This window comes from Paenibacillus durus ATCC 35681, from assembly GCF_000993825.1.
GTDB classification, from domain to species: Bacteria; Bacillota; Bacilli; order Paenibacillales; family Paenibacillaceae; genus Paenibacillus_AQ; species Paenibacillus_AQ durus_B.
Map to the genome: position 1 here is coordinate 1,901,942 of NZ_CP011114.1, position 461,373 is coordinate 2,363,314.

Annotated in this window: 447 protein-coding genes, 19 pseudogenes and 4 riboswitches (2 of these 470 only partly in view); of the genes and pseudogenes, 205 read left to right on the plus strand and 261 right to left on the minus strand. The window is 48.8% G+C overall.

The window, feature by feature from the left end; all coding sequences use genetic code 11:
- Both VK70_RS08590 and VK70_RS08595 read right to left on the minus strand, forming a co-directional pair.
- A protein-coding gene (locus VK70_RS08590) for a hypothetical protein (protein WP_025697959.1) crosses the window boundary here: on the minus strand, window positions 1-314 show its beginning. It extends 1,348 nt beyond the left edge of the window; only the first 314 of its 1,662 coding nucleotides appear in the window; the start codon lies at window positions 312-314; its stop codon lies off the left edge, out of view.
- Window positions 283-864, minus strand: coding sequence for an RNA polymerase sigma factor (locus VK70_RS08595; RefSeq protein WP_025697958.1), 582 nt, complete (start codon window positions 862-864; stop codon window positions 283-285). The genes VK70_RS08590 and VK70_RS08595 overlap by 32 nt, the downstream gene beginning before the upstream one ends.
- A 403-nt stretch (window positions 865-1,267) precedes the next feature.
- On the opposite strand from VK70_RS08595, the gene VK70_RS08600 reads away from it, so the two are divergent.
- The 4 genes from VK70_RS08600 to VK70_RS08615 all read left to right on the plus strand — a co-directional run bounded on the left by VK70_RS08600 (window position 1,268) and on the right by VK70_RS08615 (window position 6,150).
- Window positions 1,268-2,482, plus strand: a complete 1,215-nt coding sequence (locus tag VK70_RS08600) for an MFS transporter (RefSeq protein ID WP_025697956.1) — start codon at window positions 1,268-1,270, stop codon at window positions 2,480-2,482.
- Window positions 2,483-2,952: 470 nt separating this feature from the next.
- On the plus strand, window positions 2,953-4,257 hold the full coding sequence (locus tag VK70_RS08605) for a DUF5050 domain-containing protein (protein ID WP_025697955.1): 1,305 nt from the start codon (window positions 2,953-2,955) through the stop codon (window positions 4,255-4,257).
- A gap of 134 nt (window positions 4,258-4,391) precedes the next feature.
- Window positions 4,392-5,489 (plus strand): YiiG family protein, encoded by a 1,098-nt coding sequence (locus tag VK70_RS08610; RefSeq protein ID WP_025697954.1) that lies wholly within the window; start codon window positions 4,392-4,394, stop codon window positions 5,487-5,489.
- Window positions 5,490-5,514: 25 nt separating this feature from the next.
- Window positions 5,515-6,150 (plus strand): hypothetical protein, encoded by a 636-nt coding sequence (locus VK70_RS08615; RefSeq protein ID WP_025697952.1) that lies wholly within the window; start codon window positions 5,515-5,517, stop codon window positions 6,148-6,150.
- 187 nt (window positions 6,151-6,337) lie between these two features.
- On the opposite strand, the pseudogene VK70_RS28900 reads toward VK70_RS08615, so the two are convergent.
- A pseudogene (locus VK70_RS28900) lies at window positions 6,338-6,523 on the minus strand (sulfurtransferase); the annotation flags it as partial.
- A gap of 216 nt (window positions 6,524-6,739) precedes the next feature.
- Between VK70_RS28900 and VK70_RS08620 the strand changes: the two are divergent.
- The 4 genes from VK70_RS08620 (at window position 6,740) to VK70_RS08635 (ending at window position 10,633) form a co-directional block, all read left to right on the plus strand.
- Entirely contained in the window at window positions 6,740-7,534 is a 795-nt protein-coding gene (locus VK70_RS08620) for an SDR family NAD(P)-dependent oxidoreductase (protein ID WP_025697950.1), read from the plus strand.
- 38 nt (window positions 7,535-7,572) lie between these two features.
- A complete protein-coding gene (locus VK70_RS08625; protein ID WP_025697948.1) occupies window positions 7,573-8,739 on the plus strand; it encodes an iron-containing alcohol dehydrogenase in 1,167 nt (388 codons plus the stop codon).
- A gap of 51 nt (window positions 8,740-8,790) precedes the next feature.
- Entirely contained in the window at window positions 8,791-9,081 is a 291-nt protein-coding gene (locus tag VK70_RS08630; protein WP_025697946.1) for a putative quinol monooxygenase, read from the plus strand.
- A 340-nt stretch (window positions 9,082-9,421) separates the two neighbouring features.
- Complete coding sequence (locus tag VK70_RS08635; protein WP_046723143.1) at window positions 9,422-10,633, plus strand: multidrug effflux MFS transporter; 1,212 nt, start codon at window positions 9,422-9,424, stop codon at window positions 10,631-10,633.
- Window positions 10,634-10,736: 103 nt separating this feature from the next.
- Here VK70_RS08635 and VK70_RS08640 read toward each other — a convergent pair whose 3' ends face one another.
- Both VK70_RS08640 and VK70_RS08645 read right to left on the minus strand, forming a co-directional pair.
- Window positions 10,737-11,582, minus strand: coding sequence for a sulfurtransferase (locus VK70_RS08640; protein ID WP_046723148.1), 846 nt, complete (start codon window positions 11,580-11,582; stop codon window positions 10,737-10,739).
- A gap of 172 nt (window positions 11,583-11,754) precedes the next feature.
- Window positions 11,755-12,135, minus strand: coding sequence for a PilZ domain-containing protein (locus tag VK70_RS08645; protein ID WP_025695120.1), 381 nt, complete (start codon window positions 12,133-12,135; stop codon window positions 11,755-11,757).
- A 300-nt stretch (window positions 12,136-12,435) separates the two neighbouring features.
- Between VK70_RS08645 and VK70_RS08650 the strand changes: the two genes are divergently transcribed.
- The gene (locus tag VK70_RS08650) at window positions 12,436-14,061 is read left to right on the plus strand and encodes a sensor domain-containing diguanylate cyclase (RefSeq protein ID WP_025695119.1); all 1,626 of its coding nucleotides are present in this window, start codon (window positions 12,436-12,438) and stop codon (window positions 14,059-14,061) included.
- Between the two features lie 129 nt (window positions 14,062-14,190).
- Here the strand turns inward: VK70_RS08650 and VK70_RS08655 are convergent, their stop codons facing one another.
- Both VK70_RS08655 and VK70_RS08660 read right to left on the minus strand, forming a co-directional pair.
- A complete protein-coding gene (locus VK70_RS08655; protein WP_025695118.1) occupies window positions 14,191-15,234 on the minus strand; it encodes an anthranilate phosphoribosyltransferase in 1,044 nt (347 codons plus the stop codon).
- 13 nt (window positions 15,235-15,247) lie between these two features.
- Window positions 15,248-15,847 (minus strand): ANTAR domain-containing response regulator, encoded by a 600-nt coding sequence (locus tag VK70_RS08660; RefSeq protein WP_025695117.1) that lies wholly within the window; start codon window positions 15,845-15,847, stop codon window positions 15,248-15,250.
- Between the two features lie 337 nt (window positions 15,848-16,184).
- Between VK70_RS08660 and nirB the strand changes: the two genes are divergently transcribed.
- From nirB to cobA, 3 genes are read left to right on the plus strand one after another with little or no spacing between them, the layout of a single operon-like run.
- Complete coding sequence (gene nirB, locus VK70_RS08665; RefSeq protein WP_267885652.1) at window positions 16,185-18,614, plus strand: nitrite reductase large subunit NirB; 2,430 nt, start codon at window positions 16,185-16,187, stop codon at window positions 18,612-18,614.
- 23 nt (window positions 18,615-18,637) lie between these two features.
- Window positions 18,638-18,949 (plus strand): nitrite reductase small subunit NirD, encoded by a 312-nt coding sequence (gene nirD / locus VK70_RS08670; protein WP_025698977.1) that lies wholly within the window; start codon window positions 18,638-18,640, stop codon window positions 18,947-18,949.
- A 43-nt stretch (window positions 18,950-18,992) separates the two neighbouring features.
- On the plus strand, window positions 18,993-19,760 hold the full coding sequence (gene cobA, locus VK70_RS08675; protein WP_046723150.1) for a uroporphyrinogen-III C-methyltransferase: 768 nt from the start codon (window positions 18,993-18,995) through the stop codon (window positions 19,758-19,760).
- A 111-nt stretch (window positions 19,761-19,871) separates the two neighbouring features.
- On the opposite strand, the gene VK70_RS08680 is transcribed toward cobA, so the two are convergent.
- Window positions 19,872-20,639, minus strand: coding sequence for a hypothetical protein (locus VK70_RS08680; protein WP_025694370.1), 768 nt, complete (start codon window positions 20,637-20,639; stop codon window positions 19,872-19,874).
- 298 nt (window positions 20,640-20,937) lie between these two features.
- Here VK70_RS08680 and VK70_RS08685 point away from each other — a divergent pair, with 298 nt between their 5' ends.
- Complete coding sequence (locus tag VK70_RS08685) at window positions 20,938-21,186, plus strand: hypothetical protein (protein ID WP_046723152.1); 249 nt, start codon at window positions 20,938-20,940, stop codon at window positions 21,184-21,186.
- Here the strand turns inward: VK70_RS08685 and VK70_RS08690 are convergent.
- Window positions 21,183-21,851 (minus strand): SOS response-associated peptidase, encoded by a 669-nt coding sequence (locus VK70_RS08690; protein ID WP_046723153.1) that lies wholly within the window; start codon window positions 21,849-21,851, stop codon window positions 21,183-21,185. The two genes, VK70_RS08685 and VK70_RS08690, sit on opposite strands and share 4 nt — an antisense overlap.
- A 531-nt stretch (window positions 21,852-22,382) precedes the next feature.
- On the opposite strand from VK70_RS08690, the gene VK70_RS08695 reads away from it, so the two are divergent.
- The 3 genes and pseudogenes from VK70_RS08695 to VK70_RS27095 all read left to right on the plus strand — a co-directional run bounded on the left by VK70_RS08695 (window position 22,383) and on the right by VK70_RS27095 (window position 24,368).
- Window positions 22,383-22,589 carry a CCE_0567 family metalloprotein gene (locus tag VK70_RS08695; protein WP_025693920.1) on the plus strand — a complete coding sequence of 69 codons (207 nt, stop codon included), beginning with the start codon at window positions 22,383-22,385 and terminating at the stop codon, window positions 22,587-22,589.
- Window positions 22,590-22,743: 154 nt separating this feature from the next.
- Window positions 22,744-22,980 carry a hypothetical protein gene (locus tag VK70_RS28260; RefSeq protein ID WP_158454057.1) on the plus strand — a complete coding sequence of 79 codons (237 nt, stop codon included), beginning with the start codon at window positions 22,744-22,746 and terminating at the stop codon, window positions 22,978-22,980.
- A 624-nt stretch (window positions 22,981-23,604) separates the two neighbouring features.
- Window positions 23,605-24,368: pseudogene (locus VK70_RS27095) on the plus strand (IS5 family transposase).
- On the opposite strand, the gene VK70_RS08710 reads toward VK70_RS27095, so the two are convergent.
- The 4 genes from VK70_RS08710 to VK70_RS28265 all read right to left on the minus strand — a co-directional run bounded on the left by VK70_RS08710 (window position 24,299) and on the right by VK70_RS28265 (window position 27,460).
- Window positions 24,299-25,489 (minus strand): site-specific integrase, encoded by a 1,191-nt coding sequence (locus VK70_RS08710; protein WP_025693917.1) that lies wholly within the window; start codon window positions 25,487-25,489, stop codon window positions 24,299-24,301. The pseudogene VK70_RS27095 and the gene VK70_RS08710 overlap by 70 nt on opposite strands.
- On the minus strand, window positions 25,490-25,720 hold the full coding sequence (locus tag VK70_RS08715; protein WP_025693916.1) for a hypothetical protein: 231 nt from the start codon (window positions 25,718-25,720) through the stop codon (window positions 25,490-25,492). It abuts the gene before it with no gap.
- A gap of 164 nt (window positions 25,721-25,884) precedes the next feature.
- Window positions 25,885-26,721, minus strand: a complete 837-nt coding sequence (gene dinD / locus VK70_RS08720) for a DNA damage-inducible protein D (RefSeq protein WP_025693915.1) — start codon at window positions 26,719-26,721, stop codon at window positions 25,885-25,887.
- A 601-nt stretch (window positions 26,722-27,322) separates the two neighbouring features.
- Window positions 27,323-27,460: a hypothetical protein gene (locus VK70_RS28265; RefSeq protein WP_155986855.1), complete on the minus strand. Its 138-nt coding sequence runs from the start codon at window positions 27,458-27,460 to the stop codon at window positions 27,323-27,325.
- A gap of 72 nt (window positions 27,461-27,532) precedes the next feature.
- Here VK70_RS28265 and VK70_RS08725 point away from each other — a divergent pair, with 72 nt between their 5' ends.
- A complete protein-coding gene (locus tag VK70_RS08725) occupies window positions 27,533-27,859 on the plus strand; it encodes a hypothetical protein (protein WP_025693914.1) in 327 nt (108 codons plus the stop codon).
- A 137-nt stretch (window positions 27,860-27,996) separates the two neighbouring features.
- On the opposite strand, the gene VK70_RS08730 is transcribed toward VK70_RS08725, so the two are convergent.
- The 3 genes from VK70_RS08730 to VK70_RS08735 all read right to left on the minus strand — a co-directional run bounded on the left by VK70_RS08730 (window position 27,997) and on the right by VK70_RS08735 (window position 29,192).
- A complete protein-coding gene (locus VK70_RS08730) occupies window positions 27,997-28,218 on the minus strand; it encodes a helix-turn-helix domain-containing protein (RefSeq protein ID WP_025693913.1) in 222 nt (73 codons plus the stop codon).
- Window positions 28,219-28,369: 151 nt separating this feature from the next.
- Window positions 28,370-28,546, minus strand: a complete 177-nt coding sequence (locus VK70_RS28270) for a hypothetical protein (RefSeq protein ID WP_155986854.1) — start codon at window positions 28,544-28,546, stop codon at window positions 28,370-28,372.
- Window positions 28,547-28,709: 163 nt separating this feature from the next.
- Window positions 28,710-29,192, minus strand: a complete 483-nt coding sequence (locus VK70_RS08735; RefSeq protein ID WP_025693912.1) for a helix-turn-helix domain-containing protein — start codon at window positions 29,190-29,192, stop codon at window positions 28,710-28,712.
- A gap of 130 nt (window positions 29,193-29,322) precedes the next feature.
- Here VK70_RS08735 and VK70_RS08740 point away from each other — a divergent pair, with 130 nt between their 5' ends.
- The 13 genes from VK70_RS08740 (at window position 29,323) to VK70_RS08800 (ending at window position 39,295) form a co-directional block, all read left to right on the plus strand.
- Window positions 29,323-29,556 carry a helix-turn-helix transcriptional regulator gene (locus VK70_RS08740; protein WP_025693911.1) on the plus strand — a complete coding sequence of 78 codons (234 nt, stop codon included), beginning with the start codon at window positions 29,323-29,325 and terminating at the stop codon, window positions 29,554-29,556.
- A 127-nt stretch (window positions 29,557-29,683) separates the two neighbouring features.
- Window positions 29,684-30,016: a hypothetical protein gene (locus VK70_RS08745; protein ID WP_025693910.1), complete on the plus strand. Its 333-nt coding sequence runs from the start codon at window positions 29,684-29,686 to the stop codon at window positions 30,014-30,016.
- A gap of 125 nt (window positions 30,017-30,141) precedes the next feature.
- A complete protein-coding gene (locus tag VK70_RS08750; RefSeq protein WP_025693909.1) occupies window positions 30,142-30,438 on the plus strand; it encodes a hypothetical protein in 297 nt (98 codons plus the stop codon).
- A gap of 144 nt (window positions 30,439-30,582) precedes the next feature.
- Entirely contained in the window at window positions 30,583-30,933 is a 351-nt protein-coding gene (locus VK70_RS26395) for a helix-turn-helix domain-containing protein (RefSeq protein WP_025693908.1), read from the plus strand.
- Between the two features lie 9 nt (window positions 30,934-30,942).
- Entirely contained in the window at window positions 30,943-31,239 is a 297-nt protein-coding gene (locus tag VK70_RS08760; protein WP_025693907.1) for a hypothetical protein, read from the plus strand.
- Window positions 31,217-31,885, plus strand: a complete 669-nt coding sequence (locus VK70_RS26400) for a hypothetical protein (protein WP_025693906.1) — start codon at window positions 31,217-31,219, stop codon at window positions 31,883-31,885. Before VK70_RS08760 ends, VK70_RS26400 begins: the two co-directional genes overlap by 23 nt.
- A gap of 57 nt (window positions 31,886-31,942) precedes the next feature.
- Window positions 31,943-32,287, plus strand: coding sequence for a hypothetical protein (locus VK70_RS08770; protein WP_025693905.1), 345 nt, complete (start codon window positions 31,943-31,945; stop codon window positions 32,285-32,287).
- A gap of 126 nt (window positions 32,288-32,413) precedes the next feature.
- On the plus strand, window positions 32,414-33,538 hold the full coding sequence (locus VK70_RS08775) for a hypothetical protein (protein ID WP_025693904.1): 1,125 nt from the start codon (window positions 32,414-32,416) through the stop codon (window positions 33,536-33,538).
- 38 nt (window positions 33,539-33,576) lie between these two features.
- Window positions 33,577-33,867 (plus strand): hypothetical protein, encoded by a 291-nt coding sequence (locus tag VK70_RS08780; RefSeq protein WP_144415209.1) that lies wholly within the window; start codon window positions 33,577-33,579, stop codon window positions 33,865-33,867.
- Between the two features lie 262 nt (window positions 33,868-34,129).
- A complete protein-coding gene (locus tag VK70_RS08785) occupies window positions 34,130-34,327 on the plus strand; it encodes a hypothetical protein (RefSeq protein ID WP_025693902.1) in 198 nt (65 codons plus the stop codon).
- A gap of 42 nt (window positions 34,328-34,369) precedes the next feature.
- The gene (locus VK70_RS08790) at window positions 34,370-35,293 is read left to right on the plus strand and encodes a hypothetical protein (RefSeq protein WP_025693901.1); all 924 of its coding nucleotides are present in this window, start codon (window positions 34,370-34,372) and stop codon (window positions 35,291-35,293) included.
- Between the two features lie 526 nt (window positions 35,294-35,819).
- Complete coding sequence (locus tag VK70_RS08795) at window positions 35,820-36,320, plus strand: hypothetical protein (RefSeq protein WP_025693900.1); 501 nt, start codon at window positions 35,820-35,822, stop codon at window positions 36,318-36,320.
- Window positions 36,321-36,322: 2 nt separating this feature from the next.
- On the plus strand, window positions 36,323-39,295 hold the full coding sequence (locus VK70_RS08800) for a phage tail tape measure protein (RefSeq protein WP_025693899.1): 2,973 nt from the start codon (window positions 36,323-36,325) through the stop codon (window positions 39,293-39,295).
- 149 nt (window positions 39,296-39,444) lie between these two features.
- On the opposite strand, the gene VK70_RS08805 is transcribed toward VK70_RS08800, so the two are convergent.
- The 3 genes from VK70_RS08805 to VK70_RS27100 form a co-directional block, all read right to left on the minus strand.
- On the minus strand, window positions 39,445-39,648 hold the full coding sequence (locus VK70_RS08805; RefSeq protein WP_025693898.1) for a hypothetical protein: 204 nt from the start codon (window positions 39,646-39,648) through the stop codon (window positions 39,445-39,447).
- A gap of 117 nt (window positions 39,649-39,765) precedes the next feature.
- Window positions 39,766-40,074 carry a hypothetical protein gene (locus VK70_RS08810; RefSeq protein ID WP_155986853.1) on the minus strand — a complete coding sequence of 103 codons (309 nt, stop codon included), beginning with the start codon at window positions 40,072-40,074 and terminating at the stop codon, window positions 39,766-39,768.
- A 184-nt stretch (window positions 40,075-40,258) separates the two neighbouring features.
- The gene (locus VK70_RS27100) at window positions 40,259-40,534 is read right to left on the minus strand and encodes a DUF3102 domain-containing protein (RefSeq protein WP_233277792.1); all 276 of its coding nucleotides are present in this window, start codon (window positions 40,532-40,534) and stop codon (window positions 40,259-40,261) included.
- 196 nt (window positions 40,535-40,730) lie between these two features.
- On the opposite strand from VK70_RS27100, the gene VK70_RS08820 reads away from it, so the two are divergent.
- The 8 genes from VK70_RS08820 (at window position 40,731) to coaD (ending at window position 45,722) form a co-directional block, all read left to right on the plus strand.
- Complete coding sequence (locus VK70_RS08820) at window positions 40,731-41,066, plus strand: hypothetical protein (protein ID WP_025693896.1); 336 nt, start codon at window positions 40,731-40,733, stop codon at window positions 41,064-41,066.
- A gap of 98 nt (window positions 41,067-41,164) precedes the next feature.
- The gene (locus VK70_RS08825) at window positions 41,165-41,674 is read left to right on the plus strand and encodes a hypothetical protein (protein WP_025693895.1); all 510 of its coding nucleotides are present in this window, start codon (window positions 41,165-41,167) and stop codon (window positions 41,672-41,674) included.
- Between the two features lie 78 nt (window positions 41,675-41,752).
- Window positions 41,753-41,929 carry a hypothetical protein gene (locus VK70_RS28275; RefSeq protein WP_155986852.1) on the plus strand — a complete coding sequence of 59 codons (177 nt, stop codon included), beginning with the start codon at window positions 41,753-41,755 and terminating at the stop codon, window positions 41,927-41,929.
- 45 nt (window positions 41,930-41,974) lie between these two features.
- Window positions 41,975-42,361, plus strand: a complete 387-nt coding sequence (locus tag VK70_RS08830) for a hypothetical protein (RefSeq protein WP_025693894.1) — start codon at window positions 41,975-41,977, stop codon at window positions 42,359-42,361.
- A gap of 612 nt (window positions 42,362-42,973) precedes the next feature.
- Window positions 42,974-43,174 (plus strand): hypothetical protein, encoded by a 201-nt coding sequence (locus tag VK70_RS08835; protein ID WP_025693893.1) that lies wholly within the window; start codon window positions 42,974-42,976, stop codon window positions 43,172-43,174.
- A gap of 5 nt (window positions 43,175-43,179) precedes the next feature.
- Window positions 43,180-43,398 carry a hypothetical protein gene (locus tag VK70_RS08840; RefSeq protein ID WP_025693892.1) on the plus strand — a complete coding sequence of 73 codons (219 nt, stop codon included), beginning with the start codon at window positions 43,180-43,182 and terminating at the stop codon, window positions 43,396-43,398.
- Window positions 43,399-44,622: 1,224 nt separating this feature from the next.
- Window positions 44,623-45,213, plus strand: a complete 591-nt coding sequence (gene rsmD / locus VK70_RS08850; RefSeq protein WP_025693889.1) for a 16S rRNA (guanine(966)-N(2))-methyltransferase RsmD — start codon at window positions 44,623-44,625, stop codon at window positions 45,211-45,213.
- Complete coding sequence (gene coaD / locus VK70_RS08855) at window positions 45,210-45,722, plus strand: pantetheine-phosphate adenylyltransferase (RefSeq protein WP_025693888.1); 513 nt, start codon at window positions 45,210-45,212, stop codon at window positions 45,720-45,722. Before rsmD ends, coaD begins: the two co-directional genes overlap by 4 nt.
- Here the strand turns inward: coaD and VK70_RS08860 are convergent.
- A complete protein-coding gene (locus tag VK70_RS08860; RefSeq protein ID WP_052755989.1) occupies window positions 45,700-46,923 on the minus strand; it encodes a nucleoside recognition domain-containing protein in 1,224 nt (407 codons plus the stop codon). The two genes, coaD and VK70_RS08860, sit on opposite strands and share 23 nt — an antisense overlap.
- A gap of 163 nt (window positions 46,924-47,086) precedes the next feature.
- Between VK70_RS08860 and VK70_RS08865 the strand changes: the two genes are divergently transcribed.
- Window positions 47,087-48,124, plus strand: coding sequence for a SepM family pheromone-processing serine protease (locus VK70_RS08865; RefSeq protein ID WP_025698018.1), 1,038 nt, complete (start codon window positions 47,087-47,089; stop codon window positions 48,122-48,124).
- Here the strand turns inward: VK70_RS08865 and VK70_RS08870 are convergent.
- Window positions 48,114-49,445 carry a tRNA(Met) cytidine acetate ligase gene (locus tag VK70_RS08870; RefSeq protein WP_046723162.1) on the minus strand — a complete coding sequence of 444 codons (1,332 nt, stop codon included), beginning with the start codon at window positions 49,443-49,445 and terminating at the stop codon, window positions 48,114-48,116. The two genes, VK70_RS08865 and VK70_RS08870, sit on opposite strands and share 11 nt — an antisense overlap.
- Window positions 49,446-49,642: 197 nt before the next feature.
- Between VK70_RS08870 and VK70_RS08875 the strand changes: the two genes are divergently transcribed.
- The 18 genes from VK70_RS08875 (at window position 49,643) to hydF (ending at window position 66,893) form a co-directional block, all read left to right on the plus strand.
- A complete protein-coding gene (locus VK70_RS08875; RefSeq protein WP_025694248.1) occupies window positions 49,643-50,155 on the plus strand; it encodes a YceD family protein in 513 nt (170 codons plus the stop codon).
- A 59-nt stretch (window positions 50,156-50,214) separates the two neighbouring features.
- Window positions 50,215-50,388: a 50S ribosomal protein L32 gene (gene rpmF / locus VK70_RS08880; RefSeq protein ID WP_019911234.1), complete on the plus strand. Its 174-nt coding sequence runs from the start codon at window positions 50,215-50,217 to the stop codon at window positions 50,386-50,388.
- Window positions 50,389-50,661: 273 nt separating this feature from the next.
- The gene (gene fapR, locus VK70_RS08885) at window positions 50,662-51,258 is read left to right on the plus strand and encodes a transcription factor FapR (RefSeq protein ID WP_025694247.1); all 597 of its coding nucleotides are present in this window, start codon (window positions 50,662-50,664) and stop codon (window positions 51,256-51,258) included.
- The gene (plsX, locus tag VK70_RS08890) at window positions 51,242-52,231 is read left to right on the plus strand and encodes a phosphate acyltransferase PlsX (RefSeq protein ID WP_025694246.1); all 990 of its coding nucleotides are present in this window, start codon (window positions 51,242-51,244) and stop codon (window positions 52,229-52,231) included. Before fapR ends, plsX begins: the two co-directional genes overlap by 17 nt.
- A gap of 8 nt (window positions 52,232-52,239) precedes the next feature.
- Window positions 52,240-53,229, plus strand: a complete 990-nt coding sequence (locus VK70_RS08895; RefSeq protein ID WP_025694245.1) for a beta-ketoacyl-ACP synthase III — start codon at window positions 52,240-52,242, stop codon at window positions 53,227-53,229.
- Between the two features lie 22 nt (window positions 53,230-53,251).
- The gene (fabD, locus tag VK70_RS08900; RefSeq protein WP_046723165.1) at window positions 53,252-54,175 is read left to right on the plus strand and encodes an ACP S-malonyltransferase; all 924 of its coding nucleotides are present in this window, start codon (window positions 53,252-53,254) and stop codon (window positions 54,173-54,175) included.
- 58 nt (window positions 54,176-54,233) lie between these two features.
- Window positions 54,234-54,983 (plus strand): 3-oxoacyl-ACP reductase FabG, encoded by a 750-nt coding sequence (fabG, locus tag VK70_RS08905; RefSeq protein WP_025694920.1) that lies wholly within the window; start codon window positions 54,234-54,236, stop codon window positions 54,981-54,983.
- 131 nt (window positions 54,984-55,114) lie between these two features.
- On the plus strand, window positions 55,115-55,348 hold the full coding sequence (gene acpP / locus VK70_RS08910; protein ID WP_025334828.1) for an acyl carrier protein: 234 nt from the start codon (window positions 55,115-55,117) through the stop codon (window positions 55,346-55,348).
- A gap of 211 nt (window positions 55,349-55,559) precedes the next feature.
- Entirely contained in the window at window positions 55,560-56,798 is a 1,239-nt protein-coding gene (fabF, locus tag VK70_RS08915; RefSeq protein ID WP_025694919.1) for a beta-ketoacyl-ACP synthase II, read from the plus strand.
- A 12-nt stretch (window positions 56,799-56,810) separates the two neighbouring features.
- Entirely contained in the window at window positions 56,811-57,515 is a 705-nt protein-coding gene (gene rnc, locus VK70_RS08920) for a ribonuclease III (protein ID WP_046723168.1), read from the plus strand.
- A gap of 260 nt (window positions 57,516-57,775) precedes the next feature.
- On the plus strand, window positions 57,776-58,126 hold the full coding sequence (locus tag VK70_RS08925; protein ID WP_025694176.1) for a Na-translocating system protein MpsC family protein: 351 nt from the start codon (window positions 57,776-57,778) through the stop codon (window positions 58,124-58,126).
- Between the two features lie 136 nt (window positions 58,127-58,262).
- Window positions 58,263-60,407, plus strand: a complete 2,145-nt coding sequence (gene fdhF / locus VK70_RS08930; protein ID WP_025694175.1) for a formate dehydrogenase subunit alpha — start codon at window positions 58,263-58,265, stop codon at window positions 60,405-60,407.
- Window positions 60,404-61,057, plus strand: a complete 654-nt coding sequence (locus VK70_RS08935) for a 4Fe-4S dicluster domain-containing protein (RefSeq protein WP_046723171.1) — start codon at window positions 60,404-60,406, stop codon at window positions 61,055-61,057. Before fdhF ends, VK70_RS08935 begins: the two co-directional genes overlap by 4 nt.
- A gap of 32 nt (window positions 61,058-61,089) precedes the next feature.
- Complete coding sequence (locus VK70_RS08940) at window positions 61,090-62,490, plus strand: [FeFe] hydrogenase, group A (protein WP_233277793.1); 1,401 nt, start codon at window positions 61,090-61,092, stop codon at window positions 62,488-62,490.
- Window positions 62,487-63,071, plus strand: coding sequence for a 4Fe-4S dicluster domain-containing protein (locus VK70_RS08945; protein ID WP_025695460.1), 585 nt, complete (start codon window positions 62,487-62,489; stop codon window positions 63,069-63,071). The genes VK70_RS08940 and VK70_RS08945 overlap by 4 nt, the downstream gene beginning before the upstream one ends.
- A 59-nt stretch (window positions 63,072-63,130) precedes the next feature.
- Window positions 63,131-64,168 (plus strand): GTP 3',8-cyclase MoaA, encoded by a 1,038-nt coding sequence (gene moaA / locus VK70_RS08950; RefSeq protein WP_025695459.1) that lies wholly within the window; start codon window positions 63,131-63,133, stop codon window positions 64,166-64,168.
- A 9-nt stretch (window positions 64,169-64,177) separates the two neighbouring features.
- Window positions 64,178-65,599, plus strand: a complete 1,422-nt coding sequence (locus tag VK70_RS08955; RefSeq protein WP_082210216.1) for an aspartate ammonia-lyase — start codon at window positions 64,178-64,180, stop codon at window positions 65,597-65,599.
- A 31-nt stretch (window positions 65,600-65,630) separates the two neighbouring features.
- Window positions 65,631-66,893, plus strand: coding sequence for a [FeFe] hydrogenase H-cluster maturation GTPase HydF (gene hydF, locus VK70_RS08960; RefSeq protein WP_046723174.1), 1,263 nt, complete (start codon window positions 65,631-65,633; stop codon window positions 66,891-66,893).
- A gap of 171 nt (window positions 66,894-67,064) precedes the next feature.
- On the opposite strand, the gene hydG is transcribed toward hydF, so the two are convergent.
- The 3 genes from hydG to fdhD all read right to left on the minus strand — a co-directional run bounded on the left by hydG (window position 67,065) and on the right by fdhD (window position 70,526).
- Window positions 67,065-68,486, minus strand: coding sequence for a [FeFe] hydrogenase H-cluster radical SAM maturase HydG (hydG, locus tag VK70_RS08965; protein WP_036640810.1), 1,422 nt, complete (start codon window positions 68,484-68,486; stop codon window positions 67,065-67,067).
- A gap of 33 nt (window positions 68,487-68,519) precedes the next feature.
- Window positions 68,520-69,641: a [FeFe] hydrogenase H-cluster radical SAM maturase HydE gene (gene hydE, locus VK70_RS08970; protein ID WP_081754868.1), complete on the minus strand. Its 1,122-nt coding sequence runs from the start codon at window positions 69,639-69,641 to the stop codon at window positions 68,520-68,522.
- Window positions 69,642-69,710: 69 nt separating this feature from the next.
- Complete coding sequence (gene fdhD / locus VK70_RS08975) at window positions 69,711-70,526, minus strand: formate dehydrogenase accessory sulfurtransferase FdhD (protein ID WP_025695880.1); 816 nt, start codon at window positions 70,524-70,526, stop codon at window positions 69,711-69,713.
- 187 nt (window positions 70,527-70,713) lie between these two features.
- Here fdhD and smc point away from each other — a divergent pair, with 187 nt between their 5' ends.
- The 7 genes from smc to VK70_RS09010 all read left to right on the plus strand — a co-directional run bounded on the left by smc (window position 70,714) and on the right by VK70_RS09010 (window position 80,731).
- Window positions 70,714-74,283: a chromosome segregation protein SMC gene (gene smc / locus VK70_RS08980; protein ID WP_025695879.1), complete on the plus strand. Its 3,570-nt coding sequence runs from the start codon at window positions 70,714-70,716 to the stop codon at window positions 74,281-74,283.
- A 40-nt stretch (window positions 74,284-74,323) separates the two neighbouring features.
- Window positions 74,324-75,325 carry a signal recognition particle-docking protein FtsY gene (ftsY, locus tag VK70_RS08985; RefSeq protein WP_025695878.1) on the plus strand — a complete coding sequence of 334 codons (1,002 nt, stop codon included), beginning with the start codon at window positions 74,324-74,326 and terminating at the stop codon, window positions 75,323-75,325.
- 488 nt (window positions 75,326-75,813) lie between these two features.
- On the plus strand, window positions 75,814-77,277 hold the full coding sequence (locus VK70_RS08990) for a circularly permuted type 2 ATP-grasp protein (RefSeq protein WP_025695877.1): 1,464 nt from the start codon (window positions 75,814-75,816) through the stop codon (window positions 77,275-77,277).
- Window positions 77,278-77,332: 55 nt separating this feature from the next.
- On the plus strand, window positions 77,333-78,286 hold the full coding sequence (locus VK70_RS08995; RefSeq protein ID WP_025695876.1) for an alpha-E domain-containing protein: 954 nt from the start codon (window positions 77,333-77,335) through the stop codon (window positions 78,284-78,286).
- Window positions 78,283-79,149: a transglutaminase family protein gene (locus VK70_RS09000; RefSeq protein ID WP_025695875.1), complete on the plus strand. Its 867-nt coding sequence runs from the start codon at window positions 78,283-78,285 to the stop codon at window positions 79,147-79,149. The genes VK70_RS08995 and VK70_RS09000 overlap by 4 nt, the downstream gene beginning before the upstream one ends.
- A gap of 295 nt (window positions 79,150-79,444) precedes the next feature.
- On the plus strand, window positions 79,445-80,254 hold the full coding sequence (locus VK70_RS09005) for an SDR family oxidoreductase (RefSeq protein WP_025695874.1): 810 nt from the start codon (window positions 79,445-79,447) through the stop codon (window positions 80,252-80,254).
- Window positions 80,255-80,350: 96 nt separating this feature from the next.
- Window positions 80,351-80,731, plus strand: coding sequence for a DnaJ family domain-containing protein (locus VK70_RS09010; RefSeq protein ID WP_025695873.1), 381 nt, complete (start codon window positions 80,351-80,353; stop codon window positions 80,729-80,731).
- A gap of 144 nt (window positions 80,732-80,875) precedes the next feature.
- Here the strand turns inward: VK70_RS09010 and gluQRS are convergent, their stop codons facing one another.
- Together gluQRS and tnpB are read right to left on the minus strand one after the other, a co-directional pair.
- Entirely contained in the window at window positions 80,876-81,880 is a 1,005-nt protein-coding gene (gluQRS, locus tag VK70_RS09015; RefSeq protein WP_233277795.1) for a tRNA glutamyl-Q(34) synthetase GluQRS, read from the minus strand.
- Between the two features lie 630 nt (window positions 81,881-82,510).
- Window positions 82,511-83,599, minus strand: a complete 1,089-nt coding sequence (gene tnpB / locus VK70_RS09020; protein ID WP_046723176.1) for an IS200/IS605 family element RNA-guided endonuclease TnpB — start codon at window positions 83,597-83,599, stop codon at window positions 82,511-82,513.
- Window positions 83,600-83,818: 219 nt separating this feature from the next.
- Here tnpB and sigJ point away from each other — a divergent pair, with 219 nt between their 5' ends.
- Entirely contained in the window at window positions 83,819-84,679 is an 861-nt protein-coding gene (sigJ, locus tag VK70_RS09025; RefSeq protein WP_025696411.1) for an RNA polymerase sigma factor SigJ, read from the plus strand.
- A gap of 222 nt (window positions 84,680-84,901) precedes the next feature.
- Here the strand turns inward: sigJ and VK70_RS09030 are convergent, their stop codons facing one another.
- The 3 genes from VK70_RS09030 to VK70_RS09040 all read right to left on the minus strand — a co-directional run bounded on the left by VK70_RS09030 (window position 84,902) and on the right by VK70_RS09040 (window position 86,908).
- Entirely contained in the window at window positions 84,902-85,273 is a 372-nt protein-coding gene (locus VK70_RS09030; protein WP_025696409.1) for a pyridoxamine 5'-phosphate oxidase family protein, read from the minus strand.
- Between the two features lie 95 nt (window positions 85,274-85,368).
- Entirely contained in the window at window positions 85,369-85,848 is a 480-nt protein-coding gene (locus tag VK70_RS09035) for a carboxymuconolactone decarboxylase family protein (protein ID WP_025696407.1), read from the minus strand.
- Between the two features lie 322 nt (window positions 85,849-86,170).
- Window positions 86,171-86,908, minus strand: a complete 738-nt coding sequence (locus VK70_RS09040; protein WP_025696405.1) for an SDR family oxidoreductase — start codon at window positions 86,906-86,908, stop codon at window positions 86,171-86,173.
- 215 nt (window positions 86,909-87,123) lie between these two features.
- Here VK70_RS09040 and VK70_RS09045 point away from each other — a divergent pair, with 215 nt between their 5' ends.
- The 6 genes from VK70_RS09045 (at window position 87,124) to VK70_RS09070 (ending at window position 95,169) form a co-directional block, all read left to right on the plus strand.
- Complete coding sequence (locus VK70_RS09045) at window positions 87,124-87,714, plus strand: TetR/AcrR family transcriptional regulator (protein ID WP_051505131.1); 591 nt, start codon at window positions 87,124-87,126, stop codon at window positions 87,712-87,714.
- Window positions 87,715-88,045: 331 nt separating this feature from the next.
- A complete protein-coding gene (gene hrpB, locus VK70_RS09050) occupies window positions 88,046-90,559 on the plus strand; it encodes an ATP-dependent helicase HrpB (protein ID WP_046723178.1) in 2,514 nt (837 codons plus the stop codon).
- A gap of 135 nt (window positions 90,560-90,694) precedes the next feature.
- Window positions 90,695-91,195 (plus strand): general stress protein, encoded by a 501-nt coding sequence (locus VK70_RS09055; RefSeq protein ID WP_025694861.1) that lies wholly within the window; start codon window positions 90,695-90,697, stop codon window positions 91,193-91,195.
- 395 nt (window positions 91,196-91,590) lie between these two features.
- Entirely contained in the window at window positions 91,591-91,950 is a 360-nt protein-coding gene (locus tag VK70_RS09060; RefSeq protein ID WP_025694860.1) for a replication termination protein, read from the plus strand.
- 96 nt (window positions 91,951-92,046) lie between these two features.
- The gene (locus tag VK70_RS09065; RefSeq protein ID WP_025694859.1) at window positions 92,047-92,421 is read left to right on the plus strand and encodes a DivIVA domain-containing protein; all 375 of its coding nucleotides are present in this window, start codon (window positions 92,047-92,049) and stop codon (window positions 92,419-92,421) included.
- Between the two features lie 63 nt (window positions 92,422-92,484).
- Complete coding sequence (locus VK70_RS09070; RefSeq protein ID WP_025694858.1) at window positions 92,485-95,169, plus strand: ATP-binding protein; 2,685 nt, start codon at window positions 92,485-92,487, stop codon at window positions 95,167-95,169.
- A gap of 50 nt (window positions 95,170-95,219) precedes the next feature.
- Here the strand turns inward: VK70_RS09070 and VK70_RS27105 are convergent, their stop codons facing one another.
- Entirely contained in the window at window positions 95,220-95,372 is a 153-nt protein-coding gene (locus VK70_RS27105) for a hypothetical protein (protein WP_233277796.1), read from the minus strand.
- Between the two features lie 150 nt (window positions 95,373-95,522).
- Between VK70_RS27105 and VK70_RS09075 the strand changes: the two genes are divergently transcribed.
- From VK70_RS09075 to VK70_RS09090, 4 genes are all read left to right on the plus strand, one after another.
- Window positions 95,523-96,050, plus strand: a complete 528-nt coding sequence (locus tag VK70_RS09075; protein WP_025694857.1) for a cysteine hydrolase family protein — start codon at window positions 95,523-95,525, stop codon at window positions 96,048-96,050.
- Window position 96,051: 1 nt separating this feature from the next.
- Window positions 96,052-96,282: a hypothetical protein gene (locus tag VK70_RS09080; protein ID WP_025694856.1), complete on the plus strand. Its 231-nt coding sequence runs from the start codon at window positions 96,052-96,054 to the stop codon at window positions 96,280-96,282.
- Between the two features lie 124 nt (window positions 96,283-96,406).
- Entirely contained in the window at window positions 96,407-97,354 is a 948-nt protein-coding gene (locus VK70_RS09085; RefSeq protein ID WP_046723185.1) for a DMT family transporter, read from the plus strand.
- Between the two features lie 61 nt (window positions 97,355-97,415).
- Entirely contained in the window at window positions 97,416-98,252 is an 837-nt protein-coding gene (locus VK70_RS09090) for a class I SAM-dependent methyltransferase (protein WP_046723187.1), read from the plus strand.
- Window positions 98,253-98,341: 89 nt separating this feature from the next.
- Here the strand turns inward: VK70_RS09090 and VK70_RS09095 are convergent, their stop codons facing one another.
- Window positions 98,342-99,268 (minus strand): LysR family transcriptional regulator, encoded by a 927-nt coding sequence (locus tag VK70_RS09095; RefSeq protein WP_025694045.1) that lies wholly within the window; start codon window positions 99,266-99,268, stop codon window positions 98,342-98,344.
- A gap of 206 nt (window positions 99,269-99,474) precedes the next feature.
- Here VK70_RS09095 and VK70_RS09100 point away from each other — a divergent pair, with 206 nt between their 5' ends.
- The 7 genes from VK70_RS09100 (at window position 99,475) to VK70_RS09130 (ending at window position 105,369) form a co-directional block, all read left to right on the plus strand.
- Window positions 99,475-100,425 (plus strand): phosphate ABC transporter substrate-binding protein, encoded by a 951-nt coding sequence (locus tag VK70_RS09100; RefSeq protein ID WP_025694044.1) that lies wholly within the window; start codon window positions 99,475-99,477, stop codon window positions 100,423-100,425.
- Window positions 100,426-100,509: 84 nt separating this feature from the next.
- Complete coding sequence (gene pstC / locus VK70_RS09105; protein ID WP_036638387.1) at window positions 100,510-101,436, plus strand: phosphate ABC transporter permease subunit PstC; 927 nt, start codon at window positions 100,510-100,512, stop codon at window positions 101,434-101,436.
- Window positions 101,436-102,332, plus strand: coding sequence for a phosphate ABC transporter permease PstA (pstA, locus tag VK70_RS09110; protein ID WP_025694042.1), 897 nt, complete (start codon window positions 101,436-101,438; stop codon window positions 102,330-102,332). Before pstC ends, pstA begins: the two co-directional genes overlap by 1 nt.
- Window positions 102,333-102,349: 17 nt before the next feature.
- Window positions 102,350-103,150: a phosphate ABC transporter ATP-binding protein PstB gene (gene pstB / locus VK70_RS09115; RefSeq protein ID WP_036638384.1), complete on the plus strand. Its 801-nt coding sequence runs from the start codon at window positions 102,350-102,352 to the stop codon at window positions 103,148-103,150.
- Between the two features lie 198 nt (window positions 103,151-103,348).
- On the plus strand, window positions 103,349-104,107 hold the full coding sequence (locus VK70_RS09120; protein WP_025694040.1) for an MBL fold metallo-hydrolase: 759 nt from the start codon (window positions 103,349-103,351) through the stop codon (window positions 104,105-104,107).
- Complete coding sequence (locus tag VK70_RS09125) at window positions 104,076-104,645, plus strand: TetR/AcrR family transcriptional regulator (RefSeq protein WP_025694039.1); 570 nt, start codon at window positions 104,076-104,078, stop codon at window positions 104,643-104,645. Before VK70_RS09120 ends, VK70_RS09125 begins: the two co-directional genes overlap by 32 nt.
- 28 nt (window positions 104,646-104,673) lie before the next feature.
- The gene (locus tag VK70_RS09130; protein ID WP_025694038.1) at window positions 104,674-105,369 is read left to right on the plus strand and encodes an AlkZ-related protein; all 696 of its coding nucleotides are present in this window, start codon (window positions 104,674-104,676) and stop codon (window positions 105,367-105,369) included.
- Window positions 105,370-105,450: 81 nt separating this feature from the next.
- On the opposite strand, the gene VK70_RS09135 is transcribed toward VK70_RS09130, so the two are convergent.
- On the minus strand, window positions 105,451-105,630 hold the full coding sequence (locus VK70_RS09135; RefSeq protein ID WP_025694037.1) for a hypothetical protein: 180 nt from the start codon (window positions 105,628-105,630) through the stop codon (window positions 105,451-105,453).
- 142 nt (window positions 105,631-105,772) lie between these two features.
- On the opposite strand from VK70_RS09135, the gene VK70_RS09140 reads away from it, so the two are divergent.
- Window positions 105,773-105,958 carry a hypothetical protein gene (locus VK70_RS09140; protein WP_025694036.1) on the plus strand — a complete coding sequence of 62 codons (186 nt, stop codon included), beginning with the start codon at window positions 105,773-105,775 and terminating at the stop codon, window positions 105,956-105,958.
- Window positions 105,959-106,338: 380 nt separating this feature from the next.
- Here VK70_RS09140 and VK70_RS26405 read toward each other — a convergent pair whose 3' ends face one another.
- From VK70_RS26405 to VK70_RS26410, 3 genes are all read right to left on the minus strand, one after another.
- The gene (locus VK70_RS26405; RefSeq protein WP_052755990.1) at window positions 106,339-109,071 is read right to left on the minus strand and encodes a discoidin domain-containing protein; all 2,733 of its coding nucleotides are present in this window, start codon (window positions 109,069-109,071) and stop codon (window positions 106,339-106,341) included.
- Between the two features lie 52 nt (window positions 109,072-109,123).
- Window positions 109,124-109,333: a hypothetical protein gene (locus VK70_RS09150; RefSeq protein WP_025700340.1), complete on the minus strand. Its 210-nt coding sequence runs from the start codon at window positions 109,331-109,333 to the stop codon at window positions 109,124-109,126.
- Between the two features lie 1,070 nt (window positions 109,334-110,403).
- Window positions 110,404-110,751, minus strand: coding sequence for a cupin domain-containing protein (locus tag VK70_RS26410; RefSeq protein ID WP_051505222.1), 348 nt, complete (start codon window positions 110,749-110,751; stop codon window positions 110,404-110,406).
- Between the two features lie 130 nt (window positions 110,752-110,881).
- Here VK70_RS26410 and VK70_RS09160 point away from each other — a divergent pair, with 130 nt between their 5' ends.
- On the plus strand, window positions 110,882-111,793 hold the full coding sequence (locus VK70_RS09160; RefSeq protein ID WP_025700338.1) for a DMT family transporter: 912 nt from the start codon (window positions 110,882-110,884) through the stop codon (window positions 111,791-111,793).
- 182 nt (window positions 111,794-111,975) lie between these two features.
- Here the strand turns inward: VK70_RS09160 and VK70_RS09165 are convergent, their stop codons facing one another.
- Both VK70_RS09165 and VK70_RS09170 read right to left on the minus strand, forming a co-directional pair.
- The gene (locus VK70_RS09165; protein WP_025694388.1) at window positions 111,976-113,202 is read right to left on the minus strand and encodes an aminopeptidase; all 1,227 of its coding nucleotides are present in this window, start codon (window positions 113,200-113,202) and stop codon (window positions 111,976-111,978) included.
- 17 nt (window positions 113,203-113,219) lie between these two features.
- Window positions 113,220-114,452 (minus strand): aminopeptidase, encoded by a 1,233-nt coding sequence (locus VK70_RS09170; protein ID WP_025694387.1) that lies wholly within the window; start codon window positions 114,450-114,452, stop codon window positions 113,220-113,222.
- A gap of 194 nt (window positions 114,453-114,646) precedes the next feature.
- On the opposite strand from VK70_RS09170, the gene VK70_RS09175 reads away from it, so the two are divergent.
- Window positions 114,647-114,910 (plus strand): hypothetical protein, encoded by a 264-nt coding sequence (locus VK70_RS09175; RefSeq protein WP_036638826.1) that lies wholly within the window; start codon window positions 114,647-114,649, stop codon window positions 114,908-114,910.
- A gap of 88 nt (window positions 114,911-114,998) precedes the next feature.
- Here the strand turns inward: VK70_RS09175 and VK70_RS09180 are convergent, their stop codons facing one another.
- Complete coding sequence (locus tag VK70_RS09180; protein ID WP_025694386.1) at window positions 114,999-116,345, minus strand: TrkH family potassium uptake protein; 1,347 nt, start codon at window positions 116,343-116,345, stop codon at window positions 114,999-115,001.
- A gap of 159 nt (window positions 116,346-116,504) precedes the next feature.
- Between VK70_RS09180 and VK70_RS09185 the strand changes: the two genes are divergently transcribed.
- The 3 genes from VK70_RS09185 to VK70_RS09195 are packed head-to-tail and all read left to right on the plus strand — an operon-like array spanning window position 116,505 to window position 117,879.
- Window positions 116,505-116,858, plus strand: coding sequence for a VOC family protein (locus VK70_RS09185; protein WP_025694385.1), 354 nt, complete (start codon window positions 116,505-116,507; stop codon window positions 116,856-116,858).
- A 15-nt stretch (window positions 116,859-116,873) separates the two neighbouring features.
- Window positions 116,874-117,317 (plus strand): GNAT family N-acetyltransferase, encoded by a 444-nt coding sequence (locus VK70_RS09190; RefSeq protein WP_051504983.1) that lies wholly within the window; start codon window positions 116,874-116,876, stop codon window positions 117,315-117,317.
- A 34-nt stretch (window positions 117,318-117,351) separates the two neighbouring features.
- Window positions 117,352-117,879 carry a GNAT family N-acetyltransferase gene (locus VK70_RS09195; protein ID WP_036638824.1) on the plus strand — a complete coding sequence of 176 codons (528 nt, stop codon included), beginning with the start codon at window positions 117,352-117,354 and terminating at the stop codon, window positions 117,877-117,879.
- A gap of 159 nt (window positions 117,880-118,038) precedes the next feature.
- On the opposite strand, the gene VK70_RS09200 is transcribed toward VK70_RS09195, so the two are convergent.
- Window positions 118,039-119,361: a hemolysin family protein gene (locus VK70_RS09200; protein WP_036638821.1), complete on the minus strand. Its 1,323-nt coding sequence runs from the start codon at window positions 119,359-119,361 to the stop codon at window positions 118,039-118,041.
- Between the two features lie 144 nt (window positions 119,362-119,505).
- Between VK70_RS09200 and VK70_RS09205 the strand changes: the two genes are divergently transcribed.
- Window positions 119,506-120,240 (plus strand): DUF1836 domain-containing protein, encoded by a 735-nt coding sequence (locus VK70_RS09205; RefSeq protein ID WP_025694382.1) that lies wholly within the window; start codon window positions 119,506-119,508, stop codon window positions 120,238-120,240.
- A gap of 150 nt (window positions 120,241-120,390) precedes the next feature.
- Entirely contained in the window at window positions 120,391-121,533 is a 1,143-nt protein-coding gene (locus VK70_RS09210; protein ID WP_179945335.1) for an MFS transporter, read from the plus strand.
- 21 nt (window positions 121,534-121,554) lie between these two features.
- Here VK70_RS09210 and VK70_RS28520 read toward each other — a convergent pair whose 3' ends face one another.
- The 3 genes and pseudogenes from VK70_RS28520 to VK70_RS27115 all read right to left on the minus strand — a co-directional run.
- A complete protein-coding gene (locus VK70_RS28520) occupies window positions 121,555-121,881 on the minus strand; it encodes an alpha/beta fold hydrolase (protein ID WP_025694380.1) in 327 nt (108 codons plus the stop codon).
- Window positions 121,882-121,943: 62 nt separating this feature from the next.
- Window positions 121,944-122,165, minus strand: a complete 222-nt coding sequence (locus VK70_RS29485; protein WP_201778750.1) for an alpha/beta fold hydrolase — start codon at window positions 122,163-122,165, stop codon at window positions 121,944-121,946.
- Window positions 122,144-122,278: pseudogene (locus tag VK70_RS27115) on the minus strand (helix-turn-helix domain-containing protein); the annotation flags it as partial. The gene VK70_RS29485 and the pseudogene VK70_RS27115, both read right to left, overlap by 22 nt.
- A 337-nt stretch (window positions 122,279-122,615) precedes the next feature.
- On the opposite strand from VK70_RS27115, the gene VK70_RS26425 reads away from it, so the two are divergent.
- The 8 genes from VK70_RS26425 to VK70_RS09260 all read left to right on the plus strand — a co-directional run bounded on the left by VK70_RS26425 (window position 122,616) and on the right by VK70_RS09260 (window position 133,465).
- Window positions 122,616-124,544, plus strand: a complete 1,929-nt coding sequence (locus VK70_RS26425; protein ID WP_158454058.1) for a TerB N-terminal domain-containing protein — start codon at window positions 122,616-122,618, stop codon at window positions 124,542-124,544.
- A gap of 8 nt (window positions 124,545-124,552) precedes the next feature.
- Window positions 124,553-125,872, plus strand: a complete 1,320-nt coding sequence (locus tag VK70_RS09230; RefSeq protein WP_046723190.1) for an ATP-binding protein — start codon at window positions 124,553-124,555, stop codon at window positions 125,870-125,872.
- Window positions 125,869-128,064, plus strand: a complete 2,196-nt coding sequence (locus tag VK70_RS09235) for a DEAD/DEAH box helicase (RefSeq protein ID WP_046723192.1) — start codon at window positions 125,869-125,871, stop codon at window positions 128,062-128,064. The genes VK70_RS09230 and VK70_RS09235 overlap by 4 nt, the downstream gene beginning before the upstream one ends.
- A 522-nt stretch (window positions 128,065-128,586) precedes the next feature.
- A complete protein-coding gene (locus tag VK70_RS09240) occupies window positions 128,587-129,267 on the plus strand; it encodes a Crp/Fnr family transcriptional regulator (RefSeq protein WP_025694618.1) in 681 nt (226 codons plus the stop codon).
- A gap of 34 nt (window positions 129,268-129,301) precedes the next feature.
- Window positions 129,302-130,207, plus strand: coding sequence for a nucleoside hydrolase (locus tag VK70_RS09245; protein WP_233277797.1), 906 nt, complete (start codon window positions 129,302-129,304; stop codon window positions 130,205-130,207).
- A gap of 72 nt (window positions 130,208-130,279) precedes the next feature.
- Window positions 130,280-131,617 (plus strand): sugar ABC transporter substrate-binding protein, encoded by a 1,338-nt coding sequence (locus tag VK70_RS09250; protein WP_233277798.1) that lies wholly within the window; start codon window positions 130,280-130,282, stop codon window positions 131,615-131,617.
- Between the two features lie 128 nt (window positions 131,618-131,745).
- A complete protein-coding gene (locus VK70_RS09255) occupies window positions 131,746-132,612 on the plus strand; it encodes a carbohydrate ABC transporter permease (RefSeq protein ID WP_025694615.1) in 867 nt (288 codons plus the stop codon).
- 7 nt (window positions 132,613-132,619) lie between these two features.
- Window positions 132,620-133,465 (plus strand): carbohydrate ABC transporter permease, encoded by an 846-nt coding sequence (locus VK70_RS09260; protein ID WP_025694614.1) that lies wholly within the window; start codon window positions 132,620-132,622, stop codon window positions 133,463-133,465.
- A gap of 320 nt (window positions 133,466-133,785) precedes the next feature.
- On the opposite strand, the gene VK70_RS09265 is transcribed toward VK70_RS09260, so the two are convergent.
- The 4 genes from VK70_RS09265 to VK70_RS09285 form a co-directional block, all read right to left on the minus strand.
- Window positions 133,786-134,688 (minus strand): IS3 family transposase, encoded by a 903-nt coding sequence (locus VK70_RS09265; RefSeq protein WP_233277799.1) that lies wholly within the window; start codon window positions 134,686-134,688, stop codon window positions 133,786-133,788.
- 29 nt (window positions 134,689-134,717) lie between these two features.
- Window positions 134,718-135,038 (minus strand): helix-turn-helix domain-containing protein, encoded by a 321-nt coding sequence (locus VK70_RS09270; protein WP_046723196.1) that lies wholly within the window; start codon window positions 135,036-135,038, stop codon window positions 134,718-134,720.
- Window positions 135,039-135,417: 379 nt separating this feature from the next.
- Window positions 135,418-136,596 carry an IS110 family RNA-guided transposase gene (locus VK70_RS09280; RefSeq protein WP_025694011.1) on the minus strand — a complete coding sequence of 393 codons (1,179 nt, stop codon included), beginning with the start codon at window positions 136,594-136,596 and terminating at the stop codon, window positions 135,418-135,420.
- Between the two features lie 407 nt (window positions 136,597-137,003).
- Window positions 137,004-138,080 (minus strand): permease, encoded by a 1,077-nt coding sequence (locus VK70_RS09285; protein WP_025693862.1) that lies wholly within the window; start codon window positions 138,078-138,080, stop codon window positions 137,004-137,006.
- 164 nt (window positions 138,081-138,244) lie between these two features.
- On the opposite strand from VK70_RS09285, the gene selD reads away from it, so the two are divergent.
- Both selD and mnmH read left to right on the plus strand, forming a co-directional pair.
- Window positions 138,245-139,294, plus strand: a complete 1,050-nt coding sequence (gene selD, locus VK70_RS09290; RefSeq protein WP_025693861.1) for a selenide, water dikinase SelD — start codon at window positions 138,245-138,247, stop codon at window positions 139,292-139,294.
- Window positions 139,295-139,401: 107 nt separating this feature from the next.
- Window positions 139,402-140,475, plus strand: coding sequence for a tRNA 2-selenouridine(34) synthase MnmH (mnmH, locus tag VK70_RS09295; protein WP_025693860.1), 1,074 nt, complete (start codon window positions 139,402-139,404; stop codon window positions 140,473-140,475).
- A 64-nt stretch (window positions 140,476-140,539) separates the two neighbouring features.
- Here the strand turns inward: mnmH and VK70_RS09300 are convergent, their stop codons facing one another.
- Window positions 140,540-141,397, minus strand: a complete 858-nt coding sequence (locus VK70_RS09300) for an AraC family transcriptional regulator (protein WP_025693859.1) — start codon at window positions 141,395-141,397, stop codon at window positions 140,540-140,542.
- A 193-nt stretch (window positions 141,398-141,590) separates the two neighbouring features.
- Between VK70_RS09300 and melA the strand changes: the two genes are divergently transcribed.
- From melA to VK70_RS09415, 23 genes and pseudogenes are all read left to right on the plus strand, one after another.
- Window positions 141,591-142,889: an alpha-glucosidase/alpha-galactosidase gene (gene melA / locus VK70_RS09305; protein WP_025693858.1), complete on the plus strand. Its 1,299-nt coding sequence runs from the start codon at window positions 141,591-141,593 to the stop codon at window positions 142,887-142,889.
- Window positions 142,890-142,971: 82 nt separating this feature from the next.
- The gene (locus VK70_RS09310) at window positions 142,972-143,787 is read left to right on the plus strand and encodes a DUF2935 domain-containing protein (RefSeq protein WP_025693857.1); all 816 of its coding nucleotides are present in this window, start codon (window positions 142,972-142,974) and stop codon (window positions 143,785-143,787) included.
- A gap of 230 nt (window positions 143,788-144,017) precedes the next feature.
- Window positions 144,018-144,905 carry a cation diffusion facilitator family transporter gene (locus tag VK70_RS09315; protein WP_025693856.1) on the plus strand — a complete coding sequence of 296 codons (888 nt, stop codon included), beginning with the start codon at window positions 144,018-144,020 and terminating at the stop codon, window positions 144,903-144,905.
- Window positions 144,906-144,941: 36 nt separating this feature from the next.
- Window positions 144,942-145,760, plus strand: coding sequence for an endonuclease/exonuclease/phosphatase family protein (locus VK70_RS09320; protein ID WP_025693855.1), 819 nt, complete (start codon window positions 144,942-144,944; stop codon window positions 145,758-145,760).
- 594 nt (window positions 145,761-146,354) lie between these two features.
- Window positions 146,355-147,647, plus strand: coding sequence for a group II intron reverse transcriptase/maturase (gene ltrA, locus VK70_RS09325; protein WP_046723202.1), 1,293 nt, complete (start codon window positions 146,355-146,357; stop codon window positions 147,645-147,647).
- 225 nt (window positions 147,648-147,872) lie between these two features.
- The gene (locus tag VK70_RS09330; RefSeq protein WP_082210221.1) at window positions 147,873-149,783 is read left to right on the plus strand and encodes a heavy metal translocating P-type ATPase; all 1,911 of its coding nucleotides are present in this window, start codon (window positions 147,873-147,875) and stop codon (window positions 149,781-149,783) included.
- 192 nt (window positions 149,784-149,975) lie between these two features.
- Entirely contained in the window at window positions 149,976-150,275 is a 300-nt protein-coding gene (locus VK70_RS09335; RefSeq protein WP_025699284.1) for a metal-sensing transcriptional repressor, read from the plus strand.
- A 179-nt stretch (window positions 150,276-150,454) separates the two neighbouring features.
- Window positions 150,455-151,642, plus strand: coding sequence for an MGDG synthase family glycosyltransferase (locus VK70_RS09340; RefSeq protein ID WP_025699286.1), 1,188 nt, complete (start codon window positions 150,455-150,457; stop codon window positions 151,640-151,642).
- Entirely contained in the window at window positions 151,629-152,843 is a 1,215-nt protein-coding gene (locus VK70_RS09345) for an MFS transporter (RefSeq protein ID WP_046723204.1), read from the plus strand. Before VK70_RS09340 ends, VK70_RS09345 begins: the two co-directional genes overlap by 14 nt.
- Before the next feature lie 147 nt (window positions 152,844-152,990).
- On the plus strand, window positions 152,991-153,788 hold the full coding sequence (locus tag VK70_RS09350; protein WP_025697736.1) for a GNAT family N-acetyltransferase: 798 nt from the start codon (window positions 152,991-152,993) through the stop codon (window positions 153,786-153,788).
- A gap of 114 nt (window positions 153,789-153,902) precedes the next feature.
- Window positions 153,903-154,556 (plus strand): TrkA C-terminal domain-containing protein, encoded by a 654-nt coding sequence (locus VK70_RS09355; protein WP_025697738.1) that lies wholly within the window; start codon window positions 153,903-153,905, stop codon window positions 154,554-154,556.
- A gap of 137 nt (window positions 154,557-154,693) precedes the next feature.
- Complete coding sequence (locus VK70_RS09360; RefSeq protein WP_025697739.1) at window positions 154,694-155,212, plus strand: sigma-70 family RNA polymerase sigma factor; 519 nt, start codon at window positions 154,694-154,696, stop codon at window positions 155,210-155,212.
- A 29-nt stretch (window positions 155,213-155,241) separates the two neighbouring features.
- A complete protein-coding gene (locus VK70_RS09365; RefSeq protein WP_025697741.1) occupies window positions 155,242-156,369 on the plus strand; it encodes a hypothetical protein in 1,128 nt (375 codons plus the stop codon).
- Window positions 156,366-157,379: an ABC transporter ATP-binding protein gene (locus tag VK70_RS09370; protein ID WP_025697743.1), complete on the plus strand. Its 1,014-nt coding sequence runs from the start codon at window positions 156,366-156,368 to the stop codon at window positions 157,377-157,379. Before VK70_RS09365 ends, VK70_RS09370 begins: the two co-directional genes overlap by 4 nt.
- Complete coding sequence (locus VK70_RS09375) at window positions 157,376-158,257, plus strand: ABC transporter permease (RefSeq protein ID WP_025697744.1); 882 nt, start codon at window positions 157,376-157,378, stop codon at window positions 158,255-158,257. The genes VK70_RS09370 and VK70_RS09375 overlap by 4 nt, the downstream gene beginning before the upstream one ends.
- A gap of 64 nt (window positions 158,258-158,321) precedes the next feature.
- On the plus strand, window positions 158,322-158,819 hold the full coding sequence (locus VK70_RS09380) for an LURP-one-related family protein (RefSeq protein ID WP_025697745.1): 498 nt from the start codon (window positions 158,322-158,324) through the stop codon (window positions 158,817-158,819).
- A 363-nt stretch (window positions 158,820-159,182) separates the two neighbouring features.
- Window positions 159,183-160,442 (plus strand): RNA-guided endonuclease TnpB family protein, encoded by a 1,260-nt coding sequence (locus VK70_RS09385; protein ID WP_233277800.1) that lies wholly within the window; start codon window positions 159,183-159,185, stop codon window positions 160,440-160,442.
- An 81-nt stretch (window positions 160,443-160,523) separates the two neighbouring features.
- A pseudogene (locus tag VK70_RS09390) lies at window positions 160,524-161,225 on the plus strand (MFS transporter); the annotation flags it as partial.
- 151 nt (window positions 161,226-161,376) lie between these two features.
- Window positions 161,377-162,636: an anaerobic sulfatase maturase gene (locus VK70_RS09395; RefSeq protein ID WP_025696018.1), complete on the plus strand. Its 1,260-nt coding sequence runs from the start codon at window positions 161,377-161,379 to the stop codon at window positions 162,634-162,636.
- A gap of 13 nt (window positions 162,637-162,649) precedes the next feature.
- Window positions 162,650-162,840: riboswitch (cobalamin riboswitch) on the plus strand.
- 267 nt (window positions 162,841-163,107) lie between these two features.
- Entirely contained in the window at window positions 163,108-163,752 is a 645-nt protein-coding gene (locus tag VK70_RS09400; RefSeq protein WP_025696019.1) for an ABC transporter ATP-binding protein, read from the plus strand.
- Entirely contained in the window at window positions 163,749-164,528 is a 780-nt protein-coding gene (locus tag VK70_RS09405; RefSeq protein WP_025696020.1) for an ABC transporter permease, read from the plus strand. The genes VK70_RS09400 and VK70_RS09405 overlap by 4 nt, the downstream gene beginning before the upstream one ends.
- Before the next feature lie 276 nt (window positions 164,529-164,804).
- Window positions 164,805-165,818 (plus strand): hypothetical protein, encoded by a 1,014-nt coding sequence (locus VK70_RS09410; RefSeq protein WP_025696021.1) that lies wholly within the window; start codon window positions 164,805-164,807, stop codon window positions 165,816-165,818.
- A 31-nt stretch (window positions 165,819-165,849) separates the two neighbouring features.
- Window positions 165,850-166,125 carry an acyl carrier protein gene (locus tag VK70_RS09415; protein ID WP_025696022.1) on the plus strand — a complete coding sequence of 92 codons (276 nt, stop codon included), beginning with the start codon at window positions 165,850-165,852 and terminating at the stop codon, window positions 166,123-166,125.
- Between the two features lie 4 nt (window positions 166,126-166,129).
- Here VK70_RS09415 and VK70_RS09420 read toward each other — a convergent pair whose 3' ends face one another.
- Window positions 166,130-166,975: a PIG-L deacetylase family protein gene (locus VK70_RS09420; protein WP_025696023.1), complete on the minus strand. Its 846-nt coding sequence runs from the start codon at window positions 166,973-166,975 to the stop codon at window positions 166,130-166,132.
- 92 nt (window positions 166,976-167,067) lie between these two features.
- Between VK70_RS09420 and VK70_RS09425 the strand changes: the two genes are divergently transcribed.
- From VK70_RS09425 to VK70_RS09475, 11 genes are read left to right on the plus strand one after another with little or no spacing between them, the layout of a single operon-like run.
- Window positions 167,068-167,316 carry an acyl carrier protein gene (locus VK70_RS09425; protein ID WP_025696024.1) on the plus strand — a complete coding sequence of 83 codons (249 nt, stop codon included), beginning with the start codon at window positions 167,068-167,070 and terminating at the stop codon, window positions 167,314-167,316.
- Window positions 167,309-168,634 carry an ATP-grasp domain-containing protein gene (locus VK70_RS09430; RefSeq protein WP_025696025.1) on the plus strand — a complete coding sequence of 442 codons (1,326 nt, stop codon included), beginning with the start codon at window positions 167,309-167,311 and terminating at the stop codon, window positions 168,632-168,634. Before VK70_RS09425 ends, VK70_RS09430 begins: the two co-directional genes overlap by 8 nt.
- Window positions 168,635-168,674: 40 nt before the next feature.
- Window positions 168,675-169,739: a glycosyltransferase family protein gene (locus tag VK70_RS09435; RefSeq protein WP_052755993.1), complete on the plus strand. Its 1,065-nt coding sequence runs from the start codon at window positions 168,675-168,677 to the stop codon at window positions 169,737-169,739.
- Window positions 169,708-170,877 (plus strand): radical SAM protein, encoded by a 1,170-nt coding sequence (locus tag VK70_RS09440; RefSeq protein ID WP_025694137.1) that lies wholly within the window; start codon window positions 169,708-169,710, stop codon window positions 170,875-170,877. Before VK70_RS09435 ends, VK70_RS09440 begins: the two co-directional genes overlap by 32 nt.
- A 33-nt stretch (window positions 170,878-170,910) precedes the next feature.
- Window positions 170,911-171,897, plus strand: a complete 987-nt coding sequence (locus tag VK70_RS09445; protein ID WP_025694138.1) for an ABC transporter ATP-binding protein — start codon at window positions 170,911-170,913, stop codon at window positions 171,895-171,897.
- Window positions 171,894-172,703 carry an ABC transporter permease gene (locus VK70_RS09450; protein WP_025694139.1) on the plus strand — a complete coding sequence of 270 codons (810 nt, stop codon included), beginning with the start codon at window positions 171,894-171,896 and terminating at the stop codon, window positions 172,701-172,703. The genes VK70_RS09445 and VK70_RS09450 overlap by 4 nt, the downstream gene beginning before the upstream one ends.
- Window positions 172,704-172,706: 3 nt before the next feature.
- Window positions 172,707-173,519, plus strand: a complete 813-nt coding sequence (locus tag VK70_RS09455) for an ABC transporter permease (RefSeq protein ID WP_025694140.1) — start codon at window positions 172,707-172,709, stop codon at window positions 173,517-173,519.
- Window positions 173,520-173,539: 20 nt separating this feature from the next.
- Window positions 173,540-174,514 (plus strand): methyltransferase domain-containing protein, encoded by a 975-nt coding sequence (locus tag VK70_RS09460; RefSeq protein WP_052755994.1) that lies wholly within the window; start codon window positions 173,540-173,542, stop codon window positions 174,512-174,514.
- Window positions 174,515-174,527: 13 nt separating this feature from the next.
- Window positions 174,528-175,478, plus strand: coding sequence for a methyltransferase domain-containing protein (locus tag VK70_RS09465; RefSeq protein WP_158454059.1), 951 nt, complete (start codon window positions 174,528-174,530; stop codon window positions 175,476-175,478).
- Between the two features lie 4 nt (window positions 175,479-175,482).
- A complete protein-coding gene (locus VK70_RS09470) occupies window positions 175,483-176,430 on the plus strand; it encodes a 3-oxoacyl-[acyl-carrier-protein] synthase III C-terminal domain-containing protein (RefSeq protein ID WP_025695386.1) in 948 nt (315 codons plus the stop codon).
- Between the two features lie 25 nt (window positions 176,431-176,455).
- Window positions 176,456-176,860 (plus strand): hypothetical protein, encoded by a 405-nt coding sequence (locus VK70_RS09475; RefSeq protein WP_155986901.1) that lies wholly within the window; start codon window positions 176,456-176,458, stop codon window positions 176,858-176,860.
- 49 nt (window positions 176,861-176,909) lie between these two features.
- Here VK70_RS09475 and VK70_RS09480 read toward each other — a convergent pair whose 3' ends face one another.
- Both VK70_RS09480 and VK70_RS09485 read right to left on the minus strand, forming a co-directional pair.
- Entirely contained in the window at window positions 176,910-177,503 is a 594-nt protein-coding gene (locus VK70_RS09480; RefSeq protein WP_025695388.1) for a YdeI/OmpD-associated family protein, read from the minus strand.
- 16 nt (window positions 177,504-177,519) lie between these two features.
- Window positions 177,520-178,689 carry a macrolide family glycosyltransferase gene (locus VK70_RS09485; RefSeq protein WP_025695389.1) on the minus strand — a complete coding sequence of 390 codons (1,170 nt, stop codon included), beginning with the start codon at window positions 178,687-178,689 and terminating at the stop codon, window positions 177,520-177,522.
- Window positions 178,690-178,885: 196 nt separating this feature from the next.
- Between VK70_RS09485 and VK70_RS09490 the strand changes: the two genes are divergently transcribed.
- From VK70_RS09490 to VK70_RS09520, 7 genes are all read left to right on the plus strand, one after another.
- Window positions 178,886-179,176 (plus strand): hypothetical protein, encoded by a 291-nt coding sequence (locus VK70_RS09490; RefSeq protein ID WP_025695390.1) that lies wholly within the window; start codon window positions 178,886-178,888, stop codon window positions 179,174-179,176.
- Window positions 179,177-179,242: 66 nt separating this feature from the next.
- Window positions 179,243-179,851 (plus strand): class F sortase, encoded by a 609-nt coding sequence (locus VK70_RS09495; RefSeq protein WP_025695391.1) that lies wholly within the window; start codon window positions 179,243-179,245, stop codon window positions 179,849-179,851.
- Window positions 179,852-179,873: 22 nt separating this feature from the next.
- Entirely contained in the window at window positions 179,874-180,980 is a 1,107-nt protein-coding gene (locus VK70_RS09500) for an amidase domain-containing protein (protein ID WP_025695392.1), read from the plus strand.
- 92 nt (window positions 180,981-181,072) lie between these two features.
- Window positions 181,073-182,575 (plus strand): oligosaccharide flippase family protein, encoded by a 1,503-nt coding sequence (locus VK70_RS09505; protein ID WP_025695393.1) that lies wholly within the window; start codon window positions 181,073-181,075, stop codon window positions 182,573-182,575.
- Between the two features lie 119 nt (window positions 182,576-182,694).
- Window positions 182,695-184,623, plus strand: coding sequence for an anaerobic carbon-monoxide dehydrogenase catalytic subunit (gene cooS, locus VK70_RS09510; RefSeq protein WP_201778751.1), 1,929 nt, complete (start codon window positions 182,695-182,697; stop codon window positions 184,621-184,623).
- A 22-nt stretch (window positions 184,624-184,645) separates the two neighbouring features.
- Window positions 184,646-185,467, plus strand: coding sequence for an ATP-binding protein (locus tag VK70_RS09515; RefSeq protein ID WP_025695551.1), 822 nt, complete (start codon window positions 184,646-184,648; stop codon window positions 185,465-185,467).
- An 89-nt stretch (window positions 185,468-185,556) separates the two neighbouring features.
- Complete coding sequence (locus VK70_RS09520) at window positions 185,557-187,050, plus strand: serine hydrolase domain-containing protein (RefSeq protein WP_025695552.1); 1,494 nt, start codon at window positions 185,557-185,559, stop codon at window positions 187,048-187,050.
- 73 nt (window positions 187,051-187,123) lie between these two features.
- Here the strand turns inward: VK70_RS09520 and VK70_RS09525 are convergent, their stop codons facing one another.
- Complete coding sequence (locus VK70_RS09525) at window positions 187,124-187,699, minus strand: CGNR zinc finger domain-containing protein (RefSeq protein ID WP_036640441.1); 576 nt, start codon at window positions 187,697-187,699, stop codon at window positions 187,124-187,126.
- 207 nt (window positions 187,700-187,906) lie between these two features.
- Here VK70_RS09525 and VK70_RS09530 point away from each other — a divergent pair, with 207 nt between their 5' ends.
- Together VK70_RS09530 and VK70_RS09535 are read left to right on the plus strand one after the other, a co-directional pair.
- Window positions 187,907-188,881: a 1-aminocyclopropane-1-carboxylate deaminase/D-cysteine desulfhydrase gene (locus VK70_RS09530; protein WP_233277838.1), complete on the plus strand. Its 975-nt coding sequence runs from the start codon at window positions 187,907-187,909 to the stop codon at window positions 188,879-188,881.
- Window positions 188,882-188,914: 33 nt separating this feature from the next.
- Window positions 188,915-189,430 (plus strand): DinB family protein, encoded by a 516-nt coding sequence (locus VK70_RS09535; protein WP_036640447.1) that lies wholly within the window; start codon window positions 188,915-188,917, stop codon window positions 189,428-189,430.
- A gap of 235 nt (window positions 189,431-189,665) precedes the next feature.
- Here the strand turns inward: VK70_RS09535 and VK70_RS09540 are convergent, their stop codons facing one another.
- The 18 genes and pseudogenes from VK70_RS09540 to VK70_RS27125 all read right to left on the minus strand — a co-directional run.
- Window positions 189,666-190,235, minus strand: coding sequence for a dihydrofolate reductase family protein (locus VK70_RS09540; protein WP_025695553.1), 570 nt, complete (start codon window positions 190,233-190,235; stop codon window positions 189,666-189,668).
- Window positions 190,236-190,327: 92 nt separating this feature from the next.
- Window positions 190,328-191,335 (minus strand): hypothetical protein, encoded by a 1,008-nt coding sequence (locus tag VK70_RS09545; RefSeq protein WP_025695554.1) that lies wholly within the window; start codon window positions 191,333-191,335, stop codon window positions 190,328-190,330.
- Between the two features lie 147 nt (window positions 191,336-191,482).
- On the minus strand, window positions 191,483-192,076 hold the full coding sequence (locus VK70_RS09550) for a TetR/AcrR family transcriptional regulator (protein ID WP_025695555.1): 594 nt from the start codon (window positions 192,074-192,076) through the stop codon (window positions 191,483-191,485).
- A gap of 299 nt (window positions 192,077-192,375) precedes the next feature.
- A complete protein-coding gene (locus tag VK70_RS09555) occupies window positions 192,376-193,359 on the minus strand; it encodes an alpha/beta fold hydrolase (RefSeq protein WP_025695556.1) in 984 nt (327 codons plus the stop codon).
- Window positions 193,360-193,964: 605 nt separating this feature from the next.
- Window positions 193,965-194,947, minus strand: a pseudogene (locus VK70_RS09560) (alpha/beta hydrolase).
- 54 nt (window positions 194,948-195,001) lie between these two features.
- On the minus strand, window positions 195,002-195,766 hold the full coding sequence (locus VK70_RS09565; RefSeq protein ID WP_233277801.1) for an RHS repeat domain-containing protein: 765 nt from the start codon (window positions 195,764-195,766) through the stop codon (window positions 195,002-195,004).
- A gap of 202 nt (window positions 195,767-195,968) precedes the next feature.
- A complete protein-coding gene (locus VK70_RS09570; RefSeq protein WP_025696740.1) occupies window positions 195,969-196,553 on the minus strand; it encodes a hypothetical protein in 585 nt (194 codons plus the stop codon).
- The gene (locus tag VK70_RS09575) at window positions 196,543-202,200 is read right to left on the minus strand and encodes a DUF6531 domain-containing protein (RefSeq protein WP_025696742.1); all 5,658 of its coding nucleotides are present in this window, start codon (window positions 202,198-202,200) and stop codon (window positions 196,543-196,545) included. Before VK70_RS09575 ends, VK70_RS09570 begins: the two co-directional genes overlap by 11 nt.
- Window positions 202,201-202,229: 29 nt before the next feature.
- Entirely contained in the window at window positions 202,230-202,631 is a 402-nt protein-coding gene (locus VK70_RS09580) for a DUF4280 domain-containing protein (protein WP_025696744.1), read from the minus strand.
- Between the two features lie 69 nt (window positions 202,632-202,700).
- The gene (locus tag VK70_RS09585) at window positions 202,701-203,192 is read right to left on the minus strand and encodes an imm11 family protein (RefSeq protein WP_025696746.1); all 492 of its coding nucleotides are present in this window, start codon (window positions 203,190-203,192) and stop codon (window positions 202,701-202,703) included.
- A gap of 28 nt (window positions 203,193-203,220) precedes the next feature.
- On the minus strand, window positions 203,221-204,351 hold the full coding sequence (locus VK70_RS09590) for a pentapeptide repeat-containing protein (RefSeq protein WP_025696747.1): 1,131 nt from the start codon (window positions 204,349-204,351) through the stop codon (window positions 203,221-203,223).
- Window positions 204,352-204,364: 13 nt separating this feature from the next.
- Window positions 204,365-205,855 (minus strand): contractile injection system protein, VgrG/Pvc8 family, encoded by a 1,491-nt coding sequence (locus VK70_RS09595; protein ID WP_025696748.1) that lies wholly within the window; start codon window positions 205,853-205,855, stop codon window positions 204,365-204,367.
- Window positions 205,855-206,493 carry a hypothetical protein gene (locus tag VK70_RS09600; protein ID WP_025696750.1) on the minus strand — a complete coding sequence of 213 codons (639 nt, stop codon included), beginning with the start codon at window positions 206,491-206,493 and terminating at the stop codon, window positions 205,855-205,857. The genes VK70_RS09595 and VK70_RS09600 overlap by 1 nt, the downstream gene beginning before the upstream one ends.
- Before the next feature lie 376 nt (window positions 206,494-206,869).
- Window positions 206,870-207,238 (minus strand): DUF2255 family protein, encoded by a 369-nt coding sequence (locus VK70_RS09605; RefSeq protein WP_025696752.1) that lies wholly within the window; start codon window positions 207,236-207,238, stop codon window positions 206,870-206,872.
- A 12-nt stretch (window positions 207,239-207,250) separates the two neighbouring features.
- On the minus strand, window positions 207,251-207,691 hold the full coding sequence (locus tag VK70_RS27120) for an aldo/keto reductase (RefSeq protein ID WP_081754913.1): 441 nt from the start codon (window positions 207,689-207,691) through the stop codon (window positions 207,251-207,253).
- A gap of 7 nt (window positions 207,692-207,698) precedes the next feature.
- A complete protein-coding gene (locus VK70_RS09610) occupies window positions 207,699-208,247 on the minus strand; it encodes an NAD(P)H-dependent oxidoreductase (protein WP_025696754.1) in 549 nt (182 codons plus the stop codon).
- A gap of 89 nt (window positions 208,248-208,336) precedes the next feature.
- Window positions 208,337-208,534, minus strand: a complete 198-nt coding sequence (dmpI, locus tag VK70_RS09615) for a 4-oxalocrotonate tautomerase DmpI (protein WP_025696756.1) — start codon at window positions 208,532-208,534, stop codon at window positions 208,337-208,339.
- 70 nt (window positions 208,535-208,604) lie between these two features.
- Window positions 208,605-208,867: pseudogene (locus tag VK70_RS27125) on the minus strand (aldo/keto reductase); the annotation flags it as partial.
- Window positions 208,868-209,026: 159 nt separating this feature from the next.
- Here VK70_RS27125 and VK70_RS09620 point away from each other — a divergent pair.
- Window positions 209,027-209,572, plus strand: coding sequence for a TetR/AcrR family transcriptional regulator (locus VK70_RS09620; RefSeq protein WP_025696757.1), 546 nt, complete (start codon window positions 209,027-209,029; stop codon window positions 209,570-209,572).
- Window positions 209,573-209,697: 125 nt separating this feature from the next.
- Here the strand turns inward: VK70_RS09620 and VK70_RS09625 are convergent, their stop codons facing one another.
- The 9 genes from VK70_RS09625 to VK70_RS09665 form a co-directional block, all read right to left on the minus strand.
- Entirely contained in the window at window positions 209,698-210,465 is a 768-nt protein-coding gene (locus VK70_RS09625; RefSeq protein ID WP_025696758.1) for an ABC transporter permease, read from the minus strand.
- A gap of 3 nt (window positions 210,466-210,468) precedes the next feature.
- Window positions 210,469-211,236 carry an ABC transporter ATP-binding protein gene (locus tag VK70_RS09630; protein ID WP_036641262.1) on the minus strand — a complete coding sequence of 256 codons (768 nt, stop codon included), beginning with the start codon at window positions 211,234-211,236 and terminating at the stop codon, window positions 210,469-210,471.
- 13 nt (window positions 211,237-211,249) lie between these two features.
- Complete coding sequence (locus VK70_RS09635) at window positions 211,250-212,116, minus strand: pentapeptide repeat-containing protein (RefSeq protein WP_025696761.1); 867 nt, start codon at window positions 212,114-212,116, stop codon at window positions 211,250-211,252.
- 14 nt (window positions 212,117-212,130) lie between these two features.
- A complete protein-coding gene (locus VK70_RS09640; protein ID WP_025696762.1) occupies window positions 212,131-212,460 on the minus strand; it encodes a PadR family transcriptional regulator in 330 nt (109 codons plus the stop codon).
- Between the two features lie 147 nt (window positions 212,461-212,607).
- The gene (locus tag VK70_RS09645; RefSeq protein WP_025696764.1) at window positions 212,608-213,567 is read right to left on the minus strand and encodes an NAD-dependent epimerase/dehydratase family protein; all 960 of its coding nucleotides are present in this window, start codon (window positions 213,565-213,567) and stop codon (window positions 212,608-212,610) included.
- The gene (locus VK70_RS09650; protein WP_025696766.1) at window positions 213,564-214,019 is read right to left on the minus strand and encodes a MerR family transcriptional regulator; all 456 of its coding nucleotides are present in this window, start codon (window positions 214,017-214,019) and stop codon (window positions 213,564-213,566) included. Before VK70_RS09650 ends, VK70_RS09645 begins: the two co-directional genes overlap by 4 nt.
- Before the next feature lie 156 nt (window positions 214,020-214,175).
- Window positions 214,176-214,955: an IclR family transcriptional regulator gene (locus VK70_RS09655; protein WP_025696767.1), complete on the minus strand. Its 780-nt coding sequence runs from the start codon at window positions 214,953-214,955 to the stop codon at window positions 214,176-214,178.
- A gap of 188 nt (window positions 214,956-215,143) precedes the next feature.
- Window positions 215,144-215,506 (minus strand): hypothetical protein, encoded by a 363-nt coding sequence (locus tag VK70_RS09660; protein ID WP_144415213.1) that lies wholly within the window; start codon window positions 215,504-215,506, stop codon window positions 215,144-215,146.
- Between the two features lie 11 nt (window positions 215,507-215,517).
- On the minus strand, window positions 215,518-217,461 hold the full coding sequence (locus tag VK70_RS09665) for a primary-amine oxidase (protein ID WP_046723212.1): 1,944 nt from the start codon (window positions 217,459-217,461) through the stop codon (window positions 215,518-215,520).
- Window positions 217,462-217,780: 319 nt separating this feature from the next.
- Between VK70_RS09665 and VK70_RS09670 the strand changes: the two genes are divergently transcribed.
- A complete protein-coding gene (locus tag VK70_RS09670) occupies window positions 217,781-219,160 on the plus strand; it encodes an ammonium transporter (protein ID WP_025695614.1) in 1,380 nt (459 codons plus the stop codon).
- A gap of 261 nt (window positions 219,161-219,421) precedes the next feature.
- On the opposite strand, the gene VK70_RS09675 is transcribed toward VK70_RS09670, so the two are convergent.
- Window positions 219,422-220,606, minus strand: a complete 1,185-nt coding sequence (locus tag VK70_RS09675) for an MFS transporter (protein WP_046723214.1) — start codon at window positions 220,604-220,606, stop codon at window positions 219,422-219,424.
- Between the two features lie 196 nt (window positions 220,607-220,802).
- Between VK70_RS09675 and VK70_RS09680 the strand changes: the two genes are divergently transcribed.
- Window positions 220,803-221,345: a TetR/AcrR family transcriptional regulator gene (locus VK70_RS09680; RefSeq protein ID WP_025695616.1), complete on the plus strand. Its 543-nt coding sequence runs from the start codon at window positions 220,803-220,805 to the stop codon at window positions 221,343-221,345.
- Here VK70_RS09680 and VK70_RS29490 read toward each other — a convergent pair.
- The 4 genes and pseudogenes from VK70_RS29490 to VK70_RS29215 all read right to left on the minus strand — a co-directional run bounded on the left by VK70_RS29490 (window position 221,269) and on the right by VK70_RS29215 (window position 223,095).
- Window positions 221,269-221,628 carry an MFS transporter gene (locus VK70_RS29490; RefSeq protein ID WP_411431702.1) on the minus strand — a complete coding sequence of 120 codons (360 nt, stop codon included), beginning with the start codon at window positions 221,626-221,628 and terminating at the stop codon, window positions 221,269-221,271. The genes VK70_RS09680 and VK70_RS29490 overlap by 77 nt on opposite strands.
- 177 nt (window positions 221,629-221,805) lie before the next feature.
- Entirely contained in the window at window positions 221,806-222,573 is a 768-nt protein-coding gene (locus VK70_RS09685) for an SDR family oxidoreductase (RefSeq protein WP_025695617.1), read from the minus strand.
- 88 nt (window positions 222,574-222,661) lie between these two features.
- Window positions 222,662-222,887 (minus strand): annotated as a pseudogene (locus VK70_RS27135) (aldehyde dehydrogenase family protein); the annotation flags it as partial.
- An 85-nt stretch (window positions 222,888-222,972) separates the two neighbouring features.
- Window positions 222,973-223,095: a hypothetical protein gene (locus VK70_RS29215; RefSeq protein ID WP_267885653.1), complete on the minus strand. Its 123-nt coding sequence runs from the start codon at window positions 223,093-223,095 to the stop codon at window positions 222,973-222,975.
- A 211-nt stretch (window positions 223,096-223,306) separates the two neighbouring features.
- Here VK70_RS29215 and VK70_RS09690 point away from each other — a divergent pair, with 211 nt between their 5' ends.
- Complete coding sequence (locus tag VK70_RS09690) at window positions 223,307-223,699, plus strand: MerR family transcriptional regulator (protein WP_025695618.1); 393 nt, start codon at window positions 223,307-223,309, stop codon at window positions 223,697-223,699.
- A 155-nt stretch (window positions 223,700-223,854) separates the two neighbouring features.
- Here the strand turns inward: VK70_RS09690 and VK70_RS09695 are convergent, their stop codons facing one another.
- A complete protein-coding gene (locus VK70_RS09695) occupies window positions 223,855-224,322 on the minus strand; it encodes a nucleoside deaminase (RefSeq protein ID WP_025695619.1) in 468 nt (155 codons plus the stop codon).
- A gap of 245 nt (window positions 224,323-224,567) precedes the next feature.
- On the opposite strand from VK70_RS09695, the gene VK70_RS09700 reads away from it, so the two are divergent.
- The gene (locus VK70_RS09700) at window positions 224,568-225,110 is read left to right on the plus strand and encodes a TetR/AcrR family transcriptional regulator (protein ID WP_025695620.1); all 543 of its coding nucleotides are present in this window, start codon (window positions 224,568-224,570) and stop codon (window positions 225,108-225,110) included.
- On the opposite strand, the pseudogene VK70_RS27140 reads toward VK70_RS09700, so the two are convergent.
- The 9 genes and pseudogenes from VK70_RS27140 to VK70_RS09735 form a co-directional block, all read right to left on the minus strand.
- Window positions 225,106-225,255, minus strand: a pseudogene (locus VK70_RS27140) (SDR family NAD(P)-dependent oxidoreductase); the annotation flags it as partial. The gene VK70_RS09700 and the pseudogene VK70_RS27140 sit on opposite strands and share 5 nt — an antisense overlap.
- 197 nt (window positions 225,256-225,452) lie before the next feature.
- Entirely contained in the window at window positions 225,453-226,160 is a 708-nt protein-coding gene (locus VK70_RS09705) for a DUF4405 domain-containing protein (RefSeq protein WP_025695621.1), read from the minus strand.
- A gap of 1 nt (window position 226,161) precedes the next feature.
- Complete coding sequence (locus tag VK70_RS09710; RefSeq protein WP_025695622.1) at window positions 226,162-226,725, minus strand: cyclophilin-like fold protein; 564 nt, start codon at window positions 226,723-226,725, stop codon at window positions 226,162-226,164.
- A 70-nt stretch (window positions 226,726-226,795) separates the two neighbouring features.
- A complete protein-coding gene (locus VK70_RS09715) occupies window positions 226,796-227,542 on the minus strand; it encodes a flavodoxin (RefSeq protein WP_025695623.1) in 747 nt (248 codons plus the stop codon).
- Between the two features lie 149 nt (window positions 227,543-227,691).
- A complete protein-coding gene (locus VK70_RS09720) occupies window positions 227,692-228,771 on the minus strand; it encodes an alpha/beta hydrolase (RefSeq protein ID WP_025695624.1) in 1,080 nt (359 codons plus the stop codon).
- Window positions 228,772-228,949: 178 nt separating this feature from the next.
- A pseudogene (locus VK70_RS29495) lies at window positions 228,950-229,198 on the minus strand (MFS transporter); the annotation flags it as partial.
- A 131-nt stretch (window positions 229,199-229,329) separates the two neighbouring features.
- Window positions 229,330-230,496, minus strand: a complete 1,167-nt coding sequence (locus tag VK70_RS09725; protein ID WP_025695625.1) for an iron-containing alcohol dehydrogenase — start codon at window positions 230,494-230,496, stop codon at window positions 229,330-229,332.
- A 319-nt stretch (window positions 230,497-230,815) separates the two neighbouring features.
- On the minus strand, window positions 230,816-233,071 hold the full coding sequence (locus VK70_RS09730) for an ATP-binding cassette domain-containing protein (protein ID WP_046723216.1): 2,256 nt from the start codon (window positions 233,069-233,071) through the stop codon (window positions 230,816-230,818).
- A 129-nt stretch (window positions 233,072-233,200) separates the two neighbouring features.
- Entirely contained in the window at window positions 233,201-234,067 is an 867-nt protein-coding gene (locus VK70_RS09735) for an alpha/beta hydrolase (protein WP_201778752.1), read from the minus strand.
- A 447-nt stretch (window positions 234,068-234,514) separates the two neighbouring features.
- Here VK70_RS09735 and VK70_RS29500 point away from each other — a divergent pair.
- Window positions 234,515-234,658: pseudogene (locus tag VK70_RS29500) on the plus strand (GNAT family N-acetyltransferase); the annotation flags it as partial.
- 271 nt (window positions 234,659-234,929) lie between these two features.
- Here VK70_RS29500 and VK70_RS09740 read toward each other — a convergent pair.
- From VK70_RS09740 to VK70_RS09825, 18 genes and pseudogenes are all read right to left on the minus strand, one after another.
- The gene (locus VK70_RS09740) at window positions 234,930-235,364 is read right to left on the minus strand and encodes a protein-tyrosine phosphatase family protein (protein ID WP_025694005.1); all 435 of its coding nucleotides are present in this window, start codon (window positions 235,362-235,364) and stop codon (window positions 234,930-234,932) included.
- Between the two features lie 138 nt (window positions 235,365-235,502).
- Window positions 235,503-236,072 carry a maltose acetyltransferase domain-containing protein gene (locus VK70_RS09745; protein WP_025694006.1) on the minus strand — a complete coding sequence of 190 codons (570 nt, stop codon included), beginning with the start codon at window positions 236,070-236,072 and terminating at the stop codon, window positions 235,503-235,505.
- Window positions 236,073-236,111: 39 nt separating this feature from the next.
- Window positions 236,112-237,140 (minus strand): ROK family protein, encoded by a 1,029-nt coding sequence (locus VK70_RS09750; RefSeq protein WP_025694007.1) that lies wholly within the window; start codon window positions 237,138-237,140, stop codon window positions 236,112-236,114.
- A gap of 135 nt (window positions 237,141-237,275) precedes the next feature.
- Entirely contained in the window at window positions 237,276-238,046 is a 771-nt protein-coding gene (gene murI, locus VK70_RS09755; protein WP_025694008.1) for a glutamate racemase, read from the minus strand.
- A gap of 168 nt (window positions 238,047-238,214) precedes the next feature.
- Window positions 238,215-238,790 carry an NAD(P)H-dependent oxidoreductase gene (locus tag VK70_RS09760; protein WP_025694781.1) on the minus strand — a complete coding sequence of 192 codons (576 nt, stop codon included), beginning with the start codon at window positions 238,788-238,790 and terminating at the stop codon, window positions 238,215-238,217.
- Between the two features lie 177 nt (window positions 238,791-238,967).
- Window positions 238,968-239,270: an ArsR/SmtB family transcription factor gene (locus VK70_RS09770; RefSeq protein ID WP_036639383.1), complete on the minus strand. Its 303-nt coding sequence runs from the start codon at window positions 239,268-239,270 to the stop codon at window positions 238,968-238,970.
- A 17-nt stretch (window positions 239,271-239,287) separates the two neighbouring features.
- Window positions 239,288-240,259 carry a bile acid:sodium symporter family protein gene (locus tag VK70_RS09775; protein WP_025694783.1) on the minus strand — a complete coding sequence of 324 codons (972 nt, stop codon included), beginning with the start codon at window positions 240,257-240,259 and terminating at the stop codon, window positions 239,288-239,290.
- 430 nt (window positions 240,260-240,689) lie between these two features.
- Window positions 240,690-241,346, minus strand: coding sequence for a nitroreductase family protein (locus VK70_RS09780; RefSeq protein WP_025694784.1), 657 nt, complete (start codon window positions 241,344-241,346; stop codon window positions 240,690-240,692).
- Window positions 241,347-241,578: 232 nt separating this feature from the next.
- A complete protein-coding gene (locus VK70_RS09785) occupies window positions 241,579-242,295 on the minus strand; it encodes a hypothetical protein (RefSeq protein ID WP_025694785.1) in 717 nt (238 codons plus the stop codon).
- 553 nt (window positions 242,296-242,848) lie between these two features.
- On the minus strand, window positions 242,849-243,580 hold the full coding sequence (locus tag VK70_RS09790; RefSeq protein WP_025694786.1) for a Stf0 family sulfotransferase: 732 nt from the start codon (window positions 243,578-243,580) through the stop codon (window positions 242,849-242,851).
- Window positions 243,580-244,197 (minus strand): adenylyl-sulfate kinase, encoded by a 618-nt coding sequence (gene cysC, locus VK70_RS09795; RefSeq protein ID WP_036639386.1) that lies wholly within the window; start codon window positions 244,195-244,197, stop codon window positions 243,580-243,582. The genes VK70_RS09790 and cysC overlap by 1 nt, the downstream gene beginning before the upstream one ends.
- A 111-nt stretch (window positions 244,198-244,308) precedes the next feature.
- Entirely contained in the window at window positions 244,309-244,575 is a 267-nt protein-coding gene (locus VK70_RS09800; protein WP_025694788.1) for a CD3324 family protein, read from the minus strand.
- Window positions 244,576-244,776: 201 nt separating this feature from the next.
- Window positions 244,777-245,118 carry a hypothetical protein gene (locus VK70_RS09805; RefSeq protein WP_025694789.1) on the minus strand — a complete coding sequence of 114 codons (342 nt, stop codon included), beginning with the start codon at window positions 245,116-245,118 and terminating at the stop codon, window positions 244,777-244,779.
- Between the two features lie 84 nt (window positions 245,119-245,202).
- Window positions 245,203-245,367, minus strand: a pseudogene (locus VK70_RS27825) (P-loop NTPase family protein); the annotation flags it as partial.
- Between the two features lie 102 nt (window positions 245,368-245,469).
- On the minus strand, window positions 245,470-246,189 hold the full coding sequence (locus VK70_RS09810) for a hypothetical protein (protein WP_025694790.1): 720 nt from the start codon (window positions 246,187-246,189) through the stop codon (window positions 245,470-245,472).
- 22 nt (window positions 246,190-246,211) lie between these two features.
- Window positions 246,212-247,669, minus strand: coding sequence for an FTR1 family iron permease (locus tag VK70_RS09815; protein WP_025694791.1), 1,458 nt, complete (start codon window positions 247,667-247,669; stop codon window positions 246,212-246,214).
- A 216-nt stretch (window positions 247,670-247,885) separates the two neighbouring features.
- On the minus strand, window positions 247,886-250,279 hold the full coding sequence (locus VK70_RS09820; protein ID WP_025694792.1) for a polyprenyl synthetase family protein: 2,394 nt from the start codon (window positions 250,277-250,279) through the stop codon (window positions 247,886-247,888).
- 131 nt (window positions 250,280-250,410) lie between these two features.
- Window positions 250,411-252,480 carry a serine hydrolase domain-containing protein gene (locus VK70_RS09825; protein ID WP_025694793.1) on the minus strand — a complete coding sequence of 690 codons (2,070 nt, stop codon included), beginning with the start codon at window positions 252,478-252,480 and terminating at the stop codon, window positions 250,411-250,413.
- A gap of 179 nt (window positions 252,481-252,659) precedes the next feature.
- Between VK70_RS09825 and VK70_RS09830 the strand changes: the two genes are divergently transcribed.
- A complete protein-coding gene (locus VK70_RS09830; protein ID WP_036639373.1) occupies window positions 252,660-253,622 on the plus strand; it encodes a cation diffusion facilitator family transporter in 963 nt (320 codons plus the stop codon).
- Here VK70_RS09830 and VK70_RS09835 read toward each other — a convergent pair.
- Together VK70_RS09835 and VK70_RS09840 are read right to left on the minus strand one after the other, a co-directional pair.
- A complete protein-coding gene (locus VK70_RS09835; protein WP_025694794.1) occupies window positions 253,608-254,618 on the minus strand; it encodes an aromatic acid exporter family protein in 1,011 nt (336 codons plus the stop codon). The two genes, VK70_RS09830 and VK70_RS09835, sit on opposite strands and share 15 nt — an antisense overlap.
- A 25-nt stretch (window positions 254,619-254,643) precedes the next feature.
- On the minus strand, window positions 254,644-255,918 hold the full coding sequence (locus VK70_RS09840) for a cation:dicarboxylate symporter family transporter (protein WP_025694795.1): 1,275 nt from the start codon (window positions 255,916-255,918) through the stop codon (window positions 254,644-254,646).
- Window positions 255,919-256,134: 216 nt separating this feature from the next.
- Here VK70_RS09840 and VK70_RS09845 point away from each other — a divergent pair, with 216 nt between their 5' ends.
- Both VK70_RS09845 and VK70_RS09850 read left to right on the plus strand, forming a co-directional pair.
- Window positions 256,135-257,418 (plus strand): sensor histidine kinase, encoded by a 1,284-nt coding sequence (locus tag VK70_RS09845; RefSeq protein WP_324607991.1) that lies wholly within the window; start codon window positions 256,135-256,137, stop codon window positions 257,416-257,418.
- 4 nt (window positions 257,419-257,422) lie between these two features.
- Window positions 257,423-258,349, plus strand: coding sequence for a response regulator (locus tag VK70_RS09850; RefSeq protein WP_025694797.1), 927 nt, complete (start codon window positions 257,423-257,425; stop codon window positions 258,347-258,349).
- Between the two features lie 137 nt (window positions 258,350-258,486).
- Here the strand turns inward: VK70_RS09850 and VK70_RS27150 are convergent.
- Window positions 258,487-261,371, minus strand: a pseudogene (locus tag VK70_RS27150) (Tn3 family transposase); the annotation flags it as partial.
- A 32-nt stretch (window positions 261,372-261,403) separates the two neighbouring features.
- Window positions 261,404-262,585 carry an NO-inducible flavohemoprotein gene (gene hmpA, locus VK70_RS09870; RefSeq protein ID WP_025694800.1) on the minus strand — a complete coding sequence of 394 codons (1,182 nt, stop codon included), beginning with the start codon at window positions 262,583-262,585 and terminating at the stop codon, window positions 261,404-261,406.
- A 156-nt stretch (window positions 262,586-262,741) separates the two neighbouring features.
- Between hmpA and VK70_RS09875 the strand changes: the two genes are divergently transcribed.
- Window positions 262,742-263,185 carry an RrF2 family transcriptional regulator gene (locus tag VK70_RS09875; RefSeq protein WP_025694801.1) on the plus strand — a complete coding sequence of 148 codons (444 nt, stop codon included), beginning with the start codon at window positions 262,742-262,744 and terminating at the stop codon, window positions 263,183-263,185.
- Window positions 263,186-263,277: 92 nt separating this feature from the next.
- Here the strand turns inward: VK70_RS09875 and VK70_RS26430 are convergent, their stop codons facing one another.
- From VK70_RS26430 to VK70_RS09885, 3 genes are read right to left on the minus strand one after another with little or no spacing between them, the layout of a single operon-like run.
- Window positions 263,278-263,742 (minus strand): DUF5643 domain-containing protein, encoded by a 465-nt coding sequence (locus tag VK70_RS26430; protein WP_051505017.1) that lies wholly within the window; start codon window positions 263,740-263,742, stop codon window positions 263,278-263,280.
- On the minus strand, window positions 263,739-264,410 hold the full coding sequence (locus tag VK70_RS26435) for a DUF4179 domain-containing protein (protein ID WP_051505020.1): 672 nt from the start codon (window positions 264,408-264,410) through the stop codon (window positions 263,739-263,741). Before VK70_RS26435 ends, VK70_RS26430 begins: the two co-directional genes overlap by 4 nt.
- Before the next feature lie 3 nt (window positions 264,411-264,413).
- On the minus strand, window positions 264,414-264,779 hold the full coding sequence (locus VK70_RS09885) for a sigma factor (RefSeq protein ID WP_025694802.1): 366 nt from the start codon (window positions 264,777-264,779) through the stop codon (window positions 264,414-264,416).
- A gap of 416 nt (window positions 264,780-265,195) precedes the next feature.
- Between VK70_RS09885 and VK70_RS09890 the strand changes: the two genes are divergently transcribed.
- Complete coding sequence (locus tag VK70_RS09890; RefSeq protein ID WP_046724186.1) at window positions 265,196-266,008, plus strand: alkaline phosphatase family protein; 813 nt, start codon at window positions 265,196-265,198, stop codon at window positions 266,006-266,008.
- A 99-nt stretch (window positions 266,009-266,107) separates the two neighbouring features.
- On the opposite strand, the gene VK70_RS09895 is transcribed toward VK70_RS09890, so the two are convergent.
- The gene (locus VK70_RS09895) at window positions 266,108-266,926 is read right to left on the minus strand and encodes an undecaprenyl-diphosphate phosphatase (RefSeq protein WP_025694804.1); all 819 of its coding nucleotides are present in this window, start codon (window positions 266,924-266,926) and stop codon (window positions 266,108-266,110) included.
- A 588-nt stretch (window positions 266,927-267,514) separates the two neighbouring features.
- Between VK70_RS09895 and VK70_RS09900 the strand changes: the two are divergent.
- Window positions 267,515-268,009 (plus strand): annotated as a pseudogene (locus VK70_RS09900) (C40 family peptidase); the annotation flags it as partial.
- A gap of 186 nt (window positions 268,010-268,195) precedes the next feature.
- Here VK70_RS09900 and VK70_RS09905 read toward each other — a convergent pair.
- The 3 genes from VK70_RS09905 to VK70_RS09920 all read right to left on the minus strand — a co-directional run bounded on the left by VK70_RS09905 (window position 268,196) and on the right by VK70_RS09920 (window position 271,574).
- A complete protein-coding gene (locus VK70_RS09905; RefSeq protein ID WP_025694806.1) occupies window positions 268,196-269,563 on the minus strand; it encodes a sensor histidine kinase in 1,368 nt (455 codons plus the stop codon).
- The gene (locus tag VK70_RS09910) at window positions 269,560-270,258 is read right to left on the minus strand and encodes a response regulator transcription factor (protein ID WP_025694807.1); all 699 of its coding nucleotides are present in this window, start codon (window positions 270,256-270,258) and stop codon (window positions 269,560-269,562) included. Before VK70_RS09910 ends, VK70_RS09905 begins: the two co-directional genes overlap by 4 nt.
- A gap of 422 nt (window positions 270,259-270,680) precedes the next feature.
- Window positions 270,681-271,574, minus strand: coding sequence for a cation diffusion facilitator family transporter (locus VK70_RS09920; protein ID WP_025694809.1), 894 nt, complete (start codon window positions 271,572-271,574; stop codon window positions 270,681-270,683).
- 230 nt (window positions 271,575-271,804) lie between these two features.
- Between VK70_RS09920 and VK70_RS27155 the strand changes: the two genes are divergently transcribed.
- Window positions 271,805-272,191, plus strand: a complete 387-nt coding sequence (locus VK70_RS27155) for a YmaF family protein (RefSeq protein WP_081754773.1) — start codon at window positions 271,805-271,807, stop codon at window positions 272,189-272,191.
- Window positions 272,192-272,311: 120 nt separating this feature from the next.
- Window positions 272,312-273,070 carry a polysaccharide deacetylase family protein gene (locus VK70_RS09925; protein ID WP_025694810.1) on the plus strand — a complete coding sequence of 253 codons (759 nt, stop codon included), beginning with the start codon at window positions 272,312-272,314 and terminating at the stop codon, window positions 273,068-273,070.
- Between the two features lie 79 nt (window positions 273,071-273,149).
- Here VK70_RS09925 and VK70_RS27160 read toward each other — a convergent pair whose 3' ends face one another.
- Both VK70_RS27160 and VK70_RS09930 read right to left on the minus strand, forming a co-directional pair.
- A complete protein-coding gene (locus VK70_RS27160; RefSeq protein ID WP_081754774.1) occupies window positions 273,150-273,248 on the minus strand; it encodes a sporulation protein YjcZ in 99 nt (32 codons plus the stop codon).
- Window positions 273,249-273,315: 67 nt separating this feature from the next.
- Entirely contained in the window at window positions 273,316-274,482 is a 1,167-nt protein-coding gene (locus VK70_RS09930) for a DUF116 domain-containing protein (protein WP_025694811.1), read from the minus strand.
- 535 nt (window positions 274,483-275,017) lie between these two features.
- Here VK70_RS09930 and VK70_RS09935 point away from each other — a divergent pair.
- Window positions 275,018-276,250, plus strand: a complete 1,233-nt coding sequence (locus VK70_RS09935) for a nitrate/nitrite transporter (protein ID WP_025694812.1) — start codon at window positions 275,018-275,020, stop codon at window positions 276,248-276,250.
- 34 nt (window positions 276,251-276,284) lie between these two features.
- Window positions 276,285-280,490, plus strand: a complete 4,206-nt coding sequence (locus VK70_RS09940) for a sulfite reductase subunit alpha (RefSeq protein WP_046723229.1) — start codon at window positions 276,285-276,287, stop codon at window positions 280,488-280,490.
- A gap of 292 nt (window positions 280,491-280,782) precedes the next feature.
- Here VK70_RS09940 and VK70_RS09945 read toward each other — a convergent pair whose 3' ends face one another.
- The 5 genes and pseudogenes from VK70_RS09945 to VK70_RS09965 all read right to left on the minus strand — a co-directional run bounded on the left by VK70_RS09945 (window position 280,783) and on the right by VK70_RS09965 (window position 284,786).
- A complete protein-coding gene (locus VK70_RS09945; RefSeq protein ID WP_046723231.1) occupies window positions 280,783-281,685 on the minus strand; it encodes an IS3 family transposase in 903 nt (300 codons plus the stop codon).
- 29 nt (window positions 281,686-281,714) lie between these two features.
- A complete protein-coding gene (locus VK70_RS09950) occupies window positions 281,715-282,035 on the minus strand; it encodes a helix-turn-helix domain-containing protein (RefSeq protein ID WP_025700192.1) in 321 nt (106 codons plus the stop codon).
- Window positions 282,036-282,384: 349 nt separating this feature from the next.
- Window positions 282,385-282,932, minus strand: a pseudogene (locus VK70_RS09955) (ester cyclase).
- A 362-nt stretch (window positions 282,933-283,294) separates the two neighbouring features.
- Window positions 283,295-284,203, minus strand: coding sequence for a prolyl oligopeptidase family serine peptidase (locus VK70_RS09960; RefSeq protein WP_025697526.1), 909 nt, complete (start codon window positions 284,201-284,203; stop codon window positions 283,295-283,297).
- Window positions 284,204-284,357: 154 nt separating this feature from the next.
- Window positions 284,358-284,786 (minus strand): Rrf2 family transcriptional regulator, encoded by a 429-nt coding sequence (locus VK70_RS09965; protein WP_025697524.1) that lies wholly within the window; start codon window positions 284,784-284,786, stop codon window positions 284,358-284,360.
- A 160-nt stretch (window positions 284,787-284,946) separates the two neighbouring features.
- On the opposite strand from VK70_RS09965, the gene VK70_RS09970 reads away from it, so the two are divergent.
- From VK70_RS09970 to VK70_RS09980, 3 genes are all read left to right on the plus strand, one after another.
- Entirely contained in the window at window positions 284,947-285,534 is a 588-nt protein-coding gene (locus VK70_RS09970; protein WP_025697523.1) for a TetR/AcrR family transcriptional regulator, read from the plus strand.
- Window positions 285,535-285,727: 193 nt separating this feature from the next.
- Entirely contained in the window at window positions 285,728-286,954 is a 1,227-nt protein-coding gene (locus tag VK70_RS09975) for a hypothetical protein (protein ID WP_046723233.1), read from the plus strand.
- 15 nt (window positions 286,955-286,969) lie between these two features.
- Window positions 286,970-287,305, plus strand: coding sequence for a hypothetical protein (locus VK70_RS09980; protein WP_025697520.1), 336 nt, complete (start codon window positions 286,970-286,972; stop codon window positions 287,303-287,305).
- Window positions 287,306-287,382: 77 nt separating this feature from the next.
- Here the strand turns inward: VK70_RS09980 and VK70_RS09985 are convergent, their stop codons facing one another.
- The 8 genes from VK70_RS09985 to VK70_RS10030 all read right to left on the minus strand — a co-directional run bounded on the left by VK70_RS09985 (window position 287,383) and on the right by VK70_RS10030 (window position 294,708).
- Entirely contained in the window at window positions 287,383-287,727 is a 345-nt protein-coding gene (locus VK70_RS09985; protein WP_025697518.1) for a hypothetical protein, read from the minus strand.
- A 47-nt stretch (window positions 287,728-287,774) separates the two neighbouring features.
- Window positions 287,775-288,140 carry a hypothetical protein gene (locus VK70_RS09990; RefSeq protein WP_025697516.1) on the minus strand — a complete coding sequence of 122 codons (366 nt, stop codon included), beginning with the start codon at window positions 288,138-288,140 and terminating at the stop codon, window positions 287,775-287,777.
- Window positions 288,141-288,846: 706 nt separating this feature from the next.
- On the minus strand, window positions 288,847-289,626 hold the full coding sequence (locus VK70_RS10000) for a transposase (protein ID WP_025698584.1): 780 nt from the start codon (window positions 289,624-289,626) through the stop codon (window positions 288,847-288,849).
- Window positions 289,627-290,003: 377 nt separating this feature from the next.
- Window positions 290,004-291,002: a ketoacyl-ACP synthase III gene (locus VK70_RS10005; protein ID WP_179945327.1), complete on the minus strand. Its 999-nt coding sequence runs from the start codon at window positions 291,000-291,002 to the stop codon at window positions 290,004-290,006.
- 82 nt (window positions 291,003-291,084) lie between these two features.
- Window positions 291,085-291,462 (minus strand): hypothetical protein, encoded by a 378-nt coding sequence (locus VK70_RS10010; RefSeq protein WP_025697700.1) that lies wholly within the window; start codon window positions 291,460-291,462, stop codon window positions 291,085-291,087.
- 745 nt (window positions 291,463-292,207) lie between these two features.
- Window positions 292,208-293,113, minus strand: coding sequence for a nucleoside hydrolase (locus VK70_RS10020; protein ID WP_036641696.1), 906 nt, complete (start codon window positions 293,111-293,113; stop codon window positions 292,208-292,210).
- 187 nt (window positions 293,114-293,300) lie between these two features.
- The gene (locus VK70_RS10025) at window positions 293,301-293,537 is read right to left on the minus strand and encodes an OsmC family protein (RefSeq protein ID WP_081754953.1); all 237 of its coding nucleotides are present in this window, start codon (window positions 293,535-293,537) and stop codon (window positions 293,301-293,303) included.
- A gap of 157 nt (window positions 293,538-293,694) precedes the next feature.
- Window positions 293,695-294,708, minus strand: a complete 1,014-nt coding sequence (locus tag VK70_RS10030; protein WP_025697690.1) for a zinc-dependent alcohol dehydrogenase family protein — start codon at window positions 294,706-294,708, stop codon at window positions 293,695-293,697.
- A gap of 115 nt (window positions 294,709-294,823) precedes the next feature.
- On the opposite strand from VK70_RS10030, the gene VK70_RS10035 reads away from it, so the two are divergent.
- Window positions 294,824-295,216, plus strand: a complete 393-nt coding sequence (locus VK70_RS10035; protein WP_025697688.1) for a winged helix-turn-helix transcriptional regulator — start codon at window positions 294,824-294,826, stop codon at window positions 295,214-295,216.
- 126 nt (window positions 295,217-295,342) lie between these two features.
- Here VK70_RS10035 and VK70_RS10040 read toward each other — a convergent pair whose 3' ends face one another.
- The 9 genes from VK70_RS10040 to VK70_RS29505 all read right to left on the minus strand — a co-directional run bounded on the left by VK70_RS10040 (window position 295,343) and on the right by VK70_RS29505 (window position 304,524).
- Window positions 295,343-296,917: a multicopper oxidase family protein gene (locus tag VK70_RS10040; RefSeq protein ID WP_025697686.1), complete on the minus strand. Its 1,575-nt coding sequence runs from the start codon at window positions 296,915-296,917 to the stop codon at window positions 295,343-295,345.
- A gap of 123 nt (window positions 296,918-297,040) precedes the next feature.
- Complete coding sequence (locus VK70_RS10045) at window positions 297,041-297,685, minus strand: flavodoxin family protein (RefSeq protein WP_025697684.1); 645 nt, start codon at window positions 297,683-297,685, stop codon at window positions 297,041-297,043.
- 121 nt (window positions 297,686-297,806) lie between these two features.
- Window positions 297,807-299,135, minus strand: a complete 1,329-nt coding sequence (locus VK70_RS10050; protein ID WP_201778753.1) for a nitrogenase component 1 — start codon at window positions 299,133-299,135, stop codon at window positions 297,807-297,809.
- Entirely contained in the window at window positions 299,104-300,612 is a 1,509-nt protein-coding gene (locus VK70_RS10055) for a nitrogenase component 1 (protein WP_025697680.1), read from the minus strand. The genes VK70_RS10050 and VK70_RS10055 overlap by 32 nt, the downstream gene beginning before the upstream one ends.
- Window positions 300,613-301,008: 396 nt before the next feature.
- A complete protein-coding gene (locus VK70_RS10060) occupies window positions 301,009-301,560 on the minus strand; it encodes a polymer-forming cytoskeletal protein (protein ID WP_036641694.1) in 552 nt (183 codons plus the stop codon).
- 152 nt (window positions 301,561-301,712) lie between these two features.
- A complete protein-coding gene (locus VK70_RS10065) occupies window positions 301,713-302,702 on the minus strand; it encodes an amidohydrolase family protein (RefSeq protein ID WP_025697678.1) in 990 nt (329 codons plus the stop codon).
- 30 nt (window positions 302,703-302,732) lie between these two features.
- Complete coding sequence (locus VK70_RS10070) at window positions 302,733-303,659, minus strand: alpha/beta hydrolase (RefSeq protein WP_025697677.1); 927 nt, start codon at window positions 303,657-303,659, stop codon at window positions 302,733-302,735.
- Window positions 303,634-304,122, minus strand: a complete 489-nt coding sequence (locus tag VK70_RS10075; RefSeq protein WP_025697675.1) for a MarR family winged helix-turn-helix transcriptional regulator — start codon at window positions 304,120-304,122, stop codon at window positions 303,634-303,636. The genes VK70_RS10070 and VK70_RS10075 overlap by 26 nt, the downstream gene beginning before the upstream one ends.
- A gap of 105 nt (window positions 304,123-304,227) precedes the next feature.
- On the minus strand, window positions 304,228-304,524 hold the full coding sequence (locus VK70_RS29505; protein WP_081754952.1) for a zinc-binding dehydrogenase: 297 nt from the start codon (window positions 304,522-304,524) through the stop codon (window positions 304,228-304,230).
- Between the two features lie 96 nt (window positions 304,525-304,620).
- Here VK70_RS29505 and VK70_RS28280 point away from each other — a divergent pair, with 96 nt between their 5' ends.
- Window positions 304,621-304,767 carry a hypothetical protein gene (locus VK70_RS28280; RefSeq protein WP_155986948.1) on the plus strand — a complete coding sequence of 49 codons (147 nt, stop codon included), beginning with the start codon at window positions 304,621-304,623 and terminating at the stop codon, window positions 304,765-304,767.
- Between the two features lie 168 nt (window positions 304,768-304,935).
- On the opposite strand, the gene VK70_RS10080 is transcribed toward VK70_RS28280, so the two are convergent.
- The 5 genes from VK70_RS10080 to VK70_RS10100 form a co-directional block, all read right to left on the minus strand.
- Window positions 304,936-305,229 (minus strand): DUF6809 family protein, encoded by a 294-nt coding sequence (locus VK70_RS10080; protein WP_025697673.1) that lies wholly within the window; start codon window positions 305,227-305,229, stop codon window positions 304,936-304,938.
- A gap of 350 nt (window positions 305,230-305,579) precedes the next feature.
- Window positions 305,580-306,455, minus strand: a complete 876-nt coding sequence (locus VK70_RS10085) for a (Fe-S)-binding protein (RefSeq protein WP_036641701.1) — start codon at window positions 306,453-306,455, stop codon at window positions 305,580-305,582.
- Window positions 306,456-306,601: 146 nt separating this feature from the next.
- Window positions 306,602-307,042 carry a MarR family winged helix-turn-helix transcriptional regulator gene (locus VK70_RS10090; RefSeq protein ID WP_025697668.1) on the minus strand — a complete coding sequence of 147 codons (441 nt, stop codon included), beginning with the start codon at window positions 307,040-307,042 and terminating at the stop codon, window positions 306,602-306,604.
- Between the two features lie 165 nt (window positions 307,043-307,207).
- Window positions 307,208-307,633, minus strand: a complete 426-nt coding sequence (locus tag VK70_RS10095) for a MarR family winged helix-turn-helix transcriptional regulator (RefSeq protein ID WP_025697667.1) — start codon at window positions 307,631-307,633, stop codon at window positions 307,208-307,210.
- A gap of 3 nt (window positions 307,634-307,636) precedes the next feature.
- Window positions 307,637-308,818 carry an alpha/beta hydrolase family protein gene (locus tag VK70_RS10100; protein ID WP_025697665.1) on the minus strand — a complete coding sequence of 394 codons (1,182 nt, stop codon included), beginning with the start codon at window positions 308,816-308,818 and terminating at the stop codon, window positions 307,637-307,639.
- Between the two features lie 219 nt (window positions 308,819-309,037).
- On the opposite strand from VK70_RS10100, the gene VK70_RS10105 reads away from it, so the two are divergent.
- Both VK70_RS10105 and VK70_RS10110 read left to right on the plus strand, forming a co-directional pair.
- Window positions 309,038-310,216: a YhgE/Pip domain-containing protein gene (locus VK70_RS10105; protein ID WP_046723234.1), complete on the plus strand. Its 1,179-nt coding sequence runs from the start codon at window positions 309,038-309,040 to the stop codon at window positions 310,214-310,216.
- 138 nt (window positions 310,217-310,354) lie between these two features.
- On the plus strand, window positions 310,355-310,945 hold the full coding sequence (locus tag VK70_RS10110; RefSeq protein ID WP_046723235.1) for a TetR/AcrR family transcriptional regulator: 591 nt from the start codon (window positions 310,355-310,357) through the stop codon (window positions 310,943-310,945).
- Window positions 310,946-311,076: 131 nt separating this feature from the next.
- On the opposite strand, the gene VK70_RS10115 is transcribed toward VK70_RS10110, so the two are convergent.
- On the minus strand, window positions 311,077-312,933 hold the full coding sequence (locus VK70_RS10115; RefSeq protein ID WP_158454061.1) for a serine hydrolase domain-containing protein: 1,857 nt from the start codon (window positions 312,931-312,933) through the stop codon (window positions 311,077-311,079).
- A gap of 241 nt (window positions 312,934-313,174) precedes the next feature.
- Between VK70_RS10115 and VK70_RS10120 the strand changes: the two genes are divergently transcribed.
- The 4 genes from VK70_RS10120 (at window position 313,175) to VK70_RS10135 (ending at window position 316,788) form a co-directional block, all read left to right on the plus strand.
- The gene (locus VK70_RS10120; RefSeq protein WP_025698890.1) at window positions 313,175-313,891 is read left to right on the plus strand and encodes a response regulator transcription factor; all 717 of its coding nucleotides are present in this window, start codon (window positions 313,175-313,177) and stop codon (window positions 313,889-313,891) included.
- Complete coding sequence (locus VK70_RS10125) at window positions 313,888-314,934, plus strand: sensor histidine kinase (protein ID WP_025698888.1); 1,047 nt, start codon at window positions 313,888-313,890, stop codon at window positions 314,932-314,934. The genes VK70_RS10120 and VK70_RS10125 overlap by 4 nt, the downstream gene beginning before the upstream one ends.
- 82 nt (window positions 314,935-315,016) lie before the next feature.
- Complete coding sequence (locus VK70_RS10130) at window positions 315,017-315,868, plus strand: AraC family transcriptional regulator (RefSeq protein ID WP_025698887.1); 852 nt, start codon at window positions 315,017-315,019, stop codon at window positions 315,866-315,868.
- Window positions 315,868-316,788 carry a DMT family transporter gene (locus tag VK70_RS10135; RefSeq protein ID WP_025698885.1) on the plus strand — a complete coding sequence of 307 codons (921 nt, stop codon included), beginning with the start codon at window positions 315,868-315,870 and terminating at the stop codon, window positions 316,786-316,788. Before VK70_RS10130 ends, VK70_RS10135 begins: the two co-directional genes overlap by 1 nt.
- A gap of 42 nt (window positions 316,789-316,830) precedes the next feature.
- On the opposite strand, the pseudogene VK70_RS29510 reads toward VK70_RS10135, so the two are convergent.
- From VK70_RS29510 to VK70_RS10165, 7 genes and pseudogenes are all read right to left on the minus strand, one after another.
- Window positions 316,831-316,936: pseudogene (locus tag VK70_RS29510) on the minus strand (DUF255 domain-containing protein); the annotation flags it as partial.
- A gap of 176 nt (window positions 316,937-317,112) precedes the next feature.
- The gene (locus VK70_RS10140) at window positions 317,113-317,832 is read right to left on the minus strand and encodes a DarT1-associated NADAR antitoxin family protein (protein WP_025698883.1); all 720 of its coding nucleotides are present in this window, start codon (window positions 317,830-317,832) and stop codon (window positions 317,113-317,115) included.
- 11 nt (window positions 317,833-317,843) lie between these two features.
- Window positions 317,844-318,458 (minus strand): DarT ssDNA thymidine ADP-ribosyltransferase family protein, encoded by a 615-nt coding sequence (locus VK70_RS10145; RefSeq protein WP_025698881.1) that lies wholly within the window; start codon window positions 318,456-318,458, stop codon window positions 317,844-317,846.
- A gap of 18 nt (window positions 318,459-318,476) precedes the next feature.
- Window positions 318,477-321,044 carry a DEAD/DEAH box helicase gene (locus VK70_RS10150; protein ID WP_025698879.1) on the minus strand — a complete coding sequence of 856 codons (2,568 nt, stop codon included), beginning with the start codon at window positions 321,042-321,044 and terminating at the stop codon, window positions 318,477-318,479.
- Window positions 321,034-321,948: a HamA C-terminal domain-containing protein gene (locus VK70_RS10155; RefSeq protein WP_025698877.1), complete on the minus strand. Its 915-nt coding sequence runs from the start codon at window positions 321,946-321,948 to the stop codon at window positions 321,034-321,036. The genes VK70_RS10150 and VK70_RS10155 overlap by 11 nt, the downstream gene beginning before the upstream one ends.
- A gap of 237 nt (window positions 321,949-322,185) precedes the next feature.
- Complete coding sequence (locus VK70_RS10160; RefSeq protein ID WP_155986968.1) at window positions 322,186-322,572, minus strand: hypothetical protein; 387 nt, start codon at window positions 322,570-322,572, stop codon at window positions 322,186-322,188.
- A gap of 198 nt (window positions 322,573-322,770) precedes the next feature.
- Window positions 322,771-323,553 (minus strand): recombinase family protein, encoded by a 783-nt coding sequence (locus VK70_RS10165; RefSeq protein WP_025698874.1) that lies wholly within the window; start codon window positions 323,551-323,553, stop codon window positions 322,771-322,773.
- 252 nt (window positions 323,554-323,805) lie between these two features.
- Here VK70_RS10165 and VK70_RS28285 point away from each other — a divergent pair, with 252 nt between their 5' ends.
- Complete coding sequence (locus VK70_RS28285) at window positions 323,806-323,979, plus strand: hypothetical protein (protein WP_155986967.1); 174 nt, start codon at window positions 323,806-323,808, stop codon at window positions 323,977-323,979.
- 633 nt (window positions 323,980-324,612) lie between these two features.
- Here the strand turns inward: VK70_RS28285 and VK70_RS10170 are convergent.
- Window positions 324,613-326,178 carry a DNA-binding protein gene (locus VK70_RS10170; protein WP_025698872.1) on the minus strand — a complete coding sequence of 522 codons (1,566 nt, stop codon included), beginning with the start codon at window positions 326,176-326,178 and terminating at the stop codon, window positions 324,613-324,615.
- Between the two features lie 238 nt (window positions 326,179-326,416).
- Between VK70_RS10170 and VK70_RS10175 the strand changes: the two genes are divergently transcribed.
- A complete protein-coding gene (locus tag VK70_RS10175; protein ID WP_233277806.1) occupies window positions 326,417-327,031 on the plus strand; it encodes an HD domain-containing protein in 615 nt (204 codons plus the stop codon).
- Here VK70_RS10175 and VK70_RS10180 read toward each other — a convergent pair.
- The 6 genes from VK70_RS10180 to VK70_RS10205 form a co-directional block, all read right to left on the minus strand.
- On the minus strand, window positions 327,004-328,089 hold the full coding sequence (locus VK70_RS10180; protein ID WP_025698868.1) for a sensor histidine kinase: 1,086 nt from the start codon (window positions 328,087-328,089) through the stop codon (window positions 327,004-327,006). The genes VK70_RS10175 and VK70_RS10180 overlap by 28 nt on opposite strands.
- Window positions 328,086-328,760, minus strand: a complete 675-nt coding sequence (locus tag VK70_RS10185; RefSeq protein ID WP_025698866.1) for a response regulator transcription factor — start codon at window positions 328,758-328,760, stop codon at window positions 328,086-328,088. Before VK70_RS10185 ends, VK70_RS10180 begins: the two co-directional genes overlap by 4 nt.
- 36 nt (window positions 328,761-328,796) lie before the next feature.
- Window positions 328,797-329,969, minus strand: a complete 1,173-nt coding sequence (locus VK70_RS10190) for an ABC transporter permease (protein ID WP_025698865.1) — start codon at window positions 329,967-329,969, stop codon at window positions 328,797-328,799.
- Window positions 329,970-330,653, minus strand: coding sequence for an ABC transporter ATP-binding protein (locus VK70_RS10195; RefSeq protein ID WP_179945339.1), 684 nt, complete (start codon window positions 330,651-330,653; stop codon window positions 329,970-329,972).
- A gap of 5 nt (window positions 330,654-330,658) precedes the next feature.
- Window positions 330,659-331,558: an efflux RND transporter periplasmic adaptor subunit gene (locus VK70_RS10200; protein ID WP_025698862.1), complete on the minus strand. Its 900-nt coding sequence runs from the start codon at window positions 331,556-331,558 to the stop codon at window positions 330,659-330,661.
- Window positions 331,559-331,693: 135 nt separating this feature from the next.
- Window positions 331,694-332,068, minus strand: coding sequence for a hypothetical protein (locus tag VK70_RS10205; RefSeq protein ID WP_025698861.1), 375 nt, complete (start codon window positions 332,066-332,068; stop codon window positions 331,694-331,696).
- A 191-nt stretch (window positions 332,069-332,259) separates the two neighbouring features.
- Here VK70_RS10205 and VK70_RS28290 point away from each other — a divergent pair, with 191 nt between their 5' ends.
- Window positions 332,260-332,433: a hypothetical protein gene (locus tag VK70_RS28290; protein ID WP_155986966.1), complete on the plus strand. Its 174-nt coding sequence runs from the start codon at window positions 332,260-332,262 to the stop codon at window positions 332,431-332,433.
- A gap of 87 nt (window positions 332,434-332,520) precedes the next feature.
- Here VK70_RS28290 and VK70_RS10210 read toward each other — a convergent pair whose 3' ends face one another.
- The 7 genes from VK70_RS10210 to VK70_RS10240 all read right to left on the minus strand — a co-directional run bounded on the left by VK70_RS10210 (window position 332,521) and on the right by VK70_RS10240 (window position 343,082).
- Entirely contained in the window at window positions 332,521-334,092 is a 1,572-nt protein-coding gene (locus tag VK70_RS10210; protein WP_036642318.1) for a glycoside hydrolase family 32 protein, read from the minus strand.
- 130 nt (window positions 334,093-334,222) lie between these two features.
- Window positions 334,223-335,680, minus strand: coding sequence for a glycoside hydrolase family 68 protein (locus tag VK70_RS10215; protein WP_025698858.1), 1,458 nt, complete (start codon window positions 335,678-335,680; stop codon window positions 334,223-334,225).
- Between the two features lie 450 nt (window positions 335,681-336,130).
- A complete protein-coding gene (locus VK70_RS10220; RefSeq protein ID WP_025698856.1) occupies window positions 336,131-337,597 on the minus strand; it encodes a glycoside hydrolase family 68 protein in 1,467 nt (488 codons plus the stop codon).
- A gap of 403 nt (window positions 337,598-338,000) precedes the next feature.
- Window positions 338,001-338,849 (minus strand): PRD domain-containing protein, encoded by an 849-nt coding sequence (locus VK70_RS10225; RefSeq protein WP_025698854.1) that lies wholly within the window; start codon window positions 338,847-338,849, stop codon window positions 338,001-338,003.
- Window positions 338,827-340,482, minus strand: a complete 1,656-nt coding sequence (locus VK70_RS10230) for a PTS transporter subunit EIIC (protein WP_025698852.1) — start codon at window positions 340,480-340,482, stop codon at window positions 338,827-338,829. Before VK70_RS10230 ends, VK70_RS10225 begins: the two co-directional genes overlap by 23 nt.
- Before the next feature lie 327 nt (window positions 340,483-340,809).
- Window positions 340,810-341,013, minus strand: coding sequence for an HAD family hydrolase (locus tag VK70_RS29515; RefSeq protein WP_081754985.1), 204 nt, complete (start codon window positions 341,011-341,013; stop codon window positions 340,810-340,812).
- A gap of 482 nt (window positions 341,014-341,495) precedes the next feature.
- Window positions 341,496-343,082: an alkaline phosphatase family protein gene (locus tag VK70_RS10240; RefSeq protein WP_025698850.1), complete on the minus strand. Its 1,587-nt coding sequence runs from the start codon at window positions 343,080-343,082 to the stop codon at window positions 341,496-341,498.
- A 151-nt stretch (window positions 343,083-343,233) separates the two neighbouring features.
- Here VK70_RS10240 and VK70_RS10245 point away from each other — a divergent pair, with 151 nt between their 5' ends.
- The 3 genes from VK70_RS10245 (at window position 343,234) to VK70_RS10255 (ending at window position 345,910) form a co-directional block, all read left to right on the plus strand.
- A complete protein-coding gene (locus VK70_RS10245; protein ID WP_233277807.1) occupies window positions 343,234-343,821 on the plus strand; it encodes a class I SAM-dependent methyltransferase in 588 nt (195 codons plus the stop codon).
- A gap of 102 nt (window positions 343,822-343,923) precedes the next feature.
- On the plus strand, window positions 343,924-345,339 hold the full coding sequence (gene cls, locus VK70_RS10250; protein WP_025698846.1) for a cardiolipin synthase: 1,416 nt from the start codon (window positions 343,924-343,926) through the stop codon (window positions 345,337-345,339).
- 85 nt (window positions 345,340-345,424) lie between these two features.
- Window positions 345,425-345,910 carry a DUF6803 family protein gene (locus VK70_RS10255; RefSeq protein WP_025698844.1) on the plus strand — a complete coding sequence of 162 codons (486 nt, stop codon included), beginning with the start codon at window positions 345,425-345,427 and terminating at the stop codon, window positions 345,908-345,910.
- A 71-nt stretch (window positions 345,911-345,981) separates the two neighbouring features.
- On the opposite strand, the gene VK70_RS10260 is transcribed toward VK70_RS10255, so the two are convergent.
- The 13 genes from VK70_RS10260 to VK70_RS10320 all read right to left on the minus strand — a co-directional run bounded on the left by VK70_RS10260 (window position 345,982) and on the right by VK70_RS10320 (window position 360,367).
- The gene (locus tag VK70_RS10260) at window positions 345,982-346,383 is read right to left on the minus strand and encodes an NUDIX hydrolase (RefSeq protein ID WP_025698842.1); all 402 of its coding nucleotides are present in this window, start codon (window positions 346,381-346,383) and stop codon (window positions 345,982-345,984) included.
- 1 nt (window position 346,384) lies between these two features.
- Window positions 346,385-346,897 (minus strand): DMT family transporter, encoded by a 513-nt coding sequence (locus VK70_RS10265; protein ID WP_025698841.1) that lies wholly within the window; start codon window positions 346,895-346,897, stop codon window positions 346,385-346,387.
- A gap of 14 nt (window positions 346,898-346,911) precedes the next feature.
- A complete protein-coding gene (locus tag VK70_RS10270; RefSeq protein WP_025698840.1) occupies window positions 346,912-347,610 on the minus strand; it encodes a Crp/Fnr family transcriptional regulator in 699 nt (232 codons plus the stop codon).
- A gap of 47 nt (window positions 347,611-347,657) precedes the next feature.
- Window positions 347,658-348,083 (minus strand): DMT family transporter, encoded by a 426-nt coding sequence (locus tag VK70_RS10275; protein WP_025698839.1) that lies wholly within the window; start codon window positions 348,081-348,083, stop codon window positions 347,658-347,660.
- Between the two features lie 197 nt (window positions 348,084-348,280).
- Window positions 348,281-349,270 (minus strand): siroheme decarboxylase subunit beta, encoded by a 990-nt coding sequence (ahbB, locus tag VK70_RS10280; protein ID WP_051505181.1) that lies wholly within the window; start codon window positions 349,268-349,270, stop codon window positions 348,281-348,283.
- Window positions 349,271-349,288: 18 nt separating this feature from the next.
- Window positions 349,289-350,290: a radical SAM/SPASM domain-containing protein gene (locus VK70_RS10285; RefSeq protein WP_025698837.1), complete on the minus strand. Its 1,002-nt coding sequence runs from the start codon at window positions 350,288-350,290 to the stop codon at window positions 349,289-349,291.
- Between the two features lie 25 nt (window positions 350,291-350,315).
- Window positions 350,316-351,488, minus strand: a complete 1,173-nt coding sequence (locus tag VK70_RS10290; protein WP_025698836.1) for a radical SAM/SPASM domain-containing protein — start codon at window positions 351,486-351,488, stop codon at window positions 350,316-350,318.
- Window positions 351,489-351,775: 287 nt separating this feature from the next.
- On the minus strand, window positions 351,776-353,584 hold the full coding sequence (locus VK70_RS10295; RefSeq protein ID WP_025698833.1) for an LTA synthase family protein: 1,809 nt from the start codon (window positions 353,582-353,584) through the stop codon (window positions 351,776-351,778).
- A 207-nt stretch (window positions 353,585-353,791) separates the two neighbouring features.
- Window positions 353,792-355,096: an imidazolonepropionase gene (hutI, locus tag VK70_RS10300; RefSeq protein ID WP_025698832.1), complete on the minus strand. Its 1,305-nt coding sequence runs from the start codon at window positions 355,094-355,096 to the stop codon at window positions 353,792-353,794.
- A gap of 14 nt (window positions 355,097-355,110) precedes the next feature.
- Window positions 355,111-356,763 carry a urocanate hydratase gene (gene hutU, locus VK70_RS10305; RefSeq protein WP_046723239.1) on the minus strand — a complete coding sequence of 551 codons (1,653 nt, stop codon included), beginning with the start codon at window positions 356,761-356,763 and terminating at the stop codon, window positions 355,111-355,113.
- Window positions 356,760-358,286, minus strand: a complete 1,527-nt coding sequence (gene hutH / locus VK70_RS10310) for a histidine ammonia-lyase (RefSeq protein ID WP_025694021.1) — start codon at window positions 358,284-358,286, stop codon at window positions 356,760-356,762. Before hutH ends, hutU begins: the two co-directional genes overlap by 4 nt.
- Window positions 358,287-358,635: 349 nt before the next feature.
- Window positions 358,636-359,706, minus strand: a complete 1,071-nt coding sequence (gene hisC, locus VK70_RS10315) for a histidinol-phosphate transaminase (RefSeq protein WP_025694020.1) — start codon at window positions 359,704-359,706, stop codon at window positions 358,636-358,638.
- A gap of 31 nt (window positions 359,707-359,737) precedes the next feature.
- Window positions 359,738-360,367: an HAD family hydrolase gene (locus tag VK70_RS10320; protein ID WP_025694019.1), complete on the minus strand. Its 630-nt coding sequence runs from the start codon at window positions 360,365-360,367 to the stop codon at window positions 359,738-359,740.
- 116 nt (window positions 360,368-360,483) lie between these two features.
- Between VK70_RS10320 and VK70_RS10325 the strand changes: the two genes are divergently transcribed.
- Window positions 360,484-361,044, plus strand: a complete 561-nt coding sequence (locus VK70_RS10325) for a GNAT family N-acetyltransferase (RefSeq protein WP_025694018.1) — start codon at window positions 360,484-360,486, stop codon at window positions 361,042-361,044.
- A 359-nt stretch (window positions 361,045-361,403) separates the two neighbouring features.
- Here VK70_RS10325 and cysI read toward each other — a convergent pair whose 3' ends face one another.
- Together cysI and VK70_RS10335 are read right to left on the minus strand one after the other, a co-directional pair.
- Window positions 361,404-363,128: an assimilatory sulfite reductase (NADPH) hemoprotein subunit gene (gene cysI / locus VK70_RS10330; protein WP_025694017.1), complete on the minus strand. Its 1,725-nt coding sequence runs from the start codon at window positions 363,126-363,128 to the stop codon at window positions 361,404-361,406.
- 39 nt (window positions 363,129-363,167) lie between these two features.
- The gene (locus VK70_RS10335) at window positions 363,168-365,003 is read right to left on the minus strand and encodes an assimilatory sulfite reductase (NADPH) flavoprotein subunit (RefSeq protein ID WP_046724194.1); all 1,836 of its coding nucleotides are present in this window, start codon (window positions 365,001-365,003) and stop codon (window positions 363,168-363,170) included.
- A 184-nt stretch (window positions 365,004-365,187) separates the two neighbouring features.
- Between VK70_RS10335 and VK70_RS10340 the strand changes: the two genes are divergently transcribed.
- Entirely contained in the window at window positions 365,188-366,645 is a 1,458-nt protein-coding gene (locus VK70_RS10340; RefSeq protein ID WP_025698761.1) for a hypothetical protein, read from the plus strand.
- Window positions 366,646-366,783: 138 nt separating this feature from the next.
- Here VK70_RS10340 and VK70_RS10345 read toward each other — a convergent pair whose 3' ends face one another.
- Window positions 366,784-367,026 (minus strand): LSM domain-containing protein, encoded by a 243-nt coding sequence (locus VK70_RS10345; RefSeq protein WP_025698759.1) that lies wholly within the window; start codon window positions 367,024-367,026, stop codon window positions 366,784-366,786.
- Between the two features lie 177 nt (window positions 367,027-367,203).
- Between VK70_RS10345 and VK70_RS29335 the strand changes: the two are divergent.
- Both VK70_RS29335 and VK70_RS10350 read left to right on the plus strand, forming a co-directional pair.
- A pseudogene (locus VK70_RS29335) lies at window positions 367,204-367,404 on the plus strand (MerR family transcriptional regulator); the annotation flags it as partial.
- A 114-nt stretch (window positions 367,405-367,518) separates the two neighbouring features.
- On the plus strand, window positions 367,519-367,986 hold the full coding sequence (locus tag VK70_RS10350) for a GyrI-like domain-containing protein (protein ID WP_324607998.1): 468 nt from the start codon (window positions 367,519-367,521) through the stop codon (window positions 367,984-367,986).
- A gap of 157 nt (window positions 367,987-368,143) precedes the next feature.
- Here VK70_RS10350 and VK70_RS27830 read toward each other — a convergent pair whose 3' ends face one another.
- From VK70_RS27830 to VK70_RS10375, 6 genes and pseudogenes are all read right to left on the minus strand, one after another.
- The gene (locus VK70_RS27830; protein ID WP_025698757.1) at window positions 368,144-368,398 is read right to left on the minus strand and encodes a hypothetical protein; all 255 of its coding nucleotides are present in this window, start codon (window positions 368,396-368,398) and stop codon (window positions 368,144-368,146) included.
- Window positions 368,399-368,583: 185 nt separating this feature from the next.
- Window positions 368,584-368,760, minus strand: a pseudogene (locus VK70_RS27180) (transposase); the annotation flags it as partial.
- Between the two features lie 116 nt (window positions 368,761-368,876).
- The gene (locus VK70_RS27185; RefSeq protein WP_081754983.1) at window positions 368,877-369,209 is read right to left on the minus strand and encodes a hypothetical protein; all 333 of its coding nucleotides are present in this window, start codon (window positions 369,207-369,209) and stop codon (window positions 368,877-368,879) included.
- A 440-nt stretch (window positions 369,210-369,649) separates the two neighbouring features.
- The gene (locus VK70_RS10365; RefSeq protein WP_025698753.1) at window positions 369,650-370,945 is read right to left on the minus strand and encodes an Nramp family divalent metal transporter; all 1,296 of its coding nucleotides are present in this window, start codon (window positions 370,943-370,945) and stop codon (window positions 369,650-369,652) included.
- A gap of 217 nt (window positions 370,946-371,162) precedes the next feature.
- Window positions 371,163-372,362, minus strand: coding sequence for an MFS transporter (locus VK70_RS10370; protein WP_046723243.1), 1,200 nt, complete (start codon window positions 372,360-372,362; stop codon window positions 371,163-371,165).
- 5 nt (window positions 372,363-372,367) lie between these two features.
- The gene (locus VK70_RS10375) at window positions 372,368-373,171 is read right to left on the minus strand and encodes an ABC transporter ATP-binding protein (protein WP_025694922.1); all 804 of its coding nucleotides are present in this window, start codon (window positions 373,169-373,171) and stop codon (window positions 372,368-372,370) included.
- Between the two features lie 148 nt (window positions 373,172-373,319).
- Here VK70_RS10375 and VK70_RS26445 point away from each other — a divergent pair, with 148 nt between their 5' ends.
- Complete coding sequence (locus VK70_RS26445; RefSeq protein WP_025694921.1) at window positions 373,320-374,126, plus strand: helix-turn-helix domain-containing protein; 807 nt, start codon at window positions 373,320-373,322, stop codon at window positions 374,124-374,126.
- 155 nt (window positions 374,127-374,281) lie between these two features.
- Here VK70_RS26445 and thiD read toward each other — a convergent pair whose 3' ends face one another.
- From thiD to VK70_RS10450, 15 genes are all read right to left on the minus strand, one after another.
- A complete protein-coding gene (gene thiD / locus VK70_RS10385; RefSeq protein WP_046723245.1) occupies window positions 374,282-375,094 on the minus strand; it encodes a bifunctional hydroxymethylpyrimidine kinase/phosphomethylpyrimidine kinase in 813 nt (270 codons plus the stop codon).
- 36 nt (window positions 375,095-375,130) lie between these two features.
- Entirely contained in the window at window positions 375,131-376,630 is a 1,500-nt protein-coding gene (locus VK70_RS10390; RefSeq protein WP_025696991.1) for an IMP dehydrogenase, read from the minus strand.
- A 198-nt stretch (window positions 376,631-376,828) separates the two neighbouring features.
- Window positions 376,829-377,584 carry a nickel pincer cofactor biosynthesis protein LarB gene (gene larB, locus VK70_RS10395; protein ID WP_046723247.1) on the minus strand — a complete coding sequence of 252 codons (756 nt, stop codon included), beginning with the start codon at window positions 377,582-377,584 and terminating at the stop codon, window positions 376,829-376,831.
- A gap of 6 nt (window positions 377,585-377,590) precedes the next feature.
- Window positions 377,591-378,400, minus strand: a complete 810-nt coding sequence (gene larE, locus VK70_RS10400; protein ID WP_025698360.1) for an ATP-dependent sacrificial sulfur transferase LarE — start codon at window positions 378,398-378,400, stop codon at window positions 377,591-377,593.
- Window positions 378,378-379,817, minus strand: a complete 1,440-nt coding sequence (larC, locus tag VK70_RS10405) for a nickel pincer cofactor biosynthesis protein LarC (RefSeq protein ID WP_025698358.1) — start codon at window positions 379,815-379,817, stop codon at window positions 378,378-378,380. The genes larE and larC overlap by 23 nt, the downstream gene beginning before the upstream one ends.
- Window positions 379,818-379,898: 81 nt before the next feature.
- Window positions 379,899-381,056, minus strand: a complete 1,158-nt coding sequence (locus VK70_RS10410) for an aldo/keto reductase (protein ID WP_025698357.1) — start codon at window positions 381,054-381,056, stop codon at window positions 379,899-379,901.
- 56 nt (window positions 381,057-381,112) lie between these two features.
- A complete protein-coding gene (locus VK70_RS10415; RefSeq protein WP_025698355.1) occupies window positions 381,113-381,499 on the minus strand; it encodes a MerR family transcriptional regulator in 387 nt (128 codons plus the stop codon).
- Window positions 381,500-381,674: 175 nt separating this feature from the next.
- Window positions 381,675-382,718 carry a tagatose 1,6-diphosphate aldolase gene (locus VK70_RS10420; protein ID WP_025698353.1) on the minus strand — a complete coding sequence of 348 codons (1,044 nt, stop codon included), beginning with the start codon at window positions 382,716-382,718 and terminating at the stop codon, window positions 381,675-381,677.
- An 88-nt stretch (window positions 382,719-382,806) separates the two neighbouring features.
- Window positions 382,807-383,457, minus strand: coding sequence for an ABC-2 transporter permease (locus tag VK70_RS10425; protein ID WP_025698351.1), 651 nt, complete (start codon window positions 383,455-383,457; stop codon window positions 382,807-382,809).
- The gene (locus VK70_RS10430; protein ID WP_025698349.1) at window positions 383,450-384,316 is read right to left on the minus strand and encodes an ABC transporter ATP-binding protein; all 867 of its coding nucleotides are present in this window, start codon (window positions 384,314-384,316) and stop codon (window positions 383,450-383,452) included. The genes VK70_RS10425 and VK70_RS10430 overlap by 8 nt, the downstream gene beginning before the upstream one ends.
- Entirely contained in the window at window positions 384,313-384,693 is a 381-nt protein-coding gene (locus VK70_RS10435; RefSeq protein WP_025698347.1) for a GntR family transcriptional regulator, read from the minus strand. The genes VK70_RS10430 and VK70_RS10435 overlap by 4 nt, the downstream gene beginning before the upstream one ends.
- A 238-nt stretch (window positions 384,694-384,931) precedes the next feature.
- Window positions 384,932-385,096: a hypothetical protein gene (locus VK70_RS28530; RefSeq protein ID WP_169733343.1), complete on the minus strand. Its 165-nt coding sequence runs from the start codon at window positions 385,094-385,096 to the stop codon at window positions 384,932-384,934.
- A gap of 89 nt (window positions 385,097-385,185) precedes the next feature.
- Window positions 385,186-386,322 carry a metallophosphoesterase gene (locus VK70_RS10440; protein WP_046723249.1) on the minus strand — a complete coding sequence of 379 codons (1,137 nt, stop codon included), beginning with the start codon at window positions 386,320-386,322 and terminating at the stop codon, window positions 385,186-385,188.
- Between the two features lie 188 nt (window positions 386,323-386,510).
- Complete coding sequence (locus VK70_RS10445; RefSeq protein ID WP_324607999.1) at window positions 386,511-387,230, minus strand: SDR family oxidoreductase; 720 nt, start codon at window positions 387,228-387,230, stop codon at window positions 386,511-386,513.
- 22 nt (window positions 387,231-387,252) lie between these two features.
- Window positions 387,253-387,804 (minus strand): NAD(P)H-dependent oxidoreductase, encoded by a 552-nt coding sequence (locus tag VK70_RS10450; RefSeq protein ID WP_025695848.1) that lies wholly within the window; start codon window positions 387,802-387,804, stop codon window positions 387,253-387,255.
- A 162-nt stretch (window positions 387,805-387,966) separates the two neighbouring features.
- Here VK70_RS10450 and VK70_RS10455 point away from each other — a divergent pair, with 162 nt between their 5' ends.
- Window positions 387,967-388,305, plus strand: a complete 339-nt coding sequence (locus VK70_RS10455) for a winged helix-turn-helix transcriptional regulator (RefSeq protein WP_025695847.1) — start codon at window positions 387,967-387,969, stop codon at window positions 388,303-388,305.
- A gap of 126 nt (window positions 388,306-388,431) precedes the next feature.
- Here the strand turns inward: VK70_RS10455 and VK70_RS10460 are convergent, their stop codons facing one another.
- Together VK70_RS10460 and VK70_RS10465 are read right to left on the minus strand one after the other, a co-directional pair.
- Window positions 388,432-388,866: a bacteriohemerythrin gene (locus VK70_RS10460; protein WP_233277842.1), complete on the minus strand. Its 435-nt coding sequence runs from the start codon at window positions 388,864-388,866 to the stop codon at window positions 388,432-388,434.
- 87 nt (window positions 388,867-388,953) lie between these two features.
- Window positions 388,954-390,225, minus strand: a complete 1,272-nt coding sequence (locus VK70_RS10465; RefSeq protein WP_046723251.1) for an MFS transporter — start codon at window positions 390,223-390,225, stop codon at window positions 388,954-388,956.
- A gap of 132 nt (window positions 390,226-390,357) precedes the next feature.
- Here VK70_RS10465 and VK70_RS28295 point away from each other — a divergent pair, with 132 nt between their 5' ends.
- Window positions 390,358-390,504: a hypothetical protein gene (locus VK70_RS28295; RefSeq protein WP_155986934.1), complete on the plus strand. Its 147-nt coding sequence runs from the start codon at window positions 390,358-390,360 to the stop codon at window positions 390,502-390,504.
- 214 nt (window positions 390,505-390,718) lie between these two features.
- Here VK70_RS28295 and VK70_RS10475 read toward each other — a convergent pair whose 3' ends face one another.
- Window positions 390,719-391,579, minus strand: a complete 861-nt coding sequence (locus tag VK70_RS10475) for a DUF421 domain-containing protein (RefSeq protein ID WP_025696510.1) — start codon at window positions 391,577-391,579, stop codon at window positions 390,719-390,721.
- Between the two features lie 204 nt (window positions 391,580-391,783).
- Here VK70_RS10475 and VK70_RS10480 point away from each other — a divergent pair, with 204 nt between their 5' ends.
- A complete protein-coding gene (locus tag VK70_RS10480) occupies window positions 391,784-391,990 on the plus strand; it encodes a DUF1657 domain-containing protein (RefSeq protein ID WP_025690544.1) in 207 nt (68 codons plus the stop codon).
- Between the two features lie 101 nt (window positions 391,991-392,091).
- Here the strand turns inward: VK70_RS10480 and VK70_RS26450 are convergent, their stop codons facing one another.
- Together VK70_RS26450 and VK70_RS10490 are read right to left on the minus strand one after the other, a co-directional pair.
- The gene (locus VK70_RS26450; protein WP_052755996.1) at window positions 392,092-393,063 is read right to left on the minus strand and encodes a hypothetical protein; all 972 of its coding nucleotides are present in this window, start codon (window positions 393,061-393,063) and stop codon (window positions 392,092-392,094) included.
- A 176-nt stretch (window positions 393,064-393,239) separates the two neighbouring features.
- Window positions 393,240-394,691 (minus strand): DHA2 family efflux MFS transporter permease subunit, encoded by a 1,452-nt coding sequence (locus VK70_RS10490; RefSeq protein WP_025698056.1) that lies wholly within the window; start codon window positions 394,689-394,691, stop codon window positions 393,240-393,242.
- Window positions 394,692-394,949: 258 nt separating this feature from the next.
- Here VK70_RS10490 and VK70_RS10495 point away from each other — a divergent pair, with 258 nt between their 5' ends.
- Window positions 394,950-395,384 (plus strand): DUF4395 domain-containing protein, encoded by a 435-nt coding sequence (locus VK70_RS10495; protein ID WP_025698054.1) that lies wholly within the window; start codon window positions 394,950-394,952, stop codon window positions 395,382-395,384.
- 76 nt (window positions 395,385-395,460) lie between these two features.
- Here VK70_RS10495 and VK70_RS10500 read toward each other — a convergent pair whose 3' ends face one another.
- The 3 genes from VK70_RS10500 to VK70_RS10510 form a co-directional block, all read right to left on the minus strand.
- Window positions 395,461-396,000: a hypothetical protein gene (locus tag VK70_RS10500; RefSeq protein ID WP_025698052.1), complete on the minus strand. Its 540-nt coding sequence runs from the start codon at window positions 395,998-396,000 to the stop codon at window positions 395,461-395,463.
- Window positions 396,001-396,061: 61 nt separating this feature from the next.
- Window positions 396,062-397,408, minus strand: a complete 1,347-nt coding sequence (locus VK70_RS10505) for an FtsW/RodA/SpoVE family cell cycle protein (RefSeq protein ID WP_025698050.1) — start codon at window positions 397,406-397,408, stop codon at window positions 396,062-396,064.
- Window positions 397,409-397,720, minus strand: a complete 312-nt coding sequence (locus tag VK70_RS10510; protein WP_411431695.1) for a PadR family transcriptional regulator — start codon at window positions 397,718-397,720, stop codon at window positions 397,409-397,411.
- Window positions 397,721-398,284: 564 nt separating this feature from the next.
- On the opposite strand from VK70_RS10510, the gene VK70_RS10515 reads away from it, so the two are divergent.
- From VK70_RS10515 to VK70_RS10535, 5 genes are read left to right on the plus strand one after another with little or no spacing between them, the layout of a single operon-like run.
- Window positions 398,285-398,863, plus strand: coding sequence for a CD3073 family putative ECF transporter S component (locus VK70_RS10515; RefSeq protein WP_025698046.1), 579 nt, complete (start codon window positions 398,285-398,287; stop codon window positions 398,861-398,863).
- Complete coding sequence (locus VK70_RS10520) at window positions 398,853-399,401, plus strand: CD3072 family TudS-related putative desulfidase (protein WP_046723253.1); 549 nt, start codon at window positions 398,853-398,855, stop codon at window positions 399,399-399,401. The genes VK70_RS10515 and VK70_RS10520 overlap by 11 nt, the downstream gene beginning before the upstream one ends.
- Window positions 399,398-400,240: an ATP-binding cassette domain-containing protein gene (locus tag VK70_RS10525; protein ID WP_025698675.1), complete on the plus strand. Its 843-nt coding sequence runs from the start codon at window positions 399,398-399,400 to the stop codon at window positions 400,238-400,240. The genes VK70_RS10520 and VK70_RS10525 overlap by 4 nt, the downstream gene beginning before the upstream one ends.
- Window positions 400,225-401,106, plus strand: coding sequence for an ATP-binding cassette domain-containing protein (locus tag VK70_RS10530; protein ID WP_025698673.1), 882 nt, complete (start codon window positions 400,225-400,227; stop codon window positions 401,104-401,106). Before VK70_RS10525 ends, VK70_RS10530 begins: the two co-directional genes overlap by 16 nt.
- 11 nt (window positions 401,107-401,117) lie before the next feature.
- A complete protein-coding gene (locus tag VK70_RS10535) occupies window positions 401,118-401,909 on the plus strand; it encodes an energy-coupling factor transporter transmembrane component T family protein (protein WP_025698671.1) in 792 nt (263 codons plus the stop codon).
- Between the two features lie 56 nt (window positions 401,910-401,965).
- Here VK70_RS10535 and VK70_RS10540 read toward each other — a convergent pair whose 3' ends face one another.
- The 4 genes from VK70_RS10540 to VK70_RS10555 all read right to left on the minus strand — a co-directional run bounded on the left by VK70_RS10540 (window position 401,966) and on the right by VK70_RS10555 (window position 405,552).
- The gene (locus VK70_RS10540; protein WP_046723256.1) at window positions 401,966-402,751 is read right to left on the minus strand and encodes an ABC transporter permease; all 786 of its coding nucleotides are present in this window, start codon (window positions 402,749-402,751) and stop codon (window positions 401,966-401,968) included.
- A gap of 7 nt (window positions 402,752-402,758) precedes the next feature.
- Window positions 402,759-403,553, minus strand: coding sequence for an ABC transporter permease (locus VK70_RS10545; RefSeq protein ID WP_025698669.1), 795 nt, complete (start codon window positions 403,551-403,553; stop codon window positions 402,759-402,761).
- 79 nt (window positions 403,554-403,632) lie between these two features.
- Window positions 403,633-404,685, minus strand: a complete 1,053-nt coding sequence (locus tag VK70_RS10550) for an ABC transporter ATP-binding protein (protein WP_025698668.1) — start codon at window positions 404,683-404,685, stop codon at window positions 403,633-403,635.
- Between the two features lie 87 nt (window positions 404,686-404,772).
- Window positions 404,773-405,552: a GTP cyclohydrolase II gene (locus VK70_RS10555; RefSeq protein WP_025698667.1), complete on the minus strand. Its 780-nt coding sequence runs from the start codon at window positions 405,550-405,552 to the stop codon at window positions 404,773-404,775.
- A gap of 188 nt (window positions 405,553-405,740) precedes the next feature.
- On the opposite strand from VK70_RS10555, the gene VK70_RS10560 reads away from it, so the two are divergent.
- The gene (locus tag VK70_RS10560; RefSeq protein WP_036642202.1) at window positions 405,741-406,073 is read left to right on the plus strand and encodes a winged helix-turn-helix transcriptional regulator; all 333 of its coding nucleotides are present in this window, start codon (window positions 405,741-405,743) and stop codon (window positions 406,071-406,073) included.
- A 286-nt stretch (window positions 406,074-406,359) separates the two neighbouring features.
- Window positions 406,360-406,572, plus strand: a complete 213-nt coding sequence (locus VK70_RS10565) for a hypothetical protein (RefSeq protein WP_025698664.1) — start codon at window positions 406,360-406,362, stop codon at window positions 406,570-406,572.
- An 81-nt stretch (window positions 406,573-406,653) separates the two neighbouring features.
- Here the strand turns inward: VK70_RS10565 and VK70_RS10570 are convergent, their stop codons facing one another.
- The 16 genes from VK70_RS10570 to queF all read right to left on the minus strand — a co-directional run bounded on the left by VK70_RS10570 (window position 406,654) and on the right by queF (window position 421,805).
- The gene (locus tag VK70_RS10570; RefSeq protein ID WP_025698662.1) at window positions 406,654-406,971 is read right to left on the minus strand and encodes a hypothetical protein; all 318 of its coding nucleotides are present in this window, start codon (window positions 406,969-406,971) and stop codon (window positions 406,654-406,656) included.
- A 143-nt stretch (window positions 406,972-407,114) separates the two neighbouring features.
- Window positions 407,115-409,559, minus strand: coding sequence for an FtsX-like permease family protein (locus tag VK70_RS10575; RefSeq protein ID WP_025698660.1), 2,445 nt, complete (start codon window positions 409,557-409,559; stop codon window positions 407,115-407,117).
- Window positions 409,556-410,233 carry an ABC transporter ATP-binding protein gene (locus VK70_RS10580; RefSeq protein ID WP_025698658.1) on the minus strand — a complete coding sequence of 226 codons (678 nt, stop codon included), beginning with the start codon at window positions 410,231-410,233 and terminating at the stop codon, window positions 409,556-409,558. The genes VK70_RS10575 and VK70_RS10580 overlap by 4 nt, the downstream gene beginning before the upstream one ends.
- A 59-nt stretch (window positions 410,234-410,292) precedes the next feature.
- Complete coding sequence (locus VK70_RS10585) at window positions 410,293-412,065, minus strand: ABC transporter ATP-binding protein (protein ID WP_051505179.1); 1,773 nt, start codon at window positions 412,063-412,065, stop codon at window positions 410,293-410,295.
- Window positions 412,066-412,071: 6 nt separating this feature from the next.
- Window positions 412,072-413,094, minus strand: coding sequence for a S8 family serine peptidase (locus VK70_RS10590; protein ID WP_025698654.1), 1,023 nt, complete (start codon window positions 413,092-413,094; stop codon window positions 412,072-412,074).
- 118 nt (window positions 413,095-413,212) lie between these two features.
- Window positions 413,213-413,365: a hypothetical protein gene (locus VK70_RS28300; protein WP_155986964.1), complete on the minus strand. Its 153-nt coding sequence runs from the start codon at window positions 413,363-413,365 to the stop codon at window positions 413,213-413,215.
- Window positions 413,366-413,419: 54 nt separating this feature from the next.
- On the minus strand, window positions 413,420-413,572 hold the full coding sequence (locus VK70_RS28305) for a hypothetical protein (RefSeq protein WP_155986963.1): 153 nt from the start codon (window positions 413,570-413,572) through the stop codon (window positions 413,420-413,422).
- A gap of 63 nt (window positions 413,573-413,635) precedes the next feature.
- Window positions 413,636-414,682 carry a radical SAM/SPASM domain-containing protein gene (locus VK70_RS10595; protein ID WP_025698652.1) on the minus strand — a complete coding sequence of 349 codons (1,047 nt, stop codon included), beginning with the start codon at window positions 414,680-414,682 and terminating at the stop codon, window positions 413,636-413,638.
- On the minus strand, window positions 414,683-415,969 hold the full coding sequence (locus VK70_RS10600; RefSeq protein ID WP_025698650.1) for a radical SAM/SPASM domain-containing protein: 1,287 nt from the start codon (window positions 415,967-415,969) through the stop codon (window positions 414,683-414,685). It lies immediately after the preceding gene.
- A 335-nt stretch (window positions 415,970-416,304) separates the two neighbouring features.
- Window positions 416,305-417,378 carry an ABC transporter substrate-binding protein gene (locus VK70_RS10605; protein ID WP_025698648.1) on the minus strand — a complete coding sequence of 358 codons (1,074 nt, stop codon included), beginning with the start codon at window positions 417,376-417,378 and terminating at the stop codon, window positions 416,305-416,307.
- A gap of 39 nt (window positions 417,379-417,417) precedes the next feature.
- The gene (locus tag VK70_RS10610; protein ID WP_025698646.1) at window positions 417,418-418,194 is read right to left on the minus strand and encodes an ABC transporter permease; all 777 of its coding nucleotides are present in this window, start codon (window positions 418,192-418,194) and stop codon (window positions 417,418-417,420) included.
- A 37-nt stretch (window positions 418,195-418,231) separates the two neighbouring features.
- Window positions 418,232-419,017, minus strand: a complete 786-nt coding sequence (locus VK70_RS10615; protein WP_025698643.1) for an ABC transporter permease — start codon at window positions 419,015-419,017, stop codon at window positions 418,232-418,234.
- Between the two features lie 409 nt (window positions 419,018-419,426).
- Window positions 419,427-420,152: a 7-carboxy-7-deazaguanine synthase QueE gene (queE, locus tag VK70_RS10620; protein ID WP_025698641.1), complete on the minus strand. Its 726-nt coding sequence runs from the start codon at window positions 420,150-420,152 to the stop codon at window positions 419,427-419,429.
- Window positions 420,149-420,628, minus strand: a complete 480-nt coding sequence (gene queD / locus VK70_RS10625) for a 6-carboxytetrahydropterin synthase QueD (RefSeq protein ID WP_025698639.1) — start codon at window positions 420,626-420,628, stop codon at window positions 420,149-420,151. The genes queE and queD overlap by 4 nt, the downstream gene beginning before the upstream one ends.
- Window positions 420,628-421,290: a 7-cyano-7-deazaguanine synthase QueC gene (gene queC, locus VK70_RS10630; protein WP_025698637.1), complete on the minus strand. Its 663-nt coding sequence runs from the start codon at window positions 421,288-421,290 to the stop codon at window positions 420,628-420,630. The genes queD and queC overlap by 1 nt, the downstream gene beginning before the upstream one ends.
- A gap of 14 nt (window positions 421,291-421,304) precedes the next feature.
- Window positions 421,305-421,805, minus strand: coding sequence for a preQ(1) synthase (gene queF, locus VK70_RS10635; protein ID WP_025335111.1), 501 nt, complete (start codon window positions 421,803-421,805; stop codon window positions 421,305-421,307).
- Between the two features lie 132 nt (window positions 421,806-421,937).
- A riboswitch (PreQ1 riboswitch) is annotated at window positions 421,938-421,976 on the minus strand.
- Between the two features lie 229 nt (window positions 421,977-422,205).
- On the opposite strand from queF, the gene VK70_RS10640 reads away from it, so the two are divergent.
- Together VK70_RS10640 and VK70_RS10645 are read left to right on the plus strand one after the other, a co-directional pair.
- Window positions 422,206-422,499: an ArsR/SmtB family transcription factor gene (locus tag VK70_RS10640; protein WP_025698635.1), complete on the plus strand. Its 294-nt coding sequence runs from the start codon at window positions 422,206-422,208 to the stop codon at window positions 422,497-422,499.
- 61 nt (window positions 422,500-422,560) lie between these two features.
- Complete coding sequence (locus VK70_RS10645; protein ID WP_046723258.1) at window positions 422,561-423,760, plus strand: MFS transporter; 1,200 nt, start codon at window positions 422,561-422,563, stop codon at window positions 423,758-423,760.
- A gap of 107 nt (window positions 423,761-423,867) precedes the next feature.
- On the opposite strand, the gene murB is transcribed toward VK70_RS10645, so the two are convergent.
- The 11 genes and pseudogenes from murB to VK70_RS10695 form a co-directional block, all read right to left on the minus strand.
- Entirely contained in the window at window positions 423,868-424,800 is a 933-nt protein-coding gene (gene murB / locus VK70_RS10650) for a UDP-N-acetylmuramate dehydrogenase (RefSeq protein WP_025698631.1), read from the minus strand.
- Window positions 424,801-424,980: 180 nt separating this feature from the next.
- Window positions 424,981-426,798 carry an APC family permease gene (locus tag VK70_RS10655; protein ID WP_046723259.1) on the minus strand — a complete coding sequence of 606 codons (1,818 nt, stop codon included), beginning with the start codon at window positions 426,796-426,798 and terminating at the stop codon, window positions 424,981-424,983.
- Between the two features lie 125 nt (window positions 426,799-426,923).
- Window positions 426,924-427,083: riboswitch (cyclic di-AMP (ydaO/yuaA leader) on the minus strand.
- Between the two features lie 182 nt (window positions 427,084-427,265).
- Complete coding sequence (locus VK70_RS10660) at window positions 427,266-427,730, minus strand: disulfide oxidoreductase (protein WP_025699936.1); 465 nt, start codon at window positions 427,728-427,730, stop codon at window positions 427,266-427,268.
- The gene (locus VK70_RS10665) at window positions 427,727-428,491 is read right to left on the minus strand and encodes a DsbA family protein (RefSeq protein WP_025699934.1); all 765 of its coding nucleotides are present in this window, start codon (window positions 428,489-428,491) and stop codon (window positions 427,727-427,729) included. Before VK70_RS10665 ends, VK70_RS10660 begins: the two co-directional genes overlap by 4 nt.
- Before the next feature lie 130 nt (window positions 428,492-428,621).
- Window positions 428,622-429,938: a hemolysin family protein gene (locus VK70_RS10670; RefSeq protein WP_025699932.1), complete on the minus strand. Its 1,317-nt coding sequence runs from the start codon at window positions 429,936-429,938 to the stop codon at window positions 428,622-428,624.
- A 301-nt stretch (window positions 429,939-430,239) separates the two neighbouring features.
- Window positions 430,240-430,614 carry a spore coat protein GerQ gene (gerQ, locus tag VK70_RS10675; protein WP_233277843.1) on the minus strand — a complete coding sequence of 125 codons (375 nt, stop codon included), beginning with the start codon at window positions 430,612-430,614 and terminating at the stop codon, window positions 430,240-430,242.
- Between the two features lie 77 nt (window positions 430,615-430,691).
- On the minus strand, window positions 430,692-431,114 hold the full coding sequence (locus VK70_RS10680) for a cell wall hydrolase (RefSeq protein ID WP_025699928.1): 423 nt from the start codon (window positions 431,112-431,114) through the stop codon (window positions 430,692-430,694).
- 129 nt (window positions 431,115-431,243) lie between these two features.
- A pseudogene (locus VK70_RS10685) lies at window positions 431,244-432,000 on the minus strand (SDR family NAD(P)-dependent oxidoreductase).
- Window positions 432,001-432,114: 114 nt separating this feature from the next.
- Window positions 432,115-432,516, minus strand: a complete 402-nt coding sequence (locus tag VK70_RS10690) for a DUF2500 domain-containing protein (RefSeq protein WP_081755019.1) — start codon at window positions 432,514-432,516, stop codon at window positions 432,115-432,117.
- 209 nt (window positions 432,517-432,725) lie between these two features.
- Window positions 432,726-432,902 (minus strand): hypothetical protein, encoded by a 177-nt coding sequence (locus VK70_RS28535; protein ID WP_169733350.1) that lies wholly within the window; start codon window positions 432,900-432,902, stop codon window positions 432,726-432,728.
- Between the two features lie 202 nt (window positions 432,903-433,104).
- On the minus strand, window positions 433,105-434,400 hold the full coding sequence (locus tag VK70_RS10695; protein WP_025699924.1) for a WD40/YVTN/BNR-like repeat-containing protein: 1,296 nt from the start codon (window positions 434,398-434,400) through the stop codon (window positions 433,105-433,107).
- Window positions 434,401-434,729: 329 nt separating this feature from the next.
- On the opposite strand from VK70_RS10695, the gene VK70_RS10700 reads away from it, so the two are divergent.
- A complete protein-coding gene (locus tag VK70_RS10700; protein WP_025699922.1) occupies window positions 434,730-435,659 on the plus strand; it encodes an L-lactate dehydrogenase in 930 nt (309 codons plus the stop codon).
- Between the two features lie 99 nt (window positions 435,660-435,758).
- On the opposite strand, the gene VK70_RS10705 is transcribed toward VK70_RS10700, so the two are convergent.
- From VK70_RS10705 to VK70_RS10715, 3 genes are read right to left on the minus strand one after another with little or no spacing between them, the layout of a single operon-like run.
- Complete coding sequence (locus tag VK70_RS10705) at window positions 435,759-436,856, minus strand: DUF3900 domain-containing protein (protein WP_025699921.1); 1,098 nt, start codon at window positions 436,854-436,856, stop codon at window positions 435,759-435,761.
- Window positions 436,857-436,910: 54 nt separating this feature from the next.
- Window positions 436,911-437,819, minus strand: coding sequence for a tyrosine-type recombinase/integrase (locus VK70_RS10710; RefSeq protein ID WP_036642928.1), 909 nt, complete (start codon window positions 437,817-437,819; stop codon window positions 436,911-436,913).
- Between the two features lie 50 nt (window positions 437,820-437,869).
- Window positions 437,870-438,781, minus strand: a complete 912-nt coding sequence (locus VK70_RS10715) for a LysR family transcriptional regulator (RefSeq protein ID WP_025699919.1) — start codon at window positions 438,779-438,781, stop codon at window positions 437,870-437,872.
- A 117-nt stretch (window positions 438,782-438,898) separates the two neighbouring features.
- Between VK70_RS10715 and VK70_RS10720 the strand changes: the two genes are divergently transcribed.
- From VK70_RS10720 to VK70_RS10730, 3 genes are all read left to right on the plus strand, one after another.
- A complete protein-coding gene (locus tag VK70_RS10720; protein WP_046723261.1) occupies window positions 438,899-440,212 on the plus strand; it encodes an APC family permease in 1,314 nt (437 codons plus the stop codon).
- Window positions 440,213-440,504: 292 nt separating this feature from the next.
- A complete protein-coding gene (locus VK70_RS10725) occupies window positions 440,505-441,821 on the plus strand; it encodes an outer membrane protein assembly factor BamB family protein (RefSeq protein ID WP_025694326.1) in 1,317 nt (438 codons plus the stop codon).
- A gap of 308 nt (window positions 441,822-442,129) precedes the next feature.
- Entirely contained in the window at window positions 442,130-442,837 is a 708-nt protein-coding gene (locus VK70_RS10730) for a gamma-glutamyl-gamma-aminobutyrate hydrolase family protein (RefSeq protein ID WP_025694325.1), read from the plus strand.
- 94 nt (window positions 442,838-442,931) lie between these two features.
- On the opposite strand, the gene VK70_RS10735 is transcribed toward VK70_RS10730, so the two are convergent.
- The gene (locus VK70_RS10735) at window positions 442,932-443,948 is read right to left on the minus strand and encodes a ketoacyl-ACP synthase III (protein ID WP_025694324.1); all 1,017 of its coding nucleotides are present in this window, start codon (window positions 443,946-443,948) and stop codon (window positions 442,932-442,934) included.
- Window positions 443,949-444,169: 221 nt separating this feature from the next.
- Between VK70_RS10735 and VK70_RS10740 the strand changes: the two genes are divergently transcribed.
- Window positions 444,170-445,594 (plus strand): S8 family serine peptidase, encoded by a 1,425-nt coding sequence (locus VK70_RS10740; RefSeq protein WP_025694323.1) that lies wholly within the window; start codon window positions 444,170-444,172, stop codon window positions 445,592-445,594.
- Between the two features lie 164 nt (window positions 445,595-445,758).
- Window positions 445,759-445,926 carry a hypothetical protein gene (locus VK70_RS28540; RefSeq protein WP_169733329.1) on the plus strand — a complete coding sequence of 56 codons (168 nt, stop codon included), beginning with the start codon at window positions 445,759-445,761 and terminating at the stop codon, window positions 445,924-445,926.
- 206 nt (window positions 445,927-446,132) lie between these two features.
- On the opposite strand, the gene VK70_RS10750 is transcribed toward VK70_RS28540, so the two are convergent.
- Window positions 446,133-446,798: a tyrosine-type recombinase/integrase gene (locus tag VK70_RS10750; RefSeq protein WP_233277809.1), complete on the minus strand. Its 666-nt coding sequence runs from the start codon at window positions 446,796-446,798 to the stop codon at window positions 446,133-446,135.
- A gap of 38 nt (window positions 446,799-446,836) precedes the next feature.
- Window positions 446,837-449,511 (minus strand): annotated as a pseudogene (locus tag VK70_RS28915) (Tn3 family transposase); the annotation flags it as partial.
- Window positions 449,512-449,954: 443 nt separating this feature from the next.
- Here VK70_RS28915 and VK70_RS10765 point away from each other — a divergent pair.
- Together VK70_RS10765 and VK70_RS10770 are read left to right on the plus strand one after the other, a co-directional pair.
- Window positions 449,955-450,695 carry an RlpA-like double-psi beta-barrel domain-containing protein gene (locus tag VK70_RS10765; RefSeq protein WP_025694681.1) on the plus strand — a complete coding sequence of 247 codons (741 nt, stop codon included), beginning with the start codon at window positions 449,955-449,957 and terminating at the stop codon, window positions 450,693-450,695.
- A gap of 29 nt (window positions 450,696-450,724) precedes the next feature.
- Window positions 450,725-451,504 (plus strand): hypothetical protein, encoded by a 780-nt coding sequence (locus VK70_RS10770; RefSeq protein ID WP_025694680.1) that lies wholly within the window; start codon window positions 450,725-450,727, stop codon window positions 451,502-451,504.
- A 182-nt stretch (window positions 451,505-451,686) separates the two neighbouring features.
- Here VK70_RS10770 and VK70_RS10775 read toward each other — a convergent pair whose 3' ends face one another.
- Window positions 451,687-452,643, minus strand: coding sequence for a helix-turn-helix transcriptional regulator (locus VK70_RS10775; protein WP_025694679.1), 957 nt, complete (start codon window positions 452,641-452,643; stop codon window positions 451,687-451,689).
- 118 nt (window positions 452,644-452,761) lie between these two features.
- Here VK70_RS10775 and VK70_RS10780 point away from each other — a divergent pair, with 118 nt between their 5' ends.
- The 3 genes from VK70_RS10780 (at window position 452,762) to VK70_RS10790 (ending at window position 456,157) form a co-directional block, all read left to right on the plus strand.
- The gene (locus tag VK70_RS10780; protein ID WP_025694678.1) at window positions 452,762-453,700 is read left to right on the plus strand and encodes a Gfo/Idh/MocA family protein; all 939 of its coding nucleotides are present in this window, start codon (window positions 452,762-452,764) and stop codon (window positions 453,698-453,700) included.
- A 41-nt stretch (window positions 453,701-453,741) separates the two neighbouring features.
- A riboswitch (TPP riboswitch) is annotated at window positions 453,742-453,855 on the plus strand.
- An 85-nt stretch (window positions 453,856-453,940) separates the two neighbouring features.
- The gene (gene thiC, locus VK70_RS10785; RefSeq protein WP_025694677.1) at window positions 453,941-455,677 is read left to right on the plus strand and encodes a phosphomethylpyrimidine synthase ThiC; all 1,737 of its coding nucleotides are present in this window, start codon (window positions 453,941-453,943) and stop codon (window positions 455,675-455,677) included.
- A gap of 186 nt (window positions 455,678-455,863) precedes the next feature.
- Window positions 455,864-456,157: a hypothetical protein gene (locus VK70_RS10790; RefSeq protein ID WP_025694676.1), complete on the plus strand. Its 294-nt coding sequence runs from the start codon at window positions 455,864-455,866 to the stop codon at window positions 456,155-456,157.
- Between the two features lie 414 nt (window positions 456,158-456,571).
- Here VK70_RS10790 and VK70_RS10800 read toward each other — a convergent pair whose 3' ends face one another.
- From VK70_RS10800 to VK70_RS10820, 5 genes are all read right to left on the minus strand, one after another.
- Window positions 456,572-457,327, minus strand: a complete 756-nt coding sequence (locus VK70_RS10800) for a hypothetical protein (RefSeq protein WP_025694674.1) — start codon at window positions 457,325-457,327, stop codon at window positions 456,572-456,574.
- A gap of 13 nt (window positions 457,328-457,340) precedes the next feature.
- On the minus strand, window positions 457,341-457,901 hold the full coding sequence (locus VK70_RS10805; protein ID WP_025694673.1) for a papain-like cysteine protease family protein: 561 nt from the start codon (window positions 457,899-457,901) through the stop codon (window positions 457,341-457,343).
- A 213-nt stretch (window positions 457,902-458,114) separates the two neighbouring features.
- Window positions 458,115-458,441, minus strand: coding sequence for a winged helix-turn-helix domain-containing protein (locus tag VK70_RS29520; RefSeq protein WP_025694672.1), 327 nt, complete (start codon window positions 458,439-458,441; stop codon window positions 458,115-458,117).
- A 482-nt stretch (window positions 458,442-458,923) separates the two neighbouring features.
- Window positions 458,924-459,346: a hypothetical protein gene (locus tag VK70_RS28615; RefSeq protein WP_025694671.1), complete on the minus strand. Its 423-nt coding sequence runs from the start codon at window positions 459,344-459,346 to the stop codon at window positions 458,924-458,926.
- 604 nt (window positions 459,347-459,950) lie between these two features.
- On the minus strand, window positions 459,951-461,373 hold the 3' portion of the coding sequence (locus VK70_RS10820; protein WP_025694670.1) for an ABC transporter substrate-binding protein. Its footprint extends 368 nt past the window's final position; only the last 1,423 of its 1,791 coding nucleotides appear in the window; the start codon falls outside the window, past its right edge; its stop codon occupies window positions 459,951-459,953.

A 461,373-nucleotide genomic window follows, 5' to 3' on the forward strand; every position in this document is an offset into this window, starting at 1 on the left:
ACGAACAGCTTCTTGATTGGCGAATGGGTCAGAGACGGCTCCGAGACTGCGGAGGTAATCAGAAGAACCAAAGCTACAGCTCCGGCCGCAGCGCCTCCCCATTGCAGACCAAGTCTCACCCTTCTGGCACGGCGCATTCCAGAAAGCACGCTCACTCTTGTTCCGGAAGCGGGCAGTATCTCGGTCCGGTACAAGCGATCCATTACCTGTTCCGTAAAATGATCGGGAAGCTGCCGGGTTGGCTCTGAACTTAGGCAGAGGAACAGTTCGTCTTCAGCAATATCATCTGGTTTGCTGTATTCCCATTTTTTCATTGGAGTCCTCCTTTGCTTGCGGCCATTGTTTCTTCAGCTTTTGACGGGCACGGAAGAGGCGGTTCTTGACTTGATGCATCGTCATTCCCGTAATGTCGGAGATTTCCTCATAGGTTAATTCATTGGTATAGCGCAGCAAAAGTACAATCCGGTACCGTTCCGGCAGCTTGGCCAGCTTCTTATGTATTTCAAGTTTCTCCTCCTTACGCATATACTGTTCTTCCGGGGTGGGGGATTGATCTTTCTCCAACAACAGGGAGTTGACCCCAAAGCTGAACCTTTTGCGCCTCTTCAGGTCTCTGAACCGATTGATGGCAATGGCATATAGCCATGCGACAAAGCTGCAATTGCTGCTGAGATTGTGAAGCTTCTGGTACGCCATAATAAAAGTATCCTGCGCCAAATCCTGCGCATCCTGATCGCTCGCGCCCATTCGGAGCAGGAAAGCGTATAATCCGGACTTGTATTTGTCCACCAGTACCGCAAACACTTCACGTTTTCCCTTCAGCACCTCGCCGATGATGTATTCATCGCTTACTTGTTCGTTCATTGGGTGCCTCCAAACAGAATTGATTTATATATTAAGACGTAACTGGACAGGCAAATTTCTCACTTTTTTTTGTAAAAAGAATAATTTTACCCTTGATAATGCCATATATTTACTTGATCAGCCTGGTTCGAGGAATGGAAAATGATTCTCCGGTGAAGCAACTCTCGCTTTCCTCGTTCGTTTCGTATTTCAGGTTGGGACTGGCAGCTTCATTCCTATTGAAAAGTTGTTTCGTCATTGTTAAACTGACTGTAGCTTGTATGGAGGTGTTTTTTTGGGTACCCATTCCATGCGTTTAAGGTAATAAGTGAGTGGATCACGAGGCTCGGCCTTTTTTTGAAAAATGGCATGGGTTTTATTTGTGTTTCATTTATACATTATCTAAAACAAAGGATGGTATTTTATGCTAGCTCACTGGAAAAAAGCGTTCGCGATCCTGTTTACCGGACAGATCTTCTCCATTTTAACTAGCTCTATGGTTCAATTCTCAATCATCTGGCATTTGACGGAAACGACGCAGTCGGCAATGGTATTAACTACAGCCGGACTTGCCGGTTTTATGCCGCAAGCGATTTTAGGTCCTTTTATCGGCGTATGGCTTGACCGGTGGAACCGCAAGAAAACGATGATCGCAGCAGACAGCACAATTGCGTTTTTCAGCCTGATTTTAGGTTTGTATTTCTATCTGGGCGATCCCGGCTTGGGACTTGTCTACCTAATATTAATGGTGCGCTCTGTCGCGACCGCTTTCCATGCCCCCTCATTCCAGGCGGTAATTCCGCTCCTCGCTCCCGAAGAGCAGTTGACGCGAGTAGCGGGCTGGCATCAAATGGTCTTTTCGTTCTCTAACGTGATCGGTCCGGCTCTCGGCATTGCTGTCTATTCGGCTGCTTCCCTTGGCATCGTGCTGTTCTTGGACGTGGCAGGCGCATTAATTGCCAACCTCATGCTGTTGTTCGTCCGCATCAATCAACCGAAGCCGGAAGCGCAGCAATCGCCTAATTTTATGAGCGAATTTAAGCTGGGCTGGCAAGCGTTCATTAAGGTTAGAGCAATTGTCGTCATTACGATGGCTACGGCGGTTTTCAGCGTGGTGTTCATGCCGCTTGCGACACTCTTTCCCTTTATGACGCTGTCACATTTTGGACGCGGAGGATACAGCGCGAGCTTTATTGAAGCGGTATTCAGCATCGGTATGATCCTTGGCGGATTATTGCTGGCTGTCGCGGCTTCGAAGTGGAACGATATTGTGTATATTTGCGGGAGCTTGATTATCATGGGCTTAACCTGCTTGGTTAGCGGAATAATCAGCAATGAGGCTTTTTTCGTCTTTGTCATATTGTCGTTTCTGATAGGAGCGGCTGCCCCTTTCTTTAACGGGCCGTATATGGCCATGATTCAGAGGGCGTATGAGCCTGCGATGCTGGGCCGCGTTATTTCGCTTGTTACCAGCGTGATGCTGCTCGCCTCACCGATCGGATTGCTGCTGGCTGGACCAATCGTAGACAAGTATGGCGTTCAAGCGTGGTTTTTCTGGTCAGGGGTCGTTGTTGTGTTGACCGGGATTTTTCTGCTGACCCAATTCAAGCGATTGCAGATAAACGAAGCCTCTGCTTAATGTTGTTTGCATTGTGAATAAATAACTCCCAAAGGCTGCCGGCATCTTGCCGGCAGCCTTTGTTGCAACTAATCGTTTCAAAATTGTAGAAGGCATAGACTTCCATTGTGATAACTCCGGACTCTCAATTTCAAGGAGCATTATCATTCATCAGCCAGGCGTGTATTTCAACCGAACGTTCGCATAAATGCATATCCCTGTTAAAGAAAAAAAGTAAACGCTCCCGTGGCGTGACTTTTGACTCAATCCTCCTAACTGGATGAATGATCGTCTGGCATATAACGACGCTTAAAATGAACTGATTAGGCTTGTAGTATCGCGGTTGTAAGTCAGCGGCAGGATTGCATAAAGTCCATTCTAGTTCATTAAGTAAAACTTGGGACTAATGAATTATGGGAAAATTGTAATATAAAGCCGATAAAAGAGAAAGTATTGCTTTTATATATTTTATTAGGACAAGGAGTTTTGAAATGAACAGCTGCTATGGATTTGCCAGAAAGACCCTCTTTACCCTGCTTGTCTTCGTTTTGGCACTTACCGAAGTCACAGTGGGACGTGCAAAAGCTGAAGGAGTAGTAGCAGCTCCGTCTGATGATGCTTATGTGTATTATGTATCTAACGGGGATCTGTACCGGGTGCGAACCGATGGAAGCCCCGCGCAGAAAATTCGCGAAAATTTCGACGGAGTGAAGCTGAAGCCTGCGGGCAATTATTTGTACTATTTGTATGATGCCACATCCACGACATTGCTTCGCTTGTCACTAACAGATGACAAAGCCAAAATTTCTAATTTTGGCGGAGACAAAAGGATACTTCATTACATAACAGAGGGCGACCTTATTTATTACATGGATGACAAGGGTGGAATTTACCGCGCATCGGCCAACGCCGAGAGATCTACAGACGGTACCTTGATTGCCGATATGGCGGATACGAACTTCCCTCGATTTACGGTAGTGAGCGGCAGAGTTTATTATAATGCGCTGAAGAATGGGCGCACCTGGGTGGCTTCCAAAGCGGCAGACGGCAGCGGAACTGTTCAATGGATTGCCAGCGGAGCCTTTCCGGGTGATTATTTTGCGCATACATACAATAACACGCTTTACCTGATGGTGGATACTAAGCCTGCTGAAACCACGTATTCTTTGAACAGTATGGTGCTATACACGCTGCCAGCAGGCGGCGGTAATGCCAGAGCTGTTAATGCAAAAGCTCCTCTGGACGCGAATTCGGTATTGTCCGGCTCATGGGCAGGAGATTATTATTTGTTCAATAAAGGGATTCGTCTTGACTCTAACGATGATTATGACTATTCCAAAGGCAAAGGCATTCTCATGGATAGAACCGGCAAATTCATAACCTTGAATCAAACCGGCGTGTATGAAATAGTCAATCTGGGATCGAACAAATTCGCTTATGTGGATGGTAAAGATAAGGCTTATGTCAGCACGATTGCCAATGGGAAAGTAACGAGCACCAAGAAGCTTCCTTTAGCGAATGTCGGATATGTCCGTAATTTAATGAATGGTGGAAAAGTAAGATCGACCGTGCTGTTTGCCGAAAGCGGAGCGTATGTGCTCAATTCAAACTTAACGCTGACCAAGATGGTTGGCGTGGAATGGGATTTGTGCGTATATGAAGACGATATCGCTGGGATTTTCTATATAAATGCGAGTGATAACGGCCGTTTGTACCGGATGAGCGAGGACGGTAAGACGACTGTGAAGTTGTCCGATGATAAGGTATCCCGTATTGTGTTGATCTCCAAGAACTAAAATTAAGCAAGGATGCGCATCTAGGGGTTGTCTTCTAGGTCATCAATAATGACGAAAGGATGGCCCCTTTTTATGTACGCAAGGCATTTTAGCCAATTTGCGGCAACGATTAATACTAGCGGAGGATAATTATTGTGCAAATTTTGAAAAAATCTGGTTTGCTGGCTGGGATTTTGGGTTTTCTTCTAATGTTATCGGCATGTTCTTCTCTCCAAACGCAGAGAGCGGCCGAGACGAAATCAGAAGCGGCGGATACGGGAACGAAGACGGATGGGGCAACGGCTTCAGCGGCAGCTAAAGAAGCGGGATCTGATGAATCCGAGAATCTTACTGACACCGACAAGCTCAATCTGGAAATGGCAAAGTACAACGCTTATGTCGATCTTAATAATTTTATGACCAGCCGTATGCAAGATGTGCTTAATGATTACTTTGAAGAGTTCGGAGACGGGAATCAGCCTAAGATCGAAAAGCATTTTAGCGGCTCCCTGCTCTCTATTTCGGATAACGATAAGGATACAATGAACCGGGCTTTTGATTATGCGGATAAGGAACCTGCATTTGATGCGGTTGATACGGCCATAGTTCAACTGGAGCCTGCGATTAAGAAATTGACGGCTGTTCTGGGCGAAGCTTATGATTATTACGATGTAAAAGGGTATGTGGATGATAAATTTGCCAAAGGCAAGCAGCTGCATACACAAATCGTAACTGCTTATAAGGCTTATGAAAAAGCGGGGAATGTGTTTTTTGACGCTATGAATGATTTAGGGCAGAAACGTACGCAAGCCGAGTTGAAGGAATTGCTTAAGAACGATGAACAAATCAGGTATTCGATCTTGACTTTTATGCTTGATGCGGAAGCTCTGTCTGATGTAATGGAGCAGCAGGAGATATATGCCGACAATATCTTGAAACTTGATCTGAAACCCTTTAAAGAAAAATACAAGGTGCTGATCGCCGATCTTCAAAATATCGATAAATATGCGACAGACAAAGCGCGAATAAAGACAGAAGGTTTCAGAGAGTACGCGCTAGAGAGTTATGTTGATGCGGCCAAAGAAGTAAAGGTAGCGGCAACTAACATTATAGAACGTGTAAATAATAAAGAACCAGTGGATGAGTTTGATTTGAACAGCAGCTTTTTCCGGAAAAATGAGGATGGAACCCCCGAGAATTACAATGATAAACTCAGCATATTGATCGACAAATACAATCAGCTGAATCAATAGTTTTTATTTTAGGAGGAAAAAGATCATGACTACTCATTCTTTGAGCGAATCGGATATATTCATTACATCCGGAGACGAAGCGGTGGTACTGACACCCGATACCATTTATGCGAAAGTGAAATTGGAGAAGGCGAAGCAAATCATCAATGGCGTCACAGGAGATGCTGGGGTTAAAGAGCTGTTGCATTCCGATGAGACGATTGCGATTTCTACCATTACCCGAATTGCGGCCAATAAGAAGACAAGATGGATTCGTTTATACACTAAAATTAATGGAAAAAAAGACAGTGAATTTATCGTAATTGAAGATGCCCAAGTTAAACAGCAATTCATTGATAAATTATACACGTACATGCAGGGGAGTCATACTTACCGGATAGAGGAATACAACGTCCTCAAGGCTGGAATCAGACCTTTACTAACGCTGCTGATTACTATTCTAGCCGGAATTATACTGACCTGGTTAGCTAATGAAGCCAAAGTCGGACCCCAGCGCACGATGTATGTAAAGGCTTCTGTTAAGTTGGTTTATGAAATACTGTTAATCATAGGGCCTCTAGGCGTTATAATCATTGCTGGAATTGTGGCGCTAATTACCCTTTACGTCTTAGTTCGCAGGATTAGTAATCCGCCGGTCATGGTGGTGATAGATAAAAAATAATAGGGAAGAGCATCGATAGTGCTGTAATCCTCGCCGTTCTTCGTTAAACCTGAGCGACGCTCCTTGAATCTTGGTATTGCTCATCCGATTCTGTATATCTTTAAGCTCTTGTTCCGAGCAAACAGCCCAAAAAAGAGCCGCGTCAGCCTGCCTTAGCCCTTAAGCCCGCTTCAAACGCGGGCTTTTCTCATTTACTCCTCCCGGTCGTAACCGGGTTTTCCTCATAGCTAATCCCGTCACTCCAACTTCCCGCGTACAGCGTAACATTCCTGTACTCGACCTTGTTTAGCGCCAACACATTCGGGCAGGTTGTGACACCTGATCCACATTAGACGATGACTTCGCGGCCGGGATCGATGCCGGCAAACTTCTCTTTCAGCGCAGCAGCGTTTTTATGCTCAAAAAATAGGTACTTATCAGTACCTATATTACTTTTAAGTACCTATATTACAAAAAAGTACCTAATTTTCATTCGTGTCTGACAGAACTATAATAGCAAATGCACATCAAAAGCAAGGTGTACTTCAGTTTCGGTTCGTGAATGGTTATGGACTTGACGAGTACATAATGACACGAAAGGAGAATGTTTATGGAATTAAACTTGAAAGATAAATTAGTCCTTATTACAGGATCCACGGCCGGAATTGGTAAAGGAGCAGCTGTCAGTTTTTTGAAAGAAGGAGCCAAAGTTATTATTAACGGCCGCTCTGAAGAAAATGTTAAAGCAACGGTTAAAGAACTGTCCGCACTCGGAACGGTTTATGGAATTGCCGCAGACGTTTCCGGTAAAGCGGAATGCGATAATTTGATCAATAAAGTGAACGAAATTGGAGATTTGGATGTCTTAATCAATAATACGGGTGTTTTTACCGTAAAGCCTTTTGTTGATGTGACGGATGAGGAATGGCTGGAGTACTATCAAATTAATGTGATGAGCGCAGTTCGTTTATCCAGAGCATTCCTGCCCAAGATGATTGAACGCAATGCGGGACGAATCATTAACGTTGCGAGTGAAGCCGGAATCAAGCCCTATCCTGAACTTATTCCTTATGGTATATCTAAAACTTCACTCATTACGCTTTCAAGAGGTTTGGCGGAAGTAGCCAAAGGAACAAAAGTAACGGTCAACTCGGTTCTTCCAGGACCGACGTGGACGGAAGGATTCGGCACTTTCATTACAGACCTGGCTAAAGAGAACGGAAAAGACCTGGATACCTTTATCAAAGAATACTTTAAGAATGACCAGCCTACTTCTCTGATTCAGCGTTATGCCACAGTCGAGGAAGTAGCGGATACCATTGTATTTCTTGCATCCGATAAAGCATCAGCCATCAATGGTGCGGCTCAAAGAGTTGAGGGCGGAATTATCCACAGCATTTTGTAATAACACGGCCGAAGCAGTATAAAAAGGAGGAGTACCATATGAATCCCTTTAAATTTAATAATCCTACTAAAATCCTTTTTGGACGCGGGCAAGTCGAAGAAATTAAAAATGAAATTCCATCCTTTGGACGGCGTGTTTTGCTTCTATATGGGGGCGGAAGTATTAAAAAGAATGGGCTGTACGATCAAGTGATTAAAGCCTTGTCTGAAATTACAGATGTCTATATTACGGAACTGAGCGGAGTGGAACCCAATCCCCGACTAACAACAGTGAAAAAGGGAATTGACCTTATCAAAGCAAATAATTTGGATTTTATCCTTGCTATTGGCGGCGGAAGCGTAATTGATTGTGCAAAAGCTATCTCTGTAGGCGTATACTACGAAGGCGACGTATGGGATATTGTAACGAATAAGGCAACAGCGACAAAAGCCGTTCCTTTCGGCACGGTGCTGACCATCTCCGCGACAGGATCAGAAGTGAACAGCGGTGCGGTCATTACGAATTGGGAGGAAAAGGATAAACGTTTTTTTGTTTCCGATCTTACTTTCCCTAAATTCAGTGTTCTGGACCCGGAAAACACTTTTTCCGTACCCAAAAACCAAACGGTCTACGGTATGGTAGATATTATGTCCCATGTCTTCGAACAATACTTTCATTCTTCATCCAATGCCCCGCTGCAAGAACGGTTCGGTGAATCCATCCTGCAGACAACAATGGAAGTTGCGCCTAAGTTAATTAATGATCTGGGTAATTACGATTACCGCGAAGTCATCATGCTCAATGCGTCTCTTGCTTTAAATGGCATTTTAGCCATGGGTGTTGAAACCGATTGGGCAACCCATGCGATCGAGCATGCGGTCTCAGCGGTTCATGACATTCCTCATGGCGGCGGATTAGCAATCTTGTTCCCGAATTGGATGGAATTTGTCGCTGCCAAGAGACCGGAAAAAGTGGCTCAACTAGGGATTCGCGTGTTTGGAATTGATGCTGCAGGCAAAAATGACTCTGACGTGGCGGCTGAGACGATTCAAAAATTACGTGAATTCTGGACCTTGCTAGGGGCGCCTGAGAAACTTTCTGATTATGGAATCGATGATAAGGAAATCGGCATAATGCTTGAGAGAGCAATGGTGGCCGAAACCCTTGGAAGTTATGTTCCTTTAAATAAAAATGATGTGGAGACAATTTTAAGAAAATCATTGTAATTTTTTAACGAAGTTTCTCGGATAAGCTGTTAAAAAGGGAGATGAAAGAAAATGAGCGCTATTTCTATTACAGCCATCCTTCAAGCAAAACCGGGGAAAGAGCAGCTTCTGCATCAAGAGTTAGTGAAATTAGTAACACCTTCCAGATCGGAAGAGGGATGCATAAAGTATGTCCTTCATCAATCTATAGAAAATAATGCAGTTTTTGTGTTTTATGAAATCTGGAAAGATGAAGAGTCTATCAACTTCCATATTGAGACTGATCACTATAAGCAATTCCGGCGTAATATAGAGGATCTTATCGAGTCAAGGCAAGTACATCGATTGCGCGAAGTTAATTAATAATTGACTTGATATAAAAAACACAGAATTGGCCCTAAGCAAAAACTTTGCTCAGGGCCAATTTCAATAACTATATACGATGAACTTTAAAAAATGGCATCAGGGTAAGGAGTAACGAAGGGGAAGTTTGGAATTGTAGGAACGATAGTGATCGCCTTTGTCTTCGGATTTCATCCGCGAAGAGCGGTTTATATCGAGAAATCTGAAGACAACAGCGGCCGGAAGTCCAAACGTTCCTCGTAGTTACGACTGATATCTGATGTGAAAATCTTAAGTTCAGCTTATATAGACTCCAAATACCTGGAAAATATTTTTGCATAAGTCAGGAGAAAATCAAACGATGTCTTTAACAAAAAATGATAACCGTCTTAGACTTGTTTTGCTGTTAGGCGCTTTTTCGGCACTGGGTCCTCTTACAATCGATATGTATTTGCCGTCATTTCCTGAAATCGCTGCTGATTTTGGCGCCCGTGCTTCTCTGGTGCAGCTTAGTCTAACTGCTTGCCTAATAGGATTAGGTCTGGGTCAAATGATTATGGGCCCTTTGAGTGACGTTCATGGAAGACGCAAGCCCATAATTATCTCACTTATTCTCTACTTAATCGCTTCATTTGTCTGCGCGGTCTCACCTAATATCATCTATTTCATAGCAGCACGCTTTGTTCAAGGCTTTGCCGCCTCAGCAGGAATTGTTATTTCTCGGGCGATCATCCGCGATGTTTATAGCGGACCGGAACTCACGAAGTTTTTTTCACTGCTTATGTTAGTGAATAATTTATTTCCCTTAATTGCACCAATTGCAGGAAGCGGCGTTATATCCTTTACTACATGGGTGGGAGTTTTTGTGGTTTTGGGTACTGTTGGATTGGTGTTAGTTATTCTTGCAACCGTGAATCTTAAAGAGACCTTGCCCGCTCAGAATCGAATTTCAGGCAACTTTGGTGAGCTGATTATAGGTATGCGGACCTTGCTAAAAGATCGTGAGTTCGCCGGGTACGCGCTGGCACAAGGTATCATGATCGGAGGGGTTTTCGCTTATGTGTCAGGAACTCCTTTTATCTACCAGAATATTTATGGCGCCTCTCCCCAACTGTTTGCCATTTTATTCGGATCGAATGGGATAAGTTTAATTCTCGGTTCTCAAGTCGTTGGACGCTTTAACCATGTGATTTCGGAGCGGCGATTCCTGCGTTTTGGATTGCTGTTATCCGGCGCATCCAGTCTTGCGGCCTTACTTGTGATTCTCCTGAACGGCCCATTACTGGCATTAGTTATTCCGCTGTTCTTTTTTGTCGCATCTATCGGAACAACTTCAACAGCCTCCTTCTCTTTAGCCATGGAGTCACAAAGTCAGAGGGCAGGGAGCGCATCCGCGCTTCTCGGATTGCTGCCGTTTCTGCTGGGGGCATTTACCTCTCCGTTAGTTGGTATTGCCGGTGAATATACAGCAGTCCCAATGGGAGTCATTATCTTGTCGACCAGCTTACTGGCTCTCCTGGCTTACTTTGGACTTGCACATAAATCCCAAACCAGCTATTCTCCGTGCTCTTAATTACCGACTATCCGTAAAAGTATGTCAAAAAAGGCCGCGACAGCCTGCCTCTCGACAGCCTGCCACGGCCCTCAAGCCCGCGTCTAACGCGGGCTCTTCACATTTACTCCTCTCCCGTCGCAATCGGATTCCCCTCGTAGCTAATCCAGTCGCTCCAGCTCCCCGCATACAGCCGCACCTTGTCATACCCGGCTCGATGAAGCGCGAGCACGTTCGGGCAGGCAGTGACGCCGGAGCCGCAGTAGACGATTGTCTCGCGGCTTGGATCGATGCCGGCAAACTGCTCCTTCAGCGCGGCGGCGTCTTTCCATCGGCCCTGGTCGTCAAGGACATCTTTCCAGAACCGGTTGACCGCACCTGGGATATGCCCAGCCTTAGCGTCGATCGGTTCTTCAAGGCCGACATAGCGGCGCGGCTCACGCGAGTCGATCAGCAGCGCAGCGGCGGAGCCGCCAGCCTGCGAATACTGCGCGACTTCCTGGGCGCTTGCCAGCATTTCCGGGTGGACCTCCGGTTCGTACGCGGTTGGGATTCGGACAGGCTTACTATCGCTTACCGGAAAATCCGCCGCCTTCCACGCCGAATAACCTTCATCCATAACAAAAACTTTATCGTGACCTAAATAGCGCAGCATCCACCACAGTCTGGAAGCGAATGCGCCTCCTTGGTCATCGTAAGCGACGACGATGCTGTCACGGCTAATACCCGCTTGGCCCAGTACAGCTGCAATTAGAGCGGGTTCCGGCAGGGGGTGACGGCCGCCATGCGGGCCGACAGGGGCGGATAACTGCTCCTCCAAATGCAAATAAACGGCCCCTGGTATATGATCTTTCAGGTAGGCGCTGCGTCCCGCTTCGGGATCGGACAGCAGAAAGCGGCAATCCGCAATGACCAGCTCGGGTTCATACAGCCGGGCCAGCAGCCAGCGGGTGGAAACGACGGAATCCATAATTTCAACCTTCCTCCCAATTTTTCAAGTATATTAAAGCTATTATAACGGAAAAAGAAGAGGGGACAAAGAGAGCGGGAATTGGCTGACGGCTGGAGTAGAGCGACAATTCTGCGGGAGATACCGCGCCGTCCGTATAGAAGCAAAAAAAGACGGGTTGTCCCGTCTTCTCCTAGCTGTCTTCTTGGCTCGATGTCATTGTCCAGAGATCAAGCTCGCTCGTCAGAATTTCTTCCTCTTCCGGGGTCAAGTCGAGTCTGACTCCGTACTGGTATTCGCCAAGGCCATACATCCAGCCCCATCGGACGCTTCCCGTAAACCGAAGCATGTTCTCGTTCAACTTAAAATGAATGATGATTTTGGTGTCCTTGGAAGTGAACCGGACGTTTAATGAACTGCGAACCTTGCAGCCCGAACGGCTGAGATCGAGCAGCACACCCTCGGTCTGCTTTCCGGCACCCAGACCCGTGCTGCCTGCCGGCAGTTCCAGCCAGCAATCAATCGGTTGATTCATAACATAACGGAATGGTTCTTTTCTACTGGCAGCGCCCATAATTTCCCTCCGCCCGTTTATTTGCTATTATAACGAAATGCTGCGTCTAGGACAATCTTCCTTAAACATTATTTTGCAAAAATATTGGAGAGAGCAACAAAAAAAGGCGAATACTGCTTCGTAAAAGTAAGCGTTGCAGAAAACGCGTTTCGATTGCCGATTTTATATGTACCGCAGCTTCAGAAAACCCCTCTGTTTTCCGATATAAGAATTAAAACGAAAAATATGCCAAAATGCTGTTGTCATATTACAACAAAGTCTTCTGGAACGTTACATAGGGAAAAGGGAGGGGAGAACGGGGTGTCTATAAATTTGCGGACCCTATTCGCGGGCGCGTTTGCAGCCGTTATTATTTTATTGACCGTACTGCTCAGTTATTTGATTGGCAACGAAACCTCCAAGACCGCAGAAGTTACCACTGGAAAATCACTGGCAGAAGCGGCATATCAGATGTCGTATAATCTGGATCACTTCATGTGGGCGCGGGCCGGGGAAATAGAGATGCTTGGCACGCTTGGCGCTTTTCAGGAGCCAGTGAATAAGGAGGAGATTGCGGGGCTTCTGAATCAGCTGAAAGAAAGTCTGCCTGTATTTACCTGGATCGGTTATGCGGATATAAAAGGCAGCGTTCTTGCGGCAACCGGCAATATTATGGAAGGCAGAAGCATGAAGGAGCAACCCGTTTTTCAAAATGGGCTCCAGGCTCCCTATATCGGCGATGTGCATGATGACTCGCTATTGACCGAAATTCTGCCCAATCCAAGCGGAGAGCGGCTTCAATTTGTGGATATCGGCGTCCCTGTAAAGGACAAAAGCGGACGGACCTTAGGCGTATTGGCAGCTTATCTGAGCTGGGAATGGGCCCGTCAGGCTGAATCCTCTATTTTGGCGCCTCTAAAAGAACGGGTGGAGGGTGCCGAGGTCTATGTCGTCAGCAATCATAACCATAAAATTCTGCTTGGACCAAGCAACCAGGTTGGCAAGCAGATGACGGACTCAGCGCTGGCGCGTCAGGGCAGAAGCTCCTGGCTCATTGAAAAGTACAAGGGAAGCCAATCGTTTTTAACCGGTTACGCTTATGGAGACGGCGAAATGGACTATCCCGGTCTCGGTTGGTCCGTGATTATTCGTCAGCCGGCGGATATCGCTTTAGCCCCCGTGCGCAAGCTGCAAAATAATTTCGTTCTGTCGGGGATGGCTATTGCCGTGCTGTTCGGTATTGCAGGATGGTTATGCGCCGGATGGATGATCCGTCCGCTTCAGCGGATCAGTGAGAGCGCCGATCTGCTCAGTTCGGGCGGCAAGGCGGAGATTCCCGAGTTTAAGCGGATTAAAGATCTGTCCATGCTCTCTAGATCGCTGCGCAATCTTGTGAATAAACTCACCCGGCCGGAACCGGAGCCGTTCTATATGTCTGATATGACGAGGCATGATCCGCTCACGGGACTGCCTAATCGAACAGCTCTTGACGATTATTTGGCTCATGCCGTAAACAAAGCCAAGCGGAATCGCTCGACATTAAGCTTCTTGTATCTCGGTTTGGACGGATTCAAGAAGGTGAACGAGACGCTGGGACATAAAACAGGCGACAAGCTGCTGCAAGAGGTATCCTTCCGTCTGCTGGAATCGACCAGGGAAAATGAGATGATCACGCGCATAGGAGGGGATGAGTTCGTGGTTATCCTGCATACGTCGGCCGCAAAGCCGATGCAGGAAGCCGAGATCGTAGCCAAACGGATCATTGACAAGATCAACCAGCCCTTCCTGATCGACGGGGAATTCGTGCATGTCGGCTGCAGCATTGGCGCCGCCGTCTGGAGTCCTGAGAACCAGGATACAAGCGAAATATTGCGTTTGGCGGACGACGCGTACTATATATCCAAGCGAAGCGGCAAGAACCGGATTACTTTTGAAACGGCGGTATAAGCTCGGGGATAAACAAAGCGCCTCTTACCGTTCGGTAGAAGGCGCTTTGACGCTGCTTGATGGCATTAATCAATCGCTGACTTCGGAAACACAAGCTCTGCAAAAAGACAGCGCAGCCGGTTCTTCTTGTTATACCGGATGTGTCACAGGAGGTTCACTGAGCAGCGCGTTCTTCCAGACGCTGTATGCCTCCCAAGCCTTGCCGCTGTCCAGAAGCTCCTTGCAGGTATAGACTCCTTCCTCAATGGAACCGACGCGGCCAGCCAAATGCAATCGAACGGCGCCGTTTAACATAACTTGATTGTAGAAAGCGAGATGACCGCCCCCCCGGAGTACAGCTTCCGCCGTCTCTAACTGAAGACGGGCATCCCAGTCGAGTTCCGGAACGGGAGTGTCCAGCCCCAGTGCCTCGGGGTCTATAATATCGAGACCCGAATCGCCGTTCTCTACCGTGTATACCCGGGTAGGACGGTCGATATACAGATCTTCCGACCCTTCGGGCCCTTGAACGATCAGGGCTTTGCGGTAGCCAAGCTTGATCAGAAGTCTCGAGAGACGGTCAAAGACCGTGTTATGATAAATTCCGAACACGATGAAGGGGGAACAGGAGTAGTCAACCAGCTTCTCCACCGTATTCAAAATGGTCCGCATGCCGATTTCCTCGCGGATCCCCCGGATACGCCCGAGCGGCGGGCACCATTCCTCTGAGCTTACATACAAGACACCGCTGCGGCTGGCGGCATGAATAGAGCTTGTACGGGAAAGTGAGGGAGCGGGAATATCCGCTTCCATAATAATATCCTGCAGCGTAATTCCCCATTTCGGAGGAAGCGAAGCAGAGCTGTGCAGTGTTACCGGCAGTCCTGCGGCGGCAAGCAAAAAGGCTGTAGGAAAGGTCGCGGCAAAAGAGCGAAGACGGCCGTCATAAGGACCGGCGCAGTCTATACCTTCGTGCAGGGGTTCACGCAGGGCGTAACTGCGGCAGACGGATACAAATGCCTCCAGCTCCTCTAGACTTTCAAGCTTGATCCGCTCGGCGATCAGGAATGCGCCAATTTGGGCCGGTGTGGCGGTCTGGCTAAGAATCGCTTCTGCGGAAGCGGCAGCTTCTTCATAATTTAGATCGCGGGCGCCCCTTTTGCCTCTGGCGACTTCTTTAAGTATGTTAATCATGAGCGGTACCCCCTTAGATTTGATCCTGAAGCATTCGGTATACCTTAACGATCGATGTCGCGACATCGACCATCCGTTTACGTTCGTTCATCGCTTGTTTGCGCAGAAGATCGTATGCTTCGGATTCGGAAATATTTTTGGCTTTGGAGAGGATGCCCTTGGCCATCTCTATCCATTTTCTTTCTTCAAGACGGGAGAGTAGCTGCTCCTTTTCTTTCATCCACTGCTTCCGTTCAAAGCATTGTTTGGCTCCGAAATGAAGGCCCCAGTGTATCTCGTGAGGCTGCATGGACGGAGACAAGACGCCATCCGCAATAAAGTTGTCCTCGCACGCGGCTACGGAGAGGGTGGCGGTCTCTTCTGTACACCACCATATAATAGGAGCGGTCTTGCACGACATCAGCAGATCCGCCCAGTTTTTGAACTCCGTAATCGGCAGACACAGTATGGAGGCGTCAACATCGGCAATCAGCGAGACGGCTTCTTCCCGGGAAGCGGCGACTTCAACGATATAGCCGCAGGATCTGAGAAGGAGTTCCGGCCTGGACCCGGCAGCGGTCTTGTCCGGAGAGTTTCCGTTCAGCCTGCTATATACAACCAACAGGGAATGCATAGTCGGACGCTCCTTTTTTTGCAATAAGATGTACTAACTGCGCACTTCTAATCATGAGTTTCAAACTGTCTCATGTTATTTTATATAACACAAAATGAGGGTTGATGTCGATATTTTAAATAATTAAAATTTTATATGTCAAATTTATTGACGTTTACTATATCGTGTTGTATAGTCAGTTTAACAAAATCAATCTTTCAGGATACAAAGACGTATCTAAGAAAAAGCGGCAATGGCGCCTGCTTGCATGTTTGGTTTGAGGGATGCTTTCTCTTGTGCCGGCGTGAAGCGGGCTTTTTGTGTTTCCTGTGTTTTCCATCGAGAGGAGAGAGATAAATTGACATTATCCCGTAAAAAACTGGTGCTCGTAGGCAATGGCATGGCAGGTGTACGCGCAATTGAACATCTGCTGAAACTGGCTCCCGATGCGTATGAAATTACGATTTTCGGCGCCGAGCCGCATCCGAACTACAACCGGATTATGCTTTCCTCCGTTCTTGCTGGGGGAACTGATCTGTCCGAAATCGTAATTAACGATTATGAGTGGTACCGCAGCCATAATATTACCTTATATACAGGCCACAAGATCGAGAGTATCGATACCGTGAATAATAAGGTGCGTTCCGACCTCGGGGTTGAGACTGTGTATGATGAACTGATCCTGGCCACCGGCTCCGATCCGTTCATGCTTCCTCTTCCGGGCGCGGATAAAGAAGGCGTTATCGCTTTCCGCGATATCAAGGACTGCCAGATCATGATGGAAACCTCCAAAACGTATAAAAAAGCTCTTGTCATCGGCGGGGGACTGCTTGGACTGGAAGCGGCACGCGGATTGCTGCATCTGGGGATGGAAGTATCCGTCGTGCACATCCATCACTATATCATGGAAAGACAGCTTGACCAGGAAGCGGCGGTTATGCTGCAAAGAGAGCTGGAAGCTCAAGGCATGAAATTTCTGCTAAGTAAGCAGTCGGAGGCCATTCTTGGCAAAAAGCGGGTCAAAAGCCTGCTCTTCGCCGACGGCAGTTCAGCAGAAGCCGATTTGATCGTGATGGCGGTCGGAATCCGGCCAAATACCGCGCTTGCGCAAAAAAGCGGCATTGCCGTAGGTCGCGGCATCGTCGTTAATGATTATATGGAAACTAATATTCCGGGTGTCTACGCCATCGGGGAATGCGCGGAGCATCGGGGGATCGCTTACGGTCTTGTCGCCCCGCTGTATGAGCAGGGGGCTGTTCTCGCCAAACGGCTGGCGGACGTCCAGGGGCAGGGCTACGAAGGCTCTGTAACCTCCACGAAGCTGAAAGTGTCAGGCGTGGATGTCTTCTCCGCAGGACAGTATGATGAACCTGCCGGGTCGCGTGCGCTTCGCTACCAGGATGAGATCGGCGGAGTCTATAAGAAACTAGTTATCAGCGAGGACAAGCTGATCGGCGCGGTGCTGTTCGGCGACACGGCCGACGGCGCGCAGCTCTTTTCCCTGATCAAGAGCGGCGAATCGATCCAGGGCAAAGAAAGATCTCTGCTGCTCGGGCTCCCGGACGACGCACTGAAAGCTTCTCCGTCCGCCCGGCTGGAGGCGATGGCGGATGATGAAATCATCTGCGGCTGCAACGGCGTGTCCAAGGGGGCGATTGCGGAAGCCATTACTGTCGGCGGCTGCACAAGCGTAGGGCAAATTAAGGCATGCACCAAAGCGTCGGCATCGTGCGGAGGCTGCAAGCCGCTGGTGGAAGGACTGCTGGAGCTGTATGCGGGCGATGCGGCGGTCAAGGTCAAGGAAGGCATCTGCGGCTGTACGACGCTTGGGCGCGACGAAATCGTAGCCGAGATCAAACGAATGGAGCTCAAGACGGTCAAGGAAGTTATGAATGTGCTGGAATGGAGCACTGAGGAAGGCTGTTCGAAATGCCGCCCTTCCCTGAACTATTATCTCGGTATGCTGTGGCCGGAAGAATATGTGGACGAGAAAGAATCACGGATTACGAACGAACGCTATCACGCCAATATTCAGAAGGACGGCACCTTTTCCGTCGTTCCCCGGATATACGGCGGCGTAACTTCCCCGGGCGAGCTGAAAAAGATTGCCGAGGTCGCCGAGAAGTTCGACGTTCCGATGGTGAAGTTTACTGGGGGACAAAGGCTGGATCTTCTAGGCGTCAAGAAAGAAGATCTTCCAAAAATTTGGGAAGAGCTCGACATGCCTTCAGGCCATGCCTACGGCAAAACGCTGCGCACGGTCAAGACCTGCGTCGGATCAACGTTCTGCCGGTTCGGCACCCAGGATTCTATCGCCATGGGCATCCGGCTGGAGAAAGAGTTCGAGCGGCTGAATACACCGGCCAAGGTTAAGCTTGCCGTGTCCGGTTGTCCCCGCAACTGTGCGGAAGCAACGATCAAGGATTTCGGCGTTGTCGCAATTGATGGCGGCTGGGAGCTTCATGTCGGCGGCAACGGCGGCGTGCATGTTCGGGCAACGGATCTGCTGTGCGTCGTGAAGACGGAGGACGAGGTTGTCGAATGGGCGAGCGCGTTCCTTCAATACTATCGCGAAAATGCCAGCTGGAACGAGCGAACCTCCAATTGGGTGGAGCGGGTTGGACTTGACAGTATCAAGGCGGCGCTTGATAACCGAGAAGACAGGTTGGCGCTGGGGCAAAGAATCCAGACGGCGCTCAGCGTGACCACTGACCCGTGGAAGCAAATCGTGGCGGAAAGGGAGCTCCGCAAAAATTTCGAGCCGATCTCTCCAATTGAGACGGCATAACAGGAGGGCTAACGGATATGACGATGACCAAAATGCATATCGGCAACGTAGCGGATATTGACCACAAGGGTTCGCGGACACTAAAAGTAAATGGCCTGGAAATCGCCTTGTTCCGCCTGTCGGATGGAGAGGTGCTGGCAGTAGAGAATAAATGCCCGCATAAAGGCGGCACGCTGTCGGAAGGGATGGTCTGCGGCAGCAAGGTTCACTGTCCGCTGCATGACTGGCGCATCGATCTTCATACCGGCAAGGTTGAGGAGCCGGACACGGGATGCGTCCCCACCTTTGAGGTTGAGGTAGACCCGGCCACAGGAGCCGTTTATCTGACGGTCTAAGCTGGAGGATTATTCCAACTCGGTTAGGGAGGGAGAAAAGCGTATGAAGACCGGAAGCATCTCCATTGTCGGAGCGGGGCCGGGAGACCCGGAATTGATCACAGTAAAGGCGGTGCGCCGCATCCGGGAAGCTGATGTCGTGCTGTATGACAGACTTGTGTCGGAGGAACTGCTGGACTATGCGAGGCAGGGTGCGCGTCTCATTTACTGCGGCAAAGCGCCGGGGCAGCACTCCATGTCCCAGGAGCAAATTGAGCATGTGATGATTCACCATGCCCGTCAAGGCCACAAGGTCGTCAGGTTGAAGGGAGGCGATCCGTTCGTCTTCGGCAGGGGCGGGGAAGAGGCGTTGGCCGCTGCCGAAGCCGGAATCGCCTGGGAAGTGGTGCCGGGCGTTACTTCCGCAGTCGGCGCTGCGGCTGCCGCAGGCATTCCGCTTACGCACCGCGGCGTCGCCGCTTCCTTTGCCGTTGTGACCGGCAGCCGCTGCGGGGATCATAAGGCGCCTGTGGACTGGAAGCATCTTGCCCGCAGCGTGGATACGATAGCCGTTTATATGGGTGTCGGCCGGCTTGGACAAATCCGGGAGGAGCTTCTGCGCCATGGCAAGGAAAGCTCGACGCCGGTGGCGCTGATCGAGAACGGAACGACAAGCCGGCAGCGGACGATCACAGGAACGCTGGACAATATCGAACAGCTGGCATCCGCGTTCCGGATCGGCAATCCGGCGATGATTATCATTGGGGAAGTCGTGAAGGTGAAAGAGCAGCTGATGAAATGGGCATCGGCTGCTAGTGAACAAATCGGATAACGTCCAGTCTCTGAATAAGTTGTTTCAGTTTGGCCGCAGGGGTTAATGTATACACAAGAACCCCCTTTTTATAGATCTTTGGCTCCGCCTACTGGCGGAGTTTTTTTCATTTTAAGTCACCTTCACGAACCGTTTCGCGAATTGATCGCGGTAGTCTTTCGTGAAAAAGGGACCGCTGATCTGGTCTCTCCACTGCTGCTCGCTCTTGATACTATCCAGATCGGCATTATAAAATTTCTCAATCGAACCTTTGGTCAGCGAGACCGAATAGGTCTTCCCTTGATACGGCAGAGTGATGTCGATAGAAGCCATGCCCGGATATTGATGGAACAGCCGCGTCGATTCTTCCATTAAAATAGCATTAACAGCGTCAACAGAGCTGAACACGTTCGTGTAGTCGGATGAGGTAAGCTTTTCGCTTGGATTGGCCTTTTTGTATTCCGCGAAGCTGTTAAAGAAGTGAATCTCAATATTATCCGTTCCGATGCCAACGTCCCTTATAAATGGAAAGCCCTTCAACTGCCGCGTATACGCCAGCACTTCCTGTTTCGGCAGAGGTACTTGGTCCGCAGAAATCGGTTGACTTGGCGCAGCAGATGGCTGAGCGGTCGCTGCCGGAGTATTCATAGCAGGCGATGCTGACGCTGGCGATTCGCTCGGCGTTGCGGAATTTTCGGCCGAAACGCTGGGTTCCGGAGCCGTAGAAGGAGTGACCGCAGCTTCCGGTGAAGGTTCCTGCGAACCGGCTGACATGGGCGACGCCGAGTGCAAGGCCGTCTGAGTTGTCTGCTTCCCGTTGTCAACCACTTTGATGATCCCCAAGGCAATGATGACGATAAGTACCCAGAACCACCATCTGGTGTAGATGGGTTTTTTCATATTCATAACCTCCTTGGCGCTAATGTTGGTGCTACTTTCAGTTTAGCAGAATTGACGCGCAAGGTTAAATTGGGGTAGCTTGAAAAAGACATATTATACCAGGGGGAGATCGTTATTTTGGATCAGACGATTTACTGGATCGGCGGATCGACCTGTGCCGGAAAAAGTACAATAGCCAAAAGGTATGCGGAGAAGCATGGGCTGGATCTATATGCTTGTGATGAGCATCTGGAAAATCACTTGAAGAACATAACCGCCCGGAACCAGCCTGCTATGCATAAAATTTCGAGGATGAGTTATGATCCCTACCGAACCGTTCCAGCGTCATCATTACAGCCAGCGAATCTGGATACAGGATATACTTAACTCCACGGATGACCCGGCGGCGGCTTTTGATAATTGGATGCACAGGGATGCAAGATTTGCTGATTTTGTAAAAAAAGAGGCCCAAGATTTAAATCTTCATATATTTAAAGTGGACGGAAGCAAAGACCTGCAAGCAACCTTTAACCGGATCGAGGAATACTTCGGCTCTGCTGAAGCTTAAGCTTCATCTATCAAATCCTTTGAATCATTACGCACGTTGCCGACCTTCGTTGAGACGGGATAAGCTTTCATTTTCTCGGCACCGAACGGCTTCAGTAATTTGGCAAGGATGTCTATATCATGAATGCTCCGCTCCAGCCACAGACCGACGTCTTCCGGACGGAGAATTACCGGCATCCGGTTATGGATCTCCGCTGTCAGATCATTCGGTTCCGTGGTGATGATGGCGCAGGTGGCGAGCTTTTTTCCATCCGTATCTACCCAAATATCATAAATTCCAGCCAGCGAAAAAATACCGCCGTCACGCATCAGAATCCGCATCGGCTGCTTGCTCCCCCCGCGATTGCGCCATTCATAGAATCCGTCTGCCGGAATTACACAGCGCCGCGAGGACAGAAGCCGTCTGAACGAAGGTTTGTCCGTCAGCGTCTCGGCCCGGATATTGATCATTTTGCCACCGGACTTGTCGTCCTTCGCCCAGGAAGGAACAAGGCCCCAGCGCAGCTGTCCGATGCGGTTACCGGCGCCGCTGCCGATTACGGCAGGGATATACTGCATAGGCGCGGCATTATATTTTGGAGCGTAATTCACGATCGTCACGTCCTGGGTGTAATATTGCAGCATAAGCTCATCCATTGTTACCGTTATCGTATAGCGTCCGCACATCTTCAGCACCCCTGAGCAAGGTTTGTCATAATAATAAGACAAGTCTCTCCTATGTTCAACGGCGATACTTTCGTTTCCTCTTGCTTGGCCCGATCTGTCTTTTCACTTTGCCGGATTCATCTGTTTCGATGATATACAGCTCTCTTACGCTAGCCGAGAGAATAAACCACTCTTTATGGGCTTCAGCTTCATTCAAGGGCCCGATTATTCTTTTTCCTCTATAACAAATAAAAAACACTCCGGCACCTGGAAATTGATCTGGTTACTTCATATGTATATTCTAGTATTCCGCAAGGAATTTATATGTAAAAATCCACATAGTTTCGACTAAAAATATCCATATTCTTTTTTTTGATTCAGATGAGATAAGTTTAGGGGAAAAGTATTATGTGATGGTAAAAGAAAATAGTTAGTTTAGAAGAGTGTTGTAACATTTATTACATTAAAATTATTATTAAAATGATATAAGTATCATATATAACAAAAATGGGCTGAGCAAGCTAAGACGGCTCAAATTAGGAGGAGAAACGTATGGAGCCAATCGTTAAGCTGAAAGAAGAAATTAAAGAATTGAACAGTGCGGCCATCAGCTTGCAGAACCAGCTTCACGATCTGGCGGAAGGCTTGCCGCTGCATCTGGAAGAACTCCCCGAATTGGCGCATCGAACCTTTGAGACTTTTTCTGAACTGGCAGCCAAGAGACAGGAATTGAAGAGTCTGAAATCGCAGCAAGTTTGAGATTGCATGACATAGAAATCTAATAGGATGTTAGTTGATGCAGGAGCTTATCCAACTGCCGTGAACGGGTGATGGATAGGTTCTTTTTTTATGCGCAAAAGCCGGGTCACAGGGAACTTTGTCTACATACACTATCAAAAAAAGGGTGAAAGAGTTGGATAATAGGAAGCTTCGAAAGCTGGTGTACTCTGCTTCAAGATTCGTCACCGATAAGGCGTGGCAGCACGAGAACCGGAATCTAATCAAGGAACCGGCCAATCCGGATATATCCAGTCAGGCCAGGTCGCTGCTGGATCATCTGTACGCTATGCGGGGGAAAGGGATTTTTACCGGACAGCATGCCAATGGAAGCCGGGAAATACCATTATGTCAAATTGGAATACTTCAATAATGGTGATCCCGAGGCTGTAGTGCAGTTGTTATGGTCAAGCTACGGCCAGACAAAGGAAGTGATTCCGCAGTCCCGGTTATATTCCAAGTAAGCGAAGAGCATTGCTGTTGGAAGCGGTGCTTTTTTTGTTGCAGGGCTTGCTGCCGGAGAGGTTTGTCGCATACATATTATTCCAATTGTTGTGCAGTCAACAAAATGTCAACAAGTCCGAGAACTCAGTGAGGATAGCTTGGGTGAAATAAGTGGAAAACCTTGCTGGACAAAGGCTTTAACCAAAAAAATTCGGGGCCCTCTTTCGAGAGCCCCTTTCATGGGAGAGGAGTAGAATGAGAAAAATTGAACTTCTTTTGAATATTGAAACCCTTGGTACATTGGGCTTTTATTGATTAAGGGAGAGGGGAGGTAGTGCTGTTTTTTGGTCGTTTTTGCGAATTTGGCACCCAGTTAGCACCCAATATAGCACCCAGTTATGCTTTGCGTTTTGTGGGCCTAACCATGTCGTCAAATACATCGGCAGCAGCCTTGTCCACTGATTCAAAAATATGGCCGTAAATCTCAAGCATTTTTGTATTAGAGCGTGTACGCAAACTATACAAACGGTAGAAATCTAGTAAAATAAGGAACATGAGAAGAAGATACGAGTTAACAGATGAAGAATGGAATATCCTTGAACCCCTCTTGCCCCCGGCTAGAAAAAAGCAAGGAGGCCGTCCCCCTAAAGATCGGCGTCAGATGCTCAATGCAGTCCTTTGGGTAGCCCGAACGGGAGCGCCGTGGCGAGATTTACCGAGTTACTATGGTCCATGGTCTTCTGCCTACAGCTTTTTCTGGCGGCTTCAAAAAGCAAACATTTGGGAAGAAATCCTGAAGCATGTCTCCATCGAACCGGATTGGGATCAGGTCATGATCGATGCCACTATCGTCCGCGTCCATCAACATGGAGCGGGCGCAAAAGGGGGCAGGACCGACAAGCCATCGGTCGTTCGCGCGGAGGATTAACCACCAAAATTCATGCGATGGTGGATGCGCTGGGCTATCCCTTGCGCTTCGAGCTGACACCGGGGCAAGACCACGATTCCGTCACTGGCTATCGTCTGCTTCATGAACTGGATTTCTGCCCGGGCGAAGTGTTAGCTGATCGCGCCTACGACACCAATGCCATTCTGGAACTTTTGCAAAGCCGGGCGATCGCTGCGGTTATTCCAAGTAAGCGCAATCGTCGGGTAAAACGCCCGTTAGATTCTGAAACGTATAAAGAACGACACTTAATCGAATGCTTTTTCAATAAAGTCAAAAACTATCGACGCCTGGCTACTCGCTATGAAAAAACTGCGAATATGTTTAAGGCTTTTTTGACCCTGCTTTCGATTCGTTTATGGCTCAAATAGGTTTGCGTACAGGCCCTAGTATGTCCTGCGCGTTTAGCAATTGCGCTGGAATGTATTTTTTTATAAATCATCCAAGAGATTGAGGTATGCCGAAGATCGTGAAGGCGAATGGCCTTAAGGTTATGCTTTCGGTGAAACATTATCCAGCGTTTAGTGAGGCGCTCTGGATCCGAAGGAAAACCAGTAGTCCTGCAGAACAAGAACTCCCAATCCTTCGCAATCCATTTATCACCTAACTGCAGCTTCATTTTAGCCCACTCTAATCTGTATGCCTTTAATTCATCAATAACAGAAGCGGGAATAGCGATTACTCGTCTCGAGTTTTTATTCTTCGGTCCCTTAATAACTGGCGCTCCATCTTTGTACATAGTTACGGTTTGTTTTATATTAATCGTTCCGTTTACAAGATCAATATTCCTCCAATCGAGGCCAGCTATTTCAGAACGCCTCATTCCAGTAGTCACGGCTAAAATTATTTGAATTCTAATATGGATAGGTTCATCTTCTAAAGCATCGAATAGGTACTGTATTTCCTTTTCGTCATATACCTCCATTTCTTTAACATCATCCTCAGGAGGTTTCTTAACTCCGATCATGGGGTTGTCCTTCAATACGCCCCACTCAACAGCTTTAGAGAATATGCTGCGAAGTACTCTGTAGTTGTATACGATTGTTGCAGAACCAGGTATTTCTCCATCCTTAATGATTGCTTCTGGTGTCTTGAGATAATCAAGATAATCAAGTATGTGAAGTGTCTTAATCTTATCCATATGCTTCCCTTTGAAGTAAGGAAGAATCCTAGCTTCACAATGGAATCTATAACTGATTTTTGTTTTTTCTGCGAGCTTAGGTTCTACAAATTTATTATTCCAAATCTCATAAAACTGATCTAAGGTAAGTTTCTCCGGACGTATATAGCTACCAGACTCAACCTCCATTTTGAACTTTACTAATTCCTCATCCAGATGGTTCTGCAGCCGGCGGGGAGCGCGCAGCAGCTCAGGATCTTCCACACGAATTGTTTTGCGGTCAAAATCTCGTTCGCCTTGAGCATCGTACCCTAATTCAACGGTTAGGCGCCAAGAGTTTCTTCCACGCTTTTCTATGCTGCCTTTTGCCATCTATGACCGACCTCCATCTAAATCATTATTATAATGACGTGGTTGGGGATTGAATTTATAAAATAATTCATTATAAACTCGGTTAGCTGCTTTGATTGCTTCTTCTGAAGGCTGGTTTAGAGCTGTAGCTGTCACTTTATATTCACCGTAGTTATATCTGCTGACCTTTTGCCCCAATTCGTTATAGCTGATTTGAAAATTGGTGATTTTTTCATCAGGCCCTTTACACATAATTTGCACCGTCCTTCATATTAGGTTCTTCTTAGCTTGTTGTAGCGTTTTTTCTGCAGAGGGGTCTATTTATACCTCCCAGCAGAGTTAGGGTGAATTTCCTCAGTAGAACGTCACGCGGGATGGCTTAGAATTGATGTCAGGGGCAGACTCCATCAGTTTGTTCAATCTCCTTCTGGTAGGAGGCCATTGTCCTTTTGCAATCGCCGTTCCACCTTCTTGACATCTTCATGTACAGGCAGATCCTCTGGCATCGTGCCACCAAGCTCTTTGATCGTTTGCCGTACCTTGGCGCCTACATCATAATGCGCTCGGTTGGCGTTGTCTCTGCCTTGGATCTCCTCTCGGCGTATTTTCTCTTCGGCCTGTGTTGCCCGGAAGAGGTTGGCGGCCAATTCGGTGCTGCCCATGTGGTCGAGGATCTTCTGAGATTTCTTCAACCCTTTACGGCTATGAATACCCTTAGCGTCCAGTCCACCGTACAGTCCTTTGTATCCGTGATTTTGGAACACTGCGAAATCCAGTGTAGTGAGCACACCAGCCTGGTAGGCTGCATCTGCAAGCTGTGTGTTATGCTTCCTCAGCTCGTCCCGCAGCATGACGCGACGCTCGTCTTCGGTGGCTTGCTCGAATACTTCCTGCTTGCGGGTCTGGACGGCAAAGTATGTCTGGCCGAGGGCGACGATCTCTTTAGATGGATCGGCGTTTTGAATGATGAGGTAGCAGGCATAGCGTGAAAGGCGATAATCACGAATGGAACGACGGGCGTTGGAGCCGATCTCGACCATTTCGTTGGACTCAACAAAATGGTCCTCCGCTTCTTGTCCGCTATTGTTACAGGCAATTATCGCCTTCTTCACGGCTTTCTCAAAATTGCGGAAATCTGAGTAATCTAAGATTCGAGCGAGAATACGGCCAGTCCAGTATTGATTGCCATTCTCATCTTCTTGGCGTGCTTCTTCAAACGGGGTTTCGTGTTCGTTGGTTGGCTTATTCGTCATTATAATTCAGCTCCTTGATGGGATAATAGATGATGATTAGGTCAAACTCTTTAATATGACTCCTGAGATTCAGGGCAACTTGTAGCTGACCTCAGAATTGAAGCAAGTGGATGGCACATGGCTTCTGACTTATTGGTGCCCTGCGGTGAAAGGTCTTACTTGAGTTTCGTGTGCAGGGGTACGCAAAACTATGTTAGGAGTTTCATCCGCCCGGAGGACAAAACCATTTTCACCAACCGTTGGTAAAAACTTTATTCTCAGTAGAGCAACCTTAGCTTTCCTTCACCGAGTGACGGAAACCCTTCTCTCGGCTGATTGAGGATTTTTGTACGGGCTCTATACGAAACTCCTGTTTTGATCACCGCGTGAACGTAACTATTTGGGAGGCCTTACTAAGCGGCGTATAGTTTTCATATAATTTTGCCGAAGCTCGGCAATAATTTCTGTTAAAGCACTTATGACCTTTGCCAGAGTTTTTGCCACTCGGCAGCAAAAACTCTATTCATTCACTTTTCAGCGCCGGGCGCTGAAAATCATTCCTTAGTTTAGCCGGCTGTTGTCTTACATGCTTCAGCATAATGTCACGAGACGGTGTTGTAAGTTATGCGCCGTGCTTTTTCAAGACGGTGTTGACGTTCGGTTCGATTGCATTGATTATGAGTTCTATATGATCACCGGGTATGGGAACAAATACAATGTCGAATTTAGGGCGTTCTTTGGCCTTTCTTGCTTTTTTCATGAGTTTGCTGCTCCTTTGATTGCAGGATTTATCTTTCAAGTATCGAATTAATGGTGCTGGGAGGTGAACAGGGTGGATGAAGTGGAAAAGGGTTTGTACGACTGGATTGACTCTCTGAAGACTGAGCACGACAAAATAATGGAGCTCGCTAATGAAAAGTGCATCGAAATCGCAGTTTTAGAAGGACGTAGGAAAGTTGCAAGTGCAGCCGTTGATGAAATTAAAGATGATGTTTTACGTGAAAAATTTTATAACAAGTTCATCAGAGATGTGAGTGAAGCGATTGATAAAGCTTCAGATGAACTAATTGATTTGCGCGCGGCAAGAAAAGAATTAAAGACCCATTTAAGTGCTATTGAGTCCGCAATGAAAAGTAGTTCCTACAGCAAAGCACCTTAACCGGTGCTTTTTCTATACTCGGCAAAGCGATTAATAATCAATAACTCTTACTTGAACGGGGTTTCTGTCAACATGATGCATACAGCTGAATGCTGCACTAACCTCGGCCATGACAAAACCTTAGTTGCGTTCTGACCTTATCGTTCTCGCTTTACCTCTGATTCCTCAGTTTTTCCTTCCAGCCACTCAATGAACACGGCTCGTGATACAAACAGCCGCCGGCCTACCCGGGCAGCATGGAGATCCTCAGAATTCAGCAGCTCATACACCTGCCTCTGTCCGATTCCCAAGAACTTCTGAATATCTGTAGCGGAGAGTACGGGCGGCAGCAGTTCCTCTGCCTCGTAATGTCTAGCCACGGCGGAGCCACTAGAGCTGTACCGGTAGAAATGGAAGAAGGATCCTCTGCAGTCCGGATGTTCACCGTCACCTCAATTTTCATCTCCTTCAGCTCCTGCAGAGCAGTGAGCAGCAGATCGGCAGCCGGCGACTTGCTTGCGGGTTCATTACTCATCGGCCGTCCACATTAATGTACTTGTCCAGAACCTCATCCAGATTGGTACTGATTACCCCATGCTGGTCCAGGACCTTATGTATTGCTCCCCGTGCCAGCTGTTTAACAATGGCGTTCGATTGCTCCGGCGTACCGACCTGGAAAAAGTGAAGGCTATAACGTTTCTTCTTCATGGCATGAGCTCCTCTCGGATTTTCTATTGTTTTGACTGTGAAATCTAGTGGGGTGGATGGGATATGTACTTGCCCGAAATGAGGGTGAAAGGCAGCTGTATGGGGCTTATAATGCGTCCAGTGAGATATTGTAAATTAAGGCGTGATGGTTAGTCACCGAAGCTTACTCCATTTCCTTCTTCGCGGGCTCCGAGAGTAAAAGTTCAAGCATTCCTAAAATTCGAGCTTTGTCCAATTTGTTTAGAACTTTTCCCTGCCATGTCACCCCCGGCATTTCAACAAATAATGAGAGTTCTTTAACCGGTAGTTCTGGCATGGATATGGTCTTGTTTCCCTTTCGCTCTTCTCGTTCGATTTTTACATATGCATCATCCAAAGCTTTATTGTAATCTGGGCTATCTTCCGTGTTGATTAACCAATCAATAAAAGTAAGGTGACCAGCCCTAAGCATTAATTCCTCATAACTGACATCAAAGTGTTGAGAGAACAGTTTGAGCAAGTCAGGTGATGGAATTCCCTTCTGTCCATTTTCAATTTGACTGATATACGGATTAGAATATCCAATTTCCCCGGCTATTTGCGAAAGAGTCATTCCTTTGTCCATTCTTAATTTTTTAAGATATAAACCAAATTCTTTAGCGTCCAATTCAACCGCTCCTTTTTCTTATTATTATAACATTATTAACTAAAAGGCAAATATTATTAAGATAAAACTTGCTATTTAGCTAATAAGTATGATATTGTTTGCTTATTAGCAAGAGAGGAGGTGCATTTCGATGAAAATTAAGGTCAAGGATACTGACCGTCTTAATTCTTTGATCATTATGAAGGGCCTTAATAAAACTGATTTTGGTAAAGCAATCCAACGTTCTCAACCAATAACAATTCAAATCACTAACGGTGATCGTAACCCGTCACCAAGAACTGCGAAGCGCATCTGCGAAGTACTGGAATGCGAATGGTCCGAACTGTTTGAAATCGTAAAGACAACGCAGCAAGTAGCCAAATAATCCGCAACAATGCCATGTTCCAGTATTCCACGGACAATGATGATATAAGCACACCTCCGAAGGCTCCCAGCCGCTAAACGTTGCTTAGATCGTCAGCAGTACAGCTTTAAGAAGGAGATGAAACATTATGCAAACACCAGCCAAGCCCGCTACCGTCCAAGTCCCAGCGCATCTGTACAAGGATCGCTATTGGCGCGGAACGCTGCACTTGTTTACGAAGCACAGTCTGCTGCACCGGTACTTCACCTCGAAATACTTCGACCTTGAGGAGGGAACTATTGAATCGGCAGCACTGAAACGGCTGTCCCGACCTTGGAGCCAATCAGAGAAGTTCATGCTGAACTTGGCGTTGCATCTGTTCAATGAGAATCTGGCAAAGGTGAACCTGTCGGATATGGATCACCTTAACGGCTTTAATAAGCAGCTTGTCATGGAGGCGCTCCGGTTGCGGTTTGGATAATGGCCTTCCAGCTTGTATTTTAGCGTCATTCATATTCAGACAAAGCAAATACACCTGTAAAACCGTACAGGTATTCCCAACCTAATTTTTTATTAAGATTGTCAGCAAGAGAGGGGATGTGAGGCATGTATCCAATCGAAGAACAGGAGGTAACAGCGGTATATGATCCGATTGATGATGAATGGACCGTATACTCCAGTTGCCGGAAGTATATCACCAAGCTGCTGAAGGTAGCGGGGGAACCGTACTGGAAGGAAGAAGAGATTGGTCGGACCGGGACGGTGCGGATCGTGGCTGGCAAGTGGAAGCTTGCCGGAAAGCAGATCCGGTTCGGTGTTGTCCCTGCATCACGGCCCATTTCAGAAGAAGAACGGCAGGCCCGGCGTGATCGCTTAGCAAATGCGCGTAACCTTAGCCCCTAATGCGTTCTCCTTCGCTTCCCATGCTGCAACTATATTAGCTTGGGAGAAGGTGACAGAGCAAAGAGGTAGATTTATCTGTAAATGTAATGAAATGCTTCAAATCGTGGCTTAAGATAGGCAAAACCTATTAAGGAGGACTCATACATGCGAAATCAAAGAGCAAGACGCAATACACCGACAGTAATCATCCAGCAGGCCCCACCAGCCCACCCAATGCCGGAGCTCGTGGAACGGAAACCGGAGATTGATCCGCAGCAGTTCCTTCAGCAGCTCGGCCAGATGGTCATGCAGCAGCAGACAGCCCAGTTGCAATCGGAGACGATGGACGTCAAAGAGGCGGCAGCTTATCTGAGAATATCCGCCTGGAGCGTGTACGATATGTGCCGGACAAAGGATCTACCGTTCTTCCGAATCCGGAGCCGTATCTTCTTCCGCCGGCATGAACTGGAGCGCTGGATAAGCGAGAACACCAATGTATGCGGCGGCGAGAGGTAGGGGGAGAGAATGACAACAGCACAAAGATTCGTTTCCCTCCGGCTGCTGGAGCTGCTCGGCAGCCTGACTGCTAAACGCCATGAGATTGAGCGCGTCGGTATTCGGCTTGAGGTGTTAGCTGATCTTCATGAGCAGGTCGTTAATGCTCTATTCCAGGTGAATGGCATAGATCCTGCTCAGGCGAACACGCTCTGGCTCACGCTGGAGGATTACGTATCTGGACGTATTAAGGACTTCGAACTGTTGAGCTTGCTGGCCGGGGCCGGGGCGGTGGTGACGCTATGTGACGACTCGGCGAGTAAATAAGAAGGGCGCCAAAGCCCCGCCATTCACCCGGATTGTAAATGAATCTCTGCAGGACAATCTCCTTAGCTTCAAGGCTCGGGGTTTGCTCGCTTATATGCTCTCGAAACCGGACTCGTTCAGATTTCATATTGATGAGCTGGTGAAACATGGTACTGACGGTAAGGACAGTGTACGGGCTGGATTAAAGGAACTGGAACAATGTGGGTACATCAAACGATATTCCGTTAAGGAGAAGGGGAAAATCCAGTCCTGGGAGATGGATATTTACGAGAAACCAGAATCGGGTTTTCCAGTTGTGGAAAATCCAACGCTATTAACTAATGATAAAGAACTAACGAATGAAAAAGAAAAAGATATTAAAAGATACATCAGTCTTCCGACTGACGATCCCTTCCTCAAAATATATGAGATTCACTTCAGAAAAACTCTGAAAAAGAACCACCCGAAGATCACTGAGCTGCAGCTTCAGCACATCATGAGAAATATCGAATTATTGGCAGATTACGAGGTCACGGAAGAGGAGTTTGATGAGGCCGTTAAGGAGCACTTGGAGCAACTTCCTGTAAAGAACAACGGTAGCATCCTGGCGTTTATCAAAACGTTCATGCGCCGTTTTGAGATTCCTTATTCTGAGTGGATGGAATAAAAAATTATTGGTTTTATAACAGGAAAGATCACTTTTTAAATTCGGGAGGTGCAGCAGGTGACGAAAGAGACCTTTCTCACTAAACAAAATGAAGAGCTAACAGAGAGATTTCTTTACGAAGCCGGGATTTATAAAACGATAGGCAAAGAGCACGAATTTCTTTTCAAGATTGATCAGGCGTTGAAGAAGCTGGAGCCAATGGGAGCGGACATCATTTATCGTAAATACTTGTCTCCCGAAGCAGATTACATTCGGCATCAAACAATCTATAAAGAGGTTGGCTTGAGCTCGGCCATGTATAGAAAACACCGACTGCAGGCACTTACCATGCTGGCTGTGGAACTGGAGATTATCCAGTTCAACGATGATACCGGGCCTGTATTGAAAATGGGAGATCATTAGATATACCAATGAACTTGAAAGGAGGTGGTCTTCATGTCCATGGAAGAACTAGCCCGCAGGTGGCGGCATAACCAGACCCAGTACTTGATCATCCTACGTAATCTTAAACGAAAGGAGAAATAGAACATGAAAATTTCGGAGTCATTCTTCCGCTTTAACGCCCTGAAAAACGAGCTTGTGAATCAGATTTCTGCTTTAAAGCTGGCCTTGGAGCAAGCAGACAGCGACATTTATTACTGCCAGCGTCGTATACTCGGCAGCTTCGCCGCAGTGTCCATTCACCGGGATAAGCAGAAGGGAAAGCATGATTGGCCTCTGCTGAGACAGCAGTATGATGTTGAAGCCACACTTCGGAAGCCAGCCTATTCCCCAGTTAATGCGCTGGCGACACTTCGGATATATAGCCGGAAGATCAGAGGAATCCAGAACGAGCTTTTTGGACTTCGGAGCAAGGTAAGGAAAACTCTGCTCGAGCTGGATTCGCTGGCCGAGCAGCTCCGTGAAAAAAAGTGCAGTAACAAGGTACAGGATAGGCTGCTCCAGATTAGCAATTTAACTGAAGTTGCTAAGAAAGTTCTGAATAAGCGGTGCGGAGAACCATTGGGGGCAGCGCACCTCATCCATTCCTTGTTTACAGATGGCTGGACCATGAATAAACAGACTTTCCTGCAGCTGATAACGCTGCCGAACGGCAAGGATTTGAAAGAGGAGCGGAGTCGAGAGGAGCTTCTGTCACTTATTCCGGAACAGATCGGATTTGAGGAATTAAACAGATTGGTATTTATGGATCTGATCGAGGATAGCAAGGACCGGTATCTGTTTGAAGCTTTTCGCTTTGAATTTGGTGAAGCGCTTATGCGTAATGAGGCGCTTGGTCTTGAGTTGTTTGATGAGGTGATGTTTGCAAATCTTGGATTCGCCGAATCATTGAGTACTGACTCAGGTCAGAGTTTTGCGCCCGTGCCGATTAAAAAGTACCAAAGCTTTATCGGATCTGCAGAATTTAAACATTTGATCCGTGACCCGTACGTGATGGATTTAGCAGAATCTATGACGGGATATAATGGTTTGACATTGATGGATGTTCTTGCTGGTTTTGAAAATTCAGTATCTGTGAACGAAAATGGTAGACGCTCAATTCGATTAGAGTCTGTGGAAGCAAACCTGCTTCCAGAAGGATTCTTCAAAAAAGCTATTGAGTTAATAGATTTGGCTGGCCAACCCCAAGGCCGGTGGCAGAAAGGAGAATAGGTATTAGTATGGTTCAACAACCGGGAGGAGAATACGAAATGGATATTTCAATCTGGGCACAGCTGAATCAAGTCAAGATGCGGGTGCTTGAACTGACCAGCGCGCTGATGGAAGAAGATGAAGAGGTATTTACCAGAGAACAAGCTATTCTGGATCTGATGGATATCTCCAAGGAGCTCTTTTATCTGGAAGAGAAGGCCATGAATCAGATGGATCGAACCGATAGGAGGCAGGTTTCCGAACTGGCCGCGTACAAGGACAGCCTTCGTCAAACGAAAAACGCCTCCGGTGCGCCAACACCAGAGACGTTCGATAAATCAGTTATGTAATTCCTACTGAAATGAATTATACCGCATCCTGCTTATAGGAATCAACTATTAAAATTTAATCTTTTATTGTCAGGGGGAATAAAGTTGTGTGCAAAATCAGTGTGGAGGAACGGGCACGGCCGCCCACATCAATTTTAAGCTGACTTTCGTGTTATCTGCATAGCGTTTTTCAACCTTTGTAGATGAACGAAGGTAAACATATCCACTAATCCGCAAGGCCTGTCAAAACATGAGATTTAACAGGGAAGGAGGTGTATCTTGAATGAACCGATCCGAACAGAAGCGAATCGCAGACCTGGAGTCGATCCGGACTGAAGAGAATACTCATATTGTGGATTCGGCAATCTCCAGCGGGGCGACCGCTGAAGCGACTGCGCTCCATATTATGCAGCAACGGGCAGAAGCAAATAAAATGGTTGATCATATTGCAGCTTATGCAAATCTAAATCGCATGAAGTAGGGTTTATCACAGTTTCATATCAACTACAAGGAGAGATAACAGATGATTAAAGAAATTGAAATTTTTGAGCAAACACGCGCTAATATCGATTCTCGTATTAAGCAACTGACTACAGAAGTAGGGCAGAGGAAAGATCAGCATGAAAAAGCTGTTTCCAAGTACAAGGATATGATGCTGGAGGATAGTGCCGGCATTAAATCATACACTACTGCTGAGCTGAACAAAGCCAAAATGCGCGCTGATGAATTGGCCAGTGAGATCGGAGTTGCTGAAGAACGCCTGCAGATGGTTGAGGCTGGAAAGAATGAAAAGCTCAAGACTCTAATAGTAGATGTTCAGAAAGGCTGGGAGCGCGAAATCGCGAAACTGAATGATAAGGTTACAGCAGTATTTGAAGCTGCTCGCGAACATCGGGCTAAACTGACACTTGAAATTCAGAAGGGGCATGAGTTGTACCTTCAAGCTAAGGAATTATTACGAGAGCTAAATCAGGCAGAACACATTGTGGGGATGAATTATGACAAGCGAACAAATAGATTGGGCGTACCAGAGAAGCCGCTGGTCAAGGAGCTCCGTGACATTAGCTATTATTCAATTACAGACAAGTGTGTCATTCCTCATGAGGATGAGCTTATCAAAGCTTATCAAAAGGGAGAAGTAGCAGCGTGGATCGATCATTATGCCAAAACTGGTGAAGTGGTCACGAATGAAGCATTGAGAAAACATGATGAAAAGCCTATAGCTAAAGCAATCGGAGGTGTTAAGGGAGTCCTTGAACAGGTGAAGAGGGTTATCCCTAAATTCGGGCAAGAAGATATTAAGAGTATCACAATTCAATCACCCGATAACCGCAAAGCGTTCGAGAGATGGAAGAGCGAAAATCCAGATGCTCATGTGGTTGAGGTTGATGGGGAGACATCAACTCAAGATGCATTAAAAATTCGTTATGTTCCGGTTAAGAGGTAACGAAATATACCAAAAAATCTAATGGAATATGCAGGTGTAGTCCATGAAATTTTAGGCATTTGGACCATGAGCGAAAGCAGTTCCAGAAGTAGAAGACAAAGAACCATGTAAATCAAGGCAAGAAATACTATTTCCGTGGTGCCTCTGTTTTGAACAAAGAAAAGAAGAACAGCAAGGGGTAAGCGCTGGAATCATTTTAATGTAGAGCCGGGAGGATCGCGGGTCCTCCCGGCTCTTAAAAATAGGTGTGGGTGCGCTGACGCCCGACTCTCGTTCAGATTTTATTTCAAAAAATTACTTTCGCTTTCCCTTTGGCTGGACAAAATGGAGGACGTTTTAATTTTTCACTTCGAATTAAGAGATAGAAATTACTAATAGAACTGCTCCAGTTCAAAGCGAAAGTGACACGATTTTATCTTTGAAAGTGTTACAGAAACTATATGTAGGAGGAATTGATCATTCCCCAAATTGGGGTTTTGAATTACCGCATGCGGAGGTGAGATAGATATTTAGTATCGAAAAAACTATGGAAATGGCGGCCTTTGCCGAATCGAAAAGTGAGTTTGTCCATGGAAAGCTCAGCTCTTTATGCGACAAAGGCAAGCGTATATTGATCGAGTATGAAATGCCCGCAGTTATCGCTGTGAATTATCTGACCATATGGCAGTTGACGGTCCTACTCAAAAGATTCAAATGGGGCGCCGAATCAGATCAGGCAAGCGATTCTATGAAGGATGATCTCAAGTCAATACTTCCTAGGATCGAGGGGATGCTGCAGCTGCGGGTCGCAACAGCGTTGAACTGGGAGTTCCTTTGCCACCAGTGCGAAATGAACTTAACGCCTGTTCAGTTAATTAGGAGTTTGCTCGAACCATATATGTCAGGACTCGTGAACAAAGAGGATCTGTTTATTATCGGTCTGCTTTCTTCTGATAAACCGGTCACAGTCGAGTCATATATCGAAACGATTGACAAAATACCTTGGATGGAATCATCCAATACAGAAGAAGAGCGAGGTGAACAATAATTATGGCCGGAAAAAGTAAAGAGTACGATATAGCGTTTAAACTCAGCGGGCTTGTGGACCCCTCCTTAAAGCGGTCTGTCGGCAGCGCTGAAGAGCATATACAGGAGTTGGAGTGGGCTATAAAGGAATTGTCACAAAATGGCGGATTCGATCGCTTGCGGAAGGATGCAGAAAAGGCCGAGGGTGTCTTTGACGATCTGAAAGATCGTGCGGAAAGCTTTGGCGAAACTCTTAACCGAGTCGCCGAGTTTACCGGGGCAAAAGCCTTGATCGATATGGCAACCGGGTCCCTGCAGGATATTGTAGGAGTAATCGGCGACCAGGATAATGCCATGGCGCAGCTCCAGGCGTCCACGGGCATGACGGCGCAGCAAATGGAAGAAATGAATGCCATCGCCAAGGATATGTACAAGCAGAATTACGGCGAAGGTTTTGACGATTTGGGTGCGGCAATGGCCGCTGTTAAGCAGACCACGCAGCAAACTGGCGACGAGCTAGAGCAGACCACTAAGACGGCTATCGCCTTTCGGGATGTTTTTGAGGAGGATATCCCTGAATCGGTTAAAGCTGCCGACACCCTAATGAAGCAGTTTGGAATCACCTCGGGGCAATCGTACAATTTGATGGCTCAAGGTGCCCAAAAAGGGCTTAATAAGGCCGGGGATTTGCTGGATACGACCAATGAGTACGCCGTTTACTTCAAGACGATGGGCTATAATGCAAACGAAATGTTCGACATGTTTTCTGCAGGTATGGAAAATGGCGCGTTCAATTTGGACAAGGTTGCGGATTCCGTCAAAGAATTCGGCATCCGAATTAAAGACGGGTCTGATAGCACAGGCGATGCGATTTTCACCTTGTTCCAGGCGCCCGATGTGACTAAGTTTTCCAAGGCCCTAACTTCTGGAGGCGAAAAGACCAAAGAATATGCACAACTGGTCAAACTTGCCGGGAAGGATACTGCGTCTGTCATGACGAGCCAGCTCAAAAAGGGTGGCGCGGTTGCAAATGCTGCCACAAAGCGGCTCAGACAGATACTCGGCAGTGGTCAGCAACTACTTGATGGAATTTCCAAGGGATCTATATCCGGTCGGCAGGCGATGGAGCAGGTTATCAATAAGCTGAAGGATATCAAGGACCCGGTGGAGCAGAGCACCTTGGCTGTCGCCCTTTTTGGCACCCAATGGGAGGACATGGAAAGCAGCGTTGTGCTCGCGCTTGGCAACGCACGAAGTCAGTTTGATATGACCAAGCAGACCATGGAAGAAGTCGCCAAAGTCAAGTACGACACGTTAACCCGGCAATTTCAGACTGTTGGGCGCGAATTGATGACGGAGCTTGTTATCCCGATAGGCGAAGACCTTATGCCCGCCTTGCAAGACGTTGCTCACTGGGCGTCTGACAATAAAGACCTGTTGGAAATGCTCGCACTCGGCGCGCCGGCGGCGATGGTTGGGAAAAATGCATTTAAGCTGATCAGCAAGATAACCAAGGTTGGCGCTGCGGCGGAAGGAGCAGCGGGGGCGGCAGGCGGGTTCGGGGAGGCGATTGGTCTGCTTACAAATCCGGTCGGTTTAGCGGTAACGGGTGTAGGGATTTTAACAGCTGGAATTATTGCATATAAAAAACACCAATCGGAAGCTCGGAAAGATTTGTTGAATATGGGCGATGCTATCGAGGCTGCATTCTCAACGTACGAGGAACTCGATCATACCAATAAGCGGACTCAGAATCTCGTTGCGGAGTACGACCGACTGACAAAAAAAATTAAAGACTCCAAGACTCCGGCTGCCGAACTGACCGAAGCACGTCGAAAACTGAAGGGAATTGAACAGGAACTTATCGACATGAATCCTAAGATTCTTGATGCAGAGGGTTCCAAGAGCGAGAAATTTCGCGATCAACTCGGGCTTGTCCAAGATATTAACGCAGCGCAGGCGGAAATGGGTCGCCGAGAGTTAGAGCATGCAGCTCTTGAAGCTGAAGGAAAGATGCCGGAATTGGAGAGAACATATTCTGGACTAGCTGACGATTTGGAAAAGCAGAATGCGGCGTATGAAAAAGCGAAAAAGACTTATGCGGAATATGTGGCTTATATGAGCCAGCTCCAAAAAATAGAAATGAGCAACGTAAACGAAGATGAGAAATCCAAGCAGCGAAATGCCCTTGCTTCACAAATCAAAGAAACCACAGGAAAAGACTACAGCAATGCATGGGTAACATTCAAGTCGGATTTCAAAGATATCGAAGCTTCTTTCGATGTCTTTGACAAAAGGATTCAGGATACTGAGAAAGAAATGGGAGAGGCTCAGGATAGTTTTTTGAACTATTACGAATTAAAGTCAAAGATGATCGAAGAAAAGCTGGGTGGATCACTAGAGGAAATGGCCGCCAAATACAAAAACATGTCTGATGCCGAGAAAAAACGATTCGACCAGGCGATGAAAGATATGGCTGAGCTTAACCAAGAAGTGGACTTGATGCCGGATGAGAAGAAAATAAACCTGCAGCTGATATGGGAGCAAACCGGACAAATTCCTAATTTCGATCTAACGGACAGCGATTGGAAGGCTCTGAGCAAGACGATAAAAACAGGCGGAACTCCGAATTTGAGAACACCTTCCGGAGTGAAGATTAATCGCTTGGCTCAACACGATCCCGGGTTTGAGGGATTTGCCGATGGCGGCATTGCCACCAAACCGTCCATTTTTGGCGAGGCAGGACCCGAAATCGCTATCCCGCTGAACAATAAGCCGCGGTCACACGCGCTGCTGGACGCAGCAAATGACATGATGGGTCACAGCAATGGTGGCGGGGGTATTTCTGCAAGCTTCAGCTTTAGCATCACAGTAAACGGCGGCGGGCTGGATGTCGCAAGTCAGGTGAAAAAGGCGATTCAAGACCTGCAGCCGACACTGGAACGCCAGCTGGTCGCGCTGGCCGAGCGCCGGGAAAGGGTGTCGATGCGCAGATGAGCAAATCTAAAGTAAGCAGGATGAACACGGAAGAACAGGGGGAGTGGAGCAGAGCAAGTGCAAATACACGTGAATAGGAAGTAACCACAATCAATGTCTGACAAAGAACGCATTGATGCAGCAATCAAAGCGATTGACTGGGATAATCTTTAGAACGACAAGGGAAATACCAGAGGGACCTTCTGACGGAGGTTCCTTTTTTGCTTATAGTCAGCCCGGTCGCATTTCACTACGTTGCCGACGATCAGCAACTTCAGATTGTTGCCGCTGTCCGTATTCCGGCGCCGCAGCCGGTTGCGGACGATGACATTGAGGGTCCCGGCATTCTCCTCCCGAAGCCGCTTGGCCTGCATTATGGAGGGCAGCGTCTCCTCCTCGTCGCAGGCCGTAATAATGACGGACAGCCACTCTTGCAGCGGGCTCCAAGCTCACCGTGTTCTTTAAGCGGTGGTATGAGCGTTTGCGGGCGGTTAAACAACCATGGGGCTTGTGGTCTGACGTTGCGGCGTAACCACTTCCGTATTCATTAGATAGTCCCGAACGAACCGGGCGACCAGACTGTCATGAAGCAGCATGCCGATTCGTAGGATGGAACGGCGAGGAATGATAGTAAAGGCGGCTGCATTTTTCCTAATTACACCCAAGTCCTTAAAGGAATTCAGTTCATCACCAATCAAAACCCTCAAACCATCAGATTCCAGTTCTTCGCGATTATCGAAAATTAAACTGCTGACGTTAGTTTCGGCACCTCTCTTCATATTAAAAATAGAGCGCAGCAATTTTCCTGCAGCTCGGCATGCTGTTTGATTGCCAGTTGTCGTTATGCTTCACCTTGTTTGGCGCGGAGTTCGGCTACGTCCTTCTTACTGCGCCTCCCTAAGAGCCTTCTTTACTTCGCGAAGCTCCCGAACATGAATGTCATCGACTTTTTTTGGATTCACAAGTTGATGGGATGATGTGCTCCTAATCGACGAATTTGAGCATTTCGAATATTTGCCAGGGAGCCAAAACCGCAGACGTCTGCGTATTTCCGAATTGCTCATATGCTTGCATAAAGGCGTGAGCTGTTCTTTGTGAAAAGTCAACGGATTTGGGCCATTCTGTAAAGCGCCCGTGAACCGGATCATTCTCTTTCACATGCTTCAGTCTCTTACCAATCTCAAAGAGCGACTGCCCGGCAACTTGCTTGTAACTGTTGATCTCAGCTGTGATTACCTGTAGATCATTAGATAATGTCAATTGGTTTAGCTTGAGATCAGTTATTTTTGGAATGTCAATATCATTTCAAAGGCTATGAATTTTTCTTCCCTCCATATATTGACTCGTGATAAGCTATTGACAAGGTTGAATATTGAAGTATGTGCTTTAAGGCAAGGTTCGTTCGCGACTGCCTTATCGTGCATACTTTTTTTCATAAGAAAGGATCGTGGAGAGAATGGCATCAAGTAATTATCACACACTGGTAAAGAGAATGGATGAGTTTGAGCGTAGATTGAATGAGATTCAGAGGCCTGAATGTCCACCAGTATTCAAAGAGGATGGAGGACCTTGGAGATTGTTGAGAGCTCAATTGCAAGAGCAGCTCAGCCACGTACAGGATCAGAAGAGGCAGCCGATTATTAATGCGGTGGCTTCACTCATAAGATGCGCTACCGGCGTACCTCGTGTGCAGCAACTTGCCTGGGAGCAGATAGAACATGCAAAAACAATAATCCATGCTGTACTTACTACTGTAGTCACTGATAATGGTAAGGACGTGTTTAAGTCATAAAACACATGAATAGGGAAGTTTTCCTTTCGAATCCGGCTCTCCGCTGTTGGAGGATTTTACCTCAACATGCCGAATTGTGGTGTGAGGGGGTGTGTTTTATGAAATTCCAGACTATAATCACCAAATCACTCAGTGCTATTAGCAGGAGAGTTTCTACAGCAGCCATTAACAAAACTGTGGAAATAAAAAATCAAGGTAATGATAAATCTTCCTATCAAGTCACAACTTCTTTCCATGTTATAACTGTTGAGATTAAGAAAGAATTAAGTGATCTGACAGACAAAATTTCTTCTGTTGGTATTAGTTATATGGAATTGCAGAAAATCGAAGGAAGAGTCATCAGTTTTATTATTGATGAATTTGAAAAACACAAGTCTTATTTAGGTAACACAAATAGGTTTTGGCAGAACAACAAAAGTAAATTCAACAGCTTTTTAGATGATGAAATTGATGATGTTACTTCTGCTTTTAACATACGAATGTTAGTATTGAAACAAAATGCTAAAAGTAGAAGACGTAAGGCGCTCTGGGAAATTGGCAAGATGGTTCTCTCTGGTATAATCGGAGGCTTAATTACACTCTATTTAAGAATCAAGTTCTCGCCCTGACCGATAGTATTACGGATTAGTTACAAATAAAGGAATTGGTCGACTGGTGTCGAAGTGTGATGCTGGGAGGTGGAAATTTTGGCAGCAGAGAGTACATATCGCGGGTGGAGTATTCATTATAAGCGCGTTCGAGGAACGTGGGAAGCAACTGCAATTAAAGGTGCATATCGCGAAAATGCACTAGGAGATGACGAGAAAGACGCATTCATTAAGGTTACATCAAAAATTGATGTACAAGAAGATTTTTCGAAATAAGTGAGAGCCCAAGCATTATAATAAAAATGACAAGGGGATGGAAGTATGACAGAAAAGTTGATTTTTGCGAAGTTGTTAGGGGAGATGTACAGGATACAAAAATCACAAGGCATTTATAACGGAACGGATGGAAGAATATTCGGATTGCTAAACGGGGTTGAAGAGGATGTTGAAAGCGAGATTAGTAATTTGGGATTTATTAGTCGGGAGGATATAGCTAAATTTTGTGATGTATTTGATCCATACTATAAAGGAGAAAAAAGCTTGGATGAAATACCGTCCTCCAAAGAAATTCAGTTAAGCTTGGAGAATGAAGGAATCAGCGAAAGTAAATTCATTACTATCTTGGAGTATCTTTATTTAAACGGTAGTTACACTCTTGAAATTGAGAAAATAAAGAGCGGAATCAAAAGATCCGGGAGCAACATTTAAGCAGAAAAAGCACCCTAACCGGTGCTTTTTCTTTTAGCCGATCAACCAGCACAACGACCATAGAATCTTGGAATTTGCGAGATTGTGAACAAAAGTACCAAATGAGAGAGAATTCTTCGGCATATCGTGCGACAAATGGCGAAAAGTGGACGAATTTTCAGTCAAATCACCTTTGACGACCAATTCCAAGTGCCAGTATAATGGTCTTGTTCTTTCTCTCTAGTTACTAAGTACAATGATCTTAATACGGAGCGTAGCGAACGTATGCCCTTGAACTAAAATCTTGAGGAAAGAGATCATTAAAAAAACGGGGTCGCGAAACATCTTTTCAGTTTCGTGACAAAGCGAGGGTGAATGGCGAAGCCAGAGGGGCGCGCTTAATGAGCCCCTTTTTTCTTTCTTGGGTCATGTTTCTCAATGACCCGGGTTTGAACTTAAAACACGTCGATGTAACTTTAGTGCTATAAAGAGATGTGAGGGGAACAATCCTTCACACCCAACCACCAAATAGAATGCCGAGGTCACTGCTATTAAAGAGTGGCCTTTTTATATTCCGCATAAAGCCATTCATTCGTGAGTGGCTTTTTCTATTTCAGAGAAAGGGTGAAGAGAATGGAGTTTGAAAAGATTGGAGCGCTCATGTTCTATGACAAGGACAATGAGCTGGTTGGATCGGTGGGAATGGAGATTGGAGCAAATCCCGAGCAAGTAGCAGAGGGTGCAATGATGGATGTGTTCTCCACGGAAGAGGTAGAGCGCATTGCTTACTTCAAGGTGGAGGAGCATTATCTCGTTCTTCAAAAGAAAGGGTGAAGTCGATGAGCGATCTAAGACAACGATTCATGAGCGAAACCGAGGACACCAACAATCTGGCCGTACTGGTCACAGCTGTCATGCTTCCTACAGGAGCCATTGAGATCATTACCAACAGCTTCAGACTGGATGAGAAGATCAAGTATATCAGGGAAGCTTATGACGATGAGTTTAAGCTCAAGGCGAACCCGGCGGTCAAGATCGTCGGATACATGCTGGTGTAGTGATTGAAAAAGAGTGAAAATCAGTCCGGCGCGACCGCTTTACGGGTCCTTCTGGGGTCCGAAATGACTGCGGGTGCGCGTGAGCCCGAGATCGAGCTAGATTTTAATTTTAAAAATCACTTCCGTTTCCGTTTCTGTGAGCGGATTTTAATGAAATTGAAATTTTTCTTCGAATTTAAGTAGTTTTTGCAAAAGCACGTTTTATTTCGAAAAAGCGGAAGTGGACAATCCGATAAATGAGGAAGTGATTCGTTTTGTAAATCGCATACTGATAAACGTTTAGAGGAGCTGGCGACCTGTTTGAACCTTATGACTATTACATAACACCTGAAGAGTATATGGAGGCGGCGAAGCATGGAATAAGAGCTGAACTCGTCGAGAGGAGGATTCGTGAAAAAGGGTGGGCAAAGAAAATTGCGATTTCTAAAGCACCACGAATGAAGCAAGATCGTACTCGGATAACCGAAATAGCAAAGAATAACGGAATAACGTACAGTCAGCTCAAGGCACGACTATATAATGGATGGGATGAGGAGCGTGCATCTACAACTCTAATAAGAAATCAGATGCAGCTAAAAGAGCACGCAAAGAAAATGGCAGAGATGAGGAGAAAATATCCTAAAGATCTGGTTGATCGGGCAAAAGCGAACGGTGTTTCATACGTTCTATTTCGATATAGAATCACACACGGATGGGCTATGGATGATGCAGTTCAACTTCCTCCGTCTAGGAATAACAGCCCCATTCGCCTTAAGCAAAAGCATGGAGAGGAATACTTCCGTAAGCAATACGAGTTGATAAGAGGAAGACGATGGCCCCATACGCTTTCTCAAAATCACACCCAATCGGCACCCAATTCATGATTCTTACTCAGTATAAATGAGTAGATATATCATAAAAACCTTGATACATAAGGGTTTATTCAAAAAAATCGGGGCCCTCTTTCGAGAGCCCCTTTCATGGGAGAGGAGAAACCGGACGAAGAGCTTATGGGGAAGCGTAAGCTTGCTCCGCGGTTGTCTACGACATTTTGTAATGTCGATAGTTAAAGGATAGCCCGCAAGTGCCGGATTTATACCTAAGCGTCAAAATAATTTTGTCCACTTGCTGCGTGCGGCGGGTTGCGACAAAGTTTTTATTTAACGGCGGGAATGTGGTACGATAATCGTGAAATTATGTCGTTTTGGCGTAATAAATAGAGAAACAGAGCAGGTGAAGCAAGCATTGAGAGTGGTGTCGGGCACAGCCAAGGGAAGATCCTTAAAAAGCGTTCCGGGAACCGGAACACGTCCTACGACCGACAAGGTCAAGGAAGCGATTTTCAGCATGATCGGTCCTTATTTCGATGGAGGGGCGGCCCTGGATTTGTTCGCCGGTAGCGGCGGACTCGGGATCGAAGCCCTGAGCAGAGGCATGGACAGCGCCGTATTTATTGATATGGAGCCGAAAGCAATCGACACGGTACGTGACAACCTGAAGGCGGCAAGGCTGGAAGATAAGGCTGAGGTTTACCGTAACGATGCGAATAAGGCGCTGGCAGCGCTGGAGAAGCGGGGGCGGTCGTTCGACCTTGTCTTTTTGGACCCTCCATACCGGCATAAATTCGGAGATGAGCTAATGTCCATAATGGCGGGCAAAGGCCTGCTGAGACAAGACGCGGTCATTGTACTGGAGCACGAATCGGACTATGAATATCCCGAGCATATTCCCGGCTTCAGCCAGCTGCGTTATGCATTGTACGGCGAGACGGCGGTATCCATTTACTGTTATGGGGCCGGCTCAGAAACCGACATGGGTGAGGGGGCGCAAGAGTGAGTCTGCAAATAAGAGAGGAAAGAGTCGCAATTTACCCAGGCAGCTTCGATCCGGTGACGCTTGGCCATATCGATATTATTGAACGGGCCGCGAAGCAGTTTGACCGTCTGATTGTGGCCGTACTAAATAATTTAAGCAAGAATCCGCTGTTTACGGTGGAGGAGCGAGCAGACCTGCTTCGTCAGGTGACCGCGCATCTTCCCAATGTGGAAGTTGACATCTTCCGGGACTTGCTTGCCAACTATATCAGGCAAAAAGAGGCTCAAGTCATCGTACGCGGCATCCGCACCGTATCCGATTTCGAATACGAGCTGCAAATCGCCACGATTAACAGCAAGCTGAATTCGGACGCAGAAACGATATTTATGATGACGAATCCTAAATATTCGTATCTCAGCTCTAGCGTAGTCAAGGAAATCGGCCATTTCGGCGGAGACTTGACCGAATTTGTGACCCCGGAAGTCGAGCGGGCAATGCGGCTCAAGTTCAGCGTGAACGGCCGCGAATAGCCAAGGCAAGCCGGACGGCGGCGGACAGCAGCAGCAGGATGAGCAGCATAAGCAAATGCATGGCAACCAGTTTTGGAAAATAGTGCCAGATCGCTGCAATACCGGATGTTACGGTTAAATTCATCTCTCTGCCGGCCAGAACGGGTAATGCCGATTCCTGAAACGCGGTAAGCGGCTTGTAGAACAGTAGTGTGAGAATGAAGGCATAGCCGCCATGCAGCAACCTTCCTGCGGCAAAGGGAAGATAGCGTACTCCGGCGGGCTTGAGTACCGCCAAGGCCTGAAGCTGTGCGCAGATGCCGCTCCATCCTATAGCTCCAGACAGCAGCGCAAGCTCCAGCGGGCCCGAGGATAAGCCCGAACCGGACGGCATTGTTCCGGACGTCAGAGATTGTGCTCCGAGATGAAGCTCCAGCAGAGCAGAGGTAAGAGCTGCTGGCAGCTGCGGCCACAGCCCTGATATGATGCTGATAACGACGGCGAATATGATAATGTAGCCTCCTGCCAGCATCAGGCACTGTACAGTGGCGCTTACCGACTCGCCCAGCAGTCTGCCGAAGCTGCGGCCATCCCTTGCGCGAGCGTCCGCAGCGGCGGATATCGCCCGGCGGATGAGGGAAGTCCGGCGTCCGGCGGAAGCTTTTGCCGGAGAAGCGGCTTCTGCAGGGCGTGAAGCCCTAGCGGATACTGTCATGCCGGAGGCCAGCCCCGCAAGCCAGTGTACGGCCAGCAAGCCGTAACCGGCTGCGGGGCTGTGAAGCATGGAGGCTCCGACCACAATCAGGAGCGTGACCGGACTGGCGAAATGGGTAAGCGACGCGAGACGTCCGGCTTCCCTATCGGAGATTTCGCCCTGCCGGTACAGCTGGGCCGCTCCCTGAGCACCGCCGGGAAATCCGGACGTCATCCCCAGTGCCAGCGTCCACCCCGCACTGCCAGGGAGCCGGAAGACAAGCCTCGTAAGAGGTTCCAGAAGAACACCGATGGCATGAACGAAACCGGAGGCGCTCAGCATTTCCGACAGCATCAGGAAAGGCATCAGAGCCGGAAAGACCAGCGTCCACCACAGCTTCAACCCTTGAAGCGAGGCATTAAAAGAGCTTTCAGGCGAAGAAATGATGGCCGCTGCGAGAAGCATAGCCAGGCCTCCGGATAGAAATGGAGCCGATTTTTTGGCCATTCGGGCGATGTTTAGGTTCATTTTTTATTTCACCTCTTCATAGCTTGGGAGCAGACGAGTTTCTAACAATTTATGCGGACCAGTCCACCGCCATGCTTAACCAGGGAACGGAACCGCAAGATTGCTCTACACAAATACATAACCAAGAGAAACGCCGGAGTTTATTGGAAAGAGGGGAATCCCAGTGAGACAGTATAGACACAGAACGGGAATTCGCGCCGCGGCTTATCTGTTTACGCTCATCGTGTTGGTTTACGTAGTTGTGTTCATGGGAACTCCTTATGTAGTGTACCAGCCGGGAGACGCCTCCGAGGTGGCGCCCATGATTAAGGTGGAGAACGAGGATAAGGCTGAAAAGGGAACTTTCATGATGACGACCGTATCCGCGAGCTACGCCAATGTGGCGCTGCTGCTCTATTCGGCGCTGAATCCCAATGCGGAAATAGCTCGTAAAGCGGATAGGCTTAGGGATCAGACGGAGGAGGAATACGCGGCTACGCAGGTTTATTATATGAGCAGTTCGCAGTCGAACGCCGTGGAGGCCGCTTACAAAGCAGCAAAGATTCCTTTCCGCAACACGACTGAATATTTGTTCGTTTTCTCGGTTCCCGGAGAAGCTGGGCATAAGCAGTTTAAGCCCGGAGACAAGATTCTCACCGTTGCAGGGCAGCAGGTCACCGATCCGGAAACGCTGAGCAATTTGCTGTCTTCCAGAAAAGTAGGGGATCAGGTAGCCGTATCGCTGGAGCGAGACGGAAAGAAGTTTACTGAGGACGTTACCCTCGTTGAGATTAAAGACGATGGCAAGGCGGCGGTAAAGCCGGGTCTTGGCGTTGTCATCGGCGCCGTTCAGAAGGTGGAAGCGTCGGAGGCTGGAAGGGAAGTCAGCTTTACCGATACGGATGTCGGCGGGCCCTCGGCGGGCTTGATGTTCACTATGGAAATATATAACCGCCTGACGAAGGGCGATTTGACCAAAGGGTACAGAGTCGCCGGAACCGGCACGATTGATCCAAGTGGAGAAGTAGGTCCCATCGGGGGCGTTCAGTTCAAAATCGTTGCCGCCGACCGAAAGGGCGCGGAAATCTTTTTCGTTCCGGTTCAGAATTATGCAGTCGCCAAGGCAAAAGCGGATAAAATCGGCGCCAAGATGAAGCTGGTGCCGGTAACGACATTAGGCGAAGCCATTCGGTATATGGAGAAGCTGCCGGTCAAATCATGACCGGCGGCTGCAAATAGTCGCTGTACAGCTCGCTGCGGAGCGGAGAGGCGAATGCCGCAGCATAGGCGGCGGACGCCTGAAGATCCCGTTCCAAATGCGGATGGGAGCAAAGCGCCGGCCGTGTGATAACGGGCAGGGTGGCGCTTTGCTTCATTTTTTTGAGCAGGGAGCGGCCGCTTTCCCGAAATCCGAGCACCCGGATATATCCCGGCCCCTGCGATAGCGCGCCGGAAGAGAATTCTTCCTTGCCGTGATTCAGCAGAATGTGCAGCAGCATCCGCTGAAGCCGTGTGCGGGTGTAGCGTTTGCTCTTCAAGGCTGACAGCAGGCCGCTAACGGAGAACTGCTCAAGCTCCGGCAGAACCCGCAGCAGACGGTGCTCCAGCCCCTCGCTCACATCCAGCAGACCGCCAAGCTCGGCGGCTGAGCGGGTGGAGAGGAGATGCAGCAGCGGAGAGCGGAAGCTCTCCCAGTCCAGCGGCCCGCGGCCTTCCTGCTGCTCGCACCGAAGTATGTCAAGGCTGTACTCCGGTATATAGTCTGCAGGGGAACCGCCCATACGCAGCAGTCCGCGCAGCGCTGTCGCACTGGCAATGGCAGTACCGGTGCGAAGCGGCTCATGAAAGCCCGCCCCCAGCCGGGGAACGGTCAGCGGAGCGATACGGCTGCCGAGCCGCCTCAGAGCGATAAGGTAATGGAGGCCAAGGCTGTTATTCGGTCCGTGCAGCAGCTCTGCAAGGCTGTCTTCGTTCAATTTCGGTACGGAGCCGGTTCCCGAATGGTCATCCGGAAGGGCTTTGCGTTCGGCAGGAACATTGGGGCGGGAAGCAGCGGGCAGCGGTCCGCTGCCCGCCTCCCCGCTGTCCTGCCATACCTGCGCCGCCGCAGCGCTGTAAGCGGCGGGAAAGCTCTCGCCGAGCGCAAGGCGGCTGCGGAGCTCGCTTTGAAGCGGGCCGCTTTCCTCGGAGAGAAAGCGTGCCAGCGGCAATAGCTGCGCCAGGCTCCCGGACTCGGAGCCGAAGCACAGGCTGCTGACGACGCCAGTTGCTTCCAGCAGCGCCACCGCGCCGAAGGCGAACCACTCGGCAGGCTGAACGGCATAAGCGACCGGGAGCTCAATTACCAGATCAGCGCCCATGCGCAGAGCCATTTCGGTCCGTGCCCGCTTACTTAACATGGCAGGCTCCCCGCGCTGGGTGAAAGGACCGCTCATCACGACGATGGAGTGGCTAGCGCCGGACAATCTTTTGGCTTCGTTATAATGGTGGACATGCCCGTTATGTAAAGGGTTGTATTCGGCAATAATCCCTACTGTCGGCACGCAGGGTTCACTCCTGTTCTGTTTATAGTAATGGTGCTGGCTTAAGCGTAAGCAAGGTCCGTCAAAACGCCAAGAATGGGTTACTAATAGTTATAACATAATTCAGAGTCCTGTTACCTAACAATATAAAGGGGAAATAGTTGACAAAGGTCATATGCGGTAGGTATAATAAATTTTGTTTGTTTGGAGTGATATTTATGAAGGTTCACTTTCGCAAAATTGCAAATGCCGACGGACCTATGCACTTCCATGAGAATGTGGATGTAAGCGAAGCCGTCAAAGGCCGCAAGGATATTTTGACTGTATCACCGTTATTGGCCGATCTCGATGCGCTGCCCGCGGCTGCGGATCTCGTAACCGTGGAGGGTAAGCTGAGCGGAGATGCGGACATGCTATGTGCACGTTGCTTGACTCCTGTCAAGACGCATATGGATATTCCTTTTGCCGAAAAGTTCAAGTGGGGCAAGGAACCGGCTGAGCCGGAAGAAGATGGGGACGACGATCTTATCTACGTGACCGATGAAGCCGTGGATCTGGCGCCTTATGTCCAGGAAAGTTATCTTCTTCATTTGCCGCTTTCCGTGCTTTGCACTCCGGGCTGCAAGGGACTCTGTCCCACGTGCGGTCATAATCTGAACGAAGGCGCCTGCAGTTGCGACAACACCGTAATCGACCCGCGTCTTGCCGGGTTGAAAGATTTTTTCAAATGAGAAGATGAGACTGAAACGGCCCGATTAATCGGGTTGACTTGAATAAGGAGGTGGAACACATGGCAGTACCTCAACGTAGAACGTCCAAAACACGCCGTGACAAGCGCCGCACGCACTTTAAGCTGGTTGTCCCGGGCATGGTGAAATGTGAACAATGCGGAGAATTGAAGCTTGCTCACCACGTATGCAAAGTATGCGGAACGTACAAAGCAAGAGAGATCATCAAGCAATAGTAGCCTTACAAACAAAGTAGTACTTCATCTATCGGTGAGGTGCTATTTTTTTTGCGGAAAGGTAAAAGAGGTTTGGTGCAGGGAATCCGCTATTTTGGAGGCGTTCGGAGCAGGTTCTGAAGTCAATGCTTTATTTTTGCGGCCTCATGCTTTATACTACATATTAGTACCAGGTTCTAAGTTTAGAATGAATATAACTTCCGACATAACTTGCGGCCGATAGAAGGGCATGCTTTCATAAACAAGGACGGGAGGTGAACCGCCATCGAGCGCGTGCCGAAGAAAGAACGCCAGCAGCAGCTGTTGCAGATTATTGAGGAAAATCCTTTTGTCACGGACCGTGAGCTTACCCGGCAGCTGAAGGTCAGCATACAGACGATCCGGCTGGACCGAATGGAGCTTGGTATTCCGGAGCTGCGGGAGCGCATGAAGCAGATGGCGGAGCATTCCTACGATCAGGTTCGCTCTCTTCCTGTGGACGAAGTGATTGGAGATATCGTTGATTTGCAGCTGGACAAGAGCGGCATTTCGATCTTTGAAATCCGTGGGGAGCATGTCTTCTCCAGGAACGGGATTGCCCGCGGCCATTATGTATTCGCTCAGGCCAATTCGCTGGCGGTTGCCGTAATCAATGCCGAAATCGCGCTTACCGCTTCCGCTGATATCCGCTTTGTACGCATGGTCCGTCTGGGTGAGAAATGCATATCCAAGGCTTATGTCCGCTCGCTGGCGGGCCGCAAGGGCAAGGCCGAGGTCGACGTATTTACATATGTTGGCGAAGAGATGGTCTTTCAGGGCCATTTCGTCGTGTACCGGTCCATAACCGAAGAATACAGCGAAGGAGTGAGCCGTAGTGCAGATCGCCATTGACGCCATGGGCGGGGACCACGCGCCCGAGAGCAACGTGGAAGGCGCCTTGTCCGCGGCGGCGGAATGGAAAGATACGCAGATTATTCTAGTCGGTGACGAAGCAAGACTGGCACCGCTGCTTAAAGATAAGCCGGCCAATGTAACGGTCCGCCATGCAAGCGAAGTAATCGAACCCGATGAGGAACCCGTCAAAGCCGTAAGGCGAAAAAAGGATTCATCCATGGTTGTTGCGGGAAAGATGGTTAAAGAAGGCGAAGCCGAGGCGATGATATCCGCCGGTAATACGGGGGCCCTTATGACGACAGGGCTGCTTATTGTCGGAAGAATGCCGGGCATCGAGCGCCCGGCGCTCGCTCCGATGATCCCGACCCTTGACGATGTCGGTGTGCTGGCTCTGGATCTAGGCGCGAATATGGATGCCGAGCCGCAGCATTTGGCGCAGTACGCGCTGATGGGAAGCATTTACCGCAGCAAGGTGCACGGCATTTCGCAGCCGCGCGTTGGTCTCCTGAACGTCGGCGCGGAGCCCGGCAAGGGCAACAAGCTGACAAAGGAAGCGTATCCGCTGCTGGAGCAGCTTCCCGGCATCCACTTTGTCGGAAACGTGGAAGCGCGTGACGTCCTGACGGGAAGCTGCGATGTGCTCGTCTGCGACGGATTCGCCGGGAATATTTTGCTGAAGTCGCTGGAAGGGACGGCGGGCGCGATATTCGCCCTGCTCAAAGAGCAGTTCACCCGTTCCCTCAAGACGAAGCTTGGGGCGGCGATGCTTATGCCTGAGCTGAGAGGTCTCAGAGGCAAGATGGATTACAAGGAGCACGGCGGCGCACCGCTGCTGGGCTTAAGCGGTCTCGTAGTGAAGGGGCACGGTTCTTCTGACGGAAACGCCATCAAAAATGCGGTCCGGCAGGCGCGGCAGGCGCTATCGTCCGGTCTTGTCCCAAGTATATCCAAGGAAATCAGCGGGAAGTGAGTGACATTATGAATAACTTACGGCCGGTCGGTATTATCGGCACGGGAAAATATGTACCCGAAAAAATATTAACCAACAGCGATCTGGAAAAAATGGTGGAAACAAATGATGAATGGATTGTCAGCCGGACGGGGATCCGCGAGCGGCATATCGCGGCTCCGGACGAGGCAACTTCCGATCTTGCCTATGAAGCGTCGCTTCGGGCGCTGGCTTCTGCAGGCATGAAGGCTGAAGATCTTGATCTGATCATTGTGGCTACGATAACGCCGGACACGACCTTTCCTTCCACAGCCTGCATTTTGCAGGATAAGCTCGGAGCAAAGGGTGCGGCGGCTTTCGACCTGTCTGCGGCTTGCTCCGGCTTTGTATACAGTCTGGCGACAGCAGTCGGGTTCATTCAGAACGGCATGTACCACAATGCCCTGATTATTGGAGCCGACACGCTATCACGGATAACGGATTATACGGACCGAAATACCTGCGTGCTATTTGGCGACGGTGCCGGAGCGGTCGTAATCGGCGAAGTGCCGGAGGGCCGGGGATTCCAGTCCTTTGATCTTGGCGCAGAGGGCGCCGGCGGACCGCTGCTCAAGCTGGAAGGCGGAGGCTCGCGGCTGCCCGCTACGGCGGAGACGGTGGAAGGCAAGAAGCATTTCATCTATATGAACGGCCGGGAAGTGTTCAAGTTTGCGGTCCGGGTTATGGGTGCGGCGACGGAGAAGGTGCTTGGCAAGGCGGGTCTTGCAAAAGAAGACATTGACTTATTCATACCGCATCAGGCGAATATTCGCATCATTCAGTCGGCTATGCAGCGTCTTGAACTTCCGCCGGAGAAGTGCGTAATCAATGTAGACAAATACGCGAACACCTCGGCGGCATCTATACCGCTCGCCCTAGTGGAAGCGGCGGAAGAGGGACGGATGAAGGAAGGCGACACCGTTCTGATGGTCGGCTTCGGCGGAGGTCTGACTTGGGGCGCTTCCATATTGATTTGGTAAGCGGAAGGGAGCAAATAGCATAATGAGTAAAATCGCATTCGTATTTCCCGGCCAGGGCGCGCAGGCGGTTGGTATGGCGAAGGATGCATATGAAGCTGTGCCCGAGGCCCGTGCGATATTTGAAAAAGGCGATGAAGTTCTCGGCTTTCCGCTCAGCACGCTTGTCTTTGAAGGGCCTGACAGCGAGCTTAAGCAGACAGCCAATACGCAGCCCGCGCTGCTGACAGCGAGCGTAGCCTATCTGGAGGCGCTGAAGGGCAAAGGCCTTACGCCGGATTATGTGGCCGGCCACAGCCTGGGAGAATACAGCGCGCTGGTGGCGGCCGGCGTACTGGCCTACGAGGACGCCGTCAAGCTGGTGCGTCTGCGCGGCCAGTTTATGGAAGAGGCCGTGCCAGGCGGACAAGGTGCGATGGCGGCCGTGCTGGGCGCCGGACGCGAGGCGCTGGCGGACCTGTGCCGCAGCGTATCGGAGCAGGATGGCCCGGTTGAGCTGGCGAATATCAACTGCCCGGGACAGATTGTCGTATCCGGCTCGCATACGGGCGTGAACGCGGTCGTTCAGCGGGTGAAGGAAGCAGGCGGCAAGCGGGCAATTCCGCTGGAAGTGAGCGGTCCTTTCCACTCCTCCATGATGAAGGCAGCGGCTGAAAGACTGTCGGACGAGCTGGCGAAGACTGAGTTCAAGGTGCCGTCCGTTCCCGTCGTCGTCAACGTTACCGCGCTTCCCGTCACGAATCCGGAGGAAATCCGCGAGCTGCTGGTCCGGCAGGTGTACTCGCCGGTACTGTGGCAGGATACCGTGGAACGGCTGATTGAAGAAGGCGTGGACACGTTTGTGGAGATCGGCTCCGGCAGCGTGCTCGCCGGACTCATCCGCAAGATCGACAAGAACGTCAAGGTGATCAACATTAACAGCCTGGAAAGCATTGAAGCTCTTGGTTGAACTGCTTCCGATTGAACAGTAGGACGAGCTTTACGGAATATGAAAGGGGGATACAAGGATGTTCTCAGCATTGCGGGGCCAGACGGCCCTCGTTACGGGCGCGTCTCGCGGCATCGGCCGCAGCATCGCGCTGGCGCTGGCGGAGCATGGCGTCAAGGTCGCCGTGAACTATTCAGGCAGCGAAGATGCGGCCCGGGAGACCGTAGAACGCATCGCGGAGCTCGGCTCTGAAGGAATCGCGCTGCGGGGCAATGTCGGCAGCGCCGAACAGGCGGAAGCCCTGGTTAAAGAAACCCTCGGCGCCTGGGGCCGGATCGATATTCTAGTGAATAACGCGGGCATTACAAGGGATAATCTGATTATGCGGATGAAAGAGGAAGAATTCGATCAGGTCATCGAGACGAATCTCAAAGGCGTGTTCAACTGCCTAAAGGCGGTCACCCGTCCGATGATGAAACAGCGCTATGGCCGGATCATCAATATTTCCTCCGTCGTCGGCGTGACAGGCAATCCGGGCCAGGCTAACTATTCGGCGGCGAAAGCCGGCATTATCGGTCTGACCAAGTCGGCTGCGCGCGAGCTTGCTTCCCGCGGCATTACGGTTAACTGTATTGCTCCCGGCTTTATCGACACCGATATGACCCGGCAGCTGTCTGATGAAGTCCGCGCCGATCTGGCGAAGGGCATTCCGCTCGCACGGCTCGGTCTGCCGGAGGAGATTGCTTCGGCGGCGCTATTCCTTGCATCCGAGGGTGCAGCGTACATGACGGGCCAGACGCTTCATGTTGACGGCGGCATGTATATGTAATATTTTAGGGGCTCCGGGTTAATCCCGTTGAGTGAGATTGAGCGTCAAAATTAGCGGGTTAAAGCGTTTTTTTAGCTCTATGGCATTTTGAACTCATATCTCGTATAATACCAAAAGAGGAGGTGAACCGGATGTCCGATGTATTGGAGCGTGTAAAGCGCATTGTCGTCGACCGCTTAGGAGCCGACGAAGCCGAAGTCACACTGGAAGCGTCTTTCAAAGATGATTTGGGAGCTGATTCTCTCGACGTTGTAGAATTGGTGATGGAATTGGAAGATGAATTCGATATGGAAATCTCTGATGAAGATGCAGAGAAGATTACGACTGTGGGTGAAGTTGTAAACTACATACAATCTCATACCTAGAGTCATTGGCTTACAAAGTCCCGTACCTGCTTAAGGCGGGACTTCTCCTCATTTTAGAGTGGTTGCACTTTGCGAAAGCTGCGCTTTTTATAAGCGTATTTCCAAGGAAAATAACAAACCGCCGCTTTTTTACGCGGCGTTTGCAGTTTATATAGTGTTAAGAGAGAGAAATTACAACTGTAGATATAGTAATCAGATGGGGTGAATGCTTTTGAGTCATAGAGTGGTTGTTACCGGTATGGGCGTGATGACATCGCTTGGCAAAGATCTGGAAACGTTCTGGAACAGCTTGATGAGCGGTAAGTCCGGGGTTTCTACGATCGAATCCTTCGATGTGAGCGAATATCCGACACGGATCGCGGCTTCGATTAAAGATTTTGATCCGGAAGAGTTGTTCGGCCGCAAGGAGGCCCGCAAGATGGACCGTTTCGTACAGTTTGCGCTCGCGGCAGGACAGCTGGCGCTGAATGACAGCGGCCTCGTCATTGGCGAAAATATCGAAGCTGAGAGAGTCGGCGTATCTGTCGGTTCGGGTATTGGCGGACTTGGCACCTGGGAAGATCAGCATAACCTGCTGCTTGAAAAAGGTCCTAAGCGCGTCAGCCCGTTCTTTATTCCGATGATGATCGCCAATATGGGTTCGGGGCAGCTGTCCATCAGCCTCGGAGCAAAGGGCCCAAATACAACGCAGGTTACCGCCTGCGCGACGGGGAGCCACGCCATCGGCGATTCGCTGCGTATTATCCAGCGCGGTGATGCGGACGCCATGATCTGCGGCGGTGCGGAAGCGACGATCCGTCCGACGGGCATGGCAGGCTTCTGTGCGATGAAAGCGATGTCTACGCGCAATGACGAGCCTGAAAAGGCAAGCCGTCCGTTCGATTCGGACAGAGACGGCTTCGTTATGGGTGAAGGCGCCGGCATCCTGGTACTGGAATCTCTGGAGCATGCGCTTCAGCGGGGCGCCTGGATTTATGCCGAGGTTATCGGCTACGGCTTGAGCGGCGATGCCCATCATATGACCGAACCCGATCCGGACGGCGCGGCGCGCTGCATGAAGATGGCGATTCGCGATGCAGGCATCAAGCCCGAGGAAATTGACTATATTAACGCGCATGGCACCTCGACTCCTGTAGGGGACAAGTCGGAGACGGCGGCTATCAAGATGGCGCTGGGAGACCATGCGTACAAGGTGCCGGTCAGCTCCACGAAATCCATGACAGGGCACCTGCTTGGTGCAGCTGGCGGGGTGGAAGCGATTATTTGCGGACTTTCCCTTCAGAATAACATGATTGCTCCAACAATCAATTTGGACAACCCGGATCCCGAATGCGATCTCGACTATGTTCCGAATAAGCCTCGTGAAGCCGAGCTGAACATCGCCATGTCGAATTCATTCGGATTCGGAGGACATAACGCGACTGTTATTTTGAAAAAATACAATCAGTAAGGAGACCGTGCGATGAATGGGGACCTGAAGCAATTACAAAGTCAACTTCATATTCAATTCCACGATTCTTTGCTGCTGAAGCAGGCTTTTACCCATGCGTCCTATGTCAATGAACACCGTTTCAATCAGCACCAGGACAATGAACGTCTTGAATTCTTGGGCGATGCCGTCCTGGAGCTGACGGTTTCCGAATATTTATATAATCTGCTTCCGGACCGGCCGGAAGGCGAGCTGACCAAGCTGCGGGCTGCTATCGTCTGCGAGCCCTCGCTGGTCAAGTTCGCTGAGAACCTTGGCTTTGGCCGTTACGTGCTGCTTGGCAAAGGCGAAGAGCTGACGGGAGGACGAACCCGGCCGGCGCTGCTGGCCGATGTGTTCGAATCCTTCGTGGGAGCGCTTTATCTAGATCAAGGACTTGAGACAGTGAGGAAGTTTTTGGATAACCATGTATTCCCGCTGGTAGAGAGGGATGGGAAGCTGCAAATGCAGATGACCGACTTCAAGACCGAGCTTCAGGAATTGATTCAGCATCACGGCATGGGCACCCTGGAGTATCGGATTATCGAGGAACGGGGACCGGCTCACGAACGTGAATTCGTCTCCGAAGTAAGTATGGCCAGCCGTACGCTGGGCCAGGGAAGCGGTCGCTCGAAGAAGGAAGCGGAGCAGCATGCTGCGGCAGCCGCTCTGCTGCGCCTGAAAGAGGACGGCGCCTGACAGAACGGAGCTCCCGAAGCATTACAGGTAAAAGCAGAAGAGCAGCAAAGGTTTGATTCCGACGGACAACCGGGCATCAGACCTTTGCTGCTCTTTTTTTTAAATTTTACGATAATGTCCATGAACTCAAGAATAACAGGTGGAAACGAATCAGCAAGTGTTAATTTGTTTATTGACAAGAATTTTAGAAGAGTCTAACATGAACATGTAATAAATGAGATTAACTTCCATTACAAGATTGTTAGTATTGAGGTGTTTGGATGCCTGAGACTGAATTCGAATACCAGGAGAAGATTAGAAGACTTGTAGTTAAGATTGTTAAGCACTACCGGGGCAGAGGTCCGGAGAATGTGAAGGTTAAGCTGGAGAACGACCAATTAATCATTATTGAGATTAGGGGAATTCTCTCGAATCTATCCGAGATTTTAGTAAAAGAAGGTGCTGTCGATCTCGTCGCGGAATATTGGAAAGTCTTAAAGCCTTATTTGGAAAAAGAATTTATGGATGAAGTGATAGAAACGCTTGGTAGTCCTTTTACATATACTTGGAAGATTTACGAGCTTTGTCCAAGTGGCCAGGCAATTAGGATTCAGTTGAATAAATCGGTTTGATTAAAGAGAAAGGGCGTCAGCCTCTTCGCTTTTTAATAAGCCAGTACACGGTGTATTTTTCTATTTATACTTTGTATTGGCTTTTTTTTTGTTGTGCTCTTTGTGCAAAAAATTACATAAAAAGGTGGTTATCCAATTGACGAACAAAGTACTGACAATATGTCCGTATTGCGGTAGCGGTTGTCACATGAATTTGCTGGTTGAAGACGGGAAGGTCGTAGGGGCCGAGCCTGCGGATGGAAGAACAAATGAAGGGAACTTGTGCCTGAAGGGCCATTATGGCTGGGATTTTCTGAATGATCCGCAGATTCTGACCGCTCGTCTCCGCAAGCCCATGATTCGCAAAGAAGGGGTTCTGCGTGAGGTCTCTTGGGAGGAGGCTATCCAATTTACAGCAGAGAAGCTAACGGCGATTAAAGAAAAATATGGTCCGGATGCCATCATGGGCACAGGATCGGCCAGAGGACCGGGCAATGAGGCTAACTATGTGATGCAAAAATTCATGCGGGCGGTAATCGGCACCAATAATATTGACCACTGTGCCAGAGTGTGCCATGGTCCGTCCGTAGCAGGGCTGACCTATTCGCTGGGCGATGGGGCCATGTCGAATTCTATTCCGGAAATAGAGGATACGGATCTGCTCTTTATTTTTGGCTATAATGCCGCAGTCACGCATCCGATCGTAGCCAGAAGAATCGTCAAAGCGAAGCAGAAAGGCGCAACCATTATCGTATCCGATCCGCGAAAGACAGAATTGGCTAGAATTGCGGATACCTGGCTCCCACTTAAAGGCGGGACGAACATGGCGCTTGTCAATGCATTTGGCAATGTGCTCATAGAGGAAGAGTTATATGATAAGGATTATGCAGCCAACTATGTGGAAGGATTTGCTGAATACAAGGAAAGTGTGAGAAAGTATACGCCTGAATATGCCGAGAGCATCACCGGTGTAAAAGCAGATGACATTCGCAAGGTCATGCGGCAGTATGCCAAAGCAAACAAAGCGATGATTCTCTACGGCATGGGAGTGTGCCAATTCGCTCAGGCGGTTGACGTAGTCAGAGGGCTTGCCTCGCTGGCACTGCTGACCGGCAATTTCGGCAGACCCGGTGTCGGCATTGGACCGGTTCGCGGCCAGAACAACGTACAGGGCTCGTGCGACATGGGGGCATTGCCTAATGTATATCCGGGCTATCAATCGGTTACCGATCCCAAAATACGCAAAAAGTTCGAGAAGGCCTGGGGCGTCATGCTGCCGGATAAAATCGGTTACCACTTAACGGAAATTCCCCATCTAGTATTGAAGGAAGATAAGGTGAAGGCCTATTACATTTTTGGCGAAGATCCGGTACAGAGCGATCCGAATGCGGCCGAAGTAAGGGAAACGCTGGAGAAGATGGAGTTTGTCATTGTGCAGGATATCTTCATGAACAAGACGGCGCTGCATGCGGATGTCATCCTGCCCGCTACCTCCTGGGGCGAACATGATGGTGTGTATTCGTCGGCCGACCGCGGATTTCAGCGGATTAGAAAAGCCGTAGATCCACCAGGGGATGTAAAACCGGATTGGCAGATTATCAGTGAACTAGCCACGGCTATGGGCTACCCGATGTCCTACCGGAATACGGAAGAGATCTGGGACGAGATGAGAGCCCTTAGTCCGAAATTTGCGGGAGCAAGCTATAAGAAGATGGAGGAGCAGGGCGGCGTTCAGTGGCCTTGCCCTACCGAAGATCATCCGGGTACACCGTATTTATATGAGGGTAACCGCTTTTCGACGGCTAACGGAAAAGGGCGGCTGTTCGCCTGTGAATGGAGAGCTCCGCTCGAGCAGCCGGATCAGGAATATCCGTTAACGCTGTCGACTGTCCGTGAGGTCGGACATTATTCCGTCCGCACGATGACCGGGAACTGCCGCGCCCTTAGCCAGTTGTCCGACGAGCCCGGTAATATCCAGATTAGTCCCGGGGATGCTTCGAGCCTCGGCATTGAAGACGGTCAGCTTGTTAGAATTATCTCCCGGCGGGGAAGGATTGTCGCCAGAGCGCAAATCAGCGACCGGGTCAAAACAGGCGCCACCTATATGACCTATCATTTCTGGATTGGCGCTTGCAACGAACTGACCGGCGATGCCTTGGACCCTATCTCCAAGACGCCGGAATATAAATATTGCGCGATTCGCCTGGAGCGGATTCCGGATCAGCTTCGGGCCGAACAGAAGGTGCGGCAGCAATATGAGTCGCTTAGAAAGCAGATGCATGTGGGGGCGGGTCAGGCATGAAGAAGGAACAGCCCAATTCGTTCGTCATTGCCGAAGCCGGCAAATGCATAGGCTGTAAAGCGTGCGAACTGGCTTGCTTCGCCGTGCATAACCGTGATAATGGGGTGGCTGCTGCGGTAGGTACGGTCACCACGCCGGTTATTCCAAGGCTGTATGTTATCCGCACGGACAGCTTCACAATGCCTGTTCAGTGCCGGCATTGCGAGAACGCGCCTTGCGCCGGCGTCTGTCCGGTACAAGCGATCGTCCAAGAGGAAGGCGCTATTACCATCGATGAGGATCGCTGTATAGGCTGCAAAGCTTGCGCCATAGCTTGCCCTTTTGGAGCGATCAGCCTGTATAAGGCGTACAGCAACGGCCAGGAGCATAAGCAGCCGTACTTAAGGGAACGACTGGACGGCCGGTTGGAACGGAAAACGAGAGTCATCGCTTATAAATGTGATTTATGCCATGATATCACCAATTCCGGGAATATCGCTTCTGGAGAGATTGCGGCAGCAGCCGCAGTGAATAATAGCGGGACCCCGTCTGAAGGCGGAGGCGAACCGATGCCCGCTTGCGTCTCGGTCTGTCCGGAACAGGCGCTGAAGCTGGTCAGTCAGAGCCTCGGGGCATCCAGATCGCGGAAAGCGGCAGGGCTGAGATTATGACAAACCTAATCATAGAAAAGAAGGGTTCATCTGTGACGCCAAACATCGATCCGATTATTCATATTGACGAAGAACTATGCACCGGGTGCAGGCGGTGCGCGGCGGTATGCCCTGTGGATGCCATTATCGGGGAAGCGGGCACACCCCAAAAAATTGATGCGCACCGCTGCGTCGTTTGCGGGCAATGTGTACAGACATGCGCCGCTTACGCGGCGGAAAGCGAACCTGCCCTCACTTCCCGCGCAGAGAAGCTGCGGCAAAGAGGTCAGCTTTCCAGTGTCCGTGAACCGCTATTCGCCGCCTATTCGACCGGACATGCATTAGAGCTAAAGGAAGCGCTGGCTGACCCGAAGCGGTATAAGGTCGTGCAATGCGCTCCGGTTATCCGCGTGTCGCTGGCTGAGGAATTCGGCTTGCCCTTTGGCACATTAACGCCGGGCAAGATGGCGGCGGCATTAAGACTGCTGAATTTCGACAGGGTATATGATACAAATTTCGGCGCCGACGTCACGATTATGGAAGAAGGCAGTGAATTAATAGGCAGAGTCATGTCCGGCGAGCGGCTGCCCATGTTCACCTCCTGCTGCCCGGCTTGGGTCAAGCATGCGGAGACGGCCGCGCCGCATGTGCTGGATCATCTGTCGAGCTGCAAGTCGCCGATGCAAATGGTAGGGGCATTGGTCAAGACGTACAGCGCCGAATTGGACGGAGTTGCCCCGGCCGATATTCTCAGTGTGGCGGTCATGCCCTGTACTTGCAAGAAATTTGAAGCCGGCAGGGATGAGATGAATGTCGACGGGCTTCGCGAAGTAGATATGGTTATTACAACGAGGGAACTTGCCCAGTTAATCAAGGATAAGGGCATTGATTTCATGAATCTGCCCGACGAACCGTTTGACTCGCCGCTCGGCAAATATTCCGGAGCAGGGACGATCTTTGGCGCCACCGGAGGGGTCATGGAAGCGGCGATCCGAACGGGGTATGAGCTGGTAACGCACGAATCCATCCCGAACCTCCAGCTCGATTTTATCAGAGGGGATGAAGGAATTCGTACGGCTACGGTTCAGATTGGGGATTTGGAACTGAAGGTGGCCATAGTCGCGGGACTTAAATATGTTTCATCCATTTTGGAACAAGTATCCGATGGCACCTGCCCCTATCATTTTATCGAAGTGATGGCTTGCCCCGAAGGTTGCGTTAGCGGCGGTGGCCAGCCGAAGCTTCTGCTGGAGACGCAGCGAAAGGCCGCTTATCAGGCCCGAAAGAGCTCGATTTACCGTCATGATTCCAACCAGAAGGTCCGCAAGTCGCATGAGAATCCGGCAATTATTAAATTATACAAAGACTTTTTAGGTGAGCCTTTAGGCCATACTTCACACCATTTGCTGCATACCAAGTTCTTTTCCAGAAGTGTTAAGGGGGAATTGAAATGAACAGTTTCGTAGTTGCTGATCCTGATAAATGTATTGGATGTCATACTTGTGAAGCAGCCTGTGTCGTTGCGCATTCGGGAAACCGTCTGTTTGAGCAGGAAGAAAGCGAGATTGCCTTTTACCCGCGTCTGAGCGTAATCGAAACGAACGAAGTTACTGCCCCTGTGCAGTGCAGACATTGTGAGGATGCGCCTTGCGCGAATGTGTGCCCGAACGGTTCGATTACGAACAAGGAGCATAGCATTTTTATTAACCAGGATACATGTATTGGCTGTAAGACCTGCATGCTGGTCTGCCCTTTTGGGGCCATTCAGATGGTTACTGCGTATCGGGATGGTCAGAAGCAGTTGCAATCCGGCCTGCGGTCAAATACTGCGGGCGTGCCAAGCCGGAAGGAAAGAATCGTTGCGCAAAAATGCGATCTCTGTGAAGAAAGCGGCAATGGACCGGAATGTGTACGGGTATGCCCGACGAGTGCGCTCCGGTTCATTGACCAAAGTCAAATCGAAGAGTCGGCTGCCCGGAAAAGAATGGCCAGTGCACAGCTGCTGCAGCCATTTGGCGATTTATCCGGCTTCTAAGCATGTTAAATTTCCATCCAAGTGTTCAGTCACAAAATGCAGAAAGCAAGGTGAATCCTTTGTCCGAACCTTTGGTTGACTCCTTTGGCCGTGTACATAATTATGTGCGGCTCTCCATTACCGACCGCTGCAACCTTGGCTGTCAGTATTGCAGACCGGGGAACAGAGCGGATTATACTTCGCAGACGGACCTGCTTACTTTTGACGCGATGGTTGACATCGTAAATGTACTCGCCGAGATGGGTGTCACTAAGGTTAGGATTACCGGCGGAGAGCCGCTGCTGCGGCCCCGTCTGGAAGAGCTTGTGGCCAAGCTTGGCGCCATATCAGGTATCAGACGCATTGGGCTGACCACCAACGGCCTGCTGCTGGCGTCCAAGGCTCGGGCGCTTCGCCGGGCGGGGCTGACCGATGTGAACATCAGTCTGGATTCCCTCCTGCCGGAGCGGTACGCCCAGATCACTCGCGGCGGTAATCTTAGCCGGGTATTAGACGCCATTGAAGCCTGCTTTGAAGCCGGATTCGAAACGCTGAAGCTCAATGTAGTGCTCATGCAAGGCGTGAACGATGACGAAATCGAGTCTTTTTTGCAGATGACGCTGAATTATCCGCTGCAAATCCGCTTTATCGAATATATGCCTGTCGGTATGCAGGCAGAGGGCTGGAAAGCGAAATATATGCCGCTGGAAGGAATACTGGCGCAGTGTGCCAAGAGGGAATGGAACGCGCGCCTTGTTGAGCCTGCTGACAGTCTGGCGAATCTATCCTTTTGCGGAGCGGCTGACGATGCAGGGCCGGCCAAGTATTACCGGATTTCCGGAGCTGCCGGAGAATTCGGCCTGATTAATCCGGTGAGCGATCATTTCTGCATGGCCTGCAACCGGCTGCGTATTACGGCCAACGGATATGTTAAGCCCTGCCTCTATTGGAATGACGAGTGGGATCTCAAGCCGTTTATCGGAAATAACGAGATGCTTGGACAAGTATTCCGGCAATCGCTCGAAGCTAAACCGCAGCGGCATGAAATGATCGTTCAGCCGAGCCACAAGCCTTCCCAGCACGTAATGCGGCGTCAGATGTCCCAGATTGGCGGGTGAAAGCTTAAAATGAGTCATGAATCAAGCTTTCGCATGGAACAGGATTCGCTTGGCTGTGCTTCAGTACCGGAGGATGCCTACTATGGCATTCATACCTTGCGGGCGCGGGATAATTTTGCCGTCAGCGGCCGTCCGGCTCATCAGCAGCTCATGCGGGCAATGGTGCTGGTTAAGAAAGCCGCCGCCAAAGTAAACGGCCGGAATGGGGACATTCCGGAGTCTGCCGCTGAGGCGATTCAGTTGTCCTGCGATGATATTTTGGCAGGTCTGCTGGATGATCATTTTATCGTCGATGCCTATCAGGGCGGAGCGGGAACCAGCACCAACATGAATGTAAACGAGATGATAGCTAACCGGGCCATCGAGCGGCTTGGCGGAACCAAAGGGGACTATCGGCTGATCCATCCGATTGACCACGTAAATCTTTATCAGTCCACGAACGACGTCTACCCGACGGCTCTGCGCATCGCTGTCATCCCGCTGCTGCGTCTGCTGAGTGAAGAGCTGTCCTCGCTTCAAGAAGCGCTGCAGGAGAAGGAACGGCAGTATGCGGATGTGTTAAGGCTGGGCCGGACGCAGCTTATGGACGCGCTGCCGATCATGGCCGGGCAGAGCTTCGGCGCATATGCCAAAGCGGTGGCCCGTGACCGGTGGCGGCTGTATAAAGCGGAGGAGCGGCTGCGGGAGATCAATATCGGCGGCACGGCTGTTGGCACCGGGATGAACGCGCCGCTTACGTATGCTTATGCCATTACGGAGGAGCTGCGGGAAATGACCGGGCTCGGGTTAAGCCGCAGTGATTTTCCGATGGATGCCACGCAGAATATGGATGTGTTCGTAGAGACTTCGGGCCTGCTCAAAGCGGCGGCAGTGAATCTCCTAAAAATATCGGGCGATTTCCGGCTGCTGAATTCCGGCCCATCCGGCGGTATCGGCGAATATAAGCTGCCGGCTGTGCAAGTCGGCTCTTCCATCATGCCCGGGAAGGTCAATCCGGTCATTGCCGAAATGGCCGGGTCCGTCGCGATGCGGGTGATCGCCAACGATACGGCGGTAACGCTGGCGGCGGCAAGCGGACAGCTGGAGCTTAATGCGTTTACCCCTTTGATTGCCGAATCGCTGCTGGAATCGTTGGAACTGCTAAGCCGTGCAGTGCCGTTATTTAAGGAGCGGTGCGTTCAAGGGGTGACGCTGGATACCGACCAATGCCAGAAGAATCTTGACCGCTCGGGAGTGATGGCTGCGGCGGTAGTGTCTTATCTTGGATATGACACCGCCGCTGAGCTGGCTAAGGCCGTCATGGCTACGGGACAGCCGCTTGAACAACTGCTGCAGGAGCGCGGTCTGATGGCAGCAGAGCAAATTGAGGCGAGTCTTCATCCGCTGGAAGTGACCAAGCCGGGTATTCCCGGAAGCGGCAGAAGGGTCTAAAGAGGTATAGGAAAGTGAAGGAGAACACCTTATGAGCTTGAACGATACACCACGCGGAGAACGATTGCACATTGCCGTCTTCGGGCGGCGCAATGCCGGTAAATCGAGTGTAATTAACGCGCTTGGCGGGCAGGAGACCTCGATAGTTTCCCCGGTGAGCGGTACGACGACCGACCCGGTCTATCAGCCGATGGAGCTGCTTCCGGCCGGCCCGTTGGTGCTTATTGATACGGCCGGACTGGATGACGTTGGCGATTTGGGACAGCTCCGTATCCACAAAACGATGCGCATCCTTAACAAAACCGATGTGGCGCTGCTTGTGGTTGATGCCGCCCATGGCGCTGACGAATTTGAGCAGGAGCTGCTGCGGACGATTGCCGCCAAAGAGATTCCGGTTATTGTGATTTTAAACAAAATCGATCTGCTTGCCGTTGAAGGAAATGAAGGAGAGGCCGGCTTAGGCTTAGCGGCGGCGCGTGCGGAAGCCAAGCTTGGCCGGAGGCCCCTTCCATTAAGTGCCGCCACCGGACGTGGAATCGGCGAATTGAAGACGGCAATTACAGCGGCCTTGCCCAGAGGAGAAGACAAGTTCCGGATCGTCGGCGACCTGTTAAGTCCCGGTGACCTGGCCGTTCTTGTCGTCCCGATCGACAAGGCTGCGCCCAAAGGCCGCCTGATTCTGCCCCAGCAGCAGACTATTCGCGACATCATGGAATGTGATGCGGTAGCTGTGGTGACCAAGGAGCAGGAACTAAGGCATACGCTGTCATCACTGGGGCGCAAGCCGAAAATCGTGATTACCGATTCGCAGGCGTTTCTGAAAGCCCAGGCCGACACGCCGAAGGATGTGCCGTTAACCTCTTTCTCCATCCTGTTCGCCCGCTATAAAGGCGATCTTCCCCAGCTTGTGCGCGGGGTACGGGCGATCAGCCGCCTGCGTGACGGCGACCGGGTGCTAATTGCGGAAGCCTGTACACATCATCGGCAGTCCGATGATATCGCCACTGTCAAGATTCCCCGCTGGCTGCGGGAAAAGACGGGCAGGCAGCTTCAAATCGAGCATGCCGCCGGCAGTGAATTCCCGGAGGGATTGGAACAGTATTCCCTTATTATTCATTGCGGAGCGTGCATTCTGAATCGCAAAGCGATGCTGCATCGATTGGAGGAGGCCGGGGCTACGGGAGTGCCGATTGTCAATTATGGCGTATTTATTGCCTATGTCCATGGCGTATTCCCAAGGGCGATTGAAATGTTTCCGTCCGCGATGCTGGCTTGGGCGGAGGAAGGGAGTTAAAGTTGTGTGTTACAGAAAAGCACCCGGTTCCTTTTTACAAGGTTCCGGGTGCTTTTTTTTGAAATATCAGACTTAATTAGCTGCGCGCCTATCGTTTGGTCTTATATTTTTACGAGAAACGGACCTACCTCTTGTAAAGAGGCCGTCAGGCCGGTTCTTCTTACGATGCTGTTAGAACCGCAGATCTCTTTCGCCCGCATGAATGCGCTTGAGCTGGTCCATCGTTGTTTTCTTGACCGATTCCTTGGGAATGCGCTCCAGATTTTCGCGAATGGTCTGCTCGCCGATAGCACGCATTTCCTCGTCGGCGTAATCCAGCAGGTATTCCTGAAAGGTCATCAAGGAATTCGGCTGGCATACATTATGAATTTGCCCCGACTTGGCCAGCTGCATGAAGCGGTCCCCCGTCCGCCCTTCGCGGTAACAAGCGGTGCAGTAACTGGGAACATAGCCGTCTTGACACAGGTTCTTGATAATTTCCATAGGAGAACGGTGGTCGCCGACCGTGAACTGCGGTTTGTCGTCTTTGCCTTTATTGACGCTGTACGCGCCGACGCCGGTGGCAGAGCCTGCGCTGATCTGCGATATTCCAAGCCGTATGATCTGGTCGCGGAATTCCGGGTCTTCGCGTGTAGACAGAATCATGCCCGTATAAGGGACGGCCATTCTCAGCACGGCAACAATCTTCGCGAAATCGCGGTCGCCTACAAGGTAGGGATAACTGTCCAGATTCACGTTCTCCGCTTCGCGCAGACGAGGGACGGAGATGGTGTGCGGTCCGCAGCCGAATGTCTGCTCCAGATGCTCGGCGTGTTTCAGCATGGCGATAGTCTCGTATTTATAATCATAGAGTCCGTACAGGACGCCGATGCCAACATCGTCTATACCGGCGCGCATCGCCCGGTCCATGGCGGTCGTGTGCCAGTCATAATGCCCTTTGGGCCCTTGCGGATGGTAATTGTGATAGCTGGGTCTGTGGTAAGTCTCCTGGAACAAAATATACGTTCCGATCCCGGCATCGGCCAGTTTGCGGTAATCCTCCTCAGTCGTAGCAGCAATATTGATGTTAATCCGCCGGATACTGCCATTATCGAGCTTGGTCTCGTATATCGTCCGGATACAGTCCAGGATGTAGTCGATGGAACAATGGCGCGGGTCTTCGCCCGCTTCAAGCACAAGCCGTTTATGGCCAAGCGACTGAAGAACCTTGACTTCCTGGGCGATTTCACTTTGTGTGAGACGGCTGCGCGCAAACTCGGAATTGGAGTGCTTGTATCCGCAGTAGACACAGTTATTGACGCAGTAGTTGCTGACATAGAGCGGCGCGAACAGCACGATCCGGTTGCCGTAGATCCGTTCCTTGATTTCCCTGGATACCTGGTACAGCCGTTCCAGCGTATCTTCATCTTCCACATGCAGCAGCACCGCGGCTTCGCGTGAGGTTAATCCTTTGCACTTTCTTGCTTTTTCCAGGATTTCGGTTATGAGCTTGTTGTCGTTAACCGCCGTCTCCCCGTATTGCAGCGCTCCCTTGATTTCCTCGTCTTGAATAAAATCCGCCTGATGGCGCTCATTCACTCGGTTCACGAACATCCACTTCTTTCTGAGTTCATTAATGACCATTGTTTACCGAACAGCCTGCTTCGTCTGAGGGCGCGACAGCCAGTCCAAACTATCTCCGCGGCCCATATCGATATGGAAGCCTGCACCTTCAATCCGCTGCTCCAGACAGAACCGGCACTGCCCCGATTCATCACCCGTACAAATTTTATTGTCATATAATGTATATTTTGGACGTACGGATAGCGGAGACAGATTAGGCATTACTACATTTGCACCCGCTTTTAGCGCGAGCTCCCGCCCGTACGGATGAGCGGTTCCCATGGCTGTGGTAGCCGGAATCAAAGCGCCCGGGACAAACAGCCGCGCGAGTGCAATCATATCTAGTGTGTCCTCCAGAGTTCCGGCTGGCTCGTCCTTTAAAGGGGTGGCTTGATGGGGCAAAAAAGGGCCGATGCCAATCATATCCGGATTCAGCTCCTTCAGGTACAGCAAATCTTTGGCCAAATCTTCATGCGTCTGTCCGGGCAATCCAACCATAAACCCGGCTCCGACCTGATAGCCGATAGCCTTCAAGGAACGCAGGCGGTCCCGCCGGTTCTCAAAAGTCATGGTCGGGTGCAGCGCCTCATACAGGCTGCTGGAAGCCGTCTCATGACGCAGCAAATAACGGTCCGCGCCCGCTTCAAATAACCGGGCATACGTCTCGTCGTCACGCTCGCCGATCGACAGCGTCACCGCAGTATCCGGATAGCGCCGCTTAATATCAGCAATCAGGCCCGCCAGCTTATCCGTTGTATACCAGTCGTCCTCTCCGCTCTGCAGAACGAAGGTGCGATAGCCCAGCTCATATCCTTCCCGGCAGCAGTCCATGATTTCTTCGAGGCTCAGCCGATAGCGGCTGACTGCCTTATTGGCAGAGCGTATTCCGCAGTACATACAGTTTTGTTTGCATATATTGGAGAATTCAATCAGCCCGCGAAGATACACTCCTGTGCCGTAACGGGCCACCCGCTTCTGATGCGCAAAAGCATGCAGCCGCCTCCTTGAAGCCGGGTCCAGATTTTCTAGCAGATTGACAATTTCTTCAGAACTGAGCGATTCCTGAGCATATAAACGTTCCAGTAAATGATCCGTTGAACATCCCTCCCTAAGTTGATCGGATGCATCTTTTTTTGTAATAGACATACATGAAAATAATGTAACAAAAGTAAGAGTTCAGAACTATGAGCTTTCTGCTTGAAATCCCAGGATTGTTCAATTGTTGTTTAAGATCGCACAGTCGCTGATACGCTCCGGGCGTGTATAAACATTGCATGAATCCTGACGGATAAAACCGACTGTCGTGATGCCGAGTTGTTCAGCCAGCTCAAGAGCCAGGGCTGTGGGCGCGGATTTGGATAGAATGATCTCACAGCCGATTTTGGCAACTTTTAATAAGATTTCCGATGAAATCCGGCCGCTGAATGCGATGATTTTGTCATTCAGGTTCATATCGTGCCTTAGACAGTGGCCGTAAATCTTGTCGAGCGCATTATGCCGGCCGATATCGCTGCGGGCGAGCAGCACCCCGCCGGTATCGCAAATCGCAGCGGAGTGGACGCCGCCTGTCCGGTGAAACAGCTCCGCCCCGGCCTGTACGCCCGCCATAAGGCGAAAACAATCGTCAAAGGATAGCGAGACATGAACGCCGTCCATGACCTTGGCCGTTCTTGCATCGTTAACATAAACGAAGCCGTGACGGCCTCCGCCGCAGCAAGAATTGACATAACGTTTGGCGTACAGCTGGCGGTTAAGATCATTCCAGCGATCCGTGGAGATGTGTACATAACCCTTATCTTCCTGAATCCACAGATCCTTGATATCTTGAATTCCCCGGATAATGCCTTCCGAGGCCAGATAGCCGATAGCCATATCCTCAATGTACTCAGGGGTGCATACGAGGGTCACGAATTCCTCACCGTTAATCTTAAGTGTGACCGGATGCTCCGTCACGATGAGATCTTGATCTCTGCTGATTTGTCCTTGCCGGTAACGAATAATGCTTTCTTGCCGTTCAAGTCCCCGCTCCATTTCTATCACCCTTATTATAGTAAATAATAGAAGCCACAAAACAACTTTACTACATCACTTTTTGCCATCACTGTCAATTTTATATTTCACAGCCAGGCATATTTTCTGCATACCGCTCTTCGCTGGAGCGTGCTATGTTAGGTTATGGAACGCTATGGTATAATGGGTCGGAGGTGACTGGCGAGGTATGTTTTTGAAACGGATTGAATTAGCGGGCTTTAAATCATTTGCCGACAAAACAGAGATGGAGTTTGTGCGCGGCATTACGGCTGTCGTGGGTCCCAACGGAAGCGGCAAGAGCAACATTTCCGACGGCATCCGCTGGGTGCTCGGTGAACAAAGCGCCAAATCGCTGCGCGGCGGCAAGATGGAAGATATCATTTTTGCCGGAAGCGATGCCCGCAAGGCGGTCAATTATGGCGAAGTGTCGCTGACGCTGGACAACGAGGATCACGCTCTGCCTCTGGACTTCAGCGAAGTGACGGTAACGCGGCGGGTTCACCGCAGCGGAGACAGCGAATATATGATCAATAAGCAGTCATGCAGACTAAAAGATATTACAGAACTGTTCATGGATACCGGCATCGGCCGCGAGGCTTATTCCATTATCGGACAAGGCCGGATTGAGGAAATTCTCAGCACCCGTTCCGAGGATCGGCGCGGCATATTTGAAGAGGCGTCGGGCATCGTCAAATATAAATCGCGCAAAAAAGATGCGGGACGCAAGCTGGATGAGACGGAGCAGAATCTGCTGCGCATCCACGATCTGATCAGCGAGCTGGAGGACCAGATCGGTCCGCTGAAGGAGCAATCCGAGAAGGCCATCCGCTACAAGGAACTGAAAGAACAGCTGAAAAATCTGGAAATCTCCGTCTATGTACACCAGATTGAGGGTATTCATGAGGCATGGAAGGACGGCAATGCCAAGCTTGAAGTTTTGCGGGACGAGCAGCTTCAATTATCGACGGTCGTCACCGCCCATGACGCCAAGCTGGAGAGCGGAAGAGCCGCGCTTCGCCAATTGGAGGAGCGGATCGAACAGCTGCAGGAGCAGCTGCTGCGGTACAGCGAAGCATTCGAGAAGAGCGAAGGATTCGGCGAACTGCTGAAGGAACGCCGGCGTCATCTGGAGAACAACCGGGAGCAGCTCGTGCAGACCATCGGCTCCGTCGGAGAGCGTTCGGAAGATCGCCAGCGGGAGCTAATGGCGCTGGAAAGCGGCTTGGTGCAGACCCGGACTCGCCTTGCGGAGCTGCGGCAGCAAATCGCAGACGAGGAAGCGAGGCTGACAGGCGTTACGGACGGGCTCAGCCAGAGTAAAGAGGAGAGCTTAAAGAGCGCGCTGCTGGAGCTGATGAATAAAATGGCGCAGGCGCGCAACGAGATACGCTATGCCGACCAGCAGAAAGAAAACCTGGAGCGGCGGATGAACCGCAGCGCGGAAGAGAGCGGGAAGTGGATCTCGCGGCATAAGGAGCTTCAGCAGGAGCAGGCGAAGCTGAAGGGCCAAATCGAGACGCTTGGCAAGGAGCTCGCGAAGCTGCGCAAGGACTACATCTCCGAAAGCGAGCAATCGGTGTCCCGGCAGAAGCTGCTCGATGAAGCCCATTCGGGGCTTCGCAAATGGGAGCAGAAGAGAGAAGCCCAGGTATCCCGGCATGAGACGATGAAGGAAATGCAGGACGACTTCGACGGCTTCATGCTTGGCGTCAAAGAAGTGCTCAAAGGCGCGCGCAAAGGGCAGCTTAGCGGCGTTCACGGCGCTGTGGCCGAGCTGATCTCCGTGCCTGAGAAGCTGGAGATGGCTGTTGAAACGGCGCTGGGCGCGTCTTTGCAGCATATCGTCATGGACAATGAAGCCGTGTCGCGCCAAGCGATTTCGTTTCTGAAGCAGCGACAGCTTGGCCGCGCAACCTTCCTGCCGCTTGATGTTATCCGGCCGCGGCAGATTACCGGCAGCGACCGGGGGATGATCGAGGGAGCGGAGGGATTCGTCGGAATCGGCTCCGAACTGGTCGGCTTTGAAGGCAAATATGCCAGCATTTTCGGCAGTCTTCTGGGAAATGTCGTCATTGCGGAAAGCCTGGAGCAGGCGAACAAGATTGCAGCCAGATGCCAGTACCGCTACCGCGTCGTCACTCTGGAAGGCGATGTCGTCAATGCCGGGGGATCGATGACCGGCGGCAGCCAGCACCGGAAGAATACCAGTCTGCTGGGACGCAAACGCCAACTGGAACAGCTCCAAAGCGAAATCGGCGAAACCGAGCGCCAAATCGACAAGCTAAAGGACAGTATCTCCCGGCTGCGCAAGGAGCAGGAAGATTCGAACGACAAGCTGGAGAAGCTTCGTCACGGCGGCGACGAGAAGCGGCTGGAGGAGCAGCGTCTCGCCAGCGATTTGAGGCAGCTGGAGCAGGAGCTTCGGCATGTGCAGGAGCAGGTGGAAAGCGCTGGCGCGGAGCGCAGCGGGTTCGAAGGCGAAGCGAAGCAGCTGGAACAGGCGAGGGCGCAGGCGGCAGCCGATCTCGCTCGTCTGGAAGAGGAGGAGCAAGCCGCCCATGAAGCGATCCGTCATGCGGAATCGCAGCGCAAGGCGAGCGAGTCCGAGCGGGAAGAGCTTCAGGGCAAGCTGACCGGCATGAAGGTTGCGGAAGGCAAGCTGGATCAGGAGATATTTTCCCAGGAGGAGCAGCTCCGAAGACTGAAGGCCGACGCCGGCTCGCAGGACAAGGAAATGCGTCAGAACCGCAATCTGCTCGATACGATTGAACAGGATTTGAAGACCAATGCCGTGGAAGCCGTCAAGCAGCAGGAAGATCTGAATACCTACCGCCTGAAAAAAGAAGAAGCGGCGGAGAAGCTGGATTACGCCCGCGCGGAACGAACGTCCTTAACCCGAAAGCTGGAGCTGGAGGAAGGCGAGACAAAGGAGCAGCGGCAGGCGCTGAAAGCGGTGGACGACCAGCTGCGTGCGACGGAGGTTTCCGTCGGCAGGCTCGACGTCGAGCTCGATAACATTCTGCGGAAGCTGAGCGACGATTATGAGCTGAGCTACGAGCTGGCGAAGCAGCGTTATCCTGTTCCGGAGGACGTCCCGGCGGCGCAGGCTGAAGTACAGAAGCTCAGACGGAATATTTCCGCGCTCGGCGAGGTGAATCTGGGAGCCGTTGAGGAATACCAGCGGGTGAATGAACGCTATACATTCCTCAGCGAGCAAAAGGATGATCTCGTTGAAGCGAAGACTACGCTGTATCAAGTCATCCGTGAAATGGAGGAGGAGATGTCCAAGCGGTTCAAGCAGACATTCGATGCCATTCGGAGAGAATTCGGCACGGTCTTTACCAAGCTGTTCGGCGGAGGCCGGGCCGATCTGCTGCTGCTGGAGCCGGACAACCTGCTGAATACCGGCATTGATATCGTCGCCCAGCCGCCGGGCAAGAAGCTGCAAAATCTGCAGCTGCTGTCCGGGGGAGAGCGCGCGCTGACCGCGATGGCGCTGCTGTTCGCCATCCTGCAGGTGAAGCCGGTTCCGTTCTGCGTGCTGGATGAAGTGGAGGCGGCGCTCGACGAGGCGAATGTCGTAAGGTTTGCCCAATACCTCCGCGAATTCTCGGAGCAGACCCAGTTCATCGTGGTGACCCACCGCAAAGGGACGATGGAAGAGGCGGATGTGCTCTACGGAGTAACGATGGAAGAAGGCGGGGTCTCCAAGCTGGTGTCCGTGCGTCTGGAAGATGAAGAAGCGGAGATTGCTTAAGTTGGCGGCTTGCCATTAATAACTGAACGGAGGAACAAGAGTGAGCTTTTTCAAGAAATTAAGAGAAAGTATTGCGGGCAAAACGGAGAGCGTAACGAAGCAGTTCCGGGAAGGTCTGGAGAAGACCCGCAAAGGCTTCGCCCAGAAAGTATCCGACCTGATTATCCGCCGCAAAAAAATCGACGAGGAGTTCTACGAGGAGCTGGAGGAAATTCTGATCGGCGCCGACGTTGGCGTGAACACGGTCATGACGCTGGTTGACGAACTCCGCGCCGAGGTGAAGAAGGAGCGCATCGAGGATGCCGCCGAGCTGCAGCCGATTCTCTCCCGCAAGCTGATGGAGCTGCTGCGCAGTGACGATGACAACCGTCTTAATCAGAATCCGGACGGCATTACGGTCATTCTGTTCGTCGGCGTCAACGGCGTTGGCAAGACGACAACGATCGGCAAACTGGCGCACCGTTACAAGCAGGAGGGCAAAAAAGTTCTGCTTGCCGCCGGAGATACGTTCCGAGCGGGCGCCATTGAGCAGCTTGAGGTATGGGGACAGCGGGCCGGTGTGGATGTGATCAAGCAGAGCGCGGGCTCCGATCCCGCTGCGGTGATGTATGATGCGGTTCAGGCCGCCAAGCAGCGCGGCGCCGATGTGCTGATCTGCGACACGGCGGGGCGGCTGCAGAACAAGAGCAATCTAATGGAAGAGCTGAACAAAATATTCCGCGTAATCCAGCGCGAGATTCCGGGCGCGCCGCATGAAGTGCTGATGGTGCTCGATGCGACGACCGGTCAGAACGCGCTTGCGCAGGCCAAGCTGTTCGGCGAGAAGAGTGGCGTGACGGGCCTTGTCCTCACCAAGCTGGACGGAACGGCTAAAGGGGGGATCGTCGTGGCGATCCGCCAGGAGCTGAATATTCCAGTGAAGCTGGTCGGACTTGGCGAGAAAATGGAGGACCTGCAGCCGTTCGATTCCGAACAATTCGTTCATGCGCTGTTCGCCGGAATCATTATCGACGAGAAGGAAGAAGAGACTTCGGGAGATTGAGATAACGTTCTAATAAGAGACACATAGAAGCGCCGGCATCTGCCGGCGCTCTTTTGCTTTTGTCAGAAAGGGAAACACGATAAAGACTAAATGTACGGAAACCTGACATGGTACAGCCGAATAATACCTGCATACGACCTCACGCGACATCCTTTTAACTTAAATGCCGCATAAATTGTCAAAGCACTGTAAGTTCGCCGGAAACTATAATATTTCATCATATGAAAAATTCATAACAGTTATTATTTCAGCCTTTCCTACATCACATTTATCTATGATCCATCCATGTGGATCTCCAGCCCGGAAAAAGAGTGCGGTTTCATCAGACCGGCGAAATAATCGGCTATCAAAAGTCTTGTTATATATATTGACATGAGGATTCGAGTTTACGTATTATGAAATTGTGATTGAATATTTTTATGAATACTGTCTTAATAAAAAGTATGATTTATTGCTAAAAATTACATCTACTGAAAGGAGTCGGGCTCATGTCCAAACTTGATCCACTGCCCGGTTTGTCTCCGTATCCGCTGCACCATTTTTATGATGAAATGTTCGCTAGCGAAGGCAGCGTCCGCCCTCATTACAAGCATGTCAACCACATGTTTGTCAGAATGAGTCCCGAAGAGCTGCAGGCCAAACAACATTTAATGCAGCGGCGCATGATGGAGGAGGGCATTACTTTTACTCTGTACAACCCGGCTCAAGACCAACCTATGGAACGTACGATCCCCTTCGATATGATTCCGCGGATTATCCCCAAGGATGAGTGGGAGAAGCTTGAGGCAGGAATTATTCAGCGCGTGACGGCGCTTAATCTGTTCGTTCATGATATTTACCACGAACAATATATTATTAAGGATGGCATCGTGCCTCGCAAAATGGTTATCTCCAATTGTTATTTCCGTCCGGAAATGGCAGGACTTCGCGTTCCCGGCGGAGCCTACATCACGACTTCGGGAATCGATCTGATCCGGCACCTCGACGGGAATTATTATATTCTGGAGGACAACCTGCGCACACCTTCCGGTTTTTCCTACCTGTTTAAGGGAAGATCGCTGATGAACCAGCTGTTCCCTGAACTCTCTTTTTCCAGCTCCATCCGGGATGTGGAACGCAGCATCAACCGCTTTTTATCTGTCCTTCGCAGCCTTTCACCTTCACGCACGCCAGATCCGGTTATTGCGCTTCTGACCCCGGGCCAGTACAACTCTGCATACTATGAGCACGCCTTCCTAGCCCAGCAAATGGGCGTTCACCTCGTAGAAGGACGGGATTTGGTCATTCAGGATCACAAATTATTTTTACGGGATATGAATGGATTTAAACGGGTGGACGTGCTGTACCGCCGGCTTGATGACGATTTTATCGATCCGCTCGCCTTTGATCCCAATTCACTGCTTGGCGTGCCGGGACTTATGAATGCTTATAGAGCCGGGAATGTGGCCATCGCCAATGCGCCGGGAACCGGAGTCGCCGACGATAAAGCCATGTACGTATATGTGCCTGACATGATCCGCTATTATCTGAATGAAGAACCGATTTTAAATAATGTTCCTACTTATCTGCTTTCGAGACCGGATGACCGGAAGTATGTGCTTGATAACTTGGGTGAAATGGTTGTCAAGGAAACCTCGTTGTCCGGAGGATACGGTATGCTGATCGGAAGCGAGGCAAGTAAGGAAGAGCAGGAGAATTTCCGGCACAAAATTCTTGCCGAACCGGATCGCTACATAGCTCAGCCGATCATGTCTCTGTCAAGAGCACCGATACTGTCAGAAGGTATAATGAGTCCCCGGCATATTGATTTGAGAGCTTTTGTGCTAATGGGTGCAGACCGCAAGCCGCAAGTCATTCCTGGAGGATTGACGCGCGTGGCGATGAGGGAAGGCTCACTGGTAGTAAACTCCTCTCAAGGCGGCGGTGTTAAGGATACCTGGGTAATGTCCTAAAAAATACGTTTTAATAACAAAAGAGAGCAAAAATAGGACGGGGGAGTGACGGTAGATGCTGAATCGAAATGCGGAAGCTTTGTTTTGGATTGGACGTTATATGGAAAGAGCGGAGAATCATGCAAGACTGATCGACGTTCATTATCATATTCAGCAGGAGGAAGACTTTCGGGAAGAAGGGCATAAATGGTCGAGGCTGATTGACGGGATTGGCGTCAGAAATGAATATATGCAGCAATTTGAAAGCTTTTCGGAGCAGGATGTGCTATCCTTTATCACACTGGACCTCGGGAATGCAAATTCCCTGTTCTCATGCGTGCATCAAGCGCGCAATAATTTGCGCACCCTGCGCCAGCAGCTGCCGAGCGAGCTGTGGGATATCGCCAACAGCTTCAACCTGTGGCTCGGCGAACGGTCCGTTGCGGACATTATGAAGAGCCCTCATCAGTTCTACCAGCAGATCAAGGAGCGGACGGCCACGTTCCTGGGCGCCGAACAGTCCGTCATGCTGCGGGGCAACGAGTGGCGGTTTATTGAAAGCGGACGATTCCTGGAAAGAGCGGAGAACACCGTCCGTATTCTGCAGTCGGTAACCTTGTCCTGCCGGGATAAGGATGACACTTCCATTTATACCCAGATGCAGGCTGTATTGAAATCGGTCAGCGGATATCAAGCGTTCCGCAGATATTTTGCGGATGCGGTATCCCCGGAATGCATTCTCGAGTTTTTAATTACGAATATTGCATTTCCGCGTTCTATCCGTTTTGCTTCCCATGAACTCGAATACCATCTGTCGAATATCGAAATTGATTTCGCGGATGGAGGCGAAGGCTACGAACGGGTCATCCGCCAAGCAGGAAAGATTAGAGCCGAGCTTGATTACATGGAGAAGGAAGACATGGCCGGGGATCTGGTGGATCAGGTGCTGGAGTCGCTGAAGTCTTCCTGCCTGAAGCTGGGTAGAACGATGGAAACGGCCTTTTTTCGCCAAGAAGGGATTAGGATATGAAAATTCAAATCAATCATACGACCCGGTATACTTATTCGGAGCCCGTGACGGACAGTGTCAATGAGATCCGGCTGACTCCACGGACCAATTACAGGCAATCCTGCTTCCATCACGAGGTGGAAATCTTCCCGCCGGCCAACCTGCTTACTTACGAGGATTTCTTCGGAAACCGGGTTCATGCGTACTCTGTTAACAAACCGCATACGGAGATGGTCATTCATACCCGTGCAACAGTCGTAACGGTGGACAAGGCTCAAGGGGCAGATCTGCCGAGGCTGCCACTTGCGGAGCAGATCAAACGGATGAAGGACGAGGAATTTCAGAACCGGTATACCGAGTTTATTTTGCCCACACGTTATACGGAGGTTACGCCGGAGCTGATGGAATTTGCCTCCCAGCATCCTTTCGACGAAGCGGAAGATTTATATGAATGGACGCGGAAGCTCTCTTCTACCATATATGAGCAGTTCACTTATGATCCCGGGGCGACCAGCGTCAACACGACGGTCAAAAAAGCGCTGAAACTCAAACGCGGCGTCTGCCAGGACTATGCCCATCTGATGATCGCGGTCTGCCGCAGCGTCGGGCTTCCATCAAGATATGTGAGCGGCTATCATTATGTGAGCGATCTTCAGGGCGGCAACGCCGATTTCGAGCAGGCCTCCCATGCATGGGTGGAGACGCATATTCCGGGTACCGGCTGGCTGGGCTTTGATCCGACCAACAATGTGGAAGTAAATTGGCGTTACGTAAAGCTGGGACATGGACGCGACTATAAAGATATTGTGCCGGTTAAAGGCGTATACCGCGGGGTTGCAGGCGAGTTGGAAGTAACGGTGGATGTGCAATTATTAGATAAATAATAAAGCTGGAGCCGCATGGATTGCGGTGCTTGGCGCCATAATTAAGGCCGCTTTCGGTACATAACCGGGGGCGGTTTTTTTGTAAAGGCATGTGTTCAAGCAGCAAGCTGCGTTAAATGTTCTAGCGGGTAAAGGATTGCAGACCTCATTTTTTGGGGAAAATATAGGGGTACATTTGCTGAATTTGGGTTCGAGAAAGAATCTTTTTTTGCTGAATATAGTTAAAAAGGGAGACCCTTTGGGTAATCTTGAGACAAAGTCACTTATTACGTGAAAACGGAAGGAGAGACTGATTATGGGCCCTAATACTGGAACAAAACAGCGTTTTGCCGGAAGAACAGCGATTATTACCGGAGCGGGCTCGGGAATCGGCAGGGCGACAGCCATTCAGATGGCTAGTGAGGGCGCCAATGTTGCCCTATTCGATCTGGTGAATGACCGCACCTCTGTAGTGGAGAATAAGCTGAACCGTATGCGCGAAGGCTGTGCGCTTGCTGTGGATGTGGATACCTCCGATCCCGTTCGGATGGAAGATGCAGTTCGGAGAACGGTCGAGCATTTCGGCGGGCTGGATATCGTATTCGCCAATGCCGGCATTAACGGGTCCATCGGCCCCATTGAAGAATTGAGCATTGAGGACTGGCAGCGCACGCTGTCGGTGAACCTTACCGGGACGTTCCTTTCCTTGAAATACACCATTCCTCATATGAAGAAAAAAGGAAAAGGGAGCATTATTATCACCAGCTCGATCAATGGCAATAGGCGGTTCGCAAGCTTCGGCTTTTCGCCTTACAGCACGACGAAGGCCGGGCAGGTGGCCTTTGCCAAAATGGCCGCTCTGGAGCTGGCAAAGTTCAAAGTCCGGGTAAACGTTATTTCTCCGGGAGCCATTGCCACCAATATTGATGAAAGCACCGAGCCGAATGAGGAACTGGAATCGATCATTATCCCGATGGAGTTCCCGGAAGGACAGCAGCCCCTGGCCGATGGCCCTGGCAAACCGGAAGATGTGGCAAAGCTGGTCTGCTTTCTGGCGTCGGATGAATCGTCTCATATCACCGGAGCGCAGATTGTCATAGATGGCGCCGAGTCGCTGCTGACTTAGGAAGGCTTATTAAGAGGAAGCGGGACAACTTATATCTATGGTAAAATAAAGCGTGGCGCGTAGAGCGCCAAACCATGATAAAGGAGGCGGCGGAAAATGGCCGTAATGTCTTGGTTGGCTGAGCAGCGGATTGAGGAGGCGATGCGAAAAGGTGAATTCCGGAATTTGCCGGGCCATGGAAAGCCGCTGGAACTGGAAGACTTATCGGGGGTGCCCGAAGAGCTGCGAATGTCGTTCAAAATTATGAAGAATGCCGGACTTCTTCCCGAGGAGCTGCAGCTGCGGGCGGAATGTGCGACCCTTGAAAATCTGCTTGCCGCTTGTCATGATAGCGGAGCAGAGAAGCGCACCCTTAGCCGCAGATTGACGGAAAAGAAACTGCGTCTGGAGGAGCTTCTCCGGCAGCGCGGGCTGGACGGAAGCGCCGCATTCGCGCAGTACGGGGAACAAATCCGGATGAGGCTGGATAAAGAATAAATCCGTATGAACCCGGATGCCTTGCCGAATGCTTTAGCAGCGGCAGGGTATCTTTTTTATGAAAAATTCTTTAATCGCAAGAAAAGCAACCGCAAAAGAAGGATACGGGCAACCGCTTCAAAAAGACTCCGATCGGAGTTTTTCTTATTTCTGCCGCCCCAGTGAGGGATGCAGCCTGCCCAGCATGTCTGGAGTGACGACAATGTCATCCCGGGAGATCCGTTCCAATTGGAAGGAATGGATCAGGTCATATGGCGAGACCTTAAGCGGTTCGGGCAGCAGCCCGGCTGCCCAGGCAAGCCAGCCGGTTACGGACTGAGGCGTCACACCAGCTTCGCGCAGCTCCGCAAGCGTAATTCCCCCATGACGCTTGGCCAGCCTGCGGCCGTCCTGGTCCATGAGGAGCGGGACATGGGCAAACCGCGGCGGCTTCCAGCCCAGCGCTTCGTAGAGCATCAGCTGGCGGGGCGTAGTATCAAGCAGATCGGCCCCCCGAAGTACATCCGTAATCCCCATTAGGGCATCATCTACGACGACAGCAAGCTGATACGAGAAGATGCCGTCGGCTCGCCGCACGATGAAGTCCCCTCCGGCAGCGGCATTGGCCCGGCGGTTTCCGGCCACACCATCGGTAAAAGCAATCTCCCCGGTCGGCACGGCGAAGCGAAGAGATGGCGTCTTGCTTAAGGAGCGCCGTCCGGCTTCATCGGGAGACAGGTGGCGGCAAGTTCCGGGGTACACCGGGCCTTCCGAAGCAAGGCCGTGAGGAGCGGCGGCTGCGGCCAGAATATCATGGCGGCTGCAGTAGCAGGGATACAGTCTTCCATCTGTTCTTAACCGGTTCAGCGCAGCCTCGTACAGCTTCAGCCGTTCGCTTTGGACATAGGGTCCATAAGGACCGCCCGCGTCAGGCCCTTCGTCCCAGTCGAGACCGAGCCAGCGTAGATCTTCAATAATATGCCTGGCGTATTCCGGGCGGCAGCGATCCGTGTCAATATCCTCCATACGGAGCACTAGCTGTCCGTTCCGGCTGCGGATTTGCAGCCAAGCCATCAGAGCGGCCAGGGCGTTGCCGATATGAATGTCGCCGGATGGCGAGGGAGCGAAGCGGCCGCGAACGCTGGCGGTCGGATCAATATCAGTGAACAAGGGAGAACCCTCCTTGTAAAGCGTAAAAATATGACTTGCGAAAGCGGGCGGTTTGTCAGAAGCCGGAGCAGAGGTAAGCGTTATGCACCGCTCTTGAATTTTCCCGGCATTTCGCCCATGATTACAAATAAATGAACATGACTTTCATACTAATATTTCATTGTAATTCACCGGTTGAGCAATTGCCAGCTTAGTGTTGTTAAATAATAACTTAAGTCTTGGCCGCTCAACGGATTGATCGGGGATATTGTTATGCAGAGTGGGGTTATTGTTGGAATTGTTGCCGACCGTCTTTATGGGAGATAGAGGAATCCATTCCCTTCTTAACATCTCTGCTAAAGTTTGTATAACGTCAATCCCTTTGGGCAAATTTAAATATCCTCTACACTGTCTATTCGAATCATTCCGTCTATTTGAACACTCCCCCACTTAGCTAACACTTGAAGTGGGGGATTCTTGGGTAATCCCTTCTACTGAGGGGAATTCATTTCGATATTTTCTCACGAAAAATCGTATACCAAGCGATCCCTGCGGTTCCCGCAGTTTTCCAAGGGAAAATCTGTACCGATCTTCCCGAGTTTTAAGTTATTTGTCTTAACAACATATCTAAAGGAAAGGTGGGGTTGACGTTTAAACAGCAAGGCTTTTGATGTTATGTGCTGCATTTTCATCTCGATCATGATGGGTATGGCACGATGGACATGTCCATTGCCGCACAGACAATTTCTTTACTTCAGGATGGATAGTGCCGCATACATGACACCTTTGGCTCGTTGGAGCGAATGTGTCGGCAAACTTCACCGAGCGTCCATACCATTCCGCTTTATACGAAAGCTGACGGGCAAATTCACCCCAGGACGCATCGGCGATGGATTTGGCCAGCCGGTGATTTTTGAGCATGTTCGCCACGCTCAGATTTTCGATACTGATCGTTTGGTTTTCACGAATCAGCTTCGTGGTGAGTTGATGCAAAACATCATGGCGGCTGCCCACGATCTTCTCATGGATTTGGGCAACCTTCTGTTTGGCTTTTTGCCAATTGGAGCCCCCTTTGTTACGACGGGCCATGCGGCGTTGCCAAAATGCAAGTTTTTGTTCATATTTGCGAAACACTTTGGGATTGGCAACCCGCAACCCATCAGAGCAGACCGCTAATTCCTTGAGTCCAAGGTCAATGCCGATCTCCTTATCGGTCTGCGGCAGAGGATTCATTTCCACTTCGCAGAGGATGGATACAAAATATTTGCCTGCCGCATTTCGCCGCAGGGTAGCCGAAAGAATGCGACCTTCACACGCTCTGGAGTTGGCAAAGCGAAGCCAGCCAAGCTTCGGAAGTTTAAGTCGGTTTCCGTTGATAGCAATGTTATCATTAGTGTATTTGGTGGTGTAGCTTTGCACAGGATGCTTGCGGCTTTTGAAACGTGGAGCCTGATTTTGTTTCTTGAAGAAACGTTCAAAGCTGTCTGCCACGTATCGCACCGCCGATTGCAAAGCAATGCTATCTACCGATTTCAACCATTCAAATTGCTGTTTGAGTGCAGGAAGCTGTGTGGCACAGGTGTTATAGGACAACCCTTTGCCGGTTGCCGCATAGGTTTCGTTCCATTTGATTAAGAAATGATTGAAGACAAAGCGGCAACAGCCAAACATTTGATGGATGAGTTGCCGTTGTTCCGGATTGGGATAGATGCGATATTTATAAGCTTTATGCACCAACATGCCACGGTGCCTCCTTTCGTGTAAGACATTTCTATTACAGCACATATGTTCGCTTTAGGGCGAAAAAACCGCCGATTCATCTCCTCCCTATAGAGGAAGGAGTCTTCTCGGCTTTTAAGATAAATGGGGATGTCACAAAATCACCCCGTAACTCGTTTTATTTTTAAGGCCTATTTTGCAATAGGTTTAATATATGGGGAACCGATCGGAAGTGAAGACATGGAGGAACTGTATCAGAAGTATAAAGGGCTGCTCTTTAAGCTCGCTTACCAACTAACAGGATCTGTTACGGACGCCGAAGATGTTGTACACGATGTTTTTCTGAAAATAGTCGATGTACCGCCGGAGAAGCTAGCAGAACCTAAAGCCTATCTTTGTAAGATGGTAACGAATCGCTGTCGGGATTTGCAAAAATCGGCACGCAGGAAACGGGAGCAATATTATGGGGAATGGCTCCCAGAGCCCCTACATCGCATGAATGATGAAGCGATAGATGCGGTCGTCCGCGACGATCTGCTATCATATGCGTTGCTTGTTCTGCTTGAAAGGCTATCACCAACGGAACGTGTCGTATTTGTGCTTCGAGAGGCGCTTGGCTTTGACTATCATGAAATTGCCGAACTGGTGGAGAAGAGTGAAGTGAACTGTCGTAAACTGTTCAGTCGGGCCAACGCGAAAATGGGGATTACATCTGAACAACTTGTTCATTCTGAGGGAGCTACCCCCGAGCTCGTCCATGGCTTCCTGAGCGCTCTGAAACAGGGCAACCTCAATCAAATCTTATCCATCCTGGATCAAGAAGTTGTCCTTGTCTCCGATGGGGGAGGCAAAGTCTCGGCCGTTGTCGAACCCATCTATACAAGAGAACTTGTTGCGGAGTTCCTGCTTGGTCCATTACGTCGAGCATCAACGATCGATGGAGTTCATATCGAGGTTATTCAGATGAATAGACAGCCTGCATTTATTCTTCGATCTAGCGAAGGGATTCATACCGTCGGGATTGTTCATGTGGAGAACAATCAAATTCGCAACATTTATATTGTCAGAAACCCGGACAAGCTGATGCACGTTGGAAAATGAAACGAAGCACAAAGAACCTTCGCAGGGTTCTTTGTGCTTCTGTTTTTAACAACGATGCTGGTAGAAATCAACCTTGCAACTGGATGAGCCAATCATTGAACCGACGAATTTCATTGAGTCCCAACCGGTCCGATCATGCCACATCAACAATACCGTTTACCGGTGTCCCAACCGTCCGTTTGGCACTTAAATCCGCAATTCGCTTCTTTCATCGGGTTTATCTTATAAAGTCTGCTGCACGGAAGTCGGTGAGATCTCCAATACGCGGGTTAGAAACGGGAATTTTTCTTTCATCATAGCGTATTCCTCGCCCGTTTCAATAAACTTGGCTGTACCCTCAATTAGAAAACCGATACCCATCGCCCAGCGGCCCATAATTTCTTTGGAAGCGACGGTCAATTTGACATGGGGATTTCGCTCGATGTTGGCTTGGGTTCTCCTCATTCCGGCAGCCGGAATAAGCCAACGGCCATCCTCCATAACCTGCACATAAGAATTCCATGTGTTGCTGATATGGCCTTCTCCCTCAGACCATGTCACGATGGACACGGGACCTTCGTTGGTAAGGGTTTCAAGCAGTTTTTCATTCTCCACGATTTGTTAACCTCCTGATTTTGGTAACTTAGACGGTTGCCAGAGTTACAATATTCTTAATAAGAAACGCACTGTTAATCTGCTCTTACAGTCGCTTAGCTCAGGCCAGCTTTAGTCAATCCAAATGCTGCGTCAGCAGAACCCGGTACGGTCTTGAAGGCGACGTTAATACGGTTCCAGGCATTAATCGCCATGATCGAGAAGGTGAGATCTGAAATTTCTTTTTCGGATAATTGCCCGCGAACGCGGTCATAGATGTCATCAGGTACGCCTTGCTCCGGCAGCTTGGTCAGAATCTCGGTCCATGCCAGCGAAGCCCGCTCGCGTGGACTAAATAGCGTTGATTCGCGCCAAGTCGAGATGTGGTAAAGGCGCAGCTCGCTCTCGCCATGGATCTTGGCCTGCTTGACATGCATATCCAGGCAAAATCCACAACCATTCATTTGCGAAGCTCTGATGTGAACGAGATGGAGGATTTTCTCTTCAATCGAACTCTCCTTCTCGGCATTGCTAAGTTCCATCATTTTTTTGAAAAATTCCGGTGATTGTTGCATGTAGTTTATACGTTGTGCCATAACTACTCTACCTCTCTTTTCTACTTTAATGATTATTATTTCATAAACAATGAGGGTGGTACCAAACCGTACGTTATCGTACAATCGTCATACTGCCGAAGTTTAACTAGCCGTGCCTTTTCTTCTGGCTTTAAGCTTCACCCCCCATGTTAATCGCGATCGAAAATATAACGATGATGCGACTCTTTTTGTGACACTCTCGACTTTGAGGCAGCGTAGCGTGATGCCTGTTCTATCAGTTTTGCATTTCATGCATATAACGATGCTGCTTATCAATCCGTGACATAAACGCAATCACAAGCGTACCGGTTTCGGATTTCTTTTATAGCACGGTTGGTCTGACCATAATTTCACTAACCAGGGTGTCATCAGGTTCATTTATGGCAAAAGCAATGGCTTTGGCAATACTGTGAGGAGAAATGCCCATGTCTTTAATTTGACTGGCTATCGCCTGTACTTCTGGGCTCGTTATGTGATCGAGCAATTCGGTTTTTGTCAGCCCTGGAGCAATCAAGGTAGACCGTATGTGCGAAGTCAAGGACTCTTCCAGGCGCAGCCCTTCTGAAATGGCCCTCACAGCGAACTTAGTGGCCGAGTAGACGGCCGATCTCGGGTCCACATGATAACCGGCTGTAGAAGACAGGTTGATGATATGACCAGATTGCTGTTCCCGCATGGCGGGCAATACTGCTGCGATGCCATACAGAACACCTTTGATATTCACATCGATCATTTGATCCCATTCTTCAACTCTTAGTTCATACAGCATAGAATTGGGCATAATGCCTGCATTGTTGATCAATACATCGATTCGGCCGTACGTATTCAAGGTAAACTTGGCTAAATTCTGCATTTCTTCGGCGGAAACGACATCTGCTTTTACAGAAAAGGCGTCACCACCACCCTGTCTTATTTCATCAACTATTGCATGCAGGCGTTCTTCTCTTCTGGCAGCCAATACTACCTTCGCGCCGTTTTGGGCCAGCAACTTCGCAGTTGCTTCTCCTATGCCGCTGGAGGCTCCTGTTATAATGACCACTTTGTTCCGAACATTTTCCATGAGTTACTGCTCCTTTGCTTATAAATTGAGATACTTATATGGGAATGATGAAATTAAACGAACATCCGATATAAAATATATGTTGATTATATGACGTTCGTTGAATAATATTATAGATAGTAGCCCAGAATACTCAATGGTTAATTGATGCGTATTTGTTTGATATACAACAGTACGTTCGGAATTGTTGATAATCTTAAGGAGGTACGAATGCAATGGAACATGCCGTAAAAATCGACCGCCGCATTCTCCGAACAAAACAATCCATTACGAAGTCCTTTTTGGAGCTGTTCTCGGAAAAAAATATTGAAGAAATTACGATTAACGATATCGCGGAGCGCGCCAATGTTAACCGTGGAACCATTTATCTGCATTACATTGACAAATACGATCTCTTGGACAAATGCATTGAAGAGCGCATCAACGAATTAATTTCGCTGTGCAAGAGACGGGAAGTTGATGAAGTTAATCAAGAGCTACTACATGAGCCAAAACCGTTTTTTGATTATTTACAGGACCACTTCCCGTTCTTTTCTTCTATGTTCTCCAATCAAAGGGTCTTTGTATTTCGGGACCGGCTACAGCATTTTATCTCCGTCAGTCTTATGGATAAAATGAATAAGCTGGGTAATAAGTCCGATGTTGAGAGTGAGCTAAACGCTCAATTCATGGCTTCTGCTTTTATCGGGATTGTGGAGTGGTGGATTCGTCATCAAATGCCGCATTCCACGGATTTTATGGCCGATCAGGTCAGGAAATTATTTGAAAAAAATCAGATATATCCAAATATCATGAAGCGTTCATGAACTTAGATAAAAACAGACCTTCAGAAGCCAGCGATAAGGAAATCGCCATTCCGAAGGTCTGCTGTTGTATTCGTAAACTTATCCCTGACAAAATCGGCAATAACAAAAGAGGAACCTTAGCAATCAAGATATTCATAACGAAATGACTTTCTAGAATTCGGTTTAGTTCTTGCAGCAGACATGTTATTGGCGGGTGATAACTTTATTTCTACCCCCGCCCATCACACAGGCTGGGTTTACTGCATTTTACGTGATTATTTTAAACAACTTTATTATCAGGTGACACTTAGGTGAACATTATCCATTCTTATCTTGATATCGGAGCGATCAAATGAGCACACTTCCAATTATGCAGATCATGCCTGAACTTAAAAATAGACTTGCGGGCTCCTCATCCGCCGTCCTTATCGCGGAACCGGGAGCGGGTAAGACAACGATGACGCCGCTCGCGCTGCTGGACGAGCCGTGGATGAAGGGCAAAACCATGCTTATGCTGGAACCCAGGCGGCTTGCCGCCCGAGCGGCGGCCGCCTATATGGCGTCCTGTCTCGGCGAGCAGGCAGGCCAAACCGTGGGCTACCGGATGCGTATGGACAGCAGGACGGGGCCGAACACACGCATAATCGTCGTAACCGAAGGCGTGCTGACCAGGGTGCTTCAGGACGACCCTTCGCTGGGCGATACCGGCCTTATCATCTTCGACGAATTCCACGAGCGCAGCCTGAATGCCGATCTGGGGCTTGCGCTCTCGCTGGAGACGCAGGCTGTACTCCGCGAGGACTTGAAGATCCTCGTGATGTCGGCAACGCTTGACGGAGTGAAGGTCTCCGGGCTGCTTGGCGGTGCTCCGGTTGTCCGGTGTCCCGGCAGAGTATTTCCGGTAGAAACCGTATACGCGCCTCCGGCGGCAGCAACCCCTCTTGAAAAGGCTGTGGCGAATGCGGCCCGGCGCGCGCTGGCCGAGCAGCCCGGCGATATCCTGCTGTTTCTCCCGGGCGCGAGAGAAATTCGACGGACGGAGTCGGAGCTAAGGTCCGGTGCGCTGCCCGGGAACGTGACGCTTCGTCCGCTCTACGGCCAGCTGCCGCAGGCCGAGCAGGACAGCGCCGTTGCGCCGGCTACGGAGGGCCAGCGGAAGGTCGTGCTGGCGACCTCCATCGCCGAGACAAGTCTGACGATCGAGGGAGTGCGGACCGTGATCGATTCCGGGCTGCGGCGGACGCAGCGGTTCTCGCCGAGAACGGGCATGCCGCGCCTGGAGACGCTGCCGATTTCCAAGGCATCGGCGGAGCAACGGCGCGGCCGGGCGGGACGGACGGCCCCCGGCGTCTGCTACCGGCTCTGGAGCCGGGAGGAGCATGACCGCCTGCCGGAATCGGACGCGCCGGAGATTCTGGAGGCCGATCTGGCCGGCCTCGCGCTGGAGCTGGCGCTGTGGGGCGTGCGCGATCCCGCCCAGCTGGCCTGGCTTGACGCGCCGCCCCCCGCGCCGTATACGCAGGCGACCGCGCTGCTGCGCCAGCTCGGCGCCCTGGACGCCGCCGGCGCCATTACCCCGCACGGCCGGCGGCTGGCCGCGCTGGGCGCGCACCCCCGCGCCGCGCATATGCTGCTGCGCGCGGCCGGGCTTGGCGCGGCGCCGCTCGCCTGCCGACTGGCGGCGCTGCTGCAGGAGCGGGACCCGCTGCGCGGTCCCGCCTCGGGCAGCTGCGACCTCACGCTGCGCGTGGAGGTGCTGCTGCGGTACGAAGCCTCCGCCGGGCGCGATGCGGGCGGAGGCGATCCTGCGGCTCTGCGCGCTGCTGCGCGCGCGAGCCGGGGGCTGGAGGCGCAGCTGCGGACGGCGGCGCCAGACCTTTCCGTCGCCGCAGATCCGGCGGATGCTTCCCTCTGCGGCCTGCTGCTGTCGTTCGCCTATCCCGACCGAATCGGGCAGCGCAGAGGCGAGGGAGCTTTTCTGCTCTCCGGCGGACGCGGCGCGGCAATGGGGGAGAGCCAGCACCTTGCCCGCGAGCCTTATATCGTAGCCGTCTCCGTTGATGACAAGGGAACGCAGAGCCGTATTATGCTTGCGGCTGCAGTGGAAGAGAAGGATCTGCTGGAGCATCACGCGGATATCGTGACAGAGCGTTCCGAAGTATACTGGGATGACGAGAGCAAGAGCGTCAAATCCCGCCGCCGCACGATGCTCGGCGAACTCACGCTCAAGGAGTCCGGTCATGAGCGTCCTTCTCCGGAAGAAGCGGCGAGGGTTCTAATGCAGGTGATTTCCGGGGAGGGTCTAAGACTGCTTCCTTGGGACAAGGGAACTCTGCAGCTTAGGGAACGCTTGGCGTTTATGCACTGGCTCGACCCTTCCTGGCCGGATGTGTCCGATGAGGGTCTCTCGGGGAGCATGGAAGAGTGGCTGCTTCCCTTTCTAGATGGCTGCCGCAGTCTGCGTGAGGTCCAGCGTCTGCCACTGCGCGAGGCGCTTGAGAGCATGCTGGACTGGGAACGGAAACGGCGGCTGGATCAGGAGGCTCCAACGCATATCGCGGTTCCCAGTGGATCACGAATTGCCGTTGATTATAGTGATCCGGCCGCGCCGGTGCTGGCGGTGAAGCTGCAAGAGATGTTCGGGCAGCGGGAGACCCCGCGAATTGGAGCGGGAAGAGTACCCGTACTGCTTCATCTGCTGTCTCCCGCGCGGCGGCCGGTTCAGGTGACTGCCGATCTTGCGAGCTTTTGGGCCAGCACATATTTTGATGTCAAGAAAGATTTGAAGGGACGATATCCCAAACATTATTGGCCGGATGATCCGCTTCAAGCCGTACCGACCCATCGGACGCGGCCGATCCAATAAATTGTAGGAAAGCAACTGTTCTCCTGCCTTCATTTACGTCACCTTGAAGCTTTCCTCCCCCTCTTTTTCCATGTTTGGAAAAGTGGAGGAAGGGCAAGATAACTAACGTGCACCTAAGAATAAGGAGGGCTTCAAGTGACAAAGAGAATTGTTGGCACTTTCGATACGGGACCCGAGGCAACCAAGGCGATAAAAGAATTACAAGCCAAAGGTATCCGTAATGATGATATTTCAGTGATTACACGGGATCGCGAAGATCTGCGGATGATTACGGAGGAGACGGATACAATGGCTCCGGAAGGAGTCGCTACAGGAGCGGCAACTGGCGGCGTAGCTGGAGGGATTGCCGGGCTGCTGGCTGGGATCGGCGCGCTGGCTATTCCTGGCATCGGCCCGATTATCGCAGCAGGCCCGATTGCGGGGGCATTGACCGGCGCGGCAATAGGAGCGGGTGCAGGCGGCCTGGTCGGGGGACTTGTCGGCTTGGGCATACCCGAAGAGGAAGCGCGAGAATATGTGGGCTATGTTGAACAAGGCAAGATTCTGGTTCTTGTAGACGACGACGGACTCGATGCCCAAATAGCCAATATATTCCGAAATAAGCCCTCGCTGAAGGCTACTCGGATTGATCGATGAATTCGGATACCGATCCGAAACTCTATAAATAGAACAAGCTATAAGGTTAGCGAATTTCCCAATCGTTTTGAATAAAAAAAGAGGCCGTAATTCCCAAAAAATGCAATCTGGGGAATGCGGCTTTTTTTGTGCGTGAAAAAAACAACTCATCCAAAAGTTAAGGCTCGATCAACTCGATCATACCGATTACCGACAACATTTCACCATATGAAAAATTCATAATAGATAAACACAACAACACTCCCCAGCTCATACCAGCTTAATCATCAACATTACTCGTCCAGCAACAACCCCAATCTGAAAAAGTCCGGGGCAGTTCATCCAAAAGTCGTATTGTGAAATTTGATAAACAGTGATTATATAGAGATATCCAGAATGATCGGAGGAGGTCTTTCATGGCTTTTATGATTGCCCAAAGGGCGTTTATCAAGCTGTATCTCATTACCATGGTCGAACAGCATCACGGCTACGGCTATCAAATGCTCGAGGATTTGCGGAGAGATTTCAAAAGTCATGGCTATAATCCTCCGCAGAGCGAGATCTACCGCGCCCTCCACGAATTGGTACAGCAGGGCATTCTATACCGTACCAAACAGCTCAAGGGAAATGATCCCAAAGTTGATTTTCAGGAAATCGTTCTTTATCATTTCACGACGGACGGGGCCGAGAAAGCGAAGCTGTACAAGAAGCAGGTAAAGACCGATCTTGACCGGTGTCTGGGCATACTAAACAAAGCGGTAGCCGATAATTATTGAAGCCCGGCACGGGACGGTGATATTTCCAGCCAGTTCCCGCCCTGATATAATAAGTAAAGCTAAAAGAGAACCCGTCAATGATGGAGGTAGTTTAAGATGGATGAGCATATGAAGCGAAGACTGGACAAACAGAGAAAGCTGTTCAGCCAGCTTGGGATTGCGCTTGATGCGTTAACCATTCATGAGAAAGAGTTCAGTATGAAATTACGCGGATACGATCCGGAGGAAGTAGATACTTTTTTGGACAGTGTCATTAAGGACTATGAACGGTTCTATGCAACCATCGCTGACTTAATGGACAAATGGCAGGAGCAGCAGATTACCCTGCGCGAAATGAAAGCGGAGAGTAAGCCGGCGCCGCCGCCCGTTATCCGGGGAATCGATCCGAAAGAGATCGAAGAGACGATTCTGAGGCTTGAAGCCGGTGTACGCCAGCTTAAGGAACGCGTTCAGCGCAGTGAGATCATATAGCCTCCGGACTTGAACAAAAATACGGCTCACACTGGTCATCAGGACGGAGGGTATACTTTTTCAATGAATAAAAATGTATTGAATTTCAAAATCCGTGGAAAAATCGCTCTTGGGTACATAATGATTTTACTGCTGCTCGGGCTTTTTCTGCTCATTGTGCAGGGACGGATTTCTGAGCTTGAGAAGGAAACCGTCATGCTGAGCGGTCATGATATGCAGGTGCATGAGCTTACTTTTCAAATTGAAAAAAATATTCTGGACATGGAGACCGGCCAGCGGGGCTATGCGCTTACAGGCAACGACTCTTATCTTGCCCCCTACTACGACGGTCTGGAGAAATGGCAGGTTAATTACTCCGCTTTGAAGGGGCTCATTAAGGGCAGTACCTCTCAGGTTGAAAATCTGGAAAGTATCGGGAAGAATCTTGAAGCCTGGATCGTCAATGCGGGCCAATATGTGGTTGAACTCAAACAAGCGGGACGTGATGATGAGGTGACCGCATTTTTTCATGCCGATCCCGGCAAAGCGATTGCCGGACAAATCCGCAGCGAGTTGCAGCATTTCCGTGAGTTTGAACAAGCCGGCACGGCGAAGCGGATCAGCGATCTCAAGTCACGCAACCACCAGCTGCTTATTACCATGTATATTCTGTGGAGCCTGGTGGCGCTGGTTGCCATTGCCGCTTCCATCCTCATCACGGACAGTATCGTTAAGACACTGAAGAACGTAATTGACGCCATCAACCATATAGCAGACGGAAACAGCAGGGCCAAGCGAATTGAGGTGAAGACGCAGGACGAGATTTCCGATCTTGCTGCAGCGACAAACCGTCTATTGGAGAACACAGAAAGAGAGCAGCGGTTCAGCGACCATCTAACCCAAATGTCGGTAAGGCTCCAGGAAAAAACGGACCCCGCCGCTTTATGCGACACCTTCCTGAGCAAGCTGGCGACAATCCTTGAGATCCAGTACGGCGCGGTGTACATTGCTCAAGACCACTATGGCGATTCTCTGCTGAGAATTAGTTCCTATGCGGGCGGGAACGAAGGTTTGAGCCCAGGCAAAGAAAAAATAAGGCTGGGTGAGGGCCTCGTTGGCCAATGCGCGCTTGATCAGAAAATTCTGAAGCTTGAAGAGCTGCCGGATGGTTATATTCATATCAGTTCCGGGCTCGGAAGAACCCCGCCCCGGCAGGCGGTGATTGCCCCTGTTGTGTTTGAGAACAGGACCGTCGCGGTGGTTGAGATCGCTTCACTCATGAGATGGGTGCCTGATCATTTCAAGCTGCTGGAACAGCTGCTCGACTCGTTCGCCGTATCGGTGAATTCGGTTATGACCCGGATGCATATTCAAAATCTCTATGCCGAAGCCCAGACAATGAATGAGGAGCTGCAGAACCAGTCTGAAGAGCTGCAATCCCAGACTCACGAACTGATCAACGTGAACAGTAAGCTGGAATTCCAAAAGCTGGTTGCGGAGAATTCAGCTGAAGAACTGGAGAAAATGAACGAGGAGCTAGAGAGAAGCTCCCGCTACAAATCCGAATTTTTGGCTAATATGTCGCATGAGCTGCGGACCCCGCTTAACAGCATGCTGCTGCTGTCGCAGATTCTGTCTGAGAACCACAGCAGCAACTTGACAGAGGAACAGGTAGGCTATGCATCGGTCATTCATTCCTCCGGCAGTGATCTGCTGGCGATCATTAACGATATTTTGGATTTATCCAAGGTTGAGGCTGGAAAGATGCTTATTGAAACGAGCGCCGTCAATCTTACCGAGTTCCCGTCCTTGTTCGAAGGGTATTTCGGCAAGACGGCTGAGTCCAAAAATCTCGAGTTCAGCGTCGTTTTGCAAGCTGGAGCACCCGATATCTTCTATACAGATGAATTGCGTCTGCATCAAATCCTCCGCAATCTGCTGTCCAACGCCTTTAAATTTACGGAAGAGGGCGGAGTAAAGCTCGAAATCTCCAAGCTCGACACCTTTGCTTCCAAAGGGTATGCTCCAGCGGGGCCGGTGCTGGCTTTTGCCGTCATCGACAGCGGCATAGGAATATCTCCGGATAAACGTGATCTGATATTTGAAGCGTTCCAGCAGGCGGACGGCTCAACCGCGCGAAAATTCGGCGGAACGGGACTCGGACTGTCCATTTCCCAGCAGCTTTCGAAGCTCCTTGGCGGGCATCTTACACTCGAGAGCAAACCGCAAGAAGGCAGCATCTTCACACTGTATCTTCCTTATCTGGAAGAGGAAAGAGATCCGAAGGATTATATGCTCGATTCCGAGGCGGCGGCAGCGCTTGAACGCGAACCTGATGGCAGCGGCGGTGCTGAGGAGGCGCAGGTGGACGGGAAATACGGCCTGCTGGCGGGTAAAACAGTCCTTCTAGTCGATGATGACCCGCGAAATATCTATGCGCTGACACAGACGCTTGAGAAGTACAGCATGCATGTGGTGACGGCCCAGAACGGATTCGAATGCCTTCAGCGGGTCAGAGAGAATCCCGGGATCGACATCCTGCTTCTGGACATCATGATGCCGGTGTTGGATGGGTATGACACGTTATCCATTTTGCGTGAAGAACTGTTGAAGCACGACCTTCCGATTATTGCGGTATCGGCCAAGACGATGAAGGAAGACCGGGAGAAATGCCTGGCTGCGGGGGCGACCGATTTTATCAAGAAACCCGTTCGTACCAAGGACCTTCTTAGGATTTTGTCCTATCATTTGAGCAGCAAAGCGGCTTAATTGCCTAGATACGGGCGATCCGAAACCTAATGGTGGCGGACGCCTTTTTTCTATATTTTCAGGTCGTTTACTAATTCCGGGAACCAATCGGCGAGAGTTAAAAAAGAGAAGCCAGCCGCCTGCGCTTTCGTTGTGTCCATATACCATGACTGCGGGATGCCAAATGGTGACATATGCTCATCGGCCGTCTTTTCACGGGTCACAGCCTGCTTCCCCCAGCACTAAGATTTTCTTCAATATCTCAACTCCTCGCCAAAACATAATTTCAGTGTACCATAAGGTGACCTGGAAAGACTTCCCTCCGTTTTTTCTGCTATAATTTAGGTTATGACAATACTGGGGAGGAAATTAAGATGGCTGATCCGCATACTGCGCTGATTCTGATTGATGTACAGGAAGCGATGTTTTCATATCCGGGAATGAAGCTGTATGACGAAGAAGGTGTAATGGAACGGATCGTATCGCTGCTGGATCGGGCGCGCCGGAGCGGTACGACGGTGATTTATATTCAACATACCGAAGATGAAGAATACACCAAGGGAACGCCTACATGGCAGATCAGCTCCAAAGTGACTCCGCTGCCTGGGGAAAAGATCATCGAGAAGCCAACCTGGGATGCCTTTCACCTAACCTCACTTCAGGAAGAATTGCAGCAGCAGGGAATTACCCATCTGATTATCGCGGGCATGCAAAGCGAATTTTGTCTCGATTCGACATGCCGCCGGGCATTCAGCCTTGGATATTCCACTATTCTGGTGGAAGACGCCCATAGTACGTTTGATAATGGACGACTCACTGGCGAAGAAATCGTACGTCATCATAACGGGATTCTCGGGGGACGGTTTGTAACCTTGAAACCTGCAAGCGAGGTCATCTTCTAAAATGAGGAAGACCTATTCAGCTGTACGGCCCAAGCAGCGCTCCCGTTTGCGTCTTTTTGCGGGTAAACACTATTTTATCTGGAAAAGATATGTCAAATGGCTTACGGTGAAGGAAAAAGCGGCGAATACTTTCAAGCGGGATGCTCTGCCCTGCAAAGTGTTCGAGCACGCGACCCCGCTGCTGCGCAAGCTTCGGCAAGTGGATATGCGGCTCCGTATGCCCCTTTGTTGAAGGGTGATCCACAGGCTTAAACCGGAATCATTTTTTTAATAAAAAGCTGATTTTTTCCGCTGCATGCGTTAAATTAACAGAAGTGCTCTACATCAATTTGACGCGTCGGAAAGGAAAACTCAACATGAATACCAAAAAACCGCCAATCCCCGTCTCGCTGCTCATGCTGATCGGGATTGTAGCCATCTCATTTTCCGCCATTTTTATCAAATGGTCCCAAGCTCCGGCTTCCATTCAGGGAATGTACCGCTTGCTGTTCACTTCGCTCTTAATGTTCCCCTTTGTCCGTCCGTACAGTGGAACGATATCGGCCCTGCGCCTAAAGGACTGGCTGCTGCTGATAGCTTCCGGCTTCATGCTGGCTCTGCATTTTCTGCTATGGATGGGCTCGCTGGAGTATACCTCTGTCGCCAGTTCCACAATGATTATGGCGCTTGAGCCCGTATTCATTATGATTGGGTCCTATATTCTGTACAAGGAGCGCAGCGCGGTTTCCGCAATAGCCGGTCTTGGTGTAGCGATTATAGGCGTCGTCTTTATTGGCTGGGGCGACATTGGCTTGTCCTCGGACAGCCTAAAAGGCGACCTGCTCTCTATATTCGGAACGGTGGCGGTAGCCGCCCATCTGCTCATTGGCAAAAAGCTGGTAGCCCGGATGCCGTCTTACCTTTACAGCCTAATTGTGTTCATCAGCGCCGGAGCTGTGTTCGCTCTGTACAATTGGACTGCGGGCATCGCTTTTTTTGACTATCCGCCAAGAGAATGGGGCATTTTCGTACTGCTCGCGATCGTACCGACTGTATTCGGCCATATCCTGTTCAACTGGCTGCTGCAGTATACATCCGCCACTACGGTGTCCATGAATATTCTTGGAGAACCGGTAGGAGCCTGTATTCTGGCCTATTTGCTGCTCAGAGAGCGATTGTCCGGCCTTCAGTGGTCCGGCGGCCTGCTTGTGCTCGGCGGTCTCGCATGTTATTTGTATATGGGCAGCCGGAAAGAGGCCCGGGAAGCAGAGCGGGGGAATAGACCTTCGCATGAGCTTGAGACATTGCCGGAAAGCGCTTCTTGAACCGGCGGGAGTTCACCGGAACCCAACATAATGAGATTCGAAGCAAAGGAGCTTTTACTTGATGTACGACAGTTACAAGGATGACAATAAATCTGAATCGGCGGTAACCTCCTCCGCCAGCGAAGAGCTGTGGAACGAGGATACATACAGCGCTTGGATAAGCCGGTTTGGAACGCCGGAGGAAGCCGCTACCAAGCTGCGGAATAATCCTTCCGCCAAGCTTCAGCCGCTTCTTGCCTATTTCGGGGATGTAGGCGGCAAGAAAATGATGAACCTGATGGGCTCGAACGGAGTTAAGGCGGTGGCGCTCGGTCTGCTTGGTGCCGAGGTGTCGGTCGCCGACTTCTCGGAAGGCAATGGGCGTTATGCTTCCGAGCTGGCGGAAGCTGCGGGAGTTCGGCTGGACTATATCGTCTCCGACGTGTTAAACCTGCCGGGAACTGTTCCGCGAGGAGCGTTTGATATTGTCTTTGCGGAGCTGGGAATCGTGCACTACTTTACCGATCTCAAGCCATTTATGGACACGGCGTATTCACTGCTTGCTCCGGGAGGGCGGTTCATATTGCGGGATTTTCATCCCGTATCGACCAAGCTGATCTCTTCAAAGGGTTCCACGGCCAAAATCCGCAAGCATAAAGTAACGGGGGATTACTTCGATACGTCGCTTGAAGAGAAACAGGTATCCTATGCCAAATATTCGCCGGAAGGCGAAGAGAGCAGGGACGGTTCGGGTATCGTATTTTGGCGCAAATGGACGCTCGGCGAGATTGTGACTGCGGCCGCGGAAAGCGGCCTCTACATCCGCAAGCTGGTCGAAGAACCGAATCTATCCTCGGACGTATTCGATAAGGGCATTCCGAAGACATTTGTGCTGACGGCGGAGAAGCCGGAATTTTAAGCCGAATAATCAAGCAGTTGCTCAAGGCAGAGGGCCGGGCTGTCATCAGCCTGGCGTTTTTTTGTTAAGGGGCATAAATAATGACGGGTTTAATGCTTTACTTTCGATGACGAAAAAGCTCCATGCTGTACCCCCTTATGGGCCAAGCTGTCCGCAAAGGCCTGCTGAATCTCGGTTAGCGCATAATCCTTACGCCACGCCAGATAAAAGCCGCCTCGCTCCGGCAAGATTCCTGAGAGTGGACGATATCGCAAGCTCCCCGACTCGATCTCCGCCCCAATGCCGATTTTGGAAAAAACGGCGACCGCATTTCCTTGCAAAACCAATTGCTTAACGGCCTCTGGGCTATCTATTTCCATCCTATTCCACAAACGCACACCGTTCAACCCGGCCCAGCGGTCGGCGAATTCGCGCATGCCGCTTCCCAGCGCATGCTGAATCCACGGCTGCCGGGAGATTTCATCCGGGTCGGGGGAATCCTTGCCATCTAATGGGTGTCCTGGAGCAAAGATTAGCACCGTCTCATCATCGGTAATCTTACTCATATATAATGATTCGTCCGCCTGCTCATAGCCATGCAGAACAGCAAGCTGGAGCTTGCGGCTCCTGAGCTGCTCGCGTAAGACGTCAGTTTGCGCCTCGGCGACCGTAATTTCGGTCTCAGGATGCTCTGCCGCTAAGCCGGACAAAGCTGCCGGGAGCAGATACGCCGCCGAAATCGCCGATGCTCCGATAGCCAGCTTTAGCCTGGAGCGGGAGTCGGCCTGCTTTACCGTTCTTTCGGCTTCGGACGCCAGCGCAACAATTCGAACCGCATACTGGTGAAGGGCATGACCGGCTTCGGTCAGCAGCACCCGCCCGCTTCGGCTCTGGAACAGCGGGGTGCCGAGTTCATTCTCCAGCGATTTCATATGAAAAGAAATGGTGGGCTGCTTCAGGCCAAGCTCTGCGGCAACATCCGTCACTTTTTTATATTTTTCAATGAGAACTACAATCTGCAATTTTATTATGTTCATGGGAGTTCCCTCCGATATAACAATTGTATCATCTGCTTTCTCAATAATTATAGATGATTTCTATAGAGTTATACAAATTCTATTGTCTTTTTTATCGTTCATTTTACATAAGTAGGCGGTTTAACTAACGAAGGGATTTTACAATTAACATGTCAGGGCGAACGAGCCTAATTATTAACACAAACTGTAGGAGGAGACAAACAATAATGCGCTCTAAAAAATCCTGGATCATGGCACTTGCTTTAACGAGTGTCCTTGCACTTTCGGCTTGCGGAAATAACGGGGGAAATAACACAGCGGCTAACGAAGGAAATACGGGAGCCAGCAGCGCGCCTACAGAGACAAGCGGCGCAGAAGTCAGCGGTTCGATTCTTGCTTCCGGCTCCACGGCTCTTCAGCCTTTGGTGGAACAGGTAGCTGAGAAATTCATGGAAAAGAATGCCGGCGTAGATATTCAAGTACAAGGCGGCGGCAGCGGTACAGGTCTTACACAGGTAGCTGAGAAACAAGTGGATATCGGCAACTCCGACGTATTCGCGGAAGAGAAGCTGAAAGACGCAGACGCAGAAAAGGCAAAAGCGCTCGTCGACCATCAGGTGGCAGTTGTCGCGATTGCGGCCGTAAGCCATCCGGCTGCCGGAGTTGATACTCTGACTAAGCAGCAGCTGGTTGATATTTTTACCGGCAAAATCACGAACTGGAAAGAAGTAGGCGGCGCGGATCAGAAGATCCAAATCATTAACCGTCCGGCAAGCTCCGGAACACGCGCTACATTTGAGAAATTTGCACTCGGCACGAAGACGGAAGATCTTCCGGGTTCCATCCAAGAGGATTCCTCGGGCACCGTTAAGAAAATAATCGGCGAAACGCCGGGAGCGATCGGGTACCTGGCCCTGTCCTACCTTGACGATTCGGTTAAAACCTTGAACTACGACGGCGTTGAACCTTCCGTGGACAACGTAGTTAGCGGAAAATATCCGGTCTGGGCTTATGAGCATATGTACACGAACGGCGAACCGAATGCGACGGTCAAAGCTTTCCTGGACTACTTCCAGACTGATGAAGTTCAGAACGGCGATGTAACTGAGCTTGGCTACATCCCAGCCTCGAAGATGCAGGTTTCCCGCGATGTCGCCGGCAACGTAACGAACAAGTAATTAGATAATTAAAGCAACAATTTTCATAGAATCGGAGGCGGAATTCTTCTGCCTCTCTTTTCACTTTAATGAGAAGGGACATAAATGCGAGTGCAGAACAACGAAACTATACGAGTGCAGAGCAGCAAATCGCGTGTTGAAAAACATCATATTGAGGACCTTATCGGACGTTCCTACATGTCCCTTTGTGTGCTTCTGTTAATTGTCTCTATAGTATCCATGGTGTATTTTGTGACGTCTAGAGGGGTTTCAACATTTACAATCGATAAGGTAGGCTTTTCAGATTTCTTTTTCGGCACTACTTGGTCTCCTGAAGGGGATCACCCGTCTTTTGGAGCGCTGCCGTTTATCGCGGGGTCTTTTATTACTACTCTCTTGGCCGCCCTAATCGCTAGTCCATTAAGTATTTGCGCCGCGCTGTTCATGACTGAAATTGTACCGGGATGGGGCAAAAAGCTGCTGCAGCCGGTGATTGAACTTCTCTCAGGTATTCCTTCCGTCGTATACGGCTTTGTGGGGCTCAGCGTTATCGTGCCGTTCCTGCGGAATGTCTTTCCTGGACAAGGCATCGGCGTTGCCGCCGGCGCGCTCGTACTGTCGGTCATGATCTTGCCAACGATTACCAGTGTGGCGGTGGATGCGCTGTCTGCGCTTCCGCGGAATCTGAAGGAATCCTCGTTTGCGCTTGGCGCAACCCGCTGGCAGACCATCGCCCGCGTTATAATTCCGACGACGCTTCCCGCCATTATGACCGGCGTAGTGCTGGGCATGGCCCGCGCCTTCGGCGAAGCGCTTGCGGTCCAGATGGTTATCGGGAATGCTCCGTTCATTCCCACATCATTATTTGAATCAGCGTCTACGCTGACCAGCGTCATAACGCTGGGAATGGGTAATACTACAATGGGTTCGCCGCACAATAATGCGCTGTGGAGTATGGCGCTTGTTCTCATGCTGATGACGTTCCTATTCGTGTTCATTGTCCGCATGCTGGAAAAAAGGAGGTCGATCTGATGAAAGCGAAAACAGCCGACAAGATCGCCACCTATGTAATTGTAACTTTGGCTCTGTTGATCGTCGCCGTTTTGGCCGGTCTGCTAGGATATATTTTATTTCGGGGAGTAAGCCACATTAGCTGGGATTTCCTCACATCGGCTCCGCGCAAAATACGCGTGGGCGGCGGTATAGGCCCGCAGCTCTTTAACTCGTTGTTCCTCCTGGTCCTCACGCTGCTGATCACCGTGCCTTTGGGCATTGGAGCAGGTATTTATATGGCGGAGTATGCTCGTCCGGGCAGAATCACCGGCTTTATCCGCCTCGTTGTTGAGGTTCTGTCTTCCTTCCCGTCGATCGTTGTCGGTTTGTTTGGTCTGCTGCTGATCGTTAATATTTTTGGTCTCGGCTTCTCACTGGTTTCGGGGGCGCTAGCCCTTACCGTATTCAACCTCCCGCTGATGGTGCGGATTACCGAGCAGGCGTTCCGCAGTGTACCCTCTCAGCAGAAGGAAGCCGGGTTCGCGCTCGGGCTGTCTAAATGGAAAATCGTCACAACCGTACTGTTCCCTGTGGCTCTGCCCGCAATAATTACGGGAACGATCCTGTCCGCCGGCCGGGTATTCGGTGAAGCCGCTGCCCTGATGTTCACGGCAGGGATGAGCAGCCCTCGTCTGGACTTCGGCAACTGGAATCCGCTAAGTCCGTCCTCGCCGCTGAATCCGTTCCGCCCGGCCGAGACGTTGGCTGTGCATATCTGGAAGATTAACAGCGAAGGGCTCGCACCCGATGCAGTGGAGATTGCCGCCGGAGCGTCGGCCGTTTTGGTTATCACGGTTCTGATCTTTAATCTGGTCGCCCGCTATTTTGGCCGATTGATCTACCGGAAATTGACAGCATCGCGAAGAATGAATTAGTCAGGAGGAGAAAAAATATGGAAGCGACACTTACAGCACCACATATTTTGCAGACAGCGAAGACAGAAAGGGATTTCCGGACTGAAAATTTAAGTATATTTTACGGCACGTATGAAGCGGTAAAAGGCATCAGCCTGCCGTTTCCCGAGAAAACGGTAACGGCATTGATCGGTCCTTCCGGTTGCGGCAAATCGACCTTTTTGCGGTCGCTGAACCGGATGAATGATGAGATTTCCGGATCGACCAGCAAAGGAAGCATCTGGATCGACGGAGTGGATATCAACGCTCCGGGCACGGATGTAATTAAGCTTAGACAAAAAATCGGCATGGTTTGGCAGAAGCCGAATCCTTTCTATAAATCGATCTACGAAAATATTGCTTTTGGTCCGAAGTACCATGGCGTCAAGGGAAAGCGGGCGCTTGATGAAATCGTCGAAAGCAGTCTGCGCCGCGCCGCATTATGGGACGAAGTTAAGGACCGTCTGAAGGATTCCGCCTTGGCGCTCTCCGGCGGCCAGCAGCAGCGGCTCTGCATCGCGCGGGCGCTGTCGGTTAATCCGCAAATTTTGCTGCTTGACGAGCCTGCATCGGCGCTTGACCCGGTTTCTACCGGAAAGGTTGAAGAGCTCATTAAAGAATTGAAAGAGCAGCTGCGCATTGTTATTGTTACCCATAATATGCAGCAGGCGGCGCGGATTTCCGATTTTACGGCTTATTTTTATCTCGGCCAGGTGATTGAATACGGAATGACGGAAAAAGTATTTACAAATCCGGAAAATACGATGACTCAGGAATATATTATGGGCCGTTTCGGCTGATGCGACGAAGAACACTGTCCGGGAGGGCGGTGTTTTTTTCTTTTACGTAGCGAGCCCCACCGGAATTAACCCTTCCTAGAGGCGGTTGATTCCGGTTTTTTATGGAGAAAATTACGGAGCAGGGGGAAATAACAGTTGCTTAACTAATGGTATTAGTTTAAACTATGACTAATGACATTAGTTTTTGGAGGGGATCAAATGAGAGTTACGCGTAACGGCCAATTGCTTCAACTGACTTGGATGCCGCGTCTGTTCCCGGTAAACTGCTATATTGTAGAGGAAGAAAACGACCTGACCCTGATTGATGCAGGTATGCCCTTTAGTCTGGAAGGCATTCTCCGCACCGCCGAATCGCTTCGCAAGCCCCTCGCCCGGATCGTGCTTACCCATGCGCATGACGATCACGTCGGAGCTGTGGATGCTCTGAAGAAGCGGCTCCCGCAGGTGAGCCTGTATATATCAGAGAGGGATGCGGCGCTCTTGCGCGGCGACCGTTCGCTGCGGCCAGGCGAACCGGAAACGCCGATCCGCGGAGGGGTTCCCAAGAACGTAACCAGCATTCCCGATCATTTGATTAGCGATGGCGATGAGATCGGTTCGTTAACGGCGATTTCCACACCCGGTCATACTCCGGGTTCTATGTCCTTCTTCGACCACAGGAATGGGGCCGTTATTGCGGGTGACGCACTGCAGACTTTCCGCAGCGTTGCTGTAGCCGGAGTGGTAGTACCGCTATTCCCTTTTCCGGCAATGGCAACGTGGAATAAAGAAGCCGCACTGGAGAGCGCTGTAAAAATTGAAAAGCTGAACCCCTCGCTTCTGGCGGTGGGGCATGGTAATTTGCTTAAACACCCCGGTGAACGGCTGCGCTCCGCTATTGCCAAAGCTGAACAACAGATTTTATCAGAGAAACGGGGGCTGAATTATGTCGCCAAGAGTGGGCCTGGACCGCGATAAAATTGTAATAGAGGCTGCGCAAATTGCCGACGAGCATGGAATGGAGGGGGTAACACTTGCCGCACTTGCCGCCAAGCTGGGCGTTCGTCCCCCTTCACTGTATAATCATATTAACGGACAAGCGGAACTGCGTTCGCTGCTCGCGGGATACGGCTTGAAGCAGCTCTATGAGGTGATGTCATCAGCATCGCAGGGGTTAAGCGGCAGCGAAGCGGTGCTCGCGATGGGGAAGGGCTACGCCGAATTCGCCAAGCGGCATCCTGGATTATATGAAATGACTCTTGAAGCTCCGGATGCGGATAACGCCGAGCTTAACGAAGAAGGGGGACGCGCGCTGAAGCTGATTACAGGCGTACTTGCACCTTACAAGCTGAGTGAAGAAGGGGAACTGCATGCCGTAAGAGGACTTCGCAGTATTTTGCATGGCTTCGCATCACTGGAGCAAAAGGGAGGCTTCGGCATTCCGCTTGACGTAAGCGTCAGCCTGTCTGCCACCATTCATGCTTTTCTGGCGGGCATTGACCGCTTCAGAGAGTAAACGAAGATAGCATAAGGAGATGGAAATCATGATCCATGAAGCAAAAGCGGCAGTACCTTTTACATTTGACGAAGCCGCTGAACTTATTGCAAACATCGGAATACTGCCGCTTGCGCCGCTTATTCCGGGGCATCCTTCGCTTAAGGAACTGACGAGAGAAGAAGATTGGCATACGGACACAGAGCTTGATCCATGGCAGTGGCGGGTTCGGTTTCCGGGAGAGGGCAAAGCAGCTTACGGCAAGTTCATGAAGAAAAAAGCGGTGCTTGTCGCCAGGGAATGGTTTCCCTATTTTGCCGTCTCCTTGGGAAGTTCCCTTTCGCTGAAAGAACGGTATGACCGCGGCTTGTCAGGCAGAGAAGCGCTAACGGTTCTGGAAATCATTAAGGCAAAAGAGGGCATTGAGACGCGTCAGCTTCGCTCCGAAGCGGACATGAAAGCCAAAGAGAAGAAGACCGCCTTTGACAATGCCTTAAACGAGCTGCAAGGCTCCGTGGATATCGTCATTTCCGTCGTTCGTCCGCGGCTTAATGCCGCTGGGGACCAAAACGGCTGGAACAGCACATCGTTTGAGACGGCCTTGCATTGGATGCGGGAGAGCGGAATGGAACCGTTCGCCGGGGACAAGGAAGAAGCCATGGCTTGGCTGAATGCCCGGATTGAATCGGTCTGGTCGCCGGAAGCGGCAGCATGGATTCAAAAATTATGGGCTAAAACAAAATAAAACGGCTGATTCTCCGCTCCGCAAAGGAGGTCCGGGATTAGCCGTAAGCGGTTTCGAATTGTTTGGTGGAGAGAAGGACAGTCATTCGAACATCGGGAGAATAAAAGCAACCAAAAAGTACAGGAAACCCAGGAACAGCATGACATAAGCGGTGTATTTGACCGCATTGGCGGCTTTAACGCGATTCTCGTAAATGGGCTTAGTATCCTGTTCATCGACGTCAACGTGTTCGACCTCACTTGAATGCGGATCTTTCATCATTGTAACCGCCTCCTTCGGATTATTATTTCCACAGCTCTATTGTGACATCTTTGTGAACTAAAATCAACAATTTTGTGTCTATATGTTGAACAAATTTTGAAATTTAGTTTCTGATTAGGTATGAAATAGGAGAGGGGGAGAGATGAAGGATAAAATTCTTAACGCTTATGCAAGACTGGCCAAAGATTATGAGCGGCATGTAGATGCGTCGAGCGGACATAATGCTTGCTATGAGCGTCCGGCGATGATGAAACTGCTGCCCGGCGAAATGAACGGATGGACTATCCTAGATGCTGGCAGCCCGCTGGCTGGTACACAGCACAAATGATCAGAAGAGGATCCCGGGTTACCTCACTTTTTGATCCTGCAGGCGCGCAAATAGCCCGGTTCCTGCCCTCTTTGGAGGAGGAATCGGGCTATGCCCATTTATGAAGGCATCTAATCCTCGAGGCTGAGATCACAACACATAGTTCTACATTATTTCGGCCAAAATCCGGTTTGCTTCACCCGGATCTTCCGGAAGAGTAATTGTTTCAGCTTTTTCAAAAAGCATACCAAAATCATCGTTTCGCACATAAATCCTCCTAAAGATACTTAATATTAACTTTGTTACTTACCAGGCTTAAAGCATTTCCTGTTTGGAGATACCTTCTTCATATTCTTTAACACGTCGATATCTTCAAGCAATTTTCCCAGGTCGCCCATTTCTTAGCGTATGTTTTCCGCGTTTTGTTGGCGGTACCCCAAATCCGGTTCGGACGATGGGGCCTGAATCGTCCAGGCGTCAAAATCGTATTCGACGCTCTTTCCACCATGCCCAAGCGTCAAGATCGGGCTCCCCACCTCCTGATGCATATACGGATTGTCGATCAGCGGCCAGGAGGTATAATCGACGGGTTCCCCGTTAACGCTCCGTTTGCCGTTAAAGGTTAAGCTTAACGTATCTCCGCCAAGCGACGTATAGACGACGGTAGGATTCGCGTCCTCCAACCCGGTAGCGTCAACCGAAGTGCCGGATTTGATTGCCTCCATGAAGCGGGCCAGCTCGCCTGCCCGGCGCTCATCCGCCGTCTTGCCGACATCCTCCGCTTGCGCGTAGTCCTTCGGATCGGCCGTCTCCACAATCACCGCATGTTTGAGACCATCGCTGCGAATGACGGGAACCACAAGCGGGCCGACGGTCTCTTCAAACCAGCTGTAAGGCTTGATGATTTTGACCCCCAGCAGCACATTTCCTTCATGGGCAAAGATCCAGCCGCTCGAATCCTCCACGGTGTCAATAACGCCGGTCGGTAGCGGGCCCGTGATATAGGGCTTCAGATCGTTCGCCGGAATATTGGTGACGGCCAGTAGCGTCCCCTCATGCTGCAGCACCTGCTCGTAAGGTGTGGCCCCCGACTTCAGGGCGCCGTTCTTCGGATGCGAAACATAGAACGTGCTAAAGGCGTTCTCCGATTGCCATCGGACGAACCAGCGGCGCATCTGATCCGACCAGCCCAGGCTGCCGTAGCCGTCGAACTGGCTCGCCACGCCGTAACGTTCCGCGATATAGCTGGTTTTCCGGTAACCGTACGGCCAGTTCAGCTTGCTCGTAGGATACTGATCATGACTTTCAAGATTCGTGTAAGGGCCGTCACGGTCGGCCACCGCCGATTGAATGGGGTCCGGGATGCGGTAAGATGAAACCGCCGGAACTATGGAGTACATCCCTTCCGGATAATTTAATTCATTTACCAAAAGACGGGGCTGCTCTTCTCCCCCAAAATACAGCCATCCCATGATCGTCCCGGCTGCTCCGAGTTTGGGACTCATCCCCATATAATCGCGATTCGTGGAAGACACCCAGTACCCGTCTACCCACTCGGCAGCCGTATTGGCCAGCAGCCAGTCGAGCGCCATTTTGGCTTTTTGCTTCATTTGCGGATCGTCGGCCAAATCATGCAGCATCAGCAGGCATTCGACATAGAGCGCCCAATACGTGGTAGAGTCATATTCCTTCATGCCATACTTCACGAACCGCTCCAGCATCTCGCTGATGTCCCGTTCGGCGAACGCTTTCGTCGCCTGCGCCTTGCTCCATTCCGGCCACGTCTGCGCAACCAGGTAGCCGGCCGTTCGGAATTTGAGGAAGTGGTTCTCCGTGCTTCCATTATTGGAATAGTCGGCAGCCAGCATATTCGTCTTAACTTTTTCTCTAAGAGATTCGGGGTATAGGTGGCCGTATTTCAAATAGGTGTCGATATTGGCCGTGTAGTAAAACATGGACGCGCCTGCGGGATTATTGTTAATGCTGGCGATGTAGTCCAATGCCGTTTCGACATCCACACCCAGCTCGAACCGCGCTTGCGCGTGATAAACGGCCTCCTTCACCCACAATGTCCGGTTAGTCTGTGTAGGTTCGCTTGACGCCAGAGTTTGCAGGATGTACTCCGCCCGTTCTTCAAAGTCCGTTCGCTCGGAGGCCGGCTTACGGACGGCAAAATAGGTCATCCTTGCATTGTTCTGGCTCTCCGTCTCCTGTACGTCTGCACTGGCCTTGGCTTGCAGGGCATAGGTGCCTATAGAAGCCGTCCAGGAGGCCGTTCCAGTCACGGATACTGTCTCGCCTGGCTCCAGACTCCCTGTATACACCGCTTCGGTTACCGTCGTATCACTGACAGCCGGATTCAATGTGAAATCCATCCGAATGTTCGATTCCGCCAAGGTTCCCGTTCCGTCGTTGCGCACGACCGCACTGAAAGTGACTTCATCCCCCGGCTTAGGCGCAGACGGAGACAGGTGAACCGAGGATACCGAAAGGTCAGGCAGCTCCGGCGGAACATGATTCGGATCTTGGTAAACTTCCAGTTCTGTAAATTGAATGCCGTTCGGATTGGAGTTTGACGTCCCCGTAAATCGAACATACCGCAAGTCAGCGAAGGAGAATTCCAGCTCAACGCGGTGTTTCGGAGCTCTTTGGAACGAATACTTGGCTTCGGGAACGAGCGTTATGTACGTCTTGCCGTCCACGCTCCCTTCGACGGCAATCGATTGCGTTCGCGCCGTCCAGTTCGGATCGAGGCTCATCGCTACGCCCGCGACAGGATAAACCGCTTCGAGATCGATCGTGATCGACGCCGGTTTTGCCGCCGATTCCCACTGTGTGGAAAGATCGCCGTCGTTCGCGTTGGCGGCGACCCGTCCGACGGAAGTAACCTCGGAGGTCGCGGTGATCGGCTTGCCATGGGCCAGTTCCTTGCCCAGCGTCACCAATGCAGCGGATGTCTCCGTTTGTGAATTCCATTGCTCCATGATGTCCGGTTCCGAGCCAATTACGCCTTTCTGATCAGAAACGCCGCCGTTTTTCGGCTCCACCGATTCCTCGGTTTTATTCGCGCTATCGGCAGCATTAAACAAAATCGCTATGACGAGCAGAATAGACCAGCATTTGCTCATTTTCATACTTCTCCTCCTCATCATCCTTAAGTGGCTGCTTCAGACGGAATGGCCGAGGCTACTTCGCCTGCAAAACACGGACGGCGACATAAGCGAGATCGGCGTTGTCAATGCGGCCATTTTTGTCCGCTTCCAGCTTGATCTTCGCGCCGTCCGCCGGCGGCTCATTCCCGCCCTGCGCTTTCACTAGCGTGAAAGCGTCCGAGGCGCCGGGATTTTTGTCGTCCGCCAAGCCGCGCGTCCATTGGATGAAATTGTCGCGGCCCATCTGATAGTCGGCGTCGTTAACAGCTAGCCGAGGACGGAGCCTTCCGTCAGCGTAAGGTGATGAATGATGCTTACCGGCAGCCCGATTTCGTAATAAGTTGTATTAGGGGTTCCGCCAACAAAACGCGGATTTCGTACGTTAAGAGTTCGAAGCCAGTAAATTAGCGGACCTTCCGTACGCTTAGGAATGCAACCCAAAGTCAATTGTGTTGTGTGACGGTGTCATTTACAGACATTTTGATGCCTTAATGCAACACAATTTCTAACGTACGTTTTTCGCGTTCTGCTGACTCTACCTCTAATTGACCTCTAGTTAATTTATGTTTATATTTGCAATAGTATGGATTACAAAATATGCTGATATATTACAACTTTGACACTTAATAACTAATGATTAAATCAATCGTCGTGTGAAGAGATTGGATTTGGAAGAGTACGAAGAAGTCTTTTTTTTGTCAGAAAATGTATTGCGGATCATATGTATGTTCTGGCCGATAACTTATATAAAATATAAGGTATAGTTACTTATCTAAATCAATAGTCTACCAAAAATTAGGGCTTTATACTGAAGCAAGAGAGTATATAGAGAAGTTGCAAACCTGGATTGGTTTGTCGGTCTAGATCAGGAAGGCCAAGAAGAAGTTCAACGGTTTAAAAATTTTGCAAAAGCCAATTCCTACGCCATAGATTTACTGTCGGGTACCTTTATAGAAGAGGATGAAATTGAAGTATGAATTAGGGAAGTAGCCAATATCGTAGGTATGCCGGTTGTTTTCAGCATAGAAAACGTAGGTAGTACTCTGAATAAATATTCTTATACCGATATATAAGAGGAAGTGGCTCTAGAGATCCGATAATGAATCAGATAATCATACGCGGTCATATTGATGGTTCGTTTGAAACTGCGATTGCACTCTGAAACACTTAGATGCGCGGCTGCAGCAATGGCTTGTAGTGTGATGGGATCAGTGTAATTTTGATGGATATAACTAACCATTAATTGCATTCGTTCTTGCTGCTCCTTGATGGATTTCGAGGATTCCTCAATAGCAAGAGGAACGTTGGATATCATTATGAACCAAAGTTGTGTCGTTTTGACGGAGACTTCATATAAAAAGTAAGTAGCTTTTCGGGAAAATTAAACGTTACATAATAACTGTTAGGTGTTAATTGCTCCGCGATATGCAAGGCTCCCTTATTAATAAAGATAGCCTCCCCAGATTCCATTACATGATCTATGCCATTAACCCGCATCCTAATTTTTCTATCTACAAACAATGTAAACTGAAGCTCATCATGCCAATGCAGATCATTAAAGCCTCTTCCTTTGGGGGTAACGTCTTGAGGCGTTATCGTATACATCGCGTATGGAAACGAAGCATCCGGGTAATGAATGTCTTCGTGCAAATGAGTTGTCACTAACTCAACCTCCTTTTGACTAACGATATATCTATATAATTGAGAGATATTTTTACACAAATCATTAAATCATGGTGCTATTATTATATTTCGTCAGCTGCACATCAATTATTTATCTTGGAGGTTTAACATGAAATTCAATAAACCGTATATTTTGCTGTTCGTCAGCATATTAGCTGTTTCCATTTCGTCCATCATGATAAAAACTTCTACAACACCACCCTCGGTTGCCGGAATGTATAGACTATTTATAACTGTATTGATAATGATACCTTTTGTGCCTTGGAAGACGGTGCGATCCTTACAAATGGGCCGTAAAGATTGGAGCATCGTTTTTATAGCTGGAGTATTTCTTGGATTACACTTTTTGTTTTGGATGGAATCCTTATTGTATACCTCGGTTGCCAGTTCTATGGTCATCCTGACCTTGCAACCTTTGTTTGTCATGATAGGCTCTTATTTTCTATTTAGAGAACGGGTTACGATCCTCTCGACACTCTGCATGATTGCAGCGGTTGTGGGATCAATGATTATAGCATGGGGTGACATTGGCGTTTCCAGAGAGGCTTTAATTGGAGATGGGCTGTCATTATTGGGGACCATTTCGATGTCAGTCTACATGCTTGCAGGACAAAAAGTGAGTCATAAAATACCGGCTAATTTCTATAGTGTGATCGTATTTTTTCTTGGTGGGAGCGTCATGCTCGTTTACTCTTTGGTCAACCATTTCTCTCTAACCGATTATCGTCCTGCTGATTGGACATATTTCGTTTTGCTTGCCATCATACCAACGATTTTTGGGCATTTTCTTTTTAACCTTTTGTTAAAGTCCATCGGAGCGACAACGGTTTCTGTTGGCGTCATCGGGGAGCCAGTTCTCGCCATTATTCTGGCTTATCTATTATTGGGAGAATCTATTTCCGACTCTCAATTCCTGGGGGGCATGTTCACCATCGCGGGAATAGCCCTGTATTTCTGGGCAAAGTCGAGAGTTACAAAAAAGTTGGCTAAATTAGAAAAAAGCGTCTTGGACGTACATTAGCAGAAGAGGACTTGAACAGATGCAGCTAACAGGGCACATGTTTCAATAATCCTGCTAGCATAGAAACGGCAGCCGATCGTTAAGAGCGGCTGCCGTTATGTCGTCACATATTGGAACTATTCTGCCCGTTCAATGCAGCGCGGGAGTCTAGTACTTTATTTTCATCAAACAACTGAACTATTTTACGCCCATCCGCCATTCCGGAAGATCGGCTCGGCCGTGCCGTCCTCCGTAATGCCGTCAATGTTCATCTCGGGTGAACCCATCATGAAATCAACGTGAATGAGGCTCTGGTTCATCCCGCGCTCGGCGAGCTGCTCCTTCGAAAGAGCCGTGCCGCCCTCCAGGGTGAAGGCGTACGAGCCTCCGAGCGCCAGATGGCAGGAGGCATTCTCGTCGAACAAGGTCGTATAATATAGAATGCCGCTCTCCGAAATCGGGGAACGGTGGGGGACCAGCGCCACCTCGCCAAGCGACACCGCTCCTTCATCCATAGACAGGAGCGCATCCAGCTTATCCTTCCCGACCTCTGCGGTATAATCCGTCACCTTGCCGTCCTTAAAGGTCAGGGTAAAGCGGTCGATGATGTTTCCCGCATAGCTGAGCGGCTTGGTGCTGCTGACTGTGCCATTCGTCCCATCCCGGTGCGGAACCGAGAATACCTCCTCCGTCGGAATATTCGCCAGAAAAGGAACGCCTTTTGCGTTCACCGCACCCGCCTGGCACCAAATATGGCCCTCAGGCAGCTCGACGGTCAAGTCGGTGCCCGGTGCGGTGTAATGAAGTTTGCGGTACTTGCGCTCATTCAGTTTGTCGCAGCGGCGCTTCAGTCCGTCTAGGTGCAGCTGCCAGGCTTCAAGCGGGTTCTCCACATCCGCGCGGACCGCGCGGAAAATCGCGTCCCATAATAGATTAATCCGCTCTTCCTCCGGAGCATCCGGAAATACTTTCGCCGCCCAGGAGGCCGAAGGATAGGCGACACCGCTCCAGCTTGCATGATTGCTCATCAGCAGCTGACGGTAGCCTCCCATTGCTTCAGCAGACACCTGCTGATATGCCTTGATCCGCCCCGGGTCGACGCCCTTCAGCAGATCAGGATCCGTCGAAATAATGGTCAGGAAGCAAGCGTTGTTCTGTGCAAGATCCTCCATCTCATCCGCGAACCATTTCGGAGGCTCCGAGAAGGATTCCTCAGGAGCCAGGTCGTAGCGCGTTCGCGTCACGACTTCATCCGAATAATTGACCTTGACCAGCTTGGCGCCCGCTTCATAGGCTTTGCGGACAACCAGGCGAACCAGTTCGGCTGATGCAATGTCCGCATTGATAACAAGCGTCTGTCCCGGCTGTATGTTGACGCCGACTTTTACGGCAAGCAGCGCGTAATTCTCCAGCTTTTGCTTAAAATCCAAATTCCGAACCCCCTCGATTAAAACGCCCAATTCCCGTTTACAAATACCGGCTCTTCCGTTCCGTCATTTGTGATGCCGAATATATTCATCTCTGCAGAGCCGATCATAAAGTCGACATGAGTGACACTTGTATTGAGACCACGCTTTTCAAGCTGCTCTTGCGTCATGCTCTTGCCGCCTTCCAGACAGAACGCGTACGCGGTACCGATTGCGAGATGGTTCGAAGCATTTTCGTCAAACAAGGTGTTGTAGTAGAGAATATTCGATTCCGAAATAGGGGAATGATGGGGGACCAGCGCCACTTCGCCCAAATATCTGGCGCCTTCGTCCAAGTTGATCAAATGCTCCAGCGTTTCCTGTCCCTTCTCGGCCGAAACCGAGACAATCTTTCCGTTCTCGAAGGTGAGCGAGAAGCCGTCAATGATATTCCCGCCGTGGCTTAGCGGCTTCGTGCTGCGGACGGTCCCATTGACGCCGGTCTTCAGCGGTGCCGTGAATACTTCTTCTGTAGGCATGTTGGCGACGAAGGTGTGGCCGTTCTCGTTAATGCTATCCCCTTGCGCCCATATATGGCCTTCCGGCAGCTCGATGGTCAGGTCCGTACCCGGAGCGACATAATGAAGCTTCTTGTATTTCTTGGCATTCAGTACGGCCGCTTTCTCTTCCAGCGTGTCCAGATGCTCCTGCCAGGCTGCTACGGGGTCTTCACGGTCCAGACGCACGGTATGGAAAATCGCCTCCCACAGCTTGTTTACCCGTTCTTCGGCAGGTACGTCCGGAAACACTTTGTTGGCCCAGGCCTGGGAAGGAATGGCGACGATGCTCCAGCTTACTTTGTCCGACATGACAAATTCACGGTATTTGGACAGGGCGGCTCCGCGAGTCTTCTGATATTCGGCAATCCGCACCGGGTCGATCCCTTTCAGCGCATCCGGATCTTCGGCGATGACCGACAATACGGCCGCACCATTCTCGGCAAATTCGGTAATCTCACCGGCATACCAGGTCGGTGCTTTGGAGAAGACCTCCGGCGCGGCATGTTCGAATTGCAGACGGGTAATCCGTTCGTCGCTCCAGTTTACTTTGACTTGGCTGGCGCCTGCCTCGTACGCCTTGGCTGCAATCAGACGGACGAACTCCGCCGCGGTTATAGGCGCATTTACGACCAATGCCTGCCCCGGCTGCACGTTTACGCCTATTTTCACGGCTAGGTCGGCGTATTTGGAGAGTTTTGCTTCAAAATCACTCATAACATTTCCTCCATCAATTTCCAAATTAAACTTATAGAGTATTGTACTAAATTATTAACCGCCGGATGAAAAAAGTCAATTAGGGCTATAAAACGGGATTTGGGCGGGTTACAATGATATACTGAAAGAGGATTTCGAAACTCTCGCCAAGAACGGCTTGGGATTTCCCGAACGAATGAAAGGAAGGAAGCTGCATGAGCGTAGTCGTTACGGAAGCGGCCATGCGCCGCGATGAGGAAGGAAATTATGTGGGAAGGACCGTATTCAACCTGGAGGGCCACGCGGCCCGCTATGAAATTACGTTCTTCAGCAAAAAGGGGAAGGAATGGGATTACAGTCTGAGCTTTGCGGACGAGTCCGGCAGCGAGGAGCAGTTCCTGGAGCTGGATGCTAGGCTGGAGGAAGATGACGAGCTGTTCGATCAACTGCTGGATGCGGCTCTGGACGCGGAGGGTTAGGGGACATCGGAGAACAATAAGTGATCCTGTTAAATTAAGCGAGTAAGCAAACAACAAAAAAACGGCGGTTCGCCCGCCGTCGTATTTACTATCCGATCATAATATGTCCTTCGGGATGGCGGTACAGCTCCTTGCCTTTGGTCGGCCTAAGGGCATAAGCCAGTGTCAGCGGTCCGGTCCGTCCCATGAACATAAGAATAATGATGAGAATCTTCCCGAGGGTCGTAAGCTCCGTTGTCAGACCCATGGTAAGCCCAGACGTTCCAAACGCGGACACCGCCTCGAACATGACGGCAAGGAAATCGGCTTTCTCGGTAATGGACAGGAGCATCGTTGCGCTCACCACAAGGAGCAGGGAGAGCAGAGTCATGGTTATGGCCCGGTAGACGTTCTCTTTGGACAGACGATGGCGGAACAGAACAACATCCTCTTTGCCGCGAATACGCGAGTACACAGCGGCGATGAGCAGCGCGAATGTCGTCAGCTTGATCCCCCCGCCGGTTGAGCCCGGGGCCGCGCCGATAAACATCAACAGAATAATCAGGAATTGAGTGGATTCTCTAAGCTTATATATATCAATAGTCGTGACCCCACCGGAACGGGGAGTAAGAGCTTGCAACAAAGAAGCCATAACCTTTCCGCCCGGATGCAGCGGCTTCAGCGTATGATAGATCTCCAGCCAGAAAAATAATGAAGCTCCGGCAGCGATCAGAATAAGCGAGGTCGACAGAACCACTTTGGAGTGCAGGGTAAGCCGTCTCCGTCTGCGGAAATCAATTACGTCGGACAATACAATAAAGCCGATGCCGCCCAGAAAAATAAGCAGGATCGCCGTGATATTAACCACCGGATCTTCCACATACCGCGTCAATCCGCTGAACGGTCCATGCACATCGCCAAAGAGGTCGAAGCCGGCATTGTTAAAAATCGAAATGCTGTGGAATATCCCATAGTATATGGCTTTGCCCGCCGGCATGTCCTTTAGAAACCTGAGCGCCAGCACGGACGCTCCGGCAAGCTGGATCACAAGAGAATAAATCAGAACCCGGCGGATGAGGAGCACGATACCCTGCATAGAGTTCTGATTCATCGACTCCTGCAGCAACAGCCGCTCTTTAAGCGATATCCGCCTATTGAGAACAAGCGTAACCAGCGTCGCCATCGTTACGAAGCCAAGGCCCCCGAACTGAAACAGCACGAGCAGCACAACCTGGCCAAAGGTGGTAAGTCCCGTACCCGTGTCGATAACGGCCAGCCCGGTCACGCATGTAGCGGAAGTAGCCATAAACAGCGCGTCGATCCAGGAGATACGGCCATTCGCCGATGAAATGGGAAGCGACAGCAGTACAGTGCCTGCGCCGATTAGCAGAATAAAGCCGAGTGCAAGAATTTTGGGCGGAGTCAGACGCAGCCCGCCATAGGATAAATTGGCCATAAGACATTCTCCCGGTAACATTGTGGTGGTCCATGCATTGTGACAAATTATATCATAATATGATGAGGTTCCCCTAAGCAATCGGCAGGAAATGACATCAATATATCGAAAGTTACTTTAGGAATATCCAATTCCCATCTTCCAAAGGGGGTAATGACGGTGAACAGTCCCATCCTGAACAAAATCGGTGCTGTTTTTGTCCCGGTCAGCGATATTGAGAGATCAAAAGAATGGTATTGCCGTCTTCTAGGTTTGCCGCTTGATGATGAAATATTGTTCGGACATTTGTTCGTGATCCCGATGGATGGGCCTGCCATTGTGCTTGACAGTAAAATTTTTACGATGGAAAGTGTGCTGAATACGCCACTATTTCACCTGAATACCAACGATATAGACGCCGCTTATGACTTTGTGAAGCAGAGCGGAGCTGAGATACTGACCGATATTGAGCATGATCATTGGTTCAACTTCAGAGACCCGGACGGTAATGTGCTGATGATTTGCCGCAGCTAGGAGGTCTTTTTGTTAATGGAAAAAAGCTTTATCATTAGGGAAGCCGTACCGAAGGACGCCCTCGGGGTTGAGACGCTGTACCGTCTGCTGCTTCCGGATCATCCGGGTGTTGAAGTTCTGCCCGAGCGGTTAAACCAAATCGCAGCGAATCCGGATAGCTTCTTGTTCGTATGCGAGGAAGATAACCGGGTTATTGGTACCGTGCATCTGCATCTCTGTATGGATGCGCTCAGCGGCAACCGCCCTTTTGGTGTTATTGAAAGGGTGATTGTGTCGCCGGATATGCAGGGAAAGGGCTTCGGAGCGGCTTTAATGAGACATGCCGAGCAGACGGCAGTGGAACGCGGCGCGCTCAAAATCATGCTCTCCAGCGCTTCCCGAAGAGGGGAAGCTCATCTCTTTTACGCGGCGCTCGGCTATGATGGGGAAGGAAGCAAGCTTTTTAAGAAATATCTTTAATAACAGATGATTGAACGATGGGAAGTGTACACGGGTGGAAGTGACTTTCAGGGAACTGGTTCCCGGCGATGCCGAGGAGCTTCTTCGTCTGCAGCACAGCCTGGATGAAGAAACAGCCTTTATGCTCTTGGAACCTGGGGAGCGGCAAACCGATGTGCAGCAGGTTCAGGACATGATCGAAGGATTTGTAAGGTCCAAGACATCCAACCTAATCGGAGCGGAGGTGGACGGACAGCTGGCGGGCTATGTTTTAGCCAGAGGTGGCAGCGTAAACCGCAACCGTCACAGCGCTTATCTTGTGATCGGACTGCTGAAGCGCTATCAAGGAATGGGTGTGGGCAGCGGACTGCTGCGGGAGCTTATTGCCTGGGCGGAAGAAAGCGGCCTCGTTCGGCTGGAGCTTACGGTAATGAAGCATAATGAGCGGGCCATTGCCTTGTACACCAAATGCGGCTTTACCGCAGAGGGGACCAAAGTTAAGTCGCTTAAAGTAGACGGCGCTTGGGTAGATGAACTCTATATGAGCAAAATTATCGGCTTCGCTGCACAGGAGAATACATAGGATAGGCGGCTCACCGGCAACCCGGGAGCAGATGGATTGGCTGACCGGACTATCTGATATCGGATGAAAGGACATGCGGGACTAACAAAAAATGCGGCCCCCCTCTAAAGCGAGAACGGGCCGCATTTATCATTGCCTGCTAGAACGCTGATCAGACTTTTACGTGAGAGATTCCTCCATTGTCTCCTCGTGATTTGACCGAACCGCGATCTCCACCTTGCGGATACGGTGACGGTTCATTTCACGGACGATAAGCGTGGTGTCCCCCTCGGTGATTTCTTTGCCGACAGCAGGCTCTTCAAGATGGCTGTACAGCCATCCGCCGATCGTGGTCACTTCGTCATCGTCAAGATCGAGACCTGTCAGCTGACGCACCTCGGGAAGAGACACTTTGCCGTCTACTAAGTAATGGGATTCGCCGAGCTTTTCCACGTTTTTGCGTTCATCAGCGTCAAATTCATCCCGAATCTCGCCGACGATCTCTTCCAGGATGTCCTCGATCGTAATCAGTCCGGAGGTTCCGCCGTATTCGTCAAGCAGGAGAGCGATATGAACTTGTTCCCTCTGCATGCGCGTCAACAGCGTCTTAACAGGCGTAACCTCGGAAACGGTCATGACAGGTTGAATAAGATCTTTGAAATTGAAGCCGGGATTATTGTCATATTTGAGATACAACTGTTTCGTATTGATTATCCCGACAATGTTGTCCTTATTACCATCCGCCACCGGAAAACGGGTATACTGCTCTTTACGGATAATATCCAGATTCTCTTGAAGTGAGTTGTTGGTATAAAGGCAGACCATATCGGTACGCGGAACCATGATTTCACGGGCCAGCATTTCGTCAAAAGCGAAAATGCGGTTGACATAGCCGTATTCGGCTTTATTGATCTTGCCGCTCTCATAGCTCTCGGACAGAATCAGACGGATTTCTTCCTCCGAGTGCGCCTCTTCATGCTCGCTGGCCGGCTTCATCCCGAACAGGCGAACGAGAAGATTGGCGGAACCGTTAAGCAGCCAGATGAAAGGAAACAGGATGCGATAGAACCAGATAATCGGTTTAGCGGTCAGCAGACTGATTTCTTCGGCTTTGTTGATGGCTGCGGTCTTCGGTGCGAGTTCGCCCATAACGACATGCAGAAATGTCGCAATAAAGAAGGCAAGCACGAACGATAGGACATGGCTAAATTCGCTGCCGATGCCGGCCCAGTGGAAGAACGGATAGAGCAGCTGTTCAAAAGCAGGCTCCGCTAGAGCACCAATCCCTAAGGCAGTAATGGTGATGCCAAGCTGGCAGGCGGACAGATATCCGTCCAGATTGGCGGCAACCTTTTGAACAGCAATCGCATTTTTACGTCCTTCCAGCACCATTTGGCTGATCCGGCTTCCCCGCAGTCGCACAACTGCAAATTCCGTAGCTACAAAAAAAGCGGTAAAAACAATCAAAACGGCCACCAACGTCAGACTAAGTCCTATACCCATATAATCGGTACCATCCCTTTCCTTCGTAAAATAGGTTATACTCAAATTATGAGTTCATATGAACTTATTGTACGAACTTTTCGGTTATATTTCAAATCTCCTGCATTAATTATAAAGTCCATGACTAAAGGAGGGCTGACGGCTATGGAATCCTTTACATTAACCCGAGTGGAGATGTCCTCGCTGCTGCTTTCGATTACCGGAACGTCCGGCCACACTCCGCTGCATATTTTGCAGGAAGCGTGGACAAAGCTTCATCAGCGAGAGATGAGGGAAGGGGCACCGCTTAACGCGTTTTTATCCACAAATATTCCTTCTATTTTGCAAAAAATAATCAAAGGCGGGAAGGCCAAAGGTCTGTCCCTTCAGGAAATTGCCGCGCTCGGAGCGCTAATTGAGTATTCCACAATTTCCATTACCACTATGCAAAATTGGGTAAAACGCGATTTCAAAGAATATCTGGGCGCGCCCCTTGAAGGGAAGAAATATTCGATCAACCAGGCGGCCATGCTGTTCATGATTGACGATCTGAAATCTTCGCTCGACTTCCGGAGCATTAGCCAGCTCTTCCGCAAGCTGTTCCTGAAGCCGGAACGGGACGATGACGATCTGCTTGAGCCTGTTCAATTGTATAGCGCTTATGCCTCACTGTTCGAAGAGAACAGAGACAGCGAAGAACATCAACAGGACAAGCCCTGGGGGGGCGAAAGATTAGCCCATGCGGCTGAAACGGCAGTAAAACGGCTGTCTCACCTGAACCGTCCTCAAAGAGAAACCGTACGAAACTCGCTATTAATCGCGGTGATCTCGGTTCAGGCCTGTTATTTTCAGACGCTTGCTAAGCAGTATTTCAATGCCTCTGTGTTTCTGGATTTCTAGTCTGCTATCAAATACGGGTTTCAATCGATACAGGGTAAGATTATATACAATTACGTAGATGGAACATGGGGGGACTATAACGTGGAAGCAAATAGATTGCTAAAAAACCCGAAGCAGCGCAAGCTGCTCTTCAGCGCAGGCCTGAGCTGGATGTTCGACGCGATGGACGTCGGCATGATTTCTTTTGTCGTAGCGGCGCTTGCCAAGGAGTGGGGCCTTAAATCGGAACAAATCGGCCTGCTGACCAGCATCAACTCGCTCGGAATGGCTGCGGGTGCGGCGGCTGCGGGCATAATGGCTGACAGATTCGGACGGAAAAATATTTTGCTCTGGACGCTGGTCATCTTCTCCGCAGCCACCGGGTTGTCGGCTCTGGCCGCAGGTTTTGCCATACTGTGCGTGCTGCGTTTCATTGCAGGCTTCGGACTTGGCGGCGAGCTTCCCGTCGCGTCCACGCTCGTATCCGAGAGCGTCGAGCCTAACGAGAGAGGCCGGGCGGTCGTTCTGCTCGAAAGCTTCTGGGCGCTGGGCTGGATTGCTTCCGCGCTGATCGCTTATTTCGTTATCCCCTCATACGGCTGGCGGCTTGCTCTTATTATCGGAGCGGTTCCGGTCCTGTATGCCCTTTATCTCCGGCGGGCTATCGACGATTCTCCCCGGTTTGCAGGAATCCGCAAGGCGCCCGTTCCATTCAAGACGCGGTTCGCCTCGGTATGGTCGGCAGACTACCGCAAGTCAACCGTTATGCTTTGGATCCTGTGGTTTACGGTCGTCTTTTCTTATTATGGGATGTTTCTATGGCTGCCATCGGTGATGGTACTGAAAGGCTTCAGCCTTGTCCGGAGCTTTGAATACACGCTGATCATGACGCTGGCGCAGCTTCCCGGTTATTTTACGGCCGCTTATTTCATTGAGAAGTTCGGGCGCAAATTTGTGCTTGTCGTCTACTTGTTCTTTACTGCTGTCAGCGCGGCCTGGTTCGGCTTCGCCTCATCCGAGGGGATGCTGATTGCAGCAGGGATCTGCCTGTCGTTCTTCAATCTGGGCGCGTGGGGCGGAATGTATGCCTATACACCGGAGTTGTACCCGACGGCTGTCCGCTCGACGGGAGTCGGAATGGCCGCGTCTTTTGGCCGGATCGGCGGCATTATCGCTCCGCTGCTAGTCGGTGTGCTTGTCGGGCAGTCCGTCGGCATTTCGTCCATTTTCCTGCTGTTCTTCGCCACGATTATCGTAGGCGCCATAGCCGTGCTGTTTCTGGGCAAGGAAACGAAGGGAATGGAGCTGATGTAGTTTATATCAGGGCAGCAAAACCTATATTTTTTTCAAAAATTCATTGAAATATCCATAAAACTCTTCTTTGTTTCCTAAATGCACATTGTGATCGGGATGCGACACTTCATGGGCGAGGCAATTCGGGATTAGAGATTGCATTTTGCCAAAATCCTCGTCGGAGATGGCATCATTGCCCTTTGCTCTGATTAACAACACCGGACACTTGATGCCCGGTAATAGATGGAACCAGCTAACATCATACGCAATACCGGCAGCCATAGCCTGAGAGCTGAACATCATCTGATATCCCTCTACCGTTTCGACTAAACTATTCATGAAATATTGATAGCTCAAATCCGAATCCATGGTTTGCCGAATAAAATCCTGGGCTTCAGTTAAGCTGGAAAATGGTAATGGCCAATCTTTGGTCAAAGGATCAGTGGTTGGGATTCTAATAGCTCAATCATGTCTTCAGCCATTTCTTCAGCCGTATATTTCGAAATAGGTTTACTGCTCAATCCGTGTCCCCTTTGATCCGGTGCGATAATTCTGTATTGCTGCCCATAATGCTCAATAAAATCAACCCAGGTTTCCGCTCTGCCCCATCTTCCATGAAGGCATAGAATCTTGCTGCATAGGTTTCGTTCCATTTGATTAAGAAATGATTGAAGACAAAACGGCAACAGCCAAACATTCGATGGATGAGTTGCCATTGTTCCGGGTTGGGATAGATGCGATATTTGTAAGCTTTATGCACCATCATGCCACAAAGCCTCCTTTCGTACAGGATAGTTTCATAATAGCACATATGTTCGCTTTAAGGCAAAAAAACCGCCGATTCATCTCCTCCCTATAGAGGAAGGAGTCTTCTCGGCTTTTTAGATAAAAGAGATCGATGCTCTTCAGCTTCGCAATGTTTCTGTGGATTTTTGTTTTTTTCATATCCATCATTCCTCGATTGGTCTTAATTTTATTTCTGCTATTCATTATAATCCGAATAAATGTTCCCATGATAGGAAGCATATCATATAATTCATGATATAATGGGAGGAACTAAATGGGCGGTTCTTGGACTGCCGGCAATGGAGCGGGATGGATCGATGAGCTATGACGACAAACCGCATTTCTCGGAGCTAATCTGGGAAGGCGATGAAAAAAATATGGCGGTGCCTTCGCGCGAAGACGTTCGGGCGGAAGAGGCGAAACGTTCAGCCAAGGCGGACAAGAACCGGAGCTTGGCGGAAAAAAGCCGGGGTCTGCCTGAGAGGCCCGAGCAGCTGAAGCTGTGGGATTTGGAGCTTCCCGGGCGCCGCGAAGAGAAGCGAAGCGGGCGTATTGGCGCGGCTGTGCCCCGAAGAGACGAGACTGTACATTCAAAAGAGGGCGATCCCCGGAAACAGGTACAGTCTTATGAGGATCGGTATCATACTGCATCGGCAATCGAATCCCGAAAGGAGGAGTTCCCAGCTGGCTGGGAGATTTCTTCTCAGATAAATCGTTCCGTAACGGAACAGGCGACGCATCCATACGCCGGTCCGGGAAGGGATAACGAGTTAGCTTCCGTCTCCAGGCCGGCCACGACGGAAAGCCAATTCGTAGAGCGCGCAAGAGAGCTGGCCGATTACACCGAGGCATCGGCGGAATTCGTCAAGTTCAAGAGCTATTGGCCAACTTACGGGCACATGACCGGTCCGCAGACGAAATGGTACTTTTATTGGCGGAATGAAGTCCGGCACGGCCGTTATCCCGAAACCGATCTGTCTTATATTTTTCTGCATGTATATGAGCTGATCAATGGCGTCGGCTGGGATACGCCGCAGGACGGCCATGAACAGCTATCTGGGTTATGGGAAGCTTACCGGGGCACCTTCAAACGTCTGGATCACTATCTTGGCGGCTGGATTGCGGATTTCTCCTTTATCCACGAGTTGGATATTCCGCTGAGGGAAATTGTCGTCCGGGCCAAGGGGCTGGGCGGTGACCTCGCGGAGCTGGAGCTGGCGCGCTGCCTTACGTTCGCTCCGGAGCAGCTGACTTTGCCCGCGCTGTCCTTGATGTCGGACTATGACATAACCAAATCGAAGTTCTACACGGGTCCCGGAAGCCAAGCGCTGGAACGTTTTGTTCCGAAAGTAGTGGCCCTAATTGACGCATATGTGAGGCGCAAGCACGGCACCTCGCTGCTTGAAATGTTCCCCCCGGACCCTCCGGTGACAAGGGAGCGCTACTTATTTCGCAGCGCCGTCTATGATATTTCCCTGTACGGCTATTCTGTTCTCGTACCTGTCGCCCGTGTCAGCAAATCGCCGCCGCTGCGCAGCCTGGTTACCCGGCTGTTCCGGCTTACGGAGAATAAGCTCCGCGCGCTGATGGACTTTCGGGGCCGCCTGAAGGGGATTTCTATTGATAAAGAAATCGAGGAACTTGTCGGCAAATTCCTTGAACGGGAATTCCGCAACGCGCAGCTGGAAGAGAAAGGGCCGGACATTGTCATAGATCAGGACAGGCTGGAACAGCTGCGCAGCGACTCGGATGCCGTCCGTCAACTGCTGATGGTGGAAGAGCCTGCTGAGGAGAAGCCTTCCGTTGAACGGCCTGTGACGGACCTGTCAACTGTGGACGGACCTGTCGCATTGGGGCTATATGAGCAGGACGGTGAAGAACAAGAATGGGAGCGGATAAGCGCCGTGCATTCTGCCGATGATGGGGCAAGGGTTCCGGAAAAGCAGGAGCCTGCCGAAGCGCTTGCACCGTTTGGCGGACCGCAGAATACGACCTCAGCAGCTGGAAACGAATGGGAATCATTGGCCGACGCGCTTAGTCCTTTGCAGCGTGAAGCTGTTCTGGCTCTCTCCGGACCGGAAGGTCCGGCTGCGCTGCACAGATTAGCCGCCGCCCACGCGGCGCTGCCTGACCTGCTGATTGACGAAATTAACGAAATCGCAATGGATTTGCTTGGCGACCTGCTAATCGACGGCGAAGAGCTCTCGCCCGAATATGCATCCATGCTGCACTTTTTTAAGAGGTGAGACCTGAAATGAACGAACTTAAAATCCCAAAAAGAATGACAACGGCGCTGGTCAATTCCCTTACGGCAGGCGTTGTGCCGCGAATCGGACTGGAGCATGTCGCCGTCGGCCGCCGCGCAGAGATCGAATCGATTCTGCGAGACCTTGACAACATTGCCGAGGGTGGAGCCGCATTCAAGCTCATTACGGGCAAATACGGCAGCGGCAAAAGCTTTCTGCTGCAAATGATCCGCAACTATGCGATGGACCGCGGCTTCGCGGTTGCCGACGCGGATCTGTCTCCCGAGCGCAGACTCGTCGGCACCAAGGGACAAGGACTGGCTACATATAAGGAGCTGATGAGCCACTTATCGACCCGTACCCGCCCGGACGGCGGAGCGCTGGAAGCCGTGCTCCAGAAATGGATTTCTTCTCTTCAGCAGAAGATTATGCAGGAACAGGGGATGGACCCTGGGAATCCGGCTTTTGCCGCCGAAGTCGAGAAAGAGATTTATGCCGTTGCATCGGCTATGCGCAGCCTTGTGCACGGCTTCGACTTCGCCAAGGTGCTGGCGGCTTACTGGAACGGCCACAAGCTCGGCGACGAAGACGTGAAACAGGAGGCGCTGCGCTGGCTTCGCGGCGAATTCGCCACACGCACGGAATCCCGCAAGGCGCTGGGCGTTGGCGTCATTATCGATGACGACAACTGGTACGACTATATGAAGCTGTGGGCGGAATTTTCCGCAGCCATTGGCTACAAAGGGCTGCTGCTGTTCATCGATGAAGGGGTCAACCTGTACAAGATCACGAACAGCGTATCCAGGCAGAGCAATTATGAGAAGCTGCTCACCATGTTCAATGACACGATGCAGGGCAAGGCGGAGCATCTGGGGATATTTCTTGGCGGAACGCCGCAATTTGTCGAGGATCACCGCCGGGGGCTGTTCAGCTACGAGGCGCTGCGGTCCAGGCTTGTGGCCGGACGGTACGGAGCCGCCGCTCCGAGTAATTTCTCGGGGCCGATCATTCCGCTCGATATGCTGTCTTCCGAGGAGATTCTAGTATTGCTGCAACGACTCCGGGATATTCATGCGCTGCATTATGGCTATGCCCCTGGCTTAACCGACGATCAGCTTGTCCATTTTATGGAAGAAGCCTCGTCGAGGCTCGGAGCGGATGAGCTTCTGACGCCCCGCGAGCTCGTGCGCGATTTTATGGATCTGCTGCATACGCTGCACAGCAATCCGGAAGCCTCTTTTGCGAGCCTAGTCGGAGAACGGACCGGCAAATCCGATGAAGGCAAGGACCCATCGATGGATGACCTGCTGGCGGAGTTTGAGCTATGAGCGATAACCCGTTTTACCGGCTTGCACCGTTTATTAAGGAGTTTATTTACAAAAACCGCTGGGAGACGCTCCGCGAAGCGCAGGTGGATGCCTGCCGGGTGCTGCTGGAATCGCCGGATCATCTGCTGATTGCATCGGGAACCGCATCCGGCAAGACGGAGGCGGCATTTTTCCCTGCACTGACGGAGCTTTACGAGAAGCCCTCTTCTTCGGTAGGGATACTATACATTGCCCCGCTTAAGGCGCTGATCAACGACCAGTTTACCAGGCTGAACGACCTGCTGCTGGAGGGCGGTATTCCTGTCTGGCATTGGCATGGCGATGTGCCGCAGGCCGAGAAGACGAAGCTGATGAAGAACCCCTCCGGTGTGCTTCAGATAACCCCTGAGTCGCTGGAAGGCCTGCTGATGAACCGTCCAAATGCCATTCCGGCGCTGTTTGGCGATCTGCGCTTTGTCATTATTGACGAAGTGCATGCCTTTATGGGCGCGGACCGGGGAATCCAGGTGCTCAGCCTCCTGGCAAGGATCTCCCGTATGGCGGGCTGTTCGCCGCGCCGAATCGGGCTATCCGCTACGCTCAGCGATTATGGCACCGCCACACACTGGCTTGCCGCAGGGACGCGGGAGCAGGTGCAGGTATCCGCGCCGCAGGGCGGGAGGAAGCTTCGGTTGAGTGTTGAGCATTTTTCTTTTCCCGATGCGAGGGACGAGAAGCAGTCCGAAGCGCTGGAGCTTGCCCGCAAGGCGTATTATGACTATATTTACGACCACACCCGGCTCAAAAAAGCGCTCGTCTTCACCAACAGCCGTACCGATGCGGAAACGGCGATCCTTGAAATGAGGCGCATCGCGGCGAAGCGCCAGGAGCCGGACGTGTTCCACGTCCACCACGGCAGCATTTCCGCGATGCTGCGGGAGGAGGCGGAAGCCGCGCTTCGCGAGGGCTCCGGTGCGGCGGTCGCCGCAGCGACGCTCACGCTGGAGCTGGGCATCGATCTTGGCCAGCTGGAGCGGGTCATGCAGCTCGGGGCGCCGTACAGCTGCTCCAGCTTCGTGCAGCGGCTGGGCCGCTCGGGTCGGCGGGGCGACGCCGCCGCGGAGATGATGTTCGTCACGCCGGAGGAAGAGGACGAGGAAGCGCAGCTGCCGGCGCGCATGCCCTGGACACTGCTCCGGGCAATCGCCGTTATCGAGCTGTATGTGCGGGAGAGATGGGTCGAGCCGCTGATGGTCCGGCAAATGCCGGTCGGGCTGCTGTACCACCAGACGATGAGCATCCTGAAGAGCATGGGTGAGGCAGAGCCGGAGGAGCTCCGCGATGCCGTTCTCTCACTGCCTTCTTTTAAAGGGTTCAGCGAAGAGGATTATGATGCCTTTATGGCTTACCAGCTTGGAATGGGGCAGATTGAGCAAATGGACGAAGGCAGTCTGTTGATCGGGCTTGCCGGTGAGAAAATCGTCAACAATTTCCGCTTTCTGGCCGTCTTCAAGGACGATGAGGAGCATGTCGTATATAACGGAACAGAGGAAATCGGCTCGATTACAACTGTACCGCCGCCGGGTTACTGCTTCACGCTGGCTGGCAAGCTGTGGAAGGTGGAAGAGGTCGACAACCGCCACAAGGCGGTATATGTGAAGGCTTCGCGCGGCAAAGTCGATACGCTGTGGCTTGGCGCAGGCGGCGATGTGCATACCCGGATTATGACCAAAATCCGGGACATTCTTGGCGATACGGCGCTGTACCCGTATCTCGCGCCGAGAGCGGCGGCCCGGCTCGAACGGGCAAGGCGGCTGGCGCGGGAGAGTGGGCTGCTTCAGCGCTCCGTGCTTCCGGCGGGCGGCGACTCGTTGTTCATTCTGCCCTGGGCGGGCAGCCGGACCTTCCGCACGCTGGAGCGGCTGCTGAAGCATCAGCTGACGCGTCCGTTGGGGCTGCGCTCGGTAGTGCCGATGGAGCCGTACTACATGGTCGTCGCCGGTAAAGCCGACGCTGACTGGCTGGAGGCTTCCATCATGGAAGCAAGCTCCGGCGGACTCGACCCGCTTGCGCTGCTGTCGCCGGGCGAAGCCCCATACCTCGGAAAATACGACGAGTGGATTCCCCAGGATCTGCTGCGCAAAGCTTTTTCGGTGGACGGTCTGGATGTCCCGGGCTTCCATGAAATGGTTAAACGTTGGCGGATGGACTAATCTCATTCCAAGAGCCATTACCAAAAAACTCCCGATCCGCTGGTATCAGCAGATCGGGAGTTTTTGCTAGGATCGTGTAATATACATGTCATTTGCAGCTTATTCCTTCTGCTCATATCCTCGCACTCAACGTTCACCACTTTTGAGCACCCCGTGAATTTCCCCGTCTTCGAGTACAAGCTCCCGGCTCGTACATGCTTCTGAAACCCTGACAAGCTCTATAGTTATCGAGAGCTATAGGATCAAGTGAGATCAAAGGCCATTCTTTCCTGGTTATACGTAAAAAATGGGTTTTACAAACTTTAACCCCGCCATGACACGGCTTTTGTAAACCCCCGCCATACTGAAAGATACGAAATCACGATTGGGGGAATAGGACGATGCCGCCACTTCAACAGATTCTTCAATCCCTGTCGGGTACCCGACAGAATCTCCATAAAGATTTATCTATACTGAATTCAGGTTCAGCAAGTGGACAATCCCGTCTGCGCTTTGTGTACAGGAGTGGAGGAGGGGACTGCCTTGCTTGACCTTCAAACCGCAGCCCTCGCTCACAATCAGGCGGACCCGAAAAGCTCCGGGGATTCGGTATATGCCCTGCACCAGAGGCACGGCACTTTGCGACATTTTCCGAAAGGCTCCTTTGTCTTTACCAAAGGTTCGGTGCCTGCCGGTTCTTATTTCATCGAATCCGGGCTTCTGAAAGTCTGCCAGTTCACAGATGAAGGCCGCGACGTGACTTTTTTCATACGCAGAACGGGAGATGCGTTCGGCTTGGCGGAAATTATATTGCAGCAAAATCATCCTTGCTACGCCCAATGCCTGCATGACAGCCAGATCTGGGTGCTTGATTCATCGATTATACGCGAACAGATTTTGACGAACCCGGAAGTCACAAGAGATATTTTATATACGCTGACCCACAGGCTCATTCATCATCAAAGCACGGTCGAACTGCTGATCTCCAAACCTGTCGCTTGGCGTCTGGCCTGGCTGCTTCAGCAATTGGGAAACCCTTCTCCGTCCGGGGAAATCCAAGTCGAACTCGACCTGAATCATGAGGAAATCTCCAATATGATCGGCTGTACCCGGCAGACCGTCTCGGAACTGCTGAGCAAGTGGAAGCAACAAGGTTTGATCCGTTACGACCGTAAGCAAATCCTTATTCAGAACCTCAAACCCATCATAGGTGACCCGTACTAAATAGGGGTACCCTAGAGCAACCAGAGAGAAAGTAGTGGATTTATTGTCAAGAATTATTGTGGATACGGACATCGGAACAAACGCAGACGATGCTGTAGCCGTTGCACTGGCTTTAAAATCTCCGGAGATTCAAGTGGAAGGCATTACCACTGTCTACGGAAAGGTTCACACCCGCGCACGAATCGCTCAAGCCATCTTGCAACTGTGCGGGGTGAACCACGTGCCTGTATTTTTAGGTATACCGCTTCCTTTACTCAGAAACCGTCCCTTACTGCGGGCCGGAATCGAAGGAGGAGGCCTGCGGCTGAACGATGACTTGGAGCTTCCCAAGCGGCATGCCGTTGAATTTATCATCCAGACCATCCTGGAGAATCCGGGCGAAATCACGCTGGTCACGATTGGGCCACAAACCAATGTAGCGGCTGCCCTTATTCTTGAGCCCCGCATCGCCAAGCTGGTGAAGCGCATTGTCATGATGGGCGGTGTTACCCGGCTGGCATCTAACGGTGCCGAGCTGGAGCCGGTCGAGCACAATATCCAATGTGATCCGGAAGCCGCCTCAGTCGTGTTTGGCAGCGGCGCACCAATCCTGATGCTCGGGCTCGATGTCACGCGGCAAGCGATCTTTTCAAGAGCCGAAGCCGACCAGATGGCGCAAAGCGGGACTCCGCTGGCCGCCTACCTGGTCCGGATGATGCATACGTTCATGGATTATATGCAGAGAGACTTTTCCTACATGTGTGACCCATTGACGATTGCAACGCTGATTGATCCGACTTTGATTCGGGCCGTGCCTATGGAGGTCAGGGTCGAATATGATCACCGGGCGACTTCGGGACAAACGATTGCTGAGCTTAACCCGGCAAGCCACATCGAAGTGGCTTTGGAGCTCGATAAAGAACGCTTTTTTGAACTGATGTACCGACGGTTATTTTCTTGAAGGCAAGAAGGAAGAAGGCAAACTTTAGCTAAGTATAAAATTTTCCAATGAGAATGAGGTGGCGGTTTCATCATGACAAAAACATCGACAAAAAAATTCGGTGCCTGGCTCACCCTGCTCCTTGTCACAACAACGCTTCTGGCAGGATGCGCCAAAGACAACACAGCTTCTACGCCTGAAACTTCGGAAGCGCCAAACACCTCCGCAGCAAACACATCGGCAACAGAAATTACGTTCGCCGCGTACTCCAATTATGAGAAACCTCTGACGAAAGCCATTGAAGCGTTTGAGCAGCAGAACTCGAACATCAAAGTGAAACTTGACCTGGCTCCTTACGACCAGCTCATGGAGACGATTGAAATCAAGCTCGGCGCCAAGTCCAAAGATGTAGATGCCTTGTTTGTCGATTCGCCGCTTGTGATGAATTATTCGGTCAAAGGCTATCTTGAGCCGCTGGACAACCTGATTGACGCGGATGCGAAAAAAGAATGGACGCCTTCCGCCGTCGAAACCGTCTCGTATCAAAACCAATTGATGGCCGCTCCGATGAACAGCTCCAGCCAGGTGCTCTATTACAACAAAGATTTGTTCCAGCAACAAGGAATCCCTTTCCCTGCTGAAGACAAACGCATGACTTGGGAAGAGGTTGTCGCCTTGGCGAAAAAGCTGACCTCCGACAATGTCTACGGTTTCTCGTTCGAGCAAATCAGCAAAGCTTACCAAATGCTCGCTTTGTCCGACAGCCTGGGCGTTAAAATGATCAGCGACGACGGCTTGACCTCCACCGGGAATTCCAACTCTCCGGGAGCGGTGAAAGCTTTTCAATTCTATTCCGACCTGTTCAACAAAGATAAAGTAAGTCCGAAGATCAAAAAAGAGGAATCGCTCGATTACTTCACCTCCGGCAAAGTGGCGATGTACCTGGCAACCAACCAGAACATGCCCAAAATCCGCGATTCGGGGGTTAACTTCGGCGTCACCCTGCATCCCTATTTCGCCGGACAGAAAATCGCCACGCCAACCGGGGCCTGGAACCTTGGCGTGTCCAAATATTCGGACAAAAAAGAAGCGGCAGCCAAGCTGGTCGAGTTCCTGACGCTTGGCGAAGGCTCCAAAATTATTTTTGAAGAAGGCGGCACGCTGCCTCCGCAGCTTGATCTGCTGAACGCCATCGATTCTGATCCGAAATACGGAGAATTCCCGAACACGGTCATCCGGATCGCGGCCAAAGAATCGCGCGAAACCGCCGTTCCCCGTCCTAAGACGCCAGGTTATCTGGAATGGGAGTCGAATATGAATAAAGCTTTCGATGACATCAAAAATGGCGCCGACCCGCAAAAAGCACTCGATAATGCCGTCTCCGTCATCGACAACCAGTTAAAGAAATACCAGGGTGTAGCCGCTAAGTAAACGCATGAAACCTATGAGGGGGAAGGGGTGGCCTTCTCCCTTCTTTCTTCTTGTGTTTGCCGACCTGGTACTGTTCCTGTTCTATCAAACCAATGGATGATCTGATCTCCAACTTAAAGGTGACCTTTATGCGAAGTGAAAAAAACATAGGTACAATCCTGTTGTTTCTGTTCCCCGCCCTGGCGGGTCTGGTTCTATTTAAGCTGTATCCGATTCTAAGCGGATTTGTGCAAAGCTTGTACACCACAACGTTTATAACCGGCGGCCGCAGCTTCGTCGGATTGCAGAACTATATTTCTTTATTTACCGATCCGGTCTTCTGGAACTCCCTGAAAGTGACGCTGTTGTTCAACGTCATCATAAATCCTTTGCAAATCCTACTGGCCTTCTTCCTGGCGCTGCTCTTAAACGCCAAAATCAAAAGAATTGCCTGGTTCCGCAGCGTTCATTTCGTGCCTGTCGCGATTTCGGTTCCAACGGCCTGCATGTTGTGGAATATTATGCTCAGCCCGGAGCAGGGCGTGGTCAACTCCATTCTCGCTGCGCTTGGCCTGCCTCAGCAGCCTTTCCTTGGCAGCAGCTCCCAGGCCCTGGGCTCCATCATCGCCATCGCCTCCTGGAAAGGCGTAGGCTACTGGGCTTTGTTCCTGCTGGCCGGCCTGCAGGAAGTGCCGACTTCTCTGCTGGAGGCCTCCTCCCTGGACGGCGCCAGCCGCTGGAAGCAGATGATTCATATCGTATACCCGATGTTGAAGCGCCCCTTGACGTTTGTGGTAGTGTCGGTCACAACCGCCAATTTTCTACTCTTCTCGCCGATGTACATCTTGACAAAAGGCGGACCGGAGAACAGTACGGATGTGCTGATGTTCGAAAGCTTCAACAACGCTTTTTTATACTCAGATTTAGGCCGATCTTCTTCCATTGTCGTCACTTTGCTGCTGATCACGCTGACGATCGTCGCTTTTCAGTTCAGGTGGCTCAAGACTTCCCATTAGAAAGGAAATGAACGTGATTCGATTATTCCGCTCTTCCCTTCCGATTTATGTCATTCACCTGGTCCTGGCGTTAATCGTACTGCTTCCGCTCGCTTTTGCGCTTGTGTCCTCGTTTCGGCCTTTGGATGAGATCTACAAATACATGTCGCCTGTCACTTGGAAAACGTTTTGGCCTACCCAGTTCACCCTTGAGGCTTACCGTTCGCTGTTTACGGAGAGAGGGTTCGGCCAGATTTTCCTGAACACCTTTTTTATAGGCATCACTACCGTCCTAGGGGGGCTGCTGCTCGGCTCCATGGCCGCCTTTGCTTTTGTTTATTTGGAATTCCGCGGCAAATCGGCGTTGTTTCTGCTGGTTCTGGTAACGTTTATGATTCCTTTTGAGGTCATTTCCATTCCGCTCTACAGCCTGGTAAACAAGCTGGGATGGATCGATTCCTATGCCGGTATCATTGTGCCTGGCGTGGTCAATGGCTTGGTCATTTTCCTGTTCCGGCAATTTTTCCTGGAGCTTCCTTATTCTCTCGTCGAGTCAGCGCGTATAGATGGCGCTTCATGGCTCCGGGTATACGCCGGTATCGTCATGCCGATGTGCAAGCCGGTGACCGTCAGCGCGAGCTTGCTCATTTTCATTCAGCAGTGGGAGTCCTTTATGTGGCCGCTCATTGCCACCCGCTCCAAGCAATACAAAGTGATTCAAGTCGCATTAAGCGACTTCATCACGGAATACGGCACGTATTGGAACGAAATGTTCGCCGCAGCGATGTTGTCCGTGGTGATTCCGGTGATGCTCCTGATTCCGCTTCAGCGGTATTATGTGCAAGGAATCGCCAACACGGGAAGCAAGGAATAAAGACGCAGCAACGGAGCTGTCATATACTAGCGGCACGGCCACCTTCCTAAAAAAGTGAAGAAGCCAGCAAGTCTTTCGGTTATTGGAGACTCGCTGGCTTTTGCTGTTCTAATTAGGGTAATCGCTCTATCATCAAGGGACGGGTCAGGTTGGTTATGATTTTAGTTCAGCATCATTTGCAAACCAGCTAAAATGCAGCTTTTTTCGAGCAAAAACGTGGTTTCTCAAAGAAAACCTGCAATGACGGCTAGGCCCCTTAAATCCGGAGTCATGCCCTACAATTAACAAGCGTTCGTAAAATAACTCTTTATTTCAAGATATTACATGGCTTTATGAAATGTCGATGAGTCTTCCAGCGTTTTAACCCACTCTGAAAACTTCGCTGGAGGCATTAATTTCAAGCTGCCATGCATCTTGCGGTTGTTGTAGAAGTCCATATATTGATCGAGGGCCTCATAGGCTTCGTCGAAGGTCATGAACTCTCTTTTGCTGAACAGATCGCGTTCCAATAAGCTATGAAAGGATTCAATGTATGCATTCATATTCGGTGTCCGCGGCGGGATGCGTTCGTGAATCATGTCCAGGCTTTCACAGGTATCTCCAAATAACTTGCTGACGAATTGCGGCCCGTTGTCCGTTCGAATCACGGGCATAACTTCTCCGGATTGGAGACGACTCTGTAGCGCCCGCCATAGGGTTTGGACTGCATGTTTGGCCTCACATACGGGTCCTCTGTACTGCCGAACAACCATACGATCAAACACATCAATGATGCTAAGTACAAAAAAGAAACGTTCCTGACCGATGATATAGCCGTACTTGATGTCCATTTGCCACAACTGATTGGACCCGGTGACGACCCGGTTCTTGGGAAGCCGGCGTGGATGTGAGGGGAGGCGCTTACGGGATTGCTGAAGAATCCCTAGCTCTTTACACAAGCGATATCCTTTCTTCTTGTTCAGCTTTACGCTGTACCGGTTACGAATACATTGCGCAAGAAGTTTGTAGCCATAGACATGCTCTTCGCCTTCGAGGAGCTCAAGCAGCCATTCCTTGATTTGTTCGTCGCTGATTTTTTCTCCCGTAACCGTGAAGGAGTAACCCGGCACCGGACGTCCCATCTGGCCTTCTGGTGGGCGTTTTGTTGCCGGACGGGCAGCTCGTTTTTTACGATCATAGTACGTCGATTCAGATAATCCAAGTATTCGCAGAACCCGTGCCACTGGTTCCCCCCGCTTAATAAATAGGTCTGCTACTTCGAATTTTTCGGATAAGCGGGGTTTTTCTTTTTTAGCAGTTCTCGCAGAATCTCGAGCTCCAGTTCTTTTTCCCCGAGCACCTTCATGGCCTTTTCGTAGCGCTGTTCCACATCCTGCAGTCGCTGAAGTTCTTGCAGATGCTCATCTGCAACCGGAATATCTTCGGGTGGAATGGAGTCACGATGATCCCTAATCCACCCGCGTATGGTTTCTGGATGGATGTCATACATGCGGGATAATACCCCCACCTTAACTCCGGCTAACGCTTCCTTAACAACTTTAAGCCGTGCTTCCTCTTTCAGCCTCTTTCCCATTCTCGTCATCTCTCCCTTGTCTCCAGTTTAAATTATTGGGTGGGAGGACTCCAGTTTAATTAGGGGGCCTAGGAGATGATACAGGGAATTGAGGCTGTGCTGACTGAATTGGAGGCGGAGCGGAGAAAAACCTGTATTTCCGTAGGCATGTTATACATCGCTATTCTTAGTCGACCAAAAGATGTACAATTTCAGGTTTTCTGCATTTTCCCCGCTTCCATTCGGGTAGCCCCGCCCATCTACCTAAATCCCACCTGAAAAAACCAGCTAATACTTGTCAAGGATTTTGTATTGGTGATTTGCGTTCTTCTTGGTATACTATTTTTAAAGCATGACAAAGAACCTTCATTGGCGTGAAGGTTATGGATAATTATGGGTATTATGGTTGGAAGGGCTGCTTTTTACGGAGGATGGCGTATACGTGATGGAGTAGCTTGTTGGCGCAGGCGATCACAACCACCTTGTAGGGCTTGCCCTCTTTTCTTTTTTTATCGTAATAGTCTCGGATTCTAGGATTGGTTCTTCCTCGAATCCCGCACTGTACGGCTAAATATAACGCTCGACGAAGTCTCTTGGAGCCACGTTTTGTAATTCGGGAGCTAGTCGCCGTAAATTTGCCGGAGCTGAATATTCCAGGGTCTAAACCTGCAAAAGCCACAAGTTGTTTTGCTTCTTTAAACTGCCGAGCATCACCGATCTCTGCGACAATTGCAGCTGCAAGCTTATCCCCGATTCCCGGTATACTCTTCACTAATTCGACCTCTGGAAGACACGTTGCCAGCTCATCCATCTGCTTTTCTAGTTCGCTCAGTTGGTCTGAAAAAGCAAGGACTAAGTTGACCATACCACGTAAAACGGAGGTTTGAGCACGACTCCTTGACTGTTCTTTCCAGTAAGATAATGCTTCTTTCATTTGCTCCATCTTGGCTTCCGTCCACTTCTGAGAATGTGAACTCCTTGTACATTTTTGGATGACTGCATGAAGATTCTCGATTTGACCTTCCAGACAACAGGCCAATACGTGTAAAGACGTCACGGAGAATAGATTGCGAAAGACCTTCTCGTATGTCGGAAACACCTGATCCAGCAAGGCCCTCATGTTTAACTTCGCTTGCACAAACATCCCCGTCACAAACTCATGTTGTCTGGTTACATGTTGGAGCTCCGTAAACCCCTCATCCCAAGTCCGATGCGGTGTAACATCTCCCCGGTAATACATTTCGGCTAAGTGCCATGCATCTGCAGCATCCGTCTTTACCTTGCGCAACTGTGTGCCTTTCGCTCGTTTTGCTTGTAACGGGTTGACAATGAAGTACGTCCATCCGCTGCGCTCTAGATAGGCGACAAGTCCACGGTGGTAGTGGCCTGTCGCTTCAAGAATAACGACCGGGGGATGCATTGTCTTTGTCTGCAGCTCTGCTAGAATCTCCCCCAATTGCTCAAATCCGCCTTCCTCATGCGAGATGCTCATCGCTTTCCCGCAAGGCTCATTCCGTTTTAGAAATGCTTGTACCACACTGAATCCCTTTGCTACATCCACTCCCACTACGGGTTCCATAACAACCTCCTGATTATTATTTACCGGCAATCCTACGATGGTTCCAACCCCATAGCTTCGCTTGTGATGCGGGGTCCATTGCCCCTACCAGCTCAAACATGGTCATTGGAGGCAGTAGGAGAACAGTTTTTTTGACGGGGTATGCTCCCCAAGGACATCCACGTTCTCCCGGCTACCGCCATCTTAAAACAACTACAAAAATAGGCCAACCAGAAGTTTCTGGCTGACCTAATAATACGAAAGGGCATCCCATTAGCCCTTCTATGGCTTATGGGACATCCCCGTCTTTGCTATATCGTGGTTTGCACCAAGATAATTACACGATCCTAGCAAAAACTCCCAATCTACTGGTAAATAGCAGAAGGGAGTTTTTACTTAAGGATTATTTATCTATAAATCCGAATCCGTTACAGTACGATCGCGCCTACAGCACCTCCGAGAATACCGGCTGCAACGACGGAGAAGAAGACAAACCATACAACCCGGCGCGGAAATGAGCGGTAAACCATAAGCAGCGACGGCAGGCTGATAGCCGGCAGTGTCACGAGCAGCGCTCCGGCAGCGCCCGTGCCGAATCCGAAGGAAAGAAAGGTTCCGATAATCGGAATTTCCGCAGCTGTCGGAATGACAAACAGTGTGCCGGCAATGGCGAAGACCAGAACGGCAAGAATGCCGCTGGCAATTCCGGTTCCAAGCGACGGGAACATCCATGCCCGCGCCGCTCCCAACAGCAGAACCGTAAGGATATAGGCCGGTACAACGGCCAGAAGCATTCTTCCGGCAGCAGCAGCCCAGCGGAGCAGCAGCGGGCCTTGCGGCGCGGGAGCTTCCATCGCAGGTTGGGCCAGCGTATCGGGAACCTCTGTATTCCCGGCGAATTTATTAGCCAAGTAGCTGATGCCAAACGTAAGAATCAGTCCAAATACGATTCGCATCAGGGTAAATTTCCAGGACAGTACAAAGGTCATGAAAATGAGCGTTGCCGGGTTCAAGACGGGATTGCCGATCCAAAACGCCAGCGCGGCGCCAACCGATACGTTTTTCTTGCGCAGGCCGACAGCTATCGGTGCGGCGCAGCACGAGCACATCATGCCGGGCAGAGAAGCAAGTCCCGCGATCGCTGTGCTCTTGAAGTTAGCTTTTCCCAGAACCCGCAGCAGCCACTGGGACGGGATCAGAACCTGTACAAGCGAACCGAGCAGAATACCGAGCACTGCGGCTTTCCATACGGATTTGAAATAGGCTGCGGCATAATCCAAAGCAGCTTGCAGCGAAGGTGCGGGAGCCACGGCTTCTTTGCCGGTCAAAATGGAAGACCCGATAGAATGCTCGGCAGCAGCCTTAAACGCCTTGTGATAGTAGGGCCACCATTTGACATAGGAGAGTCCGGCTACGGCAATGAGCAGAAAGATGACCGTAAATACGATGGCTTTATAGTCCTTTGGTTGATTGGAATACGTTGAGCTGTTTGTTACAGGTGACATAGCAGCGATTAACCCCCATACTTTTATTTCAAATTTCATAATTATAGCATAATAAGGTCGTAAGGGAAGCACTATTTTGCGCAATGTTGTTAGGATCGTGTAATATAGGAGGTGCTATTGTTCTCCATTTCACGAATACTCAAATATAAGGAGTTGGCTCTTCAATGTCTCTTGCCGAACCTATTAAATTAACCTCGTTATCCTCTAAAGGAGGCTGCGGCTGCAAAATCGGTCCCGCCGATCTGATGCAGGTTCTCCGGAATTTGCCGAAATCGGTGCCAAATCCCGATCTGCTCGTCGGACTTGACACAAGCGATGATGCGGGAGTGTATCGTCTAAGCGATGAGCAGGCGCTGGTACAGACGGTCGATTTCTTTACGCCGATTGTTGACGATCCGTATTCCTTCGGTCAAATCGCCGCCGCCAATGCGCTGAGCGATATTTACGCGATGGGCGGTAAGCCGCTGACCGTGCTTAATATCGTCGCATTTCCTATTTCCACACTGGATAAGAGCATTCTGGCCGATATTCTTCGCGGCGCTGCGGATAAGGTGAGCGAAGCGGGCGCTACGCTGGTCGGCGGCCATTCTATTGATGACAAGGAGCCGAAATTCGGCCTTGCCGTCACCGGACTAGTCCATCCAGACAAAGTGCGGACCAATGCCGCCGCGCGTCCGGGGGATAAGCTGGTCCTGACCAAGCCGATCGGGGTCGGCATCCTGACAACTTCGATTAAGAAAAACCAGCTGTCACCTGAAGAAACCGCACGTCTGACAGCGGTTATGTCCACACTGAACAAGACGGCAGCAGAGGTCATGAGCGCGTACGAAGTCCACGCCTGCACCGACGTAACGGGCTTCGGACTGCTCGGACATGCCTCGGAAATGGCCAAGGGAAGCGGCAGCGGACTCATCATCCGCAGGGAGGCCGTACCGGTGCTGCCGAGAGTCCGTGAGCTGGCGGAGCAGGGCTTCGTTCCAGGCGGAACCCGCAACAATTACGCCCATCTGGAAGGTACGATTATTTATCCAGAATCGCTGGATCAGATTGACCGCTATATTTTATGCGATGCCGTCACCTCTGGAGGGCTGCTGATCTCCGTTGCCGGGCATGATAGTGAAGCGTTGCTAAGCGATCTGGCAGCCGCGGGAGTTGAAGCCGCAATGATCGGGGAAGTTACCGCCGAGCACCCTGGACAGATTACAGTCATATAAAGGTCCGGTGCAAGCAATTTAAGCCGAGGGGCAGGAACAACAGAGCCGGATGCCCCTAAGCGGCTTTTGATCGCGTTTACAGCAGGACATAAGAAGGAGAGAGACTATTGTTTCAGGATATTACACTCGAAGAGCTTCGGGCGCTGAAAGATCGCAAACAGATGACGATCATTGACGTCCGTTCCCCTTCTGAATACAGAGACTCCACGATTCCGGGCAGCCTCAACATTCCGCTGTTCGACGATGCGGAAAGGGCGGAGGTCGGCACCCTGTACAAGCAGACGAGCGTTCAGGCGGCAAAGGACCGGGGGCTTGAGCTTGTCTCTGCCAAGCTGCCTGCTTTCATACGGCAATTCGCTGAAATCCCCGGGGACAAGACGGTATTTTGCTGGAGAGGCGGCATGCGGAGCCGGACGACGGCGACCCTGCTCTCCCTGATGGATATTCACGTCAATCGTCTGACCGGCGGCTACAAAGCGTACCGGAAATGGGTGATGGATTCGCTGGAGTTCTATGATTTCAAGCCGCATTCCTACATTATCCACGGGAACACCGGTACCGGAAAAACGGCGCTGCTGCATCGTCTTCAGCGTAACAGCTATCCTGTGATTGATTTGGAAGGCATCGCGGGACACCGGGGGTCGATTTTCGGACAGGTCGGTCTCCAGGCAAATAATCAAAAGACCTTTGACAGTCTGCTGCTGGAGAAGCTGATCACGCTGGAACATTCGCCGTATGTGCTGTTCGAGGCGGAGAGCATGCGGATCGGCAAGGTAGTCATGCCGCAATTCATGAGCCGGCAGAAGGAGACGGGCACCCAACTGTGGATTGAAATGCCGCTTGAATCCAGGGTAGCGCAGATCATGAAGGACTATCGCCCAAAAGAGCATCAGGAGGAGCTCCTGATGGCATTCCGTAGAATTAAATCTCGAATTCACGTGCCGATCGCGGCGGAGATTGAACGGAGTCTCGTAGCAGGAAACTTCGAGAACGCGGTCCTGTTGCTGTTGGAGCATTACTATGATCCGAAATACGATTATACATCCCTATTGTACGGCGAGTCCGAGAAGGTGACGTTCAAAGTCAACCATTTGGACGAAGCGGAAGCGGCGGTAACCGCTTGGCTTAGCGAACGGCACCTCGAGTCCTCAAGTCGGGGCAATTGGAAGGCGCAGGCGTGACCAGGGCTCGCCTTCACCGCGTTTGGCGTATGGCTGGCGCATACCTGGCCAATAAGGCGGCAGCTTAACGCATAAACCCGCTGCGGTATTCGCTTGGAGACTGCCCGCACCAGTTACGGAACTGCTTGGAAAAGTAGAGCGCGTCGTTAAAGCCGACGGACGATGATACTTCATCAATCGTCAAGACTCTGCTTTCCAGCAGTTCTTTTGCTTTGTCCATCCGGATCTTCATCAGATACTGCTTCGGGGACAGCCCGGTCCGTTCCTTGAAAGCTTTGGAGAAATGGGCCCGGTGATACCCCAGAGAGGAAGCCATCTGGCTGATGCCGAGCTGCTGGTGGTACTGAAGCGACATCCAGCGTTTGGCCTGCTCAACCTGACGGTCGATCATCTCCGAATGCTGAGCGGCCGTGTCCCCCAAGTCTCTGCTCACAAGTCCTAGCCGATGGATCAGCAGCCTCAGCCAGCCCGATGCTTCCAGACTTTCCAGTTCGGGAAATGGCGATTGCTTGAAAGAATGCTTGATCCTCCGGTAGAAAGAATGAAGAGCCGAAGGGTCAGCACCTTTTAACACAGGCTTTTCCTGAGAAAATCCTGCTTGCTTTAGCAGCTGTGAAGCACCCTCTCCTTGGACCGCCGCCCACACATACTGCCAAGGCGTCTGCCGGTCCGATTCATAGCTGAACAAGCTGCCCGGCATAATGAGAAACGTATCTCCTGCCTGACATGAAAATTTACGCCCTTCGCTTACAAATATCCCCTCACCCGAAAGCACGGTATGAATTAAATAATAGTCATGGACGGATGGTCCGACCTTGTGACCTGGTTTGGGACTGCCTTCGCCGCTAAAAAGAACGATAAGCTCACCCTCATCAGGATGCAGGTTAATGCCGATTTCAAATTGATAATGATCGGGATTCATAGGTTCCTCCAGAAATGAGAGATAGGTGTTTTTCACTATAACTTTACTATAAAGATACGACAAACCTCCATATGTTCCTTTTATTCCTCCATATAAATTTCATGGGTTGTGCTCTATAGTAAATAGTGAAAAGAGGGACGGTATCAGCGAAAAAAGCTGCATTATCTCCCCAACACAAGGAGGAATAGAGTCGATGTCCAAAATTACATTTATCGGAGCAGGAAGCACAGTTTTTGCTAAAAATGTATTAGGAGACTGCATGGCTACACCGGCACTTCAAGGGTTTGAGCTGGCGCTGTACGATATTGATTCCCGCCGTCTGGCGGATTCCGAGAATATGCTGCTCAACTTAAAGCAAAGCGGCGGCAGCACCTGTGAAATCAAAGCCTATACCGACCGCAAAGAGGCGCTGCGCGGTGCCAAATACGTCATCAACGCGATTCAGGTGGGCGGTTACGACCCCTGCACCATCACCGACTTTGAAATTCCGAAAAAATACGGCCTGCGGCAGACAATTGCCGACACGGTCGGCATCGGCGGCATTTTCCGCAACCTGCGCACGATACCCGTTATGCTCGATTTTGCCGCAGATATCCGTGAAGTGTGTCCGGACGCGTTCTTTATGAACTATACGAACCCGATGGCCGTGCTCACAAATGTGATGAATACGTACGGCGGAGTGCGGACGGTCGGCCTGTGCCACAGCGTGCAAGTATGCGTGCCGCATCTGTTCGAGCATCTGGGTATCGATCAGGAAGGCGTGCAGGCGAAAATCGCCGGGATTAACCATATGGCCTGGCTGCTGGAGGTTACCAAGGACGGCAAGGACCTGTATCCGGAAATTAAAAGACGCGCCACCGAGAAGCAAAAGGAACCGCATAACGACATGGTCCGCTACGAGATTATGCAAAAATTCGGCTATTACAACACGGAATCGTCAGAGCATACGGCGGAGTATCACCCGTACTTCATCAAGCGGAACTATCCCGAGCTGATCGACCGCTTCCAAATTCCGCTGGACGAATATCCGCGCCGCTGTGTGGAGCAGATCGAACGTTGGGAGCATATGCGCGAGGAACTGGTGAACAACCGCAATCTGGAGCATGAGCGCTCGCATGAGTATGCATCGTATATCATCGAAGCCATAGAGACGAATGTTCCGTACAAAATCGGCGGCAACGTCATGAACACTGGCCTCATCACCAACCTGCCGAGGGAGGCTTGCGTGGAGGTGCCATGTCTGGTGGACCGCAGCGGAATCCAGCCGACCTTTATCGGAGATTTACCGCCGCAGCTTGCGGCGCTGAACCGCACGAACATTAATACTCAGCTTCTGACCATCGAAGCGGCAATCACGCGCAAGAAAGAACATATTTATCACGCGGCGATGCTCGACCCGCATACGGCAGCGGAGCTGTCCATGGATGACATCGTCAGTATGTGTGATGATCTAATTGCCGCTCATGGAGATTGGCTCCCGAACTATAATTGATATTTTAAAGTAATGTCATAATGGACCATGCAACCCCATATCCCTAAAGCAGGTGATTTTTTCTGCAAAGGGGGGGATAGGCTTGGATGAATTCGTTGCCCGGTCATTGGATGAAATACGATTTTGGTCCAGGATTATGAAGGAGCATTCATTTTTTCTTGGGTTAGGATTTAGAGCGGAGGATACTGGGCTTAAAAAAGAAGCAGACCGGTTTTATGCGATTTTTGAGGATATTGAGCGAAGATCCCACGAATTTCAGATCGACACAGATCCGAGCATAATCAAAAATTTTAATACAGAAGTGGCTATAGCGGCGACTCATATTTGGGCTTTTAAAAGAATGGTGCTTGGCCTGATCCTGCAATGTAAACTTCCCGGTCAGACAAACTTCCCTTTACTGGTGGATCATATTAGCCGGGAAGCCAATTATTTCAGAAACCGCTTAGAAGAACTCAATACAGGAAGACTCGAACCCTTACCCGATGCGATTATCGACGAAAATGTCTTTTTCTTAAAAATTATGGCCGACCATTCCAAATTCATTAGCCATTTGCTAGATCCGTCTGAACGGAATTTAGTCGAGCAAGCGCGGGAATTTAGTAATGATTTTGATATGCTGGTGTTCCAGGCGATTGATTTAAGCTCGATGCGCCCGCAATCTCAAACCGTACCGCTGCTAAGTCAATTTGTTGATGAGAACAAGGTATCCGTTAAAGCATTGCGTGATTTCAAGAAAACCGCACGCGATTTAATCAATGAATGCCGGATAAAAAGCATTATTCATCCTCTATTGGCGGATCACGTATTTCGTGAAGCTGAGCGGTTCCTGTCCATTCTCGATATGTTCGATCAAGCCTTATCGGGGGCTAAAGTTAATAAGAGGGAAATTCTGCATTGATCTTTTGAATCGAATCATAGAAGATAAAAGGCGCGCTGAAATCAGCTCGTCTTTTTTTGTGCGGGAAATTGCCGGATTTGAATAGTCGCAAATATTTTGCTCATAGGCAAATTTGTTTATTTGCATTTATTTATTAACCTTGATGAAAAAACGTTTCTCTAGACCCACTTATACCCAAACTGATACTATTAGCAGGTATGGAAATGAATTGGAAGGGGCTTTATTTTAGAATGGATCAGCAAAGGTACGATAATTTGAAATTAGGTGAACGTGGAGCAATAGTTAGTATTATTGCTTACATCTTGTTATCCGCTTCAAAATTAATCATTGGTTATGCAGCTAACTCTGAAGCTTTGAAGGCGGATGGTCTGAATAATGCGACGGATATTGTGGCCTCCATTGCCGTATTAATTGGTTTAAGATTAGCACGGAAACCGGCAGACGAAGATCATCCGTACGGACATTGGAAATCCGAAACCGTAGCCTCTTTAATGGCTTCTTTTATCATGATGGCTGTAGGGTTGCAGGTGCTTTACGGAGCTGTTGTTTCCATGTTTCATGGAAGGGAACAGTCTCCTGATCTCATTTCCGCATGGACAGGGATTTTCTGCGCGATCGTAATGTACTGTGTCTATCGATACAACAAAAAATTGGCGCTCAAAATAAACAGTCAAGCCGTAATGGCTGCGGCCAAAGATAATATATCTGATGCATTTGTGAGTATTGGAGCGGTTGTCGGGATCATTGGTTCCCAATTTAAATTGCCTTGGCTTGATCCGCTGACGGCTGTTGCGGTAGGATTCATTATTTGTAAAACGGCTTGGGAAATTTTTTGTGAAGCATCCCATTATTTAACAGACGGTTTTGATGAAAATATGATTCAATCATTCAAAGAAACCATATTGCAAGTAAACGGGGTGGAGGGAGTTAAAGAAATAAGAGCCAGAAATTACGGAAGCAATGCCGTTGTAGACGTTGTATTGCTAGTCGGAGCAAAACTGAAGTTTCAAGAAGCTCATGAAGTCGCAACACGGGTTGAAGATGAATTAAAGCGCAACTCTGATGTGTATGAAGTTCATGTTCATTATGAGCCGGCAAAAATAGCGAAGGCAAAATGAGCTCTACATAAAAATAGAGAAAGCCAGGGGATCGTCTTGAAAATAATGACGCTGAACGTCCACGCATGGATGGAAACGGACCAGCTTCGGAAAATAGAAGACTTGGCCGAGTTTATCAGGGAGCAGCAGTTTGATGTTATCGCTCTGCAGGAGGTCAATCAGTCGAAGGGAGAGGAAGCGTTATCCGCTGCGGCTTTGGACCGTTTTGTCCCGGCTGAACCGGAAACGGTAGTTAGGCAGGATAATTACGCTTACGTTCTGCTGCAAAAGCTCGGTGTCCCTTATTATTGGACTTGGATACCGGTACATACGGGATTTGTTAAATACGACGAGGGTCTGGCGATCTTATCGCGTACACCTATCACCACCGCTTTCAGTGAGTACGTGTCGGTTATAAGAGACTATGAGAATTACCGTACACGGAAGATTGTCGGCGTCAAAGCAGAGATTGGCGCGGAGGAATCCTGGTTTGTAAGCGGTCATTTCGGCTGGTGGAGTGATGAAGAAGAGCCTTTTCGAGGGCAATGGGACGCCGCGCAGACGAAGCTGGATACACTGAAAGAATTGCCGGTGTTTATCATGGGCGACTTCAACAATGTGGCGGAGATTCGGAACGAAGGCTACGATTATGTTATTGAAAAAGGCTGGCATGATCTGTACGCTGCAGCGATCGTGAAAGATGACGGAGCCACAGTAACCAAGGCTATCAAAGGCTGGGACGATAATAAAAGTAAGCTGCGCATTGATTATATTTTCTCCAGCCGTGCGCTGCAGGCCAAGTTCTGCCATGTTGTTATGAACGGCATCCGGGGAGAGGTCGTCTCGGATCATTTTGGGGTAGCCGTGGAGTTGTAAAGTATACATACTGCTCATTCCTCTTGTCCGGCGAATGTTCGCCGGGTAATTTTTGCGTGATCGCGTGCCCAGATAAGCACGCATCTTCTAGCCGGTGAAAGTCCGGTCACGGGAGGGACCAAGCCCCCGTGTAGCTAGGATACCTGCGTATGGCGAAATCTGTGCGTAGAAGCGTATCGACGAAAGTACTTGTCAGAGACAAGGCGAGCAACATACCAGGCCGTAACATAAAGTGAATCCTGCCGCGTCGTCAAAAAGGCCTCGCAAGAGGGACAAGAGGAAGCCGAGTCTCGGATCATTGGACGAAGGCCACGGAAGCTGTCTAGAACTTGGAGCGACAGCGAAGAATCCTCCGGCGTATGGGGAGCGGCATGGTCTGAAAGAGGATGCAGTGAACTGGGGATACCCTCCCCTGCACGGAGTTTTTTTTTTGAAACACCGTAAAGAGACGCTCTATAAGCTCAACAGGTGAAGTGAGTGGTCTGCAGGAAGGGAGTCCGAGGGGCTCATAGTACCGAAGAATCGCAGGACAACACAACCTGCGGGAGGGAAGGAGCCCTGCTTTGTTCAGGTTTCACAAGGAGGTACGAGTCAGTGAATGCCAAACGGCTAACAACACCAAAGGAAAACGTTCAACAACTCCAAATGAAACTAGGTCATGCGGCCAAGGAAAACAAGAAACGCAGATTTCACGCGCTGTATGACAAGGTATACCGGATGGACATCTTGCGGGAAGCATGGCGGAGAGTACGGGTCAACAAGGGAGCGGCAGGCGTGGACGGAGAGACGCTGGCGGACATTGAAATGTACGGCGAGCAGCTATTCCTGCACGAATGTGAGCAGCTTTTGAAAGACGGCAAGTATCATCCTCAGCCAGTGCGGCGGCAGTACATCCCGAAGAAGGATGGCAAAATGAGGCCGCTTGGCATCCCCACTGTCCGGGATCGGGTCATACAAATGGCAGTGAAGCTGGTCATGGAACCCATCTTTGAAGCGGATTTCCAAGAATCCTCTTTTGGATTTCGACCGAAGCGGAGCGCCAAGCAGGCGCTGGAACGCATTCGGAAAGCCTGTAACCGGAAAGGTAATTGGGTGGTCGACGTCGACATCCAAGGCTACTTTGACAACATCAATCAGGAGAAGCTTATGAAGCTGGTAGAAATGCGAATCAGCGACAGACGTGTACTAAAACTGGTGAGGAAGTGGCTGAAGGCTGGGGTTCTGGAAGAAGGAAGCGTCCGGCGCTCAGACCTTGGAACACCGCAAGGCGGAGTCATTTCGCCGCTTCTAGCGAATATCTACCTGAATTACTTCGACAACCTGTGGGAGCGTCACGGCAGCGGGACTGGAGAGCTTACCCGGTATGCGGACGACCTGGTCGTAGTGTGCAAGACGAAGAAGGAAGCGGACCGTGCGTACGCTCTCATTCAAGCGATCATGGAGCGACTGGACCTGACCTTGCACAGGGCGAAGACACGGGTTGTCGGACTATGGACTGGCGAGGAAGGATTCGACTTCCTGGGGCTGCACCACCGAAAGACAAAGGCAGAGACCTCGCAAGGGAAGGTGTACTATACGACCCAGCAGTGGCTAACCCGGAAAGCGGAAGAACGCATACGGGAAGTAGTAAAGGAGCGGTTGGCTCCGCCGGCCATGCGTCATAAGTCGCTTAACGATCATGTGGCATGGCTAAATCCGAAGATACAGGGGTGGCGCAACTACTACTACACGCCTTACAGCCAGCAGAAGCTTGCGAAACTGGATTGGTACATTCTCCAGCGACTTGCCCGGTGGCATGCCAAGAAACGCCAGCGCAACAGGTGGATGAGTTTAGTACGAGAAGTGAACATCTTAGCTCAAACGATGGGACTTAAAACGCTCTTGTGATCTGCATGCCCATGAATGACGAACATCGGAAAGCCGTATGAGGGAAAACCTCACGTACGGTTTGATGAGGAGGGGCTGAAAATTTCTTCAGCCCTTTACTCTAGAATTATTCGACTTTTGTCACAACTTAGTTGACATCACATCTTTACAACAACCCCCAGGGGGGGATAATATGGTGAGAACAGTTCTCAATATTGGTTACATTTGGAGGGGGAAATACTAGGTATGGGACAAGTTATGTTAGCTGAAGAAAAAGAAGACAATAAGCCTTTAAGCACGCTGTGGGAACAGCATGGAGGCTTGATTATCGCGGCGGTCTGCCTGCTGTTTATCGGGCTCGCCTGGGTCATGGGCAGGAATGATCAGGACATGTTGGAAATTACGTTTTTCATTCTTGCCTATCTTGTCGGGGGCTACCGGAAGGCATGGGAAGGTCTGGAAACTCTGTTTAAAGAAAAGGATCTGGATGTAGACCTGCTGATGGTTGTTGCGGCGGCGGGCGCTGCGGCGATTGGTTACTGGCTGGACGGCGCGATGCTGATCTTTATCTTTTGTCTCAGCGGTGCGCTTGAGGATTACACGATGGAGAAGACGAATCAAGATATCGCCTCTATTCTAAAGTACCGTCCGGAAGATGCGGTTCTCCTTAAAGATGGCGGCGAAGTCAAGGTCAGAGCGGCTCAGCTGCAAAAAGGCGACATCGTGCTCGTCAGACCGGGCGAACGCATTCCCTGCGACGGCCACATTCTCGAAGGGCATTCGGCAGTAGATCAATCCTCCATCACAGGTGAATCCATTCCCGTCGATCTTGCTGCCGGCGACAAGGTCTTCGCGGGAACGATTAACGGACAGGGGGCGCTGCGGATCTATACGGATAAGGGCGCGGAAGACACGCTGCTGGCCCGGATTATCCATCTAGTGCAGGAGGCCAAGGATGAGCTGCCTCCGAGTCAACTGTTCGTGGAGCGTTTTGAAGGCATCTACGCCAAAGTTGTGGTCGCGGCTGCCCTGCTGCTCATGGTTGCCCCGCCATTTCTCTTCGGCTGGTCCTGGGAAGCGACCGTCTATCGGGCGATGATCTTCCTTGTTGTCGCTTCGCCGTGCGCGCTCGTTTCCTCGATCATGCCCGCGATTCTGTCCGGCATCTCTAACGCCGCTAGAAAAGGCGTGCTGTTCAAAGGCGGAATCCATCTGGAGCAGATGGGTGAAGTAAGCGTCGTCGCCTTCGACAAGACGGGTACTTTAACCGAAGGCAAGCCGAAGCTGACCGACGTTCTGCCGTCGGGCGGCAGCAGTGAACAGGAGCTGCTTACGCTCGCCGCTTCGCTGGAATATTTGTCGGAGCATCCGATCGCCAAAGCCATTGTCAATTTCGCCAAAGCCAGTGGTATTCAAATGGAGCCGGCGGCGGACATGCAGGCTGTGCCCGGGATGGGCGTCAGCGGAACCGTAAGCGGCAGGAAATGCCGTATCGGTAAAAAAGAACTGCTGGCGGGCCTGGACATGGAAGATGCCAAGCTGCAGGCGGCGGACATGCTAGAGGCGGAAGGGAAAACGGTGATCTTCGTCGAATCGGAAGGCGTTCTGATCGGCATGCTGGCGGTTCAAGACGTGATGCGCGCCGGCGTGCGGGAAGCCGTAATGAAGCTAAAGAGCATGAATAAAAAGGTTGTCATGCTTACCGGGGACGCTAAACTCACCGCCGAGGCAATCGGCCGCGCGGCCGGCGTCGACGAAGTCTATGCCGAGCTGATGCCCGATCAGAAGCTTGCGTTGATCCGGCAGTTGACCGGGCAGTTCGGCAAGGTTGCCATGGTCGGCGACGGCGTCAATGATGCGCCCGCGCTGGCGGCTTCCGCTGTCGGGATCGCCATGGGCGCCGCCGGGACGGACGTAGCGCTGGAAACAGCGAATGTCGTGCTGATGAACGACGATATTTCCAAAATACCGTTCGCGATCTCACTTGGGCGGCGGACGCGGCGAGTCATCCGGCAGAACATTTCCTTTGCCCTGGCCGTCATCCTCATCCTGGTCGTATCCAACTTCTGGGGCGGAATCAATCTGCCGTCCGGCGTGGTCAGCCACGAAGGAAGCACGCTGGCCGTTATCTTAAGCGGGCTCCGGCTGCTCCGCTGATCTGCCGCACTCTAATTCGTACCTGAACAGAGCGGGAATGACGTTCTACAAGCAGCAGCTTCCGAAGTCCGTCCTCACTGGCAGTCACTCCTGTATTGGCAAAATTGTGCTTGTCCATCATTTCTTGGTATAATAGCGATATGTCAGTCATACTCGGCATATGAATAAGAGAAGGATCAAAAGAGGTGCAATATGGCACAGGAAGCCAGAGTTCACGAAGATAATCACGAGCACAAGTACCGTAAGCAGATCGTCAACCGGCTGGCCCGGATTGAAGGCCACGTTCGTGCCGTCAAGGAGATGACCGCCGAGGACCGGGACTGTTCCGAAGTGCTGCTGCAGATCGCTGCCGTGCAAAAGGCTTTGGACAAGGCTGCCAAGCTTCTGTTAAAAGACCATTTGGAGAACTGCGTGGTCAAAGCCGTCCATCATGGCAACGAGAGCAAAGTTCTTGAAGACCTTAATAAAGCGCTGGATAACTATATCCGTTAAGTTAAGAACTGTCGTTAATTAGACGAAGGGACTTTTCATTTTTCTAACTCTGGCACATTATAATTAGAATCAGGGATAGATCACTAACGGGTATTTAATAATATATAGCGTATGGTTTAATCGTCCTCTTATGTTTAAGTATTACAGTAATATAATAAACTCGTCAAAGGAGACTACCGATGAAACCCGATCCTGTGGTGCTTATTGTATCGTCTGCGTTTGGAGACGGTCACGCCAAGGTGGCTCAGGCCATTGAACAGTCCTTCCGAAATAGAGGGATAAACCGGGTGCATATTGTGGACCTTTTCGGTGAAGTGCATCCTTTACTGAACGGAATCACGCGGACATTTTATTTAAAAAGCGCCTCATATGCTCCGAATCTCTACGGAATCATGTACAATATGACAAGCAAAATGAAGCCGGGCTACCCGCTAGGGCAATTTCTGCACTCCATGGGCAAGCATAAAGTAAGGAAATTCCTGAATGACCTGCGCCCGGATCTAATTATTCATACCTATCCATATTTAGCCGCTTCACAGCTGGGAATTGAGTCGGCGGACAATGTTCCGGTCTTTACGGTTCTGACCGACTATTGCCTGCACGGAAGATGGCTTCATCCCCGCACCATGAAGTATTTTATCGCCAGCGAAAGCATCAAGCAGGAACTGATGAAGGTTGGCGTAGCCGAAGAAAGGATCACGGTCAGCGGTATTCCGATCCGTGCGGCATTTTCCGAGTCGGCCGATCGGGCTGAACTCATACGGAAGCATGGGCTGCGGGAAGACCGGCGCTATATTCTGCTGTCTGCGGGAGCCTACGGTGTGTCGACCAAGGTACGCAAAATATTAAAAAGCGTGCTGGAGCATACCGATTTCGACTCCATTGTCCTCTGCGGAAATAATCAGAAGCTGCGCTTGGCGGTAGAAGCCGGCTACCGGAACAATGAACGCGTTCATATTCTCGGATATACCGATGAAATCCATGAGCTGATGTCCGTGTCCTCCTGTCTGCTAACCAAAGCAGGCGGCGTGACCCTTACCGAAGCTTTTGCGCTATCGCTGCCTGTTATCGTGTATTGTCCTCTTCCCGGACAGGAAGCAGGAAACGCAAAAGCGCTGTCCCGTCAAAAAGCGCTATATACCGCGAGCACCGAAAAAGAGTTGATCGGCCGTCTCCGTCTCCTGGAAATGAAGCCTTACCGCGAGGAAATTAAGCGCCAGATGAATGCCATATCCCGGAAGAACGCAGCCGAGCAGATTGTAAGTGAAGTGCTGGAGAGTCTAGAGCACCGTCCTTCATATCTGGGGCAGCCGGCACATTCACTGCAAGTGGAAGGGAAGGCGAAGACCGCTCATGGATATCGCTAATAAGACGGAGGCGCCTGATGCTGCGCTTCCTCGTCTGGGCCTGGCGCTCTTTTTCATAGAGTGGGTGAGGGGGGCGTTTCTGGTTGCCTTTTTGCCTGTCTATGCCATCGATCATCTTGGGTTGTCCGCAGCCGCGGTCGGGATTGCCGTATCGATTCATTATTTGACCGACAGCCTGATCAAAGGCTTCATTGGCTACCTGCTCGACAGACTGCCTCACCGAACGGTGCTCCATAGCGGATTTGGCATTGCCTTGGCCGGGTTGCTCCTGATGGTGACGACTAACCATGCTGGTCTTCTGATTGCGGCTTCAGCCTTGCTCGGAGCGGGCTTATCACCGATCTGGATCATTTGCATGAGCCACGTCAGGGAGGAGAACCGCGCCCGGCAGATGGGGAGCTTATACGTGTATTGGATGGCGGGTCTGGGCCTTGGAACGGTAATGATTAATGTAATTATGGACTGGGGGTTAACCTTATCTCTCCTTGCAATCGGGCTTTTCTTCGCTGCGGGGTGGGTTGTAGCGGGTCTGGCCCGGTTATCGGAGGCGCCGGCGCCCCAGGCCCAAATAAAGGTGGGAGAACAGTTTGCCGCTCTATGGCATAAGGTGAAAAAGGGCGGGTTTCTGATGCCGGGGATGCTGCTGCAGACCGCAGCCGGGGGAATGATCGTGCCGTTATTAACAACCTTTGCTGTGAACCAACTTGGTCTATCCCACTCCGGGCTTTCGCTGGCGCTTCTGATCGGCGGGGGAGCTGCCGTACTGCTCATGGTGCCTATGGGCAAATTATTCGATATGATCGGCGGCAAATGGTTTCTGGTTCTGGGCTTCGCCGTATTTGCAGTATCGCTGTATTTACTGACCTCCGCAGGTTCATTTGTAAGTGTCGTTGTTCTAGCACTCTTGATGGGCTGTGCCTACGCTACTCTGCTGCCTTCCTGGAACGCGCTGATGGCGCTATATATACCTGAGAGCTCGGTAGGAATGAGTTGGGGCCTGCTGTTCTCGGTTGAAGGTCTTGGGGCCGTGATCGGTCCCTTCATTGGCGGCTGGCTTGCAAGCGGCGGCAATGAAGTCATCCCATTCAAGGTGAGCGCTTGTATATTCGGAGTAATCAGTCTCATTTATCTGCTCTCGCCCTCCGAAAAGTTCGCTCATCCGGAGCGCCAGTCCAAGCTGCAGCAGCAGCAAACAAATTAGCATACGGGCTTGAACGATAAGCCGGGAGAACTTGGCCTTTGCCGAGATTCTCCCGGCTTTTTTAATCAACAACTTCGATTTGTTTACGCCTTGTCATTTCCATGTTATGTTATTTCTATTGATATTTAGACGATTGGCGGGGAGCATATGATTCGTAAGCTGAATGAACAAGACCGGTCGGAATTGCTTGCTTTTTTGGGAAAAGCTCCGGCGCTGAACTTATTTTTAATTGCGGATGTGGAGAACTTTGGGTTTGACCAGGATTTCCAGGAGGTATGGGGTGAATTTGAACCGGAGAATGGGCACATAAAAGCGGTTCTGCTGCGCTACGAGCACAATTACCTGCCCTACGCGGCTGGGCCATTTAATGTACAGGGGTTTGCCGACATCATGAAGCAGGACGAAAAAATGGAAATGCTGTCCGGATCAACCTCCATAGCCGGGCTGTTCAGCCCATACATAAGCTTTCGTAAGGAGAAGAGCATGCATTTTGCCGAACTGAAAGAGCTGGAAGGTGAGCAAAGTGTGCCGGTCTCTGCGGAAATATCCGCTCAGCGGGCGACTCTCCAGCATGTGGAAGCCATTTGTTCGCTTATGGACGGGATTGAGGAGTTCGAAGTGGGCCCGGAAAGCTCGCGTTCAAATATGCGGCGGACTCTGGAGACCGGAACGGGGCGCACTTATTTTGTGGAACGGGATGGACGTACGGCTGCTGCGGCATCAACTACAGCGGAGAGTTCGATGTCTGCAATGGTAGTGAGCGTAGCCACGCATCCGGATTACCGGGGGGAGGGACTGGCAACCTTAGTAGTAACAAAGCTGTGCTCCGATCTGGTGAGTGAAGGGAAGTCGCTGTGCCTGTTCTACGATAATCCGGACGCGGCCTCCATCTACAAACGAATCGGCTTCCGGGACATCGGCGATTGGTCGATGATGTACAGATAGACAGCCTCGAAAGCTGATCTTGGAGAAACTGACTTTGTAATCTTTTTCGGCTGCGTTATACTAAATTTCTGAAGACATCATTGCCGAGAATTTACTTGAAGGAGCGCGATACGCTTGCAGGAAAAACAAGAGAAAACAGGCTACAAATCGATAGCCCTCGACATCGCAGGACGAATCGTAAGCGGCGAATTTCCCGTCAACAGCAAAATCTCGGGGCGTTCGCTTTTGGCCGGTATTTATCATGTGTCCCCGGAGACGATCCGTAAAGCTATCGGCCTGCTAAAGGATGAGAATATTGTATCTGTGTCCCAGGGCAAGGAAATTGTCATTTCCTCCGACCAAAAGGCATTGGAATACACAACCCGAAACAACTACTTGAAATCCGCTTATTCACTAAAACAGGACCTGACCAAATTGCTGGAGGAAAAGCATCAGATGGACCAAAAGTTCGAGGTGCTGTTGACCCAAATCATTGAAGCATCGGACAGGCTCCAGAATTTAAAACCTTATCATCCGGTGGAGATCAAAATAAATGAGAACTCGCATGTGGTCGGGAAAACGATCGGCAATCTGCAGTTTTGGCAAAATACCGGCGCGACGATTATTGCGCTTCGCAGAGGCACCGAGGTAACTATTTCTCCGGGACCGCATGTCATATTGGGAGCGCATGATATGATTATAGCGGTTGGTGACGAGAATATGTATAAAAGAACCGAGCTGTTCATTAACCGGGTGACCGATCAGGATGAACCGGAGTACGAATACTGATTCGCTGACAGGGGGCATTTGCCCTCTTTTTTTTTGACATTTCCCTCCCCAAAAAACTTCTAATCCGATATCCTGATACAAAAAGCAACTGACGGCCGTCTTATATATAGCTGCAGCTAATAAGGAGGCATTACAAAATGGAAATTCCGGAATCCGAACATTTTCGATCGATATTTTATGAACACTACCCTGCTGTCCGGCGCAAATTGATCGCTCTTGTGCGCGATGAGGCGGCAGCCGATGATCTGGCTCAGGATGTATTCTTGCGGTTATACCGCAATCCCCCGGACGACCCGGCAGCGCTGGGCGCTTGGCTCCACCGTGTGCTTACCCGGATCGGCTATGATTATTTAGACAAGAAAGCAAGGGAACGGCGGCTGCAGAGCAAGCAGGAGCTGATGTACGGCACGGAGGCATCGCCGCCATCAGGCGAAGAATTGATGCTGCGCAAGCTGGATCAGGAGGATGTGCGGGAATGGCTGGATGAGCTGCCCGAGCGTGACAGACAGGCGCTTCTCCTCCGATATTCCGGTTACAGTTATGCGGAGATCGCCGGCGAACTTGGGGTCAGGGCTCCGGCTGTAGGCACGCTGCTGCACCGGGCTACGCAAAGGCTGAAAGCCACTGCATCCAAATCGCTGCCGCAAATGGACTGACAGCTTAATCTTAAGGAGGACGTTGATTAATGAATAATCATTCTGCAAATCACGATAAAGAGAAGCAAAGAACGGATGAGGCATGGACAAGACTTCAGGAGACGCTTGCGGGCGAGCCGATGAATCATAAATGGGCGGAATGGGACCAGAAGGCGGAAGCGGCAAAGCTTGAAACACTGAAACAAGATGGATATCTTTCCGGTGCAGATTACCATAAGGCTGAGGAGCTGGGTTATGCAGAGCAGCAAGACCCTGTTACCGGCAGCAGCGGAGATCGAAGCCGTTCACGCCGTCCGAAGATGAACCGCCGCCGGAAATGGGGGATAGCTGCCGCAAGTATTACCATTGTTGCCGCCATCCTCGCCACCCCTGTAGGCAACACGGCGATGGCCGCCATCCTCAATCAGTTCCGTATACAGTCGGTAACGGTTGTCAATGAGGACGATCTGCGGAACATGTTCAATTCGGTTAGCGAGAACGGCGACCTGAAAGAGACTATTAACAAGTTTGGTTCCTTTTCAAGCAGTTCAGGCACAATCAGCGGAAAGATCAAGCCGGAGCAAGTTAAGAACAAGTTAGGGTATGCGCCGTTAAGCACGGCTTTGTCCGATAACGGAACTGAGCTATCAGTATATCCTTCCACTGAAGTTACACTTAATCTTAATGTAAAAGAAGTCAATAAAGCGATGAAACGTTTGGGCGCCGAGCAGCTGCTGCCGGAATCCATTGACGGAAAACCCATTACGCTGCACATACCGGAAACCGTGAACTATAATCTGTCCCCTGACAGCGCGCATTGGGCTAACCTGACACAAATGAATACTCCCGTAATAACCGTAGACCCTTCGATCAAGGTAGAAGAAGCGCTGGAAACCGTTATCAACTTCCCGCTGCTGCCGGATTCTTTGAAATCCAGTCTTAAGCAGAGTAGTATTCTGGCGGGTGAAGTTCCGATACCGCTTATTACTCAAGAACATACAGAGCAAGTCACGGTAGAGGGTACAAAAGTTTTTGTGAGTCGCTATGAATACGGTCAAGATACAGCTTATAATGCTGTCTGGATACACAATGGCCAATTATTTGAGTTATCCAGCGGGAATATTTATACCACCAAAGAGAAGATAACCGCGAAGGTTCAGGAGTTGATCCAATCATGAGTGTACCGGCAATAGAAACATGGTCCCTGACTAAAGAATATGATAACGGACGCGGTTGCCGGGATGTAAGCATTACCGTAGGGAAAGGGGAAGCCTTCGGCTTCCTCGGCCCTAACGGTGCAGGCAAAAGCACCTTGGTCAAAATGCTGGTCGGCCTGATTACACCCTCAAGCGGCAGAGCCGCATTGCTGGGCTACAAGATCGGTTCTCTTGCGGCGAAGTCGCAGATCGGCTATTTACCCGAATTATACCGTTACCAGGAGTGGATGACCGGAGAAGAAGTTGTGGAGCTTCATGCGCGGCTATGCCGTGTTGAGCGTTCGGTGACAGCCAAGCGGGTTCCGGCGCTTCTTGAGGAAGTAGGACTCGGACAGCGGGGAAGAGACAGGGTCAAGCATTACTCCAAAGGGATGCAGCAGCGGCTGGGACTTGCCTGCGCGCTGGTCAATGATCCCGAGATTATTTTTCTAGATGAGCCGTCATCGGCGCTGGACCCCATCGGACGCAGAGAAGTCCGTAATATTCTGGAGAAGCTGAAGGAGCGGGGTAAAACGATCTTTCTCAACTCCCATCTGCTGGAGGAGGTTGAGCTGCTGTGCGACCGGATGGCGCTGCTGAATAACGGTGTTATCCTGCGGCACGGCAGAGTGTCCGAGGTGCTGCGCAAGCAAACGAAGTGGCTTTTTAAAGTGGGCGGATTCACGCCTTTTTTGCGTTCCTGGCTGAATGAACAGACGGGTCTGCACATCAGGCTGTCTTCGCGGCAGGAGCAAACTTTCCAAGGGCTTAATAGAGGAGACCCGCTTCCGTCCGGGCAATCGCAATCGCAGGATGAAAGTGTAGTATGGCTGGAGGCCGAACTGGACAGCGAGGAGCAAGCGGGCTGGATCAATGCGCTCATCGTGGAGCAGGGAATGACGCTTTATGAAGTCACGCGTGAACAAGAACGTCTGGAAGAGTGGTTCGTGAATACCGTATCCGGACTTGACCACAGAGGTGAACGGGAATGAGGATCATTTGGGGCATAACCTGGAAAGAAATGCTGCGCAAGAAAGTGCTGCTGCTTACTCTGCTCATGACTGCAGTATTTCTTATAGGCTTCTGGTTTTTGGCGGGCGCAATCGGAGATCAAGGCGGGCAGCAAGGGCTCGGCGACAGCGGAGAAGCATTGATAAACCGATTTGCAAACGGTGCGGTCATCATGGCGCTTGGTTTTATGTTCGGGTCATTTGTACTCGCGTTTCTGGCGATATTCACTTCTTTCTCGGCAATCGCGGGGGAAGCTGAAGCAGGCGTGCTTCAGGCGCTGCTTGCCCGGCCGCTTCCGCGCTGGAAGTGGTACGTCGGGCGTTGGCTGGGGTATGTAACCGTGGGAATCGCATACGCACTCCTGCTGTTTGTTTCCATTCTGTCCATTACCCGGACGCATGCCGCGATTCCATTAGATCCGGCAGCCTGGATCAAGTCCTTCCTGCTGTTTTCCCTGGCCGTCCCTCTGCTCGTGACCGTGTCCATGCTCGGCTCCGGATTATTCTCTGCCATTGGCAACGGGGTGTTTATGACGATGTTATACGGAGCAAGCTGGCTGGGAGGCATGATTGAACGGATCGGCTCTGGTATCAGCAGGGACCCTGCTGTGACGGATTCACTGAATCGCCTGACCGGAATCATATCGCTCATCATGCCTGCGGACGGTCTGCAGCGCAAAGTGATTGCCGAGTTGTTCAGCTTTGAGGAATTGAGCGGAATGGTTCCTATCGATATGTCTTCACCCGGATTCAACAATTTATCCTCGGTTCCTTCAAATTCCTTTGTTGTATATGCCATCGTGTACATGGCTGCAGCTTTTATTATCGGGATGCTGCGTTTTAAATCCAAGGATCTATAATAGGTTGGGATTCAATGTAACCCCGAATTCTTTGCAACGTATTGTTTCAAAGGAGGCGATGTTAATGAATTTATATTTTCGGGATAATTTTTTTAATGCGGGTGTTACAGAGATTCTGAATGAACAGGAAGAGAACGTGGGTCATATAGATTTGAAAAGTGCTTTTGGTTCTGCAATCGACGTGTATGGGCAGAATGGTCAGCTGCTGTGCAAAGGACATTTTCCATTCTTCTCTAACAAATGGGAGGTTACCGGTCAAGGCGGGGAACTCTTAGGTGCGCTTAGAAGCAGGTTTGCACTGTTCACAAAGAAATTCTCGTATGAAACCGAGGGACGAGGGAGCTACGAGATTACTTCCCCGGCATTTTCAAGAGAATACGAGATATCCGATGAATCCGAAATCATTGCCAGTTTCAGACAAGTTAACGGCTGGTTTTCTTCAGGGGCTTATCTTCTGAACAATCAATGTGATCATTTGGATACTTACGAGCTTGTAGCGGTGATCATGGGAATGCATGCCATTCAGAAAAGACATCGTGACGCGGCAAACAGCACAACCTAATCCATGTTTCTTTAGCAAGAACGTGTTAGTACAAGAAAAAGCAGCGACGATCTAAGACTTTATTTTTGAGTCCTAGACCGCCGCTGTTTCTTTTTTGGGTTGGTGCCGAAGAAAGCACGGAACATGCCAAATTTAAGGATTTGAACAGATTTAGTGTCGCAGTCCCCCACCTCAAAGCCAACAGCGAAGGTGGGGGTTAGACACGTTCGCTTAACAAACATATGTTCTTGTGTTATGCTAGATCCATCAAACTTCGATGGAGGCGCATCTCATGAAGGTGGTCAAAACACTTAAACATCCGATTACGTCTCACCACCGCATGCTGGATGCGACTCTCCATGTGTATCAAGAGGCCTCTCGTTCTTGATTACGGTCATTCAAGAGCAGTTGATCGCCTTGGCATCGCTATCCACCCAAGCGGTGGTGACGGCGGTAGAACGGCTGACTCATTGTACCCGGCACAATCCGAATCCGCTCTACGCCGAGTTTGATCAACGCTTTTATAAGTTTCCTTCGTACTTCCGCAGAAGTGCCATTGCAGAAGCATTTGGTATTGTGAAAAGTCATCATTCCCGTTTTCAGCTTTGGCAAGCCGAGCGGCAACACGCCCAGCAAGAAGGGAAACGCTTTTCGAAGAAACCGCCGACACTCCAAGCTCAGCATCAGGCGTTCCCTTGCTTCTACAAAGGCAATATGTTCATTCGAACCTCCGAAAGGGCAGCCAACATCAAAGTATTTCATCAAGGCGATTGGGTCTGGCTCCCCATCACCTTTAAAGGGCAAGACCTATTTAAACGCAACGTATGGAGCATGAAAGAATGCAACCCCACATTAGTCCGAAAAGGAAAACGCTATGCCCTTCATATCGCCTATGAAGGGGATGTGAAGTTGACTCCGACGGAACGTTCCAAGCAGCGGGTGTGCGCCGTTGATTTAGGATTAACGAATTCCGCAGTTTGTTCCGTGATGGACGCTAACGGCACTGTCTTGGCGAGGAGTTTTATCAACCAAGCCAAAGAAAAAGACCGGATGCGCCAAATCACAGGCAAACTAAAACAAGCTCAGCGACAATCCGGTATAGGGATAAAACCGAATTTCTGGCGGCAGATAAACGGCTTACAGACGCATATCGTCCACGATACCGCACATCAAATCCTCGCCTTTGCCCAAAAGTATAGCGCAGATTTCATTGTCATGGAGTATTTAGGCAAGATGCGTCTCCCTAAAGGAACGTGGGGGGCCAGGCGGCTTCGTGCCAAACTCCAGTTTTGGGCGAAACGGCGCATCCAAACGAAAGTGACCGAAATGGCGCATTTTCTGGGGATACGGGTTTCCATGGTTAACCCTGCGAATACAAGTGCGCTTGCTTTTGATGGCAGTGGATTTGTACAACGCAACAGGAAGCGCGATGTTGCTGTATTCGCAACGGGCAAAACGTATCACGCGGACCTTAATGCCTCGTATAACATCGGCGCACGATACGTGTTACGCAGTATACACAAAGCCACCTCTGAAAAGATGTGGTTGCCCTTGGAGGCAAAAGACCCTTCATTGGCAAAACGAACATATTGGACGTTGGCTTCCCTCATTCGGGTGCAACAGGCATTGAGCCTTCAAACATGAAGCTCGCAGCGTGTGCAACCCTGTATCGATGCCAACAGAAGCCCCCACTTCATGCGTAAGCTAAGTGGGGGAGAGTTCACTGAGCCTTGGATTCGCCGCATTCTCTTAATCGGGATCGGGATCGCAATCGTTCAGCAAATTACCGGGATTAACTCGATTATGTATTACGGTACGGAAATTCTGCGAGATGCCGGATTCAGCACGAAGGCGGCGCTCATCGGCAATATTGTAAACGGGGTGATATCCGTTGCGGCAACGTTTTACGGGATCTGGCTTCTGGGCCGGGTCGGCCGGCGCACGATGATGATTAGAGGCTTGATGGGAACGACATTATCGCTGCTGCTGATCGGCGCTAGTTCTTACCTGCTTGAAGGAACGGCTGTGCTGCCATATGCAGTTCTCAGTCTGACCGTCATCTTTCTTGCCTTCCAGCAGGCTGCCATATCGCCGGTATCCTGGTTGATGCTTTCCGAGATCTTCCCGCAAAAAGTCAGAGGGATGGGGATGGGGGCAACCACCTTTTGCCTCTGGATCGCGAACTTTACAACCGGCTTGGTCTTTCCGACGCTGCTTAGAGGAATCGGCTTATCGATGACATTCTTCTTGTTCTTCGCCTTGGGGCTGGTGGCCATAGTATTCGTAAAGAAATACCTGCCGGAGACCAAAGGAAAATCGCTGGAAGAAGTCGAGCAATATTTCCGCAGCCTGGATAACACACACAAGCCCACGCTGCAAAAAAGCAAAAAGCCAAGCATCAGCTTGAAACAGACGGCATCCCGTTAAATAGAACAGCGAGGGAGGTTCATTTTCACCGATTGCCGGTCAACTATAAACTGAAACACAGGAGACGTCTTTCATGAATCTATGGAATACGTCTCTTTTTTGAGATAAAGTATACAAGAGAAGCCAGGAGAGACAAGGAGAGTGAAAAACAATGGGCTGCAGTATCGCAACACTGGAACATCGGCATGTAGGCGTGATGTGGAAGACGGTTTCGGAGGACTGCAACCTGGCCTGCGATTACTGCTATTACAGCACATGCGGCGGCAAGCCGGGACCGAAGATCAACCGGATTGATTCCGCCATTCTGGAGAAATTCATTAAAGAATATATGGCCCGGTCGCGGGGAGCGGCTTCTTTTGCCTGGCAGGGAGGAGAGCCGCTGCTGGCGGGACTGGAGTTCTTCGAGGAGGCCGTGTCGCTTCAGGCCCGCTATGCTCCGAAGGGGACGAGCATCGGCAATTCCATTCAGACGAACGGGACGTTGATTAACGACCGCTGGGCGGCTTTTTTTAAAAAATACAATTTTCTGGTCGGCGTGAGCCTGGACGGACCAGAGGATATTCATGATGCGCGGCGGGTTGACTCACGCGGGCAGGGCAGCTTTCACCGGGTAATGAAGGGGATCGAGCATCTACGGCGGCATAACGTGGATTTCAACATTTTGTCCGTCATTCACAAAGGCAACGTAGGACAAGCGGCAGAGATTATGGCTTTCTTTGAGGAAGAAGGCTTCAGCTACGTTCAGTTCATTCCGTGCATGGATTTTCGGTCCCAGGAGCCGGACAAGCCGGGCGTTTACGATATTACGCCTGCGGAGTACGGCCAATTTCTACGCGAAGCCTTTGATTATTGGTATAATGGAGGGAGCCCGCGGGTTTCCGTACGTTTTTTTGACAACATGCTGGCCGGTTATACGAACCGGGAGGCAGAGCTGTGCATTCATAGGGCCGAGTGTCCAACAACGATTATTCTCGAGCAAAATGGAGACGCCTATCCATGCGACTTTTTTATTTCTCCGGAATGGAAAATCGGCAACGTGGCGACACATTCCATTGAAGATCTGCTGAAGCATCCGTTGTACACTCGTTTTCTCGGAATGAAGCCTGCGCTGCCGGAGGGATGCCGGAGCTGCGAATGGAAACGTCTCTGTCATGGCGGTTGCCCGCGCAACCGGGAATGGGTAGCGGAGCTTGAGGCCAGAGGCCGAGATTATTTTTGCGCTAGCTATAAGGAGATTTATGGGTATGCGGACGAGCGAATGAAGCAGCTTGGAGACAGCGTCAGAAGCAACCTGTTCCGCCAGAACGTGCAGTACCACCTGAAAGGTAAACTGCCGGGACGCAACGACCCTTGCGCCTGCGGCAGCGGCAAGAAATATAAGCAGTGCTGCTTGGGACTGGTCACAACCTGAACAAAATCTATTGATAATATATTGCAACCAGGTGCCCTTGCGAGATCAAGGGGTAACAGGGAATCGGGTGTAAATCCCGAGCGGTCCCGCCGCTGTAACCGGGGAGCCTCCTTCTATTTATGTCACTCAGCAGCAAGTCTGGGGAAGACTGAAAGCAGGCGATGATACGGAAGCCAGAAGACCTACCTGGATTGCACACCAAAGATGCCTTCGGAGAAAAGGAGTGGTGACGGCGCATGAACTCGCAATTTAGCTCTGCTTAAGTTGACGTTTATTAACGTTTCCATTGGCAAGTCCCGCATCTATAAAGGTTGCCTGGGGCTTTTTTTGCGTGTTAACACAGTTCGTTGATGAATCCCCTTATCTATTTGCAAGGTTTGACGCTTCGCGGCTATTTGAGTACCATCAATATTGAATTTCGATACCGATAATCGATAAAGAATGAGCATAAGGCGAAGGGAGTGCGTAACGATGTTCCGGTTAAAGGGAGTAAAAGCCAAAGGCGTTTTGTCCATCACAGACTTAACAATACCTGCAAAGAGAATAACCTGCATTGTAGGGGAGAGCGGCAGCGGAAAGACAACCCTGCTTCGATTGTTAAATCAGTTGGACAGCCCCGATGAAGGCGAGATTTGGTTCGATCAGCAGCTTTCAAGTGAGATTGATCCTATTGAGTGGAGGCGGGGTACGGTGATGGTGCCGCAAGCCACGGTCACGTTCAAAGGGACGATAAGAGATAACCTGCAGATCGGATTGTCTTTTGCCGGTAAGCCTGAAGCATCTGATGAACGATTGAAGGAGGCGCTTCATCTCGCCTGTCTGGAGAAAGATCTGGAACAAAATGCGGAGGATCTCTCAGGTGGGGAAAAGCAGCGTTTAGCCCTTGCAAGGGCTATTGTGATGAATCCGCTGGCGCTGCTTCTGGATGAACCGACTTCTGCGCTGGATGAAGACACTGCAGATACAGTAATGCAGAGATTGACAGCATTCATGCGTGAAAACGGAAAAACACTCGTCATGATTACGCATTCCCGTCACATTGCCGATACATATGCCGATTTAGTTATTGAAATGAAAGATGGGGCGCCGCGGGAGAACGGGAGGGGTACACAGTGAATGGAACGATTGATTTATTATTTTGGCAGCTGGCCGCAGCCTATTTGTTCGTGATTCTGCTGATTGTAATCGTTAGAATTAAAGGCATCCCGCGTGAAAAGGAAATATTGATCGGGGCGGTTCGTATGACCTTGCAGCTCATTCTCGTCGGGTACTTGCTGGTGTACGTATTTGGGAACGCTCATCCGGCGTATACCTTACTGCTTGTGGCAATTATGCTTGCTTTCTCCATTCGGACGGTTATTAACCGGACAAAAGGAAAACTGTCCAAAGCCATGAAGCGGAGTATTGCCTTGTCGATGACTTTCGGTATTTTGGTCAGCCTTGTCTATTTTATCTTCATTGTCTTGCAGCTCGCTCCTTGGTACGAACCGAGATATGTTATCCCGATAGCGGGGATGATCGTCGGCAATTCGATGACAGGGGTCGCGTTAGGCGTGAATTCCCTGATCGAAGGCATGCACGGTCAAAAAGATAAAGTGGAAGCAGCGCTCATGCTCGGAGCTACACCAAGAATGGCAGCGCGGGAGATTGTCAATCAGTCCTTCGATTCCGCTATGCTGCCCACCATAAATTCGATGGTCGGCATGGGCATCGTGTTCTTGCCTGGAATGATGACAGGACAAATCTTGGCCGGGACATCGCCAATCGTGGCCGTCGAATACCAGATTGCGATTATGCTGGGTATTGTCGGAAGCGTATCGTTATCCGTCATCCTGTTTGTACAGCTCGGGTACCGGACATTTTTTAATCGCCGCAGCCAGCTTGAATTATAAACGTTTAAATATTAAACCTCACTTCACCTGCCCGGTTATTCACCGAAAACGATCGGGTATAAATAGCCGGCAGGTCCCCTATTTTACCGTTTCTTCACATTCCATTTCTCGTAATGATGTTTCCATATAACCCACCCCTTGATGAATTTCTTCTGGTAAAAACACTATAAAAGATGTATATTATACCCAAATCACTGGTTTTATATGGTATAGTAGAACTTGATTACCAGTAATTACAGTTCAACCGTCAACTGAAGAAACTAAAAGGAGGATCGCATGAGCAGTTCAAGAATTTTACCGATGCAATATCCGATCATTACTTCATGGCAATGGGTGGCAAATTCTTTTGCGGTGCTAGGCAATTATCCGGAAACGGAACCCTGGATTATGAATCACTTTATTCAGCTTCAGCTTACCACGAATCCGGGTTGGATCAGCGCGTATGTGGATTTTTTCCGGACCCCCGTATTCGAATACTGCCCATGGCTGTTTCATCAGCATTTGAAGCGGGAAACGGTGCGTTTTATCAATGAGGACATTTGCGCCTTTATTGTGGACTGCATCAATCTGAATAATTACATATACGGCGTGTTCGATCAGGCCTTCTTTATACAGGGACATGACCGGCTGCCGCATGATTTGTTTATTTACGGATATGATCTGGAGCGCCGAGTGTTCCATGCGGCCGATTTCACGTTTACCGGCAAGTATTCTTTCGCAGAGGTTCCGTTCGAGCAATTGGAGAAGGGGTACCACGCCATAGAAGGGGACGAGGATTGGCTCTTTTCCGGCAAAGGCGGCTTGTCGTTAATCAGCTTCGATGACTCCCTGGGCTATGAGTTCAATATCTCGAATGTGGCGGCGCAGCTTGAGGGCTTTTTAACGGGACATAACTGCTTTGAGAAGAGCAGGGAAATGACCCACAAGACAAATCCTTGCGTATACGGACTGGGAGTCTATGACCAATTTATTGAGAATCTCATCAAGATTCAAAATAAAGAGCAGGGAGCTGATTACCGGCCGTTTCATGTGCTCTGTGATCATAAAGCGCTCATGCTGCGCCGGATTCCCTTCCTGGAGCAGCACGGCTATTTGAAGCCGGGTACTAACCTTTTGGAGCGTTACCAAAGCATAGAAAATGATGCCTTCCTATGCCGAAATCTGCTTATTAAGTACATGAAGACGAATCAATCGTCAATTATCGACAAAATTATTACAAATATAAGAAAAATTAGAAAAGAGGAAGAAGAGCAAATTGAAAGCTTGTTATCGAAATTAGTGATAGTCTAACTGCTATATTATGAGGGAAGGAGTGAGAGGCATGAGCAAGCAAGATATTGCCGGGCGAATTATTCAACTGATTGAGCAAAAAGTATCGGCCTCCCCGGGGTCTTCGCCTGAAGATGCGGTCATTACGGCAGACACGCTGCTGCGCGATGTGTGGCTATTACTAGAGTCGATACAAGTCGTTGATTTGATTGTGGAATTGGAAACCTCTTATGAGGCCGAGCTGCCGGATGAGCTCCTGGGCCAGATCGACAGAAGCCCGCTAAAGGTATCTGATCTGGCCGCAATAGTTGCTGGTGAAGCGGTCTAGCGCCTTATGGTCCGCTCTCGCCAAGAGGTATGGAAGCTTGCGCATCCGCCGCGTAAACTCTGAAGAAATAATCGCAGCTTTCAGAGCCTTGCCGCTTTGCTTGGCGAGCCGCTCCTCTTGCATGCTGCGCCATTTGCCTCAGCATACTGAATCTCGTTGTCCAAAGCAGGCTGATTTGCGAACTATATTTCAAAGAAGCATTTAATTTGGCTTTCAGGTTGCTTCGCCGCAGCTTGACGGGTCTTTCGCTTAATCCCGCAGCGAGCTCGGCTTTCCAGGTCAAGTCATTGTTAAAGCATAAGTAAGGCAGGTCTTCGTAATACATCAATTGGGCAGGCCAGCCTGTGCCGTTGCCGGCTTGACACCAGTACCGCTCGGCGGACTTCCGGACGAGGCAGTGATCGATATGCCTTCCGATACCAAGCGGTACGTAGACACCCGCGTAATTTTCAAATTGAATTTGCGAAGACAATACGGAGACGATCTCTTCCATCACCTGATGCTCAGACCCCCATTCCGTATCGAACAGCTCATGCAGCTTGCTGTAGACAGGACTGCCGTCTTTATTTTTACGATAAATGCACTCCAGCAGGTTGAGATGCAGGACGCTTGCTCCGAGCGCCATCGCAGCACGAATATCCTCTTGCCGCCGGACGTCCATCGTATCCAGCCCCAGCCCGAATTTTTTGTGAAGAATTCTGGCGAGCATGGATAAATCTGTTCCCATACCCGTAAAGACGGTGGCAATCGTAACCCGGTAATGGTTATGTATCAACGCATCGATGTAATCGCCGCAGGACAGGATCGCATCGTCCAAATGGGCGGAAATAAACAAAACATGTTGTGACATAAGGTCCCTCCTTTGCATTCTAATTACAATTATATACTAATCTAGTGTTATATGTTATTCCTATATCTTAATTTTAGAAAGGATGAGGAGAAATGTTTGAGAGCATTAAAGAAATTATTATCAAAGTTAAAGAGGATGAAAGCTTACGAAATACTCTTACACCCGAAAGCGATTTGATTAATGATGTCGGCCTGGATTCGCTGCAAATGATTAACTTTATCCTGGAGGTCGAGGACCGGTTTGGGGTGGAGATCGTTTACGAGGATCTCGATTACAACAGTCTGCTGTCTATTGAGCGCTTCATCGATTTCCTGAACGGCATGGAGAAGAAGATTGGCTAGAGAGCTCGTTGCCGGAATCTTTGACGCGGAGTCCCACTGGAGAGATGAGAATCTGGCGCGCTTGCCCGCTATTCGCGATAAAGAAAGAGAACGGATCGTTCTGGCGATGGATGAGCTTATGTTTCCGTTCTGCGGCAGCGGCGATACGCTGTTAACCCGATTTGCCATGGAGGATGCGCATAAGGCATATCTGGCAAGCATCGGTTTCTCCTTCAGGCATTTAGTCTGGAAAGGAGAGGAAGCTTCGGCTAATCTCTTTCAATCCTTGGCAGCTGAACCGGAACATGATGAGCGGTACAGGGCATTTGACACATTATCCCCTTTCGCCGTCGTGCCGTATACCCATGAGGTTATCGCCAAATACGGATACGCCTCCGAGGTGCCGGGGCTCGAAACGGTGAAACGGGTCAATTCCAAAATATACTCTACCTGGTTGACCGGGAATCTGCTTGGCGAGAGCTTCGGTAAGCCGGTGTACTCGGCGGAAGAACTGTCGGTGCTAGGAAATAGCCTGCTGGCGGAGCATGGATCGGTTCTTATTAAAGATCCGTACGGCGTTTCCGGAAAAGGCAATATGCTGCTTCAATCGAAGGCGAGCCTGGAGCGGGTGGCGTCTTATATCCGCAAACAGGAAGGAGAGGGCAAAACTACCGCTTTCGTAATCGAGCCTTTCCTGGATGTGGAATGCGATTTCTCCTGCCAGTTCGATATTATGAGGGACGGTTCGTTCCATCTGATCGGCTTGCAGAAAACACTCAACAGGCAGTTTGCCTATTTGGGCTCCGAATCCATGGATGCCGAAGGACGGGAGACGCTCGAAAGAGCGGGCTACTTCGATGTGCTGATGCAAGCGGCCGATCGCCTGTATAATTCCGGTTACTTTGGACCGGTGTGCATCGACTCTATGATGCTGAAAGACGGAACGCTGGTGCCGATTGTCGAGATTAACGCCCGGAAGTCGATGGGATTCATTAATCACCGTTTGGATCAAGTGCTTGAGACTTACGGAAAAAAAGGCTTCTTCACCTTCCGGTCGGTCGGCTTCAAGGAACGGTTCGATTATGAATGGTGGCTTGACGAGCTGAAGCGGCATGACATTCTGTATCCGAACCGGCAAGGTAACGGCATTCTGCCGCTGTCTTCCGCCACATTGTTCGCTGGCGCAGGCGAAGCCGGAACGGTGCGCCCTGAAGGAGGCGGCTTAGGTAAAGGCAGGCTCTACATGACCGTTATCGCCGATCATTTGCCGGAGCGGGAACGATATTTGGAGCGAATGAGGCTCAGCTTCGAGTCGAAAGGAGGGAAATGGTATAGCTAGCGGGAGAAGACCAATCACCCTGCTTGGGTCCGGCAACTCGTTGGGCGTTTATGTGCCGATCATGCAGCTCGGCCGCCAATTAAGCGGCAGAGGCATCCCGGCGGAAGTGTACGTGCTGGAGGATCTCTACCTGGATCACATTAAGCAGAAAGTGCCGGTGTACAAAAAAGCCTTTCATCAAAGCTTCGCCGTAGCCAAAAAAGGGGCCGAGCTGGCCCGCGATATTTCCAGCTGCCTTGATTCCGTCAAGCTGCGGCAGCTCTTTGAAGTTTGGAGCCGGGAGGGCAGAACCCGATTGATCACCGCAACCGGCTTCTGGCTCCCGATTATAGAGCAGTATCAACGTTATATCGGGAGTACGCGGCTGGAGGTGGATTGTCTCCATCTGGATGCCGTTCACTCCCCTTCTTATCTGGTATATGAGAACATAGGCGTTTCATACAATCATATTTGGTTTTATGACCCAATTGGCAAAAGCATGTCCTACCGGATCGCTATTTCCGATGAGGCTCCCATACCGCTGCGGATGAGGGAAGAACGTTATATTGCGCACGGAGGAGGCTGGGGAATCGGAACTTACCCGTCAGCCGTTCAGGAACTGCTTGAGGCGGGGAAACGCCTTAATGTGCTGGCCTATTACGAAGAAGATATTAAGCCTCATGAGCAAATTCAATATTACATGAATGATCCTGAGTGGAGCCCCTGGATAAAGGACGAATACGGCCGGATGCAGTTTCCGCCGCTTGCGCGGATCGAGCTGGGCCAGGCGCCGGTTTACCGGAATGAGCAGCCATATCCTCCGCTGTTCGAGGTCATCCGGAACTCCGCCGCGATCATCAGCAAGCCGGGCGGTTATTCCTTGATGGAGTCCTTGGCCGCGGCGACGCCTTTCGTTTTTCTGGAGCCGTTCGGCAGGCATGAGGCGGCTAATGCCGCCTACTGGATTAAGCAGGGCTTCGGAATCTGGTATGAGGATTGGAAGGCCCAGCGTTATTCCATGGATACGCTCATTTCCATGCATGAGAATCTGATACGAGCACGAAATCAATCAATGGATTATGGAGGGATTCTTGATGCAGCCCAAAACAACGCGGAAATTCGATGAGCAGGTGTTCAACGATCTGAAACGAACGATTATGAACATGTCGCGGGCAAGCCGCTTGCGAAGAGCGGACAGCCGATATGCGATGGACGTCCCGGAGGATATCGGGATCAAGCTGAATAATGGCTGTAATTTGCGCTGCAAGCATTGCTATGAATGGAATGAAGACGGCTTCCACCGGGAGATGACCAAGGAGGATCAGAAGAAGGAAATTGATATCGCGCTTGTAGAGAAGGTGCTGGCATTTACCCGGGAAAAGAAATCGAAGGTGTACCTGTGGGGCGGCGAGCCGCTCTATTACAGCCAATTTTCGCAGCTGGCCGAGCTGCTCGAACAGGATCAGCGGACTGTTACGGTTTGTACGAACGCGGTCTTGCTGGAGCAGCATCTGGAATCGCTGCTCAAGATGGGCGAAGGGCTGGTCGTTCTGGCCAGCCTGGAAGGCTTCGAAGCGGAGAACGATGCGATCAGGGGCAAAGGGACCTATCAAAAGGTTATCCAGGCGGTAGAGCTGCTACTGGAGCTTCAAAGAAAGGGCATTTTCAAAGGCAAGGTCTCGATCAGCCTGACGGTGAACGATGCCATGATTCCGAAGCTGTTTTCTTTTATGCAGCATTTTCAGGAGATCGGCGTCGACTCCGTCTATTTCGTCTATCCCTGGTATATTTCCGCTGAGTCCGCGGCAGACATGGATGATTTGTACAGAAAGGAGCTCAGCTGGCTGAACCCGGCCGAGCCCGGAAGCTGCAGCTGGCATTCCTTCACCTACCGCATCTCACCGGAGAACGTAGAGCAGCTGAAGGAGGAGGTTCGCCGGATCTCGGAGCATACGTGGAGCAGCCGCATCCGGTTCATGCCTGCGCTGGAGCTTGACGAAATCGGTGATTTCGTGAGCGGGGTCCAGATGACGGGGATGAAGCGGAAAGAGTGCCTGGCCATCTCCACCCGGATGGATGTGCTGCCCAGCGGGAACGTAACGCCGTGCAAATTCTTTCCGGAGCTTGCCGTCGGCAACATCAGCGAAGCATCCGCCGAAGAGGTGTGGCACGGGGAGAATTACGGCAAGCACCGTGAGCTGCTGTCCTGCGGGTTGATGCCGGTCTGTTCCCGCTGCGGCCTGCTGTATCATTACGGACGGTAATTCCAACATATAAGAGCAGGGTGTTGATGCTACTTGGAAGAAGCGATCAAGGTTGAGCAATTAGCCAAGAGCTTTACCTATTATACGAAGGAAGTCGGAGTGATAAACTCCCTCAAAAATCTGATCCACCGCAAAACCTTAACCAAGCAAGCGGTAAAGGACATCACCTTCTCCATCGGCAAGGGCGAAATGGTCGCCTTTCTCGGACCGAACGGTGCGGGCAAAACAACGACGTTAAAGATGCTCTCCGGCATCCTGCATCCGACTGGCGGCAGCCTTTCCGTGCTGGGGTTCAAGCCTTATGAGCGGAAAAAAGAGTTCAAGAAGCGTTTCGCGATCGTCATGGGCCAGAAAAGCCAGCTGTGGCCGGACCTGCCCGCGGCGGAATCGATTCTGCTGAACCGGTACATCTATCAGGTCGAGGAGCAGACCTACAAGCGGACGCTGGATGAGCTGGTCGAACTTCTGGATGTGAAGCATGTGCTGAATGTCCAGGTCCGGCGGCTGTCGCTGGGCGAGCGCATGAAGATGGAGCTGATCGCCGCGCTTATCCATAAGCCCGAGCTGCTATTTCTGGATGAGCCTACCATCGGGCTAGATGTCGTCACACAGAAGAGAGTCAGGGAGTTCTTGGCGCACTACAACGAACATTACAAGACAACGATTATTTTGACGAGCCACTATATGAAGGATGTTGAGGACTTGTGCAAAAGAACGCTGATTATCAACGACGGCCGGCTCGTCTTCGACGGCAGCTTGAATCAGGTGCACAGTACAGTGAATGAAATCAAGATTGTCAAGCTGAAATTCAGCCAATCCGTGGAAGCGTTCAGGCTTGAGCCGTTCGGGGCCGTTCGTCAGACGGACGAATTTGCGGCAACGCTGGAAATCGCCAAGGAACTGATTAACCCGATTTCAAGAGAGCTGCTGAGCCTGTTCCCGATCGAGGATATTACGATTGAAGAGAGGCCCATCGAGGAAGTGATCGTCTCTCTTTATAACAGGACGCAGCCCGTATGAGCATTTATCCGAAGTATATACGCGTCTTTAAGCTGGGCGTTCAGGCTTCGATGGAATATCGTCTTGACTTTGCCCTTTCCCTGATCAGCGCGTTCTTCCCGATCATGATCCAGTACTATATTTGGACGGCCGTCTACGGGCGGTCCGGCTCAGGGCAATTTTTCGGCTATACGTACGGAGAAATGATTCTGTATACCATTGTGGCGGCAATTGTAACCAAAATCGTGACAACCAATATGGATCATGTCATCGCATCGGACATCAAGGACGGGGCCCTGAATAAATATCTGGTGCAGCCGGCCAGCTACTTCGGGCTGAAGCTATTTACTTTGCTTGGGCAAAAGCTGTTCTTTTTCACGGTTATGCTGGCTGTTTTGTTTGTGGTCATCTTTTATTTTGGCGGGCGGTACGGCATCCATATCCCGCTTGTGAACATAGCGTGCTTTGTGGCGGCGATGGCCTTGTCGCTGATTTTGAACTTTCTCATTTCATACACGATTGCGGCAATCGCCTTCTGGCTGTCCGAAATCTCTTATTTCTTCGAAATGACCGGACTGCTTGTCATCATTTTGAGCGGTGGCGTGTTTCCGATTGAGGTGTTCGGCCAGGCGGTGAGTCATCTTCTGAACTATCTTCCGTTTAAGTACACGATTTATTTTCCGTCCAATGTGATCAATGGGAAGCTGATACTGAGTGAGATCACGGAAGGACTGCTGATGCAATTTTTTTGGATCGGCGTCATGTTCCTCGTTTCGAAGCTGGTGTGGCGGATCGGCTTTAAAAAGTATCTCGGTTTAGGGGGCTAACGCTTGAAAACGCGGCTCGGCACGCTCAAAACCTATGGCATCATTTATTTACAGTTCATTAAAAACTGCTTCATCGCGCAAATGGAATACCGCACGAATTTTATACTCGGCATTGCGGTTGAAATCGCCTATCTGCTGTCCAAGCTGCTGTATGTCGTCGTCGTATATAAGAGCGATTTGCATATCGGCGATATACCGCCAGACGGGATTTTGATGTTCGTGGGTACGTATACGATGATGACGGGTCTTTATTCCGGCCTGTTCTTCACCAACTTCGTCCGTATTTCGGATTATGTGAGAACGGGGGAGCTGGATCTGCTCATGGTGAAGCCAATCTCCCTGCAGTTTATGGTCTCGCTCCGTTATATCGATTTGGGCATGCCGATTCCCAATCTCGCCGCAGGCATCACGATGGTTTCCATAGGCTGGAGCGCGCTCGGCATTCCCGTTACCGCGTACCATCTGTTCTTGTTTGCCCTGTATCTTCTGTCCGCTTTGGTCATTACTTACTGCCTGATGATCATTCCGGCCATTCTGTCCTTTTGGTTCGTTAACACCGGGGGGCTTGCGGGCATATTTTATGCGATTTGGGACGCCAACAACATGCCTATGCCGATATACCCGCGGCTGATTCAGAGAATCGGCGTTTACGTGCTGCCTTTTCTGGTGATTACAAATTTTGCTCCGCTTAGCGTCATGGAGAGGCTGGACGGCGGTCTTATGCTGTGGGGCGCGATCGTCCCGATCCTTCTGTTGGTGTGCGTCCGTTTGATTTGGAGAAAGGCGATCAAAAATTATAGCAGCGCAAGCGGCTAAAACGACGAGGAGATGTAAATATGAACACAACTTGGCCATTGTCAGGCATCACCCTGGTATGCACCGAGTGCAAGAATGCTCTGCATGAAGCGGAAGGACGATTGATCTGCAGGACTTGCGGCCTCGAATACGCACAGGAAAATGGAGTAGCGAGCATGTTAATCGACCGCCCCGCTGCGGAAGAGCTTGCGGAGGGCGTGGCGCGGAAGGAAGAGATCATCGGCATGTTCGATTCGATTAACCGGTCGCTTGATGAGAAACGGCTGTCCAGATTTTCCACCTTTATCAACTGGGGGTATGCCGCTGACGAGAACGGACCATCGGGCGGGCCTCTGGGTATTAATCAAAGCAGTATCCGTCTGCTCCGCGAAATCATTGGCGGGCTGGATGTTTCAGGAAGGGATCTTCTCGAAATCGGCTGCGGACGGGGAGGCAATGTGAACGAGCTGTGCAAAAGCTATGGGGCCGGCAGCGTAGTCGGCATTGATCTGACCCCGTCCAATATTTATTTTTGCCAGGGAAACAACCGGTATAAACAAGCCTACTATTGTATCGGCGACGCAGAGCAGCTGCCTGTTCGTACAGAAAGCTGCGACTATGTGCTGAACGTCGAGTCCTCGCATTTGTACCCGCATATCGAGCTGTTTTTTGAAGAGACCTATCGTGTATTAAAGCCCGGCGGGACGTTCATGTATGCGGATATTATGAGCGCTTCCGACCTGCCGCGCTATGAAGCGCAGTGGCAAAGACTTGGCTTCCGCACCGCATTTATCCGGGACATTACCGGCAATGTATTGCAATCGGGAGACGAGTCGCTGGGCAGCCGCCGGCAGGCGCTTGAAGGCTCCTTTGAAGGCGATGAACGGGTTATGGAATGGCTGGAGGCGCCCGGCACGCAAAATCACAAGGATATGGTCACAGGCAGCAGGGTGTTTAAAATCATCCATCTCGTGAAAGATGCTTCCGGCATCGAAGGTGCGGCAAGCCATGCCTAAGGAGGGGGAAGCGGTGAGCAGTGCTCGGCCAATCACTGGCATGAACTGGGCATGTCCGAGGTGCAAGCAAACACTGAAGAAAAGGGAGTCCTCATTCGACTGTACGTCATGCGGGGCAAGCTACCCCGTGCAGGGCGGTTCCATTCCACACCTGCTGCCTGAGAGCAGCGCTCAGGAAACGATGGAGCAAAAGGAGCAGAAGGCGGCGGTTAAGGAGATGTTTACGTCGTTTAACCGGGCCTTGGAGGATAACGGGGTGTCGCGCTTCTCCACATTTATCAATTGGGGGTATGCCGAGCCTGGCGATGAGAACGGCGGGGCAAGCCTGCCGAGAGGAGTCAATCATCAATCGCTGCGGCTTCTGCAGGAGATCCTGAACGGAGTCGATGTGCAGGGGAAGGACGTGCTGGAGATCGCCTGCGGCAGAGGCGGCAACGTACGGGCACTCTGCAAAAGCTATGGGCCGCGCACCGTTGCGGGACTTGATTTAACGGAAGCGAATATCGCTTTCTGTCTGGCAAGCAACCGGTATGAACAGGCTTCGTTCTGCGTCGGCGACGCGGAGGAGCTGCCCATCCCTGATGCGAGCTGCGATATAGTGCTGAATATCGAATCCTCGGATCTTTATCCCCGGATCAACCGTTTCTATGATGAGGTATTCCGCGTGCTGAAGGCGGGAGGCGTATTCGTATATGCGGATGATCTGGATGCGCTAAAGTTCGAGGAAGGCGAACGGTATTTGCTTGAGCTGGGCTTTGAAGTGTCGCTATCCCGCGATATCTCCGAGCAGGTTCTGCTGGCAAGCGATTTGGCCAGAGGCAGCCGTCTCGCGGCGCTAGGCGATACTCTCGGCAAGGAGAACGCCGTATGGGAAACGATGGGCGTTCCCGGAACGCCGATTTACGATGATATGCGTACGGGAAAGCGCAGGTACAAAATTCTGCACCTGGCGAAGAAGGCGTGAAGCGATGACGGCTCCCTATTTGACCATTACGGATACCAGTGTATATATTCCTTCATTCCGGGCTTCTGTCGATCAGGTCATCCAGGAAATAAACGAAGACGGCGTTTCGTTCCGTTTAAGCGCAGCGGAATACAGAGACAGCGGCTTTGAGTATGTCCCCATCGAGCGGAATGAAAGTCTGGAGCAAATGATTTATGAAGCATGCGCTCCGGTTTTAAGCCGGGCAAGGCGGGATGGAATACGGCTTTCGGCTATTTTCTTAGCGTGTGTCACGAGCGCCGGAGTAGAGGCGCAGAGCTTGTTCTCCAGGCTGCTGCGCGAGTTTGACTATGATACAACGCCGGTCATTCAGCTGGAGGAATACGGCTGCTCTACCATTCATTTGTCGCTTTATTTAACGAAGGCTTATTTCGCCGGTGAAGGCCGCAGCGGCGACGCTGTATTGTTTGTTGCGGCGGATAAAGCGAACATTTCGCAGCACCGCAGCGATACCTATATGCTCTATGGGGATGCGGCCAGTGCTGCTCTATACCAAAGGTCTGCGGCCGAAGGCCAGCAGACTCTATCTACCGAGCTCAAAGTAGACGGTTTGGTATATGATGATTGTCCCGAACGAGTTAAAATGTACTTTTCAACCTTTTACTTGGCCGTTCGTCAGGTTGTGAAGCAGGTGCTGCGGGAAGCGGGAATGAGTATGAATGAGATCCGCCTTATTTTTTGCTCGAACCTGGGACTACGCACCTGGAGTACTCTTGCCCGGGCGATCGGCTGTCCATTGGATAAATTTTACGCCTCAACGCTTAAAGATGCGGGGCATCTTCATAATACGGACATTCTGCTCAACGTGAATGATGCGATCAGGAACGGTGCGTTGAACAAAGGCGACTTCTATTTGACGGTGACCGTAGGCTTCGGAGGTTATTACGGCTGTTCCTTGCACAAATATGAGTAACAGAATGAGGGTGGCAATAATTACGGTGAAGACGGAATTAACGTTTAATGTTCTCTATTCAGGCACAAGAGCGGACGGTGAAAATCAGTCATTGATAGACATAGCCATAGCTCAAATGGAAGCGAATCGGCAATGGCTGACGGACATGGATATACTGGTGCTTTGCCATCACGCGAATACCCCCCACGCAGAGCATGTTTGTGCCAAAATAAGAAGAGAGCTTAATCTGCTTGACGTGCTGCCCCTGGCGCTCGGTCATTCCGGAAGCCAGGCCTTCTCCCAAGCGTTGTCGCTGCTGGAATGGCTGATGTCCGGCGGGGAATATCGAAAGGCGGTATGCGTTCTGGCGGATGAACACTTCGACCAGAGCGGCCTATCGCTGCTGGCCCAAGAGAACCCGCTATCCATTATCGAGATTATGCCCCTGTAAAGGGGCGTAATCCGCTAGGACAAAGCTCCATCGATTAGTGAGAATAGACCTAATCATTTAATCCCTTTCCACCCAGAATTTGCTGCATATATTTTTCAACCCTTGACTCTCGAGTTTTGGATTGTTTGGGTTCGGAAAAATAAAGAAGGTATGCTCTTTGCCGTCCGGGCGTCAAGGCTTCAAAAGCAGTTTTCAATGCAGGGATTTCATCGAGTTTATTTTGAAATTCTTCAGGAATTGTGTATTCTGTATTCTTTTTAAAATTTACTTCCAAACCGGCTTTTTCAACTTCAATGGCTTCATCAATATAGGCTTTCAAGATGGGTTCCATTGCAACGATTTCTTGAACACTGGTGAACCGAATCTGCCGCGCCGCCTGTACATTCTCCGTTTGTTGGATAAGAATACCATGGGCATCCTTTAACAAGGCCCCTTTCATAAACAGCAGCGCACAGTATTCTTTAAATCCATGTATCAAAACGATGTTTTTGTTCTGAAACGTGTAACAGGGAACACCCCACTTCAACTCTTCGGTCAGCTGACAGTCAAGAATGATCATTCTCAATTTCTCAAATTCTTCCTGCCACTTTTCGGCTTTACTTAAAAATTCATCAACCTTAGGATTCATTCTGCTATTTGTCATCAAGGAACACCCCTCTTCAGGCTTTTTTCAAAAAAGAATCAATCACGCCAATGGCTTTTTCCGGTCCGCCGGACATATGGAAACTATCATTGATTTGTGATATCGCCTCTTTATACTCGCTATTCGTAAGGACCTCGTTTACGGCTTTTCTTAAAGAGTGCGCGTCAATATTATCTTTTGATAACCTGTAACCCGCTCCAAGCTCAGTCAATCGCTGCGCCACCATGGGTTGGTCCTTGTCATGGGGGATCACAACTAAAGGTACATTGTAATGAATAGCTTCATTAACACTGTTCATTCCACCGTGCGTAACAATAACGTCAGATACGTTTAACACTTCTAATTGAGGCACATATGGAGAAATAATAAAGTTTTCAGGTGCTTGCTTGATTTTAGTAAAATCAGCTTTCTCTCCGGCTGCGATCACAACTTTCCCCTCAAAATCAGAAAAAGCATCAATACAAGTATTGAAGAATTGTTCCACATGATCCAAAACGGTTCCCATAGAAATATAAAGCACTTTTTTATCTTTTAATAAATCAAGAGGGAAGTGATTGATTGTCTTCCTTTGCGGAAAGCTCGGACCAATAAAAATATAATTTTCCCCAAAAAGCTCATTGTCAGGCTGGAAATATCGGCTTGTGTAAACAATATTTAAATCACCCGTGTTATTCATGAATTGAAGCATGTTCTTGGGTAAAACAGCGAATTTTTCCTTCATTTGACCAAGTAATCTTTCCGCATTCTCGTCAGGCTGGAATGAATCAGGGCCGAGAATATTTATGAATTCTTTCTCAGGCATTAAGAATGATGCGGATGAAGAGACACTTGGAATATTTAAAAAATCCCTCACTAACTCCCCTGCACAAAATTTATCATAAAAAACAAAGTCAAAGTTAATGGTTTCCGATAACCGCTTAGTAATTTCAAGTATATCCAATGCTGTTTGAATATGGATATTTATAAATGCGTTCATTCCCGATGAAGTAAAAGGATTTATGGATGCTTTTCTAAGTAGATCAGTATGAAGATGTACGATCGCGCCAACTCCTTCAAGCCGTTCCTTAAATTTTTCAGTGGTAATATAGTGGACGTGATCCCCCCGATCCGCAAATGCTTTTACAATACCCAGAGTAGGGTTTACATGTCCCTCGGCAGGAAAATTAACCATTAAAATGTTCATCATCGGTATTCGCTCCTTAATAATAGAATGATTTCATGATTATTTCAGCATGTTAATTAAATCCAAATTATGGGTTACTTTATTTACCTTACTATATCTCATCATCTTAATAAAGGATTGGGAAAGGATTCCATTAATAACTTAAGCTCTGCCGGAGATATTAAGCAAGGGAAAAACATTTATTGAGGAGGAGTATGACATGAAAAAGGCAGCTGTAATTGCTTTATCCACTTGCTTGTTCCTTACAGCTTCGGCAGCAACGGCATTTGCATCGACCGAACCGGTGGGAACGAAGAAAATTGAGCACAAAATTCATGTAAAAGAACACAAGCTTCATGCTAAAGAACACAAATTGCATGCAAAAGAACACCACAAAATGAAGGCACATAAACTGCACGCAAAAGAGAAAGGCAAAGCACACAAGCTGCACGCTAAAAGCATTAAGCCTAAAGCCTTGCCAAAATCAGGTTATGGCGGAGTAAGCGAGTAAGCATCAAGCTAACGGAAAGAGGAAACCCTGTATTTCCTCTTTCCGATCTAAAAAAGGAAGATGGCTATGAAAAGAATAAAAACCTCTACGCTCTTGCTTCTTGTTCTTGTCTTATTATTGACGTCAGGATGTCAAAGGACAGAAACAATCGAAACGAAGAGTGATCGGCCAGCACCTTCTTCAAAAATAATTTCTTCGAAAACGGAAACGAAACTGGAAAAAAAGCCAATTGCCATCATTCCGAACCGCTTATGGATTCCATCTATTGGGCTAATGGCCCCGGTCAAACCTGTCGGGCTGCTAAAGAATGGGCAGTTGGAAGTTCCTAAGTCCAGTGAAGTGGCAGGGGTATTTATAGAAGGTGTACTGCCTGGACAACCGGGAAACGCGATTATAGCTGGGCATGTGGACAATTATAAAGGGCCGGCTATTTTTTACCCGCTTAAAAAGCTAAAACCCGAAGACCCTGTGCTTCTTTCAGATGAGGTAGGAAATTATCTTGTATTCAGAGTTGTAGCAGTGGAATCCTATCCGACAGCTAAGGCCCCTTTGGAGAAAATCTTCGGGGATACGAATCAAAGCCAATTAAATTTAATTACTTGCACAGGTAAGTACAACCGGAAAAAGAAAGAGCATGAAAAAAGATTAGTCGTTTACACGCGATTGATAAAATAATTGTTACGGTGGGGGGAGACATATGCAAAGAACGCTGCACATGTGCTTAGTTATAGCGATTTTTCTGCTGTTGTTTGGAGCTGAACCTGTATCGGGTGCTGAGAATTCGGAGACAGAGGTAAGGGAATTTCTAACTCAGTTATTTGCTGCCCGATCTGAATTTGTAACGAACATGCCATCCGGGCTTGAGAAGTATTATGATCAGAAATACGGTTCAAGCCGTCATGCTTACCGGGTTGAAGCTAACAGAAATACATATCTTCATGCATGGGGAGAGCATAGAGGCATTCACTTTGTGGATTCCCAAAGCCGAATCCGGATTACACGAATCCGAATCGAAGGGGATACTGCCCAAGTTACGCTCACCCATTCCCAAAAACTAAGTTATATGTACGCAAATAAAATTTTGCCAACGCAATGGTTCGGTCTGGGAACATGGCATACCCTTACTTTGAAAAAAAATAAAGGGGAATGGATCGTTTTAAAAGAGTGGTACTTAGATCCGCTGAACGAAAATCCAAAGCATATACCGGGAACCCCAGAAGAAACGGAGGCTTTTCCTGCCAAGAAAGAGGAAATCCAGGACGGAAAAAAATATAAGCGGCAGAAAGCAGTGGCTTATGCGAATAAATATGCGGGCTCAGCCTGGGGGGCCGGAAATAAAGGGCGTTACAATCCAAAATATTTAAATTATAACGGCAAGGGTGGGGACTGTACGAATTTTGCTTCTCAAGTCGTTGGCGATCAGGAGGAAGGCGGGGCGCTTAAGATGTCAGGCCCTTGGCGGTATTATTATTCATCAGGAGGCAACAGCACTTGGGTACAGACAGATTCATTCAAGAACTTTATTGTTCACTCCGGATACGGCAGGGTTATTGCGCAAGGGGGATTTTCAGATCTTGTAAAGTTTACCCGCCAAAATCCGGATGGTGCTTTTGCCAAACTGTTCCCAGGGGATCTAATTGCCCACGTTATTAATAATGACGTCGATCACTTTTCGATTGTAACGGGGTTTGACGACAATGGCTATCCGCTTGTGAACTCTCATACTGCAGACCGCTTTAGGGCGCCGTTTGATTTGGGTTGGGATAAAAAAACAAAATACATTCTGATCCATATCAACGATTAAAATCTCGGACGCATAAGCCTTGATCATAACATACCGCATCGTCTGCCGTCATAAGATGGTAAGGACGAGTCGTACATGATTGAGGTGAATGAATGAGGTCCTCCCTGTTCATAAAGCAAACGACATTTCGGGTAAGTACTATAGTGATGGTAAAAGCCATCGGTCTAATTGGAAGGATTTCCCTAACAAGGCTCATCGGCGCAGAGGGAATTGGTCTGTATCAGATCGCCTATTCCTATTATGGTTTAGCTTTAATGGTGATTACTGGGGGCTTGCCGACTGCACTGGCCTTATATACGGCGAGGCATCCCCAACATAGCTGGGTTTGGTTTAAAAATATTTCTATTTATTTAGTCCTTATGGGGGGGAGTATTAGCATGCTCTCCTTTTATTTTTCCGGTGGCATATCGCAGCTTTTGGGCAATCCGGAGCTGTATTATTTCATCCGTTGTTTGGCGCCGGCGCTCTTCGCAGTTCCTTTGTTAAGTTTACTCAGGGGCTATTTGCAAGGCATGGAACGCTACAATGTCATCGCCGTCTCTGAACTTATTGAACAGGCGGTTCGAGTTCTGTTCATGCTGGCGCTTGTTTTTCTTCTTTTACCTAATGGCCCGGCTTTTGCGGCGGGAAAAAGTATGTTAGGTACGCTATTCGGCGCATTATCTGCTTTTTTCGTATTGATTCTATATTTTTTTTATTATAGCAATCAGCAGAGTAGTATCTCGAGCACTCAAAAATATACCCTTTTTAGAACAGACCTCAAGTGGTTTTTTCACAGTTCTTTTATTATATCCCTTACACGGCTGCTCACTCCGCTATCGGATGTTCTGGATGCTATTATTATCCCCGGCAGATTGCAGGTTGCGGGATATTCCACTGCGCAGGCGACATCTATGTTTGGCGTCCTAACAGGTATGGCGGTACTTATTGTCTATATGCCAACCATTGCTACTGCGGCCCTGTCTCACACATTAACCATGAAGCTGGTAACAGACTGGCGGGAGCGAAAATATGACCTGTTTAATCGGCGAACCAGACTGGCTTTGGAAGCGGGTTGGGTCTGGGGCTGCTCATCCAGCTTGTTCCTTTTCGTATATAATACGGAAGTTTCTTGCATCCTTTTTGGATCAGCCGAAGCGGCCGAGCCGATTAAATATCTGTCTATCATTCCTCTGCTTGTAGGTTTGCGGGAAATCAGTACGAGCATACTTTGGGCACAGGACCGTAAGACGGCACCGCTCTTTGGCCTTGTTAGCGGGATAGGTATTGCGGTTACACTTCACTATTTTCTCGTAGCGATCCCCGGATTCAATTACTTGGGAGCTTCGGTTGGCATCCTCGTATTAGAGATTATAGCCGTAGGTTGGAATTTAAAGTCGTTATTGCCTGTTCTGAAAAAGATAAACTATTCTAAACTGCTCGCAGATTCAGTTATCGTGATAGGAGCAATGATGATTGTCCTACTGGTCTCAAGCATACATGTACTTCACGGTTTCTCTGAAAATATCCGGGCCCTTATAGGGATGGCTTTATATGGCGGTATGATCATCTCTTATATTTACTTGCGATTTATAGCAAAAGGGGGGGACTCATAAGTCATAGAAATGACCGCTGTGACCAAATAGAATCGACAGCCACACTATCCGGTGATACAATTCCAATAGATTAGGATGCTATTATTTGGAATTCGTTCAAAAGAGAGAGGATGGATAAGGTGGCTAAGTTAAGAGAACCGGAAGAGGTCTCCAAGGATACGCAGGTTCAGCAAATGCTGGCGGTTGCAAGAAGCAGAGGGATCGAAACGGCTTTTGATCGTGCCGATCAGATGGCGGCGAGGTGTCCGTTCGGGTCGGCCGGCCTCTGCTGCCGTTCCTGCTTGGAAGGTCCCTGCCGGATTGTCCCGAACGGAAGCGGGCCGAGGCGCGGAGTTTGCGGTGCGGATGCGGATACATTAGTCGCGCGAAGTCTCCTGAACACGATGATTCAGGGAGCGGCGGGCCATGCCGAGCATGGACGGGAAGTCGCGGAGGCTTTGCTGAAGACGGCGGAAGGGAAGGCTCCATATGTGATTCGGGATGTCGGCAAATTGATGCGGGTCGCGAAAGGCTTGAACCTGGAGACGGAAGGGAAATCCATTAACGAAGTCGCAAAAGCTGTGGCGCTTGCGGCGCTTGAGGATTTTCAAAAGCATGAGGGTGTAATGAACTGGATTACGTATCGGGGTCATCAAAAATCACGCGAAATCTGGGATAAGCTTGGCATCACCCCCGTGAATGCCCACCTTGAAATCGCAAAAGCGGTTACGAGAAACGCCATGGGCGGCGACGCCGATCCGCTCAACCTGCTGTTGGGCTCGGTTACAATGGGGCTGGTCGACGGCTACAGCGGACTGCATTTGTCCTCCGATCTGCAGGATATTCTGTTCGGGACGCCGAAAGCGGTCAAATTCAATTACTCGCTTGCGGTGCTCGATGAGAAGCAGATCAATATCGCGGTGCATGGCCATATTCCGCTGCTGTCGGAGAAAATCGTGGAGTGGGCGCGAATACTTGAGCGTAACGCCCTGACCGTCGGTGCGGAAGGGATCAATATTGTCGGTGTCTGCTGCACGGGCAATGAGCTGTTAATGCGCCAGGGGGTGCATGCCGCTTCCAGTTTCTCTTCTCAGGAGCTGGTTATCGTAACTGGCGCACTCGAGGCGATGGTTGTCGATATCCAGTGTATTATGCCGGGAATCCAGCAGGTGGCGGAATGTTATCATACCGAAATCATCACAACGATTCCGCATGTCAAAATTCCCGGTGCGACGCATGTGAACTTTGAACCGGAATACGCGGATGAGGCGGCCAGGGAGATCGTGGAGCGAGCAATCCGTAATTTTGCAAAACGGGACCGGGCCAAAGTCGTTATCCCGACCGGTGCGGTGGAGGCCCATGCCGGATTTTCCGTTGAACAAATTTGTGAAGTGACCGCAAAAATCAATGCGGACAAGCCTTTACAGCCGCTGATCGACGCGATCAAAGACGGGACTATCCGCGGCGTTGCGGCAGTAATCGGGTGTACCAACCCGCGGGAGCCGCAAGATATAGGCAACGTCACCGTGGCAAGAGAGCTGCTCAAAAACAATGTGCTCGTTGTGACCACTGGCTGCGCCGCGCATTCGCTGGCAAAATACGGGCTGATGAATGAAAGCGGGCTTGAAGCGTGCGGCGACAGCTTGAAGGCTTTACTACGGCAGCTCGGACAGCATGCGGGCTTGACCGCACTGCCGCCGGCTCTTCACATGGGCAGCTGCGTGGATAATTCCAGACCGCTGGATTTGTTGTCGGCGATTGCGGATGAACTGGATGTTCCGGTCTCCAGCCTTCCAGCGGTTGGCAGTTGTCCGGAAACGCATAGCCCAAAGGCGCTTACGATCGGTACTTATTTTATTGCACATGGTGTAGACGTTCATGTCGGCGTAGACCCGCAGGTGTCTGGTTCGAATCTGGTCACCCGGACGCTCACCGGAAGCCGCGAGGATCAAGGCATTACGATGGATGGGCTGTTCGGAGGGAAACTAATCGTCGAAAGTGACCCTGTGAAAGCGGCCGCCATCTTACTTGAACGGATTGATATGAAACGCAAAGCGTTAGGGATTTGAAAGATAAGGGAGGGGAAGGAGAATGACACAGGCCTTAAAAATCGCAATTTCGGGCAAAGGCGGCGTGGGAAAAACTACGGTGGCCGCGATGTTCTCTCATTTGCTTAGGAAAAAAGGGCACCGTGTGCTGGCCATTGACGCGGATCAGGATGCCAATTTGGGGATGGCGTTAGGCTTCAACAGGGAGGAATTATCGGAAATCCGCACCATCGCTGATGACCGGGATTTAATCAAGAAGAAGACCGGAGGCGAGCCGGGCGTTAGCGGCAGCTGGTTCTCGCTGAACCCGAAGGTCGACGATATTCCAGAGGATTATGTAGTGAGCAAAGACGGCATCAGGCTGCTGCAAATGGGCGGAGCATCCAAGGGCGGCGCCGGCTGCGCCTGTCCGCAGAGCACACTGCTGAAAACCCTGCTCAATTACCTGGTGACCGAGGAAAACGATGCGGTAATTATCGATTTTGAAGCGGGACTGGAGCATCTTGGGCGTTCGACCGCCAAAAACGTGGATGCGCTGATCCTCGTAATCGAGCCGGGAAGCCGAAGTCTGGAGACGGCAAAATCCGTCATTCGCTTGGCGAAGGATATTGGCATCGAACAATTTTATTTGATTCAAAATAAATGGATGGAGGGACTAAGCAGCACCGACGTGTCTTTTTCCGAGGATGAACGAGTGACTTTACTTGGCAGCATTCCATATCATCCGGACTTTGTATCCGCTGATCGGGAAGGTACGGCGGTATATAGCGCTTTGGATGATGGGCTTATTTCTTGTTTCGAGCAAATGCTGGACCGGCTGTTGGAAGAGATGAGCGGTTCTCAAAAAAGCGTTCAGATCCGTTAAGTATTTTTCGGGCTGGAATCATGGGGCCGCCTTGTAAGCGTCTGCGGCGGCTACATGATAAGCATAGATTTGATCAAGGAGAATCGTTTATGAAATCATCTGTAAAAATTGGCATGCTATTGATGATTGTTGTTATGATGGCAGTTAGCGGTTTTTCACCGATAATAGCTAGCGCTGTGTCAAATGAAAAAATACAGAAGATCGAACAGTTTGTTGAAGAACAAAGAAGCATGAGTAAAACTCCAGGGATTTCGGTAGTTATTGTAGAGAAAGGGAAAACGGTATACCAGAAAGGTTTTGGTTACGCCGATGTAAAGCTGAAAAAACCGGTGACTGGCAATACTTTATTTGAATTAGGTTCAACAACCAAAGCTTTCACCGCTTTAGCCATTTTGCAATTGGAACAAGAGGGTTTGTTAAAACGTAGCGATGATGTCCAGAAGTATATACCATGGTTGAAATTAACTTATAATGGGGCGCCACAAACGATTACTTTAAATCAGTTGCTTCATCATACTAGCGGAATAGCTTTCAATTCAATAGCGCTTATTCCTGAGAGTAATGCGGATAATGCCCTTGAGCTAACCGTAAAAAGATTACAGAGCCAGCAGCTCAATCGTAAGCCGGGCAGCTCTTTCGAATACGCGACAATCAATTACGACGTATTAGGACTTGTAATCGAGATTGTAACAAAGAAGCCTTATGATGTTTATATGAAGCAGCATATTCTGGAACCGATCGGAATGAAAGGCTCGTTTGTTGGGCTGCATCAAGTACAATCCGTTGAGATGGCTGCCGGATATAAAATAGGATTTATGAAAGCGCAAATGTACACTCCGCCGGTTTATCGGGGGAATATTCCAGCAGGATATATTATCAGCAATACGAATGATATAGCGAAATGGATGAACCTTCAGTTAGGAATCGACCCGAGCCATTCTATTGACAAACAGCTAATATACGAATCACATATCCCTGACGAGACCGTAGAGCCTTTCGATGAAAATACCCGCTACGCGTACGGATGGGAAATCCTTAAAGAAAACGATAAAAAATATATACTTCATGACGGAGAGAACCCGACATTTTCGTCTTATTTCATTATGCAGCCCGATGAACAATTGGGGGTAGTCATTTTGGCCAATATGAAAACGAGCTTTACGACCTCCATAGGCCAAGGAGTGATGGATCTGTGGGAGGGAAAGAACGTATCCAATAACCATATTGATAGCTACCAAAAGTTAGATCAAATCTTGACGATCATATGTATATTCATCGGCTGTGTCGGCGTGTCATTCACGTTGTTATCGCTAAGAGTCATGAGGAAGCTGGCACAAAAACAACGGAATTGGACTTCGTTAAATGGAAAGAGGCTATGGCTGTTCGTATTACATACATTGATCGTTGCAGCAAGTATGACATTTATGATTTTGGCTCCGAAAATTTTTCTTGGTGGATTGCCTTGGGCATTTATAAAAGTATGGGCCCCAGCTACGATCCCATTGACTCTTTATAGTGTCTTTGCCGTAGGTGCCATCTATTTTATTTTTGGATCATTGCTCGTTTTTACCAAGAGACAATAGAATAGGAACTCTGGAATTCCAAAGGAGAGCCATCACTCAAAAAGTGCTGGCTCTTTTTTTCGCTTCTCTGTTGTTAAGAGCGATCCTTGTGGCGTGCTGCTTTCATACGGTTTCCACATATTTTCATAGAGCACCACTTACGTTTTCCTGTAGCATCCATAAACATCCATAAACATTTAGGATTGGAGCATCGATGAAGAGTGGCAAGCTTGCCATTTGCCAGCAGCTCCAGTGCGTCATAAGCGATAAGGGAGAGAAGCGCATTTGCATACGGTCCACAGGGAATGGGTATGAGCTTATTTCCCTTGATCGCAAAGGTAAAAGGAGCGTGATTGATATATCTCTCCAATGAATGAATCCAATGCTCGTCTACTTGCTGCCCATCTACGATGTCCTGAAATCCCTTTCGCAAAAGACCTCTAAGCTCTTTAAGAGCAAATACGGATTCTTGTGAAAAATGGACATGATCGTTTGGTGAGAATTGTTCGGCATGGATGACCTGCTCGGAGAACATGTGTTCAAACCAAGAATAAACTTGCTGGTCGGTCTCAAGCAGATCATGTCTTTTTCCTCTACGATTTTCTTCTGTATTAACCAAATTCAAAGCTAAAGAGTCTGAAAGAAACTGAAATTTTTCTTGAACAGCCATTGAATCGGATCACCTTTCGCTGTGTTTTCTAACTCCATTATACATGCATAAAGGGTTAATTAAAAAGAGGAAAGCTATTAACTAACCCTTTAATATTATATTGACAGGTTAGTTTATTGGAAATTATAATGGGTTACGTTGAACAGGAAAAGCTCAGAAAGTAAGGGGGAATATGGAATGAATAATATCTCAGCTCTGCCTCGTGTCATGTTAGGATCGTGGCCTACTCCCTTACAGCCTGCCGACCAGCTATCTAGGCAATTAGGCTGCCGGTTATTTTTCAAAAGGGAAGACATGACTGGCCTGGGAGGAGGGGGGAATAAAGCAAGAAAGCTTGAATTTCAATTAGGTCAAGCCATCGTGAATGGAGCAACCCACATTATTACGACCGGAGCCGTCCAATCCAATCATGCCCAGCTAACCGCTGCTGCTGCCAGAAAGCTCGGGCTAGAACCTCATTTGGTATTAAGCGGCCAGCCTGACGATCAACGCCGCGGTAATTTGTACTTGGATCACCTGATGGATTCGGAACTTACCTTCGTAAGCCCGCCAGCCGGCCGACCGTCTTTGGAAGTAATTAATGAAACGATGGTGCAAATTGCCAAGACCATAACTAACGAGGGCGGAACCCCGTACCTAATTCCGGAAGGAGGGACGGATGCGCTCGGGACAGTTGGGTATATCTTGGCTGTCAAGGAGTTGGTTCAGCAGATCAGCACTATGCAGATGGATGCCAAACGTATTCTTATTGCAGTCGCGACGGGAACTTGCGGGACACATGCCGGATTAATCGCGGGTTCAAGCATTATTCCGAATAACTTTGAGATTTTGGGTGTAAGTGTAAGCGGGAATACGGATATCAAAAAAGCAAAAACGGCCAGAATTGCTACGGAAACATTGAAACTGGCCGGGTATGAGCAGACGATAGACGAGGGACAAGTGTGGATCGAAGATCGCTTTATCGGATCGAGGTACGCAGATATTACCGAGGCCTGCCGCAGCGCAATCCATCTAACCGCGCGATCAGAAGGGATTTTCCTGGATCCGGTATACACAGGCAAAGCCATGGCGGCTTTGGTTCATATGGGGCAGAACGGACAATTGTCCAGGTATGATGCGGTTATTTTTATTCACACCGGCGGGTTACCTTTACTTTTTAACTATGACTACGCCGTTCAGTAATTCATAATTCATCAATCGAGGAGTGACACGCATATGCCAAATGAAAATGTACAAACAAATATGAGCATTGAAGTGGGGAAAGATTTAAAAGTAATTGCAGAAGGGCTCTTGGATGACGTATTTAAAATTGTTCGAAATCTTCCTCCTGAAGCTCTTAATTGGACACCCCAACAAATGAAAAATAGTCCCTTTGTCTTGACATACCACTTGCTGGGATCGGCCGCTTATTGGATCGGAGATGTCGTAGGGGGAATTCCCACAGATAGAGTTCGCGCTAATGAATTCGGTGTTCAGGGAGATCATAAAGAACTGGAAAAACTGTTGGAAGATACAAAAAACCGCTTGGCAAAAACGTTTGATAGCTTAACTGAAACGAATTTATTGCCTGCACCTATTGATTTAAGCCGGGGTGTCTTATGCTGGGGAGAGGTTCCTCCGGAAGGACGCACTTCCGTCTGGGTATTAGTTCATGACCTTTGCCATATTGCTTACACACTGGGGCAGCTGGAGAGAATTAATCGGATTTGGGAATCTCGTTTAGAGAATTGATATACATATAACGAAAATTTGTCAGAGCAAATCAGTTATGAAAAACGGAATCCAGAGAAATGACAACTGGAATCCGTTTTTTTGTAGATCGGTAATCGGTAACTTGTGGTTTAATTAGGACTTCTTCACAAAACCCGTATTTTGTACATATATCATTAAATCGATTTAATCCCTGGGCTGCCGATCGTCCGCGGCAGCCCTTTGGTGTAGAATGTTAGCGGAACACCTTGTACGGCTATTTCTCCAACTCATAGCGGGCCGCGATAATGCCCGACTTGAACGTTCGGCTGGACAGCAGCTTGAGCCTGATTTTCTCGCCGCCGCCGTCGAATACCGATTTTCCGCCGCCCAGGACGACCGGACAAATTGTAAGCAGGAATTCGTCGATCAGGCCGAGCTTAAGCAGCGTCTTCGCCGCTCCCGGGCTGCCGAAGATAACGAGATTTTTGCCGGGCTGCTCCTTGAGTACTTTGATTTCCTCTGCGATATTGTTCTTGATCAGCATCGTATTGTTCCATTCCACCTTGTCCATCGTGCCGGAAATGACGATCTTCTTAACATCCTGCAGCCATTTGGCATGCTCCATACCATGCCTCGACGCATTCGGATTGTCCAGCACCGTGGGCCAGTAGCTCTCCATCAAGCGATACGTCGTGCGTCCGTAAACGGGAGCTCCGACTTCGGCTACGATCTCCTCGGCGTATTTCTCTAATTCCTCGTTGTACGGAATCCAATCGAGTCCTCCGTTCGAATCCGACGCATACCCGTCCAGCGACACATGCATGAACAATACGAGTTTTCTCATGTCCGTTTCTCCTCCGATTTCGAATTTATTTTGTTCGATTTTTTTGGCCGTCGGCCTGCATTTCATCCTACTGTTACGTTCATTATAAATCATTACGTTACGTAAGGCTCAAGTGGAAATCTGAATTTTTTTGAAGACAACAATGTTGCGCAAAACTGCCATCTGCTATCCACGTCATACTGTACTTCTGGGATAGTGTTTGATTTACAGGATTCCTTAAGCATCTTCAGAATTTCCGCCATAAACTTGAAAGCTTCTTCCGGCATATAATAATTGTCCGGCTCTTCTCTTCCTTTAGGAATTAGTCGGAAAATGTAATTTTTCCTCGGCGGACTAACGCTTTTATCAACCGTCACTACACAGCAGTCCTTATCGCAACTTATCTGCATCAGTTCATTTATCCTGGCACCAGAGGATGTTATAATGTCTAGTGCGAATCTAGTGAACATACATGCCACATAAATTGGTTCGATGTTAATCAGAAGTTTGTTCGTTAGCCTGGCAGTTCGTGTGGTTTCAAACCCCTGAATTAACAGCCCGGGATTTCGAGGCAAAAATGGAGCAGTTGTCTTCCCACCATCTTCTATCTCGTATCCCCAATGATTGAGGTAATTCACTACTTTTTCTTTATGCTCGTCTTCAGACCCGTCCTCTAGCTTTTCTGCTTTGACGAACTTGAGAACACAGTCTTCATCTTTGAACTCTCTGTAACCCTTCTTCTCTCCATGGAACTGCCCAAAACCTTTCAGGTCTCTAAGAATGAAGTGCCAGCGTTCCCCAACATATTCAGATTCATCATATTGAAACTCCATTGGGAGCGGCAATCGATGCTCTCTAACGTCCGCAATCGCCTTACGGAAAGCTTCTCGCAGCCGGCTCACCTGATTCCATCTTAGATGTCCCTCTGCTCTTATTTCAGGTAATATAGGCGTTATAGCTGAAGTGTCTTCCTTCCGCTTGGTTTTCGCATTTGTGATCGCCTTCGTGCGTGCGCTAAAATCTCGATTGTCGTAAGGGAGATTAGGAAGCATATACACGGAAAGTTCAGCTTGCTTTTCATCGCTGAATTTCGTGCCCAACCATTTTTTCAGGTTAAACATAATCTAGCTCAATTGTAACTGGACGTTTTCCTATTCCCCGAAAATTCTGAATGATCAATTGCTTCAGTCTAGGTCGCCCTTGATTCACTGGTTCCTCCAAAAGTTATTGCACAGATTCAAAACCTTGTAATATCAACAATTTATTCATTAATTAAATGAACGAGTGGTTGGAGTCAAAGTCACCATGTAGTTTGAGACGAGCGAATCATAATAACCTATCTCACCTGAAGTCCTAGACATTAATTGGGCACCTTGTACAAAAGCAATTAGTGTCTTCGCTTGCTCTAAGGCACCGTTGGAAAATGTGAGTTCACCTTCTAATTTTCCTTGGTTGAGTACATACTCAATCCAAGTCGTATTGGCATCAAAAAAATTATTTAATTCGTCACGAATTTCGGCTGGAAAAGAATTCAACTCAGCAGCCATCATTGAACATAAACAAAGCTTAGTGTTCTTTTCCAGTGTTTCACGGTAAAGTCCAAAAAAAGATTGTAATTTCTGTCGCCAACTAATAGGCTGTTCATGGATTTGTTGAAGTTTATCCATGAACTCTCTACGGTATCGAATCAGAACAGCCTGCACCAGAGCTTGTTTAGATGGAAAGTGATAATGGATGCTCGCTTTTCGAATTCCTATTGCTTCAGCAATGTCAGCATAACTAAACCCGTTATAACCCCGCTCTTGAACTAGGGTGAGACCTGAATCCATAATTTCTTGTAATGTATTTTTCTTATTTTTCATATTTGAAATCTACCATCCAGCAAGTTTACTATAAAGGTTTCCTCCTTTCCGTCAAATTACAGAAAAGGCTAACCACACAACGTGATTAGCCCCCAAAAGAATTTTTTTTAATTTGAAACCACATAATAACTGGGATAAGCAGTAACGATAAGATTCCACCTGCGTATCCTTTGACCTTTCTGCTTCAGCTATAGCCTTAGATACAAGAAAAGGATATTGTCCCTCGACATCCCAGCCTTTTTTTATAACAAAAAAACCGTTAATCCGGTACTCAGATTAACGGTCTAAAATTCAATTGTTTATTTTATTCCGCCTATAAAATCCCTTATTTTCCCAGAGATTTCTTTTGGATGGGAACGATATAAATAATGTCCCGCGTCCAATAAGACCATTTCTCCATGTACAGACTCCTCTATTTGCTTCTCATGTTCGGGGATCCATCGGTCCGTCACAGGGTGATTCGCTTGGACAAAGAAAAGGACAGGTAAATTGGAAGGAAAAGTCAGCTGTTCTGCTGCTTTAAAGTTGGAATACATGCTCACTGCCTCATTTAATTGAGTATTATTATACATGTTTTTGTGTATCAAAATGTTCAATTGTTCTTTAGTTTGTTCATCATAGGGCAGTCCATCATAAGGGTCAGCACTCAGTTTCAATTGTAAACGGGCGAAGCCCAAGTTGCGGAACCATTTAATCGGTTCTGTCACTGACGAATCAATCTTCTGTTCTCTCAACGAGGGAACACTGCTATCCAGCCCGATAAACGCTCTCACTTCGTTCGGATATTGGTTCACATAATCCAGACTATAGATCCCCGAAATGGAATGAGCCATGAGAATATAACGATCTATATGGAGACTTTGTAACGCTTCATGAATTTCACTTACGATATTTGCTGTACTGCGCTCCTTCTGGGTTTGGTCGCTCAAACCGTAACCAAATGGTTCAATCACGACGACTTTATAATAAGGGATTAACTCTGATATGAGTGGCTTAAAATCAAGTGCAGGTGCCGCTGTTCCATAACCAGGAAGAAGCACTACGGTTTCTTCGCCTTGACCTTGAATGAAAACATTCATCTGTTTTCCATCTACAGACACATGCTGACCGTACTGTTCCATTCTTTTTTGTTCTGAATGACTGCTGATTTTGTTTACGGTATACACGATGGCGATAAAAAGTAGGATGGCTATAACTACTGCGACGATTACTTTTAGTAAAATATGTAGCACTCTCTTTGTTTTTGTACTATTCCTTACTTCCTTTCCCACTGGTTGTGTCAAACTCTTCAGCTCCTCTTGTTATTTGTACAGTGGCCTTGCGGTCCACTAATATGCAAGTATAGCCAACCAAGATGTCCTCTCAATGAATATAATATGAACGGAGCATGAACAAAGTTTTAATGGTTACTCCATTAATAACATGTTCAGAAAACGAGTGTCTGTATATAAACTTAAAATGAGAGTAACTTAGGGCCAAACTGAAGCTCCTGCAAATGCAACCTTGGTACCGAGCGACAGAATCGTTGCCTTCATGCCCTTCCCGCTTACTTGAGAACCAAGCACGGTACCAATGCTTGTTTCCCGAAAATAAGTAAATCATTGGAAATAGTCTAAACAATAAGTCCGGATAATAGTCGCTTCTCGTTGCAACGCATGTTAAGACAACTTCGCCTGATGTATTCGGATAATGAAAAGGCATGCGATGGTACGCAGTTGCATCGCTCATGAGCATATTCAGACAGCACAATTTCACGATGAATTCGGGACTCCCGAGATTCGCCGCCCCGGCTTCCGATGCTTGGGCTGAGGGAATCCGTTACGGTCGAATCGCAAAACAAAGAAACCACGGCACCGAGTTCAGCATCGCAGTTTAATTATCAACCATACTATTGGATTTGCTTCATGTACTCTTTGAATTCCTCGGCGATTTCTTTGAATTTCGTATGATGCAGGTAATGTGAACCTTCCATGGGGATCATTTTGCCCTGTGCGGATTGATTGACTTGCTCCTCATGCAGCGGAACCCACTGCTCATTGTTCTCGTTATTCGATTGAACGAAGAGAAGCAACGGCAAATCATGAGGGTAGGTGAGTTGTTCTCCATTTTTGAAATTGGAACCGAGGTGTCTCAACTCATCCATCATCGTTGGATTGCTCGTGACTTGATTCGAAATCAAACGCATCTGTTCTTTGGTATGCTCATCGAATGCAAGCGACTCATATGGATCTCCGCTCACTTTTTTGAGCAATCTCATCAGACCTGATTCTTGAAGAAACTGCATGGATTTCAAAGGCAATTTGACATCCATGCCGGGTTGATTAGGAACGCTGCTATCGATGCCGACAAAAGCAAGAACTTCATCCGGATAGGTGTTCACATAGGACACTCCGTAAAGTCCCGCGATGGAATGTCCCATCAGAACGTAACGGTCAATACCCAGCTGCTGCACAGCTTTGTGAACTTCGCTGACGATATTCTCTGTTGTTCTTTCTTTCTCGGTTTCGTCGCTCAACCCATAACCGAAAGGCTCGATCGCTACTACTTTGTAATTTGGAGACAATTCATCGATCAACAATTTGAAATCAAGCGCAGGCGACGGGGTTCCTTGTCCCGGAAGGAGGACGACAGTCTGTTCGCCACTGCCTTGAATGAGCACATTCATTTTTTTCCATCCACATTGACATACTGGCCATACGATTCGATTTTCTTTTTCTCGATCCCGTTACTGATTGCATTAAAGACAAATGCGATGCCCATGAACAGCACAAGCGCCCCGAGAATACCTCCAAGTATTTTTAACCATAAGTTCCGTTTCTTGCGGTTTTTGGTCCCAGCTTTTTTTATTTCCACCATTATTGTCACGTTCATCTTCTCCTGTCCTTGTATCTGTAGAGCCACCTTGGCGACATATTTAAAGTGTAATCAAGCAAGATGTTCCCTTCGTGACGGCAATATGAACGGAATATGAACTAGCACAAAAAAGGAGGCGACGGGGTTGGCGCGATCGGTACGCCGGGCGCGTCGGTGGCCAGCTGCGCAACGTAGCTGCAGCTGGCTTGCCAGTCTATCCTGAAAAACTTTTTCAATTCGTCTTCCAAGCGGGTCATACGTGAACATTACTTCCTTGCCATCGGGCCGCACGACCTTGCTCATCATGCCGTTACCGTAGTATTTGTAGCGCCAATGCGTGCCGTCCGGCTCGATTTTCTCAACCAGATTGCCTTCTTCGTCATAGCTGTAGCTGGTTCCTTCGAACTCCAGAAGACGCCCGCCGGGACTGTATGTCCGGTCTTTTTTGTGGCCGCTGCTGTACAAGTTGCCCACATCATCGGCCATGCGGAATATCTTGTCGAAGGGATTCGTTTCCCCGATCAGATTGCCGAAATCATCATAGTTATACTGGGTTTTGTGCCCGGTCAGTTCGTTCACCATCGACTTCAGACGATAGTTGACGTTCCATTCGTACCTTCTCTTTCGGCTTTCTCGTCCGCCTGTCTTGACGCTGTGCTGTTCAGGGCGCCCGGCATCATCATAGTGCCACTCGCTGACCACATCGCCAGGTAGCAGCCGCTCGATTTCCTGTCCCGGCGCATTGTAGGTCATCTGCGCGGCCCATGGTGTGCTATTCGCCGTGGATGCGTCGCTACCTCCGTCCCGCTGGGCCTGCATTCGGCTTACTTGCCCCAATAGATCACGCTCCATGGTGATATGAGCGCCCAGGCTGCTGGTTATTTCCGTCCGGTTGCCAACTTCATCGTATTGGCTGTTTACATAAAGGTCTAAATTAGCATACCGAAGTCGAACATTATAGGGCATCACTAAGTTGTAGAAAAAAAGAACCCCCAAACGCATAGTACTCGTAGGGGGAGCTTTAACGATTTATATCGTTTTATTTCTTTCTTAACGGATCAACTATAAAATTGTATTCATCAATACTCTTCGTAAAAATAAATGTTGGCAACTCCGAACCTCTTTGAAAGTTCAAAATATATCCATAGTCAGCTTCTGCGCCCTTATTAGGCTCACAATAACCTGTAATGCTTACTCCATAATTTCCCATTGGGATTTTTGTATAATCGTTTGAGGTAGATCGTTCGTCAAGATAGTTTTCATAATTCACATAAAATTCCTCTTCCCAATCCATTATAGCTTCAATATCAGATATAATTACTACCTCACTAGATACCCTTAAGGGAAATGTTTGTGTTTCAAACAATTTCCATTCCATTGGGATGGGAACATCACTTTTGTTTTCAAGATTTATAAAAATGTTATAATCCAATTCAGGAATAGGGTACATAGGAATAATAGCTCCTCGTTTAATGACCTCTTCCCCAACTTCTTCATTTTCATTAAAGAATGTTATCAAATCTGAAGTAGCTATTTTTTTTTCATTTAGATAATCAGTCAATGTTACTGGATCAAAAATCACAATTCCCGGAAAATCTAATGTTATTCTAAGCTTACTTCCCATTACATAACTCCCCTAATTTTAGTTTTTGTTTTCTATCCCATTCTATCGATTTGTTTAAAGCTCCTTGAATGGTAACATTTTTGGCTAATATCTCTCCTGTATTTGGAATTTTCATATAGCCTCTTTGTTTAAATGGTGAGTAAGCCTTGTTTAATTTTTCAATAAGTTCTGTTGCAGTTCCTTTGAATGATCCTTTAAATGGAACGCCTTCCTTTCTTACTGCTTCATGAAGTTCTTTATGCAACATATCGGAACCCTCTAATTCATAAGGGTACCATGAAGGGGAATCATGCGTTGTGCCTAAGAGTGGGAAACCGTGTTTATTAGCATGAACCCTCGGCATTGCGTGATGCCCCATTCCTGAAGACTTAAGCAACTTCCAAAAAGGCATCAAACCAAATGGATCAAACAACTTTAACGGATCATGCACATACCCATACAACGTTGGGTTATTCCCGGCTAACCCTATCGGGTCCTGCTGGATATACATCCCTTCATGCGGCGAATAGTACCGGAAACGGTTATAGTACAGCCCTGTTTCTTCATCCTCGTACTGACCCGGATACCGGAACGGACATGCGCCTCGCGTTCCTTGAAGGTCAAAATTCTGAACCTTCCCATAGATGTCCAACTCGCACGCCCACACTCGTTCGCCTGTCTCGTTATACATCTCCACAGGCGTACCGATATGATCCGTAACGATGCTATACTGACCTTCGGCTGTCAGTTTCGCTGCCGGGCTAAACGTTCCGTCTTCAAACACCCATGTAGTGAGTGATTGCGGATCTTCATTCCACTCATGCAGGATCGTATTCCCATCCCACACAAAGCTTGTCTTGACCCCATCATACACTTTTTCGATCCGCCTTCCAAGCGGGTCATAGGTGAACGTCACTTCCTTGTCCTCCGGGCGTACCACTTTGCTCATCATGCCGTTGCCGTAATATTCGTAGCGCCAATGCGTGCCGTCCGGTTCTATTTTCTCAATCAGATTGCCTTCTTCGTCATAGCTGTAATGTGTTCCTTCGAATTCCAGCAGACGCCCGCCGGGACCGTATGTCCGGTCTGTTTTGTGGCCGCTGCTGTACAAGTTGCCCACATCATCGGCCATGCGGAATATCTTGTCGAAGGGATTCGTTGCCCCGATCAGATTGCCGAAATCATCATAGTTGTACTGGATTTTGTGCCCGGTCAGTTCATTCACCATCGACTTCAGACGGTAGTTGGCGTTCCATCCGTACCTTCTCTTTCGGCTTTCCCGTACACCTGTCTTCACGCTATGCTGTTCAGGCCGTCCGGCTTCATCATACCGCCATTCACTGATCACACCGCCAGGCAGCAGCCGTTCGATTTCCTGTCCCAACGTATTGTATGTCATCTGCGCGGCCCAAGGCGCAGCAGTCGCTGGGGATGCGTCGCTGCCGCCGTCCCGCTGGGCCTGCATCCGGCTTACTTGCCCCAATAGATCACGCTCCATGGTGATATGAGCACCCAGGCTGCTGCTTACTACCGTCCGGTTACCCAGCTCATCATACTGGCTGGCTATCCAATACTGATCGCGCCATTCCTTGGTCACACGCCCTACTCGGTCACGCTCGAATTTGAGGGTGGCGTAAGGGTTGGCGGTCTCCATTAGTTCCCCGATGCGGTTATACCCAAACGTCTCCACCAGGCCGTCACTGTATTCCGCTTTGGTCACGCGACCCATGAGGTCATGGCTGAAGTCCGTCCATCTGCCGCCCGGTCGTTCCACCTTCTGCAATAGGCCGCCTGGACTTCGTACATATTGTCTTTGGATTCCGTCGAATCCCGTTTCTCGAACAATGTTTCCATTCGCATCATGCTCCAGCACATAGCGCTCGCCTCGTTCATTGATCACTTCGGTCAGTTCTTCTTCCTTGTTATAGGCAAGCTCGATGCGTTTGCCCTTTTCTTCGCGCCACGTCAATTTCCCAAGCGGAGTATAGCCAAATGCCACGCGGTGCTGGTTGTCTTCCGCCAGAACCACTTCCTCATAGGCATTGTATTGCAGCCGAAGCACATTGCCGTCCGGCAGTTCGGCGTGCACGACCCGCCCCAGTGAATCGTACACAAACGTCTGCTTCGCTCCGAGCGGATTCATCTCCTGCACACATTCCCCCCGGTGGTTGTACGTCCACTTCCCGCTTGTATCATCCGGCAAGGTCACTTGAACCAGGTTGTCTTGCTCGTCGTAGGCGAGCTTCGTTATCGCGCCCTGCGGGCTTTTCACTTCGCTGATCCGATGACGCTCGTCATAGGCTAGGAGGGTCGCCGTTTGGTCGGCCTCCGTTATTTCCCTAACCCGGCCCTGTTCGTCATATTGCCAGGTTCGGATGCCGCCCTCGGGATCGGTCACTTGCGCCAGCCGGCCGGCTGTGTCATAGGTAAAGCTCCATACGCCTCCATCCGGCTGTATGTCCTCAACCAGCCGTCCGAACTCGTCATGCCCATACCGGGATACCCGGCCTTCCGCATCCGTTTCGCTCACCAGTTCTCCCAGTTCGCTGTACGCATATTCCACGACACCACCCAGCGGATCGACGATCCGGGTACAATAATACTCGGGATTATAATCATAACGCGTCGCATGCCCTTGGCTGTTCGTCGTTTCATTCCATCCGTCATGGTAGGCGATTCGTCCTTCCAAGAGTCCGTCATCCCCATACGTATGAACGCAGCGCGCTCCTGTTGTCGGGCTGTCATAGCGCCAGTGGAAGCTGTACCCGTTGCGGTCTTTCTTCCTTAACATCAGGTGCTGGTCGTAATACATCTCGGTTGTCTGTCCCAGCGCATCCGTCACCGCAACAAGATCGCCGACTTCGTTGTACCGGTACTGCACCAATACCTCGCGCTGTTCACTGGAGGCGTTGTTTGAATGGGGGTGGTACACATAGATGACTTTCGTGATCCGTCCGGCTTCATCGGTCTTGATGTCCAGCACCCGGCCTACGCTGTCGGTCACCTGCTGCAAGTAGCCGCGCGCATCATAGGTCAAGACGATCCGACGGCAAAACTCATCCTCGATGCGAGTCAGACGATACGGCTTGGCTGCTTCCTCCTCCGGTGAAGCCTGATCGGTATTGCCTTCCTGCTGAAGCGGTTTGCTTATGCGATACCCAAGGCCGCGTATCTCCTGCGACTCCTCTGCTGTCCTGCGCTGGACCTCTGCCGTCTTCACCGCTCCCGACGGGCGATTCGCTGTGATCGCAGACTCGAAGACATACGTCAGGCGGCTTTCTTCCTCCACCATCGCATACCCGGTGCCTTCGCGGCGCAAGACGAGCCGTTCTTTCGGGTTCCGCGTTTCCATCAGGCCCCGGTGCAAGCGTTCAAATCCCACTGGTCGCCCATCCGCTAACAGCACGCCGATGCAGTCGTCCAGTACTTCCAGCCGCATATCGAAGCTGTGATGCACGCCATGTCCAAGCCATCCTTGATGGCGGCTGTCACTAATCCAGCGGCGCTCCCAACGGAGCGGCAAGGGACTCGGGAACTCGAAGTCGGTCGCTTCGCTCATCATCCGCCCGGTAATCAGGTCTACCGGCTCGAAGCCCCACTTGCAGAACTTGTCCTTCAGCCCTTTGGTGCATTGGAATTTACTTAATACTTTGTGGTTAAAAGCCGTCAGCGCTTTCTTCGCGCCGGATTTCTCCAATGCCTTGTCGAGTAGCGCCTTGCTCTTCTCCGCGAGCTTCTGCTCCATCGCCGCCAGCTTCTTGGCCAGCAGGTCCTTCAAGGCATCGGCCTGGCCCTTCAGCTTCCGCGCTCCGGTCAGCACTTTGTTCAGTGAGCTTCTGCCGAACTGGACAGCCCTTTTTGCTGCGGCCCGGCCGATTTTCCCGGCCATTTTCCCCGCAAGCTTGCCGCCTGCTTTCACCGCCGCCTTAGCCGCTACCTTCGCCACGCCCTTCGCCGCCAGCTTCGCTGCGCCAAATGCCGCGCCCCCGAAAGGCAGCATCGTGCCGATGGATAACGCCGCGCCGAAAAAGTCGCCCCGGCAGAGGCTCACGACCGCACTTGCGGCTCCCGCGATGACGCCAAGTCCTGGCACCATGCTTAGCACATCCAGCGCGGTGCCCAGCTTCTCCAGGAAGCCGTCCCGCTCCTTGTCGCTTTTGGCTTGCTCCGCCTCCGGATTGCTTAAGGGCTCGAAGGATTGCCGTTCACTTCCGATCATCGTGACCTCCGGCCCGGTCACATCGGTCGTATCGTTGAGGATCAGGCTGCTTTGCCCGCCGGCGATCCACAGCTCTTCTTCCGCTTCCGCCCGAAACCTTTTCAGCTCACTAAAGGCCATCTCCTGTTCCGCCGTCAGCACGATGTCTTTGTCGCTTTGCAGCGTGATGCCGCCTTCTTCCCCGATGGTGACGAATAGTGCACCTTCCTTCGCCGTAAACGAAATATCTGTCGTTCCAAGCTCAAATTCCTTCCCCCCGCCGGTAGCAAACGATTTGACAGTGGAGTCAGCCATTTTCTTGTTTGCTTTCTCCGCCGCCTCCCCTTGCGGGGAGAATGGGGTCCGCACCGACTGGATCAGCATCGCGTCCGCTTCCTCATGGCTCGGGAAATACAGCTTGATCCTGGAGCCAATCGGCGGCATGGCGTGAAAGATGTGGCTCGCTGGGGAGGAATACGGGAACCAGACCGCTTCCTGCTCCGGCTGGGCTTCGTCGATATCCAGATGCACCTTCGCTTTCTTGACTCCGATGGCGAGAATGCGCCCTTCCATGGCCAATCCTGCCAAGTTTTCGTTGTAGCGCTTATTCTGACGAAGTCCTGCGGGCGTCGTACACAAATACGTAAACTCCAACATCCCTTTGTTCAGCTGGCCCAAGGTCCCTGCGACCACAAACCGGCGTCCGGCCGCTTCCACTTCGGACCCAAGCCCGAGCCACTCATCCATTCGCACCATAAAGCGGGTAAAGTCCTGCTCCTGGAAGCCCTCGGCCCCCGTTTGCACAGCGGTCAGGAATGACTCTACGTCATGCTCAATTTGGTACAATCCTTCTTCCAGCTTCACATGCTGCTTTACCGTCGGTGTGCCGATCCATACCCGCGGCTCATGGGTGCTGACATCCGACGTCACCACGGCCCCCGCATGGGAAGCAACCCGCTGAATAAAGTCCCAGTCGGTCTCTTCGTACTGGAGCAGCAGATCGCCAATCGAAGCTCCGTGCCCAAAGGCATCCGTTTCCAGAAAATCACCGCCCGGATACGCATGGATCACTTCTTTCAGCACGTCGGTATACGCCATATCCGCATGCTGGAAGGAACGGCTTATCCGCTTGACATCCATCTGATAGGAATGCGAGATGATGTCCACCCGGACAGTCCATACATCGTGGATGCGATCCGCCTGAATGTCGTGCAGCTGGCCTAAAAACAACGGGTAGTCAGCCTGCCCTTCCCGAACCGCATACAGCCCGGCCTGGTCGCGGCTGCTGCCTTGCCGCACCAGCTCATGGCTGTCCTCCTCGCTCATGACGCCCTGAAGCTGCAAGACTGCATGCATGCCGGGGAATCGCTTCATCTTCACTTCCTCAAGCCGCAGCTTTCCATACGGCCATTTGAGCGCGATGTCCTGCACGGTCAAGCCTGACAGGCGCTCCCATTCATTTCCTAACATGTCTTTTCCCCCTCGGTCGCCGGATGATGCTACGCTTTTTTCTGCCCGTCATCGGCGATGTAGATGACTCCCTCCGCATGCTTCGTGCACATGATATACGAATCGCTGGTTAACACGGCTTTTCCGTCAATGAGCACATCCGCTTTCCCGTTCATCCACTCCATGTTCACTTGCGGCTCGCACGGCTTATCCAGCGCTTCGCACACGCCGAAGGTGTTCGGGATGTTGACGACGGCTTTGCTGTCCGCCACGTTCATCAGCGGCTGCCCCTGAATATAGGCCCCATGACAGGTCGGCAAATTGAGCAGATTGGGATTGCTGCCACACTGGCACTCCAATATCGCTCCCCTCACCACATAGCTGGCTTCCGCTCCCGCCGCCCCCTCCACGCTGGGAGGGCTAGGTTTTCTGAACGCTATAAAGCTTGCCATTTGTTATCCCTCCTTCATGCTTTCTTCGCAAGCGTTGCCGGTTTTTCGTCTTTTGCTTCGCGCTTTGCTCTAGGCAAGCTCTACCGGGGTGAAGTGAAGCCCTGTAAATCCCCGTCTTTGCAAACTTTCCGCTACATCCAGACGGATGATCAGGATGTCTTCCTTCACTCCCGCCACGCGAAAGATGCGCTCCCGCCTCACTTTTGTTTCCGCCAGCACCAGCGGTCTCAAGGCTCCGCTTGCTTCCACTTGCGTTCGTTCGGATAAGCAGTCCGTTTCGTCCGGCTCCATGAACCAGTAGATGTCCTGACGCTGGGTGCTGCGTTCTGTTAGGACGGCGGAATAAAATCGCAGGAAACGATCGTACTTCTCCAGCAAGCCTTTCATCCGATCCGATACGAGCCAACGGGGATGGTCGATGAAGTCGAGATAGACCGGTTGTTCCCCGTCTTCCTTCACAAATACAATATTTCGCTCGTCAATCTCCATGTCCCGGCTGACTTGTTCCAAACGCAAACCATCTAAAAACCGCTTGTCCTGCTGCAATCGAAAGTAATACACCTGCCTGCTCCTTCCCCCTGTACGTGGTCTATGGGCGAACTTCCGCCAATTGCCCCGTCTCATCCTCTTCCATCCAGATGACCTGCCGTTTCTGTTCTTCGCTTAATGCAAATTGCGCGGCATCCTGTAAGATGATCTTGGCTCCCTGCAGATTAGCGCCCTGAAAATCGGCGCCTTCCAGATCCGCAAACAGCAAGTTCGCCCCTTGCAAATTCGCATGCGTAAAATTCACGCCGAAAGTCCCCAGGATTTGCCCTTCCAGGATCAGCGGCTGTCCGCCTGCCGTATGCCAGAAATTCGCTCCTTGCAGGTCGCAATGGCTGAAATTGGCATCATAGAGCACGCTTTGGCTGAGATCGACGCCCTGCATGTTGCTGCGGGAAAAATCGACCCCTGCGCATATGCTTTTGTTGAGGCGGCTTCTCGAAAGATTAGCGTCTGTTACGTGACTATAGCCCAAGTCGGCGCTTTCGTAGTTGCCGCCGCTCAAATCCAGGTCTCGCCAGTCCTGGTAGCGATTTAGCGAACCGTCCCGCTGCTCCAGCCGGGCACGGATGGCCGCAGCGTCTTTGTCTCTCCGTTCTTCAACCCAGACGTCCTCGCTTAGATCCATATATTCGCCTGCGCGAATGCGGAAAATGTCAGCGCGCCGAAGCTGTTGAAACTCCGGAAGTTCCACGATACGCGGAGCCGCCGCACGAACGAGGCTGATCACATAGTGTCCGGCTATGGCCATGTCTTCCCGCCAGACACGATCGGTTTCCAGCGGCAAGATCTCGCTTCCATAGCTTTTGCGCGACGCCTCGATAGCGTTTCGGTAGGTTTCCAGGTGGGCGTACAGCCATGGCGCCTCGTGCAGTTCGATGCAGGCCTCCCGGTCCAGATACCAGCTGTCGTCATACGCTTCCAGGCTGCACATGAGTTTTCCCTGCCCTAGCCAGGAACGCAAATACGACACGTGCATGTAGGCGATGGGCCGCTTATGTCCGGCTTCTTGCATCGCGTGAATGCGAAGACACAACTTCCGAAAGGGTTCGATCCACTCCTTGGTATACGCATGAGCCTGCGCGTGAACCTCTGCGCCGATTTGCCGGATCATCGTTTCCCTCTGCTGCGAGACATCTTGCGTAAGCCATAGTTTCAACGCGTCCTGCTGCAATGGTTTTCTCTCCTTAATTGTTATGGACTTGCGTTCCCTTCACATCGACGCGGTCTTCGAGCACCACGGAGCTGCCCTTGCAAGTCATCTCTAATTTTTCCTGGGCGGTGATCGTGATTTTTTTCGAGGCTAACATCACTTCTTCCGTCGCTTTCACCGTCACGTTTTTGCTGCTGACAATGGAAATGCCGTCTGCATCGCTGAGCATAATGGATACGCCATCGCCCGTGATGAGGATATGATCGGGAGCGAGCACGATCATCTTGCCGTTCTTGGTCTTGATGGTTTTGATGCTCGGATCTTCCATCGGATCGCTTCCGCCGCCGCTTGCTGATGCCGTGCCGCCGCTCGATGCTCCTGCCATGCCGACGCTTTGCCCTCCGCTTGCCGATGGCGGTTCCGCTTTCGGTTTCGGCACGGAGCTGATTGCAATGACATCCTCTTCTTTATGCGTTGGAAAATAGACGCGCACATCGTCGCCGATCTCCGGCATGCAATACCAGCCCGCATTGTCTTCCGAAGCGTAGATGGTCGAGTACGGAAACCAGAACGCTGTGCCCGCGTCTTGCTCGGGATCGATGTTCAGATGCGCTTGAATCCGGTCTTTGGCTACCGCAATCACTTTGCCCTGCAGCGAGACCCCGACGATGGCCATGTTATATTGCTTTCGCCGGCTCAAGCCCAGCCGCGTGCCTAAGAAGTACGTATGCTTTAACAGCCCGTCCTTCATATCCGTTCTGACTTCGCTTACGACAAGCTGCTGGTTGTCGAACGCAACCTCCATGCCGATGTCGAATACTTGATCGGTTTCCACTTCATAGAAGATGCAATCGCTCTCGCTCAATTCCGGCACTTGTCCCTGCACCGACAGCTGATACAGCTCCATCCGTTTATGTATCCGGTAATGGTATGCGTTAACTTCCCCCTTAAAACCAGGCTCCGGAATGCCAAAGTGCACCTTCGGGGAATCAAAGCCGATCGCCGGCACAAGTCCGGTGTTAAAGTGGGATGCCAACCGTTTCAATAGTTCCCAGTCGGTCTCCCGGTACTGTAAAATCATGCGGCCAATAGCCGCGCCATTCGAAGCTTCATCCATAACGTCCGCGCCGTCGTAATCCTGTACGATCTGATCCACCAACTGCGCATACGCAAGTCCCGTATCTTGAAATGTACGTTCCTTTCGCGTCACATCGAACTGATACGATAGCGATACCGCCTCCATTTCGATATGGTATACGTCCCGAACGTGATAGATTTGTATATTCGTGACCATGCCTTGAAACAGGGTTCTCTTCCCGCCTTGTTCCAGCCTTTGCACAACGGCCACATTCATTCGGGCATAATCCATACCGGCATAACCGGCCTTCTGTTCTTCCGGCACGATGCCCTTCAGACGAAGCGTAGCGTGCTCGTTGATTTGCTGTACAATCGTTAGCTCCCGGATCGATTCTAACGCAAACGGCGTGACTTCAATGTCCTGATAAGTCGCATAAGATCGTTCCATTATGCATCCCCCTCTTCCCGTTCCATCGGGTTGATTTGCAGGGAATCCATGATGCCAAGCGCAATCGGACGCCACTGCTCCTGATATCGCTCCATGCAATTGAGACCGAAGAAGAGCCCTTTCCCCTCCAGTTCTATGAAAAATATGCCATTATACATCACACCGTCCAGCACAGGCACGGTAAATTCATAAAAGCCCATCTTGCGGCCTCCGACCTCGCGCACCCCTTCTCCCAACCACTTCGCATTCGGCTGCATCCGTTTGATCAGGAAGCTGAGGTCTTGCACAAACTGCTCCATTTCATTGTTAACCATTCTGTTGTTTGTGGGATTTACGGTTAGATTAATCTCCAGCGTTTCATCGGTGTAGATGATTTTGGGACGCCGTTCGGCGGGATATTTGATCCTGGCATACTCCTCCGGCATAGGCTCGAAGAAATCCGGCACAAACATGAAAACCTGATTCGGCACTACCTCCGTCCTTTGAAACGAAATGATCTCATCGCCCAGTGCAAGTTCCCCTGCTTGAATCGCTTGGCTGACGTTTTCGGGGGATAATGCGGCTTTCAGCACCTCTTGCTTCTCCATCTGTTCCTGCTTGCCAATCAGCTCAAGCCATTGTTCGTCCATATGTTCCATAGGCATCCCTCTTTCGCTTCAGATTGCATTTGTGCAGCTTTTCTTATGTTCATATATGCTTTCGTGATGCATCCGTCATGACGAATGCAGATCCGTCGGGTAGACTCCCGGCCAACAATAACTGCAAAAAAAAAGAGCAATGTCCGGTCTTCGTTGAGGTGGTCTATCTGATTTCTCATAAAAGATAGGAACTTAGAATCAGCTCCAATCAATCGGCAATACCTATATCGACGGAATGTCTTGAGACTTTTAGATATATTTAGAATTTGTTATCATAAATTGTTATATAGTCCTATTTTATGGGTCTTTCTTCCTATTCAACAGAAAAAAGCCCCGGAAACCGGCTTCGGCTTCTGGGGCTCTCCAATATTTCTCTTCATGTGCACACAATCTTCTGCCAATTTGTTAATAAACCTCTCACGGAAGCATTACAGCCCCTTCTGTCAAAAGAAAATAAAGTATTAGACGCGTCGATGAGGTCGTTAATGGGACCGTCAACCGGCTCGAAGGTAACCTCCTTGGTTATACCGGCGGCAGTAATCCGCCCGGCCTTCTGCTGTACCGCGGCTTGGTACCATCGAGAGTTACGCCCATTATATGCTCGCACATAAAGACCATCGCCGATCATCACGGACCAAATCCAGGTCGGGGTCCCGTAGGTCACCCCGTCCTCACGGAACGGTGAGATATGAAGGTCATCGGCCTCGGCGATCTGTCGCAGTTCATCTTTAGACCAATTGCTCATTATCCAGTCCTCCTACAATTTCGAATGTCCTGAATTATTGCCAATCGTTTCAGCTTCGTCAGGATTAGAGCCTCCACTGTTATTTCCACCACAAGCTGCAGAAGTGAAGCCCAATACCAGAGCGAGAACCACAGATAATATTTTTCGCATACCGTTTGTTCCTCCAGCGTTGTCATTTTCTCCCGCAATTTGTGGAGTGAATTTCGTTGAGATCAGCACATCATTACGACTTTTGGTAAAGCTCCCCAGAATCGTTTCTGAAGCGCCCCTCCCATATGCAGCCGCTGTATCCCATAAATTGAATCCGGCATCCATCGCCGCGTCAAATACCGGCTTTAAGTCGGTTTCTGTAAGATAATTCCCGAAAACGGCATCCCCGCCAGCTTCGCCGGTGCCCCATGACCATGTGCCCAGAGTAATCGAAGGGATGTTTTCATTCGTCTTTTTAACAATCTACTTGTTACCGCACGGCAAGTAGCGCAAGTTCAGGGTTCAATGCATAAGTCACGTAATCCTTGGCACTTTGCTCAAGCTCCTCGTCTGACAGGTGTTGCATTACCCCGTTCAATATATATGGTGTCAAATAGCGCGTGCCAATCAAGTTACTGGTTGCCTGAAGAGGTCGCAGTAGCTCTTGGACGGTGTATTTAAAATTGCCGTCTGGCGAATAGTTTTCTTCAGCAGCTCCGGTAGAAACGGCAATCAACAGTTCTTTTCCGTGCAGCTTATCCCCTTTGCTTCCAAAAGCCCAACCATAGGTAAGGACTACATCCTCCCATTTTTTCAACAATGAAGGCGTACTGTACCAGTAGAAAGGGAATTGCAAAATGATGCGGTCGTGCTGCTCCAATAGCCTCTGCTCGGCTGCGACATCGATTTTCTCATCGGAGTAAGCCTCATAGACACGGTGAACGGTGACGCCCACTTGCTTCTCCATTTCTTCCGTCAAGCGTCGATTAATACGGGAAGCCGTTAAATCGGGGTGAAAAACAAGAACGAGTGTTTTCATTGCAAAATCTCTCCTTAAAGAATAATTTTTTCTTCCTTATAAAGCGGCATTACCAAGTTTCACATCCTGCATTTATTAGTCCTCACTTTTCAATGAATGTTGTCATCTCTGTCAGCTAAAAGCTGCCCTGCAACACCTATATTATCTCTTTCATTTTCCTTTACGAAAACAAAGAATGCTTGTTCAGGTATATTCATAATATTTGAAGCTGATGCGGTAAGTTCATTTACTAGCTTTCTTTTTTGTTCTTTAGTTAATTTAGCTGCTTCAATTGTTATCACAGGCATAATTTTGTCCTCCTTGTTTACTTAAAAATGACCAACGATTCGATGCGGTACATACGGTTCTTCCAAGCTACGCAAGTGCGATATGAAAGCGGCGAACGCCGTGGTTCTCTGCAAGATTCGCAACCCGGTTTACCACAGCTGGTCTGCGTCTGCTGTGGCATCATATTTTTGTTTTGCAACTTGATCGGTTCCGGTACGATGCGTTGTTGCCTCCCGAGCCAATCTTCCTCCCACGAGCGGGCTGTAGGCATAACCCCGATTTTTTTCTTCCTTATAAAGCGGCAACACCTCCCTCTCCTCTTCACGGCAAATGAGGTTCAAATGATTTTGCATGGGCTACTCCAAACGAAATAAACATTGATTGCTTAATCAACCCGCGTTTATAATTCTAAGCGGAAACAAAATCCTTGCAATGGGCAGTTCCTCGCGATGTGTGGATTACTCAACAAACCATAAATAATTGCCTATTATTTAAGAAGGGGGACTTTAGAAATGACAAAAGTAGATAGACGGGTACTCAAATCTCAAGAAGCGATAAAGAAAGCAATTCTTGAACTAATGACTGAAAAAAACTTCGATGACATTACAATCCGGGATATTTCCGACAGGGCAAATGTTAATCGAGGCACAATCTATCTCCATTACGCGGATAAATTTGACTTGCTTGATAAGATTATCGAAGAACATATAAGCAATCTCCGTGAACTTTGCCATTCTGCATCTGATATGACTTTCAAAGAAGGAAATTATGTTTGGTTTGAATACTTTGCGAGTAATTATTTATTCTTTTCCACAATGTTGACCACAAAAAGCGCGGCTCATTTTCGTAGTCGGTTCCTTGACTTAGTCGTCCAAGAGTATAGCGTTGAGGTGGATGTAACCGATGGAAAAAATCAAGGATTAAGCGAAGAGGTTATTCTTCAATTCTTTGGGGCAGCTGTCATTGGGGCAGTGGAATGGTGGTTTAAGAATGGAATGCCACTTCCACCTCGTGTTATGGCAGAACAGACAGGGGTATTGTTGGATAGGAATTTTTGATTAATAGGCTGCCGATGTGAAGGGGGGCAGGTTCGCATTTGTTGTTCACTGTGATGAATGCACATTAACTTAAGCGGCGATGGATCAATTCCTTCGCCGCTTGTTGAAGTCCTTTTGTAGGACTATCATACTCGCTTTTTATACGCTCTCATTGCAAAGATATAAGCCATGAGCATAATTCCAACACACCACGCGAGAGCGATCCATATATCGTTGCCGAGCGGCTGACCTGACAGCAATGCGCGGATGGCTTCTACGATCGAGGTCACCGGCTGGTTTTCGGCAAAGACGCGAACGACGGTCGGCATCGACTCGGTTGGCACAAATGCCGAGCTGATAAATGGCAGGAAGATAATCGGGTAGGTAAAGGCGCTCGCGCCATCGACCGTTTTTGCGGACAGTCCGGCAATTGCTGCGACCCAAGTTAAGGCCAGAATAAACAGCGCGAGTATGCCGGCTACGGTAAGCCATGGCAGCACTCCCGCGGACGAACGAAAACCCATAGTCAACGCTACGAGAATGATGACGACCACCGATATGGCGTTGGATACCAGCGAAGTCAGCACATGCCCCCAAAGCAAGGCGGAACGTGAAATCGGCATGGTGTGAAAACGCTCGAATATGCCCCTCTGCACATCGGTAAACAAACGGAAAGCCGTGTAGGATATTCCGCTGGCAATAGCCATAAGGAGTATTCCGGGTAAGAGGTAATTCACATAGTTATCCGTTCCGGTTTGAATTGCGCCGCCGAACACATAGACGAATAGCAACATAAACGCGATCGGCATGAGGGTGACCGTGATGATGGTGTCCATACTGCGGAAAATGTGACGCATGGAACGTCCAAGCATAACGCTAATATCGATGAAGAAATGTTTCTTTGCCGCCTCCATTTACTATCCCTCCTGTTTGCCGACGATTGCGAGGAAGATCTCCTCTAATGTCGGTTGTTTTTCAACATACTCCACCTTTGCGGACGGGAACATCTTTTTTAGCTCTGGGAGCGTGCCGCTCGCGATAATCCTGCCTTCGTGCAAAATGGCAATCCGGTCGGCAAGCTGCTCGGCCTCCTCCAAATACTGTGTGGTGAGAAGTACTGTCGTCCCGCCGTCGGCAAGCTCCTTGACAATCTTCCAAACCTCGATCCGTGCCTCCGGGTCAAGCCCGGTGGTCGGCTCATCTAGAAAAATGATTTGCGGTTTTCCCACAAGGCTCAAGGCGATGTCGAGCCTGCGGCGCATCCCCCCCGAGTAAGTAGACACTCTGCGGTCTGCAGCGTCTGTCAGGCCGAAGCGTATTAACACGTCTTCCGCAACCTGGCGTGGGTTTTTGAGGTATCTCAGCTTGGCAATCATGATCAGATTTTCCCGTCCAGTCAAAATTTCATCCACGGCGGCAAATTGCCCGGTCAGACTGATCGCCTGCCGCACGTGATCGGGTTTAGATGAAACATCGAATCCGTTTATGGCTGCGGTTCCGCCGTCTGGTTTGAGCAGCGTAGTGAGGATTTTGACAACCGTTGTCTTGCCTGCCCCGTTGGAACCAAGGAGAGCGAAAATACTGCCCTTTTCCACCTCGAAATCTACGCCCTTCAGCACTTGATGCTGCTTGTAGGATTTTTGCAGTCCTTTTACTTGAATGGACTTGGTTTGCACGGTTTGCATCGGATTACCTCCCTTAAATGACAGTAACTTTTGACAAATCGGCTTCCATGCCTTTGAGCAGAGCAAAGGTCAGTTTATCCATCGTTGCTCCGTCAAAACAGATGGTTTTGATTGCGCGATAATACTTCTTTGACAAGGTAAACGCAGACTGAAATGATACATTTTTGAGTGTAGCGCCCCTGAACGAAACTTCGTTTAATGCCGCTTTGTCAAACGTAACACCGATAAAAGTTTGCCCGTCGAAACATAGCCCGCGAAGGTCGGAATATTTGAAGTTGACGCCATCAAATAAACAACTTTCGAAAATTGTTTTTCTAAGATCGGTCATCGTTAACGTCACGTCGGTTAGTTTTACGCCTGTGAATTTGGCTCCGTCAAGCCCCGACTTGCTGAAATTGGTTCTTACGAGGATCGTCTTATTGAAGCTTGCATTTGCCAGGTCAAGCGCGGATAGGCTGCAGTCCGTCAGATTCGCGCCGTCAAAATTGGCTTCTCGTACGTCGCTGCTCTTAAACGAACTGCCGGTCAAATCTGCGCCCGAAAAGTCGGAACCGTGCAACGCGCTACCTTTAAACTGTCCTTTATGGGCCGTAACGCCTGCAAAGTCGCTTTTCGCCAGGTTGCTTGCGCTAAAGTTTGTCAGTACTTGCCGTTCCAGCGAGCGGGAGAGGTTAGCGACCTCCAGAATCGTCTGCTCAATGTCACCGATACTCTCAATAGTCATCTTAAACGCTGTTTCATCGTCTTTACCTTCAGCTCTGAGTTCACTATACCGTTCCTGTAAATCGGAGAGCAGGTCGGCCTTTAATTCGGTGACGCTTTTTACCCCGTCGTATGGCGTAAAAACGCCGTTCAAATAGTCCGTCAATCTCTGATTCATCAAATCAAACCTCCTTATAATAAGTTATCTAACACGCGCTTTGCATACTCCCAATTGCTTTTGTTACGGGCGTAAGTCTCCTTGCCCCTTTCGGTAATCCTAAAATACTTGCGCCGTCCGCCCTGTGATTCATCGCCCCAATACCACTCGATGTCGCCGTCTGCTTCAAGCCGCCGGAAGCTGGAGTACATCGTGGCTTCCTTTAATTCATACTCGCCGCCCGAACGCTCGGCAATCAGCTTGACAATCTCGTAACCGTAACGATCAGCTTCGGATAAGAGCCGTAAAATCATCGTATCCGTATGTCCGCGCAACAGGTCGGATGTGATCTTGTTCTCGCTCATTCAATCACCTCCACACCAGCATGATAAGACATATTACTATGTCTGTCAAGGTAATACTTTAATTATAGTACTTTGTCTAAAATAATTCATGCATCCATAATAAAAAACCGCGCAGAGCGCGGTTTTCTTGGGAGTATACTTGCGATGTCATTCAATTTCAAACCACTGATGTTCCACCATATAGGCAACACTTTCTTCCACGGTTTCCAAAAGCGTATGTCTTGGATAATATTCAAGCAGGCGTTTTCCTTTTTCAATACTATAATAACCGCTGCGGACGATATGATAGTATGTCCGATCAATATAATCCTTATCGTTTGTATAGTTACACCATTCGTCCCACGGAAGAAACTTAATTTTTTCCTCCTGCCCGAAATAACGGTACATCGCTTGTGCATAACCCAGCAAAGTAATAGATTCTGCACCTACTGCATGAAAACTCTCGCCTAAGGCTGATTTCCGATGAGTAATTGCATTAAAGAAAACCTGCGCCACATCGTCTGCATGCACATGATGCAATGTTTCCATACCAAAATTCGGAAGTGTAATTTCTTCTCCACGCCGGATTTTGTCAAAAATCCAATAATCATGATTGGCAGTTGGATTCATAATAACCCATCCTGGACCTGAAATCTGTCCTGGCATGATAACAGTCTCTGGAAAACCCTCCTGCCGGTAAAGGTTATGTAGGTACTCCTCGCTTTTCGCTTTCTGTATACCATATTCGTCTAACGGAAATTTAGGCTGGTCTTCAATTACTGGCAAAGCAGTTGACTTACCATGCGCCCAAATAGAGGAGCAGAAAATATAGTGGGAGAGATTTGTATTTTTCAGGGCTTCTGCCATACATTTTGTATCTAACAGCGAAAAGTTGATTAAATCAACAACAACATCTGCATTTATTGCAGCAATTTTTCTTTCAAATTCTCCTTCCGATTCTTTATCTCGGTCAAGAGTCATCTGTTCAACATCTCTCCAAGCAGCATCTTCCTTGTAGGGTTTGCTTTGTCCACGAGTAATGCTAATTACCTTATGTCCTGCTTTGACTAACTTAGGAACGAGATAGGTTCCAATATGACCACTTCCACCAATCACAACAATTTTCATCGTGATCCCTCCTTGCTTTCTAAATTTACTATTTTACTAAGCGCTATGTCTGGTGCTTGGTTGTCTTTACTCCAATGTACCTCTTCTGTTCCTGCCTCCAATGCTGTTTGGTAATACCTGCATTTAAATTCAATACATTCACGGTAGACTTCCAATTCTGCTATTTGCCGGTCAACCTCCTTTTTTCTCTCCTGAAACATATCATAACGTCGCTGGATTGATGCATCCCCTTCCATCGTCCAACCAATAAACGTCCGAATATCCTTGATTGACATTCCTGTTTTCTTTAGACAATGAATGACATGCAAAAATTCCAAATCTGATTCATCAAACATCCGTACTCCATTTGCATTGCGCTTTACAAAGGGCAACAGCCCTTCATTATCATAGTAACGTAGTGTATATGCAGAAATATTCATTTTTTCAGCCAACTGTCCGATTGTGTAATTCATTATTTTCCTCCATTTTCCTGACCGTCTTTGTGGAAGTATAAGCCTTAGAGTCAACTGTAAGTCAAGGTTCTTTTTGAGGGGAGCTCCCTCCAACTTTACAATAAAAAAGGACAATTCCGTTTCTTTAAAACGGATGTCCATATAAGGTGTATAACACTATTTTTCTTTAAGTCGGTATGGAGTGCGGAACCCGAGTTCTTTCGAAATCATTTCGGCATATTTTTTGACATAAAAGCTGTACTTCTCGATATTTTGCGAGGTAAAACGAAACGAGGGGCCTGCACAATTAATGGAACCGATAACCGTATTATCGTAGGAGAAAACCGGCGCTCCGATACCTGTCGTACCATCGGTCGCTTCTCCGGATGTCACGGCAAACCCCTGCTGGCGAATGATCTCAATTTCCTGTTCGATATAGTCCCGCGTCAGCGGCTTCAGCGAAGGAACGGAGCTCCAATCCACGTTCGACAATATTTTCTCCCGTTCCTTTTGGGGCAAATAAGCCAAAATAACGCGGTTGGAAGCTCCAATAAACAGCGGCAGCCTGAGACCGATCGGTTCCGATATTTTAAGGATTTGCGGGGAATCGATGCAATCGATATACACCCCTTCTTCGTTTTCCCTTGTAGCCAAGTAGACGGTCTCATTCGTTTTTTGCGAAAGCTCCTCCATATAAGGCTTGGATACAGAGCGGAGCATAAGACTATCCCACATCAAAAAACCGTATTTCATGACGGATAAACCGAGCTTGTACCTTCTGTTATTACGATTTTGAGCAACAAATCCATACTTCGACAATGAGTTTAAAATCCGATGAACACTTTGGACAGGCATATCCAGTTCCCTGCTGATTTCAGTAACACTCATCTCCTTTTCGCTCCCCTGAGGAACAAGGATATCTAGTATCTGGATCGTCTTTGAAATGACACCGCACATCAAACCCACCTCTTCTCTGTTACTATTTATGACATGATTATAACACAAGTATTTGGCCGCACCTATGCACTTTCCCGAATAACGGGAAAATTCATTAAAAAATTAGATAAAAAACCGGCGCAGTTATAGATTCTACAAAAAGACAACCCATGCTCCAGAAACTGGAAGATGGGTTGTCTGCTACTTAATTATAACGACAGTACGGTATATACTCCCATAGCTAATACACCGATTGAAACCGCGCTGCATAAATAGGTGTGAAACGTGCCGCTTCCCCGCTTTTTCCATGCCAGGGCAAGCTGTCTTACAGCAAAATACATGCTTATTAGATTGATTATAAAGAGTGCTATCATAAGCAGCTGCATCAAACTTGAGCCGCTTCCAGCCATATGATGGTGATCATGCATCTGCAAGTCCGCTGATGCTCCCATCAACATAGTGACTGTCAATCCATGGACAAGATGAAGCGGGAGGACCGACACGAGGAATAACACCGACAAGGCAGAAAATTTACTTTCTTTGCCCATGGACCTGATTTTTTGCAGCATCATCCATCACTCCTTTAGCTCTGGCAGCCGTCCGTTTTGACCGCGCTGCTGCAGTAGTTTTTCTTCGGCATCGGCGGAAGATTGATTGCCGGACTTTGATTGAAGAAACTAACCGGTTTCAGCATGAAGCCAATGTACGCGGTAGGCATAACCGGCCAGTCTTCAGGACGGGGAACATGCGTATGACCCATCGTATACCAGACAACGATGTCCGAATTGGCAACAGGCCGATCCTGTTCCGCCCATGACGACAAGCCTTCTCCGCCAATATGCTGGTTCGGATATTTGCCGCTTGCGTAGATTTCGTCTTCGTTGTACGGCGTGACCCACAAATGATGTTTGATGAAGCCCGCACGCTTTAACAGGCTTGAGTTTTTCGATGCGAACGGGAAACAGTTCTCGCCAGTCACGATTTTGTAGCCAACCGATTGGCCCAGCTCGTTCTTGACGTTATCATTAACAATTTTCCAGTAACGAGCTGTTTCCAGCTTAATGTCCCGAATTGCCTTCTGCTCCGTTTCAAGCAGCGTCGATTTCGCATAAAATGCATTCTCACGGGGGTTTCCTTCTCCAAGCTCCTCCGGGACTACGTCCACTTCGTAAACGGAATTGTCATTGCCATCGATTTGTATGTCCATACGTACATTGAAGAAATGCTGATGATTCGGCGCATACAGGTCTGGTCCTACCAGGTTGCCATATTTCGGCGTTTCACCCGGATGCAAGCCCGCCGTTGACAGAATGCCCGTCAGCTTGACCTCAAATTGAATGTTGCCGTCTTGATAGAAATACCAGAAAAAGCCGTATTCGTAGTTCGCAACCGTAGAGATAGAGGAGACAACCAGCCTGCGCGAACGTCTTACCTCGACATCATTGGTCCGCCAATCCGTATGCTTCCAGAGAATGCCGAAGTCCTCCTCATGCATACAGATCGCATTTTTGATCGTCATCAATTCGCCTTTGCTGTTTGCCATGACGCCATCGAAATATTTGATGTAACCGACGCAATCGCAACCAAGCTCCAAACTGTTGGCGAGCTGACCAATTCCGTATTCCCCGCTGTCAAAGGCGTTTTTGCGGTTTTGGATCGGGCCCGGATCGCCATACGGGACAACCATTTCGGATAAGGAGCCGCGGTACATAACCGGACGCTCGCGGCCCTGATCCTGGTACGTTACCGTATGGATCGTCAATCCTTCTCTGGCGTTGAAGCCGATACGGAATTTCCAGTTTTGCCATTCCACCTCATGACCATCAATCGTAAAGCTCGGCCCTTCCGGCTGCGTAATTTCAACCGGTTTGATGCCGGTGCGCAGCGGACCTACGCGGTCAGGCGTATAATTGAATTCCTGCATCGGGATTTTCGTGTATTCGTATTCCTCCACCCGCAGCACTTCCATTGTATTCAGATCCACGATCGGCACGAGCGGCAGCGGGCGGGCGTAGCCGTTATCCTTCTCGTCGCTGCGCAGAAAACAAAGCGGACGGGCCAGACGCACTGTTGCATCTTCTTCCGTTCCCCAGTTGCCCGGCGACCAAAGATCAACCATCACAAGCTCCGGCGTTTCGATGCCCAGACGTGCCAGCGCATCCTGGAATTCCGGACTGGCTTTGACAGCCTCCTCGCATTCCACTTGCTCATCAAGCATGATCATCGGCTGGACGCCCGGAACGTGCTTCCACGACACGACCTTCATTTGGCTTAAAGAAACAACCGCTTCATAAGTAGCATTGTCTATGCTATTTAGAACAATAATGAAAGCTTCACGGTCAAACGGCTCCGCAGCGGAATAGCCGAGGACCACTTCCTTCCTGGGTTCCTTTAACATTACCGACACGAACCGATCCGCAGCGCTCAATTGTTGTTCTTCTTTCAGAATGGCTACAGCTGCCAAGATTTCTTCCTTGCTAAGCGGCTCCAAGGGGTGTTTTCCAAGTTCTACCGTTAATTGTGTCATCTCGTTAACCTCACTTTTTAATTTATTGATGTCAACTCATGTGACCATCTTATGTAATAAATCATACTCGCTACAGCCCTCTATCCCGCATTATGAGAAACTGCGATTTTTTATTTGGTTTTCTCACAATGTGGGAAAAGGGGCGTTTTCACTAATTTTATTGCCCATATTTACCAAGAGTGGTTATTTAGTTCAGTTTTTATAGTCAGAAAATTTTCTGATTGTCCCGCATGATGAGATAAGCTCATTTTGGAAAAGTACAATATCTTGTAATAATTGAGTCATATAACATAACACATCATTCAGGAGGGAATAAACCATGCTGTTAAAGCAGAAAAAATGGCTCTTGTCCATGGCATCCTTTTTCGTTTTTTGTTTAACCTCATTTCCTATTACCGTGTTCGCTGCTGGTGAAGCGCCGGCCGTCGATACGGGAGATACGACCTGGCTGCTCATTTCTACCGCGATTGTCATGTTTATGTTTATGCCCGGTCTCGCACTATTCTATGGTGGATTAGTAACGCACCGGAATATCGTCTCGACCATCATGTATAGCTTCAGTTCCTTTGTTGTCGTCACGATCGTATGGGTATTGTGGGGGTATAGTTTTGCATTCGGCTCCGGAGTCGGGGGCATCTTCGGCGGATTCGACTATCTGGGGTTCAATCAGGTTGGCCAGGATGCAAAAGAAGGACTGACGATCCCTCATCTTATATTTGCGATCTACCAGGGGATGTTTGCCTCGATCACAGTGGCGATTATATCCGGAGGCGTCGTCGAACGTATCCGTTTCTCGGTTTGGATCTTCTTCTCCGCTCTATGGGTAACGGTCGTTTATGCTCCAATGGCTTATTGGACGTGGGGCGGCGGATGGCTATCCAAGCTGGGCGGGCTCGATTTTGCGGGAGGAACGGTCGTCCATATTCTCTCCGGCGTCAGTGCGCTGACGGCGGCGCTGATCGTCGGAAGACGCCGGGCATACCGTGAACAGGCACCTCCGCCGCATAATCTCGTGTTCTTTCTAATCGGTGGGATGTGCCTGTGGTTTGGGTGGTTCGGGTTTAATGGCGGCAGTGCGCTTGCATCCGGGGGACTTGCTTCGCTCGCTTTTGCTACGACACAAGTTGCGGCTGCTGCCGGCGGTGTCATATGGCTGGTGATGGAGTGGGCACTTCGCAAAAAACCGACGCTTGTCGGAGCCGTTTCAGGTGGTATTGCCGGCCTTGTTGCAATTACGCCCGCTGCCGGTTACGTCTCCATTATGTCTTCGATGATCATTGGCGGCGTGGCGAGCGTTATCTGTTATTGGGCGCTGAATGTGCTAAAAGTGAAACTGAAGTACGATGATTCCTTAGATGTATTCGGCCTTCATGGAATCGGCGGAGCATGGGGAGCAGTCGCAACCGGCATTTTCGCCAGCAAAGATGTAAACCCGGCAGGTGCGAACGGTCTTCTTCACGGAAACCCTATGCAGGTCGTCACGCAAACGATCGATGTCATTGTTGCCGTTCTTTTGGCCGTGATAGGAACATTTATTATCTTAAAGGCAATCTCCCTGTTTACTTCGCTGCGCGTAACCGAAGAAGAAGAATGGACAGGACTGGATACAAGCATACATGGCGAAAATGCTTATAACACATCCGAAGCTTCATCAGCAATTTCGCCTCCGGTCCTCGGATCGATACGAAAGCAAACATAGTAGTAGATTGTAGAAACTTTCCCCACTTAAGTAGCGGAGAGGACGGAACGATTGTGGAAAAGCGGTAGCGGTCGCCTTTGTCTCCGGATTTTTACCGCTGAGGAAAATAAATAAAATCTGGAGACAACAGCGATTGGAACAACGGTCCGTTCGCGCAGCGTCCACCCAAGTGCCTACTCTTATCTTACGCAAAAACAAGGGGTGTCCCAAGCAGCCATTGTGGCTTTTGGGACACCCCCTTCATTTTGCTAGCTTGTTTATCTATCTTCTTGAACCAGCAGCTTTTTGTTGTGTAGAGGGATTAAACATATATTTTCTAAGAAGAATAGATGCCAAACTCATGATCAAGAAAAGAACCCCAGCTATTACGATATATTGGGCACCCATCCCTGAGATAAATAACCCACCTACTGAGGTTCCAATCGTCACCCCCAAGTTACTGCAAGATAGAAACATTCCATTAGCAAAGTCAGGTGCTTCTTGAGCAGACGAGGAGATCCAATATTGACTAACATTATTTCCTATCGCAAATAATATCCCCCAAAACAAAAGGGTTATCAACATGGGTACAACGGACTTCCCTGTAAGGAACGACAACATCAGAAATAGCCCTAATACAATGGGAAAAAATGTTGCCGTTCTCATAGCATTTTTGGTAAGGAATCTTCCTCCCGCAAAATTTCCGACGAGACTTGCTATTCCAAATATAAATAATGCAAAAGTAAGGGTTGTCCCCGATATATGGGTAACTGCACCCAGATATTCCGCAATGAAACTATTTATACTCGAATTCGCCGATCCAATGAATACGACTGTAGCAATAGCTACCCACATGATAGGCTTTTTTAATACGCCGATTTGAGTTCCATAAGTAAGTCTTTCTTTAACAGGCATTGAAGGAATAAAAACCAATGTAGCTATTAGTGCTAGCGCATTTACAATAGCAAAGAATAACATGGCCATTTCTACAGAAGTTACACTGGCTATATAAGTAGTAATTGGCACGCCAAGAATCATACCTGCGTTTACTCCTAATATTACTTTAGAAACAGCTTTTGGAGCTTCTTCTTTGCTAACGGAAGTAGCGGCTACCGTCAAAGCCAAAGCACAATAAATGGGATGAAAAAAGGCCGGAACTATGCGAGCAATAAGCAAAATGGTAAAGCTCGATGTTAGTAAAGAGACAATATTACCGGCAACAAAAATACCAAGTACAAGCAGCATGACCTTCTTGCGATTTATTCCTGAAAACAATAACGGCAGGATGGGACCAGATATTGCAACCGCCAATGCAAAGAGACTAACTAGCAACCCCGCTTCGGTAACACTGATATCAAACCGTTCAGCGACTACAGGTAATATACCTACGATCCCCATTTCAGTAGTTAATATCCCAAAAACCCCTACTGTCAAAATAAGTATAAGCAAATTATTCTGTCTAACCACTACAAGTTATCCTCCAATTCTCATGAGTAAGATTAAATATCAAAATAACTACTCCACATAAATGGATTATTCCCCACATGTGTATTATTATATCTGTATGACCATTTCTGCAATGACCAAATGGATCGCTTTTGCGGAATAAGTAACAGAAACAAATATATTGTGGATTATTTTATTGAAAGTTGGTGTCGCTCGCATGCGTAAAGTGGATCGGCGAATACTCAAAACTCAAGAAGCGATAAAAAAAGCTGTGGTTGAATTGATGACAGAAAAGGACTTCGATCAGATAACTGTCCAGGACATCTCCGACAGAGCAAACGTTGATCGTAAAACGGTCTACCATCACTACAAGGATAAATTTGACTTGTTGGATAAGCTCATTGAAGAGCACATCAATGAACTCCGAGAAATTTGCGAATCTGAATCGACTTCTCCAGAAGGCAATTTCAGTTGGTTCAAATACTTTGAAGAGAAATATTCCTTCTTTTCGGTGATGCTGGCTAGTAAAGGAGCTCCATTTTTTCGCAAAAGATTCCTTGAGTTTGTTATCGAGGATATACGCAATGAATGGGAAATGACCGAAGGGAAAAAGAGCGGATTAAGCGAGGAGGTTATTGTACAATTTTTCGCACCAGCATACGTAGGACTCGTGGAATGGTGGTTTACGAATGGAATGCCCTATCCGCCAGATGCCATGGAAGAACAAGTGGGGATGATGCTAGAGAAGAACCTATCGTAGTTTCTGCAAAAAGAAAAACCAGTCCGTCACTAAGATCAGTGCCAGACTGGTTTTGATTCCGAACCTGTTTCATCTGGTTTGCAGGTTGACCCGGAAAATCAGGTACCCTCCACAACACCCAGCCGATTAAAACAAGAGCCAGAAGAGACATGAGTCCGAATATGGCGCGCCAGCCGATGAAGTCGCCGAGCAAGGTGCCGAACGGTACGCCAAAGGTCAACGCAATTGGTGTTCCTACCATTGCGATGGCCAGAGCACGTCCCTTCAAGGCCTCCGGGACCATACGCCGCGCATAACCGGCGATCTTACCCCACGCCGCACCTGAGGTACCGCACACGCACACCGCTCCCGACTGGAGGTGCGGCTGGTCGCGCGTCGGGCGTCTGGCGTCCCGCGCGGCAGTAATCCGCACACCGCCCGACAGCCAGCAGGGGACCTTCGGACCGTGAAGTTCAGCAGATCACCAGGGCACTGGGCCGTTTTCGTCGAAGAAACCGCCCGTCGGGGCTTCGTCGCCGACGGTGGCCCAGTGCACCGAGGCGCGTGCTCCCTCCTCCGTGGTGAGTACACCACGGAAACCGTTCAGGTCGGTTGCGACGTATCCGGGCGTCACGGCATTGATCTTCACATGCGCCAGCGCAGGGTCGTCGAGGAAGGCGTTTGCGTACTTGACGGTCAACATGTTCAATGCTACTTTCGACGCCGAGTAGGAGAACGATTCGTGGGAGCGGGCGAACATGGACCCCGTCTCGGTGGCCCTGGCGAACATGGCTGAGTCACTGGAGACGTTGACGATCCTTGGCGACTTGGATTCGCGCAGCAGCGGAAGCATCGCGTGGATAACGCGGACCGTACCGAAGACGTTGGTCTCGAACTCCGTATGCATGCCCTCGGCGGTCACCTCGGTCGCCTGCTTGCGTACGATAACGCCCGCATTGTTCACGAGCACGTCCAAGCGCCCGAAAGTGCTGCGGACGTATTCGGCTGCGGTCGTGACTGAGGTATCGTCCGTGATGTCGATCTGGAGGGGTTTCACCGTGAGGCCAGCCTCGGCGAGTTCCTGGGCCGCGTCGGCTCCGAGCTGGGCGTCTCGGCTGCCGAGCAGAACGGTCATGCCTCGCTCGGCCAGCTGGCGCACCGTGGCCAGCCCCACCCCCTTGTTGCCCCCCGTGACCAGGGCGTACTTGGCATCATTCATCTTAGCATCATTCATCTTAGCGTCATTCATGGATGTCACTCCTCGTATTAATAGAATAAGGAACCGTAAGTGTTTTTTTTGGATCTACGTCAACGTTCATGGCGTTGCGCATATCTTGTTATCCTTCCAAATTAGAACTCATTATGGTTTTAGGCTCGAGATATTCTTCGAGGCCAAATATGCCACCCTCACGCCCGATTCCTGATTGTTTAAAGCCACCATAGGGAGCTCTCACCTAATCCATACTCTGTGTCATTTGCAATTTCTACCACTTCTTCCTCTGTTCGATACGTTAAAATAGATAGTACGGGTCCAAATATTTCTTCTCTGGCAATCGTCATATCTCTTTGATGTTCGTGAGAAAGTTTTAAATGCTTCTTTCGCGGCTGCGATCGCTTTTCTTGTATTTGTTTCATTTCCCAACAGCACCTACCCAATTAATTCTTCTGTCGACGGATTGATAATATCCATTCGCTCCGTTCCGTCGGGTTTTACAAATTCTCCATTGATATATACCTTGTCAATAAGTTTCATTACTGCATTCCCATTCATCCATTTACCTCCTATGCGATATTTATGATTGCTTGCTTCGTGAATCACTATACTCAGTTCAAGTAACTTGAAGTCAAATATTATTTTAAAAAATTTTCGTGGAAACTATCTATTTAACTCTAATAAGCATGACTTGTTCTTCTTCCACTCATATGTTAACGTAATTTTTGTACATTCAAGTAACTTGAACTAAGTGATATAGGAGAGAAATATGGAAGAATTTATTTATGGAACCGAACCCAAATACTCAATTAAGGAAGTATCAAAAATAACAAACCTACCCAAACCAACAATCCGCTATTATGAAGATATCGGTTTGCTGCAAGGTGTAGCGCGAGATAAGAATAATATCCGCCTGTTCTCTGATGATCAAATCATGAGATTGAGAATGGTTCAATGTATGAGAAGCACAGGAATGGGAATTGACATGATTCGCCATTATCTCGGCCTCTCAAGGGAAGTTAAAATGGAACTGAAAGAGAAATACTCCATTGTCTTAAACCAAGAAGAAATACTTTTAGCCAAAAAACACGAGATTGAGGCACAACTGGCTCTTATTGAGCACAAAAAAGCTAACTTTAAAAAAGATTTAAATGAAGCATAGAATGCAGTGCCCTCCCTAGTAATGTAACGACTCCTTTGTTCCTTCGACATTGGAAAATAACCGTGTACACTTAAAATAACAGAACCTGCCGTTTTCTGCGGCAGGTTCAAATTTTTAATATTTTTCGAATTGAAAATAAACCATAAGTATGCTTTTTAACCTTTTGTGTTGTGGGAAAAATAGCTGGCCAATACACTCAAACTTTCCTCTCGTAATATGCCCGCTGTAATATCCGGTTTATGGGGAGAATTTTCAAATACAATTTGACTGCAATGACTTCCCTGTTCATCCAGTAGATTACACAGATCTATATCGCTGGCACCATAAACCAATCGCCCAACCTTTGTCCAAACCAATGCGCCGCAACACATAAAACAAGGCTCGCAGCTCGAAAATAAGGTGTACTTACGTAAATCGGTAATATGGGTTTCTGCACAAAATCTCCGCAGCAACCCTGCTTCTGCATGAAACGTTGGATCGGTTGCAGAATAAATTTGGTTTTCATTAGAATATACAATTTCCCGGCTCTTAACCAATATCGCTCCAAAAGGTTCGTTACCGTGCTCAACCGCAAGTTTAGATAGCCTGATTGCTTCTTTCATAAAAAACTCGTCTTGGTTCATACTTATTCTCCTTTTATATAGGAATAATCTGATGTTATCACATTTCAGTTTTTCTCTTTTCTAAACATTATAATTTATTTTACCTGCCCTTTAGCTTAATGCCGCTCCCGGTCTATTACTTTATTTTTCAGTCGCCTTACGCATTACTCCACAAAAATCACCATTGATTGATTAAACAACATTCGTTTATAATAAAAAATTGAAAGATGCTGCTTTCAATCTATAGAAAGTCTGGTGGCCTAACAATGAAAGTTGATCGAAGAGTAGCCAAAAGCCAAGAAGCCATTAAGAAAGCTCTTATTGAACTGATGACTGAAAAAAGTTTTGATACCATTACCATTCAAGATATTTCCGACAGGGCAAATGTGAACCGGGGTACTATTTATCTTCATTACCTGGATAAATTTGACCTGTTAGATAAGATCATGGAAGAACATATATACAATATGAGTGATTTTTGCGAATCGGCAGCTGAAATGGATTTTTTAGAATCGACTGTTCACTGCATGGAATACTTTGAGAATAATTTTTTATTCTTTTCAACGATGTTAGCAAGTGAAGGAGCTTCGTATTTTCGTAGTCGCTTCCTTCAGTTTAATATCGAAGAATTCAGGAAAGATGTGGACATCACACAAGGAAAAAATGCTGGTCAAAATGAAGATGTAGTTGTTGAATTTGTTGCTAATGCATACGTAGGGGTAGTTGAATGGTGGTTAAAGAATGGAATGCCTTATCCGCCTCGTGTCATGGCAGAAAAAGTTGGAGAGTTATTGGAAAGATTAGTATAGATTCAACAAGAGCTTTTAGACGATCTTCACGACGAGCCGCAATGACTAATTTTGCTCCGTCTTGTGCAAGTTTCTTGGTAGTAGCTTCACCAATCCCACTAGACGCACCCATAATAATAACTACTTTTTCTTGAATATTTGACATACTGAATAACACCCTTTCTTATTTTTGTTTTGAAAACATTTCTTTGTATAATGCCCAACATTGACTTCACTTAAAAAAAATAAAGATTGATTGATTATTCAGCAAATAATTAATTATTGTTGATTATCTTTACGGGAGCTTGATGACCGAACCATACCGAAAAGTAGATAGAAGAATTACCACAAATCGTAAGGGCATTACGATGCTGTTTCTTTCGTTAGCATTCTTTTGAATGCATTTATTCTGTGAGGCAATTTTGAAACGTAATAACCAACACAAACAAACAGGCCCATGATTGCAAGATAGTCCGCGAAAAACAGAATCAGCGGCTCATTAAAGTTAAAGAATACAAACTGATTTTGGAGCAGCATATAGGAACCGATTTCCCGATGCATGAAGGCATAAATTCCATATACGGCGATCAAAACAGTCACTACACGCAGAATAACAGTGCGACTCCTGGAAGTCTGCTTGATACCGATGATTTTTCGTGCAACGCCCATCAGCATCCCCCAATGAAGCCCCAGATGTACCGACATCAAAACAAAGCCCCAATAGGAAGCAAGTATGTGCATCATTCTTGCCAGAGTTGCAACGCTGCTGACAGAAAGGAATACAAGCGCATGGCGGGACATCATAATGCCGCTAACCGGGAGACAGAACATGATTATAAAGAGCAGCAAATTGATCACTGTCCCAAGGATACGAATCCCTGAATAGCGGCCTTTCAAAAGGTTTTGATGCCATTTACGATTTAAAATGTTGTGGACGATAAATAATACAAACATTGCAAACCCTACCCATTCATGGGCAGTTTCTCCAACCAGAGCATAAGCCATAAGTACAGGCAGCATAGCGGTCATTGTAATATCCATGATGATTTGAAATGTTCTTCTCGGTGTCATTTCAGAAGCTCCTTTTTATTTCAGAAAATCTTTCAAACGTAGCCGAAAAGCTGCCATCCATAGCCGCAAGTCTATCTATGCCATTTCCGTCCATTTTCCCTATGTGAATGAGATCGGAGCTAGGTTCGCCACCTCCCCTATAAAAAACAGCGATATTCCCCCAAGGGACATACACAGTAATGTCCCCGGTCTCGACGGCGTGTCTATCCGAAACATTCTGCGTCGTGAGGGTTCGCGGCGGATAAGCTATTTTTTCACTGCCCGCAAAGTCCTCAAAGGTCAGCGTAACAGGAAGCATAGAAATGAAATCTCTTGCTGTAGCATTATCAAAAAGCGTTGCTGTCATTTCCTCACCTTCCAGCGTCATTTTGATACTCCTGCTATTTGACTGTTCCTGGGGTACTTCTTCAGTTTCTGTTCTCTCATTGCCCTGTGTGCTGGGCCTGGCGGTATTTTCCGGCATTTCAGAATTCAGTTGTTCGGTTTCAGAGGGAACTGATTGTGTGCATCCAGTCATTCCAAGTATCAGTATAAAAGCCAACCCTATCCCTGTTAATCTCTTCATAATCACCCAACTTTCTATTATCAATTGTCACTGCGAAATATAAAATCACATTTCTGTTTAGATGAATGGTTTATTCAGGCAGCCCCAGCTTAGACAGCCAATCTGTTACCTCGTCCTCCGTGCCGTCAGGAAGAGTTTGACTGATAGTAAGGCCTTCTGAAACAGTGGCTCCAGGCTGCAGCTCGCGTATGGTTTCTATAGTGTGCGAAAAACGACTGCCGCCGCTTGTGTTGAATGGTACGATCGTTTTTCCGGATAGGTCGTATTCTTCCAAGAAACTGTAAAGTGCCATAGGCATATCAAACCACCAGTTAGGATAGCCGAGGTATATAACGTCGTAGGAATCCATATTTTCCACATGGGAAGCCAGTTTCGGTCGGATCTTGGCATCACGTTCCTCCAGACCCTGACGTTCGATGATGCTATACTCAGCAGGGTACTTATCCTCCATTTCTATAAGGAACAGGTCGCCGTTCACAGACTTTTGGATCATTTTCGCAAGTATTTCGGTATTACCCTGCACGCCATTTTCTGTGTTATTCAAGCTTGCTGAGGATATTGTATCCACGTTGTCGGGAAGATTAGCGTTGCCAATACGGGAGAAATAGGCAACCAAGATTTTGGAAGTCCCTGCTTCCGGTACATTTGTCACTTCATCCGTGTTATCATTTTCGTCCGCAACAGTGGACGGTTCCTGAATCTCAGGAGTAGGCTGTTGTGTGCTGCTATTTTGACTGCTGCTTCCGCAGGCCGTAAGGCTGAGAAGAAGCAGGAATGAGAGTGCCAGACAATACCATTTTGTAGTTAAACATTTCATAGAGTCACATCCCTACCAAGATAATTTTTCATAAGTTCTATTCAGAAAAAAGTGTGAATCCCGACAAGATATGCGGGATTCACACAGCGTTTCACTCAAAGTACCATTGGCATGCAAAGCTCTCTGCGATCTTCAATCAAGCCTTATTTTTACTTCAGATTTGCTTTAAAGAAGGACTCGAGCTTTTTGAACGGGATGTACTCCATTTTGTCGTACAGATCCACATGCCCTGCGCCTGGAACAATATAGAGTTCCTTTGGTTCGCCCGCCAGCTTGTATGCGTCTTCGCTGTAGTATCTGGAGTGGGCATTCTCGCCTGCGATGAACAGAATTGGACGCGGAGAAATCGTATCAATATGCTCGAACGGGTAGAAGTTCACGAGCGCCCCTCTGCTGGTAAGGCTGTAAGGCAATGAGCGGGGGTGATATCCCCTAGGCGTACCGTAGTATTCAGAGAACTCTCGGACTGCTGCTTCTGCTGAGGGTTTTAGTTCCACTGCAGTTCCGCCGCCGTATTTTATCTGTCCGCTCTCAAAATCGATCCAGCGCTGTTCAGCGGCTTCTTCAAGAGCTTTGATCTGTTCTTCCTTGGTCATTACATCGTTCGGTGTTACCGCTAACCCCAATCCCTCACGGGTGGCGCGGCCCATGTCGTACATACTAACTGTCGCGATGGCCTTCAGCCGAGGGTCAATCTGCGCAGCGCTGACCGCAAACCCGCCACTGGCACAAACGCCGATGACGCCAATACGGTTACGGTCCACAAACGAGCGTGTGCCTAAAAAGTCCACGGCGGCGCTGAAATCTTCGGCGAACGTGTCCGGAGAAGCAATATTACGCGGTTGCCCGCCGCTTTCTCCAGTGTAGGAGGGGTCAAAGGCCAGGGTTACAAAGCCCCGTGATGCCATCTCCTGGGCATACAAGCCGGCCGTCTGTTCCTTCACGCCAGTGAACGGGGGGCCGACAATGATTGCGGGAGATTTCTTTGCTCCTTTCACGTTTTTAGGACGATACATATCCGCAACGATGTTAATGCCAAGTCTGTTCTTGTATGAGACTTTTTCAACAGTTACCTTGTTGTTTTGAGGAAAGGTCTTGTCCCATACCGGGCTATTTGCTGCGGGTGAACCGGTGGTCGCGGATGAAACAGTGTTCGTGGATACAAGCACGGCCAGTACCATCACTATGAGTAATTGGAGACCTCGCTTGATAATAGGTTTTTTCTTCATTTCAAAATCATCCTTTCTTATTTTTGGTTTGAAAACTTTTTTGTAACGATCTTGCTGTCCTTTGACCCCGACAAAAAAAGGACCGTTGATGATTAATCAACAACTGTATATAATCATAAAAAAGAAACACAATACTCTCAATGGTTAAATGAACGCAATTTGTTGATTACTCCACAAATCAATAGTAATTGTTGATTAAGTTAGATAGAAAAATACATAACAGCAAAAAAGTAAAGGCCAGGTAGCGAAAATACCTGGCCTTTTTGATATATAAATTCTTACCTGGGAAGGCAGCACCAACGGTTGTCCCCAGGTTAGCGGAAGTCAAAAATAATCCATTACCCAAATCAGGAGCTTCTGGAGCTGCGGAAATAATCCAATATTGATTAATATTATCTCCGATACCTGCCAATATACCCCGAAAAAGCCGGTGAACAGTAAATCGGATGAAAAAAGAACAGCTACGCCAAAAATAAGGGGTGTCCCAAGCCATTGCATGGCTTTTGGGACACCCCTTTACAGGTTTAATATATTTCAAGTATTAGATAATTCTAGCTTTTAAAAATTAACGTCTACGCCATAAAATGCGGCTTCATATAATTTCTTCATTTGTGAAGTAGAAGTTTCTCGCGGATTTGTCCCTGTGCATGGATCTTTCATTGCATTTATAGCCATTGTTTCTACATGACTGAGGAATTCAGCTTCTGCAATGCCAAACTCTTGCAATGTACCCGGAATACCCATTTCACGGTTAATATTACGCACCCAGCCAATTAAGGAATCTGTTAATTCCTGCTTCGTCTTCCCTTTCAAATTCAGGCGAGTGGCGAGGTTAGCATAACGCTCTTCTACTACTTTTCTATTAAACTGGATCACATATGGCAAATAGATTGCATTAGCTAATCCATGAGGGATATTAAAGATGGGACCGCTCTTGTGTGCTAAACTGTGCACATTCCCTAAAACAGCATTGGCAAATGACATTCCCGCCATAGCCTGAGCATAGTGAACTTCCTCTCTGGAGACTAGATCCCCTTTGAAAGAAGCGAGCAAGTGATCCTTCAGTTTCTCCGCTGCTTCTATAGCAAGTGCATCGGTAAAAATAGTGCGTGGTTTGGCCACGTAAGCTTCAAAGCTATGCGTTACTGCATCCATGCCGCTGTAAGCGATCATATGTTGAGGCATATCGGTAACCAAAACCGGATCAATTACAGCAATATCTGGAGTAAGCCCGAAATCTGCCAATGGATATTTAATTCCAGTTTGCTCATCCGTAATGACGGAAAGGTTGGAGATCTCCGCAGCTGTGCCGCTGGTTGTTGGAATTCCAATAAATCTGGCCTTGGTCCGAAGTTCCGGTAAAGAAAAAGGAACAGCAGCTTGTTCAAATGTCAGTTCCGGATACTCATAGAATAGCCACATTGCTTTTGCGGCATCCATCGGAGAGCCCCCACCTATACCAATCACCCAATCAGGTTGGAACACTCTCATTTGTGCAGCTCCAGATTGGACCATGGTTACAGTAGGTTCTGTATTTATACCTTCAATGAGAAGAGTTTCCATGCCTGCTTCTTCAAGCAATTGTGTTATTTTATCCAAGTGACCCTGCTTCTTAATGGAACCTCCACCAATGACCAGAGCGGCCTTATGGCCTCTCAAAGTTTTCAATATGTCTAAAGCATTCTCCCCGTAATAAATATCTCGCGGAATTGTAAATCTGTTCATGTTAAGTTCCTCTCCTTGCTTAATGTCTTGATTACATTTCTTATTATAGAAGTCGTGGTTCATTTTAGTAAGTAGGCACTTTATTCACAGATACTTACCAAATAGTTGCATGGTATCCTTGAGTAAACTAATAACTGTCGCACGAATGGTTCATTATGGGAGTCGTGCAGATTTGGATTCTCACAGCCAACTGTAAGGTTCTTTAATTTGATTCCTTAAAATAAAAAGCCGCCATTTAGGCGACTTTCTAAGCGATTTGTTCCTGTCCTCCGACACATTTGGTGTCACACACTATATACGATATGTTTTCCTTGTTGCATTACCTCAAGTATCTTCCCGTGATCGACTGCTCCGCATGGATGATTTGCGCCGGTGTGCCCTCGAACACCACATGGCCGCCTTTGCTGCCTCCGTCCGGTCCCATATCGATGATCCAATCCGCTTGGCTGATCACATCGAGGTTGTGCTCGATGACGATCACCGTATTGCCGGCATCCACGAGGCGGTTCATAATCCGCAGAAGGTGCCCGATATCTGACATATGCAGGCCGGTCGTCGGCTCGTCCATCACGTAGATGCTGCCCTTTTTATGCAGCTCGCTCGCCAGCTTGATGCGTTGGCATTCCCCGCCCGAGAGCGTGCTGAGCGGCTGACCAAGTGTAATATAGTTCAGCCCCACATCACTCATCGCCTGGAGCTTGCGCACAACCTCTTTTAGCTGAAAAAAATCCAATGCCTGCTCCACAGTCATCTCCAGCACTTCTGCAATTGACTTGCCGTTCAGCTTGTACGCGAGTACCTCTTCCTTGAACCGTCTACCTCCGCATACTTCGCATGGCAGCTTCACGCTGTCGAGGAATGCAAGGTCCGTATACACAACACCCAGCCCTTGGCAGTTCTCGCAAGCCCCCTTGGAGTTGAAGCTGAACAAGCCTTGGCTCACCTTGTTCGCGGAAGCGAACGCCTTGCGCACATCATCCATAATGCCCGTGTAGGTCGCGGGATTCGAGCGTGTTGACACGCCTACCGCCGATTGGTCGATGACGATCGCATCCGGATGCTGGCTGAGGAATACTTCGTTAATCAGCGTACTCTTGCCCGAGCCGGCGACACCCGCAACTACTGTCAGCACTCCGGTTGGAATATCTACACTCACGTTTCGCAGGTTGTGAAGTAGGGCATCCTTGATGGACAGCTTGCCGGTTGGCTGCCTGCAATCGTGCTTCAGCTGGAGCGGCCGCTTCATATGGGTGCCTGTAAGCGTACCTGTCTCCAACAGGCCTTGGAAGCTTCCTTCATACACGATGGTACCGCCGCGGCTGCCGGCGTGAGGCCCGACGTCGACGATATGATCCGCTAACTTGATCACATCGGGATCATGCTCGACGACAATTACGGTATTGCCCTTGTCGCGCAGCTTCTGAAGCAATCCATTTAACCGGTGTACATCACGGGGGTGCAAGCCAATGCTGGGCTCATCGAAGATGTAAGTGACATCCACCAGACTGCCGCTCAGGTGCTTCACCATCTTGACGCGCTGCGACTCGCCGCCGGACAATGTATCCGTCTCACGGTCCAGCGTCAAGTAGTCAAGTCCGATATCCACCAGATGCTGCAGCCGCTCTGTCAGCGACTTGACGACCGGCGCGGCGATCGCGTCGTCAATCTCCCGAATGACGCGGATGAGTTGTCCGACCTCCATGGAGGACATCTCCGCAATGTTGAGTCCATTGATCCTGCAACTGAGCGTAGCCTGACTGAGTCTCGCGCCTCGGCAGCTGGAGCAGGGACCCTCGGAGATGTACGGCGCAACAGCTCGTTGTGTGCGCTCGGACTTCGTCTTCACATCCTGCTTGATGTACTTGTTGGTGAACTTTTCGATGACGCCCTCCACAGTAATATTCACTGCCTTCCCAGCGAAATCCATCTCCACTTTCCTCGCCTTGGCGTACAGCAGCTGCTCCAGTTCTTCATTCGAATAATCGCTCAGCTTCTTGCCTGGATCGAAGGACCCCGACTGCACGATCATGTTCCAATCCCAGCTATCAACCTTATAGTCCGGCAGCATGATTGCCCCTTCATTCAACGACTTTGACATGTCCAGCGCCTTGCTCATGTCGACACCCAGCCTGCGGCCGATCCCGTTGCACTCGGGACACATGCCTTGCGGATCGTTAAACGAGAACATGTGCGCTTGTCCAACATAGGGCTGACCTACTCGGGAGAAAAGAAGACGGAGAATGGGAGAGATATCGGTAATCGTGCCCATCGTGGAATGGGAACCGCCGCCCAGCCGCTTCTGATCCACAATAACAGCCATGCTTAGGTTCTCGATCGCGTCCGTATCCGGCTGAGGAACGCGAGGCAGAAAATTTCGCACGAACATGCTGAAGTTCTCATTCAGCAATCGCGTGGATTCTGCGGCGATCGTATCGAAGACGATCGATGACTTGCCGGAGCCGGATACCCCGGTGAAGATCGTGATCTTCCGCTTGGGAATGCGCAAGGATACGTTCTTGAGATTGTTTTCCCTCGCACCCGAGATTACGATATACTCCTGATTCGATTCGCTCATGCTGACCACCCTTCCGGGTAATGTTAATTTCTACTTCTATTCGCATTGTACCATTCAATTAGAGATGGCTACCCCCTCATCCGATCAAAATCCCGGTAAACCCCGCCCATTTGCGCTGCATGTACTGAATCACCCGTTTTTTCTCATTAAATCGTTTACTGCATTCTTAACTTTCATGATGATCAAATTCATCGTTTGGTCTCCTGATTCATTAAGCAGAAGATGGCAGTTCTCCTCAAACACCATCAGTTCCTTATATGGAGCTTGAATCAGTTGAAATACTTTTCGAGTATAATCAAACGGGAAAAGCGGATCTCCTTTGGAAGCCATGACATAGACTGGACATTTAATACTTCCGTCCTGAATTTGCTTTAAATCTGCACTGAACAGACTTGTTAAAAAATATAGAGGATAGCTCATAAACCCGATTGGATCTAACCTTAACTGATCAAGAATCTGGTCGTTACTTGTAACCCTCTCTAGATCCAAGTAGAAACCAACCGGTATTTTCAGTCTCGGAAACAGCTTGCACCCCAGCTTCATGCCCCCGATAAATGGCTTATAGAAGTACTTCATTACTCGCGGAAATCTTGTAACGTCCACCGAATCCGGCAAGCTGGGTATCAGTATATTATGTGGAAATGCTGCCCTAATCCGATGATCCAACCCGGCTAGAGCAATTGTCAATATCCCCCCCTGGCTTGAACCCATCAGATAAATCTGTTCATTGAAACGTTGAGTCGCATATGTGATGGCATCTCTTCCATTTTGGATCATTTCATCAAAGGTGAACAATTCTTTAACCCTCGGACTTTTGCCGTGACAGACGGGATGAACGCCGATAACGTTAAATCCATGTAACGATAATAATCCCAAAAATTTCTCGTAAAACAAAGGATGTGTCGCGGTTCCAGGAATAAATATGATACATGGATCCAGTTCATTGCTTTTCCATATGGAGAGCACAATCGGAACGGAATTTGATTGAATGGTCACTTCTTCATAATGCAGATTCGTAATTATCTCAAGTCCCTCCCTTTATAGTTACTATCGATAAATCATGAATATTTAAAGTTATTGTATCACCGTTATGTGGGAGAATTTGTTTCAAAAAACATAATGTTGGAACATTTGTGCAATTTTTTATGACAAAATATTACCTACATAAAAACAAAAAAAGCCGTCAGCAATATGGTCTCGCCGTTAATATAATTGGCAATATCCTTAGATTCCGCTATTCTTCCGGCCGGAATTAATTCTTCCGAAGATCTCCGTACCTCAGGTATAGGTAAAACCAGGAACAGCAGAATTCGCGGAATAATGTATGTACTTGGGATGATTTATTGGAAAAACACACAAGTGTCCCTCCACAAAGGAGGTTGAAATTTGCAAGTATTATTTTGATTGGCATGATGATGTTTAACGTCGAAAAATAATAAAAACACATTCCCCTTTAACCTGAGCGGGCAAAGATTGTACCGGAAGTTCGGGTATCGTGAGGTCGGGGTATTCGAGCATCAAGGAATCATGGACGGCAAGCCGATCGACGTTATGATCATGGAGAAATTATTTCATTATAAAAGATGAACTTATGATTTTTTCATCAGATATTAGTCGTAACTACGAGGAATGTTTGGACTTCCGGCCGCTGTTGTCTCCAGATTTCTTGATTATACCGCTCTTCGCGGATGAAATCCGGAGACAAAGGCGATCGCTATCGCTCCTACAGTTCCAAACTTCCCCTTCATTACTCCTTACACTGATATCATTTTTTTCAAGTTCATCTTATATAATATAAAAGAACTTGGATGACTTATTATTCTCACAGTCACCAAGTTCTTTTTTTAAAATGAAGCTATTATTTACCGTATATCGCTCTTAAGGACTCCCATTGTAGCGGCTTCACGGCAATGCTCGGACGGATCGCTTTGGCTTGCTGTTCCGCCTCTTCAAGCGTTTGGGCTAGTCCCAGTTCCCGCAGCGTTCCGACAGCCACCGTTCCGGTGCGTCCTCTCCCTCCGCCGCAGTGAAAGGCTACTTTTTTTCCTTCCCTATAGGTATTTACGACTTCCTGAATGGCCGACCGGAAAAGATCGGCTTCAGGCTCCTCCGCATGATCTCCTAAAGGAATCTTCACCCACTGTACATGTTCCGCCGTACTCGCGCACTTTTCCGCTTCTTCGCGAAGATCGACGACAACCTCTACTCCTTCATCGGTTACCATTTGTTCGACGTCCTGAGCACCGCCAAAAAAGATCCGGTCCGGCACTAATGCCTGATATGGTTTCATCATTGGACTCTCCCTTTTAACTTTGATCAATCCCCTGTTACAAATTCCTTTAATCTAGAGTCAGTATTAAGGGAGTGAAAATCCATTTTCTCCTTGCGAAAATCATTTTATAATAATGTACTTATATAAGCAATGAGTTACCTAGCCATTATCAATTTGCTTGATGACCTTAGCCGGGTTACCGCCTACGACAACGTTATCAGGGACATCCTTCGTAACAACCGCTCCTGAAGCGATAACCGCGTTATTGCCTATCTTTACGCCGGGGTTGATAACCGCCCGTCCGCCAATCCATACGTTGTGGCCGATCGTGACCGGTTTGCCGAATTCCGCTCCGGAGATTCTATCCTGAGCCTCCAAGGGATGAGTCGCGGTATAGATATGAACGCCGGGAGCCAGGAAGCAGTTGTCGCCTATGCGAATTTCACACACGTCGAGAAACACGCAATCGTAGTTCGCATAGAAGTTCTCGCCGACATGGATGTTATAGCCATAATCGCAGCGGAACGACGGCTCGATGTAATAATGATTTCCCGTTGAGCCGAACAACTCCCTTAGGAGCTCTGTTCTATGTTCATCATCCGTTTCAAGTGACTGATTGTACAGTCGTGTCAACCGGCGTGCGTTCAAACGATCCTTCACCAGCTCCGGATCAGCCGCCTGGTAAAGCTCACCGTTTAACATCTTTTCTTTTTCGCTTTTTGTTTGCATAAGGATGTTCCTTTCGGAGAAAAGTTTTTTCTTAATTATTTATCTTTTTTCAATAAGTTGCAGCCGGTAGGTTAAGCTTTCCAAGGTCGCTGTTACCATACCCTTCATGTATTCCCGGTGCGTATCGTTTTGAATGATAAGCTGAGGCATGTGCTCTTCCGGAATGTCCTTCATGCAGCCCAAATAAAGTTCGTTAAGTTGAGTCTCACGGGGAAGCTCACCTGTAATCGCAATAGTTACCGGGTTAATAATGGCAATGATTGAGGTTAGTGTATTCACAGCCAACCGGACAAAGCCATCATCGGTTTGCAGTTGCCGCAGCTGCTCCTCGCGTGTAATTCCAAAGGGTAGAAAAGAAACCTCGCCGCCGAATTTCGTATTCCCGGATAATATCCGCCCATCTACGATAAAACCCGCACCGGGAAAATGGTCTTTAGGAAAGTTAACGACGGCAAGTGTTTTTTCTTCTTCGAAATTTTGCAAATGGTAAAAACCGTAGACCGTCATGTTCATATCGTTTTCAATGGTGACTGACACTTCGTATTTTTCTTCAAAATAAGGTCCTAACGATTTGCCTGCAAGGTCCGGAACATCGCAAACGCCGACTACTCCCTGATGGACAACGCCGGGTATTCCGATGCCAATTGCCTGTACATTACCGTTCTCGCTTACAAGTTGTTCGATCAGCCGATCAATCGCATCAATGTCTATATGTTCCAGTGCTAGAGTTGTCTCTTTGACGGTTTCGCCGACTAGATTCACGATACTGTAACGGATAGAGTGAATGCCTCCTTCCGTCTTTACAAGCAAACAAACGGCGCAGCCAAAGTCGGCGTTATACTTATACTGTTTGGCGGGCCTGCCGCCGTTTGGTCCATCCGGCTCCATCTCGATAACTTCGCCGGCAGCGACAAGTTCGTTTAATATGGTACCGCATGTGGCTACGCTAAGCTTGGTTAGGCTTGCAATCGACGCTTTGGTTCCGATACCCTGCGCTTTTAACGCGTTTTTTACTAGCTCTACGTTCATTTTTTTGACTTGAATCGTATTATGCGTAACAGGCTGCATGTTCTCAGTCCTTTTTTTAATACTTTTAATAACTGATTTAATAATAGAAGTGTATCGTCCCTTGATTCTTAAGTCAATAATACGTTATAAAAAAATAAAGCAGTCGGTCTCAAACCAGCTGCTTTCTTTTGATAATCATCCTTCCCCAAGTAAATTCAGCAAACGCCGATATTTGCTCAACTTGGGCCCGTCCAGAATATGACGACCGGATTCAAAGAACATAATTGTGCCATTCCCTTCTTCGAGACGGTCACCTAGTAATCGCTGCAGTTGTTTTACGGTACCGACGCTTCCGTCAATAAGTTCAGCCTGATTGCCGAAAACTTTACGAAGCGCGGCCCGGAAATATGGAAAATGCGTGCAACCCAACACGACGGTTCCATACTGCTTTACATCAATGTTTTCCAATTGCTCGCGCAAGTACGGCAGCACCACTTCGTCTGTGAACTCAAGCGTTTCCGCCAGCTCCACAAGTCCAGGAAGTGCCAAGCTTTCGACCATATTGCCACTGTCATGACTTCTCACCAGGTTCCTATATTTTTCCTCCTGAAGTGTAAGGCGAGTGGCTAGAACCAAAACCTTCTTTTGCAGCTTCTTACTCTCCAGAATGGCGGGTTTCACGGCAGGTTCAATACCCAATATAGGAAAATTATACTTATGGCGCAGCTCCTCGATCACAATACTGGTTGCAGTATTGCATGCAATAACTATCGCCTTCACGCCTTGTTGAGCAATAAATTCAACGGCTTCGGTTACATATTGTTTGACCTTATCCTTCGGCTTCTCGCCGTATGGAACATGATCCGTATCCGCATAGAAAAGGTAATCCTCTTTCGGCAGCAGCTCAAGAGCTTGATAAAGGACAGTAAGTCCACCTACCCCCGAATCGAAAAATCCAATTTTCACGATGTAAACACCATCCCTCGTTGCCAAACATAATCGAATATACATGTCCCTATGTATTATAGCAAAAGAAGATGTTAGATGCGCAATTGACGAATCCAGCCCCTTCCGGCCGCTGTCTGCGGCTGGAAGGGGCTGGCGCGTTGTTATCTTCGGCGTATGCGGCTCCGGTTAACCTCGCGTGCGGGAGATGACGGACCGGCCCTCCACATAGTCGGCGTAATCCGCGGCATACTTCTCCAGCTGTTCATCGCTCACTTCACGAATTCCGCTCACTACAAAGTGCGGACGGTAGATCATTCCGGTAAGGTTGGCGGACTGCTGGAACGGCCGCAGCAGCTCGCTGAAAGAGTAATTATGAAAGCCTCCGGCTTGGTACATGCTCTCCGCACCTCCCGAAGAGGTGGCAATGAGCAGTTCCTTGCCATTCAGCTTATCGCCGCCTCTGCCGTGCGCGAAGCCGAGCTCGAATACTTCATCCATCCATTTCTTCAGCAAGGAAGGCGAGCTGTACCAGAAAAAGGGGAATTGAAGTACGATACGGTCGTGAGCCAGCAACAGCGCCTGCTCGCGGGCAACGTCGATCTTTTCGTCCGGATAAGTCTCGTACAACTGGTGAACGGTAACATTGCCTCTTCGTTCAATCTCGGCCGTGAGGCGTTTGTTAATCCGGGACGTCTTTAAATCCGGATGCGCAACGATAACGAGCGTTGCGGCGCTGCCGGATGGGTTGGAAGGGTTGGACATGTGGAACAGCTCCTTTTTTAGGGTGAATTTAGGCTTGCACTTTCTGTACGGGTTTTCGCAGATCTGGGTCGATAAATCGAAAAAAATATCACCGCCTTCATTAATACAATTCGGGAAATGTCGATTTGTTTTGTATATAAAAACTGAATTCAATGGTTTGAATCCAGTCTTTATGATTTAAAGGTCTTGCTGAATGTAGGAAGCAATTTGTTTAATTGCCTCTTCATCTCTTCTGTAATATGTCCATTTTCCCAGCCGAGTCGCATGGACGAGCCCCGCTCGCTGCAGGACGGACAAATATTGAGATGTGGTCGATTGGGTCATATTCAGTTTTGTTGTAATCTGGCTGACGCATACCCCAACCTCGATAAGATCAACGCCTCCCTGGGGTCCAAAATGGGCTTTAGGATCTTTTAACCACTCCAAAATCTGAAGACGCGCTTCATTAGACAGTGCCTTAAATACTTCAATGGGGTCAATTGGCTTCATGCAAACTATTATATCGACGTTTCTCGATATGTCAACCCATTAATGTCAGTCCATTTGCTTAACACGTTGCTTACCAGCGATGCCATCAATTGCTGAACAAGCATGGCTAAACAAACGGGGAGCGCCGCCGCTGCCGGCAGGAACGTAGTCGCTATTACCGCTCCTGCGCTTATGTTTCGCATACCAACGGTATAAGTGAGCGCAATCGTGACCCCGGCTTCCTTCCTCCATCCCCATCGGCCTGTCGAATAGCCGAACAGGTAGGCGATGAGTGTCAGCAGAATTACTGTGGCGAGAATCCAGACAAGCTTCCATTCAAAATGAATGAAGAACGGAGCGACAAATGCCCCATTCAGCGCAACTACTCCGCCCAGCGCGATCTTCGACAACGGGGCGAGACGGGGCCTCCATACCTGTTCAGCCTGTCCCTTGGACACATGATTGATGAACATTCCAAGCAGAGATGGGAACACGATCATGAGCAGGAGCTTCCATACCATGCCCAGCGCATCAATATGCACCTCTGAAGCGAACAGAAGAGACAGCATGCCTGGAACGACAAACGGAGCAAGGAGCGTATCCAGCAGGATGACCGCAATCGTCAAAGTTACGTCTCCCCCTTTGTGCGCTACCCAGAATAGGGTTGTTACCCCTGTCGGAATGGCGGTTCCGAGCACCAGACCGGTAATCGTCTCCATATCACCGCCAAAGAGTGTCATCCCTAGCAGCCACGCAACAAGCGGCATAACAAAATGCAGAAGAATCAGAGCGCAAATCATCGGGGCCGGTCTCCGGAACACCCGGACGAAATCTCTGGTGCTCGTCCCTAAACTTCCCGCCAGCGTCATAAAGGCGAACAACCAGGTGGATAAAAAACCGTATGGCTTTAACCATACGGTGAACAGCATGCCGGCTATCAGACTTGTAGGGGTAATCCATGGCATGATTCGGTCAAACATCCGGTTCACGGTGGTCAACATAGGTTCGTTCCTAGAGTATAAAAGAGTCCGGATAACGCCTTGGCTGACGATTTTTCTTGTGCTAATCCGATTTTCAATATTTGTAGCCTCCTACCCTTCCGCGAGCGGATCACCCGGCTTACATTTCTTTACTTATCCTAGTAATACATTCTCTCATAATTGTAATGATATTTTCAATCCGAGATTTGGAAATCATGAGATATTAGATATCCAATTTTATGGAGCTGCGTGTAAACAAAAGAACCTGCAAATCCGGGCTAACAGCGGATACTGCAGGGTCTTCATATATATTCAGGAAAAAAACACCATTATCTAACAACTGGCATCCATAGGCATGGCAACACAGATGTAGGTATACATTTACAACCATACTTTGGATTTGGATGTAAAATAGAGCCCTATTGTTTAGACCCTCATCAATTAGAAATTACTAAGGCATTTCATTGAAGAAAGTTACATCATCGATTGGCAGCCTCACCGTCGGATGACCGGGCATCGCCGCCTTGCCGATGGCAATCAGCATAATCGGAACGTACCGGTCTGATATACCGAAAGCGTTCATGAACTTCTGTTTATCATAACCGGCCATCGGTACCGTATCATAGCCTTTGGCGCGGGCAGCAAGCATGAGTTGCATCGATACCAGCCCGCTGTCGGTATGCACGATTTGTCGGATGGCCTCAGGCGGCATGCTCGAATACATTCCGGTATAGCGTTCGATAAACGATTTTGCTGTATCCGCAGGCATAAGACCCGCATCGACAGCCAGGCCGTAAATCTTCTCGGCCATCCGGATGTTCTCCAGGTCTCCAAGGACGGCGATGACGGCAGAAGCCTCGATCACTTGTTGTTGATTGAATGCGATCGGAAGCAGCTTTTGCTTCAGCTCCGGAGAGTCGATAACGAGAAACCGCCACGGCTGAAGGTTGGCGGCTGAGGGAGCCAGCGTGGCTTGCCGCAATATTTCGGTCAATTCCTCCCGTGAAATCTTAATCTCCGGATCATAGCCACGAACTGACCGGCGTTCTTGAATAACATCGAAAAAAAGTTGTTGCCCCGGTGTTTGCGACGGTTGCGAAACGGACATGGTCTCTCCTCCTCTTGGAACATGGGTATGTCAAATTAAAAGTCAAGTATATGTTATAACAAGCGGTCACAATCATCAATATAATTCTAGGACCTTGAATCGATATCCGTTAAGGATATCGCAGAGAAAGCTACTGTAAATAGAGCGACTTTTATTCGCATTTTACAGATTTAGTTAGAATCAAATATGATTTCTTCTTGTTCTTCAATGTTTTCTCCCTTTTCTAGAAAAACTACTCCTTAATAAAAGTGAAGCCCCCATCAGGAATTCCTTCTTTATTCAGCTTTCTGAATACCAGATACGACTTGATGCTCCCGACATACCGATCACCGTTCAAATCCCCATTACCGACCTGGCGAAGACCCGTGCCATCGGGACGAACGGCGAAGAGACCACCGGTAACGGAATCATGGATGGAATAAGCAGTAAAATACACCCAGCCGTGAACGATATCTACAGGCTCTGCCTCCCACTCTCTTAATTTACGTACAGTGTCCTTGCCTTTATTAAATAAATGAAGATAAGAGGTTTGAGTCTTTTCGTCATGTTCCGCATAAACAAAAGTGTCCGACTCAGCGTCCCCTATATAGTCAGAAAAGTATACCTGGTACGTGGACAGCTTCTCCGCTTCGTCTGCTTCAGTATTTTCATAAGAGTTCTCTTCTGTATTTGTGTACATCTCTCCTGTAGAAGGAAGGGGCTTTCGCTTAAGGACAAAATCGCCGGACTCCTTATCCCACCCAAAAAAATATTGATAGCTTTTATCCTGGGCTTCCAGCACAATCGGACTAACTCTTGTCGCCTTCTTACCATCTAACGACATCCGATATACCTTCGGGTCGACCGTCAGGCTGCTGGTGACATAATAAATACTTTGATTGCTGAGATAGAAATAATCAATATTCCCGATATGGGTCAACCTAGTTAATGCTTTGGAGGGCATGTCCAATCGATAGATATCCCCCTTCTGATTGGCGGATTGTTTCAAGACATAAATGCTTTTATAGTCCTCATACAGGACATTGTCATAACTTCCTTTTAATACCGGATACGTCTTGGTTTTAGAGGGGCCAGCAACTGTTTTGTACAGACCGCCGTCCGACTTGGCCCAGAAAATGACCAGCGATTCAGCCGGCTCAGAGTATTTAATGGTATTTAATGGTTTTTAACTGGATTTTAAATTCCAGTGCCGGATCGGGCGTTGGAGCGGAGGAAGAAAATCCCGTCATTGTCAGCATGGCCAGAATAGCCGTAAACCATAAAAATTTTATTCTTATCCTCATTCTTCTATCCTTTCCCAATGACTAATTTTCTGATTACATCCTTCATTTGGACAACATTCTATACCGATTCGTGGTAGACTAGGAATATTCTCTTTCATAATGAAATACTTTTTCTAAACCGTCTATGACCTATTCACGTTCATCCCCCTCTCGTCCATTATGAGCAGAAATAATTTACATTACAAATTAAATAAGGAGATTTTTTTCTATAACTTCCGATTACCATCTTCTGTTCTCCCATCCCCGCTGGCTCTCTTCTCGAAACCGCTGTACCCACTGCTCCGCAGCATCGTCTGCCAGTTTATCCAAGGCCGGCGGGGCTACGTTAATGTTTTCCGCCTGTACATCCAAAAACTCCAACACCCTCTTAACCGTGCCTTCATAATCCTGAATAAAATCTTCGTAGACAATCGTCAGCGGTACGATACCGGACTCCGAGAAGAAGTCCTCGATTGCCGCTTCGCACATCGTGCTTTGGAGGAGCAGATATTGGATGGCATCGAAGTTATACTTATCCGAAATATCATGTTCCTGAGGCTGTTGTCCAAAGTTTCGATGCCATTCCCCTGTAACGATCGCACGCCACCACGAGACAGCCAATCTGACTTTGTTGCGGCGGGTCATATAAATATGCTTGGAGCAATTGGGGAAGGCGGCGCTCCATACCTCCGCCATTGTTGCATTCTGCGGGAGCTCGAACATCGTGCGGAATGCGTCAATCCATCTCTGTTCAAACCCCGTTTTTAGTCCGAATACGCCATTCGGCGTTGTTCCACTTTTCCATATTTGTTCCAGATCCTCACGCTTGAATGTGGCAGGATTATTGTGCTGAAAATGCAGCCATTCGCGGGGATCGCCCGCCACCCCTGTTGAGGCCAGCGCATGATTAAGCAGTGTACTTCCCGTCCGCTGCGAAAACCAGATTATATAGCTTAGTTTAGGCTGTGTCATCAAGCTTCCTCTCTTTCTGACTTAATATCGAACTTTCGGATAATAAACTCAACGAGTTGCTGCGTGCAGTTCTCGACGGACGAGTGTTCCGTGTCTATAGTCAGCTCTGGCTGTATTGGCGCCTCATAAAGGGCATCAATTCCCGTAAAATGACGGATTTCACCCTTTCTGGCTTTCTGGTAAAGTCCTTTAGGGTCGCGCCTTTCACACACTTCGATAGAACACTTCACATAGACTTCCGCAAAATCCCTGGAATCAAAACGATGCCTAATCTTATCTCTAGCTTCTCTTGAAGGTGAGATCATCGGCACAAGAGCGACAAAACCGGCATTCAAGAACATGGCCGCCACTTCCGCAGCACGCCGCAAATTTTCCTCCCGGTCTTCTTCGGAAAACCCGAGGTCGCGATTTAAACCTGCTCGAAGCTGGTCACCATCCAACACAACGCATTTGAAGCCGCGTTTGAACAAGGCTTCCTCGACATATTGACTTAGCGTCGTTTTACCTGAACCGGACAACCCGGTGAACCATACGACTCCGCCCCGATGTCCGTTCATACGTTCAATAGCTTTTCTGCGAATAGCTGATCCCTCCCCTTTTATGCTTCCGAGGATCATTCTAACAACTGGAAACGCTTGGATATATAGAGCAAACACTTAGGAATTATTCTCTACATAAAAAAGCCACATCAGAAATGAATCCAATGTGACTCGGGGATTAGGTATGAATTATTTTAATTTCGAATAAACAATTTTCTTAATGCTTTCCAGCGAAAGAAAATATTGCTCCGAAAGCTGATCCATCGTCACGCCTTCCGAGAATCTTTGGCGGATTTCAAGATTTCGCTCCTTGATATATTTTCGACTGCCGGATTTTACGCCCCATCCCTCTCGTACACCTTCAGGTTTAGGAACGTAAACCATGGCACCGCAAATGTATTTTTGTACTTCCTTTAGTAATTCCTCCGGTAAAATGTCAGCATTGACATATTTCATGATCACTCTACTCCTTAAAATAAATTTCATTTCAAGGCAGCAAAGTCTCATTATAAACGGATTTCACCATTAAAGGATGTAAGGCGGTCTGCCATTATTCGCTCTATACAAACAACCGCCGTTGTTCATAATGTAGACTTTGCATAGAGCGCATTCTCTACTTGGTCATCATACATGGCTTGTCGTCACCCCCCGACTGTTTTAGTAAACCAACCAAATCCGTCCATTCTCATAGATCTGAACATCCTGAGAAGAATGTATGAAGTCCGATCCGCTCGCATAGCCGGTCTCTTTCATCTTCCGCCTGCCCTCTTCCCAGCCGGGGCGGTCATGGACAATGGTATAACAATATACGATTTGATCGTCGTCTTCGTCTTCTTGCGCTCCCAGGTATACCAAATCTTCACCAAACAGCGATTTCAGATATTCCCTGGCCTCCGCATGCGTGTGAAATCTCGGAAGAGCCTCTTCGAATTGCCGGGACAGCATCTTCCGTTTGCCGGAAAAAGTATAATAGCGGTCCAACTCCTCTTTATTAATCACATCATTCGCCTCCTTTACCAAGTATGGTTTTTAACAAAATATCACTTGGCGCTGCGGCGCGCAATCCATCATCCCAAAATGTCGTTACAGTTCAATTATCTTTGTGGCAATATTGTTGCAAAATTCCCTGTCATGCTCCACAAAAAGAAGGGTTGGCGAATGTTCAAGCAGCAGCTCCTCAATTTGCATGCGGGAGATCACATCAATGAAATTCAGCGGTTCGTCCCAAATATGCAAATGAAAACTTTCAGAAAAGAAGAAGATCGCCCTACCCGGCCACCTTGGCCAGGTAATTGGCGATCTTCTTCACGCTAACGCGGTGAATAGAACGTAGAATCTAATTGAAATCATTTAATTAATATGTTGTACCAGTTCGCTCAAAGCTTTTGTCAACTGATCATTAAGTTGAGCCAAGACCTGTTTATCGATTGGACTCTTTTGCGAACCGGCAACTTCCGGATTCAGACTCTCTTCAATCTCTTCATAAAGCTCGGTACTGTGCGGCGGTACGCCATCTTCAAACGTTTTCCAGGTATCTTCTAATGTTTGGGCAAGTTCTTTCACTTTAGCATCATTGCCTGCCGCTATTTCGTTTTTAATTTGTTCGGTAGTCGTAAGCATTTGGTTTGCACCGGCTTTGACCTCTTCTGCAGGAATCAGCTTGGCGGAAAGTTCAGACAGCGTTTGAATAAGTTGTTCATCAATTTTCAACACCGCCTCTTTATCAATCGTCGCTGCTTTTGTTGCTGCAACAGCCGGGTTTAGACTTTTCTCGATTTGATCATAAAGATCCGGGTATTTCGGTTTTACCCCATCCTCAAATGTGGCCCATACTTCTTCAAGCTCAGGTCCTACTTCTTTTATTTTCGCTTGATCGCCGGTATCAGCAGCCTCTTTCAATTGTTTTGCAGTCGACAGCAGTTTCGCCGTTCCATCTTTCACCGATACCTCTGTTGTTGATTTTTCTTGTGCCGAAGAGGCTTCTTCCACGTTCGATTTTGTGCCGCAGGCGGAGAGAATAGTAGCGCATACAGTTAATACAACAACGGAAAACACAACTTGCTTCTTCATTTTTACGACCCCCAGATATTATTTAAGTATTGGATGTACGAGTGTTAATCTTGCTCCATACAACTACAGAGATGGCCACGACAATGATCAGGATTTGAGGGATTGCGCTCTCCCAGGAAGGGTAGAATGCAAGGAGCTTAATGCTAGGAAGCACCGAACTATTTGTCGTGGGGATCACACCCGCTAGTTGCAGACTATTGACGCCAAGACCGGCAAACTTTATGCAGAGATAAAGAACGATTAAACTTGAAACAAGGAAGAATGGCCGGATTGGAAGCTTTGCACCGATATACAGCATGATAAAGGCGACTACGCCGAGGACACCGAATCCAACTAATATCCCGAGTAAAAGCTGCTGCGCGCTGATTTGATTAGCCATACCAATAATGAATAGAACCGTCTCGGTTCCCTCGCGGAACACCGCTAGAAAGGTCAGGATACCAAGAGATACAACATTACCGGTGCTTAACGCCGTTTGTGTTTTTTCCTGGATATACGAATTCCACTGCTTTAAATTTGATTTGCTATGCAGCCAGTAGCTCATATAAAGCAGCATTACAGCCGCAAACAGACCGGTCCACCCTCCAATCAGGAAGTTGTTATTTCCAAATGCCCCTGAAGAAAATACATATTTCACAATAACGGCAAGCGCCGCACTGACAATAAGCCCAGATATAACGCCAACCCAAATCCATAACTTGCCCTTTTGATCGTTCGATTTTTTTACATAGGCAAGAAGAGCACCGACCACAAGTAGAGCCTCCAGCCCCTCACGGATTGGAATCATTGCCGCATCCCAAAGTGTATACGTTGATTTTTGTGCGAGCGGGGTAAGGTATGTAATCATTCCGGTCAAAAGGCTTGATGCATCATCATACTTATGATCTGTAATCATTGCGTTTGCGATAACCATATCACGCTCTGTATTACTGTAAACCGTTGAAGACTGGGAGACCACGTTCCCCTCCACACTGAGCCAACTCTCCCGTACCTTGCTAATCAAGCTAAGCGATGAAACTTGGTCTTGCTGTTGAACAGCATTTTTAGTTTGCTCCAGCAGGCTTACGAACCCGGAAAGCGTGATATCCGCTTCCTTTACATTTTCCACATTTGCATATTGACCGTTTGTGTACTTGTCGAGCACTTGCTGCAGGCTCACCAGCGCCGTGATGGCTTCATCTTGTTTATTTACCAACAGCGCATATTCAACTTGACCCATTTGAGTCTCAATGTCCTTGTAGGCGGCCAGGGAGTCTGATTTAACACTATCCTCTTCGTCCACCCATTGATCGTGAAATTGCTCGTAGGCTGGCTTCGCTTTGTCTAGATTCTGTTTGGCTAAATCTATCGCTTGAGTAATTTTAATTACGGCTTGCTTCATATTCTCCACACCTTGACTCGCAGCAGCCGCTTGCTTTGGCAGGAATACCAAGACAATTAAAAGCGGAATTAACAACGTTGTTATTCTTAATTTAGGCATAGGTTAGCCTCCTTTCATTAATATTTTCATATTGAGAATGATTATTATTACCAATCTCGCTTTAGTTTACTTGAGAATGTTTCTCAGGTCAATCCCTATTGAGATAAATATTGTCCTCTAGTCTCGTCTCATACGTACATGGTCTCCAAGATAAAAAAGGACAGGAACTACCCGCTTTGGAGTAGCTTCCTGTCCAGCTTCATCTATTATTTGATTTCAACGGTCACGGTTCACCAAATAATCCAGCAAATGCTTCAAAAACGCGGTATTCCGGGGCACCTCTCTCAAAGCCTCAGCGGCCAGGCAGTAGTGCTCCCACATCTCTTTTCTGGCGCCACCCAGTCCAAGGACGGATACAAAAGTCGAACTGTTATTATCCAAATCCTGTCGGGTAGGTTTGCCGAGCACGAGCCGATCGCCTTCCACATCAAGCAAATCATCCTTAATCTGAAAAGCAATGCCCGCATGATACGCGAACTTCTTCAATGCCGCGATCTCATGGTCCTCCACCTGAGCAAGTATGGCCGGCATCACGAGAGAAGCTTCAAAGGCGGCGCCGGTTTTGTAAAAGCACAGTAGGTTCAACTCTGCAAGCGTCAATGCTTTGCCTTTGGATTGCAGGTCCATCGCCTGTCCCTTGCAGATTTCTTCCGCCTTCCCGGCCGAATACTGCATCAAGGCAAGCACGGCTCTCGCGTCGAACCGGTCAAGCGACGCTTGTTCTTTGATCGCCCGCTGGATCAGGAACAGGCCGGTTAATTCCGCTGTTGCGCTGTCATACACCTCATGCAGGGTTGGTCGTCCTCTGCGGGTGGACGCATTATCCTGGGACGGCAGATCGTCGAAGATCAGGGATGCGGTGTGCATGTATTCGAGTGATCTCAGCAGGGGCGCGATGGCCGAAGCGTTCAGTCCATATTCGTTAACACCCATAACCCAGGTCAAAATCGGCCGCAGCCGCTTCCCGTCCCCTTCGAGACTGTAATTTGCGGCATCGGTAAGCGGATCTTCCATCGGCTGAGTCCCGTTATTTTGGGGAATGGGCAGCAGACTGTTGATTTGATCGCGGACTGTCCTAACCGTAGTCTGAAAATCTTCCTTTTCCTGCCGGTCGTTTTTCAAAAAGATATTCATCTGGTCCCGCAGCAGCTTATCGAAGAAATCAACATCCTCCGCTTTTCGGACCATCTTTTGGATGAGACTATTGAGTTCGGGATCGCCGGAGGCAAAAATATTCATAACTTCGTTATACTTATCATCGCCCAAGCGTTCTTTGCAGCGTTTCAGTCCATTGATGGCGCGATCCAGAATCACCTCACGGGTCTTGGTGTCGGAGCGGTAGACGTTATGGATCAGATGGGAGATGACCGTCCAGTATAATTCGTAAGGATTGATGAGATCCGGACGCTGGTTATGGTATTTTAAAAAATACGTATAAGGCGTTACCGAGCCGTCCCCCATATCGTCGAACATATCCGCAAAATCGTCGGCCAACTGGTTGTAGATACCATAATAAAACGTACGATGATCGAAGCCCTCATCCACGGAAGCGTGAATTACGGAACGAACGATCAGCCTGGAGGATGCGGATTTTATAATGACGGGGACATACAGCTCTTCGTTGGTGTAATTGGCGCAGGACAGGTCCTTTTCGCGGTCAATATCCTGGGATTGAAAAAACACATACGACTGCTCGAAAAATGTACTCACCGTCTCCGGACGCTGAAGACCCTTAATATATTCAAAAGCATCCCAGAGCTCGGCGTGTACATACTTTATGAACTCCACATTTTCTCCGGTCCACCCGCCAAGCTCCGGCACAATCCCGGTGAGAAGCGCGGTCCTTATCATACGGGAGTACCGTTCTTTCTCCCCGGCGGTCAAGAGCTGGGAATCGAGCAGATCGTCAATAAAAGGATAGGTCAGTCCGTAGGAAAACCCTAGCCGGATGGCTTCATCCAGTCTCCTTGAACGTTCCGCAGGCGGCGTTTCCTCCCCCATCTCCTCAATCACATGCAGAACAACCCCGAGAATAATTTTGATCAGTTTACGCTGGGCTTGCTCGGCATTCAGCTCTTTCGGAATATGGACGGAGACGTTCTTAAGTTTGTCGATCACCCAAATCGCGGCGGCCTCGACGCCTTCCTTCTGCGCCCATCGGTAAAACCCGGCCAGGCTCATAAACTCGGGCTGGTCTCCCCGGTTCGTTCCGGCCGAATGAAGCAAATGGGTTTTGATGCCGGTAACCACCTGCCGAATCCGGGCCTTCGTGCCGGGAGAATCCAGAGCTTTACCGAGATCTCTCATGTAAATGTAGGAAACGCTGCGATCCAGATAATCGTCCAGTTTGCCCGTATAATTCAGCCATCCGATATATCGGTGATAATCCCGGGTGCCCGGCTTTTGCTTTCCTTGCGAAAAATAAGACCACCAGGAACGATGACGAACATGGTTTCGTGTCCATGCTTCAATATCTTGGGTCAGGACAGGCACATACGTCTTCTCCTTCACCTGCCCGTAAAGGGAGGCAAAATACTGAGCCGCCTTCTGCTCTGCCATCCGGTACCATGTATCGGAAATATCTGAAAATCCCTCATTTATGCGATTCATTGCCATACGATTCATTACCTCTGCTTCTTTTTTAGTTAATCATGTTGTTACTTTATACGGGAAAGAAGCTTGTTGGTTACCAAATCGTTATGAGGGAGTATCTCCGAAACTAAAATCAGTCCGTAAGCAAACTACTTCTCCAAGGTAATGCGGAATACTGTGCCGGGATCGCCTGCAAATACAATCGCTCCATTTTTAGGCAAAACCACTTTATTATTGCGGCTGATTACGGTGTAGCTCACGAATTTTCCCTGGGCGTCATACACTGCAAAAGCGCCTTTCGCTGGTGTTGCGACGGTCATCTTCTTACCGGCTGCGGTGGAGGGAACTCTGTACCATCTGGCGTTGCCATCCGCTTGCACAGTAACCGCTGAATGTTTCCCCGCAAATAGCGGCTTTACGATATCCTCACTGACATACAAGCTTCCAGCGGCTTCAAGGTACTCGATCCCGTCTTTTGTGTAAAAACGGTATTCAGCCGTATCCCGGCTTCCCATGGCAGGAATTTGATGCTGGCTCTCTGCCGTATTTGGGCCGGTTATTTTTTTATCCAAAAAATAACCTTGTAGATCGTCAGCCCGGGTGATTTTGAGGGTCGACATAATCATGTACATGACCGAACTGAACTTCTCGCTCACAGGGTAATAGGTTTTGCCTTCCCGCTTCGCCCATGCCTCTGCTGTCTCTGTGGATATTGGATTAGATTCGAGCTTCTCAGCTAAATAATGAGATAAGGCCAGTTGTCCCAAACCCGGAATGGTCGTATATTCTCCGAGCCAGAGGTAGGTGCGTCCATTTTTTTCCGTTACAAAACGAGCCTTGGCACTGCCTTCCTGGTTAACAAAAGCCCCCTCCGATGTATATACAAACTTCTGCTCCGGATACCCAGGCATGCTCGGCACCGATATGGACAGAACCCCGTCCTTGATATCAATTTTAACCAGTTGGTTGAGGGTACCATAATAGCCTGCGTACTTCATGACGTCGTTTGGCATATCGGCTTTAACCGGCGTACCGAATGATTTCTCGGGTTTAATTTCTTTAATCGTGCCCTTCTCTTTCAATGCTTCAAGAAGCAGCTCACTCGCCAGCAACTCATCTAACGAACTGCTGCCACCCGACGACAGCACTGCCACAGCCATGTTCTGCTCGGGAAGGACAACAAAAGAAGAATGATACAAAATCGTATCTCCGCCTTTGCTTAAACCCTTTATTCCATAATCGTTAAACGGAAACAGCCTTACGCTGTCCCAGCCAAGCCCATAGTCAATCGAGTTGTCGGCTTCTTGGGGCCACAATCCTCTTTTGTATTCCTCCTGCTCCATTGCACGGACCGCCTCGTTCGAGAGAATACCGTCCTTCTGTCCCGTGAATATTTGTGAGAATTGTACCAGATCTTCTGCGGTGGAATATATTCCGCCAGCTCCAATGGCATTGAGCGTTTCATTCGGCAGCTGCTTCTCAAAAGGGGGAAAATAAAGAGCGGCGAACTTGCCTGGTGCCAGTAGATCCTGCGGCGTCTTCGTATGGTTCATTTCTAGCGGTCCGGTAAAATATTGATGGATAAATGCGGTAAAATCCATGCCGCTAACTTTTTCTACAAGAATCTCGGCCAGCGTGAATCCGTCATTGCAATACACGGAAAAGGCGCCCGGGTCCGCTTTTAAGCTCTGGGTAGACAGTTGCTCCAGCAGCGTATCGTGAACATACGTGTCTGGATCATTGAACAGAACAGAATTTCTCAAGCTGCTGCCTTGCAGGCCAGAGGAATGGTTCAGCAGCATGCGCGGGGTAATCTGCTTATAACGTTCATCTTTCATCTTGAAGTCGGTTATGTACTGCACTAAGGGGGTATCCAAGTTGATCTTCCCCTCATCTACCAACTTCATGACGGCGGCGGCCGTAAACATTTTGCTCGTCGATCCAATTCCATACATGGTAGTCTTACTTAGCGGGATTTTCCCTGCCTTATCGTTTACCCCTGTCTGTCCCGACACCTTAATCTCGCCGTTATCAATTAGTGCATACTGGACGCTGACCGTACCGTAATTTTTGGTTAACAGCGCCGCTTTCTCAGAAGCGATCTTCTCTAGTCCCTGATTTGAGACGACTACTTTGCTGCTCGACGCTATCGCCTCAGCGGGGACAAGCGGAGTAAATGCAAGTACGGCCGTCAGCAACCAAATTAACCTTTTCTTCATTGAACTACCTCCTCGTATTAAACTACTGTATAGTACGAATTAGTAGAAGAAATGGTTCAGTTTACCATGAAAAAAGTATATTCCTCCCAAATGCCAAATATCATCTTGCCTTTTTGCGGGAAGTAATCGTATATTATATATGAACAATTGCTCATATGTTTATATTAAGGAGGATTTTTATGGGACAACATCAGCATGCTCACCATCATCATGAACATAACCATGACCACGTAACTAATCATTCTGCTCATGATCATTCCCACGGTCCCGGGCATCATCATGGCCCCAGCAACAAAGCAGGACTAATGATCGCATTTATCATTACGACCGGTATCATGCTGTTAGAGTTTTTTGGAGGATTGATTTCCGGCAGTTTGGCGCTTGTTTCGGATTCGGGCCATATGTTAAGTGATTCGGCTGCGCTGGCGATGAGCCTGTTGGCCATGTGGCTTGCAGCGAAACCCGCCTCTTCCAATAAGTCATACGGTTTTCTTCGTTTAGAGATTTTAGCTGCGCTATTTAACGGCGTGAGCTTGTTTGTCATTTCGGGCTTTATTATTTGGGAAGCATGCCAGCGTTTCTTGGAACCGCCTGTAGTACAGAGCGGATCGATGATGCTCATCGCCTGTATTGGATTGATTGCCAATATGCTTAGCGCCTGGTTCTTAATGCGTAAAGGGGATGTGAAAGATAACATTAACATCCGCAGCGCCTACCTCCATGTACTCAGCGATGCGCTTGGTTCAGTAGGTGCCATAATTGCCGGCCTATTGATGCTGCTGTTTTCCTGGTATGTGGCCGATCCTATCATCAGTGTCATTGTTGCTCTGCTTATTCTCAAAAGCGCCTGGGGCGTCATCCGATGGTCAGTACATATATTGATGGAAGGCACGCCGATCACTATTGATGCGGGCAAAGTGAAACAAATGCTGTTGACAATCCAAGGGGTACGCGATGTGCATGACCTTCACATTTGGACGATAACTTCAGGGCGGGATTCGCTAACCTGCCATTTAATAGTTGATGCGCAAGCTGACAATCAAGAGATCCTGCAGGCGGCTGTCAAGCGCATCGAAGAAACGTTTGGAATTTCGCACACTACGATTCAAATCGAAACATCTGATAGACTAAATGGCTTTTAGGAAAAGCTCCAATTCATTGGCCACGACGAATAAGCTTGCACGGTCTTCAAATTCCTTGCGGGACTGCGGCATGGGAAGAAGCTTGTGATACCGTCTGATTTTGCATAAATCTTCATGCAGGCCCGGACTCCATCCGGACTTGCGGAGACTACTGCTCAGAGTGAGCAGAAATTCGCCGATCCGCTCCCGCTGCTCCATCTGAACGGTAATCCGGGATACGTAAGGCATCATCCGGGCAAGCGCGTCGTACTGCTGTTCCCTCTTCTCAAAATAGGGAGAATACAATTCGTCCTTGCCAAGAATATGGTTTTCGTTATAGAGCAGCACCAGCGACTTGGCCCTCTTGAAGACATCCGAAAGCCGCTGCATGGCTTTGACATCACAAGGCCTGTTCCCATCCTTCAAATAAGCGGCGATTTCCTGCAATTGAGCCTGAAACAGCAGCTCGACCTCTTCCTTGCAGCGATTAAGCTGCCGCTCGATGTTCGGCATATATGCGTTGATGATCAGCGCTGTGCCGAGACCAACCAGAATCACGAGAAACTCGTTGGCAAAAAAAGCAAGCGACGGCTCCTTGTGCATATAGACGTGCATCACGATGACCGAGCTGCTGGCGATCCCCTCCTGAATCCGAAGCCGGACACATAACGGGATAAAGAGCAGCATCAGAATCAGAAAAGAATAGGGAAAATATCCAAAGATGAAAAAGATGCCGCTAGCGAAAAACATGCTGATGATACAAGCGAAAAAACGGCTTACCGCCGCTTGTATGGATTTGCGGCGCGATTTCTGAATACATAAAAGTGTAAGGATGCCGGACGAAGAAAAATACTGCAACTGCAGCAGTTGGGACACCATGACGGACAGGCTGACGCCTACCGCCGTTTTGATTGTCCGCAGCCCGATTTTTAACGTGGGCAGCCTCCATTTTACACGGAGAATTCTGTTCTCTATTTCTATCCTCTCCATTTCGACGCCTTGATTTGTGGAATCCACACGGTTCTCCTTTACCTCCTTCAGTTTAGGCGGCGTCTTGGGCAGCTTGTTTGGACTTCAAATACTTCTTCGCTTTCTCGGCGTCAAATTTGCCTTCCCATTTGGAAATGACCACGGTGGCCAAGCTGTTGCCCAGCACATTTACGACGGTCCGCGCCATATCCATAATCCGGTCGATTCCGGCTATAAAGGCCAGTCCTTCCGGCGGAATCCCGACAGAACCGAGCGTGGCAAGCAGGACTACAAACGAAACGCCCGGTACGCCCGCGATCCCTTTGGAGGTGACCATTAATACGAGCATCAACGTAATTTGAGTGGTCAGAGGCATGTGGATGCCGTACATTTGGGCAATGAACAGCGCCGCAAGCGCCTGATACAACGTAGATCCGTCCAGATTAAATGAATAGCCGGTGGGAACGACGAAAGAGGTAATCGCTTTGGGACAACCGAACTTTTCCATTTTCTCGATGATTTTAGGCATCACGGTCTCGGAGCTTGCGGTCGAATAGGCAAGAATAATCTCATCTTTCAGCATCTTGACGATGGCAAAAATGCTTGTCCCGCACAGTTTGGCGATGAGGCCGAGTACCACGATTACAAAGAACGCCATGGATAAATAGACAACGAACACCAGCTTACCGAGCGGGATGAGTGAAGCGATCCCGAATTTCGAAACGGTTACGCCGATTAGCGCAAAGACGCCAAACGGTGCAAATTTCATAATTTGATTCGTGAGCTGGAACATCGCCTCCATGACCCCGTTGAAAAACTGAAGCACCGGCTTCCCCTTCTCTCCAATGGCAGCAACGCCAAGACCGAACATGACGGAGAAAAAGATGATCGCCAGCATATCCCCTCTCGCCAGGGCATCGACAATATTGCTTGGCACGATGTTGACAAAGGTATCCGCAAAGCCGTGACTACTCACTTGTTCCGCGGAATCCATGTACTTGTGAACATCGGTTTTGGCCAGATGGGACATGTCCACTCCCGATCCCGGCTGCAGCAGGTTGGCTGCGAGCAGTCCGACGGCAATGGCGACGGTCGTCACAATTTCAAAATAGAGGATCGTTTTTCCGCCTAATTTACCGAGCTGCTTGACGCTCCCTGTTCCCGCCACGCCGACAATGAGCGAAGACACGACGATGGGAACGACGATCATTTTAATCAGCCGGATAAAAATATCGCCAATCGGCAGTAGAAACTTTTCAATGGAGGGATTCCCATAAAACAATGCGCCTGCCGTAATCCCTAATACGAGTCCAATCAGTATTTGCCAAGCCAGTCCTATTTTCTTCATTCAATCACTCCTTGAAACGTCAAAATGTTATTATAGGTCACATTACTAATTTCATCCTAAACCGGCATCTACTGAAATCTACAAAAATGGACAACAACAAATTAAATACATGTGATTTAAACTGACATGTTAGAAAATTGCATAAAAGCGTGTCATTTGATGCTACAATATGAACCATCCTATAAATACCATTCTTTTTAGATTTGGAAGTGTTTCGTGTTGAAAACAAATATCGCTGCGTTAGTCCTTATGCTTATTGCGGTTCCTCTGGCCGGCGAGCTAAAATTCTTTCCATTTCAAGATGAATTTCGCGTGAGTATGGCCATACCTGTGTTTTTCTTTTTCCTGTTATGGATTCAAAGAATCCCACCTGCTTTATCCGGACTTCTCGTCGGCATATTCGTTGTGGCCTTCCGCATCGGTTGGGATTCTTTTGTTCAGGCGGATGTTTCCATCGGAGCGCTGTATCTGAAGCATTTTCCGGTGTTCTTTTATTACCTGGCATATGCCGGATTGTTCCAGCTCCTCCGGTTAAACCAGCTCCCGTACCGGCCGGTGCGGGTCGGGGTTCTGAGCATCTTGGTTGAAATTATCGCCAATCTGGTTGAGTTTTCGGTCCGGCACCTCCATTCTATGGGACAGATGAATGTTGAGGTGGTAGGCAAGCTGCTGCTCATCGCGGTCATTCGCAGTTTTTTTGTCCTGGGCTTCTTCAATCTTATTCAATTACGCCAATCCGTCTTGGCCGAAGAGCAGCAGCGCAAAGAGAAGGAACGCATTCTTCTGCTCGTGTCGAATTTATATGAAGAGTCGGTTCAGCTCAAAAAAACGCTGCAGTTCGCGGAAGATATTACGAGAGATTGCTATGAATTGTACCGTCAATTACAGCAAGTTCATTCCCTGGATGAACTGGACCCATTGGCGCGGAAAGCGTTGAGCCTTTCGGGACAGGTTCATGAGATCAAAAAAGACAACCAGCGAATCTATGCCGGACTATCCAAGCTGATCGCCGACGAAGGACCGTCTGACTATATGGACCCACTGGATATCGCGCGGCTCATTGTCCGGACGAATGACAAATACGCCGCAGCTTTAGGCAAAACGATTCAATTCAGCATCCGGGTGAACGGTACGTTTCCTCCCCTGCACGTGTACACCCTGTTATCTTTAATGAACAATCTGGCGGCCAATGCGGTGGAGGCCATTCCCAAGGAAGGGGCCATCGCCATTCGGGTCCGCCGTGCAGACGACAGGATTGATATTCAGGTCAGTGATAACGGGCCCGGCATCCCGGACAGGAAGAAGAAGCTGGTCTTTACACCGGGATACACGTCAAAGTATGATATTTCAGGAAAACCCTCCACAGGAATGGGATTGTATTACATCCGGGAGGTTGTCCAGGAGCTTCAAGGGGATATTGAATTGCAGGATGACCCGGAAACAGGAGAAACGGTATTTACTCTGCTGCTTCCGATCGATCCGTTAACCCAGAAAGGATGACAGCATGCGTTTTTTTATCGTAGATGACGATGAGGGAGTTCGTTCGATGTTGGCTGACATCATTGAAGACTACGGCCTGGGGGAAGTTGTCGGCGAACTGGAAGACGGCTCGAGTCTAAGTCATGATCTACTTGAACTGAAGAAAGTCGATATTCTGATGATTGATTTATTGATGCCAATTCGAGACGGAATTCAGACCGTACGGGCAATAGGCCAGGATTTCAGCGGCAAAATCATTATGCTCTCCCAAATTGAATCGAAGGATATGATTGGCGAGGCCTACTCGCTGGGAGTGCAGTATTATATCACCAAGCCGATTAACCGCCTGGAGATTCTGGAGATTATACGTAAAGTAATGGACCATTTGCGGCTGCAAAAGTCGATGAGCGATATCCAGAAAACGATCCAAGGCTTGCAGTTCGCAAGCTCTCCGAAGAACCAGCGGGCAGCGGATGACGGGAACAAAATTGTGACGTCCGGCCATTTTATGCTGTCAGAACTCGGAATGATCGGGGAAGCGGGAAGCAAAGACGTATTGGACATGCTGGAGGTTCTGCATCAACTGGAATCGGAAGCGGATAAGTCCTCGTTTACGTTCCCTTCACTTAAAGATATTTTTACAAGCATCGCCAAAAAAAGACTTGGACACCGAGCTTCCTCCGCTGAGCTGGGCAAGGAAATCAAAGCCTCGGAGCAGCGGGTGCGCCGGGCCATTTTTCAGACTCTGACTCATGTGGCCTCCCTCGGCTTAACCGATTACTCGCATCCGAAATTCGAGAATTATGCTTCGAAATTTTTCGATTTCACCGAAATCCGCAAACGGATGATGGAGCTGCAAAATGAGGTAGAGCCTTCTCAATCTCAAGTGCGGATCAACACGAAAAAATTTATCCAGGTGCTCTATTTGGAGACGAAACGGTCCATGAGCTAACCCGAAGCTTCGCGCATCCCCTATTAGGGGTCCCGCCAACATTTAAACAAAATATACGCTAAGCCTTCGGATGTGACCGGCTTAGCGTTTTTTCTTACTCTAAGCCCATTAGTCCGGGCATAGCCCGGACCAACCGGTCATTCAACTTCCTGTTGTTTCAACGGTCGTAAGAAATTGAGAGACGTATTCTGCCTAAAATTGAATTTGTATTCGCCTAAGAAATTGATGTGCTCCCATCCGAGCGGAGAAATGTGGTTTAGTAGTTCTTCCTGAAGCTTTCCTTGTTTTTTGCGGTGTTCTGTCGCTTGCTGGAGGTAGACGGTATTCCAAACGCTAATTGCATTGATGATAATGTTCAACGCACTTGCCCGTTGGAGCTGGTCTTGTAGAGCACGTTCTCGCAGTTCTCCATGTTTACCGAAAAAAGATCGCTCTGGCCAATGCACTCATGGCTTCCCCTTTGTTCAATCCTCTATGAATTTTTCGCCGTAGCGCCTCGCTTGAAAGGTAATCCAAGATGAAGATCGTTTTCTCGATATGCCCCATTTCTCGCAGCGCGGTAGCCAAGCTGTTTTGTCTTGCATAGGAACCGATTTTTCCCATAATGAGTGATGCTGAAACGGTGCCTTCTCGGATGGAGTGAGCCAGCCGAAGAACATCATCGTAGTTTTCCTGGATGATCTTTGTATTAATCTGTCCGCGCAGCAGCTTCTCCAATTTAGGAAAATCGGAAGGTTTCCCGATAGCGTAGAGCTTGGAATCAGCCAAGTCGCGCAAGCGCGGCGCAAAGCGAAATCCAAGCAGATGCGTTAAACCAAAGACTTGATCGGTATAACCGGCTGTATCCGTATAACGCTCCTCGATGGCCAAGTCCGTTTCATGGTGGAGCAAACCATCGATGACGTGTACGGCATCCCGAGCGTTTGTATTGATGACTTTCGTGTAGAACGTGGAAAATTGGTCGCTCACGAACCGATAAATCGTAGCTCCTTTTCCGGTTCCGTAGTGGGGATTCGCATCTGCGTGAAGCGCCGAAACTCCGATCTGGACGCGCATTCCATCAGTTGATGAGGTCGTGCCGTTCCCCCAATATGAGGGCAGCGCCAGCTTGTGATGAAAATTAACAAGAACAGCCTGCGCTTTATTCATTGCGTCTTCGTACAGCCGCCATTGCGCTGTATTGGCCATTTGCCGATATGAAATGCTCGGCGTGGCTTCAGCCATCTTTGTAAGCCCAATGTTCGTTCCCATTGCCATAAGCGTAGCCATTAGGATCGTCGTTTCTTCCTCGTTCGGAGCGCGGTTACTGGAAACGTGATAAACTGCTCATGAAAATTCGTCCAGTTGGCTACTTCCATGAGCAGATCCGTTAGCTTGATTCGTGGCAGCAGCTCATAGAGGGAAAGGCTGAAATTCCGGGATTCATCGGGAACATCTTTCTCCAATCGCTCGATGTGCAATTTCCCGTTCTCCACATTAACGCCGTCCAGCTCGTCAATGTGGTCCGAAACCCAGTTTAATCTTTGAAGAAGTGATTTAGTCCGTTCTTCAAGATATTCCTTTGCGGACAAGCTGACGGCAAGCTTTGTAGCGTTAGGATCGATACCATTCCAATCAGCTTTCGGTACAAGGTACTCCTCGAATCCTTATGCTGACGGCTTCCGACAATGGATACGTCCCCGGAACGAACGTAATTCCGCAGCTCTGTCAGGACAGCCATTTCGTAGTAATGCGGATTGATCGTTCCGTCATCGTCATAAACGTGCTTTTGTCAGCGGTTCGAAACGAAGTTCAGCGGTGCGCCCTCCGGAACCTTTCGCTTTCCGGTTTCATTCATATCCCGGATGATATCGACCGCCTTCATTAGCGGCTCTGCCGATTTGGTTGACCGAAACTCCAACGATTTTAGCAGCGTTGGCGTCTATTTTCGGAGCGCATAGAATTTCCTTTCCAACAAGTCCAAATAGTCATAATCAACGGGTCGCGCCAGCCGTTTAGCTTCTTCCACGGATGCGACAAGCTGATCCCATGGCATAACTGCATCAAGCGCAACAAACGGATCAATACCTTCACTTCGGGCCTTAATAAGAGCGGCTCCAAGATCGGCAAAATGAACAACCTTTTCGTTGATCGATTTACCATTTTGTTTTTGAAGTTCCTCTTGGGCGCTTCTCCCTTTGGAAAGCAGTATCAAGATCTGCCGGTCGTGAAACTCGAAAGCCAAGTCTGTCAAATCCTGAATCAATTCCAATAGGTACGCTACTAAAATTGCGTACTTTTTCGGATCATTAAAGCGGCGGAAAGAATGAGGTTCGTAACGCGAACCGATTTTAGAAAGCTGCCGCAGCCGGTTCGGATGGAAGCCTTTCGTATCAACTTGCAGTTGCAAATCCCGTATATATTCAAGCTTTTCAATAACCTTCAAAAAGGAATCCTGAGAGCTGGTACCTGGAATTTCCCTTAACCATGCTAAGTAAGTTTTGCTGCTTTCCGGCATGGTGGTTAAGACGCGATCCAGCTTAGCAATTTGCAATTCTGTCAGTGAACTGCTAAGCAGCTTGAATATTTTTTCTTCTGTCCGTTTGCGAGTTTCCCAAACTGCTCTTTCAATCGTGGCCATTGAGGGTAGAATGATTTTACGTTTACGTAAATCTTCGAGTGCGAGCTGAATCAGGTGTAGGGGATTACCGTTTGCCATGGCATGGTTATAAAGATGCTTGCACAAAGAACGATACTCGCTCAAGTTAAATGTCTGGTAGCCATATTCCTTCCGGATTTCCTCCAGGTGCTCGTATTTCGTTGCTTCCCGTTCGCCGTAAGATGTAAAAGACTCCACATCGGCATTGATTTGCTTTGCAATATAACGAAGAACTTGAACCGGCACTTCCTTTATATCAGAAAGCGTCCAGCCAAGATAACGAAGTACACACAGCTGAACGGCAAAGCCGAGTCGATTATAATCTCTGCGCCGCTGCTGGATGATTTCAAGGTCATGCTGTGTAAATGTGAAATGAGTACTGATCAAACCGTTCCTCTTTCAATGAGTTTAAAGGACTATTTGTTATCCAGCTGCATAGCCGGACCGAAGAATTCATGGTAAATCTGTTCGTTCTTTAAACCTATTTCCAATAATCCCCGAATAATGGATTCCATGAATGGAACCGGTCCGCATACATACACGTCTCCGGAAGTATCGATAAACTCCTCCAGAACTTTGCGCGAGATGTAGCCGTCCGGTTTATCCGAATAGAACGTTTTGTACTTCACATTGCTCATATTTGCTGTATGTTTTTCCACATCGCCTTGAAAAGCGGCAAGCGCTTCATTGCGCGCAGCATGCAGAAAGACGGTTGGACGGTCAGGCGTTATGGTCGATACCGTCTCTAGCATGCCCATCATCGGCGTAATGCCGACACCGCCTGAAATAAAGGCCACAGGCTTTGTTTTCGTCGTGTCTAGCACAAATTCACCGGCAGGGGCGCTCACCTCTATAGTATTCCCTTCATGGACCTGCTCGTGAAGATAAATGGAGACGACGCCATTTGGATCCTTGTCGGCTTCGCGTTTTACAGAGATTCGGAACTCATCCGGTCTTGGCGCCTGTGAGAGGCTGTATTGACGGATCATCATGTATTTCTCACCCGGTATGGAGACACGAATGGAGATGTACTGGCCCGGTTTGTATTCCGGAACATTCGAACCGTCTGCCGGCTTTAGATAGAATGATGTGATGGTGTCGCTTTCTTTTACTTTCCGTGCTACGATAAACGATTTAAAGAAGTTCCAGCCGTTGTCCTGTTCACGCGACTCTTTGTACATATTGGCTTCAACGCTTATAAAGGCATCTGCGATGACACCGTAGGCTTCCGCCCATGCGCCCAGAATGTCATCCGTCGCCGCTTCCCCTAATACTTCCTTGATCGCTTTCAGTAAATGCTCGCCGACGATCGGATAATGCTCCGCCTTGACTCCGAGACTGACGTGCTTATGCGCAATTTGGACAACTGCCGGTAAAATATTCTCCAGGTTGTCAATATGGACAGCCGCCGCATAAACCGTATTCGCAAGCGCTGCCTGTTGGCGGCCTTGAGCCTGGTTGGTATGATTGAAAATATTCAGTAGCTCAGGATGAGCGGCAAACATATTCCGGTAGAACACAGATGTAATTGCAGTGCCGTGCTCTGCCAAGACAGGTGCTGTCGATTTGACGATGTCTCTCGTTCTTTGGGATAATATGATGATTCACTCCTTTTTTCAATATCTATAGCTCAACTATAAACTTAATCTAAAATTAAAGATATATTTTAAATACATCTTTAACAAAATGGACAAAATATTTAGGTTGATATGTAATAATAATCACATACTATCACTCTCAACAGGAGGGTAATAATGAGACTTACGATGTACACTGATTTTTCACTGCGGATTCTTCTGTATCTGGGGACGAAAGAGCGAAGCGAACGGTCAACCATTCAGGAAATATCGGATGCGTATAACATATCCAAAAACCATTTGGTCAAAGTTGCACATGAACTTGGCAAAGCGGGGTATATCGAAACGGTGAGAGGTAGGGGAGGCGGCATCCGGCTGGCGCATGCACCTGAAGAAATCAACATCGGAGAAGTCATACGGAGGATGGAAGACGATTTCCACCTCGTCGAATGCTTCAATCCCGCCGGAAACGGGTGTCCGATCACCCCGGTCTGCGGACTGAAAGGCGTTCTCGGGAAAGCGCTGAATGCTTATCTGCAAGTGCTTGACGAATACACACTCGAGGATTTACTGGTGAATAAAAACGGGCTAAAAGTGATTTTACAGCAGCAGAATGCGTAAAGATCCCGACCAAGACTGACTCTTATATTTTAGGTTTCCACAGCATAGGAGCGGTCTCCCCTGTCAGGTAGATCGCTCCTTGAACGGACTGATTATTGGGCGGCATTCTTAAGGTCGATCCGGATTTCCAGGTCGTCCACAAACTGGCTGTTTTTGATTTCCTTCGGGAAGTCTCCGTCATTGTTCTTGAACGGTTTCAGGATCAAATATTTAGTCCGACTGCTTGCGGAAGCATAATGCCCGGTTATTGTGAATTTGTTGCCTTGAATAACGCCTTGGCCGCCCAGACGGTCCAGCAGATGGCCCTGATCGTCGTAAACTGCCACATTCGTATAAATCAGATCATGCTCATCCTGCTTAGAGAGCGGCGTTTTCGACACTTTTTCCAGAGAGTATTCCAGCCTTGTGGTGATCGGAGTAACATCGACCGCATTTGCGGTAAAGATCAGGTCGCCCGCGGTTTTGACCGCATGCGGTTTGAGACTGATGACATTGTCAGTCTTCTTCGTAAAAGGAACATTGAGCGTAAAGGTATGATCGATACCGGCCAGCTTCACTTCCACCTTCGCGTCAAAAGCGTCCGGGGCCGTAATTTTGTTCTTTCGGGCGAAGGGTTAAGGGTTTGCTCAACAATAATCGTATTCGGATGGTCTTTTCCCGCTCCCCAATACTGGCCTCCTCCGCCTAAAGAGTCAAACTCTCCGCCATTCCCCTTAAAGGTAATAGCGTCAATCGCACTGCTAAGTTTTACGGGACCTTTGTCCGTAACGTACATTCCGTCTTTCAGATTCGGCGCCGCCACAGTCAGCGCGTATACAGCGCGGGTTCCGTCGAACACGGTTTCTGTAACTTCCAGCTTCACATCTTTATAGGACACGTCGCTGTTAACCTGTGAAGTCAAGCCTTCATTGGCCGCGTTTTGCAGTCCAAGATCACGCTCTATAGAGCTGAACAGGCTGCCGATCAACGGAATTTGCCGAATGGAATCAGCCATAGCGGGTGAAGCGAAGCCCGAGGCGAACAAGGTTACACCAAGGATGGCTGCCACGGCGCCGGTTCCAAGAAAACGCCGTTTCCCTGTGCGTTCGGGACGCGCACCGATGTTCATCTTCCCTCCGGAAATTGAGGCATAGGTCTCTTCCAAACGGCCGCGGACGAAATCGGACATTGGCGCCTCGTTATCCTTTTCTGCTTTCAACTGTTTATCCAGATCAAATTGATTCATGGTTCATCTTCCCTTCTTCTGTCGGATGAATTTCTTCCATAGTTCGACCGAAGCCATGTTATCGGAAGAGTCCTGCATTTCCGGAAGTGTCTCCATGGTCACGCTCCGCGAACGCTTTTTTAGAATGGTGCTGCATTCATTAATCAGAATCCGGTAGATCCAGGTTTTGAAAAATCCGGGCTCCCGAAGCGTATCCAGTGATTTATAGGCTTTCAGAATCGTCTCCTGCAGCGCGTCCGCTATGTCCTCGTCCTTTTTAACCATTACGCGTGCGGTATTGTACAGGCCATTTTCAACCTGCCGCGTCAAGCGGATAAATGCTTCACGGTCCCCCTGCTTGGCCAGTTTCACCTCTTGCTCCATACTCATGGTGTCACTCCACCCTCCCTCTGTTTCCTGTGTTGATTTTGTTCTACATGAATTAGACAGTGCAAGTGCCTGAATCGTCACATCACAATCAAAAAAATTTCAAAAAAAAACCACGCTCAGCGTGGTTAGACAAAATTTTAATCAATATGTTGAACCATCTCGCTCAAAGCTTTTATCAACTGATCATTAACTTGAGCCAAGACCTGTTTATCGATTGGGCTCTTTTGCGAACCGGCAACTTCTGGATATCTAATTGAGTTAACTCATTCTTTAGAAAAATTTAATAAATGGGGTTTAGAATATTACATGTTCCAATGTCTATATACGAAAGAGGGGGAAATATGTTCAAACCCAAAATAATGATGGCGTCCATTGCAATATGTGCTCTATGGGCAAATTCTCTGGTGCACCCTGCTGTGAAAAATGTTGCTCTTTCAGCTCCGGCTTCACTGTCCCAGAACAAATCTAGTATTTCCAAACCTGCTTCTGAACATATTGTGATTGTCGTCGAAGAGAACCATTCCTCACAGAGCATCCTAAACAATCCCAAGGCTCCGTATATTAACAGCTTGGCCAAACAGGGGCTTAGTCTTACCAATCATTATGCGATAGAGCATCCGAGCCAGCCGAATTATATTGAATTGTTCTCCGGCTCCAATCAAGGTGTAAATGATGACTTAACTCATAAGCCCACTAACCATGCCAACTTGGCCTCTGAGCTCATTAATCACGGATATACCTTTGGCGGCTATTCCGAAGGTTTACCCAAAGTAGGATACACGGGTCCTTATGATCTGAAAACAAAATATGCAAGAAAGCATAACCCCTGGGTTAATTTCACCAACTTGCCAGCCAGCATCAACATGCCTTTAACCAGCTTCCCCAAGGATTACAATCAACTTCCGACCGTCTCGTTTGTCATTCCTAATCTGAACAATGATATGCATGACGGCAGCATCAAGACAGCGGATCAGTGGCTTAAAAGTCATTTGTCTGCGTATGTCGCCTGGGCTTACAGCCATAATAGTATTCTCATTGTAACCTGGGATGAAGACGATATGAGCAAGCATAACAAAATACCGACAATCATTGTCGGCGCCAATGTCAAGAAAGGCTCTTACACGGTGAAGACGAATCATTACTCGGTACTGCGGACTATTGAAAACATGTACGGTCTGAATGCTCTCGGAAAAAGCCGGAATACTCAGCCTATTGACATCTGGGAGTGAAAATTCCCTTGAAAATAAAACGGCTGATCCTCAGGCAATGTGAGTGATCAGCCGTTATGCTTATCCGCGCAGGCATCAGACGTTGCACTACATTAGAGCTTAATTCATCAACAAGTAGATCAAGAATATAGCGGCGAGTCCAAACCGGTAATAGGCAAATGGTGCGAGCTTTAGCCGATCTAGCAGCTTCAAGAAGGTGATAACAGCCAGAAGCGCAACGATAAAAGATACGAGGAATCCAGTGATGAAGAACCCGGCATCGGCTGTCGTTAATGTATGGTAGCTCTTCAGCAGTTCATAACCGCTCGCGGCAAACATCATCGGGATGGCAATTAGGAAGGAAAAATTGGTTGCTGCTTTGTAGCTTGCTCCAGCCAGCAGCCCTCCCGCAATCGTCGCTCCGGAACGTGAGAATCCCGGCCACAGAGACAAGCATTGGAATAAACCAATGGCGATGGCCTGCTTATAGGATAGCTGATCAATGCTCTTCGCCTGGACCGTGATCTTCTTCTTCTGACCAAACAGCATGAATACTCCCCCCAGCACAAGTCCCGCAAGCACAGTATAAGGAGAAAATAAATACGTTTTGATGAAGGAATGCAGAATGAGCCCGAGCGCCATCGCCGGCAAGCAGGCAAGTATGACATGAATAAGATTCAATTTCTGCTTTCCTGTGGTATCTTCATTGTCTGATTCGAACTTGATTAACCCCAGTAAGCCGAGAATCCGCCGCCAGTAAATGACTGCCACAGCAAGAATGGCTCCCAGCTGAATAATGATTTCGAAGGTGTCGGCTTTTTCACCCTTAAATCCGAGAAGTTCTCCAGTCAAAATGAGATGGCCCGTGGAGGATACCGGCAAAAATTCGGTGATTCCCTCCACAATTCCTTGAATAATAGCAATAATGTAATCGTGCATATTATGGAAGACTCCTCTCTGCTATGATGAATAAGCCATTGACTAATAGAGGGTATGTAACGCTCTCAGTGCTCTGCGGCGGGTTCTGGATCATCCTGCCTTGTAATCTTCATACCCTTTAGGTCCCCGCAAATGCCGTCAGTCCGGTGGCCAACATGATAGTTCCGCTGATGCCAGTTACGCCTCCGGTTAATAACCAGTTTTCTTCAACGTCGATCCTTCCCTTCGTCACAAATTAGCTTGCAATATTTAGCCTAAGCTATAATCCTAAATTCACCGTGAAGAGATTATTAAATAAATCTTAACTCGCAAATAAGTAACCAGCATTCATTGTTATATGCTTGTCTGTTCGGAACGGATATAGATCGCCGTGTTCTTTTTGAGCATATCCGCAGGTCCCAAGGTATGCAGCCGAGCGTTGTGATCATTGTCAATAAGAAACAGATGTGAAAATTCTCATCATACTCTAATAAAAGACAGGAACCTCCTGCCCGGACAGCTATAATCTAGCCCTTGGCAATTTATGTAAAACTCCAATGTGCTAAGGTATGTTCAGGTGATCACCTAGATAACAACAGGAGGTAGCATATGACTACAACTTACAGCAAAAGACGTTTACGCAACTTTGGTATTGGAATCAGCTTGGGAATAGCTCTGCTCTCAGCAGGGACAGGCTTTTTGGATAACACCAATACAGCTTATGCAGCTACAGCTGCGGCTTCTGCTACTGCGGGTCAAGTCATCTCAACCGGCCTGAAATATCAGGGCGTTCCTTATCAATTTGGGGCCAAATCCGGAAGAACCGATGCATTCGACTGCTCCTCTTTTACACAGTTTGTATTTAAAGAGAACGGAGTGTCCATTCCCCGTTCTTCCAGACAGCAGTCCACTGTCGGAACATTCGTCCCAAGGGATCAGCTTCAGCCTGGGGATCTTGTATTCTTCTATTCCCCTATTCACCATGTAGCCATTTACATGGGCGATGGAAAATTGCTGCACACGTTCGGAAAAGGGGGCGTTACCATCACGCCGCTTAATACAGGCTGGTGGAATTCCCACTACACAACCGCGCGCCGGGTCTTGGCGGACGGACAAGCTGCCGTGAATCCGGTACAGGACAGCAGTCAGGCCGCAGCTTCTCCCGCCCCTGCACCATCCGATAATCCTCCTTCGGATCAAGGGGACAGTAATGGCGAGCAAAACGAAAATTAATGGTCCATTGAACAAGCCTAAACAAGCCGTTTCTGATTATCCTCAGGGGCGGCTTGTTTATTTATTCCAGCTGGGATGTAATATCGGCAGTTCCACAATAACCTCAGTTCCTGTACCCTCACGGCTTTTAATCCGAATCCGTCCCTGATGCTCCTCCACAATCGACTTGGCAATGGGCAGGCCAAGGCCTGTTCCCCCAGTCTTTCGGTGACGAGAGCTGTCGACACGGTAAAAACGTTCAAACACATGCTTAACCTCTTCCCGGGGAATTCCGATTCCGTAATCCTTAACGATCAGCTGAATATTATCGTCCTGTTGGGTTATATGTAATTCTATTGGGGCTGTGCTGTATTTCAAAGCATTGTCCAGCAAAATAATCAACAGCTGTTTTATTTTACTGTGATCCGCTTGTATCACCATTTCCTTTTCCTTTGCATGCAGGATTAATTTTCTCGTGCTTAACTGCCTGAAGTGGGTAATTACCTGTTTACAGGTTTGTATGAGGTCGACCGAATCCAACATGAATTGCCTTCCTTGCTGGGAGGAAGCCAGATTCAGCAGCTGCTGGGTCATCACCCTCATTCGTTTGGTTTCCTCGTATATGGACTTCACAGCTTCCTCCTGCACCTTTGTATCATAGGCTCCCCAGCGTCTGAGTATGTTCGAGTACCCCTCTATGATCATCAGTGTCGTATTGAGTTCATGGGAGGCATCGGAGACAAACTGCTGTTGATTCCAAAAGCTCTCCTCCAGTCTGTCCATCATCCGGTTAAACGTCCCGGTCATTTCATATAGCTCATCTGCACTTTTCCCTTTATAGGGGATCTTCTTAAAGGTGAGACTGCGTTCAATCTCCTTCATCGTTCTTATGCTGGTCGAAATCGGCTTAACGACTGTCCGGGACAGCAGGCTTCCGCCCAACATACAAACCATGACGGCTCCGAAAGTGGTGAAAGTCAATATCGTCACAAGAATATGAATGTTGGTCTCCAAATCATCTAATCTCTCAGCGATTTCAAAGCAGGTCATGGTCCCGCCCGCAGTCTTCATCGGAATATAGACCATAAGTATTCGTTCGTCGTCATGTTTTAAAAGTCTGGCGTTTCTAGTTTTGCTAGAAGTAACCGGCACCCCATTCAAATTAAAATCAGCGCCATTCGAGATCATGCGTATGGAATCGGAACCGGGGACGGAAATTCGAATGAGCGTATCTTCTGTTAGTGAATTGTAAAGCAGAGCGTTCCGGGCCTCACTGTTCATGGATTCTACTTGTTGGATAATAGGCTCCCATTTGCTTAGAAGCATTTCACCCGCATTTTGGCCGGCAATCTTAATGAATAACGAATACACTATAATGTCTACACATAATAAAATGACGATCAGCAAAAGAGAGGTCAATAAGGTGATTTTCGTTCCAAGCTTCAATCTTCCTCCTCCTTGATGCTATAGCCGACACCGCGCACCGTTTTGATCAGCTTGTTCTTGAAACCGGAATCAATCTTTTTTCGAACATAAAGAATATATACATCGACTACATTCGTGTCCCCGACAAAATCAAAACCCCAGACGTGATTAATAATTTGTTCCCGGCTGAGTACATGGTTTTTATTCTCTGTCAAAAAAACCAAAAGATCGAACTCTTTAGGGGTAAGTTCAATCTTGTGTCCTTCACGGATCACCTCTCTTGTATATTTATTAATGACCAGATCATCGATTTGGATAAGAGACGGTTCCTGTACTGGATTTGGCCTATTGCCGCGAAGCCTGATATTTGCTCTAATTCTAGCCAGCAGTTCCTCTATTTCAAACGGCTTCGTAATGTAATCGTTTGCCCCTTGATCTAATCCTGCTACGATTTCGGAAGTGGTATTTCGGGCGGTTACCAGAATTACCGGAGTAAATTCATCTACTTTTCTCAGTCTTCGTAAGACTTCCACACCGTTAAGTTCCGGAAGCATGATATCCAAAATGATGAGGTCCCACGTCTGGCCAAGTGCTTTCTCCAACCCCTCCCTGCCAGTTTCGGCAATCTCAACATGGTAGCCCTCATAAGTTAGCTCCAACTCCAGAAGCCGTGAAATTTTGGTTTCATCATCAACAACCAATATGGACTGTTCCACCAACACTTCTCCTTTTCATCACCCTTGGAGTAGTATCCTGTCCGCCTTGATTTATTATTCATTTTCTTTATTTTGGGTGATGCTCCGCGCCGTTGTCCCTATCAAGTTCCAAAATTCGAGAATAATATATTGCGTACCTATATTAAATGGAAAGGGGACGTTGACGATCATGTCATCATTCCGCGAAAAAGCTAGATTACTTCAGGGAAAAAGCGTGCTGGTCAAAACCACCGGCAGTACCTTTACGGGTACTCTCACGTCGGTTGGTACGGATTTTCTTATTCTTAGCAGCATCATTAGAGGGCGCAGAAGAAGACTCATCATTCGGTTGGCAGAGATTATTCTGCTTTCAAGATTGCTCCGCTAAAGCGATCCGAAGACAAAAGCCAGGAGAGAATTCCCCTGGCTTATTTGGTATATCCTTACCTGCTGTAATGTTCTATGCTCTTACTCGCCAGTCGTTCATGCTCGGGTTCCACATGAATTAATACTTGGGCATGATCAAATTTCATTTTGATCGCCTGTTCAATCTCATCGCATAGGTGATGCGCGGTTTCTATCTCCATAATGGAGGGGACCACAAGATGAAAGTCTACATATTCCTCCGGACCTGATCGCCGTGTGCGGAAATCATGAACTTCAATGTATTTTTCTTTATATGAATGGATGACACGCAGAATTTCGTTTTCTTCTTCTTCGGTCAGACTGGCATCGAGCAAAGGAGGGAATGATTCCTTCAGCAGCTTATATGCTTCTCTCATAATATAAAGGGCCAGAATCATTCCGATAATAGGGTCCAGAATGGTCCACCCTGTTACGGTAACCAATAATAAACTGAATGCAACCCCCAAAGATGTGAACACATCAGTAAGCAGATGCAAGGCATTGGATTTCATAGCGACAGAATGAGTTTCTATTGCTGCCTTCTGTACCCTTCTTGAAACCATATAATTAATCCCCGCCCCCGCAACCATTACGATGATGCCCAAAAAAGGAAGTTCAATATCTGTAGGGTTTAATATTTTATGAACACACTCATAAATAATCCATACCCCTGCTGCAAAAATAAGCAAGGTTTCAATGGTTCCTGAAATATTCTCCATTTTTCCATGTCCATAAGGGTGGGTTTTATCTGCGGAGCGGCTAGAAAAACGAACCGAAAAAAAAGCAATCAAAGAAGCAGCCAAATCCAAGGATGAGTGGATAGCTTCAGAAACGACTGCTACAGAGCCCGTTACAATGCCGACAACGAGCTTTAGTACAACGATAAAAGTGTTGCTAAGCACAGATAAAAAAGCAGATTTTGAACCATTCAAACGTAACACAACCTTTTTTAGTATTTAGCGGATTGTACAGATTAGCTTGACCAATCCGTCTGTTTATAAATATTACCAAATGAATACGCAGCAGGTCTAGAGTAAGCATTGTGCCGGCTATCAGTAAATTGTTGCTTCGTTTTTATTTTATGGGTGTCAGCCGTTTCATGGTTCCCGATTCACCATAAACTAATTTCATAACTATACTTCGCACGACGAAAGGAGCCGCAATGAAAATTCCTGTTACTGGATTCGTAGTGGATTCTGGAGATGACGATGATCGACATTCACACAAACTTTATATTACATCTTGGAATGGCTGCCCTGTCCATGTCCATCCCTTTTCTGGTGAAACCTCTATAAATGACGGACATTGCCATGAATATGTCGGCTGTACTGGTCCTGCCCCTACTGGTGTGCCGCATGTACACAAATATCATACCGTTACATCAGTTAATCAAAATCATACCCACCTTATTCATGGAGTAACCGGACCAGCCATTGATCTTCCTGGCGGCGGGCACTACCATAAGTTTGAGGGATGCACGACAATCAACGGCAGACATCCTCATTTGCATGCCTATTGCGGGAAAACAGGTAACGAAGTTGACAGGTAAAATAATGCACACATTAAAGGACGTACTCTGATGCTTGTCAGTACGTCCTTTATCTTCGCCGCATTTATGAATAATTCACCCTGTCCATAAGCACTCTAATAATAAAAAAAGGTGAATCGAATGAGAACAGGCTTGCGAATTATTGCCGCATCACTTGCGCTACTACTATGCTTAACCAATACCGCTTTAGGCCATCCCGCCGTAAGAAAGAACCGCCAGTACTACGAACAACGAGGAGACATGATCTGGGAGGTACATACCAACCAAAAAGTGATCGCATTGACCTTTGATGACGGCCCGGACCCTCTGGAGACGGAGCAAATCCTGGATGTGCTGAACCAGTATGATGCCAAATGCACCTTTTTTGCCATCGGAAAGCGTCTTGCCTCCTACCCAGACGTAGCTAGACGGGTTATTGCTGAGGGGCATGAGCTGGCGAACCATACTTACAATCATGTTTACTTTAAAAAGCCTATTTCCCAGAAGCAGGTTCAGCAGGAACTAGAATTAACGGAAAATGAGATTATCAAAATCACGAGCAGACACAGCAAGCTGTTCCGTCCGCCGGGAGGAATGTACGATGAGACCTTGATAAACATCTCCAACAGCATGGGCCTAAAGCCGATTTTATGGTCCTGGCATCAGGATACGAAAGACTGGAACTGCCCGGGAGTGTACAAGATTGTAAACAAGGTACTACGTAATGCGCATAATGGCGACATCGTGCTCTTTCATGACCATGTCCACGGACGATCACAAACCAGACAAGCTCTCAAGCTTATTTTACCTGAGTTAAAAAAGAGAGGCTACCGTTTTGTTACGGTATCGGAATTGATTCGCTTATCTGATATGCCTCAGATAGGCAAAAATAATCATTGAACCGGAGAGTTCGATTTCCACCCATTATGAAAAATCCGCCAGCTTGCATGCTGGCGGAAGTGTTACGGGAGTAGAGCAATTAGAATATGCAGGCTTTCAAAATAATAACCAACAGGATAAAGAGAACCAAGATAGCATTTGTCGACGTAAAGCCGCCTTTGACTCCATAATCGCTCATAGATTAACCCTCCTTTGCAGTTTATACAATTTTAGGATATGCGAGCTTTTTATGAATTCTTGGGTATTCAGGAATCGAAATTTTGCCCAGCCTTCAGAATTTCTTCTAAACGGTTTAAATCAATCGTCGTCCTGGTACCCTTTGGATGCCAATGCTGGATACAGCCTGAATAATGGAGCAGCACACACTGGGGCTCATATCCCATTTCTTTCGCTTTATATCCTCCTGAGATGAGATTCAGCACGCAAGCAATGCCAATAATTCCCACACTCCCCTCCCGGATGCGCCGATGTCCGAACGCCGTGGAGGCATGCGGGATGATCACCACTTTACAGCCGTACTTTTTAGCCATAGCCGTGATGAGATTAACCTGACACTCCTTGGAACAGCTTCTGCAGAGATACCCCTCTCCTTCTTTTACCGCTTTGCAGGCTTCACTTGTCTTATGCCGCATGCAGACGGGAAGGAACACTCTCTTGTCTTTGGTTGCCAAGAAGCCGCCGCGAAACGCCCGATTCATAATCTCCGCGCCCACCATATTCAAATGATATTCCACCCGTTCACGGCTGCAGAAGATCCGGTTTTCTTTCCATTTCAGCCGCTGACGGTTGTTTTCAATATAAGCATCTACCCCAGACGTGTAGCCTCCCAGCCGCTCCCTGCTTCCCCGTTCAAACCAGAAGCCGAGCCGTTCAGCTCTTGACAGCATGTTCTCGCTCTCACTTGGCAGCTTACTGTTCAAAAACTCCAACCAGACTGCCAAGCGTTTGCTCACCGGCCCAAATTCTCCGCTTGCCCGAAGCCAACCAATCATCCTCCTAAACAGGCTTAAATTAATCGAGACTGCAAGCCTTCTGCTCCTTGCCAAGACGGTTGTTCCGGCAATCCCCTTCAACCGGTCTACCGCGATTTTTGCACCTGCACTTCGGTTTCTCATTCTGTAAAGGGAGGATAGCAGCTTGCCCATACATACACTTCCTGCCGTTGCCCTTCGTCCGTATACTCTCCAGAGCACGCCAATCATAAGGAATTCCAGCGCATACACTGCCGAATCGAATGGGTTCAGATTATTTTCTGCAACGTAACGGCCAAAATCATCAATAGTCTGTTCTTCTACTCGCATCCTTTCTATGACCTCATCGGTAAAAGCGGCCGCATCCGCATAATATTTATCCGTTTCACCGCCGTCACCGCATAAGGAGTAGGTTAAGGTTTCTGGCGCTGTCCTGCTCACCCGGATCACCTCCAGCTTATATATAGTCAGTAATAATGTACGCTGTTCCTACAAGCTAGTACGTGTGATTAAGGAATGCGTTTCCAGATAATTCATGTTAGCTTACATACCGTATGGATTTGAAAAACACAGCAAAACAACATCTAAATTAATTATTTAAAATTTTTATGTTATTATTATTGACATTGCTTCAAAAGCAAATTATATTGGCATTATAAGATTTTTAGGCGGCACAATAGTGTGTCAACTCAGGTGCAGAACAGTCGATCCGCACAATGCTGTGGCCGGATGGATTGTCGTACTGCTATTCTTACAATTTATATGTCAGTCACAATGATGTGGCTGCATTGGCAACGGGGCCGATTAACGAAATCCGCAATTTTGCGGGTTCTGTCAGTCGGCTCTTTTTTGCCATACATGTACTCTTATAAGGGGGCGATGTTAGCAGCAACAGCAGCAAAACTCGAACGATCCGTACCAACCCGCAAGTCCCCAACAAAACAGCGGTTTAACCATTAAAAGGAGGAAGTTACAGATGGAAGCAAAAGGTTTTCGCAAGGCTGGTCATTCCCCGAGTTTATTGTCAGCTTTTTTATATTTTGATGTAAGCTTTATGATTTGGGTGCTGTGCGGAGCTTTATCGCTCTACATAACCAAGGATTTCGGCCTAACGGACACCCAAAAAGCTACGATGGTTGCGATCCCCATTCTGGGCGGTTCGGTGTTCCGGATCCCGATGGGAATATTGGCAGACCGTATTGGCTGTAAAAAAGCAGGCCTTACCGGTATGGGCCTTACCCTTATTCCTCTTCTGTGGGGGTGGCTCGGTGGAACCAGCCTGCAGCAGATTCATATGATCGGCTTCCTGCTCGGTTTCGCGGGCGCAAGCTTTGCCGTATCGCTCTCCCTGGCCAGCCGCTGGTACCCCCCGCAGTATCAGGGACTTGCGATGGGCATTGCCGGAGCGGGCAACAGCGGAACGGCCTTGGCCACCTTTTTCGGGCCGCAGATCGCTCAGGCTTACGGTTGGCACAATGTTTTTGGTCTTGCCATGATCCCGCTCATTCTGGTTATGATCGTGTACGCTATTTTGGTTAAAGACGCTCCAAATGCCCCTGCGCCTAAACCATTGAAGAATTACCTCAGCGTCTTCAAGCATGCGGATACGTGGTGGTTCTCGATGTTCTACGCGATTACTTTCGGCGGATTTGTCGGGTTCGCCAACTATGCGAGCATTTTCTTCTATGATGTGTACGGCGATGGCGCGCATTCCGGCGGTTTAACCAAAGTACAGGTAGGTTACCTGGTTACCATTACCGTCATTGCTGGCAGCTTCTTCCGGCCTCTCGGCGGATGGATCGCGGACAAAATTGGCGGCATGCGTCTCCTCGTGATTTTGTACAGTGTGATTTCCGTATGCGCCTTTGCAATTGCGACCATGCCCTCTTCATTCCTTGTAATGCTTCTTTATACCAGCGTAATGATGGCCTGCCTTGGCATGGGGAACGGATCGGTATTCCAGATCATCCCTCAGCGTTTCTCCAGTGAAATCGGAGTTATTACGGGAATCGTCGGCGCCGCCGGAGGTTTGGGAGGATATTTACTGCCTACGTACATCCTCGGGCCGCTGAAGCAATCTACAGGCTCTCAGGTCACAGGATTTCTCGTTGTAGGTTCCATCGTATTATTGACGACACTTATTTTTTATGCGGTAACACGTTCCTGGAGAAAAACCTGGGCCAAAGCGGAATCCGGGGTCAATTTCTAAAAAATAAAGAGAACTTCGGTGGGGGTGAACGTACATGACAACGAAAAAAGTAAAAAGTGTCTGCCCTTACTGCGGCGTTGGCTGCGGAATCGTACTCGAAGTGTCCGGTAACCGCGTTGTCAAACTCACCGGAGATAAAGAGCATCCTACCAATTTCGGCAGACTGTGCACCAAGGGCAGCACTGCGGCCTTAGCCATCACAGAATCGGGGCGTATGGAATATGCCTACAGCCGCCAGGTTCGAAAGGCCCAGCCCGTCAAAGTCGGTATGAATGAGGCCATTAGCGATACCGCCAAGCGGCTCCGTGCGATTCTTGACGAACACGGCCCGGACGCGCTCTCCTTCTATGTCTCGGGCCAAATGTCGCTGGAGGCCCAATATCTGATCAACAAGCTCGCTAAGGGCTTCATAAGGACGAATAATATCGAATCCAATTCTCGTCTATGTATGGCGAGCGCGGGCAGCGGCTACAAGCTGTCGCTTGGAGCGGATGGGCCTCCGGGTTCTTATCAGGATATGGATACAACCGATTTGTTCTTCGTGATCGGAGCCAATATGGCCGATTGTCATCCGATTCTGTTCCTCCGGTTGATGGACCGGGTTAATGCGGGAGCGAAGCTGATTGTCGTCGACCCCCGCCGCACCGCTACCGCAGAGAAAGCGCATCTGTTTATGCAAATCAGGCCCGGGACGGACCTCGCCCTGCTTAACGGCCTGCTGCATCTGCTTGTAAAGAACGGCCATACGGACCCGGCCTTCATCGCCGAGTTCACATCCGGCTTTGAGAGCATGCCGGAATTTCTGGAAGATTATCCGCCGGACAAGGTGGCTGAAATTACAGGAATCCCCGAGGCGGATATCCGTAAAGCCGCCGAGTGGATTGGCGGGGCGCCGAATTGGATGAGCTGCTGGACTATGGGCCTCAATCAGAGCACGCACGGCACCTGGCATACGAACGCCATCTGCAATCTGCATCTTGCTACAGGAGCGATATGTCGTCCGGGCAGCGGCCCCTTCTCTCTCACCGGCCAGCCGAATGCCATGGGCGGCCGGGAGATGGGTTACATGGGGCCCGGCTTGCCCGGGCAACGTTCCGTCCTGGACGAAGCCGACCGCAGGTTTATCGAAGAGATGTGGAAGGTTCCCAAGGGCACCCTTCGTACCGAAGCAGGCACCGGCACCGTATCCATGTTCGAGAGTATGAAATCCGGCGATATCAAAGCCTGCTGGATTATCTGCACCAATCCGGTGGCCACCGTGCCGAACCGCAAGAACGTGATTGCAGGACTGGAGGCTGCCGAACTGGTTATTACGCAGGATGCCTTCCTGGATACCGAGACGAACCGATTCGCCGATATCCTGCTCCCCGGCGCTTTATGGTCCGAAGCCGAAGGCATAATGATCAATTCCGAGCGCAACCTGACCTTGATGCAGAAGGCGGTCGAGCCGCCAGGGGAAACCCTTCCCGACTGGCAGATTATCGCCCGGGTAGCCTGCGAAATGGGGTATTCCGAGTCTTTTACCTACGGTTCCTCGGCTGAGGTTTACAGGGAAATCCAGCAGGCCTGGAATCCGAAGACCGGCTATGACATTCGCGGCGCAACTTACGAAAGGCTGCGCGAAACGCCGGTTCAGTGGCCCTGTGCTCCGGACAGCGCGAGCGACCGGAACCCGATCCGCTATTTGAGCGATGAAGCTGACAGTACACCTGCGCCGAAAAAGCCTGCAAATGGCGCTCCGCGTATCGTGTTCCCGACGGCAAGCGGAAAAGGAGTATTCTGGGCGCGCCCGTATATGCCGCCTGCGGAAATGCCGGACAACGATTATCCGTTTGTGCTGAACTCCGGACGTTTGCAGCATCAATGGCATACCCTGACCAAGACGGGAAAGATCCCTACGCTGAATAAACTGAACCCGGGTCCCTTTATTGAAATACACCCAGAGGATGCGGCGATGCTTGGAATTACAGATCAGGATTCGGTAGAAATCCGTTCGAGACGGGGGCGGGCCATTCTTCCGGCAGTCATTAATGATCGGGTGCGGCCCGGAAACTGCTTCGCCCCCTTCCACTGGAATGATGTATTCGGGACGAATCTGGCGATAAACGATGTCACCAATGATTCGGTTGATCCCCTGTCCTTTCAGCCTGAATTGAAATTTTGTTCTGTCTCGCTGGTCAAGGCTGTAGGACGCCCATCATTGGAGCCGAATCTGCCGGATAATGCTGGAATTCAAACTCCGCTTCCAACCAGCGCAAACACCGTCAATCCGAAGGAGGAATTGTATTTGGCGCAACTGGATACGCTCGAAAGTCTGTTGGGCCTTCAATCCCCTAAAACCATGACGCTGGATAGTCATGAACAAGCCTATTTATCAGGCTTCATCACAAGTCTGCGCACCGGGGATTCACAAGCGGCGTCCGGCATTCCGGTTCTGCCCCCTACCGCCCCGCTTGAATCATCCAAACGCTATTGGGTAGACGGCCTGTTGGCCGGGATGTTCTCGCGCAGTTCCCTTCAAGGTGCGGAAACGATTTCGAAGCATGAACTGGCTGCGGCAGCAGAGGCTGCGGGCAGATTACCTGTCACCATACTTTGGGCCTCGCAGACCGGTAATGCGGAAGGCGCGGCAATCGGCTGCGCGAAGAAGTTACAGGAATTGGGTTATGATATTAGACTTGTAAATATGAACCAATATTCTGTGCTGGATCTGGCTAAGGAACGCTTTGTCCTGTTCATCGCCAGCACCTTCGGAGCCGGAGATCCTCCGGACAATGGAGAAAGCTTCTTTCATGCTCTGCAAGCGGATGATGCGATCCTTGTGCCAAACCTGCGGTACGCCGTTCTCGCTTTCGGGGATTCAAATTACGATCAGTTTTGCGGATTCGGACGAAATCTGGATGCCCGTTTGGAGGAGCTTGGCGCTCAGCGGCTGCTTGAATGCGCTCCTTGCGATACGGATTATCAGGAACAGGCTGAGACATGGACGAATACCGTCGCAGAATTGTTAAGCGAGCATGCAAGCTCGCCGGGGCAAGCGCTGCCTTCAGAAGCAGTTACCGGCAAATCGGCCCAAGCTTCTGCACCTGATGCGGCGTCACAGAACCTGGAGCAAAGCGGATATAACCGAAACCGCCCGATCCATTCGCGTCTCCTGTTCAACCGGCGCCTGAATCAAGAGAATTCCGAGAAAGAAACCCGTCACTATGCTTTCGACCTTAAGGATACCGGGTTGCAGTATGAAGCTGGCGACGCTCTGGGCGTATGGCCGGCCAATTGTCCCGAGCTTGTTAGTGATATGCTGAGCGCGGTTAAACTGGAACCCTCCGTTAAGGTTATGGTAAAAGGCCAGGGAGAAATGCCGCTTGGCGATGCGCTGCTCCGTCACTTCGAGATTGCCCGTATAGCTCCGGAAATGCTCCGGTTTATCCGGGATCGTTCACAAAATGAACGGTTGTGCGAGCTGCTCAAAAGTGAAAACCAGGCAAACCTGAAGGAATGGCTGTGGGGGCGTCAGCTGATCGATGTGCTGCAGGAGTTTCCAGTACCCATGAGCGCGGCGGAGTTTACTCAGCTGCTCAAGCCTTTGCAGCCCCGCCTGTACTCTATTTCATCCAGCCCGAAAGCGAATCCGGACGAGGTTCATATCACGGTCTCAACCTTGCGTTACGATTACAAGGGCAACTCCCGAAAAGGCGTATGCTCCACATTCCTCGCCGACCTTGCCGCTCCGGATACGGAAATTCCGATTTTTATTCAAAAGAATGCTCATTTCCGTCCGCCGGCCAATCCGGATGCGCCAGTGATCATGGTTGGGCCGGGTACCGGAATCGCTCCATTCCGCAGCTTCCTGCAGGAGCGCCGAGCGACCGGGGCCAGAGGCAAGAACTGGCTGATCTTCGGGGAACAGCGCGAGGATTGTGATTTTTACTTCAGGGATGAACTCGAAGCTTTCCGGAAGGAAGGCTTCCTCCATCTTCTGGATACCGCCTTTTCCCGCGACCAGGCCGACAAAATCTATGTCCAGCACCGCATGATCGAGCACGGCGCGGAGCTATGGGCCTGGCTTCAGGAAGGAGCCCACTTCTATGTATGCGGAGATGCCAATCAAATGGCCAAAGAGGTGGATACCGCGCTCCGAACAGTCATTCGGGAGCATGGCGGGATGACTGCGGATGCAGCGAAGGATTATGTGAAAGAGATGTCTCTGCGCAAGCGGTATTTGCGGGACGTTTATTGATGCTGTCCCATAAGTGGAAAAGCCGGCAGGTCTTTCGGTTATTGAAAGACCCGCCGGCGTATGTTGTTCTATTCGTCGCCCCTCCATGGAATCAGGTTAGGAATCAGGCACTCGCTTAGGGATTGTTCATCGGAACGTTTTCATAGAGTAAGAAAGTGAATTCGGGAGACTCGAAAAAGATTTTTAGGGCGGCCTGGTCTTGCAAAACAGCTAAGACGGCTAGGCCCCTTTAATCCGGAGTCATGCCCTACAATTAACAAGCGTTCGTAAAATAACTCTTTATTTCAAGATATTACATGGCTTTATGAAATGTCGATGAGTCTTCCAGCGTTTTAACCCACTCTGAAAACTTCGCTGGAGGCATTAATTTCAAGCTGCCATGCATCTTGCGGTTGTTGTAGAAGTCCATATATTGATCGAGGGCCTCATAGGCTTCGTCGAAGGTCATGAACTCTCTTTTGCTGAACAGATCGCGTTCCATTAAGCTATGAAAGGATTCAATGTAGGCATTCATATTCGGTGTCCGCGGCGGGATGCGTTCGTGAATCATGTCCAGGCTTTCACAGGTATCTCCAAATAACTTGCTGACGAATTGCGGCCCGTTGTCCGTTCGAATCACGGGCATGACTTCTCCGGATTGGAGACGACTCTGTAGCGCTCGCCATAGGGTTTGGACCGCATGTTTGGCCTCACATACGGGTCCTCTGTACTGCTGGACCACGACACGGTCAAATACATCAATGATACTAAGCACGAAAAAGAAACGTTCCTGGCCGATGATGTAGCCGTACTTGATGTCCATTTGCCACAACTGGTTGGACCCTGTGACGACCCGGTTCTTGGGAAGCCGGCGTGGATGTGAGGGGAGGCGCTTACGGGATTGCTGAAGAATCCCTAGCTCTTTACACAAGCGATATCCTTTCTTCTTGTTCAGCTTTACGCTGTACCGGTTACGAATACATTGCGCAAGAAGTTTGTAGCCATAGACATGCTCTTCGCCTTCGAGGAGCTCAAGCAGCCATTCCTTGATTTGTTCGTCACTGACTTTCTCTCCCGTAACCGTGAAGGAGTAGCCCGGCACCGGACGCCCCATCTGGCCTTCTGGTGGGCGTTTTGTTGCCGGACGGGCAGCTCGTTTTTTACGATCGTAGTACGTCGATTCGGATAATCCAAGGATGCGCAGAACCCATGCCACCGGTTCCCCCCGCTTAATAAATAGGTCTGCTACTTCGAATTTTTCGGATAAGCGGGGTCTTTCTTTTTTAGCAGTTCTCGCAGAATCTCAAGCTCCAGTTCTTTTTCCCCGAGCACCTTCATGGCCTTTTCGTAGCGCTGTTCCACATCCTGTAGTCGCTGAAGTTCTTGAAGATGCTCATCTGCAACCGGAATATCTTCGGGTGGAATGGAGTCACGATGATCCCTAATCCACCCGCGTATGGTTTCTGGATGGATGTCATACATGCGGGATAATACCCCCACCTTAACTCCAGCTAACGCTTCCTTAACAACTTTAAGCCGTTCTTCCTCTTTCAGCCTCTTTCCCATCCTCGTCATCTCCCCCTTAGCTCCAGTTTAAATTATTGGGTGGGAGGACTCCAGTTTAATTAGGGGGCCTAGGAGATCATACAGGAATTTGAGGCTGTGCTGACTGAATTTGAGGCTGAGCGGAGAAAAGCCTGTATTTCTGTAGGCATGTTATACAATGGCTGTTCTCAGGCGACCAAAAGTTGCACAATCTCAGGTTTTTTGCATACTTTGCTTCATCATGCTCCAGGGACTGAAAATACATTTACCCTGTACACCTGCCTAAATTCCCCCTCAAAAAAATCGTCCCAGCAGCCATTTCCATGGCTTATGGGATACCCTCTTTTAATGGAATGGAGTCCTAGCAGGGTTAATTTTCCGGAACGACGCCGATTTGCTGCATGAACGTCAAATTATCTTCCAAGTGCCAATCTTCAACGAGTTTCCCATCCTTGATGCGTAAAATATCGATTGCCATGAAATGAATGGGCTTCCCGGTCGGCTTGTTCCCCATGAACTCGCCAGTGTCCGTACCGGTGAATGAGAGACGGGCTGTTACTTTGTCGCCAACCACCAATAAGTCCTCAATGCTGCACTGCAAATCAGGAACGATTTTACGGAATCTGCTGGAAGCGAATTTCAAGCCTTCCGGGCCTTGAGGTCTCCCCTTCGGCAGCGTATTATCCATGAAGTCCGGTGAAACGGCCTGCGATACAAAATCCTCATTACCCGTGTTCCAGAATGCGTAAAAACGCTGCGCGGTTTGAACCATTACCTCTGCCTCACTTGCATCCAAGCAGGATCTACTGTCATTGATTTGGGCTGTGGAAGCTCCTTCAACAGCTGAATCTCTTTTTTGGCGGGTTCAGCTGTTTTATCAGCCGTAGCCGCATTACTGCATGCTGATACGAATAGCATTGTTCCAAGGATGAGAGCAGCACCAGCGATCGATTGAATTAATTTCTTTTTTGAAATCATTATGTTCCTCCAAGTGTTAGTTAATCCGGCAACCAGCAATCCTCTTTGGTTCACCTCCTCAATTAGGAATAGAATTATCGGATCACTTTGATATTATAAATGCAGTAATTTCACTTTTGGAAGTAGTGATATTTTATTCATATAGTTTCATTAAGTATATTATTGTGATTTATCGGGCTTATTCAAGTCGAAATAAATTCTTGTTTCTACTTTGCTGTAACAAACAAAAGGGAGCCCGAATTTTACTCAAACTCGTCTCCCTTTTGTTTTGTATGATTTTCAAAAATGGCGGTTGAACTGAATTAACGGTCTTGTAAATGGGTCTTGAAGAACGATTTCACCACATCAAGCGTGTGCGGCTGAGTGAAGCCGATATGGCCTCCGCCCGTTATTTTATACAACGTTATATCATTCCCTGCCTGCTTCATCGTCTTGAAAAAATCAAGGCTTTGTTCAAACGGTACTACGTCGTCCCGATCCCCGTGCATCATTAAAATCGGAGGCGCATCAGGGCGCACATACTGACTCGGGCTTGCTTTTCTCGCTTTATCTTTATGCTCCTGAATAGCTCCGCCTACCAGCTTCGATTCCGGTGAATGCGGTGAATCATGGTCAAACACAGACGGATATTGACTCATGGACAGAAAATCCGTCGGACCGAACCAGTCTACAATCGCCTGAACCTTACTGGATTCCTGAAGATATTCCCGGTCTCCGTCAAACTCCTCAATGCCTTCCGTTAATCCAAGCAAAAGCGCCAAGTGCGCGCCCGATGAGTCTCCCCATACCCCTACTCGCTCCGGATCAATATTGTACTGGGATGCGTTGGCTTTTAAGAAACGTACAGCCGCTTTCACATCGTGAAGCTGACCCGGGAACAGCGCTTTTCCGCTTCCTCTGTATTGAACAGTTGCGACGACGTAGCCTTGTTTCGCAAATTCAGCCAACTGGGGGACAAACGCGAAAATGTCCTGCTCCGACCATCCCCACCCGCAACCTTGCAAATAAATAATCAAGGGATACGTTTCTTTATTCCCTTCCCGGTTAAATAACGCATCCATCGGGTCCCGGTACACCAGCAAATTCAATTTCAATGAAGTTCCCTCTATGTTGGAGAACTCAATATTAGGGATCAGTTGTACGTACGAATTCACATTTTGCTCCCACTCAAGCACCTTGATTTCCGTCTCTGCGTTGCTGATATCTGACATTTGATGTTCCTCCTTGAAAATAAATAATATGTAGCCGGTAAAAATGGGCCTGCAATTTCATTGCTACATTGTCCTCACCCCCTTCAAAATTGAATATTTGTTGTAATGATCATCATTACAACGAACTTAAAAAAATTATGCTTCCGCAGAAGCATTAAGCATTCTTTCTTTGAACAATAAGCTCCGTTATTTCTTTTATGGAAATCTCCCGCAGAACTTGTTCCATAGCCGTTTGAGCCTTCAATAAAATAAGCTCCAAAACCTGATTAATATTCGCGCCCACCCAACAGTTCGGGTTCGGATGGTCATGCGTGTGGAACAGCTCCCCTTCCTCCACCACTTCAACGGCTTTATAGACGTCATACAAGGAGATATCGGAGGCATCCTTTAGCAGGAAGGCACCGCCGGAGCCACGTTTCACATCAAGCAGACCGGATTTTTTTAATAACCGGCTGATTTGGCGGATAATCACGGGATTCGTGTTTACACTGTCGGCAATCTGTTCCGAAGTCAGAAGATCCGTCCGGACGTGAATCAGGGATAACATATGGACAGCTATTGAAAACCGGCTGCTGATTCTCACTGCAATCACCCTTTCGTTGTAATAATAATACTTACAACCAAAATTGTTGTCAACCCTCTACCCGCATGTTAATTTCCCTTCATCTTTGGCAGCGATTATTTTTTTATTGACTAAACGATCTGGAAAAGTGTATGATAACATCTAAACGGAGGTGGAATGTATGGCAAGAAGCAAGGAGTTCGATACGACTCTTGTGCTGCATAAGGCTATGGAAGTATTTGGACACTACGGCTTTGAGGGAACCTCGCTCCAAAATTTGCTCGACGGTTTAGGGATTGCCCGCCAAAGTCTATACGATACGTATGGAACCAAAAGAGACCTCTTTATCTCGGCAGTCAAATATTATGTCAATGAGAAATCGGCAGCCGTAATCTCCTATCTGGAGCGCTCGGGTTCGGCGAAGCAAGCCATTGCCGACATTTTTTACGAAATTGTAGCCGTTCTGCAGGATGATCTGCGCCGCAAGGAATGTTTCATTTTGCATAGCGCCATTGATCAAATCCCTCACGACCCGGAAATTGCGGCATTTTTCAAACACGACATGGAACGACTGGAAAAAGCCTTTTATGACGCATTGGTTCGGGCCCGGGAACAAGGCGAACTGAGCGGCCGCCATGATGACCTGCTCGCCCTTGCAAGGTATTTATATCATGCGCGGTATGCATTAACCCAAGCGGCTAAAATGACTGACAACCCGCAGGTCTTGGACCAAATTGCCGCTGTCACCCTCTCGGCGCTTGATAAATAATGAAGCTTCATAATGATGCTTCATTATTATTTTAAATATTTTTGACCATTTGATCTATAAAGGGGAACGGATCTGTGAGGCGGATGCCTTTTTCATACGACCACTGGATAAAATGTTATAGTCAATCCGCCCTTCCCATCTGTCTAGGATAATCGTACATATATAACAAAGACACTGGTTGAGGAGGATGACCTTGAAAAGTGGCAATATTTATACCACAAAAGTGTACAGTGACAAAAGTATTAAAATACGCTTGGTAAGCAAACGGCTGAAACGACTGAAAAGGCTGAAAAAGATCATATTGTTCTTCGACTCAAGCGGAAAATTACGTATTAAGATCCACAAGAAAATAAACTGCGGCACGAGAAGTTTACGAAAAACCCGGCCCTCAAATCGGAAAAAGCGCTCTAGACATTCCAAAAGGAAAAAAGGAGTAATAAGAGCAGGCGCAGTGCGTTCTATAACTATCACAGATATCAAAGAAATAGTCGTTTCCCGCGATCCCCCAGTTTCAAAAGAACCACTTGTGATTAATACCACCCCACAGGTGGCACCCGTCCCAAATGTTACAATCAACCCGCCACATATGATGATCAACCAGCAGGACATGAGTTTACACATTCAGCACAGTCAATCCAGCACAGGGTTGGCAGAGCACCCGAATCAACCAACAAACATACACCTTCCGGGGGAAGACAGCAACGGCCCTAAACAGAATATGCCTGTACAGATTGTCAAGGAGAATACAATTAATACCCCCCCACAGGCGGCGCCCAACCCAAACGTTGCAACCAACCCGCCACATATGATGACGAAAGAGCAGGACGTGAGTTTACACATTCAGCACAGTCAATCCAGCACAGGGTTGGCAGAGCACCCGAATCAACCAACAAACATACACCTTCCGAGGGAAGACAGCAACGGCCCTAAACAGAATATGCCTGTACCGATTATCAAAGAGAATAAAAATACCCAAGCAGTGACGAGTCCCGCAACGGTGATCAGCGAACCTGGTTTAAAGAGTGATCCCGATACAACGTTGGAAAATAGCCAGAAGTCTCAGTTTATGCAAAGCATCCCGCAAAAAGCGCCAGTCGTTAATGATTGTCCGATCACCTGGGGGCGCACTTTCGAAGCGGAAGAAGCCAGCGATACGGCTGCAATAGATTTTTTGCAAAAGAGAAAGGTCCCTTTTCATCAGAGTGATTCTGATACAGAGTCAGCAGATCACTCGCAATTGACAGTCAAGCGGACAGACGGCTTTGAACAGGTCAGGAGCAAAGAAAACAAAATTGTGAAGAAGACATACCAGAAGAAGTACACCAAAGTATCCACTCTAGAGGATGTAAACATAAAAATCACTGGAGAGAACGGTAATGGCTCGATTCGAGGAAGCGGACGTCATAACAGAGGATTATAAATTAGGAGTGATCATGTGATCCAAAATGAAAAAGAAATTACAGATCTCGTTGAACATATAATCACACGTCAAATCAAACAGCTACAGGAAAAATTCTTCGGGAAACTCAATGCTGACCTAAAAAATGAAAACGGAAATGCAAGTGTCAAGCAAAGCGGAAACGGCATAGTATATGTAGATAATACAGGAATCGCTTATGCTATGGTCTTATTCTATTATCATTTCATGGATGAAGAGCATAAAAAAGCCATGAATATCGATGAGATTTTAGGCAGACTCGATGGAATTATTTCTGAGAACCGTAAAACTTTTACGGATGTCATTGAATCATTAAAACCCTCAGAAGAATGAAATGATACCGGACAGCTCAGTGGTAAGATGAACTGTCCGGCCGGCATCTCAACACATGAACTTAAGATCTTTTAGAATTAGTAATCTACGTGTGCGTTACCGTTTTTGACTTGAATAAAAATTCTTTGCTCGGATTCCTGTTCGGACTCCTGCTCAGATTTTTGTTCAGCCTTCTGCTCGGATTCCTGTTTGGCCTCTTGCTCTGCTTTGGCAGAAGCAAAAGCTTGGGCGAATGCTTTGGCAAAAGCTTCACTTATTGCCTTTGCAAGAGCTTCGTTTTCGTTCTTATTTTCGTTCTCATTATTGTTCTCATTTTCATTTTCGTTTTCGTTTTCGTTCTCATTTTCGTTCTTGTTTAAGTTTTTTTGAAGCTGCAAGGCAACTGCGATGGCCAGCGAAAGAAAATCTTCGTAATTTCTCAATGTGCTATCCCCTTATCTGAAGATTATTGGTTTTGAGTTTGGCTGTATTACCATTTTTTTCTTCGTCTTACATGTGCGTTACCGTTCTTAACCTCGATATAAATGTTTTGATCGGAATCCTGATCGGAATCCTGATCGGATTTTTGTCTAGCTTTTTGCTCGGATTCCTGTTTGAGTTCCTGCTCTGCCTCCGCTTTGGCTTTTGCACTTGCAAAAGCTTTAGCGAAAGCTTCAGCCAAAGCTTTTGCCCGTGCCTTGTTTTCGTTTTCGTTGTCATTTTCGTTTTTATTCTCATTGTCGTTGTCATTGTCATTATCGTTGTCATTTTCGTTTTTGTTAAAGCTCAGTTGTGCCTGTAATGCTGCGGCTAGTGCGGCTGCAAGAGCATCTACATCAAATTCTCTATCACTCATGTTCTATCTCCTTTCGGTATGATAATGTATCTTATGTCAGAGAAACCGATTGGATAAGGTGATTGAACTGGATGAAAAATCCATTTTCTCCACATACAATCCCCTGGGTAGGATGAACGAAAAAAAAACTACGACTGCCCGTTTAGCAAACAAACCCGTTGTTCAAGGCGAGCCAAGTACAAATTCGGGTTTCGACGAAAGCGGAGTCGTTGTACACCTTCCAACAGACGGGATTCCCACTGACTCCGTTCTTGGCGGTAGGAGGCATATTCTACATGTCGGAGTCGACTTAAAAGGTCGGCTTGGTCCAGGGCATCATCCACCCAGACAATAAATTCTCCATTGCGCCAAATGTAACGGTTCCAACTACGCAGCCCCGTCATTCGACGGTGACGTGTCTTGGTCTGACGAAAATATCGTTCATGGTCATTGTTGGTTCGGGGCAGATAAGAGGTGTCATAACACGCAAAGAGGCCCTCCCAAAACCCCTCTGTATATCGCCGGAAATTGGTAACCATAATCACATCCTCTTCGCGAGTATACGTATTCTCCAGTTCGTCTCTTAGCCATTGCATCTGCAGACGGACGGAGGCAGCGGTTTGTCCCGGTTTGGGATTTAGAATATGGGCGGCATCCTCGAGAGGACGAAGCCAGCGCTTCACCGCCTCATATTGAGGATGGAAGGTCTCGAGCTTCTCAAAAAGCTTCAGCAGCTTCCCGTTGAATCGGAGCCCCCTTTTTTAGAGCAGCGTTTCAGTGATTTCTGGATCGCCTTTGCCCCTTCGTAAACCCGGATACCGGGAAGATCCAGAGGCGGATTGCCATCTTCCAGCAAAATGGAGCGTACGGCCGCCAGGTATTCCTTGGTAATCTCGGCTTCGTCGGAGGATTCGCACTGCACTTGTTTTTCCAATTCACGGATACCGCGCAAGTTTTTCTTAATGCCTGTCTTGAGTTTTCGGTCAAGCTCCATGACAGGTTTGGCAATGTCCTTTAGGTAGTGGTACTGACAGTACTGGTACGGGATGTCCGGCCACAGCCCGGACATCGCCAGACGGATCGAATGTTGGCCATCGCTGAGGAGTCCAATGACGGGAAAGCCTAACTGTTCCACCGGTTCGAGTAGACGCTTCAATTCTTCCGCGCTGCCGCTTTTCAAGTTTTTAGCTGCCAAAATGCTGCCGCTAAATCCTTCCCGCACCACGTACAGCGTCTCGTTTCCCTTTTCGGGTTGAACTCCATCCATGGAAAGAAGCAGACCGCCATATTCCCGTACGACATCTGCCAACTTCTCGCGAAGATGGTCGGTCACCGAAGCACGGAGCAAGGTGAGATAGCGTTCGTACAGCCGCATACAATTGCGCTCAGAGGTCACGACACCTCGTTGGTTCAATTCCTCGTTTAGTTCCGCAAGGGTGTAGTGGTGCTTGAAGCGAAGCTCGCCAACGAGCGCAAGCACATCGAAGCCATAAGACGTGTGTTTCATAACTAAAGCATCAGCTTGGGCTGAACGATAATACGCTTTAGGGTAGGGGCAGTTAGGCCCCGGGCACGAGTATGCCATGCTCCAAACCTCAATGATTCCGGACAATGTATTTACATTTTTATGCCAAGCGGTATGATGCCGCTTCAGTTTAGTCCCGCAATGGGGACAGTGTCGCAGCTCGCTGTGGAAATATACTTTTTGCTCAGGAACAATTCGGTTTTTGATTGAAGGCATAAGAAGCCCCTCCTTCCTTACCCTTTATTACCCGGTAGGAAGGACTTTACCGTTGATTGGTTAGTGAAACGGGCAGACGTAGAAAAAAAAAGCATCCCTCTCCAAATCCACAAGAGGAATGCTTTTTGAATTAAATACGTCTATTAATATTTATAAATCACATTGCAAGAAGTAATTCCCGCCCCTACCGACCAGAAGACGATGACATCCCCGCGTTTGATTTCGCCCTCTTCAATCGATTTGGCAAAGGCAATAAACGGGCTGCTTGTCCCTGTGTATCCAAACTCATCCCCGATAAACTTGAATTTCACACGGTCTTCGTTAAGCTGATCGCAAATGATATCGATATTTTTCTTGGCAAATTGAGACAGGAAGTATTTTTTGACATCCGACTTGGTCAGTCCGTTCTCCTTGAGCAGTCTTTCGATGGCGTTCTTCGCACTCAAGAATGCTTCATCCGTATCGAACGGCAGCCATTCGATTCGTTTGTCGCTCTCCTCTAAGTCCTCCCTGTAAATATTGGAGAATCCCTTGGCAGGCAGAACAATCGTATTATGCAGCGAAGAATCCGTATAGAATGAAGAATCAATAAATCCGCAATTGCTGTCCTCCACTCGTTCAAGGATAAGGGCGGCAGCGGCATCCCCAAAATTGGAATAAGGAACTTCTTCATTAGTCCTGGAGTATTTGTTCAATTGCTCCGCTCCAACGATCATGGCATATTTCACATTGGGATTCGACAGCATATTGCGGCTGATCTGTTCCAGCGCGACGACCATTCCCACACAGTTGGAGTTGATATCATAGACGATAGCCGAATTCTTGCCGCCGAGTGCATGATGCACCTTAACTGCGTTGGTCGGTTGGACATACTCGGGTGTTCCGGATGAAAAAACGATCATATCTAACTCAGCGCTATCAATACCCGTTTGGTATAGTACTCTTTTGGCCGCTTCAATTCCCATCGTTAATGGGTTTTCATGGGGATCATTTGACAGATACCGAGTCTCACGCCCAGTCACTTCAAGAAGCCCCGTAATATCCTTCCCTTGACGTTCAAAATGCTTCACAAAGTACTCGTTGCCAACTTTATTGTCCGGATGATAAATCGCTACCCCGCAAATTTTTACATTTGCACTCATTATTTTCACACCCTTTTCAATATTCGGCATCGCAAAAGGCAGCACTCCTGGTGGTATCTATCTCGACGTGCTGCCTGGTTTATTATAGCTGAAGCTTTCCAGGGTCATCCACGAACTGGAACTTGTCCCGCATGTTCGTTTCCCGTGCAACCCGCTTAAGCTGCATTTGGCCTATAGGATTTTGAGGATTAATGAAGCCCACCGATTTGAATTCCGCATACGCTTGATACGCATCACGCAAATATGGCAGTAAATCAGGCTTAAAGGTCGAAAGGCCGTGGCAGTCGATTACGATGCTGTATTCATCCTTGTTAAGAGAGTCCGCATTCTTTTCGTACTCTACAAAAAATTGCTCTGCCTCATCCACCCCGAAAAAACCAAAGAGGTCAATGTGAAGCACCTTTGCTTTGGGATCAACCCACATGTGATACCGTCCTAGTTGGTTTGTTAATTCCGCCATCTGTCATTACCGCCTTTCGTCTTAGACACTTTGTTTTGAATAAAATCACCGGGTTTACAATCCTTGGTAGCCTATCTATATGTATCGGATAAAAATCGGAAATCTTTAGTAAAAAAGCACCAATATGCTGATTATTCGGGTCGGTTTACCCTAGAAAGATCTAATACAGCCTGGCGTAAGCATCATACGTCCTTTTTGTATGAGTTCAAACTGCCCGGTATATGTCCAATGGCAAGAATCACACCGCAGATTAATAGATAAGCTGAGTGCAGCACGACCGAGGCAAAAAGGAAATAGAGGACCGGGTTAATCGCTAGAGGTACCGGAATCCCAATCATTGGAGCGAACAATAGGCTAAATTCTCTGCCCCGCCTAAAATAACGTATCCATCCTAAGTAATAAAGCGATAGAGATAGGAACATTCCGATCAGCGAGATTACTTCATATGAATTTTCAATATGTATCGATGAGAAAATAGGAATTATAAATACCCCGATCCGTCCAACCCCTTCTGCCGCCGAGAGAATTGGATTCCCTTTTTCTTCTCCTTGGTTAGGTCCATTCCTTGGCTGGAATCTAAAAAACATAAGATTTGGCAGCAATATCAGAAACGGTATGATAAGACTCATTGGATGAAACAACTGAATCTCCCCCTTTTTATGCATCATGATATAAATCTATTGCTCACTATAATATAATATGGAAACGCTTGAACGACTACTTCCCAGCGTAATCGTGATTCGAATCAGGCTTGTCCGGTCAAACGGTTCATCAGCATCTCCAGAAACCGTTCGCTATCCACTTCGAGACATACCTCCACATTGCCGTCCTCTGCGCGAACAGCGACGGTTTGGCCTGTCTTCGCACGGTGATCGTATTCGACGGTTACATTCATTTTCTCGGTTTGGACAAGCGACCGGTCAATGAGAAGCGAGACGGTGAGCGGGTCATGCATAAACGTCTTCTTCTCTTTAATAAAATCGAACCAGAAATCCATCTGCCGGGCCAATGCGGCATTCAGCGGATCGTTCGTCTCCTGCAGCTGCTTGCGATGTTGATCGGTAATAATAACCTGCAGCGTGACATCCAGTCCGACCATGACGATAGGCGCGCCGCTGCTAAATACGACAGACGCCGCTTCCGGGTCGCTGACTATATTATGCTCGGTCACAGGCAACTCTGCGGCATTGCGGCCAAGCCGGGTAACGCCGCCCATCAAAATAATTTCTTTGACGTTCTCGGCGACCCTCGGCTCGCGGATCAGGCAGGCGGCGATGTTCGTCAGCGGTCCGATCGGGACCAGTGTGATTTCGCCTGGATTCGCCATAATGGTATCGATGATGAAATCGACAGCGTGGCGCTCTTCGTAAGGAAGCGATTCCCCTTCCTCAATAAGCCCCTTCCCTTCGTGGCCGGCCATCCATATTTCACGGTTGCCAAGCAGCGGCCGATCCAGACCGGCGTATACACGCACGTCTTCTCTGCCGCCGTGTTTAAGCATTTTGACGACCATCCGGGCGCGCAAATCGGCATCTCCGTACACAGTTGTAACGCCCTCGAGCATCAGTTCCGGGGACTTCATCGCCAGCGCAAGCGCCATGGCGTCATCAATATCGCTGCCAATATCCGTATCGATAATTAAACGGTTCATATCCAATTCCTCTCTTTGCGGCTTTTTTTGATATGGCTAAAGTCATGCTATGATTTTATCAAATTTTAAATAAAATTTTCATAAAATTTCAACACAAAAAATGCACCCTCTAGAAATTTTCTATGGGGTGCATTTCGCGTGATCGGCAGCGCCTATTTACTTGTTCTTGCTATTTCATTTATACCGGTTACGCGGCTTTTGTCCAGGTCGTGACGATTTCAACATCTGCCGCTTTTATTGTATTAAACAGCGGGCAGCGGCGATCCGTTGTCTCTTGAAGCTGCCGGATACGCTCATCCGTTTCATTCGTCTTCACTTCCGCGGTAATCTCCACTTTTTGAAAATAAGTACGAACCTCTGGATCGCCCATCAACCCGCGAGTATCCAGCTCGCCGCTCCATGAACTGGCGAAGGAAGACATCATCCGGTCCAGCCGAAAGTCCGTTTCGGTTAACTGCGGGCTGGCTGAGGCGTACTCTCGAGCCTTCTCATAAGTACTCCTGTGTCATCAACAGCTGCCGATTAGAGAATCGGGAACCCTTCCTGGATTCCCGGTCTCTCGGTCTTAAACTCTATACAAGTTAAAATTTAATGCAAATCTTGCCAAAATACGAGCCCTCGGCAAAATAATGCAGCGCTTCAACCGCATGATCAAATGGAAACACACGGTCAACGACCGGGCGAAGCCCGTTTTGCCGGATGGCTTGGTTCATTGTTTCAAACATGTCGCGGCTGCCGACGTTAATGGCTTGCAGGCGCGCTCTTCTTAAAATGGCGGGGATAATTGCAAAACCATCCACTTGATACCCCGATAGACCCCCTACCAAGCTGATTTGACCGCCCACCCGCAGCGCCGCAATCGACTTGTTCAGTGTAGCCGATCCGCCGAGATCGACGATATGATCAGCACCGCGGCCACCCGTTAGTTCCAGAACGATTTGATCCCATTCGGGCGTTTGTTTGTAATTGATTCCGAAATCCGCCCCGAGTTCCTTAGCCCGCTGAAGCTTCTCGTCGCTGCTTGACGTCACGATCACCGATGCGCCGTGAAGCTTGGCGAATTGAAGCGCGAACAACGAGACACCTCCTGTGCCTTGCACGACAATGGTATCACCCGCTTTGACCCGGCCTTCTTCCACGATAGCGTGCCACGCCGTCACCCCTGCGCATGGAAGCGCCGCCGCCTCTTCATCCGTCAAATGATCGGGCACTCGAACAAGCCCTTCCTCTGGGAGTACGGCATACTCCGCAAGCATTCCATTCAGCGGACTTCCCAGTGTGCTTACCCAATTATCCCGCGTAGCCTCTCCGGAAATCCAGCTCTGCGCGAAAATCCCGCTCACCCGGTCGCCAGTCTTGAAGCTCGTCGTTCCCTCTCCCAATGCGACAACTTCGGCCACACCATCAGACACCGGAATTAATGGTGCATTCAATTCGGGATTGTAAAACCCATCAATTACACCCAAATCTCTGGAGTTAAGGGAAACCGCCCGCATTTTGATGCAGACTTGGCCTGGACCCGGAACTGGTACCGGACGAACGACTTCCTTCAACTGATCAATTCCAAATGCGCCTTGAATTTCGTATACTTTCATGAGAGCTCTCTCCTTTTTTGGATGGTATAGACATACATTAATACATATACTACACTTTAGTAAGGAGGCACTTTATAGTGTCCAGGGAACCTAAAGGTGCACAGGAGGATGTCAGATGAATTCGTCATATTCACATAAAACGATACAGCCCGATATATCTTTATCCATTTGCGGATACAGCAAGGTACTTGAGATCGTTTCCAACAAATGGACAGCATTGGTCATCTATGCCATGGAAGATGGAGTCATTCGTTACGGCGAGATAAGAAGACGAATCGAAGGCATTTCCAAAAAAATGCTGACCCAAACCCTCCGGCAGTTGGAACGAAACGGATTGGTTAAGCGTGTTATTACACCGTCCGTCCCGCCAATCGTCGAATACTCTCTCACTACGCTGGGAGAATCTTTGCTTGAGCCGATGAGAGCGCTGAATCAGTGGACAAAAGAAAATTACTCGCTAGTTGAACAGGCCAGAGCATCGTATGATCAAGCCTACAACGAGGAATGAAGCCGAGAGAGTCGCATTTTGCGGTAAGCAGCACTCCACCGGGATGATCATGTCTGGCGTACTCAAAAAACGACCTCGTCCTCCACTTAACCGTGGATTTCGAGGTCATTTTGAGTTTTTCTAAATTCATTTATTCCTCTTCTTCGGAAGTATAATGTATGGACGCATCATATCATGATCTTCATGCTCCAGCATATGACAATGCCAGACGTAGCGGCCGGTAAAAGGACCGAATCGGGCTATAATCTCAGTTACTTCCCCCGGGTTGGCACGGACTGTATCTTTTAAGCCGCGTTCATTGAGGGCCGGTTTAATCGGAGGAGCTGTATAACGGATCTTTCCTGTTCGATTAAAGAAATTAACATCAAACGGACGACGCTGCAGAATTTGAAAATGGACAAGATGCAGATGGATAGGATGAGTATCCGCTGTCGTATTGATCAACCGCCAAATTTCTTTTGTTCCAACCGTAGGCTTCTCCGTAACCGGATCTTCCCATGATCTTCCCGTTAACAGTTGTAATAAGCGTCCGAAGTTGTCGAATGACTCAACAAGAGGTAAGTTTCTTACTCTTTTGACATTTGTTCTTGTTAACTTAGTAATTCTGGACAAGGTTGCAGGAATTTTGCTATTATCTTTACCCTTCAGAGACAATTTAACCCTAAACTGCATGATCATTCCTGTTGTATTTGGGTTGAGATTACCGGGCTTTCCATCAGGGAAGGGAGCCGGAGCATTATTGGTCAGCGTGATCCTTTTGCCTGCCATTTTTGAAAAATCAACGATGATATCAACACGTTCGGAAGGTGCTATCAGAATTTGCTTTGCTTTTACGGGCTTTTCAAGTAATCCCCCATCTGTGCCGATTTGAAAGAAGGATTGACCGGAATTGAGCTTTAGACGATAAAAGCGGGCGTTGGAAGCATTTAGAATACGGAAACGGTACTTCCTGGGTTCCACATTTAGAAAAGGCCAAACCTTTCCATTGACCAGGATCGTATCACCGAAAAATTCAGGTACAACCGAGGGCTTAGGGATTCGGGCGTTCGGATTTTTTAAACTGCTGCGTTCGGGCCGATTCGGATAAAAGAGCAAGCCGTCGGGTTTGAATGAGCGGTCTGCGATCATCAGCGGTATTTCATAAGGACCTTTAGGCAGCGGAAGAGCGTCCTCCTCCTTATCCCTAATAAAATAAAAGCCTGCTAAACCGGCATAGACATTCAATCTGGTAATCCCCATAGCATGATCATGATACCAAAGAGCCGTTGAACGCTGATTGTTTGTATACGTATAGACTTTATTTTTAAAGACAGGTCCTGTTTTGGCAAACCCGCGTGTAAACCAAGCCTCCGGATAACCATCACTGTCCGGCCGAACCCTTGCTCCATGCAAATGGACTACTGTGCGTACCTGCGGGTCATTCCGTCCGGCCCCGTGAATAGATGTATCGACCGGTAGAATATGTTTTTTAGGAAGCTTATTTTCCCATAAGACCTTTACGGTCTCGCCCTTTCTGACGTTAATGGTCGGACCTGGGAATTGGCTTTCAAAGCCCCACAAAGTCGTCTTCGGTAAGTCACGATGAAGAGAGGCAGTAAATTGCTTCATCCTTACCTTGTAATACGTGATTCCGTTCTTCCTTAAGGCCGGTGTTAAGGTTCTAGGAATCGGTAAGGGATCAACAAATTTGGCTAGTGCCATGTCATCTGTCCTTTCCTTTGATATTCCTCCTTAGCTTATGTGTTTATCCAAATTATGGTGTTTTTTCACATAGCGATCAGCGGATATCAATGCGATGGATCAGCGAAAGGACACTAGCTCACCTCACACCGCAGCCAAACGGGCTCCGAGCTCAAACGCCTTTCTGCAGTCGACGGGAAACTGCTCCTCTCTCACCCTAGCCTTCTGCTCAGCATCGAATCTGGAGGCTTCATACTTGGAATAATCGGCAAATTGATACGTATCGCAGGAGAGCAGAATCTCCGAATCCCCGCCCAGGATGTGCAGAAGATTCTGGTTACTCTGGAATACCGCCTCGTAGTTCATCTCTCTTGCCCGCTCTTCCGTGACATTCATGGTATAGATAAAACCTGAGTTAATCCTGCCCGCAAAAGTGGACCTTTCTCCTTCGTTGTAGGATAGATTTGGGAACAGCAGCCGCTCCAGAAAACTTCGCATTTCCCCGGTAACATTGCCGAAATAGATTGGCGAACCAAGCAGGAGGACGTCGCATGCCAGAATTTCCTGCAGCACTTCCTTCAAATCGTCCTTCATGGCACATAGTCCGCCCAGCCGGCTGTCCTTTCTTTTGCAGGACAAGCAGCTCGCGCATCCCTTGAAATCCATACTGTACAAATGCACCAGCTTCGTTTCCGCTCCCCGGGACTGCGCCCCATGCAGCGCTTCCTGAAGCAGTGTCGCGGTATTGCGGTTTGTTCTCGGACTGCCGTTGACAGCAATGACTTTCATCTTTTCTCACTCCTTAAGTTCATGGTGGATCAGTTCCTTTCCGCAGAGCCTACGATCCCGAACGAAAAAAAGGTTCGAAAATTGCTCCTAAGAACAATTATACGAACCATTGAGCTTATTTTCACATGAAATCATTTAAAACAACGGAATAAATATCTTCAATCAACTGTAATGCTCCGTTATATCCAACGTACGATTTGCTGAGTACCAATTCATTTCCGATCGGCGCGGAAACGGATAACTGATAGGCGTTCAAGTCTCTGGCAACCACCCGTTCCCAAGAGCTGCCTAGAATGAGCGGCCGGCTTCTGATTTTTAATTTTCGGATTTCTTCTTCAACATAACCGCCATCATTGGAAAATACCGTTTCAGGAGCGATATCATTTGTAAATTTCCCAAACTCTGCGATAACATCGCTCTGATAATCTGTCGGTGTATCATCGGTGATGAACTGCTTCTCCGGGATTAATCCCATGTCGTTGGTTAAAAATCTGGCGATTCCCAGCGCATACAGGCTGTCCGCCACCGTAATGAAGCGTCTCGGCAGCAGTCTAGTTTCCAATAAAGTGTCGGCTGCTCTCTCCAAATAGTAGAAATACCGATCCTCCTGCTTGCGGATGACATTTTCCACGACTGAAGGATCAATCCCGGCGAATTCGCCTACCGTTCTCAGGAAATTGGAGGTTTCGGTCGGACCGATCGGAAGCGCGGGATAATGCAGAAATGGTGTACCGAATTTATCTTTCAAATGCTCGGCGGTCCGGAGTCCTACCCATGGAGAGATAACCAGGTTAAACTGCGCCTTAGGTATGTCATTGACGGCATCAACGCTGCTATCCGGTCCGAAGATCACATTCGGTTTCAGCCCGAGCGAAGAAATGAGCAAGTTCAGCTGCTCAATGTCACCCGACCAGAAGGTATTCTGATAAGGCACAGACGACCAGATATTGACCAGTCCCGGTTCTACCTGCTGCGGCTGCAAATACTGGTCGATAATGGCATCCAGAACCAGTTCATGACCGATCAGATTGCTTCCCTTGAACCCGCCGGTTTCCACATATACAATCGGTTTGCCCTGGGCCTGGAATTTTCTCGTAATCTCGCCCACATCATCCCCGATAATATCGGAAGTACAGCCCGTGAGCACAACGAATAAATCGCCGTCGATGACATCAAAGGTATTGGTGATGACTTTGCGCAGCCGGTCCGTGCCGCCAAACACCACTTCTTTTTCCGAGGCATTGGTGCAGGGAATCGCATGTCCCCCGACATAACCCGAACCCTGATGGCCGTTCTGGCTTCCGAGTGTCGTCCACAGCTTGGCCACGCACCCCGGACCGGCATGAACGATGGGCACCGCTCTCTTGATGGCTAGTACCGATTCAAAGGCACCGAGTGTGCACACATGTCTGATTTGCTCAACGCACAGCGACATTTTTCTTGTTCTCACTTTCTTTTCTCTTATTTTTTTGTTTAAGGAATTCGAAGGGGTCCTGCTCCAGCCACCACTCGGTATAAGGCAGATTGATTCGTTTGGACAGATTTACGGCAAGACTATTGTTGGTCAATGCATCGATAATGCGATGGCCGAACTCGATCGTTCCCTGATAACCGAAGGCACTATATTCATCGCTGACCATGATAGCGGGAATTCCCATCTTAGTAGCCCAGACAGACATTCCGGGATGTCTTCCGATGAAAATATCAGGCTTGACCTTGGACAGCACATTGATTACCTCGTGATTCTGCTGATCGCTTACGCTGACCGGAATATCCTTGTCTTTCTTAGTCAGCTCGGTTGTGCAGGATGGGCATCCGCCATGATCATGCTTGGCATCGTAATGCCAGGAGAATCCCCATACCACTTCCATGCCGAGATCCTCCAAGAGCCGGATATAGTTATGCGCGAAGCTCGGCCCCATGCCGACGACAACTTTTTTGCCTTTCAGCTTAAACTTGATCTCTTCCAATTCAGGCGCAGCAAGAATCTTTTGTTCGGCAAGGTACTCTTCCACTTCTTTCTCCTTACCCACTGTCTCTCCAAGCTTTGTGAGCCAGTCGTCAAATCCGGAAATTCCGTGCGGCTGCAGCGCCGTTACATAAGGGACGCCAAAATTCTGCTCCAGGCCATTCCCCATATAACTGCCGAGCGTGCCGCAAATACTGATTGTAGCCGCGGCTTCCGACCATCTGGAGATTTCCTCTATGTTGCTGTAGGGTATTCCGAACTGAGGCACCAGCCCCAAACGCCCGAAAATCTCGGTAATGACAGCCCGTCCACTGCCCGCAAAATTGATGACATTAACCAATTCGGGACGCTTCTTCTCGGCAGGCTTAACAATTCGCGACAATATGGCATGGAATGCCGCATCAAACCCGGAAGCCCAGATCTGTGACCGGAATCCTTCGCAAAAAACGGGAACAACGGGGATGCCAATCTCCGCTTCTACATTTCTGATCGTGCTTTCGATATCGTCTCCGATAATGCCGGAAGCGCAGGATGTGGTCACAAAGATCGCTTTGGGATTAAATCTTTCATAGGCTTTCAGGATGCCTTCTTTCAGGATCTTGTCCCCGCCGAATACGACAGCGTTCTCCGACATATTGGTATTGATGATTCTAACGTTTCTCTGGTTCCAGTCTCTGATTCTCTGTCCCCATTGAAACCCCGCGTTTGCGCCCGCGACGTCACCCGCACAGCCGATCGGCCCATGATTGACGATAGCCGCGTCCGTAATCGAAGATAAATACCCTTGTGCACAGCCCGAGTTGCAATTTGTAGCCTGGCTGAATCCTCTGGATGCATTTTTCAGACATCCGGATTGTGATTGTTCCGCCAAATCTTTGATCGTTCCTTGGTACCCTACGATGGATTTCAGTCTTTTTTCCCTGATGGTTACCTGTGAGAGATTTAAATTAATTGACACTATTAAAACCTCCTTCTAACTTTATTTAGGTTTAACTCACTCCTTAGGCGCACACCATTATTTGGCTGTTGCCAGGTATTGTAACAAGCAAAATCGGATAAGGAATTCGGTTTGGCGAAAATCATGGAGAGCAGTCCGGATCATATGAGGGTTGTCTTACCCGCTGCATTATCCCGGGGAATGGTGATGATATGGGGGATTTTCTAGCGATCAAAAAGGCAGCGAGTTTATTCCGAGTAATCTCATATGCTTAATGTTTTTACTAGTATAGCATTATTTGGGTATATGTCAAGGATCAACATTCCTACCAAACTCTTCGAAAACAAAAAAGCCTGCAAACCAAATTCCCATAACGGGCTTGGTCTGTAGGCTAGGTATTGAATTATAGCTTTGCGATTATTGGACTTCAGTTTTCCCTGTTACTTTACCATCAATTTTGGCGGATGCTTTCACATCTTCGCTTGCAAAGTAAATGTTGCCATCGACGGTTGATGTTTCATGAAGGTTAAATCCTTTGGCTTCTACATAAACGTCGCCTTTAATCGTTCCGCCTTGAACTCTTAAATTTTCACTTTTCACTGTAACTTTCGGTGCAGTAAGCGTGTAATTAGCGGTAACATTGCGATTCGCATCCTGCGCGTAAAGGGCGATTTTCCGGTAAATATTACCGTCTGCCGCACCCTTATCATGGAATTCGCCGTCTACAACCACTTCATTACCAATCGTCAAATCATTAAGAATGGCAATGATCCAGGTTCCTTCCGGGCTAACCGCCTTGTTGAAAGCATCTGCTACGTTTACGATAGACGCCGTAGTTTTAGCATCCGTTTGCTCTGCCGCTGCCGGACTGGCCGATGGAGCCGCTGCTTCTTCCTTGTTTCCCCCACAACCGGACAATACTGCGGCTGCGATTCCTGCAACTAGCAAACCTTTAAATATTTTCACCATAATTCCCCCCAATTGTATTTATAAAAATATTATATATTAAAACAATAAGAAAATAATGTGACAAATTTCACGAAAAAACGACATTTTATTCCCCAAGAAGATCCATCAGACTTAGGGCTTTCTTCAGATTATTCATCGTCAGAAACCGCTCGCTATCCAGTCGTTAATCTCGGAAATAAACGCAGCGCATTTTCACAATAAATGAGCCGGTGCTGTTCTTCCGTTAGCATTTCTGTGATGTCCAAGGCATCTGCTAAAGCCATGCAGGCGAAATCAGGTGTATATGGGTAGTCACTGCCATACACTAAATGGTCTATTCCAACGATTGGCATCAGGTTAGCCAGTTGCCTGGGCAGGCAAGCTCCGGCCAGGTCAAAGTACAGTCCTTGCAAAGCAGCATAGATATCCACTACGTCTGTTCCAATACGTTCATCAAATGATGAAGGCATCATTTGAAGAGCAGGTGCGATCCTATCTGCAAGTACCGGCAGAAACGCTCCTGCATGGGGGATGATGAATTTAATATCGGAGAAACGATTCAGAGTTCCTGTTAATATCATGTTGATGACAGTGCGAGTTGTATCGAAGAAAAATTCCATCATGGGAATAGGCAAGCCTTCCACAACATGCTCTGGGACACGACTAGGTTTATTGGGATGAAGAGTGACAACGGATTTATGCCTGTTTAACTCCTCAAATATCGCATCCAGGCATGAATTTCCCAGATACACTCCCAGTGTATTGGTAGGCAACGTGAAACCATCCACATTCAAAACATCCGTTGCGTATTGAATTTCTGCAATACTGTGCTCAATATCAGGCAATGGCAAAGAGGCAAACAAGCCAAACTTCCCCGGATATTTCCTCACAAGTTCCGCACCGTCTTCGTTGGCTATCCGGGCCAAGGCTTTAGCGGCATTCTTGTCTCCAAAATTAATATGGGGCGATGATAAGGAAAGCATGGAAGTAGTAATGCCCAAATGATCCATGGCCTCCAAATGCATTTCCGGACTCCATGCGGGTGTTGGAAATCCGTCGGGATTGTTCTCACCGCAATTCAGCAATGCCTTCTTGTACGCTTGGGGCAAGTAATGCGCATGAAGATCAATCTTCCGTGCATCCGGGTTCACAATATTGGACATTACTACAGCTCCTTCAGACTTATAGGATACTTAATTAAAAGCTTCTCTTAATTTTGTACATACCAAAGCCAGAGCATCTCGTGCTTCTTCCAATAATTGCTGCATGTTAAAAAAACCGTGTATGACTCCATCGTACCTCTTCAGATATACGTTGACCCCGGCCGCAGACAAACGCTGCGCATACAATTCGCCTTCATCTCTTAACGGATCGTATTCTGAGGTAATGATGCACGCGGCTGGAAGCTCTCCGAAATTTTCTGCCAGCAATGGCGAAGCCAATGGATTGTTCGCCTCGCTTAACTCGTTCAAATACTGGCGGACAAACCATTCGATGCCTTTGGTTGTAATCCTGTAACCTTCAGCGTTTTCCACCTGGGATTTGGGTTTGGTTTCGCCCAGCAAATCTAACATTGCGTTAATGATAACTTGATAAATAATCTTGAATTCCCCTTTATCCCTGGAAAGCTGACTAATTACAGCGGAAAGAGTTCCACCTACGCTGTCGCCTCCAATGGCGATTTTATCGGCCAAAATATTCAGCTCTTCAGCATGGTCAGATACCCATTTTACAGTCTCGTAGCATTCTTCTACAGGCAGGGGAAACTTGTGTTCCGGTGATAATCCGTATTCTATGGATATTACCGTACAGTTTGCATTGTTTACGATCCTGCGGCAGACAGAGTCATACACTTCAATATTTCCAAACACAAACCCGCCGCCATGAATCCAAATAAAAGCAGGATGAGGACCATTTCCTTTGGGATGATAGACTCTAATCAGGGTATCCCTTACGGATGTTTTTACGATGAGATCGTTTACGGAGCCGACTTCCACAATGCTCTCTTTACAATCATCCCAGCTTCTTGCATACCATTCTCTTTGTTGATCAAGCGGCAGAGCATATATTTTCTCGAAGTCGGTTTCAAGTAATTTATTCAGTTTGGGATTTAATGGCATCCTCATTACCTTCTTTCGTATATTCTGATAATTCTATAAGATTTGCGCTTGCAGACTTTTCTGCCATCGCCTGAAGCCCTTTAAAAACCACATCTTTAGTTTCTTCATCCATCCCCTTGGTGGTGTGGTCCTTCCACTTCTCCAAAAGCAAGTAGAAATCAGCTTTATTTTCTCTTGCTTTGTTGGTTAAGAATAGTTTTTTGGCTCTTCTGTCATCCTTCATCATCTCACGCGTTATAAATCCCTTTTGTTCGAGTGATTTTATTGACCTGGCGGTTGCCGCTTTATCAATAAACAACAGGGATGACAGCTCTTCCTGGTTGATTCCTTCGTTGTCATATAGATTCATCAGAAAGATGCATTCTGAGAAACTGATATCCATGCTGCTAAAAGCAGTCGTAATATACGCCTGAGTTTGCCTGTTAAATATTCCAACGTATTTCGCTAAAGTTAAAAGGTCCATTTATACACCTCCGTAGTTGACTGGATCAACTATACAATAATCCTTAAAGTTGATCGTGTCAACTAATTTACAAGCTGCGTCAGGCGGAAATCTCAAATATCGATGTTAAAATTTAATGCAAATCTTTCCAAAATACGAACCCTCCGCCAAGTATTGCAGCGCTTCGACAGCGCGTTCGAATGGAAACATACGGTCAACGACTGGGCGAAGCCCATTGTGTTCGATTGCACGGTTCATCGTTTCAAACATATCGCGCTCCCGACGTTGATGGCTTGCAGGCGCGCTTTCCTTAGAATTGCGGGAATGATTTCGAATCCTTCCACTTGAAAGCCCGAAAGACCGCCTACCATGCTGACCTGACCGCCCACTCGCAGCGCCGAGATTGACTTGTTTGGATAACATCGATAATCTAAGTAAAATTGGAGCGGAGAATGCAAAAATCGGTAGGGGTATACGGGCTCATAATTGTTATAATGCTATAAAAGGAGTGGTTCGGCCATGGAAGCAGAGCAAATTGTAAAAATGCTTGAAACTGTTTTGGATTCGAAACTTAAACCTATCAAGGATGATATAAGCGACATCAAGCAAAGCGTCAGAAATTTAAGTGAAAAGCTAGATTTAGTTAGCCTCCGAGCAACCAAGTGATACGTTAGCCATGCTGAGCTGGAAATCAATCGTTTGAAGACACAGTAAAAAGCCAAAAAGACTCGCTTCTGCGGGTCTTTATTGGCTTTTATCAATCATATTTCTCCGTATCCACTTCTTAGTCTAACGGCGCGGGGCCATTCGAGCTCCGGCTTCACCAGCACTTCCCTATGTTTTTCTCTGAACAAAATCTTCGCCTCCGCCATACACTTCAACCATCATTAATGCGCCCATCCGAAACCCGTGGACAAAAGAGGCAGCGGAATAGATCGAGGTGGATTCGCCCAATAAATCAACCAATTTTTCTAGGGAATCGAATTCATCTGTTGAGAGTTGTTTTTTATATGCCTCCATTGCGCTGGAAATTTTGCGGGTCAGCAAAAGATATTCCGGATTATTCGGATGGATGCATTCGTCAGGACGTAAATTCCCGTAAAACAAGCCTTCTAATATATTGCTCATGGTCTCCCTCCATACTTGGATACTTAATGATACATCATCAGACCATAAAGCATTGAAATTTAGCGATAAAATCGCTAGAAGCTTCGTATCTCTCGTTATGCCAGGATATAACGGAACACAGCCTCTGGTTGCCGGATGTCTGCTTCAGCTACGGCACTTTAAAGGGTAAAGTTACCGGGTGGATTTGAACCACCTAGATGATGCGACTGTGAGGCGCACCAAAAAAACAACCCCGTATTGAACGGAGTTGCTTCTTACAATTACCGTTACCCCACAACATCGTCGGCATCGGTCGAGTAGGCCACTTCTTTCTGGGATTCCATTTTGACCAGTCTTGACAATATAGTATGTCACCGCGCAGTCCGCATCGGATTTCTGCTCTCACAAGGCACCTTGGTCTGGCACAGACCGCATCCGGCTCCCGATTTGGCATCCCCGCCGTTTGCCTCCGCAAAGTCCCGGGAGGCTTGCCCATACACAAATTTCATGCAGGCGATTTTGTCATGCCCCTCTTTGCTGATGGCCTGCACCGGGCAGCGGGTGATGCAGACGCCGCAAATCCCTTTGCTGTGGAGCAGGCAATTCCCCGCATGGCTTGCTGCTGTTCTGGTATCCGGGGTTACCTTGAGGTCGGTCACAACGGAGAATAAGCGGATCGCAATCCCCTTTTCTGAGATGAAGCCGTCATTTATGCTGAAGGTGCCTAGGCCCGCGGCGTAAGCAACATGGCGTTCCGACCAATTGGACACCGGCCCCGAAGCCGTGCCCTGAATGCTGTACCACTCGGTATCCAGCGGGGCGACCGCCCGGTAGCCAAGGCTGCTTAAATAAGCCGGTAAATGTCCGCGAATCGCATTCACAAAATACTCATCCCCGAATGTCCGGAGCAGGGCCCACTCCCGCGAAGGCCCGTCCTTCTGCGCCCGATTGGCGCGGCGAATGACTTCGCTGATGGGCAGCACCACGCTGATCACCGAGCCTCCTTCATAGCTGCCGGGGCCATATGACCGCTCAAAGACTTCCCGTGGCGTAGCATGGTCAGGACCAATAAGCGTCTTATATTCCTCAAACAAGGGATCATCCGCTGATGCGAATTGAATTATCGGCTCCTCGTAGTAAGGGGCCTGCAGTTCTTCGGAAAAGTTCCCCTTGTTCTCACGCACATAAGACTTTAATTCCTCCACGATTAATTGCTTGATACGTCCTTCTGCCTCTTTCGTGTTCATTTCCATGTTCTCTCCTCCCCAGCATATCTAGCTAAAGCATCAGTTCCATTTATTTTCGTGTATATACACGAATAGAGCGCATTAAGATCTAAAAGAAAATACAAATCACTTTAAACAGGCAGCGCCTTACAAACCACCTGAGCGCTTCATGGCACAAGACTCTCCACTTTGGATAACAGAGCCGTTAGCACTGCCAAATCCTCTTTACCCAGCGATTGCTCCACAAAGTTTTGCGCATCTTCCCATAGCTGTCCCGCAGCCGCATGTACCGCTTTCCCGCTCTCCGTCAAAGTCAATTGGCGGTTCCTGCTTCCCTTGGCTGCCGTATCCTGAACATATCCTCGTTGCTCCAGTGCTTTCAGATTGCGCACAAGTGTTGTCCGGTCGAGCCGCATCTTCAGCGCTACATCGCTGACACTTGCCGGTCCCATCCGGTCAATGTGCCGCAGTAGTGAAAATTGACTATTATTCAGCCCGCTTGGTGCAAGATACCGGTCATACAGCTCCGTAATAGCCAGCGAGGCCCGGCGTAAATTGATGCAGTTGCAGACTGATGATGCTTTGTTCTCTGATGACGTGTTGTTCATGATAGTCGAATAGCTCTCCTTTTGCCTCATCGTGTATCTACACTATTCCAAATTTCATGGTTATTGTCCGTGCGCTTTCTCACACACCGCATAGGCACCCGCCGTAAAGCGGACAGCAAAAAGGCCAACCAGTAGTCTCTGGCTGACCTAATATACGGGGAATCATCATTTCTTTAAGTTATGGAAGCCACGTTTAATGAAGCTCGTAAACAGTGCTTTTTCCTCCGGTGTAAAGTCAGCCAATAGCCTTTTGTTGAAGTCTTTAACCGTTTGTATAACTTCTTTCTCCAACTTTTTTGACTTTTCCGTTAGAAATAATTGAATTTCCCGTTTGTCGTCTTTATTCTGACTTCGCAGGATTAAGCCTTTTTTCTCCATCCTTTTTAAGACTCCGGATGCTGTTGAGACCTTTACATCCAATACCTCTTGAATCCTCGATAATGCAATCCCTTCTTCTTCCCACACGATGGACAAAACCGCCCACTGGCTTAACGTAATATCAAATTTACTCAATAGCTCTTTCTCCAACTGGTTCGAACCAATATGTGCGAGTCTATTTAGCAAAAAACCATGACTTTTAAATAAGTTCATCCATTATGCATCCTTATATTTGAGTAGTTGTTCCTCTGTCCAATCAAAAATGACTTGATGTGCATAGGAGTGATTTCCTTCCTGACAATGCTCTTGCGCACCTAATGAAGTATCAAAGATATGAACATCATATGGGCCTGCCAAATTTTCTTGCAAATAAGTTAACTGATGGACTGAAGCAAAATGATCATGTGTTCCCACCAACAATAGAGTTGGGCAATCAATAAGGCCCGCAATACCTTTAACTGTGAATTTTTTTACTTTATCCGGCATTTCCGATAATTCTTTGCCTCCGAAGACCCATAGTCCATTTTGAATCAGCCAGCGCGTATTCGCATCCAGCTTGGAGGTATCAAATGTTATAGCGGCAGGGTTGGATTCTATCTTTTCAATTAGCGGATTTTTTTGAGTAATCGATTCCCACACATCGGTAAATACATCAAAAAGGATGCAGGCATCTATTCTTTTTTCAAACGCAGCAGCTCTGGCCGCATAATAACCGCCTAAACTCATGCCTAATAAAGCCACAAATTTATTGGTGTCTATTTCCGTATGGTCTTCTAAATAATCAAGAGCAGCACTTACCGGTTTCTCAAAATCATATCTGGCAATCGTTTTTTGAATTCGCAAAGCCTCTCCTTGACCGGGACCATCAAAAATCAAAACATTGAATCCTCTCTTCATTGCAGCGGCGCCGCCAGCGAAGTACAGTTCTTCAACGGTGGAGTCATATCCGCCAATAAAGATAAGGGTTGGTGCATCTTTATCGACTGTAAATAAATAGCTGCTTAGATACCCCTCTTCAAAAGGAATATCGATTTGCGCACAATTTTCACTCATGAGCTGTGTTGCTTGTCTAAACGTTTCTACACTTTTTCTATAGCATTCCAACCGGATCGGCTCGTCATTTCTCAAAAAGAACTCGGCTGTACGATAATAATTGCTCGCTCTAAGAAAAGCTTCTTTAGCACTTACCACGTGATTTCCTCTTAATGACTGATTAGCCAATTCTCTGACTTTCTCCGCCATTGCATACCATTCTTTGTACCAGCTCCCAAAGTCTCCTTCAGTAATATTACTTGCAACGACTTGTACCTCTCCAATCTCTGCACCTTGATAATTATAATAGTTCAAACTCCGAATCGTTTCAAACTCAAAAGCTTTGTCTTCAAAGAAAATTCCCATAACCAATCTCCTCCTCATAGGATGATTTAAAATATATAGCATGCTATCTAAAAATAATATAGCGTGCTATATATTTTCTGTCAAATGTGGAATCGCCTTTGTCTGTGAATGGGTCGCAGCTTCTTCGTATTAGATTGACAGTAAGGAGTCCATGTTTTATAATTCAAACAAATAATTAAAACAAATGTTTAAATCAATTGTTTTAAAGGAGTGGAATGCATGATGAACACAGTTAGGGAATTACTGAAAACGAAGACGACGATAATCGGCATTGCTGTTGCGCTGCTCTTTCAGTTGCTCTTCTCCATCATCTGGATGACAGGTTATGAGGGCATGTCGGACCGGGTCAACGAGCTGAGCATCGCGGTCGTAAATGAGGATGCGCAAAGCGGGGCCGTTATTGCGAAGCAGTTGTCGGCGGGGCTGCCCGTCCATGTGGAGACAGCAGCGGATATGGCGTCCGCGCGGGAGCGGCTGGACGATCGCGACATTCAGATGATTGTGCATATACCCGCCGACTTTACCTCGCTTGTGGCAGGACGGGACACTAAGGCATCCATTCAGTATGTCGTGAACGAATCCAATCCTGCGATGATCAAGAGCATCATGACCTCCATCGCCTCGCAAGTGACGGCAGCCGCGAATAAGCAGGCACTCACAGCTGGCGCTAAGGCCGTGCTGTCTCAGGGAATGCCGACGGAGCAAGCCGCAGCCATGTCGGGCCAACTATCCGAGCGGGTCGTATCCGATATTCAGTCGGTGAATATCGTTAATGGGACGAACAATCAGATGGCGCCGATGATGATGGTGACCGCCTCATTTGTCGGTGCAATGATTATGGCCCAGAACCTGGAGGTATCAATGACGGCAATCTCCGCCCGTACGGGACGCTGGCAGCGGCTCGGCGCCCGCATCGCCATTACGATTCCAGCGGCCATCATCGTTTCACTGGTTGGAACGTCCCTCGTTATGCTGCTCGGCGGACAGGTCGAACAGGGATTTTTCGCCTTGTGGGGCTACCAGACATTGTTCGTGCTCACATTCATGATCGTCACGCAGACGCTTATTATGCTGCTCGGTACAGCCGGCATGCTGATCAACACTGCACTGCTGTCTGTACAGCTCGTGTCCTCCGGCGCGATGATGCCGCGTGAGATGCTGTCCGGCTTTTACTTCAATCTCGGCAGCGCACTCCCGGCTACTTACGCGATCGAAGGCTTAATGAATCTGCTGTTCGGCGGCCCCGGGATCGGAGGCGATGCGGCAGCGCTGCTCATCATTGCGGCCGTGATGGCGTTCGTAATGATCGGGACAACCGCTCTGCGCAGGGACCTAGCGTCTAATGCGGCCGCTGAGCCCGCAGGTCAGACTCGCTCCAACACAGTACCCGAATCATAAAGCTGATCAATCCGGCACTTGCCTCTGACCTTACTGGAAAACTCCCGCTTGCCCCGCTTATAATAAGAGCATACAAGGGATGGCTCGTTCTGGAATGAAATTCCAGAGAACGAAGAAACAAAGGGGAAATGGTAAAGCATGGGCTCAGAAGAAAATGACGTTAAGCTGCGCATTTTACAGGCCGCAAAGAAGCTGTTCGCGCAGCAAGGCTTCAACGCAACGACTGTACGGCAAATATGTGAAGAGGCGGGCGCGAACGTATCGCTCGTCTCGTATTATTTTGGCGGCAAGGACAAGGTGTTCGAGGCTCTGTTCAAGGAATATTTTTCGCAGGATATATTAAATGGGGATGAACTGTCACGGATAGATGCGGTCTCCGGTCTCAAACTAATGATACGGGAGATCACCGCTTACTGGCGACGTGAGCCGGAAATGATCAGCCTGCTGCAGCAGGAGATCGTCTTGCAGTCCCCTCGAATGGACTATATCCAGCAGTTGACGCTGCCGATTTGGACATTACTCCGGGATTGGCTGAAGCTGGGCCGGGATCAGGGCGTGTTTCGCTTCCGGTCGCTTGACCACACGTTCATCAGCGTACTTGGCAGCATCCTGTTTCACAACAAAACGTTTTTTTTCAACCAGCTTCTCGACAATAGCGAAGAAAACCCGGATTTATTACTGGAGGATTTGACCCAGTTTATATTTCAGGCGATTGGTTATGAGGAATAAGTGTAGCCTGCGCCAGCCGATTACCCACCTTCAGGTTGTGACGCAATTAAAGCGCCGCTTAAAGGGAACGAGTCCCGGAACTGCCGGGACCGAACCCGAGGCGATTCCGGAATCTCGCCTAAAAGAATTCTTCAATGGATGGACAGCAGATCCCAGTGGAACAAGAACAACGTAAAGCCCAGACCGATTAATGCAACGCAGCATCTGCTGATGGAACCGAGATTGGCTTGAACGGCGGAAAACGCATTTTTAATGAGAACATAAATACTGACTGCTGCCGCCGCAATCGGCAACGAGCAAATTCCCCAAGCATACCACGCAGGATAGCCATAAGTGATGGCCGAAGTGCTGTAGAGCAGATGGATGGCCACAAACACCACAAACAAAGCTGACATAAGGAGAATAGACCCGGATTTTGGTCTCCACTTCATTTTGAATAATGAAATACCATATCGTACAATCTCTATGAACAAAATCAAAAGCCAAAAAATTGCTGTCCCTAAATACATACTGAACCCTATAGCAGGTTTAACCCAAAACGAAGTCACTTTATTCATCGTAATTTCGCCGACCACAGTCAATTTCTCGCCTTCCTCCGAAGTATGGAGCCATATCCTTTCCTTGCCGTCCTTTTGCTGAAATAAATTTTCGGCGATGGGAATATAGGTTTTGCTCTTTGTTATGCCGTTGCCGTCCGGGAATACACCTGTGATAACCAGATTCTCTCCGGCTGCTTGAACGGTAAAGGTTCTTCCCAGCATCCAGAGCCATTTTCCCCAACCGTGCTGTGGAGCTTTGGCAAACAGGTATTCCCCTGCATACTGCCGCAAATCTATGGAACTCGCTTCCCCTCTCTCTTGTTTAATAGCTTTGCCCGGAAGCATATTTCCAATCGCCTTGACAACCTCATCATGGAGCTGGAAATCGCCCTCGGCTGCGTTGCTCACTACAAAAACTCCGATTTTATGGGACGGAATGAGCGTCATCTCGGCTGAAAAACCTTCAACCACTCCCGTATGAGACAAATTGAAAATTCCATTATCCAGCTTGCCTCTGTACAAACCATACCCCAAACCGTCTACAAGAGGATGCTCTGCAAATTGCTTCTGCTCCATTTCCTGAACGGTTTCCGGATTTAGAATGGAGCGACCCTGATACTGTCCCTCATTAAGAAGCATCATCATAAAATGGGCAAACTCATTGGGCACAACACTTAAATCTCCAGCTCCGGGAAGCTTTAAATAGGTATAAGGCAGTTGCTCGAACTTTCCACTCGAATAACGATAGGATTTGGACATTTCCGCATGTTGCTCCTGTACGTGCAATTGAGCGCTTGGCATCTCCAGCGGACTGAACACTTCTTGGCGCATATAATCGTCTAACGTCATCCCGCTAAGCTGCTCAACTAGGTAACCAACCAGTCCCACACCGGCATTGCTATAGTCGTATTGCGTTCCCGGCGGCCTCACGGGCGGTTGAGTTCGAAAATAATTTTTCAAATATTTTCCTGTAGAGTTCGCTCCTTCCGGAGATCGGCTGTTCACCCCGTAAACCGCTTCATCCAGTCCGGCTGTATGGGTCAACAAATGATGGACCGTAATTGCCTGTTGCCGAAATTCCGGAATTTGAAAATCGGTTAAATATTCATTTACATCCTTCTTCAGTTCAAGCTTCCCCCGCTCCACCATTTGCATTGCTGCGGCAGCGGTAACCGACTTGGTAATGGACCCGATTCGGACGATCGTCTTAGCTGGGTCCATGGCCGTGTTCCGCTGAATATCCGCCAGCCCATACCCTTTGCTGAACAGAATCTGTTCTCCGGAAGTCACCACTACCACAGAACCTGGGATATGCAGACGTTCCATATTTTCCTTAACAATAAGGTCCACTTTCTGCCTGACTTGTGAAGCGGTAATTCCTCCTTCGGTAACAGACCCAGCCATTGCCGGCGGGCAGAATGCAGCGATCATGCTAAATATGACCATCATGCTCCAAACTATTCTTTTACCTCTTGTCTTCATAAATGGATTTCACAGTCCCTTCCAAATAGATTAACTGCCGGTCTAAACCGGTCTTGCTCCATTTCAGTATAAGAGACCAATCTTTCACGCTATTATCACCAATCTTAAATTAAACTTAAGAAGAAGGATTCCGAAGCAGGAGTTGAGAAAGTGTACTATACAAGACTGCGCAAATTATTGTATCCACCTTGATGAAGGAGAAGTGCTTGTGAACAGAACGGTACTGCTTGTAGATGATGAACCTGAGATTGTCGATCTGCTGAGATTATTTTTAGAGAAGGAAGGTTTAGAAATTCTTGAAGCTCATGATGGGCATGAGGCATGGAGAATGATCCGTCAGCACAATATAGATCTCGCGGTCCTGGATATTATGATGCCTAAGCTTGACGGAGTGGAACTGCTGAAACGGCTTCGGGCCGAATATAAGCTGCCCATTATACTGTTATCGGCCAAAAACCAGGACAGCGATAAAATTTTGGGGCTTGGGCTTGGCGCGGATGATTTTATTTCCAAACCATTCAATCCTCTGGAGGTCGTCGCCCGGATTCAGGCGGTACTACGCAGAACCTATGAGTTTAACGAACTTCCTAGCGCGCCGGATGAAGTTTTGGAGCAGACCCGGATTGGCAACCTGACGCTAGATCATCGTAATTATGCCATTTATAAAAATGGGAACGAAATCCAACTGACTGCGATTGAGTACAAGCTGCTTCAAACCTTCATGGAATCGCCCGGGCGGATCTTCACCAAGAAGCAATTATTCGAGCATGTGTGGAGCGATTTCTACCATGAAGATGCCAACACGGTTATGGTGCACATTTCCCGTCTGCGCGAGAAATTGGAGGATGAGCCCCGTAATCCCGTTTATATTCGCACAATCCGGGGCATCGGATATAAATTTGCTAAAGAGGATGATTTTTTGTGAAAAAAACCCGGCTTTTCTACACGTTGCTCAAGTCTTATATTATTTTCGCTTTAACGATGGGCATTGTGAATGGGTTTTTCCTGTTCATTTTTATAGAGCCGACCAATATTGAGATTACTCTTGACTGGCTTCTCTTGTTTATATTGTTGTTCGGACTTAATGTGTGGGCATACAGCCTGTGGACAGCGAATCGGATTACGAAACCGCTTGAGAAAATTGCTCAAGCCATTCAGCATATGAAGGAAGGCAGATACCAGCAGCGGCTGGAATTTGAAGCTGGGTATGAATTTTCACTGATCCAGCAACATCTCAACGACATGGCTGCAAATTTGGCTCAAGCCCAAGAGAATAACCGGCGACTGGAAACCGGCAGACAGCGGATGCTTGTCGATATCTCCCACGATTTGAAAACGCCCATTACGACGATACAGGGTTATGCCAAGGCTCTAGAGCTCGGTTATGCCGAAAATGATACTCAGCGGGATAAATATTTGCACCTCATCTATAATAAGGCGACGTTTGTCACGGAGCTGATCGAGGATATTTTCAGTTTGTCGAAGCTGGACAGTCCGGACTACCCCCTCTCCCTCACTCCGGCGGACTTGGCCGAGCTGATCCGGGAGATTTCCGCCGAGTATTATGATCAGTTCGAGGACAAAAAAATAAAGCTGGAGGTTGACGTTCCTTCGGCCGAAGTAATCATACCCTTTGATTCGAAGATCATGCGGCGCGCAATTTCCAATCTCGTAGCTAACGCGATGCTGCACAACCCTCCACAGACCAAAGTGAAGCTCTCCCTCAAGGAGACGAGAGACACGGCAGCGCTCTATATTTCAGACAATGGAAACGACATTCCCAATGAGTTGAAAGACGTCATTTTCGATCCTTTTGTTCGCGGCGATGCTGCCCGGAGGAGCGATGGCGGAACCGGTCTGGGACTTGCGATTGCCAAAAAAGCCGCGGAGCTGCACGGAGGAAAGCTGGAACTTAACAACACTCCCGGACAAAAGACTTTTATTTTAACCTTGTGCAAAAACCGCTAAATGCCAGCAACATTATTCAAGAAATTTCTTTGTTTCCATATTATAATGTCAGCACATTAAACGAATGAAGAAGGTGCAGTCGATGACTCGTGAAGTTCGAACGGTAAGCTTCGATGCGGACTTAAAGGTTGAAGCGTATCGTTTTGAAGGAATTATGCAGAAGTTTCCCAACCATTTTCATGACTATTATGTCATTGGTTTCATTGAACAAGGAAAGCGGCATCTGCTGTGTAAAAATGAGGAGTACATGATTGGCGGCGGCGACGTGCTCATCTTCAACCCGCATGATCCCCACGCCTGTGAACCGATCGATGGAAATACGCTTGACTATCGCTGCATTAACATTCAGCCGGATGTCATGCGCCAATATGTGCTGGAGATTACAGGAACGGAGTATTTGCCTTGTTTCACACCAACTGTTCTCTTCCGCAGTGAACTGGCAATAGTCCTGCATGATCTGCATCTGATGATTTTAGAGGGCCAGCCCGATTTTCAAAAAGAAGAATTGTTTCTGCTGCTCCTGGAGCAGCTGCTGAGGGAATATTCAGACGTAAGTGCTCCCGCTCCCTCTCAGGAACCCGCCTTTGAAATCAAAAGGATATGCGAATACATAGAATCACATTTTGCGCAAAGCATTACGCTGAATGATTTAAGTGCATTGACAGGATTAAGCAAATATCACTTGCTGCGTTCATTTACGAGACAAAAAGGAATCTCACCGTACAGCTATCTGGCAACCATTCGGATTAACCATGCGAAAAGGCTGTTGGAACAAGGAATACCGCCGATCGATGTGGCCTTTCAGACCGGGTTTAGCGATCAGAGCCATTTTACAAATTTCTTTAAAAAACTGATTGGCTTAACCCCCAAGCAATATGCGCGTATATTTCTTCATGAAACGGGATCGAAACGATCTGCGGATATCACGGCATGATGGATCAGCATAAGAACACTACCGGACACCTGTTGGCACTGGTCACGATTTTAATCTGGGGAACCACCTTTATCTCCACAAAAATACTGCTCATTGACTTCACTCCCGTTGAAATCCTATTTTTCCGCTTTCTGATTGGGTACTTTGTTCTGCTTCTTGTCTATTCTCGCCCAATCCGAACTAAGGATTTTAAGGAAGAATTGCTGTTTATCTCGGCAGGCCTTTGCGGGGTCACATTATACTTTTTAATTGAAAATATTGCCCTTATTTATACTCTTGCCTCCCACGTGGGCGTGATTGTGTCGATTGCTCCCTTTTTCACGGCGGTGTTGGCTCACTTCTTCTTGGAGGGCGAAAAATTAAACGCTTCATTTATGGTCGGATTCTCGCTTGCGCTGACAGGCATTGTACTGATCGGGCTTAACGGGAATTTTCTCTTGCAGCTGAACCCGATCGGAGATCTATTGGCATTCTTGGCCCCTGCGGTATGGGCAGTTTATTCTGTCCTAATGCGAAAAATTAGCGGGCTAAACCATCATAACATCGGTTCCACCCGCAAAGTGTTCTTTTATGGACTGCTGTTTATGCTGCCTGTGTTATTTTTTAATCAAATTAATCTTGGCCCGGATCGATTCCATAAAATAGAAAATCTTACAAACCTGCTGTACTTGGGCCTTGGTGCCTCCGCATTATGTTTTGTGACCTGGAACCGGGCGGTGGGAATTCTGGGAGCGGTCAAAACAAGTGTGTACATTTATATCGTGCCTGTAATTTCAGTGGCGGCCTCCGCCCTTATTCTTCATGAACAGATCACCTGGGCAACCCTGGCAGGAACCTTCCTGACCCTAACCGGTTCGTATATTTCAGAGCGGAAACCGAACAGAATTAGAAAAGGAAAAATGAGCTGCGAACAGAGTTAGATGACTGGACATCAATGACAGGTGCGTGTGAATCAACAACTAGCTATACCCAATAGATAGGAAGACGGAATTGTTGTCGCGCTGGGCGATCTCAAACGCTTCTTCTGACCAAGGGAACCAATTTTACCGGATTGTGTGCGTGTTGCAATAAGTAAGGTGATTTTTCCTTGGCTAATCTATTGGGTGCTTTTTAAATTGTCATGAGGTATCACCTCGTTTCGGTTGGATTTGGCTAAAGTATTGCTTAATTACCCAAAGTAGTGGGAAAGACTCAGGGAAATTAAAAAGGTAACTTCAATAAGTTACCTTTAGATTTATATATTTTTATTTATCGAAATCAAACAGACTCAGTTGCTCCGGGTTTTCTTCATTGTTTTGAACAATTATCTGTTTTATATCTTCGTCAGAAAATATATCAAGATAATCCTCTGTCGAAGAAAGAGCCTTCTCAAGAAGATTTAAATTATGTAATGAAACATATAGAGCTGCAGATTTCGCTTGACAATTGATTGACTTTTCAGGATTAAATTCAATATCTGAAAATGAATCATATTCCAATAATTGATTACTTAGTTCATGATTAAGAGCTAGAGCATTAATATAAAGCCAATCATAAAATAAAGTTTTAGGTTCAAGTGGCCATTTCCGATTGAAGTATTGAAAACAAATAAGGCGTCCACTTGTTTTTAATCTTTGATCTTTTTTCGCTTCTCTAGATGTGGCAGCAAGAAGATCTAAATAAGGGCCCCCATTTTCAAAAACTTTACTTGATTGAAAAGCCGTCTCAACACTAAATATCTTATTGTTTTTAGTATGGATCATAAGATTGAATGCACTTAAGGAAACCCCTAGTTCTGTTGGTGACTTGCTTGAAATCTCCAGTATTCTCTTTTTTTCATATTTTTTCTTAAAATTTTCATGAAGAGAGTTAACTGATTTTTGTTTTTGTTTAATCGAAAAACCTGGATACCAGTCAAAAGCTAGGTCAATACTCTCTACAAAACCATCTGAATTACTTGCCATAAAAATAGGTCTATTCGCCATTTTATCTCCTTTTACCAATAATTAAAATCTTTTCTTGCATCAAAAAAGCCTTCAACTATAGCAGTTGGTATATTTGAGGGTATAACTTCAGTAAATCTATCAAGAGTTGTTTTGTTTTGAAAAGCTACTCCTCCGATATATTTTGTTTCTATTGTCCCATTTACCAAGACTTCGGCTTGTGGATTAGTTGGGCATGCATCTGGAATGCCAAGCACACTTCTTGATGGCTTATTTGGATGCTCAGCAAACATTTGAAGCATTGCCTCTCTTCCCATTCTCTCTTGAATAGTCCGAAGTGATACATTGGAGTTTGCAGCATTATCAGGACAAAATATACATTGTTTTTCCCAGAGAATACTAGGTTCTAAGGCTAAAATAACCCAATTAATAGAAGTATCTTTCATTCTAAACTTGTAAAATAGTTTATAGTTAGGAAAGTCAATCGAAATGCTTGTAGCATTTTCACAAAAATCAAGTCTATAACTATCGTTTTTCATAGCCTTTATTCCCTTGTGCTTATGTTCTGATATTGGAATAATACCATGGCGTAAGATGCTTTCCAAATTATCGGCTTGTGTAAAATGAATAAGCATATCAATTTTTCTTTCTTCAACAATTTTCCGCATTACTTTCCACCTCATTTTCTAGATTAACATGCTAATTTCATCATACTCAGGTGTTCCCTGAACTAATCGATTAACAAGTTTCTTTTTATTAATTGATATTAACTTTCCGTCCTTGATATTCAATAAGTCTCTATGTTCTTTCGTTAATAAAGCAGAAACATGCCTAGAAAAGCCCATGTTTTGCAAATATACTGCAACAGTATCCCTTGTACCGTACTCTAAAAAAACATTCCAGTTAGGTCCAGCTTTTTTCTCACCTAAAATAGAAACTAATATAGCATGGTAGTTATTAAAATATTTCTCTAATTTATATCTGACTACATTTTCAATATCTGAAATCAGATTATTTATTACTTTATTAATGTGACGTTTGCTTTTATTGAAAACTTCAAAAACTTGAATATTGTTCTCATAAAACATTAATTTTTTATTATTTTTCTCGTAGAAACGGAGTGCTTCATTGATCATTTCACTCAGGCTTTGTCCATTTACCCACTGATTTACTAAAAGCCCGTAATATCTTAAAGAATTCTTATTGGCAATATCGTTTTTACTTTCGTTCACGTTCCAGTTGTACTTCTCATGCAAAAGTTCCAACGCAGTAACACAGTTGTTGTAATTAATTTCATGTGGAAGTTTAATTATCTCTTCAAATGCTTGATTTTCAAGAATAAATTCAAAAACATTATTTTGTTGTCTAACCATAATAGATTGATTATTATTAAGAACATCTACTGGAATCTTTAAATCTTTTATGTTGTCTTGAGCCTTTAATAGTAAATCTAGTTTTCCATCATTAATTAATTTCTTGATAATAGGGCTCTTGTAATCATTTCCACTGTCTATAGCATCAATACTAATAATATTCGCTATATATTTTAGGACTTCTTTTTCTGCTTCTGAAGATGTAATTTGTTTTGCTTGTAGTAACTGTTCAATATTTTTTTCGTTTTTATCTATTTGATGTGTAGCATTAATTTGTAGTTGTGTGGTTGACTTACCAGTTAGTACAGTTGTATTTTTCCAATCCTTAGTTTCTTCACGGATACAAAATACATTTCCAAACAACTCATAATTCAATCTACCTGCACGACCTGCTAAATTCCAAAAGTCGATCTTTGACATATTTGATTTATGTTTTTTGTTACTTAAAATAAATATATTTTTCGCTGGTAAATTCACACCTTCCAATAAGGTTGATGTACAAAACAAATATTTAATTTTCCCTTCTTTGAAAAGTTTCTCAACTTTATTTCTTATCACTTGAGGTAAACTCCCAAAATGAAAAGCTACTCCGTGAGCTAAACAATCAGCTAAATAGTAATCTCTATGTATCATTTTTTTAGTTTCCAATATTAATTCATCTAGTTCATATTGACTTGGATTAGGTGTTTCCACTAATTTATTGGGTAAAAATTTTAAAAATTCTTTTGCTTTATTTATTGTATTTTCAACTGAATTGCAATATATAACGTTAGAAGAAGATTGCCCAATATTATGTATTAGCTCAAACGATGATGAATACTTACTAATAGAAACATCCTCAAAGTCATATTTACGCCCTTCATTATAGTAACTAACTATCCTACTTATTAAATCTATAAAAAAGACATTTTGTGTAACAGGGGACTCAATAGTAGTAAATGTCTTTGTTGCAGATTTTTGAAATAATTCTAAAAATGTTTCTGGATTTGATACATTAGGAGAAGCAAAATATATTTTTAAGTCAGAGAATTTCTTCATGCTCTTCTCAATGGCTAAGTACATTGTAATGCTTCTATAGTCTTTTTCAGCAGCTAATTTATGTGCCTCATCTACAAATAAATAATGTATTTTCGGATTTTCTTTACTTGAGATGTAGCTCAAAAGTCGTTCTGGAGTTAGAACAAAAATATATTTCTTCTCTGCGTTTTCTTCTTCAATTGTGACTATGGAGTTTGTTGTTACTTTATAATTATTATTGATAATTAGTTCTTTTAGATCCTCTTTAATTTCATAAGAAAATTGATTTATTAATGCTCTCGTTGGAACAATTATCACAAAGTTCCCTGCATCTTTTTTGGAGATTTTATCACGTATGAATGTTTTTATGATAAATGACTTTCCCATTGAAGTGGGTCCAGAAAAACTATAGAAATTTGATTCTTTTATTTTTTCAAATAAATCAAACTGTGAATCTGTAAAATATTTGTTCTCAGCTCCTGGTATTTTCTGAATCGCTTTCTTCACAACAGACTCAATCTCTCTTACGAACGGAAGTTCCACATTATGATTTAGATTGTTTATAGCAGGGAAATTCCCTAGTCTACTTAATATTGCCGTAGAATATGTTTTAAAAATAGGATTACCTTTGTATACGGGGCTTAGAAAAGCAACAATTCTATACGCCATATTTCTACAGTCATTTAATGTTGAATTAGATAGAATATCACTAAATCTCAATAAGTGAACCAGTTCCTTTTCGCTAATAGTCACGGGACTATCGACCACTAGTTCTTTAGAAGCGATATTTTTTAACAATCGTTCGTATAGTTGATTAAAATAATCATCTATCATGACATCTCTAGACAGTTTGTCAAAAATCATTAGTGGCCTCCATTAAATTTTTAATAATGCGCTTTCTAGTGTTGCTGATTTCAACAAATGGAAAGGCATAAACATAAAATGTAGTTCCATATAATTTATGCTCATCAATCTTCTTCTGTATATAACTGTATTGACTCTCAACTTCTAATTTAATTTTGGTTCGTATCATCTTCCTGAATTCGGAGTTACTTAGTTTCCGCGAGTCATCATCAACAGTGATTTCAAATCCAGCAAAAATCCCAAAAGCGTTATCTTTAAATATTTCATCTTCTCTGGCACTTGGCATAATTATTTTCTTTAAAACATTATAAAGAGCAGGTGAAATGCTTTCTTTTTCCAAATGAGTATTCAACAATCTTATTTCATCATGAATATTGTTTGTACTTCTATTTATGAAATCATTAATCGAGTTAAAAGCATCATATAAAGATCGTTGAAATGTTTTTTCTAACTTTGATTCTCCAAATATTAGTTGAAAATTATTTTTATCCACCTGTAAAACATGTACCCCATCAGATGCTTTTACGTAATCATTAGGTGAAGTTTTCAGCTCCATTTTTGTAAAAATCTTTGGTGCGCGTAAATGTGACTCTAAAAAGCAATAAAGCAGAACCTCACCTAGTTCTCCGTCGTTATTTTCCCACTTTCGTAATCTCTGAATTGCTTTTACGTATATTCCCTTATTATTTTTATATATTTCAAGTTCCTTTCGGGATAAGCAATAGGTTACAATACAGTCGAAAAGTTTTTCCACTAATTCGGAATATACAAAAATATTATTTTCAATTTTAAGTGTATGGAGATTAATTTTGGTGTTATACCTATCCAATTCAAAACTCTGGATTTCATGATAAAACAAATCCAAAAAATTCTCATCCACATGAGGACTAAATTGATTAAGCAATACATCTACCTCCACAGTACTTCTGTTGGAATTATAATCAGGTCTGCCCAAAACAAACACATATTTACAACATTCGCCAAATGACTCTATATTCCTTCCAAATACCTACTTAAAATAAATTATTTTCGCAACTTTTGGCCCACTTCTCTTTATTTTAAAATTTCATATGTTTAAATATACAAAAGAGCTTCTGGTGGCTATACCCAGAAGCGACTTTTATGGCTGATTTTCAATATATTATTTATAACAAATCGTCAACTCCACCCTATCCCCTTCCCGATCATACACAGTCCGCTCCACCAACTTCTTTAACGCCCGATTCTTCTCTTCACTCGTCATCGAGGCACCCCACAATTCCCTAAACTGCCCCATCCGCTCGTATATCTGCTCAACAGTCGGATAATTCCTCTCATCTACTACAACCTTCCGTATATCCCTCAACTCTTCCTCCAACTTCTGTATCTGCCTTGACCGGATAGCTTTACGCTCCAAAAATACTTGCTTCGTTATCATGTCCTCTTCATACGATTCATGCAGCTTGTCCAGCGCCCGCTTCTGCTTTTTCAATTCCTGCTCTTTGACCTCGATGATCACCTGAGTATCATTAAAACGACTGCCATGCATTTCAATCTCCCGCAGAATGTTTGGGTCTACATGGATAATCCGATCATACAAAGCATTGAAAAAATCAACATCCATTACCTTGCCGCGCTACTCACATTTGCTGCCATCTTTATACTGGTGATAGCACAATGCACTCCAATGCTGCCCTTGCTTCTTATTCTCACCTACTCGGAACCTCATCCGGGAACCACATTTCTCTCAATACAGCAAGCCTGACAAAGGAAAAATGTTACGCCTTGAATTTGGGTTCAACATGCGATTCTTAAGCAGCCGCTCCATAATCGCTTCATGTTCTTCCTGCGTTTTCAGCTTTTCATGTGTTCCCATGACTTTAATCCGTTCTTCTTCGGGTACAAGCTCCACCTGACCACGCTTGGAGCGGGTTTTGCCATAAGTGATGTAACCCATATGGATTTCACTAGCCAGTAAACGTTGCACCGTAATGTTCGACCAGCCCTTGTTCTTTCCATCAGGCTTAATGTTATATGGTGTCGGTATCTTGTTATCCGCCAACCAAATGGCAATATGACCAAGGTTGGTTCCATTAAGATACTTCTCGACAATCGCCCGAAAAATCGAACGCTTCGTTTCATCGACCAGTACCGACCTTGTATTCTTATCATAGTTGTAAGGAAACGGAGGTTTGCCATTCGTCCACATGCCTTTCTTTGCACCAGCCCCTTTTCCCTGCTTCATTCTTCGCTTAATCGTTTTGTATTCCATCCGGGCAAAAATGGACATGAAATCAAATGATACATCGTCATTATCCAATTCCAAATCATAAATCTTGCTCGGTGTGATAATAACCGTCTCGGAGTTCAAAAACGTATCTTTAATGAGTGCCCAATCCTTATTTTCTCCACGCCCTAAACGGTCAATATCCATGACCACTACGCCATCATAGAGCTGGTCTTCAACATGCCGAAGTAACTTGCATTTCTTTCCGGGACTCGATCTTTTCCCCAGAGGCCACTTCTTCATATAGCCTATAGGTCCAATTTCGACTCCACCAAGGCCAGAAGGGTATCCCTGTGCTTCGAGAGAACATCTTCAAATTCACTATCGTCTCGTGATTTTCTTAAATAGACGGCTACGTGCTTAATTGTTTTGCTTTCCATAAGTTCCTCTACTCCAAACGTGTTAATATTTTGCCGCCTTACAAATAGAATGTTGAGCATTTTTGATGACACATTATCGAAAATGACAACTATAGAATTTTGGAGGCGTACCCCAATGAAAAAATGTGAATATGTTATCAAAGAAATCAATCAACCATCTGGCAAAGCGTCGCAGCAGTTTCATGAGCATGTTGCCGAGATATTGAGCCGAACTGTCCAAGCCGAGGCCGAGATAGACATACCTCTCCCCAAACTGCATCATTCTACGCAAGACAAACAGAAAACTTAACAAAATAAAAACAAGCCGGAGCGCAGACCTAACCTCGCTCCGGCTTGTTCTATTTCAGGTTATTTTGAATGAACTCCCGTTCTGACTTTTTCAGATACCTTAGTGAATTCTTGAAGGAATACAGGTACATGGAACGAAGCATTCTCAGCTTCTCGACTGAGCCGTCCGCAATCACTTGCTTAATGGCCGGAATCATTTGGCTGTTCGTAACTCCAAATTTCCCCGACTTTACAATATCTCCAATGTCAAGCGGCCTCTCTTCTTTGCCCTCATTCAGTTCTTGTTGTGACTCTTGTGAATTTGCTTCATTTAATATCGCTTCCGGCTGTGCCGCAACTTTATAAAATGGGATCGAATTACGACAACAAATGTTCTGATTTCAACAGAAAAAAACTCCCACCAACATCGGCGGAAGCTTCTAAAATTGATTCTCACGAACATCCCATCAATGAGAGGTTCGTGTGTGTTACCAACATCAGCTACACCCAACAGGTAAAAAGACGGGCTTGTTATCGCGTTTGGCGCCCTCAAAAGAGGGTGCGGGGCAACATTCAATGCTGTTACCCCGCTCCATTTAGAGTATAAGTTCAGTAGCGTAGTTGCCGGCAGCGTAACACGCAGATCCGACTCGAATTACTGGACAGGAACGTCTGCTATCGTTACAGCCTCGGTGTATTTAGCTGTACCGCTCAATCTCAACCGCATATTGGCTGCGCCGGTTACGCTCGGATTGATGGTTACCGTTAATATCTTGGAGGCGACACCGCTTGAATTGGCCGTCAGCGAGAAGGTTGAGCTGTAGCCATAGGATGACGGCCACGAACCGTCGCTGTTCTTAACCTTCGCGACTTGCGTCCCTGTACTGGTGTATACTCCGAGGCTGTAGCCGGAGGTCGTCGAGTTGGCCGTCAGACCGGTAACAATCACTTCCACCTGGAACTCATAATGGTTCGGGAGCGTCGCTTGATGGTTGAACGCATAAGTTGGCGTCGTAGTGGAGGTCGAGCTAGCACCATAAGAGCCGACCTTGAACGTGGAAGGATCATACCATTTGTACCCGGCAGCCGGCGATGCCCACGGCTCTGTCACCGGCTCCGTGGAGCTGGCGGGCGCTTCCCAGCTGTACAACGGAGTTGCCGTATCCAGTGTAAGCCCAGGTACCGAGGAGAGAGTTGTATAGCTCTCCGGCGTCGCGAGCCAGTTGACCATGTTGATCAAGAGAGTGGCGTCGTTCGCTTCCCCATAGCCGTTGTACGTCGTTTTGGTGCCGCCCGTCTCTTCTTTCTTATACTTAGGTGAAGCGTCTTCGACCGGGGAGGAATCTCCAATAAAGCCCGCTTTGCCGGCGCTAACCTTGGCTACGGCGACAAACGGCCCTTCCGCAACCCCGCCGCCGTTATAAACTCCGGCATCCACTGCGCTCGGCCAGGCGGCAGCCGTCGTCGGAACATAGACGATTCCCTTCGCCTTCGCCGGGTCGGTAATGGCGAGCGTTGAACCGGCGTGGACGGCAACGGTGGATACCCCGCTTGTAATATTGAACGCTTGCGACGGCGTCACGATATTATTGGCTGTCACGTCGCCAAGCGCGTTGTAGCGGAATCGGACACCGAAGTTGGAAGACAGCCAGTCCGCGCTGGCGACCCCGGACATAGCGGACGAAGCGGCTTCCTCCGTACTCATGCCGAGCGCAGGATTCGCCCAGGCTCCCCGCCGATAGCCGTTGAAGACCTCCGATGCGTCCCAACGGTTTTTGTTCCGGTCTGCGTTGTAATGATCGCTGATGAAGAAAATGCTCCCGCCTCCCTGTACATAGTTGAGCAGAGCGGTCTGCTCCGATGTCTTGTAAGGGATATTAGCTTCCGGAATGACGAATACATCGTAGCCGGACAGATCCGACAAGGTGATCGTCGTGCTCTTGCGAAGCTCCTTAACATAATAGCCTTCGGCCGCCAATCCGTTGGCGAAATCCGAGAAGCCGCCGTCGATGACCCAATCCGCCGCGCCTGCGGTCTGCGCATGTGTATTGTCGAACAGAACCTTCTTACCGTTCGCGGCGGCCGGGGTGATGCTGGGCGCCAGATCGGACGGTCCTTCCGCATTGACCTGCTGCGACGGAATCCCTAATGCCGACGCCAGCACAGCGGCAATCGCCAGGCTCGTCCAGGTTTTGCGCAGCCGCAGGAAGCTTTGAAACATATTCATTCCTCCACTCTCTTCATTGGATTTGACCATGAATGGCCGCTATTAGAATAGCATAGGAGATTTTGGAATAGAATATAGATTTGATATATTTTACAATTTTCAAACATTTTTGATGTGTGGACAACAAAACAACCGGATGATTAGATCCGGCACCTGTTATAATAAGAGGCATACACGCTGCTGATTTGGACACGGCTCCGGGATTGGCTGAAGCTATATATAGAGGGGATTTATGATGAACAAAGAACTCGTTTTGGAGAAGACTAAACAATTTGTAAAAGGAAGGCTGGAAGGCGAAGGTTCAGGACATGATTGGTGGCATATTGTCAGAGTCTATAATAATGCTGCTGATATTGCTAAACAAACAAAAGAAGCGGATTGTTTTATTGTTGAATTGGGAGCTTTGCTTCATGATATAGCTGACCATAAATTTGGATACACTGACGATGATCGAAGAAGAATGATTTCAGATTTCTTAGGTGGATTGGAAGTTTCTCAAGAAATTATTGAAGCGGTAGTATACATAGCGAATAACATTTCTTTTAAAGGTGGAGCTAATAAACATAAATTATCTACAATCGAAGCAAAAATTGTTCAAGATGCCGATAGACTTGACGCCATTGGAGCGATGGGTATAGGCAGAGCATTTACTTATGGTGGACATGTCCATAGACCCATGTATAATCCGTCATTGAACAATGATACGATCAGTCATTTCTACGAAAAATTACTATTATTAAAGGATTTGATGAATACAGAAATTGGAGCACAGAAAGCTCAAAGAAGGCATGACATTATGGTAGAGTTCTTAAATCATTTCTATGCAGAATGGAACGGAGAAATTTGACAAAGTTCAACGATAAATGTAGTGCCTTTGCCCGGTTCACTTTCAAAATATACTTTTCCACCCGACATCTCAACGATCTTCTTGACGATAACCAGTCCCAATCCATTCCCGTCCTGCGAGCGTGATTTGTCGCCTTTATAGAACCGTTCAAAAATACGTCCCTTATCCTCTTCCCTAATCCCGATGCCATAATCCGTAATTTCCACATTTACGAGCTCTCCGCTTCTGTACAGACCAATTTTTATCGTACCCTGCTGATGTGAAAATTTAATGGCATTCTGAATCAGGTTTAACCACACCTCCTGAAGCAAATGCTCATCGCCCGCAATCGTCACTTCCTCCAGGTCAATATCGAATTCAATCTCCTTCCTCGACCACGCGGCTTCCAGGATTAATACCGCTTTCCTGATCTGTTCATCGAGCGAAAATACGGTTGCCTGCTCTCGTATCACTTTACTGTCCAGCTCGGAAAGCTTTAATAGATTGGACGAAAGCACCGACAGCCGCTCACTTTCGTTCACGATGATTTCGGTGTATTCCGAGAATTGCTCGTCCGTCAGCTGGTTGTCTCGAATTAGCTTGGCAAAACCTTTTATGGAGGTAATGGGGGTCTTAAACTCATGTGACACGCTGGATACGAAGTCTTTGCGCAGCACGTCGATATTTTTCAGTTCCTTAGTCATTAGGTTAAAATCGGCGGTCAACTGCCCCATTTCATCCCCACTCGTTACTTTTACCTCAATATCGAAGTTGCCCTTGGCCACCTCTTTGGATGCCTTGGATAGCCTCTTGATCGGTTTTACAATGCTTCTTACCGCAAATAAGATGATGATTGTTCCTACTGCGGCGCTTACAAGAAAGACAAGACCGGTAATCGATCGGACTCTTCTAAATTCAGCCATTAACTGGTCCTGGTCCATAGACAATTTATCGAAAAAACTAATGGCAATGACATTAATAGTCACACCAAAAGTCAATGAGTTTAGTATCCACCATATTAGCAAAAAGAGGATTGCGAATTTAGCATAAATGGATGTGAGCAGACGGGGCTTTTTCATATCAGCTTTTCCACCTTGTACCCAAGTCCCCTGACGGTGACGATTTTAAATTCCTCGAATCCATCGAATTTCTCGCGCAAGCGCTTGATATGGACATCAATGGTGCGTTCGTCGGTGTCATGATCCAGCCCCCAAATTTCATTCATCAGATCCTGCCGCGTAAATATTTTTTGCGGATAGCTTAGCAGCTTAAACAGCAGGTAAAACTCTTTTTTGGGCAAAATAAACGTTTCGGCTGGAGTTGTGATCGTTAACGTTTCATAATCAAGGATAACCTCGCCGATCACGATTCGATGCTCATTGGAAATTTTGGCCCGGCGGAGCAATGCATGGACCCGCAGCAGCATTTCATCAAAATCAATCGGCTTTACCATATAGTCATCGGTGCCGACCAGAAAGCCTTTTTTCTTATCTGCAAAGGTTTCCTTTGCCGTAATCATCAATATAGGGAGATCATGCCTTGAGCCTCTTAGTTCTTCGGTTAACGTGTAGCCATCCATGTTCGGCATCATAATATCCGCGATCATTAGATCGATATGCTCCGTATCCAGCACTTCCAATGCTTTCAATCCATCAGAAGCGGCAAAAACATGATATCCATCGCGGATTAAATATGTTGTCATCAGCTTTCGGATACTTTCATTATCATCAACAACCAGAATATTGACCATTTTTGCCGCTTCCTTTAATAGTTAGTATCTGCTTAATTACAAGCTTCTGAGCGCGTCTATCGGATTGAGTCTGCTGGCTTTTCTGGCAGGCATATACCCGAACACAATACCTACTCCGGCAGAGAACCCTATCGCCAGTGCAACGGTAGACATGGAGATGGAGAAGCCCAGTCCAATAAGCGCTGCGGCAACATAGGCAATGAGTGCTCCAAGTATTAATCCGATCAGTCCGCCAATAAGCGAGAGGAAGATCGATTCGATGATAAATTGAAGCTGTATTCGATTCGGAGTCGCTCCCAAAGCTTTGCGAAGACCGATTTCCGTCGTCCGTTCGGTGATGGATACAAGCATCATGTTCATAATACCGATCCCCCCGACAACAAGCGAAATAGCGGCTATTCCCCCAAGAAGCATGGACATCATCGACATCATGGATTGGAAGGAATCGATCATATCCCCCATATTATTAACGGTATATGCGTTATCCTTGTAATTAAACGCCGCATTCAGCACGGCTTTAATATCGGTTACCGAATGATCCGCCAAGCTGGTATCCTTAAGATAAACATCCAAATTCGAGATACTTTTTACGTTCAAATTACGCAGCGCGGTTGTATATGGAATGAGGATCGAATCATTATTTGAGTTGAGCCCAAATCCGCTTGAAGAGGTTAATGTGCCGATTACCGTATAAGTCGTCCCGTTGATCATTAACTCTTTGCCGACAGGGTCAACCCCGTAATAGAATTCATTCACAATATCGCTGCCAAGAACAGCAACTTGATTTTTGCTTTCCAGGTCCAATCGATTGATTGCTCTTCCGGATTTCAACAAGCTTGAATCGGACTTGAAGTAAACGTCATTCTTTCCCTGAACCGATGCGTCTTCTTTAACATGACCATTATACACAATACCCGTCTTCCCTGAAACGGTGGGCGATACGCCGCTGATATTGTCTAATTCCGCAATGCTGTTCATATCATCTTCGTTAAGGCCCTGCTTAAGAGGAGTGCCCATCGCATTAACGATAATCCGGTTGACGCCAAGCGCATTGACTTGATCGCTGATACTGTTCGTCGCGCCTTGAACGATCGTAATTAATGCGATAATCGAGGCTACGCCGATAACGATACCGAGCATGGTTAAGAAGGAACGGAGCTTGTTATGAATAATATTTTCCCAGGACATCTTTATGCTTTCATACAGCATCTACTCCACCTCCTGCCCCGTCTGCTCTGTTAGATAACCGTCTAAAATATGAACGACTCTTTTGGCATGACTTGCGATCTTGATATCATGGGTAATCATCACAATCGTTCTTCCATCTACATTCAGTTCTTCGAACAGTTCCATGACCTGTGCACCTGTCTTTTGATCCAGGGCACCTGTTGGTTCATCCGCTAGCAGGATCGTCGGTTCCGTAACCAATGCGCGGGCAATCGCCACACGCTGCTGCTGTCCGCCGGAGAGCTGGTTGGGCAGATTTTTCATTCTTTCCGCTAATCCTACACGTTCAAGGATTGCCTTTGCGCGCTGCTGGCGTTCCGAAAATGACAAGCCTCGATATATTAATGGAAGCTCCACATTTTGCAGAGCGGTCATCCGGGGTAACAGCTGAAAATTCTGAAAGACAAAGCCTATTTCTTTATTCCGTATTTTAGCAAGCTCAATCTCATCCAGGTCATTAATATCATTGCCGGAGAGCAGATACTTCCCTGACGACGGCACATCCAGACAACCAATGATGTTCATCATGGTAGATTTGCCTGAGCCTGACGGACCCAGTATGGACACAAATTCACCGGAATGGATGGTTAAGTTTACATCATGCAGAATGGGCAGCTCTTCCTCACCCATATAGTAGCTTTTATTTATATTTTGCATGCGAAGAATTTCTGTCATTCGTTACCGCCCCCATTAGAACCATTCGCATTGCCGCCTCCTCTGCCGAATCCTACTTGTGTTGATGCCGCAGCAGCTTTTTTATAGAGAATCGTTTCTCCGTTCGCAACCCCGCTCTTCACTTCAACGCTTGTCCCATCATTGATCCCCGTCGTGATTTCCGTTTTAACCTCCGCCCCATTTTGATCTTTCTTTAGTACATAGGGCTGATTGTTGTCGTCAAACTGTATGGCTGTCATCGGCAATGTAACAACTCCCGCAGCCTTGCTGCTAATAAGCTTTACCTCTGCCGACATGCCGATCTTGAGGTCTTTATCTTTGGCAAGGTCAATCGTCGCTATAAAGAAGGTGATCCCGTTCATAATCTGGCCTTCTTTAGAAATACTGCTGATCTTCCCTGTCATTTCCTTGTTGATTGCCCCAATTTTTACTGCTGCTTCCTTGCCTGCGGCTAGGGCATGAATGTCGTATTCATCCACCTTGACATTAAGCTCCAGGTTATTATAATCCACGATTTCCAGCAGCGCCGTTCCGGCCATGACCTGTGCGTTATCTTCTACATTGATCTTCACAACTTCACCGTTGATTTTCGACTTAATCTCATCTCCGGCTGTTGTCGTAAGCAGCACATCGCCTTCGCTAACCGTATCTCCCTCTTTGACTTTAATATCCGATATTTGTAATATCTTCTCCGCCATAACCGTTTGGCGGTTCTTCGTTTCGACATTTCCTGAAAAAGAATAATAGGTCGTGATATCTCCTGTCTTGGCAATTGCACTTTCATAGGATGCGGCTGCGGGCCGCATTAACAACGTACCGGCAATAACGGCCACGGCAATTACTACTAAACCGATAACCAGCCATTTTCTTGTCTTGGACTTTCTTTTTGTACTCATGAAGAAACCTCCTATGTAATTATTGAAGCAATCATAACCCAGGTATATGAACTGTAGATGAACGGCCGAAAAAAATCTCTGGGAGTGAATGATGGCATCACAAAAAAAGGCGCCCTAAGGCGCCCATTTGCGGTGTTACTGTCTTATGATGAGGATGTCGCGAGGCGGTCTGCCCGTGCTTTGGATTAGGGCAATTTCGACGTTGGTCAGGTTGCGTCCTACCAAAATAAACGAAGATGTGACATTGTTGAAGTTAAAATTACCCAAGTTCGCTACGTTTTGACTTCCACGGAACACACGGAATGATCCCTGAAAGTTAATTCTTGAGAACAGAACAAGCGTTACTTGAGAGCTCTGCACCACATTTCTGAGCCGGAAGCTCGAGAGAACATTGTCGAACCGAAACGCTCCAAGATCACGAACCGCAACTCCTCCCCGTCTGAAAAGAATCCGGCGGCCAGTAAAATTGGTGCCCGACCAAAGAGAAAGACGTACATCTCTGTTTGCCAACTTTATCACTCCTTATCTGAGGATGATATAGTCTATTACAAACTTTCAAGAATGGTAAAAGACAAATATAGCGGTTAAAACGTTTGTTTTTTGCTTAAGGAAGATATGATTGGTTAACAATGGTAAGGGACCCGGCAAGGAGACATCCGCTGAGACCCGCCAATTTAGACAACTTCAGAAGGAGGCATACCGTGACAGAAGAACAGCAGGAATTTAATGAGCAGAGGGAAATGAACCGGACTGCGCTAGATAAGGAAGAGCAGGCTGCCGGTGACAGAGGCTTGGATATGAAATCTGACGGTGAGCTGGAGCAGAAGAAGAAACTGGTTGATGCCATGGATCAGCCCGATAGCTTTGAATATTAAGTAAGAAAAGAAGAAAAACCGGCTAACGCTGCTGAAAAAGTGCTGCGGTAGCCGGTGCTTGGCAAAATATAAGAATCTATATGCTGATTAATTTTTGCCCAAGTGCTTGATCACAACATTTTCAAAGACCGCCTGGCCGCCTTCTGAAAAAAGAGTGATCCCTTTATCCTTCCATCCGGGGAAAATGACATTGGAAAACACGACCGATCCGTCATCAACAAAGACTTCGATGCTTGTTTTGTCGACGAGGATTTTTAAATGAACCTTTTTGTTGCCAGTATCAAACGGCGCCCTGCTCTCCACATAGGTTCCACGCTTGTCGGGCTGCCATGTATTTGCTCTATTGACATAGCTGTAGCCGCCTTCCACAAAAACCCCGACATCGACATGCCGCTTCTTGTCGGGAGATTCACGAAGTCTGAGTCCTGCATTCTTGAGATCCGACCACGATATGTCCGCGTCAAGCTGGTACGTATCTCCGGTTGTATTAAGCGTTTTAGAGCCATTAACCTCGATTCGTTGAAAGGATTCCGTTGATTTCGTCAATTGATCCAATGCCTGAGCAGGCTGTGAAACCAAAAGGTACGTTCCGCCCGCAGACTTAAGCTTGATTTGACGAACGATCGAATTGATTCCGTTATAGTCTTCCTGAAGCGTCGGCGTAGTATTGGGATAATCCCAGTTATTCATCCAGGCCAGCGCATAACGGTGGCTGTCTTTATCGTCGCCCGCTCCCTCTTCAAACGTCACAGCGGCATACCAATCAAAGCCGTAATCAAGCCACTGCGGCTCCTTGCGATCCGGGATAAATTCCTTGCCGTCAAATTTTCCTGTCCAGTAAGCATAGGTATTGGGTTTACCTTCCGCTTTCCCATTTGCGCTGACGCCGAGAATCCAGTGATAGGTCCCGTCATCCGCCCGCATGCTGTAAAGGTCCGGACACTCTACAATACCGATATTTTCCGTAATGAAACCGCTGATATAGCGCCAATCCTTTAAATTCGAGGACTCGTAAAAACCCACTTTTGTTCCTTCCGCCATGGTCATAATCCACTTCCGGGATTCTGGGTCCCAGATAATCTTCGGATCGCGGAAATCATGTGTGCCCGGATTCTTCAGAACGGGAACGTTGCGATATGAGATGAACTTCTTTCCTTTATTCGTGCTGTACCATAAATATTGCTCCTGCTTCCCGCCATCCGCCGAGGGCTGTGTCACAATTGCCACAAGAGCCCCTTTGCCAAAGCCTGCCGTATTCTCTGTATCTACAACGACCGACCCCGTCCAAGGATCGCCGTTTCGGTTCGTATATTTAGGAATGGCTACCCCTTCATCGGTCCAATGCACCAAATCCGTTGATGTCGCATGCCGCCACTCTGTACCATTTCCTTTTGGATAATCGCGGTTGTAGAGATAATAGTAATGATACTTGCCGTCCAAATAAATCGGCCGCTGAGGGTCGTTCATCCATTTATCGGGAGGTGAAAAATGATAGGCTGCCCGATAGGTATAGGTAGGCTTTTTCGGAGAAAGGGGAAGTTTCTCAGTAACAATAGTTTTCTCTTTGATAGTTTTCTCTTTGATCGTTCCCTCTTCTCTATCCTTTGTTGAATAATTAACCGCTAACCCTACCATGATCACAGCAGCTAGACAAATCATCCATATCGTGAATCGTCTTCTAAATGCTTTGTTGCTGTTCAATGAAACACCTCGCTTTAATACAAAAAGAAAATGCCAATGTAACATTGACATTTTCTCTTCTTTAATTATTTATGCAGAAACCCTGTTGTTACTTGATCGTCAATTGTCCTTGTTCAAGGATGCTGTCTTTGACAATCGAAGTTTTGGAGCCTTTAATGTTTACCACAAAGCTTGGCGCAAAGGTGGAACGGTGCTCTGGATAGAGACCTCTGTTCGTCATGTAGCTTGTGATGACCACGTTATCGCTGTCAGCTTGCGGGATAGCAAAGTGGGAGTAAGTCCAAGTAACATCTTTAGGATCAAGATCCATACTCAGGACAAGCCCGCTGCCGTTCAACGGTTTGTAAGGTCCTGTCAAGGAATCCGAGATATAACCCAGCATGTAAACATCTTCCGCGCCGATTCCGTCAATGGTCATTTTGGATCCACGGGAATCCGTGAACAGATACCATTTGCCATTCTTTTGGAATACGTTCGCCCGTTCGATTTCGTCTGTAACAAGATTGGATGCGATTAGCGGCTTCATAACTGTTTTCAGCGAATAATCATCATTCAATTCAATGATACCCAGGGAACCGTTCGCTAAAGTAGCGAGTGATTTTTTAGGACCTGCCAGCAGCTTTTCTCTCTCGTCTTCGAAGAATTTCTTATTTCCGCCATAGAAAGCTTTGTTATTGAAGGCATCTTCACCTTGATAACCCGTTTCAGTACCTGTATTGGATTCAAAGACAAGGTATTTATGGCCATTGTCTTCAACATAGTGAGGGTCTCTCAAGGTATGATTGTCGGAATAGTCTCCGCCGCCGAAAGACTGATCTACATTTTGGTAGATTTTTCCGTCGCCGTCAAAGATCGATTTGAAGTCTTCCACGCCATCCACCTTCAGCGTACTAGCATCAGGCTCGGACAGATTAACTTGAGCCGTTGTTAAGGTTTGTTTACCGAAGAAGCCGTGCGCCGGATCCCAGCCTTGACGGTTGGTGTAGAACAGGCGAACTTTTCCATCGGAAGTCAAGGTTGCGGAACCCGACCATTCTTCAGCTTGCTTGTTCAGAATCGGATCGTTTGGAACATTTTTGTCGCTGTCCTTGAATACTCTGCCGGCACTCTTCCAAGCGTCAATAGAGTTATCGCCGATTTTTTTATAGAACAAGTGAATAAATGTGTCCCAGCCTCTTTTTGGATCTCCCGCTAGAGCAAAAACAACTTCATAGCCTTTATAATTTGCTACGGTGCCATCGGCGTTTTGCAGCGGCCAGCTATCCCATACATCCACATCGATCAGGTTTCCGAATTCATCATAGCCTTTAGCAGATGCGATATTTTTGATCTTCGATGCATCAAATTGCGGCGCTTTAAATCTTTCGTCATTTTGTTGTTCAGGAATTTTCAGCATGTCAGAGCGTGTGATGTGGGAAAAGCCATAGTCCTCATTGTAAGACTGAGTGTCTTTTCCTTTTGCAAAAGCTGATGTACCGCCACCTACCAGTAAAGCTGTTGTAAAAGTTACTGCTGTTGCTTGCTTCACAAACTTTTTGATGTTCATACTTCGTCTCCTTTTCTCCTTCGAATTTTGTTACTCTCAAACAGAAAAAGACCTAAAATCTCCTATGGGGATATCAATAGATAGCGCATTGCTATCCCCAATTGGATACTTTAGGTCTTGCCTGCCTAAACAGTAACAATCCTGTAATATTTTCTTGTCACGGTTATTGTATATGTTTGGTGAACGGTCTGACTATAGACCAAAACTCCCGTTTTGCTTGAGTCTAAAAGGAGGACTCTCCTAATCGGTCTATCCTCATATATACCTAAAGTTTTTGCTAATTATTCACAGTTTCAGCGGATTCAAGATGGTTTATCCTGCGATAACATGAGCTTCCTTTTCTTCAACTCTCCGCCAAAAATTACGATATTAGCAAACCAAAGCGACATAGGCCCATAGACCCATGCCGCCCGGAACGGGTATACTTCGCTTAATGGCTGATGCTTGTTATTAGTTGATCGTCAATTGTCCTTGTTCAAGGATACTGTCTTTGACAACCGAAGTCTTGTTGCCTTTGATGCTCATCAGGAAGCTTGGCGCGAAGGACGCACGATGCTCCGGATAGAAGCCGCGATTGGTTATATAGCTGGTAATAACCACATTTTTACCGTCTGCTTGCGGTACGGCAAAGTGAGAGTAAGTAAAGGTAAGATCCGCAGGATCAAGATCCAATTGCAGCACAAGTCCAGTGTCGTTCAACGGCTTGTAAGGTCCGGTAAGCGACTCGGATACGAAGCCCAGCATATAAATGTCTTTAGCAGTAATTCCGTCAATAGTCATTTTCGATCCTCTGGAGTCGGTGAACAAATACCATTTGCCATTCATTTTAAATACGTTAGCCCGTTCAATTTCATCCGTTACGAGATTGGATGCAATCACCGGTTTCATGACTTTTTTCAACGTATAATCGTCATTTAGTTCAATCATGCCAAGGGTGCCGTTCGCCAAGGTAGCGAGAGGCTTTTGCGGACCTTGAAGCAGATTTTCTCTATCCGCTTCGAAGAACTTTTTATTTCCGCCATAGAACTCTTTGTTATTGAAGGCATCCTCACCCTGGTAACCCGTTTCAGTCCCGGTATTAGCCTCGAATACAAGGTATTTGTGGCCGTTGTCTTCGACATAGTGAGGGTCTCTCAAAGTATGGTTGTCACCTGAAGAATAGGCGCCTTCATCGATAAACTGCTGAACATTTTGATAAGTCGTTCCGTCTCCGTCAAAGATGGACTTATAATCCTCAACGCCGTCCACTTTCAAAGTTTGGGCATCCAGCTCTGACAAGTTGACTTGAGCCGTTGTTATCGTTTGTTTGCCATAACCCGTTCCGCCATCCCACGTCGCACCCGAGAAGTCCGTATAGAACAAACGCACTTTACCCTCAGGGGTCAATGTAGCGGAACCTGACCATTCTTGGGTCTGATATTTAAGGATCGGATCGCCCGAATCGAATTTATCGCTGTTTTTGAAGACTCTGCCGGCATTCTTCCAGCTGTCAATCGAATTGTCTCCAGCTTTGTGATAGAACAGGTAAATCGAAGTGTCATTACCGTCTTTCGGACTTCCGGCCAAGGCAAAAACGAGTTCGTAGCCTTTATAATTCGCTACCGTTCCATCGGCGTTTTGCAGCGGCCAGCTGTCCCATACATCCAGGTCGATCAGATTGCCAAACTTATCATAGCCTTTTGCCGAAGCGATGTTCTTGATGGTGGATGCGTCGAACGCCGGTACTTTGAACTGCTCACTTTGCTGCTGCTCAGGAATTTTCAGCATGTCAAAACGTGTGATGTGGGTAAATCCGTAATCTTCTTTGTAGCTAGTAGTGTCTTGCCCTTGCGCAAAAGCTGAGGTTCCGCCACCTGCCAGTAAAGCTGTTGTAAAAGTTACTGCTGCCGCTTGCTTCGCAAACTTTTTGATATTCATGCCCTGTCTCCTTCTTCGTTTCATATTTTGTTCCTGCCAACAGAAAAAGACCTAAAAATTCCGATGGGGAAATTCCCAAAGAGATTTTTAGGTCTTGCCTGCTTAGCAGTAACAATCCCGACAATGTTTTGTTGTCATGGCTATTCTATATTTTTTAGCACACAATAACTATAGACTAAATTTCCTCTTTTTGGATAAGGTGAAAAGGAGGATTTTTCCGTCAGTCTATCCTCAAAAATCCCTAATTATTCCTGATTAGTTCAAAGCGTTTATAATTTAATGGAGAATAAAGTTGAATGATGTCGGAAGACGGACGGGAATATAGAAAAAAACAGACCCGTTCCACAATGGACGGATCCGTTTCTTTAAAGAGAATACTTTATATATATTATAATGAAGAAACTCAATTCGCCATATCCTTCAACCGGGTATCCATCCGATTGATTTCCATAGCGATCAACACCAGTTGGCTGTCGGCAAACGTATAGCCATAATCCTCTTCCACCTGGCCTGCAATCCATCTGGCCTGTTCGTAAGCCGTGTGATAGCGTTCCTTGGCGATCCTGACAATTTCAGGGTCCAGTTCATTGCACAGCTTTCCGCTGTCATCGGTTCGAAGAATATTTTCGAGTTGATTCACTAGACGCTCATAGGTGGCAGAAGCCCGGTCCAAAATAATACCGGCGGTACGTTCCACTCCTTCGGCAATATCCCGGATTAAGGCCGCTCTGTCCACACCTGCCCCTGAGGCTCCGGCATTGACCCACGCAGTATGGATATGCATGGCGATATAACCTACCTCGTCCTCCGGAATTTCGACCTGCAATTTCTCGCGAATTAGTCTTTTCGCATGCTGCCCGATTTGGAACTCTCTTGGGTAGAGAATCCGGATTTCTTGCAGGAGCGTGTTCTGAATGACCATGCCTTTACTAAGCCGCTTCAAAGCGAATGAAAGATGATCCGTCAGCGCAATATGAATATGCTTTTTGAAGGTTACTGAGAGTTCGTACTCCGCAAATGAAATAATGCTCTCGGACACCGCGATTTCCTCTTCGGGTAATGTCCGCAGTATTTCCTGCAGATGGCTGTATTGATCCGGATCGTCCATTATGAACACTTTCTCGATGCGGTACGGATCGACAATATCGTTTTTTCCTTTTTGAAAAGCAATACCGGAACCCATGACAATCTTTTCTTCTCCCAGGTCGTGTACCACAACCACGTTATTGTTAAGAATTTTTTTGATTTTCATGATATTCTCCTATGCTTTTGCGATTAGTATTATTCCATTCTTCCTGATGATGAGGTTTATCGACTCCGAGAAACCAGGTGACTGCAAAAGCCGTTCCTGTAGCCAAAAGAAGACCTACCATATAATGAATGAAGTTGATGTGTCCGGGCGGGACGATAAAGGCGATCATCGGGATCCCGGTCAATCCGAACGAATTGGCTACCACCTCATGAAAGGCAACATAAGCCCCTCCAACCGCCCCTCCCGCTGCTGCGCCCAGGAAAGGGCGGCCAAGCTTCAGGTTGACGCCGAATGCGATCGGCTCGGTAATACCGAGAAAGGCGGTAATCGAGGCGGGAAGCGCTATTTTTTTCAACTCGGTGTCACGGGTTCTGGCATACACTGCAAGTCCGGCCCCACCCTGAGCGATATTCGCCATCGACCAGATGGGGAGCAGAAAGTTGACCCCGACGTTTGGATTGGAAATAAGCCCGATTTCAATTGCCTGAATGCCGTGGTGCAGCCCGGTCAAGACGATAAGACCATAGACCCCGCCAAGGAGCAGTCCGAATGCCGTACTTCCAAGTTGGTACACTTCTTCCAGCAAGCTGCTAAGAAAGCTGCCCAGATGCGCAGCAAGCGGACCAATGAGCAGGACAGCGAGGCCGCCTCCAATGACAAAGCTGAGAAAGGGAACCAGCAAAATGGTGATCGATGACGGAACAATCCGCCGCAGTCCCTTCTCGATAAGCGTCATCAGCAATACCGCAAGAATAATCGGAATCACGGTACCTTGATAGCCGAACTGTGGGGTGCTCGTCAAATCCCCGGGGCTAAGTATCGCTGTTCCGCCAGTTCCTGCCAGATGCGATAAGTCGAGCCGGGTCATGACAATTCCGATTGCGGCACCGAGCGCAGGGGTGCCCCCAAACCGCTTGGCCGCTTGATAGCCGAACATCACGGCCATGATTTGAAAGGCCGAGCCGGTCAGCAATAATAGCGTCCGAAACCATGTGCTGTCAGGGGACGCCCAACCGAAGGCTTTGATCATGCTGATCAAGCCGAAAAGCAGGCCAACCGCGACGAAGAGCGGGATGATCGGCACCACGATATCGGAAAAAAAGCCGACCGCCCCCATCACCCGGCCAATCGAGCCCCTTTTTGCCGAGTCATTCAGCTCCGGAGATGCCCCCTCTCCTGCCTGATGCGCCCAGACTCTCCGTTTCCATGCTCCCCGCAAGGAAGGAAGCAAGGTATCGGTCGCCCCCGCGATGCGGACAGGGCTCTCCGGTACGCCAGTTCCGTGCTGACGTTCCGCTTCAAGCTGACGTTCCGGCCCAGTGTCAGTGCTCTGAAGAAGACGAACCATTTGACGGTGCAACTTAAAGACTATTGCCGGACCCACAATAATTTGCAGTTGTCCGGCATGAACGAACACATTCTGAACCCCTTCGATTTGCGCAAGACCAGCTTCATCCACGCGGGTACCGTCTCGGAATCGGAGTCGAATTCGGGTTGTACAGTGAGATACTTCCGACACATTGTCCAGACCGCCGGACAGTTCAATGAAGCGCATGGCCAGTTCCTTCGCCGGGTTCTGATTAACCTGGGGACCTCGCCCGTTCTGAATTGGGTGAATATGGCTTTCTGGCATTTTCAGCTCCTCCCCGTTTCTTATGTACAGCGTCTATGGCAGGGTTCAAATTTTATATCGGCGGGGAACATTCTTTTATTGATGCAAAAAAAGACCTATTTTCAAATCAAGCATCATCACCGAATAATGGATTCGGCGGCACTTGATTCTTCTCTGGCCCTAGTGGCCAAAAGGTAACAATTTCGTAATATATAATGGCATTTCTATTGTGACAATAATCGAATATAAAATCAATGGTTAGTAATTACCACCTTTAACTTGTCGAAACAGGCACTCTGCCTTAGTTGGAATCGATGTCCGCTCAGCCGAAGGTTTAGAACTATCGCCCTAATTTTTTCTTGTCATCAATAATTCTTCAATTTCATTTAATGACTCTACTACGTAGTCCGGTTTAACTTCATGCTCCCAAACTCTATTATTTCTATTAATCCAGCAAGTTACGATGCCTTCTCTATTAGCTCCGAGGACATCCGAAGCAGAATCCCCGATATGAAGCACTTGTTTAGGGTGGGTTCGATAGAATTTGAGCAGTTACAAACTTTATGACTCTTTGAAACGCTCTCAAGAAAGCCCGCAGTCTCATCATACAATTGTGATAAAGTATGTTCTTGAAATATAATTCTAACTGCTTCTCCTACATCATATGAAACCGCCTTCTCCTTAAACAGTTGCGTAAAGCTTCGCTCATAAACTTCATTCATCAAATGAAATTGCCCCGTCGTTCTCAGTTCATTCCAGTGTGTAAAAAAATACTTAAGCAAAGTTTGTCCATACTCTTCAGCTAAATGGGCCGTAAATGTGTTTTGTAAAATGGGCCTCCAGATTTGTTTTATTCTAGTGTCTATATTTACTAAGGTTTGAAACATGTCCATACTAATTATTTCAAAATCTTTCAATGAATGATCAACTCCGATAAGTTTAGTGGGATTCCACAATAATATTTTATCATAATTGGAAGTTTTTGAAGAGTAGTTTTTCGCGTTCGGTATCTGTTGGAACAACAAACATCGCAATTATTTCTGCTCAGCCATCCGCAGGATCCAGTTTTTCAAGTCGACGATTCTCGGGTGTTTCGGCTGTGAATCCGTTCCGGCAACAATGAGGGGGACGATGGAATCCGCCTCATGCAGTGATCCGTGTGCTCCTCCTCCGCGATGGGTGGGAGAGCTTTCGCCGGCCAATTCATATCCCGGTTTCACCGTGACGACGACATATCGTCCTTCATGGGAATGGAGCGCGCCATATAATCGGGCCAGCACGTCCGGGTATTTTCCGTATTTGATCTTACGTTCATGGAGGGAAATGTCCGCAAGCCTGGGGTCGCCCGACAGCGACCATTTTTGCCCGTATTCATCCGAATATGGCCCTCCCGGACTATAGGAAAGAACGTTATCTCCTTGTCCTCCACCCGTAAGCCGTACCGATTGATCCTGGTTCACCGCTATGATGTCGAGTTTAGCTTCTTTTTGTAAACTTTTTACAATGTCAGAGAGCTTCAGGCCGGGCGATATAGCGTAAATGTAAGCCATCCGTTCGTTAGCCGCGATGACGATCTGGTCGTCTTCTCCCACGGGCCTGCCCAGCTTGGCGATCCGGTAACCGCTCAGAAGAGGCTGTAAATCCACTTTACATTCGTCCCGATTGTCCATCACATCGCTTTGAGCGCTATCCCCCAGAATAATCCACGTGGTTCTTCTAACCGCCTCCTCCCATGACCCGTATGAATCCAGTACATGCTGAAGCGCCCGGTCGGCCCGCTCAATCCCTTTAAGCGCCATGGAGCCTTTTCGGTGATGAACACTATCGTTTCCTGGAAAATATCCGATCGTCACATCTGGAAGCTCCCCATTTTTCACCAGAAAAGCTATGTCCCGGGCTGCAAATTTATCATTCATACCATATTTTTCCCATAAGGCCGTATGGTTGGCGTTTTGCGGGTTCAAATGGGCGAACGCGGCAAGCGAGAACAACTCCGGCGTGCTAACTTTATAATAATCCGGCAGCCGTGTCGTTTTCGCCATAGTTTGGGGGACACGCAACTCCCTTTCCGTTCTGCCTCTGTAAATAACTGCGTTGATCGAAGCCGAATGTTGGCCTGAGTCGGCCAATTCCTCATGAATGGTCTTCACTTTTTTGCTTAATTGAATCTGGTTCATTTGATAAACGCTGTCCGTCAATACTTGCAGCTGATCAATCTTCAAAGCTTCTCTTGGCCCATTGCCGTAAAAGATCATCCGCTTCTCCCGGTCACTGTACCACACCAGCCCCGGAACATGATGCTTATCCGCGTACACCCCTGTTAATAACGTACTGTCAATCGTTACGGACATGGTCGGAAAAGAACTAACAACATTAGGAAAATACTGCCCGTGATCAATCAGATACTTTAGTGCGGGCGCCTTGCCTTGTTTCAACGCTTCCTGCAGCGGCTTGTCCATCAGGGAATCGATGATAATGGTTACGATGGGCTTTTTGCCCGTTGATGTTGCCTTGAACTCCTGTTGGGAGCGCATTTCAACGTTCATCCCCGATTTCGCTTGGCAGCCTGTAAGAGAGATGATTAAACTTAGGCCGATTGTCAAAATAACGGTTATTCTCATACTGAATTTTCCCCTCTCGGATGGTTATCAAGTTAAAAATAAAAATGCCCAATTGAGGCTATGATTATGTAAAATTTTTATTGAATTTTTCCGGGATAGGAGGGTTAGATTATTGTCGTGACTTCAATCTCAGGAAAGATGGTGGCAGCTTTTGAATACTTCGTCTTCACCCCAGCTTTACCATTGGTTCGTTCGTCCGAAATGGTTTACCAAAAAATATATTCATGATCAAATCCAAACCCGATTCGCGTTTAACGGCAAAGTCGTGCTTGACTTTGGCTCGGGTACAGGGGCTAATTGTGCGATGTTTCAGCCGAACCACTATCTCGGCATCGATCCAGACGCCGGACGGATTCATTATGCGAAACGGCTGTATCCGACTCACAAATTTCTTGTTCTTGAAAACGGCAAGCTTCCGGTTGATGATGAATCTGTCGATTACATACTCATCGTTGCTGTGTTGCACCATATTTCGTCCGAAGAAATTGCAGAGTACATGAAGGAATATAAGCGAGTATTAAAACCGAGCGGAAAAATCATCGTTATGGAACCTTGTCTATGCCGAAACAAACCGTTAAGTAATTGGTTTATGAATCTTTATGACAATGGGGAGTATATCCGGAGAGAAGAAGAATACATCCAATTGTTTCGGGAGAATGAATTTACTTCACAGGTCATCAACCGATTTCGAAAAGGTTTGTTATATAATGAACTGTTTTTCTCGGCAAACCTCACATAATCTCACAATGAGAAGCGCTATCCGAAAAAGACTCTGCTTTGCTGTAAAGCGGGCATGAGTCTTTTTTCCATATATGCCCTTTTAAGGAGGTGAAGTAAACCATTGCTTTGGATCGTTTTGGCTCTCTTGCTGCTTATCATCCAAATCGCTTTCGTTATCATCTTCGAATATCAACGTCCGAGCAAAGCGGTGGTTTGGCTTATTGTTTTGTTTATTTTTCCGGTCATCGGTTTCGTGCTGTATTTATTTGTTGCGAAAGAATACCGTTGCCCCCCTGCTCTTCCACAGACAAATAAAGGGCATTGGGACCCATTAAAGGATGACCTCATTGACCGATGCAGACAGCGGCTACTAAAAAATGTGCATGGGAAGACCATTACTCAAGACGACAATTTACATGCAATTCTCAAAAATATACCGGTCGCCCCCATTACGGCTTGCAATGAAACGATGGTTTTCGCCGAAGGAAAGGAAGCCTTTGCAGCAATGATGGATGCAATTGCCGCTTCCGAGCATCATATTCATGTGGAGTTTTACATTGTTCGTGACGATCATCTCGGTGTCCGGTTTGAGCAATTGTTGATCCGGAAAGCGCAGGAAGGGGTGAAAGTACGCTTTTTATATGACGGGATCGGAAGCCGCCGGTTAGGAAAAGCGTATATAAAACGGCTGCGGGATGCAGGGGTGGAAACAGGGTGTTTTTTTCCTCTGCTAACCTCATTCTTCAATAAACGGCTCAATTACCGAAATCACCGTAAAATCGTGGTGGTGGACGGAAAAATCGGATTTTTCGGCGGCTTGAACATTGGGGATGAATACTTGGGGGAAGATTCGAAATTCGGCTATTGGCGGGACACTCATTTTAGCATTAAAGGCGATGCGGTCTTGTGGGTCCAATATACTTTTTTAACCGATTGGCACTTGGTTACAGGACAAGTTATTACCGATCCCGTCTATTATCCGGTACAGGAAAGCCGCGGGAATGAGCTTGTACAAATCGTAAAGAGCGGTCCGGACGAGACGATCCTGGAGCTTATTTTCTCCCTCATCGTTTCGGCAAAGAAGCGGATTTTTATTGAGACGCCCTATTTCATTCCCGATCCCGGCATCTTATTGGCTCTGAAAACGGCCATCTCAAGAGGAGTCGACGTTCGTATCATTATACCGGCTGTTCCTGATAAAAATATAGTTTATTGCGCTACGTTGTCCTATGTCCAGGAATTGCTGCGGGCGGGAGGACGGATTTATGGCTACCAGAAAGGGTTCATCCATGCCAAACTGATGATTTCCGACGACTTGGCGCTCTCCGGCAGCGCAAATATGGATATACGCAGCTTTTGCAACCAATTTGAGATCAATGCGGTCTTTTTTGACGGGAAGGTCGTTGACCGCCTGGTACAGGATTTTTACCGGGATCTTGGCGTGAGCGAGGAAATTTTACAGTCAAAATTCGAACAGCGAAGCACGTTGCAAAAAATGCAGATTGTTTTCGCCCGGCTGCTGTCGCCGTTATTCTAGGCCTGGGTTCTTCATAAATTCCACATAAATTTTTTATATAATGGGCCAGGTAAGTTAAATCTATCTACTGGGGGAAAATCAAAAAATGAGCATGACGCACTACATGTCCCTGCTTGCGGACAATCAGCCATGGAATTTGATTATATTCATGGCCATTCCCGTGATCTTTGCCGAAACGATCACTGTAACCGAATTCTTTATCCTCTTTGGCAAAAGCACGCGGGGCGGACTGAGAAGCTTTAACCGCATTTGCAGCATTCTGGCAGGACTGTATTTCACAGGAATATTCCTATACTTGTTCCCAACCGCGTTTATTCCTTTAACCGTAAATGGAGAATGGCACACTTGGGTGGACGTTGTCGCTGTAGGATTTTACTTGAGCGGTGTATTCTTCTTACTGCCCCTCGCCCTTCTTGATCTTGGCCTAATCGCCCGCAACCGTTCCGCAGAAGGAAAATTGAAGCTTCATTTTATACTCGTCAGCGGATTTCTCATTGTGGCCCATATCGCTATGATATTCGGAATGGTCAATCCGGAAATCATGGGGGGAATGGCCGGCATGAACCATTAATTAGAGATAAAACAAAGACTTCGGAGCCGAACTCCGAAGTCTTTGTTTTACACCTGCAAAGTACAGAAGGATCAGACGAGCCGCCCCATCTCATGCAGCTTATCAAAAATGATCTGTGTAACGGCCGATACACGGTCCCGGTCATTATAGGTTAACCAGGCCAGTTCCTCGATCTCCGCAGCCGGACATAGGTCACCTTCGAACTCTGCGGTGTAACAGGTCATTTTCACCGGAACCCCGCCAGTCTTGCCGTGAGCCTCCGCTTCAAACGTCCCGAAGTAAGTGGCCGTTTCGGGATTGATCCGAACGGATAGCTCCTCGTCTATTTCCCGCAGCAGCGTATCGGCGTCCGTCTCGCCTGCCTCTCTTTTTCCACCCGGCAAGTAGAAGATATCTTTGCCCCTGGAACGGGCGCATAACAGTTGGCCTTGATTCACGGATATCCAGGCTATTTTATCGATTGCGGTTGTCATCCTAAGCGCCTCTCGCTTCATTCTTTATTTTGGATGGTGAAGTCTCGTTTGTTTCTTCCGAAGCCGCCTGATGCACACGCCCGCCTCCTAATTTGAATACCAAAATTCCGCCGATAATAACCAGCACCCCGAGCAGCTGCTTGAATGTAAATGGAACTTTATTTAAGCCGAGCCAGCCCATCGAATCCCACAAAAGGGCGCTTCCGAGCTGAGAGATTAGAACGACGGAGATGGCATACGTAGGACCAAGCAGCCTGATCCCCAGCGTCAGACAGATAACGACACCCACCCCGATTGCACCGCTGATCCAGTACCAAGGCTTCATATGCTCCAGACTGAACAGCCGGCCCCCTTCAAAGATCAGGCCAAAAGTTAGCGAAGCCGCAAAGCCCATTCCCAGCACCAAAGCCGTTGTAGCCCAGGACCCTGTATGTTCATTGACTTTACTGTTAAACACATTTTGCATACTTACAAGCGAACCCGCGACGAGCGCGAGTAACAGCCCTTGAATCATAAGCAGCATGCCTCCTATTCATAAATATTTTGATTAGCGAGCGCGCTTAAGCCTTCCTTGTCTTTAACCACGATAAATCCTTTGCTGCGCTCAATCAGGCCTTCCGTGCATAATTTTTGAATAATCCGGTTCAGATGCCGGTAGCTGGTTCCAATAAAGTTCGCTACATCAATGAGGCGGAAGCTGTTAAGCTGCCCCGGAATCTCGGAATCGGAATCGTCATAGGAAACGGACAGCAGATAGCTGGCCAGCCGGACCTCCACCGGATGCATCATATTAAAGTTCAAAAAGTTGGACTTCACATAAAACTTCCGAGTAATGACTTCCAGTAAAAAGTTCAACAGCGGCGGGTAGTCTGAGCCATATTTTTCAAGCATGCGATAAGGAACGCCAACCATATAGACCGGGGACACCGCCTCCACCGTATGGATAATCGGGATATGCTGGAAATACTCAATTTCCCCAATCACCTCAATCGGCTTTTTGAACGAAATAATCAGGGTTTTGCCCTCCTCGGAAGTGGTATATACTTTAATCTTGCCTTTTACAAGCACGTACAAAATCTGTGAAGGCTCTCCCTGGGAGCAGATCAGTTCACCCTGATCAAAGCGGTACAGCGACAAATGCGGCAGCAATGCTTCATTAAATATCGTTTCCAACTGATAAGTCTGTAAAAAAGTGTCCAGCTGCTTATGATCCGGTATTTCTTTCATTATCCGCATTCACCTCCAGCCCCTCAAATTGCGGCGTAATCATATTATCAAAATTTAAGTATGATTACACCGGCGATCATCATTCCGAGGCCGACGAACTGCGGCAGCTTCATCTTTTGCTTCACCACGCCGAACCAACCTTTCGAGTCTATTAAAAAGGTCAGGCACAACTGGGCAATCAGCAGCGCGGATATCGTAAAGGTAACCCCGACTTGGTGAATGGCCGTCACTTCGCTGAAAATAATGACAGCCGCAAACGCGCCGCCAATAAGATATAACGGTTTGACTTGCCTAAGCCCCTGCCGTCTTCCGTCCCGGACGAACAGCAAGATCAGCAGGGCCATAATAAATCCGGTTAACTGGGTAACTGTGGCAGCTTGCCAAGTTCCAATATCTTGACTGATCCGGGAATTGGCCACTCCCTGCAGCGTAATACAGGCCCCGCCCAACAACGCAAATAACAGCCCTCTCATTTCTTAACCTCTCCTCTGATGTTAGCTCTGATCTTAATTAAAAGATATCTCCAAATTTTTGGGAAGGACATATGTCCTAAATGCAAAAAGAAACGGCTCCGCCGTCCTCACGGGAGGAAAGCATCCGTTTCTCGTAAAGAAAAAAAGACCGGATATCCGGTCATATCACTGCGTCGAGTTTTTCAAAATGCAGCGTGTTAGATCGAAAAGCTTGTTTTCTTCAGCTCTTCCGTACTGAACAGAATGTCGTATTCCTTGATGCCTTCCTGCTGAACAAAATGTTCCGCAACTTTCCGGACAGACGCCTCATTGAGTCCGTGAATCATGGCGTACAAATTATATGGCCAATCGGGATGCGCCCGGCGTTTGTAGCAGTGGCTGACTTCCGCATACCCGGCCAGCCTTTTCCCTGCCTCAGGTATATGCTCTTCAGGAAGTACGCTAACGAACAGGCCATTGGCCGAAAACCCGGCCTCCCTATGCTTCAGAACGGCTCCGATTCGTTTGAGCGCTCCTCTTGCCTGCAGCGTCTGCAAGCGATGAAACACCTCTTCCAAGCTGCATCCTGTCCTATAGGCAATCTCGGTATACGGTTCGGGTGACAGCGGAAGGTCTCCCTGCAGTTCGCGGATCAGCAGCAAATCCATATTCTCTATTTTGCATAGCTCCTGTTTGAAGCTTGTACCCCAATTCGGGTTCAGACTGGGTCCAATCGTTGATGCGGCCGCCTTTTCTTCCATATTCAGAAAGACCTTCAGCTTGAATATCTGCTCGGAGGGAAACTCATAAAGGCGCGGCCCTCCCGCAGCTTCGCGGATCGTTTCAAGAATGGCTCCCCGCTCTTCCTCAGTTCGGGAACTCAGCGTAAACCACATATTAAGCCGACTGCGCCGGCGGTAGTTATGGGTAACGCCTTTGAAGCTGTTGACGACGGCAGCCGCCTGATAAAAAAGCTCTTCCCTCACTGTCATCGCATACAGACAGCCTCTGAATCCGAGCGCCGCCGGATTAAATACCCCGCCAATCCGCCGGATGAACCCCTCTTCCTTCAACCTTTTCAGCCTAAGCAGCATTTCATCCTGGTGTAATCCCAGTTCTTCCGCAATGGTGCTCCAAGGGTGTCTGACCAGAGGAAGCTCGATCTGCAGCCGATTCAGCAGCTTCCGGTCCAACGCATCCAGTTCCACTGTTTCCCCCTCCCCGGCCTACAGCGCCGCTGATCTTTTGTAACACCACGGCTCTTCAGCCATGAAATTGCCGCCACTGTAATAGTACGATCTCGCCCGGCAGCCGCCGCAAATACCGACGTCCGGACAGGAGCCGCATTCGCCTTCATATTTCTCGAAGTTCCTTAAATCCCGGAATACCGGATTATCTCTCCAGATTTCATCAAAAGGCTGCTCGCGAACATTCCCCACCTTAACCGGCAGGTACGGGCAAATATGCACCTCGCCATTCGGCAGTACGGAGCAATAGGCGACCCCGGCGAGACAGCCCCGCGTGTACCGCATTTCAAGCCCCATGCTCCTCGCAAGCGGCATGAACTGGGGAGCGCAGGTCGGTTTGATTTCGAGGGAGGTTGATTTCTGTTTGGACAGAACGCTGCGGAGAACCGAGTAATAGCGTTCCTGCTTTAGCCCCTCCTCTTCGATGTTGACGGCTCGTCCGGTTGGGACGAGAAAGAACGGGTGCAGAGAGGCAACCTTCAGCTCCTCCGCAAGCTGAGCCACCTGCTCGAAATCATCCATATTGTTCTCGGTCAGGGTCATGTTAATCTGGACTCTCAGCCCGGCTTCACGGGCATAACGGATGCCCTCCAATGCCTGCTGCCAGCCTTCCGGCGCGTTCCTGAACCGGTTATGATACTCCGGCGTGGCGCTGTCTATGCTGATCGCGATGCCTCCTAGCCCCGCTTTCTTAAGCTCCGCTGCTTTGGCGGCAGTCAGAAGCGTACCGTTGCTGCCGAGTGCGGGACGAAGGCCGATGGATGAGGCATATGCGATCAACTCGCAGAGATCTTCACGGATCAAGGGTTCGCCGCCGCTGAAGATGAGAAGCCTGAATCCGGCCTGTTTGATCTGATCAATGAGCCGGGTGCCTTCCTCCGTGGTTAGCTGGTCTTCTACGGGCGATGCCGGCCCGGAGTCGCGATAGCAGTGTTCACAGTATAAGTTGCATTTCTTGGTCACATTCCAGGAAACGAGCATGCGTATTCAGCCTTCCTTTCCCTTGTTATACGATTCCAATTTCACGGTCGCTTAAATAACAGGATGGGTCCTCCGCCCAGAAATCACCGCTTACCGAAGCCCGGGCCCGGAAATTCCCGTTACAGACGTCCAGCCATTTACATTCACTGCAGCGTCCTTTCAGCAGCGGTTTGCGGTCGCGCAGGCCCGCCATTAGCGGATGAGCGGCATCGCGCCAGATCTCGCTGAATTTCTGCTTGCGGATATTGCCGATCTGGACATCTCTGGTGAACTGATCGGGATAGACGTTGCCGTGCCAATCCACACAGCCGATGGCTATTCCGGAACGGTTGCCGCCGTTTCTTCGAAGCAGTTCAAGCAGTTCACCTGCACGCACTGGGTCGTGTTCCATAATCCACTGATATAAATAAACTCCATCCGCATGGTTATCAACGGTAAGCAGCTCAACCTGTTTGCCTTTACCATGCAGGTCTATCGTCTTTGCCATAATCCGGTCCAGCGCATGCCGGGACTGCTCATGGGTAACATCCTCCTGCTGCAGGGCGCTCCCGCGGCCGGAATAGACGAGATGGTAGAAGCAGGCCCGCGGAATATTTTCCCGCTCGATCAAATCAAGGACTCCGTCCAGGTCTTCATATGTATGTCTGCTGATTGTGAACCGGACCCCAACCTTCTGGCCAATGGACAGGCAGTTGCGGATGCCCTGAAGCGCCTGCTCAAAAGAACTCTTTCGTCCGCGAAACTCATCATGGCGCTCCTCCAGCCCATCCAGGCTTACACCGACATATTTAATCCCTGCTTCTTTTAACATTTTCGCCTTATCGGTAGTGATTAGCGTTCCGTTAGTCGATATTACCGGACGCAGCCCTTTGCTTGACGCATAAGAAATCAGCTCAAATATATCTTTGCGAATCAGAGGCTCTCCACCGGAAAAAAGCAAGACCGGCACCTGGAATGCGGCCAGGTCATCAATAAATGCCTTCGCTTCCTCCGTAGACATTTCATCCGGATCATGAGCAGGACAGGCATTTGCATAACAATGTTTGCAGGTTAAGTTGCATGCCCGTGTCGAGTTCCATACGACGACTGGCCCTCTGCCTGCGGAAACGCCATGCGGTTTGTGTCCCGGCTTAATGGTATAACGAAGGTCATCGCCTTCTCCCTTCATACCGGTAAGCAGTTTCGTTACATTAATCATGTCCGCTCCCTCATTTCCCTAAATTTAGATACAATCTTTTTTATCGTACTATAGCTTGGGAGAATAAGGATATGCGCTTTTATCTTGCTATTGTGCCGTATTCATGCTAAAGGAAGAGGCATCGGTCACAACCAATGACTGCAAATGGAGAGGATGGATGATTGCATGCAATATGCAAAGCTCGGAAGGACGGGACTTGAGGTATCCCGGTTCGGAAGCAGGACCTGCATAAATAGAATCGGATGCCAAGCCCGTGTGGGCCGCATCCGTTTTTTTGTAGAATCCCTCTATTGGAATAGCAAATCCTGCGAGTAATTCTCTCCCTCCAGCATGTCGTACTCCACTAAACGGTAATCATCCAGCAGCGCCTGCTGCTCCGCGTTTAATCCGGGAACAATGCCAGACGGCCCGATCAGCACATTTTTGCTCAAGCCTGGAAGCTCCGATTTCACCTTGTCCAACAGCTTGTAATAGCCCGGCAGCTTCTGCCCCGAAAGCTCAAAGACCGTCGGCCCGATAAAAGCGGGGCTGAGCGTGCCCACCGGCTGCTTGCCGATATCGAAATTGGCCATATAGAGCAGCTTCGTCTCATGCTTCAGTCTAGGATTCGTATCCCAGCCCGCCTGCGTGTAGATGTCCCCTGACAGCGCCGGAAGATGGTCGCCCCAGAATACGACAATCGTAGGCCGCTTCATCGACTTCAGCTCCTCGGCAAGATAGGCGAGCGCCTCATCGGTCAGTTTCGTATCCTGGACATACGTCTCGAGCTCGTCCTTCCGGTCGGGCTTAGCGCCGCTAACCGTTACCGTATTCGGCCCGTTATGGCCTTTGACGAACGGAAAATGATTCTGCATCGTAACCAAATGCAGGAACGTCGGCTGATCGGAGCTGTCCAGTTCGCGCACCGCCTCCTTGACGGCGGCCATATCGGAGATATACCCGTCCGGCGTGATGCGCTGCGCATTTGTCATATCATTCTGGCTTGTAAACTTGTCAAAACCAAGAACTGGGTACACTTTGTTCCGGTTATAGAATGTCTCATCGAACGGATGAAGCGCGAGCGCCCGGTATCCCCTGTCTTTAAGGATGCTGACGATCGAGGGCAGCGAGGACATTTTCACGATCCGCTGCTGGTAAGGAATGGAGCCGTCCTTAAGAAAATACATCGACAAGCCCGTTAGGGCTTCAAATTCGATATTGGCCGTATTGCCGCCAAATTCGGGGGACAGCATATAGCCGGACGGCGTATCTTTTTCCTCCTGATGGATGAATTTCAAAGGGTCTTCACTGAAAGTAAATGTAGAAAGACGTGTCGGGTCAAAAAAAGCTTCGTCCATCATGTACAAGATATTGGGAAGCTCGTCCGGCGCAGCGGCAGTCCCGTTGCCTGGAAGCGCGTTGTATTTTTCAGCGATCTTGGTTATGGCTTCCTTGCTGTAATTGTCCGGCTTCTCCATCAGATTCTGCTTCAGATTACCTGTAAAAGCGAATAAAAATCCATTCTGCGTATAATTCACTTTCTGGTCCCAGTAAATATTCTGATAGTGGATGGAGGTTGCAAGCGTCGACTGGCCGCCGACCACCAGAATAAACCCGGCAATCATGGTTGCGGAAATAATCGTAAAACCCGCCCGTAGCGGCAGTCCGATTCTGATCTTGGGAAGCTTGCGCAGCAGATAGATCAGCCCGGCAATGAGCACCACAGCCAGCACAAGCGCGAGCGGCGAAATCATGCCTTTGGTAATCTTGCTCATCTCTCCCGCATTTTTGACCAGCATAAGGTCCCACGGAAACAGCGGTTCCCCCGTCGTTGTCAGCTTTTTATAATCGGCGATGCCAAGAATGACACACGCAACGAAGGCTATTAAGGGACCTATATACAAATTCGGAATAACTGCCGCAAAAGCGAGCAGAACGAAGAAAAAGAACAAGCTGCCGGCCGCATACAGCCAGTAATACCGCGATATCCACGCGAAAACGCTTCCGATATCCATGCCAAACGTAGCGGCCTGCATGATGAAGTTCAATACCAATCCGCCGATCAAAAAAGACAGCAGCATGATTCCCAGCCGTTTGCCGGGTATGTAATGACGCACCCTTACCCTCTCCTCGGTTCATATAAGCAAACATTATACGCCTATTTCCTTAAAAAAAGCTTAAAGTTAACAAAAAAACCACACTCGGATAATATCACCCGAATATGGCTGTGAAATAAACTATTATGTGCCTAATTTTTATACCCACTTGCTTAAAAGATCAAATCCAGCAGCACGTTAGCCGCCTGTTCAATGTCGGCGATGCGGCTATCCTCTTCCGGGCAGTGGCTGTTGCCGATCAACGAGGACGCCTCCTTTTACAACCACCTGCCCTTTCTTAATGACGGTATGAACCAGGTTCATCCCATAATAGTATTGAAGCTGGCGGTAATTGTCGGCATCGAACAGGACTAGATCTCCCTGCTTGCCTATTTCAATACTCCCTATTACTTTCTCTCTGCCAACCGCATAAGCCGCGTTAATCGTGCTGGCCGTCAATACTTCCGCTGGGGTCATCTTCATGGTGAGACAGGCGGTATTCATAATAAAGGGCATTGAGGTAGTTGGCGATGAACCCGGATTGCAGTCGGTGGATAAAGCAACGGCCACTCCCGCTTCAATCATTTTCCGGGCAGCGGGGGCCTGCTCCATCAGGAACATGGCCGTGCCGGGAAGCAGCACCGCAATCGTGCCGCTCTTCGCCAGCGCTTGAATCCCTTCCTCCGAAGCCTTTAGCAAATGCTCGGCTGAAACGGCGCCCAATTCCGCAGCCAGCTCCGCGCCTCCGAAGTTCTCCGCGATTTCATCGGCATGTATTTTCAATTTGAAGCCGTGTCTCCCTGCCGCCTCCAGAATCCTGCGGGATTGGACGGTGCTGAACACGCCTTGTTCACAGAACACATCGCAAAATTCGGCCAATTCCTGCTCGGCGACAGCCTGAAGCATTTCGTTAATAACGAGATCGACATAATCTTCAGGGTTATTGTTGAACTCTTCGGGAACCGCATGAGCTCCCATAAAAGTCGAAACTACATCAATAGAGTGACTGGCGTTAAGCGCCCGCGCGGCGCGCAGCTGTTTCAGTTCATCTGTTAGGGTTAACCCGTAGCCGCTCTTGGCTTCAATCGTGGTCACGCCGTGGAGAAGGAAATGATCCAGCCGGACGCTGGATTGCCGTACCAGCTCTTCTTCCGACGCCTCCCTTGTGCTCCGCGCCGTATGCAGAATGCCTCCGCCCCACTTCAGAATGTCGATATATTTTACACCTTGGAGCCGCAGCTCCAGCTCATTCTCCCGGCTCCCGGCAAATACAATATGAGTATGAGGATCGATAAGTCCCGGTGTAACCACCATACCGCGAGCGTCGATGATTTCAACTTCATCTTGGCATGTACTTAAATAGTGCTCTGCCAGCGTGTCAGAACCGGAAAAGACGATAATACCATCCTCAATAACAACGCTGCCATTCGCGGTGATTCCCAGCATCGACATGCCTCTGCCCGTTCTTGGCCCGAGCCCTCCATCCATGCAAATCAGTTGGGAAGCAGATTTCACATAAGTTAATCTCCCCATACTCCAGCCCCCCTTTAATGCAATCCCGGGATATGAATGCCCTTCTTCTTCGCCGTGTCCACGGCAAGCTCATAACCGGCATCCGCATGACGCGCAATTCCCATGCCGGGGTCCGTGGTCAGCACGCGTTCAAGCCGTTTCCCGGCATCTTCCGTTCCATCCGCTACGACAACCATACCCGCATGCAGCGAGTAGCCCATGCCGACTCCGCCGCCGTGATGAACCGATACCCAGCTCGCTCCCGCAGCAGTATTAACCAGGGCATTCAGGATCGGCCAATCGGCTACGGCGTCGCTGCCGTCCTTCATGCTTTCCGTCTCCCGGTTAGGCGAGGCTACAGACCCGGCATCCAGATGATCGCGGCCGATGACAATGGGCGCCTTAAGCTCACCGGATGCGACCATTTTATTGATGATCTTTCCGAATCGGGCACGCTCACCATAGCCGAGCCAGCAAATGCGGGCGGGAAGACCTTGAAACGCCACCCGTGTCTGTGCCATGCGAATCCATTTGCACAGCCTTTCGTTGCCTGCGAATTCTTGCAGAATCACTTGATCGGTCTTATATATATCCTCCGGATCGCCGGACAACGCCACCCACCGGAACGGCCCTTTTCCCTCGCAAAATTGCGGCCGGATATAAGCCGGGACAAATCCAGGATAAGTAAAGGCTTCCTTTATGCCTTCATCATAAGCGGCCTGGCGGATGTTATTGCCGTAATCGAAGGCGACGGCCCCCTGCCTCTTCATTTCGAGAATGGCGCGCACATGGACCGCTATAGAAGCTTTTGCCTGCTTGATATAAAGTTCCGGCTTAACTCTCCGGAGCGCCTGCCCCTCTGCCAGTGTAAGTCCTGCCGGCAAGTAGCCGTTAAGCGGATCATGGGCCGAGGTCTGGTCGGTAATGATCTCGGGAATAAAACCGCGGCGGATCATTTCCGGCAGCACTTCCGCAGCATTGCCTACAAGTCCGATGGAAAGAGGCTGCTTCTGTGCCTTCGCTTCGGCAGCCATGGCAAGCGCTTCGTCAAGGTCCGGCGCCAACTGGTCGCAGTACAGCGTCCCAATTCGTTTCAGGATGCGTGTGCGGTCTACATCTATAACGATAATAACGCCCTCGTTCATCGTGACTGCCAGCGGCTGTGCCCCGCCCATGCCTCCCATACCCGCCGTTACCGTAATTGTGCCTTTCAATGTGCCTCTGAAATGCTGCTGCGCTATTTCCGCAAATGTCTCATAGGTTCCCTGGACAATTCCCTGTGTGCCGATGTATATCCAGCTTCCGGCGGTCATTTGGCCGTACATCATAAGTCCCTTTTTATCCAGTTCGTGGAAAGTATCCCAGTTCGCCCATGCCGGGACCAGATTGGAGTTGGCAAGAAGGACGCGCGGCGAATCTTTTGTTGTCTGGAACACGGCAACGGGCTTCCCTGACTGAATCAGCAGCGTCTCATCCTCCTCAAGCTCCTTGAGACAACCAACGATACGATCGTAGGCTGCCCAGTTGCGCGCCGCCCGGCCGATGCCGCCGTATACAACGAGCTGATCCGGGTGCTCCGCCACTTCCGGGTCCAGATTGTTCATCAGCATCCGCAGCGCGGCTTCCTGTACCCAGCCTTTCGTATTTAATTTCCGGCCGCGTGGGGCGCGGATTATGCGTTCTGTCATTTGAGATCTCCCTCCGTTGATGACTGTATTTCTTCCAAAAACGAATCCTGCGTCTTCATACAGCGCGCCAGCCGCTCAATATCCCTGCTCAAGGACCGGTCTTCCGTCAGCTGAGGTACGACCGAACGAATCAGGCTCAGCAGCTTCCGGGTTGCCGGAGCGAGCCGCTCAGCCCCCCTTATTTCAGCGGCCTGAGCCGCGCAGATCGCTTCAATCGCCAGCACTTTATAGCCGTTGCCGACAATAGCAGCCGCCTGCCGCGCCGCCGTTGTGCCCATGCTCACATGGTCCTCCTGATTCGCGGATGAGGGGATCGAATCGACGCTTGCGGGATGCGCCAGCGTCTTATTCTCCGAGACAAGGGAAGCTGCGGTATACTGGGTAATCATCATCCCGGACTGCAGCCCCGGGCTCGGGCTTAGAAAGGCCGGCAAATCATTCAGCTGCGGATTAACCAGCCGCTCTATCCGGCGTTCCGAAATACTGGCAATTTCGGCCATGCCGATGCCCAGAAAATCCATCGCGAACGCAATAGGCTGGCCGTGAAAATTGCCCCCGGAAACGACCTGCCCGGAATCCGGGAACACAAGCGGGTTATCCGTGGCTGAATTGATCTCGATTAGCAGCTTCTCTTTTACGTAGGTAAGCACCTGCTGTACAGCGCCATGGACCTGCGGAATACAGCGTAGAGAATAGGCGTCCTGTGTGCGGATTTCACCCTGCACAGTCGTCAGCGAGCTGCCTTTCAGCATGCCTAGAATACGCCCGGCGACCAAATGCTGCTCCGGGTATGGCCGAACCAGATGAGACTCCGGCGCGAACACGTCCGTGATGCCTCTTAAAGCTTCAAGCGTCAGCGCCGCAATGCCATCCGCGAGGAGGGCAAGCCGCTGGGCATCCAGATAAGCCATGACTCCAATCGCCGTCATCGCCTGGGTACCGTTGATTAACGCCAAACCTTCCTTGGCTTTCAGCGTGACAGGCTTCAGGCCGGCGCGGCGCAGCGCTTCTCCCCCCGGTAACCGCTCTCCCTGATAAAGCGCTTCGCCTTCCCCTACAAGCAGGAGAGCCAAGTGCGAGAGCGGCGCCAGATCACCGCTTGCCCCGAGTGACCCTTGGGACGGAATGATCGGGATGATCATCGCGTTCAGCACATCCACCAGCAATTTCAGCACGCTGGCTGTAATGCCGGAATGTCCTTTGGCCAGCGCGTTGGCCCTCAGCAGCAGCATCGTTCTGACCGTATCCGGCGGCAACGGCTCGCCCACCGCGCAGGCATGGCTGCGGATCAGGTTGATCTGCAGCTGCTCGGCGTCTTTAGCCGATATGACGGTGTCGCTGAATTTCCCAAAGCCTGTAGTTACGCCGTAGACTTTTTTCCCCTGCTCCACAATTGAATCGATAACCGCTCTGGAGCGCTTGATCTTGGCCCAGGCCTCATCACGGATTTCCACCTGCTCTTTGGAGTAAATCACCTGTGCGACTTGTTCCAGCGTCAGACTCCCGCCATCGAGACGTATCACCGGAAACCCTCCTTCACGCTCATGAAGTGGAAAGACAAAAGAGGCTGTGCCCGGGAAAGCTTATTTTCCAGGCACAGCCCCCAATCGACTGTCAACTATAGGCATCGCTTCTCGCCGCAGTAATTGCTCATTCCAACCCATGAACCGCGTTTCCCATAACCAGACTATATGAGCTGGCCGCGGCGGTTATTCGGAGGAACGCAAGTTTTTTCACTGAATTTAGCGCAGAACAAAAAGGGCCTTGGCGCACATCACCAAGACCCTGAACACCCCTATGAATCCGGCTAGCCTGCGGACGAACCGCCACGGAGTTGCCGTATTTTTCCCGTGCAAACTATGTCTCCATTCTTCAACCGGCCTTATCTGCCAATATTCCTTCCAGCGCCCGGCAAAGAGCTTCCATTTCTTCATCCGTCCCGATGCTGATTCTCAAATAATTGTCAATTCTGGGCTTGGCGAAATAGCGGACGATAATATCCTGCTGCCTGAGAGCCTCGAACAGTTCCACTGCCGGAATAACGGGATGAGTCACAAAAATAAAATTCGCCCGCGAGTCTACCACTTCGAACCGCAAATCCCGCAGCGTTTTGACCGTATGTTCCCGGGTCTGAATGATCCGGCCCACATTGAGCTCGAACGTTTCCGTGTCGCGCAGAGACTGCTCTCCCCCAACTTGGGCAACAGCATCCAGAGTGTACGAATTAATGCTGTTCTTCACCCTATTCAAGCCTTCAATCAATTCACTCTGCCCCATAGCCAATCCGACACGCAGCCCGGCAAGCGAACGCGACTTGGAAAACGTATGGACCACGAGTAGATTCGGATAATCCGGAATCAGCGGTACGCAGGACTCCCCGCCGAAGTCGATGTACGCCTCGTCAATGATGACGACCTTATCCGGGTTATGTACAAGAATTTGCCGGATGCTGTCTACGGATGTAAATTTGCCGGTAGGCGCGTTCGGATTGGCGAGCAGAATGCCGCCGTTCGGCCCAAAGAAAGGCTCAAGCGGGATATCGAACTGCTCGTCCAGCGGAATTTTTTCGTAGGAGATACCGAACAGTCTGGCATACACTTCATAGAAGCTGTATGTAATGTCGGGGAATAGAATGGTCTCACCGGGGTTGAAAAAAGCCTTGAAGCAAAAAGCCAATATTTCGTCGGAGCCGTTGCCGGCAAAAATATTCTCCAAAGGCAGACCGTAGTAGTCAGAGGCGGCTTTCCTAAGTCCCACACATTCCGGGTCGGGATACAGCTTGAGCCGTCCGGAAACGGCGGCTTTCATCGCACCTAGCACCTGCTCTGACGGCGGGTAGGGGTTCTCGTTCGTGTTCAGCTTGATGACCTTCCTGGCTCCGGGCTGTTCACCGGGTACATAAGGCGTAATTCCCTTTACAGTTTCGCTCCAAAATTTACTCATGCGCTGCCTCCTTTTTTTGCTCCCTTTGCGGTCATTTTGCGGATTCGACAAATTCAAGGATGTCCGTAGGCTTTTCGAATTTGTACTTGGCGTCAATGTTCTCCTGATTAATGCAGCCCCACAGCGCAAGACCAAAGTCGATTCCCGCGTCTCTGGCGCACTTGTAATCATAGATGGTATCGCCGATATAGATCGATTTTTTGGGGTCGGCGCCCGAAATTTCGAGATATTTCAGCAGCGGCTCGGGATTCGGCTTGTGCTTGTTCGTATCGCTAGAGCATACCGTATACGCCATATAATCCGTAAGGCCGAACGGGATAAAATCGTCGATCACTTCCTGCGACGTCTTCGAGGTCACGACCCCGGCCGTCGCCTTTTTTAGCTTCAACCCCTCAAGCAGCTCGGCAACCCCGTCAAACACCTTCGCCGTATAAAAAAATTCTTGGATAAAATGATTCCACCGATCATGCGCCCGCTTCACATCCTCAATGCCCAATTGCGGCAGCGAATCCTTGCCGGGAAGGCCCAGCACGAAGGTAAGCTTCTCCCTCTCCACCACTCTGCCGTAGTCGGTTTCGAGCATAGTTTGCAGCCCTCTAATCACCGCTTCTTCCGTATCAATCAAAGTTCCGTCAATATCAAAAATGATGGAATTGTACATGCTCTTCTCCTCCGTGTCGTTATGTGTTTTTTACCAAAAAAGCCTTATGATATAGATAGATCATATTTTATGCGGTGAATGTGGTCAATGCCAAACTGAAGCCGGGGGCGCTCTTCATGAAGCAGGAGTTTATCACGCTGACGCATTGGAATAACGAGTACTGGAGAATGATCGGGCCGATCTACTGCGAAGCTTTCCCAAGCGGGGCTAAACCCGAGGGGCTGCTGAAAAATATGCTGGAAAAAGGCATCGCTGCCATGCATGTCCTGATGTGCGAGGGGGAGGCGGGGGCGATGGCAGTCACGGGACTGGCCGGGTCTGAACCGGATAAAAAGCTGATCATCGACTATATGGCTGTCCGGGCGGATCTGCGGGGTCAGGGAATCGGAAGAACGCTTCTCGGCAAAATCCGCGATTGGGCGGTCAAGGAGCACGGCATCTCGGCGATTATCATTGAGGTGGAAGCCGGAGATTCGCCCGAGCATGCCGAGCGATTTCATTTCTGGGAGCGCTGCGGCTTCATCAAGACCGCGTACGTCCATCAGTACATTTGGGTTCCCGAGCCGTATACGGCGATGCTGCTTCCGCTGAGCCCAGGTGTAACGGTTACGGATAATGGCCGCTCACTTTTCCGATATATCGAATCCTTTCACAAAAAAGCCTACCGCCAGCGGTAAGATAAAGGGCATTATCCGGACAAAAAGCAAGCCCTGCGGCTGCGCCGCAGAGCATTTAAGGTGAGAAGCGAATGATTTATGCTAATACCCTTTTGCGAGGGTAATTTTCTGAAATCCAGCGACGAAGAATGGATCTTCGTAAAGATCTTCTTCTGCCTTTCAGATAGTACATGGGTGAATCAACTACCTTTCGGAATTACACTAAAATGTTTTTCCAGCCGACAATTGATGCCTTCCACTTCCCACCTGCTTATCATTACCCCAAATATGGCTGATTGAAACCTCCATGCGCGTTCGTCCTGGCTCATAGATAGCCCAGCCTGCAACGATTTGGAAGGTGTGCCCTTCGTCCAATCATCTTAGGAATGGAAATTCCGTCCGTCGGTTACTTCCTGGACATAGCCTGCCCGGATGACGAAGTCGCCGAAATGCTCGCCGCTTTCCCGTTCCTTCGCATAACGGTTAAAGATTGGGCCGAGCGTCTCCAGAATCTCGGTCTCGCCGATGTTCTCCTTGTACATCTTGTTCAACCGGTTGCCGGCAAACCCGCCGCCCAAATACATATTGTATTTGCCCGGGGCCTTGCCGATGAACGAGAGCTCCGCCAGCATTGGGCGGGCGCAGCCGTTCGGGCAGCCGGTCATGCGGATGACGATATCGTCGTCGCGAAGTCCGGCTTCTTCCAGCATCGGCTCCAGCTTGTCCAGCAGCGTAGGCAAATAACGCTCGGATTCAGCCATGGCCAGGCCGCAGGTCGGAAGCGCCACGCAGGCCATCGAATTCCGGCGCAGCGCCGAATAATGAATGCCGTCGGTCAGACCATACTCCTCGATCAAGCTGGTGATTTTCTTCTTCTTGTGGCTGCTGATGCCGCCAATGATCAGGTTCTGGTTCGCGGTCAGACGGAAGTCCCCGGTGTGGACCTTCGCGATTTCCCGCAGGCCCGTCATCAGCGAATAACCTTCTTCATCCTTGATCCGGCCATTCTGGATAAAGAGCGTGAAATGCCACTTGCCGTCGCTTCCCTTAACCCAGCCATAGCGGTCGCCGTTATGGTCGAAATGGTAAGATCTGGCTTCCTGCAGCGCCCAGCCCAGACGCTCGGTCAGCTCGCCTTTGAACCAATCCAGCCCCCGGTCGTCGATCGTATACTTAGAGCGGGCGTGCTTACGGACGGCGCGGTCGCCGTAATCCCGCTGGATGGTCACCGTCTTCTCAGCAACATCAATAAGCTGCTCCGGCGTACAGAAGCCGATCACTTTAGCGACCTGCGGGTACGTCTTCGGATCGCCGTGGGACATGCCCATACCGCCGCCTACGCTTACGTTGAAGCCCGTAAGGCGGTCGTCTTCGATAATCGCGATAAAGCCCAGGTCCTGGGAGAACACATCCACATCATTGGATGGGGGAACGGCTATCCCGATCTTGAATTTGCGCGGCAGATAGACCGGTCCGTAAATTGGCTCCTGCTCGATGCCGTCGTCTTCGCTGCCCGCTACCTTCTCGCCGTCCAGCCAGATTTCATGGTACGCTCTTGTGCGCGGATCGAGATGATCGCTGACCTTGCGCGCCCACTCATAGACCTCGGAGTGGATCTCCGATTGGTACGGATTCGGGTTGCACATGACGTTGCGGTTCACGTCGCCGCAGGCGGCAAGCGTGCTCAGCAGCGACTCGTTCACTTCCTGAATCGTCTTTTTCAAATTCCATTTGATGACGCCATGCAGTTGAAAAGACTGCCGGGTGGTCAGGCGGATGGTACCGTTGCCGTACTTGTGAGAAATCCGGTCCATCATCAGCCACTGGTTCGGTGTGACCACGCCTCCCGCCGCGCGTACGCGCAGCATAAATTGATAGGCCGGCTCAAGCTTCGACTTGGCCCGCTCAGCCCGTAGATCTCGGTCGTCCTGCATATAGCTGCCGTGGTGCTTCATAAGACGGTTATCGTCCTCGGGAATGGAGCCTGTAATCGGATCTGCCAATGTCTCCTCGAGGCTTCCCCGCAAATAATTGCTTCTGCGCTTGATATCCTCCACATCGCTGTGGGGAGCGTCATGGGGCGGGTATTTATCGTTAAGTGCCATGGTGCTTTACTCCTCTCGGCGATTCTTTAGATACAGGGCTTAGTATACATCCCGTTGGTAGCGTTTCTGCTGCTGCATATGAGTCAAATATTCGGCGGCTGCTTCGGAGCTGAGTCCGCCTTCCTGCTCAAGAATCGTGGCAAGCGCGGTATGGACGTCATGCGCCATCCTCTTCTCGTCACCGCAGACATATACCGCCGCGCCCTCCTGCAGCCACTGATACAGTTCACCGGCTCGTTCCAGCATACGGTTCTGGACATAGATCTTCTTGTCGGTATCGCGGGAGAAAGCGACATCCATCCGTGTCAGCACGCCATCCTTGAGCCAGCGCTGCCATTCGACCTGATAAAGGAAATCCGTGGCAAAATACTGGTCGCCGTAGAACAGCCATGTCTTCCCTTCTGCTCCGGTCTCTTCCCGTTCTCCAAGAAAAGCGCGGAAAGGCGCAACGCCCGTTCCCGGACCGATCATAATGACCGGCGTTTCCGGATTCTCCGGCAGCTTGAAGTTCGAGTTGCTCTGGATAAAGACGGGCAGCTTGTCCCCCGGCTGTACCCGTTCCGCGAGCCCGACGGAGCACACGCCGTACCGGTCTCTTCCCTGGCTTTCATAGCGGACAGCGCGGACCGTGATATGCACCTCGTCCGGATAGGCTTCCGGGCTGCTGGAAATGGAATACAAGCGCGCGGGAATTTTCCGCAGGATTTTCACGAAATCGCCTGCCGGAATTCCCTTTAAAGCATAATCCTGCGCCAGATCGAGCAGGTCCCGGTCTTCGGCATATGCCCGAAGCTCCTGCTCATGGCCCGGGGCCAGCAGCTCCTTCAGTCCGCTCTCCGGCGCAAGTCCTGCCGCCTGCTCTAAGAGCGGCTTCGTTAGCACCGTGATCTCATAGTGGCGGAGCAGCGCTTCCCGAAGCGGAAGCTGCCCGCCGCTTTTGCCGACGGCTACCGATTCTTCCGGCCGCCAGCCCATGGCCTGAATCAGTTCCTCAACAAGCCTTGGATGATTCTCGGGAAAGATCCCGATACTGTCGCCTGGCTCGTATTTCAGGTTAGATCCCTCAAGAGACAACTCGATGTGGCGGGTTTCCCGCTCCGATCCCCGCCCGTTAAGGTTCAGATTCTCCAGTACCTCGGCGTAGAACGGATTGCTTCTGGAATATTCCGACTCAGCGGCGGTATCCGCAAGCAGCACGGCAGCGGCTCCGGCAGACTGAACAGCGGTTCCTTCACCTAACGCAGACAGGACATCCTTCATCCACTCCGCAGCCGGTTCGTTAAAATCCACGTCACAATCGACGCGCGGCACCAAGCGCTTGCCGCCCAGTTCCTCCAGACGTTTATCGAAATCCTTGCCCGTCTGGCAATAGAATTCATAAGACAAATCGCCCAGCGCAAGCACGGAATAACGCAGCGAAGACAGCTCCGGCGCCCGCTTGCTGTGCAGGAACTCATAGAAAGAAATGGCGTTATCCGGCGGTTCCCCTTCTCCGTGAGTGCTTACCAGGATAAGGAGATTCTCCACCTTTTTAAGACCATTTGGTTTGAAATCGCTCATTGCGGACAGGGTTACCTGGTATCCCGACTCTTCCAGCTTCGTGGCAAATTTCTTCGCCAGGCCGCGGGCATTGTCCGTCTGCGATCCGAAGAGCACGGTTACTTCCTGGGGCGCTGCACTCACCGGTGCAGGAGCCGCCTCTACGGCTGCCGGACCTACAGCAGCACCTGCCACAGGAGCAACAGCCGCCGCTCCGAGAGCCGTCAGATATCCGCTCAGCCATACCCTCTGCGACTCCGTAAGCGTTGGCAAAAGGCGGTTCAGCAGCTCCGCCTGCTCCTGACTAAACGGACTATTCGTAACATGAAGTTCCAACAATATCCACCCGCCTCATCTTTCATCATGTAAATTCCAAGTATCTTTATCTCAATTAATATATCCCTATTTAGAAGCTATCATAGTAGGGAAGAGAGGTCAATTATTATCATTTTATAGCTTTTATCAGTTATAGTTATAAAGGAACGGCTATCGTTCATGCAGAGAATTGGGGGTAATCCTTTTGCCGGCAAAAATAAAATGGTTAAAATCCGCTTACGTCCTGCTCGTTGCAGCGGTAATCCTGGGTCTGTTCCCTAAGTATTCCTATAATGACCCGGACACCTTCTGGCATATCGAGCTTGGGCGGTACATGCTTGAGCATCATACGGTGCTGCATCACGCGATACATACGTTTTACGGAGACAAGCTGCCTTATATCCCGCATGAATTCGGTTTTCAAATCGTCGCTGCCGGATTATACGAAGCATTTGGCTGGCCAGGCGTCTACCTGCTGACCGCGCTCTGTCTGTTCCTTCTGATCTGCGGACTGCTTCAAATGGCCAAAATATCGCGCAGGGAGCTGGGATTTAGGGAGGACCATCCTCTCATCCTGCCGTTTGTGCTGCTGATCTCCGTCTGGATCTACTACAACTATTTCAAGGGCAGACCGCAGATGATCTCCTCCTGGATGATCGTATGGTTCTTTGTCTATTTACGGAGATTCCAGATGCTGCCTGTGAAAAAATCCGCCGCTGCCCTGATCGCCCTTTCCTTCGGAATCGCCAATTTCCATGCGGGCGTCTGGCTCGTCATCGTCGTGTTTACAGGTATGGCCTTGCTCGAAGCCTGGATCGCCGGCAAGCTGGATAAGCGCCGCATTCTCGTCTTTGCCGGGGTCGTGATCGCCGGTCTTCCGAATCCGGGCGGCATCAAGAGCCTGCTGTACATTTTGACGGTAAGCAAGAATGATTTCAACATGCTGATTAACGAATGGCAGCCGATTGCGTTCGGCAAATGGGATACCTCGGCCATAACGCTGCTGCTGCTGTTTTTCGCCCTGACCCTGCCCTTTTCGCTGTACCGGAAACCGTTCCGGTTCTTTCTGATGCTGGGGATACTGTACCTGGGGGTATCGAACTTCAAGCAGAATTTGTTCATGTGGCTGTTCATTCCGTATTTTGCGGGGGCATTCTTTGAAGCCTTTCCCTGGATGCGGAAGATGGATATCCAGCTTAAGCCTCGTACGATTCGCGCTGCCTTGGCGGCGGGGCTGCTGGTCAACTGCATCATTAACTTCGCCGCTCCGCCGGCCGTGAATGCCCGGAGCTACCCTGTCGACGAAATGGCCTATATTCTAAAAAAACATGCGGGAACCGCACGTCCGAAGGTGCTGGCTCCTTACGGCTCGTCCGGTTATGTGATGTACCGCGGCGGCGATGTGCTGTGCGACGGCAGGCAGGACCCCTTTATTACAGATGAATCGCTCGGCGCATACGGCTGGACCGCGTTTGAACGGTCGATGTACGGCTTCTCCGATGTTTTGCCGGACATTGCAGATTACGACAAGCCCGAATACATCATCGTCCGCAGCACCGCCTCCTCCCGGCTGTTTGAAGGCTTCCGAAAGGCTTTTGGCGAGCCGGTCTATAGGGGGCGTTTCGGCAGCGTGTTCGCCTACCATGCTAAAACAAAAGGATGACCGCTCCGCCTTCTTTTTATCGGTCTGAAAAATGGGACGGCCTGGCACTTCTCCGTATGAGATAGCGCCAGGCCGTTTTTTTTGCTCATATACGGTTCGAATAGCTCTCTCTTCGGTGTTAATGGAGAACCGCTGACGTTAGATCAGCGCGATCGCAAGCAGAGTAAACAGGCTGAGGGTGATGATATCGCTACTAGAAAAACCATATCCATATCCATATCCATAAGGATAAGACGATGTTCTCACACAGCCTCTCTCGGGCTCCAGATAAACACAGTGTCTATCCACGTCTTTGATCACGCCTCTATACTCCCTGCCGTCTCTCGTCAGAACGCGAACCTTTCTTCCCTTGCATCTCATACAATTGTAATAGGCTTCCATTAGATCACTCCTCTCTTATACCTGTATAGTATGGCGGGCGAAGCATGCGGGAGACGGCTAACGTACAAGCGCGGCAGCTTTATGAGGAATTTCCGCAAATCTATTGCCTCTCACAAGGTGGAATGGTTTAGAGTTAAGTTACATTCCGGAATGTGAATAACGATACAAAGAGGAGTAATGCTAAAAATCGGCGATTTTTCCAAACTGACAAGGGTGTCCATTCGCATGCTAAGATACTATGACGAGATCGGGCTCCTGCCCCCTAAGGCGATTGACTAGAGCTCGGGATACCGCTATTATTCCGCCGGCCAGATTGAAACGGCCCACCGCATTAAGTCGCTTAGAGAAATGGGCTTCGGCTTTCCGGAAATCGGGGAATGGCTGAAGGAGAGCGGCAACACGCGGCGCTTGCTTGAATTATTGGACATACGGAAGCAGGAGATCGCGGAAACGATTGAACAAGAGAATTACAAACTGCATCGCGTTGGCCGAATGTTTGAACATTTAACCAAGGAGGATTCAACTACGGACTACACTATTGCATTAAAAAGCGTCCCTGCTTACCGGGTGCTCTCTCTCAGAGATATTATTCCGGCATATAACGCAGAAGGTGTTCTCTGGGAGGAAATCTCGCGTTTCGTGGCATTAAGCGGCGTCAAGATGCTCCAGCCCTGCTACGCGATCTACCACGATCAGGGGTATAAAGCGCAGGATGTGGATGTCGAGGTGACGCTGCATTTCGAGGGAGAGGCTCCCGAAACGGACCGCATTCGTGTAAAAGAGCTGGAAGCGGAGCCGCAAATGGCGGTCCTGTTCCACAGCGGCCCTTTTGATGAGATGAGCAAGGCCTATCATGCGCTGGGCGTGTGGATGTCGGAGAACGGTTATGACATGGCGGGCCGACCCTGGCGATCTATCATAAGGGTCCATGGTCGGAGAAGAATCCGGCGGATTATTTGACAGAGATCCAGGTTCCGGTGGCAAAAGGGGATTTGTTGTCGTTCGGCTCTACAGTAGGGTAAGTGAGTTGCCGTTTCCTGCTCTGACTGCGATTTCGAAGCGCGGTCCCCTTTAAGGAATTGGGGCGGCTGCTGAAGAAGCTTGCGGCAGATGTCAATTAAGCGGGACACCCGTTCACATTCAAGGCAAGGCGTTCGGCAGCGGGGATAGTTGGCTGGTGGGTTGGCTGATGGGTTGGCTGATGGGTTGCTGGTGGATTGGCTGGATGGTTGCTGATGGTTGGCTGGTGGATTGGCTGATGGGTTGGCTGGATGGTTGGCTGGATGGTTGGTTGCGGAGAATTCCTGCGTTCATACATCTTTTTCCATGAAAAATCATCCTCCAAAACCCATTCCTGCAATAGCGCAGGCATTTCACCTCCTATCTCCCCGTTGCGGCAACGCATACGCTGAAAGGCTGCACATTAGCAGCCTTTGCTTCTTCCCACGCGAAATTCATCGGAAGAACCTGCAGGTTTGCAGGAAACACCGCTTGTTCCGCCATAAGCAGACTGAAGAGACGAATCTGCCGTCCCTCGCCCCCTGCACGACGATGAATTACAATCATTTTGAGTGGAATACTTACCAACATGTGAATATGATCCGGCATGAAGTGGCCTTCGATAATCTCTACTCCTTTATATCCGCACAGTTGCTTTAGAATATCGCGAATACTTTCCTTGTATTGATTGTAGATTACCTTTCGTTGACTACACCACCCCCATAGCAGGTGGTTTTTTGTTTCGTACGCTTCGCGTACTCAATGGGCTTAAGCCCCAAAACAACGATCCCCGCTTGGCCGTGTGGCTGGGCGGGGATTTTTTGTTTATTGTGCTGCTTTAAAACGTACTCTTACCTTGTTATCGCGTATACACTTACTACAAAGTTGGCTGTTGCGTCATTTGGATTTGCAATATAAAGAGATCTGCTTTCATAAACATCTGTATACTTACCGTTAACTACGCCAGAAAAAATAGTTGGATCGCTGCCGCCGCTTACATCTTTCGCTACTTTGAAACTTATCGAATTTGGATTATCATTTCCAAAAGACGATACTTCCCATTGAAAATTGATTGTGTTGGCAGGAAGAGTTTCCGTTGAAAAGTTTCCGCTGGAACGGCTTGACTGGCCAGGTTGAGGGGTTGGTGATGAAGTAACGCTGGAAATAAGTATTTTGGTTGACATATAATTTCATCCCTTCATTTTTGTGATGTCTTACAAAAACATGTATATGGATAAATTTATAAAATATGACGATAGTTGTTATACTCTAAGAGCCCTGCCGATCCACTGCGCCATTCGGTAAGCGATCCGAAGCGTATCATCGTACCTATTTTGAACTAATGCTTGCCGCCGAAACGTTGTTGGCTGTTGCGCTCTTTGAATCGTTTTTTCCATGAAGCATTGATTTTTATGGTTGATGTGACAGTAAAATAATGAAAAGACCGTTTAAAGCCATTTCACGGGCGTTCGGCAGCGGGGATAGTTGGTTGTGTGGTTGGTTGCAGAGATTCCTTATTCTAACAAAAACAAGCGGATCATACCGGCAGAAACCGGTGTGTCCGCTTGTTGTATTTTTCACCATTTATTTAAAAAAACTAATAGTCATCAAGGCAAGCAATGTCTTAAGCAAACAACGTCTCGGCAATCAGGAACAAATTCAGCGAGACGACAATACCGGCAATAACCCAGCCGAGCACCGAAGTGATCCGGCGGTTGACCAGCCCGCCCATCAGCTTGCGGTCGCTGGTAAAGATAATAAGCGGAATCAGCGCAAACGCGATGCCGAAGGAGAGAATAACCTGGCTCATTACAAGCGCCCGGGTCGCATCGACGCCCGATAAGATAACAGCAAGGGGCGGAATGCTTGTAATCGCCCGGCGGAGATACAGATTGATTCTTTTATTGATGAACCCCTGCATAACGACATCGCCCGCCATAGTGCCGACAGAAGCGCTTGAGAGCCCCGCAATCAGCAGACCCAATCCGAAGGAAATGGCCGTAACCGGACCGACCAACTGGCCGAATTGATGAAAGGCTTCATCCAGGTCCTCAACAGCAAGCCCGTTCTTAAAAAAAGTCGCCGCTGATACGATCACCATAGCCATATTAACTGCGCCCGCAATGAACATGGCAACCAGGATGTCGATGAACTCCAGCTTGAAAATTCTTTTCTTCTCCGCATCGTTTCTGCCGACAATCCGGTTCTGGGTGAGTGAGGAATGCAGATAGATCGCATGCGGCATAACGGTCGCCCCGAGAATACCCGCCGCCAGCAGCACGCTGTCGACGCCTTGGAAGCTTGGCGTTACAATGCCATGAAACACTTCGCCCACAGCCGGTTTAGCCATGATAACCTGAAAAGCGAATGCCAGCACCACGATCAGAATCATGGAGGCGATTCCCGCTTCAAGAGAACGGTATCCCCTCCGCTGCAGCTCAAGTATGGCAAAAGAACCGACCGCCGTGATCAGCGCAGCGGGCAGCATGGGAATGTCGAACAGAAGATAAAGACCGAGCGCCGCTCCTAGAAATTCCGCCAGGTCGGTCGCCATAATGACCAGCTCGCTTTGTATCCATAAGAAGAAAGAGACTCTCTTGGGGAACCGGTCGCGCGCAACTTCCGGTAAATTACGTCCGGTCGCGATCCCAAGCTTCGCGGACAAGGACTGAATCAGAACGGCCATCAAGTTGGAGGCTGCAATAACCCAAAGCAGGAGGTAGCCGTACTTTGAGCCTGCCGTAATATTAGTGGCGAAGTTGCCGGGGTCGAGATACGCGACAGCCGCGATAAAGGCAGGTCCAAGGAATGGCAGAATTCTGCTGAGTCCTCTACCCTTTCCTTGTATAGCGGAACGTGCGGCGAGAAGATGTCTTTCGTTTTGCTGGGCCAAGCCCACAGTCTGAGTGCGTTCCATCATAAATCCTTTCCTCCCCGCCTAAAAAATTAGCCAAGCACATAAAAGTTTACCTTGTGCAACTTTTGGTATGATTATTATATTCTCCATTACTCCAATTGTAAACTTGCCCTCTGCTATTAAATCAAAAAAATACCCAAACTAAGGACCGGCGGGTCTGCCGGACTGTTTGGATATCAAGAGTGGAATGATTAAGAGTATGTTTAGCGTTACAGTATCGTCAGCGCGCTTCGCCTTTCAAATCCCAGACATAGACAGAGGCCGCGAGCAGAAGCCCGATGAAGGAAAACAGCGACCCGAACCAGGGCAGAGCCCCCAACCCAATATGCGTGATAATGAATCCTCCGAAAAAGGCGCCAAAAGCGTTGCCTAAATTCAGCGCGGAATGATTTGTAGTCGAAGCCAGTGCCGGAGCGTCCTTCGCAAGCGTCATAATCCGGATCTGAAGACCGGGCAGGACTCCGAAAGCTCCAACCCCCCACAAAAATATAGTGGCGACCGCGAGCGCCGGAACATGAACCGAATACGCGAAAAATGCCAGAATAGCGGCCAGAAACGTGAAGCTCCCCAGCATTACGGGCATAAGCTTCCAATCGGCGAGCCTGCCTCCTATGATATTCCCCGTCGTTACGCCGAATCCGAACAGCACAAGAATCAAGGCGACGCTGCTCTCCGAGAACCCCGAGATGTCCTCCAGCAGCGGCGTAATATAAGTGAAGACGGTGAACAAACTGCTGCATCCCAGCGCTCCCGTCAGCAGAACCAGCAGCAGCTTCGGCTGAATGAGGGCGCGAAGCTGGCGCGTAAGGCTTGACGTCTCCTCCGCCTTAATTACGGGCACCAGCAGCAGAATGCCGGCAAGCGACAGCACGCCCATCACGGCAACAACTCCGAACGACGCCCGCCAGCCCAGATGTTGGCCGATAAACGTCCCGATTGGGACGCCAATAATATTCGCTACAGTGAGACCGGCCATCATAATCGAGACCGCCGCCGCGCGCCGCCCCGGCTTCACAAGACTTGCCGCAATTACGGAGCCGACGCCGAAAAAAGTGCCGTGAGCCAAAGCGGTAAACAACCTTGCTCCCATCAGCACGTTATAGTTCGGCGCAATCGCCGCAATGCCGTTGCCCAAGGTGAAGAAGATCATCAGCAGACAGAGCAGCTGTTTCTGCGGCAGCCTATGGGTCAGCATCGCCAGAATCGGGGCTCCGATGGCCACGCCCAGCGCATAGCTCGTAATCAGCTGGCCTGCCGAGGAGATCGACACATGAAGATCCTCGGCTACATTAGGCAGGATGCCCATAATTACGAATTCGGTCATTCCAATGGCAAAAGCGCCGAGCGTTAAAGACAACAGTGCCAAAGGAAAGCGCTCCTTGGCTTCGGCTCGGGTATTCGTGGTATATGAAGTTTCCAATGCTTTTATTCTCCTTTGCCCGTTCTGGTATTGCCCGGAAAAATATAAGTTCGGTCGCCGCTTTGTTCCACCGTGACAGGCGCTTCAAAAAACCGGCCGAGCGTCTCTTCGTTCAGCATGTGTGACGTTGTGCCGGAATCGAATACCCGGCCTTTCCTGAAGAGCAGCGTGTGGCTGAAGACGGGCAGAATTTCCTCCGTATGATGAGTGACATAAATGAGCGATGGCGCTTTTTCACTCAAGGTCAGCTCTTCAATGCTCTCCAGCAGCCGTTCCCGGGCGAACAAATCGAGGCCGTTGCACGGCTCGTCCAGGATCAGAATTCTCGGCTCGGCCATCAGGGCGCGGGCGATCAGCACCTTCTGCTTCTCTCCCTGTGAACAAGTACGGTACTCGCGGTCCCACAAATGCCCGCAGCCGAGCTTTTCCATCAATGCCCGGGCCCGCTCGTAATCCTCCTCCGGCGCATTGGCGTACAGTCCGATCGAGGCATGCTTTCCGCTGATCACGACAAGCTGCGTCCGGTCTGATCCGTGCAGCTTCTCTTGAAGGGAAGAGCTGACCCAGCCGATGGACTTGCGGAGCTCCCGCAGATCAATCTCGCCGAACCGCTCGCCGAGCACATAAATTTCCCCTTCGGTCGGCCAGATGTAACCGTTGATCATGTTCAGCAGCGTCGTTTTGCCGGAACCGTTCAGTCCCATCAGCGCCCAATGCTGCCCCTGTTCAATGCTCCAGTTTACCTGGTCCAGCAGCGTCTGCGTCCCCCTTTTCCACGAGACATTGCTTACTTTCAAAATGCTGTCCATTCCCCTTAACCTCTTTTCTATTCCCGAGATGATCACCTCTGCACTAACGTATTGTAAACAATTCGATGTAAAAATGTCATTGTGAAAATTGCTCAATTCATCTGCAAATATTGCGATCATGCTATAATGAGACGGGGAGTGAACGCTAATGAAATTGAAAGTTGTGACGGAGAACATCGAGCTGTGCAGATTGGAAGAGCATTACGAAGAAGCTCCCCATGTTCATCATAACTGGGTACAGCTGACCTTCGCCATCCGCGGCGGCTCCTCCGACATTAGCCGTGGCACATCCGGGTTGATTCCGGAAGGCGAAGGAATCATTCACCAGCCGATGCAGAAGCATCAAATCCGTGTGGATGAAGGAAACCGCGCAATCGTGATCAAAGTACGCCCTTCGCTGTGGGAGACTTTGCAGGTTAAGGAAGCAGACTGCATCGCTGTGGAGCAGGTCATCAATCCCCAGGAATTGAACGCGGAGTTCAACCGTTGGATTTCCCCGTTATTTTTGACTGATGGGGATGACCGGTACTGGCGGAGTCTTACGGAGACCAATGTGCTGCAATATCTTACACGAAATCTGAAAAGAAGGGCCTGTCCGGAAACGAATCCTCCGTGTCTTTCGGAACTTTCCAGTACGGGAGATCCATACATGGATCATGTGTTCGAATACATACGCAGCTCTTATACATCGCCTATTAGCATTGATTTATTGTCGTCTATGGCTCTCCAGAGCCGATATCATTTTATCCGCTCCTTCAAAGCGGCGACCGAATTCACGCCTTATCAGTACATTCTTCGTCTGCGGATCGAGCGCGCCAAGTATGAGCTCGAATATACCGAAGCTACGATTTCCGCCATCAGCGCGGGCCTCGGCTTTGCTTCAGCCAGCCAATTTTATCGCGCATTCGTCAAAATTACCGGGATGGCTCCGGAACAATACCGCCAGGGACGATAGATGGGCTGAATCGGCTGACGGCGGGACTCAGCTTCCAGGCGGCCCCCTTTCACACCCCTTTCACCCCCTCACAAACCCAAAGAGGAGCGGCCCGCAGTCATGAACGGGGGCCGCTCCTCTTGTTTACTGTACATGTAGTTCCCGGATTAACATGATTACCGGTTCAATCGGTAGCCCCCGTGAAACACGGGGCCGACATATTCATTGAAGGCATAGCCTGCGCGGATCGCCGCCGTAACGAAATCCTTCGCCTTGGCGACGGCTTCACGTGTGCTCAGGCCGGTTGCGAGTCCTGCCGTGATAGCGGCGGCGAAGGTGCAGCCCGCACCGTGATTGTGCGCCGGCTCGATTTTATCCGTCTCGAATACCGTATACCCGGCACCGTCATAGTACAGGTCCACTGCCTTGTCTCCGCCAAGCGCCTTTCCGCCCTTGATCACTACCGTCTTCGCCCCCTGGCGCTGAATAATTGCGGCGGCCTCCTTCATTTCGTCCAGCGTTGTAATCTTGCCGATGCCGGACAGCACTCCCGCCTCGAACAGGTTCGGCGTAATGACCGTAGCGAGCGGCAGCAGCAGCTCACGGATCGCCTCGGCGCTCTCGGGATTCAGCACTTCGTCCTCGCCTTTACAGACCATGACGGGATCAATGACCACATTTCCCTGACGGTTGCTCTTTATGGCCTGCTCTGCGACCCGGACAATCTCCGGGCTACCCAGCATACCCGTCTTCAGGGCGTCTACCGGTCCGCCGGCAAAGACCGTCTTGAGTTGCTCCGCGACCAACTCGGCACTGACAGGATACACATGATGATGCCAGCCGTTATCCGGGTCCATCGTCACGATCGTTGTCAGCGCGCTAAACCCATAGGTTCCATATTCCTGAAAGGTCTTCAGATCCGCCTGGATTCCCGCGCCGCCGCTTGAATCGCTCCCGGCAATAGTTAATGTCTTCACTATTTTGCTCAATGCCAACTACCCCTTCTGCTTTTTGGTGTTGTTTTGTTACTCTCCCGAGAAGCTGGTTTCTTTCATAATAACATCATGCGCGCCGCCCTCAACGAGACTGGTTGCGGAGACAAGGGTAATTCTCGCGTTCCGCTGCAATTCATCGATCGATTTCGCGCCGCAGTTGGACATCGTCGACTTGATCTTGCTGATCGTCTTATCCAGATTCTCTTTGAGGCTTCCCGCGTAAGGAACGTAAGAATCGACGCCTTCTTCAAAAACCAGCCCCGACTTTCCGCCCGTGTCATATCTCTGCCAGTTCCGTGCCCGGTTGGAGCCTTCGCCCCAGAACTCTTTGACAAAGTTATTTCCGACTTTCAGCTTCTTCGTCGGGCTCTCGTCGAACCGGGCGAAATACCGGCCCATCATGACAAAATCAGCTCCCATGGCAAGCGCAAGCGTAAGGTGATAATCGTGAACGATTCCTCCGTCCGAACAGATCGGCACGTATATGCCCGTTTCTTGATAATACTGCTCCCTTGCCTCCGCAACCTCGATAAGCGACGACGCCTGTCCTCTGCCGATTCCCTTCTGCTCGCGCGTGATGCATATCGATCCGCCGCCGATCCCCACCTTCACAAAGTCGGCCCCGGATTCAACGAGATACAGGAAGCCTTCCTTGTCTACGACGTTCCCGGCTCCGATCTTGACATTGAAATTCTCTTTGACGTAAGCGATGGTGTCGCGCTGCCATTCCGTATACCCGTCCGACGCGTCGATCACCAAGATGTCGGCGCCCGCTTCTACGAGGAGCGGCACACGCTCTTCATAGTCCTTTGTGTTGATGCCAGCCCCGACGATATAGCTTTTATTGCTGTCCATCAGGGCCAGCGGGTTTTCTTTGTGAGCGTCGTAATCTTTGCGGAATACAAGGCTTTCCAGCCGCTGCTCCCCGTCCACGATCGGCAGACAGTTCAGCTTGTGCTCCCAGATCATGTCATTGGCTTCGGGAAGGTTAATTCCGGACTTTCCAACAATCAGGGAAGAGAACGGCGTCATGAATTCCCTTACCCGTTTGTCCAGCGGATCACGGCTGATTCTGTAATCCCGGCCGGTTACGATTCCCAGCAGCTTGCCTGTCGGCGAACCGTCATCGGTAACGGCGATCGTGGAATGTCCCGTCTCCTCTTTCAGTTCAAGCACATCTTTCAAGGTATGATCCGGGGTCAAATTGGAGCGGCTGATTACAAACCCGGACTTATACTCCTTTACTTTACGGACCATGGCCGCCTGGTCTTCCGGGGATTGAGAACCGAAAATGAACGAAATGCCTCCGCAGCGGGCCAATGCAATCGCCATTTGATCATCGGAGACGGACTGCATAACCGCCGACGAGAACGGAATATTCAAGGTAATGTCCGGCTGCTCGCCCCTTTTAAATTTGGTGATCGGTGTTTTCAGATCCACGTTTGCAGGGGTACAATCCTTTGTCGTCAAGTTTGGGATCAACAGAAATTCGCTGAACGTCCGGGAAGGTTCCGGGTAATAGTAGGCCACCTTTTTTTCCACTCCTTGTCTAAAAATTCCTCACATCATAACGTCAACTAATCCATTTGTCAATGCAAAATGTGTGAGCGTACCCCAGTACGCAAAAAAAGCACGGACTCCCGGATAATCTCTAAGGAGCCGTGCTTGGCAAGATTATGGCCGACATCTTCCATTCGGAATTGCCGGCCTTCCTATCATTTACTCGGCTTATGAGCCGGCAAGCTTGTTGATCGTGCTGGCGCAGTACGCGCCGCCGTAGCCGTTGTCGATGTTGACCACGCTGACTCCGCTGGCGCAGCTGTTCAGCATGGACAGCAGCGCCGACAGCCCGCCGAAATTGGCCCCGTAGCCGATGCTCGTCGGGACGGCGATGACGGGCTTGTCGGTGAGGCCGCCCATGACGCTGGCCAGCGCGCCTTCCATCCCGGCGACAACCACGACGACCTTGGCTCCCCGGATCACGCCCAGCCTGTCGAACAGCCGGTGAATCCCGGCAACCCCCACGTCGGTGATCTTCTCTACACGGTTCCCGAGGATGAGAGCCGTTTCGACGGCTTCCTCAACGACCGGGAGATCGGAGGTTCCCGCCGAGACAATCGCGATGTAACTGTCGGTCAGCTCCACCGGTCTGCGGCGGACGGTGATCGTTCGCCCGATCGGATTGTACTCCGCTTCGGGACAGATGGCCTTTACCGCTTCATACATCTCAGCGCTTGCCCGGGTGCCCAGAATGTTGTTGTCTCTTGTGAGCATGTATTCGACGATTTGCCGCACCTGTTCCACCGTCTTCCCGGCGCAGTAGATGACCTCCGGCGCGCCGGTTCTGACTTCCCGGTGATTATCGATCAGCGCGAAGCCGAGGTCTTTGAAAGGCAGCTCCTTAAGATCTTCCAGGGCTTCTTCCACTTTGGTCTCGCCATTTTGTACGGAGATAAGCAGCTTCCGAAGCGCTTCATTGTCCATGCAGCTTCACCCCGTGATGCCGATTGCGGCGTTCAGGCTGCCCGTCCGGTAACCCGCCAGGTCAAGGGAGACATAGCGGAAGCCGAATTCCTTCAGCTTTTCTGAGATCCGGTCCATAAGCTCCTCGTCGAACAGCCGACTGCGGTCGCTCCGGTCCACTTCGATGCGGGCCAGATCGTCGTGGCAGCGGACCCGGATGGCGCGGAAGCCAAGGTCCATCAAATATTTTTCCGCCCGTTCGATCTTCTCGAAATCCTCTATGCGCAGTTCACTGTCATACGGGATACGCGTTAACAGGCAGGCATACGGCGGCTTGTCCCAAGTGGGCAGCCCCAGCTCCCGGGACAGGCTGCGGATTTCCGCCTTGGTCAGCTTACAGTCGAGCAGCGGGCTCTTGACTCCGAGCTCGGCGAGCGCCTTCAGCCCCGGCCGGTAGTCATGGATGTCGTCAAAGTTAGTGCCGTCGATAACATAGCGGTACCCGCCCTTCCCGGCCAGTTCCTTGATCATGCTGAACACTGCGGTTTTGCACAGGTAGCAGCGGTTATCAGGGTTATATCTGATTTCGTCAATTAAGGGAGCCTCGATAATCTCGTAATCCACGCCGAGCTCCCGTACAAGCTCCTTGGCCTCTTCGATTTCCCATTTGGGAATGTAAGGGGAAAGAATCGTGACGGCCTTCAGCCGGTCGCCTAGCGCTTCCTTGGCCGCCCGCAGCAGGAAGGTGCTGTCCACCCCGCCGGAAAAAGCAAGCACCACCCGGTCAAGCTGCTTCAAATAATCGAGGAGGGCCTCATATTTCGGGTTGTGATTCATTCAATTTCACCTCATAACCAGTATATATTTCACGGTAAATCTTCGAGATCGGGACGCCGTTTGCCAGCGCCAGCCTTTTACAGTCTTCGTATTCCGGCTTGTATTTGACAAGCTTTCCTTCATAATAGGAGTTTTTGATCGTCACCTCGCCGTACCGGGTGCTGTGCTTGACGAAGCTGCGCTCCAGCATGGCTTTGCCAACCGGAAGTTTGCGTACGCCGAGGGAAGTCGTCTCCTTGAAAATAACCTCCAGCACGTCCTTCTCCCGCTTCGCGCCGACGAGCACGCTCAGCTTGACGGCGGGGCGGCCTTTTTTCATAATGATGGGAGTCTTGAACACATCGGAAGCGCCATGGGCAAAAAGCTGCTCCTCCACGTAGCCGTACAACTCGGGGTTCATATCGTCAATGTTCGTTTCCAGCAAAATCGGTCCGGCTGCGGCGCTCTCCTTCTTTTCCTCCATCCGGCCCAGGTAAACCCTTAGCACGTTAGGGATCTCCAGATCCCGGTTGCCGAGTCCATAACCGACCGCTTCCATCACGAAATCGGGCTTGTCGGTAAATTCATCTACGACTGCGGCCAGAATCGCGGCTCCCGTAGGTGTCGTCGTCTCGAACGGGACGAGACCGGCCTTCACCGGAATGCCTTTCAGAATCTCGACGGTCGCTGGCGCAGGCACCGGAATCAGCCCGTGCGCACAGCGGACAAAGCCGCCGCCCACCTGAACCGGAGAAGCCAGGATTTTGTCCACTTGAAGGTAATCGAGGCAGATGGCGGCTCCAACGATATCCACAATGGAGTCCACCGCGCCCACCTCATGAAAATGGACCTCCTCCAGCGGCTTGCCGTGAACCTTTGCTTCCGCGAGGGCAACCTGCATGAAGATTTTCATGCTGAGCTCCTTTACCCGGTCCGGCAGTAAACTGGCCCCGATGATCCGCTCGATATCCCCGATATTGCGGTGATGATGGCCGTGAGGGTGATCGCGGTTACTGTCATGCTTATGGGGATAGCCTTGCTCATGGTGATGATTCTGCCCCTGGATTTGAGTTTGCTCATGGGCGTGATTGTGCGCGTGTACAGGCTCGTGTCCGTGCGCATGGTTATGTTCGTGTCCGTAAACATGTTCATGCTCGTATTCATGGCTATGTTCGTGTTCATGATTATGTTCATGTCCGTGCGTATGTCCAGACCCTTGCTGCGGAACAAGATGATCTCCTGTCAGCCGAACATTTACTTTGATGCCGCTAATTCCCTTTTTGAGCGCTTTGGCGATGGTAACTTCAAACTCCCCGTTCAGGTTCAGCTTGGCGATCTCCCGAAGGAAGTAATCGGCATCTACTCCGGCATCAAGAAGCGCGCCCAGGTTCATATCTCCGCTGATGCCCGCAAAACAATCGTAATAGAGAATGTTCACCGGTTTACTCTCCTTCTGTCTAGGTTATATTGCAAGCAATTTAATTTGGGATATGCATGTCGATGCATTATTGTTCAAGGGCTATGCAAAAACCTCCGCCACATGCTTCAGCTCTTCGATGATAGGCAGGTTCTGCGGGCAATGCTCCTCGCAGGTGCCGCATTCAACACATTGTGATGCCCGTTCTTTCTCGGAAATCCGGGCAGCATAGGTTTCTTTCAGCATCTTCTTCTGGAAGTCGTTATCGAGTAAATAATACTCGTTCACATAGGTGAAATTGCCCGGAATGTTCACTCCAGCCGGACAAGGCATGCAGTAGGCGCAGCCAGTGCAACTGACTCTCGTCTGGCGGAAAACGTTCCGCGCTTCATTCACAACATCCAGTTCCTGCTTGCTTAAAGAACCGGAATACGCTTCGTTTGCAATCTTCAGGTTTTCTTCTACCTGCTCCATGGTACTCATGCCGCTTAAGGTGACCGCCACATCAGGGTTGTTCCACACCCACCGCAGCGCCCATTCGGCAGGCGTCCGCTTGATATCGGCCTTATCGAAGGCGGCCTGCACTCCGTCCGGAATATCGCGAACCAGCCTGCCGCCCCGCAGCGGTTCCATGACGGCGATGCCGATGCCTTTGGCCGCGGCGTATTCCAGACCTTCGATTCCGGCTTGGAAGTATTCGTCCAGATAATTGTACTGCACCTGACAGAAGGTCCAGTCGTAGGCATCGACGATTTCTTTAAACACCGGCAGTTCGTCGTGGAAGGAGAAGCCGGGATAACGGATTCGTCCGTCTTTTACCGCCGAATCGAGAAACTCTCCGATGCCGAGTTCTTTTACAGTCTTCCAGGTTCCTGCGTTGAGCGCATGCACCAAATAGAAGTCGATATGGTCGGTTTCCAGACGCTCCAGTTGTTCGTTCAGATAGCGGTCCATATCCTCCCGTGTCTTGATCAGCCAGCTGGGCAGCTTGGTGGCGATGTTCACTTTATCGCGGTATCCATCCTTAAGCGCCCGGGCAACAAAAGGCTCGCTCTCCCCGGGTCCCCCCATGCCGTCTCCATGATACGGATAAGCGGTGTCCACATAATTGATCCCGTTGTCGATACCGTAACGCAGCATCGCGATCGCTTTGTCATCGTCGATATTGCGGGCGTTGCCGTCAATTACGGGAAGCCGCATGCAGCCGAAGCCCAGAACGGAGACCATCTCGTTTGTCTTGCCATATTTGCGGTACAACATGGATAAATTCCTCCTAATGATGTGATGTGATATTTTTCACATATAATGCCGCGCGATCATACTTTTTCCGCCGCTTGTTCCCTTTCACGGACCAAATTTTCGTACCATAGCGTCTTGTGCGTGATTTTCTCCAAGAACGATTTCATTTCCTCCACCTTCCGCTCCGTCGAGCGCTGGTGGTCTTGCATAATTTGCAGACGTTCCCTCATGGTGTGGTCGCCCTTGAAAGCCAGCTCGGCAAAATGCTTCACCTTAGCCACAGGCATTCCGGTGTCCCGCAAGCAGCGGATAAAATACAGCCAGTCCAGATCCTCCGGCTCAAACAGCCGATTCCCCCGCTCATCCCGTTTAAGCGCCCTCAAGAGTCCTTCCTGTTCATAATACCTCAGGGTATGGACGGTAAGACCCGTCTGTTCGGCAGCTTCTTTGATGGTTAAGGCCATCCGCGTATCCTCCTTTCCGCTTCAGGACTCTATTTCGTTCTCATCATACACCTTCGAGTGCACTTGAAGTCAACACCGGATTTCAAGTCCTGTAAAATGTGTGAGTGTGTTCCATTCCATAAAAAAACGGCCTCAACAGACGAAAAACGTCCGTGAAGCCGCCTTACTATCAAAGTTAGACTCCTGTTTTTTCCCGTTCCACAACCTCGATCTTGTCCCTGCCGCCATAGAAATCCCACCAGGGGGTCGCGGCCTTGGACAAAATTTCACCCAGACGGATCATTCGCCGCACACCTTCGTCCTTCAGCCACGCCCGCAGCGCTTCGGCTCCATGCTTCCCATAGATCTCGACGCCATCCTGCCAGGTTGCCCGTCCGCACAGCACGCCGGAAAAAGGAACTTCGGCTTCTCCGGCCAGCTCCAACGTCTCCATGAACGTTTCATTAGTAACGCCCGCACTTAAATAAATGAACGGTACGCTCGTCAGACCCGCCGTAGCCTTGAAATGCGCTATCGCCTCTTCTCGCGAATACACGGCTTCGTCGCCTGCGTTGGCCCGGGTGCCCGCCACGTACTTCAGGTTAATCGGAACCTCCACTTTCAGCACGTCGATTTTGTACTTCGGCTGGGTGAACTCCTGCATATATTTTTTCACCTTTTCCGGCTTGGCTTTGGCAAATTCCGCGCTGGCGGAGTCCTTGAGGGTATCGCTGTAAGTGACGGCCTCGAAGAAAAACGGGATATCGACGGAATCGCATTCCGCACCGACCCGTTCAATAAAGGCATGTTTAATCGTGTTGATCTTCTCGTCGTCGTCCGGGTCGTAATACATCAGAATTTTGACGGCATCGGCGCCTTTTTCCGCGTAACGCCGCACCGACCATTCCGGCAGCAGATCCGGCAGCCGCCCTTTTTCCGTGGCATCATAGCCGGTTTCTTCATAAGCGATCAGCAGGCCGGTATCTTTATGCCGGACCGCCGCCGCATCCCAGCCGTACTCCGGGTCGAGCAGAATGGCGCTGGAGTATGGCGTCAGCTCTTCGGATACCAATCTTTTGAATTCCGCAACATGCCGTGCATCCGCTTCGCCTCCAAGCGCGCTCCCAAGCGATTTTCTAAGTGAACCCCGCTGATCAATCGCCGTCGCCACAAACAGCCCCCGGTCATCGGATAGCTTAAGCAGCCGGTCGTATTTTCCTTTGGATATTCTCACACTCATCTGTCGTTCCTCCTTCATCTCCTAATATGGCCCAACAGTTGCCCCGCTATTTCGTATTTAACCGTCAGGATGGAGATCAACCAGGAAACTACAAATCCCGGGTGGAGAACAGACGTAAAGAAATCAAGTAAGAAGCCGCGATAAATACGATGTAGACGGCGCCTCCGACCAGCCATTTTTCGAGACCCAGAGCCGCGCTCTCCAGAATAAAGGTCTTCAGCCCCGGTATCGCATTAATGATGTCTCCCAAATTGGCTGTGCCGAAGATAACGATCATAAAAAACACGGTATTTACATATTGGGATCCCTTGGGTCCTAGCCAGTAGAAAAGAGGCAGGTAGATCGAGGCGATCAGCGGTACCAGTAAAATAGAGACCCCCATTTCACTCCAGCTTATATTCAGACCTTCATATCCCAGCTGCGGCAACACCTGAGACATTACTAGAGTAAATGCAACGCCAATTAGGGTAAAGGGCAGAACCGATACATATTTGGAGACCACGATCATTCTACGGTGTACCGGAAGACTGAGCGAGAATCTGATATTCACATTTCGGACATCCTGCAGGCAGGTGGTAAGAAGCATCATCATAGCGGGCATTGTTACAAGCAGACTCAACCCGAACGGCGCGCTTCCCGTATTCATAATGGACATAAAAATGAGATAGGCAAACAAGAATAACAGATAATTTCGGGATAGCATAAAATCCTTGCGGATCAAGGAAACGAGATTAGACATGAGCCTTGCCTCCTTTTACAGTGAAATACATAATATCTTCCAGCGTCGGCGCTTCGAGCAGCGCATTTCCCTGAAACGCCCTTTCCGCTTCCCGCCGGTCCGGCGCCAAGGCTTCGAACCCGTGAGCCCCTTCCCTGACCCCGACAAAATACTTCAGTACATCCTTGTCCAGCAGCTCGCGACCGCCCTTGACCAGCACATACCGTTCCAGTATTTTATCTTTATTGTCGTTGAAGACGACTTTCCCCCGGTTCATGAAAACGATATAGTCCGCGATCCGGTCGAGATCCGTCGTATTGTGAGTCGAGAAGACGATCGACTTGTTCTCGTCGAGTATTTGCTCCCCGAGCAAATCCAAGAGTTCCCTGCGGAAGACAGGATCGAGCCCAGCGGTCGGTTCGTCCATAAGCAGCAGGTCCGCATCGTGGGACAGCGCCACCGCCAGCGAGAACTTCATCTTCATCCCTCTCGACAGGTCCTTGACTTTGGACTTTTCGGACAGCTCAAACAGGTCCAGGTACCGGGTAAAGGCTGCATCATCCCAATGTTGATAAAAAGGAGCAATCATTTTTCTCATATTCCGGATCGTCATATTCTCATAGAAATAGTTCTCATCGGAGACGTACCCGATGCGTTCCTTGAGGCCTGGGTTATCCGCAAGCATACTGCCGAAGATTCGTACCTCCCCGCTGCTGGGACGCACCATATCCATCATAATCTTGATCAGCGTACTCTTCCCGGCGCCATTGGGTCCGATCAATCCGGTGATAAACCCTTTTTTCACCTCAAACTGCACCTGATTCAGCGCAAACCGTTCAAAAGACTTCGAAACTCCCCGAATTTCCACCACATTGCTCATTCTTGCTCCTCCTCGCCCAGCGTCTTGAATATGTCTACCATTTCCGCAAACCCGATCCCCAGCAGTCTGCTCTCCTCCAACACTTCTTTCATCTTGTCCTCCAAGAGCCGGTATCGCTGTTCACGGATGTACTGCTGATTCATACCGGACACAAAGGAGCCTTTCCCCACTAGAGAATTGACAAGACCTTCCCGCTCTAATTCCTCGTATGCACGCTTTGTCGTAATGACGCTGATCTGCAAATCCTTAGCCAATTGACGGATCGAAGGCAGGGGGGCCCCTGCGGTAAGCTCGCCCTGTAAAATCAACTGCCGGATCTGGCTTACAATCTGCGCATAAATCGGTTCTCCCGATGAGTTGGATAAAATAATGTTCATCCTTCACCTCATTCCGCTGCAATGTAATTAATGTATATATATTATATATACAATATAACCATTTTTGTCAACGATATTCCCCTCTTTTTCCTGCAATTGGGCTTCAACGAAGTCAAAAAAGCACACCCTGCGCTCTTGGCAGCAGAATGTGCAAAAAAAAGACACCGGATACCGGTGCCATGCAAGCCTTGCTCTATTTGTATTTTGCTCCAGCCTTAATTTTGTTCGCCGTCTAGCCTTATTCGTAGGAGCTTTGCTCATTCTCCTTGTAGCCTTTGTCTCTGCGAAGCATTTCCTTGCGCCGGTCCATCTGCTCTTGCTCCATCTGATTAGCCTCATGGGAGGTCGGCGCCGTCTTCTCCAAATCTTTTACCGTGTTGATCAAATTTTTGTCGGGACTCATGGCAATTCTCTCCTTAACCATTCTTTGATACCTTAAATAGTGTCTCGGTCTGGAAGGAAAAATATGCATGGTTGCCCTAGTACGCTCCATTAATTAGTGTTAAGCGACAGGCCGATGATCTCCGACCGGCTGGCCAGGCGGATCGGCGGACCCCAGGTTCCATATCCGGAAGAAACAATGACATGCAGATTCTCTTTATTCAGATAGCCCCAGTCCAGCTCGAACAGACGTCTTGTAATCCAGTGGATGGGCGCGATTTGTCCCCGGTGCGTGTGCCCGGAGAGAAGCACGTCAACGCCGGCCTTGGCGGCGGCCTCAAATCCTGTCGGCTGGTGATCCATCATGATGACGGGACGCGTCAAATCCAGACCTTCCAGCAGGGAGGCGACACTCTTGCGGCCTTCGCTGTCCATACTCTCCGCCGCTTTGTCCTTCCTGCCTACAATGTATACTCCGGCGGTCTCGGCTACCTCGTCCTGAAGCACGCGTATGCCAACTTCGTTCATTAGATCCGTATATTTCTTGATATCCCCGCCATAATATTCATGATTGCCCAGCACGGCGAACACGCCGTAACGGGCCTTCAGCTTGCCTAGCTGCTCGCTCATCCGGTGGCGGACGAACGGCTCCACGCTGTCATCAAGCACATCCCCCGCAAATAAAACAATATCCGGCTGCATCGCATTCATCCGGTTGACCATTTTCTTCAAATGACGGTTGCCGACAATGTCGCCAAGATGAAGGTCGGATGCGACGGCGATCGTTAGATCTCTCTCAAACTGCTTGGGAAGCCCAAGCGTGTGAACGCGCAGCACCGTGCTCCACGCATTCCGGGAGCCCCACACGATAAATACCGCCAGCAGCGCCACAATTACCGCGCCCGCTTCGGATATATAACCGGAAACATCGGTGCCAGCAAGGGATAAAATCCAGTAGAGCAAATCAGCCACGGGCAATAGAATGATAGCAAACTGCATCAGGGCCAGATAATACGAGCCGATGACCTTAAGAAATCTGGCGAGCGGCTTAAGAACAGGCGGCAGGGGAGTTCTGCAAATAATATATGCTAGAGCGATTACCCAAAAGACCGGCCAGAACACTGTCTGGCTCATCCCGGGAAGCCAATTCCGTACAAGCAGCCACGCATGGTAGCCGATATAGAAATTGACCAGGCCGAGCAGCAGTACGCCTCCAGCAATGGAAAGGATCAATCTTATTCTCTTCATTCCTATGTCTCCTTTGACCATATTTCTCTATGCGGATATATAGAATATCATTCTTTATTATAATACTAAATGCACTTGTGCCCAATATTACGTGTGACTCCACAGTTTGTAAACGTTCAAAAAAAGGAAGCCGTTCCTCTTTCCCGCAGGAGAGAGAGACGGCTTCCATGTTCTTGCTGCCAAAGCAATTATGTTAAAATATGTCCGCCTTCCGTGTGAAGGACGGTTCCGGTCACAAAGCCATTTTGGAGCAGGTAGAGTACGCTTTGTGCGACATCCTCCGCTTTGCCCACCCGCTTAACCGGGAGTTTGCCTGCTACCGCAGTGTAGAAATCATTGCGCGCGTCTTCAGCCATTTTGCTGCGTGAAGGCGTATCGATAATACCCGGCGACACGATATTCACACGGATTGGAGCAAGTTCCAAAGCCAAGGTTTGGCCAAGACTCGACACCGCCGCGTTAACCGCGCCCAATACAGACGATCCAACCATCGATTTATAGGCGACTACGCCAGAGAATAAGGTAATTGAACCGTTCGCTGCAATGTTCGGCGCCCCGTATTTAGCGGCATAGTATTGACCCCAAAATTTGTTCTCGAACAACTGACGGGCTTGCGCCGTATCCGTGTGAAGGAAGGACCCGCCGGATGTTTCCGCCGCGCTAACGACAAGATGATCGAACGTCCCGATTTTTTCAAAAAAAGCTTGTACCTGCTGTTCATCCGTCGTATCCAACGTATAAGCCGCAGCCTTGGCTCCCAGTTGCTCTTTCGCCTTCTGCAGTTTGTCTTCCGAGCGGCTGGCAATGATCACTTCTGCTCCAAGAGCAATTGCTTGTTTAGCGGTTTCCAGGCCAATGCCGGAGCTTCCGCCGATAATTACGATTTTTTGATTTTGCAGCATGAGAATTCCTCCTATTTTATGGGATATATTAGTAATTCAGCACTTCATTTAAATGCGCACCCAGTTCGGATACGAATTTGTCCAGCTTCGGATTTTTGATGACATCGTAGCAAGCGAAGCTCTTCAAAGGCTGCATGCCGAGAAATTCCTGCACACGGTGCAAATGAGCGAGCGCTCCTTCCAAGCTCTCCCCTTTAAAGAACTGCGCCGGATCGTTAAATGCTTTTTCCGGGGCATTCCAGGTTGTCGAGAACATATATTTCTTGCCGGTTAACAGCCCGCCTTTTCCATATTCATCCGCACCCTTGAAAAATACGCCGTATTCATAAACTTCATCCATATACGTCTTGAGCAGCCCGGGAACACTGAACCAGTAGATCGGAGTTTGGTAAATGACTACATCCGCCCAAAGAAATTTCTTATGCTCTTCTAGGATGTTGTATCCGTTTTGAATCGTTGTGGTTTGCACTTGATTCTGTTCACTTAAATAACTCACCATGCTATCCACCAGGGTTTGGTTCAATTTCCCCTCTGCTGAACCATATTTTTGGTGACCGTTAATGATAAGTATATTTTTCATTGTCTCCATCTCCTTATTGGTAGATCTGATCACAACGATATTATATATGCAGTAAATTCATTTATGGAAGTAGTGATATTTAATTCATATAGTTTCCGAAAGGATATTATTGTGGTATGATAAGCTATATCAAGTCAAAAATATTTTTGGGAGGATGCTTCGATGAGTAAAGTCGAACCGATCGTTCTGACCAAAGGAACACCGGGCGAGCCTTGCCCCATTGCCAAAACGCTGGATGTCATTGGGACGAAATGGACCTTTTTAATTATTCGGGATCTGCTTATCGAAGGAACGATGCGTTTCAGCGACCTGCTGAGATCCATGGATGGAATTAGTCCGAAGACACTGTCGCTTCGTCTTAAAGAATTGGAGGACCATGGGGTACTGGAAAGAACGGTATATCCGGAGGTTCCTCCGCGTGTAGAATATACGTTAACGGAGAAAGGGAAACGGCTTGAGGGGATTTTTATTGAATTAAAGAGATTTGGGTTGCATTTGTAAAAAAATAAGCCAACCGGAAGTTTCCGGCTGACCTCAGTATAAGAAAAACGGCAGTTCAGGACGCAATCGCCGCCCCGGCTGCCGCTTTTTTAAAAAACCGCTTGCTATGTTGCTATGTACCAGATACTACGCTTTCGCACGCTGTTCGGCCATGTAATCCCCAATCAGCTTGTCGCATTTGTTAATGTGGGTAATCAGCCAGTCCGTCAAAGTGCGGTTCAGCTTGATGGTAGTCAGAACGGAGACACCTTTGGTCTGGATTGCTTCTTCCAGCTCAAGAACCGTCTTGACGAAATCGGCATGCTCCTTCTGATGCTCAGCTAATTCCGGGAAGTGGATGTCATTCATCAATTCCTCTTCACTGCCGAAATGCTCAATGGTGTAGTCCTTTAAAAACTTGAGTGTCTCTTCGATCTTCTCGCGCCCTTGCTGATTCGAGCAGGCATCAAAGAACTCGTTCAGCTTGACCAGCAGCTGTCTGTGCTGACAATCGATTTTCTCTACTCCAATTTCGTACGATTCCCGCCAGGCTATCATGTCCGTATCGCTTCCTTTTGCCATAAAATTCAATTATTCTTCTCTTCATTCTCTCTCTTTCGACTGGAAAAAACAGTTAACAACATCACACGACAAAAAAAGCCTGATTTCTCAGGCTTCAATGGCAGCAGCTGATTTACGCATATTTATCACTCTAATAGCCAGCAACGAGGCGAACAAGCACAGAAAGCCTGCGGTCACGAAAGGAACCGTGTAACTGCCGAGCCATTGTCTCATCACGCCGGCGCCGTAAGCGGCCGCTGAAGCGCCGAGCTGATGAGCGACCAAAATCCAGCCGAATACCATCCCCGCTTTCTCTCTGCCAAAATGATCAGCGGTTATTTTGACAGTCGGCGGCACGGTTGCGATCCAGTCCAGCCCGTAGAATACGGCAAATACCAGCAGAAGCGTATAACCCCCGTTCAATGCGTAGGGCAGGAAGATAAGCGACAATCCCCGAAGGCCATAATACCAGAACAGCAGCCATCTGCTGTCAAAACGGTCGGACAGCCAGCCCGACAGCGTCGTACCGACCATATCGAACATTCCCATCAGGGCGAGCAGCCCCGCAGCCGTCACAACCGGGATGCCAAAGTCGCCGCAGGCCGGAATCAGATGCGTGCCGATAAGGCCGTTGGTCGAGAATCCGCAGAAGAAAAAAGTGCCTGCCAGCTGCCAAAATGTGCCGCTCTTCACCGCATCCTTCAGCGCAAGCAGCGGAGCAAGAAACAGATTGCCGTAGAGCGGTGCGGGCGGAACGATCTCCGTCTCTCCAAGCGGAGGAACACCGGCATTGTAAGGATGATCTTTCATCCAAACCGCCACAATGGGAATCAGCACGATCAACACCGCGATGGTTGTGTAAATGGAAAAACGCCAGCCGAGCCCAACCGAGATCTTCGCCAGAAGAGGCAGGAACAGCAGCTGCCCCGTCGCCGCGCTGGCCGTAAGAATGCCAACAACAAGCCCTCTGTGCTTCACGAACCAGCGCCCTGCCACCGTAACGCCCAGCACGTTAGCCAATGCCCCTGTGGCCAGGCCTATGACAACACCCCAAAGCGCGATGAACTGCCAGAGCTCCGTCATAAACGATGTTAACGCTAAGCTGCCCGCCAGCAAACCCAGCGTCAGCAGCATGATGCGGCGAACGCCAAAGCGGGTCATCAGCGCAGCGGAGAAAGGTCCCATCAACCCGTACAGAAATATGCGGATCGACAATGCGCCGGACACCGCAGAGCGGCTCCAGCCGAATTCTTTTTCAAACTGCAGCATCAATACGCTAGGAATCGAACTAATGCCCGCCGATACCAGCAATACGAAAAAAACGATCGATACCACAGTCCAGCCATAATACCACCGGGGAGCTTTATTTCTTAGCGGCATCCCTTCACTCCTATCCCTATCCTTATCTTTATCTATCATTGCTTATATATCATATAATCGGGATTGCTACAATTACCAGGGCAGAGGCTGACCCATATAAAAGAACTAAGAATCAGCGAAAAGTGGATGCACGTGCTTAATATCACGGCTTATGTAAACTGGTGCGCCGCCAATATTGCCGGCGCCCTCCTTGGACAGTGGATTGCCAGCCCTGAGCGGCTTGGCCTTGATTATGCGCTGCCGGCCATGTTCATCGGACTGCTGGTCCTGTCATTCTGAGCCGGCGCAAAATTCGCACCGATACGATTGTCGGTCTGACTGCCGCAGCAGTAGCGGTCGGCGTTTCTCTATGGATCTCCCCCACTGCCGGGGTCATTGCGGCAACAGTTATAGCGGCGACTCTTGGAATGGCGGTGGAACAATGGATGTCAGTAACGAAATTCAGAATAGTGACAGTGGGCATTGTGTCGCTGATGCTGCTGCGTCTTGTGCTTTAAGTAGTCAGCAGCGGTTTAAGCTCGTCAATCACTCCCTGAAGCTGGGACGAGCATTGCTCGTACAGCTTTTTGGTGTCCTTATTATTAGCGGACAGTCCGAACAGTTCCAAATCGGCTTCGCATTTTTTCAACAGGGCGTATAGCTCCGGCTTCTCCTGCGGCTGAGGGACTTGAGCATTATCTGCATACAAATCGACAGTCAGATCCCCGTAGGCATCGACTTGGCCCAAGTAAATGTCCTGCAAGTTAAGCTCCTGCTTCTCAAGCTCATCCAGCAGCCACTTTGGAGTCTTCCCCATCATATCAAGCGCTTCAGGCATCAATTTTCCGTCCATAATGACAGCCTGGGTTTCTTTTTCCGGAGCCACCTTAATTCCCAGATGCTTCGCAGTAAGCGGTTGATTCTCGCGAGTCAGCAGCACATTGATCTCTCCGCTTGACTCCATAATTGCAAACTCCACATCGGCCACCTTGAATACGTCCTTTCCCCGCAGCATTTCCAGCAGCTCGTCCGTCGTCAGACGCTCTTTTTTCATATTCTCTTCGAGGATCTTGCCGTCCTTGATCAGCACAGTCGCTTTAAAATCGATAAAGTCTCTGGCTCTCTTGCTCTTGAGCTGCAGAAATTCGATTCCAAAAGAAATAACGGTCCATACCAGAATCGCGATCATACCCAGATGCCAGTGCTTATCCGTATCCATCGAGACGTAAGCTGCCAAACTGCCAAGCGTAATCCCCGTAATATATTCGAAAAAAGAAAGCTGGGATACCTGTCTTTTGCCAAGCATCTTTGTTAACAGAAAAAGTACGACCACCGCGAACATGGTCCGAAAAATAACCTCCAGCCAAGTTGGCATTTGAGCGCCCTCCTCATTGTTTCTTGGTGTTCTTAACAAGTTCATTATTTCTCGGGGCTTGCAAAACTATGCGAAAATGTCCCGTTGCTGTTTCTGTCCTAACAAAACACCGACCGGTGAATAAATGCTGCCTAAAGAGCAAATATTAGTGAACGGCTCATTACATTACGCCAATACATTACGCCAACACAGGAGGAATTAACAATGACTGTAGCTTCCGATGTAAAAACTTGCCTTTCATCACTGAAAAGCGCTCAAGCCAGCCTTGAACAGTTCGCACTGAGCACTCAAAATCAGCAAGCCAAAACACTGTTCACTAGTGCCGCGCAGCAAACTCAGCAAATCGTACAACAAGTGGAAAGCCGGGTTCAGGACCTGGAAAATGAAGAGCCACAATACAAAGGGTTTTAATAAAAAGGCAAAAGGCCTCATTCTCCACCGGTCAGTGGGGAGTGAGGCCTTTCTTTTCGTTAGCTTACGATCCACACCGGTCACCCGGCACATCCTCATTTTCATCCAAACTGCTTAAACTCCTGCAAAAATTTCTCGATATTCCCGTTCCATCTGTTGCCGCTCGCATCCAGAAGCCCCAGCACACTCTTGATCGTCTTCAAAATTCTGCTGTCCCCCGTCCCGTTCTGCACCGCCTTTTCATAGGCTTGTCTTAGCTTGGGATCGATGGTAGTTGGTTGCCCGCTCGTGCCATATTCATAGGCAGGTGTATTGTTGGAGCCGTAAAAGACGAACATCTCCATCAGTTGGAGCTTGTCTTTAACCGCAGCGGTGCGGTTGGACTTCGGGTACTGTTTTACAAAGGATTCCAGGGCAAGCGCCCGATTAATCAGCTCATCCCATGTAATGACAATGGCGGCATCGCTCAGGGCCGGCTTATTGGAATCGGCAGCCATCAGATCAATATAGGCGGCGATATCCTTCCCGATATAAGGCTTAAAGAATTTGAACCCCTCGTAATGCATTACGGGGTAGTACATGCCTTCACTGGTCTCCAGCTTATAGCCGTAACCGTAAGATTCGGTCAATATGGCGCGAACGCCCGGATCTCTAATGGTGTTCAGCAAGCTGCTGTAGGTGAGTCCCGTTTGCAGCCCATTCTTGCGGACAGCAGCGTCAATTGCCTTCTGTACCTTCTCCGGAAAGAACTTCTCGGAAAAAGCGTTCAGTCTCGCCTTTTGCGCATTTTCGAGCTGAAGCACCATGACGGTTGCCCGCCAGGAATCGGCTCTTTTTATATTATTTAGTAAATAATTACGCGCCTGGATTAAGCTTGTTGGCGTCTTTACCGAGTTTTTCAAATATTTCTGGAATTGGTTGTATACGCTTAAGCTTTGTTCGGCGGTTACAGCCGAAGCTGCCGATACGGAAGGGGCCAATGCCGCTGCGCCTACCCCGGAGCCCAAAGCGATCGCCAGACCGAGCAGCGCCCCTCTTTTTATTTTTGCGGATGTTGCAAGTAGAGTCTTCATGTTCATCCTTCTTTCTTAGTTGTTATGCTGTGTATTACCCTCTAGACGCGCACACGCCGCAATTTGTTGCAGCTGAACAGACAAGAAGCTTTCACGTTCGTTCTAGAACAGCTCCCATTTCGGCGAAAAGACCCCCGGCATTCCGCCGAGGGCCTTTAGAACAGTTGGGATTTCGTTTAGTGCATAGAGCCTTCCTGCGGATGGCGGACGACAACACGCTTCAGGAAGAAAGCGATGACGAGACCGATAATGGTCAGTGCCGTAGCGAAGATAAAGGCGTGCTGAACCCCTTGAGTAAAAGCTGGAATCAGATGAACCGGGTCCTGCGGATTCTCCACGCTCTCCAGGTAACTTTTGGAGCCAGCCGTCATGATGCTGATGGCAAGCGCCGTGCCAACAGCTCCGGCAACCTGCTGGAGCGTGTTCATAATGGCTGTGCCATGCGGATACAGCTCAAGCGGGAGCTGGTTAATACCGTTCGTCTGCGCCGGCATGAACACCATCGATACGCCGATCATCAGCGCGCTGTGCAGCACAATCGTGAACGCAACCGAGGAAGCCGGGTTAATGTCCGCAAAGAGCCACAGCGTCGCTGCAACAATAATCAGACCCGGAATAACAAGCCACTTCGGCCCGAATTTATCGAACAGCCTGCCCATTAGCGGCGACATCAAGCCATTGATAAGTCCCCCCGGAAGCAGCATAAGCCCGGCCTTGAACGGACTAAACCCTTGTCCATTCTGAAGATACAGCGGAAGGATCAGCATGGCGGCCAGAATGACCATCATACAGATAAAAATCATCAGCAATCCAACGACAAACATCGGATACTTGAACGCGCGCAAATCCATCAGCGGCTGCTTCATCGTCAACTGGCGCCATACGAACAGCACCAGCGACACAACTCCGACGGCGATGGATATGAGCACTTTGGGATTGTTCCAGCCATCCGCTTCTCCTGCGCTGCTGAAGCCAAATACGACGCCGCCGAAGCCGACGGTGGAGAGCAGAATCGAGAACCAATCGATCGCGGGCTTTGTTACCTCCGTTATATTTTGCATATATATCATGCCAAAAATCAGTGCGATTACGAGAAACGGCAGCGGCAGCCAGAAAATCCAATGCCAGCTCAGGTTCTCAATAAGCAGACCGGCAATGGTCGGGCCGGTGGCAGGTGCCACCATAATGACTAGGCCGATCATGCCCATGGCCGCGCCTCTTTTTTCAGCCGGAATAAGCACCAGAATCGTATTGAACAACAGCGGCAGCAGCAGCGCCGTTCCCATCGCCTGCACCACCCGGGCAATCAGCAAAGAGCCGAAGCTTGGCGATGCGGCAGCCAGAAACGTTCCAATGATGGAGAAAGCCAAAGAGGCAATAAACAATTGTCTCGTCGTGAACCGCTGAAGCAGCAGGCCCGAGATAGGCACAAGAATTCCCAGGGTCAGCAAATAAGCCGTAGTCAGCCACTGGGCCGTGGCCGGCGTAATATTCAGTGCGTCCATCAATACGCTAAGCGCGACGTTAAGCGCCGTTTCACTAAACATGCCGATAAAGCCGCTAAGGAGCAGCGCGATCAGGATCGGCATTTTCCTGATCTTTTCCAGGTCTATAGCTGTAGACTGCATAGTTTCTCCCACTCTTAATTCCTCCTGGTATCTTAATGTATTCTTCTCTCTATGTCTTGTACGCGCTTAAAGTATAACCGAACATAAGTTCTAACACAAGAAGTTTCCAGCAAAAGATTGATCCCCTTACTCAATTCATGATAACAATCAATCTACTCAATAAAATCATAATTTTAAACTAAAAGTCAATGTCTTTCACTTTCATAATAGCCTGGAAGATACTATAATATAATTATTCCAATATTCGAGGTGGGTATTATGGCCGATACGTTAAAGGGGATTCCCAGACCGCTCGTCAGGGTCAATCAATCCGTCATTGTTTTGTCCGTGCTTCTGACCTGGTTAACCGGCTTTTACTGGTTTCTGGCCATTCCGCTGGCCGCCGGGCTGCTCGGCCTTATTTTTCACTTCAATCCTGTGATCCGCCTCTCTGCCCGGTTTCTGAGGAAAGACCGTTCCGCCTATATTCTCGAAGATGAGGATCAGCAAAGCTTCAATCAGACCATCGCCGTACTCTGCCTGGCCGCCGGGCTCATCAGCTATCTTGGCGGCTATTTAATCTCGGCGTATATTTTCACCGCTATTGTAGCTGCCGCGGCTTTCGTTGCCATACTCGGCTTCTGCATTGGCTGTTTCATCCATTATCAATGGAAAATGTACACCTATAGACGGAAACAAGGCAGCCCCCGCTGAGGCTGCCTTGTTTTTTTAGGGAAGCTGCGGGCAGCGACGGCACTGTTATCCGTCTCAAGCCATAGCCTGACGGTCATTACTCCCTGTCGTTCTCTTCGCCAACAACCGACCAGCGATGGCGGAACTTTTCAAGCCGGGGATGTGGAGCGAGCGGCGCTTCCGGCAGGAGCAGGCGCAGCTTCTTAATCCATTCTTCGAAAGAGGAGAATGAGGCGAACAGATTAGCCGTCTCCAGAGTAAGGTACAGAAAATGCGGCGCCGGATAACGCTCGGTTAAGTGACGCAGGGCCGAGTCGATCGGCGTATACTTTTTCCGCTTGCCCTCCAGGTTCTCCACCGTAATGTAGGAAGCGCCCTGCTCCCTTTTCCACTCGTGGAGACGGTCTTCCCTTTTATAATATGAGCTGGCGGGCTCCTTGGACATTCTGCGCACCGTTTCCTCATGCAGCGGATAGAGCACTAGCTTACTGAAGTTTTTGTCCAGCGCCGCCTGGGCCGCCGCTCTAAGCTCCTCATCGGTCGTATGCTCAAAGGAATCGTAATAGATTAGCGTCCCTCTGCGTTTCTCAACCTGCGGCTCATAGCCGTAAGGCACATACTGTACTTCCCGTCCCATTGGTTGACCTCCCGGTGTGTATATTTATGATTGTAGCATTTCCTTCAACGATGCGGGATATCTAGAATTTCTTGCTGAGTGAGGCGGACGAGCCCGGAATAAGATCTTTTCTGCGATATACGCTAAGCAGCAGCCCTAGCGCGCCGTATTCGATCAGCAGATGGCTTCCGCCATAACTGATAAATGGCAGCGGCAAGTCGATGATGAGAGCGTGTCCGCTTAATTTGAGCACCCCGTACACAAGCTGAAAGGCAAGAATCAGCGCAACGCCAGCAATTAAGGTTTTACCGTAGAGGTCATGCACGGAGAACCAAGCTTGTATCGTTCGTATAACAAACCAAAGAATAAGCCCCGCAAGGAAGAAGCCTGCTGCCCAGCCAAAGGTGTAAATCAAATACGGAAAAATCATATCGGAATAAAGGTAAGGCAGCTGTTCATTGGCCGCTCCAAAGCCGTGACCCCACCATCCAGCGGAAGCGATAGCCTCGATCAGCTTGATCTGGGTATATCCTGCGCCGTCGGCGAACATTGTCGGATTTAGCGCAGCGGAGATCCTATCGAAATAATAATCCGTATTAAATGCAGCCAGTAAACCCGCCGCGGTCGCTAACGCAGCCAAGAGAACAACTCTTAACCATTTGCCGGATAACCAGGCGAACAGAATAAGGGACACTCCTGCAAAAAGAAGCATCTCTGGCAGGACAGGCCCCTGCAAATAAATCAGACAAGGTACTCCAATCAGCGGAATCGCCCGCCACCCATTGATTGGGAGCTTTCCGCCTGTCTTTTGAATTCCGCTGCCCACCCAGATACCTGCCAGAGCGATGATGAGCAGATAAGGATTCCAGCCCATCACATCGATAGCGAAATGTAAGGGGAGAACTAACCATCGGTTAATCCCGTTTACCATATTCCCGCTGAATTGGACAGCCAGCATACCCGCCAATGTCAGGAAGTAAAGCGGCCAAGACAGGCTTCTCAGCTTACGATAGTCCACTAGTGACAGGATCAACATCAGGATCACCGCCATGCATACATATCCAAGATGCTTTTCCCCAAACTGGGGAAGGGCCGTATTCATTTGGGTACCCGCGTATGAGGAACCGCTCAAAGAGAACATCCCAATAATTCCGCTGCCCGCAAACAACAGAGCTCCCGCCAGCAATCCCCAATTGATTCTCGGTCTATGTATACGATTAAGGCTCTTTCCAACGGTTTCGGGATCGCCCATCTGCTGCATCGCCCACTGGACGGCTTCCTCACGTTCCCAGCCTTGACTCTCCCTTTCATTCGCCAGGTCAATCAGATGGCTCCCAAGTTCCCTCCGCAGTTCCAGGTGTATGGCTCGCGCTCTTACCTGTGCGCACACTCGTTTAAGATAAGGACTCATCTCATTATAATCCTTCATTCATACTCCTCCTTCCCCAATCACGGAATCGACGGCATTACGGAACAAGGCCCACTCTGTTTTCTTCTGGTTTAATATCCTGCTTCCTTTGTCCGTTATCCGGTAATACTTCCGGTTCCGGCCGTTTACGGCTTCCCAATAGGCTTCGACCCAGCCTTCGGCTTCCATGCTGTGCAGAATGGGATAGAGCGTTCCTTCCTTGAGGGAAAATACCCCTTCGGATCGGCGTTCCAGTTCCCTAAGCATCTCATAGCCATACAGCGGCCGACGGCTCAGCAGCGTAAGCAGCATAGTGCCGGTGCTGCCTTTCATGAGTTCCTTGTTCAGTTTAATCGCCCTCTCCTCCTTTCATCATCAAATGGACAACTTTACCAATCATTATACCTATTATTACTATGCATAGCAATACTATGTATTATACCAAGAATTGAATAGGGTTTAGCGCGATGTTTCAGAATGTTATTTTTAATTAATCAGATTAATGAAATTCCTCATTTCCCGTCAATTATCGACACTCTAACCCCTTTTCTATCTGACGAATGCCAGATTAATTAATGAGATTAATCTTATTTATTAATGTCATTAATCAACTTCCTCAATCCTATTCCTCGCAGCCCATACGCCGGGCCTAACCCCTTTCTCCCTCGCGTATTATCACCACTGTCCTGCTTCAATCACAATAGCCTAACAAAGAATAGATGGCATTCACGATAAGCTGAGTACAGCCTTCTTAATATTCAACCCTTTGCATTTTATCTATTAAAATTGAATATAATTCCATTGACATATTGAAGAATCCTCATACAATAAAAGCTATTCCTATTTATCCGATTGGTTTATCGGAATAAATAAATCATAAAATTTAGGAGGTATACGATGAATCAAAAAACACTAGTCATTACGCTTGGGGCGCTGGCCGTCGCCATTAATGTGGTTGCAGGCACAGTCGTAAGCAATCTGAAAATTCCTTTCCTGTTTCTGGACACAGTAGGCACCATCTTCATCGCAGCTGTATTCGGACCTCTCTGGGGCGCTTTGGTCGGCCTCCTGACGAATCTGGTGCTCGGTGTTACATCCGGTTACACCGCCATTCCCTTCGCCCTTGTTAATGTGATCGTCGGTTTGGTCGTCGGTTATTCGGCCCGTAAGAACGGTTACCGCTTCTCTTCCGCTCTAATCTCCGGCATTGTGCTTGGTATCCTGTGCCCGATCGTCGGCACCATTATTGCGGTCGGCTTGTTCGGCGGCTTTACCGGAGGCGTTCAAGACGTGGCTGTACTCTGGCTGAAGCAGGCCGGGACGAGCCTATTTGCCGCTGCATTCCTTCCCCGCCTTGGAGAAAATCTTATTGACAAAATCCTGTCGGCCCTTCTGGTCTACTATATTGTGAAAAACTTGCCGCAATCCTTAATAAACCATCGCAGCTACAAGAAACGGAATACCCATGTTGCGTAGCAAACGATTAATTGTTGCCTCCCATTGCGTCATTAACCAAAATGCCGTTGTGAAAGGCGAAGCTCGTAGTCCCGGCATAATGAAAGCGGCAGTCGATTGGACCTACGAGCAGGGATATGGCATCTTTCAGCTGCCTTGTCCCGAATTCACCTTTCTCGGTCCGGAGCGGCCTCCGATGACCGTGGAAGAATACGATACCCCGGAGTTTCACGCCCACAACCGCCGAATTTTACAGCCAGCAGTTGAGCAGCTGAAAGTGTATCAGGATCATGGTTACACTATCGTCGGAGGCCTCGGCATTTCCGGCAGCCCCTCCTGCGATCCCGGAAAAGGCGTGTTCATGCGTGACTTTCTGGAGCTCGCGGCGGAAACCGGCGTAAACATCGATTTTTTCTGGCAAATTCCTAATACGGCGGACGGAATCTTTGATCCGGATCATGATAACAGCGTATTCGGTCCGGTCGCAGCAGGACAGCGGGAACCTCTACATAAGAACTCCGCTGGCATAAAGGGAAAACAAGGCGGCAATCAGACATGATCGACATTCGAGGCGTTACTTTTTATTATTATGAGCCAGCCGAATCTGAAGCAGACGCCAGCCATAGACCGGCATTATCCAACATCTCCCTTGCTATTGAGCCCGGGGAATTTGTAGCTTTCCTGGGACGCAACGGGTCCGGTAAATCGTCGTTGTCCCGTCTGCTTAACGGTATTGAGCTTCCAACCCAGGGAACCGTTCTTGCCCTAGGCCGCATGACTACAAACCGGAACGATCTTCAGAACATTCGCCGGGCCGTGCAAATTGTATTCCAGAATCCCGAGAATCAGCAGGTTGGAATTACCGTGGGTGAAGATATTGCGTTCGGTCTGTCCAATATCGGCTGGCCGCAGGAGGATATCGCCCGGCGGATCGCCTGGGCCATAGAGCTAGTGGGACTGGATGCCGATGAAGACCGTCCCGTAACCCATCTGTCGGGAGGAGAAAAGCAGAAGCTGGCCCTGGCTGCGGTTCTGGCGCTCTCCCCCCGCTGTCTCATTCTCGATGAGGCCACTTCCATGCTTGATCCCGTGGCACGGCGTCAGTTCTTCGAGACGCTGAACAAGGTCCGGAAGGAATATCCTGTAACCTTAATTTACATTACTCATCATCTAGAAGAAGTGATGGAAGCGGATCGCTGGTTTCTTTTTCAAGACGGTAAGATCGCGGCTGCCGGGACTCCGGCCCAACTGGAACTGGATTCTGCTCTCCTCAAAAAATGCGGTTTGGAGCTGCCGTATTACAGGCAATTGGCGATAAAGCTTCGGGGTTACGGCATTCCCGCATCCGCGAAGCTGAACGGGGAAGAATTGCGAGGTTTATTATGCAAATCCGATTAAACAATGTTAGTTTCACCTATGTGAAGGGGCGCAGAAACAAGACCCCTATCGGTCCATGGGTACTTCAAGATCTTAGCCTGACTGTGGAAAGCGGAGAAATGCTGGCCATTGCCGGAAAGTCCGGATCGGGCAAATCAACGTTCCTGCAGCTGCTGAAAGGCTTTATCGCCCCTTCGGCTGGAGCGATTCTGCTTGACGGCACCGATCCTCATCTCAATCGTCGGCCGGAGCTGTTCGACCGGATCGGCTTTATTTTTCAATACCCGGAGCATCAGTTGTTCGCGGCTACAGTCTTTGATGATATTGCGTTCGGGCTGCGTCACCGAAAGCTTCCTCCTGAAGTTCAGGTGGAAAAAGTACGCAAAGCTATGGCAGCGGTTGAACTGGATTACGAAGCATTCAAGGACCGTAGTCCTTTCGAGCTCAGCGGCGGTGAGAAACGGCGAGTGGCAATAGCTGGAGTCGTTGTGCTAGAGCCGGAAGTGCTGATTCTGGATGAGCCGACAGCCGGTCTGGATTTGCAGTCGCGGTCGTCCCTCTTTAGCCTCCTGCATTCGCTGAACAGGGACGAGGGCATTACTGTCATATGGGTCAGCCACCAACTGGAGGAAATCCTGGACCACGCCTCCCGCCTGCTGACGCTAAAAGAAGGAGCCTTCCTTGCCGACGGCCCACCTTCCCGGCTGCTGTCTGACTCACAGGTATTAAACGCCTTCGGATGGGAAGAACCTCCGATTCTGACTGTCTCGCGTCTACTTCGTGAGATCGGCGCAGTTCACGAGGGGACACTCCTCTCACCATCTCAAGCGGCCGAAGCCGTGAGCGGCTTCCTGAAGAGCCGCGAAAATTTGTCGTATAGAAATTGAGGGAATCCTTCATGTCCGTTAATGGCTTCTTGTTGTATCAGAAGAAAAATTCCTGGCTGGAGCGCTGGGACCCGCGTATGAAAATCGTAGCCGTTTTATTATTCGGAGCCGCCCTGCTGCTGACGCATCATATCGCGCTGAAAACAGCCCAACTGGCGCTGCTGATCGCAATGTGGGGCATTGCACGGCTGTCGTGGAAGGTGCTGGCCGTCACGCTGCTCTCTTTGTCGATATTTTTTCTCTCGACGATGATTTACCAGGCTGTACTCACTCCGGGTCCGGGTGACATTATGATAGAGTGGGGCTGGCTGCGCTATTCCTCTGAAGGAGCGCTGAGAGGAGTGATGATGTGCGAGCAGATTGCCGGCATTGTTCTTCTGCTGTCGCTGCTCGTTCGGACGACCTCTCCTATTACATTGGCGGAAGGCTTGGAAATTCTGCTAAAGCCGCTGAAAAAATGGCGCGTGCCGGTTCATGAAGCCGTCATGATGTTCTCCATCGCGCTGCGGTTTCTTCCGATTCTCATTGAGGAGTTTGATAAAATCCGCAAAGCGCAGCTTGCCCGGGGAGGCGGCTTTCATCGCGGCGGAATCGCCTCCCGCTTCGGCGGGGTCCTCCCGATGCTGATGCCGCTGTTCGTGATGTCCATTCTGCGCGCCAAGGATCTGGCGGTAGCGATGGAATCCCGCTGCTATCAAGGCGATGAGGGAAGAACACCGATCCGTATTTACCGGTTCAGGTTCAGTGACTATGCGGTACTTGTCTTTGCCATATGCAACTTGCTGCTTGTATTTATGGCATAACTGGAAGAAGCTCCCGGCATTCGCCGGAAGCTTCTTCCAGTAACAGGCAGCGGTGTTCAAGACCCCGCTCCTTTATATTTCCGCACTCCCCGGCTCCAGACGAACAAGCCAAGGCTGACGAAGATTGCCCCCATGACCGGGGTCAGCAGCGCCATCCGGGTCATCTCTTCACGCTGGAGGAACAATCCCGCCGGATAGACGCCGACAAAGGCGAACGGCAGAATCCAGGTCAGCAGCACCTGAATCGCCCGGTTGTAAATCGTCACCGGATAGCGGCCGTAAGACTGGATATTGTACATCAGCGGAATGATGCCGGTAGGCGCGTCCGAGAAGAAAGACAGCGCCGTCAGCGTTGTATAGATTCCCATATAAATGGCCGTAGCGCTGATGGTCAGCACAATTAACGCCGGAATCGTCCACCACTCGAACGGCAGCCCCAGATTCATGCCGCTGACCGCCATAATAAGCAGTCCGATCAGCGAGCCGATTAACGAGGGAGGGTCCACATTTTCCAGAAAAATCTGAAACAGATTATGGGCGGGACGCGTCAAAATGCGATCCATTTCCCCTTTAACGATATAGCGCTCGCTGAAATTCCACATATTTACAAAACAAGCAAACACGCCCCAAGGCACCATAAAGAAGCCGTAAACAAAGACTACCTCGTTCTGGCTCCAGCCGGCAAGGCTGGTCGTATGCATAAAGATAACGAATATAAAGATCAGATTCGTGACCTGGAACAGAAGATCCGAGAGAACCTCTACCCAAAAATCCGCGCGGTACGTAAGCCGGGTCTTCATGTAATTTTTCAAATATTCGGACAGCAGTCCCAAATGATACATCACTTCCTCAGCCTCCCTGCACGAACAGACGCTGCCGCGCCGCGCGGTATAACCAGAACAGCGGAATCAGCAGAATCACAAACCAAATGATTTGAATGCCAAACACGTTCCAAATCCCTACGCCCTGCACCCGCCCGGTAAAGACAGAGCCCGGCAGATAGGTAATCGCCTGAAACGGCAGCAGCTTTAAGATGGAGGACAGCCAGCCCGGAAACAGACTGATTGGAATGATCAGGCCGGAGAACAGATCGACAACGACGCGCTTCATCCGCATCAGTCCCTCGTTATTCTCCACGAAAAAGGCCAGCAGCCCCGTAATGATGTTAATCTGCGAATTGATCAGGAAGCTGAAGAACAGCATGACCAAAAAGCCGGCCCACGCCGCCGGATCATGCGGAAGCTGCACCGGGAACAGCAGCATGGCAAGAGCCATGCCGGGGATCATGAAGAGCAGGAAACGGAACATTCCTTCTCCAAAACCCTGCATCATTTTGGCAAATACATAGTTATACGGCCTGATAAACTGGATCGCAATGCTTCCGTCACGGATATCCGTCGAGATTTCCCTATCGAGATTATTGAAGTAGAACGCCCTGGCCATCCATGATACGGCCACATAAGTCGTCATCTGCGCTGCCGTAAAGCCGCCCAGCGACTCTCCCTGCCCGTATATCGCTTTCCAGGTAAAATAATTGACGCCGATATTGAGGGAGTAGATTAAGATTCCCGTATAATAATTCAGCCGGTACGCCAGCATGGTCAAAAAGCGGATGCGGATGAAATCGAAGTATGCCTCAAGCAGCAGTCTGCGCTGCCCGCGTTCAGCCCCCTCGTCCCCCCGGTATCCGCCTCCCGGCGAAGCCGCCGCAACGGATGTACGATTAGACATGTCCGGCTCCTTCCCCAGATAGCGCCAGCTTCGCCTCTTCCGTCTTATTCGCCGATCCGGATTGATAAATACTACGGACGATCTCATCCGTGTTAGTCTCGATAATCTTAATGTCGGTGATATCGGCTTGTCCAACCACCCGCCCAAGCACATCCGACACGTTCAGCTCCAGCGGAATCCACACCGTAGCGGCCAGGTTGTTCTCGGCTGTCCATTTGACGGGCATCCCTGAGGTCAGCTGTTCCAGACGGTCAAGCTTCGTGGCGATTCCGAACTGGAAGGCCACCTCGCGGCCGGTGCCCCAGCGCTCCTTCAGTTCATCCAGCCCGCCGTCATAAATAATCCTTCCGTCATCGAGCATGATGACCCGCGAACAGAGCGCCTCAATGTCCTGCAAGTCATGGGTTGTAAGCAGAATGGTCGTGCCATGCTCACGGTTCATATCCTTGAGAAAAGACCGGATTTCCGACTTGACGACAATATCAAGCCCAATCGTCGGCTCGTCAAGGAATACGATGGACGGATTATGCAGCAGGGCCGCTACCAGTTCGCAGCGCATCCGCTGCCCAAGACTGAGCTTGCGGACAGGACGGTTCAGCAGCTCCTGAAGCTCAAGTCTCTCTACAAGCTCGTCCAATCTTTTCTTATAATCAGCCTCTCCGACACGGTACACCTTGCGAAGCAGCTCGAACGATTCGATCACGCCGATATCCCACCAGAGCTGGCTGCGCTGGCCGAACACGACGCCAATGTTGCGAACAAATTTCTCCCGCTCTTCATACGGCACATAGCCGCCGACAGTCAGCCGCCCGGAAGTCGGGACGAGAATACCGGTCAGCATTTTGATCGTGGTCGATTTCCCCGCTCCGTTCTCGCCGATATATCCGCAAATTTCACCCTCCGGGATTTGAAACGAGATATCCTTGACTGCGGTCACTTCGCTGTATTCCCGCTTAAACAAATCAACGAAGGCCCCTTTGAGGCCTCCGCGGTTTTTTTGCACTTTAAAAGTTTTTCGCAAATCCTGCACATCAATCGCTGCCATATTATACCTCGCTAAACATTTAAGTTTACTCAAGAGCATTATAAAGGAACGGGCTGAAAAGCACCACCCTTTACGCCGTTTTCCTTGTTACCTCGCCATAATTCCCGGCAGTGTTTCCCCGTCCTGCGCTCCGAGATGGCCAGACCGGGTTACTTTCGTACGCAAATACTTCTCATTGAAGACGGAGACATCGCCCCATAGCGGCACACGCTTCACCGCATTCATACCGGCAGCTTTCAGCGCCAGCAGCTTCTTCGGATTGTTCGTGATCAGTGTGACCGGCTTGCTGCGAAGGCGCTGAAGCACACTGATGGCGTCCGCATAGCTTCTGGAATCATCCTCAAAGCCCATCTCCAAGTTCGCTTCCACGGTATCGTAGCCTTCTTCCTGCAGAAGGTAAGCCATAGCCTTGCTGAACAGCCCGATGCCTCGTCCCTCATGATTGGCCAGATAAAATAGAGCGCCGGAGCCGTTCTCCACGATCATCTTCATCGATTGGTGAAGCTGGAAGCCGCAGTCGCAGCGTTTGCTGCCAAAAATATCGCCCGTATGGCAGATGCTGTGCATCCGAATCAGCGCCGTATCGTCATTTTCAAAATCCCCGTACACCAGGACGCTGGACTGCTGGCTGTCGGCGAGCTTCATTCCGGCCAGGCGGCCGATCAGCTTCTCCGTCATCTCTTCCCCCATGAGCTCGGTCCGTTCTTCATCGGTAACATGGAGCCAGCTGTACCACTTAAACGTAACGGTTTCCCCATTTAAATTAACCGGCAGCGTGATCGGCCCAACCAGAATATTGGCGGAGTCGCTTCGTTCAATGATTTGAATTTTATTTTTCAGTATGGAAACAACCTCGGGCTTGATCATGAGCGCACCATCCTTAATTTCGTATTTCATCCCAATCGCCGTTCACAGCAGAGTAGTCGGGTTAATAAATGTTAAGTAACTATTTGTAAGTAAGTTTATCATTGTAATATATATTCGTCAAGTTATAATATATAAATAAATATTTATAATTACTATTTGTAAGTTTATGTTATAATGAATGTGAGGTGATGCAATTGAAGGATTTTGTTATGTGTCCCCGCTTTGAAAAAGCGGTCGATCTGCTCAGCAAGCGTTGGGTCGCACTAATCGTATTTGTATTGATCTCCGGTCCGCGCCGGTTTGGTGAAATTGAAAGCTGCCTGTCCAATCTCAGCGGTAAGGTGCTCTCCGACCGGTTGAAGGAAATGGAGAACGCGGGCATTATCCAAAGGACGGTATACCCCGACATTCCGGTACGGATCGAGTATTCGCTGACTGCGAAAGGCAAGGCATTGGCACCTATTTTAAAAGAGATCGGCAGTTGGTCCACGGAATGGGTCGAGCTTGAGTCCACCATGTGAACTGCCCGACTTCTAAGCGCTTTATCCGTTCCCTTTCAGGGAAATGAATAAGGCGCTTTTTTCATGCAAAATCATTCCATCTACGCAAAAATACAGCCCTTTCTTGCTCGAAAGGACTGTCGAAGTATTCGGATTAATGACATGTAAATGGTAGGAATATACATAAGTATGACATATTATAGATTAAATTTATGGCGATACCCCTGCTATTCCATTGAAAAAGCAAAAAAAATATAGTATTTTTAAAGAGTCAATAACACTATTTTAATAGAGAGGCGGAATTATTATGGAAAGCATGTGTATGGAAATGATGATGACGATGTGTATGGAAGACATGATGGCCAAGATGAACAGCATGAAAATGTGCATGGAAAAAATGTCTGGTATGGATATGGAGTCCATGGACATGGAAATGATGATGAAGAAAATGCAAGACTGTGATGAAATGATGACAATGTGCATGACGATGATGCGTGAATGCATGCCAATGTCCAAGTAATTGTTCAAAATTAAATCCGGTCTTGGCAGAGCAGACAACTGCATGCCATTTTTTATGCCCTTTTTAGGCTTTATCTATGGTTTAGTGACGCAAATGGATGTACTTGTCCTGAAGTTCTTTTGCCAAAGAGATTCTCTCCAGCTTCAGCTCCCAGACCCGCTCTCTCCAGGCTCTTGCCTGATTATCGTCCCCGCCGGTCCGCAGCTTGTCGAACAATTCCAGCAAATTCGCGTTAATATTGTCAAAACGGGTCCACATCTCTCTAACCCTCTGTTCACGGATTTCCGCTTCTGTCATGCTCTTGTAATTCTTCAAGGAAGTCAGCAAATCGGCCTGCCACTGGGCATCGCCTAATTGCTTAGCATAATTATACAGGTCCAGATAATCATCGACAGACATTTCTATCTCTCCTCGCTTTCTTTATACCAAGTATTATACTCGGTATTATAGAAATTGCAATACCCTTTTTCTAACAAAAAGATAAACCGCCCTCATGTAGAGGACGGCGGAGACGGTTTAACTTCATCTTTTTAACGTAAAATCTAATCAATTGCCCTCAAGTTATCTATACTCGACATTCGATTTACTTTTCTTAAAGGCAACGAGGTAGAGACTAAGCAGATGGCAATAGCACCAATAAAGGACCAAACGATTTCAACCAACGGCAACCGCCAAGAAGCCAAATCGCCATTTATTGAGTGTAAGAAGTATGAGATTCCACTGCCGGCGACTACTCCGATTAGTGCCGCCACCAATCCATATAGCAATCCTTCCCATATAATCATACTGAACAATTGCCTTTTCTCCATTCCAATCGCCTGCATGGTTCCAAATTCCACGGTACGGGTATGAATATTGGTGTAATTTGTATTAAAAATATTCAATGCTCCGATGAGTCCGACAAAACCGATAAATTCCCAGGCAAGGATATTCATTTGACGTTTGGTATTTGCAACCTGAACCTGAGCCTCTTCATGGGAAACCAATGTAGAGGATGGGACTTTATCTTTGATCGTACCTAGTACGGTCTCAATCGAATGACGATCTGCTTGAGGATCGACAAAAAGTTGAACCGCTTGAACATCGGATCGGCCGTAAAGCTCCCGGTAAACAGCCGAAGGCATGATAACATCATATCCTAACAAATCATAAGTTCTCTGATAAGCATGCTGTGCTGCCACTCCAACTACCGTCACTTCTTTTCCATGTACGGATATTTTATCACCCACTTTAAGTGATGGTAGTTGCATTTCTTCGATACTACTAATAGGATTAATCGCAATAACCCCTGTTCCCTGTTTTAATGCTGCTTCATCAAATGGACCTTGCAACGTGAATTCCTTTAATTTACTCAGCATTGACAGATTGTAACCAAATACTTCATTCGTCGATAATACCGGTGCCCCTTTTATCTGCACATCGCCTTTTTCGGCTCTCTGGTACTGCGCTGTTCGCACCTCCTTGATCCCAGAAAGATCCTCAATAGACGTGATATCTTGTTCAGAGAATCCTGCTTGTTTATTATCCTGATTAACAAACAGGTCGTAATCTCCCTCAAGCAGCTGATCGGCCTTAGCAGTGCCGCTTAGCGACATGGAAAAAGAATGGATGGATACAAAAACGACAATACCCATAAATAAAGACAGCATGGTTGTAAAGGTCCGGCCCGGATTTCGCTTAAGATTCAGCCGTGCCATATAGCTGACGAAATGGCGAATTCGTGCAACATTATGGGCAGTTCTCTTGCGGCGAACAGGAATTGAAACGGCGGCACGACCGGTTATGGCTACCGTAGGCGACACACGGGAAGCCCTGCGTGACGGAACGAGTACGGAGAGCAATGTGGCTGTCAGACTGATACAGCCAGCTAGTACAAACGGCCAATAGGAAAGGGAATGATAATTTCTTATCACCTCTTGGGCTTCTTTGGCGGAGGAAACCCCCAGCATATCCGGATTAAACAAACCGGCAATCATTTGCGATAGCCACTCGGCAAACCCGGCGCCTGCAAGCATTCCGAGCGGAATAGCAATGATACACAGAAGAAACGCTTCTCCTAGTACAAGGGAACGTATTTGCCTCGGTTCGGCTCCAATCGCCCGCAGCATGCCAAACTGGGGAATTCGGCGTAACATGGAAATGTGAAATACATTATAGATGACCAGACATGCGGCCAGCAGCACTAATCCGCCGGTCAATATCCAGCCAAGGCTGGAATCGCGGATCGAACCACCATTATAGCCTTGCGCAGCCATCAACATGTCATTGTAAAGAATTTGGTTCTTACTAATTTCATACTTTCGGGCAATGTCCGAAATGACTTGTTCGGGATTATGGCCATCGGCAACTCTGATAAATATGGAATATTTTTGATAGTCTGCCGGCAACAATTTCACTGCCGCATCCGGACTAGCGAGTCCTAAACCAATATTACTTGCATTTGTACCTATAGAATTCTTCAAAATTCCCGAGAGCGTAAACGTAATTGTCTGTCTCAACTCCGGGCCAGGGGTACCTTTGATGGAGCTGATATCTAGCGTTATCTTCTGCCCAATCTCTCCGGTAATTCCCATCTGCTTAAGAACGGCCTGCTCAAGCGCAATTTCATTCTCTTTTGTCGGGAACCTCCCTTCTAGCAGCTGCACATTTTGCATACTACGAACTTCGGAATCAAAACCTTCAATGGTTACATTTATTCCCCCGCCAGGAAGCTTGAACGCTCCTAAAGTAAGACTTAAACCAGCATTGTTGACTAGTGGCTCATGCCGTATTTGTTCGGCGGTCGAACGACCCAGATTAGTAATCACTGCATGATCGTGTCCTCCTACTTCTTGAGCTTGCTGAATCATAGCGTCCTTCATAAGGGAGTAAGACAAACCCAACGCCGTAAGAAGTGTAGTTGCCAGAATTATACTTACACCCGCCAGAATAGCCATCATCTTTTGCCGGGACAAGCTTTTCGTAACAAATTGCAGGTAAGAGTTCATTGTCTTGCCCCTTCCATAATGCGGCCGTCCACTATATTTAATACAGATGAAGCGCGCTCAGCTACCTTGGGGTCATGTGTGATTACGATTAGCGTCTTGCCGAATTCCCGCACCGATTCAATCAGCAGATCAAGTACTTCTTCTCCGGTACGGGTATCCAGATTACCTGTGGGCTCATCCGCAAAGACAATCTTCGGTTTCCCGGAAAGTGCACGGGCAATTGCAACCCGCTGCTGCTGCCCCCCTGATAACTGCCCCGGCAGATGGTGCAATCGTTCTTCAATGCCCAGTTTACGTGAAAGGTCGCGCAGGTATGACATATCCGGCTTTTTCCCATCCAGCAACAAGGGCATAGTAATATTCTCTTCGGCTGTTAAGATCGGAATCAAATTAAACGACTGAAAGATAAATCCAAAGTTTCTTCTGCGAAAAATCGACCGTTCCCTCTCATTCATTGCATATAAATCTTGTCCCTCAATAGTTACCTTGCCGGAACTAGGAGTGTCCAAGCCCCCAAGCAACTGTAAAAGAGTGCTTTTCCCGCTCCCGCTCGGTCCCACAATAGCTAAAAATTCATTCTCGTTAATCGTAAGATCAAGCGGATATAGAGCCTGCACCGTCGTTTCATCCTGACCATATTTCTTGGCCAATTGCTTCGTTTCGATTAATGGCATCTCAATAGCACTCCTTTTTACTTTATAGGGAAAATTATACACTTAAACATCAAAGAAGTTCAACTTTCACTCAAGCTCAGGGTTTGATGAATTTGCTTCATCTCAACATTTGTACTGTATAAGTTATAATAATATTCTCCTGAATGCAGTAATTCGGCATGTGTACCACACTCTATTACCCGGCCTTCTCTCATAACAAAAATCTGATCCGCATTCTCCACGGTGGATAGACGGTGAGCGATGATAATTACGGTTTTATTCGAAAGAAATAATCTTAAATTCTCATTGATTAAGGATTCTGTGATGTTATCCAAAGCAGAAGTGGCTTCATCTAAAATAAGGATAGGTGAATCTTGAAGAATAGCCCGGGCAAGCGCGATCCTTTGTTTCTGTCCCCCTGATAGTTTTACTCCGCGATCACCTATTACCGTATGAAAACCGTCGGGTAAGAGATTAATATAATCATATATATCAGCAGCCTTCGCAGCCTGTATTAACTGTTGTTCCGTAACCCCAGTCTTATCCAGGAGAATATTGTTATAGATTGTATCATTAAATAGAAACACATCTTGCGAAACTACCGTTATTGATTTTCTTAGATAAGCTAAATTGAATTCTTTAATGTTGACACCATCCAACAATATTTCTCCTTCATCTGTTTCCCAGAACCTCATTAACAAATTAATCAGGGTGCTTTTTCCTGAACCGCTTTCTCCGACAAGCGCATTTATACTGCCTTTGCCGCATACTAAATTTAACCCGTTAAGTACGGACTTATTTCCATCATAGGAGAAGCTGACATCTCTAAATTCAATATCACCCTTGATATCGGCGCTATAGCCTCTATTATCTTGAGAAATATCAATCGGTTCATCCAATAAATTAAATATCCGGTCAACTGAAACTACCGATTGTTGATATTTCATATTGATTTGCACCATTTGTATAATAGGACCTAATAATTTTTGGGAATACTGTAGAAAAGCAATTAGCCCACCGATTGTAAGTGCTCCATCAATAACTTTAAATCCTCCATAACCCAAAATAAGGACAGTAGTAAGAGAACTGATAAGACTTGTTACGACCATATTCGCAGAAAATAAAACCTCAAGTTTAGTGCCCTTTCTAAGTATATTTTTTCCGGTTTGGATAAAACGAGTTAAAAAGTATTTACGCCCTTTTAGAATTGCAATGGGGATTATGGAAGGAATTAATTCCTGAATATGAACAATAAACTGCCCAAAGAGATCACGGTATTCATTGTTCATGCTCACGATCTTCTTGTTAAACCAGTGCTGTGAAACAAACAGAATGGGTTGAAGTAAGATTGTAAACAGCAAGAGATCCGGTTGCATATATAATAAATAGATAAAAACTCCGATAGCCGTACAAATTTCAGAAACTGTCGAAAAAATCATGGAGGTAGATAAATTTTCAACCATCGAAGTATCGTTGTTAATAACAGCAATGATCTCACCGGCTTTAGCGTTCGCATGAAATTTCCCAGTGAGCTTTTGTAAATGTTTCACAATCTTCAACCGTAAATCGAAGACAATCTTCTTGCCAATAATCGAATAGGTATAATCAGACATTAGCTTGCATCCGCCTTGCACAATACTGATTGATAAATATAGGATAATATATTGAACCAATTGATCCACATTGTGTTCTTGAATAGCTGAATCTATAATTCTCATTGTTAAAAAGGGCAAAACAAGCAAAGAAACTGAATTCCCAATCATAAACAAAGAGGCAATAAAATGAAGTCTTTTATAACTGAAAATAACTTTAAGCAGTCTCAACATGTTAGTTCTGCTGGAATTTCTATTCATTTTCATTCAACTCCCATAAACAAAGTCTAGTAGAGAGTAAATGGATTGAAAATTGTAATAGGTCATTTCTTCATAACAAAGATGAACACCAAATTGTGCTTCAATTTCTTTTAAAATCAATAGACATTTCTGCGGTGTTAATTCAAAGTCAGGATGAAACAATTTATATTGATACAAAAGTGGCTTTAACTCTTCGCTTAACTCCAACGTCTCTGCTAAAATGTTTTTCATTCTTTCGGTTACATTATCTGGATATGTAAAATGAGGCGAGATTAGATCTCTTTCTTTAAAGTCCATGAGATTCTTGTCACTCTCTTCTTCCCAAGCTGATCTCATAGCCGATCCTTCAAGCCGATTAAACAATTGATCATTCTGGAGATATGGTTCGAGAGCAAGCTTCTTTAGTACTACTCCGCTAAATACTGCAGTAGCTTTACTATTCCCGCCAAACATCTCCCACTTTCCATTTAACCCTTGTACAAGAATGGGGGTTGCGTTAGCAATACAGTTAATCCTATATTTGAAATTCAACCAATAATCATCAGGAGCTTCAAAGGCTGCGCCTCTTACACCGATTACCGTATCGAAATCGGCAGGAAAGCTGGACATTCTCCTATTCTGCAAAGAACAAATCAATATTTTCCCCTGATCCTGGAGTAGTTTACATATTTCGCGGAGTTCATCCACATATTTTATATTTGTGGTTGCGATACTCAAATTAATCACTCGCACATTTTGAGTTAACAAGTGCCGTAATGCTTTGATCAATATTTTTGAATGGGTCGCTGCATTCTCATTTAAAATCTTCACAACATAGATCTTAGCATCAGGCACTATGCGTTTAATTACAGATGCACATAAAGTGCCATGTCCGTTCCTATCCGTATAACATTCATCCGACTCACTATCGGTGTTAAAGTTTATTCCCCCAATAATATTAGAAGCAAAAGCTTCATTAGACGTGCAAATTCCGCTATCTACTATAGCTACAACTGAATTGGTTTTATTACTAAATTTACTATTATTCATATCTACACCTGATTTTTAAATTTTTAGAAAAATACCGGCTTTCGCAAGCCGGTATTTTGAATATATATGGAGAGTTAAAGACCAAATATTTTATAAACTTATAAATTTAAATAATTTTTTACCAAGCAGGTGTGAGATAAGCATCAATTACAGCAGTACAACCGGCGGTAAGACTGCCATATCCATAATATCTTACACAATCATTACCGCAACCTTGTCCATTTACGTCCAATTCTTCCGTCTTATCCGTGATTTTTTCGATTTTCAACATTCATACCACTCCTCAATTTTAGATTTACTTTCCTTTAATAAATTCAATAAATTTTTACCAAAAATTTGTCACATAAGCATCGTAATAAGCTTGACAACCTCCGGATGAACTGCTATAACCGGAATAATGTAAACAATCGTCAAGGCAACCTTGTCCATTTACATCCAATTCTTCCGTCTTATCTGTGATTTTTTCGATCTTCAACATTGTTATCACCTCCTTTTTTTGATTTAGTTTTGGTCTTCAATATTTGGTCTTCACTCTAACCACCTAATTTACAGTTGAATAGTAGCAGCGATTAATTTTATGCTGTACATTTTCTATCACACATAGTACAGCAGAAGGTACGAAGTAATCTCCAGTCAGCTGCTTATTAATAGCTTTACATCGTCCTCCCATACACCCTTTATAGTGAGTACAACCAGAGCAAACTTCATTGTCTATGCTGGAAGGAACATGAAATTCTCTTAGCTTTCCATCATCTATGCCCAATCTCACATCGCCGATTATATAATCTGGCTGTCCTACGAGATAAGTACAGGGAAACAAGTTCCCGGAAGGATCAATGTTGATAGTCGTTTTTCCTCCATCGCACTCGCCCATTTCTTTACGCTGATATCCATCCACCATTCCAATAAGCACACTTTCATTTTTTTGTTTGGCTTTCCTATACAGCGCTGCTGTAAGATCTAACTGTTCATATAGGACCTGCATATGCTCCTTGTCCCAGTTTGAATCAAAATAGTCCGGAATAGGAACAATTGTGTTGAAACCCAATTCCATAACATGTTTTATATTCTCATACAATTTATTAACGGATTTAGAATTAAACGTCATCCTTGCTCGAAGATCGGGTCTTTTTTTAATAAATATTGGAATTACATCTATTATTTCACTGTAAGTTCCACGGCCACCTAACATCTTTCGATTTTCATCATGTGTTTCAGGAGTACCATCAATACTTACCGAAATTGAATAGTTGAAGTGTTCGCTTAGATAATCCATTTTTTCCTCATCCAGCAAAGTCGCGTTCGTAGTGGTGCCAAAACTAACTTTGCAATTGCTGTTCCTAAAATGATTCTTGAATTCCTCTGTAAACCAGCGAATGGTTTCAAATTCTAACAGCGGTTCTCCTCCATGATAATTAATTACTAAGTTGTTATCCGCATCCTGCAACCCAGAAAAATGATGGATTACATATTGAATCGTTTCTTCTGCAATTTGTTTATTCATCCGATGGTTAGCCTTATTATTACCTTCATAACAATAAGTACAAGCAAGATTACAACTGCTGGTAACCCAAATATTTGCAAGCAATTATACATTCACCTCTTCTATGTCCCAGATGATTCGATTAAGAAATTTCTTCTGAACCACACACCGCTCTTCGAACAACTCATCATTTGCTGCATACATTTCAGTCTCTTGAAGACAATGCCAGCAAAAAAGATTAACCGAACAGTCCTTGCACTTATGATAATAATCAGGCTGAAGATTGATTAATGACTGAAATCCTGTGTTTGTTTCTCTTGTTGCATCCTCATGCAAACGATTCAAATGATCTAATTCCTTAATTTGCGCAAGTTTATGTTCACTTGATATTAGAAGTCCACAAGGATAAATAGAACCGTCATAATCTACTAGCAATGTTTTTCCTCCAGCGCCACAGGTACACATTTTCAGTTGGTCAGCAATTTGTTTTACCTTTTCGTTGGAAAGTTGCCTTTCAATGGTTTTTTCTTTATGTACTGAGTTCTTAATGAGATTCTTCCCTCTTCCAATTGGATTAAATTGTCTAACTACCACTCGTGTACCCAGCTTTTTATTTAAATCCCTGAATTCTCCTTCTAAGTGCTTATTTTTATCTGTAATAACCATAGACAGTGATATCTTTTCTATACCTTGCTCTTGTAAAAGTGCAATGCTGTTCAATACTTTTCCATAAACACCACGTCCACGAAGCTGGGAGCATGACTCTTCATCTACTCCATCAAGACTTATATCAAAACTGCCCACGTATTTAACTAGATCCTCAACATTGTTCTGGTTTATGAAAGTAGCATTCGTAGCAAGATTGATTTTCCCTTTAAAGTTTTGTGATGTATATTTTAAAATTTCAAAAAAATCATCTCTTAACATTGGTTCGCCGCCAGAAAAAGTTATTACTTCCGGTTTTGAAGCAAGGATTTTATCTATGATCTGAATAACTTCTATTGTAGTGAGGGTTTCTTTAGGCGAAAGTGTAGAGGTGAATTCCGCATTGTAACAACAGTGGGCACAATGTAAGTTGCACTTATTTGTAAGGGCAAAATAAATATGACTAAACGATTGGTCTGCATTAGAAGATTCGTTATTTTCTTTAATAAGATCTATAGAATGTAGCTTTTCAAATAGCTCTCCAAAATATAGCTTATCTTCCTCATCCTCTAAACAATCTATAAGTTGAGCTGGACTTAAGGAATTCTCAATTCCCAGATTTAAGATGTTGAAACACTGTTCCGATATTTTTATCCATTCTCCGGTTTTGTTATTACCAAGTACTGTTCGATTTTCATTATGCATTACTTTACAGTGACGAGGCAAAGTATAGGGTTCAGTTAGCATTTCGAATCTCCTTTTTGAATGTTTATAGAAATGCAGATTTTTAATTATGTAAAATCTTTTAGGGATGTTTGTTCACTCGGGCTCATCAATTACATATATAAGAGTACCAGTGATATATTATTATGTAAATAATGCTAATGTTTTATATTTTTTTCATAAAAATACCTTATTTTTTACTTATAGAGGTAGAAAATAACTAGTTTATCCATGGATTATATTGTTATATTTTAAATAAATTCGCTTTTTGTCGTCACCATCGTCTGATTGTCTCATGACAAAAAACGGCTTCACCTTCCCTTAGCAGGAGGGTGAAGCCGTTTCTATCTTAGGACTTTTTAGCTGCTGAACTGCGTAGTGACGATATCATCAAGCTTGACTTGGTCTTTCTTCAGCGTGCCGGACTGTACCAGATCATCAATCCACGGCTGGAGTAGGTCGGTTGGAAGACCTTTGTCGGTAAAGTAATAGTGGGTGGCATTTACCGGTTGTCCGATATATTCGGCAGTCAGCTTGACGGACTCGTCCGTATTGTGATTAATCCAGTCTTGAGCTTTCTTAATGGCATTTACGAAGCGTTGAACAGCCTCCGGGTTCTCCTGGATGAATTTGTCGGTAAAGTAATAAACGGAAGCGCCGGATGCAGCACCCAGCCCTGTATCTTGGGAGTCGGCGAGCAGGGTAAGCTTGGAATCATTGGCCAGCTTGTAGAAAGGCGGATGAATGCCAGCGATATCCAGATTGCCCTGCTGAACGGCTTGAATCGCAGCCGTATCCGACTCAAAGGCGACATATTGAATTTGACTAGGGTCCAAGCCCGCATTTCTAAAAATCTCATTAAAAATAAAGGTGCTGCAATTCGGAGCCGTACCGCTGACCGTGATTTTGGCTCCCTTCTTCGATTCAACGTACTCTTTCAATGTTTTTCCGGCAAATTTCTCACTCGTTACATACCGCATATGACGGAATTTAGGATCTACGCTATCCGGCGGGTCCACCTCGCCCAGAGTAACGGCCTTGACCTTGGCTCCGCCCGCCACATAAGTAGCTAATGCATTAGGCAATGTCCCGCCGATATCATTGGTTCCGTTCAGAATGGCCGGAAGCTTCTGCTCCGTTTTCAACTCACCTGTATATTTGATTTCAAGACCTTCCTCAGCGAAAAATCCTTTTTTCTCGGCGATGACCCAAGGTGTTGAGGAGCAATTCAATTTGGTATCGGTCTTAAGGGTGATTACCTTTTTGCCGGAGGAGGCCGCATTATAATTTGCATCCTTGAGATTGTTTAAGCCAGCGGCACCTTGAATCGAGTCCGATGTTCTTCCATAATAGCTTGCAATTCCGATCCCGGCGGCAACAACCACCGCCAAAGAACCGATAATAATGAAATTTTGCTTCTTCTTGTTTGCCATTACTTTTAACCCCCTGAAAATATTTTTAATGTTGAACCTCTAATGAATTTGAACAGCTTCCTTCCATACCAGAAAGTGCTTCTTCAACCTTCCAAATGCAAGATTGATAAGGATGGACAACACCGTAATATAAAGAATGATGCCGTACATCAGCGGAAGCTGATACTTGGTTGTGGCGCTGATATAATACCAGCCCAGTCCCGTGCTGGCCCCAATGACTTCCGAGGCGATAATCATGAAGAAGGATAATTGGGCCGCAATTTCAATGCCGATAAAGATATTGGGCAGCGCATACGGCAGGATGACCTTGAGAAAAAGCTCCCGTCTCGTCGCACCCATCGATCTCGCCGCACGTATAAGCGAATAGTCAACGGCTCTGGCGCCGGCCATCGTATTGAACAGCAGCGGCCACAGGGTCGCCCAGAAGACCACCGCCACTTTCTCGGCTGTGCCAATTCCGAAAAAAATCATAAATATAGGAATGATGGCAAATGGGTTCAATTTCTCGCACATCCGAAAGAAGGGCAGCAGTAGCTTCTCGGCAGATTGGAAGAATGTTCCGAGCAGAAAGCCTAACGGAAGGGCAACGATAATTGAAAGTGCGAAGCCCATACCCACTCTTCCCAGGCTAACTGCGGTCTGTTTGAACAAAACATCCGAAGTTGCCGCAGTCCATAGACCCTTAATAACCTCTGAAGGCGGGGAAATTACGCCCTTGGGCACCCATCCTGCTCCGATCTCCCAGAAAATGAAGAACAAGATAATCGGAATGCTTCCATAAGCAAATTTTCTTACATCTGACCAGAACGAGCTCATGTGTAAGCTACCTCACTGTCTATTAAGTCTTTTGATGCTAAACGGTCTGTTCCTCCGCTACCTCTTTCCAGTCCACGATGCTCTCTTCCAGAAAATCCAGAACGAAATTCAGCAGCGCTCCGACCGCAGCCACGATCAAGGCCCCGAGATAAATCCGTTCGATGAATCCCATACTTTGCGCATTGTGAATAAGCCAGCCCAGCCCTTTATCCGCCCCCATGCTCTCCGCGCCGATCAGCATAAAGAAGCTCATCGTGAGGCCTGTCCGCATACCGGTCATGATCGCCGGAAAAGCCGCCGGAAGCACCACCTTGAAAAAAATCTGAATGCGGCTGGCATTCATAGCTTTGGCTGCGCGGACAAGAAGCGGATCAACCTGGCTTATCCCGGCAATGGAAGTGAACAGAATCGGCCAAAAGGATGACCAGAAGATAACCGTATAGATTCCCCCTTCGCCTATGCCGATAATAATGACGAATACCGGAAAGAGAATATAAGGCGGAATCTGGGAAAGAAACAGGGTGAACGGTCTAATGAACCGGGCCAGCCATGGAAGCGCGCCAGCCAGGATAAATCCGAGAGGCAGAGCCAACAAGGTCGACATAAAGAACCCTACGAACACCCTTTTTAGACTTATTGCGATATACAGCAGAATATTTCCGATTCCCAAATCCGCGCCTACTTTTAGAACTCTGGAAAAGGGAGGGACGAAGACAGCGCTGACCCATCCAAGCCTGGGAGCAATCTCCCAAATGATGATGAGTAAAAAAAACAGATAGTAGCTTGTCAGCGCTTGATGAATCGACTTCAAAGTCTTAAGCATGTGATGATCAGTCCATTCTGATGGTAATAATTGATGTTCAAGTAAAATCCAACCCCCTGCTGCTTCCCCTCCTTCATCCGGTTAAGCCGACCTCTTTAAAAAGCAAAAGGCCGGCCCCACAACCTGTGTACAGGTCTGGGGTCCGGCCTCTGGCGATCCAGTCAGCTTCGACAAAATCCATACTTTCTTTATCGGAATTATTTAATTTACATCCTAATGGATTGCCTGCTGAACTGTCAATCATTCATCTTACACTGTCAACAAGCTGTAATAAATAAGATGCTTTTTCAGAAAAAAGAAACATTTTTCACAGACAAATGAAGCCGACTGTATGAATAACCGCTGCACCGCGTGCAGCTCCCAGCGCGCGGCGGGGCGATACGTGGTGGCAGTCAACCACACGCCTAAATCATTTCCCCCGCTTGTTGTGCCAGATCAATGCATGCAGCTGAGGGAGAACACGGGCGGCGTTCATCTCAGGATCGGCTATCACTTTCTCAAACAGCCACTCCAGCTTGTTCAGCAGACGCGCTGATATGTCGCCTTCTTCCGTAACGTTGTCATTCCCCGGCTGGAGAAAGAACGGAACATCGGGATAGCGGTGATGAACCTTGGCCGCATACTTGTAGTCTTCGTCATCAAAGACGACGACCTTCAAGCTGTGAGCGCCCTTCCCGCTTGTGCGAACACGCTCCATAATGCTGTCCAGCACCTCCCAATCGGTCGGCATCCCCGAACTTGGCGGCTTCGGACTGATCGTAAGCGCGTCCACCTTCAGGAACCAGTCCTGCCAGCGGCTTCCCTGGGTTTCAATCGCCGCCTTGATGCCGCGTTCATGAAGCAAGTCGATCAGCTCGGACAGCCCTTCGCCGATCAGCGCCGGATTGCCGCCGGAAATCGTCACACAGTCGAAACGGTCGCCTCCAAGCTCCGTCAGTCCGGACATAATCTCTTCCGCGTCCATCATGACCCGCTTGTCTTTCCCGCTGCCGTCCCAGGTAAAGGAGGAATCGCACCAGGAACAGTGGTAGTCGCAGCCATAGGTGCGGACGAACATCGTCTTGACGCCGATGACCGCCCCTTCTCCCTGTATCGTCGGTCCGAACATTTCGATTACCGGTATTTTCGCGCTCATAGGTCGCAGCCTCCATATAGCCGGTACGATGGGCCTTCTTCGGGGATATCTGCGGCTAAGACCTCAGCCCAAGCGGTCGGCGTCTCCCACAGTTTGATGGAATGTACGGGCAGGCCACTCATCTTCAGCGTATAGGCGATGTAGCTGGCCAGATTCTCGGCCGTCGTGCGGAAAGACAGCTCCGCCGTCTTCGAGCCGCTCACCTTAAGGCTCTCCAGAACGGGCTCGTCACCTTTAGCGAGAAAGGCATGGTCCAGCTTATCGACCACATGCTCCTTCACCAGCGCTTTAATGTCGCCGAAGTCGGTGACAAAGCCTTCGTCGGAACGTCCTTCCTCCGCGACCGGCTTGCCCTTCAGCACAACCTCCAGCTTATAGGTGTGTCCGTGGACGTTGGCGCATTTCCCTTTGTGCCCGACCAGTTGATGCGCCGCGTCGAACGAAAAGATTTTGCATACCGTAACTTCGCCCAGCATCAGCGGCCCACCGTCTTTCTAACCTCTTCATACTGCTTAAGGCCGCGGTTCCGCAGCTGGCAGGCCGGACATTCGCCGCAGCCGCTCCCTTTGATTCCGTTATAGCAGGTCAGCGTATGCTCGCGGATATATTCGAACTGACCGAGTTCGTCGGCGAGCTGCCAGGTTTCTTTTTTGTCCAGCCACATTAGCGGGGTGTGAATCACGAATTCGTAATCCATCGAGAGGTTGAGCGTAACATTCAAAGACTTCACAAACACGTCCCGGCAGTCCGGGTAACCGCTGAAATCCGTTTGGCATACGCCGGTAACGATATGATTATAGGATAACTGCTTTGCCAGAATCGCCGCGAATGACAGGAACAATAAATTCCGCCCGTCGACAAATGTGCTAGGAAGCTCCCCGTCCTCTCCCGCCGAAATCTCGATATCCCCGCGGGTTAGCGCATTCGGCGCAAGCTGGTTCAGTAGGCCGAGATCCAGAATATGCTGCTTCACATTGAAATGGGCGGCGATTTCCTTGGCGACTTCAATTTCCGCCGCATGCCGCTGATTATAGTTAAAAGTAACAACCTGAACTTCTTCAAACTGCTTCAGAGCCCATGCCAGGCACGTTGTGCTGTCTTGTCCGCCGCTGAAGACGACCAGCGCTTTTTTGTTCATGTTCGAATCTCTCCTTATCGGTTGTCGATTGTCTCCGGGTACAAATCATGATTCAGCAGCCGGTGCTCGGCCATTGCCTCATATTTGGTTCCCGGACGGCCATAGTTGCAGTAAGGATCGATGGAAATGCCGCCGCGCGGGGTGAACTTGCCCCATACCTCGATGTAGCGCGGGTCCATCAGCTTGATCAGATCGTTCATGATGATGTTGACGCAGTCTTCATGAAAATCGCCGTGATTACGGAAGCTGAACAGATACAGCTTGAGCGATTTGGACTCGACCATCTTGATCTCGGGAATATACGAAATATACAGGGTGGCAAAATCGGGCTGCCCGGTCACAGGACACAGGCTCGTAAATTCCGGACAGTTGAACTTTACAAAATAATCCCTGCCGGGATGCTTGTTATCGAACGTCTCCAGCACTTCGGGAGCATAGCCGAACTTGTACTGCGTCCCCTGGTTGCCCAGCAGCGTAACATCCGGCATTTCTTCTTTCAATCTTCCTTCGGACATAAAAAAATCCCTCTCTTTTCCTTCGGCATCCAAAGCCGGTATTCGGAAAGAAGAACGAGATTTCATCAAACCTGATCCATGTTAGACTAAGAACGTGAAAAATGGACATACCCATCTTCGGGCATATCGGATCTTAGTTTTTTATAGAGGGAGTTTGCGAACCTCTCCTGCGGTATTGCCGCAGATTTTCTTCTTCAATTATTATTCATGTGTTTAGAACTATATCACAGGAACTTCAGTTAGACAAGACATACGGTCCGCCGAGCAAAGGAATAACACCCCGCCAGACACCGGAAAATTGGAACACCTGTCCAAACCCGCCCGCGAGTCCACCAAAAATCGTATAGGAAACATTATGACATTCGATTGACAGACGGCCGCATGACGATATAATAGTTCTATGACTATTGAACAACTTGCCGCTTCTGACGAACAACGTGTGCGCATCTTCAAGGCTCTGGCCGATCCTACCCGTCTGCAGATCATTCGCACCCTAAAGGGCAGCCGTACTGAACTGAACTGCGGAGAGATCGGGGAACGCTGTGAAGCTTCCAAATCGAACGCCTCTTACCATTTCCGTACCCTGAGGGAGGCAGGGCTGATTCTTGTCCGAAAGGAAGCTCAGACCAAATACATACAGCTTCATTATGAGACATTCGACACTTATTTGCCCGGATTCCTGGATTCCCTGTGATCCGGTTTTTTATAGCTATGTTGTTCAATAGTTCTTTAACTAATGAAATAGGAGGCGTATTATGCAAAAATCAAGTTTGGCACTCTTCTTTCTGGTCATGTTCGCCATAGGCACGGATACCTTTCTGATCAGTCCTCTTCTTCCCATCCTTAGGCATGAGTTTCATGTATCTACGGCAAGCTCGGGCTGGATGGTCAGCGCTTATGCTTTAGGCTATGCCTTATTCGCCCTGGTGGCGGGACCGGTATCCGATCGGCTCAACCGTAAGCATGTGATGGTGTTCGGGATGGCCGCATTCTCTATTTCCACCGGCTTATGCGCCGCCGCTACTGGCTTCTGGAGCATGGTTCTATTCCGGTTTCTGGCCGGGGTCAGCGCTGCTGTTATATCCCCGCAAATCTGGGCGTCCATTCCAATCCTGCTTTCCAAGGACAAAATCTTGCAGGGAATGGGCATCGCGACCGCCGGTCTCTCCATTGCCCAAATGGTGGGTCTGCCGCTTGGCAGCTTTTTCGCGGCCCGTAATTGGTCTCTTCCTTTTATCATCCTCGGTTTGTTTTCTCTCCTGCTGACCTTGCTTCTCTTGTTCCTGCTGCCATCTCTTCCGCCGCGCAGCCCATCGGGAAACCGCCTTTCTCTCTTGAAGCCATACTTCGGGCTGCTCTCTTCCCGCATTGCGGTTACGGCCTTTGCCGCCTATTTTATTTTCCAGATCGGCAATTTTGCAGCCTTCTCCTTTCTCGGCTCCTGGCTCTCCGGCGCGTTTGGAATGAATGTGGCTCAAATCGGCCAAGTCATGCTGTATCTTGGTGTCGGCAACCTGCTTGGCAGCCTGTTCGGCAGCCGTCTTAGTACGCGATTTGGCCGCACAGCAACGCTGCTGCTGGGTATTGCGGTGAATAGTGTCATGTACCCGGTGCTCTCCCTGACACATAATCTTGCGGGCATCAAGGCGGAACTGCTTGTTATCTTCGGCATTACCGGAATTCTGTTCCCTATTATGATAAGCATCCTTCAATCGTTGACAGACACTGCACGCGGAACAGTCTCGGCCCTGACGAACGCCCTGATGTATCTCGGAACTACAATTGGAGCCGCCGCAGCCGGGGGAATTTATCAGACTTCAGGCGTCTTTATCGGTGTGACTCTGCTGACTTCCCTTTGTTTTATCATCTCCATCTTCCTGTTCCGAAAAAACGATGCTTACGGCAGTGTAGACAGATCTAACTTTTCAACTTCAACCATTGAGAATAAGCAATAACGAACCAAGGGCAAGGGCTCTCTGATGTTCGAATGAGCGTAAGACGGAAAAAAGCTACCGGGATCACAAATCCCTGCAGCTTTTTGCGGTATAGCCGGCTTTTCATGTCACGGGTGTTCTTCTGCTCGCGGCTCTTCCCCGATGATCTTGACTTCCGTTTCCAGTTCAATGCCGAATTTATCCTTTACTGTCTCTCTTACATGCTGAATTAGTCCGATATAATCGCTTGCCGTCGCGTTATCCGCATTAATGATGAACCCCGCATGCTTCTTCGATACTTCGGCTCCACCGATTCTTGTTCCCTGAAGTCCGCTTTCCTGAATCAGTTGACCCGCATATCGTCCCGGAGGACGTTTAAAGACACTGCCGCAAGAAGGGTATTCCAAAGGCTGCTTGGATTCCCGCATTTCGGTCAGCTTATCCATCGAAGCCTTGATTTCATCGTAGTTTCCGGGTTTTAAGGCGAACCGCGCTTCCAAAATAAGATACTCTCCGCTTGAGAAAACGCTGCTCCGGTACCCCCATTTCAGCGCATCGCCTTCCAGCCTCACTATCGCCCCGTTCTTGTCAACGACAAGCGCGCTTTGCAGCACATCCGCTACTTCCCCGCCGTATGCGCCGGCATTCATATAAAGGGCGCCTCCGACCGTGCCGGGAATGCCGCAGGCAAATTCCAGACCTGCCAGCTTGTGCTCTAAGGCAAAACGGGACGTCTCGATAATCTGCGCGCCGCACTGGGCGATGATCACATTATCCTCCACGCTGATCCCGCTTAATCTGGACGTGTGCAGGACGATACCGCGAACCCCTCCGTCTCTGATAATCACATTCGATCCATTTCCTAATATGGTAAGCGCAATGCCTTTTTCGGCAGCATATGTAACGATCGCTTGAATTTCTTCGTAAGTCGAGGGGGATGCCAAAATGTCGGCCCCGCCGCCCATTTGAGTGAAGACATGCGGTTTGAGCGATTCATGGCTTTTAATGATCCCATTTGGAACAAGCCTCTCCAGTTCTTCTTGAATTTTCCCGATATCCATGGGTCTGCTCCTTTATCTGTTTTGCATATGTCAGGCATCCCCAACTTTAACAACGAACAGGCTCCCTTGTCAATGACGGGAGCCCTATACACTTATTTAAGTTTGCGGGACGGAAAGACTCCTGCCCAATCAGGCCCCCGTCCCGCAGCAATTTTCCTTTACTCGCACGATCCGCCGGGGTTATTTGTTCAGATGATACGGCACCGTTGCAACGACGATATCCTTATTGTTCATCAGATAAGTCCGGATAAAGACGCTCGTCTGATTATGCAGGATGGCCTGCCACCAGTGCTTGGTGATAAATTGCGGGATCAGAACGGTAATATGGTCCGTCTCAGCGGTCTTCCATTCTACCGTATCGATAAATTTGACCAGCGGGCGTAAGACACTGCGGTACCGTGAACGAAGCACGATAAGACGCACTCCGGGGTCCCATTCCTCCCATTTCTGTTCCATCTTGCGAATCTCTTCCTCGTCAAAGCCGATGTATACGGCAACCACATTGTCCGTTAGCGATTTCGCATAGCTGATTGAATTAAGCACCGCCCGGGTTACAGCGGATACCGGAATAACGATCGTACTTCCCTTGATCACCGGCTTATCCTTATCGAGCTGAATCCGAAGCTCATCGGCCGTATTCATAAAATGTCGGTGAATGCGTAAGAAGATGAGCATCACGATCGGAAGGAAAATAAAGGCTACCCATACGTTCGCGAATTTGGTGATGATAAAAATGAGCGTAATGGTAAGAGTTGTAAGCATACCAACCGTATTTACGGCAAATTTGCCTTGCCAGCCGGCCGGCTTCAGCTTAAACCAGCGCACCATCATACCGAGCTGGGACAGAGTGAAAGGGATAAATACGCCGACGGCATAAAGCGGAATCAGATTTCCGGTTTCACCGTGAAATGCCGCCACAAGCAGCGACGAAGCCACTCCGAGGAAAATGATACCGTTCGAGAAGCCGAGACGGTCGCCCCGGACCATAAAAGCATGCGGCAAATATTTATCTTTCGCCAGCATGAACGACAGCAGCGGGAAGGCCGAGTAAGCCGTATTGGCGGCCAGGAACAGGATTACCGCCGTTATCGCTTGAATGCCGTAATAGAGAAATCCCCGCCCGAATGTCGATTCGGCAATTTGCGAAACTACCGTTTCTTTTGTACTCGGGGTAATCCCGTACCAGTATGCCAGCAGCGTAATGCCGGTGAACATGAATCCTAGAATGAGTCCCATCATCATCAGTGTCTTGGCGGCATTCTTCTCCGCAGGAGCCTTAAAGTTCGGGATCGCATTGGATACAGCCTCGACCCCGGTCAGGGCCGAACAGCCGGAGCTGAAAGCCTTAAGAAGCAGAAATAGACTGACATTGGATACGGCGGAGCCGATTTCAGGAACAGCGGCATGACCGCCGCCGATCGCGTATTTGATCAGTCCGGAAACGATCAGAACCACAATGGACAAGACGAACAAATAGACCGGGATGGCAATGAAGGATGCCGATTCGGTAACGCCGCGGAGGTTAATTATGGTCAGTATGATAATTACCGTAACCGCAATTGCCACTGAATGTTCGTGAAGACTTGGAAATGCCGAGGTGATCGCATCCGTTCCGGCCGAAGCGCTTACGGCAACCGTTAGAATGTAGTCCACAAGCAGGGAACCGCCGGCCAACAGTCCTGTGGAAACGCCGAGATTATCCTTGGCAACAATATAGGCGCCTCCTCCATGAGGATAAGAAAATATCGTCTGCCGGTAAGATAAAATCAGAATCGCCAGCAATCCCAATACAGCGAGTGCAATTGGCAAAGAGTACCAGATGGCTGTGAAACCGGCAGCTACCAGCACGATCAAAATCTGCTCTGTTCCGTAAGCGACGGACGAAAGGGCATCTGACGATAGAACGGCAAGTGCCTTCAGCTTGGATAGCTTTTCCTGGTCGAGTTCGGTTGATTTTCTGGGACGACCGATTAATAGTCGTTTTACTCTGCTTACCATTTTGGATACATTTCCTCTCTTTGGTGAGTTGAAACGGTAGTACCGCGCGCCGTTTTCAGTCGTGGATTTTCAAAAAAAAGGGCACAAAAATAAGCATGCGGAAATGACCGCATGCTTATGCATGATCATTATCCCACTGTAGCTTACGAGGTTAGCTGGCGGATTCGGACTGTGGAAGCCCTACGGGCCGCATTGACTTAACCGGCACCGATTCACCCCGTCGACCATAGCGGTCAGGTTGGTTCCCCCGTTTTTCCTAACTGGAAAATTCAGCGCATATTCAACTTCTCACAAGGTCTAATATTAGTCCATAAAGCGAGAGCCGTAAACAGTGAAAATAATGAAAAAGGAATGAAAAATCGACTAATTCACGCAAATTTCAATCATGATAGGTTCATGTCGTTTATTCTCTTGTATTATCCCTTCAGCGCGGGTTTTTATGCCAATTATATGAATAAACTTCTATTCTAATCAATGAAACCGTCGCCTGATTCTTCGGAATTCTCCTCTGCGCTCTCTCTGCCGTTCCACAGCAATACAAAAATAAGAACAAAAGCCGTTAGCGCCAGCAGCGGAATGGTGATGAAACCGAAAAAATTCAAATAATCCTTCGTGCAAGGAACACCGATGGTACAAGGAACCACTGTCCCCAGCGCCGGAATTTTCTGTTCCGCATAATGATACAATGAGATGCTTCCGCCTATCACGCAAAGCGGTAGCACATACGGAATGATCCGCTTATCATTTCGATAGGTAGCGATGCCCAGAAGAAAAACTTGAGGGTACATAAAAATCCGCTGGAACCAGCACAGCTTGCAGGGTTCGTATTTTAACACTTCGCTCAGGTAAAGGCTGCCTGCTACGGCAATCAAAGATACAAACCAGGCCAGATAGAGACAATGCCGCCTTAAAAAAATGGAAAATGCGCTCATTCCGCCTCAGCCGCCTTAGCTGCTTTTGCCGCTGACTCAATTTCTGCCGAAATCGCTGAAATGTTGAGAGGATCACTCGCCTTAATCCCGTTAATAAACAGCGACGGTGTGCTTTTCACATTATTGGTTTTTGCAATTGCATTATCCCTTTCTAACTCGCCTGAATACGTGCGATTTTGAATATCTTTGCGCAGCAGATTGTAATCAATCGGGAGCTTTTCATTTTGCGCTAGCCTTACCAGGAAATCCTCAGTTGCCCACTCGGCATTCTCATCACCCTGGTTCGCATAGAGGGCATCGTAATAGGTCCAGAACGCTTCGCTATTCTGATGATAAACAGACAGCGCGGCAAGTGAAGCCGTCTCGGAATCAGGCCCGATGAAGGACATATTGACAAAATAAAGCGCCACCTTGCCAGTCTCGATATACTCTTGCACAAGCAGCGGTTTGATGCCGACGGAGAACCGGGCACAGGCCGGACATTTGAAATCGCCGAACTCTACCAGCTTAATCGGCGCATCCGCCTTGCCAAGTCTGGGAAGTTCATCGTAATTAAAGGATGCCGGACTGCCGGAGTCTCCCGGATTGCCCGTATTTTTGTAAGCCATTACGAACAGGCCGGCAAAAATAACAACCGTGAGCAGGATCGTTCCGATTAATAAAATACGCGTCTTCTTCTTCTGCCGCTCCAGCTCGGCCTGGCGTCTTTCCTGTTTGTTCTGGATTGAGGAGCTTGTCCCGTTTTTCTTCGATTTGCTCAAGGGTGGAATTTCCTTTCTGTCCTAATGGACCCGAAAAATGAAATGATTGTAAGTTTAAAAGAGGGTACCCCTATAGCCAACGCTTTAGAGAGGTACCCTTGATATGATTCAAGAACTATGAATCTTGCTTTCAGGCTCCCGCTTCTTCCGCCAGCGGCTCCATTTTCAGAAGCTTAATGCGGGAGATGCGCTTGTTATCCGTCTCCTCGATGATGAACAGATGGCTTCCGTACTCGACGAATTGCCCTTTATGCGGGGGACTGGCCTCCAGTCTGGAATACAACCAGCCGCCAATCGTGTCGTAATCTTCCGTTTCCAACTGCATTTTGAATCGACTGTTCACCTCTTCAATAAGCAGCAGGCCGTCGAGAGAGTATTCCTCCTCGCCATTCTTCTCGATTTCCGGGCGCTCCTGATCGAATTCGTCCTGGATTTCCCCGACGATCTCTTCCATAATGTCCTCAAGGGTGACGAGGCCTGAAGTTCCTCCGTATTCATCAATCAGAATCGCGATTTGCGTCTTCGCTTTTTGCATCGTTTTCAGCAAGGCGCTAATTTGAATCGACTCGGGCACCGTAAGAATCGGCCGGATCAGTTCGTGAAGGTCCACCGTATTTTCCCGGATCAAATCCTTCATATGAATGAATCCGATAATATGGTCCTTATCGCTCTCGCATACCGGATAACGTGTCCGCATGCCTTCAAAAGCGATTTGTAAATTTTCCTGGACGGATGATTGAATGTTGAGACAGATCATTTCCGTCCGTGGAATCATGATTTCCCTGGCCGTGGTGTCCGCAAATCCGAAAATATTGTCCACCAGGGCCATTTCGGTATTATCGATCAGTCCGCTCTTGTTACTCTCCTGCATAATAATCCGGATCTCTTCCTCTGTATGCGCAGTCCCCATCTCGGAAACAGGCGCAAGCTTGAATATTCGCAATATTCCCTGCGCAAGCCCATTCACCGCCCAAATAATGGGATACATCAGCTTGTAAAAGGCGCCGATCAGTCCCGCCGTCATCAGCAGCACCGTCTCGGCCTTGTTAACCGCGATCGACTTCGGAGCCAGTTCGCCAAGCACAATGTGAAGCACGGTGATAAATAAAAAGGCAAGGATAACAGAACATACATGCACCGCCGCACTGCCCAGTCCGATTCCGGACAAAAGCGGTGACAGCAGCGCCGCGATGACAGGCTCTCCGAGCCAGCCCAGAGCCAGCGAAGCCAGGGTGATGCCAAGCTGGCAAGCCGAGAGGTATGCGTCCATATTACGGATGACGCCCTGCGCCGATAGCGCTCTTTTGCTGCCTTCCTCAGCCAGGGAATCGACCCGCCCTCCGCGCGCTTTCACCATCGCGTACTCCACAGAGACGAAAAATCCGTTTAACAGCACCAAAAGAATAATCAGACCAACTCTCAATAAACCGGGTAAAGGGTCGCTCAAATTTTACTCCTACCCGTCGTTTTTGTCAGGCCGGCGGGTAGGCCCACCTCCTTCGTTTTATCCAAATATTGACGTCCAACTTGGCAGCCATTCCTTTCGCTACATATTTCCCAATAGACTCAGCTCCTTGCTTATTCCGGGTATAAAGATATTCATTATTATATAAATATATCCGGCATTCCCGCAAGCATGCGTCTTCCTTTCAAAAACAGGCGGATTAAAGCCCTGTCCGGTTTGCCTAGGGGTTTCTCGCGGAATAAAAAAAGTCCCGCGCCGTTAGGCCGGGACCGGATTAGCTCTATTAACGGGTAACCGGGGGAGCGCCGATGACGCCCGGGTACTGGTACACAAGGGGCTGGTCAAAGGTTGCATAATCCAGATTGACCATTAGCAGGATCGTGCGTTGGCCGGTGGTCGGATCACTGATGATGATGTGGTCGCGTCCAGCAGCCTCCAGTACGCCTTTGAAGACTTTGGCGTTCCATTCGCTGTTATTCTCGTAGGTCATATAGAACGTGCCGACCTTGCCGAGGTTAAGCCGCAGGATATTCTCGATGTAGGATTGCTCGAAAGCGGGCAGCGCCCCCGAGACAACAGCACCTGTGGGCGTCATCGCACCTCCGCTTGCTACCTGCGGGGGGACGCTTCCGGTTGTCGGCATTCCGGAAGAAGACATGCTTCCGTATGTGTAAGTAACGGGACGATAGGGCTGCATAATCATGACATAACCTCCTTATAATAGATGAATCTTCTTTAGTAAACGGCTGGACAATCCCCTTGGGTGGGCCGAAAAAAGCAATGAGCTTTGAAACGGCCGGTATTCTCTTGATTAAACCAGGTGGCCGGGCATTCGCCGACGGGACGGAAAAACCAGAGGGCGTTGGAGGCCGGGCGAGTTCTTTCACCTCCGATGGCGCGTCTGGCAAGGCGAATATCCCTTTCCCTCGCACGCTGGTAGAAATAGCCTTTGGTCGGTGCTTCAAACCCGCCCGGACTCTGAAATACCATATCGTCGATCGACCGGATGTTTCTAAAATCCAGACAGTTCCCCAGTATCCGGTTGACTCCGACATTACCCACCATCAGCATGCCGAGATCTCCGTCCTCCTCCGCTTCCGCCCGCATTAACCGGGCCAGAACTTTCTCGTCTTCCGAATTTGCCTTGATGACGGCCACGCGCTTTCCTCCTTCAATTGCCACTTGAGAGGCAGTCGTTCTTTATTGCACGATGTATTGTATGTGCGAACGCCCAAGTGGTGACTTTACCCTGCCATTTTTTTGGAGGAACTTGTGCTCTGGCCGTATTCAAGGCTCGTAAACCATCTTCCGGGTCATTCCTCCGTCAACGACGAGCTGCGCGCCGGTAACGAACCGGTTGTCCGGGGAAGTCAGATACAGACAGGCCTTGGCAATATCCCCGGGAACTCCCACACGGCCCGCCGGATGCTGGGAATGATCAATCTCCCTAAGAATGCTGTAATCTCCCGTCTCGATCCATCCAGGCAGGATGCTGTTAACGGTAATGCCGTCCTTGCCGAGTGTAATGGCCATCGCATGCGTAAGTGAAGATATAGCTCCTTTAGAAGCGGCATAGGCTTCGGTATCGGGTTCCGACATCAGAGCGCGGGTAGAGGATACATTTACAACCGCACCCCCATTCGGATTGTTCCGCATGATTTTGGCCGCTTCGCGCGTCATCAGAAAGCAGCCGCGGGCATTCGTATTCATCACTTTATCCCATTCCGCAGCGGACAGCTCGTAAAATTTCGCCGAATGAGCGTTGGCTATAACCTGCATTATTAATTAAAATATCGATCGTTCCAAAGGCTTGTACCGTCTGATCGGCCAGTGAGATAATGTCCTCCTCCCGGCTTACATCGCAGTAAATGAAGAGAGCCTTTCCCCCTTCCCGCCGAATGTCCTCCGCCGTTCTCTCACCCTGCTCTTTGTCAAGCTCCGCAATGATTACCTGCGCTCCTTCAGCGGCATATGCTCTAGCAATCTCCTTGCCGATTCCCCGGCCTGCTCCGGTTACAATAACGGTCAAATTTTCAAAATTCATAATTGCCCACTCCATTCTTCATTTATGCCTATAAATGTAATATATCCCCTGTATCCGCATAAGGGAAACAGAGGATATTGAGAATAAACCTGCTCTGCTTAAAAATGTTTGAACCTAACGTTCTTCCATAAAGGAATAATGGGGTTCCCGCTTGAAACCATGATACCTGGTGCCTTGAAAGGTTAGGCGCCCCCGGTCCCGCTCGGCGCTGACGCCGTATTCGTTCCCGTTAACCTTGAACTCCACCCGCTCTCCGTCTGCCAGCTCAAAGGTCAAATAGTGGATCATCACCGCACGGGCGATGTTACCGTCATCCTGAGGCTTTTGTCTGATCTCGCTGCGCTTAGCCACTATGCGGGCAGGAACGGTAAGCACAGGCAGACGGCTGTTCCTGAACCATCCAAGCAGTCCTTTCCCGGCTGACAAGGCGATTATGCCTGCCATCACGACGACAAAGATCGGCAATACCGTGCCCGCAAAATCAAACATCCAGGATGGGTCCGGTCCCAAATTCATAGCGATTCCTCCTCGCCTCCCGTATTTCGCCCGCAAGTCAACCGGCCAACCCGGGCATCCCTACATTATATGCTTTTACTTTTGCGGCATACTTACTGCTTAAGACATATACGCATACAACGAGGATTTTAATCCAAACTAAAAAGACCGCACGCTCTCCCGGATTTCAGGAAAACTTGCGGTCTTAAACCTTGGGTCCAATGATTAGATTATGCATGCACCAGGTTCAAGAAGTTTTTGGTTTCATCTTCTTGCTCCGGAATCATGCCGTTCTCAGCCCAACAGGCTCTGCATTGTTCTTCAGTCTGGCATTGGTGGGCATCTTCACAGGTGTAGCACAGCTGCAGCAGGTTTTTGGTTACAAAATCCGTTTCAAATGTTTTCATTATAATCTCTCCTGTCGATTGTTTAGTTTGTGAAAAAAAGAACTTGTTCTCTATGTGTTAAATATATCACAGGGGATTTGATGATAATGTGATTTTTTTCACATTTAAAAGAAAATTTTAAATAATTTTTGTATTGTTTATTTTAGACTATTTAAAAAGCGCGCGAACCCCTATCTTTTCAGATTTGGAACGCACGCCTTCTTTACTGAACGCGCCAATTGACACCGCCATTCGTTGTTTGCAAAAGAATCGACCGCTTGTTATCGCTCTTTTCAATCAGCAGCCAACCGACCTCTTTCGAGATAAATTGAAGCTTGACGATCTCCGGATACTCGGTAAGCATGGATTGAAGCACATCGCTGGACGGGAGTACTTTCCAGTCTTTTCCCTGGTTGGTCGTGTGATAAACAAGATTCCCATTCAGCATCCAGCCAAGGTCCGCATCCAGAAAGGTCGGGGGCACATCTTCATTCATTCCCGTCCGGACGCCGAGATGAAGCGGAGAATACATCCATTTTTCTCCTCCATCCGTTGTAAACAAGCCATCGTAGAATGTCCCTTCGACGCCTTTCTTGCTGCCGGCTACCGATATCCATCCGCTAGTAGTACCGAAAAATTCAGGTTGTCCCAGCTTAACCGTATCATAATTCTTGAAAGCGTCAGCGGAAGCAAAGGTGTTATCTTCCTGCCAGCTGGCTCCGCCGTCCACGGTGTGGTACAGCTTTGGAGTCTTGGATTTATTCAGTGTGACCAGGCCATGCTCGCGATCCCGAAATACCATACCACCGGTAACGCCAACCACCGGAATCGCCGGATGGAGGGATTTCGGAGAATATTGATCATTTTGCATAACCGTCTTCCAGGTAGCTCCTCCATCTTCGGTCATATATAGCGCCTTGCTCTCCCCGCTCCCCTCGGAGTCCCAGGTGGCCAACAGCCAGCCCTTTAACGGAGAAGCGAAATATGCGGATGAAATCCTGCCTCCTTGATTGAGAGAAGAAATTTTCCAGCTCTTTCCTCCATCCTTGGTCCGCAGCACAGTAGTTTCCATCATTCCGAAAGCCTGCCGTATAATCCACCCGTTCCCGGGATCTGTGAAAAAGATGTCCTGCCCGTAGACGGGATTGGATGAGAACTGGACGGCCGAAGCGGGAGAAATATTGGTCCATGTCTTTCCGCTGTCCCGGGTTAAATACAAACGCAATGCATTTTTGGTTACGCCCCAAGCCAGTCCCTCCGACTCGCCGAGCAGTTGAAAGTCAGTAAGCCTTGTCTGAATTTGGTATTTCGATTTTTTTGCAGAGTAAATGTTGCCGGCATCCGGTGTAATCAGGGTAATCGTCTGCCCTTCCTCAGGCGGCTCCGTCGGCTTCAGCTGCGGCTTCGTTTCCGGCGGGGGAGACGAACACGATGCCACGGTCAGCGCAGCCAGCAGAACGACCAGCAGAACGATGAGTAACTTCCTATAATGTTTCAGGCGTACAGCCGGAAAAGGCAATGCTCTCTCTCCTTTCGGCGTTGATAGAAGTATCCTCGTCTGATTATACGCTTCCCGTAACACCAACGGCAAATATGCTTTGATGCCCTAAAGCGGCCCGGAAAAGTCCAACTACCCGCTGCGGTTCTCTCTAACACTTCCACCCATTTCATGACAAGTGTCGACATACATAAACAAAAAAATCGAGCTGTTTCCCCAATTTTCGTTGTCAGTCTCGGTTATTATTGGGTAATGGATTAAAAAGAACGATCTTGAAAAGACTAACGAATGAAGATATGATGGTTAAGATTGGACACAAAAATTTCACACCATTCGAAGGAGATGGAACTATGGCCCCCCCTTTCAAACCAAATCGAGTTGTCGTTATCGGTACCGGAGCAGTCGGTACAACGACAGCCTACACCCTGCTGCTGCGCCGCCGCATGCCTGAACTTGTACTCATTGATGTTAATCACCAAAAGGCGCTTGGCGAAGCGCTCGATATGAACCACGGCATGCCTTTTGCGGGTGGTGTAAAATTGTGGGCCGGAACCTACGAAGACTGCCGGGATGCGGATATTATTATCGTCACCGCAGGCGCTTCACAGAAGCCTGGCGAAACACGCATTGATCTTCTGCGCAAGAACATTTCAATCTTCCGGGATATTATCCAAAAGATTACGAAATATAATTCGCACGCCATTTTACTAATTGCAACTAATCCGGTCGATATTCTCGCTTACGCCACGCTGGAAATCAGCGGCTTCGACCGCAGACGCGTTATCGGTTCCGGGACTGTGCTGGACAGCGCCCGTTTCCGTTACCTGATCGGGAAGCATAAAGAGATCGACCCGCGTAGCATTCACGGTTCCATCATCGGCGAGCACGGCGACTCCGAGGTTCCCGTATGGAGCCTTGCCAACATCAGCGGCGGCATCGAGCTCGGCTTTAACGATGAAGCCCGGGAAGAAATTTACCAAAATACGAAAAACGCCGCTTATGAAATTATTAACGCCAAAGGAGCAACGTCTTACGCCATCGCGCTCGCGCTGGACCGGATCGTAGAAGCCATCCTCAGCAACGAAGGAGCCGTGCTGAACGTTTCTACACTCCTGAACAACTATAACGGCGTGTCAGATGTATTCCTCGGTGCTCCATGCATTGTGGACCGTTCCGGGGTTCGCGAAGTGCTGAAGATGCCGCTGAGCGAAGAAGAGCAAGCGCTGTTCCAGCAATCTGCCGAGAAGCTTAAGGCCGAAATCGCGAAGCTGGAGCTGTAAGTCAAACGGCGCTGCACCAAGCAGCATAAATAGAAGAAGCCGCCAAGCGTATAACTGCAAGGGGCTTCTTTTTTAACGTTCAATATAACAGATGATTGCCTATTCCTCGGTGGGTCCTTCTTCATCCCCTGCCCATTTTTTATCCAGAAGCCTGTCCGCCAACTGTGCAAAGGGCTCCGGCTGCAGCAGCTCCACAGGCGAAAATCCTTTGTCAAAAGTAAAAGAAGAGCCCTCAATCACAAGCGCATAGCGGTCGCCGAACGTGGCAATATGGACCTTGTCCCCATAATCCGCCAGGAACCCTTTGACATAGGTGTCGCCAATTTTGAATTTCAGTTCGATTTCCGGCTTGATATCAATAATCCGCGAAGCCGCCTCGATCACTTCCTCAGGCTCCCACTTATGCTGAATGTCGCGCTTCTCGCTTGCGGCCCAAAGCTCCAGATCACGCTCGGTCTGCTGTCGCTCTTCATGGGTCTCGTCCGGCCATTTGGTCTCCACGTAGCTCTGTACATACCCCATAACCTGGTCGTTCACAATTTCGGGAATCGACTGCTCATAGGTAACGAACTTCAGAAAATCCTCAAAGTAACGGGCATGCGAAGACTGGTGGATTTTTAGTTCCCATTCCTCGAACATGCCTTCCTCCAGCATATAAGGATATTGAATCGACTTCATGTTGCGGGCGCTGATCGCCATTTCTACCTCGCTAATCAGACTGCGCTCATCGGAAATACGGGCAATTTTGGACTCGAAATCGCATTTCATAATGAACACGAACGGGTCATCGCCATGGGTGCGCAGCACGGCTTGGGAAAGAATAAGCGCCCCTCCGCGAACGGCGCTCGTATCCAGATAACTTCGGACCAGATCGTCACCGAATTGATGGAAGGATTCCACATCTTCCGCCGCGCGCAGCCGCGTAAGCTGATTGAAGTTTGGATTACTGTCAAGGTCATATCCTGGCTCCACCAGAAAGCGTCCGATCTTGGTCGGCGCCTGCTCCGAGTTCGGATTTTTCTCCACCTTGCGCTTGACTATCCGTGAAAACTCCCCATCCAGAAACTTCTTGATGTCGCTATGCTCATACTCTTCCTCATCCAAAGTCTGGTAATGCTTGTACGATTTCGCGCCTTGCCCCTCATTTCCTTCCACTTGAATCACATAAAAGGACAGAAATTGGACATTGAATTTCATCTTCTGCAACCTCTTTCCTGTTCACCGTTCGTCGGCATGCTGTCATGTTATCTATTATAGCTGGAGCTGCAGGCGGGACATGGCCTCTTCTTTTTCCCTGTCCGTGATATGGGTGTACACCGTTGTCGTCTGTATGGAGGAATGTCCGAGCAGCTCCTGCACGGTCCGCAAATCCGCGCCCTTCCGCAGCAGCATCGTGGCAAAGGAGTGCCGCAATTTATGGCTGGAAAAAGAACGCCGGCGGGCAGCCGGAATTCCGCTCTGGAAGCGCTGAAAGGTCTCGGAAGCAATGCCCTGAATGGCCCGGATCGAGAGCCTGCGCCCTTTTTGCGAAATGAACATCGCCTCTTCCCTGCTTCCGCGCCACGGCGTCAGCCGTTCTGCAAGAGCAATGTCCAGGTAGGGAGCGACATCCCCGGGTACGGGAACATTCCGCCATTTCCGGCCTTTGCCGAACACGCGGAGCATGCGCCGCTCCGGATGATAGTCTCCCAGATTCAATGTATGTACCTCCCCGACGCGCAGACCCATATAAGCCATCAGCAAAAAAACGGCCAGATTCCGCTCTTTATATTTGCCGTCCACTTTTGCGAGAAACCGCCGAATGTCGTCCTCGTCCAGATAGACCGGCTCCCGGTTCTTCTCGGTCTTGGACTTTTTGATGCCCGCTGCGGGATTGCCGGTCAGCAGTTCAAGCTCAATCAGTGATTTGAAAAAGCAGCTAACGGAAGCGTGCTTGCGGTTCCTTGTCGTATCGCTGACTCCACGTTCGCGCATGGAGGTAAGGAAGGAGATTACGTGCAGCTTTTTGACGGTGTTCAGCGTTTTCCCGTTCAGACTGTTCAAGAACTGCCGCACATCGGCAAGATACGATTTCTGGGTATAGGCCGTGTAGCCCGCGTCCTTCATCCAGACGATAAAGGCTTCGAGTTCTTCTTCATATCCCAGTAGAGCTTCGTCCATCCAAGCTGCCTCCTCCCTTGTTTCGACCCCTTATTATAGCAGATCCTAGCTTAACCGTGAACGCCTTGCCGCTGCCACCCTAAGGCATGCTGCCGCACCGTTTCCATAAACGCATCTAGCGCAGGAGATTTCCATTTCTTCCGGTGATAGGCAACCTGAGTCGCCACCCGCTGGGATTCGTCATCCCAGTTGAGCCGCGCCATAGTGCCTTCTGCAAGCTCTTTCTGTACCGTTACGAGCGGCAAAAAAGAAATACCCAGACCGGCCATGACGCACTGCTTGATCGCTTCGATGCTCCAGAACTCCAGCTTCGGGTCCGGGTACACTCCATGCGCATTCAAATGCTGCTCGAACAGCAGCCGGTACGAACAGCCCGTCTCGGTATGCAGAATCGTCTCCTCTTTAAGATCGGACGGCTGGGCCTTGGAACGATGGGCCAAGCGGTGATTCACCGGAGCGACCAGCGCCATTTCCTCGTGTACCAGCGTCTCGATATGAAGATCCTTGTCTTCCCGCTCGGGCTCCAGCAGAAATGCCAGATCCAGCTCGCCCGACCGGATCATCTCCAGCAGCTCCCAGCAGTAACCGGGCTTCAGAATCATTTCCACCTGAGGGAACCTCCCTCTAAATTCGCGGATAATACCGGGGAGCCGAAAAGCCGCCAGGGATTCGGGCGCGCCGATCTTGAGCGATCCGCCGATGCCGCTTTGCGAGCGCAGCGCGTTCTCGGCCATCGCATGCATTTTGGAAATCTCCTGGGCATATGGCAGCAGGCGGCGTCCGGCGTCGGTTAAAGTGATTTTCTTGCCGATCCGGTCAAACAGCGGCTGGCCCAGTTCATTCTCGAGCGTCTGGATTTGTGCCGTAATGCTGGACTGGGCGTAATCAAGCTTCTGAGCCGCCCGCGTGAAGCTGCCTGCTTCCACCACGACCAGAAAAGTAAAAAGATGCCGGGATTCCATCGGCATGCTCCCTTCCATCGGAATTTTGAATGGATGGTATCTAAACATTCCGTTTTTCCAATAGAACCATTATCTGATACTCTGAAATAAAAGACAAGAAAGGCTGGATGAAATTTAATGAATGAGTCCAATTCCCTGCAAAATCATATCGGGATGCCGCAGGCGATCGCCCTTTATATCGGTGCGGTGCTGGGATCGGGGGTTCTGATCGTTCCCGGACTGGCGGCGGAAATGGCAGGGCCCGCTTCGCTGCTCGCATGGGGATTCATGACGCTGCTGATTCTGCCGATGGCGCTCTCGATGGGCCTGCTCTCCGCTAAATTTCCAAACGCCGGGGGCGTATCCCATTTTGTAACGCTCGCTTTTGGAGAACGCGCCGGCACGCTGGTCGGCTGGTTCTTCCTGATGTCCGTCCCGATCGGGGCTCCCGTAGCCGCTCTGACCGGAGCGGGCTATATGTCCGCCGCCATGGGCTGGGGAGAACCGGCGCGAATCGTGCTGGCCGCCGCAATGGTCATTGCCGGCCTCGCAATGAACTGGGTCGGCATGCAGCTCGCCGGCAAAGTGCAAATCGCCGTCGTGCTCGCCATCGTTGTCGTGCTCGTCTTCGCTTTTGCTGCGGCGCTGCCCCGGATGGACAGCACCGCCTTTACGCCATTTGTCCCGCACGGCTGGATGAATGTCGGCAAGGCGACGGCGATTCTGTTCTGGTGCTTTATCGGCTGGGAAGCGGTGTCCCATCTGTCCGAGGAATTTAAGGACCCGCAGCGGGCAGCGGTCAAGGGCGTGACCATTGCCGCCATTATTGTCGGCGTACTCTATTTCCTGACAGCGCTGGCCGTCGTCGGTACGCAAAGTTATCTTAGAGGAAGCTCCTCCTCGCTGGTCTGGATGATCAGCCGTCCGCTTGGGCAATGGGGCGGAATGGTCGCCGGTCTTACGGGACTGTTCATCTGCACCGCCACGATTATCGCTTATGTCGGCGCCGCTTCAAGGGTGGCCTATGCAATGGCCCGCCAGGGGCACGCCCCTCAGTGGATGAGCCGAATGTCCGGCCGGTTTCATACGCCGATCGGCGCGCTGGGCTTTCTCCTGCTGTGCTTTACAACAGTGATGACGCTGTACGGCAGCGGACTTGTATCGCTTACCACCCTGATCACCTTCCCGAACGCTACCTTTATCCTGACTTATATCGGCGGCTGCGCTGCGGGAATCCGGCTGCTCAAAGGCAGCCGGTCCGGGGTAATCATCAGCTGGATTTCCTTTGCCGCGACGGCGGCGGTCTTCCCGTTTACAGGCATGGCCATTGCTTATCCATGCATCGTCATTGCTTTTTATTTGGGTTTTACTTTCTACAAGAAACGTAAGAACCCGCTTAAACTTCAAGCGGTCCCGGCAAATCGTTCGGATCAACGGACCGAAGTTTCCTGAAATAAGGCTATTACAAAAGCCAACGGCAGAGCATCGTATGAAGCTCTGCCGTTGGCTTTTTTTATTGGGGTGCCATAACCCAGTTTACTTATCCCAATTTACCAGTTTAACGGGATTTTGACCCGCAGCGGTTCGGCATCCTTGCCAGCCGGATGGTTAACCTCATTCATTAGTTAACATAATAATTATTATGTTAACTAATTTCACCTTGTGGTTTTATTTCCCATATATAGAAACTTTACTTGCGTCTCAGGAGTCAAATACATAAAAGAATAACAAGGAGATGAAATTATTGAAAAAAACAGCTTATATTCTGAACACATTGCTCGCCGCAGCCCTGTTTACCACCGGTGACGGTCTTTACGGACACATCGCCGCGGCAGATACCGCACATGGAAATAACTCTTCTGTTTCCGCCGCAGCCGACTCCGCAACTCCTACGCTTAAGCCCCTTTGGCATGCACAAACGAACGAAAGCGGACTTTATGATAAGCATGCCCCCGTGTCAAACAGCCTTGTATATTATGCCGCAAGCGGCAAGCTCATAGCGGCAGATCTCGCGACAGGCAAGGTGAAATGGTCCATTCCGGGAGGGCAGTATCCCGAAGTAATAACCAACAACTCCGTCTTATACATTACAAGCGGCGGCAATCTGGTGTGTGCGGATGCCCGAAACGGGAAGATAACCTGGAAAGCAAAAGGGATCAACCCCTTTTCAGAGGTCGGAGCGCATGCCGAACTTGTAAGTGGGACCTTGATTTATTTTAACGAGAACGGTGGACTCGCTGCCTATAATCCTTCTAACGGCAAGAAAAAATGGGAGAACAAAGCATTGCCTATGTACGCAAGCTCCCTGATCGGCCAATATGACGGTGTACTCATAGTATCCAGTACGGTCGATAATTACCGGACCCAATTTTTCGGCCTTGATCCCGCTACCGGCAAAAAACTTTGGAGAACCGAGGGCATTTACTCCTTCCTCGCCTACCGGAACGGACAGCTTATGATGCGCCGGCTGCCAAACCTTTCAACGGTTAGCGGAGGAGTCGCTGCTCCCGGTTATTTGGTCACTTTCGTTCAACTGAATCCCCGAACTGGAAAGGTGACCGGAACGGAGAACTACACTCCGCTTCATGATATAAGCCGACTCGGCAACAGCTATACCGCCATTGTGGGCCCCTATCTCTATACCGCCGACGGCAATCTCGACAAGAACGAAACCATCCTTCGCCGCTATACTTTAGGCCAAGACAGCAATGCCAAACCTGTCAGCTATGAACAGAATGGAAAATGGTTGTCCGGTCCGGAAAACGGCATGGCCTTCTTTTCACAGGGAACTGAATTGACCGGTGTCAAACTTAGTAAGCATAGTATAAGATCCTACGGCCGCTTTCCTAGTCCCGTTACCCGTGTTCAAGCCATAGGTAAGGGCGTGTTCGCTAGTTTGGACAACGGAGACATTTACTTGATCGAGGCTGCGACGGGCAAAAGTCTCGGACGTATCGCAACGAACGCCACCGAGATCGGCAATGCATATGTGGTGAACGATGTACTACTCATTCAGACGAACAAGGGATTATTCGCCGCCACCCTTCCGAAACCGTTATAATATCCATAAAATGGGGTAAATCCGCCCGTCCACTTCATCATCCACAAGAATAAAAATCGCTCAAATCAAAAACAGCGTATAATTTATGTTATACGCTGTTTTTTCGCGGCATAAATGACCGTTTTTTTGATCATTTTACGGCCTTGATTCATTAACACAAACATATCCACAAATCTTTTTAGCTATAGGGATCATTCTAGGGATTTCAGGACAAATGCGTGTTAAAATGTCTGAAAGGATTCAAAGTAAGAATACCGCGTGGCTCCTTTTTCATGAAAGCAGATACATACTTTGGGGAGGAATATGATATGGAGAGACCTATGATAGGGATTTTACCTTTGTATGATAAGGACAAAGAAAGCTACTGGATGCTGCCAGGTTATATGAAAGGGATTGAAGATGCTGGTGGAATTCCGTTCATGTTGCCATTAACCTCGGATATAGAGATCATTACAAAAATAGCAAATAGGTTTGATGGCTTTCTCTTTACAGGTGGACATGACGTTAATCCCGAAATTTACGGTGAGAACGTAGAAGAGGTTTGCGGGGAAATGTGTAAAGAGCGGGATGATATGGAGACAGCTCTATTTAAACAAGTAGTAGATTTGGATAAACCCGCATTTGGGATCTGCCGTGGGATACAGTTGTTTAACGCCTTGCTTGGCGGAACTCTATATCAGGATATTCCAACTCAGCTAAGATCTGAAGTTGAACACAAACAAGTACCTCCATATACTAAGCCAGTTCACAATGTTTACATAGAAAAGGGAAACCCACTTTACCATATTATTCAAACCGAATCTTTAAAAGTAAATAGCTACCATCATCAGGGGATTAAGCAGCTATCTGAGCAATTACTTTCCGTTGCGGAAGCTGAAGATGGACTAATAGAAGCTGTTATTATGCCGCAAAAAAAGTTTATCTTCGCTGTTCAGTGGCATCCGGAATTTAACTACAAATTGGATGATTATAACTTTAGATTATTTGAGGAATTTGTAAGATCATGTGAGAATTAAGGAGTTAAACTTGTTTCCGCTCGTCCCAAACAAACAGGTACCGACCTTTTCATAGAAGAAATCCGTACCTGTTTGTTTCATCTTTTGCAATTCTTTAGGAATTCAGAGTTTGTGGCTGTACCGTAGCTTGTTCATCTAATTTCAGCTGTAGTAGCTGCCCGGCATGGGTCAATCCGGCACCAAAACCATACATAAGAATCCAATCCCCATTTTTCACTTTTCCATCGCGAATGCCAAGGTCAAAAGATAAAGGAATGGTCGCAGCCGAGGTATTCCCGAAGTTGACCAAGCTGTACAGCGTCTTTTCCATCGGGTGGCCTATTTTTTCACAGATCGGCTCGATGATCCGCAAATTGGCGCTATGAGGGATAAACCAGTCCACTTTATCTATAGTCATTTCCGTTTTATTCAAAATTTCTTTAATACCACCAGGAATATTTCTAACCACCCATCGAAAAACTTCTCGGCCATTTTGGACAATGCACCCTGTATCTACCAATTCAATACCATTGACCTTATTCGCCAAACCGGTACGATACACATGATGCGCCCCGCTCCCGTCACTTCCCATATGATATCCAATGAAGCTATTAAAATGGTCATCTCTTTCAACTAGTACGGCGCCGGCTCCATCACCAAATAAAATGCAGGTGGTTCGATCGGTGTAATCCGTTATTTTGGACATGGTATCCGCGCCGATGACCAGAATTTTGCCGTGAAGCCCAGATGAAATCATACTGTGTGCCGTATGCAAAGCATATACAAATCCGGAGCATGCCGCACTTATATCTATTGCTCCCGTCTGAGCGATATGTAATCGATTCTGCACAAGGCTGGCAACCGATGGAAACGAAAAATCCGGCGTACTGGTTGCTACAATCACCATATCCACATCTTCAACCGTTTTATTGAATCGCTGAATCAAATTTTTTACGGCAGCCACACATAAATCACTGGTAAATTCATCAGGATGGCTAATTCTGCGTTCTTCAATACCCGTTCTTTGAATGATCCATTCATTATTCGTATCAACCCTACGCTCCAAATCAAAATTGGTTAGTCTCTTTTCGGGCACATAAGTCCCAATAGCGGTTATTCTCGCCCCTGCCATATTTTCACCTCACATTAATTGATAACATGATACTAGTACCTGGTGCTAATTATAGTGTAAGATGTTGGAAAAAACAATATAATTTTATATCCTGAATCTTAAATGAACCCAGAAAAAAATAGTAATTTATTTCGAATGACTAGAAGGAATTTTGATATTTGTATTTAATTAATATAAATAGAGTTTTATGTAAGAAACTAATAGTAGAGGTGGTTTAGTAAATGAAGAAAATTTTTTTGTTGGCAGCTATCTTGGTCCTTATTCTCACAGCAGCTTTCAATTCAGTAAATGCCGCATCTGCTCAAGCCGAGGAAAGAGTAATCGTCTTGTTCAAAGACAAAATTGACAAGGATTTGATTGCAAACAATGGAGGGAAAATTAACAGAGAACTAAGAAACTTACCAGCCATATCCATCAGTGTCCCTTCAGTCGCTTTACAAGGGCTTTCCAGAAATCCGAATATTGAACTTATTGAGAAAGATTCAATAGTGAAGGTAGAAGGGCAAGTTTCGGATTGGGGAATTGATGATGTAAAAGCACCCGTTGCATGGAATTCCGGTTACACTGGAACGGGGGTGAAAATCGCTGTAGTTGATACAGGAATATCACTTAGCCATTCGGATCTTTCAGTAGCAGGTGGAGCTTCTTTTGTGGCCTATACAAATTCCTATAATGATGACAATGGTCACGGTACCCATGTATCTGGAATCATTGGCGCCCGAAATAATGATATTGGAACCATTGGCGTAGCCCCTGATTCTGATCTGTACGCAGTGAAAGTGCTTGATTCCAGTGGAAGCGGCTATCTCTCGGATGTAATCGCGGGGATTGACTGGGCCATCACCAACCAAATGGATATTATTAATTTAAGCTTAGGAAGTACAACCGATTCTCCTACATTGCACCAGGCAGTAGATAAGGCTTATAACAACGGTACCTTGGTTGTTGCTGCAGCCGGAAACAGCGGCTTGATTAACGGTAACGGCGATACGGTTGAATATCCCGCAAAATACGATTCCGCTATTGCAGTAGCCGCAGTAGATTCATCTAATAATCGTGCCAGCTTTTCGTCGACGGGTCCAAAAGTTGAAGTGTCAGCACCGGGTGTTTCCATCTACTCTACGTATTTGAATAATGGTTATACAAAGCTGTCAGGTACATCAATGGCCACTCCTTATACTACTGGTATACTTGCCCTTCTAAAACAGCAGAATCCTGCTCTGACCAATATTGAACTTCGGGATAAGCTTGATCAAAACGTAGTGGATCTCGGGGCTACGGGGCGTGATACTCTTACAGGATACGGATTAATTCAGGCCCAAGCTCAGCCTCTCGAGTCTAACAAGACAGTCTTGAGTGTTACTACAGATAAAGATGCTTACTTGAAAGGAGAAACCGTTACTGTAGAAGCTACAGTTAAGGACTCCAATTTAAATGCTTTGAACGGGGCAACTGTAAACTTAACGATTACCTCTCCAAACGGAAGCCAAACTAATACAGTTCAGACCACCGATTCTAGCGGGGCAGTTGTATTCAATATAGCTACGAATAAAAAAACTAAGACAGGAACCTACAAAATTAATGTTCAATCATCCTTATCCGGTTACTCAAGCAGTAATGCAACCATGGAGTATACTATAAACTAGTAACCAAATTGATGCAAAAAGGCAGTGGAATTTTCCATTGCTTTTTTGTTTTGAATGAAGGCAATCTCCACCATTTCTATCCCCCACCCTGCTGAACCGGTTGCCGCCAGGCCGCATAGAATACTGGGAAATGAAGCAATATGCGCAAAGGTGGAATCTATGATATGTCCAAGAACAAGCGCGGCAAAGCGCTCTGGCGCATGCCTTCCCGCGGGAGGGGAACCTGCCCCCTGTGCGGCAGCACACGGATCAAACTATTATATACTGCCAAAGGACTTCAAGGCGAAAAACTGACGGTGTGCAAAAAATGTCAAGGCAAACAGGCGGGGTAGCATTCACAGAGAGCCATATCGGCATTAAGTTTATCTAGTCTCGTTGTGCAACAACCTCACGATGCGGTTGACTCGCGGGTTATCCACTTTTTATAAGAGACGGGTAACCCGTGTACTCCTTGTCCCGAAAGCTGTATCCCCTTTTTCAATCCGCATAAAAGGGATAGTACCAGCGTAGCTGTCACCAAGGGCAAAGTAGATGTAAATTAAATGGGGAATTTATTTATAACTTCGTTATATTCTTGCTGGGCATCGGTGATTGCAAGCTTCGAATAGATTTCCAATGACTTCCGGCTTTCATGGCCGGAATACGGCTGTATGAGTGCGTCATCGATGCCCTGTTTTTTGAGCCAGGTCAACAGAAAATGACGCAGCTTGTGTGGCGACAGGTCTTGAGCAAGTTCAGCTTCTTCCGAATATTTAGCCAAAATCTTTCGTATTCCCCGATCCGTATACTTTTTCTTCCACGATGATTCAAATAAATAGACCGCATGTTTTTTCTTCATCGCGTCAGCGTGCATCGCCAGCAGTTCTTTAAATGACTGAGGGAACGGAACGATGCGATCCTTGCCGCCCTTTCCATTATTAATGCGAACTTGGCAGTAATGAAAATCAATATCCGTCAGCCGAATATTGATGAGTTCGCTAACGCGGATACCGGTATACATGAGTGTCTTGACAATCATCATGTCTTGGAAATTTTTTGACTTCCAGACTACTTCGTAATAACGCTTAAGTTCTTCCTCTGTTGGCACGTATGGCAGCTTCTTGGATGTCTTTGGAACCTCGATTTCGAGCTCCGTTCTTAAGTGCTGAAACAAGCTTTTCAGGTAGGCGTAGTCTGGCCGCTCGCCGCGCAAATACTTTGCCAATTCCCGAGCCTTCTTTTTGGATGATGTACGTTTTTCCGTCACGCTAGTTCCCCTTCCAAGGATAATCGTTCGCTCATGTTGAGGCGGAATGTGCCATAAGGGTTTACGTGTGTGTAAACGAGCGGCGTAAGCGCCCGTAAATCCTCCAGAGCTATTGTATCAAACCATCTTTTATCCGAGAGAATATTTTGCAACATCAGGGTGTTGACGTAGACGAGACAATTCTGCAGGAGATGCAAGGACAAGACAGCCATTTCCTGATCCTCCATTCGATTTGTCGCGATTTCGCCGCCCTTGCCGTAAAAGATGAAGCTGTTGGCCGAGTTCCAATTTTCTACTACATTCAGTCCTTCGTTAATCTCGCGGCGCAGCTCTTCGGAGTTCAAATAGTCGCATAGAAAGACCGTCTTGACGGCTTTACCGAGTTCCCCCAAGGCTTGATAAGTAAGGATGCTTCAAATTGTTTCGCGTAAACCGTTTCAAGATCGCTTCCGTCTCGGCGGTGCCGAGACGCAACGCAGTAGCGTACCTCATCATTTGATCGTACTGCTGGCGGATCAACTCCCAGTTGATCGGCCTCGTGAGAACCAGTTGCAGGTTGGAATAAGCATCGGCCATGCCGGGTTCGGGCCGGTACAGTTTCTGTGAATAGATCGCCTTAAGACGCGGCATGAGCTGGTAGCCTAGCAAATAGCAGAAGGCAAACGCGACTTCGCTCTGTCCATGTGAATCGACATAGTTCTTCTCGACTTCCATATCAGTACAGTGACGAAGCAATCCCTCCATCATGGCGGCGACTTCCGACGAGGAACATGATTTGAGTTGCGAGTAAATGCACGTTGAATTTTTCTCGACATGCCAGTAAATCATCACGCCGCGGCCTCGGTACCGGATGTGCCATTCCGTCATAAGGTTCTGATCCCATGCGCCGAATTTCTTGGAGTCTGACGCGCAGGATGTGGTACCTTCACCCCAAACCTCCTGCATCCGCACCTTGAAAATATGGTTAACGACATCGGCTATGGCATTTCGCAAATTGTCTTTATGGATGAACTTCCTTCGCACATAGAGCAAGTCCTTGTATGACTCGCCATGATCCCCGGCGCTCACACGTTTCAAACCCGTGTTGGTTCCAAGTCCGTAGAGTGAAAGAATCAGTCTTTTTTGCAGCGTGTCCCGATCTAGGATTTCTCGATTGGCAACCGTCTTAAATTTCTCCGTGAAGCCATTCGAAGATCCGCTTCTTTCATGATGTCGAGTAGGCTCGTCATCGGCCAGCGCCGCAGCATTTCACCTTTCAATCGAGATAGGTTCATCGGCTCCGCTTGCGGCTCCAGTGGGGAGACGGCAATCCAACCGCCGCTTTTTCCGTTATGCGAACCTTTGGATTCTTTGGCATCCCGGCGTTTAGCTTCTCCAGTCCCTCGCTCATTGCTTGTTTCAAAGTAGCAATAAAGGCTTCCGCATCGAGCGGTTGCTTCAAGGCTTTGTAATTTTCTTCTCTGCGTTCTTCAAAATCGGCGGGCAGGTCCTCGTCCGGATTACGATATCGATTCGCACGAACCACCCAAATTTCTTTTCAACGTAGTTTATCGCGGAGAGCTTGCAATGCGCTAATCTCGTAGTTAATCCGATTGATGCGTTCCTGCCCTTTATCGTCTTTCTCGACTACGATATCTCGATTCACGCTGCGAATGACGCCTTCAATCGGAGTGTCCTCGGAGACGGGGAAATAATGCAGCCCCGAGTCCGCATATCTTTGGATCAACTCTAAAGCGCGGATCACCGGCTGGTGAACTTCGTTGTTGGATCGAAAATGGAGGATACTTAAAATTTCCGGAACCATACGACGGTAGTGGCTGCCATAAGAAGCGCGAATGACGGTATGAATTTTTTCGCGGTATGCTGGGCCGGTATGTTTAAACTCCTTGATTAAATCCTTCAAGGTCTGCTCACTAACAACCGGAAAAATGACATCGCGGATAATACCTTCCGGATTATCAACGGCTTTTTGGGCCAGGTTGAATAGAATGCCGTATTTGTTGCTTACCCGCCTGAGATCATTCAATATTTCCTTCTCTACCTTCCGTTCGGCGCGAACGCTGATCCGATGAATGATCTGCACTAGCAAGTCCATGAGGTTATTTGTAATCTCCTGACTGCGGAGGTAGAAGAACGCGCATAACAGCGCATAGCGAATCGGATCGGGATGGCGGCGCAGTTCCCGGATATCCTCTGTCGAGACACGCTGCCGGTATTTTTTCAATACCTTGTGTGGGGTATCCCGGAAGAGGTCATCCGGAAGTTCCAAGTGTCAAAGCGCACGTAATTTATGAACTTCCTTCATTACGCTTTCTAAACCCGGCCTTCCGGGATCGGCCTTCAGCTCGTGAAACGTGACTTGGCCGTTGTCATCGATGGGCAAATCTTCACCAGTATCATCGAGCATAGCGATGCTCTCAATGAGGGCATCCAATTTTGCTGGTGTTGATGGAGGCAGCTTGAGAAACGTCGCTTGGAAAAACTTCTCTTCGTGGGTATGAATGGCGGAACGGATGAGACGTTCAACACGTTCAGGTGACGGTGGTTCTACATTCAGTTCCCGGAACCGACCGTAAATCGCCTCCTTTACATGCTCCCACTCCTGACTATGATGTAGGACATGCTGGCATAGCCATTCCGACATCTCTTGTGCATCTTGAACGGTATTTTCATGAAGTTCTATTTCCTTTTTGTTTATCGGAACTTTATTTTTAGTATTTACCTATACACACAGAAGACGAATGAGAACAAACGCCAATAACACAGTAGTTCAACTTCAAATTCTACAAGGGGCAACCGTCATTTTCAACATTAATGATGAAAGGGCCGGGAATAACGCATTTGGTGCGACAAGCGTCGACCATGCTTTTTGGTATTATATAGGAGAAAGGGGGGGACATGGAGCTATAAGGGCTGATCTGGAGGAGCCGAGTTTGTCGTAAAATGTATTATACGGGAATCCACCGTCCCGAATATCGACAAAAAACTTTGAGCAGTGGGAACCATATCCAATTAAATCCAAATCTATTATACTTTATACAGATGTTCCAACTATAATACAAAATTGAAATGGGAACATCAAACCAATATAATAGAAAAGAGGTTTTTGAACAAATGAAACTGCTCAAAGTGGTATCTGGTGCCGCATTATCCTCTGCAATGTTGTTGACTATCGCTTCTGGTGCATTTGCTCAAGCATCGAGCCCAGTAGCAAAGGAAGCTTCCGATGTTTCTGTGACATTGGACGGAAAGACAACTACATTCTCCAGCGCGGAGATTGATAGACTGGCGGCACAAAACAATGTCGATGCTAATGCATTGCGGAAAGCGATTGAAAGCGGCCCGGATGAAGAAAGAAGATTTTCTCCGTTTTCGAAGCTCCCTCAACTCAAAAATAAAGGAATTACGACGCAAGAGCAGTTGGATCAGGCCAATGCGCAAAGACTCTCCTCTACGGGAGAGCCTCTCGTTAAGTCTAAAGCTGCCTCAAAGTCTTCCTCTTTTAGCGCTCTGAGTACTATCAGCAAAACAAACCAAGACTCCACTGCATATAACTGGACAGGAAACCAAACAGCGAATGGCAACTGGCCAGCGCTGGGGATTTGCGCTGTCCATAGACAAATAGATATCGGCGGCAGCACGTACGCTCCCGTCATTCCTTTTGGAAAACTTTTAAGTACAAACAAGGATATTTGGCTGCCTGATGGCGTCGGCTACAAAAGCGATTTTACAGTAGATGATACAGGCTCTGGTCCGAATAGAACAGCTTATTGGATTGATATCTACTATCACAATGATACTCAATCTGCAATTAATTATGGCGTAATCAAGCTTGATTATACTTATACGTCTTAAAATAACTCAACAACCTTAGGAGAATACACTTGTTAAAAAAGAGGTACGTCGGCATAGGCTTTATTATATTGATTGCGAGTGCAGTCTTTCTATTGTACGCACTAAAGATCGGCCCATTCGGCGGTTCTGCCCACAAACCTGTGGAACAGGCTACTACGTCAATAAGCAACGAGAAGGCCGACGAGAAGAAAAAATTAACCATGATGGAAGCTTTGCGCCTTGGATATGAAGAGACAAAGAAGCACACAGAAGAAGAACCCCTGCTTATTAGTTTGACAAGTACTGATGATACTACTGTGCCGCAAGGAAAAACCGATGGTGCGGATGGAAAAAGGAATGCTTGGAATCTTCAGTTTGGTAACAAGAAGGGCAATATTAATGTTACCATATCGTTCAAAGATGGGAAAGTCGATTCTGAGGTGAAAAAGGACGACAACAATTCACTTCAGAAAGGGCAGTATGCAATTTCTAATATTAAAATTGATTCTCCCGAGGCAGTTAAAAAGGCGATTGAAGTACTAGGTATGCGGCCAGGGAATCCCGAAATTGAGGATGACTGGATCAAGGGGTATCATTTTAGTATCATGGGATTTATTACTGATCCAAACTCTTCCGAAAGTCGTTATCTTCTTAGAGTCATGGGAATCTCACCCAATTCCCCTAACAGTGAGAATGACAGCTTGAGGATGACCGTATTCTTCGATGTCAAAACCGGCGAAATATTGAACGCTTCCGAAATGACTGGTTATGACAAGGATGGTCGTACGAACTGGAAGGATGTTCAGCTTAAAAAGGCAGGCAATAAGTAAGAAAAAAGCAGTCCTCTTAGCGGAGGTACTGCTTTTTTCTTGGGCTTACTTCTTCAAAAAAAATCGGATTTTGTACATATGTCCATAGGAAGCGTTTACATCCTTTCAGGACAAGGCTTAAAGGTCACAGTAAATTCCCAGGTTAATCCAGATGTTTGTCCCTGGTGACAGCTACGCTGGTACTACCCATAAAGAGTACGAAGCTCATCCAGCTTACCTTTGATAAAATCTCTAAGCTCCTCCGGCAAAATGACCTCGGCGCAGCCGATCAGTTCCATGACGTCACGGCAGGCGGCTTCGTAACCATACATATTCACCGTAAGCAGAGCGACATTCTGCTCCCAGGCAGTATGCAGAATCTCCAGCTTGTTCCGCAAATTCACGTTTGGCTCTTTCACCCTAAGAATTACCGGATAATACTCCCTCTCTTGCCGCGACCGCCTAAAAGACTTATCGCTCCCTTTCCAATAATGTTCCAATGCGAAATCTGCCGGAATTTTAAACTTTTCCTCTAATGGTTCTGCCGCTGAAATTCGCTCGCATTTAAACGTCCGAACTTCCTCCGCCTCTTCGCAGTAGGCAGCCAGATACCATTCCCCCTGCTTCACCACCAGCCCGTAGGGCCGCACTTTCCGAATGGACAACTCCCCTCCCGGTTTGCGGTAATGGATCGTCAGCTTATGCGATTTCCACAGCGCGGCACGAACCGTTTCCAGGCAGGGAGCATCGGGGCGCTCGCGCCACCATGGCGTATCGTCAAAATAAAACCGGGACTTAGCCTTAAGCAAATCCGGTTTGTACTCATCCGGCAGCGTTTTTTCCAGCTTCAGCAGCGCACTTTGGAGCTTATGTCCGGATTCGGTTCCCGCGCCGGAATAAATGCCGAGTCCCGTCAGATACAGGTGAACTATGTCATCATTATGTAAACTTTTTAGATCAACTGTATACCCTTCCATCAGCGAAAGACCGCCGGACGGCCCCGGAGCACTTGTAATCGGAACACCGGCTTCGGCCAGCGTATCCACATCACGGTAAATCGAACGGACGGAGGTTTCCAGCGCATCCGCCAGCTCTTTTGCTTTCAGCTTCCCCCTTGATTCCAGCAGCAATAATATCGCAACCAGCCGATGCAGCCTCATAACGCCCCTCCTTTTATCAGCGGACAGAAAATTTCACAGACAACTCAAATCGTTGCCATTCTGCTGTCAACAATACAAGTATATCATAGAGCCAGAACAATTGAAGGAGTTGGAACTAATGAATGTAGCTGTACTCGGAACAGGATTTGGAGCGTATCATGCCAAGCTGCTGAAATCAATGGATGTGTGTGGACGGGTGGTCGTGTTCGGCAGGAACGATGCTAAGCTGGCGCAATTGGAGAAGGAGCTAAATGTAGAGATTGCCCGGGATATGGATGGAATTTTGCGCGATCCGGACATTGATGTCATCGACCTGTGCCTTCCGACCTCTCTTCACTGCGAGGTTGCGGTCAAGGCGCTTGAGCATGGAAAGCATGTGTTCTGCGAAACGCCCGTATGCTGCTCTGTGGAAGAGGCTGCGGCCATGCTGGATGCGGAAAGAAGCTCCGGCAAAAGAGTCCTCGTTAACCGGTTTATCCATTTTGACCCGGCTTACGCCTATTTGCGCGAATCCTGCCTGAAGGGTACATACGGCAAGCTGCTGTCTCTCACTTTAAAAAGGGAAACGCCGCCGCTCTGGGGCGATCTCGGCTTGGAATCTCTCCCCGTCAATCTGATGATTCACGAGTTGGATTTTATTAACGGAATTATGGATTGTCCGGAGCTTATCTCCGCCTGGGGAGCGGAATACAGGGATAAGCGGCAGGCAAACGTACGGGCGTTCTTCCGGGAGGGAAGTACTTTTGCAGAAATTATTTCTTCCTCTGGGATGCCTAACGGATATCCCTTTACGGTAGGTTATGAAGCGTATTTCGAGTCCGCCAAGCTGGTCTTTCATGAGAGCGACCGGGACGGTGCAGCAGAGCCGGTCCTGATTAAACATTCCGCTTCCGGTGGACAGCGCCTTGTTCTGGAAGAGGTCAACCCTTACGCCAAAAGCCTTGAGCACGCGCTGCAAAGCTTCGGGCAGAAGCCCGATTCGCTCCTTTCCTTGGAGAAGGCCGCCAAGTCTCTGGCAACCGCGCTGGAAATCCGGCGGAAAATAAAACAAAAGTAGCTTGTGCTTTTCCAGCGATTAGGATATTCTGTTAGAGACAACATCATAGACACGGGAGCTCGGAAACAGCCGGGCTGAGAGGATGGCCCTATGCCATCGACCGTAATACCTGATCTGGGTAATGCCAGCGGAGGAATCGTCACAGGCTTTGTATGTTCAAAGACCGCTTCTTTCGGATGCGGTCTTTTTTGCGTACCTGGTCTCCTCTGACGGTTCATACTAATTGGAGGAGGAAATGAAATGACAAGTCAAAGTCAAAAAGTGTATGTAGAGGGTTCGCGGGAGGATATTCGGGTACCCATGCGCGAGATTACGCTGAGCGATACTGCCGGGGTTGACGGCGTATCGGAAAATGCCCCCGTGCGGGTATACGACGCAAGCGGCCCCTACACCGATTGCCAAGTCGTTGCGGATATTCGCGAAGGGCTGCCCCCGCTCCGCCGGAACTGGATTTTGGAACGAGGGGATATCGAGGAATACGAGGGCCGGAACGTAAAGCCGGAGGATAATGGATTAAGAAGCGAGGAACAGGATGCTTCCACAGAGATTTTTCCAGGATTGAGACGGAAGCCGCTGCGAGCCAAGAGTGGAGCCAATGTTACGCAGATGCACTATGCCCGCAAAGGCATCATTACACCGGAGATGGAGTTCATTGCCATCCGTGAAAATGTCGATCCAGCGTTTGTCCGGGATGAAGTCGCCAGCGGCAGAGCCATTATTCCTTGTAATATCAATCATCCGGAAAGCGAGCCGATGATCATCGGGCGGAACTTCCTGGTCAAGATTAACGCCAATATCGGAAACTCCGCAGTCTCCTCCTCAATCGAAGAAGAAGTGGAGAAAATGCGCTGGGCGACCCATTGGGGCTCGGATACGATTATGGATCTTTCGACAGGCCGCCATATTCACACAACCCGGGAATGGATTATCCGCAACTCCCCGGTTCCGGTCGGTACAGTACCGCTGTATCAAGCGCTGGAAAAGGTCGACGGCAAGGCGCATGAGCTGAGCTGGGAAATTTTTCGCGATACGCTGATTGAACAGGCCGAGCAAGGCGTCGACTATTTCACGATCCATGCGGGCGTGCTGCTGCGCTATGTCCCTTTGACCGCAAAAAGGGTTACCGGCATTGTGTCCCGGGGCGGCTCGATCATGGCGGCCTGGTGCCTCGCCCATCATCAGGAGAACTTCCTGTATACCCATTTTGAAGAAATCTGTGAAATCATGAAGACGTACGACATCGCATTCTCTCTTGGAGACGGTCTGCGGCCGGGTTCCATCGCCGATGCCAATGACGAAGCGCAGTTCGCCGAGCTGGACACCCTGGGCGAGCTGACCGAAATTGCCTGGAAGCATGATGTCCAGGTTATGATTGAAGGCCCGGGCCATGTTCCGATGCACAAAATCAAAGAAAATGTCGACCGCCAAATGGAAGTGTGCAAGGAAGCTCCTTTTTACACGTTGGGGCCGCTCACGACAGATATTGCGCCGGGCTACGACCACATTACTTCCGCCATCGGCGCGGCAATGATCGGCTGGTTCGGCACCGCCATGCTCTGCTACGTGACGCCCAAAGAGCATCTGGGCCTCCCGAACAAGGACGATGTCCGTGAAGGCGTCATCGCCTACAAGATCGCAGCGCACGCGGCCGATCTCGCCAAAGGGCATCCCGGAGCCCAGATGCGGGACGACGCGCTGTCCAAAGCCCGGTTCGAATTCCGCTGGAAGGACCAATTCCAGCTGTCGCTCGATCCCGAGCGGGCGATTGAGTATCACGACGAGACTTTGCCCGCGGAGGGCGCCAAGACCGCGCATTTCTGTTCCATGTGCGGACCGAAATTTTGCAGCATGAGAATCACGCAGGATATCCGGGAGTATGCCAAGCAGCATAATCTGGAGGACAGCGAAGCGATTGAGCGTGGAATGAAAGAGAAATCGCAGCAGTTTGCGGAGGCGGAGCACGGGTTGTATCGGTAATATGTAAGTGAATCGGTTGTAATGAAGCGGCAGTCTGAAGCCAAAAGCTTTGGACTGCCGCTGTTTTTTGCGGAATCGCACTTCGATCAAAATCTAAATTGATTCCTATCAGTATTGGCCGTTAATTTTGAACGACGTTGGATACTCGTTATCGATATCATTTCCTCCGGAGATCAGGAAGTCGGCTTGGTATCCGCGTCTCCGAAATCAATCAGATATTCCCCTCAAAATGATGGATCTAAACTACTGGCAAAAGGTGCTATGGAACTTAAGTTTAAGAAAAAAACTCAAGGGGCAGAGGATTTTGCGAGAATAGATTCATATGAAGATATTGAATGTCTAGAGCATTGTTTAGATCGTAATTATGAAACTGCATATTTTTGTATGATAGCCGATAACAATATTTACTCTAGAGAGTCAAAACTAGGAACAACAGGGGATATTTTTTTCAATGCGAAATGGATATACACCACCCGTTAATATTCCAATTTCAAACCCTAATTGTAAAGGAAGACAAGATATAATTGTAACTCTAAGAAAAGATCATGTTTTTAATTGGGATTCTGACGGAAAATACATATATTTATGCATGCCAATTCATCGTAGCTTCAGATAACAATATATTATGCGAACCATTTTTCGCCCTTATAGAAATGCCGAAACCCTATGCCCCGCAAGGCATTCCCCGTTTTGCTCATGGGATACAGTCGGCCGGTTTGGGACCCAGAGTGCTTGTCCTCCAAAAAAGTAACGGCCTGTGACCTGCAGTTCCCGTATGGAACACACAGATTCACAGGCCAAGTTCATTTTCATTCATGGTGGTGGCCGCTAGGCCATGGTAGTTTGGGACAGCCTCGGTTAACCGTCAAGCTTAATATGAGACTATACTTGGATTTACACTCTACTAGTTCTTCTCTTAAGAATAATAAAAGCCCCAATTGCAACCACCACGATAGCTACACCAATAAGGATGTATGAGGTGTTAGTGTTATAAGTTGTTTCTGACAGTTGACCGCCTCTTTGCTGTTCTGCAGCAGAAGTGTTCTGGTTCTTAAAAAAGTTAATTATATCATCTGTTGATTTGTAATTGTCATTACCTAATGCATTCAATGATTTGGCCTGCTGTTGTGGAACTGAAGAAAGTATTACGTCCTTCCCATTGCTTTCAGCCGCAAAATAGTAGGCTAATCCTCCTTGAAATACTCTGGCTGTCCCATATTCTTTTTCAATCTTGGCTCTAGCTGCACCAAAATTTGATGCGTTACCTCCCACCTGAACCACTTTAAACTGTCCGTTTTCTTGTCCGATTGTCAAGAAATTTTTCGGAGAACCATTAAGGTCAATGGTAAAGATCCAAGTGTTTGTATCGGTTGAATAATCGGTGAGTTTTTTACTTGCATTGCCAAATAATCCTTTATCAATTGCATAAAGTTTGGCACCCTTACCAAGTTGGACTTTGCTAACTTCATCTGCGTTTGAATATCCATAATCCGTAGGTGTCATTGAAGCCTCAGCAATGAAAGACTTCAATCCTTGATCTGCTGCCTGTTGGACTTCGGCGGGAATAACCTCATTGTCCCCCGATGACGCAAAAGCACTGGTGCTGAATATGCAAAATAGGCAAAGAGCTAAACAAAGGATTTTTTTCATAGTTGAGGCCTCCTTAATTATGAATATTATAAAGCGTGCCGTCCCAAACGTGACCAGTTCCATTTACAACCCAACTATAGCTTGCCTTATTTAAGGAACCGTCAGCAGGGTCCAGGTAATACACCCAGTCTGTACTATCGGTTAAGTGAGAATTGTCTATACCTTTTATCAATAAAGCATGTCCGCCGCCAGAGGTCCATGACCAGCCTGCATAAATCGGGTGCTTATTGTCTGCAATTTCAGCAACAACATTGGTATAGGATAATGCCCAAGTTATTTGGGTGCTACTTATGCCATAACTACTTAGCCCAGATTTTACCTCTGCATCCGATGCAGGATTATTTACAGCAGCACCCTTTACCTTTTTTACGAAGTCGGTCTGAGTTACAGACTTCCCGTAATAATTTAGAATTCCTTGCGATACTGCTGCCCAGCACCAATTAGTTTGTTCTTGTTTTTGAATACCGGCCCCAATTGCCGCGAGTCCTGAAAAGGCAAAGGACGTTTGGACAACCAACAAAGATATAACTAAGAAGGAACCAAAAATCGCCAGTACTTTCCGTCTTGTTTTCATTTTTTCTCCTCCAAACGTGTTTTTAGCTTTTACTTGGGTTAACTTTGTTTTAAATAAGGAATAAATACCTCCCATCATAGTTTTTATCTTTAAACTTCATGTATCAACTAAATTGTAGCATATAAAGCTTGTCGAATTATTCTCATCTTATTGATTTTTTCGACAATATTTACTTTTTCTGTTATATGAAGATTTTCAAGTGACAGCTCACTTCTAAAGACGATTTAGACCTTCCGTGATTAATAAGTAGCCAACGCCTTTAACCACGAGTATAAAATTTTGAATATCCAACTTAGTGTCAAATTTCTTTCTTAAGCGACTCACGTAAACATGAAGCTCATGACGAGTCAAGTGTGGCTGGTATGTCTGCAGTTCATTTAATAATCGGTTGTAAGTAACGATATGTCCGGGATTAGTCGCAAGTGTTTGAAGCAGCCTGGTTTCAGTGGGGGTCAAAGAACAAGGCAGACCATCCTTGACTAAAATTGCTCTATCTAGATCAATATAACAATCGTTACGCAAGTGTATTAACTTAGACATTGGCTTCTCCCCTAGATATTTACTCAAATTAATACCATTTTAAGGTTTTTAAGGTTAAGGAATACATATATATTAACGTAATGGACAGCAAATATGTTTCGTTAATTAATTTTAAAGAAAGATGATCGCCTGTTTTGGACTAGCTTTTAATCTAACTGTTCTTCACATCTATTCTTCTAGCGAGAATTGAGGTCTGTCCCAATTGAAGGCAGGCCCGCCATTAGGAGGCAATGACTTCGCAGAACGCTGACCTCACCCCTTAGCGTCCCGGCTCTGGCGTTTTCGTTGGCAGAGAGGGGCCTGGAAGACTGCTGCCGATGGCTGTTCCGTCTAGCGCTCGGGACGAGCGTAACAGTACAATTAAGTTGTAGTCCCCGACAAGGAGAAACCATCGTAAATAATAACGATGCTCCGCTGTTTGCAGGTAAAAACCGTACACATCCTTACTCCATCCGCCGGGGATGCGGGCTTCCGGGTGCTGACTACAAAAGTGGAGAATACGTCTTCGGCTTTGCAGCACACCCCGATCTCCCCCAGCTCCGCCTCGAAAGCTGGAGTTTACAGGGGGGACGCTGTGTAAACCAATTCACCCAAAATTCCTCGCCCGAGCGGCTGAAATCGGAATGATAAAACACAACATCGTCGTCCAGTAGCGCGTTTTTGTATTGCAGGTGCGGTTGGCTGATGTCTTTATTGCGAATGGTTTCGATATTGAAATTGACCACGATATACCCATCTCTTAGAAAAACAGGCGTATTGTCGTCCAGCCGATGAGTGTGTCCATATTCGGCCAGATTGAAGCCTGCTGGCACGACGTAAAGCGCAGCCGGAAGACTGTATTCGCTGTACCACCGCTGCACGAAAGCATTAACCCGAGCCGTGTCGATGCCGGACGGCACCTGCATGCTCCCGATAAATGTCCGAAGTTGAGGGGCAACTTCAATCCGTCATTGCCGCCCACATAGATTTGCTTCTGCTTAGCCTCCTTCAAAAACTGCTGGATGAACGACGCTTGATTGCCCGAGGAACCGTTCAGGCTCCACAAGGAACCGGCTGTGTTCATCAGCTCCTGCTGCGATACATTGCGCAGCGGGTATCCAGCGTAACCAGCCGTTACTCGGTAACCTCCGCAGAGCCAATACGAATAAACCACTTATTATAGGGAGTTAACACTCTAGGGTTGTCTGCTGAATCCGCTTCTCCGAAATGCCTCTTGCAGACCAAGGGCCGTATGGCCGCAGCGCAAATACGGTGTTATCCGAAGTATACTTGATTCAACTTGCAAATAAAAAACTCTTCAATACTTTGAAGCATATGAACATGTTTTCTTTGTCCAATATATGCCTTACCTGTCCAATTACTTAGTTCTGCTGTTTTTAAATTTTTATACTTTTCTCGCATAATATATAACTTGATTGATTTACCTCTCATTAAGTAACAAAATAATACGTTTTTGAAGGATTCACGAATATGGAACTATCCAGTTTGTCACACCCCTCATGCTTATATTTAACCCTGCACATCTTTCTCCCTCCCACTCTTGACCCACAGCTTGGAAATATCCAGAAACCCGAATGAGCCTGTATGCAGGCCGAGCAGGCTCTGGCTGAGCTTCGCTCTTTTGTTGAGATGGCAGCCGTGGAGCATCCAGAAATTGTCCCGGGCAAGCTGTTCCGCTTGAAGCAGGCTGGCGGCGCGTTTCTGCGGGGGAAGCTGAAAGACATTTTCCAGTTCGCGGTCCAATAAATCGGTATCCCTACAGTTTAACATTAGGTGAAGGTAGTTCTGTTCATTTTTGTAAAAATTCATCATCCCCCATTCCCAGTCATCCTCCAGCACCTCTTCCGCAAGGAGTAAATCGGCTTCCTGCAGAACATGCTCATGATCCCTGCTGTCAAGCGGGTGCAGCATAAGGTTTAATCCGACTGCGCGGCATCTTTTTTGCAGCCATTCGGCTTCCTGGCTTTCCTCCTTCTTGGGCGGATAGGCCAGTCTTAACGGCTCATCTGCATATCCCGCACGGCGCAGCAGCTCCGCGGCTTCGGCTAGATTTCTCTCCTCCACCCACCGCTCTTTGCTGACCCAAGGCAGGAAGCTGTCTGCAGGTATGTAGCGGCTTCTCCCGAGTTCACGAATCAGCGCGACCCGGTCATATGCGATGCGCAGAGCCTCGCGGATCTCCTTCCGGTGATGCACCCCTTCCCGTCGCAAATTGAACACGATATACCGGCAGCCGAGCGCCGGGTAGTCGATGCTGCTGTTATATTGGTTCCAAGGCATAAGGTCGTCGCTATCCGCGCCGGAAAGCTCGTACTGCCGGTCATTGCCTGTCTTCTCGGGAAAAAACCAGATTTCCACCTTATCCAGCAGCGGCCGGATGGCGTAATAGTCATCAAATGCGGTAAGCGTGAGCACATCTTCATTCAGATTGGCCACACGGAAAGGGCCGGTACCGACTGGGATACCCGAGAAGCTGACGTCGCCCGGTAGAATGGACATGTACAAACTTCCGGCTACATGTAAAAAGAACAGGTTCGGACGGCTTAGGCAAAAGCAAATCGTATAATCGCCTTCCGTTCTCACCTCTTCTATGTCCCGGTACTGCCACAGCGACGGGCTGTCCACTTGAAACAGCCTTTCCAATGTATATTTAACATCGCCGGCAGTTAATGTCCGTCCATGATGAAAACGAACCCCTTTTCGCAGATAAAACGTCCAGCGGGTATAATCTTCACTGTGCTCCCACGTATGGGCAAGCCCCGGAAGGAAGCTGCCGCTTGCGGCTTCATAGCTCACCAGCGTATTGCAGACTTGTCCGATGATGTATGCTTCAAATGCCGTAAACACAAAAGCCGGGTCCAGCCTCTCCAAATGGCGGTTCCGCATCATACGCAGCACATCCTGCCCCGAAGAAGCTTCCGGTTCGCTGTGA

What these genes read in the sequence shown, in the direction of transcription:
- nirD (WP_025698977.1), top strand. Translation starts at nt 18,638, where the DNA reads ATGACCAAAATGCATATCGGCAACGTAGCGGATATTGACCACAAGGGT.
- VK70_RS10070 (WP_025697677.1), bottom strand. Translation starts at nt 303,659, where the DNA reads ATGCCATTAAATCCCAAACTGAATAAATTACTTGAAACCGACTTCGAG.
- VK70_RS10375 (WP_025694922.1), bottom strand. Translation starts at nt 373,171, where the DNA reads ATGGACAGCATTTTGAAAGTAAGCAATGTCTCGTGGAAAAGGGGGACG.
- VK70_RS09180 (WP_025694386.1), bottom strand. Translation starts at nt 116,345, where the DNA reads ATGGCCAATTTATCCTATGGCGGGCTGCGTCTGACTCCGCCCAAAATT.
- gerQ (WP_233277843.1), bottom strand. Translation starts at nt 430,614, where the DNA reads ATGTCTTCTTCCGGAATGCCGACAACCGGAAGCGTCCCCCCGCAGGTA.
- VK70_RS09550 (WP_025695555.1), bottom strand. Translation starts at nt 192,076, where the DNA reads ATGAAAAATAAGAAAAATACATTACAAGAAATTATGGATTCAGGTCTC.
- VK70_RS08945 (WP_025695460.1), top strand. Translation starts at nt 62,487, where the DNA reads ATGAACAGTTTCGTAGTTGCTGATCCTGATAAATGTATTGGATGTCAT.
- VK70_RS09260 (WP_025694614.1), top strand. Translation starts at nt 132,620, where the DNA reads ATGAACGTGATTCGATTATTCCGCTCTTCCCTTCCGATTTATGTCATT.
- VK70_RS08800 (WP_025693899.1), top strand. Translation starts at nt 36,323, where the DNA reads ATGGCCGGAAAAAGTAAAGAGTACGATATAGCGTTTAAACTCAGCGGG.
- VK70_RS08860 (WP_052755989.1), bottom strand. Translation starts at nt 46,923, where the DNA reads ATGAACCTAAACATCGCCCGAATGGCCAAAAAATCGGCTCCATTTCTA.
- VK70_RS09850 (WP_025694797.1), top strand. Translation starts at nt 257,423, where the DNA reads ATGCGTTTTTTTATCGTAGATGACGATGAGGGAGTTCGTTCGATGTTG.
- rnc (WP_046723168.1), top strand. Translation starts at nt 56,811, where the DNA reads ATGAATGGGGACCTGAAGCAATTACAAAGTCAACTTCATATTCAATTC.
- VK70_RS08635 (WP_046723143.1), top strand. Translation starts at nt 9,422, where the DNA reads ATGTCTTTAACAAAAAATGATAACCGTCTTAGACTTGTTTTGCTGTTA.
- VK70_RS10645 (WP_046723258.1), top strand. Translation starts at nt 422,561, where the DNA reads ATGCAAAAATCAAGTTTGGCACTCTTCTTTCTGGTCATGTTCGCCATA.
- VK70_RS09450 (WP_025694139.1), top strand. Translation starts at nt 171,894, where the DNA reads ATGAGCATTTATCCGAAGTATATACGCGTCTTTAAGCTGGGCGTTCAG.
- murB (WP_025698631.1), bottom strand. Translation starts at nt 424,800, where the DNA reads ATGGATATCGGGAAAATTCAAGAAGAACTGGAGAGGCTTGTTCCAAAT.
- VK70_RS09940 (WP_046723229.1), top strand. Translation starts at nt 276,285, where the DNA reads ATGACAACGAAAAAAGTAAAAAGTGTCTGCCCTTACTGCGGCGTTGGC.
- VK70_RS10095 (WP_025697667.1), bottom strand. Translation starts at nt 307,633, where the DNA reads ATGAACTTATTTAAAAGTCATGGTTTTTTGCTAAATAGACTCGCACAT.
- hisC (WP_025694020.1), bottom strand. Translation starts at nt 359,706, where the DNA reads ATGAGTAAATTTTGGAGCGAAACTGTAAAGGGAATTACGCCTTATGTA.
- VK70_RS08655 (WP_025695118.1), bottom strand. Translation starts at nt 15,234, where the DNA reads ATGATTAACATACTTAAAGAAGTCGCCAGAGGCAAAAGGGGCGCCCGC.
- VK70_RS28305 (WP_155986963.1), bottom strand. Translation starts at nt 413,572, where the DNA reads ATGTTGAAGATCGAAAAAATCACAGATAAGACGGAAGAATTGGATGTA.
- VK70_RS08830 (WP_025693894.1), top strand. Translation starts at nt 41,975, where the DNA reads ATGACAGAAAAGTTGATTTTTGCGAAGTTGTTAGGGGAGATGTACAGG.
- VK70_RS10105 (WP_046723234.1), top strand. Translation starts at nt 309,038, where the DNA reads ATGATGAACACAGTTAGGGAATTACTGAAAACGAAGACGACGATAATC.
- thiC (WP_025694677.1), top strand. Translation starts at nt 453,941, where the DNA reads ATGACAAGTCAAAGTCAAAAAGTGTATGTAGAGGGTTCGCGGGAGGAT.
- VK70_RS08685 (WP_046723152.1), top strand. Translation starts at nt 20,938, where the DNA reads ATGATCCCTACCGAACCGTTCCAGCGTCATCATTACAGCCAGCGAATC.
- VK70_RS10450 (WP_025695848.1), bottom strand. Translation starts at nt 387,804, where the DNA reads ATGAAAAATATACTTATCATTAACGGTCACCAAAAATATGGTTCAGCA.
- VK70_RS29215 (WP_267885653.1), bottom strand. Translation starts at nt 223,095, where the DNA reads ATGAATGGGAATGCAGTAATGAAACTTATTGACAAGGTATATATCAAT.
- VK70_RS10735 (WP_025694324.1), bottom strand. Translation starts at nt 443,948, where the DNA reads ATGGCAGGGGCGAGAATAACCGCTATTGGGACTTATGTGCCCGAAAAG.
- VK70_RS28270 (WP_155986854.1), bottom strand. Translation starts at nt 28,546, where the DNA reads ATGAAGAAGAAACGTTATAGCCTTCACTTTTTCCAGGTCGGTACGCCG.
- VK70_RS09470 (WP_025695386.1), top strand. Translation starts at nt 175,483, where the DNA reads ATGACGGCTCCCTATTTGACCATTACGGATACCAGTGTATATATTCCT.
- VK70_RS09630 (WP_036641262.1), bottom strand. Translation starts at nt 211,236, where the DNA reads ATGCAAACCGTGCAAACCAAGTCCATTCAAGTAAAAGGACTGCAAAAA.
- VK70_RS08600 (WP_025697956.1), top strand. Translation starts at nt 1,268, where the DNA reads ATGCTAGCTCACTGGAAAAAAGCGTTCGCGATCCTGTTTACCGGACAG.
- VK70_RS10165 (WP_025698874.1), bottom strand. Translation starts at nt 323,553, where the DNA reads ATGAAGAAGTGGCCTCTGGGGAAAAGATCGAGTCCCGGAAAGAAATGC.
- VK70_RS09665 (WP_046723212.1), bottom strand. Translation starts at nt 217,461, where the DNA reads ATGACACAATTAACGGTAGAACTTGGAAAACACCCCTTGGAGCCGCTT.
- VK70_RS28265 (WP_155986855.1), bottom strand. Translation starts at nt 27,460, where the DNA reads ATGAAAAAAGCAAGAAAGGCCAAAGAACGCCCTAAATTCGACATTGTA.
- VK70_RS09460 (WP_052755994.1), top strand. Translation starts at nt 173,540, where the DNA reads ATGAACACAACTTGGCCATTGTCAGGCATCACCCTGGTATGCACCGAG.
- VK70_RS10220 (WP_025698856.1), bottom strand. Translation starts at nt 337,597, where the DNA reads ATGAATATCAAAAAGTTTGCGAAGCAAGCGGCAGCAGTAACTTTTACA.
- VK70_RS28285 (WP_155986967.1), top strand. Translation starts at nt 323,806, where the DNA reads ATGAAAAAATGTGAATATGTTATCAAAGAAATCAATCAACCATCTGGC.
- VK70_RS08835 (WP_025693893.1), top strand. Translation starts at nt 42,974, where the DNA reads ATGGAGTTTGAAAAGATTGGAGCGCTCATGTTCTATGACAAGGACAAT.
- VK70_RS10075 (WP_025697675.1), bottom strand. Translation starts at nt 304,122, where the DNA reads ATGGACCTTTTAACTTTAGCGAAATACGTTGGAATATTTAACAGGCAA.
- VK70_RS10435 (WP_025698347.1), bottom strand. Translation starts at nt 384,693, where the DNA reads ATGAACATTATTTTATCCAACTCATCGGGAGAACCGATTTATGCGCAG.
- VK70_RS10135 (WP_025698885.1), top strand. Translation starts at nt 315,868, where the DNA reads ATGGATCAGCATAAGAACACTACCGGACACCTGTTGGCACTGGTCACG.
- VK70_RS28280 (WP_155986948.1), top strand. Translation starts at nt 304,621, where the DNA reads ATGGAAGCAGAGCAAATTGTAAAAATGCTTGAAACTGTTTTGGATTCG.
- VK70_RS09715 (WP_025695623.1), bottom strand. Translation starts at nt 227,542, where the DNA reads ATGAAATGTTTAACTACAAAATGGTATTGTCTGGCACTCTCATTCCTG.
- VK70_RS10655 (WP_046723259.1), bottom strand. Translation starts at nt 426,798, where the DNA reads ATGGTAAGCAGAGTAAAACGACTATTAATCGGTCGTCCCAGAAAATCA.
- VK70_RS09280 (WP_025694011.1), bottom strand. Translation starts at nt 136,596, where the DNA reads ATGGAACCCGTAGTGGGAGTGGATGTAGCAAAGGGATTCAGTGTGGTA.
- VK70_RS10440 (WP_046723249.1), bottom strand. Translation starts at nt 386,322, where the DNA reads ATGAAGAGAATAAGATTGATCCTTTCCATTGCTGGAGGCGTACTGCTG.
- VK70_RS10430 (WP_025698349.1), bottom strand. Translation starts at nt 384,316, where the DNA reads ATGAGCAATGTGGTGGAAATTCGGGGAGTTTCGAAGTCTTTTGAACGG.
- VK70_RS09095 (WP_025694045.1), bottom strand. Translation starts at nt 99,268, where the DNA reads ATGAACATAATAAAATTGCAGATTGTAGTTCTCATTGAAAAATATAAA.
- VK70_RS09425 (WP_025696024.1), top strand. Translation starts at nt 167,068, where the DNA reads ATGTTTGAGAGCATTAAAGAAATTATTATCAAAGTTAAAGAGGATGAA.
- VK70_RS09810 (WP_025694790.1), bottom strand. Translation starts at nt 246,189, where the DNA reads ATGAAGAAGCAAGTTGTGTTTTCCGTTGTTGTATTAACTGTATGCGCT.
- VK70_RS08645 (WP_025695120.1), bottom strand. Translation starts at nt 12,135, where the DNA reads ATGGGCGCTGCCAGTAGAAAAGAACCATTCCGTTATGTTATGAATCAA.
- VK70_RS28530 (WP_169733343.1), bottom strand. Translation starts at nt 385,096, where the DNA reads ATGAGTCCCGACAAAAATTTGATCAACACGGTAAAAGATTTGGAGAAG.
- VK70_RS09725 (WP_025695625.1), bottom strand. Translation starts at nt 230,496, where the DNA reads ATGAACAGATTTACAATTCCGCGAGATATTTATTACGGGGAGAATGCT.
- VK70_RS09080 (WP_025694856.1), top strand. Translation starts at nt 96,052, where the DNA reads ATGAGGAAGACCTATTCAGCTGTACGGCCCAAGCAGCGCTCCCGTTTG.
- VK70_RS09990 (WP_025697516.1), bottom strand. Translation starts at nt 288,140, where the DNA reads ATGAGTGATAGAGAATTTGATGTAGATGCTCTTGCAGCCGCACTAGCC.
- VK70_RS26445 (WP_025694921.1), top strand. Translation starts at nt 373,320, where the DNA reads ATGAAATTGAAAGTTGTGACGGAGAACATCGAGCTGTGCAGATTGGAA.
- VK70_RS08775 (WP_025693904.1), top strand. Translation starts at nt 32,414, where the DNA reads ATGAAAATTTCGGAGTCATTCTTCCGCTTTAACGCCCTGAAAAACGAG.
- VK70_RS10730 (WP_025694325.1), top strand. Translation starts at nt 442,130, where the DNA reads ATGGAGAGACCTATGATAGGGATTTTACCTTTGTATGATAAGGACAAA.
- VK70_RS09400 (WP_025696019.1), top strand. Translation starts at nt 163,108, where the DNA reads ATGTTCCGGTTAAAGGGAGTAAAAGCCAAAGGCGTTTTGTCCATCACA.
- VK70_RS10085 (WP_036641701.1), bottom strand. Translation starts at nt 306,455, where the DNA reads ATGAACACGAAAGAGGCAGAAGGACGTATCAAGCAATTAATCGTGGAG.
- VK70_RS10020 (WP_036641696.1), bottom strand. Translation starts at nt 293,113, where the DNA reads ATGAACCGTTTAATTATCGATACGGATATTGGCAGCGATATTGATGAC.
- VK70_RS09885 (WP_025694802.1), bottom strand. Translation starts at nt 264,779, where the DNA reads ATGAGTATGGAGCAAGAGGTGAAACTGGCCAAGCAGGGGGACCGTGAA.
- VK70_RS10275 (WP_025698839.1), bottom strand. Translation starts at nt 348,083, where the DNA reads ATGAGAGGGCTGTTATTTGCGTTGTTGGGCGGGGCCTGTATTACGCTG.
- VK70_RS09685 (WP_025695617.1), bottom strand. Translation starts at nt 222,573, where the DNA reads ATGAATGACGCTAAGATGAATGATGCTAAGATGAATGATGCCAAGTAC.
- VK70_RS09640 (WP_025696762.1), bottom strand. Translation starts at nt 212,460, where the DNA reads ATGAGCGAGAACAAGATCACATCCGACCTGTTGCGCGGACATACGGAT.
- queF (WP_025335111.1), bottom strand. Translation starts at nt 421,805, where the DNA reads ATGTCCGAAGGAAGATTGAAAGAAGAAATGCCGGATGTTACGCTGCTG.
- VK70_RS09150 (WP_025700340.1), bottom strand. Translation starts at nt 109,333, where the DNA reads ATGGGCCGCGACAATTTCATCCAATGGACGCGCGGCTTGGCGGACGAC.
- VK70_RS10325 (WP_025694018.1), top strand. Translation starts at nt 360,484, where the DNA reads ATGAAGCAGGAGTTTATCACGCTGACGCATTGGAATAACGAGTACTGG.
- VK70_RS08795 (WP_025693900.1), top strand. Translation starts at nt 35,820, where the DNA reads ATGGAAATGGCGGCCTTTGCCGAATCGAAAAGTGAGTTTGTCCATGGA.
- VK70_RS09495 (WP_025695391.1), top strand. Translation starts at nt 179,243, where the DNA reads ATGAAAAGAATAAAAACCTCTACGCTCTTGCTTCTTGTTCTTGTCTTA.
- VK70_RS27830 (WP_025698757.1), bottom strand. Translation starts at nt 368,398, where the DNA reads ATGCCTGCGCTATTGCAGGAATGGGTTTTGGAGGATGATTTTTCATGG.
- VK70_RS10065 (WP_025697678.1), bottom strand. Translation starts at nt 302,702, where the DNA reads ATGTCCAATATTGTGAACCCGGATGCACGGAAGATTGATCTTCATGCG.
- VK70_RS09315 (WP_025693856.1), top strand. Translation starts at nt 144,018, where the DNA reads ATGGATCAGCAAAGGTACGATAATTTGAAATTAGGTGAACGTGGAGCA.
- VK70_RS10490 (WP_025698056.1), bottom strand. Translation starts at nt 394,691, where the DNA reads ATGCAGTCTACAGCTATAGACCTGGAAAAGATCAGGAAAATGCCGATC.
- VK70_RS09650 (WP_025696766.1), bottom strand. Translation starts at nt 214,019, where the DNA reads ATGAATTACACAATCGGACAGTTGGCTGAAAAAATGAATATTTCTGCA.
- VK70_RS09285 (WP_025693862.1), bottom strand. Translation starts at nt 138,080, where the DNA reads ATGTCACCTGTAACAAACAGCTCAACGTATTCCAATCAACCAAAGGAC.
- VK70_RS09370 (WP_025697743.1), top strand. Translation starts at nt 156,366, where the DNA reads ATGAGTGTACCGGCAATAGAAACATGGTCCCTGACTAAAGAATATGAT.
- VK70_RS10060 (WP_036641694.1), bottom strand. Translation starts at nt 301,560, where the DNA reads ATGGTGAAAATATTTAAAGGTTTGCTAGTTGCAGGAATCGCAGCCGCA.
- VK70_RS08630 (WP_025697946.1), top strand. Translation starts at nt 8,791, where the DNA reads ATGAGCGCTATTTCTATTACAGCCATCCTTCAAGCAAAACCGGGGAAA.
- VK70_RS09610 (WP_025696754.1), bottom strand. Translation starts at nt 208,247, where the DNA reads ATGAAAACACTCGTTCTTGTTTTTCACCCCGATTTAACGGCTTCCCGT.
- VK70_RS10260 (WP_025698842.1), bottom strand. Translation starts at nt 346,383, where the DNA reads ATGACAACCGCAATCGATAAAATAGCCTGGATATCCGTGAATCAAGGC.
- sigJ (WP_025696411.1), top strand. Translation starts at nt 83,819, where the DNA reads ATGGAGGAACTGTATCAGAAGTATAAAGGGCTGCTCTTTAAGCTCGCT.
- VK70_RS28520 (WP_025694380.1), bottom strand. Translation starts at nt 121,881, where the DNA reads ATGGATTCGGATTTGAGCTATCAATATTTCATGAATAGTTTAGTCGAA.
- rpmF (WP_019911234.1), top strand. Translation starts at nt 50,215, where the DNA reads ATGGCAGTACCTCAACGTAGAACGTCCAAAACACGCCGTGACAAGCGC.
- VK70_RS09300 (WP_025693859.1), bottom strand. Translation starts at nt 141,397, where the DNA reads ATGAATCCCGATCATTATCAATTTGAAATCGGCATTAACCTGCATCCT.
- VK70_RS09415 (WP_025696022.1), top strand. Translation starts at nt 165,850, where the DNA reads ATGAGCAAGCAAGATATTGCCGGGCGAATTATTCAACTGATTGAGCAA.
- VK70_RS09570 (WP_025696740.1), bottom strand. Translation starts at nt 196,553, where the DNA reads ATGGGAAGTAAGCTTAGAATAACATTAGATTTTCCGGGAATTGTGATT.
- VK70_RS09255 (WP_025694615.1), top strand. Translation starts at nt 131,746, where the DNA reads ATGCGAAGTGAAAAAAACATAGGTACAATCCTGTTGTTTCTGTTCCCC.
- VK70_RS10550 (WP_025698668.1), bottom strand. Translation starts at nt 404,685, where the DNA reads ATGGCAGCGATTGATGTGCAGGATTTGCGAAAAACTTTTAAAGTGCAA.
- VK70_RS09035 (WP_025696407.1), bottom strand. Translation starts at nt 85,848, where the DNA reads ATGGCACAACGTATAAACTACATGCAACAATCACCGGAATTTTTCAAA.
- VK70_RS09815 (WP_025694791.1), bottom strand. Translation starts at nt 247,669, where the DNA reads ATGCCTAAATTAAGAATAACAACGTTGTTAATTCCGCTTTTAATTGTC.
- VK70_RS10590 (WP_025698654.1), bottom strand. Translation starts at nt 413,094, where the DNA reads ATGAATAATAGTAAATTTAGTAATAAAACCAATTCAGTTGTAGCTATA.
- VK70_RS10090 (WP_025697668.1), bottom strand. Translation starts at nt 307,042, where the DNA reads ATGAACAACACGTCATCAGAGAACAAAGCATCATCAGTCTGCAACTGC.
- VK70_RS10520 (WP_046723253.1), top strand. Translation starts at nt 398,853, where the DNA reads ATGTTGCGTAGCAAACGATTAATTGTTGCCTCCCATTGCGTCATTAAC.
- hutI (WP_025698832.1), bottom strand. Translation starts at nt 355,096, where the DNA reads ATGGGGAGATTAACTTATGTGAAATCTGCTTCCCAACTGATTTGCATG.
- VK70_RS09925 (WP_025694810.1), top strand. Translation starts at nt 272,312, where the DNA reads ATGAGAACAGGCTTGCGAATTATTGCCGCATCACTTGCGCTACTACTA.
- VK70_RS26425 (WP_158454058.1), top strand. Translation starts at nt 122,616, where the DNA reads ATGAGCTATGACGACAAACCGCATTTCTCGGAGCTAATCTGGGAAGGC.
- VK70_RS09600 (WP_025696750.1), bottom strand. Translation starts at nt 206,493, where the DNA reads ATGGAACATATGGACGAACAATGGCTTGAGCTGATTGGCAAGCAGGAA.
- VK70_RS10320 (WP_025694019.1), bottom strand. Translation starts at nt 360,367, where the DNA reads ATGTACAATTCCATCATTTTTGATATTGACGGAACTTTGATTGATACG.
- VK70_RS08680 (WP_025694370.1), bottom strand. Translation starts at nt 20,639, where the DNA reads ATGAAAAAACCCATCTACACCAGATGGTGGTTCTGGGTACTTATCGTC.
- VK70_RS28300 (WP_155986964.1), bottom strand. Translation starts at nt 413,365, where the DNA reads ATGTTGAAAATCGAAAAAATCACGGATAAGACGGAAGAATTGGACGTA.
- VK70_RS09340 (WP_025699286.1), top strand. Translation starts at nt 150,455, where the DNA reads ATGAAACCCGATCCTGTGGTGCTTATTGTATCGTCTGCGTTTGGAGAC.
- VK70_RS10110 (WP_046723235.1), top strand. Translation starts at nt 310,355, where the DNA reads ATGGGCTCAGAAGAAAATGACGTTAAGCTGCGCATTTTACAGGCCGCA.
- VK70_RS29485 (WP_201778750.1), bottom strand. Translation starts at nt 122,165, where the DNA reads ATGGAACGAAACCTATGCAGCAAGATTCTATGCCTTCATGGAAGATGG.
- VK70_RS08615 (WP_025697952.1), top strand. Translation starts at nt 5,515, where the DNA reads ATGACTACTCATTCTTTGAGCGAATCGGATATATTCATTACATCCGGA.
- VK70_RS10160 (WP_155986968.1), bottom strand. Translation starts at nt 322,572, where the DNA reads ATGCATGGCAGTCGTTTTAATGATACTCAGGTGATCATCGAGGTCAAA.
- VK70_RS09090 (WP_046723187.1), top strand. Translation starts at nt 97,416, where the DNA reads ATGTACGACAGTTACAAGGATGACAATAAATCTGAATCGGCGGTAACC.
- VK70_RS10190 (WP_025698865.1), bottom strand. Translation starts at nt 329,969, where the DNA reads ATGCTGTATGAAAGCATAAAGATGTCCTGGGAAAATATTATTCATAAC.
- VK70_RS10605 (WP_025698648.1), bottom strand. Translation starts at nt 417,378, where the DNA reads ATGGCAAACAAGAAGAAGCAAAATTTCATTATTATCGGTTCTTTGGCG.
- VK70_RS09135 (WP_025694037.1), bottom strand. Translation starts at nt 105,630, where the DNA reads ATGATGAAAGATCCGCATTCAAGTGAGGTCGAACACGTTGACGTCGAT.
- VK70_RS10290 (WP_025698836.1), bottom strand. Translation starts at nt 351,488, where the DNA reads ATGATTAATGTAACGAAACTGCTTACCGGTATGAAGGGAGAAGGCGAT.
- VK70_RS08625 (WP_025697948.1), top strand. Translation starts at nt 7,573, where the DNA reads ATGAATCCCTTTAAATTTAATAATCCTACTAAAATCCTTTTTGGACGC.
- VK70_RS10710 (WP_036642928.1), bottom strand. Translation starts at nt 437,819, where the DNA reads ATGGACGAAGCTCTACTGGGATATGAAGAAGAACTCGAAGCCTTTATC.
- cobA (WP_046723150.1), top strand. Translation starts at nt 18,993, where the DNA reads ATGAAGACCGGAAGCATCTCCATTGTCGGAGCGGGGCCGGGAGACCCG.
- VK70_RS08640 (WP_046723148.1), bottom strand. Translation starts at nt 11,582, where the DNA reads ATGGATTCCGTCGTTTCCACCCGCTGGCTGCTGGCCCGGCTGTATGAA.
- VK70_RS09515 (WP_025695551.1), top strand. Translation starts at nt 184,646, where the DNA reads ATGACACAGGCCTTAAAAATCGCAATTTCGGGCAAAGGCGGCGTGGGA.
- VK70_RS09205 (WP_025694382.1), top strand. Translation starts at nt 119,506, where the DNA reads ATGGAATCCTTTACATTAACCCGAGTGGAGATGTCCTCGCTGCTGCTT.
- VK70_RS10585 (WP_051505179.1), bottom strand. Translation starts at nt 412,065, where the DNA reads ATGAATAGAAATTCCAGCAGAACTAACATGTTGAGACTGCTTAAAGTT.
- VK70_RS09375 (WP_025697744.1), top strand. Translation starts at nt 157,376, where the DNA reads ATGAGGATCATTTGGGGCATAACCTGGAAAGAAATGCTGCGCAAGAAA.
- VK70_RS10515 (WP_025698046.1), top strand. Translation starts at nt 398,285, where the DNA reads ATGAATCAAAAAACACTAGTCATTACGCTTGGGGCGCTGGCCGTCGCC.
- VK70_RS09045 (WP_051505131.1), top strand. Translation starts at nt 87,124, where the DNA reads ATGGAACATGCCGTAAAAATCGACCGCCGCATTCTCCGAACAAAACAA.
- hydF (WP_046723174.1), top strand. Translation starts at nt 65,631, where the DNA reads ATGAGCTTGAACGATACACCACGCGGAGAACGATTGCACATTGCCGTC.
- VK70_RS09775 (WP_025694783.1), bottom strand. Translation starts at nt 240,259, where the DNA reads ATGTTGACCACCGTGAACCGGATGTTTGACCGAATCATGCCATGGATT.
- VK70_RS10100 (WP_025697665.1), bottom strand. Translation starts at nt 308,818, where the DNA reads ATGGGAATTTTCTTTGAAGACAAAGCTTTTGAGTTTGAAACGATTCGG.
- VK70_RS09895 (WP_025694804.1), bottom strand. Translation starts at nt 266,926, where the DNA reads ATGCACGATTACATTATTGCTATTATTCAAGGAATTGTGGAGGGAATC.
- VK70_RS08785 (WP_025693902.1), top strand. Translation starts at nt 34,130, where the DNA reads ATGAACCGATCCGAACAGAAGCGAATCGCAGACCTGGAGTCGATCCGG.
- VK70_RS09655 (WP_025696767.1), bottom strand. Translation starts at nt 214,955, where the DNA reads ATGTGCGGTGTCATTTCAAAGACGATCCAGATACTAGATATCCTTGTT.
- VK70_RS10570 (WP_025698662.1), bottom strand. Translation starts at nt 406,971, where the DNA reads ATGTCTGTCGATGATTATCTGGACCTGTATAATTATGCTAAGCAATTA.
- VK70_RS08895 (WP_025694245.1), top strand. Translation starts at nt 52,240, where the DNA reads ATGAATAACTTACGGCCGGTCGGTATTATCGGCACGGGAAAATATGTA.
- VK70_RS09395 (WP_025696018.1), top strand. Translation starts at nt 161,377, where the DNA reads ATGGGCTGCAGTATCGCAACACTGGAACATCGGCATGTAGGCGTGATG.
- VK70_RS10740 (WP_025694323.1), top strand. Translation starts at nt 444,170, where the DNA reads ATGAAGAAAATTTTTTTGTTGGCAGCTATCTTGGTCCTTATTCTCACA.
- VK70_RS09190 (WP_051504983.1), top strand. Translation starts at nt 116,874, where the DNA reads ATGGAAAAAAGCTTTATCATTAGGGAAGCCGTACCGAAGGACGCCCTC.
- VK70_RS28535 (WP_169733350.1), bottom strand. Translation starts at nt 432,902, where the DNA reads ATGAAAACATTTGAAACGGATTTTGTAACCAAAAACCTGCTGCAGCTG.
- VK70_RS09720 (WP_025695624.1), bottom strand. Translation starts at nt 228,771, where the DNA reads ATGAAGAAAAAACCTATTATCAAGCGAGGTCTCCAATTACTCATAGTG.
- VK70_RS09170 (WP_025694387.1), bottom strand. Translation starts at nt 114,452, where the DNA reads ATGAGTGATTTTGAAGCAAAACTCTCCAAATACGCCGACCTAGCCGTG.
- VK70_RS09060 (WP_025694860.1), top strand. Translation starts at nt 91,591, where the DNA reads ATGGCTTTTATGATTGCCCAAAGGGCGTTTATCAAGCTGTATCTCATT.
- VK70_RS08995 (WP_025695876.1), top strand. Translation starts at nt 77,333, where the DNA reads ATGCTGAATCGAAATGCGGAAGCTTTGTTTTGGATTGGACGTTATATG.
- VK70_RS09790 (WP_025694786.1), bottom strand. Translation starts at nt 243,580, where the DNA reads ATGACACAGCCTAAACTAAGCTATATAATCTGGTTTTCGCAGCGGACG.
- VK70_RS09825 (WP_025694793.1), bottom strand. Translation starts at nt 252,480, where the DNA reads ATGAAGAAAAGGTTAATTTGGTTGCTGACGGCCGTACTTGCATTTACT.
- VK70_RS28540 (WP_169733329.1), top strand. Translation starts at nt 445,759, where the DNA reads ATGTCCAAGAACAAGCGCGGCAAAGCGCTCTGGCGCATGCCTTCCCGC.
- VK70_RS10025 (WP_081754953.1), bottom strand. Translation starts at nt 293,537, where the DNA reads ATGATGTCTTCCTTCGCCAGTTCATGGAGCGGCGAGCTGGATACTCGC.
- VK70_RS09840 (WP_025694795.1), bottom strand. Translation starts at nt 255,918, where the DNA reads ATGAAGAAAATAGGACTGGCTTGGCAAATACTGATTGGACTCGTATTA.
- VK70_RS09740 (WP_025694005.1), bottom strand. Translation starts at nt 235,364, where the DNA reads ATGATGAAACCATATCAGGCATTAGTGCCGGACCGGATCTTTTTTGGC.
- VK70_RS08710 (WP_025693917.1), bottom strand. Translation starts at nt 25,489, where the DNA reads ATGGCAAAAGGCAGCATAGAAAAGCGTGGAAGAAACTCTTGGCGCCTA.
- VK70_RS10350 (WP_324607998.1), top strand. Translation starts at nt 367,519, where the DNA reads ATGTTTGAACATTTAACCAAGGAGGATTCAACTACGGACTACACTATT.
- VK70_RS10425 (WP_025698351.1), bottom strand. Translation starts at nt 383,457, where the DNA reads ATGTCTAATCTCGTTTCCTTGATCCGCAAGGATTTTATGCTATCCCGA.
- VK70_RS10610 (WP_025698646.1), bottom strand. Translation starts at nt 418,194, where the DNA reads ATGAGCTCGTTCTGGTCAGATGTAAGAAAATTTGCTTATGGAAGCATT.
- VK70_RS09120 (WP_025694040.1), top strand. Translation starts at nt 103,349, where the DNA reads ATGAGAGTTACGCGTAACGGCCAATTGCTTCAACTGACTTGGATGCCG.
- VK70_RS08805 (WP_025693898.1), bottom strand. Translation starts at nt 39,648, where the DNA reads ATGCAGGCCAAGCGGCTTCGGGAGGAGAATGCCGGGACCCTCAATGTC.
- VK70_RS09635 (WP_025696761.1), bottom strand. Translation starts at nt 212,116, where the DNA reads ATGAATCAGAGATTGACGGACTATTTGAACGGCGTTTTTACGCCATAC.
- VK70_RS26435 (WP_051505020.1), bottom strand. Translation starts at nt 264,410, where the DNA reads ATGAATCAATTTGATCTGGATAAACAGTTGAAAGCAGAAAAGGATAAC.
- VK70_RS10805 (WP_025694673.1), bottom strand. Translation starts at nt 457,901, where the DNA reads ATGAAAACAAGACGGAAAGTACTGGCGATTTTTGGTTCCTTCTTAGTT.
- VK70_RS08820 (WP_025693896.1), top strand. Translation starts at nt 40,731, where the DNA reads ATGGCATCAAGTAATTATCACACACTGGTAAAGAGAATGGATGAGTTT.
- VK70_RS10240 (WP_025698850.1), bottom strand. Translation starts at nt 343,082, where the DNA reads ATGAGAATAACCGTTATTTTGACAATCGGCCTAAGTTTAATCATCTCT.
- VK70_RS26450 (WP_052755996.1), bottom strand. Translation starts at nt 393,063, where the DNA reads ATGAAGACTCTACTTGCAACATCCGCAAAAATAAAAAGAGGGGCGCTG.
- VK70_RS09270 (WP_046723196.1), bottom strand. Translation starts at nt 135,038, where the DNA reads ATGGGAAAGAGGCTGAAAGAGGAAGCACGGCTTAAAGTTGTTAAGGAA.
- selD (WP_025693861.1), top strand. Translation starts at nt 138,245, where the DNA reads ATGTCTCTTGCCGAACCTATTAAATTAACCTCGTTATCCTCTAAAGGA.
- VK70_RS10765 (WP_025694681.1), top strand. Translation starts at nt 449,955, where the DNA reads ATGAAACTGCTCAAAGTGGTATCTGGTGCCGCATTATCCTCTGCAATG.
- VK70_RS10615 (WP_025698643.1), bottom strand. Translation starts at nt 419,017, where the DNA reads ATGCTTAAGACTTTGAAGTCGATTCATCAAGCGCTGACAAGCTACTAT.
- VK70_RS10230 (WP_025698852.1), bottom strand. Translation starts at nt 340,482, where the DNA reads ATGCCAGAAAGCCATATTCACCCAATTCAGAACGGGCGAGGTCCCCAG.
- VK70_RS09580 (WP_025696744.1), bottom strand. Translation starts at nt 202,631, where the DNA reads ATGGCAAGCTTTATAGCGTTCAGAAAACCTAGCCCTCCCAGCGTGGAG.
- VK70_RS10420 (WP_025698353.1), bottom strand. Translation starts at nt 382,718, where the DNA reads ATGAGTGTGAGAATATCCAAAGGAAAATACGACCGGCTGCTTAAGCTA.
- VK70_RS09535 (WP_036640447.1), top strand. Translation starts at nt 188,915, where the DNA reads ATGCCAAATGAAAATGTACAAACAAATATGAGCATTGAAGTGGGGAAA.
- VK70_RS09505 (WP_025695393.1), top strand. Translation starts at nt 181,073, where the DNA reads ATGAGGTCCTCCCTGTTCATAAAGCAAACGACATTTCGGGTAAGTACT.
- VK70_RS09705 (WP_025695621.1), bottom strand. Translation starts at nt 226,160, where the DNA reads ATGACACCGAGAAGAACATTTCAAATCATCATGGATATTACAATGACC.
- VK70_RS10555 (WP_025698667.1), bottom strand. Translation starts at nt 405,552, where the DNA reads ATGATCAAGCCCGAGGTTGTTTCCATACTGAAAAATAAAATTCAAATC.
- VK70_RS10690 (WP_081755019.1), bottom strand. Translation starts at nt 432,516, where the DNA reads ATGAATTTGGGACCGGACCCATCCTGGATGTTTGATTTTGCGGGCACG.
- VK70_RS10270 (WP_025698840.1), bottom strand. Translation starts at nt 347,610, where the DNA reads ATGAAAGAAATACCGGATCATAAGCAGCTGGACACTTTTTTACAGACT.
- VK70_RS27160 (WP_081754774.1), bottom strand. Translation starts at nt 273,248, where the DNA reads ATGAGCGATTATGGAGTCAAAGGCGGCTTTACGTCGACAAATGCTATC.
- VK70_RS10175 (WP_233277806.1), top strand. Translation starts at nt 326,417, where the DNA reads ATGATGAACAAAGAACTCGTTTTGGAGAAGACTAAACAATTTGTAAAA.
- VK70_RS09065 (WP_025694859.1), top strand. Translation starts at nt 92,047, where the DNA reads ATGGATGAGCATATGAAGCGAAGACTGGACAAACAGAGAAAGCTGTTC.
- VK70_RS08695 (WP_025693920.1), top strand. Translation starts at nt 22,383, where the DNA reads ATGGAGCCAATCGTTAAGCTGAAAGAAGAAATTAAAGAATTGAACAGT.
- VK70_RS09750 (WP_025694007.1), bottom strand. Translation starts at nt 237,140, where the DNA reads ATGCAGCCTGTTACGCATAATACGATTCAAGTCAAAAAAATGAACGTA.
- VK70_RS10265 (WP_025698841.1), bottom strand. Translation starts at nt 346,897, where the DNA reads ATGATTCAAGGGCTGTTACTCGCGCTCGTCGCGGGTTCGCTTGTAAGT.
- VK70_RS09010 (WP_025695873.1), top strand. Translation starts at nt 80,351, where the DNA reads ATGGCCGTAATGTCTTGGTTGGCTGAGCAGCGGATTGAGGAGGCGATG.
- VK70_RS09595 (WP_025696748.1), bottom strand. Translation starts at nt 205,855, where the DNA reads ATGGAACGATCTTATGCGACTTATCAGGACATTGAAGTCACGCCGTTT.
- VK70_RS10080 (WP_025697673.1), bottom strand. Translation starts at nt 305,229, where the DNA reads ATGAGCAATATATTAGAAGGCTTGTTTTACGGGAATTTACGTCCTGAC.
- VK70_RS10030 (WP_025697690.1), bottom strand. Translation starts at nt 294,708, where the DNA reads ATGAAAGTATACGAAATTCAAGGCGCATTTGGAATTGATCAGTTGAAG.
- VK70_RS08605 (WP_025697955.1), top strand. Translation starts at nt 2,953, where the DNA reads ATGAACAGCTGCTATGGATTTGCCAGAAAGACCCTCTTTACCCTGCTT.
- dmpI (WP_025696756.1), bottom strand. Translation starts at nt 208,534, where the DNA reads ATGCCTGTGATAACAATTGAAGCAGCTAAATTAACTAAAGAACAAAAA.
- hydE (WP_081754868.1), bottom strand. Translation starts at nt 69,641, where the DNA reads ATGTCTATTACAAAAAAAGATGCATCCGATCAACTTAGGGAGGGATGT.
- VK70_RS10040 (WP_025697686.1), bottom strand. Translation starts at nt 296,917, where the DNA reads ATGGCACTAGCCAAATTTGTTGATCCCTTACCGATTCCTAGAACCTTA.
- VK70_RS10715 (WP_025699919.1), bottom strand. Translation starts at nt 438,781, where the DNA reads ATGGAATCCCGGCATCTTTTTACTTTTCTGGTCGTGGTGGAAGCAGGC.
- VK70_RS09130 (WP_025694038.1), top strand. Translation starts at nt 104,674, where the DNA reads ATGATCCATGAAGCAAAAGCGGCAGTACCTTTTACATTTGACGAAGCC.
- VK70_RS10200 (WP_025698862.1), bottom strand. Translation starts at nt 331,558, where the DNA reads ATGAGTACAAAAAGAAAGTCCAAGACAAGAAAATGGCTGGTTATCGGT.
- VK70_RS29505 (WP_081754952.1), bottom strand. Translation starts at nt 304,524, where the DNA reads ATGTTATCCAAACAAGTCAATCTCGGCGCTGCGAGTGGGCGGTCAGGT.
- VK70_RS10475 (WP_025696510.1), bottom strand. Translation starts at nt 391,579, where the DNA reads ATGCCAACTTGGCTGGAGGTTATTTTTCGGACCATGTTCGCGGTGGTC.
- VK70_RS10010 (WP_025697700.1), bottom strand. Translation starts at nt 291,462, where the DNA reads ATGGCGGAATTAACAAACCAACTAGGACGGTATCACATGTGGGTTGAT.
- larE (WP_025698360.1), bottom strand. Translation starts at nt 378,400, where the DNA reads ATGAATCACAACCCGAAATATGAGGCCCTCCTCGATTATTTGAAGCAG.
- VK70_RS09540 (WP_025695553.1), bottom strand. Translation starts at nt 190,235, where the DNA reads ATGAGAAAACTCGTATTGTTCATGCATGTGTCGCTGGACGGGTATGCG.
- VK70_RS09745 (WP_025694006.1), bottom strand. Translation starts at nt 236,072, where the DNA reads ATGCAAACAAAAAGCGAAAAAGAAAAGATGTTAAACGGTGAGCTTTAC.
- VK70_RS09335 (WP_025699284.1), top strand. Translation starts at nt 149,976, where the DNA reads ATGGCACAGGAAGCCAGAGTTCACGAAGATAATCACGAGCACAAGTAC.
- VK70_RS10705 (WP_025699921.1), bottom strand. Translation starts at nt 436,856, where the DNA reads ATGAAATTCAATGTCCAATTTCTGTCCTTTTATGTGATTCAAGTGGAA.
- VK70_RS09760 (WP_025694781.1), bottom strand. Translation starts at nt 238,790, where the DNA reads ATGTCCAACCCTTCCAACCCATCCGGCAGCGCCGCAACGCTCGTTATC.
- VK70_RS09520 (WP_025695552.1), top strand. Translation starts at nt 185,557, where the DNA reads ATGAAATCATCTGTAAAAATTGGCATGCTATTGATGATTGTTGTTATG.
- queD (WP_025698639.1), bottom strand. Translation starts at nt 420,628, where the DNA reads ATGCTGGGCGAAGTTACGGTATGCAAAATCTTTTCGTTCGACGCGGCG.
- hydG (WP_036640810.1), bottom strand. Translation starts at nt 68,486, where the DNA reads ATGTTCGTGAACCGAGTGAATGAGCGCCATCAGGCGGATTTTATTCAA.
- VK70_RS27185 (WP_081754983.1), bottom strand. Translation starts at nt 369,209, where the DNA reads ATGTCAACCAAAATACTTATTTCCAGCGTTACTTCATCACCAACCCCT.
- VK70_RS09485 (WP_025695389.1), bottom strand. Translation starts at nt 178,689, where the DNA reads ATGATGAACATTTTAATGGTTAATTTTCCTGCCGAGGGACATGTAAAC.
- VK70_RS10560 (WP_036642202.1), top strand. Translation starts at nt 405,741, where the DNA reads ATGCAATTGAAGGATTTTGTTATGTGTCCCCGCTTTGAAAAAGCGGTC.
- VK70_RS09875 (WP_025694801.1), top strand. Translation starts at nt 262,742, where the DNA reads ATGAGACTTACGATGTACACTGATTTTTCACTGCGGATTCTTCTGTAT.
- VK70_RS10775 (WP_025694679.1), bottom strand. Translation starts at nt 452,643, where the DNA reads ATGAGGCTGCATCGGCTGGTTGCGATATTATTGCTGCTGGAATCAAGG.
- VK70_RS10800 (WP_025694674.1), bottom strand. Translation starts at nt 457,327, where the DNA reads ATGAAAAAAATCCTTTGTTTAGCTCTTTGCCTATTTTGCATATTCAGC.
- VK70_RS09605 (WP_025696752.1), bottom strand. Translation starts at nt 207,238, where the DNA reads ATGAGCAATTGGTCTAAAGATGAACTGCGACAGATCGCCGAGGCCGAT.
- VK70_RS09530 (WP_233277838.1), top strand. Translation starts at nt 187,907, where the DNA reads ATGTTAGGATCGTGGCCTACTCCCTTACAGCCTGCCGACCAGCTATCT.
- VK70_RS10345 (WP_025698759.1), bottom strand. Translation starts at nt 367,026, where the DNA reads ATGGAAGCCTATTACAATTGTATGAGATGCAAGGGAAGAAAGGTTCGC.
- VK70_RS10525 (WP_025698675.1), top strand. Translation starts at nt 399,398, where the DNA reads ATGATCGACATTCGAGGCGTTACTTTTTATTATTATGAGCCAGCCGAA.
- cysI (WP_025694017.1), bottom strand. Translation starts at nt 363,128, where the DNA reads ATGGCACTTAACGATAAATACCCGCCCCATGACGCTCCCCACAGCGAT.
- VK70_RS10035 (WP_025697688.1), top strand. Translation starts at nt 294,824, where the DNA reads ATGAATTCGTCATATTCACATAAAACGATACAGCCCGATATATCTTTA.
- VK70_RS10285 (WP_025698837.1), bottom strand. Translation starts at nt 350,290, where the DNA reads ATGCTCGTTTCCTGGAATGTGACCAAGAAATGCAACTTATACTGTGAA.
- VK70_RS09200 (WP_036638821.1), bottom strand. Translation starts at nt 119,361, where the DNA reads ATGGGTATAGGACTTAGTCTGACGTTGGTGGCCGTTTTGATTGTTTTT.
- VK70_RS09175 (WP_036638826.1), top strand. Translation starts at nt 114,647, where the DNA reads ATGAGCGTAGTCGTTACGGAAGCGGCCATGCGCCGCGATGAGGAAGGA.
- VK70_RS08825 (WP_025693895.1), top strand. Translation starts at nt 41,165, where the DNA reads ATGAAATTCCAGACTATAATCACCAAATCACTCAGTGCTATTAGCAGG.
- VK70_RS10115 (WP_158454061.1), bottom strand. Translation starts at nt 312,933, where the DNA reads ATGATGGTCATATTTAGCATGATCGCTGCATTCTGCCCGCCGGCAATG.
- dinD (WP_025693915.1), bottom strand. Translation starts at nt 26,721, where the DNA reads ATGACGAATAAGCCAACCAACGAACACGAAACCCCGTTTGAAGAAGCA.
- VK70_RS28615 (WP_025694671.1), bottom strand. Translation starts at nt 459,346, where the DNA reads ATGCAGGTGCCGTCCGGCATCGACACGGCTCGGGTTAATGCTTTCGTG.
- VK70_RS09005 (WP_025695874.1), top strand. Translation starts at nt 79,445, where the DNA reads ATGGGCCCTAATACTGGAACAAAACAGCGTTTTGCCGGAAGAACAGCG.
- VK70_RS08750 (WP_025693909.1), top strand. Translation starts at nt 30,142, where the DNA reads ATGTATCCAATCGAAGAACAGGAGGTAACAGCGGTATATGATCCGATT.
- VK70_RS10505 (WP_025698050.1), bottom strand. Translation starts at nt 397,408, where the DNA reads ATGAAGGATTATAATGAGATGAGTCCTTATCTTAAACGAGTGTGCGCA.
- VK70_RS09140 (WP_025694036.1), top strand. Translation starts at nt 105,773, where the DNA reads ATGAAGGATAAAATTCTTAACGCTTATGCAAGACTGGCCAAAGATTAT.
- acpP (WP_025334828.1), top strand. Translation starts at nt 55,115, where the DNA reads ATGTCCGATGTATTGGAGCGTGTAAAGCGCATTGTCGTCGACCGCTTA.
- VK70_RS10210 (WP_036642318.1), bottom strand. Translation starts at nt 334,092, where the DNA reads ATGATTTGTCTAGCTGCTGTGATCATGGTAGGGTTAGCGGTTAATTAT.
- VK70_RS09820 (WP_025694792.1), bottom strand. Translation starts at nt 250,279, where the DNA reads ATGAATCGCATAAATGAGGGATTTTCAGATATTTCCGATACATGGTAC.
- VK70_RS09670 (WP_025695614.1), top strand. Translation starts at nt 217,781, where the DNA reads ATGCTGTTAAAGCAGAAAAAATGGCTCTTGTCCATGGCATCCTTTTTC.
- queE (WP_025698641.1), bottom strand. Translation starts at nt 420,152, where the DNA reads ATGAGCGCGAAAATACCGGTAATCGAAATGTTCGGACCGACGATACAG.
- queC (WP_025698637.1), bottom strand. Translation starts at nt 421,290, where the DNA reads ATGAACAAAAAAGCGCTGGTCGTCTTCAGCGGCGGACAAGACAGCACA.
- VK70_RS09695 (WP_025695619.1), bottom strand. Translation starts at nt 224,322, where the DNA reads ATGAACCAAGACGAGTTTTTTATGAAAGAAGCAATCAGGCTATCTAAA.
- VK70_RS10495 (WP_025698054.1), top strand. Translation starts at nt 394,950, where the DNA reads ATGGCCGATACGTTAAAGGGGATTCCCAGACCGCTCGTCAGGGTCAAT.
- VK70_RS10720 (WP_046723261.1), top strand. Translation starts at nt 438,899, where the DNA reads ATGAATGAGTCCAATTCCCTGCAAAATCATATCGGGATGCCGCAGGCG.
- VK70_RS09800 (WP_025694788.1), bottom strand. Translation starts at nt 244,575, where the DNA reads ATGAAATATGTCAATGCTGACATTTTACCGGAGGAATTACTAAAGGAA.
- VK70_RS10150 (WP_025698879.1), bottom strand. Translation starts at nt 321,044, where the DNA reads ATGATTTTTGACAAACTGTCTAGAGATGTCATGATAGATGATTATTTT.
- VK70_RS27155 (WP_081754773.1), top strand. Translation starts at nt 271,805, where the DNA reads ATGAAAATTCCTGTTACTGGATTCGTAGTGGATTCTGGAGATGACGAT.
- fabD (WP_046723165.1), top strand. Translation starts at nt 53,252, where the DNA reads ATGAGTAAAATCGCATTCGTATTTCCCGGCCAGGGCGCGCAGGCGGTT.
- VK70_RS08790 (WP_025693901.1), top strand. Translation starts at nt 34,370, where the DNA reads ATGATTAAAGAAATTGAAATTTTTGAGCAAACACGCGCTAATATCGAT.
- VK70_RS09345 (WP_046723204.1), top strand. Translation starts at nt 151,629, where the DNA reads ATGGATATCGCTAATAAGACGGAGGCGCCTGATGCTGCGCTTCCTCGT.
- VK70_RS09085 (WP_046723185.1), top strand. Translation starts at nt 96,407, where the DNA reads ATGAATACCAAAAAACCGCCAATCCCCGTCTCGCTGCTCATGCTGATC.
- smc (WP_025695879.1), top strand. Translation starts at nt 70,714, where the DNA reads ATGTTTTTGAAACGGATTGAATTAGCGGGCTTTAAATCATTTGCCGAC.
- hrpB (WP_046723178.1), top strand. Translation starts at nt 88,046, where the DNA reads ATGAGCACACTTCCAATTATGCAGATCATGCCTGAACTTAAAAATAGA.
- VK70_RS09480 (WP_025695388.1), bottom strand. Translation starts at nt 177,503, where the DNA reads ATGACAAATAGCAGAATGAATCCTAAGGTTGATGAATTTTTAAGTAAA.
- VK70_RS09250 (WP_233277798.1), top strand. Translation starts at nt 130,280, where the DNA reads ATGACAAAAACATCGACAAAAAAATTCGGTGCCTGGCTCACCCTGCTC.
- VK70_RS09070 (WP_025694858.1), top strand. Translation starts at nt 92,485, where the DNA reads ATGAATAAAAATGTATTGAATTTCAAAATCCGTGGAAAAATCGCTCTT.
- VK70_RS09660 (WP_144415213.1), bottom strand. Translation starts at nt 215,506, where the DNA reads ATGATGCTGCAAAAAATCAGGTCCATGGGCAAAGAAAGTAAATTTTCT.
- VK70_RS09830 (WP_036639373.1), top strand. Translation starts at nt 252,660, where the DNA reads ATGGGACAACATCAGCATGCTCACCATCATCATGAACATAACCATGAC.
- VK70_RS09625 (WP_025696758.1), bottom strand. Translation starts at nt 210,465, where the DNA reads ATGGAGGCGGCAAAGAAACATTTCTTCATCGATATTAGCGTTATGCTT.
- VK70_RS10700 (WP_025699922.1), top strand. Translation starts at nt 434,730, where the DNA reads ATGGCCCCCCCTTTCAAACCAAATCGAGTTGTCGTTATCGGTACCGGA.
- VK70_RS10500 (WP_025698052.1), bottom strand. Translation starts at nt 396,000, where the DNA reads ATGGGACGGGAAGTACAGTATGTGCCTTACGGCTATGAGCCGCAGGTT.
- VK70_RS08780 (WP_144415209.1), top strand. Translation starts at nt 33,577, where the DNA reads ATGGATATTTCAATCTGGGCACAGCTGAATCAAGTCAAGATGCGGGTG.
- VK70_RS10365 (WP_025698753.1), bottom strand. Translation starts at nt 370,945, where the DNA reads ATGATGGAACGCACTCAGACTGTGGGCTTGGCCCAGCAAAACGAAAGA.
- VK70_RS09710 (WP_025695622.1), bottom strand. Translation starts at nt 226,725, where the DNA reads ATGAAGAGATTAACAGGGATAGGGTTGGCTTTTATACTGATACTTGGA.
- VK70_RS09365 (WP_025697741.1), top strand. Translation starts at nt 155,242, where the DNA reads ATGAATAATCATTCTGCAAATCACGATAAAGAGAAGCAAAGAACGGAT.
- VK70_RS10565 (WP_025698664.1), top strand. Translation starts at nt 406,360, where the DNA reads ATGGAAAGCATGTGTATGGAAATGATGATGACGATGTGTATGGAAGAC.
- VK70_RS10640 (WP_025698635.1), top strand. Translation starts at nt 422,206, where the DNA reads ATGACTATTGAACAACTTGCCGCTTCTGACGAACAACGTGTGCGCATC.
- VK70_RS09780 (WP_025694784.1), bottom strand. Translation starts at nt 241,346, where the DNA reads ATGTCCGTTTCGCAACCGTCGCAAACACCGGGGCAACAACTTTTTTTC.
- VK70_RS09950 (WP_025700192.1), bottom strand. Translation starts at nt 282,035, where the DNA reads ATGGGAAAGAGGCTGAAAGAGGAAGAACGGCTTAAAGTTGTTAAGGAA.
- VK70_RS09730 (WP_046723216.1), bottom strand. Translation starts at nt 233,071, where the DNA reads ATGAGCGAATCGAATCAGGAGTATATCGTAATCTCGGGTGCGAGGGAA.
- VK70_RS10415 (WP_025698355.1), bottom strand. Translation starts at nt 381,499, where the DNA reads ATGGCCTTAACCATCAAAGAAGCTGCCGAACAGACGGGTCTTACCGTC.
- VK70_RS10455 (WP_025695847.1), top strand. Translation starts at nt 387,967, where the DNA reads ATGAGTAAAGTCGAACCGATCGTTCTGACCAAAGGAACACCGGGCGAG.
- fdhD (WP_025695880.1), bottom strand. Translation starts at nt 70,526, where the DNA reads ATGGAGCGGGGACTTGAACGGCAAGAAAGCATTATTCGTTACCGGCAA.
- VK70_RS10530 (WP_025698673.1), top strand. Translation starts at nt 400,225, where the DNA reads ATGCAAATCCGATTAAACAATGTTAGTTTCACCTATGTGAAGGGGCGC.
- VK70_RS08745 (WP_025693910.1), top strand. Translation starts at nt 29,684, where the DNA reads ATGCAAACACCAGCCAAGCCCGCTACCGTCCAAGTCCCAGCGCATCTG.
- VK70_RS09075 (WP_025694857.1), top strand. Translation starts at nt 95,523, where the DNA reads ATGGCTGATCCGCATACTGCGCTGATTCTGATTGATGTACAGGAAGCG.
- VK70_RS09380 (WP_025697745.1), top strand. Translation starts at nt 158,322, where the DNA reads ATGAATTTATATTTTCGGGATAATTTTTTTAATGCGGGTGTTACAGAG.
- VK70_RS10575 (WP_025698660.1), bottom strand. Translation starts at nt 409,559, where the DNA reads ATGAACTCTTACCTGCAATTTGTTACGAAAAGCTTGTCCCGGCAAAAG.
- larB (WP_046723247.1), bottom strand. Translation starts at nt 377,584, where the DNA reads ATGGACAATGAAGCGCTTCGGAAGCTGCTTATCTCCGTACAAAATGGC.
- VK70_RS08690 (WP_046723153.1), bottom strand. Translation starts at nt 21,851, where the DNA reads ATGTGCGGACGCTATACGATAACGGTAACAATGGATGAGCTTATGCTG.
- VK70_RS09160 (WP_025700338.1), top strand. Translation starts at nt 110,882, where the DNA reads ATGAAATTCAATAAACCGTATATTTTGCTGTTCGTCAGCATATTAGCT.
- VK70_RS08620 (WP_025697950.1), top strand. Translation starts at nt 6,740, where the DNA reads ATGGAATTAAACTTGAAAGATAAATTAGTCCTTATTACAGGATCCACG.
- hutU (WP_046723239.1), bottom strand. Translation starts at nt 356,763, where the DNA reads ATGACAGAACGCATAATCCGCGCCCCACGCGGCCGGAAATTAAATACG.
- VK70_RS10510 (WP_411431695.1), bottom strand. Translation starts at nt 397,720, where the DNA reads ATGAAAGGCAGCACCGGCACTATGCTGCTTACGCTGCTGAGCCGTCGG.
- cysC (WP_036639386.1), bottom strand. Translation starts at nt 244,197, where the DNA reads ATGATCCTCGGAAGCATAAAAGGGGAGGGATCAGCTATTCGCAGAAAA.
- VK70_RS09330 (WP_082210221.1), top strand. Translation starts at nt 147,873, where the DNA reads ATGGGACAAGTTATGTTAGCTGAAGAAAAAGAAGACAATAAGCCTTTA.
- VK70_RS08740 (WP_025693911.1), top strand. Translation starts at nt 29,323, where the DNA reads ATGAAAATTAAGGTCAAGGATACTGACCGTCTTAATTCTTTGATCATT.
- VK70_RS26395 (WP_025693908.1), top strand. Translation starts at nt 30,583, where the DNA reads ATGCGAAATCAAAGAGCAAGACGCAATACACCGACAGTAATCATCCAG.
- VK70_RS10005 (WP_179945327.1), bottom strand. Translation starts at nt 291,002, where the DNA reads ATGAGTGCAAATGTAAAAATTTGCGGGGTAGCGATTTATCATCCGGAC.
- VK70_RS08875 (WP_025694248.1), top strand. Translation starts at nt 49,643, where the DNA reads ATGAAGGTTCACTTTCGCAAAATTGCAAATGCCGACGGACCTATGCAC.
- VK70_RS10410 (WP_025698357.1), bottom strand. Translation starts at nt 381,056, where the DNA reads ATGTTGTACCGCAAATATGGCAAGACAAACGAGATGGTCTCCGTTCTG.
- VK70_RS10465 (WP_046723251.1), bottom strand. Translation starts at nt 390,225, where the DNA reads ATGCCGCTAAGAAATAAAGCTCCCCGGTGGTATTATGGCTGGACTGTG.
- VK70_RS10145 (WP_025698881.1), bottom strand. Translation starts at nt 318,458, where the DNA reads ATGCGGAAAATTGTTGAAGAAAGAAAAATTGATATGCTTATTCATTTT.
- VK70_RS10660 (WP_025699936.1), bottom strand. Translation starts at nt 427,730, where the DNA reads ATGAGCGCATTTTCCATTTTTTTAAGGCGGCATTGTCTCTATCTGGCC.
- VK70_RS09500 (WP_025695392.1), top strand. Translation starts at nt 179,874, where the DNA reads ATGCAAAGAACGCTGCACATGTGCTTAGTTATAGCGATTTTTCTGCTG.
- VK70_RS10225 (WP_025698854.1), bottom strand. Translation starts at nt 338,849, where the DNA reads ATGAAAATCAAAAAAATTCTTAACAATAACGTGGTTGTGGTACACGAC.
- VK70_RS10130 (WP_025698887.1), top strand. Translation starts at nt 315,017, where the DNA reads ATGACTCGTGAAGTTCGAACGGTAAGCTTCGATGCGGACTTAAAGGTT.
- pstB (WP_036638384.1), top strand. Translation starts at nt 102,350, where the DNA reads ATGGAAGCGACACTTACAGCACCACATATTTTGCAGACAGCGAAGACA.
- VK70_RS10540 (WP_046723256.1), bottom strand. Translation starts at nt 402,751, where the DNA reads ATGTATCATTTGGGACTGCTGTCCGAATATTTGAAAAATTACATGAAG.
- VK70_RS09210 (WP_179945335.1), top strand. Translation starts at nt 120,391, where the DNA reads ATGTTCGACGCGATGGACGTCGGCATGATTTCTTTTGTCGTAGCGGCG.
- VK70_RS10215 (WP_025698858.1), bottom strand. Translation starts at nt 335,680, where the DNA reads ATGAACATCAAAAAGTTTGTGAAGCAAGCAACAGCAGTAACTTTTACA.
- VK70_RS29490 (WP_411431702.1), bottom strand. Translation starts at nt 221,628, where the DNA reads ATGGTCCCGGAGGCCTTGAAGGGACGTGCTCTGGCCATCGCAATGGTA.
- VK70_RS10780 (WP_025694678.1), top strand. Translation starts at nt 452,762, where the DNA reads ATGAATGTAGCTGTACTCGGAACAGGATTTGGAGCGTATCATGCCAAG.
- VK70_RS10170 (WP_025698872.1), bottom strand. Translation starts at nt 326,178, where the DNA reads ATGTTTCAAAGCTTCCTGCGGCTGCGCAAAACCTGGACGAGCCTGGCG.
- VK70_RS08955 (WP_082210216.1), top strand. Translation starts at nt 64,178, where the DNA reads ATGAGTCATGAATCAAGCTTTCGCATGGAACAGGATTCGCTTGGCTGT.
- fabG (WP_025694920.1), top strand. Translation starts at nt 54,234, where the DNA reads ATGTTCTCAGCATTGCGGGGCCAGACGGCCCTCGTTACGGGCGCGTCT.
- VK70_RS08660 (WP_025695117.1), bottom strand. Translation starts at nt 15,847, where the DNA reads ATGCATTCCCTGTTGGTTGTATATAGCAGGCTGAACGGAAACTCTCCG.
- VK70_RS10580 (WP_025698658.1), bottom strand. Translation starts at nt 410,233, where the DNA reads ATGCCATTAATCGAAACGAAGCAATTGGCCAAGAAATATGGTCAGGAT.
- VK70_RS09960 (WP_025697526.1), bottom strand. Translation starts at nt 284,203, where the DNA reads ATGTCAGATATCAGCAACGCAGAGACGGAAATCAAGGTGCTTGAGTGG.
- VK70_RS09700 (WP_025695620.1), top strand. Translation starts at nt 224,568, where the DNA reads ATGAAAGTTGATCGAAGAGTAGCCAAAAGCCAAGAAGCCATTAAGAAA.
- VK70_RS10255 (WP_025698844.1), top strand. Translation starts at nt 345,425, where the DNA reads ATGAGCATGACGCACTACATGTCCCTGCTTGCGGACAATCAGCCATGG.
- VK70_RS09360 (WP_025697739.1), top strand. Translation starts at nt 154,694, where the DNA reads ATGGAAATTCCGGAATCCGAACATTTTCGATCGATATTTTATGAACAC.
- VK70_RS10000 (WP_025698584.1), bottom strand. Translation starts at nt 289,626, where the DNA reads ATGAAACACACGTCTTATGGCTTCGATGTGCTTGCGCTCGTTGGCGAG.
- VK70_RS08840 (WP_025693892.1), top strand. Translation starts at nt 43,180, where the DNA reads ATGAGCGATCTAAGACAACGATTCATGAGCGAAACCGAGGACACCAAC.
- VK70_RS09100 (WP_025694044.1), top strand. Translation starts at nt 99,475, where the DNA reads ATGCGCTCTAAAAAATCCTGGATCATGGCACTTGCTTTAACGAGTGTC.
- VK70_RS09690 (WP_025695618.1), top strand. Translation starts at nt 223,307, where the DNA reads ATGGAAGAATTTATTTATGGAACCGAACCCAAATACTCAATTAAGGAA.
- VK70_RS08935 (WP_046723171.1), top strand. Translation starts at nt 60,404, where the DNA reads ATGAAGAAGGAACAGCCCAATTCGTTCGTCATTGCCGAAGCCGGCAAA.
- VK70_RS09350 (WP_025697736.1), top strand. Translation starts at nt 152,991, where the DNA reads ATGATTCGTAAGCTGAATGAACAAGACCGGTCGGAATTGCTTGCTTTT.
- VK70_RS09575 (WP_025696742.1), bottom strand. Translation starts at nt 202,200, where the DNA reads ATGTTAGGAAATGAATGGGAGCGCCTGTCAGGCTTGACCGTGCAGGAC.
- VK70_RS09235 (WP_046723192.1), top strand. Translation starts at nt 125,869, where the DNA reads ATGAGCGATAACCCGTTTTACCGGCTTGCACCGTTTATTAAGGAGTTT.
- VK70_RS09420 (WP_025696023.1), bottom strand. Translation starts at nt 166,975, where the DNA reads ATGTCACAACATGTTTTGTTTATTTCCGCCCATTTGGACGATGCGATC.
- pstA (WP_025694042.1), top strand. Translation starts at nt 101,436, where the DNA reads ATGAAAGCGAAAACAGCCGACAAGATCGCCACCTATGTAATTGTAACT.
- VK70_RS09525 (WP_036640441.1), bottom strand. Translation starts at nt 187,699, where the DNA reads ATGGCTGTTCAAGAAAAATTTCAGTTTCTTTCAGACTCTTTAGCTTTG.
- VK70_RS09490 (WP_025695390.1), top strand. Translation starts at nt 178,886, where the DNA reads ATGAAAAAGGCAGCTGTAATTGCTTTATCCACTTGCTTGTTCCTTACA.
- VK70_RS09040 (WP_025696405.1), bottom strand. Translation starts at nt 86,908, where the DNA reads ATGGAAAATGTTCGGAACAAAGTGGTCATTATAACAGGAGCCTCCAGC.
- VK70_RS09680 (WP_025695616.1), top strand. Translation starts at nt 220,803, where the DNA reads ATGCGTAAAGTGGATCGGCGAATACTCAAAACTCAAGAAGCGATAAAA.
- VK70_RS08715 (WP_025693916.1), bottom strand. Translation starts at nt 25,720, where the DNA reads ATGTGTAAAGGGCCTGATGAAAAAATCACCAATTTTCAAATCAGCTAT.
- VK70_RS09410 (WP_025696021.1), top strand. Translation starts at nt 164,805, where the DNA reads ATGAGCAGTTCAAGAATTTTACCGATGCAATATCCGATCATTACTTCA.
- VK70_RS08925 (WP_025694176.1), top strand. Translation starts at nt 57,776, where the DNA reads ATGCCTGAGACTGAATTCGAATACCAGGAGAAGATTAGAAGACTTGTA.
- VK70_RS08760 (WP_025693907.1), top strand. Translation starts at nt 30,943, where the DNA reads ATGACAACAGCACAAAGATTCGTTTCCCTCCGGCTGCTGGAGCTGCTC.
- VK70_RS09545 (WP_025695554.1), bottom strand. Translation starts at nt 191,335, where the DNA reads ATGTTTAACCTGAAAAAATGGTTGGGCACGAAATTCAGCGATGAAAAG.
- VK70_RS29520 (WP_025694672.1), bottom strand. Translation starts at nt 458,441, where the DNA reads ATGTCTAAGTTAATACACTTGCGTAACGATTGTTATATTGATCTAGAT.
- VK70_RS09645 (WP_025696764.1), bottom strand. Translation starts at nt 213,567, where the DNA reads ATGAAAATTGTTGTGATTGGTGGAAGTGGTCATATTGGAACCTATCTC.
- VK70_RS09970 (WP_025697523.1), top strand. Translation starts at nt 284,947, where the DNA reads ATGGCAAGAAGCAAGGAGTTCGATACGACTCTTGTGCTGCATAAGGCT.
- pstC (WP_036638387.1), top strand. Translation starts at nt 100,510, where the DNA reads ATGCGAGTGCAGAACAACGAAACTATACGAGTGCAGAGCAGCAAATCG.
- VK70_RS10180 (WP_025698868.1), bottom strand. Translation starts at nt 328,089, where the DNA reads ATGAAAAAGCCCCGTCTGCTCACATCCATTTATGCTAAATTCGCAATC.
- melA (WP_025693858.1), top strand. Translation starts at nt 141,591, where the DNA reads ATGTCCAAAATTACATTTATCGGAGCAGGAAGCACAGTTTTTGCTAAA.
- VK70_RS10535 (WP_025698671.1), top strand. Translation starts at nt 401,118, where the DNA reads ATGTCCGTTAATGGCTTCTTGTTGTATCAGAAGAAAAATTCCTGGCTG.
- VK70_RS09230 (WP_046723190.1), top strand. Translation starts at nt 124,553, where the DNA reads ATGAACGAACTTAAAATCCCAAAAAGAATGACAACGGCGCTGGTCAAT.
- VK70_RS10460 (WP_233277842.1), bottom strand. Translation starts at nt 388,866, where the DNA reads ATGGCAAAAGGAAGCGATACGGACATGATAGCCTGGCGGGAATCGTAC.
- VK70_RS26405 (WP_052755990.1), bottom strand. Translation starts at nt 109,071, where the DNA reads ATGAAAATGAGCAAATGCTGGTCTATTCTGCTCGTCATAGCGATTTTG.
- VK70_RS09000 (WP_025695875.1), top strand. Translation starts at nt 78,283, where the DNA reads ATGAAAATTCAAATCAATCATACGACCCGGTATACTTATTCGGAGCCC.
- tnpB (WP_046723176.1), bottom strand. Translation starts at nt 83,599, where the DNA reads ATGTTGGTGCATAAAGCTTATAAATATCGCATCTATCCCAATCCGGAA.
- VK70_RS09440 (WP_025694137.1), top strand. Translation starts at nt 169,708, where the DNA reads ATGCAGCCCAAAACAACGCGGAAATTCGATGAGCAGGTGTTCAACGAT.
- VK70_RS10140 (WP_025698883.1), bottom strand. Translation starts at nt 317,832, where the DNA reads ATGGCGAATAGACCTATTTTTATGGCAAGTAATTCAGATGGTTTTGTA.
- VK70_RS09935 (WP_025694812.1), top strand. Translation starts at nt 275,018, where the DNA reads ATGGAAGCAAAAGGTTTTCGCAAGGCTGGTCATTCCCCGAGTTTATTG.
- VK70_RS08595 (WP_025697958.1), bottom strand. Translation starts at nt 864, where the DNA reads ATGAACGAACAAGTAAGCGATGAATACATCATCGGCGAGGTGCTGAAG.
- VK70_RS10045 (WP_025697684.1), bottom strand. Translation starts at nt 297,685, where the DNA reads ATGAAAGTCATTGCTGTCAACGGCAGTCCGAGAACAAACCGCAATACC.
- VK70_RS10600 (WP_025698650.1), bottom strand. Translation starts at nt 415,969, where the DNA reads ATGCTAACTGAACCCTATACTTTGCCTCGTCACTGTAAAGTAATGCAT.
- VK70_RS08990 (WP_025695877.1), top strand. Translation starts at nt 75,814, where the DNA reads ATGTCCAAACTTGATCCACTGCCCGGTTTGTCTCCGTATCCGCTGCAC.
- VK70_RS09620 (WP_025696757.1), top strand. Translation starts at nt 209,027, where the DNA reads ATGACAAAAGTAGATAGACGGGTACTCAAATCTCAAGAAGCGATAAAG.
- VK70_RS10185 (WP_025698866.1), bottom strand. Translation starts at nt 328,760, where the DNA reads ATGGTCAATATTCTGGTTGTTGATGATAATGAAAGTATCCGAAAGCTG.
- VK70_RS09125 (WP_025694039.1), top strand. Translation starts at nt 104,076, where the DNA reads ATGTCGCCAAGAGTGGGCCTGGACCGCGATAAAATTGTAATAGAGGCT.
- VK70_RS10480 (WP_025690544.1), top strand. Translation starts at nt 391,784, where the DNA reads ATGACTGTAGCTTCCGATGTAAAAACTTGCCTTTCATCACTGAAAAGC.